Source organism: Cohaesibacter haloalkalitolerans (assembly GCF_003574655.1).
Taxonomy (GTDB): Bacteria; Pseudomonadota; Alphaproteobacteria; order Rhizobiales; family Cohaesibacteraceae; genus Cohaesibacter; species Cohaesibacter haloalkalitolerans.
Window position 1 is genome coordinate 288,042 of record NZ_QNUM01000001.1, and the last position, 461,373, is coordinate 749,414.

At 57.8% G+C, this 461,373-nt stretch carries 376 protein-coding genes, 3 tRNA genes and 2 pseudogenes (2 of these 381 running past the window's edge); 197 read left to right on the top strand and 184 right to left on the bottom strand.

The genetic code is table 11. From position 1 onward, the window contains the following. Positions 1 to 755, top strand: the 3' portion of a protein-coding gene (dapB, locus tag DSL70_RS01285; RefSeq protein WP_205563125.1) for a 4-hydroxy-tetrahydrodipicolinate reductase. The gene continues 58 nt to the left of window position 1, outside the view; only the last 755 of its 813 coding nucleotides appear in the window; its start codon lies beyond the left edge, outside the window; the stop codon is at positions 753 to 755. A gap of 166 nt (positions 756 to 921) precedes the next feature. Beyond that, complete coding sequence (locus DSL70_RS01290; protein WP_119306077.1) at positions 922 to 1,539, top strand: 2,3-bisphosphoglycerate-dependent phosphoglycerate mutase; 618 nt, start codon at positions 922 to 924, stop codon at positions 1,537 to 1,539. 69 nt (positions 1,540 to 1,608) lie between these two features. Here the strand turns inward: DSL70_RS01290 and DSL70_RS01295 are convergent, their stop codons facing one another. Beyond that, complete coding sequence (locus DSL70_RS01295; protein ID WP_245418057.1) at positions 1,609 to 2,550, bottom strand: methylated-DNA--[protein]-cysteine S-methyltransferase; 942 nt, start codon at positions 2,548 to 2,550, stop codon at positions 1,609 to 1,611. A 213-nt stretch (positions 2,551 to 2,763) separates the two neighbouring features. On the opposite strand from DSL70_RS01295, the gene nth reads away from it, so the two are divergent. Continuing rightward, positions 2,764 to 3,579: an endonuclease III gene (gene nth / locus DSL70_RS01300; protein WP_425359326.1), complete on the top strand. Its 816-nt coding sequence runs from the start codon at positions 2,764 to 2,766 to the stop codon at positions 3,577 to 3,579. A 92-nt stretch (positions 3,580 to 3,671) separates the two neighbouring features. Here the strand turns inward: nth and DSL70_RS01305 are convergent, their stop codons facing one another. After that, positions 3,672 to 4,370: a sulfate transporter family protein gene (locus DSL70_RS01305; RefSeq protein WP_119306078.1), complete on the bottom strand. Its 699-nt coding sequence runs from the start codon at positions 4,368 to 4,370 to the stop codon at positions 3,672 to 3,674. Between the two features lie 206 nt (positions 4,371 to 4,576). Here DSL70_RS01305 and DSL70_RS01310 point away from each other — a divergent pair, with 206 nt between their 5' ends. Next, positions 4,577 to 5,575 (top strand): adenosine kinase, encoded by a 999-nt coding sequence (locus DSL70_RS01310; RefSeq protein ID WP_119306079.1) that lies wholly within the window; start codon positions 4,577 to 4,579, stop codon positions 5,573 to 5,575. A gap of 87 nt (positions 5,576 to 5,662) precedes the next feature. On the opposite strand, the gene coaA is transcribed toward DSL70_RS01310, so the two are convergent. The 7 genes from coaA to hisB all read right to left on the bottom strand — a co-directional run bounded on the left by coaA (position 5,663) and on the right by hisB (position 10,755). After that, positions 5,663 to 6,616 carry a type I pantothenate kinase gene (gene coaA, locus DSL70_RS01315; protein ID WP_119306080.1) on the bottom strand — a complete coding sequence of 318 codons (954 nt, stop codon included), beginning with the start codon at positions 6,614 to 6,616 and terminating at the stop codon, positions 5,663 to 5,665. Between the two features lie 353 nt (positions 6,617 to 6,969). Next, positions 6,970 to 7,293: a phosphoribosyl-ATP diphosphatase gene (locus DSL70_RS01320; RefSeq protein ID WP_119306570.1), complete on the bottom strand. Its 324-nt coding sequence runs from the start codon at positions 7,291 to 7,293 to the stop codon at positions 6,970 to 6,972. A gap of 80 nt (positions 7,294 to 7,373) precedes the next feature. After that, the gene (gene hisF, locus DSL70_RS01325; protein ID WP_119306081.1) at positions 7,374 to 8,156 is read right to left on the bottom strand and encodes an imidazole glycerol phosphate synthase subunit HisF; all 783 of its coding nucleotides are present in this window, start codon (positions 8,154 to 8,156) and stop codon (positions 7,374 to 7,376) included. Beyond that, positions 8,150 to 8,902: a 1-(5-phosphoribosyl)-5-[(5-phosphoribosylamino)methylideneamino]imidazole-4-carboxamide isomerase gene (gene hisA / locus DSL70_RS01330; RefSeq protein ID WP_119306082.1), complete on the bottom strand. Its 753-nt coding sequence runs from the start codon at positions 8,900 to 8,902 to the stop codon at positions 8,150 to 8,152. The genes hisF and hisA overlap by 7 nt, the downstream gene beginning before the upstream one ends. After that, positions 8,903 to 9,553 (bottom strand): imidazole glycerol phosphate synthase subunit HisH, encoded by a 651-nt coding sequence (gene hisH / locus DSL70_RS01335; RefSeq protein WP_119306083.1) that lies wholly within the window; start codon positions 9,551 to 9,553, stop codon positions 8,903 to 8,905. It abuts the gene before it with no gap. Then, complete coding sequence (locus DSL70_RS01340) at positions 9,553 to 10,092, bottom strand: DUF2628 domain-containing protein (protein WP_119306084.1); 540 nt, start codon at positions 10,090 to 10,092, stop codon at positions 9,553 to 9,555. Before DSL70_RS01340 ends, hisH begins: the two co-directional genes overlap by 1 nt. A 69-nt stretch (positions 10,093 to 10,161) precedes the next feature. After that, complete coding sequence (gene hisB, locus DSL70_RS01345) at positions 10,162 to 10,755, bottom strand: imidazoleglycerol-phosphate dehydratase HisB (protein ID WP_119306085.1); 594 nt, start codon at positions 10,753 to 10,755, stop codon at positions 10,162 to 10,164. 320 nt (positions 10,756 to 11,075) lie between these two features. On the opposite strand from hisB, the gene hslV reads away from it, so the two are divergent. Further along, positions 11,076 to 11,645: an ATP-dependent protease subunit HslV gene (gene hslV / locus DSL70_RS01350; protein ID WP_119306086.1), complete on the top strand. Its 570-nt coding sequence runs from the start codon at positions 11,076 to 11,078 to the stop codon at positions 11,643 to 11,645. A 128-nt stretch (positions 11,646 to 11,773) separates the two neighbouring features. Beyond that, entirely contained in the window at positions 11,774 to 13,081 is a 1,308-nt protein-coding gene (hslU, locus tag DSL70_RS01355) for an ATP-dependent protease ATPase subunit HslU (RefSeq protein ID WP_119306087.1), read from the top strand. 109 nt (positions 13,082 to 13,190) lie between these two features. Here hslU and DSL70_RS01360 read toward each other — a convergent pair whose 3' ends face one another. The 4 genes from DSL70_RS01360 to DSL70_RS01375 are packed head-to-tail and all read right to left on the bottom strand — an operon-like array spanning position 13,191 to position 16,128. Then, positions 13,191 to 13,592, bottom strand: a complete 402-nt coding sequence (locus DSL70_RS01360; protein ID WP_119306088.1) for a helix-turn-helix domain-containing protein — start codon at positions 13,590 to 13,592, stop codon at positions 13,191 to 13,193. Between the two features lie 58 nt (positions 13,593 to 13,650). After that, positions 13,651 to 14,277, bottom strand: coding sequence for a Smr/MutS family protein (locus DSL70_RS01365; RefSeq protein WP_119306089.1), 627 nt, complete (start codon positions 14,275 to 14,277; stop codon positions 13,651 to 13,653). Position 14,278: 1 nt separating this feature from the next. Then, positions 14,279 to 15,400, bottom strand: a complete 1,122-nt coding sequence (gene mltA, locus DSL70_RS01370) for a murein transglycosylase A (RefSeq protein WP_119306090.1) — start codon at positions 15,398 to 15,400, stop codon at positions 14,279 to 14,281. Continuing rightward, positions 15,397 to 16,128: a Tim44/TimA family putative adaptor protein gene (locus tag DSL70_RS01375; RefSeq protein ID WP_119306091.1), complete on the bottom strand. Its 732-nt coding sequence runs from the start codon at positions 16,126 to 16,128 to the stop codon at positions 15,397 to 15,399. Before DSL70_RS01375 ends, mltA begins: the two co-directional genes overlap by 4 nt. A 146-nt stretch (positions 16,129 to 16,274) precedes the next feature. Here DSL70_RS01375 and DSL70_RS01380 point away from each other — a divergent pair, with 146 nt between their 5' ends. Together DSL70_RS01380 and secB are read left to right on the top strand one after the other, a co-directional pair. Continuing rightward, positions 16,275 to 16,844, top strand: a complete 570-nt coding sequence (locus tag DSL70_RS01380) for an FxsA family protein (protein WP_119306092.1) — start codon at positions 16,275 to 16,277, stop codon at positions 16,842 to 16,844. A 316-nt stretch (positions 16,845 to 17,160) separates the two neighbouring features. Continuing rightward, positions 17,161 to 17,658 carry a protein-export chaperone SecB gene (gene secB / locus DSL70_RS01385; RefSeq protein WP_119306093.1) on the top strand — a complete coding sequence of 166 codons (498 nt, stop codon included), beginning with the start codon at positions 17,161 to 17,163 and terminating at the stop codon, positions 17,656 to 17,658. Positions 17,659 to 17,775: 117 nt separating this feature from the next. Here the strand turns inward: secB and dnaQ are convergent, their stop codons facing one another. From dnaQ to DSL70_RS01405, 4 genes are read right to left on the bottom strand one after another with little or no spacing between them, the layout of a single operon-like run. Then, complete coding sequence (gene dnaQ, locus DSL70_RS01390; RefSeq protein WP_119306571.1) at positions 17,776 to 18,510, bottom strand: DNA polymerase III subunit epsilon; 735 nt, start codon at positions 18,508 to 18,510, stop codon at positions 17,776 to 17,778. A gap of 51 nt (positions 18,511 to 18,561) precedes the next feature. Continuing rightward, positions 18,562 to 19,164: a dephospho-CoA kinase gene (coaE, locus tag DSL70_RS01395; RefSeq protein WP_119306094.1), complete on the bottom strand. Its 603-nt coding sequence runs from the start codon at positions 19,162 to 19,164 to the stop codon at positions 18,562 to 18,564. A gap of 9 nt (positions 19,165 to 19,173) precedes the next feature. Beyond that, entirely contained in the window at positions 19,174 to 20,037 is an 864-nt protein-coding gene (locus DSL70_RS01400; protein ID WP_162916273.1) for a shikimate dehydrogenase, read from the bottom strand. 2 nt (positions 20,038 to 20,039) lie between these two features. Further along, positions 20,040 to 20,636, bottom strand: a complete 597-nt coding sequence (locus DSL70_RS01405) for a Maf family protein (protein WP_119306095.1) — start codon at positions 20,634 to 20,636, stop codon at positions 20,040 to 20,042. A 647-nt stretch (positions 20,637 to 21,283) separates the two neighbouring features. Here DSL70_RS01405 and hemE point away from each other — a divergent pair. The 8 genes from hemE (at position 21,284) to DSL70_RS01445 (ending at position 30,727) form a co-directional block, all read left to right on the top strand. Continuing rightward, positions 21,284 to 22,315: a uroporphyrinogen decarboxylase gene (hemE, locus tag DSL70_RS01410; RefSeq protein ID WP_119306096.1), complete on the top strand. Its 1,032-nt coding sequence runs from the start codon at positions 21,284 to 21,286 to the stop codon at positions 22,313 to 22,315. 89 nt (positions 22,316 to 22,404) lie between these two features. Beyond that, positions 22,405 to 22,854 carry a protoporphyrinogen oxidase HemJ gene (gene hemJ / locus DSL70_RS01415; RefSeq protein WP_119306097.1) on the top strand — a complete coding sequence of 150 codons (450 nt, stop codon included), beginning with the start codon at positions 22,405 to 22,407 and terminating at the stop codon, positions 22,852 to 22,854. Between the two features lie 267 nt (positions 22,855 to 23,121). Then, the gene (rho, locus tag DSL70_RS01420; RefSeq protein WP_119306098.1) at positions 23,122 to 24,387 is read left to right on the top strand and encodes a transcription termination factor Rho; all 1,266 of its coding nucleotides are present in this window, start codon (positions 23,122 to 23,124) and stop codon (positions 24,385 to 24,387) included. A 307-nt stretch (positions 24,388 to 24,694) separates the two neighbouring features. Beyond that, complete coding sequence (mnmE, locus tag DSL70_RS01425) at positions 24,695 to 26,038, top strand: tRNA uridine-5-carboxymethylaminomethyl(34) synthesis GTPase MnmE (RefSeq protein ID WP_119306099.1); 1,344 nt, start codon at positions 24,695 to 24,697, stop codon at positions 26,036 to 26,038. A gap of 312 nt (positions 26,039 to 26,350) precedes the next feature. Next, positions 26,351 to 28,195, top strand: coding sequence for a tRNA uridine-5-carboxymethylaminomethyl(34) synthesis enzyme MnmG (gene mnmG / locus DSL70_RS01430; RefSeq protein WP_119306100.1), 1,845 nt, complete (start codon positions 26,351 to 26,353; stop codon positions 28,193 to 28,195). A 74-nt stretch (positions 28,196 to 28,269) separates the two neighbouring features. After that, positions 28,270 to 28,917, top strand: coding sequence for a 16S rRNA (guanine(527)-N(7))-methyltransferase RsmG (gene rsmG, locus DSL70_RS01435; protein WP_119306101.1), 648 nt, complete (start codon positions 28,270 to 28,272; stop codon positions 28,915 to 28,917). A gap of 28 nt (positions 28,918 to 28,945) precedes the next feature. Beyond that, positions 28,946 to 29,776: a ParA family protein gene (locus tag DSL70_RS01440; RefSeq protein ID WP_119306102.1), complete on the top strand. Its 831-nt coding sequence runs from the start codon at positions 28,946 to 28,948 to the stop codon at positions 29,774 to 29,776. Positions 29,777 to 29,857: 81 nt separating this feature from the next. Beyond that, positions 29,858 to 30,727: a ParB/RepB/Spo0J family partition protein gene (locus DSL70_RS01445; RefSeq protein WP_119306103.1), complete on the top strand. Its 870-nt coding sequence runs from the start codon at positions 29,858 to 29,860 to the stop codon at positions 30,725 to 30,727. A gap of 189 nt (positions 30,728 to 30,916) precedes the next feature. Here DSL70_RS01445 and DSL70_RS01450 read toward each other — a convergent pair whose 3' ends face one another. The 4 genes from DSL70_RS01450 to leuS all read right to left on the bottom strand — a co-directional run bounded on the left by DSL70_RS01450 (position 30,917) and on the right by leuS (position 36,641). After that, on the bottom strand, positions 30,917 to 32,173 hold the full coding sequence (locus tag DSL70_RS01450; protein WP_119306104.1) for a TCR/Tet family MFS transporter: 1,257 nt from the start codon (positions 32,171 to 32,173) through the stop codon (positions 30,917 to 30,919). Positions 32,174 to 32,382: 209 nt separating this feature from the next. Next, complete coding sequence (gene holA / locus DSL70_RS01455; protein ID WP_119306105.1) at positions 32,383 to 33,417, bottom strand: DNA polymerase III subunit delta; 1,035 nt, start codon at positions 33,415 to 33,417, stop codon at positions 32,383 to 32,385. An 82-nt stretch (positions 33,418 to 33,499) separates the two neighbouring features. Then, positions 33,500 to 34,036 (bottom strand): LPS assembly lipoprotein LptE, encoded by a 537-nt coding sequence (lptE, locus tag DSL70_RS01460; protein WP_162916274.1) that lies wholly within the window; start codon positions 34,034 to 34,036, stop codon positions 33,500 to 33,502. Next, entirely contained in the window at positions 34,023 to 36,641 is a 2,619-nt protein-coding gene (leuS, locus tag DSL70_RS01465; RefSeq protein ID WP_119306107.1) for a leucine--tRNA ligase, read from the bottom strand. Before leuS ends, lptE begins: the two co-directional genes overlap by 14 nt. Before the next feature lie 416 nt (positions 36,642 to 37,057). Here leuS and DSL70_RS01470 point away from each other — a divergent pair, with 416 nt between their 5' ends. Then, positions 37,058 to 37,732: a YggS family pyridoxal phosphate-dependent enzyme gene (locus DSL70_RS01470; RefSeq protein WP_119306108.1), complete on the top strand. Its 675-nt coding sequence runs from the start codon at positions 37,058 to 37,060 to the stop codon at positions 37,730 to 37,732. An 86-nt stretch (positions 37,733 to 37,818) separates the two neighbouring features. Here the strand turns inward: DSL70_RS01470 and DSL70_RS01475 are convergent, their stop codons facing one another. Further along, the gene (locus DSL70_RS01475; protein WP_119306109.1) at positions 37,819 to 38,349 is read right to left on the bottom strand and encodes a L,D-transpeptidase family protein; all 531 of its coding nucleotides are present in this window, start codon (positions 38,347 to 38,349) and stop codon (positions 37,819 to 37,821) included. A gap of 358 nt (positions 38,350 to 38,707) precedes the next feature. On the opposite strand from DSL70_RS01475, the gene cowN reads away from it, so the two are divergent. The 3 genes from cowN to DSL70_RS01490 all read left to right on the top strand — a co-directional run bounded on the left by cowN (position 38,708) and on the right by DSL70_RS01490 (position 40,523). Next, complete coding sequence (gene cowN / locus DSL70_RS01480) at positions 38,708 to 39,007, top strand: N(2)-fixation sustaining protein CowN (RefSeq protein WP_119306110.1); 300 nt, start codon at positions 38,708 to 38,710, stop codon at positions 39,005 to 39,007. Positions 39,008 to 39,199: 192 nt separating this feature from the next. Next, positions 39,200 to 39,883, top strand: a complete 684-nt coding sequence (locus DSL70_RS01485) for a response regulator transcription factor (RefSeq protein ID WP_119306111.1) — start codon at positions 39,200 to 39,202, stop codon at positions 39,881 to 39,883. 127 nt (positions 39,884 to 40,010) lie between these two features. Then, positions 40,011 to 40,523 carry a cyclic nucleotide-binding domain-containing protein gene (locus DSL70_RS01490; protein WP_119306112.1) on the top strand — a complete coding sequence of 171 codons (513 nt, stop codon included), beginning with the start codon at positions 40,011 to 40,013 and terminating at the stop codon, positions 40,521 to 40,523. A gap of 154 nt (positions 40,524 to 40,677) precedes the next feature. Here the strand turns inward: DSL70_RS01490 and acs are convergent, their stop codons facing one another. Next, positions 40,678 to 42,618 (bottom strand): acetate--CoA ligase, encoded by a 1,941-nt coding sequence (gene acs / locus DSL70_RS01495; RefSeq protein WP_119306113.1) that lies wholly within the window; start codon positions 42,616 to 42,618, stop codon positions 40,678 to 40,680. 463 nt (positions 42,619 to 43,081) lie between these two features. Beyond that, positions 43,082 to 44,152, bottom strand: coding sequence for an ornithine cyclodeaminase (locus DSL70_RS01500; RefSeq protein ID WP_119306114.1), 1,071 nt, complete (start codon positions 44,150 to 44,152; stop codon positions 43,082 to 43,084). 242 nt (positions 44,153 to 44,394) lie between these two features. Between DSL70_RS01500 and DSL70_RS01505 the strand changes: the two genes are divergently transcribed. After that, the gene (locus DSL70_RS01505) at positions 44,395 to 44,838 is read left to right on the top strand and encodes an Lrp/AsnC family transcriptional regulator (protein ID WP_119306115.1); all 444 of its coding nucleotides are present in this window, start codon (positions 44,395 to 44,397) and stop codon (positions 44,836 to 44,838) included. Between the two features lie 12 nt (positions 44,839 to 44,850). On the opposite strand, the gene DSL70_RS01510 is transcribed toward DSL70_RS01505, so the two are convergent. From DSL70_RS01510 to DSL70_RS01520, 3 genes are all read right to left on the bottom strand, one after another. Then, positions 44,851 to 45,459 (bottom strand): cytochrome b/b6 domain-containing protein, encoded by a 609-nt coding sequence (locus DSL70_RS01510; RefSeq protein WP_119306116.1) that lies wholly within the window; start codon positions 45,457 to 45,459, stop codon positions 44,851 to 44,853. A gap of 86 nt (positions 45,460 to 45,545) precedes the next feature. Further along, positions 45,546 to 45,989, bottom strand: a complete 444-nt coding sequence (locus tag DSL70_RS01515; protein WP_119306117.1) for a c-type cytochrome — start codon at positions 45,987 to 45,989, stop codon at positions 45,546 to 45,548. Positions 45,990 to 46,348: 359 nt separating this feature from the next. Next, positions 46,349 to 47,443, bottom strand: coding sequence for a saccharopine dehydrogenase (locus tag DSL70_RS01520; protein ID WP_119306118.1), 1,095 nt, complete (start codon positions 47,441 to 47,443; stop codon positions 46,349 to 46,351). 384 nt (positions 47,444 to 47,827) lie between these two features. On the opposite strand from DSL70_RS01520, the gene DSL70_RS01525 reads away from it, so the two are divergent. The 10 genes from DSL70_RS01525 to DSL70_RS01570 all read left to right on the top strand — a co-directional run bounded on the left by DSL70_RS01525 (position 47,828) and on the right by DSL70_RS01570 (position 57,834). Then, positions 47,828 to 48,991 (top strand): GGDEF domain-containing protein, encoded by a 1,164-nt coding sequence (locus DSL70_RS01525; protein ID WP_162916275.1) that lies wholly within the window; start codon positions 47,828 to 47,830, stop codon positions 48,989 to 48,991. Between the two features lie 86 nt (positions 48,992 to 49,077). After that, positions 49,078 to 49,707 (top strand): HAD family hydrolase, encoded by a 630-nt coding sequence (locus DSL70_RS01530; RefSeq protein WP_119306120.1) that lies wholly within the window; start codon positions 49,078 to 49,080, stop codon positions 49,705 to 49,707. 304 nt (positions 49,708 to 50,011) lie between these two features. Further along, positions 50,012 to 51,580 (top strand): signal recognition particle protein, encoded by a 1,569-nt coding sequence (gene ffh, locus DSL70_RS01535; protein ID WP_119306121.1) that lies wholly within the window; start codon positions 50,012 to 50,014, stop codon positions 51,578 to 51,580. A gap of 114 nt (positions 51,581 to 51,694) precedes the next feature. Beyond that, positions 51,695 to 52,090, top strand: coding sequence for a 30S ribosomal protein S16 (gene rpsP, locus DSL70_RS01540; RefSeq protein ID WP_119306122.1), 396 nt, complete (start codon positions 51,695 to 51,697; stop codon positions 52,088 to 52,090). Between the two features lie 128 nt (positions 52,091 to 52,218). Continuing rightward, entirely contained in the window at positions 52,219 to 52,830 is a 612-nt protein-coding gene (gene rimM, locus DSL70_RS01545; protein ID WP_119306123.1) for a ribosome maturation factor RimM, read from the top strand. Positions 52,831 to 52,892: 62 nt separating this feature from the next. Next, entirely contained in the window at positions 52,893 to 53,591 is a 699-nt protein-coding gene (trmD, locus tag DSL70_RS01550; RefSeq protein WP_119306573.1) for a tRNA (guanosine(37)-N1)-methyltransferase TrmD, read from the top strand. Between the two features lie 130 nt (positions 53,592 to 53,721). Further along, positions 53,722 to 54,693 (top strand): MBL fold metallo-hydrolase, encoded by a 972-nt coding sequence (locus DSL70_RS01555; protein WP_119306124.1) that lies wholly within the window; start codon positions 53,722 to 53,724, stop codon positions 54,691 to 54,693. Positions 54,694 to 54,970: 277 nt separating this feature from the next. Beyond that, complete coding sequence (rplS, locus tag DSL70_RS01560) at positions 54,971 to 55,432, top strand: 50S ribosomal protein L19 (RefSeq protein ID WP_119306125.1); 462 nt, start codon at positions 54,971 to 54,973, stop codon at positions 55,430 to 55,432. Between the two features lie 285 nt (positions 55,433 to 55,717). Then, positions 55,718 to 57,124 carry a 3-isopropylmalate dehydratase large subunit gene (leuC, locus tag DSL70_RS01565; protein ID WP_119306574.1) on the top strand — a complete coding sequence of 469 codons (1,407 nt, stop codon included), beginning with the start codon at positions 55,718 to 55,720 and terminating at the stop codon, positions 57,122 to 57,124. Positions 57,125 to 57,366: 242 nt separating this feature from the next. Continuing rightward, on the top strand, positions 57,367 to 57,834 hold the full coding sequence (locus DSL70_RS01570; RefSeq protein WP_119306126.1) for a GNAT family N-acetyltransferase: 468 nt from the start codon (positions 57,367 to 57,369) through the stop codon (positions 57,832 to 57,834). Between the two features lie 29 nt (positions 57,835 to 57,863). Here DSL70_RS01570 and DSL70_RS01575 read toward each other — a convergent pair whose 3' ends face one another. Further along, a complete protein-coding gene (locus tag DSL70_RS01575) occupies positions 57,864 to 58,463 on the bottom strand; it encodes a TetR/AcrR family transcriptional regulator (RefSeq protein WP_119306575.1) in 600 nt (199 codons plus the stop codon). 82 nt (positions 58,464 to 58,545) lie between these two features. On the opposite strand from DSL70_RS01575, the gene DSL70_RS01580 reads away from it, so the two are divergent. After that, entirely contained in the window at positions 58,546 to 58,779 is a 234-nt protein-coding gene (locus DSL70_RS01580; RefSeq protein ID WP_119306127.1) for a putative antibiotic biosynthesis monooxygenase, read from the top strand. Positions 58,780 to 58,906: 127 nt separating this feature from the next. Here the strand turns inward: DSL70_RS01580 and DSL70_RS01585 are convergent, their stop codons facing one another. From DSL70_RS01585 to tsaD, 4 genes are read right to left on the bottom strand one after another with little or no spacing between them, the layout of a single operon-like run. Next, positions 58,907 to 59,326, bottom strand: a complete 420-nt coding sequence (locus DSL70_RS01585) for an EVE domain-containing protein (RefSeq protein ID WP_119306128.1) — start codon at positions 59,324 to 59,326, stop codon at positions 58,907 to 58,909. Between the two features lie 28 nt (positions 59,327 to 59,354). Next, positions 59,355 to 59,639, bottom strand: coding sequence for a YciI family protein (locus DSL70_RS01590; protein ID WP_119306129.1), 285 nt, complete (start codon positions 59,637 to 59,639; stop codon positions 59,355 to 59,357). A 25-nt stretch (positions 59,640 to 59,664) separates the two neighbouring features. Next, positions 59,665 to 60,702: an NAD(P)H-dependent glycerol-3-phosphate dehydrogenase gene (locus tag DSL70_RS01595; RefSeq protein ID WP_119306130.1), complete on the bottom strand. Its 1,038-nt coding sequence runs from the start codon at positions 60,700 to 60,702 to the stop codon at positions 59,665 to 59,667. Continuing rightward, complete coding sequence (tsaD, locus tag DSL70_RS01600) at positions 60,699 to 61,799, bottom strand: tRNA (adenosine(37)-N6)-threonylcarbamoyltransferase complex transferase subunit TsaD (RefSeq protein ID WP_119306131.1); 1,101 nt, start codon at positions 61,797 to 61,799, stop codon at positions 60,699 to 60,701. The genes DSL70_RS01595 and tsaD overlap by 4 nt, the downstream gene beginning before the upstream one ends. Before the next feature lie 222 nt (positions 61,800 to 62,021). Between tsaD and hemC the strand changes: the two genes are divergently transcribed. The 15 genes and pseudogenes from hemC to DSL70_RS01680 all read left to right on the top strand — a co-directional run bounded on the left by hemC (position 62,022) and on the right by DSL70_RS01680 (position 79,412). Continuing rightward, the gene (gene hemC, locus DSL70_RS01605) at positions 62,022 to 62,963 is read left to right on the top strand and encodes a hydroxymethylbilane synthase (protein WP_119306132.1); all 942 of its coding nucleotides are present in this window, start codon (positions 62,022 to 62,024) and stop codon (positions 62,961 to 62,963) included. Between the two features lie 41 nt (positions 62,964 to 63,004). Next, positions 63,005 to 63,718, top strand: a complete 714-nt coding sequence (locus DSL70_RS01610) for a uroporphyrinogen-III synthase (RefSeq protein WP_162916276.1) — start codon at positions 63,005 to 63,007, stop codon at positions 63,716 to 63,718. Between the two features lie 306 nt (positions 63,719 to 64,024). Further along, a complete protein-coding gene (locus DSL70_RS01615) occupies positions 64,025 to 65,698 on the top strand; it encodes a COG4223 family protein (protein ID WP_119306134.1) in 1,674 nt (557 codons plus the stop codon). Positions 65,699 to 65,716: 18 nt separating this feature from the next. Next, positions 65,717 to 67,504 (top strand): heme biosynthesis protein HemY, encoded by a 1,788-nt coding sequence (locus tag DSL70_RS01620; protein ID WP_119306135.1) that lies wholly within the window; start codon positions 65,717 to 65,719, stop codon positions 67,502 to 67,504. A 263-nt stretch (positions 67,505 to 67,767) separates the two neighbouring features. Beyond that, a tRNA-Thr gene (locus DSL70_RS01625) sits at positions 67,768 to 67,843 on the top strand. An 87-nt stretch (positions 67,844 to 67,930) separates the two neighbouring features. Further along, entirely contained in the window at positions 67,931 to 68,269 is a 339-nt protein-coding gene (locus DSL70_RS01630) for a DUF6538 domain-containing protein (RefSeq protein WP_119306136.1), read from the top strand. Between the two features lie 12 nt (positions 68,270 to 68,281). Then, positions 68,282 to 69,307 (top strand): tyrosine-type recombinase/integrase, encoded by a 1,026-nt coding sequence (locus DSL70_RS01635; RefSeq protein ID WP_119306137.1) that lies wholly within the window; start codon positions 68,282 to 68,284, stop codon positions 69,305 to 69,307. An 828-nt stretch (positions 69,308 to 70,135) separates the two neighbouring features. Further along, positions 70,136 to 72,583 (top strand): EcoAI/FtnUII family type I restriction enzme subunit R, encoded by a 2,448-nt coding sequence (hsdR, locus tag DSL70_RS01645; RefSeq protein ID WP_119306139.1) that lies wholly within the window; start codon positions 70,136 to 70,138, stop codon positions 72,581 to 72,583. 11 nt (positions 72,584 to 72,594) lie between these two features. Then, on the top strand, positions 72,595 to 74,034 hold the full coding sequence (locus tag DSL70_RS01650; RefSeq protein WP_245418058.1) for an N-6 DNA methylase: 1,440 nt from the start codon (positions 72,595 to 72,597) through the stop codon (positions 74,032 to 74,034). Continuing rightward, complete coding sequence (locus DSL70_RS01655; RefSeq protein ID WP_119306141.1) at positions 74,031 to 75,116, top strand: endonuclease NucS domain-containing protein; 1,086 nt, start codon at positions 74,031 to 74,033, stop codon at positions 75,114 to 75,116. Before DSL70_RS01650 ends, DSL70_RS01655 begins: the two co-directional genes overlap by 4 nt. Then, complete coding sequence (locus DSL70_RS01660) at positions 75,113 to 76,792, top strand: restriction endonuclease subunit S (protein ID WP_119306142.1); 1,680 nt, start codon at positions 75,113 to 75,115, stop codon at positions 76,790 to 76,792. The genes DSL70_RS01655 and DSL70_RS01660 overlap by 4 nt, the downstream gene beginning before the upstream one ends. After that, positions 76,789 to 77,142 carry a hypothetical protein gene (locus DSL70_RS01665; protein WP_119306143.1) on the top strand — a complete coding sequence of 118 codons (354 nt, stop codon included), beginning with the start codon at positions 76,789 to 76,791 and terminating at the stop codon, positions 77,140 to 77,142. The genes DSL70_RS01660 and DSL70_RS01665 overlap by 4 nt, the downstream gene beginning before the upstream one ends. Positions 77,143 to 77,219: 77 nt before the next feature. Continuing rightward, on the top strand, positions 77,220 to 78,290 hold the full coding sequence (locus tag DSL70_RS01670; protein WP_119306144.1) for an endonuclease NucS domain-containing protein: 1,071 nt from the start codon (positions 77,220 to 77,222) through the stop codon (positions 78,288 to 78,290). Positions 78,291 to 78,318: 28 nt separating this feature from the next. After that, a pseudogene (locus DSL70_RS01675) lies at positions 78,319 to 78,618 on the top strand (BRO-N domain-containing protein); the annotation flags it as partial. Between the two features lie 245 nt (positions 78,619 to 78,863). Next, entirely contained in the window at positions 78,864 to 79,412 is a 549-nt protein-coding gene (locus DSL70_RS01680) for a recombinase family protein (protein ID WP_119306146.1), read from the top strand. Between the two features lie 87 nt (positions 79,413 to 79,499). On the opposite strand, the gene DSL70_RS01685 is transcribed toward DSL70_RS01680, so the two are convergent. The 8 genes from DSL70_RS01685 to DSL70_RS01720 form a co-directional block, all read right to left on the bottom strand. Continuing rightward, the gene (locus DSL70_RS01685) at positions 79,500 to 80,033 is read right to left on the bottom strand and encodes a hypothetical protein (protein ID WP_162916278.1); all 534 of its coding nucleotides are present in this window, start codon (positions 80,031 to 80,033) and stop codon (positions 79,500 to 79,502) included. 227 nt (positions 80,034 to 80,260) lie between these two features. Then, positions 80,261 to 81,148 carry a ParB/Srx family N-terminal domain-containing protein gene (locus DSL70_RS01690; RefSeq protein ID WP_119306148.1) on the bottom strand — a complete coding sequence of 296 codons (888 nt, stop codon included), beginning with the start codon at positions 81,146 to 81,148 and terminating at the stop codon, positions 80,261 to 80,263. A gap of 539 nt (positions 81,149 to 81,687) precedes the next feature. Further along, complete coding sequence (locus DSL70_RS01695) at positions 81,688 to 82,692, bottom strand: LacI family DNA-binding transcriptional regulator (RefSeq protein WP_119306149.1); 1,005 nt, start codon at positions 82,690 to 82,692, stop codon at positions 81,688 to 81,690. After that, positions 82,692 to 83,300: a protein-tyrosine phosphatase family protein gene (locus DSL70_RS01700; RefSeq protein ID WP_245418059.1), complete on the bottom strand. Its 609-nt coding sequence runs from the start codon at positions 83,298 to 83,300 to the stop codon at positions 82,692 to 82,694. The genes DSL70_RS01695 and DSL70_RS01700 overlap by 1 nt, the downstream gene beginning before the upstream one ends. Positions 83,301 to 83,304: 4 nt before the next feature. Next, entirely contained in the window at positions 83,305 to 84,330 is a 1,026-nt protein-coding gene (locus tag DSL70_RS01705) for an MBL fold metallo-hydrolase (protein ID WP_119306150.1), read from the bottom strand. Then, positions 84,318 to 86,057, bottom strand: a complete 1,740-nt coding sequence (locus tag DSL70_RS01710; RefSeq protein ID WP_245418060.1) for an ABC transporter permease — start codon at positions 86,055 to 86,057, stop codon at positions 84,318 to 84,320. Before DSL70_RS01710 ends, DSL70_RS01705 begins: the two co-directional genes overlap by 13 nt. Before the next feature lie 4 nt (positions 86,058 to 86,061). Continuing rightward, positions 86,062 to 87,030 (bottom strand): ABC transporter substrate-binding protein, encoded by a 969-nt coding sequence (locus DSL70_RS01715; RefSeq protein ID WP_119306151.1) that lies wholly within the window; start codon positions 87,028 to 87,030, stop codon positions 86,062 to 86,064. A gap of 50 nt (positions 87,031 to 87,080) precedes the next feature. Further along, positions 87,081 to 88,157 (bottom strand): ABC transporter ATP-binding protein, encoded by a 1,077-nt coding sequence (locus tag DSL70_RS01720; protein ID WP_119306152.1) that lies wholly within the window; start codon positions 88,155 to 88,157, stop codon positions 87,081 to 87,083. Positions 88,158 to 88,501: 344 nt separating this feature from the next. Here DSL70_RS01720 and DSL70_RS01725 point away from each other — a divergent pair, with 344 nt between their 5' ends. The 8 genes from DSL70_RS01725 (at position 88,502) to DSL70_RS01760 (ending at position 95,703) form a co-directional block, all read left to right on the top strand. Further along, positions 88,502 to 89,011 (top strand): DUF2301 domain-containing membrane protein, encoded by a 510-nt coding sequence (locus DSL70_RS01725; RefSeq protein ID WP_119306153.1) that lies wholly within the window; start codon positions 88,502 to 88,504, stop codon positions 89,009 to 89,011. Positions 89,012 to 89,254: 243 nt separating this feature from the next. Then, positions 89,255 to 89,656, top strand: coding sequence for a hypothetical protein (locus tag DSL70_RS01730; protein WP_119306154.1), 402 nt, complete (start codon positions 89,255 to 89,257; stop codon positions 89,654 to 89,656). A gap of 144 nt (positions 89,657 to 89,800) precedes the next feature. Beyond that, on the top strand, positions 89,801 to 91,012 hold the full coding sequence (locus DSL70_RS01735; protein WP_119306155.1) for a COG1470 family protein: 1,212 nt from the start codon (positions 89,801 to 89,803) through the stop codon (positions 91,010 to 91,012). Further along, positions 91,009 to 91,941: an ABC transporter ATP-binding protein gene (locus tag DSL70_RS01740; RefSeq protein ID WP_119306156.1), complete on the top strand. Its 933-nt coding sequence runs from the start codon at positions 91,009 to 91,011 to the stop codon at positions 91,939 to 91,941. Before DSL70_RS01735 ends, DSL70_RS01740 begins: the two co-directional genes overlap by 4 nt. 12 nt (positions 91,942 to 91,953) lie before the next feature. Further along, positions 91,954 to 92,907 carry an ABC transporter permease gene (locus tag DSL70_RS01745; RefSeq protein WP_119306157.1) on the top strand — a complete coding sequence of 318 codons (954 nt, stop codon included), beginning with the start codon at positions 91,954 to 91,956 and terminating at the stop codon, positions 92,905 to 92,907. Between the two features lie 305 nt (positions 92,908 to 93,212). Continuing rightward, on the top strand, positions 93,213 to 93,782 hold the full coding sequence (locus DSL70_RS01750; RefSeq protein ID WP_162916279.1) for a hypothetical protein: 570 nt from the start codon (positions 93,213 to 93,215) through the stop codon (positions 93,780 to 93,782). A gap of 21 nt (positions 93,783 to 93,803) precedes the next feature. Continuing rightward, a complete protein-coding gene (locus DSL70_RS01755) occupies positions 93,804 to 94,394 on the top strand; it encodes a hypothetical protein (RefSeq protein WP_119306159.1) in 591 nt (196 codons plus the stop codon). Between the two features lie 262 nt (positions 94,395 to 94,656). Further along, positions 94,657 to 95,703 carry an NAD(P)-dependent alcohol dehydrogenase gene (locus DSL70_RS01760; RefSeq protein ID WP_119306160.1) on the top strand — a complete coding sequence of 349 codons (1,047 nt, stop codon included), beginning with the start codon at positions 94,657 to 94,659 and terminating at the stop codon, positions 95,701 to 95,703. 75 nt (positions 95,704 to 95,778) lie between these two features. On the opposite strand, the gene DSL70_RS01765 is transcribed toward DSL70_RS01760, so the two are convergent. Further along, complete coding sequence (locus DSL70_RS01765; RefSeq protein WP_119306578.1) at positions 95,779 to 96,762, bottom strand: aldo/keto reductase; 984 nt, start codon at positions 96,760 to 96,762, stop codon at positions 95,779 to 95,781. 265 nt (positions 96,763 to 97,027) lie between these two features. Between DSL70_RS01765 and DSL70_RS01770 the strand changes: the two genes are divergently transcribed. The 3 genes from DSL70_RS01770 to DSL70_RS01780 all read left to right on the top strand — a co-directional run bounded on the left by DSL70_RS01770 (position 97,028) and on the right by DSL70_RS01780 (position 99,035). Continuing rightward, a complete protein-coding gene (locus DSL70_RS01770) occupies positions 97,028 to 97,498 on the top strand; it encodes a tellurite resistance TerB family protein (RefSeq protein WP_119306161.1) in 471 nt (156 codons plus the stop codon). Continuing rightward, positions 97,495 to 98,199 (top strand): glutamine amidotransferase, encoded by a 705-nt coding sequence (locus DSL70_RS01775; protein ID WP_119306162.1) that lies wholly within the window; start codon positions 97,495 to 97,497, stop codon positions 98,197 to 98,199. Before DSL70_RS01770 ends, DSL70_RS01775 begins: the two co-directional genes overlap by 4 nt. Positions 98,200 to 98,756: 557 nt before the next feature. Beyond that, entirely contained in the window at positions 98,757 to 99,035 is a 279-nt protein-coding gene (locus DSL70_RS01780) for a YggT family protein (protein ID WP_119306163.1), read from the top strand. A gap of 119 nt (positions 99,036 to 99,154) precedes the next feature. Here the strand turns inward: DSL70_RS01780 and ppa are convergent, their stop codons facing one another. The 4 genes from ppa to tesB form a co-directional block, all read right to left on the bottom strand. Further along, on the bottom strand, positions 99,155 to 99,679 hold the full coding sequence (gene ppa / locus DSL70_RS01785) for an inorganic diphosphatase (protein WP_119306164.1): 525 nt from the start codon (positions 99,677 to 99,679) through the stop codon (positions 99,155 to 99,157). A gap of 309 nt (positions 99,680 to 99,988) precedes the next feature. After that, on the bottom strand, positions 99,989 to 101,338 hold the full coding sequence (locus tag DSL70_RS01790; protein ID WP_119306579.1) for an ammonium transporter: 1,350 nt from the start codon (positions 101,336 to 101,338) through the stop codon (positions 99,989 to 99,991). A 43-nt stretch (positions 101,339 to 101,381) separates the two neighbouring features. Continuing rightward, positions 101,382 to 101,720, bottom strand: a complete 339-nt coding sequence (locus tag DSL70_RS01795) for a P-II family nitrogen regulator (RefSeq protein ID WP_090074510.1) — start codon at positions 101,718 to 101,720, stop codon at positions 101,382 to 101,384. A 387-nt stretch (positions 101,721 to 102,107) separates the two neighbouring features. Further along, positions 102,108 to 102,971 carry an acyl-CoA thioesterase II gene (gene tesB, locus DSL70_RS01800; protein WP_119306165.1) on the bottom strand — a complete coding sequence of 288 codons (864 nt, stop codon included), beginning with the start codon at positions 102,969 to 102,971 and terminating at the stop codon, positions 102,108 to 102,110. 255 nt (positions 102,972 to 103,226) lie between these two features. Here tesB and DSL70_RS01810 point away from each other — a divergent pair, with 255 nt between their 5' ends. After that, positions 103,227 to 104,504, top strand: a complete 1,278-nt coding sequence (locus DSL70_RS01810) for a ubiquinone biosynthesis hydroxylase (RefSeq protein WP_119306167.1) — start codon at positions 103,227 to 103,229, stop codon at positions 104,502 to 104,504. A 50-nt stretch (positions 104,505 to 104,554) separates the two neighbouring features. Here the strand turns inward: DSL70_RS01810 and DSL70_RS01815 are convergent, their stop codons facing one another. The 4 genes from DSL70_RS01815 to DSL70_RS01830 form a co-directional block, all read right to left on the bottom strand. Continuing rightward, positions 104,555 to 104,773 carry a Trm112 family protein gene (locus DSL70_RS01815; RefSeq protein ID WP_119306168.1) on the bottom strand — a complete coding sequence of 73 codons (219 nt, stop codon included), beginning with the start codon at positions 104,771 to 104,773 and terminating at the stop codon, positions 104,555 to 104,557. Positions 104,774 to 104,792: 19 nt separating this feature from the next. Beyond that, the gene (locus tag DSL70_RS01820; protein WP_119306169.1) at positions 104,793 to 105,488 is read right to left on the bottom strand and encodes an LON peptidase substrate-binding domain-containing protein; all 696 of its coding nucleotides are present in this window, start codon (positions 105,486 to 105,488) and stop codon (positions 104,793 to 104,795) included. 115 nt (positions 105,489 to 105,603) lie between these two features. Beyond that, positions 105,604 to 106,608 (bottom strand): thioredoxin, encoded by a 1,005-nt coding sequence (trxA, locus tag DSL70_RS01825; protein ID WP_119306170.1) that lies wholly within the window; start codon positions 106,606 to 106,608, stop codon positions 105,604 to 105,606. Between the two features lie 230 nt (positions 106,609 to 106,838). Further along, positions 106,839 to 107,357, bottom strand: a complete 519-nt coding sequence (locus tag DSL70_RS01830) for a prolyl-tRNA synthetase associated domain-containing protein (protein WP_119306171.1) — start codon at positions 107,355 to 107,357, stop codon at positions 106,839 to 106,841. 368 nt (positions 107,358 to 107,725) lie between these two features. On the opposite strand from DSL70_RS01830, the gene DSL70_RS01835 reads away from it, so the two are divergent. Next, a tRNA-Gly gene (locus DSL70_RS01835) sits at positions 107,726 to 107,800 on the top strand. 291 nt (positions 107,801 to 108,091) lie between these two features. Then, complete coding sequence (locus tag DSL70_RS01840; RefSeq protein WP_119306172.1) at positions 108,092 to 109,219, top strand: acyltransferase family protein; 1,128 nt, start codon at positions 108,092 to 108,094, stop codon at positions 109,217 to 109,219. Positions 109,220 to 109,291: 72 nt separating this feature from the next. On the opposite strand, the gene DSL70_RS01845 is transcribed toward DSL70_RS01840, so the two are convergent. The 8 genes from DSL70_RS01845 to DSL70_RS01880 all read right to left on the bottom strand — a co-directional run bounded on the left by DSL70_RS01845 (position 109,292) and on the right by DSL70_RS01880 (position 123,835). Continuing rightward, a complete protein-coding gene (locus DSL70_RS01845; protein ID WP_119306173.1) occupies positions 109,292 to 110,353 on the bottom strand; it encodes a transglutaminase family protein in 1,062 nt (353 codons plus the stop codon). 23 nt (positions 110,354 to 110,376) lie between these two features. Further along, positions 110,377 to 112,932, bottom strand: a complete 2,556-nt coding sequence (locus tag DSL70_RS01850; RefSeq protein ID WP_162916280.1) for a circularly permuted type 2 ATP-grasp protein — start codon at positions 112,930 to 112,932, stop codon at positions 110,377 to 110,379. A gap of 363 nt (positions 112,933 to 113,295) precedes the next feature. Then, positions 113,296 to 116,673, bottom strand: coding sequence for a transglutaminase family protein (locus DSL70_RS01855; protein ID WP_119306175.1), 3,378 nt, complete (start codon positions 116,671 to 116,673; stop codon positions 113,296 to 113,298). Between the two features lie 111 nt (positions 116,674 to 116,784). After that, a complete protein-coding gene (locus DSL70_RS01860; protein ID WP_119306176.1) occupies positions 116,785 to 117,810 on the bottom strand; it encodes an alpha-E domain-containing protein in 1,026 nt (341 codons plus the stop codon). Then, a complete protein-coding gene (locus DSL70_RS01865) occupies positions 117,807 to 119,228 on the bottom strand; it encodes a circularly permuted type 2 ATP-grasp protein (RefSeq protein WP_245418061.1) in 1,422 nt (473 codons plus the stop codon). The genes DSL70_RS01860 and DSL70_RS01865 overlap by 4 nt, the downstream gene beginning before the upstream one ends. 465 nt (positions 119,229 to 119,693) lie before the next feature. Next, positions 119,694 to 121,160, bottom strand: a complete 1,467-nt coding sequence (gene gtfA, locus DSL70_RS01870; protein WP_119306178.1) for a sucrose phosphorylase — start codon at positions 121,158 to 121,160, stop codon at positions 119,694 to 119,696. A 226-nt stretch (positions 121,161 to 121,386) separates the two neighbouring features. Further along, positions 121,387 to 122,202 (bottom strand): response regulator transcription factor, encoded by an 816-nt coding sequence (locus tag DSL70_RS01875; RefSeq protein ID WP_119306179.1) that lies wholly within the window; start codon positions 122,200 to 122,202, stop codon positions 121,387 to 121,389. A 25-nt stretch (positions 122,203 to 122,227) separates the two neighbouring features. After that, the gene (locus tag DSL70_RS01880; protein WP_119306180.1) at positions 122,228 to 123,835 is read right to left on the bottom strand and encodes a sensor histidine kinase; all 1,608 of its coding nucleotides are present in this window, start codon (positions 123,833 to 123,835) and stop codon (positions 122,228 to 122,230) included. Between the two features lie 366 nt (positions 123,836 to 124,201). Between DSL70_RS01880 and DSL70_RS01885 the strand changes: the two genes are divergently transcribed. Both DSL70_RS01885 and DSL70_RS01890 read left to right on the top strand, forming a co-directional pair. After that, positions 124,202 to 124,687, top strand: a complete 486-nt coding sequence (locus DSL70_RS01885) for a low molecular weight protein-tyrosine-phosphatase (RefSeq protein WP_119306181.1) — start codon at positions 124,202 to 124,204, stop codon at positions 124,685 to 124,687. Positions 124,688 to 124,775: 88 nt separating this feature from the next. After that, the gene (locus DSL70_RS01890; RefSeq protein WP_162916281.1) at positions 124,776 to 125,489 is read left to right on the top strand and encodes a hypothetical protein; all 714 of its coding nucleotides are present in this window, start codon (positions 124,776 to 124,778) and stop codon (positions 125,487 to 125,489) included. Between the two features lie 83 nt (positions 125,490 to 125,572). Here the strand turns inward: DSL70_RS01890 and thpR are convergent, their stop codons facing one another. The 3 genes from thpR to DSL70_RS01905 form a co-directional block, all read right to left on the bottom strand. Beyond that, positions 125,573 to 126,112 carry an RNA 2',3'-cyclic phosphodiesterase gene (gene thpR, locus DSL70_RS01895; protein ID WP_245418062.1) on the bottom strand — a complete coding sequence of 180 codons (540 nt, stop codon included), beginning with the start codon at positions 126,110 to 126,112 and terminating at the stop codon, positions 125,573 to 125,575. A gap of 329 nt (positions 126,113 to 126,441) precedes the next feature. Further along, positions 126,442 to 127,497 (bottom strand): aldo/keto reductase, encoded by a 1,056-nt coding sequence (locus DSL70_RS01900; protein WP_119306183.1) that lies wholly within the window; start codon positions 127,495 to 127,497, stop codon positions 126,442 to 126,444. A gap of 79 nt (positions 127,498 to 127,576) precedes the next feature. Then, the gene (locus tag DSL70_RS01905) at positions 127,577 to 128,152 is read right to left on the bottom strand and encodes an arylesterase (RefSeq protein WP_425359330.1); all 576 of its coding nucleotides are present in this window, start codon (positions 128,150 to 128,152) and stop codon (positions 127,577 to 127,579) included. A 344-nt stretch (positions 128,153 to 128,496) separates the two neighbouring features. Between DSL70_RS01905 and DSL70_RS01910 the strand changes: the two genes are divergently transcribed. The 4 genes from DSL70_RS01910 to DSL70_RS01925 all read left to right on the top strand — a co-directional run bounded on the left by DSL70_RS01910 (position 128,497) and on the right by DSL70_RS01925 (position 133,616). Further along, on the top strand, positions 128,497 to 129,255 hold the full coding sequence (locus DSL70_RS01910) for an ABC transporter ATP-binding protein (protein ID WP_119306582.1): 759 nt from the start codon (positions 128,497 to 128,499) through the stop codon (positions 129,253 to 129,255). Positions 129,256 to 129,260: 5 nt separating this feature from the next. After that, positions 129,261 to 131,873, top strand: a complete 2,613-nt coding sequence (locus DSL70_RS01915) for an ABC transporter permease (protein ID WP_245418064.1) — start codon at positions 129,261 to 129,263, stop codon at positions 131,871 to 131,873. Positions 131,874 to 132,173: 300 nt separating this feature from the next. Then, positions 132,174 to 132,950: a Bax inhibitor-1/YccA family protein gene (locus tag DSL70_RS01920; protein ID WP_119306184.1), complete on the top strand. Its 777-nt coding sequence runs from the start codon at positions 132,174 to 132,176 to the stop codon at positions 132,948 to 132,950. Between the two features lie 240 nt (positions 132,951 to 133,190). Then, a complete protein-coding gene (locus DSL70_RS01925) occupies positions 133,191 to 133,616 on the top strand; it encodes a hypothetical protein (RefSeq protein WP_162916282.1) in 426 nt (141 codons plus the stop codon). Here DSL70_RS01925 and DSL70_RS01930 read toward each other — a convergent pair. After that, on the bottom strand, positions 133,582 to 133,944 hold the full coding sequence (locus DSL70_RS01930) for a DUF2794 domain-containing protein (protein ID WP_425359331.1): 363 nt from the start codon (positions 133,942 to 133,944) through the stop codon (positions 133,582 to 133,584). The two genes, DSL70_RS01925 and DSL70_RS01930, sit on opposite strands and share 35 nt — an antisense overlap. A gap of 810 nt (positions 133,945 to 134,754) precedes the next feature. Here DSL70_RS01930 and htpG point away from each other — a divergent pair. The 6 genes from htpG to DSL70_RS01960 all read left to right on the top strand — a co-directional run bounded on the left by htpG (position 134,755) and on the right by DSL70_RS01960 (position 141,844). Further along, on the top strand, positions 134,755 to 136,686 hold the full coding sequence (htpG, locus tag DSL70_RS01935) for a molecular chaperone HtpG (protein ID WP_119306187.1): 1,932 nt from the start codon (positions 134,755 to 134,757) through the stop codon (positions 136,684 to 136,686). Positions 136,687 to 136,945: 259 nt separating this feature from the next. Next, positions 136,946 to 137,809, top strand: a complete 864-nt coding sequence (dapF, locus tag DSL70_RS01940) for a diaminopimelate epimerase (protein ID WP_245418086.1) — start codon at positions 136,946 to 136,948, stop codon at positions 137,807 to 137,809. A 6-nt stretch (positions 137,810 to 137,815) separates the two neighbouring features. Beyond that, positions 137,816 to 139,072, top strand: a complete 1,257-nt coding sequence (gene mtaB, locus DSL70_RS01945; protein ID WP_119306189.1) for a tRNA (N(6)-L-threonylcarbamoyladenosine(37)-C(2))-methylthiotransferase MtaB — start codon at positions 137,816 to 137,818, stop codon at positions 139,070 to 139,072. 64 nt (positions 139,073 to 139,136) lie between these two features. Continuing rightward, a complete protein-coding gene (gene ftsY / locus DSL70_RS01950) occupies positions 139,137 to 140,588 on the top strand; it encodes a signal recognition particle-docking protein FtsY (protein WP_205563126.1) in 1,452 nt (483 codons plus the stop codon). Between the two features lie 60 nt (positions 140,589 to 140,648). After that, on the top strand, positions 140,649 to 141,293 hold the full coding sequence (locus DSL70_RS01955; protein WP_119306190.1) for a septation protein A: 645 nt from the start codon (positions 140,649 to 140,651) through the stop codon (positions 141,291 to 141,293). A gap of 47 nt (positions 141,294 to 141,340) precedes the next feature. Then, on the top strand, positions 141,341 to 141,844 hold the full coding sequence (locus DSL70_RS01960) for a shikimate kinase (RefSeq protein WP_119306191.1): 504 nt from the start codon (positions 141,341 to 141,343) through the stop codon (positions 141,842 to 141,844). A gap of 4 nt (positions 141,845 to 141,848) precedes the next feature. Here DSL70_RS01960 and DSL70_RS01965 read toward each other — a convergent pair whose 3' ends face one another. The 5 genes from DSL70_RS01965 to ccmA form a co-directional block, all read right to left on the bottom strand. Then, entirely contained in the window at positions 141,849 to 142,514 is a 666-nt protein-coding gene (locus tag DSL70_RS01965; RefSeq protein WP_119306192.1) for a DsbE family thiol:disulfide interchange protein, read from the bottom strand. A 34-nt stretch (positions 142,515 to 142,548) separates the two neighbouring features. Further along, positions 142,549 to 142,728, bottom strand: coding sequence for a heme exporter protein CcmD (ccmD, locus tag DSL70_RS01970; RefSeq protein WP_119306193.1), 180 nt, complete (start codon positions 142,726 to 142,728; stop codon positions 142,549 to 142,551). 30 nt (positions 142,729 to 142,758) lie between these two features. Beyond that, positions 142,759 to 143,553: a heme ABC transporter permease gene (locus DSL70_RS01975; protein ID WP_119306194.1), complete on the bottom strand. Its 795-nt coding sequence runs from the start codon at positions 143,551 to 143,553 to the stop codon at positions 142,759 to 142,761. A gap of 221 nt (positions 143,554 to 143,774) precedes the next feature. After that, positions 143,775 to 144,434, bottom strand: a complete 660-nt coding sequence (gene ccmB, locus DSL70_RS01980) for a heme exporter protein CcmB (RefSeq protein WP_119306195.1) — start codon at positions 144,432 to 144,434, stop codon at positions 143,775 to 143,777. Between the two features lie 20 nt (positions 144,435 to 144,454). Beyond that, positions 144,455 to 145,108 (bottom strand): heme ABC exporter ATP-binding protein CcmA, encoded by a 654-nt coding sequence (gene ccmA / locus DSL70_RS01985; RefSeq protein ID WP_119306585.1) that lies wholly within the window; start codon positions 145,106 to 145,108, stop codon positions 144,455 to 144,457. 515 nt (positions 145,109 to 145,623) lie between these two features. Between ccmA and DSL70_RS01990 the strand changes: the two genes are divergently transcribed. From DSL70_RS01990 to DSL70_RS02000, 3 genes are all read left to right on the top strand, one after another. Then, positions 145,624 to 148,416: a bifunctional aconitate hydratase 2/2-methylisocitrate dehydratase gene (locus DSL70_RS01990; RefSeq protein WP_119306196.1), complete on the top strand. Its 2,793-nt coding sequence runs from the start codon at positions 145,624 to 145,626 to the stop codon at positions 148,414 to 148,416. A 294-nt stretch (positions 148,417 to 148,710) separates the two neighbouring features. Further along, a complete protein-coding gene (locus tag DSL70_RS01995) occupies positions 148,711 to 149,142 on the top strand; it encodes a GNAT family N-acetyltransferase (RefSeq protein ID WP_119306197.1) in 432 nt (143 codons plus the stop codon). Between the two features lie 103 nt (positions 149,143 to 149,245). Next, positions 149,246 to 150,097, top strand: a complete 852-nt coding sequence (locus DSL70_RS02000; RefSeq protein ID WP_119306198.1) for an urea carboxylase-associated family protein — start codon at positions 149,246 to 149,248, stop codon at positions 150,095 to 150,097. Between the two features lie 6 nt (positions 150,098 to 150,103). On the opposite strand, the gene DSL70_RS02005 is transcribed toward DSL70_RS02000, so the two are convergent. Further along, a complete protein-coding gene (locus DSL70_RS02005; RefSeq protein ID WP_119306199.1) occupies positions 150,104 to 150,538 on the bottom strand; it encodes an EamA family transporter in 435 nt (144 codons plus the stop codon). Positions 150,539 to 150,688: 150 nt separating this feature from the next. On the opposite strand from DSL70_RS02005, the gene mgrA reads away from it, so the two are divergent. Beyond that, on the top strand, positions 150,689 to 151,717 hold the full coding sequence (gene mgrA / locus DSL70_RS02010) for an L-glyceraldehyde 3-phosphate reductase (RefSeq protein WP_119306586.1): 1,029 nt from the start codon (positions 150,689 to 150,691) through the stop codon (positions 151,715 to 151,717). Between the two features lie 81 nt (positions 151,718 to 151,798). Here the strand turns inward: mgrA and DSL70_RS02015 are convergent, their stop codons facing one another. Further along, positions 151,799 to 152,092: a DUF1674 domain-containing protein gene (locus tag DSL70_RS02015; protein WP_119306200.1), complete on the bottom strand. Its 294-nt coding sequence runs from the start codon at positions 152,090 to 152,092 to the stop codon at positions 151,799 to 151,801. Between the two features lie 109 nt (positions 152,093 to 152,201). On the opposite strand from DSL70_RS02015, the gene htpX reads away from it, so the two are divergent. Then, a complete protein-coding gene (htpX, locus tag DSL70_RS02020; protein WP_119306201.1) occupies positions 152,202 to 153,212 on the top strand; it encodes a zinc metalloprotease HtpX in 1,011 nt (336 codons plus the stop codon). A 128-nt stretch (positions 153,213 to 153,340) separates the two neighbouring features. Continuing rightward, a complete protein-coding gene (locus DSL70_RS02025; RefSeq protein WP_245418065.1) occupies positions 153,341 to 153,682 on the top strand; it encodes a DUF6122 family protein in 342 nt (113 codons plus the stop codon). A gap of 67 nt (positions 153,683 to 153,749) precedes the next feature. On the opposite strand, the gene typA is transcribed toward DSL70_RS02025, so the two are convergent. From typA to DSL70_RS02050, 5 genes are all read right to left on the bottom strand, one after another. Continuing rightward, positions 153,750 to 155,570 carry a translational GTPase TypA gene (typA, locus tag DSL70_RS02030; RefSeq protein ID WP_119306203.1) on the bottom strand — a complete coding sequence of 607 codons (1,821 nt, stop codon included), beginning with the start codon at positions 155,568 to 155,570 and terminating at the stop codon, positions 153,750 to 153,752. Positions 155,571 to 155,944: 374 nt separating this feature from the next. Further along, positions 155,945 to 156,481, bottom strand: coding sequence for a DUF1643 domain-containing protein (locus DSL70_RS02035; RefSeq protein ID WP_119306204.1), 537 nt, complete (start codon positions 156,479 to 156,481; stop codon positions 155,945 to 155,947). 237 nt (positions 156,482 to 156,718) lie between these two features. Next, positions 156,719 to 157,162, bottom strand: coding sequence for an RbsD/FucU family protein (locus tag DSL70_RS02040; protein ID WP_119306205.1), 444 nt, complete (start codon positions 157,160 to 157,162; stop codon positions 156,719 to 156,721). Between the two features lie 153 nt (positions 157,163 to 157,315). After that, on the bottom strand, positions 157,316 to 158,545 hold the full coding sequence (locus DSL70_RS02045; RefSeq protein WP_119306206.1) for an argininosuccinate synthase: 1,230 nt from the start codon (positions 158,543 to 158,545) through the stop codon (positions 157,316 to 157,318). A 253-nt stretch (positions 158,546 to 158,798) separates the two neighbouring features. Continuing rightward, positions 158,799 to 159,644 carry a phosphatase PAP2 family protein gene (locus DSL70_RS02050; protein WP_119306207.1) on the bottom strand — a complete coding sequence of 282 codons (846 nt, stop codon included), beginning with the start codon at positions 159,642 to 159,644 and terminating at the stop codon, positions 158,799 to 158,801. A 172-nt stretch (positions 159,645 to 159,816) separates the two neighbouring features. Here DSL70_RS02050 and DSL70_RS02055 point away from each other — a divergent pair, with 172 nt between their 5' ends. Then, on the top strand, positions 159,817 to 160,152 hold the full coding sequence (locus tag DSL70_RS02055; protein WP_119306208.1) for a hypothetical protein: 336 nt from the start codon (positions 159,817 to 159,819) through the stop codon (positions 160,150 to 160,152). Positions 160,153 to 160,337: 185 nt separating this feature from the next. On the opposite strand, the gene DSL70_RS22145 is transcribed toward DSL70_RS02055, so the two are convergent. Next, positions 160,338 to 160,490: a hypothetical protein gene (locus tag DSL70_RS22145; protein WP_162916283.1), complete on the bottom strand. Its 153-nt coding sequence runs from the start codon at positions 160,488 to 160,490 to the stop codon at positions 160,338 to 160,340. A 252-nt stretch (positions 160,491 to 160,742) separates the two neighbouring features. Between DSL70_RS22145 and DSL70_RS02060 the strand changes: the two genes are divergently transcribed. After that, positions 160,743 to 161,609: a LysR family transcriptional regulator gene (locus DSL70_RS02060; RefSeq protein ID WP_119306209.1), complete on the top strand. Its 867-nt coding sequence runs from the start codon at positions 160,743 to 160,745 to the stop codon at positions 161,607 to 161,609. Between the two features lie 54 nt (positions 161,610 to 161,663). Here DSL70_RS02060 and DSL70_RS02065 read toward each other — a convergent pair whose 3' ends face one another. From DSL70_RS02065 to DSL70_RS02080, 4 genes are all read right to left on the bottom strand, one after another. Further along, the gene (locus DSL70_RS02065) at positions 161,664 to 162,122 is read right to left on the bottom strand and encodes a hypothetical protein (RefSeq protein ID WP_119306210.1); all 459 of its coding nucleotides are present in this window, start codon (positions 162,120 to 162,122) and stop codon (positions 161,664 to 161,666) included. A gap of 66 nt (positions 162,123 to 162,188) precedes the next feature. Then, complete coding sequence (gene rlmN / locus DSL70_RS02070) at positions 162,189 to 163,445, bottom strand: dual-specificity RNA methyltransferase RlmN (RefSeq protein ID WP_342635280.1); 1,257 nt, start codon at positions 163,443 to 163,445, stop codon at positions 162,189 to 162,191. 371 nt (positions 163,446 to 163,816) lie between these two features. After that, the gene (locus DSL70_RS02075; protein WP_119306211.1) at positions 163,817 to 164,329 is read right to left on the bottom strand and encodes an invasion associated locus B family protein; all 513 of its coding nucleotides are present in this window, start codon (positions 164,327 to 164,329) and stop codon (positions 163,817 to 163,819) included. Positions 164,330 to 164,610: 281 nt separating this feature from the next. Continuing rightward, positions 164,611 to 165,153 (bottom strand): RNA methyltransferase, encoded by a 543-nt coding sequence (locus tag DSL70_RS02080; protein ID WP_119306212.1) that lies wholly within the window; start codon positions 165,151 to 165,153, stop codon positions 164,611 to 164,613. Between the two features lie 360 nt (positions 165,154 to 165,513). On the opposite strand from DSL70_RS02080, the gene DSL70_RS02085 reads away from it, so the two are divergent. Beyond that, positions 165,514 to 166,488, top strand: coding sequence for an NADPH:quinone oxidoreductase family protein (locus DSL70_RS02085; RefSeq protein WP_119306213.1), 975 nt, complete (start codon positions 165,514 to 165,516; stop codon positions 166,486 to 166,488). A gap of 74 nt (positions 166,489 to 166,562) precedes the next feature. Here DSL70_RS02085 and DSL70_RS02090 read toward each other — a convergent pair whose 3' ends face one another. The 11 genes from DSL70_RS02090 to DSL70_RS02145 form a co-directional block, all read right to left on the bottom strand. Beyond that, positions 166,563 to 166,898 (bottom strand): YkvA family protein, encoded by a 336-nt coding sequence (locus tag DSL70_RS02090; RefSeq protein ID WP_119306588.1) that lies wholly within the window; start codon positions 166,896 to 166,898, stop codon positions 166,563 to 166,565. Positions 166,899 to 167,287: 389 nt separating this feature from the next. Next, positions 167,288 to 167,680: a hypothetical protein gene (locus tag DSL70_RS02095; protein ID WP_162916284.1), complete on the bottom strand. Its 393-nt coding sequence runs from the start codon at positions 167,678 to 167,680 to the stop codon at positions 167,288 to 167,290. Between the two features lie 412 nt (positions 167,681 to 168,092). Further along, positions 168,093 to 169,706: a bifunctional phosphoribosylaminoimidazolecarboxamide formyltransferase/IMP cyclohydrolase gene (purH, locus tag DSL70_RS02100; protein ID WP_119306215.1), complete on the bottom strand. Its 1,614-nt coding sequence runs from the start codon at positions 169,704 to 169,706 to the stop codon at positions 168,093 to 168,095. A gap of 162 nt (positions 169,707 to 169,868) precedes the next feature. After that, the gene (locus DSL70_RS02105; protein ID WP_119306216.1) at positions 169,869 to 171,488 is read right to left on the bottom strand and encodes a heparinase II/III family protein; all 1,620 of its coding nucleotides are present in this window, start codon (positions 171,486 to 171,488) and stop codon (positions 169,869 to 169,871) included. 343 nt (positions 171,489 to 171,831) lie between these two features. Then, a complete protein-coding gene (locus tag DSL70_RS02110) occupies positions 171,832 to 173,172 on the bottom strand; it encodes an RsmB/NOP family class I SAM-dependent RNA methyltransferase (RefSeq protein ID WP_119306217.1) in 1,341 nt (446 codons plus the stop codon). Positions 173,173 to 173,389: 217 nt separating this feature from the next. Then, positions 173,390 to 174,205: an exodeoxyribonuclease III gene (xth, locus tag DSL70_RS02115; RefSeq protein WP_119306589.1), complete on the bottom strand. Its 816-nt coding sequence runs from the start codon at positions 174,203 to 174,205 to the stop codon at positions 173,390 to 173,392. 159 nt (positions 174,206 to 174,364) lie between these two features. Then, positions 174,365 to 175,066: a LolA family protein gene (locus DSL70_RS02120; RefSeq protein WP_119306218.1), complete on the bottom strand. Its 702-nt coding sequence runs from the start codon at positions 175,064 to 175,066 to the stop codon at positions 174,365 to 174,367. A 187-nt stretch (positions 175,067 to 175,253) separates the two neighbouring features. Next, positions 175,254 to 178,088, bottom strand: a complete 2,835-nt coding sequence (locus DSL70_RS02125; RefSeq protein WP_245418067.1) for an FtsK/SpoIIIE family DNA translocase — start codon at positions 178,086 to 178,088, stop codon at positions 175,254 to 175,256. 108 nt (positions 178,089 to 178,196) lie between these two features. After that, the gene (locus DSL70_RS02130) at positions 178,197 to 179,399 is read right to left on the bottom strand and encodes an aminotransferase class I/II-fold pyridoxal phosphate-dependent enzyme (protein ID WP_119306219.1); all 1,203 of its coding nucleotides are present in this window, start codon (positions 179,397 to 179,399) and stop codon (positions 178,197 to 178,199) included. Between the two features lie 505 nt (positions 179,400 to 179,904). After that, positions 179,905 to 184,734, bottom strand: coding sequence for an NAD-glutamate dehydrogenase (locus DSL70_RS02140; RefSeq protein ID WP_119306221.1), 4,830 nt, complete (start codon positions 184,732 to 184,734; stop codon positions 179,905 to 179,907). A gap of 214 nt (positions 184,735 to 184,948) precedes the next feature. Beyond that, complete coding sequence (locus tag DSL70_RS02145; protein WP_119306222.1) at positions 184,949 to 185,854, bottom strand: LysR family transcriptional regulator; 906 nt, start codon at positions 185,852 to 185,854, stop codon at positions 184,949 to 184,951. A 120-nt stretch (positions 185,855 to 185,974) separates the two neighbouring features. On the opposite strand from DSL70_RS02145, the gene DSL70_RS02150 reads away from it, so the two are divergent. Beyond that, the gene (locus DSL70_RS02150; protein ID WP_119306223.1) at positions 185,975 to 187,249 is read left to right on the top strand and encodes an MFS transporter; all 1,275 of its coding nucleotides are present in this window, start codon (positions 185,975 to 185,977) and stop codon (positions 187,247 to 187,249) included. Positions 187,250 to 187,396: 147 nt separating this feature from the next. Here the strand turns inward: DSL70_RS02150 and leuB are convergent, their stop codons facing one another. The 4 genes from leuB to DSL70_RS02170 all read right to left on the bottom strand — a co-directional run bounded on the left by leuB (position 187,397) and on the right by DSL70_RS02170 (position 190,764). Further along, positions 187,397 to 188,503, bottom strand: coding sequence for a 3-isopropylmalate dehydrogenase (gene leuB / locus DSL70_RS02155; protein ID WP_119306224.1), 1,107 nt, complete (start codon positions 188,501 to 188,503; stop codon positions 187,397 to 187,399). Between the two features lie 307 nt (positions 188,504 to 188,810). After that, on the bottom strand, positions 188,811 to 189,416 hold the full coding sequence (leuD, locus tag DSL70_RS02160; protein ID WP_119306225.1) for a 3-isopropylmalate dehydratase small subunit: 606 nt from the start codon (positions 189,414 to 189,416) through the stop codon (positions 188,811 to 188,813). Positions 189,417 to 189,436: 20 nt separating this feature from the next. Then, complete coding sequence (gene argC, locus DSL70_RS02165) at positions 189,437 to 190,393, bottom strand: N-acetyl-gamma-glutamyl-phosphate reductase (protein ID WP_119306226.1); 957 nt, start codon at positions 190,391 to 190,393, stop codon at positions 189,437 to 189,439. A gap of 98 nt (positions 190,394 to 190,491) precedes the next feature. Further along, positions 190,492 to 190,764, bottom strand: a complete 273-nt coding sequence (locus DSL70_RS02170) for a hypothetical protein (RefSeq protein ID WP_119306227.1) — start codon at positions 190,762 to 190,764, stop codon at positions 190,492 to 190,494. A gap of 442 nt (positions 190,765 to 191,206) precedes the next feature. On the opposite strand from DSL70_RS02170, the gene DSL70_RS02175 reads away from it, so the two are divergent. Continuing rightward, positions 191,207 to 192,250: an aspartate-semialdehyde dehydrogenase gene (locus DSL70_RS02175; protein WP_119306228.1), complete on the top strand. Its 1,044-nt coding sequence runs from the start codon at positions 191,207 to 191,209 to the stop codon at positions 192,248 to 192,250. 103 nt (positions 192,251 to 192,353) lie between these two features. Here DSL70_RS02175 and DSL70_RS02180 read toward each other — a convergent pair whose 3' ends face one another. From DSL70_RS02180 to DSL70_RS02190, 3 genes are all read right to left on the bottom strand, one after another. Continuing rightward, the gene (locus DSL70_RS02180; protein WP_119306229.1) at positions 192,354 to 193,004 is read right to left on the bottom strand and encodes a carbonic anhydrase; all 651 of its coding nucleotides are present in this window, start codon (positions 193,002 to 193,004) and stop codon (positions 192,354 to 192,356) included. A gap of 187 nt (positions 193,005 to 193,191) precedes the next feature. After that, complete coding sequence (pdxY, locus tag DSL70_RS02185) at positions 193,192 to 194,160, bottom strand: pyridoxal kinase (RefSeq protein WP_245418068.1); 969 nt, start codon at positions 194,158 to 194,160, stop codon at positions 193,192 to 193,194. Between the two features lie 24 nt (positions 194,161 to 194,184). Then, positions 194,185 to 195,351 carry an NAD(P)/FAD-dependent oxidoreductase gene (locus tag DSL70_RS02190; protein ID WP_119306230.1) on the bottom strand — a complete coding sequence of 389 codons (1,167 nt, stop codon included), beginning with the start codon at positions 195,349 to 195,351 and terminating at the stop codon, positions 194,185 to 194,187. Between the two features lie 129 nt (positions 195,352 to 195,480). Here DSL70_RS02190 and DSL70_RS02195 point away from each other — a divergent pair, with 129 nt between their 5' ends. The 19 genes from DSL70_RS02195 (at position 195,481) to lpdA (ending at position 217,455) form a co-directional block, all read left to right on the top strand. After that, positions 195,481 to 196,368 carry an HpcH/HpaI aldolase/citrate lyase family protein gene (locus DSL70_RS02195; protein WP_162916285.1) on the top strand — a complete coding sequence of 296 codons (888 nt, stop codon included), beginning with the start codon at positions 195,481 to 195,483 and terminating at the stop codon, positions 196,366 to 196,368. Between the two features lie 2 nt (positions 196,369 to 196,370). Then, complete coding sequence (locus tag DSL70_RS02200; protein WP_119306232.1) at positions 196,371 to 196,589, top strand: DUF1737 domain-containing protein; 219 nt, start codon at positions 196,371 to 196,373, stop codon at positions 196,587 to 196,589. 193 nt (positions 196,590 to 196,782) lie between these two features. Further along, positions 196,783 to 197,565 (top strand): siderophore-interacting protein, encoded by a 783-nt coding sequence (locus DSL70_RS02205; RefSeq protein WP_119306233.1) that lies wholly within the window; start codon positions 196,783 to 196,785, stop codon positions 197,563 to 197,565. A gap of 209 nt (positions 197,566 to 197,774) precedes the next feature. Continuing rightward, positions 197,775 to 198,824 (top strand): MaoC family dehydratase, encoded by a 1,050-nt coding sequence (locus DSL70_RS02210; RefSeq protein ID WP_119306592.1) that lies wholly within the window; start codon positions 197,775 to 197,777, stop codon positions 198,822 to 198,824. Positions 198,825 to 199,269: 445 nt separating this feature from the next. Next, on the top strand, positions 199,270 to 199,674 hold the full coding sequence (gene sdhC / locus DSL70_RS02215) for a succinate dehydrogenase, cytochrome b556 subunit (protein WP_119306234.1): 405 nt from the start codon (positions 199,270 to 199,272) through the stop codon (positions 199,672 to 199,674). Positions 199,675 to 199,690: 16 nt separating this feature from the next. Further along, complete coding sequence (gene sdhD, locus DSL70_RS02220; protein WP_119306235.1) at positions 199,691 to 200,065, top strand: succinate dehydrogenase, hydrophobic membrane anchor protein; 375 nt, start codon at positions 199,691 to 199,693, stop codon at positions 200,063 to 200,065. Between the two features lie 6 nt (positions 200,066 to 200,071). Continuing rightward, entirely contained in the window at positions 200,072 to 201,919 is a 1,848-nt protein-coding gene (gene sdhA / locus DSL70_RS02225) for a succinate dehydrogenase flavoprotein subunit (RefSeq protein WP_119306236.1), read from the top strand. A 102-nt stretch (positions 201,920 to 202,021) separates the two neighbouring features. Next, positions 202,022 to 202,804, top strand: coding sequence for a succinate dehydrogenase iron-sulfur subunit (locus DSL70_RS02230; RefSeq protein WP_119306237.1), 783 nt, complete (start codon positions 202,022 to 202,024; stop codon positions 202,802 to 202,804). Positions 202,805 to 203,229: 425 nt separating this feature from the next. Beyond that, on the top strand, positions 203,230 to 203,682 hold the full coding sequence (locus DSL70_RS02235; RefSeq protein WP_119306238.1) for an arsenate-mycothiol transferase ArsC: 453 nt from the start codon (positions 203,230 to 203,232) through the stop codon (positions 203,680 to 203,682). A gap of 291 nt (positions 203,683 to 203,973) precedes the next feature. Next, a complete protein-coding gene (gene fbaA, locus DSL70_RS02240) occupies positions 203,974 to 205,056 on the top strand; it encodes a class II fructose-bisphosphate aldolase (RefSeq protein WP_119306239.1) in 1,083 nt (360 codons plus the stop codon). Between the two features lie 304 nt (positions 205,057 to 205,360). After that, the gene (locus DSL70_RS02245) at positions 205,361 to 206,017 is read left to right on the top strand and encodes an AprI/Inh family metalloprotease inhibitor (RefSeq protein WP_162916286.1); all 657 of its coding nucleotides are present in this window, start codon (positions 205,361 to 205,363) and stop codon (positions 206,015 to 206,017) included. Between the two features lie 97 nt (positions 206,018 to 206,114). Next, positions 206,115 to 206,705, top strand: coding sequence for an AprI/Inh family metalloprotease inhibitor (locus DSL70_RS02250; RefSeq protein WP_119306241.1), 591 nt, complete (start codon positions 206,115 to 206,117; stop codon positions 206,703 to 206,705). 250 nt (positions 206,706 to 206,955) lie between these two features. Beyond that, entirely contained in the window at positions 206,956 to 208,101 is a 1,146-nt protein-coding gene (gene zapE, locus DSL70_RS02255; RefSeq protein WP_119306242.1) for a cell division protein ZapE, read from the top strand. A 149-nt stretch (positions 208,102 to 208,250) separates the two neighbouring features. After that, positions 208,251 to 209,213 (top strand): malate dehydrogenase, encoded by a 963-nt coding sequence (gene mdh / locus DSL70_RS02260; protein WP_119306243.1) that lies wholly within the window; start codon positions 208,251 to 208,253, stop codon positions 209,211 to 209,213. A gap of 263 nt (positions 209,214 to 209,476) precedes the next feature. Further along, on the top strand, positions 209,477 to 210,673 hold the full coding sequence (gene sucC, locus DSL70_RS02265) for an ADP-forming succinate--CoA ligase subunit beta (protein ID WP_119306244.1): 1,197 nt from the start codon (positions 209,477 to 209,479) through the stop codon (positions 210,671 to 210,673). Positions 210,674 to 210,677: 4 nt separating this feature from the next. After that, positions 210,678 to 211,589 (top strand): succinate--CoA ligase subunit alpha, encoded by a 912-nt coding sequence (gene sucD / locus DSL70_RS02270; protein ID WP_119306245.1) that lies wholly within the window; start codon positions 210,678 to 210,680, stop codon positions 211,587 to 211,589. A gap of 122 nt (positions 211,590 to 211,711) precedes the next feature. Beyond that, on the top strand, positions 211,712 to 214,699 hold the full coding sequence (locus tag DSL70_RS02275; RefSeq protein WP_119306246.1) for a 2-oxoglutarate dehydrogenase E1 component: 2,988 nt from the start codon (positions 211,712 to 211,714) through the stop codon (positions 214,697 to 214,699). Between the two features lie 35 nt (positions 214,700 to 214,734). Further along, a complete protein-coding gene (gene odhB, locus DSL70_RS02280; RefSeq protein WP_119306247.1) occupies positions 214,735 to 215,952 on the top strand; it encodes a 2-oxoglutarate dehydrogenase complex dihydrolipoyllysine-residue succinyltransferase in 1,218 nt (405 codons plus the stop codon). Between the two features lie 102 nt (positions 215,953 to 216,054). Beyond that, the gene (gene lpdA / locus DSL70_RS02285; protein ID WP_119306248.1) at positions 216,055 to 217,455 is read left to right on the top strand and encodes a dihydrolipoyl dehydrogenase; all 1,401 of its coding nucleotides are present in this window, start codon (positions 216,055 to 216,057) and stop codon (positions 217,453 to 217,455) included. A gap of 127 nt (positions 217,456 to 217,582) precedes the next feature. Here the strand turns inward: lpdA and DSL70_RS02290 are convergent, their stop codons facing one another. The 3 genes from DSL70_RS02290 to fsa form a co-directional block, all read right to left on the bottom strand. Further along, positions 217,583 to 217,993, bottom strand: a complete 411-nt coding sequence (locus tag DSL70_RS02290) for a hypothetical protein (RefSeq protein WP_119306249.1) — start codon at positions 217,991 to 217,993, stop codon at positions 217,583 to 217,585. A 230-nt stretch (positions 217,994 to 218,223) separates the two neighbouring features. Then, positions 218,224 to 219,183, bottom strand: coding sequence for a tyrosine recombinase XerC (locus DSL70_RS02295; RefSeq protein WP_119306593.1), 960 nt, complete (start codon positions 219,181 to 219,183; stop codon positions 218,224 to 218,226). 268 nt (positions 219,184 to 219,451) lie between these two features. Then, entirely contained in the window at positions 219,452 to 220,105 is a 654-nt protein-coding gene (gene fsa, locus DSL70_RS02300) for a fructose-6-phosphate aldolase (protein WP_119306250.1), read from the bottom strand. A 164-nt stretch (positions 220,106 to 220,269) separates the two neighbouring features. Between fsa and DSL70_RS02305 the strand changes: the two genes are divergently transcribed. From DSL70_RS02305 to DSL70_RS22705, 8 genes are all read left to right on the top strand, one after another. Further along, complete coding sequence (locus DSL70_RS02305; protein ID WP_280955328.1) at positions 220,270 to 222,486, top strand: primosomal protein N'; 2,217 nt, start codon at positions 220,270 to 220,272, stop codon at positions 222,484 to 222,486. 254 nt (positions 222,487 to 222,740) lie between these two features. Then, a complete protein-coding gene (locus tag DSL70_RS02310) occupies positions 222,741 to 223,301 on the top strand; it encodes a F0F1 ATP synthase subunit delta (protein WP_162916327.1) in 561 nt (186 codons plus the stop codon). Beyond that, positions 223,301 to 224,830, top strand: a complete 1,530-nt coding sequence (gene atpA / locus DSL70_RS02315) for a F0F1 ATP synthase subunit alpha (RefSeq protein WP_119306253.1) — start codon at positions 223,301 to 223,303, stop codon at positions 224,828 to 224,830. Before DSL70_RS02310 ends, atpA begins: the two co-directional genes overlap by 1 nt. A gap of 29 nt (positions 224,831 to 224,859) precedes the next feature. Beyond that, positions 224,860 to 225,747: a F0F1 ATP synthase subunit gamma gene (locus DSL70_RS02320; protein WP_119306254.1), complete on the top strand. Its 888-nt coding sequence runs from the start codon at positions 224,860 to 224,862 to the stop codon at positions 225,745 to 225,747. Positions 225,748 to 225,770: 23 nt separating this feature from the next. Beyond that, positions 225,771 to 227,201, top strand: a complete 1,431-nt coding sequence (gene atpD / locus DSL70_RS02325) for a F0F1 ATP synthase subunit beta (RefSeq protein ID WP_119306255.1) — start codon at positions 225,771 to 225,773, stop codon at positions 227,199 to 227,201. Positions 227,202 to 227,240: 39 nt separating this feature from the next. Further along, positions 227,241 to 227,645 (top strand): F0F1 ATP synthase subunit epsilon, encoded by a 405-nt coding sequence (locus tag DSL70_RS02330; RefSeq protein ID WP_119306256.1) that lies wholly within the window; start codon positions 227,241 to 227,243, stop codon positions 227,643 to 227,645. Positions 227,646 to 228,164: 519 nt separating this feature from the next. After that, positions 228,165 to 230,117 carry a methyl-accepting chemotaxis protein gene (locus tag DSL70_RS02335; RefSeq protein WP_162916287.1) on the top strand — a complete coding sequence of 651 codons (1,953 nt, stop codon included), beginning with the start codon at positions 228,165 to 228,167 and terminating at the stop codon, positions 230,115 to 230,117. Between the two features lie 445 nt (positions 230,118 to 230,562). Next, positions 230,563 to 232,668 (top strand): methyl-accepting chemotaxis protein, encoded by a 2,106-nt coding sequence (locus DSL70_RS22705; protein WP_119306258.1) that lies wholly within the window; start codon positions 230,563 to 230,565, stop codon positions 232,666 to 232,668. 87 nt (positions 232,669 to 232,755) lie between these two features. Here the strand turns inward: DSL70_RS22705 and DSL70_RS02345 are convergent, their stop codons facing one another. The 15 genes from DSL70_RS02345 to DSL70_RS02415 all read right to left on the bottom strand — a co-directional run bounded on the left by DSL70_RS02345 (position 232,756) and on the right by DSL70_RS02415 (position 245,789). Further along, positions 232,756 to 233,259 (bottom strand): RNA pyrophosphohydrolase, encoded by a 504-nt coding sequence (locus DSL70_RS02345; protein ID WP_119306259.1) that lies wholly within the window; start codon positions 233,257 to 233,259, stop codon positions 232,756 to 232,758. 10 nt (positions 233,260 to 233,269) lie between these two features. After that, complete coding sequence (locus tag DSL70_RS02350) at positions 233,270 to 234,412, bottom strand: divergent polysaccharide deacetylase family protein (RefSeq protein ID WP_119306260.1); 1,143 nt, start codon at positions 234,410 to 234,412, stop codon at positions 233,270 to 233,272. A 58-nt stretch (positions 234,413 to 234,470) separates the two neighbouring features. Continuing rightward, entirely contained in the window at positions 234,471 to 235,850 is a 1,380-nt protein-coding gene (locus DSL70_RS02355) for a S41 family peptidase (RefSeq protein ID WP_119306261.1), read from the bottom strand. Continuing rightward, complete coding sequence (locus tag DSL70_RS02360) at positions 235,847 to 237,295, bottom strand: murein hydrolase activator EnvC family protein (protein WP_119306262.1); 1,449 nt, start codon at positions 237,293 to 237,295, stop codon at positions 235,847 to 235,849. The genes DSL70_RS02355 and DSL70_RS02360 overlap by 4 nt, the downstream gene beginning before the upstream one ends. 166 nt (positions 237,296 to 237,461) lie before the next feature. Further along, complete coding sequence (gene rlmH / locus DSL70_RS02365; RefSeq protein WP_342635277.1) at positions 237,462 to 237,947, bottom strand: 23S rRNA (pseudouridine(1915)-N(3))-methyltransferase RlmH; 486 nt, start codon at positions 237,945 to 237,947, stop codon at positions 237,462 to 237,464. Positions 237,948 to 238,022: 75 nt separating this feature from the next. Next, positions 238,023 to 238,403 (bottom strand): ribosome silencing factor, encoded by a 381-nt coding sequence (rsfS, locus tag DSL70_RS02370; protein ID WP_245418069.1) that lies wholly within the window; start codon positions 238,401 to 238,403, stop codon positions 238,023 to 238,025. 173 nt (positions 238,404 to 238,576) lie between these two features. Further along, complete coding sequence (locus DSL70_RS02375) at positions 238,577 to 239,221, bottom strand: nicotinate-nucleotide adenylyltransferase (protein ID WP_119306264.1); 645 nt, start codon at positions 239,219 to 239,221, stop codon at positions 238,577 to 238,579. Between the two features lie 67 nt (positions 239,222 to 239,288). Beyond that, positions 239,289 to 240,605, bottom strand: coding sequence for a glutamate-5-semialdehyde dehydrogenase (locus DSL70_RS02380; protein ID WP_280955331.1), 1,317 nt, complete (start codon positions 240,603 to 240,605; stop codon positions 239,289 to 239,291). 49 nt (positions 240,606 to 240,654) lie between these two features. Beyond that, entirely contained in the window at positions 240,655 to 241,815 is a 1,161-nt protein-coding gene (proB, locus tag DSL70_RS02385; protein ID WP_119306266.1) for a glutamate 5-kinase, read from the bottom strand. 76 nt (positions 241,816 to 241,891) lie between these two features. Then, the gene (obgE, locus tag DSL70_RS02390) at positions 241,892 to 242,929 is read right to left on the bottom strand and encodes a GTPase ObgE (protein ID WP_119306267.1); all 1,038 of its coding nucleotides are present in this window, start codon (positions 242,927 to 242,929) and stop codon (positions 241,892 to 241,894) included. Then, positions 242,929 to 243,474, bottom strand: a complete 546-nt coding sequence (locus tag DSL70_RS02395; RefSeq protein ID WP_119306268.1) for a GNAT family N-acetyltransferase — start codon at positions 243,472 to 243,474, stop codon at positions 242,929 to 242,931. Before DSL70_RS02395 ends, obgE begins: the two co-directional genes overlap by 1 nt. Before the next feature lie 30 nt (positions 243,475 to 243,504). Then, positions 243,505 to 244,059: a GNAT family N-acetyltransferase gene (locus DSL70_RS02400; RefSeq protein ID WP_119306269.1), complete on the bottom strand. Its 555-nt coding sequence runs from the start codon at positions 244,057 to 244,059 to the stop codon at positions 243,505 to 243,507. After that, the gene (locus DSL70_RS02405; protein ID WP_162916288.1) at positions 244,056 to 244,736 is read right to left on the bottom strand and encodes a GNAT family N-acetyltransferase; all 681 of its coding nucleotides are present in this window, start codon (positions 244,734 to 244,736) and stop codon (positions 244,056 to 244,058) included. The genes DSL70_RS02400 and DSL70_RS02405 overlap by 4 nt, the downstream gene beginning before the upstream one ends. A gap of 160 nt (positions 244,737 to 244,896) precedes the next feature. Then, on the bottom strand, positions 244,897 to 245,166 hold the full coding sequence (rpmA, locus tag DSL70_RS02410) for a 50S ribosomal protein L27 (protein WP_119306271.1): 270 nt from the start codon (positions 245,164 to 245,166) through the stop codon (positions 244,897 to 244,899). Between the two features lie 23 nt (positions 245,167 to 245,189). Beyond that, positions 245,190 to 245,789 carry a 50S ribosomal protein L21 gene (locus tag DSL70_RS02415; RefSeq protein ID WP_119306272.1) on the bottom strand — a complete coding sequence of 200 codons (600 nt, stop codon included), beginning with the start codon at positions 245,787 to 245,789 and terminating at the stop codon, positions 245,190 to 245,192. A gap of 304 nt (positions 245,790 to 246,093) precedes the next feature. Here DSL70_RS02415 and DSL70_RS02420 point away from each other — a divergent pair, with 304 nt between their 5' ends. The 4 genes and pseudogenes from DSL70_RS02420 to DSL70_RS22855 all read left to right on the top strand — a co-directional run bounded on the left by DSL70_RS02420 (position 246,094) and on the right by DSL70_RS22855 (position 247,979). After that, entirely contained in the window at positions 246,094 to 246,531 is a 438-nt protein-coding gene (locus DSL70_RS02420; protein WP_119306273.1) for an MAPEG family protein, read from the top strand. Between the two features lie 210 nt (positions 246,532 to 246,741). Continuing rightward, positions 246,742 to 246,831 (top strand) — tRNA-Ser (locus tag DSL70_RS02425). 244 nt (positions 246,832 to 247,075) lie between these two features. Beyond that, positions 247,076 to 247,800 (top strand): annotated as a pseudogene (locus DSL70_RS02430) (transposase family protein); the annotation flags it as partial. 32 nt (positions 247,801 to 247,832) lie between these two features. Continuing rightward, entirely contained in the window at positions 247,833 to 247,979 is a 147-nt protein-coding gene (locus DSL70_RS22855) for an integrase core domain-containing protein (RefSeq protein ID WP_425359333.1), read from the top strand. A 3-nt stretch (positions 247,980 to 247,982) separates the two neighbouring features. On the opposite strand, the gene DSL70_RS02435 is transcribed toward DSL70_RS22855, so the two are convergent. Further along, on the bottom strand, positions 247,983 to 248,351 hold the full coding sequence (locus tag DSL70_RS02435; RefSeq protein ID WP_245418070.1) for an amidase family protein: 369 nt from the start codon (positions 248,349 to 248,351) through the stop codon (positions 247,983 to 247,985). 258 nt (positions 248,352 to 248,609) lie between these two features. On the opposite strand from DSL70_RS02435, the gene DSL70_RS02440 reads away from it, so the two are divergent. The 4 genes from DSL70_RS02440 to DSL70_RS02455 all read left to right on the top strand — a co-directional run bounded on the left by DSL70_RS02440 (position 248,610) and on the right by DSL70_RS02455 (position 257,096). Further along, on the top strand, positions 248,610 to 249,701 hold the full coding sequence (locus DSL70_RS02440) for an AbrB family transcriptional regulator (RefSeq protein ID WP_162916289.1): 1,092 nt from the start codon (positions 248,610 to 248,612) through the stop codon (positions 249,699 to 249,701). 157 nt (positions 249,702 to 249,858) lie between these two features. After that, entirely contained in the window at positions 249,859 to 255,840 is a 5,982-nt protein-coding gene (locus DSL70_RS02445; RefSeq protein WP_119306275.1) for a DUF3320 domain-containing protein, read from the top strand. Between the two features lie 102 nt (positions 255,841 to 255,942). After that, positions 255,943 to 256,287: a hypothetical protein gene (locus DSL70_RS02450; protein ID WP_119306276.1), complete on the top strand. Its 345-nt coding sequence runs from the start codon at positions 255,943 to 255,945 to the stop codon at positions 256,285 to 256,287. A gap of 95 nt (positions 256,288 to 256,382) precedes the next feature. After that, positions 256,383 to 257,096 (top strand): SAM-dependent methyltransferase, encoded by a 714-nt coding sequence (locus DSL70_RS02455; RefSeq protein WP_119306277.1) that lies wholly within the window; start codon positions 256,383 to 256,385, stop codon positions 257,094 to 257,096. A 158-nt stretch (positions 257,097 to 257,254) separates the two neighbouring features. On the opposite strand, the gene DSL70_RS02460 is transcribed toward DSL70_RS02455, so the two are convergent. The 3 genes from DSL70_RS02460 to DSL70_RS02470 all read right to left on the bottom strand — a co-directional run bounded on the left by DSL70_RS02460 (position 257,255) and on the right by DSL70_RS02470 (position 266,950). Next, complete coding sequence (locus tag DSL70_RS02460; protein ID WP_119306278.1) at positions 257,255 to 262,138, bottom strand: OmpA family protein; 4,884 nt, start codon at positions 262,136 to 262,138, stop codon at positions 257,255 to 257,257. Positions 262,139 to 262,203: 65 nt separating this feature from the next. Continuing rightward, entirely contained in the window at positions 262,204 to 263,931 is a 1,728-nt protein-coding gene (locus tag DSL70_RS02465; RefSeq protein ID WP_205563128.1) for a C1 family peptidase, read from the bottom strand. 385 nt (positions 263,932 to 264,316) lie between these two features. After that, positions 264,317 to 266,950: a cation:proton antiporter gene (locus tag DSL70_RS02470; RefSeq protein WP_119306279.1), complete on the bottom strand. Its 2,634-nt coding sequence runs from the start codon at positions 266,948 to 266,950 to the stop codon at positions 264,317 to 264,319. Between the two features lie 731 nt (positions 266,951 to 267,681). Between DSL70_RS02470 and DSL70_RS02475 the strand changes: the two genes are divergently transcribed. Further along, a complete protein-coding gene (locus DSL70_RS02475; protein ID WP_162916290.1) occupies positions 267,682 to 268,518 on the top strand; it encodes a universal stress protein in 837 nt (278 codons plus the stop codon). Between the two features lie 281 nt (positions 268,519 to 268,799). Here the strand turns inward: DSL70_RS02475 and DSL70_RS02480 are convergent, their stop codons facing one another. From DSL70_RS02480 to DSL70_RS02505, 6 genes are all read right to left on the bottom strand, one after another. After that, complete coding sequence (locus DSL70_RS02480) at positions 268,800 to 269,435, bottom strand: cysteine hydrolase family protein (protein ID WP_119306281.1); 636 nt, start codon at positions 269,433 to 269,435, stop codon at positions 268,800 to 268,802. Continuing rightward, positions 269,432 to 270,184, bottom strand: a complete 753-nt coding sequence (locus tag DSL70_RS02485; protein WP_119306282.1) for an N-formylglutamate amidohydrolase — start codon at positions 270,182 to 270,184, stop codon at positions 269,432 to 269,434. The genes DSL70_RS02480 and DSL70_RS02485 overlap by 4 nt, the downstream gene beginning before the upstream one ends. A gap of 15 nt (positions 270,185 to 270,199) precedes the next feature. Next, positions 270,200 to 271,093: a branched-chain amino acid ABC transporter permease gene (locus DSL70_RS02490; protein ID WP_119306283.1), complete on the bottom strand. Its 894-nt coding sequence runs from the start codon at positions 271,091 to 271,093 to the stop codon at positions 270,200 to 270,202. Positions 271,094 to 271,095: 2 nt separating this feature from the next. Next, entirely contained in the window at positions 271,096 to 271,809 is a 714-nt protein-coding gene (locus DSL70_RS02495; protein WP_119306284.1) for an ABC transporter ATP-binding protein, read from the bottom strand. Between the two features lie 19 nt (positions 271,810 to 271,828). Continuing rightward, complete coding sequence (locus DSL70_RS02500) at positions 271,829 to 272,986, bottom strand: ABC transporter substrate-binding protein (protein ID WP_119306285.1); 1,158 nt, start codon at positions 272,984 to 272,986, stop codon at positions 271,829 to 271,831. A 70-nt stretch (positions 272,987 to 273,056) separates the two neighbouring features. Continuing rightward, positions 273,057 to 274,859, bottom strand: coding sequence for a branched-chain amino acid ABC transporter ATP-binding protein/permease (locus DSL70_RS02505; protein ID WP_119306286.1), 1,803 nt, complete (start codon positions 274,857 to 274,859; stop codon positions 273,057 to 273,059). A gap of 118 nt (positions 274,860 to 274,977) precedes the next feature. Between DSL70_RS02505 and DSL70_RS02510 the strand changes: the two genes are divergently transcribed. The 3 genes from DSL70_RS02510 to DSL70_RS02520 all read left to right on the top strand — a co-directional run bounded on the left by DSL70_RS02510 (position 274,978) and on the right by DSL70_RS02520 (position 278,673). Then, complete coding sequence (locus tag DSL70_RS02510) at positions 274,978 to 275,817, top strand: MurR/RpiR family transcriptional regulator (protein WP_119306287.1); 840 nt, start codon at positions 274,978 to 274,980, stop codon at positions 275,815 to 275,817. A gap of 4 nt (positions 275,818 to 275,821) precedes the next feature. Further along, positions 275,822 to 277,135, top strand: coding sequence for a glutamine synthetase family protein (locus DSL70_RS02515; RefSeq protein WP_119306288.1), 1,314 nt, complete (start codon positions 275,822 to 275,824; stop codon positions 277,133 to 277,135). Positions 277,136 to 277,341: 206 nt separating this feature from the next. Continuing rightward, entirely contained in the window at positions 277,342 to 278,673 is a 1,332-nt protein-coding gene (locus DSL70_RS02520) for an aspartate aminotransferase family protein (protein ID WP_119306289.1), read from the top strand. Between the two features lie 85 nt (positions 278,674 to 278,758). Here the strand turns inward: DSL70_RS02520 and DSL70_RS02525 are convergent, their stop codons facing one another. The 3 genes from DSL70_RS02525 to DSL70_RS02535 form a co-directional block, all read right to left on the bottom strand. Further along, on the bottom strand, positions 278,759 to 280,231 hold the full coding sequence (locus tag DSL70_RS02525; protein WP_119306290.1) for a sodium:solute symporter family protein: 1,473 nt from the start codon (positions 280,229 to 280,231) through the stop codon (positions 278,759 to 278,761). After that, on the bottom strand, positions 280,228 to 280,413 hold the full coding sequence (locus tag DSL70_RS02530; protein ID WP_119306291.1) for a hypothetical protein: 186 nt from the start codon (positions 280,411 to 280,413) through the stop codon (positions 280,228 to 280,230). The genes DSL70_RS02525 and DSL70_RS02530 overlap by 4 nt, the downstream gene beginning before the upstream one ends. Positions 280,414 to 280,948: 535 nt before the next feature. Next, on the bottom strand, positions 280,949 to 281,986 hold the full coding sequence (locus DSL70_RS02535; protein ID WP_245418071.1) for a DMT family transporter: 1,038 nt from the start codon (positions 281,984 to 281,986) through the stop codon (positions 280,949 to 280,951). Positions 281,987 to 282,142: 156 nt separating this feature from the next. Here DSL70_RS02535 and DSL70_RS02540 point away from each other — a divergent pair, with 156 nt between their 5' ends. The 7 genes from DSL70_RS02540 (at position 282,143) to DSL70_RS02570 (ending at position 291,574) form a co-directional block, all read left to right on the top strand. Continuing rightward, complete coding sequence (locus DSL70_RS02540) at positions 282,143 to 282,400, top strand: hypothetical protein (protein WP_119306292.1); 258 nt, start codon at positions 282,143 to 282,145, stop codon at positions 282,398 to 282,400. A gap of 191 nt (positions 282,401 to 282,591) precedes the next feature. Next, complete coding sequence (locus tag DSL70_RS02545; RefSeq protein ID WP_119306293.1) at positions 282,592 to 283,587, top strand: sialic acid TRAP transporter substrate-binding protein SiaP; 996 nt, start codon at positions 282,592 to 282,594, stop codon at positions 283,585 to 283,587. Positions 283,588 to 283,788: 201 nt separating this feature from the next. Further along, on the top strand, positions 283,789 to 284,298 hold the full coding sequence (locus DSL70_RS02550) for a TRAP transporter small permease (protein ID WP_162916291.1): 510 nt from the start codon (positions 283,789 to 283,791) through the stop codon (positions 284,296 to 284,298). Beyond that, the gene (locus DSL70_RS02555) at positions 284,298 to 285,587 is read left to right on the top strand and encodes a TRAP transporter large permease (RefSeq protein WP_119306295.1); all 1,290 of its coding nucleotides are present in this window, start codon (positions 284,298 to 284,300) and stop codon (positions 285,585 to 285,587) included. The genes DSL70_RS02550 and DSL70_RS02555 overlap by 1 nt, the downstream gene beginning before the upstream one ends. 200 nt (positions 285,588 to 285,787) lie before the next feature. Beyond that, positions 285,788 to 286,438 (top strand): GntR family transcriptional regulator, encoded by a 651-nt coding sequence (locus DSL70_RS02560; RefSeq protein WP_119306296.1) that lies wholly within the window; start codon positions 285,788 to 285,790, stop codon positions 286,436 to 286,438. A 181-nt stretch (positions 286,439 to 286,619) separates the two neighbouring features. Next, the gene (sbcD, locus tag DSL70_RS02565; protein ID WP_119306297.1) at positions 286,620 to 287,840 is read left to right on the top strand and encodes an exonuclease subunit SbcD; all 1,221 of its coding nucleotides are present in this window, start codon (positions 286,620 to 286,622) and stop codon (positions 287,838 to 287,840) included. A 2-nt stretch (positions 287,841 to 287,842) separates the two neighbouring features. Further along, positions 287,843 to 291,574, top strand: a complete 3,732-nt coding sequence (locus tag DSL70_RS02570; protein ID WP_119306298.1) for an AAA family ATPase — start codon at positions 287,843 to 287,845, stop codon at positions 291,572 to 291,574. Between the two features lie 111 nt (positions 291,575 to 291,685). Here the strand turns inward: DSL70_RS02570 and DSL70_RS02575 are convergent, their stop codons facing one another. Beyond that, entirely contained in the window at positions 291,686 to 293,011 is a 1,326-nt protein-coding gene (locus DSL70_RS02575; protein WP_119306299.1) for a homoserine dehydrogenase, read from the bottom strand. A 466-nt stretch (positions 293,012 to 293,477) separates the two neighbouring features. Between DSL70_RS02575 and DSL70_RS02580 the strand changes: the two genes are divergently transcribed. The 7 genes from DSL70_RS02580 to DSL70_RS02610 all read left to right on the top strand — a co-directional run bounded on the left by DSL70_RS02580 (position 293,478) and on the right by DSL70_RS02610 (position 304,737). Then, positions 293,478 to 298,394 (top strand): hypothetical protein, encoded by a 4,917-nt coding sequence (locus tag DSL70_RS02580; protein ID WP_119306300.1) that lies wholly within the window; start codon positions 293,478 to 293,480, stop codon positions 298,392 to 298,394. After that, positions 298,384 to 299,262 (top strand): hypothetical protein, encoded by an 879-nt coding sequence (locus DSL70_RS02585; RefSeq protein ID WP_119306301.1) that lies wholly within the window; start codon positions 298,384 to 298,386, stop codon positions 299,260 to 299,262. Before DSL70_RS02580 ends, DSL70_RS02585 begins: the two co-directional genes overlap by 11 nt. 18 nt (positions 299,263 to 299,280) lie before the next feature. Further along, positions 299,281 to 299,859 carry an SH3 domain-containing protein gene (locus DSL70_RS02590; RefSeq protein ID WP_119306302.1) on the top strand — a complete coding sequence of 193 codons (579 nt, stop codon included), beginning with the start codon at positions 299,281 to 299,283 and terminating at the stop codon, positions 299,857 to 299,859. A gap of 9 nt (positions 299,860 to 299,868) precedes the next feature. Further along, positions 299,869 to 300,426, top strand: a complete 558-nt coding sequence (locus DSL70_RS02595) for a hypothetical protein (RefSeq protein WP_119306303.1) — start codon at positions 299,869 to 299,871, stop codon at positions 300,424 to 300,426. Between the two features lie 156 nt (positions 300,427 to 300,582). Then, positions 300,583 to 301,290: a LuxR C-terminal-related transcriptional regulator gene (locus DSL70_RS02600; RefSeq protein WP_119306304.1), complete on the top strand. Its 708-nt coding sequence runs from the start codon at positions 300,583 to 300,585 to the stop codon at positions 301,288 to 301,290. A 43-nt stretch (positions 301,291 to 301,333) separates the two neighbouring features. Continuing rightward, positions 301,334 to 302,506 carry an FIST N-terminal domain-containing protein gene (locus DSL70_RS02605; RefSeq protein ID WP_119306305.1) on the top strand — a complete coding sequence of 391 codons (1,173 nt, stop codon included), beginning with the start codon at positions 301,334 to 301,336 and terminating at the stop codon, positions 302,504 to 302,506. A 2-nt stretch (positions 302,507 to 302,508) separates the two neighbouring features. Next, positions 302,509 to 304,737: a hybrid sensor histidine kinase/response regulator gene (locus DSL70_RS02610; protein ID WP_119306306.1), complete on the top strand. Its 2,229-nt coding sequence runs from the start codon at positions 302,509 to 302,511 to the stop codon at positions 304,735 to 304,737. A 208-nt stretch (positions 304,738 to 304,945) separates the two neighbouring features. Here the strand turns inward: DSL70_RS02610 and adh are convergent, their stop codons facing one another. Then, a complete protein-coding gene (gene adh / locus DSL70_RS02615; RefSeq protein ID WP_119306307.1) occupies positions 304,946 to 306,490 on the bottom strand; it encodes an aldehyde dehydrogenase in 1,545 nt (514 codons plus the stop codon). A gap of 887 nt (positions 306,491 to 307,377) precedes the next feature. Between adh and DSL70_RS02620 the strand changes: the two genes are divergently transcribed. The 6 genes from DSL70_RS02620 (at position 307,378) to pta (ending at position 317,468) form a co-directional block, all read left to right on the top strand. After that, complete coding sequence (locus DSL70_RS02620) at positions 307,378 to 309,210, top strand: ABC transporter ATP-binding protein (RefSeq protein ID WP_119306308.1); 1,833 nt, start codon at positions 307,378 to 307,380, stop codon at positions 309,208 to 309,210. Positions 309,211 to 309,254: 44 nt separating this feature from the next. Next, on the top strand, positions 309,255 to 310,784 hold the full coding sequence (locus DSL70_RS02625) for an ABC transporter substrate-binding protein (RefSeq protein WP_119306309.1): 1,530 nt from the start codon (positions 309,255 to 309,257) through the stop codon (positions 310,782 to 310,784). A 100-nt stretch (positions 310,785 to 310,884) separates the two neighbouring features. Further along, entirely contained in the window at positions 310,885 to 311,808 is a 924-nt protein-coding gene (locus DSL70_RS02630) for an ABC transporter permease (protein WP_119306310.1), read from the top strand. A 5-nt stretch (positions 311,809 to 311,813) separates the two neighbouring features. Next, complete coding sequence (locus DSL70_RS02635; protein ID WP_119306311.1) at positions 311,814 to 312,662, top strand: ABC transporter permease; 849 nt, start codon at positions 311,814 to 311,816, stop codon at positions 312,660 to 312,662. Then, entirely contained in the window at positions 312,659 to 314,398 is a 1,740-nt protein-coding gene (locus tag DSL70_RS02640; protein ID WP_119306312.1) for a M14 family metallopeptidase, read from the top strand. The genes DSL70_RS02635 and DSL70_RS02640 overlap by 4 nt, the downstream gene beginning before the upstream one ends. Positions 314,399 to 315,377: 979 nt before the next feature. Further along, positions 315,378 to 317,468, top strand: a complete 2,091-nt coding sequence (gene pta / locus DSL70_RS02645; RefSeq protein ID WP_119306597.1) for a phosphate acetyltransferase — start codon at positions 315,378 to 315,380, stop codon at positions 317,466 to 317,468. Positions 317,469 to 317,602: 134 nt separating this feature from the next. Here pta and DSL70_RS02650 read toward each other — a convergent pair whose 3' ends face one another. Further along, complete coding sequence (locus DSL70_RS02650; RefSeq protein WP_119306313.1) at positions 317,603 to 320,707, bottom strand: efflux RND transporter permease subunit; 3,105 nt, start codon at positions 320,705 to 320,707, stop codon at positions 317,603 to 317,605. 5 nt (positions 320,708 to 320,712) lie between these two features. Continuing rightward, positions 320,713 to 321,873 (bottom strand): efflux RND transporter periplasmic adaptor subunit, encoded by a 1,161-nt coding sequence (locus tag DSL70_RS02655; protein WP_162916292.1) that lies wholly within the window; start codon positions 321,871 to 321,873, stop codon positions 320,713 to 320,715. A gap of 626 nt (positions 321,874 to 322,499) precedes the next feature. Here DSL70_RS02655 and DSL70_RS02660 point away from each other — a divergent pair. After that, complete coding sequence (locus DSL70_RS02660) at positions 322,500 to 323,918, top strand: mannose-1-phosphate guanylyltransferase/mannose-6-phosphate isomerase (protein WP_119306315.1); 1,419 nt, start codon at positions 322,500 to 322,502, stop codon at positions 323,916 to 323,918. A 192-nt stretch (positions 323,919 to 324,110) separates the two neighbouring features. Here DSL70_RS02660 and DSL70_RS02665 read toward each other — a convergent pair whose 3' ends face one another. Continuing rightward, complete coding sequence (locus DSL70_RS02665; RefSeq protein ID WP_119306316.1) at positions 324,111 to 326,270, bottom strand: malate synthase G; 2,160 nt, start codon at positions 326,268 to 326,270, stop codon at positions 324,111 to 324,113. A 278-nt stretch (positions 326,271 to 326,548) separates the two neighbouring features. Here DSL70_RS02665 and DSL70_RS02670 point away from each other — a divergent pair, with 278 nt between their 5' ends. The 4 genes from DSL70_RS02670 (at position 326,549) to xdhC (ending at position 332,244) form a co-directional block, all read left to right on the top strand. Beyond that, positions 326,549 to 327,376, top strand: a complete 828-nt coding sequence (locus tag DSL70_RS02670) for a bifunctional allantoicase/(S)-ureidoglycine aminohydrolase (protein ID WP_119306317.1) — start codon at positions 326,549 to 326,551, stop codon at positions 327,374 to 327,376. Positions 327,377 to 327,561: 185 nt separating this feature from the next. After that, positions 327,562 to 329,019 (top strand): xanthine dehydrogenase small subunit, encoded by a 1,458-nt coding sequence (xdhA, locus tag DSL70_RS02675; RefSeq protein ID WP_119306318.1) that lies wholly within the window; start codon positions 327,562 to 327,564, stop codon positions 329,017 to 329,019. Continuing rightward, positions 329,016 to 331,388 carry a xanthine dehydrogenase molybdopterin binding subunit gene (gene xdhB / locus DSL70_RS02680; protein ID WP_119306319.1) on the top strand — a complete coding sequence of 791 codons (2,373 nt, stop codon included), beginning with the start codon at positions 329,016 to 329,018 and terminating at the stop codon, positions 331,386 to 331,388. Before xdhA ends, xdhB begins: the two co-directional genes overlap by 4 nt. Continuing rightward, entirely contained in the window at positions 331,381 to 332,244 is an 864-nt protein-coding gene (xdhC, locus tag DSL70_RS02685) for a xanthine dehydrogenase accessory protein XdhC (RefSeq protein ID WP_119306320.1), read from the top strand. The genes xdhB and xdhC overlap by 8 nt, the downstream gene beginning before the upstream one ends. A gap of 97 nt (positions 332,245 to 332,341) precedes the next feature. Here xdhC and DSL70_RS02690 read toward each other — a convergent pair whose 3' ends face one another. The 3 genes from DSL70_RS02690 to puuE are packed head-to-tail and all read right to left on the bottom strand — an operon-like array spanning position 332,342 to position 335,792. Continuing rightward, positions 332,342 to 333,769, bottom strand: a complete 1,428-nt coding sequence (locus DSL70_RS02690) for a uracil-xanthine permease family protein (RefSeq protein WP_119306598.1) — start codon at positions 333,767 to 333,769, stop codon at positions 332,342 to 332,344. Positions 333,770 to 333,819: 50 nt separating this feature from the next. Next, the gene (locus DSL70_RS02695) at positions 333,820 to 334,356 is read right to left on the bottom strand and encodes an ureidoglycolate lyase (RefSeq protein WP_119306321.1); all 537 of its coding nucleotides are present in this window, start codon (positions 334,354 to 334,356) and stop codon (positions 333,820 to 333,822) included. Next, positions 334,353 to 335,792: an allantoinase PuuE gene (gene puuE / locus DSL70_RS02700; RefSeq protein ID WP_119306322.1), complete on the bottom strand. Its 1,440-nt coding sequence runs from the start codon at positions 335,790 to 335,792 to the stop codon at positions 334,353 to 334,355. Before puuE ends, DSL70_RS02695 begins: the two co-directional genes overlap by 4 nt. A gap of 183 nt (positions 335,793 to 335,975) precedes the next feature. Here puuE and uraH point away from each other — a divergent pair, with 183 nt between their 5' ends. Continuing rightward, positions 335,976 to 336,329 (top strand): hydroxyisourate hydrolase, encoded by a 354-nt coding sequence (gene uraH / locus DSL70_RS02705; protein ID WP_119306323.1) that lies wholly within the window; start codon positions 335,976 to 335,978, stop codon positions 336,327 to 336,329. A gap of 32 nt (positions 336,330 to 336,361) precedes the next feature. Here uraH and DSL70_RS02710 read toward each other — a convergent pair whose 3' ends face one another. Further along, positions 336,362 to 337,300, bottom strand: a complete 939-nt coding sequence (locus tag DSL70_RS02710; protein WP_119306324.1) for a LysR family transcriptional regulator — start codon at positions 337,298 to 337,300, stop codon at positions 336,362 to 336,364. Positions 337,301 to 337,521: 221 nt separating this feature from the next. Here DSL70_RS02710 and DSL70_RS02715 point away from each other — a divergent pair, with 221 nt between their 5' ends. Beyond that, positions 337,522 to 338,769: a urate hydroxylase PuuD gene (locus DSL70_RS02715; RefSeq protein ID WP_119306325.1), complete on the top strand. Its 1,248-nt coding sequence runs from the start codon at positions 337,522 to 337,524 to the stop codon at positions 338,767 to 338,769. Positions 338,770 to 338,868: 99 nt separating this feature from the next. Here DSL70_RS02715 and ureG read toward each other — a convergent pair whose 3' ends face one another. The 12 genes from ureG to urtA all read right to left on the bottom strand — a co-directional run bounded on the left by ureG (position 338,869) and on the right by urtA (position 349,783). Further along, positions 338,869 to 339,501 (bottom strand): urease accessory protein UreG, encoded by a 633-nt coding sequence (gene ureG, locus DSL70_RS02720; RefSeq protein WP_119306326.1) that lies wholly within the window; start codon positions 339,499 to 339,501, stop codon positions 338,869 to 338,871. Further along, the gene (locus tag DSL70_RS02725; RefSeq protein WP_245418072.1) at positions 339,498 to 340,304 is read right to left on the bottom strand and encodes an urease accessory protein UreF; all 807 of its coding nucleotides are present in this window, start codon (positions 340,302 to 340,304) and stop codon (positions 339,498 to 339,500) included. Before DSL70_RS02725 ends, ureG begins: the two co-directional genes overlap by 4 nt. Beyond that, positions 340,219 to 340,821 carry a UreE family protein gene (locus DSL70_RS02730; protein ID WP_119306327.1) on the bottom strand — a complete coding sequence of 201 codons (603 nt, stop codon included), beginning with the start codon at positions 340,819 to 340,821 and terminating at the stop codon, positions 340,219 to 340,221. The genes DSL70_RS02725 and DSL70_RS02730 overlap by 86 nt, the downstream gene beginning before the upstream one ends. 84 nt (positions 340,822 to 340,905) lie before the next feature. Beyond that, complete coding sequence (gene ureC / locus DSL70_RS02735) at positions 340,906 to 342,618, bottom strand: urease subunit alpha (RefSeq protein WP_119306328.1); 1,713 nt, start codon at positions 342,616 to 342,618, stop codon at positions 340,906 to 340,908. After that, the gene (locus DSL70_RS02740; protein ID WP_119306329.1) at positions 342,618 to 342,923 is read right to left on the bottom strand and encodes an urease subunit beta; all 306 of its coding nucleotides are present in this window, start codon (positions 342,921 to 342,923) and stop codon (positions 342,618 to 342,620) included. The genes ureC and DSL70_RS02740 overlap by 1 nt, the downstream gene beginning before the upstream one ends. A 10-nt stretch (positions 342,924 to 342,933) precedes the next feature. Beyond that, positions 342,934 to 343,236: an urease subunit gamma gene (locus DSL70_RS02745; RefSeq protein WP_119306330.1), complete on the bottom strand. Its 303-nt coding sequence runs from the start codon at positions 343,234 to 343,236 to the stop codon at positions 342,934 to 342,936. Between the two features lie 17 nt (positions 343,237 to 343,253). Next, on the bottom strand, positions 343,254 to 344,159 hold the full coding sequence (locus DSL70_RS02750) for an urease accessory protein UreD (RefSeq protein ID WP_119306331.1): 906 nt from the start codon (positions 344,157 to 344,159) through the stop codon (positions 343,254 to 343,256). After that, positions 344,134 to 344,877, bottom strand: coding sequence for an urea ABC transporter ATP-binding subunit UrtE (gene urtE / locus DSL70_RS02755; RefSeq protein ID WP_119306600.1), 744 nt, complete (start codon positions 344,875 to 344,877; stop codon positions 344,134 to 344,136). The genes DSL70_RS02750 and urtE overlap by 26 nt, the downstream gene beginning before the upstream one ends. 2 nt (positions 344,878 to 344,879) lie before the next feature. Continuing rightward, complete coding sequence (urtD, locus tag DSL70_RS02760; RefSeq protein ID WP_119306332.1) at positions 344,880 to 345,641, bottom strand: urea ABC transporter ATP-binding protein UrtD; 762 nt, start codon at positions 345,639 to 345,641, stop codon at positions 344,880 to 344,882. Further along, positions 345,638 to 346,813, bottom strand: a complete 1,176-nt coding sequence (gene urtC, locus DSL70_RS02765; RefSeq protein WP_119306333.1) for an urea ABC transporter permease subunit UrtC — start codon at positions 346,811 to 346,813, stop codon at positions 345,638 to 345,640. Before urtC ends, urtD begins: the two co-directional genes overlap by 4 nt. Beyond that, on the bottom strand, positions 346,810 to 348,426 hold the full coding sequence (gene urtB / locus DSL70_RS02770; protein ID WP_119306334.1) for an urea ABC transporter permease subunit UrtB: 1,617 nt from the start codon (positions 348,424 to 348,426) through the stop codon (positions 346,810 to 346,812). Before urtB ends, urtC begins: the two co-directional genes overlap by 4 nt. A gap of 88 nt (positions 348,427 to 348,514) precedes the next feature. Next, positions 348,515 to 349,783, bottom strand: coding sequence for an urea ABC transporter substrate-binding protein (gene urtA / locus DSL70_RS02775; protein WP_245418088.1), 1,269 nt, complete (start codon positions 349,781 to 349,783; stop codon positions 348,515 to 348,517). A 543-nt stretch (positions 349,784 to 350,326) separates the two neighbouring features. Here urtA and DSL70_RS02780 point away from each other — a divergent pair. The 11 genes from DSL70_RS02780 to DSL70_RS02830 all read left to right on the top strand — a co-directional run bounded on the left by DSL70_RS02780 (position 350,327) and on the right by DSL70_RS02830 (position 363,930). After that, positions 350,327 to 351,811, top strand: a complete 1,485-nt coding sequence (locus DSL70_RS02780; RefSeq protein ID WP_119306336.1) for a glycosyltransferase family 4 protein — start codon at positions 350,327 to 350,329, stop codon at positions 351,809 to 351,811. Positions 351,812 to 352,116: 305 nt separating this feature from the next. Then, complete coding sequence (cysD, locus tag DSL70_RS02785; protein ID WP_119306337.1) at positions 352,117 to 353,028, top strand: sulfate adenylyltransferase subunit CysD; 912 nt, start codon at positions 352,117 to 352,119, stop codon at positions 353,026 to 353,028. Further along, positions 353,028 to 354,923, top strand: a complete 1,896-nt coding sequence (cysN, locus tag DSL70_RS02790) for a sulfate adenylyltransferase subunit CysN (protein WP_119306338.1) — start codon at positions 353,028 to 353,030, stop codon at positions 354,921 to 354,923. Before cysD ends, cysN begins: the two co-directional genes overlap by 1 nt. Before the next feature lie 3 nt (positions 354,924 to 354,926). After that, positions 354,927 to 355,724 carry a 3'(2'),5'-bisphosphate nucleotidase CysQ gene (cysQ, locus tag DSL70_RS02795; RefSeq protein ID WP_425359327.1) on the top strand — a complete coding sequence of 266 codons (798 nt, stop codon included), beginning with the start codon at positions 354,927 to 354,929 and terminating at the stop codon, positions 355,722 to 355,724. 111 nt (positions 355,725 to 355,835) lie between these two features. Beyond that, positions 355,836 to 356,951 carry a capsular polysaccharide export protein, LipB/KpsS family gene (locus DSL70_RS02800; protein ID WP_119306339.1) on the top strand — a complete coding sequence of 372 codons (1,116 nt, stop codon included), beginning with the start codon at positions 355,836 to 355,838 and terminating at the stop codon, positions 356,949 to 356,951. After that, positions 356,948 to 358,357, top strand: coding sequence for a glycosyltransferase family 4 protein (locus DSL70_RS02805; protein ID WP_119306340.1), 1,410 nt, complete (start codon positions 356,948 to 356,950; stop codon positions 358,355 to 358,357). The genes DSL70_RS02800 and DSL70_RS02805 overlap by 4 nt, the downstream gene beginning before the upstream one ends. Then, positions 358,354 to 359,559: a glycosyltransferase family 4 protein gene (locus tag DSL70_RS02810; protein WP_162916293.1), complete on the top strand. Its 1,206-nt coding sequence runs from the start codon at positions 358,354 to 358,356 to the stop codon at positions 359,557 to 359,559. Before DSL70_RS02805 ends, DSL70_RS02810 begins: the two co-directional genes overlap by 4 nt. A gap of 166 nt (positions 359,560 to 359,725) precedes the next feature. Continuing rightward, entirely contained in the window at positions 359,726 to 360,847 is a 1,122-nt protein-coding gene (gene gmd / locus DSL70_RS02815; RefSeq protein WP_119306342.1) for a GDP-mannose 4,6-dehydratase, read from the top strand. Positions 360,848 to 360,859: 12 nt separating this feature from the next. Continuing rightward, entirely contained in the window at positions 360,860 to 361,816 is a 957-nt protein-coding gene (gene fcl / locus DSL70_RS02820; protein ID WP_119306343.1) for a GDP-L-fucose synthase, read from the top strand. Positions 361,817 to 361,906: 90 nt separating this feature from the next. Beyond that, positions 361,907 to 363,058 (top strand): hypothetical protein, encoded by a 1,152-nt coding sequence (locus tag DSL70_RS02825; protein WP_119306344.1) that lies wholly within the window; start codon positions 361,907 to 361,909, stop codon positions 363,056 to 363,058. Next, positions 363,055 to 363,930 (top strand): glycosyltransferase family 2 protein, encoded by an 876-nt coding sequence (locus DSL70_RS02830; protein ID WP_119306345.1) that lies wholly within the window; start codon positions 363,055 to 363,057, stop codon positions 363,928 to 363,930. The genes DSL70_RS02825 and DSL70_RS02830 overlap by 4 nt, the downstream gene beginning before the upstream one ends. Before the next feature lie 74 nt (positions 363,931 to 364,004). On the opposite strand, the gene DSL70_RS02835 is transcribed toward DSL70_RS02830, so the two are convergent. Together DSL70_RS02835 and DSL70_RS02840 are read right to left on the bottom strand one after the other, a co-directional pair. Beyond that, a complete protein-coding gene (locus tag DSL70_RS02835; protein ID WP_162916295.1) occupies positions 364,005 to 364,808 on the bottom strand; it encodes a hypothetical protein in 804 nt (267 codons plus the stop codon). Continuing rightward, complete coding sequence (locus DSL70_RS02840; RefSeq protein WP_205563130.1) at positions 364,805 to 365,848, bottom strand: GSCFA domain-containing protein; 1,044 nt, start codon at positions 365,846 to 365,848, stop codon at positions 364,805 to 364,807. Before DSL70_RS02840 ends, DSL70_RS02835 begins: the two co-directional genes overlap by 4 nt. Before the next feature lie 563 nt (positions 365,849 to 366,411). On the opposite strand from DSL70_RS02840, the gene DSL70_RS02845 reads away from it, so the two are divergent. From DSL70_RS02845 to DSL70_RS02910, 14 genes are all read left to right on the top strand, one after another. After that, on the top strand, positions 366,412 to 367,419 hold the full coding sequence (locus tag DSL70_RS02845; protein WP_162916296.1) for a capsular polysaccharide export protein, LipB/KpsS family: 1,008 nt from the start codon (positions 366,412 to 366,414) through the stop codon (positions 367,417 to 367,419). Between the two features lie 107 nt (positions 367,420 to 367,526). Then, entirely contained in the window at positions 367,527 to 375,239 is a 7,713-nt protein-coding gene (locus DSL70_RS02850; RefSeq protein ID WP_119306349.1) for a type I polyketide synthase, read from the top strand. A 180-nt stretch (positions 375,240 to 375,419) separates the two neighbouring features. After that, positions 375,420 to 376,784 (top strand): aminotransferase class I/II-fold pyridoxal phosphate-dependent enzyme, encoded by a 1,365-nt coding sequence (locus DSL70_RS02855; RefSeq protein WP_119306350.1) that lies wholly within the window; start codon positions 375,420 to 375,422, stop codon positions 376,782 to 376,784. Positions 376,785 to 376,796: 12 nt separating this feature from the next. After that, positions 376,797 to 377,603, top strand: a complete 807-nt coding sequence (locus DSL70_RS02860) for an SDR family NAD(P)-dependent oxidoreductase (protein ID WP_119306351.1) — start codon at positions 376,797 to 376,799, stop codon at positions 377,601 to 377,603. Then, positions 377,603 to 378,703 (top strand): capsular polysaccharide export protein, LipB/KpsS family, encoded by a 1,101-nt coding sequence (locus DSL70_RS02865; RefSeq protein ID WP_119306352.1) that lies wholly within the window; start codon positions 377,603 to 377,605, stop codon positions 378,701 to 378,703. Before DSL70_RS02860 ends, DSL70_RS02865 begins: the two co-directional genes overlap by 1 nt. A 273-nt stretch (positions 378,704 to 378,976) precedes the next feature. Beyond that, the gene (locus tag DSL70_RS02870; RefSeq protein ID WP_119306353.1) at positions 378,977 to 380,113 is read left to right on the top strand and encodes an SLBB domain-containing protein; all 1,137 of its coding nucleotides are present in this window, start codon (positions 378,977 to 378,979) and stop codon (positions 380,111 to 380,113) included. A 68-nt stretch (positions 380,114 to 380,181) separates the two neighbouring features. Next, positions 380,182 to 381,582 (top strand): capsule biosynthesis protein, encoded by a 1,401-nt coding sequence (locus DSL70_RS02875; RefSeq protein WP_162916297.1) that lies wholly within the window; start codon positions 380,182 to 380,184, stop codon positions 381,580 to 381,582. Positions 381,583 to 382,025: 443 nt separating this feature from the next. Next, positions 382,026 to 383,621, top strand: a complete 1,596-nt coding sequence (locus DSL70_RS02880) for a hypothetical protein (protein ID WP_162916298.1) — start codon at positions 382,026 to 382,028, stop codon at positions 383,619 to 383,621. Between the two features lie 29 nt (positions 383,622 to 383,650). Continuing rightward, positions 383,651 to 385,480, top strand: coding sequence for a hypothetical protein (locus DSL70_RS02885; RefSeq protein WP_119306356.1), 1,830 nt, complete (start codon positions 383,651 to 383,653; stop codon positions 385,478 to 385,480). 360 nt (positions 385,481 to 385,840) lie between these two features. After that, positions 385,841 to 388,777, top strand: a complete 2,937-nt coding sequence (locus DSL70_RS02890; RefSeq protein ID WP_162916299.1) for a glycosyltransferase — start codon at positions 385,841 to 385,843, stop codon at positions 388,775 to 388,777. Positions 388,778 to 388,842: 65 nt separating this feature from the next. Continuing rightward, a complete protein-coding gene (locus DSL70_RS02895; RefSeq protein ID WP_119306358.1) occupies positions 388,843 to 389,661 on the top strand; it encodes a glycosyltransferase family protein in 819 nt (272 codons plus the stop codon). A 405-nt stretch (positions 389,662 to 390,066) separates the two neighbouring features. Next, positions 390,067 to 390,894: an ABC transporter permease gene (locus DSL70_RS02900; RefSeq protein ID WP_119306359.1), complete on the top strand. Its 828-nt coding sequence runs from the start codon at positions 390,067 to 390,069 to the stop codon at positions 390,892 to 390,894. After that, positions 390,891 to 391,553, top strand: coding sequence for an ABC transporter ATP-binding protein (locus DSL70_RS02905; protein ID WP_119306360.1), 663 nt, complete (start codon positions 390,891 to 390,893; stop codon positions 391,551 to 391,553). Before DSL70_RS02900 ends, DSL70_RS02905 begins: the two co-directional genes overlap by 4 nt. A 135-nt stretch (positions 391,554 to 391,688) precedes the next feature. Next, positions 391,689 to 392,780, top strand: coding sequence for a KpsE/RkpR family capsule polysaccharide export protein (locus tag DSL70_RS02910; RefSeq protein WP_119306361.1), 1,092 nt, complete (start codon positions 391,689 to 391,691; stop codon positions 392,778 to 392,780). Positions 392,781 to 392,914: 134 nt separating this feature from the next. Here DSL70_RS02910 and DSL70_RS02915 read toward each other — a convergent pair whose 3' ends face one another. The 11 genes from DSL70_RS02915 to DSL70_RS02965 form a co-directional block, all read right to left on the bottom strand. Further along, a complete protein-coding gene (locus tag DSL70_RS02915) occupies positions 392,915 to 394,162 on the bottom strand; it encodes an NAD(P)/FAD-dependent oxidoreductase (RefSeq protein WP_119306362.1) in 1,248 nt (415 codons plus the stop codon). Positions 394,163 to 394,189: 27 nt separating this feature from the next. Beyond that, positions 394,190 to 394,525 (bottom strand): RidA family protein, encoded by a 336-nt coding sequence (locus tag DSL70_RS02920; RefSeq protein ID WP_119306363.1) that lies wholly within the window; start codon positions 394,523 to 394,525, stop codon positions 394,190 to 394,192. Positions 394,526 to 394,576: 51 nt separating this feature from the next. Next, positions 394,577 to 396,085: an amidase gene (locus DSL70_RS02925; protein WP_119306364.1), complete on the bottom strand. Its 1,509-nt coding sequence runs from the start codon at positions 396,083 to 396,085 to the stop codon at positions 394,577 to 394,579. 1 nt (position 396,086) lies between these two features. Next, positions 396,087 to 397,430, bottom strand: a complete 1,344-nt coding sequence (locus tag DSL70_RS02930) for a D-serine ammonia-lyase (RefSeq protein WP_119306365.1) — start codon at positions 397,428 to 397,430, stop codon at positions 396,087 to 396,089. Further along, the gene (locus DSL70_RS02935; RefSeq protein WP_119306366.1) at positions 397,427 to 398,242 is read right to left on the bottom strand and encodes a sulfite exporter TauE/SafE family protein; all 816 of its coding nucleotides are present in this window, start codon (positions 398,240 to 398,242) and stop codon (positions 397,427 to 397,429) included. The genes DSL70_RS02930 and DSL70_RS02935 overlap by 4 nt, the downstream gene beginning before the upstream one ends. 3 nt (positions 398,243 to 398,245) lie before the next feature. Next, positions 398,246 to 399,646: a M20 family metallopeptidase gene (locus DSL70_RS02940; protein WP_119306367.1), complete on the bottom strand. Its 1,401-nt coding sequence runs from the start codon at positions 399,644 to 399,646 to the stop codon at positions 398,246 to 398,248. A gap of 60 nt (positions 399,647 to 399,706) precedes the next feature. Continuing rightward, on the bottom strand, positions 399,707 to 401,284 hold the full coding sequence (locus DSL70_RS02945) for a gamma-glutamyltransferase (RefSeq protein ID WP_119306368.1): 1,578 nt from the start codon (positions 401,282 to 401,284) through the stop codon (positions 399,707 to 399,709). Then, positions 401,284 to 402,954, bottom strand: coding sequence for a dipeptide ABC transporter ATP-binding protein (locus DSL70_RS02950; protein ID WP_119306369.1), 1,671 nt, complete (start codon positions 402,952 to 402,954; stop codon positions 401,284 to 401,286). Before DSL70_RS02950 ends, DSL70_RS02945 begins: the two co-directional genes overlap by 1 nt. Further along, positions 402,954 to 403,889, bottom strand: coding sequence for an ABC transporter permease (locus tag DSL70_RS02955; protein ID WP_119306370.1), 936 nt, complete (start codon positions 403,887 to 403,889; stop codon positions 402,954 to 402,956). Before DSL70_RS02955 ends, DSL70_RS02950 begins: the two co-directional genes overlap by 1 nt. Before the next feature lie 18 nt (positions 403,890 to 403,907). Next, on the bottom strand, positions 403,908 to 404,825 hold the full coding sequence (locus DSL70_RS02960; protein ID WP_119306371.1) for an ABC transporter permease: 918 nt from the start codon (positions 404,823 to 404,825) through the stop codon (positions 403,908 to 403,910). Positions 404,826 to 404,892: 67 nt separating this feature from the next. Further along, complete coding sequence (locus DSL70_RS02965; RefSeq protein ID WP_119306372.1) at positions 404,893 to 406,404, bottom strand: ABC transporter substrate-binding protein; 1,512 nt, start codon at positions 406,402 to 406,404, stop codon at positions 404,893 to 404,895. A gap of 113 nt (positions 406,405 to 406,517) precedes the next feature. Here DSL70_RS02965 and DSL70_RS02970 point away from each other — a divergent pair, with 113 nt between their 5' ends. After that, positions 406,518 to 407,195 carry a GntR family transcriptional regulator gene (locus tag DSL70_RS02970; RefSeq protein ID WP_119306373.1) on the top strand — a complete coding sequence of 226 codons (678 nt, stop codon included), beginning with the start codon at positions 406,518 to 406,520 and terminating at the stop codon, positions 407,193 to 407,195. 44 nt (positions 407,196 to 407,239) lie between these two features. Here the strand turns inward: DSL70_RS02970 and DSL70_RS02975 are convergent, their stop codons facing one another. After that, entirely contained in the window at positions 407,240 to 407,917 is a 678-nt protein-coding gene (locus DSL70_RS02975; protein WP_119306374.1) for an aspartate/glutamate racemase family protein, read from the bottom strand. 14 nt (positions 407,918 to 407,931) lie between these two features. On the opposite strand from DSL70_RS02975, the gene DSL70_RS22150 reads away from it, so the two are divergent. From DSL70_RS22150 to DSL70_RS03005, 7 genes are all read left to right on the top strand, one after another. Beyond that, positions 407,932 to 408,141, top strand: coding sequence for a hypothetical protein (locus DSL70_RS22150; RefSeq protein ID WP_162916300.1), 210 nt, complete (start codon positions 407,932 to 407,934; stop codon positions 408,139 to 408,141). A 163-nt stretch (positions 408,142 to 408,304) separates the two neighbouring features. Beyond that, positions 408,305 to 408,523, top strand: a complete 219-nt coding sequence (locus tag DSL70_RS22155) for a hypothetical protein (RefSeq protein WP_162916301.1) — start codon at positions 408,305 to 408,307, stop codon at positions 408,521 to 408,523. Positions 408,524 to 408,575: 52 nt separating this feature from the next. Further along, the gene (locus tag DSL70_RS02985) at positions 408,576 to 409,547 is read left to right on the top strand and encodes a TRAP transporter substrate-binding protein (protein WP_119306376.1); all 972 of its coding nucleotides are present in this window, start codon (positions 408,576 to 408,578) and stop codon (positions 409,545 to 409,547) included. Positions 409,548 to 409,626: 79 nt separating this feature from the next. Further along, the gene (locus DSL70_RS02990) at positions 409,627 to 410,154 is read left to right on the top strand and encodes a TRAP transporter small permease subunit (protein WP_119306377.1); all 528 of its coding nucleotides are present in this window, start codon (positions 409,627 to 409,629) and stop codon (positions 410,152 to 410,154) included. Continuing rightward, positions 410,151 to 411,446, top strand: a complete 1,296-nt coding sequence (locus DSL70_RS02995) for a TRAP transporter large permease (RefSeq protein WP_119306378.1) — start codon at positions 410,151 to 410,153, stop codon at positions 411,444 to 411,446. The genes DSL70_RS02990 and DSL70_RS02995 overlap by 4 nt, the downstream gene beginning before the upstream one ends. 68 nt (positions 411,447 to 411,514) lie before the next feature. After that, positions 411,515 to 411,940: a universal stress protein gene (locus DSL70_RS03000; RefSeq protein ID WP_119306379.1), complete on the top strand. Its 426-nt coding sequence runs from the start codon at positions 411,515 to 411,517 to the stop codon at positions 411,938 to 411,940. Positions 411,941 to 412,081: 141 nt separating this feature from the next. Next, entirely contained in the window at positions 412,082 to 412,978 is an 897-nt protein-coding gene (locus DSL70_RS03005) for an alpha/beta hydrolase (protein WP_162916302.1), read from the top strand. A 2-nt stretch (positions 412,979 to 412,980) separates the two neighbouring features. On the opposite strand, the gene DSL70_RS03010 is transcribed toward DSL70_RS03005, so the two are convergent. After that, the gene (locus tag DSL70_RS03010) at positions 412,981 to 414,645 is read right to left on the bottom strand and encodes an amidohydrolase (RefSeq protein WP_119306381.1); all 1,665 of its coding nucleotides are present in this window, start codon (positions 414,643 to 414,645) and stop codon (positions 412,981 to 412,983) included. Between the two features lie 302 nt (positions 414,646 to 414,947). Here DSL70_RS03010 and DSL70_RS03015 point away from each other — a divergent pair, with 302 nt between their 5' ends. After that, a complete protein-coding gene (locus DSL70_RS03015) occupies positions 414,948 to 415,823 on the top strand; it encodes a M15 family metallopeptidase (RefSeq protein ID WP_205563131.1) in 876 nt (291 codons plus the stop codon). Between the two features lie 60 nt (positions 415,824 to 415,883). Here DSL70_RS03015 and DSL70_RS03020 read toward each other — a convergent pair whose 3' ends face one another. The 8 genes from DSL70_RS03020 to hutI form a co-directional block, all read right to left on the bottom strand. Next, complete coding sequence (locus DSL70_RS03020; RefSeq protein ID WP_280955332.1) at positions 415,884 to 416,681, bottom strand: amino acid ABC transporter ATP-binding protein; 798 nt, start codon at positions 416,679 to 416,681, stop codon at positions 415,884 to 415,886. A 46-nt stretch (positions 416,682 to 416,727) separates the two neighbouring features. Further along, complete coding sequence (locus DSL70_RS03025) at positions 416,728 to 417,387, bottom strand: amino acid ABC transporter permease (protein WP_119306384.1); 660 nt, start codon at positions 417,385 to 417,387, stop codon at positions 416,728 to 416,730. Positions 417,388 to 417,396: 9 nt separating this feature from the next. Beyond that, positions 417,397 to 418,050 carry an amino acid ABC transporter permease gene (locus DSL70_RS03030; RefSeq protein ID WP_119306385.1) on the bottom strand — a complete coding sequence of 218 codons (654 nt, stop codon included), beginning with the start codon at positions 418,048 to 418,050 and terminating at the stop codon, positions 417,397 to 417,399. A 189-nt stretch (positions 418,051 to 418,239) separates the two neighbouring features. Then, positions 418,240 to 419,058, bottom strand: coding sequence for a transporter substrate-binding domain-containing protein (locus DSL70_RS03035; protein ID WP_119306386.1), 819 nt, complete (start codon positions 419,056 to 419,058; stop codon positions 418,240 to 418,242). Between the two features lie 57 nt (positions 419,059 to 419,115). Then, the gene (gene hutU / locus DSL70_RS03040) at positions 419,116 to 420,792 is read right to left on the bottom strand and encodes a urocanate hydratase (protein ID WP_119306387.1); all 1,677 of its coding nucleotides are present in this window, start codon (positions 420,790 to 420,792) and stop codon (positions 419,116 to 419,118) included. Positions 420,793 to 420,802: 10 nt separating this feature from the next. Further along, a complete protein-coding gene (gene hutG / locus DSL70_RS03045; RefSeq protein WP_119306388.1) occupies positions 420,803 to 421,618 on the bottom strand; it encodes an N-formylglutamate deformylase in 816 nt (271 codons plus the stop codon). Further along, on the bottom strand, positions 421,605 to 423,161 hold the full coding sequence (gene hutH, locus DSL70_RS03050) for a histidine ammonia-lyase (protein WP_119306389.1): 1,557 nt from the start codon (positions 423,159 to 423,161) through the stop codon (positions 421,605 to 421,607). The genes hutG and hutH overlap by 14 nt, the downstream gene beginning before the upstream one ends. Beyond that, complete coding sequence (hutI, locus tag DSL70_RS03055) at positions 423,162 to 424,325, bottom strand: imidazolonepropionase (RefSeq protein WP_245418073.1); 1,164 nt, start codon at positions 424,323 to 424,325, stop codon at positions 423,162 to 423,164. It lies immediately after the preceding gene. Between the two features lie 179 nt (positions 424,326 to 424,504). On the opposite strand from hutI, the gene DSL70_RS03060 reads away from it, so the two are divergent. The 4 genes from DSL70_RS03060 (at position 424,505) to DSL70_RS03075 (ending at position 429,467) form a co-directional block, all read left to right on the top strand. Then, positions 424,505 to 425,881 carry a formimidoylglutamate deiminase gene (locus DSL70_RS03060; RefSeq protein WP_119306391.1) on the top strand — a complete coding sequence of 459 codons (1,377 nt, stop codon included), beginning with the start codon at positions 424,505 to 424,507 and terminating at the stop codon, positions 425,879 to 425,881. Then, entirely contained in the window at positions 425,878 to 426,585 is a 708-nt protein-coding gene (locus DSL70_RS03065) for a histidine utilization transcriptional repressor HutC (protein ID WP_245418074.1), read from the top strand. Before DSL70_RS03060 ends, DSL70_RS03065 begins: the two co-directional genes overlap by 4 nt. Positions 426,586 to 426,790: 205 nt before the next feature. Next, positions 426,791 to 427,987, top strand: coding sequence for an enoyl-ACP reductase FabV (gene fabV / locus DSL70_RS03070; protein ID WP_119306392.1), 1,197 nt, complete (start codon positions 426,791 to 426,793; stop codon positions 427,985 to 427,987). A gap of 643 nt (positions 427,988 to 428,630) precedes the next feature. Next, positions 428,631 to 429,467: an enoyl-ACP reductase FabI gene (locus DSL70_RS03075; protein WP_162916303.1), complete on the top strand. Its 837-nt coding sequence runs from the start codon at positions 428,631 to 428,633 to the stop codon at positions 429,465 to 429,467. Positions 429,468 to 429,527: 60 nt separating this feature from the next. Here the strand turns inward: DSL70_RS03075 and DSL70_RS03080 are convergent, their stop codons facing one another. The 3 genes from DSL70_RS03080 to DSL70_RS03090 all read right to left on the bottom strand — a co-directional run bounded on the left by DSL70_RS03080 (position 429,528) and on the right by DSL70_RS03090 (position 433,911). Next, positions 429,528 to 429,875, bottom strand: a complete 348-nt coding sequence (locus tag DSL70_RS03080; RefSeq protein WP_119306603.1) for a zinc ribbon domain-containing protein YjdM — start codon at positions 429,873 to 429,875, stop codon at positions 429,528 to 429,530. 192 nt (positions 429,876 to 430,067) lie between these two features. Beyond that, the gene (locus DSL70_RS03085; protein ID WP_119306394.1) at positions 430,068 to 431,510 is read right to left on the bottom strand and encodes an NAD-dependent succinate-semialdehyde dehydrogenase; all 1,443 of its coding nucleotides are present in this window, start codon (positions 431,508 to 431,510) and stop codon (positions 430,068 to 430,070) included. Between the two features lie 286 nt (positions 431,511 to 431,796). Then, positions 431,797 to 433,911 (bottom strand): methyl-accepting chemotaxis protein, encoded by a 2,115-nt coding sequence (locus tag DSL70_RS03090; protein WP_119306395.1) that lies wholly within the window; start codon positions 433,909 to 433,911, stop codon positions 431,797 to 431,799. A 600-nt stretch (positions 433,912 to 434,511) separates the two neighbouring features. Here DSL70_RS03090 and DSL70_RS03095 point away from each other — a divergent pair. Together DSL70_RS03095 and iolG are read left to right on the top strand one after the other, a co-directional pair. Then, positions 434,512 to 436,734 carry an NADP-dependent isocitrate dehydrogenase gene (locus tag DSL70_RS03095; RefSeq protein ID WP_119306396.1) on the top strand — a complete coding sequence of 741 codons (2,223 nt, stop codon included), beginning with the start codon at positions 434,512 to 434,514 and terminating at the stop codon, positions 436,732 to 436,734. 464 nt (positions 436,735 to 437,198) lie between these two features. Further along, the gene (gene iolG, locus DSL70_RS03100) at positions 437,199 to 438,191 is read left to right on the top strand and encodes an inositol 2-dehydrogenase (protein WP_119306397.1); all 993 of its coding nucleotides are present in this window, start codon (positions 437,199 to 437,201) and stop codon (positions 438,189 to 438,191) included. Positions 438,192 to 438,331: 140 nt separating this feature from the next. Here iolG and DSL70_RS03105 read toward each other — a convergent pair whose 3' ends face one another. From DSL70_RS03105 to DSL70_RS03120, 4 genes are all read right to left on the bottom strand, one after another. Further along, positions 438,332 to 438,613, bottom strand: a complete 282-nt coding sequence (locus DSL70_RS03105; protein ID WP_425359334.1) for an ArsR/SmtB family transcription factor — start codon at positions 438,611 to 438,613, stop codon at positions 438,332 to 438,334. A gap of 324 nt (positions 438,614 to 438,937) precedes the next feature. Further along, a complete protein-coding gene (locus DSL70_RS03110) occupies positions 438,938 to 441,745 on the bottom strand; it encodes an EAL domain-containing protein (protein ID WP_119306399.1) in 2,808 nt (935 codons plus the stop codon). A 114-nt stretch (positions 441,746 to 441,859) separates the two neighbouring features. Further along, positions 441,860 to 442,663, bottom strand: coding sequence for a beta-keto acid cleavage family enzyme (locus DSL70_RS03115; protein ID WP_205563133.1), 804 nt, complete (start codon positions 442,661 to 442,663; stop codon positions 441,860 to 441,862). Next, entirely contained in the window at positions 442,660 to 443,982 is a 1,323-nt protein-coding gene (locus DSL70_RS03120) for an aspartate aminotransferase family protein (protein ID WP_119306400.1), read from the bottom strand. The genes DSL70_RS03115 and DSL70_RS03120 overlap by 4 nt, the downstream gene beginning before the upstream one ends. 204 nt (positions 443,983 to 444,186) lie before the next feature. On the opposite strand from DSL70_RS03120, the gene DSL70_RS03125 reads away from it, so the two are divergent. The 4 genes from DSL70_RS03125 (at position 444,187) to DSL70_RS03140 (ending at position 449,292) form a co-directional block, all read left to right on the top strand. Next, positions 444,187 to 445,047 (top strand): MurR/RpiR family transcriptional regulator, encoded by an 861-nt coding sequence (locus DSL70_RS03125; RefSeq protein ID WP_119306401.1) that lies wholly within the window; start codon positions 444,187 to 444,189, stop codon positions 445,045 to 445,047. Between the two features lie 42 nt (positions 445,048 to 445,089). Beyond that, positions 445,090 to 446,055 (top strand): TAXI family TRAP transporter solute-binding subunit, encoded by a 966-nt coding sequence (locus tag DSL70_RS03130; RefSeq protein ID WP_119306402.1) that lies wholly within the window; start codon positions 445,090 to 445,092, stop codon positions 446,053 to 446,055. 193 nt (positions 446,056 to 446,248) lie between these two features. After that, a complete protein-coding gene (locus tag DSL70_RS03135) occupies positions 446,249 to 448,861 on the top strand; it encodes a TRAP transporter permease (RefSeq protein WP_119306605.1) in 2,613 nt (870 codons plus the stop codon). Then, on the top strand, positions 448,858 to 449,292 hold the full coding sequence (locus DSL70_RS03140; RefSeq protein ID WP_119306403.1) for a universal stress protein: 435 nt from the start codon (positions 448,858 to 448,860) through the stop codon (positions 449,290 to 449,292). Before DSL70_RS03135 ends, DSL70_RS03140 begins: the two co-directional genes overlap by 4 nt. Positions 449,293 to 449,394: 102 nt before the next feature. Here the strand turns inward: DSL70_RS03140 and DSL70_RS03145 are convergent, their stop codons facing one another. The 3 genes from DSL70_RS03145 to DSL70_RS03155 form a co-directional block, all read right to left on the bottom strand. Next, on the bottom strand, positions 449,395 to 449,823 hold the full coding sequence (locus DSL70_RS03145; protein ID WP_119306404.1) for a methylglyoxal synthase: 429 nt from the start codon (positions 449,821 to 449,823) through the stop codon (positions 449,395 to 449,397). A 206-nt stretch (positions 449,824 to 450,029) separates the two neighbouring features. Beyond that, complete coding sequence (rocF, locus tag DSL70_RS03150) at positions 450,030 to 451,025, bottom strand: arginase (RefSeq protein WP_119306405.1); 996 nt, start codon at positions 451,023 to 451,025, stop codon at positions 450,030 to 450,032. Positions 451,026 to 451,260: 235 nt separating this feature from the next. Next, positions 451,261 to 454,356, bottom strand: coding sequence for an AsmA family protein (locus DSL70_RS03155; RefSeq protein ID WP_119306406.1), 3,096 nt, complete (start codon positions 454,354 to 454,356; stop codon positions 451,261 to 451,263). 287 nt (positions 454,357 to 454,643) lie between these two features. Here DSL70_RS03155 and pgi point away from each other — a divergent pair, with 287 nt between their 5' ends. From pgi to DSL70_RS03170, 3 genes are all read left to right on the top strand, one after another. Next, entirely contained in the window at positions 454,644 to 456,281 is a 1,638-nt protein-coding gene (gene pgi, locus DSL70_RS03160) for a glucose-6-phosphate isomerase (protein WP_425359328.1), read from the top strand. Between the two features lie 133 nt (positions 456,282 to 456,414). Beyond that, positions 456,415 to 456,951: an isochorismatase family protein gene (locus DSL70_RS03165; RefSeq protein WP_245418075.1), complete on the top strand. Its 537-nt coding sequence runs from the start codon at positions 456,415 to 456,417 to the stop codon at positions 456,949 to 456,951. Positions 456,952 to 457,161: 210 nt separating this feature from the next. Then, positions 457,162 to 458,115 (top strand): AEC family transporter, encoded by a 954-nt coding sequence (locus DSL70_RS03170; protein ID WP_119306409.1) that lies wholly within the window; start codon positions 457,162 to 457,164, stop codon positions 458,113 to 458,115. Positions 458,116 to 458,155: 40 nt separating this feature from the next. Here the strand turns inward: DSL70_RS03170 and DSL70_RS03175 are convergent, their stop codons facing one another. The 3 genes in view from DSL70_RS03175 to DSL70_RS03185 are tightly spaced (each overlapping or abutting the next) and all read right to left on the bottom strand, a layout consistent with a single transcriptional unit that may run on beyond the window. Beyond that, positions 458,156 to 459,796: an ABC transporter ATP-binding protein gene (locus tag DSL70_RS03175; protein ID WP_119306410.1), complete on the bottom strand. Its 1,641-nt coding sequence runs from the start codon at positions 459,794 to 459,796 to the stop codon at positions 458,156 to 458,158. Continuing rightward, positions 459,793 to 460,692, bottom strand: a complete 900-nt coding sequence (locus DSL70_RS03180) for an ABC transporter permease (protein WP_119306411.1) — start codon at positions 460,690 to 460,692, stop codon at positions 459,793 to 459,795. Before DSL70_RS03180 ends, DSL70_RS03175 begins: the two co-directional genes overlap by 4 nt. Continuing rightward, a protein-coding gene (locus DSL70_RS03185; protein ID WP_119306412.1) for an ABC transporter permease crosses the window boundary here: on the bottom strand, positions 460,692 to 461,373 show its 3' portion. The gene runs 272 nt beyond the window's last position; only the last 682 of its 954 coding nucleotides appear in the window; the start codon falls outside the window, past its right edge; it ends in the stop codon at positions 460,692 to 460,694. The genes DSL70_RS03180 and DSL70_RS03185 overlap by 1 nt, the downstream gene beginning before the upstream one ends.

Here is a 461,373-nt window from a genome sequence, read left to right on the forward strand (position 1 = left end):
TCACCGCGATTTCCGAACAACAGGGTCTGTGCGTTGCCGGTGCCGTGGAACGGGAGGGATCCGACTGTCTGGGCATGGATGCCGGTACGCTGGCCGGTCTGCCGCCGCTTGGCGTGGCTGTCACCAGTGATCTCGGCAAGGCACTTGATACTGCCGATGGCGTGATCGATTTCACGGCTCCGAAGGCCTCGCTTGCCTTTGCCCGTATCACGGCAGCCAAAAACAAGATCCACATTGTTGGCACCACCGGCTTCACACCGGAAGAGGAAGCCGAGCTGAAAGGCATTGCCGAAGGCGGCGCCACCATGGTGCGCTCGGGCAACATGAGCCTTGGGGTCAACCTGCTCTCGAAACTGATCGAGCAGGCAGCCAAGGCGCTCGACGCCGACTTCGATCTCGAAATTCTTGAAATGCATCACAAGCACAAGGTGGACGCACCGTCCGGTACGGCCCTGTTGCTTGGCGAAGCGGCTGCGCGTGGGCGCGGCATCGATTTGCACGCCAATGCCGTCATGTCCCGCGAAGGCATGACCGGAGCCCGGGAACGGGGAAGCATCGGATTTGCCACCTTGCGTGGCGGATCGGTCATTGGCGAGCATAGTGTGATCCTGGCAGGGGAAGGCGAGCGCATCGAGCTCACGCATAAGGCCCAGGATCGCTCCATTTTTGCCCGTGGTGCCGTGAAGGCTGCACTGTGGGCAAAAGACAAACCCGTTGGCTTTTACTCCATGATGGATGTTCTGGGACTGAATTGAACAGAGCCGCCGCATGGCTGGAGTTTGTTACCGCAATAAGGGCAATTCTCGCGAAATCCAGTTCGCGGGAAGTGCTGCAAACCGAATTAACACAGCGCTTTCCTGTCCGTTCTGCGGCTCAGACCAACAGTGAAGCGTTTCAATTTGCAGTGAAGGAGTGGATCCGATGGAACGGACACTAGTGCTGGCACGTCATGGCCAGAGCGAATGGAACCTGAAAAACCTTTTCACCGGCTGGAAAGACCCCGACCTTACCGAGCAGGGCACGGCTGAAGCTATTGCCGCTGGCAAGAAGCTCAACGACATGAGCATGAAATTCGACGTCGCCTTTACGTCTGACCTGCAGCGCGCCCAGAAGACCTGCCAGCATATCCTCGATGGCGTTGGTCAGTCCGACCTGACGACCTACCGCGATCTGGCCCTCAACGAACGCGACTATGGCGATCTGTCTGGCCTCAACAAGGACGACGCTCGCAAGAAATGGGGCGAAGAACAGGTTCACATCTGGCGCCGGTCCTACGACGTACCTCCTCCGGGCGGCGAAAGCCTGAAGGACACCGCAGCCCGCACGCTGCCTTACTTCATCACCGACATCCTGCCACAGGTCATGGCTGGCAAGTCTGTGCTCTGCGCTGCACACGGCAACTCCCTGCGCTCCATCGTGATGGTTCTGGACCGTCTGACCAAGGAAGAAATCCTTGAAGTCAACCTGGGCACCGGTGTTCCGATCGTCTACAAATTCAATGCAGACACCACCATCGCTTCCAAGGAAATCCTTGGCTAATCGACGCGGCGTTATTGCTGATGATTGAAAGGGTGGCTTCGGCCACCCTTTTTTGGGCCATTCGCATTGTCAGGCCCCACCGCTGACCTGCCCCTGTTCCCAGCCAAGAATTGCCCGTTTGCGCGTCAGGCCCCAGTGGTAGCCACAGATGGAGCCGCCCTTGCCCAACACGCGATGGCAGGGCACGACGAAGGAAATCGGGTTCTTGCCCACCGCCGTTCCGACGGCGCGGGCTGCCGTGGGCTTGCCCAGCCCTTCGGCAATATCCGAATAGGTGGTCAGGTTGCCCAGCGGGATCTTCAAGAGCATCTCCCAGACACGAATCTCGAAGTCGGTGCCGATCAGGGTGATCCGCAAGGGCTGCTCTTCCTGCCAGGCGGAAGGATTGAAGATACGACGCGCATAGGGGCCTGTCGCCTGCTGGTCCTGTCGATAGTGCGCCCTTGGCCAGCGGGTACACATGTCGGCAAGGGCCGCCTGTTCCTCGCCGGGATCGGCAAAGGCCAAACCGGCAAGGCCGTGCTCGGTCACCATCACCAGAGCCTGACCGAAGGGGCTGGGGTGGAAGCCATAATCAATGGTCAACCCGGCGCCTTTGGCCTTGTAGGCCCCCGGTGTGATGGCTTCATGAGTGACAAACAGATCATGCAGGCGGGAAGAACCGGACAGGCCCACTTCAAAGGCTGTTTCCATTACGGATGCGGATTGATCGAGCATCTTCTTGGCATTGTCTAGAGTGACGGCCTGAATGAAGCCCTTCGGAGACAGGCCGCCGGTCCAGCGGGTGAACAGTCGCTGGAGATGGTGGGGCGACAGGCCGATGTGATCGGAAAGCGCCTCAAGGCTCGGCTGATCGCGCCAGTGGTCCGTCAGATATTCAATGGATCGGCGGATGGTGTCATAGTCCCTCAGCGCTTCCTGCTTTTCTTCCGTGCCGGTCAGGGCATCGGGCAGGATGGGGCAGTCGCCATCAAGCGGCAGGCTGGCTGGCAGCATCTTCTCGTGTGTCATGGTTCACCCCTCTGTTCGGCCTATCCACTGGTCTGCGCTCGCTCCACATCACTGCCCCTGATGCTACAGCGTCGGCGTTGCTTCAACCACCCGAAACTTGCTTTCGCGCCTGTCATTCTTCGCAAGTTGGGCCTTGTCTCAGCCCCGGAAGAATCGGATAAAGGAACCGGGCAGGGGACCAACCGCCAGCCGAATAGCATCAAGGGGGCCATTGTGAAGGACAGCGAAGCAGCCAGCGCCAAGGGCAAGACAAAGAAGGCCAGCAAGGCAGCACCAGCGGGCAAGAAGCCCGTGCGCCGCCGCAAGTGGAGCAAGATGTCCAGGGAAGACATCGAAGAACTGTTTGCGCGCTTTTCCCGGCAACGCCCCAATCCGCGCGGCGAGCTCGACTATACCAGCGCCTACACCCTGCTGGTGGCTGTTGTCCTGTCGGCACAGGCCACAGACGTCGGCGTCAACAAGGCAACCGGTCCGCTGTTTGCCGTGGCTGACACCCCCGAAAAGATGGTGGCGCTGGGGCAAGAGGTGGTCGAGACCTATATCAAGACCATCGGGCTTTATCGCAACAAGGCCAAGAATGTCATCCTGCTTAGCCAAAAGCTGATTGATGAATTCGGCGGTGTGGTTCCCGATAATCGCGAGGCGCTGGTGAGCCTGCCCGGCGTTGGGCGCAAAACCGCCAATGTGGTGCTCAATATCTTCTTTGGCCAGCCGACGATTGCCGTCGACACCCATATCTTTCGGCTTGCCAACCGGCTGGAACTTGCTCCGGGCAAGACCGTCGAGGACGTGGAACTGGCGCTGGAACATGTCATCCCCGCGCCCTACGTCCGCCATTCCCACCATTGGCTGATCCTGCACGGTCGCTATGTCTGCAAGGCGCGCAAGCCCGACTGCCACAAATGCATCGTCGCCGACCTCTGCCGCTTCAAGGATAAAACCTATTCCGTGGCGGCGCCGATTGTCGAGCTGGATCCATATGAAAACAAGCAGAGCACACCGGACCAGACCGGCGAATTCGGGAGTTAAAGACAAGAAAAGCCGCCTCTCGATGCCGGAATGGCATAAAGGGCGGCTTGTTTTCGTTCGGTTTTCAGGTCTTTCCCGGATCTGTGCCGGGCTTATGCGGCCTGTGCTTCAAGGCGTGAGGGTTGCGAGCCCGTCACCCGCTTGTGGACATGCACCATATAGGCGGTGGCGAAAAGCGGTGTCAGCAGGTTGAGGAACGGAATGGCCACAAACAGCGCGATGATCAGACCGGACAGGAAGATCTTGGCCCCATGCCGGGCGCGCAGCTCCTTGATGTCCTGACGGGACCTGAAGCGAAAGGCAGCCTGTTCGAAATATTCCCGCCCCAGCAGATAGCCGTTGGCAACAAAGAACAGCGGCACACCAAGACCCAGAAAGGGGATCAGGATCAGCACCAGCAGGTTGACCCCGATCACCACGCCCAGAAAGCGCATCGTCTGAACGATTGCTTCCATCATCGGCATGTCGCGCCCCTTGGGCTCGTTGGGGTAGTAGGTGCTCTCAACGATATGGCTGACCTCGTCAAGAAACAAGCTGGCAACCACAGCCGAAACCGGGACGATCAGGAATCCAAGCCCGAAAAACAGACCGAGACCGGCCAGAATGCCTGCCATCGTTTCGGCCCAGCCGGGCAGGAAGGATTCCTGACTCAGCAGATATTCCAGCCCGGACTGCATTCCGATCCCGACCAGTAACAAGAGCAGCAGAGTGATGCCCAGCATCTTCCAGAGGACGGAGCGGAACGGTTTGGTGAAAAGCTGGTTGAGCGCCAGAAGGGCCGGAGACAACATGATCGGAATTCTCTTTGCACTGTTAACGGGGTGTCCCGTCTCACATAGGCGGGCATAAGCACATGTGCAAGAGGAATTGAGCGGATTTGCCGGTTGCCATGCCTTGTCGTCTCCCTATACTGCCTGCGACTTCTGGCAAACAAGATACGCCGGGGTTCCTTCGGTCCATCCCTTCGCCGAAGGAGCGTTTGCGGCGGGAGAAGAGAATGACTGCACCACGTTTTGATGTTCTGGGAATTGGCAACGCCATCGTCGATGTGCTTGCACGGGTTGAAGATGACTTCCTTGTAGCCGAAGGTCTGCACAAGGGGTCGATGAATCTGATCGACACCGAGCGCGCCGAATATCTCTATGCCAAAATGGGCCCGGGCATCGAATCCTCCGGTGGCAGCGCTGGCAACACCATTTTCGGCTTGGCCAGTCTTGGCGGCAAGGCCGCCTATTTCGGCAAGGTTGCCAATGACCAGCTTGGCGAGATCTTCGCCCATGACATGCGTTCGCTTGGTGCCCATTTCGACATCAAGCCGCTGGTCGGCGGCGATCCGACCGCCCGCTGCATGGTGCTGATCTCGCCCGACGGCGAGCGCACCATGAACACCTATCTGGGTGCCTGCAGCGAACTGACCGAACTGGACATCGACGAAACAGTGGTCACAGATTCCGGCATTCTCTACATGGAAGGCTATTTGTGGGACAAGGAAAACGCCAAGAATGCCTTCCGCAAGGCAGCAAAGGTGGCCCATGCCGCCGGGCGCAAGGTTTCCATCACGCTGTCGGACAGTTTCTGCGTCGACCGGTTCCGGGATGAATTCCTCGAACTGATCCAGACAAAGCAGGTTGATATCGTGTTTGCCAATGAGTCCGAAGCCAAGGCGTTGTACCAGACGTCTGACCGGGCAACCGCGCTCAATGCCCTGAGGCAGGATACAGCCCTGTCTGCGGTGACCCTTGGCAAGGAAGGCTCCGTAGCCATTGCCGGCAACCAGACCCATCACGTTCCGGCCTGCTCCATCCGCGAGCTGGTTGACACGACGGGCGCTGGTGACCTCTATGCTTCCGGCTTCCTCTATGGCCTGTCACAAGACATGAGCCTTGAAAAATGCACCATGCTCGGCAATTTCTGTGCTGCTGAGGTCATCCAGCATGTGGGGCCTCGGCCTGAGCATGACCTACGGCACGCAGCAGATCAGGCTCGCCTGCTCTAGTGCGGCGAGCCGAGAACCATCAAGACATGAAAAAAGGCGGTCCCTATGGCCGCCTTTTGTTTTGCATCCGGTCTGAGCCTTGCAGCGTCATAGTTTGCGCAACATCACCGTGGTGATGGCATGGCCATCTTCCTTGCGCAGAACCAGATCGGCGCGCGGCCGGGTGGGGAAAATATTCTCCCTGAGGTTGACCAGGTTGATGGAGGTCCAGAGATCATTGGCAATCTGCAGGGCTTCCTTTTCCTCAATCAGGGAATAGCGGTGGAAATAGGAGCCGGGATCGCGGAAGGCGGTTTCGCGCAGGCGCGAGAAACGCTCCAGATACCACTGGTGCAGCATGTCCTCATCGGCATCGATATAGACCGAGAAATCGAAGAAGTCGGACACGAACGGAATGTCCTTGGCGTCCGTCGGCAGAATGCTCGTCTGCAACACATTGAGGCCTTCGAGGATCAGGATATCGGGCTGATCAACGATCTGGGCTTCGGTTGACATCACATCATAGTAGAAGTGGGAGTAGACCGGGGCGCGGACATTGCGCTTGCCCGCCTTGATGTTGGTCAGAAACTCGATCAGTGCAGTGCGGTCATAGCTCTCTGGAAAGCCCTTGCGGCGCATCAGGCCTTCGGCTTCCAGCACGGCGTTGGGCAGAAGAAAACCGTCCGTGGTGACCAGATCCACCTTGGGGCTGGCAGGCCAGCGGCTCAACAGGGTCTGCAACAGGCGCGCCGTGGTCGACTTGCCGACAGAAACAGAACCGGCAATGCCGATGATGAACGGGGTCTTCGGCTCACTGGTGCCCAGAAAATGCTGGGTGGCGTTGTTGAGACCCTTGGCGAATTCGACATAATAGCTGAGCAGTCTGGACAGCGGCAGATAGATCTCTTCCACCTCATCAAGAGAAATCGGATCGTTGAGACTCTTGATTTTCTGCAGATCGGGCGCTGTCAGCGTGAGGGGTGTATCGGCTCGCAGAGTCGCCCATTCGTCGCTGGTAAAGACCCGGTAGGGGGACAGTTGGCGGTTTACCGTTTGCTTCATCACATATCCTCGGAGCCTATTTGATCGACTGTCCGCCGATTTCCCGTTTCGCGCTCCTTCAACCCGCTTGGTCCTGAACTGATCCGACCCTGGCTCTTGCGCCAAACCATTGACCATGTCGGGCGCGCGCACCCTAGCGATTGAAGACTTCAAAGGGGTTGATCAAGCTCAATATCTACAGGCTTTTGCACCTGCTAACGCGAATACGCTAGCCATTCCACTAGACTTTAGAGCATTTTCGCCGAAAGTCGGGCTCGTGACGGCGCCATCTGCCAAGTCTCCCAGCCCGAAAGACGGAGCCGGAGCGGAGCTGATAGTACCGCATGCCTGTTGTCAGCAGCCCGTCGTCAGGATCAGTCAGCCGGGCGCGAGGCCTTTTCCTCAAGTCCGGTCTGGCCCGTGCGGCTTGCCAGCTCTGCCATGACATCGCTGAGTGGCACATCGCAGATCTTGAGCACGACGAGAAGATGATACAGCAGATCGGCCGTTTCGGATGTCAGCTCTTCCTTGTCCATCTTGACGGCAGCAATCACGGCTTCCACGGCTTCCTCGCCCATTTTCTGGGCGCATTTGCCAACGCCCTTGCCGATCAGCTTGCGGGTATAGGACTTCGGATCTTCGGAATCGGCACGGCTTGCGATAATCGCCTCGAGATCATTGAGAGTGAATGGTATCACGATCATTCCCTTTCCTGCAAAGAAAGGCCGTCTCCCGTCGGAGGGACCCTGCTTGCGATTGTCGTTTGACTTGGTAGAGACTATTTGTCCAGATCCATCCGCATCGGAATGCCTGCCTTGACCATATAGTCCTTGGCTTCCCTGATGGAATATTCACCAAAATGGAAAATGGAGGCAGCCAGAACCGCCGTGGCATGGCCATCGCGCACACCCTCGACCAGATGCTCAAGGGTTCCAACGCCGCCGGAGGCAATCACCGGCACGGTCAGCATATCTGCAATCTTGCGGGTCAGATCGATATCGAAACCAATCTTGGTGCCGTCCCGGTCCATCGAGGTCAGCAGGATTTCACCGGCCCCAAGATCAACCACTTCCTGTGCATATTCGATGGCGTCAATGCCGGTTGGCGTGCGGCCACCGTGGGTGAAGATTTCCCATTTGAGCGGCTCGCCCTCCTTGCTGACGCGCTTGGCATCAACCGAGGCCACGATGCACTGGGCTCCGAATTTCTCTGACGCTTCCCTGATGAACTCCCGGCGCAACACGGCGGCGGTGTTGATCGACACCTTGTCGGCACCGGCCTTCAACAGATCGCGGATATTGTCGGTGGTGCGGATGCCGCCACCGACGGTTACCGGCATGAAGCATTCCTCGGCGGTGCGGCGCACCACATCCAGAATGGTACCGCGATTTTCGTGACTGGCGGTGATATCGAGGAAACAAAGCTCGTCGGCACCGGCGGCATCATAGGCCTTGGCGCTTTCCACCGGATCCCCGGCGTCCTTCAGATCGACGAAATTGACGCCCTTGACGACGCGGCCGTCCTTGACATCAAGGCAGGGAATGACACGGGCTTTCAGCATGCTTTCTCTCCTGCGGCTTTGGCCGCGGCAATCAGGCCAAGGGCCTCACTGGGATCAAGGCGGCCATCATAGAGCGCCCGGCCCGTGATTGCCCCTTCCAGAATGGTGCAATCGGGCTCAAGCAGCCGTTTGACATCATCGATCGATGCCAGCCCGCCAGACGCGATGACGGGAATGGAGGTTGCATTGGCCAGTTCCAGCGTCGAGGGAATATTGAGGCCCTTCAGGATGCCATCGCGGTCGATATCGGTATAGATGATGGCGGCAACACCGGCATCCTCGAACTGCTTGGCGAGATCGACGGTGGTCAGTTCGGACGTTTCGGCCCAGCCTTCAACGGCGACCTTGCCGCCCTTGGCGTCGATGCCGACGGCGACGCGGCCTGGAAACTGCTTGCAGGCTTCGCGCACCAACTGCGGGTCGCGCACGGCGATGGTGCCGAGAATCACGCGGGTGATCCCCTTTTCCAGCCAATGCTCGATTCCTTTCAGGTCGCGGATGCCGCCGCCGAGCTGCACCGGATTGGTGGTGTTCTTCAGAATACTGTCAACAGCGGCGGTGTTTTCCGACTTGCCGACAAACGCGCCATTCAGATCGACCACATGCAGCCATTCAAAGCCCTGATCCTGAAACCGGCGGGCCTGATCGCCCGGATCATTGTTGAAAACGGTGGCCTGCTCCATGTCACCCAGCTTGAGGCGTACGCACTGACCGTCCTTCAGATCGATAGCGGGAAAGATGATCATTCATGGCCTCCATTTGAGGAAATTGGAAATCAGGGCAAGGCCCAGCTTCTGGCTTTTTTCCGGGTGGAACTGGGTTCCGATGATATTGTCGCGACCAACGCAGGCCGTCACGGTTTCGGCATAGTCGGCCGTTGCCAGCACATGCGCCGGATTGGCGGCCTTCAGATGATAGGAATGCACGAAATAGGCATGCAGCCCGTCAGGTCCTGTGGGGATGCCAGCCCAGACGGGATGATCCCTTACCAGTTCCACGGTGTTCCAGCCCATGTGCGGGATCTTGAGGCTCGGATCGGACGGCTCAAGGGAAACCACGTCGCCGGGAATCCAGCCAAGTCCTTCAGTGACCTTATATTCAAGGCCGCGGCTGGCAAGCAGCTGCAACCCGACACAGATGCCGAGAAACGGCCTGCCATTGGCAATCACGGCTTCGTTGAGCGCTTCGACCATGCCATCAACCGCATCAAGACCGGCCCGACAATCCGCATAGGCACCCACGCCCGGCAACACGATATGATCTGCCAGACGAACATCTTCGGGATGGGAGGTGACCAGAACCTCGGCCTGAAGACTGCTCTCGCGAGCCGCCCGCTCAAATGCCTTGGCCGCCGAGCACAGGTTGCCCGAGCCATAATCAATGATTGCGATGCGCATTATTTTGTCTCCTGGGAGGGATCCGGCGTTGGGAACAACCCGATAACCGGGCCGCTTTCCATCCTGTCGGTCGGTTTCACCTTGAAGAAAGGCGAATCTTGTTTTTGCGCCAGAGGCGGTTTTACCGTGGTTTTGAGGCCAGAGGTTACCGGAGTAGCCTGTTTGGCGGCTTTCAGTCTGAAATCAACATAGCGCAATTCGCAATGATCCCGACTTTCGGCAAACAGGGTCACGACTTCCACATAACCCTTTCTTTCCAGCTGCCAGCCGATAAGGTTCGGCGCCTCGACACTGACCCAGACACTGGTCAGCAGGCTGATCAGCATTTCCGACCACAGCGGCAGATAGCCATAAAGCGACCAGATCGGCAGCATGAACAGCACGTAGCCGAACAGCACCCACCACAGCCGCCTCACCAGCATCCAGATGACCGGCAGAAAGAAAGCCAGCGCGGAGTAGTGATTTTTCACAATCACGGCGCTTTCAATGGTCTCATCCAGTGATAGACCGGGTTTTTCATAGATCGTGTAGGAAGCCATGGTCCTGCCTCTTCAACGGGGCTTGCGAATGCCAGCGATCGAGCAGATCAACGCCGCAAGTCCGTCCAATCATCCATTCAATGTTCCCTTGGTCGAGGGAACACGATCGGCCTGACGGGGATCCACCTCGACCGCCTTGCGCAGCACGCGCGCCACTGCCTTGAAGCAGCTCTCGGCGATATGGTGGTTGTTGGTACCGTAAAGATTGGCAATATGCAGGGTGATGCCGGCGTTCTGAGCGAATGCGTGGAAAAATTCCTCGAACAGCTCGGTATCAAAATCCCCGACCTTGTCGCGGCTGAAGGTCACGTCCCAGACCAGATAGGGCCGTCCGGACACGTCAACCGCAGCGCGGGTCATGGTTTCGTCCATCGGCAGATGCACATCGGCATAACGGGTGATGCCTTTCTTGTCGCCCAGCGCCTCCTTGAAGGCCTGACCGAGAGCGATGCCGATGTCTTCAGCCGTGTGATGGGCATCGATATGCAGGTCACCGTTGGCCTTGATCGTCATGTCGATCAGCGAATGGCGCGACAGTTGATCGATCATGTGATCCAGAAATCCGACGCCGGTATCAATGGCGTAGCTGCCGGTTCCATCGAGATTGATGGAGAGCGAAATGTCGGTTTCATTGGTGGTTCTGGTGATCGATGCGGTGCGCATGAAGGCTTTCCTTCGTTTTGTTCATTCCAACGTTATGTATCAGGGCACAGGGGACAAATCCATAGGGCAGCGCGCCCAAAATGCAATCGGAATGCATCTATATTTGCGGTTTTAGTCGCATTGTTGACGGAATGCCAACGAAAGCTGCGCTATATGGCGCAAACGGGCGCAAAAGCCTTGCATTCCGCTTTCAATAAAAGCGAGATTGAAAATCACAGACGGATGCTTACATCTGGTTAAACCCACGCGGATTGTTGGACACTCAGTTCGCTTCCCCGCACGGCCCGATACAACGGGCAAGATGATGGACAAATTCATTCATGACAGATCAGTCTTCTCAAAATTCGGCTTTTCCCGGCTGGCGCGGAACCACCATCCTCACCGTTCGCAAAGGCGGCAAGGTCGTTGTTGCAGGCGACGGACAGGTCAGCCTCGGACAGACGGTGATCAAGGGCAACGCCCGCAAGGTGCGCCCTTTGGGAAAAGGCAATGTGATTGGCGGCTTCGCAGGAGCAACGGCCGATGCCTTCACGCTGTTTGAACGTCTGGAAGCCAAGCTTGAACAATATCCCGATCAGCTGACCCGCGCCTGCGTCGACATGGCCAAGGACTGGCGAACCGATCGCTACCTTCGACGTCTTGAAGCGATGATGATCGTCGCCGACAAGGAGGTTTCACTGGTGCTGACCGGTACCGGTGACGTGCTTGAACCGGAATATGGTGTCACGGCAATCGGTTCCGGTGGCAACTACGCGCTGGCGGCCGCCCGTGCCCTGATGGATACGGACATGGACGCCGAGGCCATCGCCCGCAAGGCCATGGCCATTGCCGCGGAAATCTGCGTTTACACCAATGACCATCTGACGATTGAAGTACTGGATGCCAAATAGGGCATGCCTTTCGGCCTGATCCCGAACCTTGACCGCTGCCGTAGGGACAAGCACAAGACTGTCGGGGGCCTACTGGGCCGGAACGAAAAGGGCGCGGCTCTTGCCGCAAGCCTTCAGGAGAGACAAGAATGACCGATTTTTCCCCTCGCGAGATCGTTTCCGAGCTCGACCGCTTTATTGTCGGCCAGAAAGACGCCAAGCGGGCCGTGGCGATTGCCCTGCGCAACCGCTGGCGCCGACAGCAGCTGGACGATGATCTCAGGGAAGAAGTTCTGCCCAAGAACATCCTGATGATCGGGCCAACCGGCGTCGGCAAGACCGAGATTTCCCGCCGTCTGGCCAAACTGGCAAACGCACCCTTCATCAAGATCGAGGCGACCAAATTCACCGAAGTTGGCTATGTGGGCCGCGATGTCGACCAGATCGTGCGTGACCTGATTGAGAGCGGCATCATTCTCACGCGCGAAAAGCGACGCAAGGATGTGCAGGCCAAGGCGCACGGTGCCGCCGAGGAGCGCGTGCTTGATGCTCTGGTAGGACCGGGGGCAGGCCCTGCCACCCGTGACAGTTTCCGCAAGAAGCTGCGCGATGGCCTGCTGGATGACAAGGAAATCGAGATTGAGGTGAAAGACACCAGCTCGCCAATGTCGTCCTTTGAAATTCCCGGCATGCCCGGTGGATCAATGGGCGTGATGAATCTCTCCGACATGTTCGGCAAGGCCTTTGGCGGCCGCACCAAACAGCGCAAGGTCAACGTCAAGGATTCCTATGCCCTTCTGATCACGGAAGAATCCGACAAGCTTCTGGACGAAGACCAAATTGTTTCGGAGGCGATATCATTGGTGGAAAACAGCGGTATTGTCTTCCTTGACGAGATCGACAAGATCTGCGCCGGCGAGGGCAGAGGCGGGGCTGATGTCTCCCGCGAAGGCGTTCAGCGCGACCTGCTGCCGCTGATCGAGGGCACTACCGTGACGACGAAATACGGTCCGGTGAAGACCGACCATATCCTGTTCATCGCTTCTGGCGCCTTCCATGTCTCCAAGCCATCTGACCTTCTGCCCGAGTTGCAGGGCCGTCTGCCGATCCGGGTAGAGCTGCGCGCGCTGACACGGGAAGACTTCAAGGCCATCCTGACCGATACGGAGGCCAATCTGCCGAAACAGTATTCGGCTCTGCTGGCCACCGAAGAGGTCACGCTGTCCTTTACCGATGATGCGATCGAGACCATTGCCGACATCGCGGTGGAACTCAACAGCACGGTGGAGAATATCGGAGCCCGGCGTCTACAGACCGTGATGGAAAAGATCCTCGAGGATATTTCCTTCGAAGCACCGGATCGCGGTGGCGAGACAATCGAGATTACCGGTGCGTTTGTGCGCGAGAATGTTGGCGAATTGGCAAAGAATACCGATCTCAGCCGCTATATTCTCTAAGGTCCGGTCACCGGAACCAAGAACGATAAAAGAAAGGGCACGCCGTTTTCGGATGTGCCCTTTTTCAATGCCTGAAGATTGCGTTTGGCAGAATAATAATAACTTCGCCTCAGGTCTGGTCCCTGAAATCGGGCGTTCCCATGCCGCGCCCGCGCGAGGAGGCCGACCGGACCTGAAGGATCAGCGCTTCCAGCCCTTCCTTGGAAATCTGGTCGATGCGCTCGGCCAGCAGATTGGCCAGCTCGGTCGCACGGGGATCAAGACCGGCGGTGCGAATGGTTGGATTCGGATCCGAAATTTCGGCCAGCCGCTGCAGCTCTTCTGCCTCGTCCCAGATGATGTTGAAATAGGCGATGATACGCTGGATCAGGAACCAGGTCGGCTTGCCCCTCTTGCCGTGCTCAAGCGCCGAAAGATAGGCACTGGAGACATCCAGCCGATCCGCCATTTCCTTGAGTGTGATGTTCCGCTCCTTGCGCATACGCCGCAATTTTGCACCGAAGGGAGTCATGGATCAGATCCTTGTTACCGCCAGAAATAAACTGGGAAACTGCGCGAAGGGATCGCTTCTACTTGATTTTGTTACGCCTTCTGAGACGGATATGCAAGGCTCCCGCGCCGCCGAGCGTCGGGTGGGCTTCCTCGAAGCCGACGATGATGCTACGGATATCCGGCTCGGACAGCCACTTCGGGACGACCCGGCGCAGCACACCCTTTTCCTGCCCGATGGCATAGGTTTCCATCTCGCCACGGCTACCCTTGCCGGTGATGACAAGCACATGCTTGTAATGCTGCTGATGACTGCTCTTGAGGAATCCGAACAGCGCCGTGTGAGCCTCGCGCTGGGTCATGCCGTGCAAATCCAGTCGCGCGTCGATGGCAAGCCGCCCCTGAACAATGCGCTTTTTTTCCTTGCGATCGATACCTGCAAGAGGAGGGGTGGTTCGGCTGACCGGGATATCCCTGCCACGGATGCCTGCCTGCCTCAGGGCATCAAGTTCGGCAGCACTGGCGTGCTTTCGCTGCACCGGATGAGCAGGATCCGGGGTGTTGCCTTGATCGAGTGCTTTGGGTTCCTTCAGCGTTTCAATCAACGCCTTGAGCTCCGCAGAGCGCCCTTCCAGCGGCGTGACCGTTTCGGTCACCTTCTTCCAGAGCCGGATATCCTTGCGACTGAGGGGAGGTTTACGGGCCAATTCATCCTCCTCTGTTGTCAGCTACCCGGCTTGGCATCAGGCAGATAAAGCGTGTCTGTTGTTGAAGTTGTCCGGCCAGTGTCCCGGCTTCGAGACCGGTTCCGACGAACAGGTCACCACGAGCCGTGCCCTTGATGGCAGACCCCGTGTCATGGGCAAAGACCATTTGCCTGAAGGGTTTACCCTCTCCGTCCACATCAGGCAAGAAGGTTTCCAGCCAAAATGGCAAACCGAAGGTGTGGATGTGCCGATCCACCGCGATGCTGCGCATGGGAACAAGGGGAACCCCTGCTGCGGCCTTCGGTCCGAACCGGGCGTCCTCTCCTGCCTCATCGGCTTCATGCCCTTCAGAGATGGCCTTGAAATAGATATAGGAGGGGTTTTCCCCCAACAGCCTTGTTCCTTCCCTGCCAAGCGAGCGCAGATGAGCCAGCAAACCATCCATGGTGATGTTGCTGGCGGTAAAAACACCCTGTTCAATCAGATATTTGCCAAGCGAGCGATAGGGATGGCCGGACTTGCCGTCAAAGGCAATCCGCATGGCCGCGCCATCGCCGAGGTCAAGTCTGGCCGACCCCTGGATGTGAATGACATAGGCCTCAAGCGGGTCTTTCAACCACGCAAGCTCCAAATTTCTGCCATCCAGTGCCCCCGCCATGACTTCGGCCCGGCTGGCATGAAAGCACAAGCCGTCAGCGGTTTTGCGGGCAAAGCTGGTTTCCGGCGTAAAGCCCGCCTTTTCTGCTTCTTCAGGGGTGAGGGGAACCAGATCCTCAGGCCGCTTGTGCAGCGGGAAGGCAAAGGTCTCGTCGCGGCTGAGACGGGCTTCGAACACCGGTTCATAATAGCCCGTCAGCAGGCCCGGGCCAACAAGAGCAACCGGCCGGAAGTGGCTTTCAAAGAACAGGCGGGCCGCCTGCCGATCAAGCGCACCGGGCTGGGCCAGAGCGGCTCTGGCAATCACCAGAAGATCTTCAGCCGCCGCACTGCCAGCTCTCGAGGTTGGCGGGCGCTGCAAAAGAAAGCGGGCGGAATGACAAAAGGCGGCAAAAGCCGCCTCATGATCATGTTCATCCCATCCTGCCAGATCGGAAAAATCCAGTGGTTCAGTCTCCACGCTCATTGGGCCGATTCGGTTCCGATCAGTTTCCAGTTCGGGTTCCGGCTGCTCATGTCGCGGCTGAAGGTCCAGATATCGGTGACTTCCTCGACCGAATTCGGATCCCCTTCAATGACATGGCCGATATCGTCCTTGGTGCAGGAGGTGATGGAAGAGACAAAGCGCACGGTGATCTGTGCCTCATTGCCCGCCACTTCCGCTTCCACGATGGACGACTTGTTGATGCCGATGAAGGTGAATTCGACCCGGAGATTCTTGCTCTCCCGTTCGTCCAGCGCGCTGGTGAAGCCGGAGAACACATCGGCGGCCAGCAGCTGCTTGAGGGTTTTGCGGTCTCCCTCCGCATAGGCGGTGACAATCATTTCATAGGCAATGCGGGCCCCGGCAACGAAGCTGTCCGGATCAAAGCTGCGATCCATGGCCATAAGCTGGGACAGTGCAGCGTTGAGCGATGAACCAGCGGGGGCAATCTTCTCGATGCGCCGGTTCTTCTCTTCCACCGTTTCCGCTTCACTCTCGGCACGGTCTGGCAAGGCAATTACATTATCCCCAACGTCATCTGCAGGGGGCGCCTTTCTCTCCTTGTCCTTTTCATGATCCGAAAACGGATCAAAAGGATCGGCTTCATTGCCTGTCCTCGTGCCAAGAACATCCTTCAAGCGCCAGAACAGGACGACGGCAATAATGAGGAAAACGACTGAAGTTAAATCGAAACCGAGGAATTGGGACATATAGCTCGCCTTGGTCAGGTTGAATTTTGCAAAAAAGCACTGAAACTTTCACTTTTCTTTCTATATTTAAGGAAGGGCTCCTTGCAAATCCATAATGGAAAACGAAAGGAGCATAAAAAACACAATCTTTTGAGGAGACCGCATAGGTGACGAACAGATCGCTCTTTCCATTCCTTCCTTTTCTGCTGCTGGCAGTGCCGATCCTGGAAATTGGCGTCTTCATCCTTGTTGGCGGGCAGATCGGTGTTGTCAACACCTTGCTCGGCGTGCTCCTGACGGCGGTTATCGGCACCATTCTTCTGCGACGTCAAGGCTTTGCCTTGATCGGGCAGGCACAGCAGCAGATGAATCAGGGCAAGATTCCCGGCAAGGAAATGGCACATGGTGTCATGCTGCTGGCCGCCGGTCTGCTTTTGCTGACGCCAGGCTTTGTCACCGACACCTTCGGGTTTCTCTTGTTGGTTCCCGGCATTCGTGACGGCATTTTCCACTTTTTCAAGAGCCGGGTCACCGTTGCCGGACTGCACAGCCAGTCTTTTGGCAGCAGTGGCGGCACCTATTATGAGAGCTACAGCTATCAGTCACGCAACACGAGCCCTCGGCCTTCGAATGACGACATCATCGATCTGGATGAGGACCAGTTTGGCGAAGTGAAAGATCACACCGTCATCGAAAATGGTAATGGGCCGGATTCCCCCTGGAACAAGTCTTCCTGACAAGCAAAGATCTCGCCCCGCAAAGATAAAGGCCGTTGCAATCAAGAGCTGCCATAGAGCCGCCAGACCAGAAACTTGGGCAAAGCGGTCAAATGCGATGGGCCCGTGGGCCTTTTCCTTGTTTCAGCCTGTTCATCATGCTACAGCGTTTCCTAGACAAGAGGATAATCAAATCGAACCCTTCTGTTGCACCCAAATGATCCAAGGGAGGCGATCAGGCAATAGCGCCTGATCTCGACACAATTCAGGTGCCAGACTGTCGGGAGTTCCCTTTGTTGTCCCAGTTTGTTCAACCAATGAATTAGGAAACAGTTTTATGAGCGACGCACAAGAAAATGGCGCAGCTGCAGGCGGAGACCTCAAACTGCCTGGCATGAGAATTCTGGCCCAGTATATCAAGGATCTGTCATTCGAGAATCCCAATGCTCCAGATTCCCTGCGTCCCCGCGAGAAGGCTCCGGATATCAACGTTCAGATCAACGTGAACGCCACCCCGCTTTCCGAAACCGAATTTGAAGCCGAACTGACCCTGAACGCCAAGGCAACCGTCGACGATACCACCCTGTTCAACGTCGAACTGCTCTATGCCGGCATCTTCTCGGTCTCCAACGTTCCGCAGGAACAGCTGCATCCGTTCGTGATGATCGAATGCCCGCGTCTGCTGTTCCCGTTTGCCCGTCAGATCATTTCCGACGCGACCATGCGCGGCGGCTTCCCTCCGCTGAATGTGGATCCGATCGATTTTGCCCAGCTCTATCGTCAGCGGATGATGGAAATGGCCGCTCAGCAGCAGCAGACCCAGCCAACCCAATAAGCTGGCTGGCAAGTGCAAGAATGAGAAAAGCCGACTGGATGATATCCAGTCGGCTTTTTCATTGCCGCTTCATTGCCGCCGTTAACGGCTTGTTAATCAGTTTCACGTGAATCCAGATCAGCTCTCAGTCTGATCGGCTGCTTCTGGCTGCGGCATGTATTGCGCCCAGATGACGTCGCCCTTGACTTCCTTCAGAAAGGTCAGATGCGCTTCAACCTCGGCTTCGGTCAACCGGGCGGGAAGGGGCGTAGGGCGTGTTCTGGCAGGCTGGCGCGCGCCGGTGCCACCAGCAGCATTATCGGCCTCATTCTGCTGTTCGCTGGACAGCATGAAACTGGTCTGGCGCCCACCGATCAGCTCCAGATAGACGTCCGCCAGAATCTCACTATCGAGCAGAGCGCCGTGCAGGGTGCGTTTCGAGTTATCGATGCCAAAGCGGCTGCAGAGCACATCGAGGTTGTTCGGGCCAGCCGGAAATCTCTGACGCGCCATGGCCAGCGTATCAATGACCAGTTCCTTGTCGATTATCGGGAATCCGGCTTTTTCCAGCTCCCAGTTGAGAAACTTGATGTCGAAGCTAGCATTGTGGGCGATCAGCACTGTATCTTTGATGAACTCATGGAAATCTTTGGCGATCTGAGCAAATTTCGGCTTGTCGGAGAGGAATTCCTCCGACAGGCCATGCACTCGGAAGGCCTCTTCGGGCATATCCCGCTCAGGATTGATATAGACGTGAAAATTGTTCTCCGTCGGCAGGTGATTGATCAGTTCCACGCAGCCGATTTCGACAACCCTGTCTCCCGTCATGACGTCCAGACCGGTTGTTTCGGTATCGAATACAATTTCCCTCAGGACCATTTTCAACTCTCTCGCAAACAAATCACCACAAAGGGTGACTATGATCTATTCGCCTCTTTGTGCAAAGCGTCTTTTGATATCCTTGAGGATGGCATCTACCTGGGCGGCGGCGGCATCCAGACCTCTGCCGGTATCAACAATATAGTCCGCCCGGCTGCGCTTTTCCTCATCAGGCATCTGTTTGGCCTTGATGGCCTCGAATTTCTCGACCGTCATGCCCGGCCGCGCCAGAACCCGTTGCCGCTGGGTGTCTGCATCGGCTGAGACCACCACCACGACGTCCACACGATCCTCGGCGCCGGTCTCGAACAACAACGGGATATCCAGCACCACCATTTCAATACCATCGGCGCGGGCCTGATCGTAGAATTCCCGCTCTTGCCGTCGCACCAGCGGGTGGATGATGGTCTCAAGACGTTTCATGGCCTCGGGATTGCCGATAACGCGGGACGAAAGCGCTGCCCGATCCACCCCCAACGGCCCTGTGGTACCGGGAAATTCCGCTTCGATCAGCGGCACGGCTGCTCCCTTGTAGAGGCGGTGGACCGTGGCATCGGCATCATGCAGCGGATAACCGCGATCTACAAACATCTGTCCGGTCGTCGTCTTGCCCATTCCGATGGAACCGGTGAGGCCGATCTTGATCATGAGATGCTCCTACAAGCTCTTCAGAACCGTCTGACGCAGAAGGTCGGTGACCATTGGGCGCTTGCCAAACCAGTGCTCGAAGCCCGGAACAGCCTGATGTAACAGCATGCCAAGGCCATCGACCACCGGATTGCCGCGCATCCGGGCCTGCCGCAGGATGTCCGTTTCCAGCGGATTATAGACAATATCGGTGACCAGCGCCGAAACGGGCAGGGCGTCAAGAGAGAGATCAAGAGGCGGTTGCCCGATCATGCCAAGGCTTGAGGTATTGACCAGACAATCAATGGAATTAAGGCTTTCAGCGCGCTTTTCCCAGTCGACCACAAGCACCCGAGCGCCCAGCCCGAGCGCGGCAAACAGCTGCGCAAGCTCTTCCGACTTCGATCTTGTTCGATTCGCTATCGTAACGGTTTCAAAGCCCCGCTCGAGCAGCCCATTGATGACCGGACGAGCAGCCCCGCCAGCCCCGAGCACCATGGCATTTGCACCGGTTGCCCTGTCCCAACCAGGCTGCTGCTGATCGAGATTGGCCAGAAAACCATAGCCGTCGGTATTATCCGCATGCAGCTTGCCGTCTTCAAACCACAGGGTATTGGCTGCCTTGAGCTTCTGTGCGGTCGGATGGATAACGTCTACATGATCCAGCACCGCCTGTTTGTGAGGAATGGTCACGTTACCGCCGACAAAGCCCCGCGCTTTCATTTCGCTGATGAAGGCACCGAGGTTTTCCGGTTCAACGGCAATTTTCTCGTAGCTGCCGGCAAGACCATAGTGGTCAAGCCAATGGCCATGAATAAGCGGTGATTTGGACTGTTCTATCGGCCAGCCGATGACAAAAGCCTTTGGCATTTGAGTGGGTGTTGCTTCGCTCATGATCAGAATTCCAATCCCTGATGCTGGCGCAGATAGCCAAGAAGGGGCAGAAGGGGCAGGCCGAGAATGGTGAAATAGTCACCGTCTATCTGTTCAAACAGCTGCACACCCAGCCCTTCCAGCTGGTAGCAGCCGACACTGGACCGCACCTGATCGCCCACTCTTGCCATATAGCGCCCGATCTCCTGTGGGCTCAGAGGCCGCATGGTGAGGGTGGCCGTCGAGACGTGACTCCAGAGGATTTCCCCACCCTTTGCACAGGCCACTGCCGAATGCAGCTGATGGCTTTGTCCGCAGAGTTCCAACAGTTGTCGGCGGGCGGCGTCCTCATTTTCCGGCTTGTTGAAGCGTTTATCCCCAAAGCCCAGAGTCTGGTCAGCCCCGATCACCAGCGTGTCGGGATGGCGGGTGGAAACATCCATCGCCTTCACTTCCGCCAGCAGGGTGGCAATATCGGCGGGTGGTGCACCAGCCTCGACCAACGGCTGTTCTGCTGCCCGTTCATCCACTTCGGCAGCAAAAGTTTCAAAGGACAGTCCGGCATTGGACAGAAGAGACGCCCGTGCCTGACTTTTCGAAGCGAGAATCAATGGAATCATGAAACTGGTCCAAGCTGTAAAAGGTTGGTTCGATGTTTAGAGCAACGGGCAGCGAAACGAAACGCCCTTTGTGGGTCCTTCCCCCTCAGTTTGTCCAATAGTGCCCTATCCGGAGGACAAACCCGCAGAGTTTGGCCATTTTCTTCATCAAACTGTCTTGAAACTGGCTTATTGACAGCCCGATGAGCGATTCTTCCCCAGGGGCTGTGGGCAAAGTGGGATAAACAGGCGGTTTATTCAGAGTTCACGATTTCATGCTCGTTAACCATTTTTTAATCCCCAAGCTCGATTGCGCAATGAGCGAGTTGTTAACACTCTGTTTACCAAGGTTAACAAACAGTAAATACACAATTTGTTAAAAATTGCTCAATAGTTGTCTTCCAAACATACCCGGATTTGACCACATTGCAGGGCGCAGCTTTCTGCGGCGTGCGGGACTTGTCCCCGTAATCCCAAAAGGCTGTCTTGGAATTGGTAACCGGAAAACCACAGTTGTTCATGACGCGTTGTGGGGAATTTGTGGGCGAAAAAGAACCCCCACAATCCACGGCCTAAAAGAATAAACAAAAGATTAAACTAAAATATTTTATTAGGAAGTTTGCTGGGAATCGTGCTCAATTCGGCCTGCAAACGGGGAGACAAATATCGTGATCAATCGACGCTTGATAAACGTTCTGAATGGCCAGACCGAGAAGACCCCACCCATCTGGCTGATGAGGCAGGCGGGACGGTATCTTCCCGAATATCGTGCCACCAGAGCGCAGGCAGGTGATTTTCTTTCCCTTTGCTACAATCCAGATCTGGCAACGGAAGTGACGCTGCAACCCATTCGTCGATTTGGCTTCGATGCAGCAATTCTCTTCTCGGATATTCTTGTCATCCCTGATGGACTTGGGCGTTCGGTCAGGTTCGTTCAAGGGGAAGGCCCACAGCTTGATCCGATTTCTCCTGAAGAAATCATGGATCTTGACCCTTCCAAGGTGATTGATCATCTCTCCCCGGTATTCGAGGCGGTTGGCAAGATCCGTCATGAGCTGCCGGAGGAAACGACTTTTCTTGGCTTCTGTGGTGCTCCCTGGACCGTTGCGACCTATATGATCGCCGGGCATGGCACTCCGGATCAGGCGCCGGCTCGTCTGTTTGCGCGCAAGCATCCCGAGGTCTTCGAGGCGTTGATCAATTGTCTCGTTGAAGCTTCGATCCTCTATCTGGTCAAGCAGTTGCAGTGCGGTGCCGATGCGGTACAGATTTTCGACAGCTGGGCTGGCGTCTTGGATGATGCGCTCTATGTGACGGCATCTCGTGATCCTATTGCCAGAATAGTGGCTGGCGTGCGGGCACAAATCCCCGATGCAAAGATCATCGGTTTCCCAAAAGGGGCTGGGATGCGGCTTGAGGATTTTGTCTCGGTGACCGGCGTCAATGCGATCGGGCTCGACTGGACCGTGCCACTCGACTGGGCGCGGGACGCTCTTCAGCCGAAGGTGGCTTTGCAGGGCAATCTCGATCCGACCCTTCTGATGTCGGATGAACGGCATCTGGATGAGGCCATCGACCGGATCATGGCCGCATGGAGCAACGGGCCTTTCATCTTCAACCTTGGTCATGGCATTTCCCCACAGGGTGATATCAATCTGGTTCATCGTCTGATAGATCGTGTGCGGTCCTATCACGGGTAGGGCAGTCTGGACGCAATTGCCCGATCCAAGCCATATAAGTGGCACTTGCTGTGCGAACCGGTTTTTGATCAATACTATTGAGGACTGAAATGGATTTTCTGGAATTCCTGCCTTATGAGTGGACCAAGGCGCTGCATATCATCAGCGTGATCACCTGGATGGCGGGTATCTTCTATCTGCCGCGGTTGTTCGTCTATCATGCATCGGCCGAGATCGGTTCCGATAAATCCGAGACCTTCAAGGTGATGGAGCGCAAGCTGCTCAAGGGCATCATGAATCCGTCGCTGATCGCCAGCTGGCTTTTTGGTCTGTGGTTGGCCTTTGGTCACGGCATCTGGGCGGCCGATGCCATCTGGCTGCATGTCAAGTTTCTGCTTGTCAGTCTGATGACCGCATACCATATGGTCTGCGCACGCTATGTTCGCGTTTTTGCAGCCGATCAAAATCGCAAGAGCCATGTCTACTATCGTTATTTCAATGAAATTCCGACCTTGCTGATGCTGGCGATTGTTATTCTGGCTGTTGTTAAGCCATTTTAATGACAGCCTAATCGGGATTCGAGACTAGCAATTGGTCTCAATTGGGGTCTTTCCATTCGCTTGTTGGCATATTTTTCGTTGATGGGGCTTGCCCAACTTTTGCGAAGCAGCTATGTTCCGCGAAATCGTTTCTAACGATGACTAACTTGGAAACGCTTTCTTTCCTCTGTTTCCAAGGCTATAGCGAGGCACAATAACAAACAACAGTGCCTTGTTTCTTCCTACCTTTTTCCCTTGGTTGCTTATCCCTTATATGAGAGTTTCGCTATGCGCGAAATGAAATTAAAAGAACTCAAACAAAAATCTCCAACAGAGCTATTGAACTTTGCTGAAGAGCTCGAGGTCGAAAATGCCAGCACGCTGCGAAAGCAGGAGCTGCTTTTTGCGATCCTCAAACAGCTAGCAGAACAGGAAACCGATATCATCGGCGAAGGTGTCGTCGAGGTATTGCAGGATGGTTTCGGTTTTCTGCGGTCACCAGATGCAAACTATCTGCCTGGCCCCGACGATATCTATATTTCACCTTCTCAGATCCGGCGCTTTTCCTTGCGTACGGGTGATACGGTGGAAGGACATATTCGCAGCCCGAAGGAAGGCGAACGCTATTTTGCCCTTCTGAAGGTGAATACTGTCAATTTTGAAGATCCGGACAAAGCGCGCCACAAGGTGCATTTTGATAACCTGACGCCATTGCATCCTGATGAACGGTTCAAGCTGGAATCGACCGATCCGGAAGGCAAGGACATGTCCAGCCGTGTGATCGATCTGGTCGCTCCGCTTGGCAAAGGTCAGCGCGCCCTGATCGTTGCGCCTCCGCGTACCGGTAAAACCGTGCTGTTGCAGAATATCGCCAAGTCGATCACTGCAAACCATCCGGATAGCTGTCTCATTGTCCTTCTGATCGACGAGCGCCCTGAAGAGGTGACCGACATGAAGCGGACGGTGAATGGCGAAGTGGTTTCCTCCACCTTCGATGAGCCGGCTTCCCGCCATGTGCAGGTTGCTGAAATGGTCATCGAAAAGGCAAAGCGCCTGGTGGAACATGGCCGTGACGTGGTTATTCTTCTTGATTCCATCACGCGTCTTGGGCGTGCCTACAACACGGTTATTCCGTCTTCGGGCAAGGTTCTGACCGGTGGTGTCGATGCCAACGCATTGCAGCGTCCAAAGCGCTTCTTCGGTGCGGCTCGTAATATCGAGGAAGGTGGCTCACTGACAATCATCGCGACAGCCCTTATCGATACGGGCAGCCGCATGGACGAAGTCATCTTCGAAGAATTCAAGGGCACGGGTAACGCCGAAATCGTTCTTGATCGCAAGGTATCCGACAAACGTATCTTCCCGGCGATGGACATTCTCAAGTCCGGTACCCGCAAGGAAGAGCTCATGGTCGAGCGCAAGGATCTGCAGAAGGTTTTCGTTCTGCGTCGTATTCTTGGTGCCATGAACAATGTCGACGCCATCGAGTTCCTGCTCGACAAGCTGCGGTCGACCAAGAACAATGCCGAATTCTTCGACAATATGAATACCTGATCGCCGGGCTTGCTCTCACATTGGGCTTGCCCGAAGGCGAACAAAAGACTAGAAAGCCGTCTGACAGTCGTCAGGCGGCTTTTTCTTTTGTGGCATCTCATCAGCCATGGCGTCGTCTTATCGACAGGCGGACTTTTCCCAGGTGGTGAGAGACTGTCATGTCAGCCAAATGATCCGAACCCGCTTGCGGCTTTCTTCGGATGATCCAGACAAACCGGTTTGTGCAGATAGATTCGGTGCTGAAACAATCATATTTTCAGTCGATCAGAGAGCGTTTCCATCATTCGGAACCGTCAGGAAAACAGTCATGACGCAAGATACCATTTTTGCCCTTTCGAGCGGTGCGGTGCCTGCCGGTGTTGCAGTGATTCGTCTGTCTGGCCCCAAGGCCCGCGCAGTCATGAACAGGCTGATCGACAAGGAACCCAAGCCGCGTTTTGCCGCTCTGCGCTACATTACCCATCCGGACAGCGGGGATGTGATCGATCAGGCGCTGGTGATCTATTTTCCCGACACGAAATCCTTTACGGGCGAGGATGCGGTTGAATTTCATCTGCATGGCGGTCGGGCTGTCGTCAAGGCGATGCTTGCACTGCTTGGCAGCTTTGATGGCTGCCGGATGGCTGAAGCAGGGGAGTTTACCCGGCGGTCGTTTGAAAACGGCAAATATGATCTTACCGCAGTGGAAGGACTGTCCGACCTTATTCATGCGGAAACGGAAAATCAGCGCAAGCAGGCGATCCGGCAGGCAAGCGGTGCGCACAAGAGCGTGATTGACGGCTGGCGCGAGACGCTGCTGCATGCGCGCAGCATGATCGAGGCCGAGCTCGATTTTTCCGATGAAGAGGATATTCCGGGTGCGATTTCCGATGTGATCTGGCCAAAGCTGCGCGAACTGAAAGCCGATATCGAGCGACATCTCTCCAAGGCCGATCATGGCGAGCGGTTGCGCAATGGTCTGACGGTGGTGCTGGCTGGTCATCCCAATGCGGGCAAATCATCCTTGCTGAACTGGTTTGCCAAGCGAGACGTTGCCATCGTTACGGAAGAGGCGGGGACGACGCGCGATCTTCTGGAGCTGCATCTCGATATCGAAGGCTACCCGGTGACGATGATCGATACGGCCGGTTTGCGCGAGTCCGACAATATTGTCGAGCGGGAAGGGATTCGCCGCGCCTTGGAAAAAAGCGAAAATGCCGACCTGTTGATAGAAGTGGTGGATGGTCAACATCCGGAAGCTCGGGTGGAGCTAAACAGCACTGCACGGCGGATGGTCCTGTTCAACAAGATCGACAGGATCGATTCGGACCCGTTTCATGCAAAAAGCATAGAAAAGGGCGAAGATCCGGCGTTTTTTGCTTCGGTGAAGGCTGGAATTGGCATGGATGTCTTTTACGATTCGTTTGTGAAACAAATCGAATCCCTGTTTGATGGCGCTGAAGATGTGCTAATCACGCGTGAGCGGCACAAGAAATTGCTGAGCTCGTGTGTGGATAATGTTAATAAATCGCTTATCTATACAGATTCCCCTATCGAAATCCGGTCTGAATATTTGCGGCAGGCTGGGGATGAGTTGGGGAAAATCACTGGAAGAATTGATGTCGAGGAAATGCTCGGTGTTATTTTTTCACAGTTCTGTGTGGGTAAATAGTGGATCGTTTCACGTGAAACATAGTTTTTGAAATTCGCGATTGACTCTGTTTCACGTGAATCACGAATCGATAAATCTACCTAGAATGTTTCACGTGAATCTGAGAGAGTGCGCAGAATTGTGCGAGATTTTCTGTTTCACGTGAATCCTGAAAACTGGGTCTGTTCAGGCTATCATGTGAGATGTAAACAAGATCTGAAGAAATGGATCCTGGAAATCGTCTCCTGTCGGAACCCACTTATGTGGCGTCGTTGGGTGAGATGTGAATTTGAAGCGCCAGATGGTGCTTTTCTCGAAATGAGAGGGTTTTGAATGAACCAGTTCGATGTGGTGGTTGTTGGTGGTGGACATGCTGGTGCCGAGGCTGCGGCTGCGGCTGCCCGTGTCGGCGCGTCTGTGGCGCTGGTTACGCATAGTCGCAATACCATCGGCGTGATGTCCTGTAATCCGGCAATCGGCGGGTTGGGGAAGGGCCACCTCGTTCGGGAGATTGACGCACTGGGCGGTGTCATGGGGCTGGCTGCCGACAGGGGCGGGATCCAGTTTCGTCTCCTCAATCGGCGCAAGGGTCCGGCCGTGCAGGGACCACGGGCGCAGGAAGATCGAAAACTCTATCGTGATGCCGTTCAGGCGCTGCTGTTCGATATCCCGACTCTTACTGTCATCGATGGTGAGGTCGCGGATATGGCTATTGTAAACGGGCAGGTGACGGGCGTTACTCTGGCGAATGGTGCCGAGATTGCCTGTGGTGCGGTCGTGTTGACAACGGGTACGTTCCTGCGCGGGCTCATTCATATCGGGCAGAAGAGTTTCTCTGCCGGGCGGATGGGCGACCCTGCCGCCAATGACCTGTCGCTGCGGTTGATGTCGGAGAATTTCCGTCTTGGCCGCCTGAAAACCGGAACACCGGCACGACTCAACGGTAACACCATCGACTATTCATCATTGGGAACACAGCCGGGTGATGATGAGCCCGTGGCCTTCTCCTATTTGACGGACAAGATCACGACGCCTCAGATTGATTGCCATGTGACCCGTACTGTCGACAAGACCCACAAGATCATTCGCGATAATATCCATAAATCCGCCATGTATTCGGGCCGAATCGAAGGGGTGGGGCCGCGCTATTGTCCGTCCATCGAGGACAAAATCAATCGCTTTGGCGACCGCGATGGCCATCAGGTGTTTCTGGAGCCTGAAGGGCTGGACGTGGATACGGTCTATCCGAACGGCATTTCCACGTCGCTGCCTGAAGATGTTCAGGATGCCTATATCCATTCCATTCCCGGTCTCGAAAATGTCGAGATCAAGCAGTATGGCTATGCGATCGAATATGACTATATCGATCCTACCGAGCTGAAGGCGACGCTTGAAACCAAGCGGGTGTCCGGGCTTTATCTGGCCGGGCAGATCAATGGTACGACCGGTTACGAAGAAGCCGGGGCTCAGGGTTTGATTGCCGGTCTCAATGCTGCCCGGCAGTGTGGTGGTCAGGATGGTGTGGTGCTCGGCCGGTCCGATGCCTATATCGGCGTGATGATCGATGACCTCGTCACCCGTGGGGTGATGGAGCCTTATCGGATGTTTACGTCCCGTGCAGAATATCGTCTGTCGCTTCGGGCCGACAATGCCGACCAGCGGCTGACCGGGAAGGCGGATACTTGGGGGTTGATCGACGATGCACGACGCAAGAGTTTCAATCACAAGAAGGAAGAACTGGAAGCCATTTCGGCTCTGGCGCGGGAAAAAAGCCTGACACCGAACGAGGCTGAGCGCCATGGGTTGAAGATCAACAAGGACGGGCAGCGCCGCAGTGTCTATGAGTTACTGGCCTATCCGGATCTGGATCTTGATCGGCTGACGGCGGTGTGGCCCGAGTTTGGGAATTTCTCGAAGGGTGCGCGCAAGCAGCTGGAAGTGGAGGCGCTCTATCAGGTCTACATGGAACGTCAGACCGATGATATCGAGACCTTCAAGAAGGATGAGGCTCTGGCCATTCCGACAAATCTGGAATTTGATGCGATCAACGGTCTGTCCAACGAGCTCAAGCAGAAGCTCAGTCGCGTCCGACCGCAGACACTGGGGCAGGCCTCGCGCATTGACGGCATGACGCCTGCCGCCCTGACGCTGGTATTGGCGCATAGCAAGCGGATGTGATTTCAAGAAGATGGAAGATAACGGGAGCGGGGAGAGGTCCCTGTTTCGTTGTCTTCAATGAATGGATGAAGCAAATGGACGACAAGACACGCGGCATCGAGCTGATTTCTTCCATGCTCCCGGTTTCACGTGAATCCGTGGACAAGCTGGATGCTTACGCGGCGCTGGTGAGAAAGTGGCAACCGGCGCAGAACCTGGTGGCGCCCAAGACACTGGACGAAATCTGGGTGCGGCATATCGCTGACAGCGTGCAGATTCATGCAGCGTGTCCCGAGGCCCGCTACTGGATCGATTTGGGGTCGGGGGCTGGCTTTCCGGGTCTGGTGACAGCAATTCTGCTGGATGATCTGGGAGAGGACTATCGGGTCAATCTTATTGAGAGTAACGGGCGCAAGGGCAGCTTCCTCAAGACAGTGGCGCGTGAGCTTGGATTGAAGGTGGTTGTGCATGGCGACAGAATCGAATCGGTGCTTGAAAACTGGTCCGATCCGGTCGATGCCTTCAGTGCCCGGGCGCTTGCATCCTTCGATAAATTGTGCGGCTTTATTCATCCCCATATTTCTGAAAGTTGTGTGGGTGTTTTCCACAAAGGCCGGGACTTTGATCGAGAATTGAGCGAGGCTAGTGTCCGCTGGAATGTAGATCTGGTACAACAAAGCAGCAGGACAGATCCGGATGCGAGGGTCGTCATTCTGCGCCGCTTATCACCCAAAAACGCATAGTCAAACAAATGCGAAGTGAGGCTACTTCATGAGTTCACTGCCTGAATCTCCCCGCGTTCTGACCCTGGCCAATCAGAAGGGCGGCGTTGGGAAAACAACGACTGCAATCAATTTGGGTACCGCTCTGGCGGCGATTGGAGAGACCGTTCTGATCGTGGATGTGGATCCTCAGGGTAACGCGAGCACCGGGCTCGGGATTGATCGTCAATCGCGCAATATTTCGACGGCAGAGCTTCTTCTGAACGAAGCCACGTTGATGGAAGCTGCGATTCCGACAGCGGTTCCGCGCCTGTCTGTTGCTGCCTCGACCATGGATCTGCTTGGTCTTGAACAGGAAATTTCAGGTGACAAGGATCGTGCCTTCCGGTTGCGCCGGGCCATTGAACGGCATGGCGAAATGGGTGACAGGATCCCGGAAGACAAGCGTTTCACCTATGTTCTGATTGATTGCCCACCATCCCTCAACCTCCTGACTATCAATGCCATGGCTGCAGCTCACTCAATTCTGGTGCCATTGCAGTGCGAGTTCTTTGCGCTTGAAGGTTTGACGCAGCTCATTCAGACTGTGAATCAGGTGAAAGGCGCACTCAATCCGGAGTTGTCGATTCATGGTATCGTGATGACCATGTATGATAGCCGCAACAATCTCTCCAATCAGGTGGTGGCAGATGTGCGGGAACATATGGGTGACAAGGTCTATGAGACGATCATTCCGCGTAATGTGCGGGTTTCTGAAGCGCCATCCTATGGCAAACCGGCGCTGCTTTATGATTTGAAATGTTCCGGTAGCCAGGCCTATCTCAAGCTCGCTTCGGAGATCATTCAGCGCGAGAAGAAGTTGCGTAACAAGGCTGCCTGAAGAAGGTGGTTTCACATTGACAAGAGGGAAGTCTTATCCGGGTGAAGCGGTCGCGCTGCGGGTTTGATGGGAATGCGGAAAATGACGAAAAAGCCAGTTGAAGGTAAACGGTTGGGACGCGGATTAGCCGCTCTCATTGGTGATATGGATAACGAAGCGCAGGCGATCGAGCGGGCTCGCTCCCAGCGCCGCATTCCGATTGAATTCCTGCGGCCAAACCCGAGGAACCCGCGTCGTGATTTCATCGAGAAGGATCTCGATGATCTGACCCGTTCGGTCAAGGAAAAGGGCATCATGCAGCCCATTCTCTGCCGTCCAGTTGACGGGCGTAGCGATTCCTTTGAAATCATCGCCGGTGAGCGTCGCTGGCGTGCCGCCCAGGCTGCCGGTCTTCATGAAGTGCCGGTGCTCATTCATGACGTCAATGACAAGGAAGCTCTTGAGCTTGCCATTATCGAAAACGTTCAGCGTGCTGACCTTAATGCTCTGGAAGAAGCATTGGGCTATGATCAGCTGATCGCAGAGTTCGACTATACGCAGGCGGAGCTGGCCGATGTCATTGGCAAGAGCCGTTCGCATGTTGCCAACACCCTGCGTTTGCTGAAGCTGCCGGAAAGCATCAAGGATTACCTCAAAAAGGGTGAGTTGACGGCTGGTCACGCCCGTGCGCTGATTACGGCGGAAAATCCGGAGGAACTGGCCCGCCGCATTGTTGAAGACGGCATGACCGTGCGTGATGCTGAAAAGGCAGGGCAGGAAAAGGACAAGAATCCGAAGGAACCGAAGCCGAAGAAGGAAAAAGACGCCGATACGGTGGCTTTGGAAAAGCGCCTGACGGATCGCCTTGGCTGGAATGTCTTCATCGCGCCGAAGAAGAAGGGCGGCGAATTGAAGATCCAGTATAAGTCACTAGAGCAGCTCGACGCGATTATTTCCATTCTCGAAAAATGAGACGGGTTCATAGTGGATTTTGAAAGGGGGCTTCGGCTCCCTTTTTTGTTGCCGACTGATTCACGTGAAACGAATTTATCGTTTGATTCGATGACTCTAGGGCTTTGTCGAGAAGTTTGGCAGCTCACGCTCTCATTTGAGTCGTGTTAAGGGACGGGTAGGGGCCAGCCAAAAGAAAAAAATTGCTGTCTAGTGGTCGGTTTTCGCGTTTGAGCGAGGGCTGGTCGACGCAATGGCGCGTTGGAGCGGCCACAAGGTGATGAGGGCGATCAGCCCGGCCACGCCAAAAGTTCCAGCCGGGAAGTAGTGCGATGTTCCCTGTTCGCTGAAAAAGGAGAAGGTGTGGGTCATGATCAGCGGACTGAGAATTGCCGTCAGGGACATGATCGATGAAATTCCGCCCTGCAACTCACCCTGTGCATTGGCCGGAACCCGATTGGAGACCAGCCCCTGCAGTGCCGCCATGCCGACGGCTCCAATGGCGATGACTGGCAGGCCTGCCATCAGAACCCAGCCTTTGGTGATGAAAAGAAAGGCCAACATGCCCAGCGCTTCGATTGAAATGCCGATGAAGGCCACGGTCTTTTCTTCGAACCAGTTGAGCATCAGACGGATCAGAAAGACCTGCACCAGCGCATAGAAAAAGCCATAGATTCCGAGTGATATGCCCGTTTGCAGGCTCGACCAGCCAAAGACTTCGCGGGTGAAAAAGGGGAAGACGGTGGGGTAGATCTGTGTCGCCAGATGGAAGAAGAAAAAGGCGGCGAAAAACAGGACGATTCCGGGTGTCTTTGTCGCCTGGATCAATGTTCCAATCGGGTTGGCGCGGCGCCATTCAAAGGGACGGCGATTTTCTGGCTCCAGGGTTTCGGGAAAGATGAAATAGCCGTAGAGCAGGTTCAGAACGGTCAAACCAGCGGCGAAGAAAAAGGGTGCCACCACGCTGATTTCTGCAGTCAATCCGCCGATAACCGGCCCGGCAATGAAACCAAGGCCGAATCCGGCGCTGACAAGGCCGAAATTGCGGGTTTTTTCTTCCGGTTTTGAGATATCTGCCACGAAGGCGAGGGCACAGGTGTGGGTTGCTCCGGTGATACCGGAAAGCAGGCGGGCGATGAACAGCAGTACGAGGGATCCTGCAAAGCCCATGATCAGATAATTGATGCCCATGAAAGCCAGCGAGACCAGCATCACCGGCCGCCTGCCGAAACGGTCAGACAGGTTACCCAGCGTCGGCCCCATGAAAAACTGCATGGCGGCATAGACAAAGCTCAGATAGCCGCCATAGACCGCTGCATCGCTAAGGGTTGCGTGGGTCAGATGTTGCAAAAGGTCAGGCATCACCGGCATGATCAGGCCAATCCCCATGGCATCCAGAAAGACCGTTATGAGTGCAAAGAAGGCGGAATGTCTTCTTGATGATGGTGACAATTTCGCTTCTTGCATGGGGTCGGTACTCTCTAGGATCGCGAGTCTTCCGGCGCTGTTGCATGCTGCGCCCAGTCTGATTGCCTGTTGCACTCTGACATATAGATAAACCTAAAAACTTAAGAAAAATGTTCGATAGATTCACGTGAAACGATCATGCAGATGCGCGCGCCATCCTGCGACCAGAACCGCTGGGCAAGTGGGAATTTCATCGGAATTGGAAGGGGTTAGCGTGCGCTTCTCTGGGCTGTTGCCGCGATCATCATCAGCGTGTCGGAAATGACCGTCTGGGAGAGCGTGTAGTTCTTGCGGCTGTTGGCAAGGCTCTGGGAGAGCAGTTCGCAGGCGCGAGAGGCGTTTCTGCTGCTCCAGATGCGCAATTGGCTCTGAATGAGGGGTTTGCGCTTGAAATGCAGCATCGGGGCGGCCTTGTCGAGCGCCGTCTGGGGCGGTGTGCCCTTGTCCAGAAGATGCAGGCAGCGTTCCAGCATCTGGAAATGGCGCAAGGCAGCCGAACCGATCACAGACGGGTTCTGACCCGATCCAAGGATCTGTTCCAGCCGCCTGTCCAGCTCACCAGTGTTTCCAAGTGCTGCGGAATCGATGATCATGTCGATCTGCTGGTTGGAGGCGTCTCCGACGATGTCTTCAATGTGCTGCTCGGTGATTTCACCGTCGTCCATTGCATAAAGGCAGAGTTTCTGCACCTCGGCACGGGAGGCCATACGGTCGGCGCCCAGATTGTCCAGCAGCATCGTTCTGGCATTTTGGGTGATAGTGAGCCCCGCCAGAGCAATTTCTTCGTCTATGATGCCGTTGAGGGCTTCTCTGGCGTCCATATAACAGGGCAGGGCCACGGCGCTGAAGGCATTTTCGATGGCCTTGCGCATGGGAACCGACTTCTTGAGATCGGCTGCCTTGATGATGATGAAGGCGTCCTTCGGCGGCGTGTTGAGCACCGGCTCAAGGGCAGGCATGATGGACTTGTTGCCGCTCATCTGGATGGTGATCACGCGGCAGCCGCCAAACATCGAAATGGTATTGGCCTCGTCTGCGAGCCGCAGGGGATCGTTGGCCAGATCGGCCGAATCGAGACGGACGACGGCAAAGGGGTCGGAATTGTTTTTCAGATAGGTCTGGGCCAGGCGATCTGCGCGTTCAGTGACCAGACCGGTGTCCTGGCCATAGATCAGGATGACCTTGTGGGAGAGGTTGGGCTTGACCAGATAGGCGTCGATCATGTTGGCCTTGATTTGTGCCATATCCTACCTCTGGAGCGCGAGAGAATCAGAAATCTTCAGGAAAAACAGAGCTTTAGGAGAATTCTGAAGCTCTGTTTGAGGATCATGTGCCGGCAGCAAAGAAGGCCGAAAGACGGAGCTGGATGTCATTGGCAATCTGCTCGGCGGCGCGGTTCTCGGCGTCAAGGCTGGCTCGGTCATTGGCAAATCGCTGGGTGCTTCTGGCATATTCCGCCGTAAAGAAGCTGGAGCCCTTGGTGGCAACCGTCTTGTCGGAAAGCCGGATCAGCTGATAGTTGGCCGTCAGGCTTACACGGGTCGTCGTGGCAAGGCCGGTACCGCTTTCAATGGTCAGGTCATCGCTGGATTTCTTGACATCAAAGGACAGCTTGTAGGCGGGCGCTGCCGGCTCGCCGCCGCCAGTGAAGGAGAAGACGAGACTGTTGCGGATTTCCTGCTCGAGGCGGGTCTTGGCTTCGGCAATGTCTACAGAGGAAAGCTCGGTAGACAGGGATTGCCCAGACGCGGTCGTGGAGGAATAAAGCGGACGGACCTGACAGGCGGAAAGTCCAAGACCGAGGCCCAGAAAGAGGGCCAGGGTCAGAATTTTCGTCTTGCTATGTTTGTCAGATAACAACATTGACGATCCTTTTGGGCACGACAATGACCTTGCGCGGAGCCTTGCCATCCAGTGCTTTGATTACGGGTTCAGATGCGAGTACAGCCTTTTCGATTGTATCGTTATCTGCGTCCGCAGCAACGGTTATTTCACCACGCTTCTTGCCGTTGACCTGAATTGGAAGCGTGACTTCATCTTCCATCAACATGGCGCTGTCCGCTTTTGGCCAGGCTTGTGTTGAAACCATGCCGTCCATGCCAAGCTCGGACCAGCATTCTTCGGCCAGATGCGGCATCATCGGAGAACACATCAACAGCAGCAACTGCATGGATTCATTGACAACCCAGCCCAGCGAGGCGTCGGCAGACAGCTTTTCGGGTTTTGCATCGACGGCAATCGCATTGACCAGCTGATAGATCTGGGCAACGGCGCGGTTGAAGCCGAGCTGCTCGATGTTGCTTTCCACATTGGCCAGCGTCTTGTGGGCCAGTTTGCGCAAGGCCAGAGCCTCGCCAGAGAGGCTTTCAGGCTTGCTGAGCGTTGCAGAGCCAAGGAATTCCGACACGTCGGCTGTCAGGCGCCAGATGCGCTGGATGAAGCGATGGGCGCCTTCGGCACCGGCTTCGGTCCAGATGACGTCCCGTTCCGGAGGGCTGTCAGAGAGCATGAACCAGCGGGCAGTGTCGGCGCCGTAGGTTTCAATGATGTCGGTCGGATCCACGGTGTTCTTCTTGGATTTCGACATCTTCTCGATGGAGCCGATGGTGATGGTTTCGCCGGTTTCCTTGTGAACAGCGCTTCGTTTGCCGTCCTTTTCGGTGACTGTGATCTCTGCCGGGGAAACCCAGCGGCCATCTTCGCCCTTGTAGGTCTCATGCACGACCATGCCCTGCGTGAACAGGCCCTTGAAGGGTTCCTTGACGTTCATGTGGCCAGTGGCGCACATGGCGCGGGCAAAGAAGCGGGAATAGAGCAGATGCAGAATAGCATGCTCGATACCGCCGATATACTGATCAACCGGCAGCCATTCGTCGACAGCCTTTTTGTCGGTCGGATTGGTTTCCCAAGGCGCGGTAAAGCGGGCGAAATACCAGGAACTGTCCACGAAGGTGTCCATGGTGTCGGTTTCGCGCCTTGCAGGCTTGCCGCATTTCGGGCAGGCGCAGTCGCGCCAGGTCGGATGACGATCGAGCGGGTTGCCCGGCTTGTCGAAGGTGATGTCTTCGGGCAGCTTGATCGGCAGGTTTTCTTTCTTTTCCGGAACGACGCCGCAGTCCGGGCAGTGGACCATCGGGATCGGGCAGCCCCAGTAGCGCTGACGGGAAATACCCCAGTCACGCAGACGATACTGGGTCTTGCGCAGGGCCTGAGGCTTGTCGCCGATGATGACGGCTTCCAGCTTGGAGGCAACCGCATCCTTGGCGTCCACGATGGACATGCCGTCGAGGAATTCGGAATTGAAGATGGTGCCTTCGCCGGTGTAGGCCTCGTCGGCCACATCGAAGGAAGCAGGATCGGCGTCTTTTGGCAGCACGACCGGGGTGACCGAAAGGCCATATTTGCGGGCGAAATCAAGGTCGCGCTGGTCGTGGGCCGGGCAACCGAAGATGGCGCCGGTGCCGTAGTCCATCAGAATGAAGTTGGCGACATAAATCGGCAATTCAATAGAAGAATCAAGAGGATGGATTACCTTCAGGCCGGTGTCGAACCCGAATTTCTCGGCCGTTTCCAGCTCCGCTGCCGAGGTGCCCATGCGGTGACATTCGTCAACAAATGCCTGCAGCTCGGGATTGTCCTTCGCCAGTTCCCTGGTCAGCGGATGATCGGCGGAAAGGCCCATGAAGGATGCACCGAACAGCGTGTCCGGGCGCGTGGTGAAGATTTCGACTTCGGTGTGGCCGTGGATTGGCTCGCGCAGTTGGAAGCGTACCTGAAGGCCTTCGGACTTGCCGATCCAGTTGCGCTGCATCAGGCGAACCTTGTCCGGCCAGCGGTCGAGATTGTCGATTTCGGAGAGCAGGTCGTCGGCATAGTCGGTGATCTTGAAGAACCACTGGGTCAGCTCGCGCTGCTCGACCTCGGCACCGGAGCGCCAGCCCTTGCCATCGATAACCTGTTCGTTGGCCAGAACCGTCTGGTCTACCGGGTCCCAGTTGACCTTGGCGTTCTTGCGATAGGCGAGGCCCTTTTCGACGAAATCGAGGAACAGCATCTGCTGACGATGGTAATAGTCGACGTCACAGGTGGCGAATTCCCGCTCCCAATCCAGCGACAGGCCCATCAGCTTGAGCTGGGCGCGCATGGTGGCGATGTTTTCGTAGGTCCAGTCCTTGGGGTGGATCTTGTGCTGCATGGCGGCATTCTCAGCCGGCATGCCGAATGCGTCCCAGCCCATCGGGTGCAGAACATTGAAGCCCTTGGCGCGTTTGTAGCGCGCGACAACATCACCCATGGTGTAGTTGCGAACATGGCCAATATGAATGCGACCAGACGGATAGGGGAACATCTCCAGCACGTAATATTTGGGCCGTGGGTCGTCATTCGTGGTTTTGAAGATTTTCTGGGTATCCCAGGTCTGTTGCCAGCGAATTTCCGCTTCGCGTGCGTTGTAGCGTTCATTAGCCATGGATCGTCGCCAATGCCTCGTCTCTAGAGCAAGTTCGGTAATCCGGAAATCAGCGAAAATGCTCTATTCTTTTGTATTTATGCGAATCCCTGCCCAGAAAGTCGAACCACTTTCCGAGGATGCGCTCCAAGTCACTTTCAGGGCCGACCATCATCAGAATTCCTACCTTCCGTCAAGCCCTTTAAGCCCATATAGGCCTCTGAGGCGGTTCAATCTTGCGATGAAGCCGCCGAGAGGCTAATTTATCGTGCATAATGCAGGGAAACCAGCGCATAAAGTGTCTGGACCAGTGAACAACTCATCCATATGATGAGCGTGCTGGATTTTATCGTTTCCGGCATCAGTCAGGTGCATTTTCGAGCTGTTTTATCAGAGTCTTTTGCCGAAAATGCTTTCAAGAGGATTATGAAAACAAGATGAGTATATCGTCCCATTTGGCAGAGGTTAAACAGGCCATAGCGGAGTGCGAAAAGGAAGCCGGACGGGAGGATGGGAGCGTTTCACTCATCGCTGTTTCAAAGACCTTTGATGCCGATACGGTCGAAAAGGTGCTGAAAGTCGGTCAGCGGGTTTTCGGAGAGAACAAGGTTCAGGAAGCCAAGGGCAAATGGCCGCAGTTGCGCGAGAAATATGACGATGTCGAGTTGCATCTGATTGGCCCGCTGCAATCCAACAAGGCCAAGGACGCGGTTGCCCTGTTCGACGTCATCCATACTATCGATCGCAAGAAGATCGCGCGGGCCATTCGCGTCGAAATGGAAAAGCAGAGCAAGGAACTGGGGTTGTTCATCCAGATCAACACCGGCGCCGAGCCGCAGAAAGCGGGCATTCTACCTGATGACGCCGATGATTTTATCAGTTTTTGCCAGGTGGAGCTTGGCCTCGGCATTCGCGGCCTGATGTGCATTCCGCCGTTCGATGAAGATCCCAAGCCTCATTTCAAGCTGCTGCGCAAGATTGCCAAGCGCAATGACATTCGGGAATTGTCCATGGGCATGAGCTCCGACTTCAGGGAAGCGATCAAGCAGGGCGCGACCTATGTTAGGGTTGGCAGTGCCATTTTTGGCGATCGCAAGAAAAAGCTGGCCTGAACCATCTTTTGCACGACACATCTGCTCTGAAGCTCTGAAGCTCTGGGCCGAAGGCCTGGCCGCTGTCGTTCGCCCTCTCTTTTCCGTCAGCGGGTGATGGTGAGCCTGGTTTCCGGGGAAATCACGGCCAGCAGATGGCGCAGGTCGGGTTTGGCAAGGGCAATGCAGCCTTCCGTGGGGCTATAGCCCCGCCGGGCCACATGCATGAAGAGCGCACTGCCACGCCGGTTGGCGCGCGGCTCAATGTTGATATCCAGCACCAGCACCAGATCATAGAGATCATCATCACGCCACATGCGCTCGTGGGATGCCGAAAACGGCAATTGCACCAGACGGTTATAGTTCGGGTGACCGGGGGCATCGCACCAGCCCATGTTCTTTTCGAGCCGGAAGAAGGGGAGAGCGGAGACCGGGCGCCTTTCCTTGTCCGGGCGGTAGAAGCCATAGAGGATGCGGGTTTGTATCAGCGGTGTGACGCCGTTGCCTTCAAGTTTGATCGGGCCAAGGCCGCTGCGGCCTAGGGCGCAGGGTATCGTGCGGGAGCCAAAGGACAACAGTCCCATGGTGGTCTGCCGCGGCTTCTTGCGTAGCGTGATTTCTCCAAGCATTTCAGTCATGGCGATGCAGCTCCCTGCCGGATGATGTCTGTTGGCTTTAGCATTGTTGTGAAGGTGACGAAAGCCTCTGTTTGTTGGTCGGAAAAATTACATTCGCTCATCCAAAACTATGCATTTATGGGAATTTCTTTCTCAAATTTCTTACTCAAAGGCGCGATCAAGTGAAAATTATTCCATTTGGCGTTCCTGTTGCCTCGGCTCTTTCTACCTCTCGCATGAGGCGTGGTGCGGCATTCATCTTGCATCGAAGGTTTTTCATCGCTGTGGCTTGCTTGGCAAGGCCTCGGTTGATGATTTGTTCAGGTGTTGCAAGAAGGATCCGGAAAGCTGAAGCACCGGTCCTTGAGAAGGGTGAAAGATGTCTCAGGAAGAAACAGATACCGATCGCTATGTGAGTTTTATCGGGATTGAATGCGACCGCAATGCGGAAAGGATTGTTGAGTATATTGAACGGCTTGCACATGGTCCAGCCAAGGACAATGCCTATTGGCAGGCTTTTCTGACCAAGATCGAGAAAAGCCGGTCGGGTGATACCGCTACAGGGGACGCGCTGTTTCTAGTGCATTCGCACATCAACCTCATTCGTGACCTGTTCGAAGACTATGAGGACGAAGAGGCGGCGGCTCTGCTGGAGAAAGTGGAAATCGAATGTTGCTGAACCGGAGCTGAGGAAAAACGGGTCATGACGGCGACGTGATTTGCCGTGATTTGAAAATCATTTAGGCTGTTCTTAAGTGCAAGCAGATCTTGTCTGGCTCGTGAGTGTTTCTATCTATAGAATATTCGCCAGGAGTCCGGCGACGAGGCCTTGATATTGTGTGACTTCGAACCATCCGGGAGCATGAGACAGATGACAGCTAGAAAGATTTTGCTGGTTGATGACGACACCGAACTGCGTGAAGCATTGATCGAACAGCTGTCGCTCTACGAGGAATTCGAAATCACGCAGGAAGACTGCGCTGCCGACGCGTTGCGGGCAGCCCGTTCGGATCACTATGATCTGCTGATCGTTGATGTCGGGTTGCCAGACATGGACGGTCGCGAGGCCGTCAAGCTGTTGCGCAAGGGCGACTTCCGGGCACCGATCATCATGTTGACCGGCCATGACACGGACTCGGATACCATTCTGGGGCTGGAAGCCGGCGCCAACGACTATGTCACCAAACCGTTTCGCTTTGCCGTGCTGCTCGCCCGTATCCGGGCCCAGTTGCGTCAGCACGAGAATAGCGAAGATGCGACCTTTACGGTCGGTCGCTTCACCTTCAAGCCTGCGGCGAAGATTCTGGCCGACGAATCAGGCGGCAAGGTGCGATTGACGGAAAAAGAGACCTCGATTTTGAAATATCTCTATCGGTCGGGGGACAAACCGGTCAGTCGCGATGTGCTGTTGCACGAAGTCTGGGGCTACAATTCCGGTGTGACAACCCACACTCTGGAAACCCACATCTATCGCTTGCGGCAGAAAATAGAGAAAAACCCCTCCAATGCCGAATTGCTGATCACAGAATCGGGCGGATACAAGCTGGTGCCGTAAGGCGCTTCTGTTCGGCTGCCGCCTGAAGATGCCGCCAACAAGGGTCTGATGCTGCTTGACATGGCACGATAGAACTCGCCTATAGTGGGGCAGTTTTATCGGATTCTCATCGGGTTGAAAGACGTCTATGAGCCTGACAAGTGATATCGACCTGCTCAAGCGGGTCTCCTTCTTCAATGATTTTGACAATGACCAGTTGCGCCTGTTGGCCTTTGGCGCAGAAATGCGCGCCTATCGTGCCAAGCAGGTGATTTTCCGGCAGGGCGATCTGGCCGATTCCGGCTTTGTCATCACCGAAGGGCAGGTTCGGATGACCATTTCGGCAAACGGGTTTGACGTGCAGAGCCAGATCCTTGGTGCTGGCAGCCTGATCGGGGAAATGGCGCTGATGGCAGAGACGCGCCGGTCCGCCATGGCCACCGCAATCGAGGACGTGAGGGTCATTCAGATCCGGCGGGTCACCTTCCGACGCGTCATGGATGAATATCCCGAACTGGCGGCCATCATTCACGACCGGGTTGCCGGGCGTCTGGCTGGTCTGGTTGGGGATCTGGAACTGGTCCGCTCCAAGCTCGGCGATGGCAGCGAAGAGACCATGTCGCTGGAAGAGGTGGAAAGCTTCGTCCAGCGGGATCACTAGCTTTTCTCTCCCTTCATCCGTTTCACTCTACAAGGACTGCGGTCAACGGCTGGTGACGATTGCCGGAGAGTTGGTCGCCGCGCACAAACAAAAACTGCAGGGTTTTGGCCCTGCAGTCGTGTTTTTGGTCGTATTTTCTTGGCGCTTTCCGGTTCTACCGGTTCTGGCGATTGTCAATCAGATCCTCGACAACGCTCGGGTCTGCAAGGGTCGAGGTGTCACCCAGTGAGCCGAAGTCGTCTTCGGCGATCTTGCGCAGAATGCGGCGCATGATCTTGCCGGAACGGGTTTTCGGCAGGCCCGGCGCGAACTGGATGAGGTCTGGCGAAGCAATCGGCCCGATCTCATGGCGGACCCAGTCACGCAGTTCCTTGCGCAGCTCTTCGCTTTCCTCTTCGCCTTCCATCAGGGTGACATAGACATAGATGCCCTGACCCTTGATGTCGTGCGGATAGCCCACCACGGCGGCCTCGGAGACCTTTTCATGGGCGACGAGGGCGCTTTCCACTTCTGCGGTGCCCATGCGATGTCCGGAAACGTTGATCACGTCATCGACGCGACCGGTGATCCAGTAGTAGCCGTCCTTGTCGCGACGCGCGCCGTCGCCGGTGAAGTAGTAGCCCTTGAAGGTCTCGAAATAGGTCGAGACAAAGCGGTCGTGATCGCCAAAGACCGTGCGCATCTGGCCCGGCCAGCTGTCGGCGATGCAGAGCACGCCCTCGCATTCGGTTTCAAGGACTTCGTTGCCCATGCTGTCGAGCATGACCGGCTGGACGCCGAAGAAGGGCCGGGTGGCCGATCCGGGTTTGAGGTCGGTGGCGCCGGGCAGAGGCGTGATCAGGATACCGCCGGTCTCAGTCTGCCACCAGGTGTCGACAATCGGGCAGCGTTTCTTGCCAACAACTTCATAATACCATTTCCAGGCTTCCGGGTTGATGGGCTCACCCACGGATCCCAGAATGCGCAGCGAAGAAAGATCCGCTTTTTCAACATGTTCCGTGCCAGCACCCATCAGCGAGCGGATGGCTGTCGGGGCGGTGTAGAAGATGTTGACCTTGTGTTTCTCGCACACATCCCAGAAACGGGACGGAGACGGGTAGGTCGGCACGCCTTCGAACATCAGGGTCGTGGCGCCATTGGCCAGCGGACCGTAGACGATGTAGGAATGGCCGGTCACCCAGCCCACATCGGCCGTGCACCAATAGATGTCGCCGTCGTGATAGTCGAAGACATATTGATGGGTCATCGACGCATAGACCAGATAGCCACCGGTGGTGTGCACTACGCCCTTTGGCTTGCCGGTGGAGCCGGAGGTATACAGAATGAAGAGCGGATCTTCGGCGTTCATCGGCTCCGGCGGGCAATCGGCAGACGCCTTGTCTACCATGTCCTGATACCAGACGTCACGGCCATCAACCATTGGCACGTCGCCACCGGTGCGCTTGACCACGAGGGTCTTGACGGTGTGGCCAACCTTTTCTAGGGCCGTATCGACGTTGGTCTTCAGCGGCACCCTGCGGCCGCCACGCAGACCCTGATCGGCGGTCACAACCAGCTTAGCCTCGCAGCCATTGATACGGTCGGCCAGGGCGTCTGGCGAAAAGCCGCCGAAAACGATGGAATGGATGGCACCGATGCGGGCGCAGGCCAACATGGCATAGGCCGCCTCCGGGATCATAGGCAGATAGAGAATGACGCGATCGCCCTTGCCAACGCCCATGTCCTTGTAGGCATTGGCCAGTTTGCAGACCCGTTCGTAGAGCTGATTGTAGGTGATGTGCGCATCGTCTGCCGGATCATCACCCTCCCAGATGATGGCGGTCTGGTCGCCGCGGCTTTCAAGGTGGCGGTCGATGCAGTTGGCGGCCACGTTCAGCTCACCGTCTTCGTACCACTTGATGGAAACATTGTGGTAGTCGAAGGATGTGTTCTTCACGATGGTGTAGGGCTTGATCCAGTCGATGCGTTTGCCCTGCTCTGCCCAGAAGGCCTGCGGATCTTCCACGGACTGTTTGTACATCGACAAATAGGCGTCGTTGTCGATCAGGGCATGTGATGCCACATCCGCCGGTACAGGATAGACGTTCTCCGACATGCGTTCCTCCCAGAACTCGTCTATTGAAACTGTGCACCATAGTGGTGTGCTTGCTTGGTGCGGTGATGCTCGAAGGCTGTTTTGCGAACTATTATGCTTAGGCGATAGCAGAGCGTCTACTCGAGCGGTATTGCTCTTTGGTAGGTAATATGAATGTATTACCGTTATCTGTCGCGGGTGGAACAAGAAACCATCCCACCAATGGATGAGTGAATTGCGGCATAAGTCCAATATTCAGAAAAACAGATGCCTCTTTCTTCTGTCTATTCTTTCCTGTTCTGAGCAGCTCTGGATATTCGCGAAGGTTATCTGGATCGTTTCTTTGGATTTACGAAAAAGGCGGTTAATCATCCCATTGTCTAGGGGAAAACCCCGATGTCAAAAGTGGCCGGAATAAACAAAAGGCCACCGCACTGGGCAGTGGCCTTTGTCTGAGTTCTGATTGGGTATGATCGTGTGAACGCTATTCTGCTGCAACCATTGCCTTCTCTGCCCGGCGTACCATGCCATAGAGGTCACGCGGCTCGTCCGGATCGGCCAGCATGTCGAGGTCGTCATAGAAGCGGGTGCCCTTGATGACGTCGTGGATGTAACGCAGGGCCGAGAAATCCTCGATGGCGAAACCGACGGAATCGAACAGCGTGATCTGGCTTTCCGAGGTGCGGCCTTCTTCCTGTCCGGTCATCACTTTCCAGAGTTCCTTGACCGGGTGATCCGGTGCCAACTGCTGGATTTCGCCTTCGATTCGGGTCTGCGGCGGGTATTCGACAAAAATGTCAGACCGGCGCAGGATATCCGCGTGCAATTCGGTCTTGCCCGGACAGTCGCCGCCGATGGCATTGATGTGCTGGCCCGAGCCGACCATGTTGTCGGTCAGGATCGTGGCGCACTGCTTGTCGGCGGTGCAGGTGGTGATGATGTCGGCGCCGGCCACGCATTCCTGATGGCTTGAGGTGCGGATGACCTTGAGGCCCGAATCCCTGAGGTTGAACTCGGCTTTGTCGGTGGCAATCGTATCGATGTCATAAAGGCGTACGGTGTCGATTCCGCAGATGCGCTTGAAGGCCAGTGCCTGGAATTCACATTGCGCACCGTTTCCGATGATCGCCATGACCCTGGCATTCTTGGGTGCCAGATATTTGGCGGCCATCGCCGAAGTGGCGGCGGTTCTGAGGGCCGTTAGAATGGTCATTTCCGTCAGCAGCACGGGATAGCCGGTGTAGACATCGGCCAAAAGGCCGAAGGCTGTGACCGTCTGCAGGCCTTCCTTGGTGTTTTTCGGGTGGCCGTTGACATATTTGAAGCCATAGACCTCGCCGTCACTGGTTGGCATCAGCTCAATTACGCCTTCCTTGGAATGAGAGGCGATGCGCGGAGTCTTGTCAAAGCTTTCCCACCGTTTGAAATCGCTTTCAATCTGGGCCGCGATCCCTTCGATGGCTTCTTCGACGCCGATGGAGAGGATCAGTTTCATCATGTTGTCGACGCTGACAAAGGGGACAAGATTGAGAGAGTCTTTGCGGGGGGCTGTCATGTCAAAAGTTTCCTGAATTCTTTGAGAAAACGGCAAGGCCTGCCGAAGGATCGGATGGGAGCGCGGATCAAACGGCGCTCACCATCGCTTGATGGATTACGTCGGCGATTCAAGAATAGCGGGACAAATTTTCAGACAAAATGGCAAAACTCCTCAATAAATGATAAGCCATTATCAAAATTCAAAGCAAAAATTGCACAATTCGGCAATTTCAGCATTTCTCTCGAGAGGAGCCAGGGCCAATGAGCACGCAACAGGCTAAGCATATTTTCGATCAGCTGGACAAGGATCTCATTTCCCTGCTGCGTCATGACGGGCGGGCGCCCTTGTCCAAACTTGCCGATATCCTGCATGTGTCGCGTGGCACGGTGCAGAACCGGCTGGACAGGTTGATGGAATCAGGGGCTGTGCTAGGCTTCACCGTTCGGGTGCGGGAGGATTATGAGCTGGATGGTATCCGGGCGATCATGCTGATCGAGGTGGTCGGCAAGTCAACCTCGCAGGTGATCCGCAAGCTTCGGGGCATGCCGGAGCTGCATACCCTGCACACGACCAACGGGGCGTGGGATCTTGTGGCGGAGATTCAGGCCGCGTCCCTGTCGGATTTTGATCGGGTGCTCAGGGAGGTCCGTCTTATCGAGGGGGTGCTGAACAGCGAAACCAGCATTCTGCTCAGCACGATCTGAAGGCTCGGCCGATCAGGCGTCTTCGGATTTTTTGACCCATTTCCAGCCCGTTATCATCGGCTTGATCAGATCTTCGCGTTTCCAGATCTTGTAGAAGGCGATGGTCGCGACATGAAGGACGACCAGCAGCAGAAGAAGAGGCGCAAGGGCTTCGTGCAGGTCAATGGCAAGGCTGGCCGTTTCGGAACCGACATATTGGGCGAGCGGACCAACGTTGATGAAATCGTCCGGATCGCCCATCAGCCCTGAAGCCACCTGAGCAATCAGCAGGCCAAGCAGGGCAAAGGCTGCCAGAGCGCCCATCGGATTGTGACCGTGCCAATAGCTGGGCTTGCGTTGGAACATGCTGGCGGCGTAGCTCAGGGTGGCTTTCGGGCCGTAAATGAAATGGGCAAAGCGGGCCGTCTTCGGGCCGATCAGGCCCCAAATCAGGCGAAAGGCGAGCAGGGCCACTACCGCATAGCCAAAATAGAAATGCAGGGTCATCACATCGGGTCCGAATTCACCCAATCCCCATGCAGCAACAACGCATAGGACCAGCGCCCAGTGGAAGAGCCGGATCGCCGGGTCCCAAAGGCGGACGCGTTCAAGCGGGGTGTCTTGTTCGGAATGTTCGATCATGATGGTGGCCTGTCAATTTTGCTTAAAGAATTCAAATATCAGAGGGGGGAAAGAGCCGGGCAATATCAACCCGGCTCCGGAATGGATCAGTCGCGGAAGGCATCGTGGCAGCTTTTGCAGGATGCACCGACAGCGCCGAATGCGGCGGCCAGTTCAGCCTTGCCTTTACCGGCTTCTGTCTTGAGGGTCGCTGCAGCAGAGGCCAGAGCCTGATATTTGGCGGCAAAGCCGTCCATGTCTTCCCAGATGGCGGGAAGCGACTTGGTTGCGCCAGGCATGTCGGCATTCGACGTGCCTTCGATGAACAGGCCGCTGATGTCCTTGGTGGTGAGATCTGCCAGAGCGTCGGCATGCTGCTGGGCTGTTGCGGCGTCATAGTCGCCCTTCAGCATTTTTGCCAGCGGCCCCATATTGCCGCCCAGTTGCTTGAAATAGGCCTGACGTTCGCTGACAGCATCCTCTTTCGGGCCAGCAAGCGCTGGCGCTGCGATCAAGGACAAGGCGATGGTGGCAAGAGCTAATTTGTGCATGGTTGGTCCCCATTATTACATCAAGATTGCATCAAATAATCCGGTCATGAGTGATAAATAGAATTATTGACCTTAGGACTATATAGTCAGACTTTCTACTTATTGAATGACCATGTTCCGCCCGCGCGATGACTTTTGCGTGAGCTTTGTTTCTGTGCTTTCCCCTCTCAGGGGATAACCAGACTCAGTATTGAAATTGAAGGGGAAATTGCGATTGGCAATAAGTCGATGGCGCGGCAATTGCCAAAGAAAAAGGGTGCGATAAAAGTGCGCACCCTTTCTGAAATGTGTCAAAACTTTGTTGCAGCCCTTTCATAGGCCATCCTTGCGGTATGTCTGCACCGCAGGCAACGTGCGGGTCAGAGGCCGGCCTTTTCCCGGATCGCCTCGAATTTGGCCTTGCCGTTCTTCCATTCGATGCCATCGTCAAAGCGCAGCAGCGATGTGATGAACTGGTCGGAGAATTCCTCGGCAGCCTGGGCGGGCAGAAGGGAAGGCAGGTTGTCGATGGATGTTACCTCGACGGCATCACCTGATCCGTTCGAGGCCACTTCGATGACCGGTTCGTCCCAACTGGTCGGGGCATCATAGATCGGCAGCGGGTTGAAATCGGAGAAGGGATCGCAGGAAACGTCCGAAATGACCTTCATGTTGCTTCCTTCTGCCGCCAGATGGGTCTTGTTGGCAAGCAACAGGCCCGGGCCGAACATCAGAACGCAGTTGACCATGAGGTCATGGGAGAGAAGGGTCTGGCGGTCCAGAATGCGGGTTTCCTCGATATCCCACTTGGTGACCTTGATGCCGATGGCTTCAAGGCATTCGCTGGCGCCGGTGCCCGAGCGGCCCTTTGCACCAATGACGATAGCGGTCGGCAAGTCCCCTTCGACCAGAGCGGCCAGCGCCTTGAGCTTTTCGATGATGACTTCCTGGCTCTCGAAGGGCGAGACGCCCTTGGTGATCTCGTCGCGACCGGCGCGGCGTTCAAGCAGGCGGAAGGCACCAAGAGCTGCGCCCATCCATCCAGCCCAATAGCCGAAGGCGGCGACGCGACGGCCGTTTTCATTGGTCAGGAACTCGATGTCATAAAGCAGGCCACCGCCATTGACGAAGCGGGCCATTTCCTTTTGCCAGCCGGTCTGGTCCTTGTAGATATGGGCGAAATGGATCATCCGGTGCGGCAGGTCCGATGGGGTTTCCGCCAGTTCCTTGAGGCCGAGAATGACGGCATCCTTGGGGGCGTTCACCCAGGAGCGCGGCTCGGCAAGGGCACACCCGACGGCCTCATAGTCTTCATTGGAGCAAACGCGCTTGGCGCTCCTTTCCACCGTGACCGTAAAGCCGTTGTCGATCAGCTTTCTGGCATTCTTCGGGGTGAGAGCCGTGCGGCGTTCGGTGCTGCGATCTTCATCGCGCAGCCAGATATGGGCTTTGGGTTCGGAAGGTGTGGGTGACATCTCTGGTCTCCATGGAATTCTTGCTGTCCTGTCAAGGCAGGGCGCCTTGTGCAGGAGCAGTGTTTCTTGTTTGGCGACAATTTAGCGGTTTTGCCGGAAAATGATAGTCTCAGGGCAATGCGCAAATGTATTTTGTTGATGCACAGCCATCATTGCCAGCGCCTGCAACCGATGTCCTGCCGGGAAGGAGCGAATGGCCAGATCTATGAAGGGAAAGGTATTTGCGGAAGATGCAATCGATTTCATCCTTTGAATTATCGATATTTTTAGAGTTTTGAATTAGTCTGTCTGCAATTGGGGGACAGTCAGTCTATGCTAAGCGCGCTTGATATTGCGACAATCTATGCTTGTCTTTTTTTGTCTTTGCTCGTTGCGGTTTCCACGATGGCGACTGTGTGGCGCAGCAATTTTCAGCAAAAGGCGGCGGGTTACTGGACATTGGCCTATGTGTTCGGGATTGTGGCGGCTGTCTTTCTGACCTTACAGAGCCATTTGGGGCCATTCGTGCCAGCGCTTTGCACGGCTGTTGTCCTCGCAGCAAATGTTGCCATGCTTGCCGGGTTCCGCGCCTTCAACGGCAAGACGACCCCGTCCGTGCTGTTTTTCATTCTTCCCGGCGTCTATCTGGTTCTGGCCGACAATTTCCCGGTGCTTTACGACAATCCGAACATGAATGCCATGGTGCAGTCCCTGTTCGTGGTGGTGGTTGCGATGACCAATGCCCACGCCATCGTGACCGGGGCTGGCAACAGGGAGTTGCCGATGGCGGTGCCTGCCTCGATCGTGCTGGTGGTCCATGCGATCGTGCGCGGTTGCGTAATCTATTTCACGCTGTTTCATCCGGCACCGGTGGTCAATGGTCGGATGGAAGCAGACTGGTGGAAGCTGTTTCTGCTCGAGATCTTCTTCAACACCACGATGATGGCGGTTTCCACCATTGTTCTGATCAAGGACCGGGCGGAACAGCGTCATCGGATCGCATCCGAAACAGATGTTCTGACAGGAATTGCCAACCGCCGCGCCTTCGTCAAGCAGATCAACCGGCTTTTGCCTGAAAGCGAGGGCGGGGCCGTGATGGCGATCATGGACATTGATCATTTCAAGCAGATCAACGACAATTACGGTCATGAGGCTGGCGACAAGGTTCTGGTCGATTTTGCCCGAACGGTCCGCTGCAGCCTTCCGCCTTCCGCCCTGTTTGGTCGAATGGGTGGAGAGGAATTCGCCATCTATTTCCCCGGCGGCAATGCAGACCATGGCGCGGTGCTGGATCAGGTTCGTCATCATGTCGCTGAAACCACGTTTGACTATCGGGGTTTGCCGGTCCGTTTCAGCGTCAGCATAGGCTTTGCTTCGGTGGAAACGGCAGGAAAGCACTTCGACAGCCTGTTTACGGCTGCAGATTGTGCTATGTATCTGGCCAAGAAGGAAGGACGCAACCGCGTTCTTTCCTACATGCCCTCGATGCGGATTCGCGAGGTTCTTGACGAAAGCTCCAAGGATCATGCCGAGCTTGCAAAACTGCCGATGACGCTGAAGGCTATCTGACTTGACGTGCCCGGCCCACTCTATGGCCCCCAGTCCACGGCCCGGCTATCCGATACCGACAGCACCGAACACCAAGACGGATTTTCATGACTTCACTTTTTTTCGACCTTGACGGCACGCTGACCGACCCGAAGGCGGGTATCATCAGTTCTGTGCACTACGCCCTTGACAAGCTCGGCATTGATGAGGTGCCGGAGGATCTGGATTGGGTCATCGGCCCGCCATTGCCGGAAAGCTTTGTCGTGATGGTGGGGGCTGACAGGGCTGACGAGGGCGTTCGCGCCTATCGGGAGCATTATTCGGTGACGGGGCTATATCAAAACGAGGTCTATTCGGGCATCCCGGAGTTGCTTGCGGCCTTGAAGGCAGCAGGGCATCCGCTCTATGTGGCGACCTCGAAGCCGCATGTCTTTGCCAATCCGATCCTGGAGCGTTTCGGGCTGGCTCCCTATTTCGACGCCGTGTTCGGGGCCGAGCTGGACGGGACGCGGGGCAACAAGGCGGATCTTCTGGCCCATGCGCTCGCGCAGACCGGATCTGATCCGCAGACATCGATCATGCTTGGAGATCGCAAACACGACATTCTGGGGGCTAGGGCCAACGGGGTGAAAGCCATTTCCGTGCTCTGGGGTTATGGATCCCGGGAAGAATTTGAAGCTGCGGGAACGGACAGGATTGTCGAGACCGTCGCCGAATTGCGCGATGAACTCCTGTAAAAGGACAGAAATCTGGCCTTTTCCTTGCTTTTGGTGCTGAATCCGGTTGACGCCGGGGGCAATATTGCGTAGAAACCGCCCATTCTCATCACGAGACAAGACATTTTGAGCCACTGACCCGGTCCCGCAAAGGTGTAAAGAGAACCGGGAAGTCCACATCCGACAGCGCGTTGCGCCCTCGGGTGGATTTTTGCTATGCGGTTTTCTTTCGAAGACCGGTTGGCAGCAGGGCGGCAAAGACCCAAATTGGGTGTGAGCCGAAGTGAACCGGGCTTGTGTGTGGGAAGAAACGAAGGAGCAATGCATGTTTGAATCGCTATCAGATCGCCTGAGCGGCATTTTCGACAAGCTCTCGAAGCGCGGTGCGCTCAGTGAGTCCGATGTCAATGCTGCGCTGCGCGAAGTTCGCCGCGCGCTGATCGAAGCGGACGTTGCTCTGGATGTCGTGCGCACCTTCACCGAGCAGGTGAAGGAAAAGGCCGTCGGCGTGGAAGTGATCAAGTCGGTCAGCCCCGCCCAGATGGTGGTCAAGCTGGTGCATGACCAGCTGGTCGAAATGCTCGGCTCCGATGCCCGGGTCATCGATCTCAATGCGCCGTCTCCCGTTCCCATCATGATGGTTGGTCTGCAGGGGTCTGGTAAAACCACCTCGACCGCCAAGATTGCCCTGCGTTTGCAGACAAGGGACCGCAAGAAGGTCCTGATGGCGTCGCTCGATACCCGCCGTCCCGCCGCGCAGGAACAGCTCAGGGTACTGGGCGAACAGAATGGCATCGCGACCCTGCCGATCGTTGCTGGCCAGACGCCGACCCAGATTGCCGACCGCGCCATCAATGCCGCCAAGCTCGGTGGCTTTGACGTGGTCATGCTCGATACCGCCGGTCGTACCCATGTGGACGAGCCGCTGATGGTCGAGATGGAAGAGATCCGTCGGGTTACCAATCCGCACGAAATCCTGCTGGTGGCCGATAGCCTGACCGGTCAGGACGCGGTCAATGTGGCCAAGAGCTTCAACGAGCGCTGCGATGTGACCGGTATCGTGCTGACCCGCGTCGACGGTGACGGTCGCGGCGGTGCAGCGCTGTCCATGCGGGCAGTGACCGGCAAGCCGATCAAGCTGATGGGCACCGGCGAAAAGTCCGATGCCCTTGAGGAATTCCATCCCGAGCGTATTGCCGGCCGTATTCTGGGCATGGGCGATATCGTTTCGCTGGTTGAAAAGGCGGCGGAAAATATCGATGCCGAAAAGGCTGCGCTTGCTGCCGAGAAGCTGCGCAAGGGCAAGTTCGATCTCGAGGATCTCAAGGATCAGCTCGGCCAGATGGCCAAGCTCGGTGGCATGAGCGGCATCATGGGGCTGATGCCGGGCATCGGCAAGCTGAAAAAGCAGATGGCTGCTGCCAATCTCGATGATTCCGTCGTCAACCGTCAGGTGGCGATCATAAATTCCATGACCCGCGCCGAGCGCCGCAATCCCAAGCTGCTCAACGCCAGTCGCAAGAAGCGCGTGGCTGCCGGTGCCGGGGTTGAAGTGTCTGAAATCAACAAGCTTCTGAAGATGCACCGCCAGATGGCGGACATGATGAAGATGTTCGGTAAGAAGAAAGGCGGCCTTGGCGGTCTGTTCGGTGGCGGTATGCCCCAGATCGACCCGGCCCAGCTTGAAGCAATGCAGAAATCCGGCCAGATGCCTGATATGGGCGATCTGGCCAAAGGAATGGGGGGAGGGTTGCCTGGTGGCGGTCTTCCCGGTGGCCTTCCAGGAGGATTGCCCGGCGGTCTGCCGGGTGGTCTGTCAGGTCTTCCTGGCCTGGGTGGTCCGAAATTTCCCGGTCTGGGCGGTCTGTCCGGCAAGGGCAAGAAGAAACGATAGGCCGGATCTCATAAGGATCCTGTCTGCACTCACAAACAAGGCCAAGGACTGCTGGCAGTCATTAAAAAGTTGGCCGTTGATACAAGAATATGCCGAAATTGGAAAGGAAACTCCATGGCTACTAAAATTCGTCTGGCCCGCGGTGGCTCCAAGAAGCGCCCTCACTACTCCATCGTCGTTGCTGACATCCGCGCTCCGCGCGATGGCCGCTTCATCGAGAAGGTTGGTATCTACAACCCGCTGCTGCCGAAGGATTCCGAAAACCGCGTGATCCTGAAAGAAGACCGCATCAAGCATTGGCTCGACAACGGTGCAAAACCGACCGATCGCGTTCTGCGCTTCCTGGATGCTGCTGGCATGGCTACCCGTCCGACCCGCAACAACCCGAACAAGGCAAAGCCGGGCGCAAAGGCTCAGGAACGTCTTGAAGAACAGCGCATGAAAGAAGAAGAAGCAGCCGCTGCTGCTGCAGAAGCCGAAGCTCCGGCTGAAGAAGCAAGCGCTGAGTAATCTTACCGCTTTCAGGGGGAGTGCGGCTTGTCATGAGCCGGACTCCCCTTTTTGATTCCGGTGGATAAGGGGTGCTGCATCGTCTGTAGCCCGATCTGCCGCCAGTCTGATGGACAGGGAGCGCCTGCATGGCAAAGAATGAAACCGACCCCGAAGGCAAGGTCTGTATCGCCCAGATAGGCGCTGCTCACGGTGTGCGCGGCGAGGTGAGGGTCAAGCTGTTTGCAGAAGAGCCTGATGCCCTGTTCGACTATGGCCCGCTGGAGACAGCGGATGGCACGCGGCAGTTCGAATTTCTCTCGGCTCGCGAATCCAAGACCGTGTTTGTCTGCCGCATCAAGGGGCTGAACAATCGCAACGACGTCGAGGCGCTCAACGGCGTGCGGCTCTATGTGGACCGCGCACAGTTGCCGGATCTCGAGGAAGAGGAATTCTATCATTCCGACCTGATCGGGCTGGATGCGCGGCTTGCAGATGGCACATCGATCGGAACGATCATGGCAATCCATGATTTCGGCGCCGGGGACATGCTGGACGTCATGCCGAAACGCGGCAAGGGTCATTATATTCCCTTCACGCGCGCTGTGGTGCCGGAAGTAAAGGTCTCCGAGGGCTATGTTCTGGTGACACCGCCGGACGGGCTGCTTGATGAGGCGGATGAAAGCGAGCGTGCGCAGGAAGGGGAGGGCGTTGATTTCAGCGAGGCTCCCGAGCTGCTGGACGGTCTCAAGAAGGAATAGGAAATTCAGGGATCATGTCGGAGGCAAAACAATTTGATGAGACAGACGCGGCTCAAGACGCCTTGCCATGGCGCGCCAGCGTTCTGACGCTCTATCCCGACATGTTTCCCGGTCCACTGGGCACGACTCTTGCCGGTCGGGCGCTGGAAAATGGCATCTGGTCGCTGGAAGCGGTGCATATCCGCGACTTTGCCGAAGGCAAGCACCGCAATGTCGATGACACGCCTGCCGGTGGTGGCGCCGGAATGGTGCTGCGGCCTGACGTGGTGGCACGGGCCATTGATCATGTAACCGCTGAGGGCGATACACGCCCGCGCATCCTGTTGTCACCACGCGGCAAGCCGCTGACCCAGGAGAAGGTGCATCAGCTCAAGGATGCTGGCGGCGTCATTCTGCTCTGTGGCCGCTTCGAAGGGGTTGATCAGCGGGTGATCGACGGGCGCGAGCTCGAAGAAATCTCGATTGGCGACTATATTCTGTCCGGCGGCGAGCTCGGGGCGATGGTGCTGATGGATGCAGTTGTGCGTCTGCTACCCGGTGTCATGGGCAAGGTTGCCTCTGGTGAGGAGGAAAGCTTTGAAAGCGGCCTCCTCGAATATCCCCATTATACCCGTCCGACCGTCTGGGAAGGACGCGAGATCCCCGAGATCCTGACATCCGGTCATCATGGCAACATCGCCAAGTGGCGCCAGCAGCAGGCGATCGAGCTGACCAAAGACCGGCGTCCGGATCTTTACGAGGCCTGGAAAAGCCGGGATTGATCCGGCGGCAGAAGCTGTGGGGTCTTGCATTCCGCTCAATCGGGCATACCTGTTAGGGAACAACCAGAAAAGCAGGCATCCCGGGTTTGCAGGGATCGCCGGTCATGCTGAACAGGCAGGCAGGACTTTCATGACAAATCACCCAAATGCATCCCGTCGCGTGAATGGGCGGTTTCAGAACCCGCCCGGCAGCCCGAAGGGTGGAGCGACCTTTCGCGATTTTGCGCGCTTCATTTTGCAGCAGACCTTCAAGACCAAGGCGCCCGCCGTGCCGGACTGGCATGTGCTGGATGATGAGGAGCAGGCCGCACAACTTGCCTCGGCGAGCAATCCCAGCGTGACATGGCTGGGCCATGCTTCCTTTCTGATCCGCACTGGCGGCAAGGTGATCCTGACAGACCCTTTCCTTGAAACGACTGCGGGAAAGATGGGCATGGGACCGAAGCGGTTTGTTCCTTCGGCGCTTTCTGTCGATCAATTGCCCCAGGTCGACATCCTTCTGATGAGCCACAATCACTATGACCATCTGGATGCCAGGACCATCGAGGCCTACCCTCACAAGCAGGAAACACAGGTCATCGTGCCGCTTGGTCTTGGCTCCTTTTTCACCCGCCGAGGCTATCAGAAGGTAACCGAACAGGACTGGTGGGATGAATGGATGATGCCGGGGTTGTCGATCAGGACGCTGCCGGCGGTGCATTTTTCAGGGCGAGGCCTGTTTGATCGCATGAAGACCCTGTGGGCGAGTTTTGCGATCGAGACCAAAGACGGCAAGATCTGGTTTTCAGGCGACACCGCCTGGGGCGAGGTCTTCTGCGACGTTGGCGAGCGGGCCGGGCCCTTCGACTATGCGATTGTCGGCATCGGTGCCTACGAGCCGCCCTCCATCATGGTGGAGGTTCACGCGACGCCGGAAGAGGGCGTGGCCATCGCCAAGGCCGTCGGGGCGAAGAAGGCCATCGGCATGCATTGGGGGGCCATCATGCTGACACCGGAGGATCCTTTCGAAGCTCCTCAGCGCTTCCGCAAGGCAGCCCGTGAGCAGGGGTTCGGAGAGGACAATGCCCTCATAATGAAGATCGGCGAAACCCGGTCTCTCTAGGCCCATAGAGCCACCCCAAGGCTGGTTGATCGGGCCTTTTCTCCTCCAAAGGCGGGCAAAAGCGGGATATCGTTGAAGCAATAAGCGAATAGCAGCAAAAAGCCAGCTTTTGAGTCACTTTTGGGGGTGACAAACGAAGCTGCATTGGGTATAGACCCCCAAATCTGATTTCCAACAAGTACGGCGAAACGGGCCTTTGTGGCATGTCGGGCATCAATGAGCCCAACGGGACTGCTTAGGACGCTCTGGTCGTAGCGATACAACAAGAGTGAACATCATGAATATCATTGAAGAGCTCGAAAAAGAGCAAATGGCCGAAATCGCTGCAAAACGCGATATCCCAGAATTCTCCGTTGGTGACACCGTTCGCGTCAACGTGCGCGTGACCGAAGGTACCCGTACCCGTGTGCAGGCCTATGAAGGCGTTTGCATCGCTCGTACCGGCGGCGGTCTCAACGAAAGCTTCACCGTTCGCAAGATCTCCTATGGCGAAGGTGTTGAGCGTGTATTCCCGATCTACAGCCCGATGCTGGATGGTGTTGAAGTTGTTCGCCGCGGTAAAGTCCGTCGTGCGAAGCTCTACTATCTGCGCGATCGTCGCGGCAAGTCTGCTCGTATCGTTGAAGCAACCAACGCACGCGCTCGCAAGCTGAACGACGTTGCCAAAGCCAAAGCTGCTGAAGAACGCGCAGCCAAGAAAGCCGAAGCCACTGCCGCTTCCACTTCCGAAGCTGAATAAGCTCGCTTTGGTCGGCTGACAGACAGTCAACGAAAAGCCCGGCTCCGCATGGATGCCGGGCTTTTTTGTATTGAAATTGCGTCTGATCGGAATTTTTCATTACAATATTGCTTGACCTTGACCACCGATCTATCGCAATACAATCTCAAACTCCATATGGGCGTGTCGGGCAAAGGCTGCTTCCTTTGACACAGACATTCCGGTTGCCCTCTTGTCTTTTGACCCAAAGCCAGGTGCAACAAGGCCCATTTTCGCAATCGTTTGTTAAGAGGACTGATGACGAGCATGTCTGCACCTAAGACCCTTTATGACAAAATCTGGGACTCCCATGTGGCTGATCAACAGGAAGACGGCACCTGCCTGCTGTTCATCGATCGCCATCTCGTTCATGAGGTAACCTCTCCGCAGGCATTCGAAGGTCTGCGCATGGCTGGTCGCAAGGTGCGTTCACCGGGCCGGACGCTGGCTGTTGTCGACCACAACGTTCCCACGACCGACCGTACCAAGGGCATTGACGATCCGGAATCCCGGCTGCAGGTCGAAACCCTTGCCCAGAACGCTGCTGAATTCGGTGTCGAATATTATGACGAGCTGGACAACCGTCAGGGCGTCGTACACATCGTCGGACCGGAACAGGGCTTCACGCTGCCTGGCATGACCATCGTTTGCGGTGATTCGCACACCTCCACCCACGGCGCCTTCGGTTCGCTGGCCCATGGTATCGGCACTTCCGAAGTGGAACATGTGCTGGCAACCCAGACGCTGGTGCAGAAAAAAGCCAAGAACATGAAGGTTGAAGTCACCGGCAAGCTCGGCGAAGGCGTGACCGCGAAGGACATCGTGCTGGCCATTATCGGCAAGATCGGCACCGGTGGCGGCACTGGCCATGTGATTGAATTCTGTGGCGAGGCGATCCGCGACCTGTCCATGGAAGGCCGTATGACCATCTGCAACATGACCATCGAGGGCGGTGCCCGCGCCGGTCTGATTGCGCCGGACGAAAAGACCTATGACTATATCAAGGGCCGTCCGAAGGCACCGAAGGGTGCCGACTGGGACAAGGCGGTGGAATTCTGGAAGACCCTTTACACCGACGAAGGGGCTCATTTCGATACGGTCATCACGCTTGATGCCTCCTCTCTGCCGCCGATCGTTTCCTGGGGCACCAGCCCTGAGAATGTGACGACCATCGATGGCTCCACTCCCGATCCGGACAAGATCGAGGATGAAGCCCGCCGCAATGCCGTCATTCGTGCGCTCGATTACATGGGCCTCAAGCCGAACACCAAGATGACCGATGTCACCATCGATCGCATCTTCATCGGTTCCTGCACCAATGGCCGCATCGAGGATCTGCGCGCTGCTGCCAACGTGCTGAAGGGGCGCAAGGTCAAGGAGGGCATCAACGCCATGATCGTGCCGGGTTCCGGTCTGGTCAAGGCTCAGGCCGAGGAAGAGGGGCTGGACAAGATCTTCATCGAGGCCGGTTGCGAATGGCGTGAGCCGGGGTGCTCCATGTGCCTTGCCATGAATGCGGACAAGCTGGCTCCGGGCGAACGCTGCGCCTCGACCTCCAACCGCAACTTCGAGGGCCGTCAGGGCTTCAAGGGCCGCACACATCTGGTTTCTCCGGCCATGGCTGCTGCTGCTGCCGTTGCTGGACACTTCATCGATGTACGCGAACTCGACTAGGCTTTCGGCCAGTTTTCACGATCAAAAAGCCGGGCCCAGCGACCCGGCTTTTTTTGTCCCTATTCTTTGGTCCGGTAGTGCTTGGATAAATGGGGAAGGTGAGGCAGAATGGATTGTGTAATTTGCTGCACTATTTACGATAGAGATAGTCTAATGAATTGAACGCTGCCGGAAGCAAGGCAAATTGGTTTCTTTTGAGATTTGCCCGACTTGGTAGCCCCAGATGCGATACGGGAGTGAGTATGAGCGAGTTTGACATCAAGATTTTGAAATTGGATGCCGCCCTTGAGTTGGCTCCTTTGATTTCTGCCTATGCACAGGAACGAAAGCGTGGGGCGCCCCGGCAGCCGGACATGTTCTATGCGGAAACCCTGCTGACCGATCGTACTGCCGAAGTGATGGGCGCCTATGTTGACGGCAAGCTCAGCGCTTTCTGCACCTTCTTCGATCTGCCGGAGACGATTTCCGGCAAGCGCGTTGGTCATGTCGATATTCTCTATGTCGATTATGATGCACGCGGGATTGGCGTTACCAAGGCGGTGATTGAAGAGCTGATCAAGGTGGGCGACGAGCGCAACTGGCTCGAACTGCGCTGGAACGATCCCAATTCCGTGCAGCAGGAGAAGATTGCAGAACTCTCCCGTCTGTCGACGACGGCGTCCATCCGTCTCAGCATCGGCATTCATGAAGAGCACACCAAGGTGAAGTGACCGGTCCGGTCAGTTTCATCACAGTATGATCAATCGGAATTGGCGAGCATGCGGACATGCCCGTCAATTTTTTCATCAAGACGGTTGTTGATCAGCCGCTGCCAGAGCAGGCTGATCAGCATTTCCGCCCGGATTGTCGGGTCTTCGTCTGCCGGGATATCGCCTCGATCCCGGGCCCGTCTGGTGACCGCACACAGCGCCTCCAGTCTTTCGGCATGATATTCCCTCAGCTTGTCGGTAACGTCGGGATCTGATTCGGCCTCTGCAATGATGGCCTTGAAAAACAGGCCATTGTCTCCCTTCCAGACCGTGATCAGGTCATTGGCGAAATGCAGAAGATCCTGATAGAGCGAGCCGGTGTCGCGATAGGTCATGTGGGGCTTCTTGCGCTGATAGACCGCCAGCAGCAGCGCGCCGCGGGTGGGCCACCAGCGATAGAGGGTTGCCTTTCCGGCCTTGGCCCGACGGGCAACCGCTTCCATCCGCAAACCGCCAATGCCTTTTTCGGCGATGATTTCCGCTGCAGCATCGAGGATTGCCGCCTCCGTCTCGGGGTTTTTCCGCGCTCCGATGGAATGGCGGGTGTCGTTCGGCTCGGCAGGGGCCTGGGTGTCTGTATCTGCGCTCATGATTTTCCTCTTGACGAAACGGAACGTATCGTTCATATATGCTTTTCCAAAACGGAACGGTTCGTCTCGAAAGGAATGTCGCATGAATAAGGTCGCACGTAAACCATCCCGGGCGCGTTTTGCGCTCATGATTCTGCTTTTCGTCTATCCGCTGGTCACGGTCCTGCTCTACGGGATAGCGGCGCTGACGCCCGATTGGCAGCTTTGGCAGAGAGCCATGGTCATGGTGCCAATTGTGGTGGTCAGCATGGTCTATCTGATCATTCCGCTTATCCAGCAGCGTTTGCAGGCCCTGATAACGGTGCGGTCCTGCTGATAGCGGCAGGCCTTGCGTCGTTGGCCTTGGCGAGGCGATGGGGCTTGAGGGCAGCAGACAAGGAAAAGGGGAAGCGGTCATGGCCAGCTTCCCCTTTCCAATTTCAGCAAACTTGGGATGGCGGTGGTCAGGGATTGACGCCTGCCATCTTGCAGATGATTGCCCATTCCTCGTCGGATACGGGTTGCACCGAGAGACGGGAATTGTTGACCAGAATCATGTTGCCCAGATCGGGATGATTCTTGCAGTCCTCCAGAGTCACCGGTGTCTTGACCGGTTCGACTGCGCGAATGTCGACGCACTCCCATTTGCCGGTATCATCCGTGCTGTCCGGATGGACTTCGGCCGAAACTTCGACGATGCCGACAATCTGCTTTTCATTCACCGAGTGATAGAAGAAGCCTTTTTCCCCGAGCTTCATCTTGCGCATGTTGTTGCGGGCCTGATAGTTGCGCACGCCGTCCCATTGTTCGCCTTCCTCACCTTTCGCCATTTGCTGTTGCCAGCCCCAGGTGTTGGGTTCGGATTTGAAAAGCCAGTAAGCCATATGTCTCTCCGGTTATCGGTTTTGCTGCTTATTCCGGTTTGCCCAGAACCCACTTCCACGGCTGGGAGGTAACGGATTCGAACAGGCCAGCCTGTGCATAGGGGTCCTGAGCCAGAAAGGCATCGAGAGCGGCCTTGTCTTCGGCTTCGCAAATCAGGCAGGAGCCGATCATTTCGCCTTCGTCGGAAAGCAGCGGGCCGCCAACCTGCAGAATGGCTGCGTTGGCGCGGGCGAATGCGAGGTGGGCGTCACGGTTGGCCTTGCGGATTTCCAGTGCGCCTTCCTTGTCTTTGCAGGTTACGATGAAATGCATGGGGATACTCCTGTTCTTGAAGGTTTCAATTCTGTTTGATGGTCTGTTCGCTTTCGGCGCGCAAAGGGCGGCTCATCAGCCGGATCACTGCTTCGTCGATGCTGCATTTCTGTTCCAACACGTCTGCCACGGCCTGGGCGACAGGCATTTCGATTCCGTGACGAGTGGCCAATTCGCAGGCGACGCGGGCGCTGTAGGCGCCTTCCGAAAGCTTTGCGCCCGGGGCCATCAGGTCGGACAGGGTCTGTCCCTCGCCAAGGGCAAAGCCGAAGGCGAAGTTGCGGCTCTGGTGGTTGGAGCAGGAAAGCGCCACATCGCCAAAACCGGACAGGCCCATCAGGGTATCGGACCGCGCACCGAGCTTGAGGGCCAACCGCTGCATTTCGGCAAAGCCTCGCGTCATCAGTGCGGCATGGGCGCTGGCTCCGAGCTTCTTGCCCAGAACGATGCCGCAGGCGATGGCGAGAATGTTCTTCAAGGCGCCGCCTAGCTGAACGCCGACCAGATCGGTGCTGGCATAAGGGCGGAAGGTCTGGCTTGAAAGCGAGGCACAAAGCTTGTCGGCCAGCGGCAGCGACGGCGCGGCAATGGTCACGGCGGTAGGCAGGCCACGGGCGACATCGGAAGCAAAGGACGGGCCGGACAGGATGGCCGGAACAGCCTGCGGCAGATAGTCGGCCAGCACTTCGCTCATCATCCGCTGGGTTCCCTTTTCCAGACCCTTGGCGGCGAGCACGACCGGAGTTCCCTTGCGTACATAGAGGCCGATGGTTTCGGCAATCGAGGCGGTGACCTGCGCCGGAGCGACCAGCAGGATGCAGTCTGCATCGGCTGCTTCCGTCAGGTCTGTAGTTGTCTCAAGGGGTTGATCAAAGGTGATGCCGGGCAGGTAGGCAGGCAGTTGATGCGTGGTGCTGATGGTTTCAAGCGTCGCACTGTCCCGCCCCCAGAGCACGACGTCGCGTCCGGCGCGGGCGGCGTTGAGAGCAAGGGCCGTGCCCCATGCCCCGGCACCCAGAACGGAAATGCGCTGAAAAACCTTGGGTCCATCCACTGTGTTCATGCCTTGGCTCCCTTTCTGCCCGCGCCGATTCTGGCTTCCGCTGTTGCGTCAAGCGGCCAGCGTGGTCGGGCGGCGGTATCGAGCGGGTCGCTGAGGCCGAGCGCGAAGCGTTCTGCTCCAGCCCATGCGATCATCACCCCATTGTCGGTGCAAAGCCTGATCGGTGGCGCCACCAGTTCGGCGCCGCGTGCGGAAAGGACACTGTCGAGCGTTGCCCGGATGGCCTTGTTGGAGGCAACCCCGCCTGCGACCACCAGCTGCGGCTTTGCGATGTCCGGGAAGCGCTCGCTAAAGGTGATCAGCGCCTTGTCGATGCGGTCGGCGAGGATTTCACAGATGGCGGCCTGAAACGAGGCACACAGGTCGGCGACGTCCTGATCACTGAGCGGTGCAACCTTCTCGGCTTCGCGGCGGACAGCGCTCTTGAGGCCGGAGAAGGAAAAATCATAGCCCTCCCGCCCCTTCATTGAACGGGGCAGGGCAAAGCGCTTGCTGTCGCCCAAAAGAGCTGCCTTTTCCACCTCCGGGCCGCCTGGATAGGGCAGGCCGAGCAGCTTGGCTGTCTTGTCGAAGGCTTCGCCCAGCGCATCATCGATGGTGGTGCCCCAGCGCTCATAGTCGCCGACACCCTTGACCAGCAGGATCTGGCTGTGCCCGCCGGAGACCAGCAGAATGAGGTGCGGGAAGGGGGCGTTGTTGGTCAGGCGGGCCGTGAGGGCGTGGCCTTCGAGATGATTGACGGCAACGAGGGGCAGATTGTGCGCGGCGGCAATGGCCTTGGCGCTCATCAGGCCGATCAGGACGCCGCCAATGAGGCCGGGTCCCGAGGTGGCGGCCACCGCATCGAGCTGATCGAAGCTGAGGTCTGCTTCGGCCATGGCTGCCTTGATGATGCCATCGAGGGCTTCCACATGGGCGCGGGCGGCAATTTCCGGCACCACGCCGCCATAGGCTGCATGATCTTCTATCTGGCTTAGCACCACGTTGGAGAGAATTTCACCCTGACCGCTTCGTTCATTGTCTGATGTGTCATCAAATCGTCTAACCACCGCAGCGGCGGTTTCGTCACAACTTGTTTCTATGCCTAAAACGATCATTGCGCGGACTACTTTATTGCCTTTATTGTGCCCCTCGAAGGCGGTGCTTGCAGCGACATGCTGTATGGCCCGACTTTTAGAGCAAAGAGAGATAATTGGCATCCCCTTTTTTAGGCCCTCTTTCGGGCCCGTCATGCTAGTGCCAATGGCCAGCACCAATGGCCAATGCCAATAGGCGACAAGGGGGATGGACCGCGTAACAAGAGCATGAAGGCCCGTTCGATGCAATCCAAACTCATCAAAATCGGCACCCGAGGCAGTAAACTCGCCCTTGCACAGGCCTATGAGACCCGCAACAGGCTGATGGCTGCCCATGGACTGGCCGAGGATGATTTCGAGATTGCTGTGATCAAGACGACCGGCGACCGCATTCTGGATCGCCCGCTGTCGGAGGCTGGCGGCAAGGGTCTGTTCACCAAGGAGATTGAGGAAGCCCTGATTGACGGGCGAATCGATCTGGCTGTGCATTCTTCCAAGGACATGCCCACCTTTTTGCCCGAGGGGCTGGAACTGGCTTGTTTCCTGCCGCGGGAAGACGTGCGGGACGCCTTCATCTCACGCAAATACAAGAGTCTTGCCGAATTGCCTGCCGGGGCAGTGGTTGGCACGTCTTCGTTGAGGCGGCAGGCGATGGTCAAGAGGCTGCGGCCGGACCTTGAGGTGATCACCTATCGGGGCAATGTGCAGCGGCGGCTGGAAAAACTTGATGAGGGCGTAGCGGACGCAACCCTTCTGGCCTGTGCGGGCTTGAAGCGGCTTGGGGACGAGGCTGTCATCACTGCGCCGATTGCGGTGGATGAGTTTCTGCCTGCAGTTGGCCAAGGCGCCATTACCATCGAAAGCCGTATTGGCGACGAGCGGATTGCCGGACTTCTGGCTGCCATCCATCATGAACCGACGGCCAAGGCCCTTGCCTGCGAGCGGGCGTTCCTGAGGCTGCTGGATGGCTCGTGCCGCACACCCATCGCCGGGCTTGCCGAAGTGGACGGTGATCGCCTGACCTTTTCCGGTCTGGTGCTGATGCCTGACGGTAGCGAGGCCTATGATATCACCATGGTCGGATCGGCTGATGAAGCCGAGGCCATTGGCATGAACGCCGCGAACAAGCTCAAGGAAAAGGCCGGAGACGCCTTTTTTGCCGCCGTGCTGGCATCCTGCCAGTAGAAAATGGAGTGGGCGGGGCTGTTGATGAAAAGGAGAGGCTGGTGAAAATTCTGGTCACACGGCCTGAAATCGATCAGCAACAGACCATCCGGGCTCTTGAGCAAAGAGGTTTTGTGGCCATCGGCTCTGCCGTGATGGACATCGTTCCGCTTCCTTTCGAGCTTCCCAATGAGCCCTGGCAGGGACTTGTCATCACCTCGCGCAATGCCCTGCGCATGCTGGCTCCGGCCGATCTTTCCACCCTCGTGGACGTCTGTCTTTTCTGTGTCGGGGAACGCACGGCAGTGCTGGCGCGCGAGCTGGGATTTGCCAAGGTTGCGCTGGTGGCTGCCAATGTGGCTGAGTTGGAACAACAGTTGCTAACTGCATTGGCCCCGACTGATGGTCCGCTACTCTATCTGGCCGGGAGAATCCGGACCGGGGCGCTGGACCGGACCCTGCTGCAGCAGGGCTTTGCGGTCTGCCTCAGGGAAGTCTATGACATGGTTGCGCGTGATGCCTTGAGCGATGCGGCTCTTGCTGCAATCGAGGCGGAAGCGCTTGACGGGATTCTGCTCTATTCGGAGCGCAGCTGTCAGATTCTGCTCAGCCTGATTGAACAGGCGGGCCTTTCGGACAAAATAAAAAACGTGATTTTCTATTGCCTTTCCCCAAGGGTTGCGCTTCCATTGCAGGGGCTGAGCTATCCTTTGGTTGTGGCCGAAGCACCAAATGAGCGATCTTTGCTTGCATGCTTGGAAAATGGCCATAACTAATTAATCTAATAGTGCTTATTTGGGGCGGTAGCTATGCTTCTGAAAGGCGCAAGACTGTAAACTGCCTCCTGATTGCGGCTTGGTTGGCCGCAAAAATGACATCGGGCTGCCTTAAGCTCGTAGTCTGAAGTGGGGAGGAAACCGGTTTGACAGTCGAACCGGGGCCATGGGGCCCGGCCTCTTCAGGCAAGATGGTTGCCGCATAGAGAGATTTATTGAGCCCGGCCTGTCGCATGGCCTGCCATCCGGCACGGCGTATCAGGACCGGAAAGTGATCGTCCCGTCTCGCGGGAATTGAGGAATGGTATGACAACTCGCAAATCCAACAATCGGACCGCGGCTAGAGGCAAGCCGGTCAAAACCATTGATCTGACCGCAGAAGACGTGACCAAGGCCGAGACGCCTGCGACACCAGAGGCGGAGACCACAGCAACTGACGCTGCCAAGAGCGAAGCGACGGAAACTGAGGTGGATGCCGATACGGTTCCGGCCTCGGGTGGTCCAGTGGAGAAGGCCGAGGGCAAGGATCCGCTGGATGAAGAAGCCAGAAGCGCTGTGGAGGAAACGGCTCCTGTTGCCGATGACGGCGACAAGGCCACAGATGCTGCGGAAACAGTTGTTCCCGAAACGGAGGCTGGCGCTGAAGACAGCGCTGCCGGCAGTGAGAGTGTTAGCCAAGACAGTGGTGGCGATAGCGGGGCCCCTCCCGCATCAGCGACCCCTTCTGCCTCGGTTGCCCCGATGAACGAAGCGCCGAAAAGCGGCGGCTTTGGCGGTGGATTCGTGGGTGGTCTGCTCGGTGGCGCGGCCATCGTGGCTCTTGGCTATGTCGGTTTGCAGCAGGGCTGGATGACCCTGCCTTCCGACACGACAAAGATCGACACCCTTCAGACACAGGTGACGGCGCTTGACGGCAAGCTTTCGGCGCTTCCATCGGTTGATGCTGCCTCAATCAGCCAACAGCTTGAGGCTCTCAGCGGGCGTCTCGATGCGCTTGAGGCTAATGCCGCCGGTCTGGTGACCGATGACGCGGCTTCCGGCGAGGCTGCCGCCGATGCAAACGGCTCTGGCGAAAGCGATGCTCCGGTGACCAGCAACAGCCCGGTTGGCCTGCAGCTGGAAGCACTGGCAGGGCGCATTGATGCTCTCAAGGAGAGCCTTGCTGATATTGATGGCCTCAAGACAGACATGCTTGACGCCAAGGCGCAGTTGGCAACCCTTGCCTCGCAACTGGCCGAACAGGGTAGCCTGATCGAGACCAAGGCTGCCGAGCAGGCGGCCCAGTTTGGCGAGAATTTGCAGGCGGCCAAGGATGATATCCTGTCCTCGGCTGACCGTCGCATCAACGATGTGGTGGTCGAGCTTTCCAATTTCAGCGACAAGGTCACCGCCGAGGCCAAGTCTCTTTCCGAGCGGGTGACGGCGCTCGAGGAAAACAATCTGTCCGAACGGATGCAGAGCTCGGCACGCACCATTGCTCTGGCGGGCCTTGAGAATGCGACTGCTTCGGGAGCCAACTTCGAGCTGGCGCTCAAGACCTTCGCCAATGTGGTTGGTGATCACGATGCGGTCAAGGCGCTGCAGGCCTATGCGGCGACCGGGGTTCCGACCGCCAAAGCGCTGGCCGCTGACTTCCGGGCCAAATATGACGATATCCTGCGGGAAGCCGAAGGCGCAGGGGCAACCACCATTCTCGACAAGTTCCTGATCAGCGCCCAGAGCATGGTCAAGGTGCATTCGCTTACGGGTGAACAGAAAGGCGAAAGCCTTGTCAGCCAGCTCGGAGTGATCGAGTTCCACGTCAAGCAGGGCAATCTGGTCAAGGCTGCCGAGGAATGGGATGCGCTGCCGGAAGCGGCGCGCATGTCCAAGGCCGGTGCTGGCTGGATCGAAGGATTGAAGGCCCGCATTGCGGTGGATGCGGCGATGGACACCATTCGTACTGACTTTGGCTCAGGCGCCAAGAATACTGCGGGTTAAGGTGGGGAACGGAACGCTATGATTAAAACACTCATCTTTTTTGCTGTCTTGTTGGCCATCGCGTTTGGCGGTGCCTGGCTGGCTGATCGCCCCGGAGAAATCATCATCAACTGGCCGTGGCTCGACATGGGCTTCGAGGTCTCGCTGCTGATGGGCTTCCTGCTCATCGTGGCGGCGATGGGTGTTGCCGTGGTGTTGTGGATCGTTATCCGCGGGATCTGGAATTCCCCGCGCTCGGTGACCGGCTTCTTCTCTTCCCGTCGTCGTGACAAGGGCTACAAGGCGCTGTCTACCGGCATGATTGCCGTTGGCGTCGGCGATCTGGCACTGGCCCGCAAGCAGGCTGCCAAGGCGCGCAAGCTGCTCGGTCAGGAACCGATGACCCTGATGCTTGAGGCGCAGACGGCACAGCTGGCCGGAGAACCGACCAAGGCTCGCCAGAGCTTTGAAGCCATGCTGGATACAGACGAAACCCGGGCGCTTGGTCGTCGCGGGCTGTATATCGAGGCACAACGGCGTGGCGACATGGAAGAAGCCATGCAGATGGCCAAGGCTGCAACCGACGAAAGCAAGAAGACGCCGGGTTGGGCTGGCACCGCGCTGTTCGACATGCAGACAGCCTCTCGTGACTGGCAGGGGGCTCTGGTCACCCTGTCGCAGAACCACGCCAACAAGCATCTTTCCAAGGATGCGTTCCGTCGTCAGCGCGCGGTCATTCTGACGGCACAGGCCATGGAGCTGGACGGGCAGGAAAATGCCGATGCATCGATTCGGGCACTGCTGGGAGAAGCCTGCAAACTGGCACCGGGACTCGTTCCGGCTGTGGTGATGCATGCAGACCTGCTCAACGACGCCAAGGATTATCGCAAGGCCTCCAAGCTGGTGGAAGCGGCCTGGCGCATTGAACCGCATCCGGAACTGGCTCATGCCTATGCCTACATCAAGGATGGCGACACGGCGCTGGATCGTCTCAAGCGCATACGCGTGCTGTTCGGGCTGATGCCGGACCATATCGAATCCAAGCTGGCGATGGCGCGTGCCTTCATCGACGCCCGTGAATGGGCCGAGGCCCGCAGTCTGCTGGAGCCCATGGCAGAAGCCCATCTGACACCGCGTATCTGCATGCTGATGGCTGAGCTGGAAGAGGGTGACAAGAATGACTTCGGTCTCGTGCGCCAGTGGCTGGCCCGGGCCGTCGGCGCGCATCGTGATCCGGCCTGGACGGCCGATGGACAGGTGAGTGACGTCTGGCAGCCGATCTCGCCGGTGACCGGCAAGATCGACGCCTATGAATGGAAGGTGCCGGTTCGTGAAGTGGCACAGGTTGACCAGCCGATGCTGGACAGCCGTGATCTGACGGACGAGGACCGCTCTGAAGGGGACATGGTGCTGTTGCCTGCGGAAGCATCTGGGGCGGAAGACAAGGCCAAGGGCTTTGTCGTTGCCGAAGATGATATCGAGGAGATCCATCCCGAAGTAGCTGACGAGAGGCCGGAGGAGATCGCGCCTGAAGCGGCAAAGGACGTCCCCGCAGTTCCAGCGGATAAGCCCGAGACCGAGCGCAAAGACCAACCCAGCGCCGAGGCAGTCGCTTCCGCGGCCAAGGCCGCCGAGGATTCCAAACCTCAGAAGGCAGCGGATGTTGAGGATGTTCCGGTTGCTCCGGCCAAGGACAAGGCGTCTGCGCGGATCGAGATTGAAAAGCCGAAGGAAGTGGAATTTCCGATGCCATTTCCGCCGGATGATCCGGGGCCGAAAAAGGACGAGGCTGCACGCAAGGCCGACAAGCGCTTCAAGCTTTTCTAGGCTGGTTGCAAGAGTAACAAAAGGAGCCCGGTTCGCCGGGCTTCTGTTTATGAAATCCTGGCCAAATCCGCCTCTTTGCACGGCATTTTGTGATTTCTCCCACAATGCCGTTTTTGCCTCTTGCCCTTGATCATGGAATTGGCTAAGAGAAGCCACCCCGTTTTGGTCATTGGATCATTCGTTTTGCAACGCGCTTTCAAGCCGGGCAAGACAGGACGCGGGTTCCAGCATCTGACCAGTCTGTAGACTGGATCGTCTGGCGGGCCGCTGTAGCTCAGTTGGTAGAGCAACGCATTCGTAATGCGTGGGTCGTAGGTTCAAGTCCTATCAGCGGCACCATTTTCCCCTGCAAATGTCAATTCTTTCAATAACTTCATAGACATGCTGTTCTGATAGGTACAAACTCTAGTACAATCGGGGTACATCATGGGTCTTGTCTTGAAGTACGTTCAGATATCCAGCAAGGGGAATTACACTTACCGCAGAGCTGTACCGAAGCACCTGCAATCAATCATCGGTAAGCGAGAATTCAAAAAGTCTTTGGGGCAATCCGAGAGGGAGGCCCTTAAAGCATATCCGTCTGTGCACAACATGTTCATCAAGCAGGAAGAGCGCGCGGAAATGAAGATTAGGGGTGTTGACCCTGATGGTTCATTGCCACGCACTGACTTGATGCAGCATGAGAAGATTATTGAGAGAATAAGAGAGCTGGGCTTCAATCCTTACGAGGTTGAAAGTGGGATTTTTGCTGAACCAAGGGATTAGTTTCTTCGGGAAATGGAAGCCGAAGCTATCATTGAAAGCTATCCGATAGATCCCGAGACAGGTGATGCGGATGATATGTCTGAAGAAGATTTACAGCTTGTCAGAGCATTGAATAACGGAATTCCCTCCAGCCCGGCTCCTACACTATTAGATGCGAAAAGGCTTTATTTGAAATACAAGTCAGCAGCCGACGAAATTGATGAGAAAAAGCAAAAGCAGAGAAGTGATCGGGTTGTTGCACATGCAATTGAAGCGCTCGGCCAGGATCGCAAGATCACTGATATCAGAAGACTAGATGCGAGGAAGATTGTCGAACATTTCCAGGATGGCATAGGGGTCCAGCCTGCAACAGCCCAAAGATACTTGAATGACCTGAAGGCAATCGTCAATTTCGTCATCAAGGAAACAGAGCTAGGCATATCAAGTCCATTCAGCGGCTTATCAATCAAAGTGAGTGGGGCAAGGAAGGACGACAAGCGTTCATTCACCCGGGATGAACTTGAAGCCATCAATAAGCAGATACAGGACAACGCCAATGACGAGCTTCGGATGATTTGGATCCTCTTGGAGCAGACTGGATGTCGGCTTGGTGAAATTCGCGGTTTGATGAAGTCTGAAGTCTTTCTGGATGGAGTGGAAATTCCCTTCATCAAGATCCAGTTCAACGAGAATAGGCGGTTGAAGAACTCTGCTTCTATTCGAAATATCCCATTAGTGAAAAAAGCCGTCTCAGTGATGTTGGAGGCCATAGAGTTGTCGGGCGATAGCCCGCTTGTCTTTCCTCATTACGGATCCGAAATGCATAAGGATATGGCTTCGGCAGCCTTGCTCAAGCATGTCAGAGCAGTGACAAAGGACAAGGCTGTATCAACACACTCTCTTAGGCACACGCTAGTAGACAAACTGAGGCTTGCAGGAGTGCATGAGGAAGTCATCTCCATGATCCTTGGGCACGCCAGCAAGGGAATGACGGAGCGATATGGGGGGCCTGAGGCGAGATTGAAGCTTATGGCGGAGGCTCTGGGGAAGGCTGCATAGATGTTCAAAGCCTTCAGGATATCTCAGTGTTGGACAACGTAGATACCTGTTCCATATGCTTTTGACGGAGGCACTTGCTTGAGTTGTAATGTCAGTAGCAAGGCTTGATTTGGGGGGGGGGCGTCATGTCGCTTGGAAATTGCAGATACGAAAAAACGAGAAGATCGTTAGCGATAAAGTGTGCGAGGTCTAGTTCCTCTGGAATGAAAGTGTTCTACTTAATCATAGGACTAGTGCTGTTTCCCACTTGCGTTTCAGCTCAGAGTTTCTCCTGTACCTTTGGGCAACCTGCCTGTCTCGATTACGGAGACAAGATTTGCTCGCGTTCGGCGAAATGTGTGAGTGATGATGCCGTGTGCTTTGATAGTTATCAGTGTAACTATGAGGGCTTCACTTGCAAATCCAACCTTACGGAGTGTGCAGACCAATTTGACTCGCTCAAAACTGACTATAATGACCTAGTCACGAAATTTAACGATCTTCTCCAGACCTCTCGTAATCTGTCCTCTGATCTGGATGATGCCCGAAACAGGCTGAATAACGTGCGGTCGTGTTTAAATGGCGCTCAATCTCTAGAAGATGCAAAAGATTGTGTACCATGAGTTTGCAATCGGTCGCTTGAGCTAAAATGCGAAGCAGGTAGTCTGAATGAGAGGTTGAACCTCTCTTCAAAGCATTGGTTAGATTATGTCAGGTTGTTTAAAGGCATAAACAATTTGAAAAACATCACCTCAGAGTTTACCAATTATGAGTGCTCAACCCAAAAGAAGCCTTACCGATAGAGGGCTTCTGTTTTAGGGGTCACGGGCAGAGCAAAGGGGTGTATTGATGTCCAATAAGACGGATCTAAGCGAGCGCGACATTTGCTCGAAGTTCATCACGCCTGCAATCGTTGCTGCTGGTTGGGACCTCCAAACACAAGTTCTTGAAGAGAAGACACTCACAGATGGGCGCGTCATCGTTAGGGGCAAGTTGGTCTCGAGAGGCAAGCGCAAGCGTGCCGATTATGTCTTATATGCAAAACCGAATATCCCTCTTGCAGTCGTCGAAGCCAAGGATAACAAACACTCCGTTGGTGATGGGATTCAGCAAGCTCTTACCTATGCCGAGATGCTGCGTGTGCCTTTTGCCTTTTCCTCAAATGGCGATGGCTTTCTTTTCCACGATATGACAGGCCAAGAGGCCGTTCCTGAAATCCTACTGGCTCTTGATCAGTTTCCTTCACCGTCAGATCTACTCGCTCGCTACAATGCTTGGCGGGGCATTTCGGCTGCAGCTGAGAGCACAACGCTTCAAAACTATTTCGATGATGGGAAGACACCTCGCTACTATCAAATGAATGCGGTGAATGCTGCGGTCGAGGCGATTGCCAAAGGGCAGAACCGTCTGCTCCTCGTGATGGCAACAGGAACGGGTAAGACCTTCACAGCTTTCCAGATCATATGGCGGCTCTGGAAGTCCGGTACAAAGAAACGTATCCTGTTTCTTGCGGACCGAAACATTCTGGTTGACCAGACCATGGTGAATGATTTCCGTCCGTTTCAAGGCGCGATGGCCAAGCTCTCCACTCAGGCCAAAACAATCGAACGAGCGGATGGATCGGAAGTTGATCTCCCGCTTGCCGTAGATAAAAAGCGTCGCATTAATACGGCATTTGAAATCTATCTCGGGCTTTATCAGGCACTCACAGGGCCGCTTGACTCGCAAAAGATATACAAGGAGCTTTCGCCCGATTTCTTCGATCTTGTGATCATCGACGAGTGTCATCGTGGGAGCGCGGCTGAAGACTCAGCTTGGCGAGAAATTCTTGAGCATTTTGCAAGTGCAACGCAAATCGGTATGACCGCTACGCCAAAAGAAACCGAATATGCATCAAACATCCATTACTTCGGCGAACCGATCTATTCCTACACATTGAAACAGGGCATCGAGGATGGCTTTCTTGCGCCCTATAAAGTCGTCAAGGTTCACATTGACCGGGATATCGAAGGCTATCGGCCCGAAAAGGGACAGCTTGATCGTGACGGGATTGAAGTCGAGGACCGGATTTACAACACCAAGGATTTCGACCGGACACTGGTCATTGATGACCGCACGAAGATTGTTGCGAAACGCGTCACCCAGTTTTTGAAGGAAAGCGGTGACAGGATGCAGAAGACTATTGTTTTCTGCGTCGATCAGGAACATGCAGGGCGCATGCGACAGGCATTGATCAATGAAAATGCCGACATGGTAAAAAAGGATGCCCGATATGTCATGCGTATTACGGGTAATGATAAAGATGGCCTGAATGAACTCGCCAACTTCATAGACCCGGAAGCAGACTACCCCGTCATTGTCACGACCTCCCGCCTTCTGAGCACCGGCGTTGATGCCCAGACCTGCCGCTTGATCGTGCTTGATCGTGAGGTCGGCTCGATGACAGAATTCAAGCAGATTGTTGGTCGAGGAACGCGGGTCCATCAGGATACGGGCAAATTCTATTTCACGCTGATGGACTTCAGAGGAGCCACTAGCCACTTTGCCGATCCCGATTTTGATGGAGAGCCTGTCCAGATCTATCAACCATCTGGCGATGGCCCGATGGTTCCATCGGACGATGTCCCTGGAGGAGGACAGGGTGGTGAAGAGAGCGATCCACCAACTGTTGGAAATCCGATTGGACCTGAAGGACAACCTACTGGGCCAGATGGACCATCTGGGGATAAAAAGCCCAAAATCTATGTCGATGGCGTACGTGCAACAATCGTCAAGGAGCGTGTCGAGTATCTTGATGCGAATGGCAAACTCATCACGGAAAGCCTTAGGGACTTCACCCGAAAGCATCTCAAGCGCCGCTTTGCTTCGCTGGATGATTTCCTGCACCGCTGGAATGCGGAAGAGCGGAAGAAAGCCATCCTCGAGGAACTGGCCGATGAAGGACTTGATCTGGCTGTTATTGGCAAGGAACTCGATAAGGATCTTGATCCCTTTGATCTCATTTGTCATGTCGCGTTTGGCGCCAAGCCTCTCACTCGCAAGGAACGGGCAGAGAATGTCAAGAAACTGGATATCTTCGGCCGCTACGGCGAACAGTCCCGATCCGTTCTGGATGCTCTACTGGACAAGTATGCCGACGATGGAGTGATGGATTTCGAGGACGCCAAAATTCTCAGTATCAATCCCTTCTCCCAGATGGGAACACCGCTTGAACTGATGCGCTCGTTCGGCAATAAAAAAGACTACCAAAGGGCCATGCATGATTTGCAAAGCGCCCTTTATAATGAAAGTGCCTGAATTCCATGTCCATGAGAAATCTCGTAAAATCGCTCCAACAGATCATGTGGAAGGATGTTGGGGTCGACGGCGATGCCCAGCGCCTGTCCCAGCTCGTCTGGATGTTCTTCCTCAAAATAATTGATGACCAGGATGAAGCGCTGGAGTTCACGCGGGAGGACTATGTCTCGCCGATCCCGGAGCGCTTCCAATGGCGCAACTGGGCGGCCGATCCGGAAGGAATAACCGGCGATACCCTGCTAAACTTCATCAATGACGAGCTGTTCCCGGCCTTGAAAGAGTTGCCAGCTTCCAATGCACGTGCCCGTGTCGTGCAATCGGTCTTTGCCGATGCCTACAACTATATGAAGTCCGGTCAGCTGATGCGGCAGGTGATCAACAAGATTTCCGAGGTGGATTTCAACTCCCTCACCGAGCGGCAGCATTTTGGCGACATTTACGAGCAGTTGTTGAACGATCTGCAGAACGCGGGCAATGCCGGGGAATATTACACGCCCCGCGCCGTCACCTCCTTCATGGTGCAGCAGATTGATCCGCATCCCGGCGAGATCCTCATGGACCCAGCTTGTGGAACGGGTGGCTTCCTTACCTGCGCCATGCGCCATATGCGTGAGAAATATGTCAAGCACCCCGAAGACGAAACGCTGATGCAGAGCGCCTTGCGGGCCGTTGAAAAGAAGCCGCTGCCGCATCTGCTCTGCACTACCAACATGTTGCTCAACAACATCGAGGAACCATCCTGGGTGAAGCATGACAACACGCTCGCTCGCCCTCTGATCAGTTGGAGCAAGGATGAGCGCGTTGATATTATTCTCACCAACCCGCCTTTTGGCGGCAAGGAAGAAGATGGCATCGAGAACAACTTCCCCCAGTTTAAGACCCGCGAAACCGCCGATCTGTTTCTGGCGTTGATTATCCGTCTCTTGAAGAAGAACGGGCGGGCAGCTGTCGTCCTGCCCGATGGCTCGCTGTTTGGTGAGGGTATCAAGACGCGACTGAAAGAGCATCTGCTCAAGGAATGCAATCTGCACACCATCGTCCGGTTGCCAAACTCGGTCTTCAAACCCTATGCCTCTATCGGCACCAACCTGCTGTTCTTCGAGAAGGGATCGCCAACCAAAGACATCTGGTATTGGGAGCACCGTGTGCCCGATACCCAGAAGGCCTATTCGATGACCAAGCCGATCAGGCTAGAACATCTGGACGACTGCGCCTCATGGTGGGGAGGACCAACCCGTGAGGGCCGCGAGGAAGGCGAGCGGGCCTGGAAGGTCTCGATCGACGAAATCCGCGAGCGCAACTTCAACCTCGACATCAAGAACCCCCATGTGACGGAGAAAGATCTCGGTGATCCGGAAACCTTGTTGAAGGATCTAGCCAAAGCTCAAGCCACTATTGATGCCTTGCGCACCGAACTTAAATCCTTCCTGACGGAGGCCTTGTCCCGATGAACACGCACAGCTTTTCCGAATATGCATTGGGTCGCCTGCGTGCAGCGAAAGCGGCCATGCAAGAACGCCCGGACACGCATGAAATTGTTGAAGCAAAAGATACAGTCTTGGCACGATATCAGCCTGCCTTTCAGCCTGGTGCCATAGAAACGATCGATGAAGAAATTTTGCGATCCTTCCTTTACCTTGAGAATAATCGACACTGGTCTGGCCTTAACCGTCAAGTCAATCGTGTCTGTGCTGATATGACGGCAACGCGGGCCGCATTGGGTCGCCTTGTTGATGAGACTTGCGCGGTCGAGGACAGAATGCAGCCAGTGACCGACATCAAGGGCATGGGCAAAGGAATTATCACGGCCATTCTGCACGTCGCATATCCAGATAAATATGGTGTCTGGAATAACACGTCTAACGATGGTCTCACGGAGCTTGGCCTGTTTCCTCAGGTAGAGCGAGGGGCTAGCTTCGGTCATCGCTATGCGGCTGTGAATGAAGTTTTGTTACAGCTGGCAAGCGCGCTTAATGTAGATCTTTGGACGCTCGACGCTGTTTGGTGGTTTCTCCATTCACCGGAGAAAGAAGACTCCACAGAAATGGAAACCGAAGTTCCATTCACATCTATTGCGTCAACATCAACACCAGCCAACAAGACAACACGTTTTGCTCTCGAACGGCATCTGCATGACTATATGTTTGATAACTGGGATACGCTCGACCTTGCCCGGGAATGGGACATCTTTGTCCGAGATGGTGAGCCTGAAGCGGGATATGAATTCACCACGCCGATCGGGCGGATTGACTTGCTTGCGAGGCACAAGAGCGAAAGACGGTGGTTGGTCATCGAGTTGAAACGCGAAAAATCCTCAGATGCCGTTGTAGGACAAGTGCTTCGATATATGGGGTGGGTGTCAAAGCATTTATGTGATGATGGGGGCACGGCAGAAGGACTGATTGTGGCAACTGAGGGAGATCCGCAACTTCACTATGCGCTCGAAGTTGTGCCTTCTGTTTCATTTAAGTCCTATGAGGTTGAATTTCGGCTCAAAGACGGCCCTTCTTTTGCTGAGTTCGCCAAACCATGAACGCGGAACGACTTTTAAAGCTCTATGACAATATCAGCGAGGCACCGGACGCCATCGTGCGTTTGCGGCGGTTCGTGCTGGATCTGGCTGTGCGCGGGAAACTGGTAGAGCAGGACGCGGCAGATGAACCTGCGTCGAAGCTGCTGGAGCGAATTGAGAAGAGTAAGGCGGGAATTGTCAAAGAGACAAACATGCGGAAGCCCCGTAAGTTTCCTGACATGGATTCGACCGAAATTTGGGCCGATCTGCCCACAAGCTGGGCTTGGACCCAGATTTCGAATCTTGGTTTCATCTCTCCACGAAATGAGGCAGGTGATAGCGATGAAGCCTCATTCGTACCTATGCCAATGATCTTCGCCGAATATGGAATTGCGAACGAACATCAACCCCGCACATGGGGAGAAATCAAAAAAGGTTATACGCATTTCGCAGAAGGAGATGTTGGCCTCGCAAAGATCACGCCCTGTTTTGAAAATGGAAAATCGACAGTTTTTCGCAACCTGACTGGAGGATTCGGAAGCGGCACAACCGAACTTCACATTCTCAGGCCGGTACTCGTTGACCCCGACTATGTAGTGTTGTTTCTAAAGAGCCCGCAATTCATAAGGACAGGCATTCCAAAGATGACCGGAACCGCGGGGCAAAAGCGTGTATCCAGCGAGTACTTCACAAGCTCGCCGTTCCCGCTCCCCCCACTAGCCGAGCAGCACCGGATCGTCGCCAAGGTCGATGAGCTGATGGGGCTGTGTGATCGGCTGGAGGAAGCGCGCAAGGAGCGGGAGGAGACGCGCGACAGGCTCACCACGGCCAGCCTTGCTCTCCTGACTGCACCGGGCACGACCAAAGCGGACTTCCCTGCCCACGCCGCCTTCGCGCTCGATGCCCTACCCGCCCTCACAACCCGCTCAGACCAGATCAAATCCCTCCGCCAAACCATCCTCAACCTTGCAGTCAGGGGGAAATTGGTCGAGCAGGACCCTGCGGATGACGCGGTAGAGCTGGATGCTTCAATTTCACATGGCGACGAGCCATTCGCTATTCCAGCAGGATGGGCATGGCAGCTATTGGGTAGCCTCGCCAACATGATCAATGGGGACCGCAGCAAAAACTATCCGAACCGAAATGAGTATCAGCCGTCCGGCATTGCTTGGATAAACACAGGTCACATACAGCCAGACGGAAGGCTCGATCTGCCCGGGATGCACTACATCTCACGCGAAAAATTTGAAACGCTTCGTTCTGGGAAAATCCAGTCAGGCGACTTAGTGTATTGTCTTCGCGGAGCCACCTTTGGGAAAACAGGCTTCGTTGAGCCATTTACGGAGGGCGCAATTGCCTCATCGTTGATGATCATCCGCCTCAAACCCGACTTAGTGGATCGTAAATTTGCTTATAATCTCCTTATGTCACCATATGGGAAGGAACAATTGTTGCGGTTCGACAATGGAACAGCACAGCCGAACCTATCGGCCGGCAACGTGAGAAAATACCTGATCCCGCTCCCACCCCTCGCCGAACAACGCCGCATCGTGGCCAAGGTCGATGCACTGATGGCGCTCTGCGACCAGCTGGAAACGGCTTTGACAAAGACCGACGCCACCCGCACCCGCCTCCTCGAAGCCCTGCTCCACGAGGCGCTGGAGCCACCATCAAACAACAAGGAGGCTGCGCAATGAGCTTTGCTGTTGCCGATGCACTACCAATTTTGAGACGCCATTTGGGAGAAACCGTCAATAAGGTCAAGCAAGGGGCGAGAAAAGGGTTAGAGAATAAGAAAGTGAATGGCTTTCACACAGGATCAGGCAGAGCCTTAGCTCTTGATGTTTATCCTGGCAATCTTGGACGTGTGCGGCTTTGGCTAGAGCCTGCGTCTATTCCCTACATTTCTGGAATTCGATCATTTCCCTACAAAACTTGCGATGATCTTAAACGACAGGAACTGAAAAACCTGCGCGACAACAAGAGCAACTATATCGAAGTTGAAAATAAAGAGGCGCTTGAGCAGCTTTTGAAATGGTACGTATAGGCAAATGACCTATCGCTTTTTGCCCATTTTCTATTCCGGTTGAATAGACAAATTCATTGAACTCGGGAGGAATCAACATGCCAATCCAGCACGCTATATGGACCGTCTCAACGGACCCGCAGGAAATCCGACAGGGTATACTGCCTTCTGAGCAGATGCTGGAAGACATGATTGTCAAACAGCCTCGTATTCTGTCCTCAGACTGGATGCTGATCGGGCGCCAGGTTGATACGGGGCTGGGAGGGCGTGTTGATCTGTTGGCGATCACGCCTGATGGATCACTCGTGTTGGTGGAACTGAAGCGCGACAAGACGCCTCGCGAGGTGGTGGCCCAGGCACTCGACTATGCAGCATGGCTTGAAAAGCTGGAAGCCGAAGATGTTGTAACTGTTTACTCCCGCTTCAGACCTGGACAAAGCCTTTCGGCCGACTTTCTGGAGAGGTTCGGGCAGGTTCTGGATGAAGACACGCTCAATGAATCCCATCAGATCGTCATCGTCGCAGCCGAGCTGGATTCAAGCAGTGAGCGTATAGTCTCCTATCTCAATGACCGAGGGCTGGCCATCAACGTTCTCTTCTTCCAGGTCTTTGATCATGGAACCGAGCAGCTTCTCAGCCGCGCATGGCTCATTGACCCGGGCGAAGTGCAAGTCAAATCGGTCAGCACAGGTCGCAAGGGTGAAAAAGAGCCTTGGAACGGCGAATACTATGTCAGTTATGGCGAAGGATTAGATCGTAGTTGGACTGAGGCGGTTAAATTCGGTTTTGTCTGTGGTGGTGGTGGAACATGGTACAGCAATTCACTGCGCATGCTGAGCGAAGGAGATCGTATCTGGGTTAAGATTCCGGGGCAGGGATTTGTTGGTGTCGGTCGTGTTACAGGAAGTCGCTTATCAGCGTCCGAGTTTAAAATTGAAGACAAACCCGCACTGGAAGTTTTAACTGCTCGATATCATCGGCAATTCGAAGACGACGCTGAGAACTGTGAATATTTTGTTCCGGTTGAGTGGGAGAAAACTGTATCAAGCAGACAAGCTGTTCAGGAGCTAGGTATGTTTGGTAATCAGAACACAGTCTGCAAGCCAGTAACACCGTCTTGGAGGACCACAGTTGATCGTTTGAAGACGATATTCGGTATTTCAATCTGATAAGGGACAAAAGCACGGGGTTCGCATTGTGGAGATCCAGGGAGAGCCTTGGTTCGTCGCTGCTGATGTCTGCAAGGCACTGGATCTTCCGTTGGCAGGTGGGGCTGGACGATACCTTCAAAACATTGACAGTGATGAGAAGAAGACACTACGCCGCACCGACTGCAACGATCTGTTCGTTGGAGTTCGTGCCCCATCCTACTTGGTCATCTCCGAGTCCTGCCTCTACAAACTGATCCTTCGCTCGGACAAGCCTCAGGCCAAGCAGTTCCAAGACTGGGTGACCAGGGATGTCCTGCCAGCGATCCGCAAGACCGGATCTTATGTGACTGAGCGATCCCCACAATGGTTTTGATGAAAAAATGTGTGAGGGAATACGATAGCCTTCCTCCACCAGTGTCCCCCGTAGGCCCTCTTGCAGTCCTTCAAGAAAGAAGAATGGCGGCATAGTTATCCATCACCACTCCAGCTGTCTCGATAGTCTCAAAAAGTATACTTTCTGAGACTGACTCTTGACACGTCTCTTTTCATGTCTCACAATCGTGTTCTCACAACTTTTAAGGAATTAAGAGAATGGCTGTCGTCGGTTATGCGAGGGTGTCGTCCTTGGGGCAATCCCTGGATGTCCAGATCGAGAAGCTTGATGCAATCGGAGTGGACAAGATCTTCAAGGAGAAGAGATCTGGTGTTGATACTGCCAGACCTGCTCTCAAGCAGGCATTGGAGTATGTGCGTGAAGGGGACCAGTTTGTTATTTCTCGGATAGATCGCCTTGCTAGAAGCGCTGAGGATCTGCTCAGGATTGTTAGAGAGCTAGAAGATAAGGGTGTTACGCTCAGGGTTCTAGACCAGCCAATAGACACGCATGAGGCTACAGGAAGGGCTTTCCTGGGTATGCTGGGCATCTTTGCTGAGTTCGAAAATAGCATCAGAAGAGAACGCCAAATGGACGGGATAGCCAAGGCCAAGAGCAAAGGAACCAGGTTCGGTAGGAAGGCGCTTTTGACGGAGGATACCGTAAAGGAAATCAAGCTGATGAGGGAGAACGGCAAGACCGTCCCTGAGATTATGAAGGCCAAGGGATTGTCTAAGGCGTCCGTCTACAGGGCGCTGTCTGTATAGTTGTGGGGATCTGAATTCTACTTTACGTCTCTGCTTGTAGGACTGTGTCAGCGCACATAGTGCATCTTTGGATCCCCACGGACCGTCTTATTCCGATGCCTTTATGATCCATGGCAACGCTAGACTTGAGAGGCGCTTGTTCAGTTTCTCCTCAAGGAAAGCAACATACCGAGAGGACGGTTTTTGACGATGGCTGTCTTCCATCAGCATACGGACAACCGTTGTCCAGAAGTGATGGCGGTCCTGATAAGTAAAGAGACTTTCTTCCTCGACAAACATGGATGAAAGGAAGGCCCACCACAGACGGTATCCCAGTTCCTTTACACTCTCCTTGGGATAACACTGTTTGATCCTTAAGACCTGATCACAGGCCGCTTGATAAGCTGCCATTCGAATATGCCCTCTCGCATCCTGAAAGTGGATCGGTCGAGGGTCGAAAGCTATGCTGCTGATCTCGTCCAGGGCTTGTCTTAGATGAAGATCATTTTCAGTGATAGGTCCTAAGACTTTTCTGAGATACCGCTCTTGTGTCTTTATGAGCAGCTTCTGAGGCCCTTTGACGGGGGCACCATAGAAGCGATAGAGAGCACGATGATGAGGGCAATAGCGACCTCGTGCCATCTTCCAGCATTCCTTGGCGTTACACTGCTGGTAGTTAATTTTATCAAACGTATTGTGAGACATGGCGTATGGCTAGAAAGCCTCAGGATAGCCCTGAGTGAGTATGATCAATCTGCGGAGATCATGAGACCCTCTTGGCGAATTTAGTAAATATTTGGAGTAGCGATAGGTCGTATGCTGGCCACATGTGAAATCCTTATGGTGTGCAATTGCACACTAAATGGGGGTCAGTAAAAGACTTCGCTCTCAGGAATGCCTTGCTCTCTAGCGTCCTCGAGACGCCTTTCAAGTAACAGATCTTCTAAAGCATCTTCAAAAGCTTCACTCTCGATCAACCGCTTTGGCAGACTTTCGCAATAGTGTAAAAGAGCAAATGCTGTTGCTTCAGGATTGCTGTCTAATTTGGGGCCAAATTCGTGGCGGAAGCGTTCGGCCCATTCTATGCCTTGTTGTTCGAAGGCGTCAGGTTGCCAGTCAGAAGACTGTTCACCTCTGGCCAAACGGTCTGCCTCAAACCATGACAGATTAATTAATTCGGATTTCGAGTAGTTTTGGAGATCCTCTTTATCGGTCATTTCAACTAGTTTTCTGAAAGCCTTCCGCATAGTTTGTATGGTTCTTCTGGAAACGGACGCAGCTTCTGCGATCCGGGCTGCTTTCAAGCTATTGTCGTCTAGGCAAACAAGGCGCCAAGCGATGTTAGACTTGTCTGTTTGGCGCATCGGAAGCTTGTCTCTGGAATTGGCTTCAGCTGAGTGACATATCGCTTGAGATAAAGAACCATGGAATGCCTTTACGGGCACGGAGAGTAGTGGCCTTTGGGGATTGTCTTCGTTGAATAGTTTGTAGGCTTCGAGGCGGTGGTGTCCGTCAATGACGTACCAGTTTTTCCCGGAATACCAAACTGTCAGCGGGTTAAGTGGCTTGCCGTCTCGTGCACTGATGGCACTTTTCAGTGTGCGAATATGATGGCCGGAGCATTCGGCCCTGGGTTGGAATATTTCGTACTCAGTTTTAATCGCGTCGAGGGGCAGATTCTGTGGCTCACTGTTTTCTGGAGGATTTACTCCTGCCTCTGACAAAAGTTGCTTTATGGCTTGATCTCGTTCAATCATGTTACGTGATACTGGCTCTTTTAAGTTGACAAAGAAAGCTTTCTTCGAGCAATCACAAAGAATTCAAATGTCAAAAATTCCCTTTGGTTCTTCTATTAATCAATGGACTTTCTCCGCATATGTGACATTGATATATGATTGCGTATTTGATCATGCTTCTTGTCTTGAAGTTGAATGATTTTTACAGGGAAGAGATGGGTTTTAAATGATTTTGTTCAATAAGTAGAATGCTGTATTGGGGCCGATAACTTATGTGCTGGGGTGTTGCTATGAAAACTGTCCGTTTCCTCCTAGTGCTTAATGACTTTGAATTCTCATCGCACTCCAAAAATTTACCTATTTGGGGTACAACTCATGACCATTTTAAGGTACAATGAGGTCGAAAAACCAACTTGGAACAATGTGTGATACATCATTGTTATTATTGATGTATTTTGAATTGATGGATTGCTCGGGTTTGGTGCCTTAAATCCTATCAGCGGCACCATTTCTTCTCCTGAAAATTTTGGCAAGTCTTGAACAGGCCGGTCTTGTGCCTCTTAGGATTTTGGGCGCACGCTGCCGCGCTCGATCAGTGTTACCGGTATGCTGCGGCGGGAAGTCGGGCCGTTGGCCGGGCCAAGCACGGCTTCAAGGGTTGCTTCGGTGAGGGCTGAGAGCGACTGGCGCACGGTTGTCAGGCCGTGTGATGACCATGCGGAAATCGGCGCGTCGTCAAAGCCAATGATGGAGAGGTCATCTGGCACCGAAAGGCCCAGCTCGTGGCGAGCCGTGTTGAGCGCACCAAGGGCCAGTTCGTCGCTGACAGCGAAAATGCCGTCAATGCCGGGCTTTGCCAGCAGGACACGGGCGGCTTCGGCGCCGGTTTCATAGCAATGGGGGCCGTTGCGCCACTGGGTGACCGGAATGCCGCGCGCTTCGACTTCGGCAACAAAGGCTTCGGCGCGGGCGCGCTTGGCGTGGGTGCGGGAGGCGGAGACCAGAACGGCGATGCGGCGACAGCCCGCTTCAATCAGACGATGGGCTGCAAGGCGGCCGCCAGCTGCTGAATCCGCCTCGATCAAATCTGCATGGGCTATGGTTTGGGGTACGGAGCGGTTGATCAGCACCAGACGCGTTCCGTTGGCCGCGCAGATGCGAACCACTTCGTCCGGAGCAGCTCCCGAGAGCAGCACCACCGTGCGAACGCGATATTCGAGCAGCCGCTCGACGGATTTGGTGATGTCGCCATCAACCTCGGCCAGATTGACCAGAATGCATTGCAGATCGTGCTTGCTGAGGGCAGCGCTGAGGGCGTCTATCTGGGCGGAAATATAGGGGCTGGAGAGATTCTTTCCCACCACGCCCACCAGATCGGAGCGGCTCATGTGCAGGGTGCGGGCCAAGAGATTGACCTTGTAGCCGAGCTCCTCGGCGGCGGCCATGACCTTGCTGCGGGTCTTCTCCGAGACGCTTGCGCCCGATGTGAAGGTGCGCGACACCGCCGAGCGGGAAACCCCGGCCCGCTTTGCGACATCGGAAGCGGAAATGAATTTGCTGTTCATCACGTCTCTTGTGTCCGGCGTGCAAGCAGCTGATCGGTGATCACCGCGTCTGCCAGTGCCATCATGCCCGGCAGCGGATAGCTCTGGGGCAGTGGGCGCAATTGGCGCAGGAAAGTGATGGCCGCCTCGAAGGAGGCAAAGCGCTCGGGGCAGAAAGTGGCGAGCCACAGGGCAAGGACGGTGACCGAACGCGAGCGTCCGCCGCGGCAATGCAGGAGGATGTTGCCGCAGTGATGCTGTGGATAGTGGGGTTTGCCCGCGATATAGCCATGCATCATGCCTTCCAATGCCATGACGGCAGAGGCCAGCAACCAGGGGCTGTTGCCCGGTCCGTCGATCATGCCGATCTGGGTACGGCGGATGTTGGTGCCATCGGGCAGGACCAGCGGCAACGGGAAGATGTTGATCGAGACATTGAGGCTTTCGGTGATGTCGGCTGCCATCAGTGCATCTGCGTCTTCTGCCGCGGTGAGGTTGCCCAGATAGAGCGTCTTTTGATGCGGGCCGTAGCCTTCAACGATCGGGATCAGGACGGTCTGTGCGTCTTCTGTTGCTTCGGTTGCGTCGACATCTGTTGGCAGACCGTGATGGGGGAGGTTGGTGTTCAAGATCTCAAATCTCCATTTCCCGCTGAAGGGCGAGGCGATCACCAAGGCCGGTTACCAGCTTTGGGGCTTTGGTAATGTCAAGAAAGGCAGGAATGACACGCTCTGCCCGGCAGTTGTCTGCCCAGGCGAAAATGTCGCCAAGACGGGGGTGGACGTTCCATTCAAGCCAGCGTGCCTTTCCCTGTTCAATGAGAGGATAGGCCGGGCTGCCCTTGGGCACATGGCTGGAGAAGAGGAAGCGAAAGCCTTGTCTCTGCAACAGCTCAGCCGACAGGCCGTCTTCCCCGTTCGATCCGGTCGTTACGATGACATCATCCGGTCTGGCAGTATGTACGTCAACCACCGGAACACTCCTGCCCATGGCGGCCTCATATTCGCGGGCAATCACCGCTTCTGCTTTGACGTCAAGGCCAGCCTTCAACAGGGCCGTGACCATGTCGGCTCCCCGGCCAGCGGGCGGGCAACAGACAACAGCGCCGCCTCGGGCTGCCTTGACGATGGCCTGTCGCTGATTGGCAAGAGCGCTGTCGCGATCACCATAGGAAGCATCCACCAGCAGGGTAGCCACCGGCGGCATGGGATCGAGCGGCATGCTTTCGGATTCGGCTGAGACATCGCCGGAATAGAGAAAGCCGCCGCGATCGGTCGGCAGGTGAAACCAGACGCCACCCGGCGCGTGGCCACTGCGTCCCACCGATATGGTATGGCCAAAAAGATCGAACTGGCCATATTCGGGTATAGCCCGGCAGTCATCGGGCATCATCTGAGGCGGAATATGGCCGAACGCCTTGCTTGTTGCAAAGACCGGCGGGTTGCCGACCTCGCCAAGGCGCGACAGGGAGCCGATGTGGTCGACATGGGCATGGCTGAGGCAGAGGGCGTCGACCCTGCCGATGCTGGCAATGTCGGGATGTTCTCCCGGCTCCAGACCGTCGCCGAAATCGAACAGGATGCGCCGCCCGCCGATCTCGACGAGGAACAGCGCGGCGCTTTTGCGGAACAGGCCGCTGATGGCCGTCAGTCGCGCCATGGCAGCACCCCCTTGGGCAGGTATTTGCTGAAGCAGAGCGAGACCAGCATCAGCGTCAGGATGAGCAGCACCATCAGGCAGCCGACGGCAGCGGCGAGGGTGGAGGATCCGGCTTCCTCAAGAAAGATGATCATCGGGCCGATGGTCTGGGCGCGTGAGGAGACGAGCAGGACCGAGGTCTGGATTTCGTTGATGGCGGTCATGAACACCAGAATGGCGGCAGCGGCGGCGGAAGGCGCCAGAACCGGCAGCACGATATCCCTGAGGCGTGAGAGAATACCCGCCCCGGCAATCTGGGCGGCCTCGTTGAGCGACCGGTCGACCTGGGCAAAGCCGCCAAGGATCGGCCGCAGGGCAAGGGCCAGATAGTTCGACAGATAGGCGGCGAAAATCACCCAGATGGTGCCATAGATGCTGACATCAATGAACGGCAGCGGGCGCAGAAAGAACAGGATCATCGCCACTCCGATGATGATGCCGGGCAGGGCATAGGCCAACTCGGAGGCCAGATGCAGAAGGCGCGACAAGAGCCCTGACCGCCAGACCAGAAAATAGCCAAGCGCGATAGAGACGGGGATCAGGATGAAGACCGTGAGACCCGTGAGCAGGAAGCTGGTGGCAAAGGCCTCGCGGATTCCCTCATGCTGGAACAGCGCGTTGCGGAAATTCTCGAAGGTGATGGTGTCAAGGTTGAGTGGCTGGCCATAGCCGCGCACGAGAGCCGATCCGGCCAGCGCCGACAGGGGCAGTACCAGAACGGCGGCCAGATAGCCCCATGCCATGGTGGCGACCGGCAGGTGCCAGCGGCCAAGGGTCAGGCGCAGCGTGAGGCTGGCGCCATCGACCCGCTGGTCACCCTGTCGACCCAGCCACCCGGTGATGGTCATGCCGATGATGGTCAGAACTGCCAACAGCAGGGCCAGCAGCGCCATGTCATTGAGGGCGGATGGGCCGTAGCTGTTGAGGCGCTGGTAAATCATGGTGATGAGGGTTGGTACGCGGGCGGGAATGCCCAGCATGGCCTGAATGCCGAAATTGCCGATGGACGAGACAAAGGCCAGAGCAGCCCCGGCGAAGATGCCACTGCGGACCAGCGGCAGGATGATGTCGATAATGACGGGAAGGGGCTTGGCTCCGGCGCTTTGGGCGGCTTCCAGCAGGTTGGCCGGGACCCGTCTGAGGCTGGCGCGCACGGAGAGGAAGACCAGCGGCGCGTTATAAAGACCAAGCAGCAGGATGATCCCCCAGGAGGAATAGAGCGGATGGCGCATGCCCGGCTCAAGAGTGAGCCCGAGAGGCGCGAGCAGCGGACTTGCGGGCGAGAAGGACTGCACCCAGGCAAGGGCGGTGACCTGTGGCGGGATCATCAGCGGCAGCACGAAACCGAAAACCCAAGCGGTGCGCGCCTTCATGTCGGTCATGCCAACGAGCAGCGCGGCCAGTGTACCGATGAGGCTGGCAAGCAGCGTCGAGGTCAGCGAAATCCAGATGGTGTTGCCCGTTGCCTGAAGCACGCGGCGACCGCCAAGCACATGGGCTATACGGTCTAGGTCCAGCGTTCCATCGGTGAAGAAGGCCGCATAGACCAAGCGCCCCAGCGGCGCGATGGACAACAGGCCGACAAACAGGGCAAGGCAGAGGATCAGGCGCATCTCGCCAGAGGGCTTGAGACGCGACAAGCGGAACGCCCGCGCGGGGCGTTCCTGTTTTAGTGCGAGATCTGACACGCGATTACATTCCAAAGATGTCGGCGAATTTGGCGCGAACCTCTTCGTTCGCCTTGACTGCGGCGTCGACATCATAGCCGAGCAGCTTCATGGAGGAGAGGGCCGGGAAGCCTTCCGGGCTGGCAACGCTGGACAGAAGCGGCAGGTTGCCCTGTTTGGAAACCAGTTCCTGGCCTTCCTGGGACAGCAGGAAGTCGACGAATTTCTTGGCTTCGGCAACATGCTTGGAGCTTTTCAGGATGGCAACCGGTTCGCCGATGAAGGACACGCCGTCTTCCGGAGCGATATAGTCGATCGGTGAGCCTTGAGCCTTGGCGCGCAAGGCGTTGGCGTCAACCAGAATGGCATATTTGGCCATGCCGGACGCAACGGCCTTGGTTGCCGGTCCATTGCCGCCTTCCGGGGCGATGTCGAGCTTGGCGAGACCTTCATAGAAGCTCCAGCCGATTGATTCGTCGCTGATCAGCGCATGCAGGTGGTTGAGGGCTGCACCGGAATAGAGCGGGCTGGGCACGGCGATCTGGCCACGGTTCTCTTCGGTCAGCAGGTCGGCCCATTTCTTGACCGGCTTGGCGTTGTTGGTGTTGTATGCAATACCGGTGGTGATGCCCTTGGTGCCGAAGAAGGTCATGTCCTTGTCGTAGGTTGCCTTGTCATAGTCGGCGATCGGGGCTTCCTTGTAGGCCAGCAGCTGATCCTGCGCCTTCAGCAGACCGAGGTTGATCGGGTCGGCAACCAGCAGGACGTCGGCCTGCACCTGACCGGCTTCGATTTCGGCGCGCATGACGTTCATCAGGGCGGAGGTGCCGTTGCGGGTCCAGTTGACCTTGATGTCCGGGTTGGCCTTTTCGAAGGCGTCAACGGTTTCCTGAGCCTGCTCGGGAGCCTGGCTGGTGTAAAGGGTGATGGTGGTTTCGGCGTGGGCTGCCGTTGCTGCCATGAGGGCAAAGGCAGCAAGAGTAAGGGTACGCATGATTTCGTCCTTGAATGACTGATAATGGTAAGTTTGAGAGAGGGATTGGTTCAGGCAAAATGCGGGTCGGGCAGGACCCATCCATCGTTAAGGGCGATGGAGACATGCTGCCCCTGCTCGATGCAGAAGGGGGGCATGACATTCAGGGTGAGCGAGATATCCGGGGCCGGATCCGGAGCAACTTCGGCCCTCAGATGATCGCCTCGATAGGTGATGCGCTTGACGGTGGCCGGAATGCCGACACCGGCGTCGGCCAGCGACAGGTCGGAGGGATGGAAGGAAATCCGGGCTTCCGAACGGGCGCGGGCATCTTCGGCACAGCGCAGTCGGATCGGCTGGCCGAACAGGTGGGCGTGGGCCCTGCCATCATTACCCGGCGTGAGATTGGAAACGTCCATCAGCTTGCCCTCGCCGATGAAGCCTGCCACCATTTCGTTGGTCGGTTCCAGATAGAGGGTGCTGGGCGTTGCGAACTGGGCGATCCGGCCCTTGTCCATGACGGCCACCCGATCGGCCAGCGCAAGGGCTTCGGACTGGTCGTGGGTGATGTAGAACATGGTGGCGCCGGAGCGGCGATGAAAGCGGGAAAATTCCTCTTCCAGCGTTGCCCGCAGATGCACATCAAGGTTGGCGAGCGGTTCGTCCAGCAACACGACACCGGCCTGCATGGCAAGGCAGCGGGCAAGCGCTACTCGCTGGCGCTGTCCGCCGGAGAGGTCGGCAGGCCGACGGGTAGAAAGAGTATCAAGGCCGACCAGTTCGAGGACCTCTCTGGTGCGGCGGGTGCGATCCGGACGGGACATGCCCTTGACCTTGAGGCTGTAGGAGACATTCTGCTCGATGCTCATGTGCGGCCAGAGGGCATAATTCTGGAACACGACGCCGATGTTGCGTTCCTCCGGCGACAGGTGCACCTCCTTGCCGGACAGCAGGCGGCCATCCACATGGATCTCGCCGCCATCCAGTTTTTCAAATCCGGCCAGCGTGCGCAACAGCGTGGTCTTGCCACAACCCGAGGGGCCGAGGACGGCAACGAATTCACCGGACCTGATCGACAGCGAGATGTCCCTGAGCACCTTGGTCTGCCCGAATGATTTGTGAATGCCAGCAATTTCAATAGCGCTCATAGCGAAGAATCCATCCAGTTTGCACAGCTGTGCAATTCAGTTGGCGGCACTATGGCGACGCATTGCGAAGCTTTCTTTTCGGTTTTGTGTCAGTTTGGTGAAATCGCCGGAGACCATATTCAAGCCCTTGAAATGGAGTGGTTATTCATCGATATGCCATTGCGGACAAGGGGAGGCGGGCCTGTTCTGGTGGCTATGATTGCGGGTATCTGCTCTCTCTTCGTTCCTCATCCGGTGCATGAGTGGCAAAGGGTCTGGGATATGTGCAGGGATTGGGTTACCATTTTCCTCATGCATGCAAATGATGGCGAGCCGTCCGGCTCGCACCGCGCAAGGATGATGATTTGGCAGACCCGCATATCAAGCCTGAAATGGACTGGCTCGACTATCTCTCCGTTTGTGTCTACAGGATGGGTTTTGTGCTGGCGGCTCCCTCGGTGCTGCTGCTGCCATGGGACACGGTCTATCCGGCGCAGAAAATGTGCTTTGTGGCGGCCATCATGTGTGCGTCCTGCCTGCATATCTACATGAAGCCGTTTCGTCTGCTGTTGCAGGCGGCAACCTGGGGCGGGCTTGGCTGCGCACTGTTCGGGTTCGAGCTGTTCGGGCTTGGCGGGGCGTTCATCACCCTCGGTGGCCTTTGCTACAAGGAATATTTCTGCTTCCGGGTGCCCGGCCTGCCGTTGCAGCCGCTGTTTCTGGCGGGGCTGTGGTTTGCGCTGGCCTTCGGGATTCTGCCATTTGCGCAAATCCTGGCGGCCATCGCGGCACTGCTGTTCCTGATCGTCAGCATCGCGAAATGGCGGATGCCGCTGCATTTCGACATTGGCGACAAGAGCAAATATGAGGTGTAGCGGCAAGCAAACCCTACCGAAATTTAATTTTTGCCGCCTGTTCAAAGACAAAATTTCGCCATAACCACGGCCTTGATAGGGGACGTCCTGTTTTCTTCTGACCTTTGGGCATCCTTCATCTGAAGGACGTGAGGTGGAGAGGAGGGCAGACGCGGGGGGAACTTGTCTTGATTGCCAGTCTGTGGCTAACAGCTGGTTGCTCCTGTTTTCTCGTCATTCATCTTAATGCAGACATGCAAGATCATGATCAAGAAGCCAGCCAGTCTGATGAAAGCCGATGATGTCCTGCGCCGGATCCGTCTGTGGTCGCGCAGCGCGTCCGGTTTGTTGCTGGCGCTTCTGCTTCTTGTGTTCTCCATTCCGCAGATGGATCCGGCGAGCGCTGGCAAGGTGCAATGGCTTGGTTCCATGCAGCTGGGCAGCTATCAGGACAGGGTCTATGCCCGGCCGATTGCCGATGTGGAGGTGCGAGACGACTTGTCGGAGGGTCTCGACCGGTTTGTCCATTCCGACAAGGCTGCTCTGAAACATCCCGATCCTGTTTTCATCAAACTGGCGCGGGTCTGGATCACCTCCCTTTTCCATGAAACCTCCTTTTGCGCCGAGCCGCTCAATCGCGGCCCGCCTTCCCTTGTAGAAGCCTGAAATTTGCAATTCCGCTGCATGTGGTCTTTCCATCGCAGCTGCCGTTACGCCATTTGATGAGCGGGTCGGTAGCAGCAGGAAAAGGGCTGGTTTGCGGCAGGTCTTACCGACTTGAGTTTCAAAGTTTTTACGAGGAAGAGTTCCATGGAATCTCTCGCTAAATGCGCTCGATTGGCGCTGTTCGGGGCCGTTTTGGCCGCTACCCCCATTCTGTCTTCCAACGCCTTTGCCGAGGCCTTCACCCAGCCTGCAAGCGGCCCGGCCATTCATGGCTTCTGGCTGACGGCGGATCATCCCGATGTTGCCGTTTCGGCTGGCAAGACCGTTTCCATTCCGCTGTCGCTGCTCAACGCCCTCGACCAGCCGGTTCGCACCAAGCTTGACGTCAAGGGCCTGCCCGATGGCTGGACCTATTCCATCAAGGCTGGCGGCTCCGAGGTCACTTCGGCGATGCCGTTGCCCAATGAAATCGACAATCTGACCCTGATGGTGGTGCCACCCAAGGATGCCAAGAAGCAGGTCTATGACTTCGAGGTGGATGCGGTGGCCAACGGAGACCAGTTCAAGCTGCCGCTCAGCTTGGCGATTGCCGACATTCCGCTCGGCGATACGACCCTTGTGCCGGAGCTGCCCGCATTGCACGGGACGGTCAACACCAGTTTCGAATACAAGATGAAACTGACCAACGGCTCCAACCACGACATTCTGTTCAACCTTGGGGCCGATGCGCCGGACGGCTTCAACACCACCTTCAAGAAGGGTTATGGCACAGAGGAAATCACCGGCATTCCGGTCAAGGCCGGAGCCACCGAATCGGTCTCGATGACCATCAAGCTCAACCACAATGTCTCCGAGGGTGACTATCCGATCGAGATTTCCGCTGTTGCCGGACCGGATGATCCGGCTGCCAAGGCCAAGGTCAGCCTGAAGGTCAGCGGCTCACCGCGGCTTGCTCTCAGCGGCCCGAATGAACGGCTGAGCGGCCAGGCCACTGCCGGCACGGAAACCACCTTCCCGTTCGTGCTGGTCAACAATGGCACGGCAGCGGCCAGCAAGGTCAAGCTTAGCGCCACCTCGCCAAGCGACTGGAAGGTCAGCTTTGATCCCAAGGAACTGGACAAGCTTGAAGCAGGCAAGACCCAGAATGTCAACGTCAAGATCCAGCCTTCCAGCAAGGCCATTGCCGGTGACTATATGGTTCAGATCCGGGCCAACGGCGACGACGGGGTCTCCAAGGAGGTCGACTATCGTGTGACCGTTGAAACCTCCACCATGTGGGGCATCATCGGTGTGGCCATCATCGCCATCGCCGTCATCGTTCTGCTGGGTGCCATCTTCCGGTACGGTCGCAGATGAGCCGGCCGGTCATTGAAGCCGTAGGCCTTACCAAGCGCTACGGCAAATCCACTGTTGTTGACGGGGTCAATATTGCAGTGGATGAAGGCGAGATCGTCGGTCTGCTCGGTCCCAACGGGGCGGGCAAGACCACGACCATCCTGATGATCATCGGCCTGACCGAACCCAGTGCGGGCTCGGTTCGGGTGCTCGATCTGGATCCCTTGCGCGATCCGCTGGCGGTCAAGGCACAGGTTGGCTATCTGCCGGACGCCGTCGGTTTCTACGACGGCATGACGGGGCTGGAAAACCTGCGCTATACAGCAAGGCTCGGTGGCATTCATCCCGACGAGATGGATGACCGGATCATGGCTGCGCTGAGGCAGGTGCATCTTGATCATGTGGCGGGCAATCGGGTGGGCACCTACTCACGTGGCATGCGCCAGCGGCTCGGCCTTGCGGAACTGGCCATGCGCCAGATCCGTGTGGCGGTGCTGGATGAACCCACGTCCGGGCTTGATCCGCGTTCGACCGATGAGCTGCTCGATCTGATCCGGGCCTTTGCCGCAGACGGCATGACCCTGCTCATCTCCTCTCACATGCTCGACGTGGTGCAGTCCATCTGCACCCGCGTTGCACTGTTCAACCAGGGCAAGATCGGCTTCATGGGGTCGGTGGAGAAATTCACCAATGACGTGGCCGGAGGGTCCTTCCAGATCGATGTTGCCGCCCGCAAGATCGATCTCAGCGCCTGTACGGATGTCATTTCCGCCGTCGGCGCTGTCGAACATCTGGACGAGGAGCACTGGAAGGTGTCTGCCACTCACGATGTGAGGCCCGAGCTGGCCCGCCTGATCACCGGCCATGGCGGGGATCTTCTTTCCCTGCAGGCACACCGGGCGAGCCTTAGCGAAGCGTATAACCGCTTCTTCAGTCAGATAGAGCAGTAAGGAGACAAGGCAATGAAGCGAAAAGGTTCTCCTCTCACCGGGGTGACGTCTATTGCCCTCAAGGAGGCTGCCGACCACATGACCAGTGCGCGGATGCATCTGATCATGCTGCTCGTCCTGCTCACCGCGATCGGGGCGGTCTATGCCGCGATCGGCCAGATCAAGACGACCACGGCGCAGGATGACTATCTGTTCCTCAAGCTGTTCACCGTGGCGCAGCAACCTCTGCCGTCCTTCTCGTCCTTCATGGGCTTCCTGTTGCCTCTATTGGCAATCGCCCTTGGATTCGATGCGGTGAATGGCGAATTCGGTCGCCGCACCATGAGCCGGATCCTGGCCCAGCCGATCTATCGCGATGCGGTTCTGATCGGCAAGTTTCTGGGTGGGCTGATGGTGCTGGCGGTGGCTCTGGTCACCCTGTGGCTGCTGATGGTCGGGCTTGGCATCCTGTTTCTGGGCTTGCCACCGTCCGGGGCCGATGTGGCGCGGGGGCTGGTCTATCTGGCCGCAACGCTGTTCTACACCGGGGTCTGGCTGGCGTTGGCGCTGGCCTTCTCGACCATCACCCGGTCGCCGGCCACTTCGGCGCTGGCATCGCTGTCGGTTTGGCTGATCTTTACCATCTTCTGGCAGATGATCACGCCGCTATTGGCCAGCGTCATCTCGCCGATCAACCCCTATGATCCGATGACGATGCTGGCCCAGTTCAACACCCAACAGGGGCTGGCGCGGATTTCGCCCGCCATTCTCTACGGCGAGATTGCGACCATGCTGCTCGACCCGACCTCTCGCTCGGTCGGGCCGATCTTCATGTCGCAATTGCAGGGCGCTCTCATCGGGTCGCCGCTGCCGACCATGCAGAGCATCAAGATCATCTGGCCGCAAATCGCCGGTCTGATCGCCGGGATGCTGTTCATGTTCACGCTGGCCTATGTCAGCTTCCAGCGGCAGGAAGTCCGCTCATAAACCCCGCCATCGCGGTTGTTTGCCCCCGCGATGGCTTGATGTCTGCTCTCGTGCACCCCAGAAAGCCACAGTGCGGGAGCAGACATCGCCTATCTTTCTCACCCTTTCCCTCTCATACAGATGTCCTGTGCGACGAAAGAACGGCGCGGGCGAGCTGTGAAATGCTCTATTCTGTCACAAGGCATTCCGACAGGGGGGGCGTCTGGCCTCTTGCCTTTGGGCGCTGCCTGATCGGGGTGCCGGGACATGGCGTTGCCGTTGCGGCAGATACTGTCCTGTCTTGTTTTTGGGGGGAGCGAAACGGGATGACCGACGATCATAGAACCGGTGATCTTCAGTGGGAGATCAATGTTCCTCTGGCGACCAACAGGCTCGTCCTGCGCCAGCTCGGCCTTATCCTCGTGATCCCTGCCGCCATTGTGGCACTGCTTCTCTTCACCCTCGGTGTCATCGACAACGACCCCGCTGAAATGCGGGCTGCGGGGCTGGTTTTCCTGCTGGTCGCCGGAATCTTCATCGTGTTGTTGGCCTTTACCATCCTGCTGGTGTTCAGCAATCGGATGCGTATGACCTTCACGCTTGACGAGGCGGGCGTTCATTCCCTTGTCGTTGACCAGAGGGCAAAGGTCGGGCGCATTCTGGCAATGCTGCTCGGTTTCCTGACCCTCAATCCGACACTTGCGGGTGCCGGGCTGCTGGCACAGGCCAACCGAGGCAGGAGCACGCCATGGGCAGATGTGCGCAAGATCGAACTGATGGAAAAGGACAGGACCATTGTTCTTAGGGGCAAGCGGCTGGTTCTGGATGCCATCTTTTGCAATGAGGAAAATTTCGCTGACGTGCTGGGATTTGTCCGGGCGCGTCTGAAGGGCTGATTTCGAGAAGGGGGAGCGCAGATGGCAGGCGAAACGCCCATGGTCTGGCATGCGCATGTCAAGGCGACGAGCGGCCCGATGATGAAGCAGATCGTGCCAGCCATCGCCATTCCCTCTCTCATTGTCTGCGGCGGCTTTGCGATCATGACCGGCTACGAGCATGGCGTTGCGGAAGGGCTCAAGCTGTTTTTTGCCTTCATGGGGATTGTCGTTGCACTCTTCGGCTTCAGCTTTCTGGTGATGGTCCTGTTTGTACGGTCGGACGGAATCCGGACGTTGTTCCTGATGAATGACAAAGGCATCTATTCCACGGCCGATGACGAGGTGGCGCGCGCGATCATCTCACTGGGAGGTTCTGTGGGTGTTGCAACCGCAGACCCGGTGCTGGTTGCCAACAGTCTGGCCAATCAGACCGGTCGGGTGGGCCATGTCGCATGGGCGCAGATCGAGCGGATGGTTGAACGGCCGAGCCGCAATTGTCTCGTCTTTTATCGTGGTCGCAAGATGGTTTATGCGATCTATACCAATGACGACAATTTTGTCGATGTCCGGTCCTTCGTGAAGCGGCATCTTGGCAAGGCGAGAAAGACCGGGGAAGCCCTTTCCGCTTAAACGACCTGAAACCACTCTCCGCAACATGCCCTCGAAGCAACCCCTTGAAACAATTCGTCATGGGGTGAGGATTTTTCGTTTATTGCAATGGCCCGGCAAAAGGGTTTTACTCCTCCATAGTCAAAATCTGTCGCCAAAATCCCGCCCGCCCTCGAGATCCTTTCAAGCCGCGGCTCCCCGCCGGTCCTCCCCGAGGCGCGATGGGTGTTTGGTGACGGCCTCCTCTGCCTCGCATTTTTCGCTACACTTTAAGGACAGAACAATGAAATCAATTGGTTATGCAGCGCATTCGGTCGGGGGCGCGCTGGAGCCCTTTTCCTTTGAGCGCCGGGCCCTGCGCGACAATGACGTTGCCATGGACATTCTCTATTGCGGCGTCTGCCATTCAGACCTGCATTATGTAAAAAACGACTGGGGCAGGACCGTGTATCCCTTCGTTCCCGGCCATGAGATCGTCGGCCGCGTCAGCGAGATCGGGCCAGATGTCAGCAAATACAAGGTTGGCGACATCGTTGCCGTCGGCTGCATGGTGGACAGCTGTCAGGAATGTGACCAGTGCAGGAAGGATCACGAGCAATATTGCCGCGAAGGCTGGACCGGCACCTACAATGCTCCGGATCGCCAGACCGGCGACATTACCCGCGGTGGCTATTCCAACAATATCATTGTGCGCGAGGAGTTTGTGCTGTCCGTTCCTGAAGGGCTCGATATCAGCAAGGCTGCGCCGCTGCTCTGCGCCGGGATCACCACCTATTCGCCGCTGCGCGAGTGGAATGTCGGGCCGGGGTCACGCGTCGGTGTTGTCGGCATGGGTGGCCTTGGTCACATGGCCATCAAGCTGGCCCACGCGATGGGTGCCATCGTCACGGTGATTTCTCGTTCCGCCGACAAGAAGAAGGATGCGGACGACCTCGGGGCGCATAATTTCCTCGTCTCCAAGGATGCCGAGCAGATGGGCGCCTATGCCAATGCTTTCGATCTGATCATCGACACGGTTCCGGTGAAGCATGACATCAACCCCTATCTGCCGCTGCTGGATATCGACGGCACGCTGTGTCTGGTGGGCCAGATCGGGCCGCTGGAAGAGTTGACAACGCCGTTCATGATCCGTGGTCGCCGCCGGGTTGCCGGGTCGATTATCGGAGGCATCAAGGAAACCCAGGAATGTCTCGATTTCTGTGCCCGCTTCGGTATCAATCCGGAAGTGGAGATGATTGACATCAAGGATATCAATACCGCCTACGAGCGGATGGAACGCTCGGATGTGCATTATCGTTTTGTCATCGATATGCAGAGCCTCACCGCCTGAAGCCAGGTTGGCCCAAATAGAAAACCCCGCCGGTTGGCGGGGTTTTTATGTTTGAAGGCCGGGACTGCGTAGGGATCAATAAGCGCCACGGACATGCTGGGCGACCTTTTCCTGATAGAAGGAGATGAGGTCGTCATGCAGTTGTTGCGGCAGCGGCGAAAGATCGGAGATGACGGCATTGCGCCCGATCTGCTCTGGTCGGCTGGCTCCGGGGATGATGGTGGAAACGGCATCATGATCCAGAATCCAGCGCTGGGCCATGTCTGCCATGCTCATGCCTTCGGGTAGCATCGCCTTCAGTTCCTCGACCAGCTCAAGCCCCTTCTCATAGGGCAGACCGGCGAAGGTTTCGCCAACGTTGAAGAATTGGCCGTCGCGGTTGAAATTGCGGTGGTCATTTTCAGCGAATTTCGTGTCGACAGTGAATTTGCCGGACAGGATGCCACTGGCGAGCGGCAGGCGAACGATGATGCCGACACCTTTGGCCTTGGCCTGTGGCAACAGCTCATCGGTCAGCTTCTGGCGGAAGATGTTGTAGATCACCTGAAGGCTCAACAGGCCTTCCTGTTCGATGCACATCAGGCCTTCCTCGACCGTTTCCACGCTGGCACCGAAATGCTTGATCACGCCTTCGGACTGCAGGGCGCGCAGCCAATCGAAAATGGCTCCTTGCCGCATGACCTCGGTCGGAATGCAGTGGAGCTGCACCAGATCAAGGCTGTCCATGCCAAGGCGCTTGCGGGACGCGTCGATACCGGCCCGCAGGGATTGCTCGGTGTAGCCATTCGGATAGACATCGCCACGGCCGAACTTGGTGGCAACGCGGATGTTCGGACTGTCCTTGCCCTTGAGGAACTTGCCGATCAGGCTTTCGCTCTTGCCGTCACCATAAACGTTGGCGGTGTCAAAGAAGGTGACACCCTTCTCAAGGGCGGTTTCAAGAATGGCAAGGCCGGCTTCCTCTGCCACTGCCGCACCCCAGTCGGCACCCAGTTGCCAACAGCCAAGACCGACTTCGCTGACGCTGAATCCATCTTTTCCCAATTTGCGACTATGCATGATATCCTCCCGTAACATGATTCTTTAAGTTCGATTGTCTTCTCAAATAACACTGATCTATATGATCAATCTGACGTATTCTCGAAATATTCACCCCCGACCCTATATGATTTGGCCACAGACTATTCCTATTGTTGCCAAAGGGAAAGCGACAGGCACTGTCGAATATATGGATCATTCTTTGAACCAGAATAGTCTGTCCATATAATTGACTGAAATATCTGCATGATTATATGTAGTAAGAAAAACAAGACTGGAATTGACAATGTTTGATAGCCTGATGCAGCTGTTTCGCGATCTTGCCGGAGCCTCGGATGAGAGCCATGTCTTCTCCGACAATGATCTGCGGGTGGCAACTGCGGCGCTTCTCGTCCACCTGATGTCAATTGATGGCGAGGTTGACGATACGGAAGCTGATGAAATCCGCAAGGTGCTGAAGCGTCACTATGCGCTCAGTGATGACGAGACCGATGCCCTGATCGACTTTGCCAGCAAGTGCGATGAGGAGTCGGTGGACCTCTACAAATTCACCTCGGTGTTGAAGCGCGAGCTTGATGAAAAGGGACGGATCCAGATCATCGAGATGATGTGGCAGCTTGTCTTTGCCGATGGTCATATTCACGAATTCGAGGACAATCTGGTCTGGCGGGTTTCCGAGCTGCTCGGGGTTTCGCGCCGCGATCGCATCAGGATGCGGCAGCATGTGCAGGGGCAGATTGAAAAAGAGGCCGAATGACGAATGATTTGCGAAAGATACTGATTGTCCTGCATCAGGAGAATTCCACGCCGGGGCGCGTGGGCTATCTTCTCGAGCAAAGGGGCTTCACGCTTGATATCCGTCGCCCGCGGTTTGGCGATCCATTGCCTCAGAGCATGCAGGAGCACGCCGGGGCCGTGATTTTCGGTGGTCCGATGAGCGCCAATGACGAAGAGGACTATGTGCGGCAGGAGATCGACTGGATCTCGGTTCCTCTCAGCGATGACGCGCCGTTTCTCGGGATCTGTCTGGGAGCGCAAATGCTGTCGCGGCAGCTCGGGGGGCAGGTGGGTCTGCATCCCTGCGGTCTGGTGGAGCGTGGCTATTACGACATCGAGCCGACCGAACAGGGGCAGACGCTGTTTCCCTGGCCCCAGAAGGTCTATCAGTGGCACAAGGAAGGCTTTTCGCTACCTGCCGGTGCCGAGCAACTGGCGACCAGCTGTTATTTTCAGAATCAGGCCATGCGCTATGGCCAGAATGCCTATGGCATTCAGTTCCACCCGGAAGTGACCTTGCAGATGATGCATCAGTGGACGACTGTTGCCGCCGATCATCTGACAGTTGCCGGTGCCCGCAAGCGGGGCGACCATTTCCGCGAACGCAGTGCGTATGATCCGGATGTCGAGCGCTGGCTGAACCGGTTTCTTGACATGTGGATTGGACCCGGTCCCGCGTGATGGACGGCAGGGCTCACTCGTGCAAATTGCGAGGTGCGCTTTGCAATTTGCGGCAGGATTCCTTACCAAAGCCTTTTTGTTCCTGTCGATATTTCAATATCTTGTATCGTATTTTTGCCTATTCCCACCAGATCTGTCTTCGCGGCTGCTGCCGACCGGTTGGCACGTCCCTTGCTCTATAGATGGCAAGCTGGCATCTGGTGTTGCGTAGCCAGCATCTTCTTTCAGAAAGCTCCGATGCAGCTGTGCTTGCGTATGTATCGGGGCTTTTTGCGCGTCAAGGGGCCGCAAACTGGTGCCTCTTTTCAAAACGTTAAGAGAGTTTTGCGATAAGACAAGCAGGCTTCAGGGCTATTGCTCATGGCTTTTGGTGGCATCTGGAGAATTCACAGCACACTCGAATGCCACCATGAATGACCGATCAGGCCTTGCAGGCTCGGGCAGGGATCGCTACATGTCTGACAACAGGGTTTTCGGCTTGTAAAGGTCGGGGCCAGCACACGATATTCAGAATGGTCTTGTCGGCCTCGAAGACTTTTCTGAAAATGAGGGTACCTATGACGGCTTTACTTCTTCTGATCGATCAGATTCTGGCAATCTATACCTATGTGGTGATTGCCTCCGCAGTGTTCTCCTGGCTGTTTGCCTTCAATATCGTCAACCCGCGCAACCAGATTGTTTCTTCCATCTATGAAGTCTGCTGGCGTTTGACCGAGCCGGTGCTGGGGCGTATCCGCTCTGTCATCCCGGCCATTGGCGGGCTGGACCTGTCGCCAGTCATTCTGCTGCTGGCAATCTTTTTCATCCGGAACCTGCTGCGCACCGGCTTCTATTGAGCCGGGGGTGCTGAAAGAGGCGTCACTGGCGCTTCATCCCACAGGACACCCGTTTGTTCATGAGAAAGCGCGGAACCGCAAGGTTGCCGCGCTTTCTTGATTCTGGTCGACCTGAAGGCTTACTTCTTCATGTTGTCGATGGAGATCTGGATCATTTCCTTGGCCTTTTCCGGACCGGCCCAGTCTTCGATCTTGACCCATTTGCCGGGTTCGAGATCCTTGTAGTGCTCGAAGAAATGCTTGATCTGTTCAACGAGGTTCTTGGGCAGATCCTCATAGGTCTTGATGTGATCATAGTGCGTGGTCAGCTTGCTGTGCGGAACAGCGACGACCTTCTCGTCCTTGCCGCCATCGTCTTCCATGATCAGAACGCCGATCGGGCGGGCGCGCATGACAACGCCCGGGGTCAGCTGTGCGTCGCCGACGACCAGCACGTCGATCGGGTCGCCATCATCGGCCAGGGTGTTCGGGATGAAGCCGTAATCACAAGGATAGGCCATCGGGGTGAAGAGGAAGCGATCGACGAAGACCGCGCCAGAGGCCTTGTCGACTTCATATTTGACCGAGGAGCCCTTCGGGACTTCGATGACAACGTAGATGTCTTCCGGGGCGTCCTTGCCAGCAGGGATTTCGCTAATATTCATAGGTGCAACTCCAATTGAGATCACGAGGTTACAGCCGGTTTAGGGGGTCTTTGGGGTGATGGCAAGACAAACATTCGGTTTAGGCGCAAGAAGGCGCGAATTTGGTTGAATTTCGGGCTGCGTCCCGTCGTTGCCCTCGGAGGGGGAGATGCGTATCGGGTGGCGCCAATGTCATGGCGCGTGACGATGCGGACAAAAAAAGAAACCCGTCGGAAGTCCGACGGGTTTCCCCCTCTGGGCCTGTGCAAGTAGGCCGTGGGCTGGTTAGGCGGAGAAGGTGATCAGGAGGACTCCGCCTTTGCCCATTTATTATACTCGCTGACTGCCAACGCCGAATTCCGGGTAAGCTTCGACACCGATTTCGGCTTTGTCGAGACCCATGTATTCTTCTTCTTCGGTGACACGAATGCCCATGGTTGCTTTCAGGATGCCCCAGACGATGAAGGAGCAGACCAGCGTGAAGGCACCGTAGGAGACAACACCGATGAACTGGGTGACGTAGGAGGTCTCGGAGTTGGTGAATGGAACAATCATGGTGCCCCAGATACCGCAGACAAGGTGAACCGGGATGGCACCGACCACGTCATCGATTTTCAGCTTGTCGAGAAGCGGAACAACGATGATGACCAGAACAGCGCCGATGGCACCGATGACGATGGATTCGCCGATGGTCGGGTTCAGAGGTTCAGCAGTGATGGAGACCAAGCCGGCCAGAGCGCCGTTGAGAACCATGGTCACGTCGACCTTCTTGTAAAGGATCTGCAGCAGGATCATTGCGGCAACCACACCACCGGCAGCAGCCATGTTGGTGTTGGCAAAGATGCGGGAAACGTCGGAAACGTCACCGATGGTGCCCATAGCGAGCTGGGAAGCACCGTTGAAGCCGAACCAGCCGAGCCACAGGATGAAGGTGCCAAGGGTTGCCAGCGGAATGTTGGAAGCAGGCATCGGGTTGACTGAGCCGTCTGCGCCATATTTGCCCTTACGAGCACCGAGCAGAAGAACACCAGACAGAGCTGCCCAGCCGCCTACGGAGTGAACGAGGGTGGAGCCTGCGAAATCGGAGAAGCCCATTTCGGAAAGCCAGCCTGCACCCCACTGCCAGGAACCGGCAATCGGGTAGATGAAGGCGGTCAGGACGCAGGTGAAGATCATGAACGGCCACAGTTTGACGCGCTCGGCCAGGGTGCCGGAAACAACCGATGCTGCGGTTGCAACGAATACCATCTGGAAGAACCAGTCGGAGCCAGTGGAATAGCCGGTATCGAGAGCGTTGCCGCCAACCGGATCCAGTTCATACATGAAGGAGAAGGTGCCGATGTAGCCGCCGTCAACACCGACATACATCAGGTTGTAGCCGATGAGGTAGTACATGATGCCTGCAACGGCATAAAGGGAGACGTTCTTCATGCTCTGCATCGATACGTTCTTGGAGCGAACGAGACCGGCTTCGAGCATGGCAAAGCCCGCGGCCATCCACATCACAAGGAAGCCACCGATCAAGAAGAGCAGGGTGTTGAAGATATATTGCGTATGAGCTGCAGCTTCGCCGGTTGCTGCAGGCGCTGCTGCTGCGGCTTCTGCAGCTTCCTGTGCGAGGGCCGGACCGGCCACAAGGCTTGCTGCGCCAACAAGAAGGGCAAGGGTTACTTTTGACATTTGATTGTCCTTGTTTTTCACTTCTACTTGATTGGGGTTTGGCTTAGAGCGCGTCGTTGTCGGTTTCGCCGGTACGGATGCGCATGACATGCTCGAGTGAAGTTACAAAAATCTTGCCATCACCGATCTGGCCGGTTGCTGCAGCCTTCGAGATGGCTTCAATGGTCTTTTCGGCCTTATCAGCCGTAACAGCGACTTCAATCTTCAGTTTAGGCAGAAAGCTGACGGAATATTCGGTTCCGCGATAGATCTCGGTATGACCGCGCTGACGACCAAAGCCCTTAACTTCAGTAACGGTCAGGCCTTCAATGCCTTCGGCAGACAGTGCTTCACGCACAGCTTCCAACTTGAAAGGCTTGATAATGGCAATAATGAACTTCATGGCACTCTCTCATGTCCCTCTTATGGGTTTTGTCCCTCTGACGGGTTTTGCATGTCGTGCCCCAAAATTGATTCACCTGGGGCAAAACTTCTTGTTTTGTGGCTTCTCTCTTACAAAAGCCGTGCCAGTTTCGTAACTTTTTATTAAGTTATTGAATCTCTGTCTAAAATTCCGATCAGGCTAAAAAATTGATCTTTGCTTCATATTTGGGCAGACAGTGATTGTGCAGTAAATATGTGCAATTTTCTAAAATTGCCTAATTTTCGTGCACATTTTATGGCTGTTTTGTGGTGAGAGAAAAGTATTGAGTCATTTCAAGGTTTCAATCTGCACATTGATTGTGCGTTGGTACTAAATAATCCGCAGTTTTCCGGCGGAATCCCGCTTCTAGTCATCCATTTCCCGGATCAGACCCTCCTGTGCGGCCGAGGCCACCAGCGTGCCGTCTCGCTTGTAGAGGCTGCCGCGGTTGAAGCTGCGGGCTCCACCTGCCCACGGGCTGTCCTGACAATAGAGCAGCCATTCGTCGGCCCGGAAGTCACCATGGAACCACATTGCATGGTCAAGGCTTGCCGCGCTGATCGAGGTGCTGAAGACCGACAGACCATGGGCGAACAGCGATGTGTCCAGCAGCGTCATGTCGGAGGCATAGGCGAGGGCGCATTTGTGGATCGCCGGGTCATCGGGCAGCTTGGACGTGGTGCGCACCCAGATATATTGCTGCGGCTCCAGCTTTGTACGGGTCACATAATGCTCCATGCTGATCGGGCGCAGCTCAATGGGGCGCTCGCGGCGGAAATAGGCCTTGATGTTGTCTGGCGCCTTGGCGACATAGCTCTCGAAAACCTCGGCCTCGGTGGGCAGGTCTTCCGGGCCCGGAATGTCAGGCATCTCGATCTGGTGGGAGAAGCCTTCTTCCTTCTTGTGGAAAGAAGCGGCCATATTGAAGATGGCCTTGCCGTGCTGGATGGCCAGAACGCGCCGGGAGGAAAAGGAGCGACCGTCGCGCAGGTTGTCCACCTTGTAGATGATCGGGGTCTTGGGGTCGCCCGGGCGCATGAAATAGCAGTGCAGGGAATGGGCCCCGCGCTCGGGTGCGACCGTGCGGGAAGCGGCAACGAGCGCCTGACCGATAACCTGACCACCGAAAACACGCTGCCAGCCATCCTGTGGGCTCATGCCACGGAACAGATCTGTTTCCAGTGTTTCGAGATCGAGAATGTGGAGCAGGGTGTCAATTGCGGAAGTCATGAAAGGTCCTGAAAAAGTGACGTGAACAAATGGGGGAGGGAGTGCCTGCCGGGAAAGCGGCGACTCTGTTCAAATGCTTATAGCAAACTCTCGAGAGACAAAAAAATCCTTTCTCTAGTCAGTTTGTCGAGATCTTCCGGTTTGATCTCACTATATAATGGAAACAGGGCGATGGCCGCGTTATGGTGCCGCGTCTTCAGCGAACAGGCGGCTTGAGGCAATGCTGCCAGAAAAAAGGCAAGAGGGGCGTAGACCATGATTTCTCCACGACAGGCGGGCACAGCGGCGACCGGGGCCAATGAGAACGGGATCCGACTGAAAGACCGCTATGATCTGGTTGTTGCCGGAGGTGGCTATGTCGGACTGTCTCTGGCCCTTGCGGTGCGTCAGGCCGGGGCGCTGTCGGTGCTGGTGGTGGAGCCGCAGGCAACAGAGGCCATGCGTCGCGATGAGCGCGCCTCTGCCATCGCGTCTGCGGCTACGCGTATGCTGCGCGGACTTGGCGTCTGGGACGGGATCGCGCCCGAAGCCGAGCCCATTCGCAAGATGCTGGTTACGGACAGCAAGCTCAAGGATATCGTCCGTCCGGCGTTGCTGACCTTTGAAGGGGACACCGGGGACGGTGAGCCCTTTGCCTATATGGTACCCAACGGCACGATGGTCGGTGCCCTCGGGGATGCCGCCAGAGCCATCGGTGTCGACATTCTGGAAGGGGACAGTGTCAAGGATTTCATTGTTGATGGCGCAGCCGCTTCCCTCAAGCTTCAGTCGGGGGCGTCGGTGGAGGCCAGCCTACTTGTGGCCGCTGACGGGGTTCGCTCCCGTCTGAGGGATCTTGCCGGCATCTCCACCAACCGGTTTGATTATGATCAGGTCGGCATTGTCACCACGGTCGAACATGAGCGGCCGCACGAAGGCTGTGCGGTGGAGCATTTTCTGCCCTCCGGCCCGTTTGCCATTCTGCCGCTCAAGGGCAACCGCTCTTCCCTCGTCTGGAATGAGCGCAAGGATGATGCAAGACGGCTTCTGGCAATGGATGAGTTCACTTTCGGGCTTGAACTCGAACGCCGCTTTGGCAAGCAGCTCGGCGCGCTCACCGAGAAGGGGCCGCGCAAGGGCTTCCCCCTCGGCATGGTGCTGGCCCGCTCCTATGTGGCGCCGCGCTTTGCTCTTGTCGGCGATGCAGCCCATGGTATCCACCCGATTGCCGGGCAGGGGCTCAATCTCGGTTTCAAGGATGTGGCTTCTCTTGCGGAGGTCATCGTGGAGGCGGCGCGCCTCGGTCAGGACATCGGCTCGCTCACTGTGCTTGAACGTTATCAGTCCTGGCGTCGGTTCGATGTGGTGCAGATGGGAGTGACCTGCGACCTGCTCAACAGGCTGTTCTCGAACAACAGCAGCGTGCTGCGTCATGTCCGTGATTTCGGCCTAGGTGTTGTGGACCGCCTGCCGGGCATCAAGCGGATGCTCATTGAAGAGGCGGCCGGCAATCGCGGCGAGGTGCCAAGGCTTCTGCAGGGGGAAGTTCTCTAGTCATAACTGGCCGGATGGGGCATTGAGCTGGCGTTAGCGTCTAGACGGTTTCAGTCGTCCAGTTTGCGGGCTTCGCTGGGGAGCATGATGGGGACGCCATCCCGGATCGGATAGGCGAGCCTTGCGGCATGGCTGATCAGCTCCTGGGCTTCGGCATCATATTTGAGCGTGGTCTTGGTGAGCGGACAGACCAGAATCTCCAGAAGCTTCCGATCCACCGTGCCGGTTTTCTCGCTCTCTGCCTGTGTCGGGACCTCTTGCTCGCTCATTGTCCAGTCCAATCCTGTCTTACTGCAATGTTTGGGGCGTGTCGCTGCTTTCGCTTGCCAGATGCATCTCGGTCATGGCGATCAGGGTGTCCGCCCGCAAGGCCAAACTTTCCGCTTCCAGCAGCGCCTGCTTCTCGGCGATGCCATAAGGACTCATCATCGAAAGGGAGTTGACGAGAATCTCGTTGGAGGATTTTGCTATGCTCTCCCAGTCGGCTTCCATGTCGTTGGCGTCAAGGAAGGCACGGAATACGTCCAGCAAACCTTCCCGATCGACCTGATCTTCACCAAGGCCCTCGATCAGGTCGTGGACGAACTCCTCACAATCGATCTCGGCCAGCCGGAACGGCAGGTCGGTCAGAATTTCCTTGACCACCCGGAAGCGGCAGATGCCGGTCAGGGTGACGAGCACCCGGCCATCGCCCGTTTCGCCGTAGGCCGTCACCCGGCCCAGACAGCCCACCTGCTGCAATTTGGGGGCATAGAGCTTCTCGGGGGCCTGATCGGTGTCGACCGCCTCTGCCTGCGGCTGAATGATGCCGATGATCCTGTCCTTGTGGATGGCATAATCGACCATCATCAGATAGCGTTCCTCGAAGATGTTCAACGGCATCTGGGTGCGCGGCAGCAACAGTGCTTCCTCAAGAGGAAACACCGGGATGATGGCCGGAATGTCTCTCGGGCTGTCATAATATGCGTTGCCTGCCTGAGCCATTGGATCTCCTTGTTATCGCCAGATCTGCTTCGAATTGTCTGTCATGTCAGCCTTTTCGAGTGAGGCTGGTGATTGCCCCGCCTGCATGACAAGAGGGGCGACTGTTTGAATGTGCCTAGGCGAAGAGAATGGAAGACAACTGTCTGCGGCCGTAGACGCTGGACGGATCCATCACGCCCCAGCTTTCGAAAAACTGCAGAAGCTGCTTGCGGGCGCCGTCTTCATTCCATTCGCGATCCCGCTTGATGATGGCGATCAGCTGGTCGACGGCCTCTTCCCTGCGGTTCTTGCCGTTGAGGGCGATGGCGAGGTCGAACTGGGCCTGATTGTCTTCCGGATTGGCGTCCAGCTTGGCCTGAAGCTCTGCCAGGTCGCCCAGATCGGCGCTCTGTTCTGCCAGTTCCAGGCTGGCCTTGAGGGCAATCACGTCCTTCTCGCCAAGGCTTTCCTCGGGCAGGCTGTCGAAGATGGCGCGGGCGCGGTCCACCTGTTCCAGTGCCAGTGCGCCATTGGCCAGCCCGACGATGGATGGGATGTGGTCGGGAACCTGCTGCAGGATGGCGGCGAAAAGCTGCACGGCTTCGGTGACATTGCCTGCCTTGAGCAGGTCTGTTGCCTGTTCACAGGCCTGATCAAGCGGATCTGCTTCCGGCTCGGTGCCATTCTTGTCGATGAAGGCCTTGATCTGGCTGGCAGGCTGGGCACCCATGAAGCCGTCCACCGGGCGGCCATCCTTGAAGGCGACCACGGCCGGAACCGACTGGATACCCATTTGCTGGGGGATCGCCGGGTGATCGTCGATGTTGAGCTTGACCAGCTTGACGCGGCCCTTGGCTTCGGCCACTGCCTTTTCGAGGGCAGGCGCCAGCTGTTTGCAGGGACCACACCACGGTGCCCAGAAATCGACCAGAATCGTCGTGCTTCTGGAGGCCTCGATGACGTCCTGCATGAATTCCTGCGTCGAGGTGTCCTTGATCAGCGGGCCGGTATCCTTTTGGGGTCTCGGGGCCAACTTCGGAGCGCTGGTTGGCACTGCGCCGAAGGATTGCGATCCGGAACCCTGCGTGGTGGTGTAGTTTGCGGACATGCCGCTTCCGTAGCCGTAGGTGTTGTTGCTCATTTGGACGGTCCTTTTTGTGTGGGACTGTGCCTGTCTTCAGGGTCTGGACAGTGTCAGGGTCATGGTAGCAAGGCCGGACTGCAAATCAGCTGCAGGCCTCGTGATTTGTCGCCATCAATATGGGATAGCAGCCCATTTTGTTCAATGCCCAATTGGCTTGATAGGCCATTAACAGGGGGAACTTCGGGGGAACTGTGGTGCATAGGCGAGGCGGCGGGACGAATCGGCTGTTACCCGGCGTCCTTCTCCAGTGCCAATATGGTAGGCACATGGCCGGTGGCTTCCACAAAGCGCAACAGATCCTCGCTGGTAATGGCGGTGGTTGCCGTGTTTTCCAGCGGGTGGAAGTTGACCAGCTCCTCTTTCATCAGATTGGCGTCAAGCACCAGATTGACGGCGTTGTTGTCCTTGTCGTTGATGAGGGCAAAGGGCGTGACCGAGCCGGGGCGGACACCCAGATGCTCCCACAACAGATCGGCATTGCAGAAGCTGACGCGGCCGCAGTCATATTTGTGGTGAAAGCTCTTGAGGTCGACTTCGGTGTCGTTGAGGCAGACCACGAGCACCATCTTTCCCTTCTTGTCCTTCAGAAACAGATTCTTGGTATGACCACCCGGCAGGTGTTGCTTGATCTTGTGGCTTTCGCTGACGGTGAACACCGCCTCATGATCATAGGTTTTTGTTTCGATATTCAGGGAAACCAGAAAATCGAGCAGATCCTGACGGCTGCATTTGGGAGATGATGACATTTTCTTCTTCTGGTGATGGGCTCTGGTGATTATGGAGGCGTGATCGGGAGCCACAATACCGCATTGCGAGGCTGTCGGGTGCCTTTTTAACAGCAGCGATGGACGGCTGGCTCCTCATTGGTCTACCTGCTCATAGAGCGAAGCGATGGTCTAATCAAGGCAAAGCCTGATGTTTGTCCGGGGGTGGGCCCAGCGACTTTTTCACCGTTTGTGAAAAAAATGCACATCCAGTGGGAAAAAAACATTTTTTGTAATTTCCCTGTTGCAATTGCTCCTCAGGTCGTACATATAAGCACCCACAGACGGCACGGAGCGCCGCAGCGACGCAGCAAGATGTTGCTAAAGGTTTGATAAACCTGACAAGTTTCGCGGGTGTAGCTCAGGGGTAGAGCACAACCTTGCCAAGGTTGGGGTCGTGGGTTCGAATCCCATCGCCCGCTCCATTATAAAAGGCTGCAACTTCGGTTGCGGCCTTTTTGCTTTTCAGGGCCGGTTTTCTGCCGCCGATTGCGGGGCTCTACCGCTTTGGAGCCGTCCTTCTTTTCTCTTGGCTTTCGTGCCGATTTGTTTGTTCGCTGAACCGGATTTTTTGGTACTGCGCCATATGCTGGCTGTGCTGGCTGAGCAATCTGCTTTTGTTGCATTTTTTTACGCAAATTTCCCAAGTCTTAAGGTGTTTTGGTTAGGTTCGCTGCAATCCCCATTTCTGCCAGACGTGAACCGGAGGGTACCAGATGACAAAGAAACCGGACAGATTTCTTGCATTGGACAGTTGGCGCGGGCTGTGTGCCTGCGCTGTCGCTCTCTATCATTTTGGCGCTGTCAGCCATCTGCAATCCTTCGGGCTGATACGGGCATCCTATCTGTTTGTTGACTTCTTCTTTGTCCTCAGTGGCTTTGTCATCGCTGCCAACTATCGTGACCGGTTGGCGGAAGGCTTTGGCATTGGCCGGTTCATGATGTTGCGCTTTGGCCGGGTCTATCCGCTGCATTTCTTCATGATTCTGCCCTTCATTTTCATTGATGCCGCCAAGGACGGGTTGGGGCCGCAGCTCTGGCAGGCGATATCAACAAATGTGTTGTTGATTCACGGGCTCGGCGTGAATGATGCGCTGTGGCTGAATTTCCCCAGCTGGTCGATCAGCACCGAATTTGCTGCCTATGTGGTGTTCGCGCTGATCATCCCCTATGTGGGGCCTGCCCTGTGGCCGTGGCTGATCGCGGTGGTTGCCGGGCCGTTGATTCTGGGGCTGGTGAGCCCGGAGGGGATGAACTCGACCTTCGATTATGGTTTCGTGCGCTGCCTTGAAGGTTTTGCCCTCGGGGTCATCTGCTTCCGGCTGCGAGAGGAATGGCCCGCAATGACCGAGAGGCTGGGTGTTGTTGCCGACAGCCTGATCGAGATCGGCATCGTGCTGTTGATCGGCGGGTATCTCACGGTATTCTGGCTCACTCCATCCTATTTCCTCGTGGTGCCATTTATGTTCGCCGTTGCCGTGCTGGTCTTTTCCCGCGAGGCCGGGTTGCTCAGCAGGCTGCTGTTGCTGCGGCCCTTCCTGCTGCTGGGAACGCTCTCCTATTCCATCTATATGGTGCATGCACTGGTGCGCGCAGTGGCGCGGGCTGTCGCCATGGTGCTTGAGCATTTCTTCCATGTGACCCTGTTCGGGGACATGCAGCTTGAGCCGTCGGCTGTCTCCGGCAAGCTGTTGTCCCTGTCGGGCAATCTGTGGCTGGGCGACCTGTTGCAGCTGTTCCTGCTGGCCGTGGCGATCGGGCTTGCCGCCTTCACCTATCGGTTCATCGAGGAACCCGGCCGTAACTGGAGCCGCAATCTGGCCCGCCGGGCGCGCACAGCCTGAAGACCGGCGCTTGGCTTTCCCTTTTGTCGTCGTGATGAGGTCTGGTTCCGGCAGCTCTGGCAGACTGTCAGGTCAATAGGTTCTGTCGGCTGGCAGTGGATCGCCTGGCAGGATCTGGTCAGAGGATTGCGACTGGGATTGCTCCTGCGCATGGATTGGCGTGGAGCGCTGGGAGAGGGCCTGAGGCTTCAGGGTGTCCTTTTCCAGCATCACGATGCCCGGATTGGTTTGGCTGGAAATGGACTGGCCGATCTCGTTGCCATCCTTGTCGATGGGCATGACGTCGACGGAGACATTCACAAAGTGGTTGCCACCGCCAAGGATGATGCCGGAAATGGGGCTGACGTCGCCAAAGTCCCTGCCGATCGACAGGGTGACATGTTCCTCCGCAATGACCTTGTTGTTGGTCGGGTCAAAGTCGATCCAGCCCGCTTCCGGACACCAGACCGAGATCCAGGCATGGGATGCATCGGCACCGACCAGCCGTGGCTGACCCTTCGGAGGGTAGGTGCGTAGATAGCCCGAAACATAGCGTGCAGGCAAACCGAGGGCGCGCAGACAGGCGAGCTGGAAATGGGCGAAATCCTGACAGACCCCGCTTTTCATCTCGAATACCTGACTGATCGGCGTGAAGATGTCGGTGACGGTGCTGTCATACTCGAAATCATTGAAGATCCGGCTGGTCAGCTCCATGACCCCTTCCATCAGCGGTCGCCCCGGAGGGAAGGACTGGGCACCATAGGCCGCGATTTCGGACGTCGGATTGGTGAAATTCGAATAGCAGCTGAATTCGGCCTGATCCACATGATTGCGGTCAAACATCATGTCGCGGACGGTTTCCCATGCGGCCGTTGACTGCTTGAGCAGCGCGGTCTGGTCCCGCGTCACGGTGACAACGGTTACCGCATTGATGGACAACAGCGTGTGGTCTTCTTCCAGTGTCAGATGAATTGTCGAATTGCCGAAATAGTCCGTGAAGTCCCTGCGGTGAGCAGGCCTTGGTGTGATCAGCAGGTCGTGATCCTCGATAAACTGCCCATCGACCTGACAGGGGGTCAGATGCACCAGATGGTTCGACTGGGCGACCGGTGTCGAGTAGCGGTATTCGGTCTTATGAGCTATGCGATAGCGCATGATTGGGAAACCTTCCTGTCCGGTCAAATTCGCTGGGTCTGTTCTTCGGTGTGCGTGAAATAGCGCCGTGTCAGCAGCTCGGTCAGCTGGGGCAGTTTGGAGATCTGGTTGTTCAGCAATTGCTCAAGGCGACATTCTTCCGTGATGACCTGTTCGATTTCCTTGCCCTGCTCCAACTGCGGTATCTGCGCCAGCTTGTGGCCCTCGGACAATTGCAGTTCGGTCAGCAGCTCCAGAATCAACCGGTTCTCCTCGCTGCGCAGGCCGATTTCCGGCTCCTTGGGCAGATAGTTGATGTGGTCATGCAGCGCCGAGATCTGGAAGGCAATGGAGCGCGGGTTGGTCTCGTCAAGCAGTAGCAAATCGATCACCGCCGACAGCGTTGGGGTGATGCGATAGCGCGAACGGTAGGTGATGAAGCTGTCGGCAACCTCCAGAATGAACATCAGGCGCCGCGGAGCGTCCCATGACATGCCGGGAGCAAAGATGAGCCGGTTGAGCAGGCCGGAAAGGTTTTCCGCCCGTTCGATGCGGCGACCGATGTCAAGGAACCGCCAGCCATAGTTGCGGGTCATGTTTTCCATGACCATGCCGGAGAAGGCGGCCAGCACCATCAGGCCCTCATCGAGCAGGTCGATGACATGGCCGGAGTGCATGAAGCCCGGTTCCTTGAACCATTTCTGGTTGGTGAAAAACTCGTTGAGGATGCGCAGGGCTTCCGCCGACATGCGGTCGCGGGTGAGGCCTGCCAGCCGGTGCATGTGGGCAAGGCTTTCCTGGAAGCCATAGGCGCGATCCTTGCCATAAAGGATGGTGCGGACGAGGCGTTCGATCTCATTCATGCCGCCGAATCCGGCGTCAAACACGCGCGCCTTGGGCGCACGCAGAATGAGCGTATTGAGCGCGGAAACCACCGTCCGCTGATCTTCTTCCGGTCCGCTGTCCTCATTGAGACGCGCCAGCGCCTGACGGCAGAGGCGGAACTGCCATTCCACGCGCTCGACGTTGCGGCCGAGCCAGAACAGGTTGTCGGCGATGCGGCTCTGCAGGGAACGTCCGGCCCGGGAATAGGAACCCTGCCGGGCGATGCTGGCCCAGATGCTCTCGAACGGTTCGGGCTGCTTGTCGGAAACTACCCAGACATCGCGGGTCAGGCCTTCGGGCGAATGCAGACCGATGGCCTGTTGGGCACCGACCGACATGGACAGGCCCCCGGGCAGGACGTCATAGCCCTGTTCCTTGCGGGAGCTGTAGAAGCGGATGGCGAACGGATGGGGCTTGAGCTGCTCGCCGGTCCAGCTCGGTGTGGTCGCGTAGCCGGTTTTCTGCTCTGCCACCATGCTATTGCCGAACAGCATGATTCTGTCGACCAGTGCCAGTTTTCCTGCCGGGTCAAGCGTTGTCGGATCCGTTGCCGCGCGCGCTTCACCGGGACGGCCCGAGCCTTCGTGGGCTTCCGAAATCAGCATGCTGTCGAGATTTTCGAGCACATGGGCGCGGCTTTTCGGGTCGCCCAGCCACCAGCGCGGCGCCTCGTGCAGCATCAGCTCCTCGCCGAGCAGATATTTGCAGACCTTCGGCAGGTAAGGCGCCAGAGCCCTGTTTTCGACGATCGACGTGCCAAGCTGGTTGGCCATGATGATGCCTTTGTCCCGAATGGCCTGAACCATTGAGGTGGTGCCGTGGACACCGTTCGGGTTCAGCTCCAGCGGGTCGGCATTGAGGCCTTCGATGGAGCGGACGATCAGGTCGATGGGCTTGAGGCCGGCGAGCGTCTTGAGGCAGATCCGGTTGTTCTGGTAGACAAGGTCTCCCCCCTCGACCAGAAGATAGCCAAGATAGCGGGCCAGATAGGCATGGGAGAAATAATCCGGGTGCTCCGGTCCCGGCGACAGGATGGCGATATAGGGGTCTTCCAGCTCGGTGCGCTTGGTCAGCGTCGATTGCAGCTGCTGAAAATAGGAGGCAAGCCGGATGGCCTTGCTTGAGCGGAACAGGTTGCCCTCGCAATGGGTGATGGCAATGCGGTTGGCCAGCGCAAAGCCGAGGCCTGCCGGGGTTTCAGCATGGTTATCGAGCACGCGCCAGATGCCGTCCGGGCTCTTGGCAAGGTCGGCAGCATAGAACTGGATGCCGTTGTAGGCGCTCTGGTTGCCGCGCATCGGCCGCAGATAGGACGGATCGCTCAGCACGAGGGCTGCCGGGATGAAGCCTTCGTGCAGCAGGCGGCGATGGCCGTAAAGGTCGTTGTGCATCGCATTGAACAGGCGCGCGCGCTGCGTCAGGGCCACACTCAGCCACTGCCACTCTTCCGGCGCGATGATGATCGGGGCCAGATCGATCGACCACGGCTGCTTGTTTTCATTGGGGTCGGCAAACAGATCATAGGCAATGCCGGTTTCCCGGACGACCTCGTTCAGCTCGTCCCAATTGGCCTTGCGCTGGTTGGGTGACCAGCGGGAAAAGGCATCGTACCACTGTTGCCAATGGGGCATGATGGCGCCGTTGACGTCCATCATTTCGTCATGGACACCCAGGAGAGTCTGATAGAGAACCGGATCAGCGAGAGGGGGCTGCATGCTGTCCTGCGCGGTGCTCCCTGACAGTCTGGCTGTCGGGCTCGCTGCCGGATTTCCTGTCGGGCTTGCTGTCGGATTTTTGGCCGTTTCCAACTTTGTTTTCTCTCCGCGATGCTGGCTTCCTGTGGAACGCTCGTTCTTCTTGTTATTTCGGATTGGCTGCCCGTTTCCAGCTGCAACATTGGAAATGGAGTTACGCTTTTATCATCTGTTGGGTGAAAATACAAAGTCGCAGTTTCGCATTCCATGTCCCTGATGATTGCTCAAAGGTCGATGACTGCCCTGAATGGGGGCTGAAAAAGCACAGGGCAGGAGCTGATGGCTCCCGCCCTGTCGGATCGGTGTCATGCTGGCAACGGAGCGTCACCTGACCGAAGCAAGGCGCAGGTCCAGCGTATAAGGGAATTCGGCGCTGTCCTCCAGCTTGACCGGGTCGGCATAGCCCGGCGTGTGGCCCATCATTTCGAAGCGTGACAGGCGGCGGCTTTCGGCCTCATAGGCGTTGACCGGGAAGACTTCATAGCCGCGACCACCGGGGTGGGCGACATGATAGCGGCAACCGCCCAGCGAGCGCTTGTGCCACTTGTCCATCAAATCGAAGGTCAGCGGTGTGTGGACGCCGATCATCGGATGGAGGCAGGATGGCGGTTGCCAGGCGCGATAGCGGATGCCTGCCACGGCCTCGTCCTGACGTCCGGTCGGATGGAGCGGAACGGCCACCTGGTTGACCGACAGGACGTGGCGCTCGGGATTGAGACCCTTGACCTTGACCTGAACACGCTCGAGGGAGCTGTCGACATAGCGGGCGGTGCCGCCGATGACGCCTTCTTCCCCCAGAACGTTCCATGGCTCCAGTGCCTGCCGCAGCTCGATCTGCACGCCGTCGTAGTTGACCTCGCCATAGCGTGGGAAGCGGAATTCAAAATGCGGCGCGAACCAGCCTTCGTCGAGTTCCAGCCCGTGCAGGGACAGATCCTTCAGGACATCGCGGAAGTCCTCGCGGATATAGTGCGGCAGCATGAAGCGGTCATGCAACTGGGTGCCCCAGCGGACCAGCTTGTTGCGATAGGGCCGTTCCCACATGCGGACAATGATGGCGCGCAGCAACAGCTGCTGGGCCAGCGACATCTGGGCGTGTGGCGGCATTTCAAACGAGCGAAACTCGATGAGGCCAAGGCGTCCGGTCGGACCATCGGGCGAAAACAGCTTGTCGATGCAGATTTCCGCCCGGTGGGTGTTGCCGGTCACGTCGATGAGCAGGTTGCGGAACAGGCGGTCGACCTGCCAGTTCGGAATGAAGCCTTCGCCGGGTAGCGGCACCTGCTTGAGTGCGATTTCCAGCTCGTAGAGATTGTCGTGACGTCCTTCGTCGACGCGCGGGGCCTGAGAGGTCGGACCGATGAAGGTGCCCGAGAAGAGATAGGAAAGGCTCGGGTGATTCTGCCAGTAGGTGACAAGACTTGCCACCAGATCGGGGCGTCTGAGGAAGGGGCTGTCTGACGGAGTGACGCCGCCGAGCACAATATGGTTGCCGCCACCGGTGCCGGTGTGGCGGCCATCGAGCATGAATTTCTCTGTGCCGAGGCGGGCCAGACGGGCCTCTTCATAGAGGATCTGGGTGATCTTGCTGGCTTCCTTCCAGCTTGAGGCCGGCTGGATGTTGACCTCGATGACGCCCGGGTCCGGCGTGACCTTGATGACGTTGAGGCGCGGATCAAACGGCGGTTCATAGCCTTCGATATGCACTGGTTGCCCAACATCCTTGGCAGCGTCCTCAATGGCGGCGACCATGGCGGCATAGTCTTCGGCATTTTGCAGCGGTGGCATGAAGATGCAGAGGTGACCGTCCCGCGGTTCGACCGAAAGGGCCGTGCGGACGTGGCCGGAGACCTCATTCATCGGGATGAAGGTCTGATGCTCGGTCTGGTGCCACTGTATTTCAGGGGCTTCGAGCAGCTTGGCCGGATCGGTTTTCTTCAGCTTCTCACGCGGCGTGAAGGGCTTGCGGCGATCGCGCAACAGCGCTTCCCGTGCCGGAAGAGCCGCATGGGCGGCATGGGGATCCATAGGCATCACATGCGGAAACTGCGTCGGTGGCAGATAGGTCAGTGAGCCGAGTGGCAGACGGAAGCCAACCGGGCTGTCGCCGGGGATGAGGAACAGCTTGTCGCGGCGGAATTTCCAGACCTCGGACATCCATGACCGGCCATAGGCCTGACTGTTCCAGGCCTGAACCGGCAGCACGAAACCGGCAGGGGTGCCGAGGCCCTTGTCGAACACCTTGATGATGCGCGCCCGTTCGGCCGGATCCTCGATCTTGTTGTTGGACGGATCGATATTGACCGGCAGCTTCTGCTCGACCAGCGAGAAATGGGCCGGATCCTCATAGGCGGTCAGCACGCATTTGGGGTCGATCTTGAGCTTCTCGGCCAGCTTGAACATGAAGCGCTGGGCAATTTTGGCGTTGGCCGGGGTTTGCGGGGTTTCCTGATCGATGAGGGCCGGGTCTTCCCAGAGCGGCTCCTCGTCGGCGCGCCAGTAGAGCGAGAAGGCCCAGCGGGGCAGCTGTTCGCCCGGATACCATTTGCCCTGACCGAAATGCAACAGGCCGCCGGGGGCGAACCGGTCGCGCAGGCGGCGAATGAGATTTTCCGCGTAATAGCGCTTGGAAGGACCAACGGCGGCGGTGTTCCACTCGTCGCCCTCATAGTCGTCAATGGACACAAAGGTCGGCTCGCCACCCATGGTCAGGCGGACGTCGCCGTCCTGAAGACGGACATCAACCGCATCGCCAAGGGTGTTGATGGCCTTCCACTGCTCATCGGTGTAGGGCTTGGTTACGCGCGGGCGCTCGAAAATGCGCTGCACGTCCATCTCGAATTCGAATTCCACTTCCGCCTTGTCATGGGCTCCGGTGATGGGGGCGGCCGAGATCGGATGCGGCGTCGCGGCAAGCGGGATGTGGCTTTCGCCGGTCAGAAGGCCCGAGGTCGGGTCAAGGCCGATCCAGCCGGCGCCGGGAATATAGACCTCGGTCCAGGCGTGCAGATCGGTGAAGTCATGGTCCGTGCCTTCCGGCCCTTCAAGCGGCTTCACATCGGGCTTGAGCTGGATGAGATAGCCGGAGGTGAAGCGGGCGGCCAGCCCCAGATGGCGCATGACATGGACCAGCAGCCACGAGCTGTCGCGGCAGGAGCCGGAGCATTTGGTAAGCGTCTCTTCGGGGGACTGGACGCCGGGTTCCATACGGATAAGATAATCGATCTTGCTCTCGATGAGGTGGTTGACCTGCACCAGAAGGTCGACGGTCTTGATGTTCTTGCCCTTGTGGATCGGTTCGATCTCCTTGAGCAGGGCCTCAAGGAGCGGTGACTTCTTGCCCACTTCCAGATAGGGGGCGAGATCCTTCTTTTCGCCTTCGGCATAGGGGAAGGGGTAGTGCTCGGCGCTTTCCTCGATGAAAAAGTCGAACGGGTTTATAACCGACATGTCGGTGACCAGATCGACGGTCACGGCAAAGGACCGGATCTTTTCGGGAAAGACGATGCGGGCCATATAGTTGCCGAACGGATCCTGCTGCCAGTTGATCCAGTGTTCGGCCGGTTCGATCTTCAGGGAATAGGAGAGAATCTGGTTGCGCGTGTGGGGTGCCGGTCGCAGGCGGATGACTTGCGCACCCATGCCGGTGGGACGGTCATAGATATATTTGGTCTTGTGCGTCAGAGCTGCATGAATGGACATAGACTATGTGCCTTTGTTTCAAGCCCCGGATCCCTTTCGGACATCTGCCCATGGACGGATCAGGAAAAGATCAGAATGAAAAGGTTCGGTTGTGCCGGTTCGGGTGCTGCGTCAGGACAAGGTCTGGGACTGTGTCTGTGACTTGGTCTGGTTCTGGCATTCCTCTGCCTCTTTTGACCAGTCTGCATGACCGAAGAATGACTGCCCCAACTGTTTGGTGATTTCCATCAGCCGGTTTTGCACCATGTCATTGAAGCCGTGGAAGCGGAGATGCAGATGCTGATCCTTTGCGGCAGCTTCCAGCTCATACTGCAGCATCTCGACCTCTTCATAGCAGCGGGCAACGCGGCGCAGCTGATAACCCATGTAAAGGTCGTTGAGCATGTCCTGAATCTCGCCGATACAGTGGGTAAGCGAGCGTGGGAAGCTCTGGTTGAACATCAGGAAATTGGCGACTTTCTTCGGGTCCATCCGGCCCGGCCTGTTGCGCTGGAAGGCGTGATAGGCTTCGAAGGAGTGCAGCAGCAGCTTCCAGAATTCCAGATCTGCCACCGTCTCGGTCTGGTCGAGGCCGTTGTAGTTGGCCACCTGGGCAACCTTGACGTCGAGCAGTCGGCTGGTCTGGTCGGCCCGCTCGATCCACAGACCGAGTTGGTAGAAGCGCCAGCCGGCGTCGCGATAATAGGTGCCTTCGGTGACGCCCATGATGGCGTCGCAGGTGCGGGCGATGGATTCGCAGGTGCGTGACAGGCGCGCCGCATCCAGATCGCGGTCGCTAAGGCTCTTCATCTCGTTGTAGGAGACGTTGATATAGGACCACATGGAAACGGAGATCAGCGGCCGCAGCAGACGGGCATTCTCACGCGCCGCCCACAGGCAGGAGAGGATGGAGCTCGGATTTTCGCGGTCCGTGATGTAGAATTTGGCTACCTTCTGGGCGGTCACCTGACCATAGCGCTCGGTGAAACGGTCGGTGTCGACATAGAGGGACAGGATCGAGGCCCAGTTTTCCTGATTGGCGTGATCCTGCCAGAAACCGGCCTGTACATTGAGGATGCGCGCCAGACTTGCGGAGCGTTCGATATAGCGGGCGAACCAGAACAGGGCTTCGGCGTAGCGACTCAACAGCATGCTCATGCGTTGCCTCCGTCATTTGAATTGAATTGGTCCTCGGCAAGCACCCAGGTATCTTTCGTGCCACCCCCTTGCGAGGAGTTGACGATCAGGGAGCCTTCCTTGAGCGCGACGCGGGTGAGGCCGCCGGGCAGGACCCATGTGCCCTTGCCGGTGATGGCAAACGGGCGCAGGTCGACGTGACGCGGCACCAGTCCGGTTTCTCCCAGTGTCGGGCAGACCGACAGGGAGATCATCGGCTGGGCGATGAAATTGCTCGGGTTGGCCAACAGGGCCGCACGGGCTTCATCAAGCTGTTCCCTGGTTGCCTTGGGGCCGATGGTGATGCCGTAGCCACCGGATTCGCCAACCGGCTTGACCACCAGTTCGTCCAGATGGTCGAGAGTATACTGGAGGGCGTCCTTTTCCCGGCAGATATGGGTTTCGACGTTGGACAGGATCGGTTCTTCATCGAGATAGTATTTGATGATGCGCGGCATGTAGGCATAGACCGCCTTGTCGTCGGCGACTCCGGTGCCGAGCGCATTGGCAATGGTCACGTTGCCTTTCAGCATGGCGTTGACGAGGCCTTTGACGCCGAGCATTGAGTCCGGGCGGAACACCTCGGGGTCGAGGAAGGCATCGTCGATGCGGCGATAGATGACGTCAACCCGGCGCGGACCGGCGATGGTCTTCATGTAGACCCTGTCCTCGTCACAGAAGAGGTCACTGCCCTCGACAACGGGCACGCCCATTTCGCGGGCGAGAAAGATATGCTCGAAATAGGCCGAATTGAACATGCCCGGCGACATGACGACCACCTGCGGCTCGTCTTTGTCAATGCAGCCGCTCGGGGCAACTTCGCTCAGTTTGGAGAAGAGGTTGGTGCCATAGTCTGACACCTTGCGCAGCTTGAGGTCGGCCAGAAGGTCCGGGAAGGAGCGTTCCATCAGGTGCCGGTTCTCGACAACATAGGACACGCCAGAGGGTGAGCGCACATTGTCTTCAAGCACCAGAAACTGACCGTTGTCGTCGCGGATGATGTCTGTGCCGGAGATATGGGTATAGACCCCGCAGGCGGGCTGGAAGCCGACCATGACGTCGCGATAGTTGGAATTGCCAAGCACCAGCTCGGCCGGAACGGTGCCGTCGTTCAGGATGTGGCGTTCATTGTAGATGTCATGCAGGAAGGCATTGATGGCGGAGACGCGCTGGATGACGCCCCGGTCGATGGTGTCCCATTCCCGTGCTGTCAGGACCCTTGGTATGATGTCAAAGGGCAGAACACGATCGATCACGTCCTTGTCGCTATAGACCGTGAAGGTGACACCGAGATTGAAAAGCTCCAGATCGGCATCCTTGGACCGGGCCGTGAGATTTTCAAAATCTGCTTCGTCAAACCTTTTCCAGATGTCTTGCAGCTTGGGGCTGCGATTGGACATCTCGCTCGACATTTCGCAAAAAAATGCGCAGGGGTCGTAGTTACTCACGCGATGCACCTTTTTGTTGGCGCTTCAATTGCTCGCGTTGTCTGCTTTTCCGCAGCTATCTGTCTCTGCGGCTTATCTGCCTTATAAGCTGTTGTTGAGTCAGTTCCGATGCGGAAAACCGTCCTTTTGAGCCTGAAACGTACTAAATGAACTTTTACGCCTTAAGAAAAGCAATTTTTGGACCAAGCGTCATAAATTGTGCAAGGGCCTTTCTTTTTAGCATGTTATGCCGTTTCAATGAGGTCTTCCAACCTCTTTAAAACATTTCCAGCCTAAATTTTACCCGAAGTTGTACCGTTGCACATGGCAACTCTGCCTGTACTTTGGGCAACTACTTAAAAAATGCGTGAAATTTGAACAATTGCAAGTCTCAACCGGCTTGGGGCCGGTGAGACTTTGGCAGGGGATGAGAGCTGTTCAGGGCTGAACGGCGAAGCTCGCGGCACCCTTCGGGCCGGTGTGGGAAATGGTTGCTGCCATCTTCGCAAAGTCGACGGACAGCTTGGCCCATTGTCCCTCGGCCTTCCAGATGAGTTCCAGTTCGGAACGGGAAGGCTGAACCAGAGAAAAGGCTCCGTTGAAGGCAGGATGTTCGTTTCGGAAGCGGATCAGTTTTGTAAGCGCCGATACGACCGGGGTGGCGAGGGCCGTCTCCACTTCGCCCTTCTTGAAGTAATGGCGATTGATGTCCCGGCCGACGTCAGTGGCGGCGAGCAGGTCCATGTCATTCCCGGCGGCCAGAAGGCCGACATAATAGACCTGCGGGATGCCGGGTGCAAAGAACTGTACAGCCCGGGCGATCAGATAGTCGGTTTCGCGGCGCCCGATCGCATCGAAATAGGTCGAGTTGACCTGATAGAGGTCGAGATTGGAGGCTCTGGCACCGGTGGCCTGACGGGAGGTGCCGTCTGAGCGCTCGTGCATGGTCTCCACCAGATTGTGGATCGCGTCGGGGGCCAGAAGGCCCGGGCGGCCGTCGGCGTGCGCTCCCACGTCGATGACACCGATGCCGTCATGGGTGTCGAGCACTGTCAGTGCATTGCGCGGGCTGACTTCGAGCCAGCGGGCGAGCGGCGCGGCGTCTGCCGTGAACAGGGCGTGCATGACCAGCGGCGGCAGGGCGAAGTCATAGACCCGGTCGACCTTTTTGGAAATCTCGATCTGGTCTTGGTAGTAGCTATGGATCTCGACCAGCACTTCCATGCCGCGCGCCTTGGCCTTGTGGGTCAGTTCGGCGAGAAAATCATAGGTCTCCGGGATCATGAAGCAGCTGGTGCCCGGCTTCTTGATGGCATAGCCGGCGGCGTCAAGCCGGATGCAGCTGATGCCGGCTTCGGCAAAGCGCGTCAGGATGCTGTCGAGATAGGCTGCGCCCTTCTCGCTGTGCACATTGATGTCGATCTGCTTGGGCGTGAAAGTCGTCCAGATCAGATGTTTGCTGCCATCGCCAAAGGTCATCTGGTTGAATGGAAGCCCCGGTCTTGGGCGGTAGATCGAGGTGAGATCGGCTTCGGTGGCGCCATTGGGAAAGACGGACGCATAGGTCAGGAACATGTCCGCATAGTCGGACTGAGCGCCTTTCTTGAGGAAATCCTGAAAGGCGACGCCGTCTGCCGAAACATGGTTGACGATGAGGTCGGCCATCACGTCAACCGATGTCGACAGGGCGCGCACATCATCCCAGCTGCCAAGGCGTGGGTCGACGACAGTGTGATCCTTGGGATCGAACCCGGCATCGGCTCCGTCATAGGGGTCGAAAAAGGGTAGGGCGTGCACCGTTCCGAACAGCCCTGCCAGCGGGCCGTCGATCATGGTCTTGAGGTTGACAAAGCTTCCTCCGGTGAGCCGGTCGACATAGGTGATGAGCTGAACTTTGTTCTTCATGGCTGCTTCTCCGGAGCCTGATGCTGTTGCGACCAGGAGGGGTTTCGTGGGTAGGGATGTGCGGCCTTGTCTGCCTCACCCGGCCCCCTTCAAAAGGGAAGGGTTGGGCACTGTTGCCGTTCCTGCCCTGTCGCGGTTTCTGACCTGTTGGGTGGGTTTACTATATTTTGCCGGTTGCCGGAAGCAGATATTCGCGCAGGTGTCTTTGCCTGCGTGGGCTGTCCGTTCAGATCTTGTTCTGGGTGGCTTCCAGAATGGTCTTGAAAATGGCGACCGGCGGGAAGGGATAATCAATGGTCTTGCCGATGCCAAGTTCCAGCAGGGCCTCGCGCAGATTGTGGTCGACATTGTCCTTGCACAACAGGATCATCTTGCCACGGCCGTGGGTGGCGCGGGTGTTGATGAGGCCGGTAAGATAATAGTGCACGATCTTGCTGTAGAACAGGAAGACCAGATCATTCTTCTCGATCGCATCCTTACGAACAGCCAGATGCTCTTCGTGGATGAACTCCACCAGACAGCCCAAATCCTGCAAGGCCTGTTCGATCGGCAGGACAAACTTGTGCGAATTGGCCACGAGGGCAACGGACAGGGGCTCGGCCGAATGGTTTTCGCGCAGGGCGTGATAGATGCGCTTTAGCTTGGCCTCGTTGGTCTCCCTGATGCGGTTGACCTGTTCGAGGCGGGCCTTGATGGTGGCTAGCAGCAGATCATAGTCGATGGGTTTGGTGAGATAATCGTCAACGCCCATCTTCTTGCCCACAAGGATGTCCTCCCGCGTGGATTTGGCCGTCAGGAAGACAAAGGGTACCTCGTTGTGCTGCGGCAGCCGCTCGCGCACGAGCTTGAGGGTCGTCGGACCGTCGATCAGCGGCATCATGATGTCGCACAGGATGAGGTCGACCGTCTCGTATTTGAGGATTTCAATTGCTTCCTTGCCGTTGCTGGCCTTCAGCGTCAGGTAGCCAGCATCTTGCAATTCCTCGACGATGTCTTCGAGCAGAAGCGCTTCATCTTCGATGCAAAGAATTTTTTCCGGCATGGGTCTTTCTCCGATATGTCTTCAATCAGGACGCCAATTGATCAGGCTCGGTCTGATTGTCCTTCTGCTCAGGATCGCCACTCTCCGACTCTGCAAGGGCAATGGATGCGGGCAGGAAGATGGTGAAGCAGGATCCTTCCCCGAGTTTGCTTCTGACTTCAATTCTGCCGCCCTGCTCCTTGAGGGCCATCTGGGTGAAATTGAGGCCGATGCCTGTTCCTGCGATGCCGCTGGAATTGGAGGCCCGATAGTATTTGTTGAAGATCTTCGGCACCTCCTCTTCGGGGATGCCGATGCCCTGATCGCAGACCTCGATGGTAATGTGTTTGCCAGTGTTACGGCCAATGACCTTGATGGCGGCTCCTGGTTCGGAATATTTGATCGCGTTGGACAGGATGTTGCTGACACACTGATCGAGCAGATTCTGGTCGAAGCTGGCGTGTTCGGGCAAACCCTTGAGATCCCACTGGATGTTGGCGGTCTCGCCCATCTCCAGGTGAGTCATGCAGAGGCGCTCGACGGTGCTGCGGAAATTCTGCTTCTTGGCTTCCATCTTCAGACCGGCGATTTCCTCGCTCGAGAAATCCATGAAGCGATTGATCAGATATTGCATGCGCTCAACCGAGTCGCGAATGTTGGCGATACGGGTCAGCAGCCGTTCGGTCGGCATGTCCCCGGCCTTGCGTTCGATGCGCTGGGCGTTGCTGTCGATGATGGCGAGCGGCGTCTTGAACTCGTGGGAGGCCATCGAGACAAATTCCCGCTGGGTTTCAGACAGGGAGATCTCTTTCTGCAGCAGCTTGACCAGTTTGTTGGTGTGCTGTTGCAGCTTGCTGGTCTGATCCTTGTAGGTGGAAATGTCCGAGAAGATGGCGATCTTGCCGCCATTGACGGTGGCCGACTGTTCGATGCGATACCAGTGGTCATCGTGCAGCTTCACCTCGTTGCGGTGACGGCCGCGGATCACGTCCTCTTCGCTGAAGTCCTCCGCAGTTGGCAGATCGAAGTCCTTGATCTTGGAAATGGGAGACTGCCGGATCAGGTGGCACTTGAGATTGGGATAGAGATCGAGCATGCGGGTATTTGCCAGCACCAGCCGATCATCCTCGTCAAACAGGATGATGCCATCATCGATGGCGTTGATCGCATTGACGAGCAGGTCGCGGTTGTAGCGCACTTCACGCAGGCTGTTCTCCAGCTTCAGTTCCAACTCATACTGGATTGCCTCCAGCTTGGCCTCGTAGGCGCGCTGTTCGGTGACATCAGTGAAGATGGAAACAAAGATGTTTTCGCAAGCAAACTTGCCCTGCAGGCTGATCACGCGTCCATCCGTCGTTTCATGCTCGATGTCGTGAATGGCTTCCTGCTGCAACATGGTCATGCGCCGCGTGACGATTTCATCGAGGTCGCCGGGGCCGTAGTCGCCGCGTTCAGCCATGAAACTGATCAGATTTCTGAGGGAATTGTTTTTCTGCAGGAGGCTGATCGGAATATCCAGCATCTTGCAGGCGGCGCGATTCATGAAGACGATGTTGAGATTGCTATCGGTGACTGAAATGCCTTGGTCTACCGATTCCATCAAGAATGAAATCAGGTTGTTCTCAATGTTTTCATTGCTGATGAAGTAAGGCATGATACCTCCCGTAGTGATCCTTAGTAATTTATAATATAAATATTAACGAAAGTGGAATTTAATTGTCTCTTTCTTGTTTTTGTTTGGATATTGTTCAATAAATATTTTGTTTACTATGTTTGTCGTGGTTGTTTTTTCAGTATAGGGTGGGACTGTCTTGGTGGTTCGTATGCGCAAGGTGTTGGGTGAAGCGGTTCCAGAGCTCTTAAGACCAGACATTTTCCGTTTTGCTGGCCGATGCCGTATCTGTCAAAAAGTTTCCAAAACTGCCGTTTTTGCAGGTGGAAAGGGCTTGCGACTGCACCTTTAGGCGAATAGGTTGTCTGCTAATGGTTCGGCCAGATCATCGTTTCGCGAGACATCTTCATGCAGCCTGCTCATCCAAAGTCCATTCTGTTCGTTTGCCTTGGCAATATTTGCCGGTCTCCGCTTGCGGAAGGGGTTTTGCGGCAGAAGGTTAAGGAGAATGGCCTTGCGGACCGGTTCCTTCTGGATAGCGCAGGACTGGGCGCCTGGCACATTGGCAGCCGCCCGGATAACCGCACCATCACCGTTGCCCGGCAACATGGCACCGACATTACCGACCTCAGGGCGCGCCGGATTGCACCAGAGGACTTCTATGCCTTCGACCTCATTCTGGCGATGGATCGGGACAACCTGCGCGACATCAGGGCGATGCAGCCACGGGATGGCACGGCGGAAGTGGCGCTCTATCTGGAATATTGCGGTGTCGGGGTGCTGAAGCGCTCCTATGAAGTGCCCGATCCCTATTATGGCGGGGCGGATGCGTTCGAGGATGTCTATCATCTGATCGACAAGGCCAGCGACATTTTATTACAAAAACTTCGTTGAAAAGTCCGCTTGATTTGATCGAGCAGGCTGTGCAGACTGCGCCTTTATGTTTCTGTATATTCGAAATTACATACATATGGAGAAGGTCATGTCTCGTTTCTTCCGCCCGGTCCTCGCCGCTTCTGTGCTTCTGTGCATGACTTCGGGGGCATTTGCCGATTTCGATTCCGACGTTGCCAAGGCCTATGCGCCTTACCGGGTTGCCCTGTTCAAGAGCAACCAGAAGGATGCCGAGGGAGCCAAACAGGCGATTGCCAAGTTCCAGTCGATCTGGAATGGCACCATTATCAAGACCTACACGGATGTTCCGGCCCGTTATGCCGGTGAGGCCAAATGGTCTGAAACTCTCGCCACCATCGGTTCCATTGCCGACAAGGCGGCCGACGCCACGGCGAAAGGCGATGTGCTGGAGGCTCACGATGTGCTGGAAGCCATTCGCGGCGAACTTGACGATCTGCGTGATCGCAACGGTGTCATGGTGTTCAGCAGCTATGTGAATGCCTATCATGCCTCGATGGAACCCGTTCTCCTGACCAAGGTGAGTGTCGAGGGCTGGTCTGACGCGGTGCGGGGCGATCTGTTCGAGAAGGTCGGAGTGCTGCGCTACGTGGCCGATAATCTTGCTCGCCATGCCCCTGCGGACCTGATGGCCAACGATGAGTTCAAGGGGCAGCTCAAGGACCTGAACGCTTCGGTCGAGGGGCTCAGCTCGGCTTTGAAGAGCAATGATCCTGCCGCTGTGGTCGAAGCGATGAAGAAGCTGAAGCCAGCCTATTCGAAGCTGTTCGTCAAGTTCGGTTAGGCGGCAGTGACGGCGGGTCGGTCGCCGACCCGCATCCCAGCCAGAAAGAGCAAAGGGCCGAACAAGCGGCCCTTTTTTAAAATCTACAGAAGGTCGAAGGTTTCTTCGATCACATAGGGCCCTCCGCCGACGCTGTCGCGGGATGAATAGAGCACAAAGCGCGGAACCCTGAACTGTTCGGTCTGGAAGCCGCCGCGCAGGGCCAGATAGTTGGCAACGTCGATCGGTTCCGCCGTCTTCTTGAGGCGCGCCAGCGTGACATGGGGCGTGTAGTCATGCTTGTCCGACCGGAGGCCAAGTTTGCGCATGCGCCGTTCCAGCTCCTGATGCAGGAGCCCCAGATCCTCGTTATTCTGGACCGCGGCAAACACCGAATGGGGCTTTCTGGCACCGAACGAGCCAAAGCCCTTGAGAGAAAGCGTGAACTCGGGGCACTGGATCTGGGACATCTGGAAGACGATTTCGTTGGCAAGCGAATAGTCGACATCCCCCATGAAGCGCAGGGTAATGTGATAATTTGCTTCATCGATCCAGCGCGCACCATAAAGGCCGCCTCTTTGCAGGGACAACATGGTCGTGATGGGTTGGGGGATTTCCAGGCCGGCAAACAAACGTGGCATCATTTCGCTCCCGTGTTGGACGAGGGGCTGGACATTTCTGTCGCGGCTGGATCTGGTGATCCATTGTTACCGTCGAAATGAATTCGGCCAAAGCAATTGTTAGATCAGTGTCGAATCACTTCGGAGCGGCTGCCCTCAGAGGATAGCCGAAAAAATGTGACGATGCTTTAAAAGCTTTGGCTGCGGTCTTGTCAGGGGCCGTCCCGACCGGCAAGAAAAAAGCCGCGCCTTACCGGAATGTACGGTAAGGCGCGGCTTTCATGGCTTTCTGGCTCAGGCCCCGGTCTGTTGAAATCTGCGGCAGATCGGGGTGTTTGCCAACGATTGGCCGATCACGGGCAAGGGTTGGAATGCACCCGGTGCACGTTGTTGATGGCTTCTTCCATTTCGGCGGTCAGCACGAAATCATGGCAGGCGATGTCATTTTTCAGCTGCTCCATTTTCGTGGCGCCAAGGATCACCGACGTGGTGAAGCCGCGGGTGTGCACGAAGGCCAGCGCCATCTGGGCGACATCCACGCCGAAGTCTTCGGCCACCTTGAGATAGCCGCGGATCGCCGGTTCTGCCCCGAGGGTCTGGTAGCGGGCGCCGAAATTCTTGAACAGGGTCATGCGGGCACCTTCCGGCTGTTTGCCGTCCAGATACTTGCCGGTGATCGTGCCCTGACCGAGGGACGAATAGGCCAAGAGGCCCACCTGTTCGCGCATGGCGATTTCGGCGAGGTTGATTTCGAAGGTGCGGTTTAGAAGGCTGTAGGCGTTCTGGATGGAGACAACACGCGGCCCGGTGCCTTTTACCGCCTCGTTGAGATAATTCATCGTGCCCCAGCCGGTCTCGTTGGACAGGCCGACATGGCGGACCTTGCCAGCCTTGACCAGCTCGTCCATGGTAGCGATGGTTTCCGCAATCGGGGTTTCGTCGTCGGCCGGTTCCGGATGGGCGTAAATGATCGGGTTGGCGCCAAACTGCGAGACCTTCCGGTCCGGCCAATGGATCTGGTAAAGATCGATATAATCGGTCTTGAGGCGCTTGAGGCTCTTGTCGACGGCTTCGAAGATCTGGGCGCGGTTGAGGCGCGGTTCGATCTCGCCGTCACGGAACCAGTTGCTCATCGAGCGGCCGATGACCTTGGTGGCAAGAATGACGTCGGAGCGGTTGCCGCGATCCTGCATCCAATCACCGATGATTTCTTCGGTGCGGCCCTGTGTGGCGGCCCTGCTCGGGACAGGATAGAGCTCGGCGGCGTCGATGAAATTGATGCCCTGATCCACTGCATAGTCGAGCTGTTCATAGGCTTCTGCCTTGGTGTTCTGCTCACCCCAGGTCATGGTGCCCAGACAAAGGCTACTCACTTCAAGGTCCGTACGACCCAGTTTTCTCATTTCCATGTCGGAATCCGTTTTTCTATGGCCGGTAAAAGGTGGGAACCGGTCTGATTTTCATGGGACGCATGCAAGCTGCACGCGGTCAGTTGGTTTGTTTCAGAATATCAATGATGAAAGGTGCTACCTTGGCAACGATGATCTTTATGCCTTCCTCGTTTGGATGCATGCCATCCTCAAGGTTCAGATGCGGCTGGGCTGCCACATCTTCCAGAAAGAATGGATATAAAGGAATTTGGTATTCCTTGGCAAGGGCAGGGTAGATGGCATCGAAGGACGCAGTGTAATCGGCGCCCATGTTGGGCGGCGCCATCATGCCCATCAGGGCAACCTTGATGCCCTTGGCCTGAAATGTCTCGATCATGGCGGCCAGATTGGCCCTGGCCCTGTCGATCGGCAACCCCTGAAGGGCATCATTGGCTCCCAGTTCGAGCAGCACCAGATCGACATCGTCCGGGGTTGACCAGTCCAGTCGCGAAAGGCCGGAGGCGGTGGTATCGCCCGAGACCGCTGCGTTGATCACTTCGGCGTCGAGCCCTTCGGCATTCAGCTTTTCCTGTAGGCGGTCGGTAAAGCCCGTGCCTGCGGGCAGCTGATATCCGGCCGAGAGGGAATCGCCAAAGGACAGAATGCGGATGGTGTCTGCTCTGGCTGCGGTCATGGCAAAGACCCCCAGCAGAAAGAGGAAGAGAAAGGACAGGGCGGCAAGACCGGGAGGCAAAGCCCTTCTGGCTGTCGCGCTTGTGGCAGAGGCGCGCCCGGATCCAAGCCAATGCGGTTTGCCATCGTGCCATTTATCGTATCTGACCATAACTCTTATCTCTTGTGAATATTACTAAATGCGCCCGAACCGGTCCCTGTCGGCTTTGATTCCGGTTTTTCAACCCCATATAGAAACCAACATTTTGTCTTCTTTCCGGCATTCCGGGCACATGTTTTCTTGCAATATAGGTTAGGATCCTCGTGACTTCATCCCTCACACCCGAAGTTTCTGAAACATCGCACCTGTCATCGGCTGATCCGGTCAGCAAGGCGCCGATCATCTCCCTGCATGACGTCTATCTGAGCCTCGGGGCTGGCCATTCGCGGGTCGATATCCTGCGCGGGATCGATCTTGACATCGAGAGCGGCCATTCGGTCGGGCTTGTCGGACCGTCCGGTTCGGGCAAGTCGACCCTGTTGATGGTGATGGCAGGGCTTGAACAGGCTGATCGGGGCAAGGTGCTGGTTGAGGGCAGTGACCTGTCGCGCATGGACGAAGACACGCTGGCGCAGTTTCGCGGCACCCGGATCGGTATCATCTTCCAGTCTTTCCATCTTGTTCCGACCATGACGGCGTTGGAAAACACCGCCATTCCGCTGGAGCTGGCGGGGCGTCGTGATGCCTTTGATGTCGCCAGGGCAGAGCTTGAAGCCGTCGGGCTGGGGCATCGCGTCCATCATTATCCTGCCGAATTGTCGGGCGGTGAACAGCAGAGGGTGGCGATTGCCCGTGCACTGGCGCCACGACCTTCGATCCTGATTGCCGATGAACCGACCGGCAACCTCGACAGTGACACCGGTCAGGAGATTTCCGACCTGATGTTCCGCCTGCACAAACAGCGCGGCATGACCTTGATGCTGGTAACCCACGACCCACGCCTGGCGGACCGTTGCGAGCGGGTGGTGCGGCTGAAATCAGGCCAGCTGGTGGAAACGCCGCATGAAGAGGCGTATGCGGACGCACTTGCAGATGCGCCTGCTGATGCTCTTTCCGGGGAATAGGGGGCATGATGGATCAGATGTCTTCAGGACAGACTGCCGGTGGTGCGGGCTTTGCGCCGGTCGTGGCGGCTGATCGCGGGCTTTGGGCCTCGCTGCGCCTTGCCTTCCGGTTTGCCTTGCGGGAAATGCGCGGCGGCTTGCGCGGTTTCTATATCTTTCTGGCCTGCATCGCTCTGGGCGTTGCCGCCATCGGTGGCGTTGGGTCGGCCTCCAAGGCCTTGACTGGCGGGCTCAACGAACAGGGGCGGCAGATCCTGGGCGGCGATCTTTCACTGTCGGCAACGGCCGTGCCTGCAACAGACGAACAGCTTGCCTATCTTGGCCAATTTGGCCAGATCGGCCAGATCGGCAGTTTGCGGGCGATGGCGCGAACGGACGATGCTTCCGAGCAATTGCTCATTGATATCAAGGCCGTGGATGGAAATTATCCGATGGTCGGGGCGCTGGTGACGACCAATGGTCATCGGCTGGCGCCCGGATCGGTGATTGTCGATCCGTTGCTGCTCGAACGGCTGGGGCTTGCTGTCGGTGATCCGCTGGTCATCGGTGTCAGGCATTTCACCATTGCCGACAGCATTGCCGATGAACCGGATGCGCTGGCCTCGGGTCTGGCCTTCGGCCCACGGGTGATCATGAGCCTTGAGGACCTGCAGACGACCGATCTGTTGCAGCCCGGTGTCATTGTGCGCTGGACCACGCGGATCAGGATGGCGGGCACACCGTCGCTTTCGCAAATCGATGCGGTGATCGCACAGATCCGTGAGAAATTTCCCGATGCCGGCTGGCGCATTCGCTCGCGGGCCAATGCCGCCGAGGGGCTGGCGCGGAACATTGACCGCTTTGCTGCCTTTCTGGTGCTGGTGGGGCTCGCCTCGCTGATCACCGGCGGGGTTGGCATCGCCAATGCGGTGCGGGCCTTCATCGCCGGGCGGCAGACGACCATTGCCAGTTATAAATGCCTCGGGGCGCCAAGCTGGCTGATTGTCGGCATCTATCTGATGCAGATCCTGTTCATCGCCTTGATCGGCATTGCGATCGGGGTGTTCTTTGCCAGTCTTGTGCCGTTCATCCTGCAAGCGGTGGTGCCGGACAACCTGCCGGTCTCGTCGGAGCTTTTCCATCCGTTGCAGCTGGGCAAGGCAGCGCTGTTCGGGCTTCTGGCGGCGCTGCTGTTTTCCATCCGGCCACTGCTGCGCACTCGCGCCATTCCGGCCACCGCGCTGTTTCGCGACCAGATCGCCCCGGTGAAATATCGGGCCAGCAAGCGCGACTGGGGGATCGTGCTGGCGCTGGGGGCGATGCTCGTGGCGCTGGTGTTGGCGACTGCCGAGGTGCTCTATGTGGCCGCTGCTTTCCTTGTGGGCATGGTGATTGTCTTTGCCCTGTTGCGGCTTGTTGCCTTTGTCATCATGAAGACGGCTGCCCGTTTGCCGCGCTTCCGCCATGTGGTGCCACGGCTGGCGATTGCCAATCTGCACCGGCCCGGCGCACTGACGCCATCGGTGGCGCTCTCGCTTGGGCTCGGGCTTAGCCTGCTGGTGACGCTGGTGCTGATTGATCTCAACCTGCAACAGCAGCTGACGGGCAATCTGCAGCAGAAGGCGCCGAACTTCTTTTTCATGAATATCCAGAATTCCGAGGTTACCCAGTTTGAGGCCGAGCTGGAGAAGCTGGCACCTGAGGGGACGCATCAACGCGTCCCGATGCTGCGTGGCCGTCTGGTTTCGCTCAAGGGCATCGATGCCCGCGATTTCAAGGCACCGGACGATGCCCAGTGGGTGTTGCGCGGGGACCGGGGTATCACCTATTCGGCGACGTTGCCGGAAAACTCCACGCTGGTCGAAGGCAGCTGGTGGCCAGCGGATTATTCCGGCAAGAATCTGGTGTCCTTCGATGCCGAGCTGGCCCGACAGATGGGGCTGGCGATCGGCGATACCATCGAAGTGAACGTGCTTGGCCGCACCATTTCGGCGGAGATCCACAATTTGCGGCGGGTCGAGTGGCAGTCGCTGGCGATCAATTTCGTGATGGTCTTCTCGCCGAATACCTTTGCCGGTGCGCCCCATTCCCATCTCGCGACCCTCAGTCTGGATCCTCAGGGCAAGGAGAGTGCTGAAGAGGTGAGCCGCCGGGAATCCGGCATCATGAAGGCCATTGTGCAGGATTTCCCGGCGGTCACGACCATCCGGGTTGGGGACGCGCTCAATACGGTCAATGATCTGGTCCGCCAGCTGGCCTGGGGCATGCGGGCGGCGTCTTCGCTGGCCATCGTTGCATCCATTCTGGTGCTGGCCGGGGCCTTGGCTGCCGGGCAGAGGGAACGCATCTATGATGCGGTCATCCTCAAGACGCTCGGGGCAACGCGCCGCAAGGTGCTGTTGGCCTATTCGCTGGAATATTGTCTGCTGGGGGTGATCACGGCGATCTTTGCGCTGCTGATCGGGCACGTTGCGGCCTATCTGGTGCTGACAAACGTGATGGACATGCCCTTCTCGTGGCAGCCGCTGGTCTCTGCACTCGTCGTTGTGCTTGCCATGCTATTGACAATTTTACTTGGTCTTGTTGGAACGTGGTCAAGTCTTAATCGTAAACCGGCGCAAATATTACGCAATGGTTAACGTATGATGGTGGTAGACTAGCGGTGATAGTCATGCGTCTTGACCGTTGGTTTCTTGCCCTTTGGGCGAGAAACGACTGGAAAGACTCAGGAACCTGTCCAGAGAGCGATGACATTTGCGTGAATTCGACGTCAGAATCCCGATTGTTGCCCAAAAAGGACTTGAGCTGTTGAAGGATGCCCCCCATATATTGGGACGAACGTCGGTTTTGAAACTGGTTCCGGCGACCACCAACGTGACAAACCTATTCGGATTGGTCAGTCGAACCGTTCGAGCTTTTGAGTTTTGTGAGGAGAATCCATGGTGAATGACTTCCGTCAAAGCGCACATATGAGTGCCCGTGCCGCCGAAATGGCGCGCATCGATCAGGGCCTGCGCAGTTATATGCTGAAGGTCTATAACTATATGGCCATTGCGCTGGCAGTGACTGGCGTATTTGCCTATGGCATCTTTACAGTTGCCTTTACTCAGGACCCGTCTCAGGCGGTGGCCCAGGTTCGCGGTGGCCTTTATGTCACCCAGCTTGGCGCAACCCTGTTCGGTAGCCCGCTCAAGTGGGTGATCATGTTCGCCCCGCTGGCGATGGTGATGTTCCTGAGCTTCCGTATCCAGCGCATGAGCGCCAGTGCTGCCCAGACCATGTTCTGGGTCTATGCCGCGCTGATGGGTATTTCCCTGTCATCGATCTTTGCGGTCTATACCTCGACCTCGATCACGCAGGTGTTCTTCATCACCGCAGCGTCCTTCGCCGGTCTTAGCCTCTATGGCTACACCACGCCGAAGAGCCTGTCCGGTATGGGCAGCTTCCTGTTCATGGGCCTCATCGGCATCGTGATTGCTTCGATCGTCAACATCTTCCTTGCTTCGAGCGCTCTGGCGTTCGCTGTTTCCGTCATCGGTGTTCTGGTCTTTGCCGGCCTTACCGCCTATGACACCCAGCAGATCAAGGAAATGTATTTCGAAGGCGACAGCTCTGAAGTCTCCGGCAAGAAAGCCATCATGGGTGCGCTGCGCCTGTATCTGGACTTCATCAACCTGTTCATCATGCTGCTGCAGCTTCTTGGCAATCGCGACTAAGCGCAGAACAGCATCGGGCTGAAACAAAAGAAGCCGCTCCATTCGGGGCGGCTTTTTTGTTTGCATGATCAATATAGTGCCCCGCCGAGGTGGTTTCAATTGGGGCCATTCCCGACAGAATCGGTCGCATTGACGCCCCCTCTGCCGACGCGCTAGTGAGCGATGGTGTTGGCTGTCATTGGCATGTCTGGTGGTGTTTCCAGCGCCTGCATGCCACTACTTGAGGGGGAGGTGGTTTCCATGATCAAACTGATCGCAATCGTCAATTTCGTTGCCGCTGTCGTCCATCTGGTTTTCTGGGGTCTGGTGTTTGTCCATTTCGGCAATGATCTGACTGGGGCCTCACCATCGCCTGCGCTGGCAACGACCTTTGGCATCGGGGTGGCTGACATCGTATGGTCGGTGCCGCTGCTGTTGGTCGGCTCGATCGGACTCGCACGCATGAGGCCGCTTGGCTGGCTCTGTGCCCAGATGGCCAACGGGCTCTATGTCTACTCCATGACCTTCATTCTGATCAGGGACGGACTGACGGGGGATTTCAAGCCCGGCTCCTATCTCTTCATGCCCTTCACGCTGTTTGCCTTTTGGGCGGCATGGGCACTGTGGAGCCGGCGCGATCTGTTCTTTGTCGCTAGCTTTCCACGACCTTCAGAAGTTTCTGGTTGAGCAGCCGCAGGATCGGGTCCAGCTCCTGGCCGCGCTTCAGTATCTGGCCGTGCTGGGAGATGAGGCTGTAGGCGCCCTGTTTTCGGGAAAGCTTCGGGTTCTTCTCGATGCGATAGATCGGCATTTCGCTTGTTCGTCGGAAGATGGAAAAGACCGCGCGGTCCTTCAGTGTGTCGATGGCATAATCACGCCATTCCCCTGCAGCCACCATGCGCCCGTAGACGTTGAGGATCGTCGTCAACTCCAGACGGTTGAAGCAGATCTGCTGGGGTGGTTTGGGCTGGCTGCCTGTGTGGCCAATAACCGTCGCTGGGCGCAGGCTTGCCAGCGAGGTCACACTTTCATCCGAACTATCGAGCAAGCGACCCTCCTTTTGTTCGCAGTCTTGTGCCAAGACATGTGGACTATTTGGCAACGATCTTCAAAAACTCAAGAGATATGATTGCCTTAAAACACGGTCTTGGCAAGAGCGGGGGGCTGGCGGGGAGGAATAAATCGCCTTGCCCGTGGTGAGGGGCGACAGCTTGTTGCGATTGCGCGCAAGGTTCGTGCGTGCTGGCACAAGATTGTTTTGTGCCAAGGGCCGTCGCAGAGACCGTCGGCTGGTTCGCGCCGAATGGGCTTCATTGGAAAAATCACAAAATTGCCTTATTGCAGCCCTTGGAAAGTCGGCCTCGAGGGCCAATATCTAACCTGTTGCATCGTGGTACGGTTCACACTCCGAGCGCGGGACTCTGCCCCCTTTGACTTGTGCTCGTGAACCGGATTGCCATGGTCGGTTGGTTGGACTGTTGCATGTCTGTGGTCCTTCACGCCGATCTGGCAAGCATTCGACAAGACGGTTTGTCCCTCGAATTCCCGACAGCGGTCAACATCCCAACAGCTCCTTTGCGGGATGCCTCTTGTGCATCCCGTTTTTTTTGGGCTCTGCTTCCTTCAGATCATCTTGAAAGTCACCGGCAGCATTGCTAGATCCTGTGCTGAAAACCGGAATTCCTGCGAACCGGCGTCTTTTTGCTCTCTTCGTGCTTTGCGAGGCGGGGAGGCCGGCGACGGAGCAGGGCGAAGATTGACATGGTTGCCGGATCCGGGCCCTCTGTGGCCGGCTTTGGCGATGCTGAAAGGAAGGACACACGTCATGACCGATCAAACGCAAACCGAAGCGGTTGAAACCGAAACCCACTCTTTTGAAGCCGAGGTCTCGCGCCTTCTTCATCTGATGGTGCATGCGGTTTACTCCAACAAGGAAATCTTCCTGCGCGAGCTGATTTCCAACGCGGCCGACGCCTGCGAGAAACTGCGCCACACGGCGCTGACCAACCCCGATCTTACCCGCAACGATCCAACCTTCAAGATCACCCTGTCTGCCGATGGCAAGGCCGGGACACTGAAGGTTGTCGACAACGGCATCGGCATGACCAGGGAAGAGCTGATCGACAACCTCGGTACGATCGCCCGCTCCGGCACCCGCGCCTTTCTGGACCAGCTGGCCAGCAGCGCCAATGGCGAGGATGGCTCTGCGCTGATCGGCCAGTTCGGTATCGGCTTCTATTCCGCCTTCATGGTGGCAGACCGCGTCGACGTCTTCTCCCGCAGGGCCGGTGACGCCGAGGCCTGGCGCTGGTCGTCCGATGGCATGGGGTCATACGAGATTTCCCCGGCCAGCGAGGAGGATGCGCCGGTGCGCGGCACCAAGATCGTTTTGCATCTGAAGGAAGACGAGAAGAGCTTTGCCGATGGCGTGACCATCCGTCGGGTTGTCCGCGAATATTCCTCTCACGTGCCGGTGCCGATCCGCATGATGACCTATAATGAGGAAGCCAATGCCATCGATGAGGAAGAGCTGACCGATGGCTCCGCGCTGTGGCTGAAGCCCCGCTCCGACATCACCGAAGAGCAGTATACCGAATTCTATCAGCATACCGCCGGTCAGTTCGACCAACCGGCGCTGACGATCCATTATCGTGCCGAAGGGCGGACTGAATACAATGTGCTGGCCTTTGTGCCCGAGCACAAGCCGTTCGACCTGTTCGATCCGAACCGCAAGGGTCGCGTCAAGCTCTATGTCCGCCGGGTGTTCATCACCGACGATGCCGAAATCATGCCCGCCTATCTGCGTTTTGTGCGTGGCGTGGTTGACAGCGAGGATATTCCGCTCAACATCTCCCGCGAAATGCTGCAGGACAATCCGATCCTCAATGCCATTTCCAAGGGCGTGACCAATCGCGTTCTCAGCGAGCTGGAGAAGCTGGCCGACAAGGAAGAAGACAAGTTCAATTCCGTCTGGGAAGCCTTTGGTGCGGTGATCAAGGAAGGCCTCTACGAGGATCCGGAACGGCGTGACCAACTGTTCAAGATCGTGCGCTTCAACTCCACCAAGGGGGAAAACCGCACGCTGGCGCAATATGTTGCCGACCTCAAGGAAAACCAGACCGCCATCTATTATGCACTGGGTGACAGCAAGGAGGCCATTCTGGCCAGCCCGCAGCTGGAAGGTTATCAGGCCCGTGATGTCGAGGTTCTGCTGCTGTCCGATGCGGTTGACGCCTTCTGGGTGCAGACGGCGCTTGGTTTTGATGGCAAGAGCTTCAAGTCGATCTCGCAAGGGGCGGCTGATCTTGATCTCATCGAAAAGCCGGAAACCGAAGAGGACAAGGCCAAGAGTGATGAAGAGAAAGCCAAGGAGAAGGGCGATGTTGCCGAACTGGTGACCTTCGTCAAGGAAACCCTTGGCGATGCGGTCTCCGACGTGCGCATCTCTTCGCGTCTGGCAACCAGCCCGGTCTGTATCGTGGCTCCGGATTACGGCCCGGATCGTCGCTTCGAGAAACTGATGCGCAGTCAGAAGGGGGCCGATATCGGCATGAAGCCGATCCTTGAAATCAACCCCGATCATGGCCTCATCCGCATGCTGGCCGATCAGCTCAAGGCTGCCAGCGACAAGGCCAGCGTTGAAGATGGCGCCCGTCTGCTGCTTGATCAGGCGCTCATTCTGGATGGTGAGCATCCGTCCAATCCGGCCGATTTTGCCGCGCGCCTGTCCAAGGTAATGATGGCTGGCCTCAAGTGATCGTTGGGGCGTAAGCCACACCGGCGATCCTGATGAGTGGAGCCGCGAAGGAGGGTATCTTTCGCGGCTTTTTTGTTGTACTAACTCGATCCTTCGTCCGGCGAAGGCGTGTCTCCCGGTTTTGGGGGTGGTAATTTGCGCAGAACTTCGCCATATAGAACGAGAAATCAGAGCGCCTGACGACAGATCGGCACTCTTTCCCAACATCAATATCTGGCAGGAATGGCTGACAATGGCCTCGCACGTGCAATTTTTGAAGATGAATGGTCTTGGCAACGAATTCATAGTGATAGATGCCCGAAAGACCAAGCCCCAGCTTGGGGCCGATGCCGTGCGCGCGCTTTCCAACCATCAGACCGGACCGGGCTGTGATCAGTTCATCACGCTGGAGAATTCCCCGTCAGGGGGCGATGTCTTCATGCGCATTCACAATGCCGATGGCGGCGAGGTGGAAGCCTGTGGCAACGCGACCCGCTGTATCGGGCGGCTGATGATGGCAGAGAGCGGTCTGGACAAGGCCGTGATCGAAACCGTGGTCGGCAAGCTGATCGGCTATCGCTGCGATGACGAGACCATGGTGACCGTCGACATGGGCGTGCCGAAATTTGGCTGGAAGGACATCCCCCTGTCCGAGCCGTTCGAGGACACGCGTGCCATCGAATTGCAGATCGGGCCAATCGATGCGCCGATCCTGCATTCGCCTTCGGTGGTCAATGTGGGCAACCCGCACGCCATCTTCTGGGTGAAGAATGATGTCGAGAGCTATGGTCTGGAAGTGAACGGGCCGCTTCTGGAAAATCACATGATCTTTCCCGAGCGCGCCAATATTTCGCTGGCTCAGGTCAACAACCGTGCTGAAATGACCCTCAAGGTCTGGGAACGCGGTGTGGGCCTGACGCAGGCCTGTGGCACGGCCGCCTGTGCGGCTACGGTGGCTGCCATTCGCAACAACATGACCGACCGCAAGGTTCTGGTCCATCTGCCCGGTGGTGATCTGACGATCGAATGGCGGCAGGCGGATGACCACATCATGATGTCTGGTGCGACCGAACTGGAATATGCCGGTGAGATTGATCTTGCAGATCTCTCCTGGCGCAAGCTGCCCGCTGGCAGCGTGGAGTAATCTTATATGACGATCAAGGTGCTCACCTTCGGATGTCGCCTCAATACCTATGAATCCGAAGTGATGAAACAGCAGGCCGCCGAGGCGGGCCTCGACAATACCATTCTGGTCAATACCTGTGCCGTGACCAGCGAAGCCGTACGGCAGGCCCGTCAACAGATCCGCAAGGCCAAGCGGGAGAATCCCGATGCCCGGATCATCGTGACCGGTTGCGCGGCCCAGACTGAAGCCGGGCGCTTTGCCAGCATGGAAGAGGTGGATCTTGTCATCGGCAACGAGGACAAGTTGAAGTCCGAAAGCTACAAGGCCATGCCGAATTTCGGCGTGCCGGCGGAAGAAAAGATTCAGGTCAACGACATCATGAGCGTGCGCGAGACTGCACTGCATCTGATTGAGGGCCTTGAAGGCCGCACCCGGGCGTTTGTCCAGATCCAGAATGGCTGCGATCACCGCTGCACCTTCTGCATCATCCCCTTCGGGCGTGGCAATTCCCGCTCGGTGGCCATGGGGCCGGTGGTTGATCAGGTGCGCAAGCTGGTGGAAAACGGCTATCGCGAAGTGGTGCTGACCGGGGTCGACATCACCTCCTATGGCACGGATCTGCCGGGCGAACCCAAGTTGGGCAAGCTGGTCAAGAGCATTCTCAAGCATGTGCCCGAACTGGATCGTCTCCGTATCTCGTCCATCGACTCGGTGGAAGCGGACAAGGATCTGATGGACTGTATCGCCAACGAGGAAAGGCTGATGCCGCACATGCATCTGTCCTTGCAGTCGGGCGACAACATGATCCTCAAGCGCATGAAGCGGCGGCACAATCGCGAACACACCATCGCCTTCTGCAATGAGGTGCGGGCCTTGCGTCCGGATATGGTATTCGGTGCCGATGTCATCGTCGGTTTCCCGACCGAGACCGAAGAAATGTTCCAGCGCAGCCTCGATATTGTCGGGGAATGCGGGCTGACCCATCTGCATGTCTTCCCATACTCGGCCCGTCCGGGTACACCGGCATCGCGCATGCCGAAGGTGCGAGGACCGGTCATTCGCGAGCGGGCTGCACGGTTGCGGGCTCTGGGCGAGGAAGCCTTCCAGACCCATCTCAGAAGCCAGATTGGCAAGGAAGCCAAACTGTTGATCGAAGGCAAGGGATTGGCTCGGACCGAGCAATTCACGCTGACGGAGATTGCAGAAGGTGAAGCAGGTGATATTGTGGCTGCACGCATTGTTGATGCCAGCCATCGCCATTTGATGGCTGTCGGGCTGTAGCTGCCCGTCACAGACGTATGCCGCCTTGCGCCTTCCGGCGCTTTATCGATCAGGGAGTAGGATCGTGGCCAAAAAAGGATTTTTCTCGCGTTTGTTCGGCTCGTCCGACGAGAGTGCGCCCGAAGAGCAAGTCAAAGAGGGCGTTCTTGAGGCCGAGGGCGAAGGCGCTGTCGATCCTGCCGATCTGGACAATCTGGTCCCTGATGCGCTGCAAGGGAGCGATGGCCATGATCTGGGTGCCGAGGAAGAGAACGAGGCCGAGGTTGCCGTGATGGGCGGTGATCTTCCCGCCGGGGCCGTCGAACCTGAGGTTCAGGATGAGGTGGAAGCCGAAGGCCGACAGGCCGAAGGTCTGGCGTCTCAGGTATCCGAGAAGGATCTGGCCGCGCTTGAAGCTGAAGAGGCTGTTGTTCTTGACGGCGAGGGCGAGACAGAGGCGGTTGTCGCAGTTTCCGATGAGCCGGGGGCTTCGGAAGCCGTCGCAGCGGGACACGCTGAGGCAAGGGACGCGGCCATCGAGCTTGACGCAGAGGTGAGTGAGGGAGTTGTCGCGCCAACGCCTGTTGAAGCCGCTGCGGGTGCCGAACAGCCAGCCAGAAAGCTGTCCTGGTTCGAGCGCCTCAAGCAGGGGCTTTCCCGTTCGTCCGGTGCGTTGGGCGAGGGCATCAGTTCGATCTTTACCAAGCGCAAGCTTGATGATGACACCCTGCAGGATCTGGAAGACATTCTCATTCAGGCCGACCTTGGCGTCGAGACCGCGATGACGATCACGGATCGTCTTTCCGAGGGACGCTACAACAAGGAAGTGACCGATCGCGAAGTGCAGGAGATTCTTGCCGAGGAAGTCGACAAGGTGCTTGAGCCCGTGGCCAAGCCGCTGGAGATCACCAGACCGGCCAGTGGTCCGCATGTGATCCTGATGATCGGGGTCAATGGCGCTGGCAAGACCACCACCATCGGAAAGCTGGCCCAGAAATTCCGGGCAGAGGGCAAGAAGGTGATGATGGCGGCTGGCGATACTTTCCGCGCTGCGGCCATCGATCAGCTCAAGGTCTGGGGCGAACGCACCGGTGCGCCTGTGATTGCGCGCGAGGTGGGATCCGATGCAGCAGGGCTCGCCTATGACGCCATGGCGGAGGCCAAGCAGAAGGGCATGGATGTGCTTCTGATCGACACCGCCGGTCGTTTGCAGAACCGGACCGAGCTGATGGCCGAGCTTGAAAAGATCGTGCGCGTGATCAAGAAGCATGATCCGGTGGCTCCGCATTCGGTGCTGCTGGTGCTGGATGCCACCACAGGTCAGAATGCCCTCAATCAGGTCGAGGTCTTCTCCAAGATGGCGGGCGTCACCGGTCTCGTGATGACCAAGCTTGATGGGACGGCGCGGGGTGGCATTCTCGTGGCCATTTCGGCCAAGCACAAGGTGCCGGTGCATTTCATAGGCATTGGCGAGGGCGTCGATGACCTTGAACCGTTTGCGTCGCGGGACTTTGCACGGGCGATTGCGGGTCTTTGAGATCCGCCAGACATGAGCGTTGCCCATAGGGGCGCAATTGAAAAGGCAAGTTGGCAAATCATGAGCAATTCCGAAACGCCCGGTCAGAACGCGACCGAGCCACAACTGGACAAGGCGCAGATCCTGAAGCTGGTGCTGGAACTTGGACCGCTGGGGATCTTCTTCTTTGCCAATGCCAAGGGCGAGATGCTGGCCAGCTGGATTCCGGCGCTCAACGGCATGAAGCCGATTTTCATTGCCACGGCCTGTTTCATGGTCGCCACCGTGGTGTCGCTTGTGATTTCCCGCGTCAAGCTGGGCAAGCTGCCTGTCATGCCGATGGTCACCGGTGTCGTGGTGTTCATCTTCGGCGGTTTGACGCTCTATCTGCAGGATGACACCTTCATCAAGATGAAACCGACCATCGTCAATGTGCTGTTCGGCTCGGTGTTGCTGGGCGGGTTGCTGTTTGGCAAGAGCCTGCTGGGCTATGTGTTTGATTCCGTCTTCGAGCTCAATGCCGAAGGCTGGCGGATTCTGACGATCCGCTGGGGAATCTTCTTCTTCGTGCTGGCTTTTCTCAACGAGGTGGTCTGGCGCAATTTCTCCACCGACATCTGGGTGGATTTCAAGGTGTTCGGCGTGATGCCGCTGACAATGGTCTTCGGCGCCTTCCAGATGCCGCTGCTCAGCCGCTATGCGCCGGGGAAGGCGAGCGAGGAATAGAGGCCGCAAGCAGAGGCCTGCTGTTGCAACAAGGGGACCTTACTGCAATGGCTCGGCACGTTCTGTTGTTCGATGGGCCGATTGGTGTCGGCAAAAGCACGCTTGGCAAAGCCGTGGCCGAGCGGCTCGGGTTTGCCTTCATCGACGGCGATGATCATTGCAAGACGGAGCGTTGGCTTGCTTCCAACCTCAGAACCAACCAGAGCATCGCGTCAGCGAGTTCGGCGTTGCTCGAACGGTTTGCCGGTGTGATTGTCGCCTACCCGGTGCGGCGGACAAACTGGGTCTTCTTCAGGGAAACATTTGCACGTTCAGGCCATTCCTGCCATTGCATCGGCCTGATTGCACGCCCGGATCATATCGCCGGACGCGAACGTCCGCTGTCACAGGCGGAATTGGCTCGAAGTGCCGAGATGATCGGACAGGGCTATGGCCAGCGCGCCTTCAGCTCGCTGGTCTTTCGCACCGACGAGGCCGATTTCGAGGTCAGTTGCTCCCGCCTCACCGAGCGTCTTCAGGCCTTGCTTGACGTCGACCAGTCCCTTGCCTGATGGCTCAGTTTGCCTCGGCGAGAATCTCTTCCAGTTTGGGCACGAAGTTTTCGGCCAGCGAGCTCTTGGTCAGGGCTCCGATATGCTTGTAGCGGATGATGCCCTTGGTATCGACGATGAAGGTTTCCGGTGCGCCGTAAACGCCCCAGTCGATGCCGACGCGGCCTGAAATGTCCATCCCGATCTTGTCGAACGGATTGCCGTGGTTCTTGAGGAAGCGTGCCGAGTTGGCCGGTTCGTCCTTGTAGGCAAGGCCGATGAGGTCGAATCGGTTATCATTGGTCAGATCGATCAGCAGCGGGTGTTCATCGCGGCAGGTGGGGCACCATGACGCCCAGACATTGACCACGGCGACCTTCTGGTGGAAGTCCTCCGTCTTGAAGCCGGGGATGATGCCGCCATCGGGGCGGCGAATGCCGAAGCTGGCGTCCAGCGCCGGAAGATCGAATTCGGGCGCCGGTTTGTTGATCAGAACGCTCGGCACTTCATTGGGGTTGCGGCCAAATTTCATCTGGTAGCTGAACAGACCGGCCATGCCAACGAAGATCACCAGTGGCATGAGGATGAATATGTTGAAGCGCCGCTTGCGGGGCGCTGCCTCTTCATCGGAAGTGGTCGCCTTGTTCGGGCCTTTGGACTGGTCTTCTGGCGTCTGGTTTTCTTCGCTCATGATGTTCGTCTTGCTCGCGGCTGATGACTTCAGGTTAGGAGTTGGCGGCTGCCTTTGCGCGCTCGGAGCGGCGGTGGATACCTCTCTCATGCAATTGGGCCAGAATTTTGGCCTGCTTCTGGCCGTCAAGAATGACCCACAGGACCAGCAACAGGATGGTGGCTGCGGTCACGCCGTATGAGGCGAGAATGAAACCGGCATAATTTCCAAACATGATGGTTCTCTCCTTTGCCTGAGGGCGCTGTCAGCGCTGCGCGACGGACGAGGCGGCCGCCCGGTTGCCTGATGCGACCTGACGGGCGGCCTGCATCTGCATGGAGCGAATACGGCGGCGCAGGATCTCGTTTTTCATGGCCTTGAAATGAAGCACGGTAAACAGCAGCGTGAAGGCACCGGCCATGACCAGAAGCGGGATCAGCATCGAGTTGTCCATCTTCGGTCCATCGAGTGTGAAGACGGTAGCAGGCTGATGCAGGGTGCTCCACCAGTCGACCGAGAATTTGATGATGGGGATGATGATGAAGCCGACAAGGGTCAGGATGGCGACGGCCTTGCCTGCCTTGAGCGGATCCTCGATGGCATGCCAGAGCGCGATGAGGCCAAGATAGATGATCAGCAGGATGAGCATCGAGGTGAGGCGGGCATCCCAGACCCACCATGTGCCCCACATCGGTTTGCCCCAGAAGCTGCCGGTTGTCAGGCAGACGAAGGAGAAGGCGGCACCAAGGGGCGCTGCGGCCTTGGCCGAGACATCCGCCAGAGGATGTTTCCAGACCAGAGTGCCAAGGGCAGAGACCGTCATCATGGTATAGGCAAACATCGCCAGCCAGGCAGCAGGCACGTGGATATACATGATCTTGACGGTTGAGCCCTGCTGATAGTCATCAGGCGAGACAAAAAGCGCCATGTAGAGCCCGACACCAAGCGCGATGATCGTCAGGATCAGAAGCGGCAGCATGATCTTGTCGAGCAGCGCAAGAAAGCGCGTCGGGTTGGCAAGGTCTCTTATCTGGAACGATTTGGTTTCGGTCTCTGTCATCCTGTTTCCCGCGGTCTGGTCACTTGCCGCAAAAGCTTTTCCACCCAAATGGTTTCGGTCTGGAAGCCGGGTGTCGTCGGGGTTCCTAGACAAATATCACGAGATGGAAGAGGTGCGAATTACGATTTCGTAACAAAGCCGGTTTTGCGAACCGACTTTCTGCCACCCGTTGTCTGCCATCATGTCTTCGGCCTGCCTGTCTTGTTCTTCTTTCCGGGCTGCTATTCCTGCGCACTTCTGAGCGCCGCTGCCGCTGCCACCGGGCCTATGACCAGATAGAGCAGCGAAAGTCCGCACAGGATATAGAACGGCGTGTCGAACGGTGCCGGGTCCGTGACCGCACCGAGCGCGGCGCTGACGCCGAAGATCAGCACGGGGATTGTCAGCGGCAGGATAAGGATGGACAGCAGCAGCCCGCCCCGGCGCAGGATGACCGTGAGGGCCGCGCCGACCGCGCCGATCAGCGTCAGGGCCGGTGTGCCAACCATCAGGGTTGCCGTCACGGCGGCGATGCCGACCGGTTCGATATTGAGGAACAGCGACAACAGCGGCGTGGCAATGACCAGCGGCAGGCCGGTGGAGATCCATTGGGCCGCGCATTTGACCAGCACTACCAGTTCCAGCGGATGCTCGCCAAGCAGCAGCAGGTCAAGTGTGCCGTCTTCCTGATCGGCCTGGAACAGGCGGTCAAGGCTCAACAGCGTTGCCAGCAGGGCGCCGATCCAGAGGATGGCCGGGCCGATGCGTGAGAGCAGATTGAGGTCTGGCCCCACCGCAAAGGGAAAGATGGTGACGACGATGAGGAAGAACAGCACGCCCATCAGCGCGCCGCCGCCGATGCGGACGGACAGTTTCAGATCCCGAACGAAGAGGGCACCCATTGCTGACATGTTCTGCTCTCCTAGTGTCCGGTCTCATCATCCGGAGCGTCTTCAGGCTCCGGTGCGGCGGTGTGGTTTCGGTCAAGATGCAGGCGCAGAGGGTCAACGAGCCCCAGCGGTGCGTGGGTTGCGGCAATGATGAGCCCGCCTTCGGACAGATGCTCGGCCATCAGCACTTCCAGCTGATGTTCGGATGTCTTGTCGAGCGCCGAGGTGGGTTCATCCAGCAGCCAGAGCGGCCGGGTGCTGACCAGAAGGCGCGCCAGTGACAGGCGGCGGCGCTGACCGGCGGAGAGATAGGCGGCGGGCAGATCGATGAGATCCTCGATGCCCACCTCGATCATCGCCTGAAAGGGGCTGCGGGCGGGGTGGCCATAATAGACCTGCCAGAATTTGAGGATCTCCCGGCATGTCATGGCGGGCTTGATGGCGTCGGTATGACCGAAGTAGTGGGCCTGCTGGCCAACGGTGAGATCGTCTTCGCCGCCTTCCAGCATCATGGAACCGGCATGGGCCTTGACGAGCCCGGCCAGTGTGCGCAACAGCGACGATTTGCCGATGCCGTTCGGGCCGGTTACCACAAGCGCCTTTCCGCCTTGCAGCTCGAAGGAAATATTCTCGATGACAGGACGGCCGCCGCGGATGCATCCCAGGTTCTGAACGCTTAAATGCAGTTGATTGTCTTGAAGGGTCACTGGTTGGTTACTCACCGCTGGATCCGAAATCGGGACCAAATCTTGCCTCGAATTTCATTCTTTTATCTGGATTTTCCTGCTTGGGGCTGACCCGTTTGGGGGCAGTATAGCCATGATACAAAAAAGCGCAGTCAAGACCATCGGTTATCTAGCAATCAAGGGGAAAAGATCATAAAAGGAGCGTATTCCATGCCTACGGTTTTACACGGAGGTTGCTGAATTCTACAGCCCACAGGTTGTGCTTTTGGCCCTCTTGTAAAGTCTCCGTAAGCGTTTTTTTCTCAATGCGTGCGCAACCTGACGCCCTGACCTTGGCCGGGTGACTGCGTTCGGCACGAGCAGGTGATGATCGGCGACGGGGCAATGTTCTGGCTGTCGAAACCATTGCAAGTCGATCTCATTTCTTTAACGACGGCAGTTGAAATGCCTTTCTTTTCTCACCAGATCTAGTGAGGCGGGAGGGGTGGAGAGTAATCAAATAAGCTGGGACCATCATGACCTTATATACAAATTATCTGGACGAAATCGAGACTCGCAAGATTCAAGGTTTGCACCCCAAGCCTATCGACGATGCCGCGTTGTTGAATGAGATTATTGAGCAGATCAAGGATCCCGCCAACGCGTATCGCGCCGATTCCCTCCATCACTTCATTTACAACACCCTTCCGGGCACGACAAGCGCTGCCGGTGCCAAGGCCAAGTTTCTCAAGGAGATCATCCTGGGGGAAGCCTCGGTTCCCGAAATTTCCGAAGCTTTTGCCTTTGAGCTGCTGTCGCACATGAAAGGCGGTCCGTCGGTTGAGGTGCTGCTCGATCTGGCGCTGGGCGATGATGCGTCCATTGCAACGCAGGCCGCAGACGTGCTGAAAACGCAGGTCTTCCTTTATGATGCCGACACCAGCCGCCTTGAGGAAGCCTACAAGGCAGGCAATGCGGTGGCCAAGGATGTCCTGCAGAGCTATGCCAACGCCGAATTCTTCACCAAGCTGCCCGACATCGAGGAAGAGGTCGAAGTGGTGACCTATATCGCCGCTGAAGGCGACATCTCCACTGACCTGTTGTCTCCGGGCAATCAGGCCCACTCCCGTGCCGACCGTGAACTGCATGGCAAATGCATGATCTCGGAAAAGGCACAGAAGGAAATTCAGGCGCTGAAATTGCAGCATCCGGGCAAGCGCGTGATGCTGATTGCTGAAAAGGGCACCATGGGCGTGGGGTCCTCGCGCATGTCCGGTGTCAACAACGTGGCGCTGTGGACCGGCAAGCAGGCCAGCCCCTATGTTCCTTTCGTCAACATCGCTCCGGTTGTTGCCGGTACCAACGGCATTTCGCCGATCTTCCGCACCACGGTCGATGTGACCGGCGGGATTGGCATCGACCTCAAGAACTGGGTCAAGAAGACGGATGAGGATGGCAAGCCGATCCTCAACAACGACGGTAACCCTGTTCTCGAACAGAAATATTCCGTTGAAACCGGCACCGTTCTGAAGATCAACACCAAGAACAAGAAGCTCTACAGTGACGATGGCAAGGAAGAGCTGGCCAATGTGGCCTCTGCCTTCACGCCGCAGAAGGTCGAATTCATGAAGGCTGGCGGCTCCTATGCCGTGGTCTTCGGCAAGAAGCTGCAGACGGTTGCTGCCGACATCCTCGGCGTCGAGCCGCCGGTTGTCTTTGCGCCTTCCAAGGAAATCACCAAAGAGGGTCAGGGCCTGACCGCCGTTGAAAAGATCTTCAACAAGAACGCCGTGGGCGTGAGTTCGAAGCTGCCGCTGCTCGCCGGTTCGGACGTGCGCGTCAAGGTCAATATCGTCGGCTCGCAGGATACCACCGGTCTGATGACCGCGCAGGAACTGGAAGCCATGGCCGCAACGGTGATCTCGCCGACGCTGGACGGGGCCTATCAGTCCGGCTGTCACACCGCATCGGTCTGGGATCTCAAGGCACAGGCCAACATTCCGAAGCTGATGAAATTCATGAACGGCTTTGGTCTGATCACCGGTCGCGATCCGAAGAATGTCTATCCGCCGCTGACGGACGTCATTCACAAGATGCTGAACGACCTCACCGTGGATGACTGGGATATCATCATCGGCGGCGACAGCCACACCCGCATGTCCAAGGGTGTTGCCTTTGGTGCCGACTCCGGTACCGTGGCGCTGGCTCTGGCCACCGGTGAAGCTACCATGCCGATCCCTGAATCCGTCAAGGTCACCTTCAAGGGCACAATGGCCGATTACATGGACTTCCGCGATGTGGTGCATGCCACTCAGGCCCAGATGCTCAAGCAGCATGGCGACAACGTCTTCCAGGGCCGCATCATCGAAGTGCATATCGGCACCCTATTGGCCGACCAGGCCTTCACCTTCACCGACTGGACTGCCGAGATGAAGGCCAAGGCCTCCATCTGCATTTCCAACGACGAAACCCTGATCGGATCGCTGGAACAGGCCAAGAGCCGTATTCAGGTGATGATCGACAAGGGCATGGACAACGAGAAGAAGGTGCTTCAGGGCCTGATCGACAAGGCAGACAAGCGCATCGCCGAAATCCGATCCGGCGAGAAGCCTGCCCTGCGTCCTGACGACAATGCAAAATACTTTGCCGAAGTGGTTGTCGATCTCGACGAAATCGTCGAGCCGATGATTGCCGACCCGGATGTCAACAACGCCGACGTCTCCAAGCGCTATACCCACGACACGATCCGTCCGATCTCCTATTATCATGCGGAAAAGAAGGTCGATCTGGGCTTCGTCGGTTCCTGCATGGTGCACAAGGGTGACATGAAGATCGTTGCCCAGATGCTGCGCAATCTGGAAGATGAAAAGGGCAAGGTCGAGTTCAAGGCTCCGCTCGTCGTGGCGGCACCGACCTACAACATCATCGATGAGCTGAAAGAGGAAGGCGACTGGGACGTTCTGGAGAAATATTCCGGCTTCGAGTTCAACGACGCAGCGCCAAAGAACACTGCCCGTACCGAGTATGAGAATATTCTCTATCTGGAACGTCCGGGCTGTAACCTCTGCATGGGCAACCAGGAAAAGGCCGAGAAGGGCGATACCGTTCTGGCAACCTCGACGCGCCTGTTCCAGGGGCGCGTGGTGGAAGACAGCACCGAGAAGAAGGGCGAATCCCTGCTTGCCTCGACGCCGGTGGTTGTTCTCTCTGCCATTCTTGGTCGCACGCCGACGCTTGATGAATACAAGACGGCTGTGAAGGGGATCAACCTGACCAAGTTCTCACCACCACAGGAGATTCCGGGCACCTCGCGGTCCGTCCATTTCTAGGATCTTTTGGCTGAGCCCGGCTCACCGTGACATTGAAACAACGCCCGGCGTTCGAAAGAGCGCCGGGCTTTTTCATTTGGTTGACTGTGGCGATGGTCCGGCGTATCCAGAAAGCAGTGATGGAAACAGGAGTTTTTATGTCCCGCTGAAGAGGGAAGCCGCAGGGCTTCCGATCGCACGAACAACGTAAGATCTGCGGCGCGGTGCGCTTGCAGCGGTGGTTTGTGCCTTCTTTTTGCGAAGCATTGAAGCTGGAGGGCGGTTGCCACTCCGGCCATAACGGGACATACCATCATGATCCGGACATTTACATCTGAAGACACCGACGCCGTGATTGCGATCTGGCGTTCGGCCAGCGAGCTGGCGCATGCCTTTCTTCCTGCTGAATTTATGGACGAAGCCGAACGGCTGACGCGGGAGATCTATCTCCAGCAGGCCGAGACCTGGGTTTATGAACGCAACAGCAAGATTCTGGGCTTCATCGGGCTGATCGATGATTATATCGGCGGACTGTTTGTTGACCCTGCCCATCACGGGGAGGGGATCGGCAGAGCCCTTGTTGACAAGGCCGTGGCAGAAAAGGGATCGCTGGCGGTCGAGGTTTTCGTGGACAATGCCATCGGGCGCCGGTTCTATGCAGCCTATGGCTTTCAGGGAGAAAAGCAGGTGACGGACCCGCATTCGGGCTTCCCGCTGTTGCAGCTCACCTATGAGCCGCGGGGGTAAGAACAGGGAACCCGGCGTAACATGCGCCGGGTTTTTGCTTGCGCGCCTTGGTTGTTTTCTGTCAGACTGGCAAAAACAAATCCTTCCAGATCCGAGATTCCCAATGACCATATCTGTTCCTCCTGCCGACGCAGACGTGCGTCGTGCCATCAAGCCGGTTATCTGCTATCCGACCGAAACGCTGCCCCGCCCCGATGTTGCCCTTTATCAGGCCGCCTTTGAGGGGGCAGAGAAGGTCGACGAGGTGATCATCCCGCCGCGGGATGCTGCCAGCATCGAGGTGCCAGCCGGTCATCTGCTGCGTATCATCTGCCCGGAAGGGCCTCAGGTGGGGGACCTTGACCTGTTCAACAGCGCCAATCTCGATGAACGCTTCTATTCGGGCAAGACCCGCGCCCTTCACGGCACCCACGTGACCATTGGTGATCAGCTGTGGTCGAGCTTCCCCTATATGCGGCCGATGGCAACCGTTATCGAGGATACGCTGTCATGGTATGGCATCGATCAGTATGGCGGCTCTGTGCATGATGTGATCGGCACCCGCTGCGACCCTTATACGGGGCGCGTTCTCAACGGGGTGGACTATCACCATTGCTGCCATTCGAACCTGACGCGGGCGCTGGCCCGGGCGCGCAATCTCAGCCTGCCCGAGGCGGAGAAATATATTCACGACGTGCTCAATGTCTTCATGTGCACCGGGTTCACCCGCGACACGGGGCAATATTTCATGAAGGCAAGTCCGGTGCGGCCCGGTGACACTCTGGGGCTGTTTGCCGAGATTGATCTTCTGGCGGTGCAGAGCGCCTGTCCGGGCGGGGATTGTTCATCCGAGCATTCCAGCGACGCGGCCCAATGCTATCCGTTGAAGATGGAGGTTTATAAACCGCTGGCCGGGCGGCTTGAGGGCTGGCAAAGCCCGGCAGTCAACGCCTATGATTGCAGTCACGGCTGCTGAGGGGAACTAGAACAGGGCGACGAGCGTGGCGCCAACGGCGATGAAGCCGACACCGAGCCAGCCGCCAAGAGAGAGATGCTCACCAAGGAACAGGGCACCGAAGATGGCCACCAGCACAACGCTCATCTTGTCAATGGGCGCAACCTGCGAGGCATGGCCGATCTTGAGAGCCCGGAAATAGCAGATCCATGAGGCACCAGTGGCAAGGCCGGAAAGGACGAGAAACAGGCCAGACCTTGCCGAAAGCACCGAAAGGCTTTCCCAGCCGCCGGTTGCGCTGAGAATCGCCGCAAGGGTGAAGAGAATCACGATCGTGCGAATGAAGGTGGCGAAGTCCGAGCCAATGCCGGAGACGCCAACCTTGGCAAAAATGGCCGTCAGGGCGGCAAAGCAGGCCGACAGGATGGCCCAGAACTGCCATGTCAGAAGCATGTTTCGCATTCTATCCTCGTTCAGGCGGGGGTGACCTTTCCGCAAGCCGGGTGCGGCTGGTGCGGATATTGAGAGAGACAAATTTTGTTGGCTTCCGAATGGTTTGGCAAGCGCCAATCGATGGAAGCCGCAAGGAAATTTAACGTTGGAGGTATCACTGTGACATATATTGCGTCTGAAACCCGTTACGACACCATGCCCTATCGCCGGTGTGGCAAGTCGGGGCTCAAGCTGCCAGCGGTCTCGCTGGGGCTTTGGCACAATTTTGGTTATGACACACCGCATTTCACCAAGCAGGCCATGTGTCGGACGGCCTTTGATCTGGGGATCACCCATTTCGATCTGGCCAACAACTATGGCCCGCTTCCGGGCGCAGCCGAAGAAGCCTTCGGGGATATCCTCAGGACCGATTTCAAACCGTATCGCGATGAGCTGATCATTTCCTCCAAGGCGGGCTATGAAATGTGGCCGGGGCCTTATGGTGAATGGGGCAGCCGGAAATATCTGATTGCATCCTGCGACCAGTCGTTGAAACGCATGGGACTCGACTATGTCGACATCTTCTATTCCCATCGTTTCGATCCCAACACGCCGCTGGAAGAAACCATGGGGGCGCTTGACACGCTGGTCCGTCAGGGCAAGGCCCTTTACGTGGGTATCTCGTCCTACAACTCCCAGCGCACGCGGGAAGCGGTGAAGATCCTCAATGAGCTTGGTACGCCTTGTCTCATCCATCAGCCGAGCTACAACATGCTCAACCGCTGGGTGGAAAAGGACGGCTTGAAAGATACGTTGAAGGAACTTGGTGTCGGCTCCATCGCCTTTACGCCACTGGCGCAGGGAATGCTGTCGAACAAGTATCTCAATGGCATTCCGGCTGATTCCCGCGCCGCTGCCGGTCGGTTCCTCAAGAAGGAAATGATCACCGATCGGGCTGTCGAGCATCTCAAGAAACTCAACGAGATCGCGGCTCGCCGTGGTCAGACGCTGGCCCAGATGGCCATTGCCTGGGTGCTGCGCGACGAGGGCATCACCACGGCGCTGATCGGTGCGTCGCGTGCCGAGCAGATCGTCGATTGTGCCGCTGCGGTGAAAAATCTTGACTTCACGGCAGAGGAACTGGCTGAAATCGATCTCTATGCGCAGGAAGAGAACATTAATATCTGGAAGAAATCATCCGACCTGTAATCGGTCGGTCGAAAATGTCCGATGCAACAAGAAAGGGCGAGCGGCATGGCCGTTCGCCCTTTTCCATTGGAGATGGCCGGATCAGAAGTCGATGGCGCGGCCGTCGATTTCATAGTCATCATAGCGGGACGGGTCGAGACCGCCACGACCATTGAATTCCTTGGGCCGGTCCGCGCTCACCTTCAGGGCGTCGCGTTCCCTGCGGCGTTCTTCCGCCTCCATCAGCGCGCGTTGGGCTGCGGGGGGCAGATCCTCAAACTTGCGCCGTGGTGTTTCTTCCTTCGGTTTGGCCGTTTCGGCCACACGTTCTTCCGTGCTCTTGAACTGAGGGGAGTTGACGTCAACCGTCTGTCTTTTCGGGGCTTCGTCTGCCATTTATCTGCTCCCTTGCTTTCCTGTCTTGAAAATGGGTCTCGGGTGGCACCATATAGGATAATGAAATGCGATCCAATCGCTCAGAGCCATAAAGAAGGATAGATCTGGCATGAATTTCTTCCGTACCACACTCTTGCTGGCCGCCATGACAGGCCTGTTCATGGCCATCGGCTATTTGCTCGGTGGCTCGGGGGGCATGATGATTGCCTTCATCTTTGCGCTGGGCATGAATGCGTTCAGCTACTGGAATTCGGACAAGATGGTGCTGAGGATGCATAACGCCATGGAGGTGGATGCTCGCTCGGCCCCGGAATATTACGAGATTGTCGAGAAGCTGGCGCAGTCTGCCGGGCTGCCGATGCCGCGCGTCTATGTCATCGATTCCGATCAGCCTAACGCCTTTGCCACGGGGCGCAATCCGCAGCATGCCGCTGTGGCTGCCTCGACAGGTCTTCTCAACCGGCTCTCCTATGAAGAGGTGGCCGGTGTGATGGCCCACGAGCTGGCCCACATCAAGAATTACGACATTCTGACCATGACCGTGACGGCGACCTTTGCCGGTGCGATTTCCATGCTTGCCAACTTTGCGATGTTCTTTGGCGGCAACAGGGAGAGGGGCGGCATTATTGGCACGATTGCCATCATGATTCTGGCTCCGCTGGCTGCCTCCATCGTGCAGATGGCGATCAGCCGGACGCGGGAATATGAGGCCGACAAGACCGGTGCCGAAATCTGCGGTCAGCCGATGTGGCTTGCCTCGGCGCTGGCCAAGATCGCCAACGCAGCCGGTCGCACCGCCAACGTGACCGCCGAACAACATCCGGAAACCGCGCATATGTTCATCATCAACCCGCTTTCGGGGCAGAAGATGGACAATCTCTTTTCGACCCACCCGGACACCCAGAACCGCATTGATGCGCTGCAGGCCCTGCAGGCGGAATGGTACGGCGGTCAGGGGCCGCTCAAGGTCAGCACCGGTGGCACGCTGGGTGCCAATCAGCGCCGCAGCCAGATGCGGGACGATGCTGGCTCTGACGGGCCGTGGAGTGGCGGCGGCCAGTCGCGTTCATCGCGACCATCGCACCATGACGAGCCGGATCAGTCCGGACCATGGGGCTGAGGTCGGCTTGCGTCGTTGATATCCGAAACAATGCGGGGGCTCAGCACTGCCGGGCCCCTTTGCATGCGTGCATGGCCCCGCGACGGGGCGCAGGAACGGCCCGCAGGGGCGAAGAGGAATGACCGATCGTGTTGGGCCATGAGATTCTCCGCACCCTCGTGCATTATTCCGGGCACTTTCTGGTTCCCTTCGTCATAGCGCGTCTCGTCTTTCCAAGAGAGATCTGGCTGAAGGCAGCGCTTGTCATGGTTGCAACGATCGTGATCGATGTTGACCATCTGCTGGCCGATCCGATCTTTGACCCAAACCGCTGCAGCATCGGCTTCCATCCCCTGCATACGCTGTGGGCTGGGCTGGTCTATGTCGGTCTTGTGCTGGTGCCGGACTGGCGGGCGCGGGCCTTTGGTGTGGGGGCGCTGTTCCATCTGGCGGTTGATGCCAATGACTGCTTTCTGGGTGGGACCTGGTAGAAGCCACCAATGAAAAAGCCGCTGCGGGGTGACCGGAGCGGCTTTTTGTATCGGATCAGCAAACGTCTTAGGCGGTTTTCTTGGAGGCGCGCACGGCCCGTTTGCGATCATTCGGATCCAGCAGGATCTTGCGCAGACGGATCGACTTTGGCGTCACTTCCACCAGTTCGTCATCGGCGATGTAGGACAGGGCTGCCTCAAGGCTCAGCTTCAGCGGCGTGGTCAGCTTGATGGCGTCGTCCTTGCCTGCCGAGCGGATGTTGGTCAGCTGCTTGCCCTTGAGCACGTTGATGTCGAGGTCGTTGCCGCGGGTGTGTTCACCAACGATCATGCCTTCATACACCTTGGTGCCCGGGGTGATCATCATCGGGCCGCGATCTTCCAGCTGCCACAGGGCATAGGCAACTGCCTCGCCTGCGCCGTTGGAGAGCAGCACACCGGTGTTACGCGATGCGATGTCACCCTTGTGCGGTGCATAGGCATGGAACAGACGGTTGAGAATGGCCGTGCCGCGGGTGTCGCTCAACAGCTCTGACTGATAGCCGATGAGGCCACGGGTCGGAGCGTGGAAGACAAGGCGGGTGCGGCCACCGCCGGACGGACGCATCTCGATCATGTCGGCCTTGCGTTCCTGCATCTTCTGGACAACGATGCCGGAGAATTCATCATCGACGTCGATGGTGACTTCCTCGATCGGTTCCAGCATCTTGCCTTTTTCGTCCTTCTGCATCACCACCTGAGGACGCCCGACGCCCAGCTCGAAGCCTTCGCGGCGCATGTTCTCGATGAGAATGGAGAGCATCAGCTCGCCACGACCGGAGACGATGAAGGCATCGGTGCCCTGGGCTTCTTCCACCTTCAGGGCAACGTTGCCTTCGGCTTCTGCAAACAGACGGGAGCGGATGACGCGGCTCTGAACCTTGTCGCCTTCCTGTCCTGCGAGCGGGCTGTCGTTGACGCGGAAGGTCATGGACAGGGTCGGCGGGTCGATCGGCTGGGCCTGAATGGCTTGGCTGACGGATGGTGCGCAGAGGGTGTCTGCCACGGTTGCCTTCTGCAGACCGGCGATGGAGACGATGTCGCCTGCTTCACCCTTTTCGATGGCTGCGCGTTCGAGGCCACGGAAAGCGAGGATCTTGGAGACGCGGCCCTGCTCGATCAGCTTGCCATCGCGGGACAGGGCCTTGATGGCCATGTTCGGGGTGACTTCACCAGCGAGGATGCGGCCGGTCAGGATGCGGCCAAGGAAGTTGTCGGCCTGAATGGTGGTGGCAAGCATGCGGAACTCGCCTTCTTCCACCTTGGGGGCCGGTACATGCTTGATGACCATGTCGAACAGTGGCTCAAGGCTGTCTTTCGGGCCGTCCGGGTCGGTCGACATCCAGCCATTCTTGGCCGAGCCGTAAAGAACCGGGAAGTCGAGCTGGTGCTCGTCGGCGTCCAGATTGGCGAACAGGTCGAATACTTCGTCCAGCACTTCATGGGCACGCTGTTCCGGCTTGTCGATCTTGTTGATCGCCACGATCGGGCGCAGGCCGAGGTTCAGAGCCTTGGAGACCACGAATTTGGTCTGGGGCATCGGGCCTTCCGCTGCGTCGACCAGCACGATCACGCCATCAACCATGTTGAGGATACGCTCCACCTCGCCGCCGAAGTCGGCGTGGCCCGGAGTGTCCACGATGTTGATGCGGGTGCCGTTGTGCTCCAGCGAGGTGACCTTGGCCAGAATGGTGATACCGCGCTCACGTTCGATATCGTTGGAATCCATCATCCGCTCTTCGGTCTGCTGGTTGGCCCGGAACATGCCGGAGGACTTGAGCAGTTCGTCGATCAGAGTGGTCTTGCCGTGGTCAACGTGTGCGATAATCGCAATGTTGCGCAGATTCATGTCTGTTTCTCTAGTTGTTCGGGCAACAGCAAACAGGCTCGGCGAACGCCGACGCACCTCTTGCGGCCCGACTTATTCAGGAAGTTGGCGCAAGCTCTATACGAATTTTCCCCAGTTGAAAAGCCTTGATGGCAAGGAAAAGCGGCATATTGGCTGCGTTGCACTATTGCATAGCTCCATAATGCGTCCCTGTGACAGGGGAATGAAGCCCGGCGCGGGACCTGAAATCGCAGAACTTGCATAGCGATGCGGGGATGTCATGCTGAAGCGAATGCCGAGGTTGGCTGTCTTTGCCGCCCTCTCGGGGTGGCCAAAAAATTATGATCTCCTGCCACGGTTTCAGGCGCAGCGTCGAGATTGCCTGAGACGATCGCCTATGAGGCCTGTGCAAGGGTCCAGATTTCGAGGGCGGTCTGATAGCTGATATAGAGCGGATGCTTGGGGTGGTTGTCTCGGGACAGGCCGAGATGGTGCAACGTCAAGCTCTCCGCCGTCAAAAGCCGCTGGACTGCGGGGCCCATGCCCAGATAGGCGCCGTGTGTTCCCCATGCACAAAGGATCGTGTCGGCCTCGCGGGCGGATTGCAGAAGAATTGCAAGGTTCTCCGGCCCGATCGGCTCCTTGGCTCGCTTGAGATCCCGCGGGTCGGTGGCACGAAAGGCAAACAGGTTGCAGGCCCTGAAGCCGCCATAGCCCAGAGCGCGGGCGCGCCTTTCGCAGCGCTCGATGGTCGGGTCGTTTTTGATCTCGGTTGCAGTGGACGGGTTGAGCATGATGAACAACAGCCTGGGAGCCGCCTCGTCCCAGATCCGCGTCAGGGCATAGCGATAGGTCTCGCAAGGGGAATAATGGGCAGAGGAGACCGTTCCTTGCTCTTTCAGCTCTCTGATCAGAATCGTCTCGGCTCTCATGCGTGTCTTGCCCGTTTGCCTGTCTTGCCCGTTTGCCTGTCTTGCCCGTTTGCCTGTCTTGCCCGTTTGCCTGTCTTGCCCGTTTGCCTGTCTTGCCCGTTTGCTTGTCTTGCTCGTTTCTGGGTCAAAAGGCAAGGCAGCCCGGCGTCATGCCAAAGGCTGCCTTTATCCTGAGGTCCTGTCGTCGACCGGCCCACATCCCATGGCGAGGGCCTTCTGGCAGGGTGGGTGTCCCGACTAGAGCCGGACAACGCCCTTCTTGACGATGATGTTGCCATAGAGGCGGCGTTCGCCGGTCTGGACGATGGCATAGGACTGCTTGGACAGATCGTAGAAGGCGAAGCGCTCGATTGCGGAAATGGGGGCCGGGTTGTCAGCAACCTCGTTGATGACGGTCTGGAACTCGGTCACGACCGGGGGAACCTCGGCTGCGTCGCCAACCATTTCCATGACATAGGCGGGGTCCTTGACGAAATCATCGAGTGGCATCAGTTCGAGCACGGCCTTCAGGACATCGGTCGCCAGAATGCCATCGAGGCGCACGTAACGGCAGCCGTTGGCGCGGGCGATCTGTTCGCCGGGGAAGTTGGCGTCGGCAATGACCAGATTGTCGCCATGCCCCATGGAGGCAAGAATATGAAGAAGCTCCGGAGACAGCAGCGGATTGATATTTCTAAGCATTGGATGGTTCCCAATCACATGACGGATTTATGGATACAGGACTGCGGTCAGGGCTTGCGAGTGCAAATCGAAGAAGGCGAACCTGTCTCAACCATAAAAAAATGGCGAGGTTGTAACCCCGCCATTTTCTCATTCCGGTTCGGAACGATCAACTTAGCCTTTGGCCTTGCGATTGCGATAGCCGATGGTCCGAAGACGCAGGCCCTGCAGCTCGATGAAGCCTGCAGCATCGTGATGATCGTAGTCGATTGCGCCTTCCTCGAAGGTGACGAGGTCTTCGCTGTAGAGGCTGAATTCGCTGTCACGGGCAATGACGTTGACATTGCCTTTGTAGAGCTTCAGCTTGACGGTGCCGGTGACATATTCCTGGGACTTGTCGATCAGCGCCTGCAGCATTTCGCGTTCCGGGCTGTACCAGAAGCCGTTGTAGATCAGCTCGGCATAGCGCGGCATGATGCTGTCCTTGAGGTGAGCGGAGCCACCGTCAAGAGTGATGGATTCGATGCCGCGATGGGCAGCATGCAGAATGGTGCCGCCCGGGGTTTCATAGATGCCGCGGGATTTCATGCCGACGAAGCGGTTCTCGACAAGGTCGAGACGACCGATGCCGTTGTCGCGGCCAAGCTCGTTGAGCTTGGTAAGGATGGTGGCCGGGCTCATCTTTTCGCCGTTGATGGAAACAGCGTCACCCTTTTCAAAGCCGATCTCGATGATGGTGGCTTCGTCCGGGGCAGCTTCCGGGCTGATGGTGCGGGAATAGACATACTCCTCGGCCGGGATCGACGGATCTTCCAGCACGCGGCCCTCAGAGGAGGTGTGCAGCAGGTTGGCGTCGACCGAGAACGGTGCTTCGCCGCGCTTGTCCTTGGTGATCGGGATCTGGTTCTGTTCGGCGAACTCGAGCAGCTTGGTGCGCGAGGTCAGGTCCCATTCGCGCCAAGGGGCGATGACCTTGATGTCCGGGTTGAGGGCGCGGGCTGCCAGTTCGAAGCGGACCTGGTCGTTGCCCTTGCCGGTTGCGCCATGGGCAACGGCGTCGGCGCCGACTTCCTTGGCGATTTCAACGAGGCGCTTGGAGATCAGCGGGCGGGCGATGGAAGTGCCGAGCAGATAGACGCCTTCATAGAGGGCGTTGGCACGGAACATCGGGAAGACGAAGTCGCGGACGAATTCTTCACGCACGTCTTCGATGTAGATCTGCTTGATGCCCAGCATCTCGGCTTTCTTGCGGGCCGGTTCCAGCTCTTCGCCCTGACCGAGGTCGGCGGTAAAGGTTACCACTTCGCAGCCATATTCGGTCTGCAGCCATTTGAGAATGATCGACGTGTCGAGGCCGCCTGAATAGGCCAATACGACTTTTTTGATATCGCCTTTTTTCGCCATGCGATTTCACCTGAACTATCTGGAGGCGCGAATAGGGAGTGCGCCATAGGGATTGGGAAGACTATGCTTTCAAAAGCACATTCCGGAAAAGGTTACCAGTCTTTTCGGGCGGGAATATGCGACAAATTTTCGGATCGAGCCAGCCAGCCGCCTCGCGTGAAGGACAAACCGTCTCTAACTCCGTCTGGCGGCACTATAAGCGCTATAAAATTCTGCGCAAGGGGGAGAGGGGAGAATTTCCTCCTGATAACGATCAGTTATCCGCCGCGTTTTTGGGCTCTGCCTTTTTGTCGGGCGCAAGGGGCTGGGTCCTGCTACGCAAAGGGCGTCTTTGCCACAGGGTGGCAAGGTGCCGGGCGATCCGCCTGCCTGCGGCCGTCCAGTGCTGTTCCAGTTCTTCCGCTGCGGGGCCGAACCATCCCGCCTTGCTCATGAGCTGGAAAAGCGCCACCATCACCCAGCCGGTGAGGGCCCAGGCCAGCAGCACGTCTGAAAGATAATGGCCGCCAAAGGCGATCCGGTTGAGCGAGACGAGCACGCCCAGCGCAGCAAGGATCAGTGCTCCGCCCTTGCGCCAGCCGAGCGGCAAGACGAGGACAAGGCCCATCAGCCAGAAGGCCATAGAGGCCTCGCCAGATACGAAGGAGCAATTGCCCTGGCAATGGTCTGTGATAACCCAGACCTCGGAATAGGGCCATGCGCCGCCAAACAGATCCGTTTGGACAGGGCGGGCGCGGCCCCAGTTGGCCTTGAGCAGGCCGTTGACCAGCAGGCCGGGGCCGAGCAATGCAGTGGCCGCAAGATAGAGCAGGGTGGGGAGCGCAAAGAGCTTTTGCAGCGCTGGCCAGAAGAGGCGGGCGACCAGAAGCCCGGTGACCACAAGGATGGCGGCGCGGGGCAGGAACAGGCCGAGTGCCCGCAGGCGCAGCGGGACATAATGGTTCTTCAGCCAGAAGCCATCCTGAGCGGAATAGAACAGCCGGCTGGTCCAGCGGTCCAGTTCGGGCACGACCAGGAACAGTGCCGATAGCAGCAGAACGGCCCAGGTTGCCCAGAAAACCGGATGGTCTTGCATGTCTTTGCCGAGGGTTTTGCGCATGGTTCGGGCCTTGAGGTGTCTTCTGCCTCTGGCCTAGCCGATTTTCGGTGGAATTTAAAGTGCGTTGACTCGCTTGCAACCCGAGGGGCTTTTGTGCAGGACTGTCCCTGCCGGGTTTTTGATGGTGATTCCATCTCCAGATCGCGTTGAACGCGGTGGAAAGGATCGAGCAATGATGAGCGTTGGAACGAGATTGACCCGTTTGGTCCAGACCAGTGTGATGGTTGCGGCGCTGACGATGATTGCCACCGGGTCTCCGGCACGGGCTGCCAGTTGTCTGGGGCTCAGCAAGGTGAACTGCGAGGGGGCCTCGCGCTGCCTCTGGATGGAGCGCTACAAGAGTGAGGCTGGTATTCTGGTGCGCGCCCATTGTGTCGACAAGAACAAGAAAAAAGGCACCATCCTCAACCAGCTTTTCAATAACAAGACATCATCAACAACCGTCACAAAGCTCTCAACCAGGAAGAGGGTGGATGTGAATTCCAAACCGGCCTCCAAACTTAAATGACGCTCTGCCGATTGCCGCGTCGTTGATGGGGGCCGTTGATGGGGTGCCGTTGTGGCGGGCTTTGGTGGATCGCATATGAAAAGAGCCGATGATCAGGGGGGGACCCTTTTCAATCGGCTCTTTATGTCAAATCCGGATTGACGGAGGTTCGCCGGTCACGTCCGGTCTGACAGTCGAGGGATCACTCAGTGTTTGCGGGTGATGGCATGCAGGATGTTGACCCATGGCAGGAAAGGCTGCCACTCGGGCCGTTCGAACGGATCCTGGAAGGCATCTGTCTTGCCTTGATGATGTTTCGTTGCAGAATCCCACAACAACAGGGTTTGCATGTGTGTCATGCTCTACACTCCTGATTTTTCACAAGAAAGCCCTGTCCCTGATGTGCGGGGCAATCAGGGTGGCGCCTTGTGCGGTCTATAGCTGATGGGCCCTTTTCGTTTCCGAGCGCTGATTGGTGGAAAATCGCGCAGCGGTGTCGGGCCTTGTCACGACTATAGCACCGGGGCTGCCGAGGATGTAGATTTGGCATTGAAAGTCGTTTTTCATTCATGTGCGTTGCAAGGGAATGCTGCGTGTAGGAAACAAGCATCATGGAAGCAAGTTGGGACGATCTGAAACTGTTTTTGATTGTGGCCGAATGCGGTGGCCTGTCCGGCGCGGCGGCCCGCACAGGGCTCAGTGCGCCCACCATCGGGCGGCGCATTCTGGCGCTTGAGCGGACGATGAACCGGCTGCTTTTCGAGCGCAGCAGGCGGGGCTATGTTCTGGCCAAGGACGGCGAAAAGTTGCTGGCCCGCGTCCGCGAGATGCAGAAGATTTCCTCGGAAATCACCGACTGGCATGGCGGTGCCTTCAAGGACCCTGTTGTCGAGGTGGCTGGGGATACATGGATGGCGATGTTCTTTGCCAGACATGCCCATGCCCTTTCCAAGGGACCGGGAGACATTCGCGTCGGCTTTACCGATTTTCATGACACGACGCAGTTGATCAATCGTGACCGGCTGGTATTCGTGACCATCGTCCCGCCGACATCGGGCAACTATGCCATTCTGCAGTCGGTGGTGATGCGCTTTGCGATCTACAAGAGCGAGGCGCTTGCCGGGGTCGTGGATGCGCCATGGGTGTCACTTGGCAAGGAGACGTCGCGGTTTCCGGCGGACCGCTGGGTGTTCGAGCATCATGATCAGGAAATCTACAGCTGGACCAACAAGGCTCATATGGCGCTGCATCTCATTCTCAGCGGGCAGGGGCGCGGGGTGCTGCCCTGCTTTATCGGAGATGTCCAGCAAGAGCTTGTGCGCGAGGGTGATTGCATCGAAGACCTCACCACCCGGCTTTACATCGTGGTCAATGATGACGACCGGAGGCGGCCGGAAGTGCGGCTGATGATGGATCGGGTGGCCGGGCTGCTCGGCGAGCATGCCGAGCTGTTCGCCGGTAGGGGCGGGCGGGAATAAAACCCGATGGTTTGGATTGAAGGCTTGGTGTTAAAAGATTGCAATGACTGCGGGTCAGAGGCTCTTTGGCCGGTTGTCGAGCGAGCGGCGCACGACGCCTGCACCTCTCCCCGCAATCAGCCAGTAGACAAAGCCGCCGATGAGGCCTGATGCCATGGCCCGGACGTCGAGCCCGATGGCCAGACCGTCAATCGGTTCGCCCGGCGCGTGGGTGATGAAGAGAGACAGCACCAGCCCGTAGGCAAGATAGACCCAGAGGCTGCGCCACGAAAAGATCTCCGCTACGATCAACCCCATGATGGCCGGGTAGAAGGCGAAATGCCCGATTGGGAAGGCCAGCACGAAACCTGAGAAGATGGCAAAGATATTTTCGGCCGCAGGGTCACCATAGACCGCCGGGTCCGGATACATGGCATTGATGGCAAAGCCAAGGAAGATACTGGCGGCTAGGATGGCCAGAAACAGGCCGATCGGCACCATGAAAATACGGGCAATCAGGCGGGACAGGCTCATCTCAGGCTCCTTGGCTTTGAGGTATCAAACGGCGTGAAGGCAGCCACAGGGGCTGCCATTCATGCCCTATTCGTCTTCTTCCATTTCGTCGTTGGAGCCGTCGCCGACAAGATTGGAAAGGCGCATTCTTTCCAGTGCTGCCAGCTCGGCTTCCAGTTTTTCCCGTTCGACCTTGCGCAGGCGTTCGGATTCGGACTTCAGCTGACCGCAGGCGGCATAGATGTCACGACCACGCGGCGTGCGGACCGGTGAGGCGTAGCCAGCGCGGTTGATGAAATCGGCAAATTCCTCGATCTGGTCCCAGTCGGAGCATTCATAGTTGCTGCCCGGCCACGGGTTGAACGGAATGAGGTTGATCTTGGCTGGAATGCCGCGCAGCAGCTTGACCAGATTGCGGGCGTCCTCAATGGAGTCGTTGACACCCTTCAGCATCACATATTCAAAGGTGATGCGCTTGGCGTTGGACACCCCGGGATAGGTGCGGCACGCTTCCAGCAGCTCCTTGAGGTTCCATTTCTTGTTGATCGGCACGATCTCGTCGCGCAGTTCGTCATTGGTGGCGTGCAGCGAAATGGCCAACATGCAGCCGACTTCCTCACCGGCGCGCCTGATATTGGGCACATGACCGGAGGTCGACAGGGTAATGCGGCGCTTGGAGATGGACAGTCCCTCACCGTCGGCCATGATCAGCATCGCGGCCTTGACGGCATCGTAGTTGAAGAGCGGTTCACCCATGCCCATCATCACCACGTTGGAGACGAACCGGCCCATCTTGGGAACGATGGCGCCGGTTTCGGGTTCCCGTTCCGGGAAGTCGTTGAGCATTTCGCGGGCCACCCGCAGCTGGGCGACAATTTCCTCGGCGGTGAGGTTGCGCACCAGCTTCTGGGTGCCGGTGTGGCAGAAGGTGCAGTTGAGCGTGCAGCCGACCTGAGAGGAGACGCAAAGCGTGCCGCGGTTCTCGTCGGGAATATAGACGGTTTCCACTTCGACCGGACGACCGGCGCCACGCGGCGGGAAGCGCAGCAGCCATTTGCGCGTGCCATCCACCGAGATCTGCTCGGCTACCAGCTCGGGATGGGTGATCGTGTAGACGAAATCCATCTTGGCGCGCAGATCTTTGGAGACGTTGGTCATCTGGTCAAAGGACGTTGCTCCGCGCACATAGATCCAGTGCCAGAGCTGGGCGACACGCATGCGGATCTGTTTATCGGCAACCCCGATGCGGCGCATGGCTTCGCCAAGCTCGGCGCGGTCCATGCCCACCAGGTTCATCTTGTCCGGATCGAGCGCAGGCCAGCTGTAGGAATGGCTGGTGGCGATCGCGGCGGTTTCTGCCAAGGTGGTGCCTGGAACAGTGGCTTCCGGTGTGGTTTCAACGGCTGACAGGTTGGTCATGTTGGCTTTTATCCGCAGGTCCTTGCTGCGGCTCCTCTTTTCAAGGCCGATCACTGCCGCTTTCCGACGTTCCCATTCGCTGGGGTGCTGTTGTCGGTGGGTGGGCGTGATCCTTCAAGGCTGCCATTCCGGAACGCCAAACCAGTATGAGGGTGTGGCCTGATCCTTGCCCTTTTGCCAACACTCTGTTGGCCATCAGGGGGCAGTCCGTTCGAATTCTGGGCGAATTCGCGGGTGTATAAAGCAAAAAAGCGGCTTTGTCAGCCGCTTTTGTTGGTTTTCTTAGCTGTTTTTGCTTACTGGCACTCGGCCAGAGCCTTCTGCGTTGCGGCCGTGATCCCGGAAAGAGAATAGGTGTCGACGGTCACAGTGCCGCGAGAAGAGGTGCCCTTGATGACCATGCTGGCGCCGCGCCGCATGGCATTGACCAGACGCGCTTCTTCAGCCGCATTCTCAAGCCATGCCCCATCTCCCGAGGTGTAAAGGGAGAAGGTGTCGGAGCCGACCTGAATGGTGGTCTTGGACCCTTCCTTGTAAGGATAGCCGGTGATCACGTTGACTTCCTCGCGAACACCTTCGCGCGGACGCGTGGTGACGAAGAAATAAACGGGGTCGCGGTTCACATTCTTTGGCTCCATGTCTTTGGGCTGGCTGACCGCAAAGCACATCTTGCCGCGTTGAGGATCATTGAAAACATAAGCACCCCAATCCTTGAATTGTTCGACGCGAGTGGCCGCGCCCTGAGCATGTGCTGCAGTGGCGGAAAGTGCGAGAAGGGTGGCTGCTCCGAGGATTTTTACGCTTTTCATCTCTACCTGTCGCTTTCGACTGGATGCCAACAGGAGCCACAGGCTCCAATTCATTCATTTAACATTTACCAAAGTCAGGGTTACCAAACCGTGAAGCTGCAGCAATTTTTGACTTTTTTTCAAATCGGCTGCAATTCCTGATCATGATTCCCAGAATCTGATGGGTTGACGTGCAAGATTCAATGCAAATGCGGCAAGAGATGGGCACTGCCTTGTCTTCATTCGGCTTTCGGTCCTGCCGACGCCATCAAAGTTCCGTTATACGCCCCCTGCCGCATCTTTCAACCCTTGAGGCCGTCCGGAATGTCGCCCCGGAACTTCGGCTGGCCGTGTTGATGGACCTTCAGTTCCCTGGGACCTCCGGCGCGAACCGGCCGGTCGGTAAAGCCTCCCATGGACTGGACACGATCATACATGATGATGGCCCCCGCCGTTGCCACATTCAGGCAGAAGCGGGTCGGGATCTTGACGATGAACTCACACTTGTCCTGCATCGACTGGGTCAGATTGCCTCTTTCCGGCCCAAGAATATAGGCGGCTTTGGTCGGATGCCTGAATGAGGGCAGATCGACCGCATCATCGGTCAGCTCGACGCCGACCAGCCGGCAATCCTTCGGCAGGATCAGATCCTCTTCACTGGCCCAGGGGTAATAGGGCAGATGATCGCCGCTGTTGGAGGTGTCCGTACCGGGCTTGGCGAAGGTTCGCTCTGCCGCAATCGTGAAAAAGAAGCTGGCGCCAAAGGCATGTGCCGTGCGCAGCAGATTTCCGAAATTGCCCTCTTTGGATAGCCCCTGTACGCCCACTGCGAAATATCCGCGCATCTCGTTCCTGTCTTCCGATCTGTTTTCTGAAATCCTGGTCCGCAAGAGCCGGTCGATCTTTCATGCGAGCGGGCCCGGTACGGATGCGCTGTTCTAGACCAGATTTGCTTCAAAGGGAACCATGTGGGGCAAGAGGGGGGAAATTCCGGCCGGTGGGCTAGACAAAAGCGCAATCGTGAAATTTTGGGTTGAAGAAATGGTATTTGAAATCCTGCTGTCCCGGGCAATCGTTTTGCGCCCGCGCGGGTGCGCTGACCTGCTCCGTTCTCTCCTTTCGTCTCATTGTCGGGTTTTGCGCCTTTGTGATGGCGCTTTGCCATGGTAGGGCTTGAGCGTGGTTGAACAAACGGGGAGCCGAGCATGCGGGCGATACTTTGCGATGCCTTTGAAGGCGTCGACAATCTGAAACTGGTCGAGCTGGACAAACCATCTGTCGGGCCGGGCGAGGTTCTGATCCGGGTCAAGGCGGCAGCGCTCAATTTCTTCGACACGCTGCTTCTGCATGACAAATACCAGTTCACGCCAGATCTGCCCTTCTCGCCTGCCGGTGAGATTTCCGGCATCATCGAAGAGGTTGGTGAGGATGTCGACTCTTCCCGGGTCGGGGAGAAGGCGCTGAGCTATCTTCGCTGGGGTGGTGCCCGCGACTATGTCGTAGTTCCTGCTGATGACGCCATCACCATGCCCGATCCGCTCGGTTTCGAGGAAGCGGCCGGTCTGATGATCACCTATGGCACAACCATTTACGGGCTGCGGAGCCGGGCGCGGATGCAGCCGGGCGAGACGCTGGCGGTGCTCGGGGCTGCTGGTGGTGTCGGCTTGGCTGCGGTGGAGATCGGCAAGCTGATGGGCGCGCGGGTCATTGCCTGTGCCTCGTCGGACGAAAAGCTGCAGCTTTGTGCCGCCCACGGGGCTGATGATCTGATCAATTACAAGACCATGGACCTCAAGGAAACGCTGAAGGACATGACCCATGGCCACGGAGCCGATGTGGTTTATGATCCGGTCGGTGGCGATTTGTCGGAGGAGGCCCTGAGGGCGACAGACTGGTACGGTCGCTTCCTTGTTGTCGGCTTTGCCTCGGGCACCATTCCGAAAATGCCGCTCAATCTCGTCATGCTCAAGGGCGTGGATGTGCTCGGGGTCTTCTGGGGTGAGGCGATCCGGCGGGAACCGGCAGATCATGGCGAAAACATGAAGCTGATCATGTCGTGGGTGGCTGAGCGCAAGCTCAAACCCCATGTGGGCCGGTGCTATCCGTTGGAGGAAACGCCCGACGCGATCCGGGCGATTGCCAACAGGGAGGCAAAGGGCAAGGTAGTCATCACCCTGTAGTCAGGGCTTGGGCGATGCCTGATGGCGGACCTATGCCCGCCACGGCTTGATGATCCGGGCACGGGGGTTTTTATCTATCGTTCAACATGGACGTCATGCTCCGCCATGGCCTGTTTGGCGCGCAGGCGATGGGTGTCGGTGATGTTGCTATGCACGGTCTTGATGACATAGGTGAGCAGGGCAATGTCGTCGGCAAAGCCGAGGCCGAAGATCATGTCGGGGATGGCATCTAATGGCAGCACGAAGTAGGCCAGCGCCCCGATCAGCGTCAGGCGGACCTTGACCGGTGTTTGCGGATCAAACGCACAATAATAGGCGGCCACAACATCTTCGATGATCGGCACCTGTCGCGCAGCCTTGCGCACGACCGACCAGAATTTCTTGCGCACATTGGCTGCCTTCCTGGCCATGGACGAGTCGCGATGGCCCTGTTCATCCTCGGCCGCCTTCTCGGGTGGCAGCAGCTCGATGTCATCTTCGGAATAATGTTTGTGTGCCATGCTTCGGTCCCCGCAAAATCCTGCTCCCATTCGATATGGGGAATTGTCATGGCAAACACAAGCGGTGCGGTGGAAAGGCTGGATAGCGATACAGCGCCAAGGTTCGATTTTGGCACCTGTTTGCGCTTGATCGAGGCCAGACACACAAAAGGGGACCGCCTGAGACGGTCCCCTTTTGACTGGAATGAGCCTGTAAGGATGAGGTCACCTACAGAATCATCTTCCGGGTATTTCACCACCTCTTCCCACTGGCCTTGGGCCGTTCGGGAAGGGGCAAGATGCCGAAGGCCTGATGGCCATTAGCCGGCAGTGACATAGTCGACGATGAAGGTGCTGTTGTCGTCAGCAGGAACGCCGAGTTTCAGGTTGACCTTTTCCTTGGAAACAGGAGCCTTTACGCCAGCTTTCTGGGAATTGACGACATAGTCGACGATGAAGGTGCTGGAGTCATCAGCGGAAGTGCCGAGCGCGACCTTGCTGACTTTGCCCCGTTCGGTGCTGACGGGAGCATTTGCGCCAGCCTTCTGGGAAGACGTGACGTAGTCGACAATGAACAGGCCGTTGTGATCAGCTGGCAAGATCTTGGACTGCGAGAAATCTGCGCCTGCAAAAGCGCTGGAAAGAGGTGCGGCTACAGCAACGCCTGCGACAACTGCTGCCAATACTGCTGATTTTACATAACCGTTTTGCATTGTTTTTATCCTTTTCTTAATTTGAAATGCCAATATTTGAAAAATGGACATTTCGTTGCAAGTTTGCTATTGTGTTTGGTCTTGACTTTCTCTTGTTGATTGATATTTGGTGATTGAATACTTTTCTTCAAGCACATTAACAATTTGTAATGATTGTTTTTATTTTTGCTGTGCTCTTGAATATTCGCTTGGCTGTTCCCAAGGCGGCCGATGGCATGGCCAGATCTTTCAACACGGGGTAGGTTCTGCGCGCGGTCGGGACAAACAAAAAGCCCGAAGCGGCTGCTCCGGGCTTTGTTTGTTTCAGCGGCGGCTGATCCAGATGGCCACGAACTGGTATGGTCAAGCGCGTGAATGTTGCTTTGATGCCTATCCCTGTCCGATAGCCATGCGCAGCGTTTGGTTTGCGCTGTCAGTGGCGGAAGTGGCGCATGCCGGTCATGACCATGGCAAGGCCTGCTTCGTCGGCGGCATCGATCACGTCCTGATCGCGCATCGAGCCGCCCGGCTGGATCACTGCGGTTGCTCCCGCTTCGGCTGCGGCCAGAAGGCCGTCGGCAAACGGGAAGAAGGCATCGGAAGCGACAACGCAGCCCTTGGTCAGCGGCTCGGAAAGACCGGCAGCCTCGGCGGCGTCTTCGGCCTTGCGGGCAGCGATGCGGGCGGAATCGACACGGCTCATCTGGCCTGCACCGACGCCGACGGTTGCGCCGTCCTTGACATAGACGATGGCGTTTGACTTGACATGCTTGCAGACGCGGAAGGCAAACTTGAGGTCGGCCATTTCCTGTTCGGTCGGCTGGCGTTTGGTGGCAACCTTGAGATCAAGGTCATCGACATTGCCGTTGTCACGGTCCTGAACCAGCAGGCCACCGGAAACGGACTTGACGGTGACGCCTTCCTCGCGCGGGTTGGCAAGGCCGCCGGTGAGCAGCAGGCGCAGGTTCTTCTTCTTGGCAACCAGCTCCTTGGCGCCTTCGGTGGCGTCCGGAGCGATGATCACTTCGGTGAAGATCTTGGTGATTTCCTCTGCGGCTTCCTCGTCAAGGGTGCCGTTCAGGGCGACGATGCCGCCGAAAGCGGAAACCGGGTCGCAGGCCAGAGCCTTTTCATAGGCTTCCTTGAGGGAAGCGCCGATCGCTACGCCGCACGGGTTGGCATGCTTGATGATGGCGACGGCCGGGGAAATGGCCGGATCGAACTCACACACCAGCTCGAAGGCGGCGTCGGTGTCGTTGATGTTGTTGTAGGACAGCTGCTTGCCCTGCACCTGGGTTGCGGTGGCAACGCCGGGGCGGGAAGAGGCGGTCTTGTAGAACCCGGCTTTCTGGTGCGGGTTTTCGCCATAGCGCATCACTTCGGCGAGCTCGCCACCAAAGGCGCGGAAGGTCGGAGATTCGATTGCCAGCTCCTTGGCGAACCAGCCCGAAATGGCTGCGTCATAGGCGGCGGTGCGGGCATAGGCCTTGGCGGCAAATTTCTTGCGGGCGTCATAGGTGATGCCACCCTTCTCGTCGATCAGCGCAAGGATTTCGGCATAGTCGGCCGGGTCGACCAGCGTGGTGACGAAAGCGTGGTTCTTGGCCGCGGCACGGATCATGGCCGGGCCGCCGATGTCGATATTCTCGACAGTGGTGGCATAGTCGGCGCCTTTGAGGATGGTTTCCTCGAACGGATAGAGGTTGACCACCAGCAGGTCGATTTCCGGAATGCCATGTTCCTTCATCGCGGCGCTGTGGGCCTCGACGGAGCGGGCACCGAGCAGGCCGCCATGAACGCGGGGGTGCAGGGTCTTGACGCGGCCATCCATGATTTCCGGAAATTCGGTCACTTCGGAAATGTCCTTCACCGGAATGCCTGCGTCGGCAATGGCCTTGCAAGTGCCGCCGGTGGAGACAAGCTCGACACCCTTTGCGGCGAGGGCCTTGGCAAAATCGACAATGCCGGTTTTATCGGAAACGGAGATGAGAGCGCGCTTGACGGAAACAACTTCCGGCGCGGTAACGGAAAGTGGAGCTACGGACATCGGTCATCCTGCTGCGTTTGATAGGGGAAAAATTTCGCCCCTCCGATAGCACGAATTGGCGGGGAGGGAAACAACCCATTTAGCACAAATCGGCAACAATGTGTTGCTACTTTGGCATCAATTGGTCTGAGCTCGTTTTGAGCGACGGCTCCGTGTCGGGGGCTAGCGGGTCGCCTTGGTGACCCGTTCGAAGAACCAGTTGACGGTCGGCACATGGCTGGCGTGGCCATAGATGACCAGCTGGCTGGTCTTGCGGATGCCGTGAATGTCGGAAAGATAGACGCTTTCCTCTATGTAAGGATCCACTTCCTGGGAAATGAACTTCCAGATCTCGCCATTGTTGAGACCCAGATAGACACAATCCCGGTCATCGGAGAATTCCAGCTCGACGGATGGATGCAGGTGGAAGCGGATGGCGAAGCTGTCCTTGGCGCGGGTGATGCCCTTGCCGATGGCTTCCATCTCGTCGCGCCCGTCGAGACGGCGGCCGTCGATGGCCAGCCATATCTGGCGGTTGTGGCGGATGCCGAATTCGGGACCATAGGCGTCATGGCTGGCGCGGATGGTTTCCTGTCCGCGATCCAGAAAGCGCTCATAGCGGGTTCTGGTTTCCGGACAGATCAGCGGGCGTCCTTCCAGATCGAAGCGCTTGGGTGCGATCTTACAGGTGGAATGATCCTGAATGACCAGCGTTGAATGGGCCGCCGTGCTGCGGGCAAGCTCGCGCCAGCCTTCATGCTGGGGGGCGGGTGTGCCGCAATTGACCACCATAGGCGCGGTTCCGGAACTCATTTCGAATGACAGGGTTCCTGCGTGGGCGGTGGCCGACTGTTCCGGTGGCGGGGTGTCGCCGGTGTCCATGATCAGCACCGACTGGCCCGCTTCCATGCGCTGGTAGCCCGAGAAGGAAGCATCGGAGACCGGCGCGCCACGGGTGTCGTCATAGGCCAGGATGGTGGCAAGGGAATCGGCGGGCGTTGCGCCGGTGCCGTTGAAATGGGCGAAGCTGCCATTGGGGTGGCGGAAGAAGCGCAGCATCGGCATCATGCGCTCGATGGCCAGATTCATTCCTTCCGGTGGCACCATGTCGCGGGACAGGAAGGTCTGGCGCAGGGGCAGCAGTTCCAGCAGGATGGAAATGATGGCCAGCGGATTGCGCGAGACGTGGCCGCCGTCGGGCAGGATCTGGTCATTGAGTTCCTTGACCAGCCGCCGCGACACCGAGCGGGCAAGTCGCTCCTTGCCGGCAAAGCAGAGCCAACCGGCCAGTTCGGCGATGATCAGTTGCAGCCGGTCCATGTTGTCGGGCATGCCCGAATAGGAGGCACGCAGGAAGCGGACCTGCAGATAAAGCGCCCGCAGGAAGGCCCGGTAAAAATCGTGATCGGCATCCTGAAGGATCAGCGGTGAATTGTTGAGCCAGGCCAGAACGCGGCTTGAGACAACCGGTATGGACCAGGCTTCCTGATCGAGCTTGCCGGAATTCCTGATCCAGTCTTCCACCAGCGTGCGGGCGTTGGAGCGGGTCATCGACGCATTGGAGGCGCGCAAGTGGCGCAGCCAGCGAAAGCCGTGCAGCTCACGGGCCCACTCGCGGCTCGGAGCCGGGTGCAGAAAAGGTGAACGGGTACCGCAGTTTTCCACCTGACCGGCAAAGATGAACAGGCCAGCGTAGATGTCTTCGGCGACTGTCGGGTCGGAGGTTCTCAGATCCTGCGGCGCGATCAGCAGGCGGTCGGGACAGCGCGGGACATAGCGCGTGTTGCAGGCTGGCCGTCTCACAGGGAGGCGCTTGCACTGGCGTAGCAGCGCCGCCAGGGAGATTCGCAATTTTTGCCAGTTTTGAGACACGCAATAGTCGTCCGTCTTCTGTCAGTCTTCGACGCCTTGCCGTGCCGAGGACCCATATCTGTCTGGATTGATCCCGCGCCGCGCCGCCAGAAAGGCAGGACGGCTGCGCTTCATCCGCTTCAGGAAAAAATCGAGTGTGCTTGCATCCGGCAATGGCGAATCATCGAATGGAAGCGCTTTCCGGTCATCGATTGGTTACGATTTTATCAAGCTATGGTTAACAAGGTCTATCCGAGACCCTCTGGCCATTGCTTTTTGCAAGAAAGGGTGGGGCTCAGGAGGGGGCGTAGTTGCGTAGCCGGATGGCAAAGAAGCCATCCATGCCACCAGCCTCTGGCCAGAAATCCGGCCGGGTTCTGAGACTGCCATCCGGTTCGATGAACGGGGCGAGCTGAGGCATTGCCTCGGCGGTCAGCGGGTCTATGCCGAAATCGGGATTGTTCATCAGGAAATCGGCGATAAGGCCCGGTCCCTCTTCGGGCTGAAGCGAGCAGGTGCAGAAGACCAGGGTACCGCCGGGTGCCAGCAGTTCTGCCACATGGTCGAGCATTTTCGCCTGCAGCTTCGAAAAATGTTCAATGTCTTCAGGCGAGCGCTGATGGATCAGTTCGGGATGACGCCGCACGGTGCCGGTTGCCGAACAGGGGGCGTCGAGCAGAATGAATGGCCATTTCTCATCGAAACTCTTCTTGAGCACGTCGCCCTTGACCAGCTCGGCCTTGAGACCGACCCGTTGCAAATTTTCCTCGATGCGGGCAAGGCGCTTGGCAGAAATGTCGAGGGCGGTCACGTCGGCGCCGAGGGCGGCCAGCTGCATGGTCTTGCCACCGGGTGCGGCGCAGAGATCCAGCACCTTGCGGCCTGCGACATCACCGAACATCTGGACGGGCAGCGTCGCGGCTGCGTCCTGCACCCACCATGCGCCTTCGGCGTAGCCTTCCAGAAGGTCAACCCGCTCATGGCTGGCAAGGCGAAGGCTGCCGGTCGGCATCTTTTCGGCGCCAAGGCGCTCCGCCCAGATATCAGCGGAGGCCGGATCCTTGAGACTGAGATCAAGGGGGATCTGCTGTCTGGCATATTGCACCATCATGGCGGCGGTTGCGTCCGTGCCGTAGGCGTTGGTCAGGGCCTTGTACATCCATTCGGGCAGATTGGCCTTGGCTGGATCGATGGAGGCGAGCTCGTCCGGGCCTTCCTTGCTCACGCGTCGCAACACGGCGTTGGTCAGGCCCTTGAAGCCTGCATATTTGCGCCAAGTGCGATAGTGCGACACGGCACAGTCGACCACTGCGTGGGGTGGCGTGTTCAGGAACAGCAGTTCGGCAGTGCCGATGCGCAGGATATTGCGCAAGGGGCCGGACTTCTTGGGAATGCCGCGATCCATGAAGCGGGCCAGCAGCGTGTCGATTTCGCCCAGATGCTGCAACACGGTGGTGGCAATCCGTTTGGCAAAGGCCCGATCGTTGCCGGTCAGCTTGCGCAAGGGGCCTTCGGCCAGCTCATGGGCATAGGCATCGTCCAGCAAGGCCTTTTCGCTCAATACGGCGTGGATGAGGCGCAGGGCGCCTGCACGTGCGGCCATTCCGCTTTTGCCGGAGGATTCGGATTTTTCCATTTTTCGAGGCCTTACGATGCATCTGGAGGCTTTGGGCCGCACGTTTCGGGCACGTCACGGTCCGGCAGAAGGGCTGCCTGACAACGAAGCAGCACCCACGCAAAGGATTGCCTTGCGTGGGTGGCTATACATCATATCACCGGAACGGATGCAAGGAAAAGGTTGGCAAACCGGTCCGTTGGGCGCCTTGAGCCCCTTGGAAAGCCCCAATAGAGGGTCAGTCCTGTGGCACGAGATCGAGTTTGGCGATCACTGGTGCATGGTCTGACGGCTTCTCCCAGCCTCGGGCGTCGCGGAAGACCTCGATGGCGCTGACCTTGTCGGCGGCTGCATCGGTTGCCCAGATATGATCCAGGCGGCGACCCTTGTCGGCAGCCGACCAGTCGCGGGAGCGGTAGCTCCACCAGCTGTAGAGCTGATGGTCGACGGGGATGTGATTGCGCACCACGTCCTGCCAGGGACCGGCTGCCTGCACCGCATTGAGGGCATCGACCTCGACCGGGGTGTGGCTGACGACCTTCAGGAGCTGCTTGTGGTTCCAGACGTCATTCTCATGCGGAGCGATGTTGAGGTCGCCGACCAGAATGGAAGCGTTGGACGTCTCAACACCGTTCAGCCAGCCCTTCATTTCCTCAAGGAAGTCGAGCTTGTGCTGGAACTTGTCGTTGAGGACAGGATCCGGGATGTCGCCCCCCGCCGGGACGTAGAAATTGTGAATGCGCAGCGGGCCCTGATCGGTGTCGATGGTGACTTCGATATGGCGCGCGTCGCCCTTGTCACAGAACCCATGCATGTCGATACCGGCAAAGGGAATGCGCGAGAGGATGGCCACGCCATGATAGCCCTTCTGGCCGTTGATGGCGAAGTGCTTGTATCCCAGTTTCTTCAGGGCAGCCGTCGGGAACTGGTCATTGTGGACCTTGATTTCCTGAAGGCAGAGGATGTCCGGTGCCCGATCGGCATTGAATTGCGCGACATGATGCAGTCTGGGGCGGATGGAATTGATGTTCCAGGTGGCAAGAGTGATGGTCACGGGCGGCGCCTTGTTGATGGAAGGGTTCAGGAATCGATCCGCAGATGGGGAATCGTCATTGTCTTCATATATAGCAGGCGTTTGGCACAAAAAAAGCACCGCATGACATTTCGCGGTGCTTTGATCTCTCGTGTTATATGAAGCCGGGTGAAAAGCGGATCACTTCTGGCCGGGTGACAGGTCATACTTGATCTTGAAGACTGACGGCTTGATGGGCTTGCCCACCTCGACGTTGAAGACGGTGACCGTGGTGTCATTGCCGTTGGCGTCGCGGATGGTCCACTGGCGCAGCAGCGAATCTTCCCGGTCGAAAATCAGCGTCAGGATGCCATCGCCGAACAGGCTTTCCTGCTCCACGACCACCGAGACGATGTCATCGGCGATGCTGGCCTGCCGGACGCGCGGGTCGTGGGCCAGATCGAGCTTTTCGGACAGCAGAACGCGCAAGGGCGTCTTGCTCAGCGGATAGATATCCTGCGTTTTGAGCTTGCGGTCCTCAATGGACAGGGTCTGGCCATCGGAAATGATGTCGGTGTAGGAGGGCTTGGAATAGTAGAAGCGGATCTTGCCGGGGCGCTGGATGAAGAAATAGCCCTGCAGCGTGTCACCGTTCGGCGCCGTCTGGATGAACTCGCCATTCATGGTCGGGGTGGTGTTGAAAGCCTTGGATATTTTCTCCAACGCCGCCGTGGAATCGTTCGTCATGTCGGCGCGGGCGGTGTTGGCAAGGGTGAGGCTGAACAGCACCAGAAGGCTGGCAAACAGCAGCGTGACCGGCTGGAACAGACCCGCTGATGCGGTCCTGGTGCGCGCAGGCTTGTTGAGGGTCAGGCTGTTTGACTGTCGGTAATCCATGATCATGCCTTCGTTTTCTCGCTTCCCTTGCGTCGCGCAGCGGCGGGCTTCGCGACGCTCATCTTAAAATTCCGGTTCCGTCTGTAACCAGATAGCAAGGCAATGCGGCAGAATCACGAAACAATTCTGGTCATTCCTTGATTGTTGCCAAACCTGCCTGCGTCCGGCTCACCCACGTCAGGCCTTGTCCGGCCTACATGGGGGCCCCTTCTTCCGGCACCAGAACCTCGCGCTTGCCGGCATGGTTGGCCGGGCTGATCACACCATCCTTTTCCATCTGCTCGATCAGGGTGGCAGCCCGGTTGTAGCCGATGGAGAGGCGGCGCTGGATGTAGCTGGTCGAGGCCTTGCGGTCGCGGATGACGATGTCGACGGCCTTGTCATAGAGGGTTTCTGCATCGCTGGCGCTGCCGCCGCCTGCTCCGCCACCGCCGCCATAGCTGTCAGGCCCTTCGCCGTCGGTATCTTCTGTGACCGCTTCGAGATAATCCGGTGTACCTTGCAGCTTGAGATGGGCGACGATTTCCTCGACCTCCTCATCGGCAACAAAGGCACCATGGACGCGCTGGATGCGGCCGCCACCGGCCATGTAGAGCATGTCGCCCATGCCCAGCAACTGCTCGGCACCCATTTCGCCCAGAATGGTGCGGCTGTCGATCTTGGAGGTGACCTGGAAGGACATGCGGGTCGGGAAGTTGGCCTTGATGGTGCCGGTGATGACGTCGACCGACGGGCGCTGGGTCGCCATGATGAGGTGGATGCCGGCGGCACGGGCCATCTGGGCGAGGCGCTGGATGGCGCCCTCGATGTCCTTGCCTGCCACCATCATCAGATCGGCCATTTCGTCGACGACAATGACGATATATGGCATCGGCTCCAGATCCAGCGTCTCCTGTTCGTAAATCGGATCGCCGGTTTCCGGATCAAAGCCGGTCTGGATGGTGCGGGTGACTTCCTCGCCCTTGATCATCGAATCGCGGACGCGCTTGTTGAAGCCGTCGATGTTGCGCACGCCCATCTTGGACATGCTCTTGTAGCGTTGTTCCATTTCGCGCACCGCCCATTTGAGGGCTACGACGGCCTTGGACGGATCGGTCACGACCGGGGTCAGCAGATGCGGGATGCCGTCATAGATGGAAAGCTCCAGCATCTTGGGGTCGATCATGATCAGGCGGCATTCATCCGGACGGTGCCGATAGAGCAGCGACAGGATGGTGGTGTTGATCGAAACAGATTTGCCCGAGCCGGTGGTACCGGCCACGAGCACGTGGGGCATGCGGGCCAGATCGACGACGACCGGATCGCCTGCGATATTCTTGCCAAGGCAGATGGGCAGCTTGGCCTTGGATTTCTCGAAATCCTTCGACGCCAGCATTTCGCGCAGATAGACGGTCTCGCGCCGCGCATTGGGCAGCTCGATGCCGATGGCGTTGCGGCCCGGCACTACGGCCACGCGGGCGGAGATGGCACTCATGGAGCGGGCGATGTCGTCGGCAAGGCCGATGACGCGCGAGGATTTGATCCCCGGTGCCGGTTCCAGTTCATAGAGCGTGACGACAGGGCCGGGGCGGACCTTGATGATTTCGCCACGGATGCCGAAGTCAGACAGAACGCCTTCCAGCAGGCGGGCGTTGTGCTCGAGCTGGTCGGCGGTCAGGCCTGCGTTCGGGCCGAGACTTTCCGGTTCGGAGAGAATCTCGAGGGACGGGAACTGGTATTCATCCTTGCGGGTGAACAGGTTGCCCTGACCGGAGCGGACCATGCGCTTGCCCTTGCCACGGCCAGCGGCGCCAGCCGGGCGGGCCTTGGCGTCTTCATTGGTCGCGGCCCGGTTGCCATACTGGCTGGATGGCCGGTCGACTTCCGGTGGGGCGATACCGACCGGAACGGACTGTGGAGCGCCATCGTCGTCCCAATCGTCGTCCCCGTTGTCGCCATTGTCATAGCCGTCATCATGGCCTTGCTGCGATGGCGGGGCAAAATCCTGCGGTCCATTGTAGCCCATGTCGAGGGCGGGGCCGGGTCTTTGCTGCGGATAGCCGGTGGTGGCCGAACGATCAAGGCGCGGCTCCATGCGATCGCTCAGATCACTGAGGCCGTCGTCTTCATCGGCCAGCAGACGGGCGAGGAAGGATGGCTTCCTGGCCTTTTCCTGCAGCTTGATGCTGCGTTCATGCGCCTTGCGGGCCTTGCTGGCCTGACGCGACAGGCGCCAGTGGCTGAGGGCACCGAGGGGCACGGACAGCAGGGAACCGCGCTTGCGGCCAGACCCCTTGGTCCGGTCGAGCGTGCCGTCATTGTCGTGATCATAGTCGAAGGCGTCTTCGTCGTCGTCTTCTTCTTCCCACTCTTCCTCCTCATACTCGGGTTCGGCATAGCCACGGGCCTCATCCTCGGCGGGACGGGCGGGCTTGCGGCGGAAGGAGAGGTCACGGAAGCCAAGATCGACGGATGCCAGCAGGATCACGAAGCCGAACAGGCCCGTGCCTGCACCAACAATGATCGCGCCCAGACCTTGCATGAAGTTGGCGTCGAAGCGATTGATGACGGACAGGAAGGCGTCGCCCACCATGCCGCCGAGGCTGAGCGGCAGTGGCCAGCTGGACGGCGCGGGAATGCTGGAGCAGGCGATGGCCAGCATGCACAGACCGGCAAACCAGGCCATCAGCCGGTTGCGGCTGGCGCGGGCCGGGCGCATCAGGACCAGTCGCCAGAACCAGACGGCAGGCGGAATGATCAGAAAGGCCGACGCCAGACCGAGGGCCTGAAAGCTCAGATCGGAAATGATCGCACCAGCCAGCCCGAACGCGTTGCGCGGGCTGACTTCGGTTGCGTTGGACAGGCTCGGGTCGGCGACATGCCATGTGACCAGACTTGTCGCCACGACACCGCAAAGCAACAGCCCGAGCAGCCCAAGGCCTGCATAGGCGTTGCGCCGCAAGGCATGCTTCAAGGCTCCATCACGATCTCGTCTTCCCATGGCTCCGCCTTTATAGGGTGCGGTTCGATACTCGTCGAATGTGGTCATGATCTGCTCAAGTCCAGTTTCATCTGCCGCATTTCAACCTTTGTACTGTTTTTCACTCACCCTTTTAAGACGCGCTCCGATCTGATGTTGCGGTGTCTTGTCGGCGGGTCAGCCGATAAGACAGGTGCGCAGCCTTGTGAGGGCTTCTTCTGTTTCTGCCAGATCGCCCACCAGAGCCAGACGCAGGAAGCCGTCTCCGGGATTGACCCCCGTGCGGTCCGCGCGTGCCAGATAGGAACCCGGAATGACCTTGACGCCCACCTCTTTCCAGAGCTTCTCGGTGACCGCGACATCATCGCCAAAGGCACTGACATCAAGCCACAGGAAGAATCCTGCAGGTGGGGTCTCGTATGGCAACTCTTTGCCCAAAATGCGGCGTGCCGCATCGAACTTTTCATTATAGAGACGCCGGTTTTCCTTCACATGCTCTTCATCGCGATAGGCAGCGGCGGCTGCCGCTTGTATCGCCATGGAGACCTGCGGGGCAACCAGATTGCGGTATTTTGTCCACTGGGTCATGAAGGCGCCGTCTCCGGCAGCAAAGCCGCAGCGCATGCCGGCAAGGTTGGAGCGCTTGGAAAGGGAATGGAAGGCCACAACGTTGGAGAAATCACCCTCGCAGGCCTGAAGAATGCCCGGAGGCGGGGTTTCCCTGTAGAGCTCGGAATAGCATTCGTCGGCAAGAATCATGAACTTGTGCTTGCGGGCCAGCGCGATCAGCTTCTTCCATGTGGCGATGTCGGCGATGTTGCCTTGCGGGTTGGCTGGCGACGCGTAGAAGAAGGCGATGGTGCGATCAAGCAGCTCTGTTTCCCCGGCCAGTTCGTCAAGGTCTGGCAGGAAGCCGGTCTCGGCTGTGCCATTGAGGAAAATCTGCTCGGCGTCAATGGCCGCGGCGGCGCCCTTGTAGGTGTGGTAGAACGGGTTGGGCAGCAATACGGCAGCGTTGCTGGTGTCCTTGCCAAAATGGGAGCGGGCCCAGTCGCGGGCGCCGACGCAGGCGTGGAACAGCCCTTCGCGGGTGCCGTTGAGCGGCAGGATATTCTTATCCCCGAGCGGCAGGCCGCCCAGATCATAGCGCCAGTTCAGCCAGTCTTCCACCGCCTTGCGGAACTCGTCGGTGCCGCGCATCTGCGGATAGGGGCGGAAATTGTGGGCGTTTTTCATGATGACTTCGGGGATGAAGTCTGGAAACGCATGGCGCGGCTCGCCAATGGTCATGTCGATTGGCCGGGCGTCTTTTTCATTCAGCGGTACAACACCGTTCAGCAGATCTGCCAGTTTCTGGAAAGGAGAACGTTCGTCTTGCATTGGGAATCAGGGCCTTTCAAAAGCCTTGGGTGTTGCGATAAATCAGCGGTCATTTTAGCTGGCTTTAGGTTAAGACAGCATTAACTTTTACAAGCGGTAAAGAATGCATAGGCATCCGGCTTGCCGTTGCTGAGCGCATCAGCGGCTGGCCCCGGGGCTTCGCGCCGATCTATCACAGTTTGGAGGCAACAGGTTCATGGGATTGCCCCGGGCGGACCCGGAGCGTAACTCTGGCGTTGACCAGAGGCTTGGCAAAAAGATGATCCAAAGTGACGCATGAGGCAAGGCTTCGGGTATTGATGAAACATCCGATGGTCATGACTTTGGGGAATGGCCAGTGCTGGGTCAGGGCAGTGTTTATATCGGGCAGCTGCCGGAGTGGGGACATTGGCAAAACAGCCTGATCGCGCAATGCCATCAGGCTGTTTCCTGGGTGTGGTCAGGCTTTCCCAATCTTGCTCAGTCTTGTTCGGGAGCCACGGTCTTCATGCTTCATCATGCTTCATCAAGCTTCATGGGCAAGGTCTGACAGCAGACCGGCGGCAACCGCGAACTTGGATACCGTCAGGTCATCGCTTTCGGTAATGGCGTTGACCGCCTTGACCGTGCGCTGGATGGCGGCGGATTCCTGTTCGAGCCAGATTTCCATGCCGCTCTTGCCTCCGGTGGCCAGACTGAGCACATAGGCGGTCATCTGGTTATGGGCGGCGGAGATGGAATCCCGGACGCGATCAAGAGCCAGCCCTTCATAATAGTCCGACACATCGAGATTCTCGGCGAGGGCGTCGATGCGGCCAATGTTGAACTGGCCTGCAACCGCAAAGTAGGCGGCGGCGACTTCGCTGAGAGAATGATGGGACCGTTCCGCGATCAGCACCATGTCCGGGATATCCGCAATCAGGAACAGCCGGGCGATTCTGGCGGCGAGATCGGCCGGGATGTCATGCTGTTCGAACTTGCGGGTTTCCTGGTCCACCAGTTTGCTCAGATAGGCGGGCAGATACTGGTCGAGGCTCTGCGACAGCTCGCCGATGCCTTTGCGATAGAGCGCAACGGTTTCTGCGATCGGGCAGGATGGGGCAATGTTGCGCATGAACCACTGGATCTTGCTCAACAGCAGCTTTTGCACTTCGCCATAGAGTTCCAGCTGGACGGCACCGGAGATCTTGGTGTCGAGCGCATCGATTGAGGCATTGAGCCCGGGCAGATCGAAGGAATCGCGCACGATCATGTAGGCGCGGGCTATATCTGCGGTCGAAGCACCGGTCTTGTCGGCAATGCGCGGCACCAGCGTCGCTCCACCGCGGTTGATCATCGAATTGGCGATGACCGTCGAGATGATTTCCCGGCGCAGGCGATGGTCCCTGATTTCCTCGGCATAGGTTTCGCGCATCTTCTCGGGGAAGTAGCGCATCAGTTCCAGCTCCAGATAGGGATCGTCGGGGAAGCTGCTGTGCAGCAGGCTGGAATAGAGGGTGTTCTTGGCATAGGCCAGAAGCAGGCCCACTTCGGCGCGGCTCAGTGGCTGGCCCTTCTTTCTGGCCTCCTTGAGGGCTTCATTGTCGGGCAGGAACTCGACCGCACGATCCAACTCGCCGGATTCCTCCAGCCGTTCCATCAGGCGGCGCTGATAGCCGAAGTCTTCCATGCCACGCAGTTCGGTGAGCGAGATCGACAGGGTCTGGAGATAGTTGTTGCGCAGGATCAGCTGCGAAACATTGTCTGTCATCTCGACAAGTAGCCGGTTGCGTCCCTCAAGATCGATCTTGTTCTGCCGAATGGCAGCGCCGAAGGCGATCTTGATGTTGACCTCCATGTCGGAGCTGTTGACGCCAGCGGAATTGTCGATGGCGTCGGAGTTGCAGCGGCCGCCGAGATGATGAAACTCGACGCGGGCCCGCTGGGTGACGCCCAGGTTCGCCCCTTCGCCGATGACCTTGACGTTGAGGTCCTTCGGTGTCACGCGGATGGCATCGTTGGCGCGGTCGCCCGCGTCGGCATTGGTCTCGGAGCTGGCGCGGATATAGGTGCCGATACCGCCGAACCAGAGCAGGTCGACCTCGGCCATCAGAATGGCTTTCATCAGTTCCTGCGGGGTGACCTTGGTCTTGGTGATGCCAAGGGCGGCGCGAGCTTCTTTCGACAGGGAAATGGCTTTTTCCGTGCGTGCATAGATGCCGCCACCCTTGGAAATCAGGCTCTCATCATAATCCCGCCAGGAGGAGCGACCCAGATCGAAGACCCGTTTGCGTTCCTTCCAGCTTTTGGCCGGATCCGGATCGGGATCGATGAAGATATCCCGGTGATCGAAGGCGGCGATCAGGCGGGTTTCCTTTGACAGCAGCATGCCGTTGCCGAAGACGTCGCCGGACATGTCGCCGACACCAACTGCGGTGAAGGGCTCGTTCTGGATGTCGCGATCCATTTCGCGGAAGTGCCGCTTGACCGCTTCCCAGGCACCACGGGCGGTGATGCCCATCTTCTTGTGGTCATAGCCGGCTGAACCGCCAGAGGCAAAGGCGTCGCCGAGCCAGAAATCATAGGATTCGGAAATGCCGTTGGCGATGTCCGAGAAGGACGCGGTGCCCTTGTCGGCGGCGACAACCAGATAGGGGTCGTCCTCGTCGTGGCGGATGACATCTTTCGGCGGCAGGATGGCCTGTCCTTCCAGATTGTCGGTGACGTCAAGAAGCGCCGAGACGAACAGCTTGTAGGATGCAATGCCCTCGGCCATATAGGCTTCCCGGCCACCTGTGGTCGGCAGGTGCTTGGGTACGAAACCACCCTTGGAGCCGACGGGCACGATGACCGCGTTCTTGACCTGCTGGGCCTTTACCAGCCCGAGCACTTCGGTGCGGAAATCCTGTGGTCGGTCTGACCATCTGAGGCCCCCGCGGGCAACCTTGCCAAAGCGCAGATGCAGGCCCTCGACCCGTGGGCTGTAGACGAAGATTTCGCGGAACGGCTTGGGCTCGGGCATGTCTTCCATGGCGCGCGGATCAAGCTTGATCGACAGGGTCGGCTTGAAGTCGCCATCGGCGGTGCGCTGGTAGAAGTTGGTGCGCAGAGCGGCCTGGATCACATTGTGGAATTTGCGCAGGATGCGGTCGTCATCAAGGTTGGAGACCTGTTCCAGTGCGGTGAGAATGCCATTCGACAGGCGATTGCATTCTTCTGTCCGCTTGGCCTGAGCCGGATCGAACCGGGCGTGGAACAGATGCACGATGAGGGCAGCCAGATCCGGATATGTGTTGAGGGTTTCCCACATGTAGTCCTGATCATAGGGAATGCCGATCTGGCGCAGATAGCGGGAAATGGTTCTCAGGATCGTGATGTCGCGCCATGGCAGGTCGGCGGCCATCGACAGCTTGTTGTAGCCATCATTCTCGGCCTCGCCGTTCCAGACGGCCAGGAAGCAGGCCTCCAGATCGTCGTGGACATCCTTGAAGGGGATCGGCTTGCCGCTGGCCCGTTCCAGATCCATGTCATGGAGCCAGTATTTGAGGTTGGAATCGAGTGGGGCAATCTCATAGGAGCGCTCGTCGATGACGCGGAAGCCCATGTTTTCGAGAATCGGGACCCGCTCGGACAGGGGAATGGGCATGCCCTGATGGAAGATCTTCAGGGTGACGCGGTGTTCCGCCTCACGTTCCTTGCGGTAGAACTGGATGGCGGTGTCGTTCGTGCCATCCATGCCTTCCATGATGGCGATGTCCTCCATGGCCGTTTCCGGCTTGAAGGTGTCGCGATAGGCATCGGAGAAGGCGACGCAGTAGCGGCTGATCAGCCGTGAGGCGGTCTTGATGGAATTTCTGGACCGGACCACCTGCGTCAGGTTGTCCACCCACGTGCGGACGATATTGTTGACCGCATCTTCGAGGATGGCGCGGGTCGGTTTCGGGGTCTGGCCTTCGGAGCGGCCGATGATGAAATGGACCCGGGCGAGGGGACCATCCGGGAACTCGGGATAGACCGCCGACAGGCGACCGTCATAGGCTTCCTTGAGGAATTGGCCTATCTGGATGCGTACCTCGGTGTCATAGCGATCTCGCGGCACGAAGACGAGGCAGGAGACGAAGCGGTCGAACTTGTCGACCCGCGAGAGGACTCGCACCTTGGGACGCTGGTGCAGACGCAGGATTTCCTGGGCGTGGTAGAGCAGGGTCTCGCTGTCGGTCTGGAACAGTTCGTCGCGGGGGTAGTTTTCCAGCGCGTTGAGCATCGCCTTGCCCGAGTGACCGGAGGGATCGACTGCGGCCATGTCGATGATGCCTTCGACCTTGCGTCTGAGGAACGGGATATTGAGTACGGAGCGGTTATAGGCGGTGTTGGTGAACAGACCGACGATGCGCAATTCGCCCGACAGCTTGCCTTCACCGTCATAGAGCTTGATGCCGATGTAATCCATGTAGGTGCGACGGTGCACCTTGGTCTTGACGTTGGCCTTGGTGATGAACAGCGGCTCGGGGCGCATCAGGAAGTCGCGGATTTCCGGCGTCATGGTTACCAGTTCTTTGCCGCGCCGGAGCACCCTCACCTCCGGATTGCGCAATACGCCGAGGCCTGCCCGTTTGGTGCGCACCAGATCGCCTTCCTCGGTGGTGCCATCGAAGGTATATTCACGCATACCCAGAAGGGTGAAGTTGTTGTCGACCAGCCAGCGCAGGAATTCGACCGTTTCGGTGATGTCACCTTCCGGCAGCGGCGGCGGGGTGATCTTCAGGATGGCGATGGTTTCTTCCAGCCGCAGCAGCATCGGTTTCCAGTCGCTGACGACGGAATCGACATCATCCAGAATGGCGTCCAGCGCCTTTTGCAGCTGCTTGCGCTTCTCACCGTTTGACAGGCGCGAGATGTGGACATGGATGAGACTTTCGCGCCGAAGCTGCGGATTGGTCTGGACGTCCTTGCGCTCCCTCAGGGCAACGGCCCGGTTTTCCGCATCCCGCTCGACATTCATGATCGGATGGAGCACCAGATGGATATCAAGCCCGGCCTGCTGCAACTCGCCCATGATGGAATCGACGAGAAACGGCTTGTTGATATTGTGCAGCTCGATGATGGAAATCTGATTGGTGAAGGCGTCCTTGCGATCCTTGTAGTTGGGCTCGAAAATGTCGATCCGGTGCTTGCCATCAAACGGCGCCTGGAATTTTGCCAGTGAATGGTGCGAGAGAAACGCCAGTTCTTCGGCGCTGTAGCGGGACAGGTCCTCTATGTCGCCCTGAATGAAGAACCTTTCCAGAAAGTCCGCTTCCAGTGCACTGCTTTTGGCCGCCAGAGCTCTTGCTTCCGACAAGAGCTTTTCATGCGCGCGTTTCAGATCCGTAACCATTTTTTCCTCCGGCGGCCTTGTTCGATGCAAGTCCTGCCTGATTGTTCTGTTTGATTTGAGCTCGCCTGCCGCCAATCCACCTCATGCGGCAAAGTCCTGAGGATGAAAGATACGCGATTTGCTTAAATGAGCGTCAAACAACATTGTGCAACTTTCGTATAATCTACTGATATGATTCGGATTTTATGGCACGAAGACGGCAGACCGGTGGCGATCAGCGGTTTTTGTCTTCCCTGTGGATGCTGCGTGCCAGAGCGATGAAGGCGGCAGCCGTCGGGGAGGGGTTGCCACGCAGGATTGCCGTGGCGATTGTTGCTTTCATCGGCAGCTTCTTGAGATGCTTGTAGCTGACGTTGTCGAGCGCCAGCTGGCGCATGCATTCCGGGACAAGCGAAATTCCCTGTTCGGCCGAGACCATGCTCATGATTGATGTGATCTGCGGGGCGGGCTGGCCAAGGATCGGTTCAAAGCCGGCGCGGCGACAGGCGGCGATGGCCGAATCATGCAGGCTGAGGCCTATGTGCCGGGGGGTGAGGACCAGCGGCTCGTCGCGCAGCTTGAGCAGGTCGATCTCGTCGCTGCCCGGTTCCGGATCGCGTGAGGTCGGAATGGCGGCGATCAGCGTTTCCGATGACAGCGGATAGGTGACGATGGTCTTGGGGTCGTCATGGTTGGGCCGCAGAATGGCGATGTCCAGTGTACCGTTGAGCAGGTCATCGCGTAGCTCCACCGAGTTGCCTTCCTCCAGTTTGAAGCTGACATCAGGGCGATCGCGCCGGAAGGTCCGGATCAGGCGGGAAACCGTGGGGTTGAGCAGCGAGGCGCCGGTGAAGCCGAGGTTGAGGGTGCCGGTTTCGCCGCGCGCTGCCCGGCGGGCGGCTTCGGCGGCTTCCCGGGCGACACCGGGCAGGACGATCACCCGTTCCATGAAGGCCTGTCCGGCTGATGTCAGTTCGGCCCCATGAGGCACACGATGGAACAGCTGCACCCCGATCTCCCGTTCGAGGTCGCGGATCTGCTGGCTGAGGGGAGGCTGGGCGATGCCGAGTTTTTCGGCGGCGCGGGTGAAGTTTCCCTCTTCGGCAACGGCCAGAAAATAGCGGATGTGACGCAGTTCCATGGTATATGAATTTCATATCAATAAAGACAGTTTCATATATTAGATAACTTGCGGCTTCTGCGCTATAGTGTTTTCTCCCACCTCACAGAAGAGCCTCAGAAAGAGTCCCAGGAAGAGTTAATGTCTACCACCTACCCCGATCCCGGAGAGATTGCTCCGGGGTTAGACGCCAACGCCGAGTCCTTCGGTCACCCCGCTTCACTCCAGCCGTCTCATGTCCAGTCCGGTACCGGCGAATTCCGTCGCATTTCCATCGCCTTCTTTCTGGCTGGTTTTGCGACCTTTGCACTGCTCTATTGTGTGCAGCCGCTGTTGCCGCTGTTTGCACAGTATTTCGACGTGCTGCCAGCCACCAGTTCGCTGCCGCTTTCCCTGACGCTCGGGTGTCTTGCCCTGTCGATCATGATCATGGGCGCGCTGTCCCAGCAACTGGGGCGCAAGGGGCTGATGCTCTGTTCGATGGTTTCCGCCGCCGCACTCAACCTGTTGGCCTCCATCGCGCCGGATTGGAATTCGCTGCTGATCGCGCGGGCGCTGGAAGGGGTGGCGCTCGGTGGCCTGCCCGCTGTGGCGATGGCCTATCTGGCCGAGGAGATAGATCCGAAACATCTGCCCAAGGCGATGGGCATCTATATTGCCGGAACCTCGGTTGGTGCCATGCTCGGGCGCGTGGGGATGGGGTCGCTGACGGAATTCATTTCCTGGCAGCAGGCCATGGAAGTTCTTGGCGTGCTGTGTCTGATGGCTGCTGGCGGTTTTGCTTTGCTGTTGCCGCCTTCGCGCAATTTCACCAAGACCAGCCATGCCGGTCTCGCTTTCCATCTGCAGACCTGGCTGGGGCATCTCAAGAACCCGGCGCTGCAGAAGGTCTACGGGCTTGGCTTTTGTCTGACCGGTGTCTTCTCCACGGTCTATAACTATCTGTCGTTTCGCCTGTTCGAGCCGCCCTATAGCATGAGCCCTTTCACGGTCAGTCTTATGTTTCTGCTGTTCCTGTTCGGAACGGTTGCCTCGTCCTATACCGGTGCGCTGACCCTGCGCTTTGGCGCCAAGCGGCTGCTGCTCGGCTCCTTCGGGCTGACCTTTGTCGGCGTGCTGATCACGCTGCCCGGTTCGCTGTTCCTGATCTGCGTCGGCATCGCCTTTACCACCGTTGGCTTCTTCATCGGCCATTCGGTAGCGAGTGGGCTGGTCGGGCTGTCGGCCAAAGGCAACAAGGGCCATGCCTCCTCGCTCTATCTGCTGTTCTACTACATGGGCGCGAGCCTCGTGGGCTATGTCGGTGGCTGGTTCTGGCATCTGGGCCACTGGCCAGGTCTTGCGGCTCTCACCTGTCTTCTGGCTCTGGCTGCCCTTATCATCTCGTCCCGGGTCCGGGTTTCCCGTCCGGCCTAGGCCGTAAAGGGGCCGGTGGCGCCTTTCAAGCGAGTGCTTGCTGTCGCAGTTGAGGCTTCTGTGCCTTGCCATATCGAAGAGTGCATTGAAAAAGCCGGATGGTTTCCCACCCGGCTTTTTGTCTGTTCACCGTAAAGGTGCGTTGGCTTATGCCAGAGCCTTCAGTTCGGCCAGAACGGCTGCGCCCATTTCGGATGTGGTGACAACGGTGTCGCCTTCCTTGGCGATGTCGCCGGTCCTCAGGCCCTTTTCCAGAACGGTTGCAATGGCCTTGTCGATCATGTCGGCTTCCTTGCCCATGTCGAAGCTGTAGCGCAGGGCCATGGAGAAGGAGGCGATCATGGCGATCGGGTTGGCAATGCCCTTGCCAGCGATGTCCGGTGCAGAGCCGTGAACCGGCTCATACATGGCCTTGCGCTGGCCGGTCTTCTCGTCCGGAGCGCCGAGCGAGGCGGATGGCAGCATGCCGAGGGAACCGGTCAGCATGGCAGCCACGTCGGACAGGATGTCGCCGAACAGGTTGTCGCAGAGGATGACGTCGAACTGCTTGGGACGACGGACCAGCTGCATGGCGCAGTTGTCGGCCAGAATGTGCTCAAGCGGGGTTTCCGGATATTCCTTGGCGCCGATGCGGGTGACGACTTCTTTCCAGAGCAGGCCGGATTTCATCACATTGTGCTTTTCGGCAGAGGCCACGCGGTTGGAGCGGGTCTTGGCAAGATCAAAGGCCACGCGGGTGATGCGTTCGATTTCGCTGGTGGTGTAGAGCTGGGTGTCGACAGCGCGTTTCTGGCCGTCTTCCAGCGTGACGATTTCCTTCGGCTCGCCGAAATAGACGCCACCGGTCAGCTCGCGCACGATCAGGATGTCGAGACCTTCAACCAGTTCCTTCTTCAGCGAAGAGCTGTCGGCCAGCGCCGGGTAGCAGAGGGCCGGGCGCAGGTTGGCAAACAGCCCCAGATCCTTGCGCAGACGCAGCAGTGCGGCTTCCGGGCGGGCTTCGTAAGGAACGTCAGCCCATTTCGGGCCACCCACGGCGCCGAAGATGACCGCGTCGGCAGCCAATGCCTTGGCCATGTCCTCTTCCGAGATGGCAACGCCATAGGCATCATAGGCGCAGCCGCCCACCAGACCATCATCGGTTTCAAAGCTCACGTCGAGATTGGCGTTCATCCAGTCGATGATCGCCTTCACTTCGTTCATGATTTCAGGGCCAATGCCGTCGCCGGGCAGGAGAAAGAGTTTGTGGGACATGATTTACTTCCGAGGTTGGATTTCGCTTCGAATTTGCCTGTTACGCGCAAGGATCGAAAAGATTGGATGCGTTCAGCATTCGATTAATACCGATCGGACGCGATTGCAAGGTCTAAGCCGCTCACAGCGGGGCTGCAACTGCTATCTGATACAAAAAAGCCAGACCTTGCGGACTGGCTTTGATGTCATGTGTCGGACGCTGTGGTCAAAACGTTTGAGGCTCAAAACGCCTGAGGGCTAGATCTCCTGTCGCCGCGAGACCGGAGCGAACGGGGCTATCCACGCGCATTCGGCCTTGCAAAATGCTCTAGACCCAGGGGCGTTCCTTGACCATCGCTGTTTCGAATTTGTCGACATTGGCGATCTTTTCCATGGTCAGACCGATGTCGTCGAGGCCTTCGAGCAGGCATTTCTTCTTGAACGGGTCGAGCTCGAAGCTCAGTTCGCCGCCATCCGGGCCCTTGATGACCTGATTTTCAAGATCGATGGTCAGAGTAGCGTTGGAGCCGCGGGAAGCATCGTCCATCAGCTTGGCGTGATCTTCTTCGCTGACAATGATCGGCAGGATGCCGTTCTTGAAGCTGTTGTTGTAGAAGATGTCGGCAAAGCTCGTGGAGATGACGCATTTGATGCCGAAGTCCTTCAGCGCCCACGGGGCATGCTCACGGGAAGAGCCGCAGCCGAAGTTGTCGCCAGCCACGATGATTTCCGCCTTGCGGTAGGCGTCCTGATTGAGAACGAAGTCCTTGTTCTCGGTGCCATCCTCGTTGTAGCGCATTTCGTAGAACAGATCGACGCCAAGGCCCGAGCGCTTGATGGTCTTCAGGAACTGCTTCGGGATGATCATGTCCGTGTCGATGTTGATCAACGGCATGGGTGCCGCAACAGCGGTCAAGGTGGTGAATTTTTCCATTGTCTGGCGGTCCTTCCGATTTAGAGATCGGCAATGGTGAGACCGGTAGTCTCGTCAATGCCCATCATGATGTTCATGTTCTGAATGGCAGCGCCGGAGGCGCCTTTGCCCAGATTGTCGTAAACTGCCAGCAAGACGGCCTGTCCGGTTGCGTCATTGCCGTGAATGTGCAGGTGAAGCGAGTTGGTGCCGTTGAGCCGTTCCGGCGTGATCGCTTCAAGGCGCCCTGCCGATTCCAGCGGGGCAACCCTTACGAAGACTTCATCCCTGTAGCGCCGCTCGAGGCAGGCGTGCAGGTCGGCCAGCTTGACCTTGGTGTCGAGCGCCCAGAGGTTGAGCGGCACCGCGTCGATCATGCCCTGTGCGTAGAGGCCGACGGCAGGCTGGAAGACCGGCGGATGGTCGAGCCCGGCATGGAAGGTCATTTCCGGCACATGCTTGTGGGCCAGTGTCAGACCATAGGGCCAGTAAGGTACGGTCACCGGGTCCTCTTGGCGTTCATAGTCGGCAATCATGCCCTTGCCGCCACCGGAATAGCCCGAGACGGCATTCAGCGTTGCCGGGAAGGTGGCCGGAATGATGCCTGCGTCAACGAGCGGCCGCATGATGGCGATATAGCCTTGCGGATAGCAGCCGGGGTTGGCAACCCGCTTGGACGCGGCGATCTTGTCGCGCTGATCCGGAGCGAGTTCGGCAAAGCCATAGGTCCAGCCCTCGGCGGTCCGATGGGCCGTGGAGGCGTCGATGACGCGCGTGTCCTTGCTCTCGATCAGGCTGACCGCTTCAATGGCTGCCGCATCGGGCAGGCAGAGAATGGCGATGTCCGCCTCGTTGAGCATCTGCGCCCGTGCTTCGGCATCCTTGCGCAGATTTTCAGGCAAGCGCAGGAGCTTGATATCGTCGCGGGCCTCAAGGCGGGTCCGAATCTGCAATCCGGTTGTGCCTGCTTCGCCGTCGATGAATAGTTTTGTCGTCATGGTCTTCTGCCTGATAGCCTGAATGGGCGGTTGATTGCTCACGGGGTGGGGGAAGTGATCCGTGTCTGGATCCTGATTACAGCACTATGGGTCTTTTGTCATCGTGTGAAATGAGTGACAAGCCACAGAACCAGAAAGATTGCGAAAATAACGCCACCAATGCGTCCGATGCGGGTGCCCCAGATCTCGATCGGATCACTCGGGTCCGCATCGCCGGCGCCAAGGTGCTGCCTTGCCCGGTTTGCCGTGCGGGCAAAGGCCGAGGTGCCAAGGGCTTCGCCTTCCATGTCGACACGGTCGAGAATGCGCTGGGCTTCCCGGGCCTTGTCGTCCTGGCGTTGGTGCCGCGATTTTGGGTCATCTTCTGTCATGATTGCTCTTTAACCTGCTTTTCTGTGATTGTTCAAGCGCAGAACAGCATCTCGGGGTTCCCGGGGCTGTTCTTTTCGGTCGATTCCGTACCACGATCAGCAAATTGTGAGTATTTTGTCTTGACTTGCGCGCACCCATACCGCAAAAGGCTTGACGTGAACCGAGAGGGTTGGGCACTCGCTGCCGCACGTGAGTTTGTGATAATGGCACTCAAGATGAAAACAGCAATGATGCGCAAGACCGCTGGCGTCCTCGCCGGTGCCTTCACTGCTGGCCAGACCACACTCACAACAACCACTACCACCACCAAGGTTTAGGCCCCTCTCGCTCCCTGTCTGGCTTCCCCCAGGGATGTGAGGGGAGCGAAACCGCCCGCCAGCGCGCAAGCGACAGGCCGGGTGGCAACCTCGGGGGAGCTTGCGGATCAGGAGATCATTGAAAATGGGTTATAAAGTTGCAGTCGTCGGGGCCACGGGCAATGTCGGTCGCGAAATGCTTGACATTCTTTCCGAACGCGGGTTTCCCGCAGATGAGGTCGTGGCATTGGCTTCCAGCCGTTCCAAAGGCAAGGAAGTGTCCTTCGGTGACAAGATTCTGAAATGTCAGGTGCTGGACAATTACGATTTTTCCGACACCGATTTCTGTCTGATGTCCGCTGGTGGCAGCACCTCTGCCGAATGGGCTCCCAAGATCGCAGCTCAGGGCTGCATCGTCGTCGACAACAGCTCCCAGTGGCGCTATGACGAGCGGATCCCGCTGATCGTTCCGGAAGTGAACGCTCCGGTGCTGGAAGAGTGGATCAAGAAGAAAGATCGCATCAATATCATCGCCAACCCGAACTGCTCGACGGCGCAGCTGCTCGTGGCTCTGAAGCCCCTGCATGACGCGGCAACCATCAAGCGTATCGTGGTTGCGACCTACCAGTCTGTTTCCGGCGCTGGCAAGGAAGCCATGGACGAGCTGTTCACCCAGACCCGCGCTGTGCTGGTTTCCGATCCGATCGAAGTGCACAAGTTCACCAAGCGCATCGCCTACAATGTGATCCCGCACATCGATAAATTCATGGAAGACGGCTACACCAAGGAAGAATGGAAGGTTGTTGCCGAAACCAAGAAGATGCTCGATCCGAAGATCAAGGTGACCTGCACCGCCGTGCGCGTTCCGGTGTTCATATCCCATGCCGAAGCGGTCAACATCGAGTTTGAAAAGCCGATCACGGCTGACGAAGCCCGCGATATCCTGCGTGAAGCACCAGGCTGTCTGGTCATCGACAAGCGTGAAGATGGCGGCTACATCACCCCGGCAGAAGCCGCTGGTGAAGATGCAACCTACATCTCCCGTATCCGTGAAGATGCGACGGTCGAGAATGGGCTCAACATCTGGGTTGTTTCCGACAACCTGCGCAAGGGTGCTGCTCTCAACACCATTCAGATTGCCGAAGCGCTGATCAACCGCGGTCTGGTCAAGCCACGCGCTGAAGCCTGATTGGCAGCCTCACGGCCTCGATAGTTTAAAACCGGTCTGGTTCTGAACCAGGCCGGTTTTTTCATGCTTGGTGCTGCGGGCGCGCAAGGACCATGGGACGAGCCTAGGCGTTCACCTTCAGGAAGGTGCCCTGTTCTTCCTCGTAATATTCCAGCTCACCGGTCGAGATGTCGAACCATGCGCCATGCAAAGCCAGCTTGCCTTCCAGCACGCGGGTCTTGATGAACTGATAGGAATAGAGATTTTCCAGTGAATGGATGATGGAAGACCGCTCCAGCAGACCGCCGTGGTCCAGCTCGGGGCGATTGAGTGCCTTGTAGCGGATCGGATTGTCTGCCGCCTGCAACTGGCCGGACCATTTGCCGATATAGTTGCTTTCGGAAAGCGGCTCGGACTCGTCGGCGGAAATGTAGCTCTTGACGCCACCGCAACGGCCATGGCCCATGATGACGATATGCTCGACCTTGAGGCCGTTTACGGCAAATTCCAGCGCCGCCGTGGTGCCGTGTATGCCGTCGTCCTGGGATGACTTGTGTGGCACGATGTTGGCCACGTTGCGCATGACGAAGATTTCGCCTGGTCCCGAGTCGAAGATGATTTCCGGCGCAGCCCGGCTGTCGCAGCAGCCCACGAGCATGATGTTCGGGTTCTGGCCCTTCTCGGCCAGCTTTTCATATCGTCCCTGTTCGGTCGGGAAACGTCCCTTTTTGAACTCGGCATAGCCTTCGAGCAAGCGTTCAGGTAATTGGGCCATCGTATCCTCTTTCGTCGCGTACTGGTTTTTCCTTATGACATCTCGCGCCGGACCGATCAAAAATCAAGGGTGAGGAAGCCTTTTGTCCTGCTTTTTACCGGTGCTGGGTCGAGATGGCCGGAAAAATGGTCCCAAAACCGACTCACGACTGGCCTGTCAAGCGGGCTTGAACGGTGCTGTGTCGCCGTCAGTTCAAGGGTTCCGGCTTCTTTGGTGGTCTCCTCACCGCCGTCAGTTGCGGACCGGCGCCGATCTGGCGCATGTTGACCATGGCCATCGGCGTATGGAAACGATCGGAGAAGCGGGCAACTTCCAGATCGCGATAGCCCATGCTGGCCGAGCGCGTAACCACTTCGAGGACGCCGCTCGAGGCTTTCTTGAGAGCCAGTTCGTCCGAAGCGCCGCTGAGCTTGTGGCCAAGGAACAGCGACGCCATCATGTCGCCGGTGCCATTTTGCGGATTGGGAATGGCCGGGTGCTCGCACATGATGGGCAGGGGGGCCTTGCCGGTCTCTTCGGCGTGAATGAGCAGATTGGCAATGGCATTGCGCATCAGGGCAAAGGCGCTGGTGATCAGGGTGGTCTTGCGTCCGAGCTTCCTGGCCTGCTCGATCAGGCCGTTGTTGTTGCTTTCCTCCGAGCCGGTCAGCCAGTTCAGCTCGAAACGGTTCGGCGAAATGATGTCGGCGCGCGGAATCAGTTGGTCGCGGATGGCAACGGCGATGGCCTCCTTCATGTAGAGGCCTTCCTTGTCGCCGATCACCGGGTCGCAGAAATAGAGCCCGTCCGGGTTGGCCCGCTTGTAGGCGTCCACCAGCCCGGCGATGGCCTCCACTTGCTCAAGCGAGCCCAGATAGCCCGAGTAGATGGCCGAGACCGATGCGAAGTCGGGATGGCGTGCGAGATCCTCAAGACTTCTGGCAAACAGGGCAGGGTCGATTTTCTGGATGGTCGAGGGGCCGTGGCCGGGGTGCCATGGCATGATGACGGTGGGTACTTCCCAGACCGGGAAGCCCAGACGTTCAAGCGTGAAGGCGGCGGCGCGGTTGCCCACCGCGCCAGCCATGACATGGGAAGAGATGATGATGATCGGGCGGGCGACAAAGGGCGCCTCGCTCTTGGTCGGGTTGCCCTTGCTGGGCATGAAGTCGGTCATGCGATCATCTCTTCGTCGTCTCGGTCAGATGATATTGAATTCTCTGACGGGTTTGTTGTTCGCTATCCTTTCATAGCCGAAGATCGAGAGGTCAAGCGAGCGATATTCACCATAGAGGAAAAGTTCTCCAATGCCGCGTCCCGCACCCGGCCCGTGCTGCAGACCATGGCCGGAATAGCCGGCGTTGATGTAGAAGTTGGTGATCTCGGGATGGGCGCCGATGAAAGCATTCTGATCGAGGGTGCAATATTCGTAATGACCGGCCCAGGCATTGGTCATCTTGATGGCGTCAAAGCCCGGCATGCGGTTGTAGAGCGCAGGCCAGATGACTTCATCGAACAGATCGTAATGGGGATCATGGTCCTCATAGTCGGCAGCCGGGTCCTCGATCGGCGGGCAGCCGGAGATGAAGAACTCGCCTTCGGGACGGATATAGACGCCAGTGGTGTCGGTGATCAGCGGCATGTTGGGATGCGGCTTCTTGTTGTCGATGACAAAGATCGTGCGCTTGCGCGGCTCTATCGGCAGGGGAATGTCGAGTAGGGCTGCGACCTTGCCTGCGTTGGCACCGGCGCAGTTGACCACGGCACCGCAGGCGATGGTGTCGCCGTTGTCGAGCTTGACGGCAGTAACCTTGCTGCCCTGCTTCTCCATGGCGACCACGGTGCCCTTGATGAATTCCGCACCAGCGGCAATGGCGCCCTTGCGGACCAGATCAAGGAACATGTGGGCGTCGAACCAGCCTTCACCGGAGCGGCCATAGGCACCGGCTGCCAGATCCTCGACATTGAGCCAGGGGAAGGTCTTCTTCATCTCATCGGGAGACATCAGCTCGATGTCGGCGCCGCATGCGATCTGGGTCTTGTAATTGTTCTGCAGGATCGGCAGGCCAGCCTCGGAGGCCAGAATGAGATAGCCGCCCTCGTGGTAGGCGATATCTGCATCAGGACCGAAACGATCCTTCAGCTCACTGAAGAATTGCAGCCCGTACTGGGACAGGGCTATGTTCTCGGGCGTTGAGAACTGCTGGCGAATCGACGCCGCCGAAAGTGTGGTTGAACTGTTGGCATAGGTGGGGTCCTTTTCGACCACCAGAACTGACCCTTCGAAGCCGAGATCCTTCTTCAGGAAATAGGCCACAGAGGCACCCATGATTGCGCCACCAATAATGACGAGATCTGCCTGTTTCATTTGCTGTTCCGCTTTTCTTCTTGTCTTCCTTCAGGGGAGGTTGGCCTAAGGAAGGGGATGGCTAGGTGCGCGTTTGTGTTTTAAGTTGTCGCGCGCTCGCATATTGCCTCAAAGATCGGAGAAATTTCAATGTCTTTCAGACCGCGCCGAACAGCTCTTTACATGCCCGGTTCCAACGCTCGTGCCCTCGAAAAAGCCCGTGGCCTTGATGTGGATGTGCTGCTGCTGGACCTGGAGGATTCCGTAGCCATGGACATGAAGGACGTGGCACGAAAACAGGTCGCCGAGGCGGTGAAGGCCGGTGGCTTCGGACACCGGGAAGTGGTGATCCGGATCAACGGACTGGAAACCCCGTGGGGAGAGGCCGATCTGGCCGCAGCCATCGAGGCCAAGCCGGATGCCGTGCTCATCCCCAAGGTCAACAGCGCCGAGGATGTCTTCACCGTCGGGCGCAAAATGAACGATGCCGGTGCGGATCAGTCCATCAAGATCTGGGCGATGATGGAGACCCCGCAGGGCATGCTTCGAGCCCTTGAAATTGCTGCTGCAACGCAGGAATATCACGGCCGTCGTCTGAGCTGTTTCATTTTGGGAACCAATGACTTGGTCAAGGAGACCCGGGTTGCCATGGTGGCCGGGCGAGCTCCGGTCTATGGCTGGTTGATGAACTGTCAGGCTGCCGCCAGAAGCTATGATCTCGACGTCATCGACGGGGTGTTCAACCACTTCAATGATGCCGACGGCTTCGTTGCCGAGTGCGAACAGGGCAAGGAAATGGGGATGGACGGCAAGACCATCATTCACCCCAAACAGATTGCCGACTGCAACCGGATCTTCTCACCCGACGAAACGGACGTGGCATGGGGTCGCCGAGTGATTGAGGCCTTTGATGCACCGGAGAATCAGTCCAAGAATGTCATGACGATTGATGGAAAAATGGTCGAGCGGCTGCATGCGGAAATGGCACGTCGGCTGGTCGACATTGCCGAGGCCATTGCTGCCCGGGATGAGGAATAGTCATGAACGAAAAACAAAGAGTATACCGGTTTCTCACAGGGGTGGATGACGCCAACTTCTGTCACCGCGTGACCGAGGCTCTTTCCAAGGGTTGGGAGCTGCACGGCTCGCCAAGTCTGGCCTATGATGCAGAGGCCAAGGTGATGAAATGCGGCCAGGCCGTAACCAAACTGGTCGAACCCTTTGAGTATAGCCGGGACGTGGTTTTGGGGGCGCTGTAAGGCGGGCTTTCAGAGAAAACGAATCAAGGTGGCTGCTGGCCGCCTTTTTTTGTTGCTGACGGACACTTCGTCGACAGGCGAGACTGATATGGATCGGGCTCGCTTTTTTGTAAATGTTGAGTTACAAACTCTTGAATTTCGGATTTGCGTTGAGATATATCTAAAATATATCTGATTAAATGAATGGTGGTTTATGACTGTAGAAACGACTTCAGCACCGACGGTGGAGCGGGTGCGCCACGAATTGAAGAGGCGGGATCTTGAGGTCCTGAGCGTCGAGCGACTTACCCCTGCCATGGTGCGGGTGACGCTTGGCGGCGAAAGCCTTGCAGACTTTACCAGCCTGGCTCCGGATGATCACATCAAGCTGTTCGTGCCAGATGCCAGTGGCATGATGGCCATGCGGGACTACACGCCACGCGCCTATGACAATGAGGCTCAGACGCTGGTGGTTGACTTTGCCGTGCATGATGCCGGTCCGGCGACGGCCTGGGCGCTGGCGGTGAAGCCGGGCGACAGCCTGCAGATTGGTGGCCCGCGCGGGTCTGCTGTGGTGACGGGCGATATACGGCGCTTCATCCTCATTGGCGATGAAACCGCCCTGCCAGCGATCGGTCGACGGATCGAGGAAACCGCTGCCGGTGTGGCGATCGACGCCTATATCGCAGTGCCTGGCGCTGCGGACGAGCAGTCGTTCAAGACCGATGCGACCCTGACGACGACATGGATTCACAGGCCTGAGCATGCTTCTGACGACCCGGCGCCGTTCCTTGAGGCCATTGGCGATGTTGCCTGCGGGGAAGGCACCTATGTCTGGATTGCTGCCGAAGCCCGGGTTGCCAAGGCCATCCGTACCCATTTTCTGGAAGAGCTTGGTCATCCGCTGACCTGGATGAAGGCCTCGGGCTACTGGGTCAAGGGGCAGGCGGACAGCTCGGAGAAATCCATTGGTGAGGCGCCGCCGAAGATGGCCTGAGCCAGCAAGGCTGCAGACATGATTTGCAGGGGATGGCGAGTGATCGGCATCCCTTTTCTCTTTCGGTCTTTCTTTCCCGGTATTTCTCTCTCTTTCTTTCTCTTGGCCTTTCTCCGCCTTTCCTCCAAATGACAGCTTTGCTGCGCTGCAATATATTGCTCGCAAGGCCTGCGGCATTTCCCATGCTGCGGGACAAGGAGGAGGGGACCATGAGCAAGACAAATCCGGGCAATTATTTCGAAGACTTTTCAATCGGGCAGGTGATTCGCCATGCAACGCCGCGCACGGTAACAGCCGGGGATTCTGCTCTCTATACGGCACTCTATGGTTCCCGTTTTGCAGTGCAGAGTTCGGACGTGTTTGCCCGGGGCCTTGGCTATGAAAAGGCACCGCTCGATGATCTTCTGGTGTTCCATATTGTCTTTGGCAAGACCGTGCCGGACATTTCGCTCAATGCCGTGGCCAATCTGGGCTATGCGGGTTGCCGTTTTCTTGTGCCGGTGTTCCCGGGCGACAGCCTGACAGCCACCTCGGAAGTGATCGGGCTCAAGGAGAACTCCAACGGCCAGACCGGCGTGGTCTATGTGCGCTCCCGCGGGGTGAACCAGCATGGCGAGACCGTGCTCGATTATGTCCGCTGGGTGATGGTGCGCAAGAAGGATCCGGCCACGCCGACCGGTCAGGACAGTGTGCCATCGCTGCCAGCGGCTCTGTCACCCGATTCGCTTGGCGATGCGGTGCCCATTCTGGATGTCGACGGGTTCGACACCGATCTCTCCGGATCGCCTTACAAGTGGGCCGACTATGAGGTTGGTGAAAAGATCGATCATGTGGATGGCATGACCGTGGAAGAGGCCGAGCACCAGATGGCGACGCGTCTCTATCAGAACACCGCCAAGGTACATTTCAACCAGTTCACCGAGGGCAAGGGGCGATTCGGACGGCGGCTCATCTATGGCGGGCATGTGATTTCGCTGGCCCGCGCCCTGTCGTTCAACGGCCTGTCCAATGCCTTCCACATCGCGGCAATCAACGGGGGACGTCATGTTGCACCGCTTTTTGCCGGTGAAACCGTATTCGCCTGGTCGGAAATCCTCGACAAGGCCGAATTGCCGGCCCGTGACGACGTCGGGGCTCTGAGGGTTCGGCTGTGCGCCACCAAGGACGCGCCATGCAACGGATTTCCGGGCAAGACGGAAACCGGTTATGAACCATCTGTCATTCTGGATATGGATCTGTGGTTGGTGCTGCCGCACTGATCATGGTACAAGAGGGTGAAGCGCTCTGCTTCGCAGGGCGCCCTGACATGTCCATGTTGTCGGGGTGACGAGGAGGGAACTGCGCTGAGCTGAAGCCCCGAGAGAATCATACGGGAGTCTTTTTAAGCTCGTGCGTCATTGATTTGTGGCTTAAGTGCCAAAAAATGGGAGGGTTTGCGAAATATCATTTATCATCCCCATGATTGCAACTAAGTTTCGCCATGTCCGCTAAGATATTGCTTACTTGATCTTAATCTGATTGAGTTAATGGCATTATTGTTCAAATGTGATACTGTCCGTTAGGCGCAGTTTGGACAAAATTCATCGATTTAGCGGGTTGGTCGCTTTGACCAGATCCAGAAATCTCGCTATGACAACAGGCATGCAGACCTAAACCGGTTATTTTTACGTACTACGTAAGTGTCAGCTGTCGAGGACCGAAAAAATGACAGACGTCGACCTGAAGGGCAAGCGCCCTACATCTCCCCATGTCCAATACTTTGCCTATAAGATCACCCTGTCGATGGCGACTTCCATCAGCCATCGCGTTACCGGGGTTGGGGCTTACATCGGCATGTTCTTTTTGGCTTACTGGCTGATTGCTCTGGCAATCGGACCTGAAGCCTTTGATACCGCGCAGACCCTCTGGGGCTCCTTTATCGGGCGCTTTGTGCTGTTCTGCTTTACCTGGTCACTCATGCATCACATGCTTGGTGGTCTTCGCCACTTTCTGTGGGACATCCCTGTGATGATTGAGAAGCCCCAGATTGAATTCCTTTATCGTGCAACCATTCTGGGCGGCTTCCTGTTGACGGTCGTTATCTGGATTATCGGTTACGCTGTGATGTGAGGACGGGGAGAGAGAAATGAAAACACCTACCAAAATCATCCGTGGCCTTGGTGAAACCCATCACGGCACGGAACATCACTGGATGATACGGCTTACGGCGGTGGCTCTGGTTTTCCTCACCATCGGTTTTGTCATTTTCGTAATGGCAGCTGCCGGGTCGGACTATGAGCAGGCCAAGGCACTTGTCGGTCATCCCGTCATTGCGATCTTCCTGTTGCTGGTTATCGCTGTCTCCGGATATCACGCCTATCTTGGTGCCATCACCATTCCGGAAGACTATTTCCAGAATCAGCTCTATCGCACGCTGACAAAAATCGTGAACAGCTTCGCGGCGATCGTCGTCTGTGCCGCCCTTTTCTTTGCGGTGCTTAAAGTGGCATTTGGAGGGTAAGATCAGATGGCCAATACATATAATATCAATGGTCGTGCCTATGATGTTCACGACCACTATCATGACGTTGTGGTTCTGGGTGCCGGTGGCGCCGGGCTGCGCGCAACGCTCGGCATGGCCGAACAGGGTCTGCGCACCGCTTGCGTAACCAAGGTTTTCCCGACCCGTTCGCACACGGTTGCTGCTCAGGGCGGTATTGCTGCTTCTCTGCAGAACATGGGCCCGGACAGCTGGCAGTGGCATATGTATGACACCGTCAAGGGGTCTGACTGGCTCGGCGATACCGACGCCATGGAATATCTCTGCCGTGAAGCGCCTGCTGCCGTTTACGAACTGGAACATTATGGTGTGCCGTTCTCCCGTACGGAAGAAGGCAAGATCTATCAGCGTCCGTTCGGCGGTCACATGCAGAACTACGGCGAAGGCCCGGCTGTGCAGCGTACCTGTGCTGCTGCCGACCGTACCGGCCACGCCATCCTGCATACGCTCTATGGTCAGTCCATCCGCAACAAGGCTGAATTCTACATTGAATATTTCGGCCTCGATCTGCTGATGAGCGAAGACGGTGTCTGCGAAGGTCTGGTTGCCTGGAACCTTGACGACGGTACTGTCCATCGCTTCAACGCAAAGATGGTCGTTCTGGCTACCGGTGGTTATGGTCGCGCCTACTTCTCCGCAACGTCGGCTCATACGATTACCGGTGACGGTAACGCCATGATCGCCCGCGCTGGCCTGCCGCTGCAGGACATGGAATTCGTTCAGTTCCACCCGACCGGCATCTACGGCGCCGGCTGCCTGATCACCGAAGGTGTTCGTGGTGAAGGTGGCTATCTGGTGAACTCCGAAGGCGAACGCTTCATGGAGCGCTATGCTCCGAGCGCCAAGGACCTTGCGTCCCGCGACGTTGTTTCCCGCTGCATGACCATCGAAATTCGCGAAGGTCGCGGTGTTGGCCCGCTCAAGGACCATATCTACCTGCATCTTGATCACCTTGATCCGGCCATGCTGGCAGAACGTCTGCCCGGTATTTCCGAATCGGCCGAGATCTTTGCCGGTGTTGACGTGACCAAGGAACCAATTCCGGTTCTGCCGACGGTTCACTACAACATGGGCGGTATTCCGACCAACTATTGGGGTGAAGTTCTGGCTCCGACCAAGGAAGATCCGAATGCTATCGCTCCGGGCCTCATGGCTGTTGGTGAAGCTGCCTGTGCGTCTGTTCACGGTGCAAACCGTCTTGGCTCCAACTCGCTCATCGACCTTGTGGTCTTTGGCCGCGCCGCTGCCATCAAGGCCGGCAAGGTTATCGACCGCGAAGCCCCGATGCCGACACCGAACCAGGCTTGCTTTGACAAGATCATGTCCAACTTCGACAAGGTCCGTCATGCAAACGGTTCCCAGTCCACTGCCCAGCTGCGCCTGAAGATGCAGAAGAGCATGCAGAACAACGCTGCCGTCTTCCGTACTCAGGAAACGCTGGAACAGGGCTGCAAGGAAATGGCTGCCATCTGGGGTGAACTGGGTGACATGAAGGTGACCGACCGGTCGCTGGTATGGAACTCCGACCTGATGGAATCCCTTGAGCTGCAGAACCTGATGATCAACGCTCTGCCGACGGTCGTTGGTGCCGAGGCCCGTAAGGAAAGCCGTGGCGCTCACGCTCGCGAAGACTATAAAGATGGTCCTCTGGGTGGTCGTGATGACGAAAACTGGCGCAAGCATACGCTGGCTTGGGTCGCTGAAGATGGCGGGGTCAAACTCGACTATCGTCCTGTCATTCTCGATCCGCTGACTCCTCCGGAAGAAGGCGGTATCGATCTGGCGAAGATCGCGCCGAAAGCTCGCGTCTACTAATGCCCTTCAAGTCGGGCAGCATGACGTTGCCCGGCCTTTTCGAAATTTATACCCGACGTCGCCGTGATGCGACTAGGGTCGACCCGAATACGGAGCGAAAAGATGGTTGAACTTGCGCTGCCGAAAAATTCACGGATTAAAGAAGGCAAGACCTGGCCAAAACCTGAAGGTGCGACCAACTTGACCGAATTCCGCGTGTATCGCTGGAATCCTGATGACGGCAAAAACCCACAGATCGACACCTATTATGTTGATCGTGACAATTGTGGCCCAATGGTTCTCGACGGGCTGCTCTACATCAAAGACAATATCGACGCAACGCTGACGCTGCGCCGGTCCTGCCGTGAAGGCATCTGCGGTTCTTGCGCCATGAATATCGATGGTGCAAACACCCTCGCCTGCACCTTCGGCATGGATCAGTGCAAGTCCAAGACCGTGAAGGTCTATCCGCTGCCGCACATGAAGGTGGTCAAGGATCTGGTTCCCGACCTCAACAACTTCTATGCCCAGCATGCGTCCATCGAGCCTTATCTGAAAACGGATACCCCGGCTCCGGATACCGAATGGCTGCAGTCCCATGAAGATCGTCAGAAGCTTGACGGCCTTTATGAGTGCATCCTTTGCGCCTGCTGCTCGACCTCCTGCCCATCCTACTGGTGGAACGGCGATCGTTACATCGGCCCATCGGCCCTGCTGCAGGCTTACCGCTGGATCATCGACAGCCGCGACGAATATACCGGCGAACGTCTTTCCCAGCTCGATCATGCCTTCGGTGCCTATCGTTGTCACACGATCATGAACTGCACCAAGGTTTGCCCGAAAGGCCTGAACCCGGCCAAGGCAATTGCCGAAATCAAACGCATGCTACTTGAGCGCGCCGTTTAGGATTTCTGCGCCCAGGTGTGCACGGGTGGTTCGCCACCCACTCAGTTTTAAAAGCCGCCTTCCTTTTGGAGGGCGGCTTTTGTCGTTTGCAATAGGCTGTTTGCGTCGAAACAAGGGCGGTTTGATATCCAGGGGCGAGGGGGGCGATGCGGAATGAACTAGACCACGCTGTCCATATGTGGATGACTCCGAATGTGGCAGGAATGGGCGACGTTCTGTGGAAGTCTCTGAATTCATGGTGAAATTTGTCTTCTTGAAAGAGCCGATGGGGCAAACCAGATAGGGGGAGTGCTGCTGACTGTGCTGTTCTGTTGAACATCGGGCCAATCAGACGTTCGCGGATCGCGAATTTTCCTGTTTGTCATGGAGTTGTCGGAAAGTTGGTTTAGTTGGCTGCCTGACTGTCCGCATAACGGGAGGCTCTCATGCTGCAGACAAATATTCTGTTTCTCGACAAGACAAACAATGATCGAAGCATATTGGCAGAAGCCTATTTCAATCGGGGGCTGAACAATGCCGTTCGAGCGTTCAGTGCCGGATTTGATCCATCCGAGCGGCTTGACCGCCACGTCTTTGATGTGCTGAGAGAAAACGGAATTGTACCGGATGACTATATCCCAAAGCCCGTTGACATCTTTCTGCAGGCCTATTCTCCGCGGATCGATCTGGTGGTGCTGTTCGAGCCGATGAGCCAGCGCTACAAACTGCCGATTTTTCCGGACAACCCTCCCGTGACAGGTCTGAGTGTGCTTGGTAGTCTGGATCGGGAAGAGGCCAGTAGCCGCAAACAGGCGGTGAGGGCCTGTTATGCAGACCTGCGGCTCGTCATTGATCGGGCCGTGGCTACCGGATTGCTGCCGGGATCGCTCGCAGCATGACAGGATAAGGTGCGGAAAACGGCCAGATTGGGCTTTGAGATATGCGCATGGTGCGTGTCAGCCTAAGCGAAAACACAGAGATTGGTCGTCAGGGATGGCCCGGTGCAAGGCCGGGTTCCGCCCCGCCAGTAATCGTTGAAGTGATTCAACATGTTGTGCTAATAACGGAATAGCACTAATCGATAGTACCTATGGAACGCCATTCTTTGCTATTTTCTGGACGTTGGAGAAGGAATGTTTTATTTGACTATCGAGAATTAATTTAGTCTCGAAACTATAAGGGAGATCAGCGTGAGCGGATTCAAATTGCGCCCCGGCGTCGTCACCGGTGAAGAATATTTGCAGCTTCTGGAAGCCTGCAAAGAAGGTGGATATGCCCTGCCAGCCGTCAATGTTACCGGCACCAATAGTCTCAACGCAGTGATGGAAGCTGCTGCCAAAGCGAAATCCGATATCATTATCCAGATGTCCAACGGCGGTGCCCAGTTCTTTGCTGGTCAAGGTGCTCCCGATGCCATGCGCGCCCGCGTGCTCGGCTCTGTTTCCATCGCCCAGCATGTTCATCTGCTGGCTGAAGAATATGGCATCTGCGCTGTTCTTCATACCGACCACTGCAGCAAGAAACTGCTGCCATGGGTCGATGGCCTGCTTGACGAAGGTGAAAAATACTTCAAGGCAAATGGCAAGCCGCTCTATACCTCCCACATGATCGACCTGTCTGAAGAGACCCTCGAAGAGAACGTTGCCATCAGCGCCAAATATCTGGAACGCATGGCTCCGATGGGCATGAGCCTTGAAATCGAGCTGGGCGTGACCGGTGGTGAAGAAGACGGTATCGGCAAAGAGCTGGAAGAAGGCGATGCAGCCGATCCGCGCCTCTACACCCAGCCTGAAGACGTGCTCTATGCCTATGACATTCTTTCCAAGATCGGCCACTTCACCGTTGCCGCTTCCTTCGGTAACGTGCATGGCGTTTATGCTCCTGGCAACGTCAAGCTGCGTCCGGAAATCCTGAAGCTTTCCCAGGCACTGATTGCCAAGGAACGTGGTCTTGGCGAAAAGCCATTGAGCCTTGTGTTCCACGGTGGTTCGGGCTCTCCGAAACAGCAGATCGCAGAAGCCGTGTCCTATGGCGTGTTCAAGATGAATATCGACACCGACATCCAGTTCGCTTTTGCTGAAGCCGTTGCTGCCAACATGGATCTCAACCCGGTTGCCTTCAAGCACCAGGTTGATCCGGAAAATGGCACGCCGTACAAGAAATTCTACGATCCGCGCAAATGGCTCCGTGCCGGCGAACAGGGCATGATTGCCCGCCTTGAAGAAGCCATGAAGGACCTTGGCTCTTCCGGTCGTACGGTTGTTTCTGCCTGATAGGCTTTGCTGTCTGGCGTAATCATTGCTGGCTTTCCGGGTTTGCGTCCGGGAAGCCTTTTTTGTGTCTGGCGCTGGCTTTGTTAGCGGCTCCAAACGGCGTTTGATGGTAAAACCTAGTAAGAACACGGAATTTGGTAAAAAGGTTTTGTCTTTGCCACATTTCCCTGTTAACCGTGGATGTGCGTTTGGGATTGTACGGGACAAAATTTCTGGTTGTCTTGTCCGTTTTGGGGCGGCTTATCTGCCTGCTTCAAAGCCTGTTCCCGAGGGCTTGTGTTCTGGCTGATGGATGAAACTGATTGTGAAAAAAGTCAAAGATATCATGATCATGTCGGTCTGCTCCCTGATGCTTGGGGGCTGTGCCGTGTCGGGTGCGGGGCTTGGTAGCTCAAGCGCCCAGAGGCAGCCGGGGCCTGCAGAATCAGCCCTTCCTCCCGTGCCTCAGATCGAGCCAGGCAATGATCTTGCCCTTGCTTCCGCTTCGGACAAATTTTCCAAGTCCGACCAGCAGACGCTTGTCGCGGGTGATCAGGCCCGGTCATTCGACGCGGTGGATGCCGAGTTTCGTCAGGCCTATGCGGAAGCCACCAAGCGTTCCGTTTCTCTCGGCACCGAGCATGTCAGCCTGAAGCCCTATGTCGGGCGCTGGCAGTTGCAGGCAAAGGGTTCGCGCGGCGGAGCCGATGGGGTTGCCCGGCCGGTTGGGTTCATTTCCGGGTTTGCTGCTGCCTGTGAAGTGGTTCTGGAAGACCAGCCCGGCGGCTATGGCTACAGGGCAACCGGCACGTCGGCCTGTCCGACCAGCCTGTTCATGCTTGACAGCTGGGTTGCCTTTGATGATCGTATCGTGCTCCGGGATCACATGGGCGATGATATCGTCAAATTGCGGTCTGATGGCCGCGGCGTCTGGGCCGGTGTGAATAAAGAGGGTGATACCCTCGTTCTCAAAAAATCTTGATTTGAAAGACTTTGGTCTTTAAGCTTGTTTCAAAACGCTCTTGAAAAGTTCCCAATATGAATCAACACTCACATTTGTGTGACGTAAGGAGAGTGGTATGATTCGCTATTCCGCGCTTTTGTGTGCCGGTTTGTTGCTCACAGCTTGTTCGTCCGCTGGCTTTGACCGGTTCGGGGGCGGTGATGCTGCCCCGTTGAATCCGGCGCCCACGTCACCGGTAGAGAGCCAGCAACTTGGCTCCCTGATCCCGAACGACCAGTATCCAAACCAGTCCTATTCCACGGCCCCTCAGGCCGGGCAGCCCATCAACAATGCGATGGGGGCAGAGGCTGAGCTGGCGCCGCCGGTGCAGAATGACATTGCTTCCCTCAATCAGTCTGTTCCCTCTTCCGCCCGCGAATTGAAGCGCACGGATCTGCTGGGAGCATGGACGCTGACCTCCGGGGCCGAGCAATGCCAGTTGACGGTCAACCTGACCAACTGGACGGGTGGCTATCGCGCTTCCACGCGGGGCTGTAACAGCTCCGATCTGCAGCGCATCAACGCCTGGCGTCTGGATGGCAAGAAGCTCGTCGTCTTCATTGCCGAGGATGGGACGACAATCCTGTCGCGCTTCTATTCGAACGGCACCGGGCGTTTCTCCGGTCAGTCGACGATGGATGGTCGCACGCTGTCCTTCTTCCGTTGATCACCGTTTGGCGGCGCAATACCGGATCTCCACCGATCGCTTGTCCGCGCGCGGTGGAGCGGTTCATTGCGTCCGAGGGTCTGATTCGTCTTAGGAATCATTTCCTTGCGCTGATATTTCCCCTAAAGCAGGACCATTCCCGCCGCCACTCTTACGCGCGGTGGATCGGGTTAGCTGTCGGTTTCATGGTGTGTGGGTGTGCCACCGTGGGGTTGGCCGATTTGATGTCACGAGCATATGAGGCACATTTTTGACTGGAGATCTGGGCGACATATCGGTTTCCGATTTTTACGACAGCAAGGTGCGCCACGGCGAAATCGAGGCAGATGCAGACCAGCGGGCGCTGGCTGTCCGCTTCGACCGTCTGCTGGAACAGGTGAGCGAAAAGCGCCTGTCTCGCAAGACCTCTTCTCTTGGCTGGCTGTTTGCCAAGCGCCAGCCTGCCGAGCCTGTCAGAGGCCTCTATATCTGGGGCGAGGTTGGTCGTGGCAAGACCATGATCATGGACCTGTTTTTCGAGATCGTGCCGGTCAGACGCAAGCAGCGGTTCCATTTTCACGAATTCATGCGCGACATGCATGCTCGCATCAAGCAGGCGCGGGCCGATATCGCCAGCGGCAAAATCAAGGGCGATGATCCGATCAAGCCGGTGGCCGAGGACCTGTGCAGGGAAGTGCGGCTGTTATGCTTTGATGAGTTCAGCGTCACAGACATTGCTGATGCCATGCTGCTGGGGCGGCTGTTCTCGCGGCTGTTTGCCGATGGTGTGGTGGTGGTGGCCACGTCGAATGTCGAGCCGAACCTGCTCTACAAGGATGGCCTCAACCGCCAGCTGTTTGTGCCTTTTATCGGGCTTTTGCAGCAGCATTGCGAAGTGGTCCGTCTGTCGTCCCGAACGGATTTCCGCATGGAAAAGCTTGGCGGGCAGCCTGTCTACCTCTATCCCGACGGATTGGAGACGCGGCAGCGGTTTCAGGCGATGTGGGAAACGGTGATCGAGGGGCCATGCGCCCCCAGTGATGCAGTTGAAGTGCAGGGCCGCAGCATTCACGTGCCTCAGGCCTATCATGGCATGGCCCGGTTTTCCTTTGCGGATCTGTGCGCCAAACCGCTGGGTGCGTCCGACTATCTGCGCCTCTGTGAGCTCTATCATACGGTGTTTATCGAGGGGATTCCGCGCTTCGAACGCTCCATGCGCAACGAGGCCAAGCGCTTCATCATCCTGATTGACACCTTCTATGACAATCATCTCAGGATCATTGCTCTGGCTGAGGCATCGCAGTTCGAATTGGGGGGGCTTCTCAATGGAACGGAAGCCTTTGAATTCGACAGAACTGCGTCCCGTCTTACGGAAATGCAGTCGGATGAGTATCTCGATAAGTGCTTGAGCTTATAATTACCTTAACGTAAAGGTTAAGTTCGCCAAAAGTCTCGGGTTTTTTATGCATTTAAAACTATCTGCGACTTGAAAGCGCACCGGATTCGCGGTACTCACAGCCATCCATTCCCAGTTCTGGGAGAACCTTACGTTAAGGGAAACTGAATATGGCGCGGAAGAAAATTGCTCTCATCGGATCAGGCCAAATCGGCGGGACTCTGGCACACCTGGCAAGCTTGAGCGAAATGGGCGACGTCGTCCTTTTCGACATCGCTGAAGGGACACCGGAAGGTAAATCTCTCGATATCGCTGAATCGTCTCCGGTGGACGGCTTCGATGCTAAACTGTCTGGTACTCAGTCCTACGAAGCCATTGCTGGCGCTGACGTCGTGATCGTCACCGCTGGTGTGCCTCGCAAGCCTGGCATGAGCCGTGATGACCTGGTTGAAATCAACCTGAAGGTCATGCAGCAGGTTGGTGCTGGCATTGGCAAATATGCACCAGATGCCTTTGTTATCTGCATCACCAACCCGCTCGATGCGATGGTTTGGGCTCTGCAGAAATTCTCCGGTCTGCCTGCCAACAAGGTTGTCGGCATGGCTGGCGTTCTGGACTCCGCTCGTTTTCGTTATTTCCTGGCAGACGAATTCGACGTATCCGTCAAGGACGTTACCGCATTCGTTCTGGGTGGTCATGGCGATACCATGGTTCCGCTCATCCGTTATTCCACGGTTGCAGGCATTCCTCTCCCGGACCTCATCAAAATGGGCTGGATCACCGAGAGCCGTCTGGAAGAAATCGTTCAGCGCACCCGTGATGGCGGCGCAGAAATCGTCAAGCTTCTGAAAACCGGTTCGGCTTTCTATGCTCCGGCAGCTTCTGCAATTGCAATGGCTGAATCTTACCTCAAGGACAAAAAGCGTGTCATGCCTTGCGCAGCTTACCTCTCCGGTGAGTATGGCGTAGACGGCATGTATGTTGGTGTGCCGACCGTTATCGGTGCAGGCGGCATCGAGCGCATTGTCGAGATCGAAATGGACAAGGACGAAAAAGCACAGTTCGACCACTCTGTCGATTCTGTAAAGGGCCTCATCGAGGCTTGCATTCGTCTGGCTCCCGAGCTCGCTTGAGGCTGATTGGCGATTGAGATCCCCCCTCTTGAGACGGCTTGATCAATCGAGAGGGCATGATACCGGATATTCCTGAGCTCCTGGCTTACGGCTCAGGAATTTCTCCGGCCTAAATTATTGTATCACTTCCCTGCAGGACAAGGCCCATGGGGATGGTCCGCGTGACGCAAGGAAGTGGTGCATTAAGACCATAAGCAAAGACCAGTCTGGTGGCGCTTGCTCACGGTGTTCATCAGGCCGATCCAAAGATTAGGGGAGATCCCATGAATATTCATGAGTATCAGGCGAAGGCGCTTCTAAAGGAATATGGAGCGCCTGTCGCCGACGGCATTGCTATATTTTCTGCTGAGGAAGCGGCTGCTGCCGCAGAAAAACTTGGCGGTCCGCTCTGGGTTGTCAAATCCCAGATCCACGCGGGTGGCCGCGGCAAGGGCAAATTCAAGGAAGAAGCTGCTGGTGAAAAGGGCGGCGTCCGCCTGGCTTTCTCGAAAGAGGATGTTAGCACCTTTGCCAAGCAGATGCTGGGGGCAACCCTGGTAACCAAGCAGACCGGCGCTGCCGGCAAGCAGGTCAACCGCCTCTATATCGAAGATGGCGCCGATATTGACCGCGAGCTTTATCTCTCCCTTCTGGTGGACCGCTCCTGCGGTCGGGTGTCTTTCGTGGTTTCCACCGAAGGCGGCATGGACATTGAAACCGTCGCCGAAGAAACCCCGGAGAAGATCGTCACGGTTGCCATCGATCCGAATGCGGGCGTTACGGCCGACAATGCCATTGCGCTTTGTGATGCGCTGGGGCTTGAGGGCTCTGCGCGCGATGACGGCATGCATCTGTTCCCGATCCTCTACAAGGCCTTTGTCGAGAAGGACATGTCCCTGCTTGAGGTCAATCCGCTGATCGTCATGGAAAACCAGCGTCTGCGTGTGCTCGATGCGAAGGTTTCTTTTGATGGCAACGCCCTGTTCCGCCACCCGGACGTGATGGAACTGCGCGATCTGACGGAAGAGGATGAGAAGGAAATCGAGGCCTCCAAATTTGATCTCGCCTATGTCGCGCTCGATGGCAACATCGGCTGCATGGTGAATGGTGCTGGCCTTGCCATGGCGACCATGGACATTATCAAGCTTTACGGTGCCGAGCCTGCCAACTTCCTCGATGTGGGTGGTGGTGCAAGCGTCGAGAAGGTCACGGCAGCGTTCAAGATCATTACCTCTGATCCGAATGTCAAAGGCATTCTGGTCAACATCTTCGGCGGCATCATGCGCTGCGACGTGATTGCGCAGGGCGTCTTGACGGCGGTTCAGGAAGTCGGGCTGAAAGTGCCCCTCGTTGTACGACTGGAAGGGACGCGGGTTGAAGAAGGCAAGAAACTCATCGCGGAGAGCGATCTCAACGTGATTCCTGCTGACGATCTCAACGACGCCGCTCAGAAAATCGTGGCAGCAGTGAAGGGGGCCTAATTCGATGTCGATTCTTGTCAACAAAGACACCAAAATCATCGTGCAGGGCCTGACCGGCAAGACCGGCACGTTCCACACGGAACAGGCTCTTTGCTACTTCGGTACGAAAATGGTTGCGGGTGTTCATCCCAAAAAGGGTGGGGAAACCTGGTCCTCCGGGGTCGAGTGTGCCGCAGAACTGCCCATTTTCAAGACTGTAAAGGACGCCAAGGACGCTACCGGCGCCACCGCTTCGGTCATCTATGTGCCGCCCGCAGGGGCTGCTGCTGCGATCATCGAGGCGATTGATGCCGGGGTGGAGTTCATCACCTGCATCACCGAGGGTATTCCCGTGGTGGACATGGTGAAGGTGAAGCGGCGCCTGGAGGATTCCAGCTCCCGCCTGCTTGGCCCGAACTGCCCGGGTATCCTGACCCCTGAAGAATGCAAGATCGGCATTATGCCGGGCTCCATCTTCAAGAAAGGTTCAGTGGGTATTGTTTCGCGCTCCGGCACACTTACCTATGAGGCAGTGTTCCAGACGACGAATGAAGGTCTGGGCCAGACCACTGCTGTTGGTATCGGCGGTGATCCGGTCAAGGGCACCGAGTTTATCGATGTGCTGGACCTGTTCCTGGATGATCCTGAAACCAAGTCGATCATCATGATTGGTGAAATCGGCGGTTCCGCGGAAGAGGAAGCGTCCGAGTGGCTCAAGGAGCAGGCATCCAAGGGGCGCAAAAAACCCATGGTTGGCTTTATTGCCGGCCGTACGGCGCCTCCGGGGCGCACGATGGGCCATGCCGGCGCCGTGATTTCTGGCGGCAAGGGCGGGGCCGAAGATAAAATCGCTGCGATGGAAAGCGCAGGGATTCGCGTTTCGCCTTCTCCGGCAAGTCTCGGTACCACTTTGGTTGACTTGCTCAAAGGTAAGTAAAAGCGCGACATTAGATTATAGCTGCGGGGTAGGGGTTGTCCCTGCCCCGCAGCTGCAAACCAGTTCAGCAATGGTGCTGTATCTGAAATAAGAGACCGAACGAATGTTCGGCGGTGGTGACGATGGCACGTCAGGACGCAAATGAAGCGTTCGCGTTATCTTCTTTCCTCTATGGGGGTAACGCGTCCTATATCGAAGATCTTTATGCCCGTTTTCAGGAAGATCCAACATCCGTTGCAGAAGAGTGGCGAGTCTTCTTCAGGGATCTGCAGGATAACAAGAACGATATTGTCGCAAACGCAAAGGGGGCTTCGTGGAAGCGCGCAGACTGGCCTCCCGCGACCAATGGTGAGTTGGTCTCGGCACTTGCTGGCGGCGATTTCGCTGTTGACGAGAAAAAACTGGGCGACAAGCTGAAAAGCAAGGCGCAGAGTCAGGGTGTGGAACTGACCGATGCTGCCGTCCAGCAGGCGACGCGGGATTCTGTCCGCGCCCTGATGATGATCCGCGCCTACCGCATGCGCGGGCATCTGCATGCCGATCTCGATCCGCTCAATCTGGCCGATGCGAAGGATCACGAAGAGCTGCATCCTTCGTCCTACGGCTTTACGGAAGCTGATTATTCTCGCAAGATTTTCATCGACCATGTTCTCGGGCTTGAGTTTGCAACCATCCCGGAAATGCTCGAAATTCTGCGCCGGACCTATTGCTCTACCCTTGGGGTGGAGTTCATGCATATTTCGGATCCGGCCGAGAAGTCCTGGATTCAGGAACGCATCGAAGGGCCGGACAAGCAGATCGCCTTCACCAACAATGGCAAGAAGGCCATTCTCTACAAGCTGGTGGAAGCAGAAGGCTTCGAGAAATTCCTCGACCTCAAATACACCGGCACCAAACGGTTTGGCCTTGATGGTGGCGAGTCTCTCATTCCCGCGCTGGAGCAGATCATCAAGCGTGGTGGCGCCATGGGCGTCAAGCAGATCGTATTTGGCATGGCCCACCGTGGCCGCCTCAACGTTCTCAGCCAGGTGATGGGCAAACCGCACCGCGCCATTTTCCATGAATTCAAGGGTGGCTCGATCACGCCGGATGACGTGGAAGGCTCGGGTGACGTGAAGTATCACCTTGGTGCTTCTTCGGACCGTGCGTTCGACGACAACAACGTGCATCTGTCGCTGACTGCAAACCCGTCGCATCTGGAAATCGTCAACCCGGTCGTTCTGGGCAAGGCGCGCGCCAAGCAGGATCAGCTGTCTGCTCACGATGGCAAGTTCATCGAGACCACTCAGGTGGATCGCACGTCGGTTCTGCCACTGCTCATCCATGGTGATGCCGCTTTTGCAGGGCAGGGCGTTGTGGCCGAGTGTTTCGGTCTTTCCGGCCTCAGAGGGCACCGGACCGGCGGGTCGATTCATTTCATCATCAACAACCAGATCGGCTTTACGACCTATCCGCGCTTCTCGCGGTCGTCGCCTTATCCGTCCGACCTTGCCAAGATGATCGAAGCTCCGATCTTCCACTGTAACGGGGATGATCCGGAATCCGTGGTGTTCGCCGCGAAGATCGCGACGGAGTTCCGTCAGCTGTTTGGCAAGCCGGTCGTGATCGACATGTTCTGCTATCGTCGCTTCGGTCATAACGAAGGCGACGAGCCGGCCTTTACCCAGCCGCTGATGTACAAGAAGATTCGTCAGCATCCGACGAGCCTGCAGCATTATGCCGACAAGCTGATTGCTGAAGGCGTGATCACCCAGGAAGACTTCGATCAGATGCGGGCTGACGTTCGCAAGATGCTTGATGACGAGTTCGAAGCTGGTCAGAGCTTCTCGCCGAACAAGGCCGACTGGTTCGACGGCAAGTGGTCCGGTCTGACGACCGCCAGCGCCGAAGATGATCGTCGGTCCGGCAATACGGGCGTCGATGTGGAAACCCTGCGCGAGATCGGCCACAAACTGACCACGGTTCCGGAAAGTTTCAACGTACATCGCACGGTGCAGCGCTTCCTTGATAACCGCGCCAAGATGATGGAAACCGGTGAGGGCATCGATTGGGCCACCGCCGAATCCCTCGCCTTTGCTACGCTGGTGCGTGAGGGGCATCCGGTTCGCCTGTCCGGTCAGGACAGTGAACGCGGCACCTTCTCCCAGCGCCACACGGTGCTGTATGACCAGCAGGACGAAAGCCGCTACATTCCGCTCAACCATGTTGCCGACGGGCAGAACCGCTATGAGGTCATCAACTCGATGCTCTCGGAAGAGGCTGTTCTCGGCTTTGAATATGGCTATTCGCTTGCGGAGCCGGGCGGCCTGACGATGTGGGAAGCCCAGTTTGGCGACTTTGCCAACGGGGCGCAGGTGGTCTTTGACCAGTTCCTCAGCTCGGCAGAACGCAAGTGGTTGCGTGCGTCCGGTCTGGTGGTTCTGCTGCCGCATGGCTATGAAGGGCAGGGTCCGGAACACAGTTCGGCCCGTCTGGAGCGCTATCTGCAGTCTTGCGCCGAGGATAACATCCAGGTGGCCAACTGCACCACACCAGCCAACTATTTCCATATTCTGCGCCGTCAGGTGAAACGCAGCTTCCGCAAGCCGCTGATCCTGATGACTCCGAAGAGCCTTCTGCGCCACAAGCGGGCTGTTTCCAATCTGGCCGAACTGGGCGCGGGCAGCACGTTCCATCGTGTGCTCTGGGATGATGCGGAAATCCGGCCCAACCAGGAAATCAAGCTGACCTCGGACGACAAGATCCGTCGCGTCATTTTGTGTACCGGCAAGGTTTATTACGATCTTTATGAAGAGCGCGAAAGACGCGGTATCAATGATGTCTACATCATGCGTGTCGAACAGCTCTATCCGTTCCCGGCAAAAACCCTGATCAAGGAGCTGAGCCGCTTCAAGCAGGCTGACGTGATCTGGTGTCAGGAAGAACCGAAGAACCAGGGTTCCTGGACCTTCATCGAGCCTTACATGGAATGGGTTCTCAATCAGATTGATGCGAGTGTCAAACGGCCGACCTACGCTGGGCGTCCGGCATCCGCAGCGACAGCGACCGGTCTTATGAGCCGACATCAGGCTCAGCTCAAGGCCTTCCTTGATGATGCGTTTGCCGAGTAACCGGCGACATAAATTGATAAATGTGAGATAACCAAATGGCTACGGAAATCAAAGTCCCTACACTGGGCGAATCAGTGACCGAAGCGACCATCGGTCAATGGTTCAAGGCAACCGGTGATGCGGTTCAGGCCGATGAGCCGCTCGTCGAGCTGGAAACCGACAAGGTAACCATCGAGGTGCCAGCTCCGGTCTCTGGCACTCTTGGCGATATTGTCGCCGCTGAAGGGGAAACGGTTGAAGTTGGTGCGCTTCTGGCCATGCTGCTGGAAGGCGAAGGGGCTGCTGCGGCGGCGCCGGCTCCAAAGAAGGAAACGGCTCCTGCTCCGGCGCCCGTTGCTGCTCCGGCTGCTCCGACCTCCATGCCTCCGGCACCGAGTGCTGCCAAGATGATGGCCGAGAAGAAGGTTGATCCTGCTTCTGTGGCTGGTTCCGGCGTGCGCGGTCAGGTCCTCAAGGGTGACGTGATCAATGCCATCGCTGCTGGTGCAACGGCTCCTGTCGGGGCTCAGCCTGCGCCGGTGGCCAACCGTCCGGCTTCTGCACCAGACGATGCTGCCCGTGAAGAGCGGGTTCGCATGACCAAGCTGCGCCAGACCATTGCCCGCCGCCTGAAAGATGCGCAGAGCACTGCTGCGATGCTGACCACGTTCAACGACGTGGACATGTCGGCCGTGATGGACATGCGCAAGCAGTACAAGGATCTGTTCGAGAAGAAACATGGCGTCCGTCTGGGCTTCATGGGCTTCTTTGCCAAGGCGATCTGCAAGGCTCTGGAAGAAATTCCCGCTGTCAACGCCGAGATCGATGGCACGGACATCATCTACAAGCATTTCGTTCATCTGGGCGTTGCCGTGGGGTCTCCGCGCGGTTTGGTCGTTCCGGTTGTCCGTGATGCCGACAAGATGTCGCTGGCGGAAATCGAGAAGGCCATTGCCGAATTCGGGCGTCGTGCCCGCGACGGTCAGCTGACCATCGAGGAAATGCAGGGTGGCACCTTCACCGTTTCCAACGGCGGTGTCTATGGCTCCATGATGTCAACGCCTATCCTCAATGCACCGCAGTCCGGTATTCTGGGCATGCACCGCATCGAGGACCGTCCGGTCGTCCGTAACGGTCAGATCGTGATCCGTCCGATGATGTATCTGGCCCTGTCCTATGACCATCGCATCGTTGATGGCAAGGAAGCGGTGACCTTCCTGGTTCGCGTCAAGGAGAGCCTTGAGGATCCTCAACGCCTCGTCATGGATATCTAATCCAGAGAATATTGCAAAACGGGGTCTTTGCGCCCCGTTTTTATTTACCTGTTTGGTTGCACAAACGCTCCATCTATCCAGCATTCTTCGGGAGTGAATGAAATGTCATACGATATGGTCGTGATCGGTACGGGTCCTGGCGGTTATGTCTGCGCGATTCGTGCCGCACAGCTGGGCATGAAGGTTGCCGTTGTCGAAAAACGCAGCACCCATGGTGGGACTTGCCTGAATGTTGGCTGTATTCCCTCCAAGGCCCTGCTGCACGCCTCGGAACTGTTCGAGGAAGCGGGTCATGATTTCGAAAACATGGGCATCAAGGTCGGCAAGCCGAGCCTCGATCTGAAAGCCATGATGGGCCACAAGGATGATGTGATCGCCAGCAATGTTGGCGGTGTCGACTTCCTGTTCAAGAAGAACAAGATCGATGTCTTCCACGGCGCAGGCAAAATTGTTGCTGCCGGCAAGGTCGAAGTGACCCCGGAAACCGGGGACGTCCAGACTGTTGAGGCCAAGGCGATCGTGATTGCCACCGGTTCGGACGTGGCACCACTGCCGGGCGTCGAGATTGACGAGAAGCATGTGGTTTCCTCTACCGGCGCGCTGGAACTGGACAAGGTCCCGGGCAAACTGGTTGTGGTCGGTGCCGGTGTCATCGGGCTTGAGCTTGGCTCGGTCTGGCGCCGTCTCGGCTCCGAAGTGACGGTTGTCGAGTTCCTCGACCGGATCCTGCCGGGCATGGATGGCGAAGTGGTCAAGAACGCCCAGCGCATCTTCAAGAAGCAGGGCTTCGACTTCAAGCTTGGCACAAAGGTGACGGGCGTTGAAAAGCACAAGAAGGGTGTCAAGGTCACGCTGGAACCTGCCAAGGGCGGGGAAGCCTCTGAGCTGGAAGCGGACATCGTGCTGGTGGCTATTGGCCGTCGTCCCTATACCGAAGGTCTGGGGCTGGCCGAAGTTGGCGTGGCGCTCGATGAGCGGGGCCGTGTGGCAACCGATGGTCATTTCAAGACCAGCGTTGACGGCATCTATGCCATCGGCGACGTGATTGCTGGCCCGATGCTGGCGCACAAGGCTGAAGACGACGGCGTGGCACTGGCTGAAATTCTGGCCGGTCAGGCGGGGCATGTGGACTATAATCTGGTGCCGGGTGTGGTCTACACCATGCCGGAGATCGCTGTCATCGGGAAGACCGAAGAGCAGCTCAAGGAAGCCGGTATCGACTATAATGTCGGCAAATTCCCCTTCACGGCCAATGGTCGCGCCAAGGCCCAGCGCCATACGGAAGGCTTCGTCAAGATCCTTGCGGACAAGACGACGGACAAGGTGCTCGGTGTTCACATGATCGGTGCCGGTGTCGGCGAAATGATCCACGAGGCATCGGTTCTGATGGCCTTCTCTGGCTCTGCAGAAGATCTGGCGCGGACAATCCATGCCCATCCGACGCTGTCTGAGGCGGTCAAGGAAGCGGCTCTGGCCGTCGACAAGCGCCCGATCCATATGTAGGATCTGGTCGATACTGACAAAAGACAGAGGCCGCCTCTTCGGGGAGCGGCCTTTTGTTTTGCCAATCTGGACTGACTGGATTGTTGTCAGCGTCGGAGTTTCATGCGGTCGTTAAAAGGCAAGGTGCCTATTTGCGCCAGAGCACGAAAGACCGCTGGGTGTTGGGCTTCTTGGGGTCGTGGAAGTCATCATAGACGACGGCGTCCATGCGTTTGCCGTTGATCGATACTGTTACGGTGCGGCGGGCAAAGAATGTGTTGTAGCTGACGGTCAGGCTGGTGGAACTGCTTTGATGGGCGATGGAACGTCCCCAGGTGCAGTCGCGGGGCGCACAGGCTGTGTAGGCCTTGACCTGAATGTGAGGAACCGTATGGGCGTTGCAGATCTCCTTGATCTCAAGCCGTGTGAGATCATAACGATCTCCTGCAAAGGGATTGTCCCACGTACCAAGAGTCTGCGAGTCAACGCATTTGCCTGCATGAGCCAGTGGCGTCATGAACAGGGTGAGCAGCGCGAACACTACGGCGCGATATACCATTCTATCCTCCGATATATCGTTTGAATGCCAACGTAAGTAATTACTCTAGGCTATGTGACACTTTATCTCAAGTATAACGCCAAAATGTTACGCGGTTGTTAAGACACATTACCATCAATTCTAATGAAAACGCATCTCGATTGTTGAATTTATTTAGATTTTCAGAGTTTTTGATTCGCGCAATCATCCTTGGTAAATGTGCTTATACCCTTCGATACTATCTATAATAGTTACGATCGCGGGTGTGCCTTCTGGTAGATGGACATAAGTTCGGACATTTCTACTTCGGTATAGGCCTGAGTGGTCGACAGGCTGGCGTGGCCAAGCAGCTCCTGAATTGTGCGCAAGTCGCCACCGTTGGCCAACAGATGCGTGGCAAAGGAATGGCGCAAGGCGTGTGGGGTGGCACTGTCCGGCAGCCCGAGAGCGCCTCGCATGGCGGCAATCGTCTTCTGGACAATGCGCGGGCTGAGCGGGCCGCCGCGGACGCCGCGAAACAGGCTGCTGTCCGGTTCCAGCTCGAACGGGCAAAGCGAAAGATAGTGCTGCAGGGATGACTGCACGATGGGCAGCACCGGCAGGCGGCGCTGTTTGCCGCCCTTGCCGGTTATGGTCATGGCGTCCTGTCCGGGCAGGGGGGCGGTTGATGGGGTGAGGGCGAGGGCTTCAGAAATGCGCAGGCCCACTGCGTAGAGCAGCAGCATGACGGCGCTGTCGCGCGCCGCAACCCAGGGCTCCATGGCGAGAGATTCGCCTGGGTCCACCAGCTGTGCGGCCTTTTCCATGCTGAGGGGTTTGGGCAGGGAGCGGGAATATTTCGGCGTCTGGATCGCGTTGAAGGGCGCGGTGGTCGCAAGCCCCTGTTCTTCCAGATAACGCACGAAGGAGCGGATGCCCGCCATGCCACGTGCCAGCGAGCGCGAGCCGGTGCCCTGTCGCCGGCGTTGGGCCATGAAAGCCCGAATGTCTGCGGGCCGAAGCTGCGGGAAATGGCCAAGGTCGGATACCTCGCCCATGTGCCGGGTGAGGAAGGAGAAGAACTGATCGAGATCGCGGTCATAGGCCTCCAGCGTGGCCTCAGAGAGGCGGCGCTCGTTGCCAAGGCTCTTGAGCCAGCCTTGCTGCTTCTGGCGCAGGGCGGGCGTTGCGATGATCAGGGGGGCATCATCCCCCGGCTGCAGTTTGGGCATGCGTGTTCCGGAGTGTTTGGTTTCAGGCGGCCGATGGGGGCTGTCCTTGCCATGCGCTGCAAGGCGGCGCGATGGCTTCTGGATGGGCGAAGCGTAATCCAGTTCGCCCGATCCGTCAAAAGGCACGGGATGGTGCAGGGCGCTTGCTCAAGGCCTTTCACAGCGGCGAATCAAAAACCCCGATACCGAAGGGTTCGGCATCGGGGTCGTGTTCTGCACAGGCGATCCGGCAGGCCGGACCCTGCCCGGATCGGGCCTGAAGGCTGGCCTAGAGGATGGACTGGCCGGTGGTTGCCCAGTCTTTCATGAAGGCTTCGAGGCCCTTGTCGGTCAGGGCATGGTTGACCAGACCCTTGATGACGGACGGCGGGATCGTTGCAACGTCGGCACCGGCAAGGGCGCATTCCTTGACATGGTTGGCGTTGCGGATGGACGCAGCCAGAATTTCTGTTTCGAAACCGTAGTTGTCATAGATGGTGCGGATGTCCTCGATCAGTTCCATGCCATCGATGTTGAGGTCGTCGAGACGGCCAATGAATGGAGAAATGAAGGTTGCACCGGCCTTTGCAGCCAGAAGCGCCTGGTTGGCAGAGAAGCAGAGGGTCACGTTGACCATGTGGCCATTGTCGGTCAAGGCCTTGCAGGTCTTCAGGCCGTCGATGGTCAGGGGAACCTTGATGGCAATGTTGTTTGCAATCTTGAGCAGTTCCTTGGCTTCAGCCATCATCTGGCTGTGTTCCAGCGCGGTCACTTCAGCAGAAACAGGGCCGTCGGTGATTTCGCAGATTTCAGCGATGACTTCCTTGAAATCGCGGCCGGATTTGACGATCAGCGACGGGTTGGTGGTCACACCGTCGATCAGGCCCGTGGATGCCAGTTCGCGGATATCTTTGGTTTCGGCAGTATCGACGAAGAATTTCATTGTCTTTCGTGCTCCGTTTCCGTTAGCCATGTGAGCGCGACAACCGGTTTGGAAATCGCGGCCGGGGTACGATATGTTCATTAAACCATAGTTCGGGGGTCGTCAGCCCGCATCTAAGGTGAAGTCAACTTATTTGCATCCTTGATGAAGGAAAAGGGATCATCTTGTCGTCAACGAGCCAAATTGTGTCAGTTCTTGTCCCGGTCTATGTGGATAGCTGTTACAGCTACCGGGTGCCCGCTGATTCGCCCTCGCTGTTTGATGACGACGCGGCGACGCGGTTTGCTGACAGGCTGGTGCCGGGGCAGGTGGTCCGGGTGCCGCTGGGGCCGCGCTCCGTGCTGGGGGTGGTCTGGGATGATCCAAGCGAATTTTCCGACGAAGCCCGCCTCAAGGATGTTGAGGCGGTCTATCCGGATGTCTGCCTGTCCGACGACTTCCGCAAGTTCGTGGACTGGATTGCCCAATATACGCTGGCGCAGCGGGGCATGGTGTTGCGTATGGTGCTGCGCGGCGAAGAGGCTCTGTTGCCGCCAAGGGCGGTGTCTGCGCTGCGTCTGACAGGCACGCCGCCCGAACGCCTGACGAAGGCGCGGGAGCGGGTTCTGGAGGTGATGGAAGGCGGCTTGGCCGAGACCAAGGCAGCCATCGCCGAGCGGGCAGGCGTCTCGGCGTCGGTGATTGACGGTCTGGTGAAGGGCGGCACACTGTCGCCGTGCGAATTGCCGCCACCGGCCCTCATGGCGGCTCCGCAGGCCGATTTTGCGCCGCCAGATCTCAATGCGATACAGGCCGCAGCAGCCGATGAGATCCGTCAGATCGTCGCGGCGCGCGGCTTTGAAACCGTGCTGCTGGACGGGGTGACCGGATCGGGCAAGACCGAGGTCTATTTCGAGGCGGTGGCCGAGGCCTTGCGGCAGGAACGGCAGGTGCTGATTCTGGTCCCCGAAATTGCTCTGACGGATGCCTTTCTGACCCGTTTTGAAAGCCGGTTCGGTGTGCGGCCGGGGGAATGGCACTCCGGGCAGGCGCAACGCTACAAGAATCTGGTCTGGCGCGGGGTGGCCACCGGCGAGGTGCAGGTGGTCGTGGGCGCGCGGTCGTCGCTGATGCTGCCGTTCGGGAATCTTGGCCTTATCGTGGTGGACGAAGAGCATGACGGTGCCTACAAGCAGGAGGACCGCGTCATCTACAATGCGCGGGACATGTCGGTGGTGCGGGGCCACCTTTCCGGCTTTCCCGTCATTCTGGCCAGTGCGACCCCGTCGGTTGAAAGCCGCAACAACGCCGATCAGGGGCGTTATCGCCATATTCGGCTACCAAGTCGCTATGGTGGCCAGTCGATGCCGGACATTTCCCTGATAGACATGCGGGTCAATCCGCCCGAAAAGGGCAGTTGGCTGTCGCCGATTCTGATTGATGCCGTTAATGAAACGATCGAGGCGGGACAGCAGAGCCTGTTGTTCCTTAACCGGCGCGGCTATGCGCCGCTGACTCTATGTCGCACCTGCGGGCATCGGTTCCAGTGCCCGAACTGTTCCACATGGCTGGTTGAACACCGGTTCCGCAAGCAACTGGTCTGCCATCACTGCGGACATTCGGAGCCGGTTCCGCCGACCTGTCCCCATTGTGGCGATGAACACAGCCTTGTTGCCTGCGGCCCGGGCGTTGAGCGAATTGCCGAAGAGGCGGCCAGTCGCTGGCCGGATCGCAGAATCGTCATCCTGTCGAGCGACCTTATCCACGGGGTGCAGCAATTGCGGGCCGAACTGGAGCTTATCTCGTCCGGTCAGGCAGATATTGTCATCGGCACGCAGCTGGTGGCCAAGGGGCACAACTTCCCGGCGATGACGCTGGTTGGCGTCATCGATGCGGACCTCGGGCTGGCCCATGGCGACCTTCGGGCTGGCGAAAAGGTGTTCCAGACTCTGGCGCAGGTGACCGGCCGTGCTGGCCGCATACAGGGGCAGGGACGCGGTCTGCTGCAGAGCTATGTTCCGGACCATCCGGTCATTGCTGCGCTTGCGAAAGGGGAGCGGGAAGAGTTTTACACATATGAGTTGGACCAACGTCGTAAGGCAGGTATGCCGCCTTTCGGGCGACTGGCGGCGGTGATTCTGTCTTCCGAGCATCGCGAGGCTGCGCTGGCCTATGGGCGCGAGATGGTGCGAGCCGTTCCGCATGAGGAGGGCGTGCGGGTTCTTGGGCCTGCGGAAGCACCGATTTCCGTGCTCAGGGGGCGTTTCCGCTTCCGGTTGCTGGTGACCGCGCCACGGGCTTTTCCGCTGTCCCAGTGGATGCGCAGCTGGTTGGCGCAAAGTCCCAAAATCGCAGGGTCACTACGTATGCAGGTCGATATTGATCCGGTTTCCTTCATGTGATCTTATTGCTTCTGCGAAGAGATGAAGCTGTGTAGAACGCGGTCACAAGTCCGTAATAGCGATACGGTTTACGACTTATGGCTCTAACCGCAATGTTGCGCATGCTCATTCCATGTGCTAGACGAGCTAGCGGTTTCAGGGATTTACCTCCCCGGACAGATGAGACGAACTCCCAAGGGAGATAAGGGCTTTAGCTGGCTCATGTTTTCGCATAACAGGTTGGGAGCATTCTCCAAATGTCAGAGAGCAACCAGGTGACAGATACTAATTCAGAAGTTTCAGGAGTGGCCGAACGTTACGCTCGCGCGTTGTTTGATCTCGCTCTCGAAGAAAAGGCAATTGATGCGGCAGAAGCTGATCTGGCGCGTATTGAAGCCATTATGGATGAAAGTGAAGACTTCATGCGGCTTGTCAAAAGCCCCGTCTTCACTGCTGAAGAGCAATTGGCTGCAGTTTCAGCACTTTTGGACAAGATCGGAATGTCTGGCATTGTCGGGAATTTTGTTCGTGTCGTTGCTCAGAACCGCCGGCTGTTTTCCCTGCCGGGTATAATCAAAGCTTTTCGCAAGATCCTTTCCGTCCATCGCGGTGAGCAAGTGGCAGAAGTCACGTCCGCTCAACCTTTGGGTGATGACGACCTGGCTGCGCTCAAGGCGTCGCTCAAGGAAGCATTGGGCAAGGATATTGCAATTCATGCCAAGGTCGATGCAGATATTCTGGGTGGCCTTGTAGTAAAAGTAGGCTCACGGATGATTGACTCATCTGTGCGCACAAAACTCAACTCGCTCAAGATTGCACTGAAAGAGGTCGGCTGATGGATATTCGGGCCGCGGAAATTTCCGCAATCCTCAAGGAGCAGATCAAAAACTTCGGTACTGACGCTCATGTCTCCGAAGTTGGTCAGGTTCTGTCTGTTGGTGACGGTATCGCCCGCATCTATGGTCTGGATAATGTTCAGGCCGGTGAGATGGTGGAATTCCCTGGTGGAATGCGCGGTATGGCGCTCAACCTTGAAATGGACAACGTCGGCGTCGTGCTGTTTGGCGATGACCGTGGCGTTAAGGAAGGCGATGTGGTCAAACGGACCGGCGCCATCGTTGACGTACCTGTCGGCAAGGGCCTTCTGGGCCGTGTCGTTGATCCGCTTGGAAACCCAATTGATGGTAAAGGCCCGATCGAGGCCACTGAACGCCGTCGTGTGGACGTGAAGGCGCCGGGTATCATCCCGCGCAAATCCGTGCACGAACCAATGCAGACGGGTCTGAAAGCCGTTGACGCGCTTATTCCGATTGGACGTGGCCAGCGTGAGCTGATCATTGGCGACCGTCAGACCGGTAAGACCGCGATTGCGCTTGATGCCATTCTGAACCAGAAATCGATCAACGAAACCGGTTCGGAAAGCGAAAAGCTCTACTGCGTTTATGTGGCCGTTGGTCAGAAACGCTCCACCGTTGCCCAGTTCGTGAAAACGCTGGAAGAAAACGGTGCGCTTGAATATTCCATCATCGTCGCTGCTACCGCGTCCGATCCTGCTCCGATGCAGTATCTGGCTCCGTTTGCCGGCTGTGCGATGGGTGAATTCTTCCGCGATAATGGCATGCACTCCCTTCTGGTCTATGATGATCTGACCAAGCAGGCTGTTGCCTATCGCCAGATGTCCCTGCTGCTTCGCCGCCCGCCAGGACGTGAAGCTTATCCGGGTGACGTGTTCTACCTGCATTCCCGCCTTCTGGAGCGCGCTGCGAAGCTGAACGAAGACAACGGGTCCGGTTCCATGACGGCTCTGCCGGTCATCGAAACCCAGGCCAACGACGTGTCTGCGTTCATTCCGACCAACGTGATTTCCATTACCGACGGTCAGATCTTCCTGGAAACCGACCTGTTCTATCAGGGTGTCCGCCCTGCCGTGAACGTTGGTCTGTCGGTGTCCCGCGTGGGATCGTCGGCCCAGATCAAGGCCATGAAGCAGGTTGCCGGTCCGATTAAGGGTGAATTGGCCCAGTATCGTGAAATGGCTGCGTTCGCGCAGTTCGGCTCCGACCTTGATGCTACCACCCAGCGTTTGCTGAACCGTGGTGCCCGTTTGACCGAGCTTCTGAAACAGCCGCAGTTCTCGCCACTCAAGGTGGAAGAACAGGTCGCTGTGATCTACGCCGGTGTGAACGGTTATCTGGACACCATCGCAGTCAATCAGGTTCATGCGTTTGAACAAGGTCTGCTTTCCGTGATGCGCAACGAGCACAAGGACGTGCTGGATGCCATTCGCGAAAAGAAGGCTCTGGATGACGAAATTACAACCAAACTGAAGGCGGCGGTCGACGGTTTTGCAAAGAACTTTGCTTAACTTCCGGCTGACGGGGAACGGAGGCTATCATGCCAAGCCTTAAGGACCTCAAGAATCGTATCGCCTCGGTTAAGGCGACTCAGAAGATCACCAAAGCCATGCAGATGGTGGCGGCCGCAAAACTCCGTCGCGCACAGTCCGCGGCGGAAAATGCGCGGCCTTATGCCGAGCGTATGGGTGAGGTGCTGGCCAACGTTGCTGCCCGGTGTTCGATGGATGAATCGACACCGAAGCTGCTCGCTGGAACCGGCTCCGATGAGACCCATCTGTTGCTGGTCTGCACGGCTGAACGTGGTCTCTGTGGTGGCTTCAACTCTTCTATCGCGCGCCAGGCGCGCGATAAGGCCCGGGCTCTCAAGGCTGCGGGCAAGACAGTCAAGATGATCTGCGTCGGAAGCAAGGGGTTTGACGCACTCAAGAGCGAATTCGGCAAGGATATCATCGAAGTCGTTGATATGCGCGATTTGAAGACCATTCACTTCTCTGACGCCGAAGTCCGCATCGGTCGCCCGATCTTGAACAAGTTCGAGAAAGGCGAGTTTGATGTCTGCACGCTCTTCTATGCCCAGTTCCAGTCTGTGGTGACACAGGTGCCGACTGCGCAGCAGATCATTCCGGCTGTTTTTGAAGGGAAAGAGAGCGACGGGTCTCACGCATCTGGTGCAGTCTATGACTATGAACCGGATGAAGAAGAAATCCTTCTGGATCTTCTGCCAAGAAACGTATCGGTGCAAATCTACCATGCGCTTCTTGAAAACGGTGCTTCTGAGCAGGGCGCACGCATGTCCGCAATGGATAACGCAACGCGCAATGCTGGCGATATGATTGGCAAGTTGGAATTGTCATACAACCGTCAGCGCCAGGCACAGATCACAGGTGAATTGATTGAAATCATCTCGGGTGCTGAGGCGCTCTGACGGCGATTGATGAGGACAGACGAATGGCAGCAAATGAAGCAGCTACCGGACGTATCACGCAGGTTATCGGCGCTGTTGTGGACGTCCAGTTCGAGGGTGAACTTCCACCGATCTTGAACGCACTTGTAACGGATAACAACGGCCAGCGCCTCATTCTCGAGGTTGCCTTGCACATGGGCGAAAATACCGTTCGCACCATTGCCATGGACAGCACCGAGGGTCTGGTTCGCGGTCAGTCCGTCTCCGATACCGGCAAGGCAATTGCCGTACCGGTTGGTGACGCGATGCTGGGCCGAATCATCAACGTTGTTGGCGAACCTGTTGACGAAGCCGGCCCGCTTGGCACCACGTTGACCCGCGAAATCCATCAGCCAGCGCCTTCCTTCGTGGAACAGTCCACCGAAGGCGAGATTCTGGAAACGGGCATCAAGGTTGTTGACCTGCTTGCACCATACGCCAAGGGCGGCAAGATCGGCCTGTTCGGCGGTGCCGGTGTTGGCAAGACGGTTCTTATCATGGAACTGATCAACAACATCGCCAAGGCCCATGGTGGCTACTCGGTGTTTGCCGGTGTGGGTGAGCGTACCCGCGAGGGTAACGACCTCTACTGGGAAATGATCGAATCCGGTGTGAACAAGGAAGGCGGCGGTGCCGGTTCCAAATGCGCGCTGGTGTATGGCCAGATGAACGAGCCTCCCGGAGCCCGTGCCCGCGTGGCACTGTCCGGTCTGACGGTTGCGGAACACTTCCGTGATGAAGGTCAGGACGTTCTGTTCTTCGTGGACAACATCTTCCGCTTCACACAGGCTGGTTCCGAGGTGTCTGCGCTTCTGGGTCGTATTCCTTCGGCAGTGGGCTATCAGCCAACGCTGGCAACCGACATGGGTGCGCTTCAGGAACGTATTACCACCACGACCAAGGGCTCGATTACGTCCGTGCAGGCCATTTACGTGCCGGCCGACGACTTGACCGACCCAGCTCCGGCAACGTCCTTTGCCCACCTTGACGCAACGACGGTGCTGAACCGTGCGATCTCTGAAAAGGGCATTTATCCGGCTGTGGATCCGCTTGACTCCACCTCCCGTATGCTTGATCCACGTATCATCGGTGAGGAGCACTATCAGGTGGCTCGTCAGGTGCAGGAAATTCTGCAGCGTTACAAGGCTCTGCAGGACATCATCGCCATTCTCGGCATGGATGAGCTTTCTGAAGACGACAAGATGGCCGTGGCCCGCGCCCGCAAGATCGAGCGTTTCCTCAGCCAGCCATTCCATGTGGCCGAAGTGTTTACCGGTTCTCCGGGCAAGCTGGTGTCTCTGGAAGATACGGTGAAGAGCTTCAAGGGCCTCGTTAACGGTGAATATGACCACCTTCCGGAAGCAGCCTTCTACATGGTTGGTTCCATCGACGAAGCCATCGAGAAAGCTCAGAAACTCGCAGCAGACGCCGCTTAAGCGGCGTCTTTCCGGCGGGGAAGGAAGTAGGTATTCATCATGGCTCAAGCTTTTGGTTTTGAACTCGTGTCGCCTGAAAGACTGGTTCTGTCCGAATCCTGTGTGTCTGTTCTGGTTCCGGGTTCTGACGGTTACTTTACTGTGCTGGACAAGCATGCTCCGTTGATTTCCACGATCGCTCCGGGAATTCTGGAAGCGGAACTGGAAGATGGCAGCAAGCGCGATATCTACGTTCGCGGTGGCTTTGCCGATGTCAGTGATAGCGGGCTCAAGATTCTTGTCGAGCAGGCGCTTCCTGTCGAAGAGCTGGACCACGAAAAAATGGCTCAGCTGATTAAGGATGCGGAAGAAGATGTTGCTGATGCAGAGACGGACGATCAGCGAAACGAAGCAACGCTGAGGCTTGCTCGTTTGCAGAAGATCAAGGTTGCGGTATCGCAATAGAGCTGGTTTCAATCGATTGAATGAAGGGTCGCAAGTAATTGAACTTGCGGCCCTTTTCTTTTGGAATTATTGCGACTCAGTACCATGTGGGAATGCGTAGTTTTGGCAGGGTAACTATTGTCAGGGCTGATCTCTGTGTGCAGGTTATCTACTTAATATTGCTAATAATTTGTGGAAAAATTTTTACCTGTCACTTTTTACCATGCTCTCTCGTAACTGCCGGTGTGATCAGCGATTTTTCTATTAGTAGTAATGCTTCCCATTACTTCCGATATTTAGCATCTATTCAAAATTAATTATATGTTAATCATAAAATTCTGATCCTTTTGTACGAGGTGGTCTTTATCACGGCGTGAAGGGGCACGCTCCAGAAGGATAATACAGATGTCAATAAGCCAAGAAGCATTCTACGCGAACGGGGGAAGTCAACCAGCTCCGAGTTCGTTTAAGCAAGCACCACGGGGATTGAAGCGCCTGAAGATTGGTCACCGCATTGTCATTGGATTCATGATGGTTCTGATGATACTTGCGGGGCTCGCCTTCACAGCCATTCAGGGGTTGCGGCAGCTGGATGCCAATTTCGCGCACTATGGTGATCTCTCCGGGGATGCGATCATCGCTAAGCAGCTCCAGACCCAACTGCTCAATATCCAGTTGGCGGCGAGAGAATACATGTCTTCATCGACGGACAAGAATGCAGAGCGGTTCGAAAACCGTTATTCAACATTGCTCGGCATAATGGAAACCGCTCACGATGAAATTCAGCAATTTGATCGAGTTGCCCTCTTGAAGCAGATTGACCAGAATCTTGGCCACTACAAGCAGGGCTTCGAACGCCTTGTTGAACTGATGACGCTTAGAAACAAGCTGGTCTATGACACCCTTGCGTCTATTGGTACCGACATCAATCAGCGCATCGATCAGGTCGACCGGATCATCGCCTCCTCTGGCAATGCCTCTTTGAACCAATATGCTGGCAAGATCCGAGAGAACATGCTGCTGGCTCGCTTGAGCCTGATGAAATTTGTTGATGACAACCGGGCTGAGACGATTGCTGAAACCTTCACATATCTGGAGGATTTGAACGTTGCGGACAACAAGCTGCGCAGCAGCATGATTTCCAGTGAACTAGCGGGCGAGTTAACCGGACTGTCGCGGCGGATTGCCGACTATTCGCGCGAAATCGAGACGCTGCGCAATACAATCGAGGAACGAAACAAACTGCAGGTGCAGACGTTGGACCAGCGATCAACGGAAATTCTTTCTGCCGCGGAAGAGATTGCGTCTACGGTTGCCAGCGATACCTCGGATCTCGAAAAGGCGGTAATGGACAATTTTACCAACACCAACACTCTGTTGCTGATCGCCAGCGCAGTGGCTGTTGCCATTGGTCTTGGTTGCGCACTTGTCATTTCGCGGGGCATCACAAAGCCTGTAGTAACCCTGACGGGTGTGATGAAGGATCTGGCCAACGAAAACCTGTCTGTCGATGTTCCTGGCAAGGAGCGGGGTGACGAGCTTGGCGAAATGGCATCTGCTGTTGAAGTCTTCAAGCAAAATGCGATCCGGACCAAGGAGCTTGAGACAGAGCAGATCGAACATCAGAAACGCACAGAGCTTGAGAAGCGCGAGATGATGGGGAAAATGGCCGATGATTTCAACGATCACATTGGCAGCATCATCGATACCGTATCTTCAGCATCCGAAGAGCTGAGCTCCAGTGCCAAATCCATGTCTGATGTTTCTGATCAGACAGAGCGACAGGTGGCTGAAGCTTCTGCAGCTTCTGCCCAGACTTCGGGTAACGTGCAGACGGTTGCAACTGCGACCGAGGAAATGACGAGCACGATTGGTGAAATCAGCGTTCAGGTTCAGCAGGCTTCCCAATCGGCACGGGAAGCAGTCTCGAAGGTGGATGCCACCAACCAGATGATGGAACTGCTGGCATCAAACTCCAACAAGATTGGCGAAGTGGTCGAGATGATTTCTCAGATCGCGGAACAGACCAATCTGCTCGCGCTCAATGCCACCATAGAATCGGCCCGAGCCGGGGAGGCAGGCAAGGGGTTCGCAGTTGTTGCTGGTGAGGTCAAGGCACTGGCGGGCCAGACGGCCAAGGCGACCGACGAGATTGCCCAGCAGATCAACGAGATTCAGGCCGCAACTGAAAAGGCCTCTGTCTCGATGCAGGATGTCAGTCAGGTGATCCAGCGGCTTGATGAGTTCACGGCAGCAATCGCCTCGGCCATGGAGCAGCAGAATGCTGCCACTGGTGAGATCTCAAACAGCATTCATCAGGCAGCGCAGGGCACGGAGATCGTCGACAACTCCATTGCGTCGGTCTCAAGGGCTTCACAGGAAGCAGCGACTGCTTCGTCCCATGTAATGAAGGCTGCCAGTGAGTTGGCCAAGCAATCGGATTTCCTCAAGACTGAAGTACAACGTTTCATTGACCATGTGCGAGAGGGGTAGTCCCTGATTGCAAGCTACATCGAAGAGGCTGCGCCGCACAAAGCGCAGCCTTTTTTTGTTTCAGGGAAATTTCTCTTGGGTCCGAATCAACGTCAACTTAAAGGAAGAAATAATATTAAATATATATTTATAGAATAACTTACTAATTTGATATATTTACATGGTTGGATCCAGATTGAAAAATTAATTATTTCGGTTTGCTTGATAATAATTCTAGTCATTTTGGGCAGTAATGGTTTTAACCGAAAGAATAGTTATTGTATTTTAGTGCTCAAAATTCATTTTTAACAAAATATCAATAAAAATTAACGTTTATATTCAGATCTTTACTTGAATGTAATTTTCAATTCAGAGATCATTAATGCTTTGTTAACCATGCCTAACAAATCCTTGGGTTGTTACACAACTCATTTCATCCAGAAGTGTTCATTCCGGGGAGCAAGGCATGTCGGAACAATTCGTTGGAGGGGCTTATCAATTCGGCTCACCGAAAGAGGTGTCGCCATATCCAGGGCAACGGTCTCCATCGCGGTTGGTCAGTCTGAGGATCGGGACGCGGATCTATTCCGGCTTTGCGATTGTTCTGTGCTTGCTGGCTGGCCTGGCGATCTATGGAACGCTCCAACTTTCGGGGTTGGAAGATCGTGTGATCTTCTACGGTGACAAGGCAGGGGACGCACTGCTGGTTGAAGAAATGCAGAAAGCGATTGTCGATGTGCAGTTGGCCGCGAGAGAATATGTCGGCACGGTAACCCCGGATGCCTCCAAGGCCTCTGAACGCGAGTATAATACCTCTTTCGACATCATGCAGGGGCTGATGGTTACGGCGCGAGGTGAGCTTCAGAAGCCCGACCGTGTTGCCATGCTCAACAAAATCGAAAGCAGTCTTGATACCTACAATGCGGGTTTCACTGAAATCACCAAGTTGAAAGAGCAATCGCACCACCTGCTCTATGACATTCTCGCGCCAATTGGCGACATTATCACCGGCGCCTTGTCCGAAGTCCATGACGCAGCCTATTCGAACAGTCAGCTGCCCCTTCTTTCCAAGGTGGGGGAAGCACAGGAGAGCCTGCTTTTGGCACGATTGTCAGTGATGAAGGTCTGGGCAGATGGAACCAAAGAAGCGGCTTCCAAGGTGGAGCAGAATCTGGGTGACCTGGAAAATCAGCTGATCCAGATGCGTGGGGCCGGTCTGGGTGACCAGCTTCAGTTCAAGCTGGAAATGGCCATCAAGAATGCCGCGCTCTATCATTCCTCGTTTCAGAAACTGTTCGATGCGCTTGAAGAAAAGGAACGCATCCGCGCCGAGACCCTCGACGACCGTGCCTCGGAGATCATGAAAACGGCAAGCGCCATTACCGCGTCTGCCAAGGCCGAGGAAGCCGCGACCCGGCAGCAGGTCAATCAGCAGATTGATGGCTTAAGGGTGATGATCATGACTGTTGGCGTGCTGGCGGTCGCTGCAGGGTTGATTGGCGCTTTCTTCATTGCTCGCGGCATCACAAAGCCGGTGCTCGCGCTGACGTCGATCATGGGACGCCTCGCCCATAATGATCTGGAAGTGCAGGTGACTGGCACCGAACGGGGGGATGAACTTGGGGCCATGGCTTTGGCGGTTGAGGTCTTCAAGCAGAACGCCCTTCGGGCGCGGGCACTCGAGGCCGAGCAGGAAGAACAGAAGCGGCGTGCCGAGGAAGAGAAGCGGCAGATGATGCTTGCCATGGCCGACGAATTCGATACCCATGTCGGGATCATCGTGCAGACCGTATCTGCTGCGTCGACGGAGTTGAATTCAAGTGCGAAGTCCATGGCTGATGTCTCGGAGCGGACAGAAAAACAGGTGACGCAGGCTTCCGCTGCTTCGCAACAGACCTCTGGTAATGTTCAGACTGTTGCCTCTGCGACTGAGGAGATGACCAGCACGATTGGCGAGATCAGCGAACAGGTGTTGCAGGCCTCCAAATGTGCCCGTGACGCAGCCGGCAAGGTGACGCGGACCACCCATCAGATGGCGATGCTGGCGGAAACATCGTCCAAGATCGGCAAGGTGGTGGAAATGATCTCCAGCATTGCCGAGCAGACCAACCTGTTGGCGCTTAATGCCACCATCGAATCCGCCCGTGCCGGAGAGGCGGGCAGGGGCTTTGCCGTGGTGGCGGGCGAGGTGAAGGCGCTTGCCGGGCAGACGGCGAAGGCAACCGAGGAAATTGCCAATCAGATCGGTGAAATCCAGAGTGCGTCCAGGGAGGCGTCTGCCTCAATGGATGAGGTCTCCCATGTCATCCAGAGTCTGGACGAGATTTCAGCGGCCATTGCCTCGGCGATGGAGGAGCAGAATGCCGCAACCAAGGAAATTTCGGGCAGCATCTTCCATGCGGCTCAGGGCACCGAGGTGGTGAACGAAAATATCGAGCAGGTCTCGAGAGCTTCGCAGGAAGCGGCTGCAGCCTCGACACAGGTCATGGGGGCTGCTGTGGAGTTGGCCAAACAGTCGGACATGCTGAAAATCGAAGTCGACAAATTCATCTATCAAATTCGTAACGGCTAGCTGGTGAGCGAGCAACGATAACAAAAGTTCCCCGAACTCTCAGGAGGTCACATCCGGTGACCTCCTTTTTATTGGTGGAGAATTGGGTCAGTCAGCCAGATCGGAGAAGGCATCCAGAACGGACAGGTAGACCTGACGTTTGAACGGCACGATCAGGTCGGGTGTCCTGTCAAGGCTTTCCCAACGCCAGCCTTCGAACTCCTGCGGGTGCGCGCCACCGCCCGGATTGATCACCTCGATCTCGGATTCCTCTCCCTTGAAGCGGAAAGCGAACCATCTCTGCCGCTGGCCGCGATATTTTCCGATCTTGCCAGCCTTGACGACATGATCGGGGAAATCATAGTGCAGCCACTGGGGGGCTTCCCTGATGAGGCTGACGCTCTTGATGGAGGTTTCCTCATAGAGTTCGCGCAGCGCAGCTTCCAGAGGCTCCTCGCCCTTGTCTATGCCGCCTTGTGGCATTTGCCAGGTATAGTGGCTGTCTTCCAGTTCCGAGGCGCCGAGCCGATTGCCGATCCAGACCTTGTTGTCCTTGTTGAATACGCAGATGCCGACGCAATCGCGATACGGCAGGTTTTCTTTCTCAGCCATCGGGGATGCCTTATTGCTTCAGGAGAGTGGTAACCGGAACCAGCGCAAAGCCGCGTTGACGCAGGGACTGGGTCCAGTCCGAAATGGATCTGATGGAGGTGGGGAAGGCTGAGGCGACACCAAGCGCCATGCCGCCTTCCTGAGCGATGGATTCCAGCTGGACAAGGCGGGTTTCGATGTCGGACGGGCGGCCTCGGAAATCGATCACGAGGTCCGAACGCAGGTTCGGAATGCCCATCTTGTCCGCCGTGATGTTGAGGCGACTGCGGCCGGAGGAGCCGTTTTCGACATAGAGGAGGCCCCGGCTTTTCAACTCGCTTAGGAACTCCGAGCCAGCCAGTTCATCTGACGAAAAGCGGGCACCCATGTAGTTGATGGCACCGACATACTGTTCGAAACGACCAAGCACCCACAGCAGGTTGGCCTTGTTCGCCTCGGGGTTGGCAGAGGTTAGCAGTGTGTGCGGGCCGGGATCATTGTTGGGATAGTCAAACGGTTCCATTGGAACCTGAATCAGCAGTTCATGCCCCTGACTGCGGGCGCGGGTGGTCCAGCGTGACAGGCTGTTGCCATAGGGGGCGAAAGCCAGGGTGATATCGGGCGGCAACAGGGTGAGGGCTTCTTCCGTGGTGGTCTGGGAAAGACCAAGGCCGTCGATGATGATGGCGATCTTGGGTAGACCGGCGATGGCGTCCGTGTTCACCGGGCGGGCAAAGGCCTGATAGGCGGCCGTGCCATTTGCATCGGCTGACGTATTGAGGCTCGGATCGGCCGGATCCAGCACCCGGATTTCTCCGCCTGCATCATTGCCCGGATTGCTATTGAGATCATTGCTTTGCGGTATGGCGTTGGCCAGCTCGGAAGAGGCGCCTTGCTTCTGATCGTCTGGCATGGCGGTTTCCGGGATGCCCGGTTTGATGCCGGGGCGGATGGCGGCAACGCCAATGCGGGAGTTGGGGTCAACGGTTGCGTTGAGGTCAACCTCGCTGGTGGGCAGGCCACCGTCCGGATTGTCGGCAAGAAAGATGAAGGAAGACAAACCGATTACGATGGATGCAAGCAAGGCCAGCGAGCCGAACATGAATATCCGGCTGAAGCCTGCTGCTTCCTTCTTGTCCTGGCCCAAAGGCTTGCTCAGATCACTCGCCGCCATGATCCGTCTCCCCGACAGAGGGTCAAGGTGGGCTTTTCAGCCCACCCTTTCCATGGTTCTACTTGTCTTCCCCTTTGGGAGGATAGGCGTCATTGGCAATTTCACCATGCATCAGCTTGAATGCAAACTGCAGCTGGGTGTCCTTGTCTGCTTCCGTCGGAACGTAGGATGGAGAATAGGCTTCCTTCTCATCCTTTGGCTCCGTGTTGTCCGCTGCCGGGACTTCTTCGGCGTCGGTTGCCATTTCGCCTTCCGCTTCCAGATGCCCCTTCAGAGTTGCCTCTGTGGTTGACTGCTGCGGGAACTTGTCCTTCAGGTCATCGGGCAGTTCCTGCTTGACGAAAATGTCCGGAACGATGCCCTTGGCCTGAATGGAGGTGCCCGACGGGGTGTAATAGCGAGCGGTCGTCAGGCGAATCGCACCGTTGTTGCTCAACGGGATGATGGTCTGAACCGAGCCCTTGCCGAAGGACTTTGAGCCGACGAGGGTTGCGCGGTGATGATCAGACAGTGCACCAGCAACAATTTCGGAGGCAGAAGCCGAGCCGCCGTTGATCAGCACGACCACCGGAAGGCCCTTGGCCAGATCGCCAGCGCGGGAATAGTAGCGCTTGACTTCTTCCTTGTTACGACCGCGGGTCGAGACGATTTCGCCCTGATCAAGGAAGGTGTCGGCCACTGCGATGGACTGGTCGAGCTGGCCGCCCGGGTTGGAGCGCAGGTCGAGAATGTAGCCCTTGAGCTTGTCGGTGCCGATTTCCTTTTCAAGGCTGTCGATGGCATCGGTGAGACCGGCAAAAGCCTGCCCGTTGAACTGGGTGAGGCGGATGTAGCCGATATCGTCATAGGCCTTGAATTTGACCGACTTGAGCTTGATGATCTCGCGGGTGATTTCCACATCGAATGGCTTTTCGACGTTCTCGCGCACGATGGTCAGCTTGATTTTGGTGCCAACCTTGCCGCGCATCTTGTCGACAGCCTCGTTGAGGGTGAGGCCGCGTACCGGCTCGCCATCCAGATGGGTGATATAGTCGTCGGCCAGAATGCCGGCGGCGTGGGCTGGTGTGTCATCCATCGGCGAGATGACCTTGACGACGCCCTTGTCCATGGTGACCTGAATCCCGAGACCGCCGAATTCGCCCTGCGTTTCAACGGTCATGTCCTCGAAGCTGTCCGGAGACATGTAGCTCGAATGCGGGTCGAGAGAGGTCAGCATTCCGTTGAGTGCCGACGCAATCAGTTTGTCATCGTCAGGGATTTCGACATACTCGCGCCGGACGCGCTCGAAAACGTCGCCAAACAGGTTGAGCTGGCGATAGGTGTCCGAACTGGCGGCATTGGCGACGCCTGTCGTCTCCCATGAGGTGACTGACAGGGTTACGACCAGCCCTGCTCCCATGAGAGCGCCGATGAGCAATAGTGAAAGTTTACGGATCATCCGTCTGCCTTTTCCCTTAAATTTGCTGTCCACCATGGTGAAGGATCGATCGCAACACCATCTTTTCTCAATTCAATATATAGCACTGGCCGGGTCGCGTTTGCATCCACTAGATCGCTTGAGGCCAGTTTTGTCTGTTGCATCTTTCCTACAGGCTCGTTGGCCAAAACAAAACTGCCAACTTCGGGGTATATCTCGTCCATGCCTGACAGAACGATATGGTAGCCGTCTCCGGCGTTGATAATCAAGAGTTTACCGAAGGACCGGAAGGGCCCTGCATATACAATCCAGCCATCTGCCGGGCTCGTGACCTGTGCGCCGATGCGCGTTGCCACGGACATGCCCTTGGTTTGGCCACCAAATCCGTCGTTCCTGCCATAGCCTTTTATGACGGCGCCATTGGCAGGTACATGCATAAGTCCCTTCATCTTAACAAAAGGTATGGCAGGAGAAAGGCGGGCTGCATCTTTTAATGCGGCTATCTTCTGCTTTTTTGTTTCGATTTCCCGTTCAAGCGCTCTTTTCTCGGCCTCCTGGGCTTCCTTGACGGCAAATCGGGCCGCTTCGATCTCTTTTTCCATGCCATTGATCAGCTGCTCGAGCGTGCGGGCCTTGGCCGCGAGTTCGGATGTTCGCTCCTCCTCCTTGCGTGCGGCTTGCATGCTGGTCTCTTCCTGCGCCTTCTTCTTGGCGATGAGGAGGTCAAGCCGCTCCTGCTCTTCCTGCAATTTGGCAAGGTTAGTCTGAAGGGCGCCCTTTTCGTCCTCGATGTCCTTTTGCAGGCGGACCAACTCGGAAAGCTGGGTGGCCAGCGCATTGGCCTCGACCCGGATCTCTGGCACCAGCGTGGACAGCAGAATGGCGGAGCGGACGGCGTTGAGCGCCTCATTGGGCCGGATGACAAGGGCCGGCGGCGGATTGCGGCCGATCCTCTGCAGGGCAGCGAGAATTTCAGAGAGGGAATCCCGTTGCTCGGCCAGCGAAACCTTGAGTTCGGTCTGATCGGAGAACAGCACTTTCAGGCGGTCTTCGCGCGTGGAGATGGATGCTTCCAGCGTGGTGATGCGCTCGCCTGTTGCCAGCATGTCGCTCTGGATGGTTTCGCGGTCGGATTTCAGCTGGGCGACTTCCTTGCGCAGGTCGTCCTGTTTCTGCTTGGAAAGCGCGATGCTTGCTTCGAGCTCGGTCAGCACCTCTTCCTGATCCTTGCGGGCCTTGAGCCGTGCCTCAAGGGCGCGTTCCGCCTGCAGCTCCGCTTCAGTCTTCTCGGGTTTGGCGGGCTGGTCCTCTGCATCGGAAGCGGCGGTTGCACCTTGCTGAGAGGCCTGGTCGGGGGCTGCAGCCTCTGGCGGCGAGGCGGGGGTCTCCTCGGCGGCGGTAGGGCCGAAGCCGGGCGGAAGCATCAGGGCAACGGCAAGCGCAAGGGACATGGTCTGTCCCTGCATGCCTGCTGTCTTGCCCCGTCTTTTGCCTGCGGCCCTGTCTTGCACTCGAATCACCCGTTGCGCTGGTTTCCCTGCAATTTAGTGCAAGGACCGATCCGGTGGAATCGGTCTGACAGGGAAAAAGCCGCAAATAGCGATCTTTTATGTCGACTTTTGGACGGAGTGGTCAGCTGCGGTGGTAGGGATGGCCGGAAAGAATGGTCATGGCGCGGTAGATCTGCTCGGAAAGCAGGATGCGGGCAATCTGATGGGGCCATGTCATGGCCCCGAGCGCCAGCTTGGCGCTGGCCGCACCCAGCAGCGCCTGCCCGTGACCATCCGGGCCACCAAGACAGAAGGCCATGGCTGGCGTGCCCTGATTGCGTTCCCTGTCGATCAGTTTGGCGAAGTCTTCGCTCGACATGTTCTTGCCATGCTCATCCAGTGCAACGATGAAGGCGCCTGCGGGCAGGGCCGCGAGGGTCTGCTCGGCTTCCTGTGTCTTGCGTTCCTGGGTGTTGCGCGCCCGGCTTTCGGTAAACTCGAGAATGTCCGGCCCGTTGAGACCGAGCGCTCTGCCAGCCTTCTGTGCCCGGTCGAGGTAACGCGCGACAAGATCCGTTTCCGGACCGGCCTTCTGCCGTCCGATTGCACTGATAACAAGCTTCATCATTCACTTCCCAACGGCTTCCGCCGATCTCTGGCCGCTAGTGGCGGCCAGATGATGGAAACCGTCTGTCAGACAGGATCAGAGATCGTCGTCTGTTTCCGCTGCCCACATTTTCTCGATATTGTAGAATGCGCGGACTTCCGGGCGGAAGACGTGAACGATGATGTCGCCGGTGTCGATCAGGACCCAGTCGCAGCTGGGCAGACCTTCCACGCTGGCACTGCCAAAACCGTTGTCCTTGAGGTCTCGGAGGAGACGATCAGCAACGGCACCGACATGTCTGTGGGAGCGACCGGATGTGATGACCATGTAATCGGCAAGGGCGGACTTGCCGCGCAAGTCGATAGACAGGATGTCTTCGGCCTTGGATTCATCAAGGCTGGAGAGGATCACTGCGAGGGCCTGTTCAGGATCCTTGCGACCCGAAACGAGGCGGATGGGAGACGGACCTTCAGGCATGATCTCCATTTGTGCTGCGGTGGACAGGAATATACCTCTTGAATCAAACTGCAGACAGTTTCTCTCCCGTTCATCGGTCCATCACGGATAGATGAACGGAAATGGACAGGCGAAAGACTGATGCTCGCATCGAATCTCCGCCCTTTAAGAATAAGTCATGCTATGTGACAATTTCAAGGCTCTTGCGCATTCTGCGCGCCTTGGGCTTTTGCGCTTTGCCTCAGTGCGGTGGAAGACAAGTCCGAGCGCGGACCGTGGATGAAGGTCCAAGCAGGGCATTGCGCTGTCGCGAGCGTTGCTGCCTTGTGGGAAGCGAGCCGCGCCCATGCATAATTCCGGGCTGCCAGTGCGTTAAGCGGTGACAGACTGTAGCCGGGGCGGTCCACAATGGCAACAGGGATTTTGTGCAAAATATCCTGCCAGCGTTGCCATTTGTGAAATTGCTTAAGATTGTCGGCCCCCATCAACCAGACAAAGTTGGCCTCGCGGGTGTGGGCCAGCAGCCAGTCAAGGGTTTCTGCGGTGTAGCGGGTGTTGGCCTTTGCCTCGACCCCGGTGATGTCGATCCGCGGGTGGTCCATGACGCTGGCGGTCTTGGCCAAACGGACCCCGAGCGGAGGCAGTTCTCTTATGTCTTTCAACGGGTTGCCGGGGGTGACCAGGCACCAGACCCGGTCCAGCTGCAAGCGCTTCATGGCGGTAACCGCCACATGCCGATGGCCGTTGTGCGCCGGATTGAAGCTGCCCCCGTAAAGGCCGATACGCAAGCCGGGGGTGACGGGTGGCAGATCGTTTGAATAGATGCGGGATCGTGTCATCGCGTCAACCGGCTTGAAAAAGGGTAGGGGGGCTGGATCTAAGCCATGTGTGGATGGAGTGTTGAAATCACGGCCGGGTCTGCCCTGAACCATGCACACGATACTTGAAACTGGTCAGCTGCTCCAGCCCGACCGGCCCGCGCGCATGCATGCGGCCCGTTGCGATGCCAATTTCCGCGCCCATGCCGAACTCGCCGCCATCGGCAAACTGGGTCGAGGCATTGTGCATAACGATGGCGCTGTCCACTTCCTTGAGGAACTTGTCGGCAGCACTCTGATCCTCGGTGATGATGCTCTCGGTGTGGTTCGAGCTGTAATGGGCGATGTGATCGATGGCACCATCGACACCATCCACCAGCTTGGCGGAGATGATGGCATCGAGATATTCGGTCGACCAGTCTTCCTCGTTGGCCAGTTCGGCAGCAGGCAACAGGGCCTGGATTTCCGTCGTGCCCCTGATCAGGCAGCCAGACTTGCTCAGCGCCTGCAAAACCGATTTGCCCAGCGTGTCCGCGACAGCCCGATCGATCAACAGCGTTTCGGCGGCTCCGCAAATGCCGGTGCGGCGCATCTTGGCGTTGACGGTGATGTCTTCGGCCTTCGCCGGGTCGGCTTCCTTGTCGATATAGACATGGCAAATGCCTTCCAGATGGGAGAAGACAGGCACCCGTGCCTCGGACTGGACTCGGCCGACAAGGCCCTTGCCGCCGCGCGGCACGATGACGTCGAGGTTGCCGCCCAGCCCCTTGAGCATTTCGCCCACTGCCGCCCGATCTGTGGTGGGGACAATCTGGATGCAGTCCGCAGGCAGACCGGCGCTCTCAAGCCCGGCAACCAGACAGGCATGAATGGCGCGGGACGAATGATAGCTGTCCGAGCCGCCGCGCAGGATGGAGGCATTGCCAGCCTTCAGGCACAGGGCACCGGCGTCGGCGGTGACGTTGGGGCGGCTCTCGTAGATCACGCCGATAACGCCGAGGGGCGTGCGCACGCGCTCGATATGCAGGCCATTGGGGCGATCCCAGCCCGCCATGATGCTGCCGACGGGGTCGGGCAGACGGACGATGGCGTCCAGTCCGGCGGCGATGGCTTCAATGCGGTCGCGGCTGAGGGTCAGGCGATCGAGAAAAGCCTCTGTCATGCCCTCTTCCTTGCCCTTGGCAATGTCCTTGGCGTTGGCTTCCAGAATGGTGTCGGCGCTGGCGCGCATGGCCTTTGCCGCTTCGCTCAGCGCCTTGTCTTTCTGTTCCGTCGGGGCATTGGCCAGGTCCCGCGCAGCCAGACGGGCTTTTGCGCCCAGCGCGTTCATGATGTCAGTTACGGTCCCTGTCATGTCATTCATGGCGTTTGCCCCCTTCGGGAATGGACGAAAAGTCTGCGAAATTCGGTTTTGTTGTTGGCGTCAGGTGATGGAGGCCTTTTACGGCCTCCCATCACGGTCGGCTATCATGATCGTCATGATCAAAGTGGTCGCCATGCTCGCTACCGCTGATGACCATGTCGTCCCGGTGGATCAGTTCCGCCCGGCCATCATAGCCAAGAATATCGGCAATTTGCGAGGATTTGCAGCCCTTTATCTGGTCGGCTTCCGACCGGTCATAGGCGACAAGACCACGGGCGATTTCCAGCCCGGTGGAATCCCGGATGATCAGGGCGTCGCCCTTGGCAAAATCGCCCTCCAGTCGCAGCACGCCCGCTGGCAACAGGCTCTTGCCGCTCATCAGGGCGTGGACTGCGCCATCATCCAGCGTGATCGTACCGTGTGGTTCCAGATTGCCGTTGATCCAGCGCTTGCGCTGGGTGATCGGGTTGGATTTGGGCACGAACCAGCTGTGCTTGCCGCCATCCATGATGGCTTTGAGCGGGTTGTAGCCGCTGCCGTTGGCGATGATCATCGCGGTGCCCGCGTTGACGGCGATCTTGGCGGCGGCGATCTTGGTGGTCATGCCGCCCTTGGCCAGAGAGGACCCGGCGCTGCCAGCCATGGCCTCGATTTCCGGCGTGATATGTTCGATCACGGGGATATGCTGGGCGTTCGGGTCCTTGGCCGGAGGGGCCGTATAGAGACCATCGATATCGGACAGCAGGATGAGGCAGTCGGCGCTGATCATGGTGGCAACTCGGGCCGCCAACCGGTCGTTGTCGCCAAACTTGATTTCCGTCGTCGCCACGGTGTCATTCTCGTTGATGATCGGCACGGCGCCGAGCTTGAGCATGGTGGCCAGCGTTGCGCGGGCGTTGAGATAGCGGCGGCGCTCTTCTGTATCGCCAAGGGTCAGCAGCACCTGTCCGGTGGTCATGTCGACCTTGTGCAGGGCGTCGGCATAGGCTTCGCCCAGTGCTATCTGGCCAATGGCGGCGGCGGCCTGACTTTCATGCAGCCGCAGCTTGCCCTTGGGCAGCTTGACCTTTCTGCGGCCAAGCGCGATGGCTCCCGACGAGACGATGATGATTTCCTTGCCCTGCGTCTTGAGCATGGCGATGTCATCAATCAGGGTTTGCAGCCAGGCGGCGCGCAGACGTCCTGTCTTTTCATCCACGAGGGTTGCCGATCCGATTTTGACGACAATCCTCTTTTGATCTTCAAGTCTCACTTGGGGTCTCGATCGTTGGGGCCTGAGGGCTCAGGCCGACGTTGCAGCTAAAGGTTTCGAAGGTCTTCGGCGTCCCTCACGGTCGCCAGGCCTCCGGCTCCTCGCCAGCCTTTTCCTCGCGTGTGTTCTCTTCGTCGATCTTGTCCAGAAGGGCGCGCAGAATCGTGTCCATATTGGTGCGGGCGACTGCGGAAATGGCATATGGGCGAAAGCCATAGGCGGCTTCGAATGCGTCCACTTTTTCAGCAATGTCCTCATCGGTCAAGGAGTCGATCTTGGTCAATGCAACGATTTCGTCCTTTTCTCCCAAGCCTTGATCATAGGCTTCCAGCTCGCCCCGGATGATGCGGTAGGCATCCAGATAATCCTCCTGGGTGGCGTCGACCAGATGCAGCAGAACGCGACAGCGCTCCACATGGCCAAGGAAGCGGTCGCCGATGCCGAGGCCCTCATGGGCGCCTTCGATCAGGCCGGGGATGTCGGCCATGACGAATTCACGCGTGTCGATGCCCACCACGCCCAGATTGGGGTGGAGGGTGGTGAAGGGATAGTCGGCAACCTTTGGCTTGGCCGAGGAGACCGAGGACAGGAAGGTCGATTTACCGGCGTTCGGCAGGCCGACAAGTCCGGCATCGGCAATCAGCTTGAGGCGCAGCCAGACATACATCTCCTGGCCTTCCAGGCCTGGGTTTGCATAGCGCGGAGCCTGATTGGTCGATGACTTGAAATGGGTGTTGCCGAAGCCGCCGTTGCCGCCCTTGGCCAGCACATAGGTCTGGCCCTCTTCGGTGAGATCGGCCAGAATGGTTTCGTTGTCCTCTTCCAGGATCTGGGTGCCGACAGGCACGCGCAGGACGATGTCCTTGCCGTTGCGGCCGTTGCGGTTTCGTCCCATGCCGTGAACGCCGGTTTCAGCCTTGAAATGCTGCTTGAAGCGATAGTCGATGAGCGTATTGAGGCCATTGACGCATTCGACAATCACATCGCCGCCCTTGCCGCCGTCACCACCATCGGGGCCACCCAATGCGATGTATTTTTCACGGCGGAAGGAAATGCAGCCCGCTCCGCCATCGCCGGAGCGAACAAAGACCTTTGCCTGGTCGAGAAATTTCATTATATGGCCTCGTAATATCGTTGAGCTGTCAGCTCAAGCTTGATGTCCGGCAATTCCTTGCCCAGAAGCTGGCTGTATGTCGAGCCGCGTCCCACTTCGCGAAAGCCCAGTTTTTCAAGAACTTTCAGGGATCTGGTGTTGGCTTCGAAGACGGATGTACCAATCCGTTCTGTCGGTTCGAATGGCAGATACCAGTCAAGAAGGCATCGCACGGCTTCTTGCATAAAGCCTTTACCCCAGAATGGGGCTCCAAGCCAATAGCCAATTGTCGGTGCGAAGATGCCAATGCTTCTTAACGTTGATGGCTCAAGGCCGATGGTGCCCAGAAAGCGGTCGCTTTCGGTGATGGCCAGAGCGATGCCACGGGTGCCGGTTGCTTGCGCGTTGATCCATTCGGCCGCATAACCCTGCGCGTCCGGATGGAGCGCGCGGGCAAGGCCCGGATTGGCCATTGGCTCGGACAACTGGGTTTCTATTGCTGCGGCATCTTCTGGCTGAAGCGAGCGCAGAAGCAGCCGGTTGCTCTTCAGGGCAGGTATCTTCATCGGACCTCTCCTCTAAAGGGGCGCGCCTTGTCAGGCGCACCTTTGCTGCAGGAACCGCTCGGACGTCAGCTCCATGATGACTTCGGGAACGGACTCTCCCCGGGCGGCGCTGTAGCCCGTGCCACGGCGGATCTCTTCAAACCCGAGGGTCTTCAGAAGGTTGATCGAGCGCGGATTGTCTTCAAAGGCGGCAGCGCACATCTTTTCCGTCGGTTCCAGCGGCAGGTACCAGTCGAGCAGGCGGCGGACCGCCTCCTGCATGAAGCCCTTGCCCCAGAAGGCAGGTGCCAGCCAGTAGCCGATGGTCGGGGCAAAGATGCCGACGTCCCGTTCGCTCGAAGCCTTGATGCCGACGACACCAATCAGTTTGTCGTCGTGGGTGATGCCCAGGTTGATGCCTGCTATCCCCTTGTCCTGACTGGCGATCCAGCTTTGCGCGTCCTCCTCCGTATAAGGATGGGGAACAACGGCCAGATATTTTGTTACCTCAATGTCCTGACAATAGGTGCTGAGGTCGGGTGCGTCACTTGCCCTGAGAGACCTCAGGACAAGCCGTTCACTTACAAGAGCCGGAAACTGCATCATGCCGCTCCTTTCATGCCATATATGTCAGGGCCACTGTTCGGCCCGAAAGAGAACATCTCTTTTTGCCCCATGCCCGACCAGTTGCGCAGGGCCGACCAGACCCCCCGGTCCAGACGGTAACGATCGATTGGGATCATCCCCTTGTAATGATGGGAATGTGCCATTCCGGTGCCGCTATACTGGAAACCGCATTTCTCGGCGATGCGTCGGGACGCGCCGCAGGAAACCCGGCAGCGCGCCACAAGCGCTTCCAGATTCGGCTGATTCATGTTCGGGCTCGAAAATGCAAAATCCGCCACAGCCTGAATGGCTCGTGTGGCGTAACCGTGCTGCCAATGGTCGCGCTTGATGATGACACTGACTTCTGCCTGCTTTCGGTCTTCTTCAAGCAGCAGACACATCACGCCAATCAAGGCCCCGTTCATATTGGTGATGATGAAGGGGAATTCGGTTGGGTCCGTCTTCTCGGTCTGATTGAGATACCAGGATTTCGCGCTGTCGGCTGAAATCGGCAGCCAGGTGCTGCACAGGTTCTTTGTCAGGGCTGGAGAATTGGCCAGAGCGACCAGCGTTTCCAGATCTGCACGAGCTGGGTGGCGCAACAGGAAAGGTTTGATTTCCGAACCCTCTCTACAGTCAGGCTCGGTCTCACGTAAACTTTCATCTATTTCCAACATTAGTCCCTCCTGTGGGGTTGGGTTGAGATCAAAAGAAAAGGGAAGATGGTGTCCCATCTCCCCTTTAATCTTTTGGCTCTCTTGCCCTTTTCAGGTGGGAGGCCTTTACGATTTTCCGGGGTCAGGGACACCGGCAAATCGTGTTATGTTCATGCCAGTGTTATTCAGCCGCTTCCGCCATCGGGTTCACGGACACGTAAGTTCGGCCATTCGCTTTGGTCGCGAACTCTACGTTGCCTTTGACGGTCGCAAAGATGGTGTGGTCTTTGCCCATGCCGACATTGTTGCCCGGGTGCCATTTGGTGCCGCGCTGACGAATGATAATGTTACCTGCGATAACAGTTTCACCGCCGAATTTTTTCACGCCCAGACGACGGCCAGCTGTATCGCGGCCGTTACGGGATGAACCACCTGCCTTTTTATGTGCCATTTTGGTGTCTCCTCGTCTCTAACTTATTTCTCAGCAGCAAGCGTAGCGGCCTGCTCAATCCAGTTGTCACGCTCGAAGCGGCCTTTAGCTGCAAGAGCCTCTTCTACTTTTTCAATGTCTTCAGCGGTGAAGGCTGCGATCTGGGCATATGTGGTGATGCCCATTTCATTCAGCTTGCCTTCCATGACCTTGCCGAGACCTTTCAGTTTCTTCAGGTCGTCCTTGTCACCTTCAGCAGCAGCCGGGGCAGCAACAGCTGCTTCAGCCTTGGCCGGAGTTGCCTTCTTGGCAGCCTTTGCCGGAGCCTTGCCGCCGGTCAGGATCTCGGAGATCTTGACGGTGGTGAAGTACTGACGATGGCCGTTGCGACGACGGGAATTCTGACGACGACGTTTCTTGAAGATGATGATCTTGCGGCCACGGCCCTGATCAACAATCTCTGCTGCAACAGATGCGCCATCAACCAGAGGAGCGCCAACCTGTGCATCGCCTTCGCCGCCAACCAGCAGAACGCTGTCAAAGACAACGGTTTCGCCAGCTTCGCCTTCGAGCTTTTCGACCTTGATTACATCTTCGGGGGAAACAGTGTACTGCTTACCACCGGTTTTGATGACTGCGAACATTTTTTTCTCCGTTCAATCCAGGCTCCGAGAATCGAGTTCTGCGGGTCTGTCTTTTTCAGTCAGTTGCAAGATAGCTCGTTTGGTCAATGAAATCAGGTGTTTACCGAATTTTGTCCAGACAAGCAAAAGGGCGCGGGATTTGCCCCACGCCTCGAGTTCCAGCGCAATATACCGGTAAAGCCCGCAGAGTCAAGAAAAAGCTGCGGTTTCTGGCGCGGTCAGCGATCCTTGACGAGATCGTTCCTCCATCCCACATGCGAGGGGCTTATGTGTGTTCTCTGCACGATGGAAAAGGAAGAGTGAAATGCAAGCAACGATTGTCGATCTCCAGGCTTATGGTTCGGTCTTCTGGGCGGTTTATCTGCTGCTGGTCATGGCGTTCATTCAGGCGCTGGTTGCTTCCGTTGCGCACCGGGCCCAGACGTCTTACGTCCCCGGCATTGTCGATGAAACGCTTGGCCCGGAATCCTTCGTGTTTCGCAGCCATCGCACCTTCATGAATTCCATCGAGAATGTGCCATTCATGGTGGCGCTGGTTGCGTTGGCGATGGCGAGCGGCTTCAGTCCGTGGTGGCTTTCACTGCTGAGCTGGGTCTATGTCGCCGCTCGGACCTGTCACATGGTGACCTATTATCTGGTGGCGACGCGAAAGAACCCGAGCCTGCGGAGCTATTTCTTCATGCTGGCGGTCTTCGCCCAGCTGGTGCTGTTCGTAATGCTTGGTTTCAATTGGCTGTCATGACGTGACCAAGGTATTGCCTTTGAGGCTTTATGTCGGCTCATTGTGCCTGTCAAAGGGGAAGGGTGGGGCAACTTTTAACAGGCATCTGGGGGCTTTTTGTTGCGGGTGGGGATTTTTTCGTTTGACGTCTTGAGCTTGGGGGCTGGGATGTGTATTGTCCGGCCACCTTTTTGAGCTTTCAGTGACCACATTCGGCTCGAAATGGTTTGCGGAGAGGTGCCGGAGTGGTCGAACGGGGCGGTCTCGAAAACCGTTGATCGCGCAAGCGTTCCGAGGGTTCGAATCCCTCTCTCTCCGCCATTTTCCAAGCGTTAGATTGAAATTTATATAGTAAATTCAAATAGCTTGACGTGACATCTCCCGCGAAATCCCCCAAATTTTCTACACATTTTGCTACACAAACCTATGCGAAGGTCTATGGCCCTTTCCACGGTTTTCTTCAATTCTTTCGATAGTCCCGCAATAACTGCTTGGTCTGTGTTGGAGCGGATCCTCCCCCACTGAATTGGTCCACTGTTATAGTTAGGAAAACGGAGGATTCGATATGGCGAACAAACGACCAAAGCCAGAGGGAATTGTTGCGAAGTTACGGCAGGTTGAGATCTTGACGGGGCAAGGGATGCCTCGTCTTGATGCCATCCGGCAGATCGGTGTGACTGAGCAAACCTATTACCGCCGCCTCTCAGCGATTGTTCCAATCGCCTGTCGGTCAATGGGAAAAAGAAGTGCGGTGGAATTGGCACAGCTCAGCTCAAGGAACTCAAGCGCCTCCAGAAAGAGAACGAGCGTTTGAGAAAGGCAGTGTCTGACCTGACGCTGGACAAGCTGATCCTGCCTGAAGCTGCAAAGGGAAACTTCTAAGCCCTTCTCGCCGCCGTGCCTGCATCGATCATGTTCGTAGTCAGATCAAGGTCTTTGAGCGTCGCGTCTGTCGTGCTCTGGGGCAACATCGTTCAACGCAAAGACGGTTGCCACAAGGACGTTCCGATGAAGAGCGCTTGGTGGCGGATATGATCGAGTCGGCCCGGCAATATGAACGCTATGGCTATCGGCGTGTTGCCGCTTTGTTGCGAGATGCCGGTTGGCTGATCAATGACAAGCGCCGCTCTCGGCGGCGCTTCGCTTGCCTGCCGGGCAATGGTCCAACGGTTATGGCGACGAGAAGGGCTGAAAGTGCCAATGAAACAATCCAAGCGAGGTCGGCTTTGGCTCAACGATGGGTCTTGTGTCCGGCTTAGGCCAGAACATCGGGATCATGTTTGGTCCTATGCGCTGCCCCGGCAGGCGTTTGCTTGCAAACGTTGAGAGGGGACTTTAGGGAAGCGCAGATCCTGATCGAGAAATGGAGGCACCACTACAACACCAAACGGCCAAACAGTGCATTGGGCTATCGCCCGCCAGCGCACGAAACCCTCGTGCCGATGGAAACAAGGCCCGCGATGCACTAACATTCAAACCGGACCACTCAAGTGGAGCTGATCACTAGGACCGCCAGGAATTCTGTCCGGTGCTTTCGCATTGCGCGGTGTTCCGAAAAACTGGCTTTCGCCGTCAAGGCTGTAAGTGAACTCATCCGCAACGACCTTGCCGACGCATCGCTCCCCTTCTGCCAGCAACTGGTCGCCACACAAAGCATTTTCAACCGGAGGCAAGTGTGCCTCGCGCCAGGCAGGGCTGCCATAGGAGGTCCGGTGTCCTGCGATGTCGATATTGTCCTTGGCCGTAAAGGTCAGGCCATCAAGGAGGCCATGAGCTGTCAGTTTCAAGTCAAGGGTGGTCAACAGGGAACCAGAATGGTCTTGGATATTTGTGGCAGGCATTGCACGACTCTCCTTTTCAGTCCCCGGACACAACCACTTTGTACCCTTCAAGGCAAAGAAAGAGGACGGCTTATCACCTGTTGAGGTGTCGCATCCGACCAGAATGCTCAGCGGCGAGATTGTGCAGGATCTCAAGGCGCTTTTTGGTCAGATTTGATATTCGGTGGCCGGAGAGAATTGCCCTGATCCGCTTTAGGCGATAAAAGGGTGGGGCATTTAGTGTGAATGCCCCACTCTCGTCAGCAGAAAACCTCCGCCATGGCAGACGGTCTTGCGCCTACCCTTGAACAGATCAAAAGGCAGACTCAATTGAAGATATTGGCAAAATGGTGCCTTCTGATCGTCTTTTCCTTCGGGCTGGCGGCAAGCCTTGAATGGCTCGGGCTGCCCGCGGGGCTCCTGATGGGACCGATGATCATTGCCATCATCTTTGCCGTCAACGGCGCTGCGTTAAAGACCTCACAGCCACTGTTCATCTTTGCTCAGGGGATTGTCGGCATCATGATTGCCAGCAATCTGCCGGTGACCGTGTTTGGTCAAATCTGGACAGACTGGTCCGTCTTTCTCTTTGGCACGATGGCAACCGTCATTGCTTCCACCCTGCTGGGCTGGGCGATGACCCGATCCGGCCTGCTGCCGGGAACAACTGCGATCTGGGGATCTTCCCCGGGTGGCGCAACACTCATGACCCTGATGTGTGAATCCTACGGCGCAGACATGCGGCTGGTTGCCTTCATGCAGTATATGCGGGTTCTGGGCTGCGTTGCGTCGGCTTCGCTGGTTGCCATGTATCTTGGCGTCCCCTCTTCGATGCATTCAGCATTCGAGGTGCCTGATTTGGCAAGCTGGATTTCGGCCATCCCGCCAGTCATCCTCGCCTTCGTTGCTTCAGCCGTGGGGGTTCGATCGCGCATTCCCGGAGGTGCGATCCTGTTGCCGATGAGCATCGGGATCATCATCAAGATTTTCTGGCCGATCTCTCTGGCCCTTCCCCTGCCGGTGCTTGCACTGAGCTATGCGGTTATCGGATGGGGTATCGGCGCCCGCTTTTCGATGGATACCCTCAGACATGCGGCAAAGGCTTTTACCAGAGTTCTCGGTTCGGTACTATTGCTGATCCTCATCTGTGCCTGCATTGGTGCCATCCTGACGGTCCTCACTGGCATTGATCTGCTCACGGCCCTGCTGGCAACCAGCCCGGGCGGGTTGGACGCAATCGCGATTATCGCGACCTCCACCCACGTTGATATTTCCTTTGTTCTGGCGATGCAAACAAGCCGATATCTGGTTGTCGCCTTCGCTGCGCCTATTCTGGCCCGGTCCTTGTCTGCAAAAGCGACCGCTGCTTGAAATCATGACGATTGTCCGCGTGTGGGGATGTTGAAGTCATCATCGCAGCGCTGCATTTGCCACTTGTCATTGCAAAGTTGTGTGTCAAACCGGGCTTGGTTGTTGCTTTTGCCTTGTTTCAATTCCTAAACTTGAAACGGAAAAGGGGAGGCGGGCAATGACCGAGGAAATCGCGGGAGACGGAATTCTTCAAGTGGCAGAAGGATTTGGAATTGAGGCGGATATCGCGTCCCTTGTCAATTATGCAAGCTGGCAAAACTCGGTGCCGGTGGTCTCATCCGTTCGGGTCAGAAACAATCTGACGGAAGCAAAACGGCGGCTGGTTCTCGAGCTTTCCTTTTCTCCTGCCTTTGCCCGGCCCGTGCGCTGGACTCTGGATCTGGTTGGGGCGAATGAGGTGTTTGCCCTTTCCAACCCTGATCTCGAGATCGACGCTGACTATCTGAATGCCCTTGATGAGGCCGAGAAGGCCGTGGCACTCTTCAGCCTGAAGGACGGCGAGGGCGCCGTGCTGGCTGAAGTCAGGAAGGAACTCAGGCTGCTGGCGCGCGATGAGTGGGGTGGTTTTGATGGAATGGGCGGGCTCACGGCGGCGTTCGTCATGCCCAATGACCCGGCGATAGCGCCCATTCTCAAGAAGGCGGGCGATGTCTTGCAACGGTTCGGCCATTCGCCCGCGCTGAATGGCTATCAGAGCAAGGACCCGGCGCGTGCCTATATGCTTGCCGCGGCGATCTGGTCGTCTGTTGCTGGTCTGGGGCTGACCTATGCAGAGCCGCCAAAGAGTTTTGAGCTTTATGGCCAGAAGGTCCGGCGGCCAACCACGATCCGGGAGCAGGGGCTGGCAACCTGCTTTGACACGACGCTGCTGTTCGCATCTGCGCTTGAAGCGGTGGGGCTCAATCCGGTTGTGCTTTTGAAGACCGGTCATAGCTACTGCGGTGTCTGGCTGACCGAAAAGACGCTGCCGTCGCTGGTGGAGCGGGACCCGATCGAGATTCGCAAGGCTCTGGCTGCGCGTGAGCTGATCGTGTTCGAGACAACCGGTGTCACGTCCCGCCCGGCTGATCCATTCGAGCAGGCCATCGCGATCGGGCAGAGCCATACCAACGAAAAGAATGCGGCCGATTTTGTCGGGGCGATTGATATTGCCCGCTCGCGTGCCTCGCAAATTCGCCCGATGGCCGCGCATCAGGCCATGGTGTCGACCGGCGAGGAGGGTGAGGGGATCATCGAGGCGGCCGAGCTTCCCTTGCCCAAGGCGCCCTCGTTTGAAGACCTGTCCGGCCTGATCATCGAAGAAAAGCCAGCGACTGCGCAGGACCGCATTGCCCGTTGGCAGAACAAGCTGCTTGATCTGTCGCTCAGAAACAGGCTGCTGAATTTCAAGGCGACCAAACAGACCGTCCCTTTCCTTTGCCCGAACGTGCCAGCTCTGGAAGATCTGCTGGCTGACCAGAACCGGATTCGTGTCATCTCCCTGCCGGAGGAAAACCCGCATGGAGAGCGCAGTGATAGTCTGTTTCAGGAGCAGACCGGACGGGATCTGGATTATGAATTTGTCGTGCAGTCGCTTGAGCGCAGGGAGATTGCTGCTACACTGGAAAAGAGCGAGCTGGACAAGCGTCTTACAGAGCTATATCGGCGCGCCAGAAGCGATATGACCGAAGGCGGCTCCAATACGCTCTTTCTTGCCGTCGGGTTCCTCCGATGGAAAAAGACGGGAAGCGATGACAGGACCTACAAGGCCCCATTGCTGCTTATTCCGGTCAAGCTGACAAGGCGAAGCGCCAATGCTCCCTTCTATCTGGAGCATCACGAGGATGAAGTAAAATTCAACTCGACCTTGCTGGAGTTTCTCAAGAAGGACTTCAATCTTGCCATGCCGGCGTTTGATGAGAGCCTGCCCAAGGACGAGAGCGGCATCGACGTACCGCTGGTCTTTGAGACAATCCGGCGGGTTGTCCGGGATGTGCCGGGCTTCGAGGTGCTGGATGATATTGCGCTTTCGACCTTCTCCTTTGCCAAGTTCCTGATGTGGAAGGATCTGGTCGACCGGACCGATGAGTTGCGAAAGAATCGTGTTGTTCGCCACCTGATTGACAATCCCGACAAGGCGTTTGATCCGGGGCTCACGACGGACTTCCCTCAGGTCTTCGAGCTTGACAGCAAATATCGGCCAGCTGATATCGTCACCCCTCTTCCCGCTGACTCATCCCAGTTGAGTGCCGTCATGGGGGCCGCTGAAGGACGCGACTTCGTGCTGGTCGGGCCGCCGGGCACCGGCAAGAGCCAGACCATCACCAACATGATTGCCCAATGCCTGGCGACGGGAAAGAGCGTCCTGTTCGTTGCGGAGAAAACGGCGGCGCTCGGCGTCGTCTATCGGCGGCTCAAGGAACATGGCCTTGGAGATTTCTGTCTTGAACTGCATTCCAACCGGGCGGAAAAGAAGCAGTTCCTGTCGCAATTACAGACATCCTGGGAAACCAAGACTGATGCCAATCCGAACGAATGGGTGACTATCAATGACCAGTTGCAGGTGCGCCGCGACAGCCTGAACGACTATGTCTCTGCCCTGCACAAACGGGCGGCATGTGGCCTCAGTGTTTTTGAAGCGCTGGGATTGTCGGTCAAATATGCCGATCAATATACGCCTCGGCTGGATTGGGACCCTTCCGCAGAAGTGGGAGAGCAATCGCTCCTGCAAATGAAAGAGACAATTCGGGACATCGCCAGCGTGCATCGTCAGGTGATGCCCGTCCCGGCTCTGGAACTGGTCGGAACCACCGAATGGTCGAACAGATGGGTTGGGGACTTGCGGCAGGCGGCGCAAAGCCTTGCGGTCTCCACGGATGTGTTGTTGGCGCGCGTGGTCGATTTTGCGCGGCTTGCCGGTCTTGATGCGCAACGGCAATTCTCCCTGTCAGAACTGGAGCATGTGGTCTGGCTCGGGAAACTGCTTGACTCGACTGCGGAAAAGACACTGGCTGTGGTTTTCGAGGAGCAGCTGGACAGGATTCGGCAATCTGTTGAAGAATTGGCAGGATGCGTTGAGACTTTCAAGGCTGAACATGCAAGGCTGAGCGCCGTCTACGAGGAAGCCAGTATTGCTCGCATACCGATTGATCAGATTGATCAGGACTGGCGTATGGCCTGCTCCCGGATGTGGCCGTTCTCCGTTTTTGCCAAAAGCCGGGTGCGGAAGTTTCTTCAGAGCTATGCCTTGAAGGGAAAAGCCAATCCCGCCGAGGAAGTGGTCCCGCTGCAGAAGATGCAGTCTGCGCTCAAAGCCATGGAGAGCCAGTCCGAAAGGCAGTATTATCCAGCCTGGAACGGAACCGAAACGGATACGGGGGACCTCAAGGCCTATTTTGATCTGGCGGGCAAGATCAGGGCTGGATTTGAATCCATCGGGTATCTTGGCCATGAGGCCCTGACGAGCAATGGCGCCATGCAGTCTTGCCTTTCAGGCGGTAGTGCAACCCATCCGCTGCGCCTTCTGGCAAGAGATCTCATTGATGCGTGGGATGACTTCAGCGCCCGACTGGCGGCCTTTCGCAATGTGGCGAATACCGCTGAGGATCAACTCGAAGGGCCCGCCATCCTGCCGCGACTGCATGACATGCTCGACGCGCTTGAGCAGAATGCAGGTCAGTTGCAGGTCTGGACCGAGTGGCAGAAGGTCAAGGCCAAAGCCAAGGCACAGGAGCTTTCCGGCTTCCTGAAGGCGGTTGAAGCGGCTCGCATTTCCCATGACGATCTGGAATTGAGCTTTTCTGTCGCCTTTGCCAACTGGTGGCTACCCGATGCCATCGACAGATCGGACGTGTTGCGCAGCTTCAAGCGGTTCAGGCACGAGGAGATGCTGGAGCAGTTTCGGTTGCTTGATGACGAGGCCAGACGGGTTGCCGCCTCCAAGGTCCGGTCAGCGCTCAATCATCACTTGCCCGCGCCCCATGAAGTGGCAAAACGGTCCGAGCTTGGTCTGCTGCGCTACCAGATGGAGCTGAAGCGCCCGAGCAAGTCCATTCGCGACATGATCGCTTCCATGCCGACCACCTTCAACAAGCTGGCCCCTTGTCTGCTGATGTCGCCGCTGTCGATCGCCCAGTATCTGCCAGCCGGGCAGGCCCTGTTTGATGTGGTCATCTTCGATGAGGCCTCGCAAATCACGACATGGGATGCGGTTGGGGCGATTGCCCGAGGCAGGCAGACCATCATTGTCGGCGATCCCAAGCAGTTGCCTCCCACCAATTTCTTCGGCCGGAATGATGGCGACGATGACGAAGAGCTTGAAGTCTACGAGAAGGATCTTGAGAGCATTCTGGACGAGGCCATTGCCTCGGGGCTGCCCTCCAAGCAGTTGAACTGGCATTATCGCAGCCGCAGTGAATCGCTCATCGCCTTTTCTAACTGGCACTATTATGGCAATCGTCTGATCACCTTTCCGTCGCCTGCGGTCAATGATCAGGCCGTCAAGCTGGTTCACGTTGCCGATGCGGTTTACGACAGGGGCAAGAGCCGCACGAACAGGGATGAAGCGCGCGAGATTGTCAGGATCGCCGTTGCCAAAATGCAAAGCTGGCTGCAGCTTGCCGAAGAGGATCGGCCCACTCTGGGCGTCATCACGTTCAACCAGCAGCAGCAGAGCCTGATACAGGATTTGTTCGATGCCGAGTTGCGTAGCAATCAGGATCTGGAATGGTTCTTCTCGGATGATCGCATTGAACCAGCGATAGTCCGCAATCTGGAAAATGTTCAGGGTGACGAACGGGATGTCATGCTGTTCTCGATCACTTTCGGCCCGGATCAGGCTGGCAAGATGTCCATGTCTTTCGGTGCCATCAACAAGGATGGCGGAGAGCGGCGGCTCAATGTGGCGGTGACACGCGCCAGAGCCGAACTGCTGGTGGTCAGCACCATCACCGCCGACGTGATCGATACGTCGCGGACAAGGGCTCTTGGTGTTCAGCATCTGAAAGAATTTCTGGCTTATGCCGAGAAAGGATCTGCCTCCCTTCCCGCAGCGGTCAGCGGATCGGAAGGCGGGTTTGACAGCCCGTTTGAGGAGGCGGTCTCGGACGCCCTGCAAGCCAGAGGATGGACCGTCATCCCACAGGTTGGCGTGTCCGGTTTTCGCATTGACCTCGGCATTGTGCATCCCGACAGGCCGGGAGCCTTCCTTGCTGGCATCGAGTGTGACGGGGCGACCTATCATAGATCGGCCACGGCGCGCGACCGTGACAAGGTGCGCGAGCAGGTTCTGCGTAATCTCGGCTGGGAAATCCTCCGCATCTGGTCACCGGACTGGTGGTATGATGCATCCAGAGTGGCGGGGGAGATACACCAAAAGCTTGATGGGCTTGTTGTGGCAAGCAGGGAAGAGGAGAAGCGGAAAAAGGCTGAAGCCCGGAGTGACGGGGCTTTCCCAGCGGCTGATGCGGGAATGGTCGTTCGGTCCGTGGCTGTAGAGGCGGCAGACCGCGCTGGGGCATCCCTCCTGCCGATGGTGCCATCTTCGAATGACCACCTGCCGGAAGAGCCTGTTGCCGCTCCTGCCAATCAGAATGAGCCATTTCAAGCTGTTAGAATAGCACAAGGCCCTTCTACGGCCAGCGAAACCTTCTATACCATAACGGACCTGCAATCCTTTGCGGTCGATCCGGACCGCTTCTATGATGTCGCCTATTCGTCCACGCTTGCCAGCATGATAGACCGGATCGTCGAGACTGAAGGCCCGATCAAGGATACGCTGCTTGCGCAGCGTGTGACCAAGGCTCATGGCTGGAGCCGAACAGGCAATCGCTTGCGAGAGCATATCTTTGACCACCTGAAGTCTTATGATTTTTCAGAAGGCACGGCCGGGCGCTTTGTTTGGAAGAGTGGGGCCAGGAAAGACTTGGTGCCCTTCCGTAAATCACTGGACCGCGACAACCGGAGACCGGTGAATGACATTTCGCTCGCTGAAATCGCAGGGCTGATCAGGGAAAAGCCCGGCCTTTTGCAACAGGACGAGCCGGTCTATGCGATTGCCCATGAAATGGGATACGACCGTGTTGCCAGTGCCATTCAGGCTCGGCTTTGCGAGGCAATTGCCTATTATTCCGACCTGACCGACGTGCAGAAGGGCGTTTGATTCCCAAACTCTGGTATGCTGATTTGGACCTGATAGGGTATAGGAAAATGACTGCGTTGCCAGCTGGGCGCAGGGTGAGGCTATCGGATGGAAAGGAATGACATGCTGAGGTGGATCATCATTGCGGGGCTGCTTTTCCTGCCGACTGTTGCTTCGGCCATGGATGATCTCAAGGGAACCTATGTTCTTCCCGGAGGGAGCTGTACACATCCCCGTTCTGAAGGGGATCAGCTTGTCGTGACCGAGGCAGGTCTGTCTTTTGCCCATCTTGAATGCAGCTTTGGCAAGGTGGTGCCGGTTGCCCGCATGAATGCCAGCCTTTATGATGCCACATGCAGGCAGGAAGATGTGCCCCAGACGACCCGGTTCTTCATCGCCCGAAGTAACGACGGGCTGACGATCTATTCGCCTGATTTTGGCACGTTCGTCGTTTCTCGCTGCCAATAGCTCTCTGCCAGAGGGGTGCCATCAGACAGGATGCTCCGGTCTTATGCCCTGTTGCGGCAGCCAAAGTCACATCACGCCAGCAGGTTGGTATCATCATGGATCAAGGCTCACACCAGAAATTCGATATGGCGCGTGCGGAAGAATATGCGCAGCAGGCACGCATTGCGCTCGCAGGTTATGATGCCTGTCACGAGCTTTCCGCCTGTATCCTGTCTGCGGCAATCGGGGAGCGTCGCGATGCGCGGGTGCTGGTGGTCGGGGCTGGCGGCACTGGTGGCGAGATACTGGCTGCCGCCAAGCTTGAGGCGGGATGGCGCTTTGTTGCGGTGGACCCCTCTGCGCCGATGCTTGATTTGTCCAAGGCGCAAATCGAGGCGGCGGGGTTTCTGGATCGCGTTGATTTTGTCTGCAGTGCGGTGTCCGATCTTGCGCCAGAGGCCGTTTTTGACGCGGCTCTGGTGATTGGTGTGTTGCACCATGTGAAGGATGATGCGGACAAGGCTGCGTTGTTGCGCGATGTTGCGGCGCGTTTGCTGCCGGGCGGATCGATGGTTCTTGCCGGGAACTATCGGGCCTATGCGTCCGAGCCACTGTTGCTGGCTGCCTGGGCCAACCGCTGGCGGCTGGCTGGGGTCGATGAAGACGAGGTCAGGCGCAAGCGTGATACAATCATGCGCGGTGCGGTGCCGCCTGAATCCGAGGACAAGGTGGCGAGCCTGCTCATGGAGGCGGGGTTCGAAGCGCCGGAGCGGTTCTTTTCGAGCCTGTTCTGGGGCGCCTGGCATACGCGGCGCGTCGATGGTATCTGACGGATTGTTGGCAAAGAGAAACGCCCGTCCCTGACAATCAGAGGCGGGCGTTTTCGTCTTTGCTTTCAGCCGGAGGGGCAGATGGGGGCTGGCCCGTGAGGTTGTCCCCCTTGTGCTTGTCCTTGCCTTTACTGCCACCGGGTTTCCCGAAGGGGTGGTTAGTTCACCGCGCTGATCGGGAAGTCCAGAACGTTGCTCGAGTTGGGCACCGTCGGGTGCTGTTCACCATTGGTCATCTGAGGCACGCGGCGCGAGGTGTAGCTGATCAGCTCCTGCACCGACGTATAACCATTCTGGTCGCCAGCGTCTGTGTCCGCCTTGCCAGCGAGGCCTTCCAGCAGAGCTGCAGTGAAGGCACCATGGCCACCGCCGAAGCTGGCGTCTTCCAGCGACGACTGAGCCCCGGTTGAAGACGCCAGCACGATGGTGCCGGTGCCATCGGACAGGGCCTGCACCGCTTCCTCGTTGGAGACGCTGCCACGCTTGCGCGGGCCGACCGTGCCGGAATGGCAGATGTCCATCAGGAAGATGGCCTTCTGGTTGATCGGGCGACCGGACAGGAAGTCACGGAACTTGTCGACCTGCATGCCCGTGTAGGGGCGGGTCTTGTCGCCGTCATAGGTGACGAGATACAGGCGCTGTTCGTTGTCCTGAACCCCGTGGCCGGCAATGAACAGGACGATGACGTCTTCAGCCGAAGCCTGCCTGAGGAAATCGTTCATCTCGACACGAATATCCCGCTCCGTGGCCTGATCATTGACGAGGACCTTGGTGTTGACCTTGCCATAGAGCACGCCTTCCTGAGCCTTGAAGGCCTTTTCCAGATCCAGCGCATCCTTGTGGGCGAATTCCAGATCCTGAGAACTGATCTCGTATTTCGAGATGCCGACGCCAAAATACCAAAGCTGCGTGGTCTTTCTTACCTTGGACTGGGCCTTTACCTTGCGGTTGATCTCCGCTCGCTGGGTCAGCACGCGGGCGTCCTTGTAGACGAGACTTGCCTCGATCAGGTTTTCGCCTTCCCGCAGTTTGAACTTGCGGTCGATGCCGACGATTTCGCCGCCATCATAGACGGGTTCCTCGTCAAAGCCACGAGTGCGGATGACAACGCGCCCGTTGAGCGAATATTCGAACTCCGGATCCGGCAGATCGGCCGAGGATTTCTCGACCCGCAGGCGCAGGACATATTCGTCGCCGTCGACAGTGGCCTTGGCCGGTGAATCGAGTGAGACCTTGTAGGGTACGTTGAACAGGTCGGGGTCGACATCAGGCTTTTCCGGCTCGACCGGCACGGGCTGGTCATTGCCGCTGTTCCCCTTGATCAACCGGCTGAGGCGGTCCTGGATGATGCGCGGACGTTCAAACCGGCTCTTGAGGGCTTCAAATGGCAGGTAGTTGTCGCCGAGTGACCAGAATACGCCCTTGGTGCCGTTGAGCGAGGATGTGAATTCTCCGCTCGGAGCGTAGGCGATCCACTCGTTGTCGTTCTTCACCAACAGGGTCAGCTGCCGCTCGAAGCTGCGCAGATCGAAGTAGATCAGCTCATTCGAACTGGTCAGGGCCAAAAGGAGGTTGCGGCTTTCATCGGCCGAAATCGAGGCCAGAGTACCGCCGAAGAAGGCCGAACGATCGCCAAGGCGCATCATGTCGCGTGACCATTCGATCTTCTGGCCGCTGTCGAGCTTCAGGGTCCAGACCGAGGTGGCCGGTTCCCAGCCGATGTAGCGTCCGGAGCGGGCATCATAGCCACGCCAGCCGCCGCCAACCTCAAGCATTTCGATGCGTGATGGGTCGTCTTCGTTGAACCTGAGATTATTCAATGGCTTGCCGTTGGTGATGGACTTCACCTCATCGCCCGATTTGATGTCGAACAGCCGCGTGACGCGCGAATAGGTGTAGTCATGGCCGTAGCCATCTTTCCAAGCGGTGGTGACGCCGACAAGCCCTTCCTCGTCGCTGATGGCAACTCCGCTGAAGAAGCTGCCATAGACAGCATCATAGCTGAGGCTTTGGGTGACGATGTCGAACCGGGTGCTGGAGATCACCTGAAGGGACTGGCGGTCGCGAAGCTCAAGGATGGCCTTGGTGCTCTTGTCGCCCGATCCTTCGGGACGGCCCAGCAACAGGATATACCGGTCGCTCTGGGTCAGATAGGTCACGTCGAAGTCAATATGTGCCTTCGTCTCTTCCTTGAAGTTATCGGCGTTGAAGACGACGAGATCATTGTTTCTGGAGATGGTGTATTGCGTTGCCCCGTCCTTGCTGAGGCGGCGCCAGCCACGCTCCGTCGAGGTGCGCAGAGGCTGGAGGCGGCGCCCGGTGGCGAGATCCCAGACGTAACTGCCGCTGCTGTCGCGGGAAGTGACATAGCCATCACGCGTGTTGAGGGTCAACCCTTTGCCGCGTGGTGAAAGGCCGGTCATCTCGGAGATCGGGCTCAAGCTTCTGGTGTCGTACCATTCGATATGCTCGCTGGCACCAGCCGAGAAGCTGTTGCCGTCGGGCGAGAAGGTGATACCCAGATCCTGCGCTGCCTCGCGCGAGTTGATAATGTCGCCTTTTTCAAGATCGACCAGCACCAGACCGGTCTTGCTGTTGAAGGTGTCGTTCATCAGTACCCACGGTTTGGAGGGATGGCTGACGATGCGGTTTGGGATTACCGGTGAGCGCATGCGCTTGACCTCGCGCCAGTCGCGGGTATCCCAGATGGCCATAACGCGGCTGTTGTCGATGGCCACCAGATAGCGGCCGTCGCGGGTCTGCCCCATGCGGTGCGTCCAGTTAACGCCCTCGACATTGCGCTCGAAGGCCAGATCCTTGGCGGAATAGATCTTAACGCCCTGATGCTGGAACTGGCCAACCGCGATCCGGTCTCCGTCTGCCAGCCAGATGATCGACCCGCCGATCCGCTGGGTGCTCATCCGGGTCACTGCGCGGATCTTGCGCTCGGCGACATTGTAGATGCGGACAAAGCCATTGTTGTCGGTGTAGGCCAGTTCGTCGCTGAACGGGCTCCAGCCGAAGCGGGCAATCTCGTTCTCCGCATGAATCTGGCCGACCGCGAGCCCGGTCTTGGTATCATAGACATAGAGGACATAGGTTCTTGCGCCTGAAACCTCGCGGTAGTTCGAGGTGGTGGCCAGATAGCGCCCGTTGGGCGAGAAGGCGCGGGTGGAGCTGCCGCGATAGAGATCGCGGATCTTGACCTGTTGATGCAGATCCCACAGCTGGACCGGCTCGTAACCGACAGCGCCGAGCCGTCCGTCCGGGGAGGCGGCCAGAGCGGTAGCGTCAAGAGCACTGGTCACGGCGATCTGTGGATCGCTGACGTTGCCGTAAGGCCGGATTTCGACGCGGCGGTTGCGTTGCCTGCCCGATTCGGTCTCGTTGGTTGCAATCGGTTGGCGTGGGCCATGACCGACGGTGCGCAGACGGCTGGCGGGAATCCCTTGGTGTTCTTCCAGATAGCGTGCGGCAGCCTCGGCGCGGCGTTGCGACAGCGGCATGTTGATTTCATCGCTGCCGCGGCTGTCGGTGTTGCCCTCGATCAGGAAGACATATTTCTCCCCGCCGGGCGCATTGAGCACGGCTGCCGCCTTGTCAAGCTCGGGCAGGGTCTCTGGCCGGATGACATCGGAGTTGGTCTCGAACTCGATGGCCAGCGTCAGGCTGGAGCCGATGTTCGTTTCCCAGTTGCGCAGGAACGGGTTGGCGGCCAGAAAGGCCTTGCGCTCGTTTTCAAGGGCAGCGGCGGCGTTGATGCGTTCGCGGCGCTGGGAGATCCAGCTTCCGCTGACGTTGGGCATCTTTTCCATTGCAGCCAGATAGGACGCGGCGGCGTCATAATCCTGGGCATAGATGCGGTTGAGAACGAGATAGCTGGTCACGTCCCGGCGCTGGGCATCGGGGAGCGTATCAAGCTTGGAGAGATAGACATCACGGGCGGCATCAAAACGGCCTATCTTCTCGTAGAAGGTGCCGTAGTCACGCAGGGAAGTGGCGATATCGGGAGCCAGCTTGGCCAGCTTCAGACTGTCGCGGCTGTATTTCTCTGCCAGATCCGTATTGAAGGCGAAATTGTAGTTGGCCCAGGCAAGCTGGTTGCGGATTTCCCAGATCTGGGGGAAGTCGCGGGCTGCCTGTTCCAGCAAGCCGTAGCTGCTGTTGAAATCATAGTTGCCCATTGCAGCAAAGCCGGCGATTGCCGCTTCCGGTGTCGGATCCGTTGCATAGGACGTTTCATAGATGGACAGAGCCTGCTTGTAAGCCCTGAAACGCTCTTTCATCTGCTCGGCGGCATAATTGAAAGCTGCTGCATTCTTGTATTGCTTGCCAAAGTCGAGAACGTCCCGGATGGCCTTGAATTTCTCGTCGTTCGAAGCGCCGGAGCGGTCGAGGCGATCAAGACGCAGATTGCTCAGCCGTTGCAAAACACCGAATTCCGGACGATCACCGGCCTTGAGCGACTTCTCGAAGAAGGCTTCGGCCTCTCTGCTATTGCCCGCAACCTGGGCTTCGATGCCGCGGACATAGTCGTAGATATAGCGGCGGGACAGGCCCCGGCTTTCCGATGTTGCAAGGAACTTGTCTGCTCGCGCCTTGTCCTTCAGATTGTCCTTGACGGTGAAATAGATGTTGCGGATGGCGTAAGGATCGACCGGGTCGATGTCGAGGCATTTCTCATAGGCGGCCACGGCCTCTTCATATCGTTTGGCGTTTGAGAGCTGATAGCCAAGGTTGATCCACGCCGTTGACAGATCCGGCACAAGGGACGTTGCCTTGCGGTAAAGTCCGATGATCTCGTCATCTCCTGCCCCGTTCCGGTCCGCGGCCCAGGCGCGAGCGAAATAGCCCTCGCCGGTTTCGGGATAATGCTCTGCCACATAGACGCGGATGGCAGCGCGTTCAAGCAGGCTTGACGTCTTGATGCTGCGTTCGATGAGGTCTCTCCGGTTGATGCCGGCATAGGGATCGCCACTCTGGGCCATGGCAGGCACTGCGACGGAGAAGAGGAAAAGGGCGAGGGTCAGAAGACGTATCATCCGGGGACTTTCCTGTTGAGCTGACGTCGTGTTGTTGAAAGAGGCAAAAAGAAAGCCGCACCAAATTATGGCGCGACCTGTATCTGGATCGTGCTTTCGGAGCTGTTGCCGTCGGCGTCAACTGCAACGATCGTCACCGGATGCGGTTTGCCGTCCTGTGGCAACTCGATCTCGGCCTCGAATGGTCCGCGCGAGGAGAATTTGCTTGTCGCCGCGCCACTGATGCTGACCCGCTGGATGAGGCTTTCATCCTGTGCAATGCCGCGCAGGCGGAAGACCGGGGTTGCAACGCGGCGGATGGCGTTGGGGTCGACAATTTGCTCCAGCTCATCGCCTGCTGGTTCGGAGACGACCAGCTTTGGTGCCGTCCTGTCACGGTCGTTGCCAGACGGCGCGACATGATCAATGGCCACCACCACCGGCACGACCATGCGTCCGTCGCTTGCAGCCTCGAAGGCAATCCCGTTGCCCACGGCCTTGACCTGATCGGGATCGACCATCCGATTGCCGAGGGCGCGGGCGAGCTTGGCATGAACGTCACCCGAGGCCTTGTTGACATCGGCGACGATGTCTGCAATGGGCAGCGCCTCGCGGGAGAACAACACGACATAGAAATCGGTTCCGGTGTCGTCATTCATTCGCGTGAAGAAGTCTTCCGACGGTCCGGGCATCAGCATGGCGCCACCGCCGTCGATATGCGGGCTGACGGTGCTGCGGCGCGGGAATAGTTCAACAAACCGTCCCGACAGATCGCCGCCGAGCGCATAGACGAAGCCGCCGTCATCTGCCGAGATCTCGACCCGGAAGCGGGTGCCGGACGGATAGGGGTCGGCAAGGCGATAACCCTTGCCGCCAGACAGGGCGCGCCCGCTCATCGGCTTGCCCGAAATGTGGATGAAGCCGACCTTGCCGCCCATGTCGACCACTGCCGGTGGCTTGGGCGGATCGGGCGGGATCATCTCGTAGCCCTGCTGCACAAAGGTATTGAAGTCGCCGTAGGTCACCCACATGAAGCCATCGTTGCCCCAGTCCTGACCCCAGCTGTTGATCAATTCGAACGCGCCGCCATATTTGGTGTCATCATAGCCGATTACGGCCATGGCATGGCCGCCGAGATCGCCTTGCGCCAGCATGGATGCATCGGACGGCCCCGGCTTGTAGCGCCCGGAGGAGCGCATGAAGGCTTTGGAAACCATCATGCCGATGACAACGGAGTGGCCGTTGGCCAGGGCGCGGCGCACAGCAATGTGCTTGGCTGTGGAGTCGGCGTTGAACAGGCGCTGATAGCCCTTGATCCTGTATTGGCTGGCCATGCTTGTCTGGCGAGCCTGCGGGGTGGCGCTGCATGACTGATCGGTATAGGGAAAATCGGAGAGCGGCAGCACGCCAACAGACGACATCAGGTCCAGTGCTCGCGACGGCAGAGAGCCATCACTGCAGGAGCCAACCTTGATCTGGTTGTAGATGAACGCCGGGGAAAAAACCGATCGGTTGATTTCAGACCGGTTCTCGACGCCGAGACGGTGGGCTTCCGCCAGCGTGCGTGCGGCATAGGCTGTTGCCCAGCCGACGCAACTGCCTTGGTTGCCTTGGTTGCCGGGTGTTGGTGCAAAGCGTTTCAGCGAAACCGCGGGAGGGAGAGAGCCATATCCGCCGCGTGCCAAAGGCGGTGTTTTGGGCAAGGTCTGGTAGAGTGCGTTATCAAGCATCGCGCCGGTGCTGTACGGTCCCTGCGCATGGGCAGCAGGAGACAGGGACAGGCCGAGGAGAAAGCAAAATCCAATATAGCGCACGATTTTCTTACCTCGCTCAAATTGGTCAAGTAATCTGGTCGTCTAGAAAAATTCAGGCAGTCAGTATCGAGACTTAATAATTTCAAGTGCAAAGAATTGTGCAGTTTAGACTTAAACTAGGAAAAATACGGATGTCAACATAAGTTGTAACAGTTCTAGTCTTATGGCTGATGTGGCTGGCCGCTGGAGATTGGGCTGGAACTTGTTCAGCCGCTCACTCTACCCGATGGTTGATGCCAAGCCTTTATCTGTCCTCGCATCCCGGTCGGGGGCGTGGGGTGCATGAAATCTCGTTGAGGGCAGCTTGAAGAAAGTTCAGCGTTGAATACACATGCTCCCCCAACGCCCCCTCAATGCCCATGCCAGCCTTGGCAAGGGATATAGATCAGGCTTCTGGCTCTGGCTTCGGGGCAGGCTCCGGCGGCGGCAGGGATCTGGTTTCCCTGTTGGGTGCTTGGGCCGGTTTGTTTGCGCTGTCTGCCATGAGGGCCTGAACCTTTTTCGCAAGTTCATGCTCATCCAGCTCAAGATCCTCCATCTTCAGCTTGATGCCGGTTTTCTCGGTGCATTGCAGAACAGCGCGTTTGATCGACTCCTCGGATTTCATCAGCCGCAGCAGTTTGCGTGTGCTGAGAGAGAAGAGTGTGCAATAGCCGACGGCGGACACCCTGACGGGTTGTTTTTGCTGCGCAAGGGCGGCCACCTGACCAAACATCTCGCCACTGCTCAGCCGGACCTTGCGATCATCGAAACTGACAATGACCGCACCAGAGGCGATGAACCAGACGTCCTTGCCGGAAAGCTCTCGCCGGACCAGCCGTTGTCCCGGTACGGCGTAGATCAGCCTCAGCCCACGAGCCAGCGCCTTGCGTTGCCTTTCGCCCAGTTCGGCAAAGGCAGGGAAATGGTCGATGATGCTGGCACGCTGCTGTTTCAGATCGAGCGTTGGGCGTTCATTGAGGCGCTGCCGACGGTCCTCGATCTGGGCGTTGAGCTCGGTTTGCAGCTCAACCCCGATCAGACCGTCGTCGGAAAAAGCATCATATTCGCGCTTTTCCAGCTGTAGTGTCGTCCGGCGGATGAGGCGCCTTTCAAGGCCTTCGGCATAGCCGGGGAACTGCAGGCGCAGGATTTCCAGTTCCTGCCGCGTTTCCTCCACCCGGCGGCTCAGCAACTCGTGCAACAGCTCGGCAACCCGGCGGCCATGGATGCGGCGGATGCGGTCATCGATGAATTCATCAAGCCGTGGCAGAACCAGCTCCAGGGACACGAGGACTTCAAAGCGGGTTTCGATCAACCGGGCCAGAGGTCGCCGGATGCCGAGATAGTTGTGTAGCAGCATTGCGGTGCGGAATTTCGGGCCGACGCGATAGGCTCGGCGGGCGGACTCACGGTAGCCGGTGCGTCCGCCGCTGTGGGTCCCCTCGATGATATAATCCGCTTCCAGCAGCAGGCGCTCGGCCAGATCGGATGAAATCACCTGTTCCCGGTAGGCTTCGAGGATGGTGTCGCGTTCGTGAGCCGCGAGGGCAACCAGCCCGAGGGTGATTCTGTCGCGGTCGCTGATCTGATCAAGGCTGTCCGCCGAGTCCACCGCCAGATCCAGCCGTTCACCAAATTTCTTGGCCTCGTCGCGGACGATCTCACGCGTCAGTTCCAGGCTGCGCGTTGTGTCGGCGACCCGCTCGCGCACCGTCTGCAGCGCCACCGCGATGACCTGATTGCTAAGGGCAATATCAAGGGAGTTGAGCTTGTCCAGCCCCAGTTTCGAGATCGCCCAGCGCAGGGTCGTACCCTGCACGATCAGGGTGAACAGGGTGAAGCCCGTGGCCAGAATGCCGACCTGATGCTTGACCTCGTTGGGAATATAGCGGTTTTCGGTTACGGCCAGCGCCAGCGCCAGGGTAACCGCGCCGCGCAATCCGCCCCAGAGGATGGCAAAGCAATAGCGCGGCTCGATCCTCGGCGAGAGGCGCGCCAGCGCCAGCAATGGCAATAGCCCGAACAGGATGATCGCGCGGGCGACAAGGGCGGCGATGACGACAACGCCAATCAGCACGATATCAAAGGGAATGAAGTTGGACAGCAGCCGCGGAATGAAAATGGCCGCCAGAATAAAGATCAGTGATCCGGCCCAGTGGGACAGCAGCTCCCAGATATCCCGTAATTGCGCATTGAACGAGGGGGTAAAGCGCGATGTCATGTGCAGGTTGATCGTCAGGCCAGCTGCAACAACGCCGATGACGCCCGAGGCGGACAATTGCTCGGCGAACAGATATGTCAGGGAAGGCACCGCCAGGGAAACCGAGATCTGTCCCTTCGGATAGGTGGGCATTCTGGCGATGATCTCGACAGCCAGCCGGCCGATGATTACGCCCGCAACGGCTCCGCCTGCGATGATCCATGGAAAGCCCAAGAGAGCCTGCCGGATGTCTGGGTTTTCTTCGTTGAGCGTGACAAAGGCCAGAAACAGCGAGAAGAAGGCGATGGCGGCGGCATCGTTGAGCAGGCTTTCGCCTTCCACGATCCGGGCCAGCCGTTGCGGCGAGGAGGTGCCCTTGAAAATCGAGACAACCGCCGACGGGTCGGTGGTCGAGACGATGGCCCCGATCAGCAGGCAGGCCGCAAGGGAAATGTTGGTGACGAAGAAATTGAGGGAAATGCCGACCGCCAGCATCGCCACAACGACCGCGATGATCGCAAGGATCAGGATCGGGACCCAGTCGTCCAGCATCCGCCGGATATCGATGTTGAGCGCCACCTGAAACACCAGCAGCGGCAGCAGCACCGTCAGGAAGACGCTTGAGCGGACGGGCAGATTGAGAATGGCAAGCGCAAGGGGATTGAGCGCATCCGTCAGATCCGTCTGCCACAGGAACGCAGCACCGATCCCGATTGCAATGCCCATCGCAGCAAGGATGACCGAATAGGGCAGCCGCAAGCGGTTGGCTAGCGGTTCACTCACGCCGATCACAAAGAAGATTCCGACAGAAATGGCAATCAGAATGGAATAATCCATATTGGGGTCTCGCGAACAGAATTCTTGATCTTACTTTGGACTTGAAATCAGTATTACCCAAGGTTCAGCGTGTGTCAGCCTCATCTTTCTGAAGTTTTTGATGATAGATGGATTTCCGGCGTGTCGGGTACTGATGTGGGCCATTCAAATATAATTGATCAGGAGTGTGGAAAAAATTTGTCCAGACAGTGTTTCTGTCGCCTGATTTTCTGAAAATCTGTGATGTTCGAATATAGGCTAATAAAAATTTCCCCTGCTCCAATGGTTGTCTGGTTTCTTTTTGGGACTTCATGAGGAAGTTCTTAAAAAATCATTACCTTGTTGATCACGAGTTATGAGGTTCCAGTTTTCATTGGAGATTTCTTGTTATGCACTGCCAATTTGAATTAAAATGACAGGATCTTGACGATTGATGTTTGGAATCTGTTCTTCCAGTGGTCGATATGTGCGGATTTTCTTGCGAGATAGACTGCTGAAATCGTCTCGTGTCTGTCTGCAATGTTTCTGTTGATGGGTCTGCTCGCTCTTCGAGGGAGACTGTGTGCCTCTCACATGAGGTCTGAGGCAACAGGTCTTCGGGGTCTTCAGATTGCAATGTCGGGAATATTCGCGCTTTGTGACCCATAAACCGAGCCAACCCACTGCTTTATATGCACTAATTTAGTCTCATACCGGCGCGGGCGGATTGTTGGTAGAATGGGGGTGTGATGAGTTCCTTCAGGGAGGTTATTATGGCTATCAGAACGATATTGAGTCTTTGCACGGCCAACACTCCGGATTCCGAGATCAAGATGGTTGCGGGCTTGTGTGAAGAAACCGGCGCCCATCTATCCCTCATCGTCATTGGCGTCTCTTCCTACCCACCGATCGGTGAATATGCCGATACGACGTTTCTCGTATGGGCAAAGGAGAGGGACAGTGAAGTTGAGGCTCTTGCCAGGCGGGTTGCCAGCGCCAAGGACATTCTGAGTGCTGAAGGTGTGTCTTTCAACGTGGAGAGCAAGTATCTGCTTGAAGCAAACATTGACGACGAGGTCGCCTTGCGGGCCTTCTTCTGCGATCTGGTCGTGCTGTCCAATTCGATCATGATCAACCGGGTTGCCTTGCAGCCGGTGATTGAAGGGGCGGTATTCCGTTCGACACGGCCTGTCCTGATCGTGCCGAAGGATGGCCATCCGACCCTCAAGCCCGACAGCATCATGATTGCCTGGAATACGGGCGAAGAGGCTGCGCGGGCGATCTATAGCGCAATCGGCCTCATGAAAAATGCCGCCAGCGTGACTGTCCTGATGGTCGATCCGGTTGCCAGCGCCGATGAAAGCGGCGAGGAGCCCGGGGCCGATCTGGCTGCCTATCTCGTCCGCCACGATGTTTCTGTCAGCGTGGATGTGATCCACAGCGAAGGGCGGGATCAGGGAGAGCTGATCAAGCAGCATGCTGCCGCCGTGAAGGCGCAAATGATCGTCATGGGGGCCTATGGCCATTCGCGTCTCAGAGAGCGGATCTTTGGCGGTGTCACGGAAGCCATCATGAAGGACCCGATACTCCCTGTCCTGATGGCCCATTAGGACCAACCGGCGGGGTTGGCTGGAACGGGCGCGCCATTTTGCCACTTGTTCCGGCCTCGATCCCGCCCTCTCTTCCATGACGGGAAATCGGGGTGAAAGGGAGAGGGCCTTTGCAGGTCCGCTCCGCCCGATGACAGGTTGCTTTATGAGCTAGATGTGAGGCACGCGGCGCAGCGTGGAACATTCCGCGCGGGGTCCTGTGCGCCTCTCAATTTTTCGTCCGGTTGCATCCTTGGCTCGCTGTCGGGCAATCCCTTGCAATTTGCCGCGCCTGTTCAGGTTTAGCCGAGTTCGGCGAGCAACTGGGCGGTCGTGACCTGTCGGCAATAGCCCTTGATGGCTTTCAGCGAATTCTCCTGACGCTCCGGCGTGATCGTCAGGCAGGCATCGGTGACTTCGGTGACCAGATAGCCCAGATCACAGGCGTCGCGCACGGCGCTCTCAACACACTGGTCCGTCAGCATGCCGCAGATTACCAGCTGTTTGACGCCCAGATTGCGCAGGATATAGTCGATGTGGGTGGAGATGAACACCGATGAGGAGCTCTTGGGCAGCACGATCTCGTCGCCAACGGGCGCGATTTCGTCGATGACCTTGCCGTCCCATGAGCCTTTGGGCACGTTGAAGCCGGTGATCTTGTAGTCAAGCGACCGGTCACGGCCATCGAGGGTCAGGCTTTCGATGGTGGTATACATCACCTCAATGCCCTTTTCCCGGCATTTGGCCTGTAGCGCCTGCATGTTGGGAACCGTTTCAGCTTCCAGCTTTTCAAAGAACCAGCCGCATTGCGCTTCCAGTTCCTGTTCGGACAAATGGGAAAACTCGCCGCCCTTGCGGTTGCAGCTGAAATTCTGCACGTCGACAAACAGCAGGGCAGAAACAGACGGATCAAGGGGTACATCGCGGGTCAGTGTCATGCTGAAACCTCATCAACAAGATGGTCAAAGGATGCTGCAAGGATGTCGGCCCATTTTTCCTGACCGTCCTTGTCGGTAATATGATCATTCCGCACCTCTATGAGAGAATGCGGCAAATGTCTTGCTTCGCCATGGCGCGGCACGAACCAGTCGGACTGGCCACTGACCTGATAGGGCTCGTTCATGCCGATGGTCATCCAAGGATAGGCCTTCGCCAGAAAGGCGGCAAGCGCTTGCGAGGTGGCGGTGTCCTTGCGGAAGAGGAAGCCGATGTCCCATGGTCGGGCAAAGCCGCGCATAACAGGCGTGAAGCTGTGAATGGACAGGGCGATCCTGTAGCGGTCACTGTCGAGCAGGCGTGAGACTTCTGCCTGATAGGGCTCGAAGATCTCGCGAACGCGGGCCTCGCGGTTGTCCGGATTGATGTTGGCGGGGATGCTAATGCCATCGCTGGTTTCCGGGATGGAATCGGGGGCTTCCGGTGGCCGGTTGCAGTCGATGACCAGGCGGCTGTAGTGCTGGAAGATCGCGGTGGCATTCAGGTGTTCAGAGAGGAGGCGCGTCAGGGCGGCAGCCCCGATGTCCCAGCCGATGTGCATGTCGAGCTGGTCGCGGCTGATGCCCAGATTGCCGAGGGCGGACGGGATGCCCTGACCGGCATGCTCGCAGGCAAGCAGGATCGGGCTGGTGCCTTCAGGATTGAGAATAACGGAAGGCGAGGGGTCGCCAGCTTGCAACAAACGCGTCATTGAAAGAAACCTTGATTAGACTTTTTCGGCTTTCAGGCTGGCTGCCGGAATGAGACCATTGGGACGGAACAGCATGACGAAGACCACGATGGCCAGACCGATGGGCTCTCTGAATTCCTGCATGGAGGCGGGCAGGAAGGCCGCCAGATAGATCTCGATGAAACCGAGGACAAAACCACCGGCCACAGCACCGCGCAGGGAGCCCAGACCGCCGAGAATGGCGGCGATGAAGGCCTTGAGCACCGGCGAGAAGCCCATCAGCGGATCGACAGATGCGCGCTGGGACACCCATAGTACGGCCGCAACCCCAGCCAGCAGCCCGGACAGGGCAAAGGCGGCGGAAATCACCGTGTTGGCGCGGATGCCCATCAGGCGGGCGACGGCAAAGTCGGACGCTGCGGCGCGCATGGCAATGCCGTGCTTCTGCTTGCGCATGAACCAGTCGAGGAATGCCAGCATCACGATGGTGGCGATGATGGCGGCAATCTTGTTAATGCCGATGACCAGACCGAAAATGCTGACGCTGTCAGACAGCAACTGCGGCAGCAGAACCGGCTGGGACCGCGCTGCAATGAGGTTCTGGAACAGTACCTGCAACACCATGGAGACGGCAAAGGAGGTGACCAGCATGGTGGCGCCAGAGGCGTTGCGCACCGGTCGGAAGGCGATGATCTCCATCAGCACGGCAGCCAGCATGGCGGCGCCGACGGCAAGGGCTGCGGCGATGGCAAAGGGCACACCTGCCAGACCGCAATACATCAGCACATAGCCTGCAATCGTCATCAGCTCCCCATGGGCGAAGTTGATCAGGCCCATGATGGAGAACACGACGGCCAGTCCCAGAGCGAGAAGCGCATATGTGCCACCAAGCGCGATGGCATTGACGGTTTGTTGCAGCAGAATTTCCATAGTCACGCTCCAAGGAATGTGTCTTCAAAGCCGCCCTCGGCCATGAGGTCGGTGGCGGTTCCCTCTCCGACCACTTTGCCGCCGGACAGGATGTATCCACGGTCAGCGATCTCCAGACTCTTGGCGACATTCTGCTCGACGAGCGCGATGGTCACCTTCTGGTCTCTGAGGATGGTAATCAGGTCGAACACCTGCTCGACGATCAACGGGGCAAGGCCGAGGGAGGGCTCGTCAAGCAGCAGCAGGCGCGGTCCGCTCATCAGGGCGCGGCCAACCGCCAGCATCTGCTGCTGGCCACCCGAGAGGGTGCCGGCCAGCTGGTCCTTGCGTTCATGCAGGATCGGGAAAAGGGAATAGACCCGTTCCCAGGCAGTGTCGATTTTCGCCTTGTCGCGGACACTGTAGGCGCCCATCAGCAGATTCTCGGCCACGGAGAGGGCCGGGAAAACGCGGCGGCCTTCCGGCGACAGGGCGAGCCCCAGCGGTGTCAGGGTTTCTGGTGCCATGGCGGTGATGTCCCGCCCGGCAAACTCGATCGTGCCGGAATGGACATCTGCCAACCCGGCAATGGCATTCAGCGTCGAGGACTTGCCCGCGCCGTTGGCTCCGAGGAAGGCGACGATCTCGCCTTCCCGGATTTCGAAGTCGATCCCCCGAACCGCCTGTACAGCGCCATACCGCACTTGCAGCGAGGATACTTTCAATAGCGGTTCCATTGGATCAATGCTCCCTTGATTACTGCATGCGCGGGGCAGGAACGAGGTCGGCGGTCGGGCTTGGCTGGCCGATCAGTTCGCGGTCACCACCCTTGACGCGGACGAGAGAAACCTGACGGACCGGCATGCCGTTGGTGCCCTTGTAGGTGATCTTGGACGTTGCGCCCTGCACATCTTCCAGATCGGCGATGGCATCACGCACGGCCTTCGGGTCGGTCGAACCGGCCTTCTTCACGGCGGCCTCGATCACCTTGATGAGGTCATAGCCGACAGCGTTGAAGACTGTTTCGGACGCCTTGCCGGTGACTTCCTTGTATTTGGCGTTGAAGGCTTCCATCGGGCTGCCCGGGGTGGCAAAGCCAGCGGTGGTGAAGACGGTGCCTTCGACAACATCGCCCAGCGAGAAGGTGGTCGGGCTGTCGATGCCGTCAGAACCGATCATCTGGCTCTTGACGCCAGCGGCGCGCAGGGCCTTGAGCAGGGACGGGAAGTCTGGCTCGAAAGCGGCGGTCATGATGACTTCCGGCTGAGGGTCAAGCGCGGCGATGCGGGTGGCGATGGCAGAAAAATCCTGCTGGCCGATGGAGTAGGTGTCTTCGCCGAGGATCTTTCCGCCCAGCTTGTCGAACACTTCCTTGAAGTAGAGCGGCAGGGTGGTGTATTGCGCATCCGGGCTGTAGATGATGTAGGCCGACTTGAAACCTTCCTTGAAGGCCCATTCAGCGGACACGGTGGCCTGAACGTTGTCGCCGGGGAAGTTGGCAAACATGTAGTCACCGCCGACCAGCGGCAGGGTCGGAGAGGAGGCGCAGGTGGAGATCGCCGGAATTTCTGCCGATGCGACGATGGAAATGGCGGCCAGCGCCGGATCGGCGTCACATGGCAGCACCAGCACGGAAACCTTCTGATCTACCAGTTCCTGGGTTGCGATGGAGGTCTGGGCGGCGTCCGAGCGGACGTCCTTGTCGATGAGCTCGATCTTGAATTTTCCGTCAATGCCGCCTGCGGCGTTGATTTCGTCAACCGCGATGTGAACGCCTTCGATGACCGGGGCGTCATAGGGAGCCAGACCACCGGTCTGGGCGGTTGCGAGGCCGATTTTCAGCTCTTCTGCCAGCACTGGCTGGCTGAGAGCGGAAAGGGCAATGAGGCTTGAGAAGAGAAGTGCCTTTTTCATGATTGTCCTCTGGTATTGGTGGGGTGATGATTGTTTGTTCGTTTGCTTTTTTAAAAGGTCTTGACACGTCCTAGTCGGTTCGCTGGGCGTCTTCGTGATCCGAGCTGGCGCCGAGATAGGCTTCAACGACAGCGGGGTTCTTGCGGATTTCTGCGGGGGTTCCCTGTGCGATGAGGGTGCCTTCGTTGAGCACCGCAATGCGGTCGCACAGCTGATTGATGAGCTTGAGGTCGTGGTCGACCAGCAGGATGCCGATGCCCAGATCTCGGGTCAGGCCGCGCAGCATTTCCATCAGGGCATCGGTTTCTTCGCGGTTCATGCCAGCCGCCGGTTCATCAAGGAACAACAGGCTTGGCTGGCAGGCAAGGGCGCGGGCGATCTCGACGCGGCGTTGGTCGCCATAGGACAGGGTTCCGGCGTCCATTTCGGCAAATTTGCTCATGCCCATGCGCTCAAGGGCGGTCTGGGCACGACCTTCGGCGTCCTCGCCATCGCGGGTGGAGAGAGCTGCCACGAGCACGTTCTGGAACACCGTGAGGTGGTTGAACAGGCGGATGTTCTGGAAGGTGCGGGCGATGCCGTGTTCGGCGACCTTGTGCGAGGACACGCCGTCGAGCAGGGTGTCGGCAATGCGGAAGCTGCCTTCGCTCGGCTTCAGCACGCCCGAGAGCATGTTGAGCAGGGTGGTCTTGCCCGAGCCATTCGGCCCGATCAGGCCGACAATCTCGCCCGGCATCAGCTTGAAATCGACATTGTTGACGGCGACGAGACCACCAAATCGCATGGTCATGCCCTTGGCCAAAAGGATGCCGTCCGGCTCTGCGGCCTGAAGCGATGTGGTCGCTGCGGCCTTGCGGTGCGGCTTGATGAAGCGCTCTTCCCATTCCTTGAGGCCGGTCAGGCCATCGGCCTTGCGGAACATGGCAAACAGAATGAGCAGGGCGATGCCGATCTGGGTGGTGCCGAACACCTGCGGCACCTCGACAAAGCCGAGAGAAAAGCCGCTTTCCAGATGTCTGAGGATCTCGGTGACGATGGTGATGACCACGGCGCCGGAAATGGCCCCGGTGACGGTGGTCATGCCGCCGACGATGAGCATGGCCAGCAGCTGGAAGGTGTCGACGAAGTAGAAATTCTTCGGGCTGAAAGCGCCGAGAAAATGGGCCATCAGGGCGCCGGAAAGCCCCATCAGAACGGCACTGATGACCCATGAGACAAGACGCTCGCGCTTGATGTTGACACCAACGGCGGCTGCCGCGATGGCGTTTTCGCGGCTGGCACGCAGCTTGAGGCCTGAGACGGAATCCCGATAGAGCCGGGCGACGATGAGTGCAATGACGCAACCGGCCATGGCCACCCACAGGGTGGTTTCGCGCGGCACGCCAAAGAAGGAGCCTGACCCGCGGGTCACGTCACGCCAGCCGATCAGCACCCCGTGAACGATGATCAGCAGCCCGAGAGTGGCGATGGTTGCCGCTTCACCCTGCAGCTTGCCGACGACGATGCCGGTGACGATGGCCACCAGTGCCACGACGACCAGTGCGACCAGAATGGCAGGCAGAAGCCCCGTCTCGGTGGAGGCCAGCCAGTGGGGCAGCTTGGGCAGGGTTGCGGCCTTCATCATCGCCGGAACGGTCAGTAGCGAGGCGGCGTAGGCGCCGATGGCCATGAAGGAAAGATGGCCAAAGGACATGATGCCGGAGTTGCCGCAATAGACGCCCTGAGCGACCACTGCAATGAGCGAAACAAAGAAAACAACGAGAATGCGCTGGCTTGCAGGTCCCATGTACCAGGCAATGGCCGAGGCAACAAGAGCGAGGGCGAGGATGGCAAAAACTGAATAAAACAGCTGACGACCTGAGGTGACAAGCATCGATTTTCTCCAACTAATTGCTAGTGACCATAATGAAAGCGGATTTTCAATGTCAACAAAAAAAATACATTTGACAATTTAATTTCATTCTTCAATATGGATCGAAAGGGAGAAATATATGACCGTTCGTGATCAGATCGAGGCGCATTCAACCGACTTTACAGCCACGGAAAGACGCCTGAGCACAACACTTCTGCTCGACTATCCGTTCGCCGGACTAGAGCCGATCCAGACGCTGGCCGAGCGGGCCAAGACGTCGGCTCCGAGTATCTCGCGCTTCGTTTCGAAAATCGGCTTTCAGAGTTTTCAGGACTTCCAGCGCCATCTGATCGATGAGCTCAAGCAGATCCAGACCTCGCCGGTGGAACGCAAGTCGATGAGCAAGCCGGTCGACGGGGCTTACATGTCCAGCTTCCTCGATCGTGTGTCGGATATTCTGGAGGAATCGACGCAGGCGATCTCGGAAGCGCAGTTCGAGCGGATTTGTCAGATGCTGTCGGATCCGAAACGGTCGCTCTATTTCATTGGCGGTCGTATGAGTGACACGCTGATGCAGTATATGTCGCGCCATCTGCGCCAGATCCGCCAGAAGGTCTATCATCTGCCGTCCGACCCCGAGATGTGGCCGGAGTATCTGTTGCGGATGAAGGCCAAGGATATTCTGGTGATCGCCGATTTCCGCCGCTATCAGTCCAATCTCAACCATCTTGCCCGCAAGGCTGCCGAAGAGCGCAAGGCGCAGGTTGTACTGATGACCGACCAATGGATGTCGCCGGTTTCGCGCCATGCCTCGGAAATTCTCGCTGTGCCCATCAATACCAACACCTTGTGGGACAGCTACTCCGGCGCATTTGCCGTGATTGAAGCAACCCTGACCAATATTGCCGATTCCCACTGGGAGACAACCAAGCAACGCATCGAGCATTGGGATTCGATGCGATTAGACTTTGGAGAATAATAAAGTGATCACCAATCCCCTCGTTTTCGTCATCACGTCCGACATTGCGGGCAAGTCCCGCGGCAAGTCCTTCCCGCTCAAGGAAATGGAAAAGCGCCTCAAGCGCGGTGTCGGCTGGACGCCAACCAACGTCCAGATCACCTGTTTCGATGCCATCGCCGAAAGTCCCTTCGGCTCTCTTGGCGACCTGCTGCTGATCCCCGACGCCGATTCCAAGGTCAAACTTGACTTTGAAGATGGCGGCCCGGTCGAGCGCTTCATGATTGGTGATGTCACCGATCTTGATGGCCAGCCATGGAACTGCTGCACCCGCTCCATCCTGAAGGGTGCTCTGGAAGGCCTCAAGGATGCCGGCGGTGTCGAACTAATCGCCGCCTTCGAGCATGAATTCCAGTTTCGCGCCGGTCTGGCACCAAAGGGCGAGCCCTACGGCCTCAATGGGTTTACCCGTCGTCGCCAGTTTGGCGAGACCCTGATGGCGGCGCTGGAACAGGCCGGGCTTCATCCGGACACCTTCATGAAGGAATACGGGCCGGATCAGTATGAAGTGACCATCGGCCCGAGCCAGAATCACCGCGCCGCTGACGAATCCCTGATCTTGCGGGAAGTGACCCGGATGACGGCGGCCCGTTATGGTGAGACCGTGACCTTCACCCCCATTCAGGACCCGGCGTCGGTGGGTAACGGGGTTCATATCCATATGAGTTTTGTGACCGAGAAGGGCGACCCTGCCACCTATGACGCGGAAGGTCTGGCTGGCATGTCGCCGGTGACCGGTGCCTTCATCGCCGGTGTGTTGAAATATCTCGACAGCATTGTTGCCTTTACCGCGCCATCGGAGATTTCCTATCTGCGCCTGACGCCGCATCGCTGGAGCGCTGCTTACAACAACCTCGGCTTCCGCGACCGTGAGGCCTCTATCCGCATCTGCCCGGTGACCTCGACCGATCCGGAAAGCATTGCGCGCCAATATAACTTCGAATTCCGCGCCGCCGACTGTGCAGCTTCGCCGCACCTTGCCCTTGCGGCGATCATCTTCGCCGGAACGCAGGGCATCAAGGACAAGCTGCCGATGCCGAAGGTGACCGAAGAGGATCTGTCCTTGCTCGACGAGGCAGCGCTTTCCGAGCGTGGCTATGTGCGCCTGCCGCAAACTCTGGAAGCGGCCCTTGAGCGGCTTGACGCCAACGAGACCGTTCGCAGCTGGTTCCCGGCAGAGTTTGTCGACGTCTATCTGGCCCACAAGAAGGGCGAGCTGGCCTGTCTTGAGGGCATGGATACGGCGGCTCGCTGCGCCGCCTATGCCGCCGTCTACTAGGGCCACTTTCAAGGCCGAAAATTTTCACTATGCGCTGTCAGGCCCGGTCTGTACCCAGTCTGTACCCAGTCTGGCAGCGCGCACCCTGCACATTTCCGCATCGGGCGCTCCCTCCTCTTGCCCGGATGCCGCTTTTTCCAATTCATTTCCTGAATTTCCTGCGCTCAGACCCTCGCGTCTTCCCACTGAACAACAGGAGTTGCCAAATGACGATTTCCCCGCAAGCCCAAGCTCTTCTTGATCGTGATGCCAAGGCCGTTGCCGGCATCGAAAAATTGCGTTTTTTCCCCATTGCCATTGAAAAGGGCAAGGGCTCGTGGCTCACCGAGGTTGGTGGCCGCAAGCTGCTGGACCTGTCCTCGACCTGGACGGCCTGTGGCCTTGGCCATGGGCACCCCAAGATCATCGAGGCGATGGTCAGGGCCGCCCAGTCGCCTGCTGGTGCTGGCGGGTTGTCTGCTGTCCACCCGGACAGCGTTGGATTTGCCGAGGATCTGCTGGCCTTCACGCCCGGTGAGGGCGAGCGTCGGGTCTATTTCGGTCATTCCGGCACCGATGCCAATGACGTCGTCTTTCGCGCAGCCCGTCAGGCCACCGGCAAGAAACGGATCGTGACCTTCAAGCTGGGCTATCACGGCGGGCTCGGCGTTGCCATGAAGGTGTCGGATGTTCATATCGCCGCCGGGGCGGAGGCCGACCCGGACCTGTTTCTGGCGACCTACCCCAATCCCTTCCGGCCGCATGTTGCGGGCGATGATCCGATCGCAGCAAGTGTTGCTGCCTCGATTGCCGAGATCGACCGGGAACTCGCAAAGGGCGATGTCTGCTGCCTGATGGCCGAACCGATCCTTTCCGATGGTGGCATGATCATTCCGCCGAAGGGCTTCCTGACTGCCCTGCAGGCCACCTGCAGGAAGCATGGAGTGCTGCTGGCCGTTGACGAGGTGAAAATGGGCCTTGGCCGTGCCGGTGTGATGCATGCCTTTCAGCTGGACGGGATCGTTCCTGATATCGTCACCTTCGGCAAGCTGATCGGCGGCGGGTTGCCGCTGTCGGCTGCCGTTGCGCCTGCCTGGGTCATCGACGGGCCTGCGGCTTCTGCGCTGCTGACCACGGCGGGCAATCCGATCTGCACCGCCGTCGGGCGTCAGGTCATGCGCACCCTCGTCGAGGAAGACATTCCGCAACGCTCCGCCCGCGCAGGCAAGCGCTTTGTCAGTGGCTTGAAAGAGCTGATGAAGGACAGTCCCGTCATCGGCGACGTGCGGGCCGAAGGGCTGGCCATCGGTCTGGAACTGGTGACCGACAAGGAGAGCAACACGCCGGACAGGGCGCTGGCGACCAAGGTCGTCTACCGGGCCTTCGAGCTTGGTGCAGTGGTTCACTATGTCGGGGGCAATGTGCTGGAGATCACGCCGCCGCTGATCATCAATGACGAGGAGATCGACCTTGCGGTTGACATCCTTGGCAAGGCGATTGCCGATGCTGCCGCGGGCAAGGTTTCCGATGAGGCTGTCGCCCCCTATGCCGGTTGGTAAGGGACTTTCTCCGGACTGATATCAAATGCAACAAGGGGCAGATCGTCTGACTGCCCCTTCTTTGTATCGCCAATAGGCGTTGTTGCTATTTGGTCATTCTGGCGAGCTCGTCGCTGATGTCGTCAACGAAGATCCGTGCCATTTTCTCATGCCGTACGGTCACGAGGCTGACCAGCACGAAGACCAGAGCGGAAACCGGCAGACCGAGAATGCCCGCGTTGAGACCGAACAGGTTGTTGCCAGTCATATACATGACGATGACGAACAATCCGCCGACGATGATGCTGGAGAGCGCACCTGCGGCCGTTCCCCGCTTCCAGAAGAAGGCCCCGATGATCGCCGGGACCATCACCACCAGCCCCGATGAGGCGGCAACCGACAGGATCGAGATCAGGCTCAGCTTGAGGGAGGCGAAGGCCAGAGCGACCAGCGAAATGACCGGGATCACGAAGCGGCCGATCTTGAGCTGGGCCGCGTCGTTGGTCTCGGTGCTGAAGCTGCCATAGACGTCGCGGGCGAGCATCGAGGACAGCGTGAGCAGGATCGAGTCGATGGTCGAGATGGCAGCGGCAAGGATGCCGATCATCACGACGATTGCCAGCACCGGCGGCAGGAAGTCGGCCCCCAGAAGGGCGGCGCTCGCCATGTCGGCGTTCGGCAGATCCGGGAAGGCTTCAAAAGCCGAGAAGCCCCACAGAACCGCGACGATCGTGTAGATGAGGCCAAAGCAGAGGAACAGGATCAGCATCCGCCTTAGGGCCGAGAGGGACTTGGGCATGAACAGCCGCTGGCTGACCTGCGGGTTGGAAATGGAAAAGAAGAACCACGGAATGGTCAGTCCGAGCATTGTCTTGAAGCTGAAGAGACCCGGCCCGGGGACCTGAAGCATTTCCGGCTTGGCCGCAGCGATCTTGTCGAACATGGTGAAGAAGCCGCCAAGCTTGTCGATCACCACGACGGTCACCAGCACCGAAGCGGAGATCATCAGCAGGGCCTGCAGGCTGTCGGTCCACATCACCGAGCGGATCCCGGCGACGTAGGACAGGACGATGGCCAGAAGCGTGGCGATGACCAGCCCGACCGGGAAGGAGATGGCGCCATCGCTCATGCCCGAGAGCAGATAGCCGATACCAGCCAGCTGAACTGCGGAGTAGGGCACCAGGAACAGGCAGCTGGCAATGGCCACGACCATCGCCAGAATGCGCGAGTCGTAGCGCGTTCCGAGCATTTCCGAGGGGGTGACAAAGCCGAATTTCTTGCCGACGAGCCAGAAGCGGGGGCCGAAGATGGCGACAAGCGAGACACCGGCGAAATAGACGATTTCAAAGCCCAGTGCCCCGACGCCGCCCTTGTAGGTGAGGCCTGCAAGCCCGACCATCATGAAGGCCGAATAGGTCGTGGCAGAGTAGCTGAGGGCGGAAATCACGCCGCCCAGTTTGCGTCCTCCGACAAAATAGTCGGCCATATCGGTGGATTCGCCCCTGCGGGACAGATAGGCAACCGCGCAGGCGATGATGATATAGATGACGATACCGGTCCAGATAAGTGTCGTGCTCACTGATCATCTCCCTTGAAGCCTGCAGTTGCCGTGATGTTCAGAAGGATGAGGACCACAGCGGCGCAGATCCAGAACAGGAAGCTGCCATACCAGGTGGCAACATCGTGAAGGAGCAGATAGGGCACGGCATAAAGCGCCACGATGATAAGGCCGATCAGCCAGAGTGAGGTTTTTCGAGACACAAAGTGTACTCCGCTATTTGGAAGTCTATCGGTTTTCGCTCATGGTGGGGCCACATGACCGCTTGCGATGGTTCATGCTTGGGAAATGACCATTCAGAACAGTTTTCAGTTGGGTGAAAAAATGTCTCCAGCGGGGCTGGATGATGATTGATCTGGTTTCTTTTTGTCTTGCCTGCGCAATGCAGTCTATGTCTGGCTCCGGAAGGTGGCCTATCATTTCCCGGATTGCTGAATGATGTCAATCATCTTGATGGGCACAGGCACCGTTTCGGCACCCAAAATGCGGTAAAATTCCCATTTTTGAATGAACGTGTGTTGGCAACACGGTGTTCGCATTTTGGAAGGCGCTTCAGAACCCGGGTGAGATGGCTGCATGGCACACTCAGTGGTTGCCGGTAGCCCGAAGAACACGACAGTGTCTTGTCTGTACCTTGGTCGGAGAGGGAAAGATCCGGGCCTTCCGTTGGGTCCGGATCGGGATTCTTTGGGCAAGGGCCGGAGCCCTTGCTGCTGTCAGTAACATATGGTTTGGACATTACGACTTGGATGGTGTCGAGGCGCGGCGGGACTTCGTCCGGTCCAGACCGAGAGCGTGCTCGCGGAAGATGACGAAGATACCGGCACAGATCACCACGACAGCACCGATCAGAACCTGTGGTAGTGGCACATCCGCAAACAGCAGATAGCCGAAGAGCACGGCCCAGATCATGCTGGTATAGTCGAATGGGGCAATCGTCGAGGCGTCGGCGTAGCGATAGCTCTGGGTCATCAGGATCTGGCCAATGCCGCCGGAAATGCCGACGATGAATAGCAGCATCAGGCTCTTCATGTCCGGCATGACCCAGGCCCAGTCAGTCCATATAAAGCCGACGGGGATCGAGAACAGGGCGAGCACGGTGCCTGCGCCATGGAACCAGACGACGATGGTCGATGTCCGTTCTGTTTCGCAAAGCTTACGCACGAAAATCATCGCAAGGCCGCCCAGAAAGGCAGAGGTTGCTGCGCACATGGAGCCGATGAAGGCGTTGCTGTCCATCTCGCCGGAACCCATGTGGGGCGACAGGATGATGATGATGCCGATAAAGCCGACCCCGACCGCGCTCCAGCGATAGATCCGGACTTTTTCCTTGAGGATGAAGAAGGCCAGTATGATCACGAAGAGCGGTGAGGCAAAGCCGATGGCGGTGGCATCGGGAAGTGGCAGCATGGCATAGGCGGTGAATGAGAACATCATCGAGATGATGCCGATGCCCGACCGGCCCAGATGCCCCAATGGATGGTTGGTGCGGAAGGCAATGCCCAGTTCCCCTCTCAGGGTGACCATCAGCAGCACCGGCCACAGGCCGATGAAGTTGCGGGCAAAGACGATTTCGCCGATCGGCACCGTTTCCGAGGCGATCTTCAGGGTGACGGTCATGATGCTGAATACCAGTGTCGAGGCCAGCTTGAGGCCGATGCCCAGCACCGGTGCAGCAACCGTCATCGACTGTTCGGCGTTGTCGGACTCGGACTTGTCATGATCGGCAGGCTTTGCAGCACCGCTGGTCTCCGGTTTGTTCTTTGCGAGCGTCATCGCCCTGCTCCTCAAGTTCGATTCGGCCAATCGCCGGTCAGCCCTCCGAGTGGCCCTGTTGGCAGGAAAACCGGGACGGCCTGGCCATGGGGCCGAAGGACAACGAATCATGCTGATCTTCCGGTGAGAAGATCAAGGTGTCTTATTGACCATGTCATGAAGGGATACATCAAGGGCGATTTTATCCGGGATCGGATCGCCCTGGCTGGCTTGTTTACTGGTTTTTCCCCTGCCAACCTGATTGGCGCGATTAATACCCGGCTTGGTGGCAGTTTCAAGGCACGCCTGCCGACATTCCGCATCTGTCGGCAAAGTTGCTGGGGAAAGGTCGTTTTCCCCAAGCCGTTGTCTTATCCCTTTTCTGTGTTTCTCGGGCCTGTCGGTGGCATTGTTGCCCGCTCCCGTCGAGATTGAAACGTTGCAATACTGGCCTTAATGCGAAATGACATATCAGTTGTAGATCAGTGATGCTTTTATTCTTGAACGAGTGATTTGATCAGGTCTATAGTGACCAGATCGGCTCGTGGAGGAAAAGCGGGTCGTGTCCATATGCGCGGTCGCGCCATGCGATTGCGGCTAGAGGTAGTTAGTTCTGGGAGGAAATAATGAAGCCCTCGATTTTTTCGCCCGCCAGCCTTGTGGCTGCTGCGGCAATGACGCTGTGCGTCTCTGCAACCATGCCTGCATATGCGGCCGATGTGACCATCCGTTGGGGTGACGTCGTTGGCGGATCGCATCCTCAGGTGATGATGATCGACAAGGTTGCTGACATCGTTTCCAAGAAGAGTGACGGCCGGATCGAGATCCAGTCCTTCCCTGGCGGTCAGCTCGGTGGTTCCCGTGACATGATCGAGGCTGTCAGCTCCGGCGTGCAGCAGATGGTCACCGAAGGGGCCGCCAACTTCGGCCAGTGGGTGCCATGGATTTCTGTCGTTGAAGCGCCTTTCATCTGGAAGACGCCCGAGCAGATGATTTCCGTTCTCAATGGCGAAATGCTTGACGAGATCAATGCCCAGCTTGCACCGGCCGGCATGCATGCCATTTCCGCGCTCTACTACGGCACCCGCCACCTGACCACCAGCAACAAGGAAATCAAGACTGTTGCCGACATGGCCGGGTTCAAGGTTCGTGTGCCGCAGAATGACGTGTTTGTGGCCATGGCCAAGGCATGGGGCGCCAAGCCGACGCCGATCAACTTCAATGAGCTCTATCTTGCCCTGCAGCAGGGTCTGGTCGATGGCCAGGAAAACCCGCTGCCGACCATCAAGTCGGGCAAGCTGAACGAAGTGCAGAAATACATCATTCTGACCGGCCATATCCGCACACCGCGCATGGTTGTCGTCAACAATGACTTCTGGATGGGCCTCAGCGAAGAAGACCGCACCATCATCACCGATGCGGTCAAGGAAGCCAGCACCTGGGCCAACGCAGAGATCATGAAGCAGGAAGACAGCCTGATCAGCGAATTCAAGGCTGGTGGCGTCACCGTGATCGAGCCGGATGTCGAGAGCTTCCGCAAGGCCACCGTGGATGCAGTTCCGCCGCTGTTCACCAAGGTCTGGGGCGAAGGCACCTACGAAAAACTCCAGAACATGGAGTAATCCTGTTCCTTTCCGGGTCGGGCGTCCTGTTGGCCGCCCGACCATCTCCAAGACAGCGCCGGAATTTTGGTCCCGTCATGCCCAGTCATGCCAAGGGATGCGCCATCCGGTCGAAAAATGTTGCATGTTCCGCAGGCGACCCAGTCTGTCGTCCCCGCCGGTCTGATGCTGCCGGATATGCCCGGATCCGAGGAGGCCATCTTGTTTTCTCTCCGCCGTCTCGTCGATGCCATTTTCAAGGTTCTCAGCGGTTTTGCCATCGTGCTGTTCACCTTGTTGTTCGTGGTCGTCATGACGCAGATCATTCTCCGCTATCTCTTCAACGCTCCACTCGTATGGAGTGATGAATTTGCCCAGTATGCCTTCATCTGGCTGTGTTTCATCGGCTGGCTGATGGCCAGTCGCAACAACCAGCATATCGTTATCACCACCGTGATCGGGAAGGTGCCGGAAAGCAGCCGCAAGGTGATGCTGCTGTTGATCGAAATTGCGGCGATCGTCTTCTCCTGTGTCATGCTCTACGAAGGCTATGCCATCACCTTGCGCAATGTCACGGTGAGCACGGCGAGCCTGTTCTTCCCCTTTGCCGTGGTCTACGCCATCGTGCCGGTTTTTGCTGTCGTGGCCATTCTGGTTTCGCTGGTCAAGATCGTTGACCTGTTTGCGCCCGAAGCTGTCGAGGCTTCTTCCGAAAGCGGGGAGGTTCGCTGATGACTGAAACCATGTTCATGATCCTGCCGATCTGGTTCATTGCCATCATCGTCGGTGTTCCGCTCTATCTGGCCATCAGTCTGGCTGGTACCGCCTTCATCGTGATCAACGGCATTCCGGCGCTTGCCGTGCCGCAGAAGATCGTCATGGCAGCCAACTCCTTCCCGCTGCTGGCTGCGCCCTTCTTCATCCTGATGGGCAACGTGATGAACTATTCCGGCGTCACGACCCGCCTGTTCCGCTTTGTCTCGGTCATTTCGAGCTGGATGCGGGGCGGGCTTGCCCATGCCAACATCATCGCAAGCGTGGTTTTCGCCGGTATGAGCGGTTCTGCCGTGGCTGACGCTGGCGGGCTAGGTTCGCTTGAAATCAAGGCGATGAAGGATGCCGGCTACAAGTCGGATCTGGCGGTTGCCGTTACCGCTGCTTCGGCCACCATCGGGCCGATCCTGCCGCCTAGTCTGCCGATGGTGATCTATGGCGTGACGGCGGAAGCCTCGATCGGGTCGCTGTTCGTGGGGGCCATCGTGCCGGGCCTGTTGATGGCGCTGGCGCTGATGGTGACGGTTCGGGCGATTGCCAAACGTCACAACCTGCCGCGGGACAAGTTCCCCGGGCTGTGTGAAGTTGGTCGGGCCTTCTGTGATGCCTTCTTTGCCCTGATGACTCCGGTTATCCTGCTTGGTGGCATCATGTCGGGCATCTTCACACCAACCGAAGCGGCGGTCGTTGCCGCTGCCTATGCGCTGGTGGTCGGTGGCTTCGTTTATCGCGATTTCAGCCTTTCCGATCTGCCTCAGGTCATTCTCAGCACGGTCCAGACCACCGGTCTGGTGATGGCGCTGGTGATGACTGCCGGTCTGCTCGGTTGGGCGCTTTCGGTTGCCCGCATTCCCTTCATGGTCGGCTCGCTGCTGGCGGATGTGTCGCATAATCCGTTGATCTTCCTGTTGATCGTCAACGTATCGCTGTTGATCGTCGGGCTGTTCATGGAAGCCATTGCGGCGATGCTGATCCTCATTCCGATCTTTGTGCCGGTGGCGATGGCCAATGGCATCGATCCGACCCAGTTCGGGGTGCTGTTCGTGCTCAACCTGATGATCGGTACGATCACGCCGCCAGTGGGTGTCGTGCTGTTCCTGACGGCCTCGATTGCCGACGTGCCACCTGAGCGGGCCATTCGGGCGGTGATCCCGTTCCTGATCCCGCTGATCGTGGTGCTGGCGGCTGTCACCTGCATTCCGAGCCTCACGACCTGGCTGCCCCACCTGCTCGGGCTGGGCGGCTAGGCTGTTCACTCTGTCGCCAGACCCTTGCACCGCTCGCTGCCGTGCTTTGGTCTGGCGGCGCATGATGCGCCCTCCTGCCGGGATTGACCCGGCTGTCGCGAATGGATAACTAGACACTTAATGACCCAATGATGTTGGGCCTTCATGCTCCTCTGCTCAGAAATTGAACTGGTGCGTCAGGGTCCCGGAACAAGCAGACCATGAAGCTCAGTGACAAAGCCTACGAGAAATTCAAGCAGCATCTGATGATGGGCGACCTGAAACCCGGCCAGTTCATTTCGCAACGCGAGCTGGTGACCTTGACCGGCGTGCCGCTTGCGCCTGTGCGGGAAGCCCTGTTGCGGCTGGAGCTGGAAGGGGTCGTCCAGATTGCTCCCCAGCGCGGCATCCAGATCGTCGAGGTGAGCCTGCGGTTCATCAAGGACACCTACCAGCTGCGGATGATGATCGAGAAGGAAGCGGCCGCCAAATTCGCGGGCAACGCCAGCGATGCCATGATCAGCCGGCTGCGCGAGGTCCACCGGACGGTGATTGCCCGCGTTGAGGAAGAAGGCACCAGCGACGGGCTTCTGAAGGACGCGCAGGGCATCGACGACAGCCTGCACGACACCATCGTGTCTGCGCTCGGCAACGAGCTGGTCGACTGGCTCTATGCCATGAACAATCAGCGCATCCAGCTGATCCGCCTGTCCCATGGCCATCTGACGCTGATCACGCCGGGCACCTTCCGGCAGGTGATGATCGAACATATGGCCATTATCGAGGCGTTGGAAAGCCATGATCCGGTTGCCGCTGCCGCTGCCATCGAGAAGCATCTGACGGCGGCGCTGCACCGGGCGCTGGGGCTCTGATCGGCTCAGGTCTCCGGGGCCATCGTGTCCGGGCTGTCTGTCTGATGATTTGTTGTGCCTTGCATGTTGGTGCATCTTCCTTCATGCCTGCAACGACTGGGCCTCGTTGCCCCATGCGTGCTAGAAGGGCAAGGGGCATGCATTTCAACAAGGCAATCAACCGGGACGGGAGGCACTGGCCGTGCGCATCATCCATACAGCAGACTGGCATCTGGGACATAGCCTCAACGGCTGGTCGCGGGAGCTGGAGCATGAGGTCTTTTTCTCCCGCCTTGCCGATCTGATCGATGAGCAACAGGCAGACCTTCTGGTCGTTGCCGGTGACGTGTTCGACAGCAGCAATCCCTCGGGGGAGACGCAGGAGCTGTTCTATCGCACGCTTGCCCGCTTCAAGCAGCGGCGGCCGGGGCTTGTCACCGTGATCAGCGGCGGCAATCATGATCCCGCATTGCGGCTCGAAGCGCCGTCTCCGGTGCTCAAGGCGCTTGACGTGCATGTGGTCGGGACAGTGAAACGGCGAGACGGTGAGATTGATATATCCCGTCTGCTGGTGCCGGTAACGGCTTCGGGGGAAGTGGCGCTGTATGTGCTGGCCATTCCCTTCCTTCGGGCGTCTGACCTTACAGGGCTTTCCTTTGGCGATACGGACGAGCAGTCGCCGGTGGTGCGCTCGGCCAGAGCCTTTTTCGAGGAAGTGACCGGGAAAGCCCAAGCGGTTGCCGGTGACGTGCCGATTCTTGCAACGGCGCATCTTCATTGTGCCGGTGGGCTGGAGAGTGAGGGGGCCGAGCGTCGGATCCTGATCGGCGGGTCCCATGCCTTGCCGGTCAATGTCTTCCCCGACAGCTTGGCTTATGTCGCGCTTGGCCATCTGCACGGGCAACAGACGCTCGGCGACGGACGGGTTCGCTATTCGGGCTCCTGCTTTCCGCTGTCGGCATCCGAGATCAACCATGCCCATGGGGTAACGTTGATCGAGGTTACTGACGGGCAGGCGCGCCATCGCCATATCGCCATTGATCACCCTGCGCCCGTGCTGCGCATCCCGCGGTCTGGGCAGATTGCCCTTGACGATCTCGCGGCACATCTTGACGCCATAGAGGTGGATGGTGATGGTCCGATGGGGTTGCGGCCGATTGTCTATGTCGAGCTTGAAGCGACCGATGCGGCGGCTGTGTTGATGAGCGATGCGGCGAAGATGGTCTCTGAGCGCGGCTTGCGGCTTGGCGGCGTGCGCGTCCACCGAAAGACACCGGCGGCCCGCACGGGTGGACAGCCGATGGTTTCGCTGCGCCAGACAACTCCGGAGCAGCTGTTTGTCGACGCCTACAGCGCCAAGAATGACATCGCGCCGGAAGAGCGGCACCTGTCGGCCTTTCGCGACATTCTGGTGGAGGGGTGATCATGGAAATTCTGTCGCTTGAAGGCGAAAATATCGCCAGTCTGGCAAAGCCCTTTGCCATTCACTTTGATGAAGAGCCGCTGTCCGGCGCGGGGCTGTTTGCCATCACCGGCGACACCGGAGCAGGCAAATCGAGCCTGCTTGATGTCATGTGTCTGGCGCTTTATGGCGAGTGCCCGCGGCTGGGCTCTTCCGGGGTGAATGATCAGGTGCCTGATATCTCTGGCGACATGCTGGCCTCGACCGATCCGCGCACCATCCTGCGGCGCGGGGCGGCGGGTGGCCACGCCATGGTGCGCTTTCGGGCCATGGACGGCGAGGCCTATGAGGCCCGATGGTCGGTGCGTCGGGCGCGTGACAAGGCGACCGGCAAGCTGCAGGCGGTGGACCGTTCGGTGACGCGGCTGTCCGATGGTGTCGTGCTTGAAAATCAGACCCGGGCCGTTGCCGGGCGGGTCGAGCAACTGACGGGGCTGACCTATGAGGAATTCCGCCGCTCGGTGCTGTTGGCGCAGGGGGATTTCGACAATTTTCTCAGCGCCAAGGCCTCCGAACGGGCGCAGATTCTGGAGAAGGTGACCGATACCGGCCTTTATCGCGAAATTTCCAAACGCGCCTATGTCGCCTTCAGTAAGGCCGGACGAGCTGTCAGTGACCTTGAGTTGCAACTGGGGGAACACAAGGTTCTCGACGCCGATGAAAAGGCGCAGCTGGAAGAGGAGGCCGAGGCTCGGTTGGCTACCAGCGTCGCGCTGGCGCATGACAAGGCCGCGTTGGGCAAGGACCTTGCCGTCTATCAGGCCCTTGATGACGCCGCAAAGCTGATCGAAGAAGCAAGGGAAGCGGAACGACAGGCCAGCGAGGCATGGGAGAATGGGCAGACGGATGTGGCGTTGCTCGCCGACTTGCAAAAGGCAGCAGGCATCCGAGCCGAATGGCGCGAAGATCTGGATGCCGGTCGGGCTCTTGAGGCGGCCAATCAGAGCATTGCGATGACAGACAAGGCGCTTGATGAGGCCAGACAGCAGGAAATCGAGGCATTGAAGGCTGTCAGCGACAGCAAGGCACAGGTCTTGGAATTGGAAGCACAGTTCAAGGCATTCGGCCCGATCTGGTCGCAGGCCGAGCGACTGGATGCTGACATCGTGACTGCCGGGGGGGAGCAGCAGGCAGCCGCCACGCAGTGCAAGGTGGCCGAGGCGGACCTTGCCGAGAAGACGGAGGCACTTCAGGTTGCCAATCGCCAATTGGCGGTTCTGGAAGCGGCGCTCAAGGCATTGTCTGATCGTATTGCAGCGGAGCCTGCTGGCGAGATTTTCGAGAAGCGGTGGGATATCCTTGAGGATCGCCTCAAGCAGCGCATTGGGGCTTGCAAGGCGATGGACGAGGCGCGAGAGGCTCAGTCCGCTCTTGAAGCGTCCCTGTCAGAGCGGCAGCAGAGAAAAGCCGAGATTGATGCCCTGATTGGCGCATGCCGAGAAAAGATAGCTCTCAACCAGCAAGCGATTGAAGACAAGGCGGAAGCCCGCAAGGTGCTTGCGGATGCGGAGCCTGTGCAGCGGCTTGCCCGTCTGTCGCTGTCGCTTGCAGCGGTGCGCACGCTCAAGGGGCTGGCGCAAGATCATGCCCGCACGACAAAGGAGATTGCGCGCCTTCGTGACCTTGGTGTTTCGCTCGGCAAGGCAATTGCAGCTTGCGAGGCCGATCTGCCGCAGGCGGACAAGGCCGAAAGCGAGGCAGAAGGCGCCATAAGGGCGCTTCAGGTTCCGACCGAGCTGGCCGAGGCGGCTGTGTCAGAGGAGGCTGCCCGCCTGCGCAGTCAGCTGGTTGACGGCGAGGCTTGCCCGGTGTGCGGCTCGAAGGATCATCCGGTGCATGCCTCCGAGCATGCCTCTGAGCTTGCCCGCACCCTGCGCGGCAGGCTGGAGGCGGCAAGACAGGACCGCGAGGCGGCGATTGCCCTGAGGGCCAGAGCGAAGTCCGATATCGAGACCGCAAGGCAGGATTTGGCGGCGGCGCAAACGAAGCTTGCCGGGCAGACTGAATTCCTTGCCGAGATCGAACGGACTTATGCCCGTAGCCTTGCTGACGAAAGCGATGGACCGATTGCGTCCGACCTGCCGAAGCTGCCAAACGGTGCCGAACCGGCCCTGTCAGATCTTCTTTTGAAAATGGATGGCTGGCAACGGCGTCTGGAACAGGATCGCAAGGCACTGGCCGAGCTTGACCAGAGCTTCCGGGAGGCGTCGCGGCAGATCGAAGCCCAACAGGGCACAGCGCAGACGCTGGCAAGTGAGCAGCAGATACTTGCCACGCAAGTCGGCCCCGGCCTCATGGAATTGGACAAGAGGACGCGCCAGATCAACGATCTGGCCGCACGGGTGGCTTCGCTTGATGCGGAGCTGGCGGCTTCCTTTTCTCCGGTCGGGCTCGACTGGGCCGAGGTCAACGGGCAGGGCGCTCCTGTTCTTGCGGTGCTTGCCGACCGGCGGCAGACGCACCTCAAGGCGGTTAGCGACCTTGCGCTTGAAAGTGGCAAGCGGGGGGACGCCGAACGGGCGCGGGACAAGGCTGGTGATCAGCTTCAGCACGCCGGGGTGACGCTGGACAAGGCAAGGGAGGCGCAGACAGACCGGACGGGGCGACTGGATGGCCTGAAGGCTGAACGTCAGGAACTTCTTGGTGGCGAGGCGACGGGGCTGCACCGCACGGCGTTCAACAACCGCCGTATCAAGGCAGGCGAGGCGGCCGATGCTGCGAGAGCTGCACATGATGCCGTCGCGTCCCATATGCATGGCCTGATGGCCCGGCAGCAGAGCGAGGCGGATACCCTTGCCAAGGCGACGGAACGGCGGGAGCTGGCAATAGCGGCGCTTGAGGTCGCCGTTTCTGGCGTTGGACTGTCCTTGGAGGCAATCCCCGCGCTTCTCGGCCGGTCGCCAGACGAGGTTGCCGCTTTGTCAGCGCGGGTGAAGGCGCTGGATCTGGCGAGGGCGAATGCTGCGGCCCTGTTGACATCCCGTCAGCAAGACCTCCAAGCCCTCATCGACAAGGGCACCCCGGCACTCGAACGGGCGGAGATTGAAGAGCGCATCAAAGCGATTGTCGAGCAGGAACAACAATGCCAGACGGCGCTTGCCGAGGTGCGGGCAAGGCTGGAGATGGACCGCCTGGCGCATGAAAAGATGTCTGAGCTGGTCGGAAAGATCGAAGCGGCAAAAGCCGTGCTTGATACCTGGACTGCGGTCAATGATGTCATTGGCTCGGCTAGTGGCGACCGCTTTGCCCAGATCGCGCAAGAGGTCACCCTCAGCATCCTTGTGGACCATGCCAATCATCACCTTGCGGATATCAAGCCACGCTATCGGCTGGCGCTAGGGGAGGGCAAGCTCTCGCTGCATGTGATCGATGAGCACATGGCAGGGGAAATCCGCTCGACGCGCAGTCTGTCGGGCGGGGAGCGGTTCCTTGTGTCCCTGTCGCTGGCGCTCGGCCTGTCGACCATTGGCGCGCAGGGAGCGATCTCCTCGATGCTGTTCATCGATGAGGGCTTCGGGTCGCTGGATGCGGAAAGCCTCGAACTGGCGATCAATGCGCTTGAGGCGCTGCGGGCACAGGGCCGAACGATTGGCGTGATCAGTCACGTTCAGGCGATGAAGGACCGGATTCCTGTGCAGATTCAGGTCAAGGCGCAGGGCGGCGGTGCCAGCGAGATTGTGCTGCAGATCGCCTGACGCTGCGGCGTTGCCATCCTTTCATGAAAAACGACGGGCCTTTCGGTCCGCCGCTTCAAAACTTCAGCTATCTCATCTGTTGGCCAGCGGCCTTCCATTCCCGGATGGCAATCAGACGCGGGCGATGCGGATGACCTGCGGCGGGGCGATGATGTGGCCGTCGGTCTTGATGGCCTCGATGGCCTTGTTGATCCGCATTTCCGTGGTCTCATAGGTGATCAGGATGATGTCCTGGCTCTTGCCTGCTGCCGGGGTTGCCTCGGCTTCGCTGGCTTTCGACCGCTTCTTGTGTTGCACGATGCTCTCAAGGGAGATTTCCTGCTCTGCCATGCGGGTGGCGATCGAGGCGAACACACCGTGCATGTCATTGACGCGCAGGCGGATGTAATAGCCGCCTTCATGGGCGTAGATTTCAGATTGCTTGAATGGCACCAGCGCATCTGCAGGGCGACCGAGCGGCTTGACCTCAAGGCCGCGGGCCAGATCGACGATATCGGCGATGACCGCAGAGGCAGTTGCGTCGCCACCGGCGCCCGGGCCGGCCAGCGTGACGGAACCGATGGCATCGCCATCGATCACCACGGCGTTGGTCACACCGGAGATCTGGGCGATGGATGACTCCCGCGGCACCATGGTCGGGTGGACGCGCTGTTCGATGCCGGTGGAGGTCTTCTTGGCGACGCCGAGCAGCTTGATGCGGAAGCCCAGATCACGGGCGGCGGCGATGTCTGCCGGGGTGATGCTGGTGATGCCCTCGACCAGAATGGCTTCGCTCTCGATTTCGGTGCCGAAGGCAAGGCTGGTCAGGATGGTGAGTTTGTGGGCGGTGTCATAGCCTTCAACATCGAAGGTCGGGTCGGCCTCGGCATAGCCCAGACGCTGGGCGTCCTTGAGGCAGGCGTCAAATGACAGGCCTTCCTCTTCCATACGGGTCAGGATGTAGTTGCAGGTGCCGTTGAGAATGCCATAAACGCGGCTGATGGCGTTGGCGGTCATGCTTTCCCGCACGGCCTTGATGACCGGAATGCCACCGGCGACGGCAGCCTCGAAATTGAGGGCGACATTGTTGGCTTCGGCCATGCGGGCCAGCTCGTTACCATGTTTGGCAATCAGCGCCTTGTTGGCGGTGACCACGTGCTTACCCGACTGGATGGCGGCGCGCACGGCTTCTTCTGCCGGGCCACTGTCACCGCCGATCAGCTCGACGAACACGTCGATGTCGTCGCTCTTGGCCAGATCGACAGGATTGTCATACCAGCGATAGCCGGAGAGATCGATGCCGCGATCCCTGGTCTTGCTGCGCGCTGAAATGGCGCGGACTTCGATGGCAAGGCCTGCCTTCTCGGCAAATTTCATTTGCATGGAACCAAGGCGCTTCAGGGCTGCAGTGCCTACTGTTCCGAGACCGGCCAGGCCAATTTTTAACGTGTTGCTCATTGTGTCGAAAGTCCGCTTCTCATTGTTCGCAAGTCACAGGGTGCCGGATGGTCCGGATAGTGAGGTCAAATGCCTCTGTTGCCTCTGGCGCTTCTGGTTTCCTGATGATGCATAAGGAACAAAAACTCTATTCTCAAGGAAGATAACTGTTTAATTGGCGGAGATACAAATATCCATCCATATGTCATGCCGTTCTTTGTATTGTGGGCAAAAATCGAGGGAGAAATGCCTTCTGTGGCTGCCGGGAGGCAAGTTTGTCCACAACGCCGGTCGTCCTGCTTTGGTCGATTACTACACCTATAGCTGTTCTGGCGCTGGTCACAAAATGGTAAACTGGCTGTAACTCATGTCGGGGGTGAATGCTCTTTCTTTTGCAGGGTGGTGTGCTTTGCCGCTCCTGATGTGATGAGACTGCTGCAGCCAAACGCTTTCGTTCCCTCATGCCCTGTGGGCAAGGTCGCTTGTCATGGCCATACCCGTTTCTTTCGCTGTCTCCTTCCTCGTCCGCTCTTTCTCCCGATGGCGCGTTGCAGCCTCTTTCTTGCTGTGCCTGATGATCGCCTCTGCAGGCACCTCGCTTGCCTTCGGCCAGGGCGCAGGGGATGCCAAGGCCAGTGTCGAGGAACAATCGGCCAAGGAGGAGAAGGTCTATCTGCAGGCGCACAAGGAGATCAAGGAGAAGTTCACCGCCGCCGAGGAGAAGGTGACCGCTGTCGTCAAGGAGCTCGGCATCCTGCAGCAGCATGTCACCAACTGGCGCAACGCTACCCGGAGAAGCACGGCGCAGGGCGCCCAGAACGCCATCTCCGACATGGGGATCGAGTTTGCCGAAGGACTTCGCGATGATGCCATCAAGAAGCTGTTCGGGGATGACTATGGACCCAAGCTCATCAACATGATGCAAAGCCTTGAAAAGGCTACGGGCCGCAAGCTTGGTGTTCCGAGCCGGGAACAGATGGAAAAGCTGCTGGAGACTGCAGTGGGCCGCGAGCAGCTTTATGGCTATATGTACAATATCAGTTCCATCGAGCGGACCCTGCGCAAGGGGGGCTATTTCGACAAGCTCAACAAGATCAAGGCCAGCTTCGACAGTGCCAAGCAGAGCATTGATGAAGCGGGCAAGATGCTTGAGTTTGTCGCCGTGTTCGACCCCAACAATGTCGACAAGGATGCGCCGATTTCCCGCCTCAAGGCTCTGGGGGGCGTGCTTGGCTACATGAAGCAGTTCACCAAGCCGGTGCCCGGTCTTGGCGACCTGATCGACTTCTATATCTCGGCAACCGAGGAGTTCTCGACGGCTCTTGCCGATCTCGACAAGAAGCTGAGGGAAGCGCGGGACGGCTCGATCTGTGGCAGCCTGCAAAGCTCGCCCCAGTCGCGGGCGCTGGCCCAGTTTCTGGTCGGCAAGCGCAATGGCGACTGCTTCAATTTCTATCAGTTCTATGCCGCAGAGGCGCTGATGGCACCGACCAAGGCGTGGCGGCATGCGGGTAGTCAGGATGTCTTTCTGTTCTCGCCCGATGGCAGCTATGCCTATCTCACCGGGACGCAATATCTGAAACTGGCGCGACCGTTCGAGGCGCTCAAGGCAAGTGGCCGCGGCAGTTGGGAGCGTCTGGCGCGGGTCGACTATTTCATGAAGCTGGCGTCTGTTGCCTCGGAGAAGGGGCGGGACGAGGCTGGCAATCGGACCTATGTTCCCGGTCATGTGCTCTGTGGTCAGTACGCCGATTGGTTCGGCGAGCGCAATGTCTGGGCCATTCTGGAAAAGACCGGCACGGTGGATCTGGCCCGACGGTTCGTCTCTCCTTCCGGTTCCAGCAGCTTCCGCCTGTCGGCGGCCAGTCGGGATGCGCTGATCGGGCTTTGCACCTATGATCAGGACATGCGGCGAAGCATGACCAGCACCTACAACCGATTCAAGGATCTGGTAATGGTGGCGTTCGACATCTATGCCGATGATCGCGGTGCGCGGCCGAAGCTGACAGCCTTTCGTCTCAATGACAGTCGGGCGATTCTCGATCGCTCATGGATCTCACGTGCCCCGGATTTTGTCCGGATCCCAGCCATCGTGTCTGCCGGAAGGAGCGTGCAGTATCGCGTGCTGGCCGAGGACTGCGAGGAGAAGCGCTTTGCAACGACCTTCTCGAGGGAAGGGCGAAAAACCCTGATGGTCTCTCTCAAACGCAAGAAGGATGAGCAAAGGGACGCCGAAGACCAAAAGGATGCTGAAGACCAAAAGGATGATGGCGCTGGCAAGGGCCTGACCCGGGATGACAAGGGAACGGCAACCGGTCCGAATGATGGCGCTGACGATCTGGACGATCTGATCAACGAAACCGAAGCCAATGGTGAAACCGCATCATCCGGTGTGCAGTCTGGGGATGGTCAGGGCCAGACTGGTGGAGGAAGTGGCGCGTCTGCCGGACAGACGGACGAGCCTCAAGGCGATGTTGTGGTCGAGATGGGTGAAGAAGCCGGAGACGTTGGGGCTGATGGGCAAGGCGCAACTGCCGAGACTGGTGACAGCGGAGAGGCGGGGAATACGCCAGACGAAACCGGTGAGGATCTGACCGAAGGGGAAGCGTCGCCGGAAGATCAGACAGTGGCCGGGAATGGGATTGAGGTCCCGTCTGTCAGCACTGGCATGGGCGGGATCGAGGTCACTGCTGTCAATGCCAATGATGTCTACCTTGGCGATCGCAAGTCGATTTCTGCACCAACGCCTGAATGGGCACCACTGTCGATGCCGGAAGCCAATGACAGCGAGCATCCATCGGTGGTGATTGTTACGGCCGGGGATCAGGAGGATATCCTGCCAGACAGCCTGCCGCAGTTCCACTGGCAGTCCGAGCCTCCCATCCGTTTCGAGCCGCCGGTGTCCTCTGACGGGCGGACCGTGGCGATATTTGACCGCACAGGGCCTGTGAAGATATGGGCCGATGCTGTCAAGGACGATCAGAAACAGCGGGTCGAGGTTGGCACGTTCGAAGTCAAGGTGCCGCAATTTGCGATCCAGTTCAAGCCATCTTCGGCTGCTGCGGCTGGCAGTGACATCACGGCAAGGCTGACGTCATCGCCAATGGTCGGCGAAGAGTTCATCACGGTTTCGTGGGAGGATCCACCGGAACAGAATCTGGTTAGTTCGCAGCGAAGCGGTATGACCTTGCAGTTCAAGGGCGAGGCGGGTGACGTGGTGCCGCTGTCGGCAGCCATCGCCAACAAGGCCACCGGGGATGCCCTCACCACCGTTGAAGCCAGCTATTCGGTGGCTACGCTGTCCTTTACCATCAAGGCCAAGCGCCGTGGTCCGCCGGTCAAGGTCTGGGATGCTGCCAGGAAGGGGTTGGTGGAAGCCGGGGCCGATCAGTTCTATGTCGGTGAAGCCATCGATCTGACAGCCCAGTTCGCCGGGGGCAAGACCCCGGATGATATCCGCTGGCGCTGGCAGGTGGATGCGGGCAGTTCGCTTTCCAACGAGATTGCCAGCCTGCCGACCCTGACCCGATCCGAACCCGGCAGTGCGCGGGTTTCGCTCAGCATCCGGGACCGGAACGGCAAGGAGATGGCCAAGGCCGATACGACGGTTTCGTTCCTTGAGAAGACCGAGGAACCGACTTCGTCCAAGGCGTCATCAAAGACGTCATCCAAGGGGGACAAGACACCGGACAAAGCCAGTGACAAGACGGGCAGCAAGGCAGGTACGGAGGCGGATGGCAAGTCCACAGCCGGAGACAAGTCCGGGGCAAAGTCTGATGCAGTGGGCAACGGCAAGGGCGGAGCTGTAGGCGCGGGTAGCAGCGCACAGTCAGCCAACCCCATCGGTCAGAAAAAGCCGCCAGATGACTGGTGCGCGCCGGGAACCAATCAGCATACTGCTGCGTCGCAGATGTGGACGACAGGTTTGCAGGCCGTCGGCACCCAGCAATATGAGCGCGCCTTTGCCCATTTCGAGGCCAGTCTGGCGATCTGCCCTGACGAGACGCGGCAGAAGCTGTTTGACAGTCTGAAGGCGAAGGTGGCGCAAGCCGGGACCGCACAACCGGCCCAGCCCCAGACACAGACCCAGGCACAGACCCAGACGCGGGCACAGAGTCAGGCGGGCCATCAACCATCGGTTCAACATCCGGTGCAAACCCCGACACCAACACCCCACACTCCGCCGCCTGATCCCTGTGGTGCGGGCGGATCGCAGCAGAAGGCTGCCGCGGATCTGTGGACGCAAGGCCTAAGCGAGACCAAGGCTATGCGGTATGACGGCGCGCTGGAGCGTTTCCGCCAGAGTCTGGCTCTTTGTCCCGATGCCAAGCGCGCCCAGATGGTCGACGCCATGGCGAAGCGTCTTGAACAGATCGCCGAGCAGAAGCGGCAGCAGGAAGAAGCCAATCGCAAGGCCGCCAATCCTTGTGCCGAGGGCGGACAGTTGTTGCAGCCCGCAAAGCAGCAATGGCAGCAGGGTCTTGCCACCATCAAGGGCGGCAAACCGGCAACCGGCCTGCAATTGCTCAGGAACAGTCTTTCCCTTTGCCCTGATGCGGAACGCAGCAAACAGCTGAAGGGTCTGGAAACGGCCATTGCCAAGCAGCAGGAGGCTGAAAGGGCGAAGGCTCAAGCCCAAGCACAGGCCAAGGCCCAAGAACAGGCCAAGGCCCAAGCACAGGCTCAGAAAGATGCCGCGGCAGCAGCGCAAACGGGCAAAGCGGGCTCTCAGACGTCTGGCAGTGGCGATCCATTCGATGGATTTGATGTCCCCGAGTATGATCCGAATGCCCAGACACCGGAAAAGGCCACATCGCCCTTCGCGGTGGCCCCGACGCCAGAAGCGACCCGTGGAGCCAGTGACGACTATTGGATCAACAAGGCCAAGGAGCAGAAACAGCAGGAGCAGGCGCAACAGGCGCAACAGGCTCACAATGGCCAATCCGGCGGAAAACAGATCGGTTCGCTCGACGGGGCCGCTTCGGCGCTCTACAAGGGGCGTGTCAGCGGGCTTGAAAACAACGAGATCACCATCGAGGTGGTCGGCAATCGGCTATCGGCCAAGGTCCGGATCAATTTCGGACGAGAGGTGGACACCGGCAGCTTCACCGCAACCCTCACGAACGGCCAGTTCGAGACGACCTTCAATCTCTATTCCAACCTCCATCCCGGCAAGGTGGAGCTGAGCTTGCGGGTCAAGGGGAGGGTGGAAAATCATCGGGTGTCCGGCGTTGCCGAAACGCTCAATATCCGCACCGATCCGCACCCATGGTCTGCCGATCGGGTTGGAGGACAAGCTTCGGGTCAATCCATGGACGACATTATCGATGGCATCGCGGCACGCATTCGCGCCGGCATCCCCTCAGTCAAGGAAGTGGTAAAGGAAGTTCCCTATGCGCAATAGTCATGGTTGGCCTGATGTGAGCCTTGCAAAGGCTGCTACCGGGCTTTGGTTTTTCTTTCTGCTGCTGGTCTTCTGCCTGCCGGTCCGGGCCATCGAGCTCGGGCGCAGCGGCATACTGGTCAATCCGCCGGACAGGGGGTGGAAGGTCGAGAGCCAGCGGGACGCCAATATCGAGGTGTGGCATCTACGCGCCAAGGACTGGGACCCTGTTCCCAGAGAATCTGGCTTGATTGCCGTCACGATCTCCTTTCTGGATAGCGATCCGCTCAACGGTGCCCCTCTCAACGGCATGATGAAACAGGCATCCTCCATGATGTTGGATAAATTCCTCACGGATGTCGCTGATGTGCGGCCGCTCAAGGTGCAGTCGGGGCGTTTTGAGGTGGCCAAGGAAGACTATGTCGGGGCGCTTGATCTCAAATCGGCAGGCAAGAAGCCGGTGAGTGCGCGCTTCATGGTCGTGCGCTGCCGGGAAGGGTTCGTGATGCTGACAGCCTTTTCGCTGTTGCCACTGGATGACGAGCCGTTTGCAGCTCTGCTGGGCAAGGGTGGGATGTTGATGTTTGACGGCCCCGGTTCCGGGATCTTCGCCAGTCTGACCGGTGGTGGGGCAGTCGCCAGCGAGCAAGCGCCGAAGATGACGGACAGCATGCCCTCCGGTCAGACGGCTCCCAATCAGCAGACGCCGGAGCAGCAGATCGACAGCGTGCTGGATGCGCTTGACTTTGGTGGTGGCCAGACCCCGCAGGCAGGGGGCACCGCGCCGCAGGCAGGAGATGCCGCGCCGCAAACTGGAGCTGGCAGTGGCAGCGGCGAGGGGGAAATCCAGATGGATGACCTGCTTGAACAGATGCAGAAGAGCTTTTAGGGGCAGGGAGGAAGCGAGATGAAGACAACGGTTTACCGCGGGTTCCTGTTACTGGGTCTCGCCCTTGTTTCCGGTCCGGCGCTTGCGGACTATGTGGGCGGGCTCAACCCCTATGGCGACAATTTTCTTGCCTTGCGGCAATATCCGAGTGCGCGCTCCCGGCTCATTGCCCGGCTCGGGCCGAATACCATTGTCGAGGTTCTCGATGCTGATGGAGTGTGGCGCTATGTGCGCACACAGGATGGCCTCATCGGTTGGGCACATGGCAACTGGATCTTCCCAGGCATGCCTGCCTATGGCGGGGGCGGTGCTCCCGATATGGGGAGAGCTGCTCCGGATCTGGGGACGCCTGATCTGGGAGGCCCAGACCTCGGTGGGCCGGAGATGAGCAGCCCGATCAATGATGCCCCTCAAGCTGCTCAACCACAGCCTGTAGCGCCTCAAGCAGGGGCTGCTCCGGTCAACGTGCTGCCACCAAGCACGGACCCCGCGCCGCAGCCCGCCGCCTCACCCGCTCCGGCTGTCCCCGGTGCGCTCGACTGGTTGGAGAGCCATCTTGAGAAGTTCCATGATCCGCTGAAATACTATCCTGACTAGGAGGCTTCCATGTCGATCATGTCGACGCCCACGGGACGGATTGTCCCATTTGCCGTTTTTGCCCTCACCCTTTGCGCAGTTCTTGCTTCAGGCCTTGTTGCGGGAGGCGTTGTGCCGTCGGCACGGGCGGAGGGTGCGCTCAGTTGGAGCCATTATGTCGTCACCCGGTTTGGTACCGAAGCCGACATTCCCAGCAGCTTCATCGCACAGGACGCGCCAGATGCCGGAGACGGCCGGACATTCCTGTCGCCGGATGGCTCAGGGGAGATTCGCATCTATGGCAGTTTCAATGTGCTTTCGGATACGATGAAGGCCTATCAGGAGGAACAGCTCGGTTACATGCAGAGCGCCGGTTTCACGCTCAAGCGGCAACAGCAGGGCGAAAACTGGTTTGTTCTGGCTGGCGTTGAAGGGGCGGATGTGGTCTATCTCTTCGTCAAGCATGGCAAGGAGTGCGGCCCGGAGCTGATGCATCACATGCGGCTGAAATATCCCTCCTCCAACATGGCCGAATGGAAGCCGATCATCGCCCGCACGATCCAGTCTCTGAGTGGCCCATGCCCGTAAGAAGAGAGCTGGGTGCGATTGTCCATGCGATGATTTGTCATGCGATTAGAGCCGGTTAGTGGTTGTATGCTAATCGGTATAACTACGACCTTCGCCTCATAGGTGGCCGGGGGCAGGATTTGTTAGACTGGATCTCTCATAGAGGGAGAGAGATCCATGCTTGCTTATCATGAACACAATCAGCCGGTCGAGTTTCGCTCGGCGCTCATCGTGGATGACCATCCGCTCTTTTGCGATGCGCTCTGCATGACTCTGCAAGCGGTGTCCTCCATCCGTTCCATCCATACGGTCAACAGCCTGCAGGACGCGCTGGACATCATCATCGAGCATGACAGCCCGGATCTGATCGTGCTGGACCTCAATCTGCCCGATGTTCAGGGACTGGATGGCCTGCTGCGCCTGCGTAACACCACGCGCTCGCCGATTGTCGTCATTTCGTCGATGGCCGACAACCGGATCATCAGTTCGGTCATTCATACCGGTGCGTCGGGTTTTATCCCGAAGCATTCCAATCGCTCGATTTTCCAGAAGGCAATCGAGACTCTGGCCGAGGGCAAGAAATTCATCCCCGCCGGTTATGTGCTGCTGGAGAATAGCCCGGCACTCAGCGAAGACGAAACCATCAAGCGGATGGCCTCGCTGACCAATCAGCAGGGGCGTATCCTGCAACTGATCTGCGAGGGTAAGCTCAACAAGCAGATCGCCTTCGATCTGTCGATTGCCGAGACCACCGTCAAGGCGCATGTAACGGCGATCATGCGCAAGCTTGGTGTGCAGAGCCGGACGCAGGCGGTGTTGATGGCCAAGAAGACCAGCTTCGGCCATGTCTCTGACGATGGCGAGAGTTCTGCTCTGGGGCTGTGAGCGGGTGCGCAACCCTGTTGGGGCAGAGAGGCTGGGAGGCTTGATGACGGACCGGTTGGCTGGCTTGCACCAGGGCGCGGACGATGGGGACGTGATTGTTCGCACGGCCTGTGTTGCCTGCGATGCCGAGGATGCGGCAGATCGTCTGAGACAGGCCCTGCAGCCGGATGATCTCGAGATCGTGGTGATTTTCTTCTCTCCCCGAACAGACATCGCCGCCTTTGTTGCCCGGTTGGGGGAAGGCTTTGCGGGTACGCGGCTGGTGGGATGCACGACCGCTGGCGAAATCACCCAGGATGGCTATGCCGAGGGCACCATTATGGCGCTGGGGTTTCCGCGCAGCCACTTTTCCGCCCGCAGCCTGCTGATCGATGACCTTGATAATCTCGACAGCCGCGGGGTGGTGGATGGCATCATTCGCAATCGCAACGGCCTTGCGGCAGAGGTGCCGCGTTGGCAGTCGGAGTTCTCGCTGCTGCTGGTCGACGGGCTTTCCACCTGTGAGGACCAACTGACGGCCGAGATTTCCTTCGGTCTCGGACCGGTGCCGCTTTCCGGCGGGTCGGCGGGGGACGGAACGGATTTTGCCCGCACTTTTGTTCTTTTCGATGGCAAGGTGGCGTCCAATGCCGCCGTCCTCATCCAGATGGTCAGCCGTTGCCCGATCCGCGTGTTCAAGACCGATCATCTGGTTCCGGCCGAGACGCGGATGGTTGTGACCGGTGCCGATCCGTCCAGGCGCGTGGTCTCGGAAATCAATGCCGAACCGGCCGCGCGGGAATATGCCCGTATTCTTGGCAAGGATCCCGAGCAACTGTCGCCCTTCATCTTTGCGGCCCATCCGGTTGTGGTGCAGTTCGGTGGTCGGCACCATGTGCGTGCCATCCAGCGGGTGGCGGACAATGGCGATCTGGTATTCTTCTCCGCCATTGATGAGGGGGTGGTGCTGACCCTGGCCGAACCGGACAACATGGTGGACCATCTTGAGCGCGAAATGCAGGCCCTCAGCGAAGGTGGCAAGCCGGACGCGATCATCGCCTTTGACTGCATCCTGCGGCGGCTCGAAGCGGAGCAGAAGCAACAGGTCGGGCAACTCTCCCGCATCCTTGCAGATAATCGAGTTGTCGGCTTCTCCACCTATGGCGAGCAGTATAATTCCATGCATGTGAACCAGACGCTGACCGGCGTTGCCATCTATCCACCAGACGAGGGCTGAGCTTGCAACACGGACTGATCAATCCTGCTGATACGCTGGAGAGGCAGAATGAAAAGCTGATCAAGATCGTCACCACCCTGATGCGTCGGGTCGAGAAGGGGGTGGATGCGTCCGGCGTGGCCTATGCCCAGTTCCAGCGGGCTGTGCTGCTGGAAGACGAGGTGCGCTCGCGGACCCATGATCTGGAGCGGGCGCTGGACCTGCTCAATGAATCCAACGCTCGGCTGGCGCGCGCCAACGCCGAGGCCGAGACGGCGCGGGTCAATCTGGCCAATGCGCTGGAGACGGTGCAGGAAGGCTTTGCCCTGTTCGATGCCGAGGATGTGCTGGTGATGTGCAACAGCCGCTTCGGGCTGCACATGCGTGATATCCACCCGCAGCTGCAACCGGGCCTGCGGTTCGAGGACTATGTCCGGATGGTCAGCACCAGCCGCTATCTTGATCTGCCCGAGGGGCAAGCCTCGCCGGAGTGGGCTGCCAACCGGATGGAGCGGCACAAGGACCGGCATGTGGCCTTCAATGTGCGCATGGCCGGGGACTGCTGGCTACAGGTGAGCGAGCACCGCACGCCGGATGGCGGCACGGTCATCTTGCAGACCGATATCACTGACATGGTGCTGCTTGAGCGGCAGGAGCGGGAGCGGCTGCTCGATGGGCAGGCCCAACTGATCCGGGCGACGCTCGAACATCTCAATCAGGGTATTTGCATTTTCGACGATCAAAACCGGCTCATCGGCTGGAACCAGCGGGCAGGCGAGTTGCTGACCATAGCGGCGCGCCAGTTCCAGCTCGGTATTTCCTTTGGTGCCCTCTACAAGCTCATCCGGTCCAAGGTCAGTTTTTCGCGCAAGCATGACGTCCGCCGGATCGAGGATTGGGTGCAGGTCGGGGCAAACCGGCCGCCGCTGTCCTTCGAGATTGTTATCGGTCGCGACAGGGTGCTGGCGGTGTTTGCCCAGCAGATGCCCGACAAGGGGTTTGTGATCAGCTTCACCGATGTGTCTGCCGAGCGGTTGGCGGTGCGGGCTATTTCCGAGGTCAATGAGACCCTCGAACAGCGGGTTGCCGAGCGGACACTCGAGCTGGAAGCCGCCCTCGCAGAAGCCGAACGGGCCAATGCCTCCAAGTCACGCTTTGTGGCTGCGGCCAGTCATGACCTGTTGCAGCCACTCTCGGCGGCCAAGCTGTTTGTCGCTTCGCTTGAGAGCGAACTGGCCGACCCTGAACTTGCCAGCCCGGAGTTGGCCGAGCGGGCCGCCAAGGCCAACAATGCGCTGATGAGTGCGGAGAATATTCTCAATGCGCTGCTCGACATCTCCAAACTGGATTCCGGCCGGGCGGCTCTGCACGAGGGGCCGGTGGCGCTGGACGATCTGCTCGGGCCGCTTCGCGATGAGCTGAAGCCTCTAGCCGAGAAGAAAGGGCTGGCCTTCCGGATGGTCTCGACTGGGGCGGTGGTCATCAGTGACGCGTCCTACCTCCGACGCATTCTGCAGAATCTGATCAGCAATGCCATACGCTATACCGCCAGAGGCAAGGTGCTGGTAGGGGTACGCAGCCGCATGGGGCGGTTGTTCATCGAGGTGTGGGACACGGGGCCGGGGATTCCTGCGCATGAACAGGGCAAGATCTTTCAGGAGTTTCAGCGCCTCAATGCCACGGTCAGTGCTGCCGACGGCATGGGGCTGGGGCTGGCGATCGTCGAGCGGGCCTGCCGGTTGCTCGATCATCCGCTGCATCTCAAATCGGAGGTTGGCAAGGGAACCTGCTTTTCGGTGGAGCTGCCGCCCTCGTCGGTGGTGCCCAAAGCGGCCCCTTCCGATGGCCTTATCCTGCTGGGCAAGGAGAAGCGGCTCAGCCTTGAACATCACATTGTTCTGCTGATCGAGAATGACGAGGGGCTGAGAAGCGCCATCACGCTGACGCTGGAGAAATGGGGGGTCGATGTGCTGCCATGCGCCAACGAGGGCGAGGCCGTGGCGGTGCTGCAGGAACTCGATATCGCGCCGGACGCCATCATTGCCGACTATCAGCTGGATCATGGCCTGATGGGAACCGATGTGGTGCTGAGGCTGCGTGAGCGCTACGGCAAGGTGCCGACCTGCATCATTTCGGCCAATCGTTCGCCGCTGCTGGCCGAAAAGTGCCTGCGGCTTGGTGCATCGCTGCATCACAAGCCACTCAACCCGCTTGAGCTGCGGGAGTTTCTGGAAGATGCCGTAAGCCGGTAGGGGCAAGAAGAGCCAGCGGGTGCAGAAGAGCGGGGGACCGTTCCGAGGCTGGTTCTTGCTGTCGGCGAGGGGGGCCCAGAGGTCGGGTCTCGGTCTCCGCCAGCCGTCTTCCGGTTTTCCTGCCGACGTCGGCCCCATCCTTCCGGGAAACTTTAGACCCACGCATCCCGGAAGGGAGGCAGGGCCACAGGCGGCCCTGCAGGGAGTATCAGAAGAAGCCGAGCGCGTCGGTCGAGTAGCTCACCAGCATGTTCTTGGTCTGGCGATAGTGCTCGAGCATCATCTTGTGGGTTTCACGACCGATACCGGACTGTTTGTAGCCGCCGAAGGCCGCATGGGCCGGATAGGCGTGATAGCAATTGGTCCAGACGCGACCGGCCTGAATTTCGCGGCCGAAGCGGAAGGCGCGGTTGCCGTTGCGGGTCCAGACGCCGGCACCGAGTCCGAAGTCGGTGTCGTTGGCGATGGCCAGCGCCTCGTCATCGTCCTTGAAGGTGCAGACCGAGAGCACCGGCCCGAAGATTTCCTCCTGAAAGATCCGCATCTTGTTGTTGCCCTTGAAGACGGTCGGATTGATGTAGTTGCCGCCTTCGAGGCCTGGCAGGTTGGCCACGGTGCCGCCCATGAGGCAGGTCGCGCCTTCCTGTTCGCCGATCTTCAGATAGGACGAGATCTTTTCCTTCTGCTCGCCGGAGGCCTGGGCGCCGATCATGGTGTCCATGTTGAGCGGGTTGCCCTGCTTGACCTTCTTGACGCGTTCCAGGGCCCGGGCAATGAACTCGTCATAGATGGATTCCTGCACCAGAGCGCGGGATGGGCAGGTGCAGACCTCGCCGGAGTTGAGAGCAAACATCGAGAAGCCCTCGAGGCATTTGTCGAAATAGGCGTCGTCCGCATCCATGATGTCTGCAAAGAAGATGTTCGGCGATTTGCCGCCCAGTTCCAGCGTTACCGGAATGAGGTTCTGCGAGGCATACTGCATGATCAGGCGACCGGTCGAGGTTTCGCCGGTGAAGGCGATCTTGGCGATGCGCTTGGATGATGCCAGCGGTTTGCCGGCTTCAAGGCCGAAGCCGTTGACGATGTTGACCACGCCCGGCGGCAGCAGATGGCCGACCAGTTCGATGAACACCATGATCGAGGCCGGGGTCTGTTCGGCCGGTTTGAGAACCACGCAGTTACCGGCGGCCAGTGCCGGAGCCAGCTTCCACACTGCCATCAGCAGCGGGAAGTTCCATGGAATGATCTGGCCGACCACGCCGAGTGGCTCCGGAATATGATAGGCATAGGTGTTGTGGTCGATTTCGGAGATGTGCCCTTCTTCGGCACGGATGCAACCGGCGAAATAGCGGAAATGGTCAACGGCCAGCGCCACGTCGGCGGCAATGGACTCGCGGATCGGCTTGCCGTTGTCGATGGTTTCGGCAACAGCCAGCATCTGGGTGTTGGCCTCCATCAGATCGGCGATCTTGAGCAGCATGTTGGAGCGCTCGGTCGGCGAGGTCTTGCCCCAGGACGGGAATGCGGCATGAGCGGCGTCCAGCGCGGCCTCGATGTCGTCTGCATTCGAACGGGCGCATTCGCAGATCACTTCGCCGGTGATTGGCGTCACGTTCTGGAAATACTGGCCGGATTTCGGCGCGGTGAATTCACCGTTGATGTAGTTGCCGTAGCGGGTCTTGAACGGGAACTCGACATTCAGGTGTGATGTATCAAGCGCGGCACTGCGTGTCGCTGGCGTTACGATATTCATGGTTTCCTCCCTTTTGACTCTGCTTGCCAGCCCCCTGTCGCTCCCTCTGCTGAAGGCTTTGGCGAAGACCCTGGTGACCTTATTCGGATCCGTTCCTCCCAGATCCGCGCGGTCTTGTCAGTCCTGTGGTCTTGCGCCATGAACTGGCACTGTGCTCTGGCGCCGTGATCGGGGCCTGTGGCACGCAGATTGTAACAGTTCCAGATTAGGACGGAGAGTGTCGACCTGCCTATGAGACCAAGGTGCCGATGGGTCTCATTGGTGATTTTACGTATTCTGGACAGCGCCTGCGAAGCCATATAATCCAATGACTTGCTGCAGCGCAGCAAAATGTGCCGCAAACGGATGGGCGCGACTTTGGCATTGGGGGGACTTTTGGCGTATCGGAGGAGGCGCTAAATCCGATCTCGGATATGGGCAGGCCAGAGGTGGATTGTCGCTGTTTTGCCCGTTCATTTCTCCTCATGTCTGCGTAAATTTGTCTCACTACGCGGGAGGTTCAACTGCGGCGTCATGATCCTGTCGGCTTTTGCCGAAATTTTCAGGAATTTGAACGCGATAGAGCGCGGGTGCGTCCGGTGTGTGCAATTTCGGCGCGAGAAGGTGGATTTTGCGCCCTGCGGCCGACGAAAATTCGGCTGGTATTATTGACCGGCATCTGGTTGACTTATGTCGTTGTCTTATAATATTTGTCGACAAATCTAATACAGATTTCTTCCGGTTCGAGTGGTGTCCGTTGCACTTACAGGGCACAGTGTGGTGTCCGATCGGCCTGTTTTTCGAATTCCATTGTCCATCGGTGTTCGAGCACACTCGTTGCCTGAGTTGTCCCTATCTGTCTATCCTGCCAGCACTGCTCTGCTGAAGAAATTTTGAAAGGTTGAACAGTGATCGAGAGTTCCAGCAATGAGCCATCCCTGATCAGGGTCGAGGATCTCACCGTCGCGTTCGGCGAAGAAAAGGTCGTTGAGAATCTCAGCTTCTCGGTGCGCTCCGGTCAGACGCTGGCCATCGTTGGCGAAAGCGGGTCAGGCAAGTCGGTGACATCCCTCTCGATCCTGCGTCTGGCTGACATGTCCGGGGCACGATATCTGAGCGGGCGTGTGCTGTTTCAGACTGCCGCCGGTGAACGGGACCTCCTGACCCTGTCGCAGCAGGACATGCGCTCCATTCGTGGCAAGGAAATCGCCATGATCTTTCAGGAGCCGATGACCTCGCTCAACCCGGTCTTCACGGTTGGCGACCAGATCGCCGAGGTGCTGCAACTGCATGAGGGCATGTCGCGCAAGGACGCGCTGGCCGAGGGTGTCAAGCTCCTCAAAATGGTGCGTCTGGCCGATGCCGAGAGCATCATTGGTCGGTATCCGCATCAACTCTCCGGTGGCATGCGGCAGCGGGTGATGATTGCCATGGCGCTGGCCTGCCGCCCCAAGCTGCTGATTGCCGATGAGCCGACCACGGCGCTGGATGTGACCATTCAGGCCCAGATTCTGGCGATCCTTCGTGACCTCAAGGACAGCCTCGACATGGCGATCATTTTCATCACTCACGACATGGGCGTGGTGGCGGAAATGGCCGACGATGTGGTCGTCATGCGCAAGGGCCACAAGGTGGAAGAGCAGCCGGTCGATGCAATCTTCCATGATCCGCAGCATCTCTATACCCAGACGCTGCTTTCCGCTGTGCCCAAGCTGGGAGCGATGAATGGCGAGGATTTTCCCAAGCGGCTGCCGGTTGCTGTCTATGACGAGGCGGGGGCCAGGACGGAGGGAGAGGTCCGGGTGCAGAACACCGCCAACTATGGCGTTGCCCCTCTGGTTCGGGTGGAGGATCTCGTTGTCCGCTTCAATGTGAAGAAGAATTTCCTGGGCCGTCCGACCCACCGCGTGCATGCGGTCGAGGAAATCAGCCTTGATATCTATCCGGGGGAAACGCTGGCGCTGGTTGGCGAGAGCGGCTCGGGCAAGTCGACCATCGGTCGCACGATCCAGCAGTTGCAGGAAAGTCAGGCTGGCAACATCACCTTCAACGGCAAGCGCTTTTCCGACATGGGCAAGGGTGAGCGGCGGGCGCTGCGCAAGAAGATCCAGTATATCTTCCAGGATCCCTATGCTTCGCTTGATCCGCGCAAGACGGTCGGCTTTTCCATTGCCGAACCGATTCGCACCCATGGCATCCTGCATGACGAGGGGTTGATCGCGACCCGCGTCAGCGAGCTGCTTGAACGTGTCGGGCTGTCCGCCTCCCATGCCCGGCGCTATCCGCACGAGTTTTCCGGTGGCCAGCGCCAGCGCATCTGCATTGCCCGCGCCCTTGCTTCCGACCCCGAACTGATCATTGCCGACGAGGCCCTGTCAGCGCTCGATGTGTCGGTGCAGGCACAGATCATCAATCTGTTCATGGACCTGCAGGAGGAGCGGGGGCTTTCCTATCTCTTCATCAGCCATGACATGGCGGTGGTGGAGCAGATCAGCCATCGGGTCGCCGTGCTCTATCTGGGGCAGATCGTCGAGTTCGGCAGTCGCCGTCAGGTGTTCGAGAACCCGACCCATTCCTATACCCGCAATCTGCTTGCCGCCGTTCCGATTGCCGATCCGCAAAAGCGAGTCATGCTGGCCATCGATGATACGGAGATCCCGAGCCCGATCCGGGCGGTGGGGAATGAACCGGAGCACCTCCGCCACAAGGAGATCGCGCCGGGGCATCTGGTTGCCGAATAAACGAATAATCACAACTTCACTTCGTCAAAACAGGGAACACAATAATGAAAAGATTTTTGAAGAATACAGCAGCCGTGGCTGTCATCGCCTTGGCAGGCATGGGCGCCTTCTCCAGCAGCTCCATGGCCGCTGGTAAACTTTCTGTTTCCGTTGCCCTCGATCCGGGCAGCTGGGATCCGATCGACACCTTCCTTGTCGCTTGGGGCGCTGTCGGCTCCAACCTCTTTGACGGCCTGACGGAACGCGATACCAACGCCAAACTGCATCCGGGCCTTGCCACGAGCTGGGACGTGCTTGACGATGGCGTGCGCATCCGGTTCAAGCTGCGCGAAGGCGTGAAATTCCACAATGGCGAGCCGTTCAATGCGGAAGCCGTCAAGTTCACCTTCGATCGTCTGCTCGGCGACATCGGGGCCAAGGGTCCGCAGCGTGCCAACTACACCTCGGTCAAGAGTGTCGAGATCATCGATGACTACACCGTCGATTTCCATCTCCACCAGCCCGATCCGGTGCTGTTGACCAAGCTGGCCGGTTATGGTGCCATGATCGTGCCGCCGAAATACATCGCCGAGAAGGGCGAAGACTATTTCAACACCCATCCGGTCGGAACCGGTCCGTTCAGCTTTGTCTCCTACGAGCCGAAGGTGGATCTGGAACTGGCTGCCAATGCCGACTACTGGGGCGACAAGCCAAAGGTTTCCGAGCTGGAGTATCGCTTCATTTCCGAACTGACCACCGCTGTGGCCGAGCTGCAGGCCGGTCGGGTCGATATCGTCGAGGATTTGCCGATCAGCATGCTGCCGGTGGTCAAGGGCGATGGCAAACTGGACGTCATGTCCACCACCGGTCCGGCTGTCTATGGCCTGCGTTTCAACACCCGTGACGGCATCACCGCAGACGTCAATGTCCGCAAGGCCATCGTCATGGCTGTTGACCGCGCCACCATCATCAAGTCGCTGCTGGCAGGGGAAGCCGAGGAAATCGCCAGCTTCCAGAGCTCGCTGTCCTTCGGTAATGATCCCGAGTTGAAGCCTCTGCCGTACAATCCGGAAGAAGCCAAGAAACTGCTCAAAGATGCTGGTGTTGCTCCGGGGGCGGAAGTGCAGATCGACATCCGCGCTGGCAACCCGACCTTCAACGAAGTGGTTCAGGCCGTTGGCGCCTATCTGCAGACCGTTGGCCTCAAGGCTGTGATCAAGCCATATGAGAACAGTGTGTTCCTGAATGACATCGTGCCGCAGGGCAAGACCGGTGCCCTGTTCCAGCAGAGCTGGGGCGGCTGGACGCTCGACTATGACAACACCGCCTATCTGCTCTACCACACCGGCCAGAAATGGAACCCGTATGGTTCAGACGAAAAGCTGAACGCCATGCTGGAAGAACAGCGCCCGATGACCGATGTTGCCAAGCGTGAAGTGTTGCTCAAGGGCATCGCCGCCTATATCGCCAATGATGTGCTGGAAATGCCGCTCTACAGCCTCAAGGCAATCTACGGCGTCAACAAGCGCGTTGAAGGCTTTGTTCCGGCTCCTGACAACCGCATCAAGCTGAACACGGTCAGCGTCAAGGAATAGGCCGAGCTTCCGACAAGATCAGGTGAAGGGGAGGCATGTGCCTTCCCCTCACCGGCAGCTCTTCCCAACTCTACACTAGACTGCAACGGAGGTCGGTCGCATGGCCGGGTTTATCGTCAAACGATTGCTTCAGGCGATTTTCGCCACGCTCGTCGTCACATTGCTGGTGTCCTATGCGATCCGCATGACCGGAGACCCGGCACTCATGCTGACGCAAGGGGCGGGCAGTATCACCGAGGCCGATCTGGTCCGCATTCGCGAGGCGCTGGGGGTGAACCAACCTTTCTTCGTGCAGTATTTCGGCTTCCTCAGGGACATGGTGACCTTTGACTTCGGGCGCAGCTTTCTGGGCGGCACCTCGGTTGCCGTGCTGATCGGCGGTGCGTTGCCTTCGACGCTGGTGCTGGCCTTCTGGTCGATGTTGATCTCCATTGCCTTTTCCATCCCGCTCGGGATCACGGCTGCGGTTCACAAGAACAAGGCACTGGATCAGGTGATCCGCGTGATTTCGTTGGTCGGGCTGTCCTTTCCCAATTTCTGGTTGGCCATCATGCTGGTTCTGGTCTTCTCGATCACCTGGAACATCCTGCCGCCAAGCGGCATGTCGGGCTGGCTGTCCTATATCATGCCAGCGGTGACGATGGGGGTCATCCTGATGGCCGTCAACGTGCGTCTGGTGCGTACGACGATGCTCGAAACCCTCAGTTCGCAATATATCATGGTGGCCCGCGCCAAGGGACTTTCGGAAACCAAGGTGCTCTACAAGCATGCCCTGCGCAACTGTGCCATTCCGCTGATCACCTATATGGGGCTGCAGTTCGGCGGCCTTCTGGGCGGCATCGTGGTCATCGAGCGGGTGTTCAACTGGCCCGGTATGGGAACGCTGGCCTTTGATGCCGTGGGCGCACGCGACTATCCGGTGCTCCAGGCTTCGATCATGGTGCTGTCGCTGTTGATCATCATCGTCAACCTGCTCGTTGACATCATCTATGGCCTTGTCGATCCGCGCATCCGGACGGAGTAGAGAGTATGGCAGAAACCAGAAAAAAACGCTTTGCCAGACCGAGCATGGAACTGGTGGTCGGTGCCGTTCTGATCACGCTCATCGTGCTGTCGGCGCTGTTCGCCCATCAGCTGTTTCCCGAGGGCTTTGACAGGATCGATCTGATGTCCCGTCTGACGCCACCCTTCCTCAAGTCGATCCATCCGCTTGGCTCCGACCCGCTTGGCCGCGACGTGCTGGCCCGTGTCGTTGCCGGTGGGCGGATCTCGCTGCTGGTCGGCATCACCTCGGTGATCGGGGCGGTCACGCTCGGGGTGACCATCGGGTTGATCGCGGGCTTTTATCGCGGCGTGACCGACATGCTGATGATGCGCTTTGTCGACATCCAGCTGGCGTTGCCATTCATCCTGCTGGCGATCACCTTCATCGCCATTCTGGGCGGCAGCCTGCTCAACACGATCATTCTGCTGATCGTTTCCCAGTGGGTGCAATATGCCCGTCTGGTGCGCGGGCAGGTGCTGGCGCTGAGGGACAGGGAATTCATCCTTGCCGCCCGCGCCATCGGCGTCAAGGATTGGCGGATCATCGTGCAGCATCTGCTGCCCAATCTGACTGGCCCGGTCATCGTGCTGATGACGCTCAATGTGGCTAACAACATTCTGCTTGAGAGCAGCCTCACCTTCCTCGGTCTCGGGGTTGATCCGACCATTCCGTCCTGGGGCGGGATGCTGGCCGAAGGCCGCTCCTATCTTCAAACCGCCTGGTGGGTCAGTGTGTTCCCCGGCCTCGCCATCATGCTCACGGTGCTGGGGCTCAACCTGCTCGGTGACTGGATGCGCGATCATCTGGATCCTACCGGAAAGACTTCGATATGACCGTTCTGCTTGACAAGACATTTCCCCGCAGCGTCGATACCATTCTGGAGACGATCGCTGTACGCAAGGCCAAGGCGCTGGAGCTGTGGCTGTTTGACGACAAGGCCGGGCGACTGGCTCTGGAAAGCAAGCTGGCGGCCATGGGCATTACGGCCCGGGTGCACAGCAGCTACAAGCCGCTGGTCTATGCCTGCCTTGAAGACCTCAAGACCGAAGGGCTGAAGAGCGTTGCCATCACCTATCCGGTGCATGAAGCTGCGCCCGAGCATCGTTTCCTGCTGGAAGCCTACCCGCTGGCCGAGCTGTTGAAGCCAGCTGCCGTCAGCTTCACGCCGTCGGCAAAGGGCAAGGATCTCAACTACAGGCTTGAGCTGTGCTGGCAGGATGGGCGAACGGAAAGCCGCAAGGTCTTTGCTCCGAACAAGCTGCACAAGGATTGCATTGGCGAAGCAGCTCTGTCGCCCACCGGCTGGGTGCGCTGGGCGGATGGTTCTGAAGACCAGTTCGACACCGATTATGAGCAGCTGTTTGCCGCTGCCATGCAGACGATTGTCGCGCATGACTGGGGCCATGAGGAACCCTATTTCGAGGAGCTGAACATCACGGTGTTGCATCCTTCCGAGGATGAGTTCCTGTCGATGGAACCGGTTGATGCCATGATCAGCCTCAGGGAAGCCCTGCATGAGGATTTCTATTTCTCGCTGCTCGAAGTGTTCCAGCAGAAATCCGGTCGTCCCGTTGGCGATCGTGGCCTGATGCCGGGGCAGATCGTGCCGGAAATCCTCAAGGGCACCCGCGATGGCTCCTTGTCGGTCACGATGGAACTCCGCCCGCTGACCGTGGATGAAACTGCGGTTGAAGACAGCGAGCCGGTTGAAACGCTCTCCACGCCCTTTACCGCCCCGCGCATTCGACGCGAGCTGGCGACCATCACGGGCGAGCCCTTCACCGCACTGTCCCGCGCCGGTCGTCTGGTCGAGGCGCGCTATCACAAGGGATCCGAGCGGCCGGTGATGATCAGCGGCGGTCAACATGCCAACGAGGTGACGGGGGCTGCCGGTGCAATGCGCAGCGGTCTGGAACTGGCCAGGCGCCCCAATGCGCATTTCACGATTTCTCCGCTCGAAAACCCTGATGGCTATGAGCTGGGCTGGCGTCTGCGCAAGGACAATCCGCATCATATGCACCATGCTGCCCGCTATACCGCCTTTGGCTGTGATCTCGAATACCGCCCGGCGGAATCCCCGTTCGAGACGGCGATCCGGTTCGAGGCCGAGCGGCTCAGCGGTGCCAAATTGCATGTCAACCTGCATGGCTACCCGTCCCATGAATGGTCGCGGCCGTTCACCGGCTATGTGCCACGCGGTTTCGAGATGTGGACCCTTCCCAAGGGCTTCTTCCTGATCCTCAGGCATCATGAGAGCTGGAAGAAAGAGGCCCACAGCCTGATCGAGCAGATCACCGAGCGTCTGGCGGTCAACCGCAAACTGGTTGACTATAATGCGCGTGAGATTGCGCTCTACACCGAACATGCGGGCAAGCCGGAGTGGCCAGTGATCAATGGTTTCCCGGTCATGATCTCTGTCGATGACCGCCACAGGGTGCCGATCACGCTGATCACCGAGTATCCCGACGAGTCCATCTACGGCGATGATTTCATTCAGGGCCACACCGCCCAGATGAACACCGCCCTTGCGGCCTATGACATCTGGCAAACGATGGATCTGCCCGAGTAAAAGGCCGCCCAAGGCACCCTTGACGGGTGCCTCCCCCTCCACACACAGAGGGGCAGGGCCATTCGGCTGACGCGTGTGTTCTGAAGGGGCACACGCGGTTTGCATCACATCGTGGTGCAAGGGATGTTGGCCGTTCGAAGCCATCTGCTGGTGAAGCGGGATATCCAGAATTTGTTCACTAAAAAGTGCTTTTGTCAGAGCAAATTTTTTGAGCGTCATTTTGTCTTCGTATAATCGCGTATTTGCTATGCAGATTGTCAAATGATGGAATTTTGCTCGAAAATTGGCCTGTCTCTTGGCTTTTTGCTTGAGCACCCCCGGAGTCATGGTCTGTGTGCGGACCGCCGCAAGGCAGGGGGCGTGGTTTGCAATGCAAAATAAGCCAATGTTTTCTTTGCGTTCTTTCGGCTCTCGAAGGGAGGGGAAAAGGACCTGATGCTTTCCCCTTCCTCTGGTCGGTGTCGGCTTTGATTGGCCGGGGGGACATGGTTGTTGTACCGTCATGCGATGCTTTGAGGGAGGGCTGCCATGAGAAAATCGGGTAGCTGTTTGACATGGCCCGCAGCAGGCCCTTGAAGAATCTGCCAAGATCCTGCTTTCGCTGGAAAAATGCATGATGACGCCGGGGAGAAGGCACTTGACGACCGCCCCGTCTTGGCCTATCGCCTTAAGTCGTACGTTCCACTTTCGGACTCTTGTGATGCCTTTGTCGTGACCCTTGGGTGTCGGCGAGCAGTCCTTTGACGTGCATGCCATTTTCAACGATTGCCCGGATGCCGCCTGGTCGGCATCGCACATGACGCCGGGTCAAAGGATATCTGCCTTCGGGCATCTCCGGTGTCATTTCAAGGACGATAACCGCCAAGGTCTGCAGCTCTCTTCATCTCCTCCTGAACGGGAGCGCAGCATTCAGGGTGACCGTGCATTCATTGTTGCAGTGATGATGCCGAGGCCACCACAACAAAAGGACAGAAGCTTCATGACCGCTCCTGCGAAACCCCGCACACTCTTCCTGACGCCGACGACGGATGCCTTCCGCCTTGCCACTCCGGCGCTCGGGCTGGTTCGTGCCCTGCAGCGCGCTGGCCACACGGTGGCATTTGCCAAACCGGTTGCCGATTCCACCATGGAAGATGGCGAAGAAGACATTTCGGTGCATTTTGCCCGTTCGCTTTGCAATCTGACGGTACCGGAACCGATTTCCCTTTCCCATGCCGAAGACCAGATCCGCTCCGGCAACATCAGCACCCTGCTCGAAGACATCGTAGCACTGGTTGAAGAAGCCCGCGGCGATGCCGAAATCGTGGTCGTCGAAGGTGTGGTTCCGGCTGAAGATCACAACCTGATCAGCGATCTGGACGTCGCCATGGGCCGCAGCCTCGCTGCCGAGGTCATTGCCGTTCTTTCCGGCAAGTCCGGTGATGTCGACACCATCGTTGATGCCGTGCGCGATGTTGCTCTGCGCGTCAACACCGCAGTGCGTCCGCTTGCCGGTGTCATGATTGGCCGCCTGCCGGATGTTGCCCTTGCCAGCGACATCAAGATTGCGCTTGAGAAAGCCAACCTCAACTTCCCGGTGATTGCTGCCTATCCGGTTACCCAGTATCTCAATGCACCGCGTCTGACCGACGTTGTGGACGAGCTTGGCTGCAAGATCCGCTATAAGGGCGGCCTTGAAAGCGCTCGCATGGAAGATGTCGTTGTGGCTGCCCGTCCGCCGGAACATCTGGTCAAGCTGTTCAAGCCAGGCACTCTGGTTGTCACCCCGGGCGACCGCTCCGATGTCATCATGACGACGGCGCTGGCCCAGAGCTCCGGCATGCCGATTGCTGGCCTGATGCTGACTTGTGGCGTTCCGCTTTCCTCGTCGCTGGATGAGTTCCTCAGCGCCCGTTTCTCTGATCTGACCATTCTGGAAGTCGAGGAACAGACCTTCGACGCCGCCACCCACCTGGCAGCCATGGACCGTCGCGTTCGTCTTGGTGACGACCAGCGCATGGAAGTGCTGATGGACCACACCGCCGATCATACTGATCTGTCGGCTCTGCGTCTTGATGACACTGGTGATGCCACGGTGCACATGCCTCCTCCGATGTTCCGCCATCGTCTGATCAAGGATGCCAGCCGGGCCGGGGCGACCATCGTCCTGCCGGAAGGGGACGAACCTCGCACGCTGCGTGCTGCCGTCATCTGCGCCGAGAAGAAAATCGCCCGCTGCCTGCTGCTGGCCAAGCCAGCCGACGTGAAGGCGGTTTCTGAAAGCCATGGCATTTCCTTGCCGGATACGCTGGAAATCGTTGATCCGGACAGCATCCGCGGAAAATACATCGCGCCGATGTGCGAGCTGCGCAAGAAGAAGGGCCTCACCCCCGAGCAGGCTGAAGCCCAGCTGGAAGACAATGTGGTGCTCGGCACCATGATGCTGGCTGTCGGCGATGTGCAGGGGCTGGTATCCGGCGCGGTTCACACCACCGCCTCCACCGTGCGTCCTGCCCTGCAGCTGATCAAGACCGCTCCGGGCAACTCCATCGTGTCGTCGGTCTTCTTCATGCTGATGCCGGATCAGGTTCTGGTCTATGGCGACTGCGCCATCAACCCGGATCCGGATGCAGCCCAGCTGGCTGAGGTTGCCATGCAGTCCGCCGATTCCGCCAAGGCATTCGGCATCATTCCGAAGGTTGCCATGATCTCCTACTCCACCGGCACCTCCGGTGTTGGCGCTGACGTGGACAAGGTTCGGGAAGCAACGGCAATCGTCAAGGAAAAACGCCCTGACATCATCATCGACGGCCCGATCCAGTATGACGCAGCCTCGGTGGAAAGCGTCAATCGCCAGAAGGCTCCGGGCAGCCCGCTCGATGGTCATGCCAACGTGTTCATCTTCCCGGATCTGAATACCGGCAACACCACCTACAAGGCTGTGCAGCGGTCTGCTGACGTTGTGTCCGTCGGCCCGATGCTTCAGGGCCTGCGCAAGCCGGTCAATGACCTGTCGCGCGGCGCTCTGGTAGATGACATCGTCTACACCATTGCTCTGACCGCCATTCAGGCCGGTGCCGAAAAGGCCTGATCTGACAGGATCTGGCGAATAAGGTTTGGCGTTTCCGTCAAACGATAGAAACAAAAAGCTCTCGGGTGGTTCACCCGAGAGCTTTTCTTTTGAGCGGGACCGCCCGATGGCGGGTAAGTCTGGAGGCCTTCGCCTCACACTGATTGTTGCTGGGCGATCTCCTGTTCGAGCCGATGGCTTGCTGCTCCCGGTTCGCCGCCGAGCGGTGCCAGCCAGCGATAGAGTACGGGGATGAGGAACAGGGTGAACAGGGTGGCAAAGCCCAACCCGCCGACCACGACCCAGCCAACGGCGATGCGGGCTTCGGCTCCGGCACCTGACGTGATGATCAGTGGCAGGCCGCCGAAGACGGTGGACACCATGGTCATCATCACCGGACGGATACGCAGGCTTACTGCATCCCGGATGGCGCTGTCGATATCCTGTCCGCGCTCCCGCAACTGGTTGGCGAACTCGACGATCAGGATACCGTTCTTGGCCATCACGCCGATTAGCATCACAAGGCCGATCTGGCTGTAGTAGTTCAGCGTGCCGCCGGTGATCATGATCGCCAGCATGGCCGCCGCCAGCCCGAAGGGGACGGTGATCATGATGATGGTGGCGGAAACGAAGCTTTCGAACTGGGCAGCCAGCACGAGGAAGACGATGATCCCGGCAATGCCGAAGATCAGCAATGTACCCGCCCGGCCGCTATCAAGCTCACCGGCTTCGCCAAGCAGCTTGACGCTGGTGCCCTGTGGCAGGACATCATGGGCGATTGCCCGCATGCGCTCGACCGCCTGCCCAAGATCGACACCGCGCGGCAGGTTGGCGTTGATGGAGATGGCCAGCGATCCACTTTCGCGGGCATAGGACGCCTGGCTCAGCACCTGGGTGAAGCTGGCCACGGAAGACAGCGGGATGATGTTGCCGCTGCTGGTGCGGGCGAACATGCGTTCCAGATCGCTGGCGTCATTGACCGGCCAGCCGCCATCAGGGTTGATGGTCAGGTCCACCTCCTCGCCATCAATGAAGACGGAGGTTGGGGTGAGGCCTTGTGTGACGGCGGAAATGCTGTCGGCGATGGTGTCCGGGGTTATGCCCAGCTCAAGTGCCCGGTCCCGGTCGATGTCGACGCTGATCTGGAGCGAGGTGTCGTTGGAGCTGAGCTGCGGATTGGTGAAGGTGGGATCCTGCTCCATGGCCGCGATCATCTTGTCGGCTCCGTCGACCAGCTTGGGATAGTCATTGCCAGTGACAGCAAAGCTGAGCCCTGACCCTCCGCCACGGATGCCAAGGGAGTTGCCCGAGCGGGCCATGACCCGGATGCTGGCAATGTGGGCCAGCTTCTTGTTGATCTCGGCCAGAATCGTCTGCTGGTCGCGCTCCCTGTCCTGCCAGTTGGCAAGGCGCACGATGACGAAGGCACGGGTGCCGCCGCCGCGCCCGATGAGACTGAGGACAGACTTGACCTCGCCGTTTTCGCGATAGGGCTCAAGGACCTTCTCGACCTGTCCGATCTCGTCGCTCATATAGTCGTTCGAGCCGCCAACCGGGCCTGTGGCGATCATGAAGAACATGCCACGGTCCTCTGGCGGGGTGAGGGTGCTGGTCAGGTTCTGTGCCGCACCGATTGCAAAGACTGCAAAGGCGATGGCAATGCCGATGGTGAGCAGTGGCATGCGAATGGCCTTGTCGACGACGTCAAGGAAGAGGCGCTTGATCAGACCGTCCTGCCTTTCCTCATCGCGGGCTGCTGCTTCCTGCATCTTTCTGGAGGGTTTGCCCGGATCGAGGATCGAGGCCAACATCGGCGCCATGGTCAGGGCCACGACAGAGGACAGGGTGACGCAGAAGGCCAGCACGAAGCCGAATTCCGAGAACACGCCACCGGCCTGACCGGGCAGGAAGGAAATCGGGATGAACACGGCGGCCAGCGTCGCCGTGGTGGAAATCACGGCAAAGAACACCTCGTTGGTGCCGGCAACGGCAGCAAAGCGGGCGCCCTCGCCATCGTGACGGCGGCGGACAATGTTTTCGACCACGACGATGGCGTCATCCACGACCATGCCGGTTGCCAGCACAAGGGCCAGCAGACTGATGGTGTTGACCGAGAAGCCGACAATCCAGATGGCGGCAATCGTGCCGATCAGGGCTACGGGAATGGCGATGGCCGGGATGATGGTGGCGCGCCATGACCTGAGGAACAGGAAGATGACGACAATCACGATGACCACGGCCAAGAGGATGGATTTCGTCACTTCGGTGATGGAGCCTTCGATGAAGATGCCGTCATCGGTGGTGATGGTCAGAGAGACATCGTCAGGGATCTGGGTCTGAAGCTCTGCGACAGCCTTGCGCACGTCCTGCGAGATGGTCAGGGTGTTGCCGACGGACTGGCGGACGATGTCGAGGCCGATCGAGGGGCGACCATTGACGCGGGCCGACTGAGTGGTGTCTTCACCGGTCAACTGCACATTGGCGACATCCGAGATATAGGTGGTTGCGTTGATGCGCAACTTGCCGATCATGTCTGTCGTGACCACCGGATTGACCGAGCGCAGGGTTGTCGTGCTGAGGTCGCTGTCGACCGAGCCGAGGGAGTAATCGTTGCGCAGGGTTTTGAGGGTGGTGCTGATATCGCTAAGCGTCAGGCCGCGCGCCAGCAGTGTGGGCATGGAGACATTGATCCGGAACTCGTTGGCCTTGGCGCCGGTCACCGTGATTTCAGCGATGCCCTCGACCAGATTGAGCCGGTCGGTGATCGGCCCTTCGGCGAGAGTGGTCAGTTCGGCAAGGCTCTTGTTGCCCGAAAGGGCGAGGCGGATGATCGGGTCTGCATCGGCGTTGCTCTTGCGTACCGTGGGGTCTTCCACATCGTCGGGCAACTGGCGCATGGTCTGGGATACGATCTCGCGGGCCTCGTTGGCGGCGATGTCGACATCCACATCGCTGTTGAGGTCGAGCGTGATGCGGCTGCTGCCATAGCTTGATGTGGAGGAGATGTTCTTGACGCCATCGAGCGCACCAAAGGCGTCTTCGAGCACAGAGGTGATTTCGCGGTCGACCACTTCGGCCGATGCGCCTTCATAGGTGGTGCGGACGGACAGCGAGGGCTGGTCAACATCCGGCATTTCCCGCACTTCGACCCCGGAAAGAGCGGCGATGCCTGCGATGATGATCAGGAGATTGATCACGAAGGCCAGAATGGGGCGGGCCACAAAGAGCCGTGTCATGCCTTCAACATGCTTGTTCGACATTGCGGCTACTCCGTGCGGGTGGATGCGGTGGTGGTGGGTTTCTGGTTGCTGCTACCCCCCTGCTCAGCCACGATCGAGGCGCCGGGACGCAGTTTCTGAACGCCTTCCACGACAACCTTGGTGCCTTCCTTGAGGTCGCCCTCGATCCAGATGGTGTCATCCTGCCGGTAGCGGAAGATGACGGGCACCGCCCGGACCTTGCCGTCTTCGGCGAGCCAGACCTGGGTGCCATCGCGGGTCCAGGTGAGGGCCATTGCCGGCAGGGCAGCCAGAGGTTCGGTTTTCTGGCGCAGCATGACCTCAAAGGTCATCCCCGGCCAGAGACGTCCGTCGCCGTTCTCGATTTCAGCCTTCACCGTGATGGTGCGGGTGGTCTCATCGATGGTGCTGTCAAAAGCGATGATCTTGCCTTCGAAGACCTTGCCGTTGATGGCCGGGGTGGTGACATAGACCTCCTTGTCAAGCTCAAGCAGATTCATTGCCCGTTCCGGCAGCTCGAAGGTCACAAGAATGGTTTCGGTGTTGTTGATGTCGACGATCTTGGCGCCGTTCGAAAGAAAATCGCCCACTTCCCATTCGGCCAGGCCCAACCGTCCGTCGATGGGGCTCTTGATGGTGCGGTCTGCAAGTTCCTTCTCGGCCAGAGCCAGATTGCCACGGGCAACGGCGGCGGCCGATTCTGCTTCTTTCATGCTGGTGGCGGTCACGATGCCTGAATTGCGGGATTGCAGCGTGCTGTAGCGTTCAAGCGTGTCTTCGGCCTTGGATAGATTGGCTTCGGCAATTTCCACATTGATGCGCTCGCTGGTGTCTTCCAGTTGCAGCAGGACGTCGCCCTTCGAGACATGGGGGGTGCCTTCGAACATCACGTCCTTGATCTGGCCAGAGACTTCCGAAACGAGGGAAACACTCTGTTTGGCTACGCCCGTGCCGATGGAGCTGAAGGTGTCCTCATAAGGCTTGTAGGTGATGTCGGCGAGCGTCACATAGGTGGCTCCGGCGTTCCTGCCACCCGGCCGTGCCCCTTGGGACTGGCCGGAAGCCGGGCTTCTTGATGCGGTCGGCTGGCCAGACTGATCGGCGAACAATGATGCAAGGCCAGCGGGCAGACCAAATTGATAAATGTAAGCAGCAACAATCAATACAGCCGCGATGAGTAGGCTCATTATGTGTTTCATATTATTGTCCATTTGGGCACATGAATGCAGAATTATACTTTTATCTTATTGGTTTGCGACCGTTTCAAGTAACATTTCTCCTATAATTGTAACTGAGTGTATCCATTTGCATTTCGTTTCTAACTATCTGAAATTACTTGATATTCTCTATCTTGTGATCGGTGGTGAACGGTGACCGGGGTGGCGGCTATCACAGAAATGCGCCTGTGCTTTCTGCTTTTGCCCCTGCTGGTTCTGCCACATTTTTGCCTTGATATCTGTTGCTTAGCGCATTTTGTTGGCGTCTCAGGCCCGCAAGGTTGGGATGCGTGTCGGGGGTGAGGTTCCCGAGGTTCAAGGAGATGCTTGAAAACGCCATGAATGTTCGCTATTCCCTAGGGAACAATCCGAACTACAGCAACAATCCGGTTTTGATGGCTCCTGTTGCGCAAGTGTTTCGGGCTGTGGGACAGTCGTTTCGGAATTGACTATTGTGTCTGTTTTGGTCAAGTCTGGTGCTTGTTTGTTCAGGTCTAGGGCTTGAGAGAATTTTAGCGTGTTTGCCGATCTTCTTCTTTCCATTGTTATGGGAAAATAAGAATATTCAAATTAGATAGCTTAGAAAGTCTGATGTTATGATTACTCCTGTTCTTTTGTGCGGTGGTTCCGGAACCCGTCTTTGGCCCCTTTCGCGCAAAAGCTACCCAAAGCAATTTGTTCCGCTGGTTGGTGATGAAACGCTGTTTCAGGCTTCTGCCAAGCGCCTTCATGGCGACCAGTATGCCTCGCCGATCATTGTGACCAACTCCGACTTCCGCTTCATCGTGACCGAACAGCTGGTTGAAATCGGTATCGACCCCAGCGCCGTTCTGATCGAGCCATCGGCGCGCAATACGGCGCCTGCAGTTCTGGCTGCAGCGCTGTGGCTTGCTGAGCGGGATCCGGACGCCCTGATGCTTGTTGCGCCGTCTGATCATGTGGTGCCGGATGTTGCAGCCTTTTCGTCCGTGGTGGAAGCCGGTGCTGTCGCTGCGCGGGAGGGTAAACTCGTAACCTTCGGCATCAAGCCCGGTCATGCGGAAACCGGCTATGGCTATCTCGAGCTTGAACTGGACGTATGCGGGGAAATCTCCGCCGTTGATCTGGTGGCCTTTGTTGAGAAGCCGGATCTGGAAAATGCCGAGCGGATGGTGGCATCGGGGAAATATCTTTGGAATGCAGGCATTTTCCTGTTCTCGGTCAAGACCATTATCGAGGCCTTCAGGCAGCATGCGCCAGCTCTCATCGAGCCTGTTGCGCGGTCTCTTGCCAATGGCAAGGAAGACCTCGGTTTCCTGCGCCTCGACCCGGAAGCATGGTCCGAAGCTGACAATATCTCCATCGACTATGCCGTCATGGAACGCGCTGACAATCTGGCGGTGGTTCCATTTGCTTCCGGCTGGTCCGACCTTGGCGGCTGGGATGCTGTCTGGCGCGAGAGCAAGCAGAATGAACTGGGGGTCGCCACATCAGGTGACGCTACGGCGATCGATTGCCGGAACACGCTCTTGCGGTCTGAAGACAGCTCGATGGAGATCGTCGGGATCGGTCTTGAGAATGTTGTCGCGGTCGCGATGCCGGATGCGGTGCTGGTGGCTGATATCACCCGCGCTCAGGATGTGCGCAAGGCGGTGGATGCCCTCAAGTCCAAGAAGGCCCGTCAGGCTGAATCCTTCCCGCGCGATCACCGGCCATGGGGCTGGTTCGAGAGTCTGGTGATCGGCTCGCGCTTTCAGGTCAAGCGGATCGTGGTTCACCCGGGCGGATCGCTCTCCCTGCAATCGCACCATCACCGCTCCGAGCACTGGATCGTTGTGGAAGGCACTGCCAAGGTGACGGTGGATGACGAGGTCAAGTTGCTGACGGAAAACCAGTCGGTGTATATCCCGCTTGGGTCTATCCATCGTCTCGAGAACCCGGGCAAGGTGCCGATGGCGCTCATCGAAGTGCAGACCGGCTCCTATCTCGGCGAAGATGATATCATTCGGTATGAAGACATCTACGCCCGCAGCTGACCGTTTGCGAGAAGCGTCAGTCATGAATTTGCCAAGGGATCGGGTTTGTGTCCGGTCCCTTTTCATTTGGTAGATTGTACCTTCAGTGCTGCGGTGGTTGCGATCGTCCGGGCCTTGGGGTTCGGAGATGCAAAAAGCCCTGCGCTGGGCAGGGCTTTCTTTCGTATTTTATGACTGTAGCAGGCTGACCGCTCAGAGGGCTTCCTGCTTGGCCTGACGGCGGCGGGAATGGAGCAGCGGCTCGGTGTAGCCGTTGGGCTGTTCCCGGCCCTTGAAGACCAGATCGCAGGCGGCGGCAAAGGCAACGGATTCGTCGAAATGGCCGGCCATCGGCTTGTAGAGGGGATCACCGGCATTCTGCTCGTCGACGATGGCGGCCATGCGCTGCATCGTGTCCATCACCTGATCGGCATCAACGATCTTGTGATGCAGCCAGTTGGCGACATGCTGGCTGGAAATACGCAGGGTCGCGCGGTCTTCCATCAGGCCGACGTTGTGGATGTCCGGCACCTTCGAGCAGCCGATGCCCTGATCGATCCAGCGCACCACATAGCCCAGAATGCCCTGCAGGTTGTTGTCCAGTTCCTTCTGGATGGTCTCTGCGTCGAGTTCGCGATCGCCGAGCAGCGGGATGGTGAGGATCTTGCCCAGATCCGCCCGTGGACGGGCGCTGAGGGATACCTGAATCGCAGCAACGCTGACCTGATGATAATGGGTGGCGTGCAGGGTGGCGGCCGTTGGCGACGGCACCCAGGCACAGCTTGCCCCGGCTTTTGGATGGCCGATCTTGCTCTGCATCATGTCGGCCATTTCGTCCGGCTTGGCCCACATGCCCTTGCCGATCTGGGCCTTGCCCTTGAGGCCGGTTTCGAGGCCGATGTCGACGTTCCAGTCCTCATAGGCAGCAATCCACGGCTGGGTCTTGATTTCCTCCTTCGGCAGGAACGGCCCAAGCTCCATGGAGGTGTGAATCTCGTCGCCGGTGCGATCAAGGAAGCCGGTGTTGATGAAGACGATGCGGTCCTTTACCGCGCGGATGCATTCCTTGAGGTTGATCGTGGTGCGGCGTTCTTCGTCCATGACACCGATCTTGATGGTGCTGCGCGGCAGCGAGAAGACGTCCTCGACCGCGCAGAACAGGTCCTCGGCAAAGGCAACCTCTTCGGGGCCGTGCATCTTCGGCTTGACGATATAGATGCTGCCGGTACGGCTGTTGCCCTTGCGCTTGAGGTCATGCAGGGCGCAGGCTGTGGTCATGAAGGCATCCATGATCCCTTCGAAGATCGCCTTGCCCTCGCAGTCGAGAATGGCGTCGTTGGTCATCAGATGGCCGACGTTGCGCACCAGCAGCAGGCTACGGCCGTGCAGGGTCAGCGGTTCGCCCTCGGGTGTGACATACTCGCGGTCAGGGTTGAGCGCGCGGGTCATCATTGAGCCGTTCTTCTCGAAGCTGTCGGCAAGATCGCCCTTCATCAGGCCAAGCCAGTTGCGATAGGCAAGGCATTTGTCTTCGGCATCAACCGCAGCCACGGAATCCTCGCAATCCTGAATGGTGCTGATGGCCGACTCGAGCACGATGTCCTTGACGCCGGCTGAAGACAGCTGGCCAACCGGATCATGCGGGTCGATCTGCAACTCGATATGCAGGCCGTTGTTGACGAACAGGATGACATCATCGCCGCGATGGCCGGCATACTGTGCCGGGTCCTTCAGCATGGCGTCGGCGCCGTTGTAGAGCTCGGCGATCAGGGTTGCGCCGTTGTCGCACAGAACATATTTGGTCACATCGGCATGCTTGGCGTCCTGCAGCGGAACGGCCTCGTCAAGGAACTGGCAGCTCCGGGCGATGACCTCCTTGCCACGGGCCTTGTTGAATTTCCTCGATGGTGCCAGATCGCCTTCGCGACTGACGGCATTGGTGCCGTAGAGCGCGTCATAGAGGCTGCCCCAGCGGGCATTGGCGGCGTTGAGGGCAAAGCGGGCATTCATCACCGGCACGACAAGCTGCGGTCCGGCCAGGGTGGCGATCTCCTCATCGACATTGGCGGTCGAGACCTCGAAGTCCTCGCCCTCCGGCAACAGGTAGCCGATGTCTTCCAGAAAGGCCCGATAGTAAATCGGCTTGAAGGCATTGCCATTGTTCGCCTTGCACCAGGTGTCGATCTGGCTTTGCAGGCTGTCGCGTTTGGCCAGCAGTTCGATGTTTCTCGGGGTCAGCAGGCGCACGGTGTTGGCAAGACCCTGCCAGAAGATATCGGCATCAACATTCGTGCCCGGCAAGATCTCTTCCTCGACCAGAGCGCACAGTTGTGGGTCTACCCGTAATCCAAATTTTTCCAATCGACTGGTCATGTTTCCTTGGTCCTGCTGTTATTGATCTTGAGTGCTTTCCGGTTCGCTTGTCAGCGGCGAGGGCGCTCTCTTTCAAGATGCGCGCGATTATGGACGCAACCTCTCTCTTCTGGAAAGACGAAAATTTCATTTATTTTCTAAAATTTCAAGAAGATGCTTCTTTTCAAAGCAGCGATCATCACGGTTGGCAAAAGAGGGCCGAGACTGTTTGATGAGGGCAGCTTTGAAACCAGCGTCATGATGGCCCAAATGGGTCGAGATGTGAAGGAAGGGACCCCATGTCCTTGCAGAAATACCACATTCCAAAGGGTGGTTTGCCGCCTCAGTCACAACTTTTGACAGACAAGGCAGTCTTCACGCCAAGCTATGCGGTGATTCCGAGGGGAACGATGCGGGATATCGTCTGCAGCCAGCTGCCCTTCTGGAACGGCATGCGGATGTGGGTGCTGGCCCGGCCGATGAGCGGATTTGCCGAAACCTTCTCCCAGTATATCGTCGAGTTGCAACCCGGTGGCGGGTCTGACCGGCCCGAGACCGACGAACGGGCCGAAGCTGCCCTGTTCGTGGTCAGCGGCGAAATCGAGGTGACGGTTGCTGGCAAGGGCGAGACGCATTCCCTTGTTGCGGGCGGGTTCGGCTTCGTTCCGGCTGGCATGGCCTGGACGATCCGGGCGAGCGGCGAGGACCCTGCGGTCTTTCACTGGTTCCGCAAGGCCTATGTCGCCGTCGAAGGGCTTGGTGCGCCGGACCCCATATTCGTCAATGAACAGACAATTGCTCCGATCCCGATGCCTGAGACCGATGGCAAGTGGGCGACGACCCGCTTCATGGATCCGGACGACATGCGCCACGACATGCATATCACCGTGGTGACTTTCGAGCCGGGCGCGGTCATTCCCTTCATGGAAACCCATGTCATGGAACATGGGCTCTACGTGCTGGAAGGCAAGGCGGTCTACAAGCTCAATGAGGACTGGTACGAGGTTGAAGCCGGTGACTTCATGTGGCTGAGAGCCTTCTGCCCGCAGGCCTGCTATGCCGGTGGCCCGGGCAAGTTTCGCTATCTGCTCTACAAGGATGTCAATCGGCACATGGCGTTCCTCTGATGCCGATACGGCATCAGTTGCATGGTGTTTGTTGATTATCTTTTGTAATATCCTGAAACTGTCGTAGTTTTTTCGGCATTCACGAAAGAATGCCGTTGGACTAGTGTTGTTATTGCCCAATTGCTGATCACTAGAATGTTTTGCGTATTATCTGGGCAGTCCAACTCTTCTGGAGGGTTCAGGCCATGCCGTCAATCCGCAAGGATATTCGTTTCTGGCTCAATGACGAACTGATCGTGCTCGATCACTGTTCACCGAGCGAGACACTGCTCGACTATCTGCGTCTTGAACGGCGCTTGACTGGAACCAAGGAAGGCTGCGCAGAGGGCGATTGCGGTGCATGTACCACGCTTGTGGGGCGGCTCTTTCAAGGCACTCTGATCTATGAGTCCGTCAATGCCTGCATTCGCTTTCTGCCCAGCCTTGACGGTTGCCACGTAGTGACCATCGAAGGGCTCAGGGGGACGGACGGCGGTTTGCATCCGGTGCAGCAGGCGATGGTGGATCACCATGGCAGCCAGTGCGGCTTCTGTACACCGGGCATTGTGATGTCGCTCTATGCGCTCTGGATGACCGATCCCGAACCGACCCGTGACAGGATTGAAGAGGCACTGCAGGGCAATCTTTGTCGCTGCACGGGCTATGCACCGATCATCCGCGCCGCTGTCGCCATCAGCGGCTATGGATCTCCGGCTTCGGATTGGCTGGAGCAGGAGAGAAAACGCAATTTCAAGCGTCTGATCGATCTCAAGGACGGGGCGCGGGTGGTGCTGGAGAGCGACGGAAGGCGGGCGATCCTGCCAGCCAATCTCGATGATTTTTCCCATGTGCGTCTTGAGGAGCCCGATGCCATCATCGTGGCGGGGGCAACGGATGTCGGGCTGTGGGTCACCAAGCAGATGCGTGACCTTCAGACGCTGATCTTCATCGGCCATCTGGAGGACATGAAGACCGTGATCTGCTCCCAGACCCACATCACCATCGGCGCCGGTGTGACCTATAGCGAGGCGCAGCAGGCGATCAGTGGCTATTTCCCTCATCTCGATGCCTTCTGGCGGCGTATCGCTGGCCAGCAGATCCGCAACATGGGCACCATCGGCGGCAATATCGCCAACGGGTCGCCCATCGGCGACATGCCGCCGGTGCTGATCGCTCTGGGGGCCGATCTTGTGCTGCGCAAGAGCTGGGAGCAGCGCACCATCCGGCTCGAGGATTTCTTCCTTGACTATGGTAAGCAGGACCGTTGGGAGGGGGACTTCGTCGAGGCGATCCGCATACCCATTCCGGGACCGGGCAGCCTGCACGGGGTCTACAAGATTTCCAAGCGTCGGGACGAGGACATTTCGTCGGTTTGCGTGGCGTTTCACCTTGTTGTGAGTGGCGGCAAGATCGTCAAGGCGCGGATTGCCTTCGGCGGCATGGCCGCAACGCCCAAGCGGGCATCGGAGGCTGAAGCGGCCCTCAAGGGGCAGGCCTTCTCGCTTGCTGCCATGCAGGCCGCTGCCGACCGTCTGCCACTGGATTTCCACCCGATCAGTGACATGAGGGCCAGTGCCGACTATCGCATGCGGGTGGCCAAGAATCTCTTCGAGCAGTTCTGGCATGACAAGCGGGGCGCGCTATCTCTGGAGGCGGCTGAATGAAGCAAGATGTGAAAAGCGCAAAGACGGTCGCCCAAGGCATCCGCGGGGCCGTGCATCAGGATCACAAGCATGACTCCGCCCACAAGCATGTGACGGGGGCCGCCGACTATACCGATGACACGCTGGAACCGGTCGGCACGCTGCACGCCTATCTGGGTCTCAGTGACAAGGTTCATGCCAGGATTGTCGCCATGGATTTTACTCCCTGCCTTGCCATGGATGGTGTGGTGGGTGTGCTCACCGCCGAGGATATCGTCGCGCCGGGGCATAATGACGTGAGCGCCAATCACCTCAATGACGAACCGGTTTTCCCGACCGGCAAGGTGCAGTTTCTAGGGCAGCCATTGTTTGCCGTGGTCGCCCGAACACGGGCCGAGGCGCGCAAGGCAACTGCGGCCGCCAGGATCACCTATGAAACCTTGCCAGCCAAGATTGATGTGCTTGCGGCGAAAGAGGCAGGCTATCCCAATGTTGCCAAACCGCTGAAGCTGGAGCGCGGCGATGTGAAGGCGGGTTTTGCCAGCGCGGCCCACCGGATCAAGGGGCAGATCCGTATAGGCGGACAGGATCACATGTATCTGGAAGGCCAGATCGCCTTTGCCATTCCCGGCGAGGACGAGGACATGCTGATCCGCACCTCGACCCAGCACCCCAGCGAAGCTCAGCATATGGTGGCTCAGGTGCTCGGCATCCCCTCCCACTCGGTCACAGTGGAAGTGCGGCGGCTCGGCGGCGGGTTCGGTGGCAAGGAATCGCAGATGAGCATTTTCTGTGCCGTTGCGGCGTTGGGTGCGCGCAAGTTTGGCCGCCCGGTCAAGATCCGCCCTGATCGGGATGACGACATGACGGCCACCGGCAAGCGGCATGACTTCGTGGTCGACTATGAGGTTGGCTTTGATGAGGATGGGGTGATCGTTGCCGTCGAAGGCGATTTCATGGCCCGATGCGGCTTTGCTGCCGATCTGTCCGGCCCGGTGACCGACCGGGCGTTGTTTCATGCGGACAACGCCTATTTCTACCCCCATGTGCTGTTGCGTTCGCATCCTCTGAAGACCAACACGGTTTCCAACACGGCGTTTCGCGGCTTTGGTGGGCCGCAGGGAGTGGTGGTTGCCGAGCGGATCATCGAGGAGATCGCCTTTGCCCTTGGCAAGGATCCGCTGGCGGTGCGCAAGGCCAATTTCTATGGCGGCGCGGGGCGGGACGTAACGCCCTATCACCAGCAGGTCGAGGACAATATCCTGCCACGCCTCATTGGTGAAATGGAGGCAAGGGCCGACTATCAGGCACGCCGTGTAGCCATTCTCGCGTTCAACGAGGAGGCTAACCGCTCCGGCGGCATCCATCGCAAGGGGCTGGCGCTGACGCCGGTCAAGTTCGGGATTTCCTTCACGGCCACCCATTTCAATCAGGCTGGCAGCCTCATTCACATCTATTCCGACGGCTCGATCCAGCTCAACCATGGCGGCACCGAGATGGGGCAGGGTCTCTACACCAAGGTGGCGCAGGTGGTGGCCGACGCCTTTCAGGTGGATATCGAGCGGATCAAGATCACGCGCACGGCGACGGACAAGGTGCCCAACACCTCGGCAACGGCGGCGTCTTCCGGCTCCGATCTCAATGGCATGGCGGCGCTCGATGCTGCCAACCAGCTCAAGGGGCGGCTTGTTGCCTTCATGTGCGAGAAATGGGGCGAGGCTGAAGAGGCCATCACCTTCCTGCCCAACCGGGTAATGATTGGCGATGTGTCGCTGTCCTTCGACGAGCTGATCAAACAGGCTTACCTCGCGCGGGTGCATCTGTCGGCGGCGGGCTTCTACAAGACGCCGAAGATCCACTGGGATCGGGACAAGGGAGAGGGACGGCCGTTTTTCTACTATGCCTATGGCGCGGCGGTGTCGGAAGTCACGGTCAACCGGCTGACCGGGGATTATGTCATCGATCGGACCGATATCATCCACGACGTTGGCAAGTCGCTCAATCCGGTGCTCGACCGGGGGCAGGTGGAAGGCGCCTTTGTGCAGGGCATGGGCTGGCTGACCACCGAGGAGCTGTGGTGGGACGGCGATGGCCGACTGCGGACGCATGCTCCGTCGACCTACAAGATCCCGCTTGCCAGCGATATTCCGCGTATCTTCAACGTCGAACTGGCTGAATGGTCCGAGAATGCCGAGCGCACGATCAAGCGCTCCAAGGCCGTCGGCGAGCCGCCCTTCATGCTGGCAATCTCGGTGCTGGAGGCGCTTTCCATGGCGGTGGCCAGCGTGGCGGACTACACGGTTTGTCCAAGGCTGGACACCCCGGCAACACCCGAGCGGGTGCTGATGGCAATCGAGGCCCTGCAGGCGAAAGGGCGCTCTGATGGCTGAGGGGTTGGCGCTGTTCCTGCAAGAGGCCGGGCCCGTCATCAAGGTCTGCCTCAGTGACGTCCGGGGCTCCTCTCCCCGTGAGGCCGGAGCCTCGCTCTATGTGACCGAAAAGCGGATGCATGGCACCATTGGCGGCGGGCAACTGGAATATATCGCCATTGACGAGGCCCGGCGGATGCTCGGGCGTGGCGAGGCGGAAAAGCGGTTGGCTGTGCCACTGGGGCCAGAGATCGGCCAATGCTGCGGCGGCGCCGTGACACTGTCCTTTGCGCTGATGGATGAAGCGCAGAAGGAAGCTGAAATCGCAGCCGAACGGAAGGCTCTGGATGCCTTGCACCATGTCTATATCTTCGGTGCCGGGCATGTGGGACGGGCGCTCGCCCGGGCGCTGCATCTGCTGCCCGTCCGGCCGATCCTTGTCGACAGCCGAGCCGAAGAGCTGGCGCTGGTCGATGTGCCGGTGGAGCAGCGTCTGTCGGCCCTGCCGGAAGCGGAGATCCGCGCCGCGCCGCCTGCAAGCGCGTTTCTCATCCTGACCCACGATCATGCTCTTGATTTTCTGCTGGCGCGGGAAGCACTGGCGCGAGCTGATGCGGCCTATGTCGGCATGATCGGTTCGAAGAGCAAGCGGGCCACCTTCAGCCATTGGCTGAAGCGCGAGGCACCGGATCAGGCTGAGGCGCTTCTGCCTTCGCTGGTCTGCCCAATCGGTCGGCATGACCATGTGCGCGACAAGCGACCTGAGGTGATTGCCGCGATGGTGGCGGCCGAGCTGCTGGGCGTTCTGTTGCGGGATCTGCCATCTGGGCAGTCTGGCCCCGATGCGCATGCCGGGCAGGCTGACCGGATATTCTGAAACAGCCTGTCCTCAAACCATCCATCCAATGAATTCAGGCAAGGAAAAAGCCCGGCAGGTGGTGCCGGGCTTTTGTTTTCAATGGTCAGACGCTGGATCACTCGCCGGGCTGGACTTCCGGGTTATGACCGGCCATGCCGCCGGACACTTCCTCGGTGGCTTCTGCTGCCAGTTCTTCTGGCAGGACCAGGTTGAGAACCACGGCGATCAGAGCAGAAGGCAACAGGCCGGATGTCAGAAGGACCTTGAGCGTGCCCGGAACATACTGCAGGGCGCTTGGCTCCAGCTGCAGGCCCAGACCGACCGACAGGGAGATGGCGAAGATCACCATGTTGCGACGGTTCCAGTTGACGTCGGACAGCATGGAGATGCCGGAAGCGACGACCATGCCGAACATGACCACCACGCCACCACCAAGAACTTCGATCGGGATGGTGCGGATGAGGCTGCCCACCTTCGGGACGAGGCCACAGATGATCAGGAAGATGGCACCAAAGGTGACCACATGGCGGCTCATGACGCCGGTGATGGCAACCAGGCCCACGTTCTGGGAGAAGGAAGTGTTTGGCAAGGCACCGAAGACACCGGCAATGGCCGTGCCCAGTCCGTCTGCATAGGTGGCGCCTGCGATTTCCTTGTCGGTTGCCTCGCGACCTGCACCGCCCTTGGTGATGCCGGAAACGTCGCCAACGGTTTCAATGGCGGAGACGACGGCCATCAGGCAGAAGCCGATGATCGCGGCAAAGGACATTTCAAAGCCGAATTTGAATGGCATTGGCAGGGCAAAGGCCGCAGCGTTGTTCCATGAACCGGCGATGGAGGCAACCGGCAGCTTGCCAATGACAATGGCGAAGATGTAACCGGCGATGAGGCCAAGCAGCACGGCGGAAATGGCCCACATGCCACGGGCATAGAATTTGAGGCCAAGGGTGACAAGGATCACCACAGCTGCGCAGGCCCAGCTGGTGAGCGTGCCGAATTCAGGCTTGCCAACCATGTGGGCACCGCCTGCCGAATACTGGATGCCGACCTTGATCAGCGCCAGACCGATCATCATCACCACAAGGCCGGTGACGAGCGGCGGCAGGGCAAAGCGGATCTTGCCGATGAACAGGCCAAGGAAGGCGTGGAACAGACCACCGATGAAAATCCCGGTGTAGAGAGCGGCCATGCCGTCAACACCCTTGCCGGCAACCAGCGGGATCATGACAGGCAGGAAGGCGAAGCTGGTGCCCTGAACCACAGGCAGGGCGGCGCCAACCGGGCCGAGCGTGATGGTCTGGAGCAGGGTTGCCACACCGGCAATCAGCATGGCCATCTGGATCATGTAGAGCAGCTCAGGGAAATCCGGGCTGTTGGAGCCAAAGCCGAAGCCTGCTGCGCCAGCGACGATGATGGCAGGTGTCACGTTGGCAATGAACATGGCCAGCACGTGCTGGATGCCCAGTGGAATGGCCTTGAGTAGTGGTGGCGTGTAGTTTGGATCACGGAGCTGCTCCGGAGTGCCGATAGAATTGTTCTTCATCATGTTACCCCTCAACGGTTATTGTCTTTCCTCCGGTGACTTTTTGTCTTTTATTTTGTCTTGCGTGAGCTTTTGCTCTTGGGGTTGGCAACAACCCAGTAGGGTTCTTCGAACCAGTATTCTTCAAGATTTTTCGCCTCGCCGATCCGGTCGACGACGGCAAACAGGCCTGGCGCGCGGAGTGGCGTCAGGACGCCGTGCCACACATTGCGGTGAAAATTGATGCCCTGCCCCGGTCTTGTCTCGAAGGCCAGTGGCCTGCCCGGCCTGCCGTCTTCGTCCGGTGCGACGATGACCAGAAAGGCATGCATGCTCATGGGCAGGAAGGCCTGCGAGCCGAGCGGATGCCGTTCAACCATGTCGAGGCAGTAGGGCAGGGTGCGCGGCTCGGAATCAAAGATCGAGATGCCGGCCCGTCCCGGGTCGCCATCGGTTGCGAGGAAATCGAGACCTGCCAGATCATGATAGCGACCACAGAAGCCCTGGTTGATCATCTTCGTGGGCGACCCGTTTGCTTCGAGGATGTCGCCGAAGGGGGCGAAGGCCTCAGCGGTCAGGGGTGCGATCATGATCTGTTCGTCACTCATCGATCGTCTCCACCCAGAAGCGCGCCGACACGATGGAAGGCAATGCGCTCAACCTGGCCACAGGCGGTGGCAAATTCGGTCTCGCTGTCGTTGTCTATGCGTTGCCTGAAGGCAGCAAGGATGCCTGCCTTGTCATGATCGCGCACGGCGATGATGAACGGAAAGCCGTGCTTGTCCATGTAGGCGGTGTTTAGCGCAGTGAATTGGGTGCGTTCTTCCTCGCTCAGGATGTCAAGACCGGCGCTTGCCTGCTCGGCGGTGGAGTCTGCGGTCAGCGCCTTGGCTGCAGCCAGCTTGCCTGCGAGATCCGGATGGGCCTTGAGGACAGAGAGTTTCTCGTCTTTCGTGGCGGACCGGAAGGCACGACAAAGGGCGTTGTGCAGACCGATCACCGTATCATGAGCCGCGCCCAGCTCCAGCGCGTGGGCACGTTCCGCAATCCACGGGCTGTGTTCGAAGACACCACCATAGAGCGTAACGAAGCGCTCGGCGCCCATCCGGCTGGGGCGCTCGAAACGGACCGCAGGATGGACCGCCTGCCAATGGCGGGCAATGTCGATGCGGCGGGCGAACCAGACGTCTCCCTTTGACTGGGCATAGTCCATGAAGCGCTTGAGCGCCATGACGCGCCCCGGACGGCCAACAAGGCGGCAGTGCAGGCCGATGTTCATCATCTTGGCCGTGCCCGCTGCGCCTTCTTCATAAAGGCAGTCGAAGGTATCCTTGAGATAGGCAAAATACTGGTCGCCGGAGTTGAAGCCCTGTGCGGTGGCAAAGCGCATGTCGTTGCAGTCCAGCGTGTAGGGGATCAGCAACTGGTCGCGCTCACCAGCCTCGATCCAGTAGGGCAGGTCATCGTCATAGATATCGGAGATATAGTCGAAGATGCCGAGTTCGGCGGCCAGCGCCACAGTGTTGGCCGAGCAGCGACCGGTGTACCAGCCCTTCGGCTTGGCGCCGGTGACCTCTTCATGCAGGCGAATGGCCTCGAGCATGTCAGCCTTTTCGCTTTCAGCGGTGGCGTCCTTGTATTCGATCCACTTGAGGCCGTGGCTGGCGATTTCCCAGTCTGCGGCCTGCATTGCTGCCACCTGTTCGGGGCTGCGGGCAAGGGCGCTGGCAACGCCATAGACGGTGGCCGGGATGCCCATGGAGGTGAACAGGCGATGGAGACGCCAGAAACCGGCGCGGGCGCCATATTCATAGATGGATTCCATGTTCCAGTGGCGTTGACCGGGCCAGGGAGCAGCGCCGACGATTTCTGAAAGGAAGGCTTCCGATGCGGCATCCCCGTGCAGGATGCAGTTCTCGCCGCCCTCTTCATAATTGATCACAAACTGCACAGCGATCTTGGCTCCGCCGGGCCATTCGGCCTTTGGCGGGGTCGGTCCGTAACCGGACATGTTTCGCAAATATCGCGTATTTTCCGTATTCATCCTGGTTCCTTGCGGCTCCCTATTCTCATTTCCTTCTATACCATTAAAATATGATCACATTTTCTTGAAATTCCGATAGCTATTTATGCATAATAAAGGAATGGCTTGAAAGCGGATGCTATTATGATGCGACTCCGAATGCAGTAGCGCAACGCGGACGCAACCTAAAGGACGGTGAATTTCATGAGCGGATATCTGACAACCCACGTCTTGGACACTGCAAGGGGGTGCCCGGCGGCGGGTATGGCTATTGAGCTCTATCGTCTGGATGGAGAAACGCGGACCCTGCTCGCCACCAGCCTGACCAATGAGGATGGCCGGACCGATGGTCCCATCCTGCCCGAAGAAGACTTTGCAACAGGGACTTACGAGCTGGTGTTTTATGCCGGTGCCTATCTCGACGAGGTTGAGGCGCTGCACAAGGAACCGCGGTTTCTCGACATCATTCCGATCCGCTTCGGCATGAACGAGGCCGTGCATTATCATGTGCCACTGCTGCTTTCCCCCTATGGCTATTCGACCTATCGGGGCAGCTGATCGGGCTTCCTTGGGCCTCTTCAGAGCGGCTATTAGCCCCTCAATTCGCCTCGTAATTCTTTGGCCTGATCGGAAAGAACGGTGCGGATGTGGCCGGAAATGAAGTCGATGAACAGGCGGATCTTGGGATCCTGCCGTCGACGATGTGAATAAAGACAGGCCATCTGGATGGGAATCGGCGGGGTGTCGGTTAGAATCGGCACCAGTTGCCCCGTCCGCAGATAGTGCAAAACCTCGAACTCAGGCTTCAGAATGATGCCGTGGCCATGCAGCGCCCAATCGGTGAGGACGTCGCCATCGTCCGACTCAAACGGACCGGAAACGGCAAACCGCTTGACGCCATCGGCCGTCTGTAGCGGCCACTGGAATTCCGGTGCGCCGGGATAACGCAGGTTGAGGCAGGCATGGTTGGGGCCGGACAGGTCCTCGCCGCTTTCCGGTTCGCCATGGGTCTCGATGTAGGATGGAGCGGCGCAGAGCACTCGGCGGCAGTCGGCGATCTTGCGAATACGCAGGTTGGAATCCTCCGGCACGCCGAGGAAGAAGGCGACATCAAGCCCTTCGGCGGCGACATCGATCTTGCGATCCGACAGGCGCATGCGCACGTCGATCAGCGGGAATTCCTTCTTGAAGTCCGGCACCGCAGGGGCGACCAGCCGTCGACCAATGCCGAGAGGCGCGGCCACATGGATGGAGCCGCGTGGTTTCAAGGTGACACTGGAGACAAGCGCCTCGGCCTCTTCGATGGTTTCCAGAACACGGCAGGCGCCGGGGTAGAACAGTTTGCCCTGTTCGGTCGGTGTCAGCATGCGTGTGGTGCGCTGGAACAGGCGGACGTTGAGGTGATCTTCCAGTTGCGAGATGCGGGCCGAAGCCACGGCCGGGGAAATGCGCTGATCGCGGGCGGCGGCCGACATGGACCCCAGTTCGAAGACACGGACGAAGGTTTTGATATTATCAAAATAGGACATGGTATTTGTCCGTCGCTTTTTCTTGTTTTTTTTGAATCTGATCTGTCTTTTTCTTCATACCAGAAAATCACTCTCTGCAATAGAGTGAACAAAAGGCCCCGGGAAGCGTTTGCCGCAAGCATGCACAGAAAGCATGTGCCGCTGCGTTCCGGCACTCTATACGGGAACGGTCAAAAGGGGTCATCTGAGGGGGAGCAAGAGTTTGAACTTGGAGTTTCGGGATGCTTGATTTTGACTTGTTGCAACCGCTCATCTGGTCCTGGCTGGAATTTGCCGTGCGCTGGACCCATGTGATCACCGCGATCGCCTGGATTGGATCGAGCTTCTATTTCATTGCGCTGGATCTGGGGCTCAGGAAGGCCCCCAACCTGCCGGTCGGTGCCCATGGTGAAGAATGGCAGGTGCATGGTGGCGGTTTCTATCATATCCGCAAGTTCCTCGTGGCGCCCGAGCACATGCCCGAGCATCTGACATGGTTCAAGTGGGAGAGCTATTCGACCTGGCTGTCCGGTGCGGCGCTTCTGATGGTCACCTATTGGGCCGGTGCCAATCTGTTTCTCATCGATCCGGCCAAGATGGAGCTGGAGGTCTGGCAGGCGATCCTTGTGTCCGCCGGTTCGCTGACCATCGGCTGGCTCGTTTATGATTTCCTCTGCAAATCAAGCCTTGATGAAAAGCCGACGCTGCTGATGGTGCTGTTGTTCGTGCTGCTGGTGGCAATGGGCTGGGGCTATAACCATGTCTTCACCGGCCGCGCCGTGCTGCTGCATCTGGGGGCCTTTACCGCAACCATCATGACGGCGAATGTCTTCTTCATCATCATTCCGAACCAGAAGATCGTGGTGGCCGATCTCAAGGCCGGGCGGACGCCAGACCCGAAATATGGCAAGATCGCCAAGCTGCGTTCGACCCACAACAACTATCTCACCTTGCCGGTGATCTTCCTGATGCTGTCCAACCACTATCCGCTGGCCTTTGCCTCTCCCTACAACTGGGTGATTGCGGCGCTGGTGTTCCTGATGGGAGTAACGATCCGGCACTGGTTCAACAGCCGCCACGCTCGCAAGGGCAACCCCTACTGGACCATTCCGGCAACGATCCTGTTGTTCCTTGCGATTGTCTGGATCTCGCTCATTCCTGCCGACTATCTGGAGGAAAGCGACGCGGCCAGCCGCCCGCTCACCGAATATGAGATGAAATATGCCAATGCGGCGGGTTTTGAAGAGGTGACCGACATCGTCATCAGCCGCTGTTCCATGTGCCATGCGGATGAAGTGGCATGGGACGGGATCGGCACCGCGCCGCGCGGCATCCATCTAGACAATGAGGCGCGGATCATCCGGGCTGCACGCGAAATCTTTCTCAATGCCGGGGCGACCAACGCCATGCCGCCGGCCAACGTGACCTTCATGGAGCCGGAGGAACGCCGGGCCATTGTCAACTGGTACAAGGCAGCGCAGCAGGGGTGATCGCCTGACTTTCAGGTTCTGTTTCAAACAAAAGGCCCGCATGCTGTGCGGGCCTTTTGTGTTTCTGATTGTGCGTGCACGGCAGGGTCGCCGGTCACGTCATTCGAAGCCGGACTTCCTGCAAAGGAAGCTGACGATCTCGTCAACGCCGACGTTGCGGGAGAGATCGGTAAAGAGATGGGCCTTGTCACCACGCACCTTTGCCGCATCCGTTTTCATCCGCTCCAGATCCGCCCCGACATAAGGGGCCAGATCGGCCTTGTTGATCAGCAGGAGATCGGATCGCGAAATGGCCGGGCCGCCCTTGCGCGGGATGTCGTCGCCTTGTGCGACGGAAATGACGTAGATCGTCAGGTCGGCAAGGTCTGGTGAGAAGGTGGCCGCCAGATTGTCGCCGCCGGATTCGATGAAGATGAAATCGAGATCCTTGTGGCGGGCGCAGAGCTCGTCCACAGCCGCAAGGTTGATCGAGGCATCTTCGCGAATGGCCGTATGCGGGCAACCGCCGGTTTCGACCCCGATGATGCGATCTTCCTGCAGGGCCTGTTTGCGCACCAGCGCCTCGGCGTCTTCCTTGGTGTAGATGTCATTGGTGATGACACCGATGGAGAAGCGGTCGCGCATGGCAAGGCAGAGCTTCTCCGTCAGGGTCGTCTTGCCCGAACCGACCGGGCCGCCGATGCCGATGCGCATCGGTCCGGCGTAGCTTTCTTGCGTGCTTGGTGAAGTCATGAACGGAAAATCCTCGTGTGAAGGGTCTCGTGCCGCATGGCGGCGATATCGGAATGGAAGCAGCTGGTGCCCAGCGCCTCAAGGCTTGCGGTTGCCGCGTGGTCTGCCGTAGCAAGGAGCGTCGCTTCAAGGCGGGCCTGTAGCCTGAGGCCATCGGACTGGCCGAGCGGCACAAGGCGCATGGCGACGGAAATGAGGTTTGAGGCAAAGGCGTGCAGACTTGCAGTCAGGATTGCCGTAAGGCCAATGCCGTGCACGCGGGCGGTTGCGCCCATGATGACCGGCAGGGCGACGGACTCCGGTTTCCTTTCCCCGATCAACTCGAGCAGCCGAGTTGGCCAGGCGGCGCTGGCCTTGAGGAAGGCCATGCCCTGCTGGGTGGTTTCCATGTGGCGTTCGCGGCTGGCCGAGAGGGCAAGCGCGAGATCGTTGAGGGCGTTGAGGGCGGCCATGTCGCCTGCGCCGATCCGCCAGGCGTGGGCGAGCAGAATGGCGTCGCTGCGTGCGCTGCCCATGATCAGAAGCAGTTCGATCCAGTCGCCGACGCTGTCCCTGTCATGGCAGGTGCCGTCGCTGATGGCGGTTTCAAGGCCATGGCTGTAGCTGAAGGTGCCAAGGGGGAAGGCCGGGGAAAGCCACGTCAACAGACGGATCAGGGCAACTCCCTGAAGGGCCGCTGACGAGGGCTCTACGGTTCCATCTGGCAGGAGCGTGGGATCAGTGGTCATGCGGCCCGTGATCATTGTTGTGATCGTGATGATGGGAATGGCCATGGTCATGGTGGTGATCATGCTCGTGGTCATGGCTGTGGCCGTGATCGTGCCCATGTTTGTGGCTATGCCCGTGATCGTGCCCATGTTCGTGGGTGGGGCCACTGGCCGATTTGCTCACATAGGCGCCGCTCATGGGCGAGAAGGGAGCGGAGATGGCGGAAAGCGTGCCACCCAGACCTTCCAGCATGTCGGCAATCACTGCATCCTTGCGGATGCGCAGGTGGTCTTCATAGATCTCGACCGGCTGATGGCGGTTGCCCAGATGCCAGGCTAGCTGCAACAGGGCCAGCGGCGTTGTTGCCCGGACCTCCAGCAGGTCTTCGGGGCGGGCCAGCACTTCGATGATGCGTCCGTCCTCCAGTTGCAGGCCGTCGCCATGATCCATGCGCATCGCCTTGGCAAGAACCAGCATGAAGTCGAAGCCCCTGTCGCTGGTCAACTGGATCCTGCGGCGATAGCGGTCTTCCTCATCAAGGGTGATGGTGTCAAACGGCGGCTCGGACCAGCTTCCCTTTGGCAGGATGCTGGAGGCTTTTGCAATCGGCATGTTTTTATTCCTCATGAGACATATCCCTGCAGAGACGATGCCCTGCAGGGATATGAAGGGGTCTGTTCGCTCCGGCTGGCCGGATCAGAACAGGAAGTAGCGCTGGGCCATCGGCAGCTCGGTTGCCGGTTCGCAGGTGAGGATTTCACCATCGGCCCGCACTTCATAGGTTTCCGGATCGACCGAGATTTCCGGCGTGGCGTCATTGAGCTTCATCGACGCCTTGGAAATGCCGCTGCGGGTGTTCTCGACCGCAACCAGCGCCTTGGCAACGCCGAGCTTTTCAGCAAGGCCCGCTTCAATGGCTGCCTGCGAGACGAAGGTTACCGAGCTGTTGGTCAATGCCTTGCCGAAGGCCCCGAACATCGGCCGGTAATGGACCGGCTGTGGCGTTGGGATGGAGGCATTCGGGTCGCCCATCGGAGCGGCTGCAATCGTGCCGCCGATCAGTACCATGTCCGGTTTTACGCCGAAGAAGGCCGGATTCCACATCACGAGGTCGGCGCGCTTGCCCGGCTCGATCGAGCCGATGTGCCTGCTCATGCCCTGCGCGATGGCCGGATTGATGGTGTATTTGGCGATGTAGCGCTTGACGCGTTCATTGTCGTTGTCGCCGGTCTCGATGGAGAGGGCGCCGCGCTGTTTCTTCATCTTGTCTGCCGTCTGCCAGGTGCGGATGATCACTTCGCCAACGCGGCCCATGGCCTGGCTGTCCGAGGAAATGATCGAGAAGGCACCCATGTCATGCAGGATGTCCTCGGCGGCAATGGTCTCCTTGCGGATGCGGCTCTCGGCGAAGGCCACGTCTTCGGGAATGTTGGCATCGAGGTGATGGCAGACCATCAGCATGTCGAGATGCTCGGCGATGGTGTTCGCCGTGTAGGGACGGGTCGGGTTGGTCGAGGAGGGCAGCACATTGTTCATGCCGCAGATCTTGATGATGTCCGGTGCGTGGCCCCCGCCAGCGCCCTCGGTGTGGAAGGCGTGGATGGTGCGGCCCTTGAAGGCATCAACTGTGCTTTCGACAAAGCCGCTCTCGTTGAGCGTGTCGGTATGGATCATCACCTGCACGTCGAAGGCATCGGCAACGGTCAGGCAGGTGTCGATCGCCGAGGGGGTGGTGCCCCAGTCTTCGTGCAGTTTGAGGGCTGCCGCGCCGCCCAGCAACATCTCTTCCAGAGCCTTCGGCTTGGAGGCGTTGCCCTTGCCTGCATAGGCGAGGTTCATCGGGAAGGCATCGGAGGCCTCGATCATGCGGGCAATGTGCCATGGTCCCGGAGTGCAGGTGGTGGCCAGCGTGCCATGGGCCGGGCCGGTGCCGCCGCCGAGCATGGTGGTGATGCCGGACATCAGCGCTTCCTCGATCTGCTGGGGGCAGATGAAGTGGATGTGGGCGTCCATGCCGCCTGCGGTGATGATCTTGCCTTCACCGGCAATGGCTTCGGTACCCGGACCGATGATGATGTCGACGCCGGACTGGGTGTCCGGGTTGCCTGCCTTGCCGATGCCGCAGATCACGCCATCCCTGAGGCCGATGTCGGCCTTGTAGATGCCGGTATAATCAACGATCAAGGCGTTGGTGATGACGGTGTCAACGGCGCCGTCGGCACGGGCGACCTGTGACTGGCCCATGCCGTCGCGGATGACCTTGCCACCGCCGAATTTCACTTCGGAGCCGTAGGTGGTGAAGTCCTTCTCGACCTCGATGAACAGCTCGGTGTCGGCCAGACGCACCTTGTCGCCGGTGGTGGGGCCGAACATGTCTGCATAGGCAGCGCGGGAAATCGTATATGCCATCAGAGAGCCCCTCCAATTTCTGCGCGGAATCCAAAGACCTCGCGCTTGCCTTCAAGCGGGATCAGTCTGACCTTGCGGGTCTGGCCCGGCTCGAAGCGGACGGCCGTGCCCGAGGCGATGTCAAGGCGCTTGCCGCGGGCGGTAGCGCGGTCAAAGGACAGGGCCGGGTTGGTTTCAAAGAAATGATAGTGGGAGCCGACCTGCACCGGGCGGTCGCCGGTGTTGGAGACTTCCAGTTCGGTGACCTCCAGTCCGGCGTTCAGTTCGATGTCGCCAGCGGCGGTGATGATTTCACCTGGAATCATGATGCCCTCCTCAGCGGATCGGTTCGTGGACGGTGACCAGCTTCACCCCGTCGGGGAAGGTGGCTTCCACCTGGATGTCATGGATCATCTCGGGGATGCCTTCCATCACCTGAGCGCGGCTGATGATATGGGCCCCGGCTTCCATCAGGTCGGCAACGGTGCGACCATCGCGCGCGCCTTCGACGATGAAGTCGGTGATCAGTGCCACGGCCTCGGGATGATTGAGCTTGACGCCCCTTTCAAGGCGCCGGCGTGCCACCATGGCTGCCATGGCGATGAGAAGTTTGTCCTTCTCTCTCGGTGTCAAATTCATGACGCTTCCTCTCTGGTTCAGGTCGTCCAGACACGCGGGAGAGGCTCCCCGGTCCGAAAATGTGAAATCAATGGAATGAGCGCTGCGCGCAGTGCCATGCCGTTTGTCGCCGTGAGGCGGGCAAGGATCTTGCCGTTGAAGCTGGAAAGTCCCACCGTGCAGTCGGCAAATGGCTGCATCAGGGCTCGGCCCCTGTCGACCAGCGCGTCCATCGCATCGCTGTCTTCTGGGCCGGTGTAGCAGAGTGTGGCAAGCGCCAGATGGCCGGACAGCACTGCGTCCGCCAGGCCGATCCGTGCCACGTCGCCCTCAAGGCGCTGTGCCTCGGCGTGGATCAGGCGGCCATCCCGGTGGATGTGCCAGCTGTCGCGGAAGGCAAGGCTCCTGAGCGCCTCGCCCATGGCAAGGCGACCGAGCAGCAGGCTCTCGACCGCCATGAAGCGGGCGTTGCCCGCAAGATGCACATCAAGAGAGCGGTAGAGCCCGGCACGGTCATAAAGGATTGTTTCCTGCGGCAGCCAGTCAAGGCGCGCGCCGTCTGCCACGGTGACATGATTGCTGACGCGGGCAACCCCGCTGTCCGCCTTGTAGATCTTCTCGCAGGCCTGGGTGGTGATCACCGCGTAGGTGCCGGTTGCCGCATCGGCCTGCCAGCTGACGATATCGCCACCGGTGAGCCCGCCCGAGCTGTTGATCAGAACGGCTTCAGCGGCGCTGCCGCCATAGACCCTTGGCAGACGGATCTTGGCGCAGCCCTGCTGATAGAGGCGATCGAGGCGGGTGTTGCCCGCTCCATCCTCCTTGAAGCTGACCCGTCCGGCGCCCGTGGTTCTCTGCGCCGGAGCCCTGCCCGCTGCGCCATCGGAAGAGGTGCCGGGAAGGCCGCTGGCAGAGGCGTCAGACGGTGAGATGGTTGCGTACATGTTCCTTGTCCAGATCTTCGGCAGGACCAGAATGCACGATCTCGCCACGGTCCATGATATGGACAACATCCGCCAGCTCACGGCAGAAATCAAGATATTGTTCGACCAATAGAATCGCCATTCCCTTTTCCTCCTTGAGGTAGGTGATGGCGCGGCCGATATCCTTGATGATCGAGGGCTGGATGCCTTCGGTCGGTTCGTCCAGCACCAGAATGTCCGGGCGGGTGACCAGCGCCCTGCCGATGGCCAGCTGTTGCTGCTGGCCGCCGGAGAGGTCACCGCCGCGACGCGAGAGCATGTCCTTGAGAATCGGGAACAGCTCGAAAATCTCTTCCTCGACAAACCGCTGCTTGCGGGGCAGGCGGGCAAAGCCGACCTCGAGATTTTCCCTGACTGTCAGCTGCGGGAAGATTTCGCGGCCCTGAGGCACATAGGCGATGCCCCGTCCTGCGCGGGCATAGGGCGGGGCCTTGGTGACATCGGCGCCGCCGAGAATGATCCTGCCCTTGCTCACCGGATGCTGGCCGACAATGGCGCGCAGCATCGAGGTCTTGCCGACGCCGTTGCGTCCCAGAACGCAGGTGATCCGGGCGCTTTCCACATCCAGAGAGATGTTGCGCAGCGCTTGCGCTGCACCGTAATGCAGGTCGATCCCCTCGACGGAGAGGGCGAGGGGTTTGCTTTCCTGCCGGGATGACGAATTCACCGCTGTACTCATGATCATCTCCCCAGATAACTTTCAATGACGTCCGGATGGGCGCTGACGTGGTCGAGCGAGCCTTCGGCCAGAACGGCGCCTTCGGCCAGCACCGTGACCTTGACACCAAGATCGCGGATGAAGCCCATGTCATGCTCGACGACGATGACCGAATGGGTCTTGGAAATCTCGCGCAGCAACTTGGCGGTTTCCACCGTTTCGGCATCGGTCATGCCCGCTACGGGTTCGTCAACGAGCAGGAGCTTGGGGTCCTGCGCCAGCAGCATGCCGATTTCGAGCCACTGTTTCTGGCCATGGGACAGGTCCGAGGCCAGTTCGTTGGCGCGATGGGTAAGGCGGACGGTTTCAAGGATGCTGGCGATCTTGGCTGCCTCCTCTTCGCTTTCGCGATAGAACAGCGAAGCCCAGACGCCACGATTGCCCGCCAGAGCCAGCTCGAGATTCTCGCGCACGGTCTGGCTTTCGAACACGGTTGGCTTCTGGAACTTGCGCCCGATCCCGGCCTGGGCGATTTCGGTCTCGTCATGCTGGGTGAGGTCCATCTTGCCTTCAAACAGCACGTCGCCGGTGTCCGGGCGGGTCTTGCCGGTGATGATGTCCATCATTGTCGTCTTGCCGGCGCCGTTGGGGCCGATGATGGCGCGCATCTCGCCCTTCTCGATGGTCAGGGACAGCCCGTTGATGGCCTTGAAGCCGTCAAAGGAGACCGAGACGTCATCGAGATAGAGCAGCGCCGAGGTCATCTGGTTGGTTTCTTCGGTCATGACGCTTCACCCTCCTTGCGCAATTCGCTAGCATCTGCCGGGTCCTGTACCAGCGCGGTGGCCTTGCCCGATCCGAGGCTCTTCAGCTTGCCGGTGGCATCGGACAGGGTGCCAAGGATGCCGCGCGGCATGAACAGGGTCACCGCTACGAACAGGCCACCCAGAACGAACAGCCAGTATTCGGGGAACTGGGCCGTGAACCAGCTTTTGCCGAGGTTGACCGTGATGGCGCCAACAATCGGGCCGATCAGGGTGCCGCGCCCGCCAACCGCGGTCCAGATGACCACTTCGATGGAGTTGGCCGGGGCAAATTCCCCCGGGTTGATGATGCCGACCAGCGGCACATAAAGGGCGCCCGCGATGCCAGCCATCATCGCCGACAGGGTGAAGACGAACAGCTTCACATGCTCGACGCGATAGCCAAGGAAGCGGGCGCGGCTTTCTGCATCGCGTGTGGCCAGCAGCACCTTGCCGAACTTGGAGCGGACGATGGCCGAGCTGATGATGAGCGCCAGACAGAGGGCAAAGGCTGCGGCGGCAAACAGCCCGGCGCGGGTGGATGGTTCCTGCAGGGTGTAGCCGAGGATGTCCTTGAAGTCGGTGAGGCCGTTGTTGCCGCCAAAGCCCATGTCATTGCGGAAGAAGGCGAGCAGCAGCGCATAGGTCATGGCCTGGGTGATGATCGACAGATAGACCCCGGTGACGCGGGAGCGGAAAGCAAACCAGCCGAACACGAAGGCCAGTAGCCCCGGCACGGCGAGCACCATGAGAGCGGCGAACCAGAACTGGTCGAAGCCATACCAGTACCATGGCAGCTCCTTCCAGTTCAGGAACACCATGAAGTCCGGCAGGATCGGGTCGCCATAGACACCACGTGAGCCGATCTGGCGCATCAGATACATGCCCATGGCGTAGCCGCCAAGGGCAAAGAAGGCGCCATGACCAAGCGAAAGAATGCCGCAATAGCCCCAGACCAGATCAAGCGTCAGCGCCAGCAGGGCATAGGTGAGATATTTGCCGAACAGCGAGACGATGTAATCGGGCACGTAAAGGGCGTGTTCGGGCGTCAGAAACAGGTTGCTGAGGGGCACGAGAATGCCGATCAGGGCGATGGCCGCTGCGACCCAGGCGATGCGTCCGGCAAGGCCGCGAAACAGAAAAGCGGAGATCATTGTTCCACGGCCCTTCCCTTGAGAGCGAACAGACCGCGTGGCCGTTTCTGAATGAACAGGATGATGAAGACCAGCACGAGGATCTTGCCAAGCACGGCACCGGCGAAGGGTTCAAGGAACTTGTTGGCGACGCCGAGGGTCAAGGCCCCGATGAGCGTGCCCCAGAGGTTGCCGACCCCGCCGAAGACCACGACCATGAAGCTGTCGATAATGTAGCTCTGGCCGAGGTTGGGCGAGACGTTGCCGATCTGGCTGAGGGCTACCCCGGCGATGCCCGCGATGCCGGAGCCGAGGGCAAAGGTGAAGGCATCGACCCACGGAGTGCGGACCCCGAGCGAAGAGGCCATGTTGCGGTTCTGCGTTACGGCACGCATCTGCAGGCCCATCGGCGTGCGCTTGAGCAGCAGGAACAGCAGGCCGAAGACGGCAAGGGCAAAGAAGAAGATCCAGATGCGGTTCCAGGTCAGCGACAGGCCTGCCAGATCAAGGGCGCCAGACATCCAGGACGGGTTGCTGACTTCCTTGTTGGTGGGGCCGAAAATGGTGCGGACCGCCTGCTGCAGCATCAGCGAGACGCCCCAGGTGGCAAGCAGCGTTTCCAGCGGTCGGCCATAGAGAAACCGGATGATGCCACGCTCAAGCACAAAGCCCACCGCGCCGGCAACAAGGAAGGCAATGGGAATGGCAAAAAGCAGGGAATAGTCGAACAGGCCCGGCGCAGTGGACTGGATGACCTGCTGTACGGTGAAGGTCGTGTAGGCACCGATCATCACCATTTCGCCATGGGCCATGTTGATGACGCCCATCACGCCGAAGGTGATGGCAAGGCCGATGGAGGCGAGCAGCAGCACGGAGCCAAGGGACAGGCCGTACCAGATATTCTGGACGCCTTCCCAGATGGCGAGCACGCGCTCGATGGCGACGACGGCGCGCTCGGCGGCGTCCCTGACAGCGCCTTCGCCTTTTTCAGCGGCGGCTGTGAGCATGGAGAGCACCTGACGGCCACCCTTCTCGCGCAGCACGTCGATGGCGGCCAGCTTGTCGCTTTCGGACGCGTCGGAGCTCAGGACAAGTCCGGCGCGGGCTTCTTCAAGAAAGGCGGAAACTTCCGGGTCCTGTTCCTTGGCAAGCCGGGCCTCGATGGCGGGCAGGGCGCTGGCGTCCTGAGCCTTGAAGATGGTTTCCGCCGCTTCCAGACGCTTGGCCGGGTCGGGGCTGTTGAGGGCAAACAGGCTCAGGCCGTCGCGGATCTGGCGGCGCAGGCTGTTGTTGGCCTTGATCTTGTCGAGGGTTCTCTTGTTGATGTCGGGAATGACTTCGCCGCTTACTGGATCTGTCAAGGTGAAGTTTTTGCCCGCACTTTCGGTCAGGAAGACGCGATTGTCCGCCTTGCGGACATAGAGGTTTCCATCGGCCAACTGGCTGAGGACGGGAACCACCTTCGGGTCTCCGGTTGCCAGAAGGGCATCCACTTTTTCTGCCCTGTCTTTCAGGCTGCCGTCGGCCAGAGCGTTGATCGTATCCTGCAGATCATCGGCCATGGAGGGGGGAACGGCAGCTGAGGAAAGGACGAGAGTGACAAGACAAACAAGCAGTGCGCGCAGCAATGTCATGAATTTCTCTCTTGCTAGACATGTCTGCCCCGGTGACAGGAAGCCTGTCACCGGGGACCGGAAGAAGGATGACGTGCGTCGGGCCCGATCAGTTGCCCTTGCCGCCGCATTCCTTGGTTTCGGTATTGAAGTTGCCGCAGGAGAGCGGCGCGCGCCAATCGGAGATCAGTTTGGCGGAATCAGGCAGATAGTCGGACCATGCGTCACCCGGGACGAGGCCGGCGGTTTCGTAAACCACGTCAAACTGGCCGTTGTCCTGAATTTCGCCGATCAGAACCGGCTTGGTGATGTGATGGTTCGGCATCATGGCGGAGTAGCCGCCGGTGAGGTTTGGAACCGAGATGCCCGGCAGGGCGTCGATGACGGCATCGGAGTCGGTGGTGCCGGCAGCCTCAACCGCTTTCACCCACATGTTGAAGCCGATGTAATGGGCTTCCATCGGGTCGTTGGTGACGCGCTTGTCATTCTTGGTGAAGGCGTGCCATGCGTCGATGAACTCGGCATTGGCGTCGGATTCAACAGACTGGAAGTAGTTCCATGCGGCCAGATGGCCTACGAGCGGCGCAGTGTCGAGACCGGCCAGTTCTTCTTCACCCACAGAGAAGGCGACGACCGGAATGTCTTCTGCCTTGATGCCCTGGTTGGCCAGTTCCTTGTAGAAAGGCACGTTGGCGTCACCGTTGATGGTGGAGACCACGGCGGTCTTCTTGCCCGCTTCACCAAACGCCTTGATGTCGGAAACGATGGTCTGCCAATCGGAGTGACCAAATGGGGTGTAGTTGATCATGATGTCTTCTTCGGCCACACCCTTGGCCTTCAGATAGGCTTCAAGAATCTTGTTGGTGGTGCGCGGGTAGACATAGTCGGTGCCAGCCAGAACCCAGCGTTCGACGCCTTCCTCTGCCATCAGGTAATCGACGGCGGGAATGGCCTGCTGGTTCGGAGCGGCACCGGTATAGAAGACGTTGCGCTGGGATTCCTCTCCCTCATACTGGACAGGGTAGAAGAGGATCGAGTTGAGTTCCTCGAACACCGGCAGCACGGACTTGCGCGAAACCGAGGTCCAGCAGCCGAACACAGCGGACACCTTGTTGACGTCGATCAGCTCGCGGGCTTTTTCGGTGAACAGCGGCCAGTCGGAGGCCGGGTCGACAACGACCGCTTCGAGCTTCTTGCCCAGAAGGCCGCCTTTCTTGTTCTGCTCGTCGATGAGCATCAGCATGGCGTCCTTGAGGGTGGTTTCGGAAATGGCCATGGTGCCGGAGAGGGAATGCAGAATGCCGACCTTGATGGTGTCTTCCGCGAAGGCCGCGGAAGCAGAGATCAATGAGGTGGTCAGAGCAAGGGCAGCAGCAATTTTTGTAATTTTGGAAGACACTTTTTTATAACTCCATCTGGTGGTGATGGGGTTGAATTTGCAATGCCTGTGCCAAGATGTTCGGGGTGGTTCAATTTGTCGGCAGTCTTTGTGAAGATACTGATTTCTATGACCAAAAAGATGAGCCTTGCAGCCGTGTTGCTTGCTGGTGGAGAGGGTGGATGTATAAATACTTAATATTTGGTATAGAATCTCTCTGTTGGCTGCGTGGGGTATGGGCATGTGATTAAATTTTAGGCGTTTTGTTGTTGAGGTTGGTTGTTTTCTGGCGTAGGTGCAATTTGGGGTGCTTTAAAAATGGTCGTTGCACCCTGGGTGATCTGGGTTCGCAGGCGTGTCCGGGTGGAAAAAAGGCTTGCCGCTGTTGATGGAAGTGTGGCATTGCCTAACAGTTGTGCTGCCAGAGCGAATATGAGCGACAAGAGGCCCGACCCTCAGGAGGTTCATTTTTGCCCCGGGGTGATCCTGAGTGATCCTGAATGATATTGTGCCATTTGACAGATAGATAATTGATTGCTTCCCATGCAGAAAATCAAACTCCTCGTCGACCTGAAGCCTGCGCTTGATGGTTTTGCCGGAATTCCGCAAGAGACCCGACTGCTTTTCTCCAATCTCAGGAAACTCGATGAGCCGTTTCTCAGCGATGGGTTGCTTCAGCATGGCAGCGGCTATCTGACGTCGCGCCCCGGTGTCGAGCGGTTGCCAGCCAACGAGCGTGTCATTCATGACTCGCGCACGGTTGTCTCCTTCTGTCGAAACGCCGTGAAGACATATGTTCCGGGCCTGCCGAAATACATGCAGCGCTACATTGCCCTGCAGATCCTGCGCTGGCAGACCATGCGCGGTCAGGCGTGTGAGCTGGGGGTGTTTGAAACAGCTAGGTTTGATGACTTCCTGTGGCGCCATCTGTTCAGCAAGAGCCTGCCGCTGGAAGACATGGAGCGGGTTACGCGGGCGCGCTATCGCATCATCAATCACTCACGCAAGCATTTCCATAATGTCGGCTTGAAGAGCAAGAAGCGGCGATATCCCAGCGTGGTGACGGATGAGTATGATTTCCTGATTGCCCAGACGCCATTCCCGGCCCATGTTTCGCCCAGAACCAAGCTGGTGGTGCGCTATCATGATGCCATTCCGGTGTTGATGCCGCACACGATCAGCGATGTATCCTTTCATCAGGCCTCGCACTATCGGGCGCTTGAGACCAACGTCAGGGACGGGGCGCTGTTTGCCTGCGTTTCGGAGCAGTCGCGGCAGGATCTGCTCAAGATGTTCCCCGAGGTCGAACACCGGTCTGTCACCATTCACAACATGATCAGCGGTGATTTCTGGCCGAGTGAAGAGCCTGCCGATCGGGTTCGAGATATTCTGGCCAGTCGTCAGGCTGATCCTGAGCTTGGGCCTGCCGGCCCTGTGCGTGGGGAGCGTGGAGCTGAGGAGCGCGGGCAGGGTGGACGCGGGCAGGGGGATGACTATCTCCTGATGATCTCGACGCTTGAGCCGCGCAAGAACCATGCGCTGCTTGTCTCTGCATGGGAACGCCTCAGACACAGGACGAACAGAAACCTGAAGCTGGTTGTCGTTGGTGGCAAGGGCTGGAATTACGAGCCGATCCTGAACCAGATGCGCCCGTGGATCGCGCGGGGAGAGCTGTTCCATCTGCAAGGTGTTTCCAATGCCGAACTGCGTCTGCTCTACAGCCATGCCGCGGCCACGATCTGCCCCAGCTTTGCCGAGGGCTTTGACTATTCCGGCATCGAGGCAATGCGGTGCGGTGGCGTTGTCGCTGCATCCGATATTCCGGTTCATCGCGAGGTTTTTGAAGGGGGCGCGGTTTATTTCAGCCCCTATAGCGTGGACGACGCGACCCGTGTGATCGGGGATCTTTTGGCGGATGAGGCAAAAGAACAGCGACAATCCATGCGCGAGGCGGCTCGCCATAACCTCAAGGCCTATGAAACGGAAACGCTGCTTTCTCAATGGCAGGATTTCCTGCTGAGCCGGTGAGTTCGATCGTTGATGCAATCGGGACGGGCAAAAGCTGGCGGAATTGCAAGGCTTTCGGGGTTTCCAGATCATGAAATGGCCAGAATTTTTGTATTGCTTTTACTGTATCTGCACGATAAATGTTTGCCTCAAGCGGGGTATTGAAAGGTTTCGGGTGAGGAAGTGATGAATGTATCATGTCCCCCGAATATATTCCTCGAAAGAATTGGCATCTAAGTTTTGTGATGTCTTGCTGCGCAGCTGTTTATCACGAAAACTGATCTCCGGATCACATTGATATTGGTACAAACACCCGGACATATTTTATGAAAGAAAAATCGCTCAGAACGCATCTCAAAGCACTTGAGCATGAGAGTATTCATATTATTCGCGAAGTTGCTTCAGAGTTTAAAAATCCTGTCATGCTCTATTCCATCGGCAAGGATAGTGCTGTGATGCTGCATCTGGCCCGCAAGGCCTTCTATCCGTCCCGGCTGCCGTTTCCGCTGATGCATGTCGACACCACATGGAAATTCCGCGAGATGATCACGTTTCGTGATCGCATGGTCAAGGAATATGATCTAGACCTCATCGTGCATACCAACGAGGAGGGTCGGGCCAACAATGTGAACCCGTTCACCCATGGCTCGTCGCTCTATACCCAGATCATGAAGACCGATGCGCTGAAACAGGCACTGACTGCGCACAAGTTCGATGCAGCCTTCGGTGGCGCGCGACGTGACGAGGAGAAATCCCGCGCCAAGGAACGCATCTTCTCCTTCCGGACGGAAAACCACAGCTGGGACCCGAAGAACCAGCGCCCGGAACTGTGGAATATCTTCAACACGCGCATCAAACCCGGCGAGAGCATTCGCGTCTTCCCGCTCAGCAACTGGACCGAACAGGATATCTGGCAGTATATCATGCTGGAGAACATTCCCATCGTGCCGCTGTATTTCGCCAAGGAACGCCCGGTGGTGAAGCGGGACGGCACCTGGATCATGGTTGACGACGACCGGTTGCCGCTCAATGAGGGCGAGGTGCCGGAGATGAAGATGGTGCGCTTCCGTACCCTCGGGTGCTACCCTCTGACCGGCGCGGTCGAGAGCAGTGCGTCGACCCTGGAAGAGATTTTCGAAGAAATGCTGATCGCCCGAACCTCCGAGCGCGAAGGACGCATGATCGATCATGACGACACCGCCTCGATGGAGAAGAAGAAACGGGAGGGCTATTTCTGATGAGCGAACAGATGATGACAGCAAGCGGGGCCTTGGACGGAGGCAAATTTGCCCGTCAGGAAAGCCGCGATATCCTGCGTTTCCTGACCTGTGGCAGCGTGGATGATGGCAAGTCGACCCTGATCGGTCGCCTGCTCTATGACAGCAAGACGATTTTCGAAGACCAGATGCGGTCGCTGGAAGCCGTCAGCAAGAAGCACGGCACCACCGGTGACGACATCGATCTGGCCTTGCTGCTTGACGGTCTGCAGGCCGAGCAGGAGCAGGGGATCACCATCGACGTGGCCTATCGCTTCTTTGCTTCCGACAAGCGCAAGTTCGTCGTCGCCGATACGCCGGGCCATGAGCAGTATACCCGCAACATGGCAACCGGGGCCTCCAACTGCGATCTTGCGGTTATTCTGATCGATGCGCGCAAGGGCGTGCTCACCCAGACCCGCCGCCACAGCTTCATCAACTCGCTGATCGGCGTGCGCCATGTGGTGCTGGCGATCAACAAGATGGACCTGATGGATTTCTCGCAGGAGGTCTTTGACAAGATCGTTGATGACTACAAGGCGTTTGCGCAGGGCTTCGAGTTTGAAAGCATCATGGCCGTGCCGCTGTCTGCCCGCTATGGCGACAACGTGGTGGTCAAGAGCGACAAGACACCGTGGTACGACGGGCCGAGCCTGCTGTCCTATCTGGAAGACATTGACGTGGAGAGCGCCGACCGGTCGCTGCCGTTCCGTTTTCCTGTCCAGTGGGTGAACCGTCCAAACCTCAACTTCCGCGGCTTCTCAGGTACAGTGGCATCCGGCATTGCCCATGTCGGTGATGAAGTCGTTGTGGCCAAGTCCGGCAAGACCTCGCGCATCAAGTCCATCGTGACGATGGATGGTGATCTGCCGGAAGCCGAAGCTGGCGAAGCGGTGACGATCACGCTCGAGGATGAAATCGACATCTCCCGTGGCGATCTGCTGGCGTTGACCCAGCATCGTCCGCAGGTGACCGACCAGATTTCGGCGCACATCATCTGGATGGATAACAGCCGCATGATGGTGGGGCGTCCCTATATCATCAAGATGGGCACCCAGCAGGTTCAGGCGACGGTTACCGACCTCAAGCACAAGATCGACGTCAACGATGCCACCCACAAGGACGCGGGCAAGACGCTGGAACTCAACGAGATCGGCTTCTGCAACCTGTCCTTTGCCCAGCCATTGGCGATGGATACCTATGAAGAGAACCGCAAGACCGGCTCCTTCATCCTGATCGACCGTTTCTCCAACCAGACCGTTGCCGCTGGGCTTGTCTGGTTTGGGCTGCGTCGCGCCGAGAATATCCATTGGCAGGCCGTTGATATCGACAAGAAGGCGCGGGCTGCACAGAAGGGCCAGACCCCGAAGGTGCTGTGGTTCACGGGTCTTTCCGGCTCCGGCAAGTCGACCATTGCCAACCTTGTCGAGAAGAAACTGCATGGCGAGGGCCATCACACCTATCTGCTTGATGGCGACAACGTCCGCCATGGCCTCAACCGGGACCTCGGCTTCACCGATGTCGACCGGGTCGAGAATATTCGCCGTATCGGCGAGGTTGCCAAGCTGATGGTGGATGCGGGCCTCATCGTACTGACTGCCTTCATCTCCCCGTATGTCGCGGAACGCCGGATGGTGCGCGAGATGCTGGAGGACGGCGAGTTCTTCGAGGTCTATGTGGATACGCCACTGGAAGTCTGCGAAGCCCGAGACGTCAAGGGGCTCTATGCCAAGGCACGCGAAGGCAAGATCAAGAACTTCACTGGCATCGACTCGCCATATGAAGCGCCTGTTCAGCCCGAGATCTACGTCAACACTGCAGAAATGTCCGCAGAAGCGGCCGCAGATCTGATCATCGCGGCCCTTGAGAAGGAATAGAGCGTGACGGATCTTCTGAAAGGCATGATCGAGGCTGCGCTTTGCGCGGCCGAGACCATTCTCGATATTTATGAGACCGACTTCGATGTCGAGATCAAGGGCGATGCGTCGCCTGTGACGCAAGCGGACAAGGCTGCCGAAGCCGTAATCCTCAAGCATCTTGCGCAGATTGCGCCGGATGTTCCGGTCGTTGCGGAAGAAGCTGCCGCTGAAGGCAATATTCCTGACGTGGATGGTGATTTCTTCCTTGTCGATCCGCTGGATGGCACCAAGGAATTCATCAAGAAAAATGGCGAGTTCACGGTCAATATTGCCCTTGTGCGCAATAATGTGCCCGCTGTCGGCGTGATCTATACGCCTGCCAAGGGCTGGCTTTACGCCGGTGACGTGGATGCAGGTTGCTGGCAGGGCGATGTTGCTGACCCCCGCGTCAGCCACGAGATCGCCAACTGGCGTGCGATTGCGGTGCGCAAGCATGTCGACGGGGGCGTGGATGTGGTCGGGTCGCGCTCGCACCACACGCCTGAAGCGGAAGACTATCTCAAGGCCTTCACCGTCGGGGATCACAAATCGATCGGCTCGTCGCTCAAATTCTGTCTGCTGGCGGCTGGCGAGGCCGATATCTATCCCCGCTTCGGCCGGACGATGGAATGGGACACGGCGGCAGGCGATGCCATCCTGTCGGCTGCGGGCGGGACGGTTGAAACCACCGACGGCAAGCGCCTGCAATATGGCAAGGTCGTTCAGGACGACGCGCCCTTTGCCAATCCGTTCTTCATTGCCAAGGCTCAACTGGGCTGAGGCTGACGTGCTGGCTGCATGACGTGGCTAGGCTCCTTTCCTTCCTGCGAGCGTCTACGGGCTTGATGCCGAAGAGTGAAGGGTGCCTGTGTCGATAGGGTAGAGTGCGCAATGGGTCATCAAATGTCACGCCTGCTGCAAGACATGACGAGCATGCTGTCGCGCCTACTGCCCTGCGTCTTGCTGAACGCTCTCCGTCTCCGGGCGCAAGGGCAGCCATTGGTTGTTGCGCTCGGATTCAGTGCGTGGAAAGAGGGATTTGTCCGCCGGTTCTTTGCGGATCGTGCCGTGCTGTTTGTGGACAGCCCTTTGGCGCTGAAACTGGTGGCCCGGCTCCTCAAGCGCTGCGATGTCGACTATGCGATCTGGTCATTCAGGGATGAAGCGCTCGGCCTCGATCTGGCTGTCTGCTCAGGACATGCGGTCTGGCATGTGGAAGACGGCTTCATCCGTTCGGTTGGGCGCGGGCTTGATCATGTGCCACCCTGGTCGCTGTGCCTTGATCGTGGTGCCTATTTTGATGCCAGCCGCTCGTCGGACCTTGAACAGATGCTCAATCGCCACAAGCCGGACGATCTTTCCGATGCCGAGCGGGCAACGGCACGGCAGTTGATGGAAACTCTCAAGACCCTGCGGATCGACAAGTATAATCTGGCCTCGACCAATCCGGCCTCAACTTCAGCGCCCGATGACCTCCTGTCCATTCCTACTGATGCCATACTGGTTCTTGGGCAGGTGGAAGACGACTTTTCCATTCTGCGCAACAGCAATGCCATTTCCACCAACGCCGGGCTTTTGCAGCGTGCCATGGACGAAAATCCCGGACGGGCGATCTTCTTCAAGCAGCACCCCGATTGTGTCGGCGCTCGAAAGAGGCCCGGTTACGTGGCGCTCGGCGGGTTTGGTGGTGTGAGGGAGATCTCGTCGTCCATGCCGGTGGCCGAGGCGATCGACGCGGTGGAGATGGTCTATACCATTTCGTCGCTGGGAGGCTTTGAAGCGCTCATGCGGGGCAAGAAGGTGGTGACTTTTGGGGCGCCCTTCTATGCTGGCTGGGGGCTGACCCGAGATCATGTCAGCTTTCCGAGGCGGCAGAACCGGTTGGCGCTGGATGACCTCTTCTACATCGCTTATGTGGCCTATCCGCACTATTTCAATCCGCATGACGGCACACGGCTGGAGGCGGGTGACGTCGTCCGGAAAATGATGGATCTTCGCGCGTCATGAGCAGGGATATGCAGCCAACCACCAGAGTGCTCTATGATGTGACGCGCCTCATTCAGCGGCGCCGGGCTCGTATTCCGACAGGAATTGACCGCATTGATGCCCAGTGGGCCCTTGCCACCTTCGAGGCGTTTGGTGAGCGCTGCCTGCCGGTCATGATGCACGGCAAGGCACCGCGTATCCTGCATCGGGAGCAGGCCCTTGTCCGCTCCATGCTGCAAGCGCAGATCCATTGCTGGTTCGGGGGCGGGGCGCCTGATGAAGAGGTGGCCAGAGCTCTGGACGGGGCGGGTTTGTCCGCCAATGCCGGTTATGGCTCAAGGGCGGTGGAACGGGCGCTGTTTGCCAGCCGCTCATGGCGGGATCGTTTCGTTACGGCCTATCTGCCAGCCCTTCGCTATGGGGTGCAATCGTCCCTGTCGAACTGGCGGCAGGGTAATGAGCAGGCGCTTGAGGGCTGTGGGCGGCTGTTGTATGTCAACGCGTCCCATCAGGGGCTGATCGGTCATGCCGGTGCCCTCGATGGGCTTGCTGGCCCCCGAGCCATGCGCGTGGCTGGCTATATTCACGATCTCATTCCCATCGAGTTTCCCGAATATGCAACGGATCGGTCTCTTGTCTATCTTGAAGCCATGTTGGCCGAGCTGATGGCCAAAGACACCGACTTCAGCGCCAATTCACAAGCAACGGCGCGGCAGTTGAGCCTCTATCTTGCGCATAAACAGGTAGAGGCGGGCGTCGAGAAGGGCAATGTCGAGCCAGTTGTCGTCTATCCCGGCCTTACGGGGGCTGCCCCGCTGAAGGATGCCCGCCTGCGGCGCGCGGCGGAAAGTGAGGCGGCCGACGGGGAATGGCCCGGTGGCGATTTCGTGATCCTTGGCACCCTTGAGCCACGCAAGAATCATCAGCTTCTGCTGCATCTGTGGCGGCAATTGGCCGAAGAGGGCTTTTCGCCGATGCCCCGCCTGACGATTGTCGGGCGCAGGGGATGGGGCAATGAATCCGTCACGGCGCTGCTGGATCACAGCCCGATGCTCAAACCTTATGTGCGGGAATTCGGCAATCTCGACGATCAGGACATGTTCATTTTGATCGGCAAGGCCCGGGCGCTGCTGTTTCCCTCCTTCACCGAAGGCTTTGGACTGCCCCTGATGGAGGCCGCCGAGCTGGGCGTGCCGGTGATTGCCTCCGATCTCGATGTCTTTCACGAGATTGTTGACGATGGCGTCCTGTTTCTCGACCCGCTTGATGGTCCGGCATGGAAGGCGGCCATCAAGAACGCCGTGCGCATGCCCGGGCGCTTGGCTGTTCCGGTGCTCAATGGCCGGATCGGCGACTGGTCTGTGCAGAGAGAGGCCTTTGCCGCCTGTCTCAAGGGATCGATTGCGCGGTTGGAGGGTGGCCAATGACAGATCGTTGGGACCGCTTTGTCGAAACCGATCATGTGATTTATGACTTCACGCGTCTGGTGTTGCGGCGTCACGACCGGTTTGCCACGGGCATCGACCGGATCGATCTGGCATTCGCTGAGGATCTGGCCGCCTCGTTTGGTGACAGGCTGATCTTTGCCGTCATGGTCGGCAAGGGCGGGCTATTGCTGAGTTGCGATGAAGTGCGACCGTTGTTGCAAGAGCTGGCAAGGCGCTGGGGTGGTGTCAGGGTTGATCGGTCTGTTTCTTCTGCCCGGTCGCGTGATAACACCGGGGATCCCTTTGCGCGGCTGATCCTCCTTGAAAAGGCCCGACAGAAACTGAGTTTGGGAGCAGACAATCGCTTCATGCGGCAGCTGAAGGCCCTACTGGCAGGTCGACCGGCCACCTATATTGTGGCCAATCATCACGGCTTTGCGCGGATTTCCGGTTTTCTGGACCGCTTGCAGACCGAGATTGATCTCAGGGTTCGTGGCTATATTCACGACCTCATTCCGATCCGCTACCCGGAATATATCAGGCCGGGGCATATCGGTCGTCAGGAGGCCTATCTCGATGCGTTCCGGCAGGCCGGGGGGCAGCTTTTTGCCAATTCGGAAACCACGGCCAGAGACATCGCATGCTATTGCGCCGAACAGGGATGGCAATGCGGGCCGGTTGAGGTGCTGTTGCCTGCGCTCGCCATGCCGGATCTGCGTGCCGGGGAACCATGTGCCAAAGTGCGGGAGATTGTTGCCACTGGCAAACCCTATTTCGTCACGGTGGGCACAATCGAGCCACGCAAGAACCATTTGCTGTTGCTGCATATGTGGCGTCGCTGGGTACGAGAGGGCAGGGCCGACTTGCCACATTTGCACGTGGTTGGCCAGAGGGGATGGCAGAACGAGAGCGTATTCCAGCTTCTGGACCGCTGCTCTGCCATTCGCCCCCATGTGAGCGAGCATGGTGACCTTGATGACGTGGACCTGTTCCATCTTGTTTTGCATGCAAGGGCCTTGCTGTTTCCGTCGTTTGCGGAAGGTCTGGGGTTGCCGATGCTTGAGGCCGACAGGCTCGGTGTTCCTGTTATTGCATCCGATCTTGCGGTGTTTCGCGAGCTTGCGTTGGAGAGGGCAACGCTGCTGGATCCGCTGGACGTGCCGTCCTGGCAGGAGGCGTGCCTGAGGGCTATAAAGTTATGACGGCGGGATTTGTGGTCTGGACGGAATGGGCCGAAGGGCCTAAAACCCTAAAACTGATTACTCGGTCTTGACAATGCTACCTAGAACAGAAACAAGAAAAGTTCATGTCGATGGTCGAGAGAACTGTTATTGCTAAAAATACTCTATTGTTATTCTGGGAGTTCATATGACTAAAAAGGCGCTGATCACTGGCATCACAGGTCAGGATGGTTCATATCTTGCTGAGTTTCTGCTTTCCAAGGGCTACGAGGTGCATGGCATCAAGCGGAGAGCCTCGAATTTCAATACCCAACGCATCGATCATCTGTATGAAGATCCACACAAGGCCAATGTAAACCTGCGGCTTCATTATGGCGACCTGAGCGACACTTCGAACCTGACGCGCATCATGCGTGAGATCGAGCCCGATGAAGTCTATAACCTCGGTGCCCAGAGCCATGTTGCCGTGAGCTTCGAGAGCCCGGAATATACCGCTGATGTGGACGCCATTGGTACGCTTCGCCTGCTGGAAGCCATCCGCTTTCTCGGGCTGGAAAAGAAGACCCGTTTCTATCAGGCGTCGACGTCCGAGCTTTATGGCCTCGTTCAGGAAATTCCGCAGCGCGAAACCACTCCGTTCTATCCGCGCAGCCCCTATGCCGTGGCCAAGCTCTATTCCTACTGGATCACGGTCAACTATCGTGAAGCCTATGGCATGTATTCGTGCAATGGCATCCTGTTCAATCACGAAAGTCCACGCCGTGGTGAAACCTTCGTGACCCGCAAGATCACTCGCGGACTGGCCAATATTTCGCAAGGGCTGGACGATTGTCTCTACATGGGCAATATCGACGCCCTGCGTGACTGGGGCCATGCCAAGGATTATGTCCGCATGCAGTGGATGATGCTGCAGCAGGATGCGGCGGAAGATTTTGTCATTGCCACCGGTCAGCAGTATTCCGTGCGCGAGTTCATCAACTGGACTGCGAACGAGCTGGGTATCAGCCTGCGGTTCGAAGGTGAAGGTCTTGATGAGGTTGGTATTGTCGATGACGTCAAGTCCGGCGAACCGCTGGCGGTGAAGCCCGGCGATATCGTTGTTCGCATCGACCCTCGCTATTTCCGTCCTGCCGAGGTCGAGACCCTTCTGGGTGACCCTGCCAAGGCCAAGGAGAAGCTTGGCTGGGTGCCGCAGATCACGGCACAGGAAATGTGCGCTGAAATGGTGGCCGAGGATCTCAAGGCAGCCAAGCGTCAGGCCCTGCTGCGCGAGCACGGGCTCGAGCTTCCTGTCAGTCACGAAAACTAGAAGGTGGTGGCCATGAGATATTATGTAGCGGGTCATCGCGGCATGGTCGGTGGGGCTATCACGCGGCAGCTTGAAGCGCGTGGCGAAGAGGTGATCACACGGACCCACGCTGATCTGGATCTGACGGATCAGGCTGCGGTGCGCAGCTTTTTCGAAGCCGAGAAGCCCGATGTGGTGGTTCTTGCTGCTGCCAAGGTGGGCGGAATCCTTGCCAACAACACCTATCCGGCTGAGTTCATCTACCAGAATCTGATGATGGAATCCAACATCATTCATCAGGCCCATCAGGTTGGGGTGCAGAAGCTTCTGTTCCTCGGTTCTTCCTGCATCTACCCCCGCGCAGTGGCGCAGCCGATGAAGGAAGACGCCTTGCTGACCGGCATTCTTGAGCCGACCAATGAGCCCTATGCCATTGCCAAGATCGCCGGCATCAAGCTATGCGAAAGCTATAACCGGCAGTATGGCACGGACTACCGCTCTGTCATGCCGACCAATCTCTATGGCCCGGGGGACAATTTCCACCCACAGAACAGTCATGTGCTTCCTGCCCTGATGCGTCGTTTCCATGAAGCGGCTGCTGATGGTCTGGAAGAGGTGGTCATCTGGGGTACCGGCAAGCCGATGCGCGAGTTTCTGCATGTCGACGACATGGCTGAAGCATCGCTGTTCGTTCTGGATCTGGACAAGGACACCTATGAGGCCAATACCGAGCCGATGCTCAGTCATATCAACGTCGGCTCCGGGACGGATGTGACGATCGGTGAACTGGCGCAGTTGATTGCCAAGGCAACCGGCTTCAAGGGGCGGATCGGGTTCGATACGTCGAAGCCGGACGGTACGGCCCGCAAGCTGATGGACGTGTCGCGGCTTGCGAATATGGGCTGGACCGCCAATATCTCCCTCGAAGATGGAATCAAGGACACCTATCAGTGGTTCCTTGACAACCATGCGGATCTTCGAACGAAATAGGGCCTGTCTGGCAGAGATCGACAGCAGTTCGAATGGGGTGCGCCTGTCAGTTGTAAGCTGACAAGCTGCCGTCATTTCAAGAGTGGCCGAATGGATGATTCTAAGGCGAATGGTGTCAAGAAAGAGGCGGTTGAGGGGGGCGTGCGCCTGTGTGTCCTTCCTGAAATTGATCGCCCCTGGTGGAGGGGAGCTTCCCACAGCAAGGCATTCAAGCGTTGTGTTCTGCATGTTGGCACGGAGAAGACCGGAACATCGACCATCCAGCATTTTCTGAGTGAGAATCGCGCCTCCTTTCTCAAGGATGGGGTATTCTACCCGGCAAGCGCCGGATTGAACGGTGGGTCTCAATGGCATTTTGTTGCCTGTGCACATCCCCGGGCATGGGAACTCGATGTTGGCCGGTTCTTGAAATTCTATTCGCGGGAAGAATTTTTGGCCTTTCGCGAAGGGTTCGTGACCGATCTGGTGCGGGAGAGTTCCAAAACTGCGGCGAAAGCCGATACACTGGTGTTGTCCAGTGAGCATTTCCACAGCCGCCTGAGAGCGCCAAACCTGATCGCGAATCTGAAGAGGTTTCTTGAACCGTGGGTCGAGGAATTCGAGGTTGTCATCTATTTTCGCAGGCAGGACCGGGTCGCTGTCAGTCTCTATTCAACGACGATCAAGTCCGGCCTCAAGCATGCCTTTGCCTTTCCGAAGGTCGACCCCGCCAATCCTCCTTACTACTATGCCTATGATGAGGGGTATTCCAACTGGGCGCAGGTGTTTGGCAAGGATGCAATCCGGCCCGGGATATTCCATCCGCAGGAATGGACCGATGGAAGTATTATTTCGGATTTCTGCCATCTGGCTGGTCTGGCCGAGGAGGGTAAGGTTCGGCCTGACCACAAGGAGAATGTCTCTATGGACAGGGCCGGGTTGCAGTTTCTGCGCGAGATCAACAGGCAGATGCCGAATGTCATTGATGGCCGGAGGAATGAGGAGCGTGACGCTCTTGCAAGGCTTGTTGCCTCTTTGTGTCGGGGAAAATATATCAATGCTTCCAAGGGGCAGGCTCAGGAGTTCCTCAAGAACTTTCAGCAAGGTAATGATCGATTGAAGCTGATCGCCTTTCCTGACCGCGCAGAGCCGGTTTTCGACATGGATTTTTCGGATTATCCGGATCAGTTCGAGCCTGATGTGCCCAGATACGAAGAGGCAGTCGAGCTGGCTATCCGGCTCTGGAGGGCTGCAAAATCATGATCCAGCGCCCTCTCGTTTCCGTGCTCATGCCTTCCTACAATCAGTGCAGTTTCATTGGAGAGTCCATTGCCAGCGTTCTGGACCAGTCCTACGGAGAAATTGAACTGGTTGTTGCTGATGGCGGGTCAACCGATGGAACGGTCGAGCTTCTGCGTAGCCTGCAGGAGAAGGACAAGCGGTTGCGCTGGCTGTCGGAGCGGGATACCGGTCCGGCGGAGGCCCTGAACCGGGCCTTTGCCCTGACGCGTGGCACGCATATCGGCTGGCTCAATTCGGATGATCTCTATGCCGAGGGGGCCGTGGAGCGGGCGGTTGCCGGGTTCGCGGCCCATCCAGGCTGGATCATGCTCTATGGGCGTGGGGTTCATGTGGATGAACGTGGCAAGGAACTGGGCCGCTATCCGACCGTGCCGCCAACTGTTCCGGTCGAGGAATTTCGCAAAGGGTGCTTCATCTGCCAGCCGACGGCCTTTTTCCTGCGGCCGATGTATCGGCTGCTCGGGCCATTCAACCAGTCCCTTAAGACCGCCTTTGACTACGATTACTGGCTGCGCGCCTTTCTGGCGTTTCCCGAGCGTCTCGGCTTCCTTGATGCAGTGCAGGCCAAGTCACGGCTGCATTCGGACTGCATAACGGTGCGGATGCGCAAGGTGGTTGCTGTCGAGAGCATGCGTGTGATTGCCGAGCATCTGGGATCTGCTCCAAGCCACTGGTTCACAACCTATGTTGAGGAACTGATGGCCCAATCTCCCGAGGAGCGGGGTGTCCCTGACGTCCGTCAGCACCTGCTTGATGCGCTTGAAGAGATTCGGGACTATCTTGGTGACGATGACGTCGAGAGCTTGAAGAACGCGCTTTGGGAAAATCTTTAGGGCAAGATACAAAGCGTGTTGCCAGTCAGCTTGCCGCTTTCTGACAACACCGTCCCCGTGTTCGTGCTAGCGGTCTAGCCTTTTGGCTTGGCTAATTGTTCCATGCTTTTCGCGATCAGATTGCCTAGAACAAGCAATGCTCCCTCTTCATTGAGGTGCGCGAAGTCCTTTGGTTTGGAAAACTTGAAGCTGGATTTCGTTGCCCGGAAGCTGCTGTCAAACAGCTCGTCTGGAAGATTTAGCAACCGAACGCCACGCTTGGCCAGAGCGACGGACAGTGCTGGCAAGAAATCCCTGCAATAGTTGGCGTTTTCCGGAGTGGATCGCAGCATTTTCAGATTCTGGTCCGCCTCTTCCACTTCGCCAAATCCCTGTTCGTTCAAAAGTGGTGGTGGCATGTAGAAGACAGTGCCACCAGTTTCAATAAAGGGCTTGAGTTCGCCAAGCCAGGTGGACGCCTTGATTGAGTTGAAGCTTTCTTCAAGCATGTCCATCAGGAACGGCTGGCTGCATCGAACCGACAGAGTTGACAGTTTCCACCATGCCGAATTCAGGATCAGACCAAGTCCCCCGCCGTAGACGATAACTGCATCGAATTTAGAGAAATCGAGGTAGTCATTGTTTTCGGAGATCTTTCTCAGCTGCGCTTGGGTGCCTTCGTACCATTGCTGGAAGGTTTCTGGTGCAATAGTGGGATGGTTGGGCCAGCGTGCTGGGGCTGGTTTGAGCTTCAGGCAGCAGTCTTCTACAAACACGAGAGACGACACCGGGCCAGGAGCAGAAAAGAAAATGAACCTGGCATCGGGCTGCATCAACTGTGGTGCAACCATGGCGATATTTGCGACATGACTATCGCCATAAACTAGTATTTTTCTCATGCTTGTTCACTCTTGGCGTAGGATTCCAGGATGATTTCGTCACAGACTTCATCTGCTTCCTTGGTGATGCTTGGTGCTTCTGCCACCTTCTTTGCTTCCTGGCTCGGAGAAGGCGCAGCAGGCGCCGGGACTGCTTCTGTCGCAGTCATCGGAAATTTGCTTCCCAGACAGGCAAAAAACTGGTCCATCACGAAGTCGACGCCATAGTGATTGACCGCCCGCAGGTTAGGCTCGAAAAAAGCGCCCTTGAAGATTGGGCTGTTGATAATTTCGTAGGATGGGAAATAGTCGAAATCATCGTAGTCGGTCACAAGCTCGTCGGCGACGGTGCGCAGGATGGATTTGGAAGCCATCGTTGCGACTGCGACGTGCCGTTGGGAGTTGGTGGCGGCCAGCGGAACCGGAGAGACCGTGAAGATGAACTTCAGATTGCTGTTGACGCCCTTCATCAATTCGGTGACTTCCAGCAAGCTGGTTTTGATGTCGCCGAATTTCTGGTTGATGAAAACATGTTCGTCTTCGATGAATTCTCCCGCCGCAGTGCCGGGGCAGAGAGGATATTCATGTCCATGGGTCTTGTTGTGCCAGCTTTCCGTGAGACCAAGAGTGAAAACGAAATAGCTTGACTGCTCGATGGCTCTCCGGAAACAGGCCAGCGTATGCTGCCGGGTCTTGAGCAGATCGTCCAGAGATTCAAAGCCGTTGGGTTCGATTGTCGGGCGGAACGGGTCAAAGAATCTGCCATCCGTCTGCCAGACTTCTTCTGGTGGGGTTTCGAGGCCGAGAGCCCACTTTGTCCATTGTTTGAGCAGGGATGCTGTATAAATGTTGCCGGTCCTGGCGGTGAATACGCCGTAGTTGTATCGTTTGGCGAGGGCTTCGCTGCATCCGGCTGGCGCATGCTCGCTGATTAGCCAGTTGAACCCTCTCTTGTTCAGCGCCCTACCGATGTGCTGGGCAAAGCAGGAACCAAACGTGGCGACCTTGTCCTGAGGCTTGATGTTGAATTTAGGGTCCCAGAGATCCGAAATGTCAAACATGTGCTTTTGAGCGACTGAAAGTTTCCAGAATGCTGTCGCGGGAAGTCTCTGATAAGGATTCATGTGTCCCTCTATGCAATGGTCAACTTTTAAAAGAAAACAAGAATGGTGGAATAGAAGCTACTTCTTGCCAATCAAATACAATTTTTTGATCTCAATTGGCCATTTTTCTCTTAAATACACAGGCTTTGCAAAAATTTCTCATGAGCCATTAAATTGCCTGTCATGCTTGATTGTCAACTTTAAATTCCAGTGAAAGTAACTGTCTATATGGGTAATTTTACTAAGAGCGATCAGGTGTTGTGGGTGTTTGCTGATGTGGAGTTCAGTGTGTCCGTATTGTTGGGCTGTGCTCACGTCCGGTTGTGGTAGAGGTTGGAGATGAACCTGATCGAGTTGCCGACTATGCGGCCAATCCGTTCGGGTTTGCCATCCGGGCGGCTAGCGAAGCGGCGGGTATCGTGCTACTTACGACTGCCCGAAGTGACTATGCGGCCGATGCGACCGCAATTTCCTATCCCGGGGCAATGTTCGGCATTAAGTCTGTTTGTGGAGGCTTGAGAGTGTTATCTGCGATTCTTGACAGCTTTCATGCGTCTCTTCATCGCGAGGAGGTTGCCTATGCATCTCCTTCACTGGAGCTGTGTCAGGATCGGACGGTCGAACGGGCTCTTGGGGCAAAGCCTGTGTTCTGCCTGCCGTTTCAGCCCATGGTCTGCCGGTCCATGGTTGGCTGGGGGCGGAAGTCTGGCCATCTTGCTGCCCGCATGGCCAGAAGGCGGGGAACGCCTGTTCTGCTGATGGAAGATGGCTTCATGCGATCCTTCCGCCGCAATGACCCTTCACTGTCGGTTGTTCTGGATGATCTGGGCATCTATTACGATGCACATGGTCCCTCCCGTCTGGAAGGCCTCATAGCGACCCCTCTGGAAGGTAACGAGGCGGCCCGCATCGAGGGCATACTTACGCGCTGGCGTGATGCAAGATTGTCCAAATACAATGATGGCCGGGAATTCGATGGCCCTTTGCCTGATCGGTATGTTCTGGTCATCGATCAGGTGCGGCACGATGCGTCCATCGGCTATGGCATGGCGGACGGGGCTTCCTTTCAGAGGATGTTTGCCGCTGCCCGTGCCGAGAATCCCGGTCTGGACATTGTGGTCAAGATGCATCCGGATGTTTTCACGCGGTCGAGAGCCGGTCATTTTGATGTCGAGCAGTTGCGGCAGATGCCGAATGTTCATGTGATTGCCGAGGGCTGTTTGCCTTCTCGCCTTATTGAAAAGGCAATCAGGGTTTATGCTGTTACGTCGCAGATGGGCTTCGAGGCGTTGATATGGGGAAAACCTGTCAGATGTTTCGGCATGCCCTTTTATGCGGGCTGGGGGCTGACGGACGACTTTCTTAAAGCACCGGAGCGTCGCCAGACCGTCTCGTTTCTGCAATTGGCAATGGCTGCGCTGGTTCGCTATCCGCGCTACATCGATTTGGAAACGGGCGCAATTTGCGAGATTGAAAGGGCTATTGACTATCTTACTGAACTCAAGCAAAAAGCTCTAATTCAGTATTAGTATCGAAGAATTTGTTTTTTTGTAATGAGCGTTTATGCTGCGAGTTTGTTTCTCCCTTTACTTGAGGGGGCAGGCCACGATGACAGTGAAAGACAATTGAAATAACGATGAGTGACAACAGGGTAGAAGTTATTGGGCGGGCTTGCCGTCTTCCCGGGGCGAACAATGTATCTGAGTTCTGGGATTTGCTTGTCTCGAAAACATGCAGCATCGGAGAAATGGGGTCTGACCGCTTTTCTACCTTCCGCTATCTGCATCCCAAATCTGGCCAGGCTGGCAAGAGCTACACGTTCCGTGCCGGTCTGCTGGACGACGTGTGGGGCTTTGATCCTGCCGTCTTTTCCCTGTCTCCACGTGAAGCGACCCAGATGGATCCGCAGCAGCGGTTGCTGCTGATGCTGGTCTGGGAGGCGCTGGAAGAAGCCGGTTTGCCGGTATCCGAAGTGGCCGGGTCCAATATCGGCGTGTTTGTCGGTAACTCCGGTAGCGATCACTCGAACCGCTTTTTCTTCGATCCGGCGAGTTCTGACAGCTTCATGATGACCGGCAATACCTTGTCGCTGGTCTCCAATCGCATTTCCTATGTCTATGATCTGCACGGTCCGAGCTTCACCGTGGATACGGCCTGTTCGTCGTCGCTTGTGGCACTGGACCTGGCCATGAAGCGACTGCAGTCCGGCGAGATTGATACGGCCATTGTTGCCGGGGTCAACCTTCTGCTGTCGCCTTTTCCGTTCGTTGGTTTCTCTGCTGCCTCGATGCTGTCGCCGCAAGGCCTGTGTCGGCCTTTTGACGAGAATGCCAATGGCTATGTGCGGGCCGAAGGTGGCGTTGTGCTGGTGCTTCAGCGCAGTGATGTCTTTGATCCGGCTGTGCAGAAGAGCTACGGGCGCATTGTGGCTTCGGGGATCAACTCGGATGGCCGCACCTCCGGCGTGGCGCTGCCGTCCATGGAGTATCAGTCTGTCCTTTTGGAGCAGATCTATTCGGGCATGAAGCTCGATCCGAATGCTCTGGCCTTCATCGAGGCGCATGGCACCGGAACGCGGGTGGGTGATCCGGCCGAAGCCTTTGCACTTGGTCGGGTGCTGGGCCAGAAGCGCGACAAGCCGTTGCCGATCGGGTCGGTCAAATCCAATCTGGGACATATGGAGCCCGCCTCCGGTCTTGCCAGCGTGCTGAAATCGCTGCTGTCGCTGGAGCATGATCTGTTGCCCGCCAGCCTCGGGATCGAGACGCCGAACCCGGATATTCCGTTCGATGAGCTGAATCTGGCGCTCAATCGTGACAATTCCGCTCTCGAACGCGGTGACAAGATCCGCTATGCGGGCATCAACAATTTCGGGTTTGGCGGCACCAATGCCCATGTGCTGGTTTCTGATACGGATAAGGAGCATCGTCCGGTCAAAGGCGCAGCTGGCCTTGTTTCTACGCCGCCCATTGCCGCCAATGACGATGGAGCCGCTCAGTCGTTGTTTGTGCTGAGTGCAAAATCGGAAAATGCTCTGCAGGCTCTGGCTGCAAGGACGGCAGAGGCTATCGTGGCCAGCGATGCGTCCCTTGATGGGTGGCGCAACGGTTTTGGCTGGCGCCGTTCCCTGCTGGACGAGCGTCTCGCCATCGTTTGTGACAGCAAGGAGGCTCTTGCCGACAGCCTTGGCCAATTTGCCCGTGGCGAAAAGAGCGTGGCTACCGTGCAGTCGACCGCTGCGCGGGCAAGCGGCAATCCGGTCTTCGTCTATTCGGGCAACGGCTCGCAGTTCGCGGGGATGGGGCAGATCGCTTATCAGCAGAATGCGGTTTTTGCGGCTGCACTTGATGAAGTTGACGCCTTGTTCCTGCCGCTTGCGGGCTGGTCGCTGAAGGCCAAGCTTTTCGAGGAGACCCTCAAGGAGGATCTCAAGCTGACGTCCGTGGCGCAGCCGCTGCTGTTCGCGGTGCAGGTTGCCCTGACACAGTCTCTCAAGGCTGCCGGGCTTGCTGTTGGCGGGGTGATGGGACATTCGGTTGGCGAGGTTGCTGCCGGGTGGGCCTGTGGTGCCCTGACCCTCAAGCAGGCTGTCGAGGTCATCTACTGGCGCTCGCATCATCAGGAAGCTGTTGCCGGTGAGGGTCGGATGGCCGTCATCAAGCTCTCGGTTGCTGAAACCGAGGCCTTGCTGGCATCGGAAGGCTTTGACGGGGTCGAGATCTCGGCGACCAATACGGACAAGTCCCTTACCCTTTCCGGGCGGACGCAAGAGCTGGAAGCTTTCCTCAAGTTTGCGCGCAAGAAACGCCTTGCGGCCAAGATGCTGGATATCAACTATCCTTTCCATTCCACGGTGGTCGAGCCGATCCGGGACGGGTTGCTGGGTGATCTGGCGCATATCAAGCCGGCCAAAGCGGCCATTCCCTTCTATTCTGCCGTGACTGGCAGCTGCCTTGAGGGCAGTGAAATGGGGGGCGAATACTGGTGGAACAACGTGCGGCAGCCGGTGCACTTCCTCGGCGCTGTCGAGGCTGCGTTTGCTGACGGACAGACCCAGTTCATCGAAATCGGGCCACGCCCCATCCTCAAGAGCTACATAGCCGAGATCGCGCGCGATCGCGCCCAGACGGTTGTTGCCATCGAGAGCCTGTTGCAGAAGGAAGACAAGGCCATCGATCCGGTTCTGCTGTCGGTTGGGCGGGCCATCGCCAATGGCTTGCCGTTTGATCGGGATGTGGTGTTCGGCAAGAAGCAGGCTCTGCTGGCCCCGTTGCCCGCCTATCCATGGCAGCTCAAACCGTTCAAGATTCGCCCGAGCAGCGAGGCCTTCGATATCTTCAATGATGCGGTCACGCCGCACGCCCTGCTTGGCCCGCAGATCCGCGATGAAGAGCATGTCTGGTCAACCGAGCTTGATACGGCTCTGATCCCCTATCTGGAACATCACAAGGTTGACGGCAAGGTCATTCTGCCCGGTGCCGCCTTTGCGGAAATGGCGCTTGCCGCTGCCCAGATCGGCTTCAAGTCGGATCGTGTCGAGCTGCGCGATATGGACCTGTTGCAGGCCCTGCCGCTCAATGCGGATCAGTCGACCTCGATCCTGACCCGTCTAGACATGACATCCGGCGTTGTCGAGATTTCGAGCCGTGCGCGCCTTGTTGATGATGAATGGCAATTGCACGCAAGATGTCGTGTCGCCAAGATCCCCGGAGATACAGGGGACGCATATGCGGACCATGATCTCTGTGCGCCTTCGCTGTCTCTGACCACCCCGCCAGAGGAAATCGAGGCAATCTATGCCATTTCCCGCCAGTTCGGGCTGGATTTCGGCCCGGCCTTCCAGCGCATGACCCACTGTCAGCGCCACGGTGACGATTTCATTGAAATTGTCATTGGCGAGCGCGATGGCTTTTCGAGCAAACGGGAAGAACTGGCTGCGCCCTACGCATTGCATCCGCTGGATTTCGACGCCTGTTTCCATGGTCTGAATACCCTTTACGAGAGCCTTGAGAAGGGTTCCGAGAAGATGGCCTTCATTCCGGTGCGGTTCGGCCGATTGCGCATTCTGCGCTCCGGCGTTGCGGTTCGCTCGGCCCGTATTCATGTGATTCGGTCCAATTCGCGCGGCATCAAGGCCGACATCAACATGTTTGGCGAGGATGGGTCTCTGGTCGCGACCCTCAGGGACGGGCGCTTCCGCGCCTCAGCGCTGGTGCAGCGACAGGGGCTGGAACGGCTGGCCTACTATTATGCTTCCCTGACGGTGGCCCTGCCGGAGGGGGTGGCTTCCGGTGCGCGGCCTGACATGGCGGCGATCCTGCAATCCGTCAGCCAAGCCGCTGGTGCTGATCGTCAGGCGACGGAAGACGGCCAGTTGCTGCTGCATGCCGCCAGCCGGCAGGGGGCCTATGACGTCCTGCGCCAGTTTGCGGATGCCGATCTCGCCCTGAGCCAGTCCAGCCTGCCAAGGCTTGCCGAGCGGGAGGGCCTTTCCGGCGATGAGGCGGATGAGGATATCCGGGTCCGGTCAACCCATCGCAAAGCGATTTTTGGTGCCCTGATCGCGATCTGTGAACAGTCGGGCCTTGCCACGCCGACCGATGACGGCTGGGTGCTGGCCGGGGAAAGCGGACTGCCGGAGGTGGCGCAGGTTCTGCAGATACTGCTTGGCGAAAATCCGCGCTGGTCTGCCGATTGCGTGATGCTCAATCACGCCCTGATGCGTCTGCCGGATCTGCTGAAGACGATGGACACGAGCTTTGGCGGCGAGCCGCTGGCGCGGGATCTCTATTCCCACGACCTGTTTGAACAGCATTTGAGTTCAGCCCCTCTGGCTGAAGCCCATGTGGATCAGGTGATGGCAGCGCTTGAGCGGGTTCTGGCAGCATGGCCGGAGGGCCGCCCGCTGCGCGTGCTGGAGTTCGGTGTTGCCGGGGCACGCCTCACCAAGGCACTGCTGCCGCTGATCGAGGCCAAGAAGGGGCTTCTGGTTGCTGCCGATTCCAACAAATTGCTGATGGACCGTCTTGGTATCCTGTTTGCCAACTCGATCAATTTCGAGGCGGTTGCCCTCAAGTCCGATCTTGAGGCTCTGGAGGCATTTGCGCCGTTCGATCTGGTGGTCTCGGCCAATGGGTTGCAGATGGTGGATCAGGCCACAACCATGCTGGATGCGTTGCCTGCTCTCATGGCAGATGACAGTCTGATTCTGATGAGCCTGTCGGATGCGAATGTGTTTCAGGATGTGGTGTTCGGCCCTGCCGAGCACTGGTTTGATGGCTCTGTCGATCCGTCCTTCCCGGTTTCGAACTATGGCATGGCGGAAGACTGGCGCGGCTGGATCGAGGCTACCGGGCTTGGTCCTGTCACATTTGTGCCTTTCGCCGATGCTGATGGCGAGACCGACCTGTCCGGCGCCTATCTACTGACTGCGGCCAAGGCTGTCTCTGTTGTGGCTGATGCTGGAGAGGCGGGCGCCGCTGAGGTTCCCGCGCTTGATGGCGAGCACAGAAGCTGCATTCTGTTGCTGGAAAGCCGGGACAAGAGCGAAAAGGCCTTCGCGGCTGCTCTGGAAAAGGCTGTTGGGGCAACGGCCGTTGCTAGCGTCGACCTCAAGGCTGGCAAGGCACTTGCTGATGCGGCAGACGCGATCCGGGCTGCTGCTCGGGATGGTCATCTGGACGTGGTTTGCGTGTCTGGTGCCTTTGCCGATGGCAAGGAGGCAATGGATTGCCTTGCGCCGCGGTTGCATATGCTGGCCGAGCTGGTGCGCCTGACATCCGATGTTGCCATGCGGCTGTGGGTGGTCGCTCCGGGCGGCTATCCGGTGCCGGGCGAGGCGCCGGTCAATCCGGTCCAGAGCTCTGTCTGGTCGTTTGGCCGCACCGTCAGCAACGAATATGAAAATCACGATGTGCGCATGGTGGATTTTGCTGCCGGTCTCTCGCTTGAGGATCAGGTTGCCCGCCTTGGTGCGCTGATCGACGTGCCGGGGGAAGAACGCGAAGTCCTGCTGGGTGAGGTCTCGCAGACCGTTGTCCGCATTCGCCGTGGCTGGCCAAAGCCGGTTTCGGGGCAGGGGACTGCTGATCCCGACGCTGCCTGTCAGCTCTACCATCCGCGTACCGGATCCTTTGACCGGTTGCAGTGGATCCCGACCCGGCGCAAGGCTCCGGCTGAGGGAGAGATCGAGATCGAGGTTGCTGCCGCCGGGCTGAACTTCCGCGATGTTATGTGGGCGCAGGGGTTGTTGCCTGAGGAAGCGCTGGAAGACGGCTTTGCCGGTCCGACCCTCGGCTTTGAATGTTCGGGGCGGATTGTTGCTGTTGGCAAGGGTGTGCGCGATCTCAAGGTCGGAGATCCGGTGATGACGCTGGCTCCTGCGAGCTTTGCCTCCCATGTCACGGTGATGGACAGCGCTGTTTCGAAACTGCCCGAAAGTGTTGATCTGGTTGCTGCGGCGACCATGCCGGTTGCCTTCCTGACGAGCTATTATGCGCTGCATTATCTGGCGCGGCTTGAAGAGGGCGAATGGGTCCTCATTCATGGTGCTGCCGGTGCTGTCGGTCTCGCCGCCGTGCAGATTGCCAAATGGCGCGGGGCACGGATCATCGCCACTGCGGGCAATGACGAGAAGCGCGACTTCCTGCGGATGCTCGGGGCTGACCATGTGCTGGACACCCGTTCGCTTGATTTTGTCGATCAGGTGCGGGCGATCACGCGCGATGCCGATGGACCCGATCAGGAAGGGGTTGATGTGGTGCTCAACTCGCTGTTCGGCGAGGCGATGGAGCGCAGTCTGGAACTGGTGCGGCCGTTCGGGCGATTCCTCGAATTGGGCAAGCGCGACTTCTATGGCAACACCCAGATCGGCTTGCGGCCCTTCCGCCGCAACATCAGCTATTTCGGTATCGATGCCGACCAGTTGCTGAACAAGCAGCCAGCACGGGCCAAGCGCCTGTTCCGGGAATTGTCGGGGCTGATTGCCGACGAGCAGTTCACCCAGCTGCCTTACCGCCTGTTCGAAAGCGCCGACATTGTCGATGCCTTCCGTCTCATGCAGCGCTCTGGCCATATTGGCAAGATCGTCGTGCGGGCGCCCGAGCCGATGGCCTCTCCGGCCAGCGAAGGCGGCTTCCGCGTTGATGGCGAAGGGCACCATGTGCTTGTTGGCGGTCTTGGCGGGTTCGGCCTTGAGGTTGCGCTCTGGCTTGCCGATCATGGTGCGCGTTCTATCGTGCTGACGAGCCGTTCGGGCAAGATGTCCGAGGATGGGCTGAAGCTGCAGAAGAAACTGGCGGTCCGGGGCTGTGCCCTTGAGGTTCGGCCATGTGACGTGGCCGACGCTGCGGCTCTTGATGCCCTGCTGGTGACGTTGCGCAAGGAGCGCCCGATCAAGGGCGTCATGCATATGGCTGCGGTGCTGGATGACGTGCTGCTGGCCAACATGAGTGATGCGCAGATCGACAAGGTGCTGACGCCGAAGGTGGTCGGGAGCAACAATCTTGATCATCTGACCCGTTCCGATGAACTGGATTACTTCTGGCTGTTCTCGTCGGTATCTGTGTTGATGGGTAACCCGGGACAGGCGAACTATGTGGCTGCGAACAGCTACATGGATGGACTGGCACGCAAGCGGCGGCAGCAAGGCCTGCCTGCGTTGGCGGTTGGCTGGGGTGCCATCACCGATGTCGGCATTCTGGCCAGAGACAAGCAGACGGCTGAAATCCTTGCCAAGACGACGGGCGGGATCGAGTTCAAGGCACGGCAGGCGATGGATCGTCTGGTCGAGCTGCTGGACAAGATGCCTGTTGGCGAGGCTCCGGCGACGCTCACTCTGGCACCGATGAACTGGGGCTATGCTCGCGACAATCTGGCGATCATGAAGACGCCTGCTTACGGGCTGCTGCTCAAGGAAGCAGCGCAGTCCTCACGGCGCGATCAGCAGTCGATCGATGTTGCCAGCCTGATCGACGGGCTTGATGATGTTGCCGCTCGCGGCGAGATCGCCAAGATTCTGGCCCATGAGGTGGCGGTCATCTTCCGCATGCCGGTGGAAGAGATCAACCTCAAGCGGTCGCTGACCGACCTGGGCATGGACAGCCTGATGGGCATGGAGCTGCGGACGGCAGCCCAGCAGAAACTGGATATCGAGATTCCGATGGGTGCAATCGCCGACGGGACGACGATTGAAGACATTGCCGCCCGCGTGCTGGAACGAATCCGGGGCGATGCCAACAGCAAATTGTCCTTTACCGAGGAAACGCTGCTGCATCAGCATATCGGCAGTGACAGCGAGGCATCCAAGGCGACGGACAAGCTGTTGGAAATGCGCAAGAGCGGCATGTGATTTCGTCTGTTGCGTCCGTTTCCTGCTGGCCGATACCGTTTCGCCATGGTTTAAAGGATCGGGCGAAGGATCATCCCCATTGATGCATGAGAGCTGCGACACGACTGTGCCGCAGTTTGCTGGCAAGGTCTGTGGATGCAACAAGGTCTTCTTCGCCGATAGAAGAGAACGGAGCAATGAATGTCCAAGCAGCAATTTGACCGGGAGTCCATCCTCAACCTCTCGCGTTCCATGGCCAAGGGGGCGGTTTCCAAGCCGGCTGCAAGACGGGGTGCTCCTGCTAAGGTTGACCGGTCGAAGACCGACTTTGCGACTCTGGATCTCTATCAACAGATTGCCATCCAGCGGGACATGGCCGAAAAGCTGCAGACACGGGATCCCTATTTCGTTCTGCACGAGACCCGTGCCGGTGCGACGACAATCGTCGACGGCAAGGAGCTCATCAATTTTGCTTCCTATGACTATCTGGGGCTGAATGGCCTTGACGAGGTGCATCAGGCGGCCAAGGATGCCATTGACGCTTTTGGCACCTCCGTTTCCGGTTCGCGTCCGACCTCAGGTGAGCGCCCGTTTCATGGTGCGCTAGAAAAGCAACTGGCCGAGCTCTATCAAAGCGAAGCGGCGCTGGTCTTCGTTTCCGGCCATGCCACCAACGTTTCGACGATCGGTGAGCTGCTCGGGCCGACGGATCTGGTGGTGTTTGACGCCTATAGCCACAACTCGGTGACGACGGGCTGCAAACTTTCCGGTGCGACGCGGCGATCCTTCAAGCATAATGACCTTGACGATCTGGAACGGATCTTGGCCGAGACCCGCGATGCCCATGATCGAGTAATGATCGTGGTCGAGGGGCTTTATTCCATGGATGGCGACATGCCGGATCTGGCGCGTCTCGTCGAGATCAAGGAACGGTTCGGCGTCTGGCTGATGGTCGACGAAGCCCATTCCCTGGGTGTGCTGGGCGCAACGGGCAAGGGCCTGTTCGAGCAGCAGGCTGTCGATCCTTCCAAGGTTGATATCTGGATGGGCACCATGAGCAAGACCATGAGCGGTTGCGGCGGTTATATCTGCGGCAATCAGGTGCTGATCGACATTTTGAAATTCTTTGCATCCGGCTTCATGTATAGTGTGGGCCTGTCGGCCCCGCTCGCTGTTGCCGGGGCCAAGTCACTGGAAATCATGCAGCGCGAACCCTGGCGGGTGGAAAAGCTGCAGTCCAATGGCCAGTTCTTTCTGAAAGCGGCGCAGGCTGCCGGGCTTGATACCGGGCATAGCGCCGGATTCTGCGTGGTGCCGGTGATCGTTGGCGACAGCTTGCGGGCCGTCAAGCTGAGCAACAACCTGATGGACAATGGCATCTATGCCTTCCCGATCACCTATCCTGCGGTGCCGATGCATGCGGCGCGCCTGCGGTTTTTCATCAGTGCCACGCATAGTGAAGAACAACTGCAACAGGCGGTTGACATCACGGCGCGGGAGCTGAGGAAGCTGGAAGAGGCAAATTTCTCCATTGCCACGTCGCTTGGCAATCTGACTACTGACTGACGGGTTTGACTGATGGGCAAGGTGCCGCGCTCCATTCTGATTACCGGAGCCAGCAAGGGGCTGGGAGCTGCGCTGGCCATGGCCTGTGCTGCCGAGGATATCCGGCTGATCCTGACAGCGCGCAGCACGGTGGCTCTTGAGGCGGTCAAACGGCATTGTGAACTGGCGGGTGCGCAGGTGTCCTGCCTGCCGCTGGATCTTGCCGATGAGGACAGTGTCGAGCAGGCATTGGCCCTTGTCGAAACGGCTGGTCTGCCGGATCTGGTGATTTGCAACGCGGGTGTCTTTTCGGGGCGTCGCCCGAGCGGTTTGCTTGAAAGCCGGCAAGAGCAGCGGGAGCAACTGGCGGTCAATCTCACCGGAACCATCCACTTTACGGATTGTCTTGCCCAGGCGATGAAGGAACGGCGGCGGGGCCATCTGGTTCTTGTCAGTTCCCTTGCTGCCATTCAGCCGCAGCCGGACAGCCCGGTCTACAGTGCCAGCAAGGCCGGACTTGCCGCCTGGGGGCGGGCGCTGGGAGAGGATCTTGCCGCGCATGGCGTCAAGGTCAGTGTGGTCTATCCGGGCCATATCGAAAGCCAGCAGACCGCCGCCCAGATGGGGGTTTTGCCGGGAATCATACCCGCCAGCAAAGCGGCCTCTCTTATCCTGCGCGGCGTGGCGCGGGGGCGGGAGCGGATCATATTTCCGCGTCATCTCTTCTGGCTTATCCTCGTCAGCAACGCTCTGCCCGGCTGGTTCCGTCGCTGGGTGAACCGGCCGTTTCGCTACCATGTTGCCGCTTCGGAGCCGCCGAGCCATGAGGAGGACGGGTAATGGCTGCACACCCCGTGCAATGGCAGGACCGGCCGGCCGTGATCTATGGCGTCGGCTTCTGGAACCGTGGCTCGATCTGCGGCATGTTGGCGCACTTGCCCGGCAAGCCGCGCTTTTTCTGGTCGTTTGCACGTGCCGTTAAAGCTGCCAAGGCCAGCGGGGCCAGTCTCTTCGCCTGGACAACCCGGTTGAGTGACGAGCAACGTGCAACCTGTGAGGCGATGAGCGTTCCGATCGTCAATGTCGAGGATGGCTTCATTCGATCCGTCGGGTTGGGGGCGGCCTTTGTTCCGGCGGCCTCCCTGATCATGGACGGGACCGGGATCTATTATGACCCCTCGCGGCCCAGCGATCTGGAGCTGATGCTGGAACAGGCTGAAGTGACGGACGAGGAGCGGGCACGGGGCGCGGCCTTTCGCCAACAGGTCGTGGCACTGCGTGTGTCGAAGTATAATGTCGGGGCTCCGTCAGAGCGAGCCGGTTTTGACACCGACCGTCAGACCATTCTGGTGCCCGGTCAGGTGAGCGACGATGCTTCGATCCGGAAGAGCCGAAGCGACAGTCTTGATCTGGCGTCAGGGGAAAACCCGAATCTGTTGCTGTTAAAGCAGGTTCGCAAGGCCAATCCCGATGCTTTCATCATCTTCAAGCCCCATCCCGATGTCGCCAATGGGCTGCGGCTGGGAGCCCTGTCCGGTGAACAGACTGCTCTTTATGCTGACGCGGTGGAGGTCGATACAGACATCATCGATCTTATCGAGCAATGCGATAGCGTGGAGACAATAAGCTCACTCTCTGGCTTTGAGGCCCTGTTGCGTGGCAAGCGCGTTGTTGTCCATGGTCTGCCCTTTTATGCCGGGTGGGGTGTGAGTGAAGACACAACGCGTTGCCCCCGGCGCAATCGGGTGCGGACACTTGATGAACTCGTTTTTCTGGCGATGATACGCTATCCACAATATGTGGATCCGAGTAATCTAAAGTCGTGCGAGGCTGAGTCTGCAATTTCAGGTATATATCGGTTAAGGAATAATAAAACACAATCCTGTAGGGATAGGGCTATGCTTTATTTGGCAAGGATAGCCTTTCGCCTCGGGCTTTGAGGAAAGGCTTGCGGGGCTGGCTTTGCCTAATAGTGTACTAATGGCGTTGAAATTTCGCTTTATGAGTGATATTGAGGTGGCTATTGATGAGAAGTAATTATTTTCGATTGTGGTGTTTGTGCAACTGTCGGCTCTAAAGTGGGCGCTCTTGGGGTTAACTGTTTGAGTTTTCTGCTGCTGTTTTTGTACTCTCAAGTCGGAGCGTGACTATAAGCTTTCGCACAGGCCTCGATTGAGATCTGGTTCACTGTCGTACCAACGAGTAATATACCCATGCTTAGATCGCTGTTTGTTTTGATCGTTTCAGCCTCTCTTGCTGGATGTGCCATCACACCCAGAGAAGGGCCTCTCTCTTCGGAGATCGAAACGCAGAGCGAGAAAAACGAGTATCTCGTTGTCGATGTCGACTCGCAGATTGTGGACGGATTGTCCCGATTCATGCCTGTCAGCCTTCACAGCCAGTTCAAGACAACGGCCCGCCATCTGCCAGTTTCCACAGTCGGTGTGGGCGATGTGCTGTCGGTGACGGTCTTCGAGGCAGATGAGGGCGGCCTGTTTTCCAACAAGTCCGGCAAGGGTGCCGAATTCCCCAGTGTCGTCGTGAACGAAAAGGGTGAGATCTCGCTGCCTTACACCGGGTCGATCAAGGTCAAGGGCAAGACGCCGCTGCAAATTCAGGATCTCGTCATAGAAAGCCTTGAAGGCAAGGCCATTCAGCCGCAGGCTATGGTCAATGTTGTGCGCAATGAAAACAACATCGTGACGCTCAGTGGGGATGTTTCGAAGCCGGGTCTCTATCCTCTCCCATCGCAGGGGGTTCGCCTGCTTGACGTGGTTGCTCAGGCTGGTGGCACCAAATATCCTGCACGTGAAACCTATGTTACGCTGATGCGCGGAAGTCGTCAGGGTGTTCAGCAGCTGGAAACAGTCATCAATCAGCCTGATGAAAATATTTATGTTGCGCGTGGCGACCGGATTTATCTGGCGCACGATCCGCAACGCTATACGGTTCTTGGCGCTGTCAAGAAACCATCTGTCTACACGTTTGATGCCTCCAGTATTTCCGTTCTGGAAGCAATCGCTGCCGCTGGTGGCCTGAATGATATTCGCGCTGATGCGACGGGCGTCTTCGTCTTCCGATATGAAGATCCCAAAGTGCTGGATTCCATGAACATTCAGTACACGCGGCAGGTTCGTGGCAAGGTTCCTACTATTTATCGTATTAACATGAAGCATGCGCGGTCGTATTTCTACGCGCAGTCCTTCCATCTTGAGGACAAGGATTCCGTCTTCGTATCGAATGCTCGTGGTGTCGAGATCGGCAAGGTGCTGCAGTTGTGGAGTTTGGCAACCTCCTCTGTACGTAGTGTAGCCAGCACCGGGAATGCGTTCGAAGGCTTGTCCAATTAACAGTTGTGCCCGGTGATTGAAACCGGGCGCAGATTTTCTGGATGTGCGGTGTTGGTGTGACCCAGGAGTTGCAAAATTCTGATGTGCGGGACGGAAAGAGAGTCTTTCTCTTTCTTCAGGGTCATCCCTCGTTCTTTGCGCGCAATGTCGCCAACCGTCTCGAAAAGGATGGCCACACAGCGTTACGCATCAATTTCTGTCTGGGCGACAGGATTCTGTGGTGGGGGCGCAAGGGGTTTGGTTTCCGTCTGCCTTTTTCTGCGTGGGAAGGATATCTGCGCCGCTTTATCGCAAAGCATGGCGTCACCGATATCATCTATTACGCTGACCGCAAGCCCTACCACCAGATCGCGGCAAAAGTGGCCGATGAGCTTGGTATTCCCACCTACGCCTATGAGTTCGGGTATTTGAGGCCGGACTGGATTACTCTGGAGCGCGGGGGCATGTCTGCCTTTTCGCACTTCCCGATTGATCCGGATGAGATCCGGGCCATCGCCCAGCGTTGTGATGAACCGGACCTGCAACAGAAATATCCCTACACGAAACCAAGGGAAATCGTCTTTGAGGTGAGCTACAATCTGCTCAGCTATTTCCTCTGGTTCCTTTATCCCTTCTACAAGGCAGACCGCTATTATAATCCGCTGCTTGAGTATATTTCTGGCATCCCGGGATTGTTCTATGAAAAGCGCCGCAACGTGGCAGCCCGGCGTCTGGTGACCAAGCTTGGCCGCGAGCGGAGGCCGTTCTTTGTTTTTTCCCTTCAATTGCAGAGTGACTATCAGTTGCGCTCAAACGCGCCTTTCTCACATCAGAAGAAGGCCATCGAGAGCGCCATGGTGTCTTTTGCCCGGAATACCGGCAAGCGGACAAACCTCATTCTGAAAGCCCATCCTCTGGATAACGGCTGGGAGCGGTGGGGGAGCTTCATCCGCAAGAAGGCAAAGGAACTAGGGGTTTCCGATCGCGTCCATTTCATTGTTGGCGGCAACCTCACGTTCATGCTGAGGCATGCAAAGGGCTGTGTGATGATCAATAGCACTGTCGGCTTGCATTCTGTGCGGTCCGGGTGTCCGGTCAAGGTTCTGGGGCATGCGATCTATGACATCAAGGGGTTGACGCATCAGGGGTCTCTCGACAGTTTCTGGAAAGAGCCTCAGGCGCCGGATCCGGAGTTCGTAAAGGACTTTGTAAAGGCGCTCGCGGGGACCATTCAGGTCAAGGGGAACTTCTTTACAGCCAAGGGCAACAAGGCTGCAGTGCCCGCTTTTGCGCGTAATCTGGTGGAACGGAATGTCAATGGGCTTGGTGCGTTTGCTCCCGTGCCGCCAAGGCTCCTGACCCTTCGCGCTTATGAGCGGCCGCTCTATGCCCAGAAGCCTGTTGCTGTGGAGGTCGATGTCGAGGCTGTGTCTGACGTCGATGCCGATGTGGCTCCAGCGTTCAATCCTGCGGTTCTGAGCATCCGGTAATTTCCGTGTTTCCTATTTGGGGATAATTGGCCAAATGGGCAACGGGAGCCTTTTGGTGCAAGGCGGCGCTGTTCCGTGCGGGCATCTTGTCAATCTGTGCCTTGGGTCCTTTGCAGAGCGCTCCTTGTGAACGCAAGTATTTTTTCCCGTTCTCTCGTGAAAACAAGTGTCAGAACTGGCTTTGCCCAGGAAAGCCCCCATCTTGTGCGGGCGAGAGGCAAAATGGCGCAGGCAGATTTCGGTTTTTCAAAGATTGGTTAAACACATAGTCAAATCAAACTTCTAAGAAAGAAAACTCTCGAATTTTTATGCAATTTTTTTTCGGGGTGTGTTACATGTTCTTCAATCATCTGAAGCCGTGTATTTCATGCTCTAATTGATATTTTTGCTTGGCAATGCAGTTTTTCGGAAAAGCTTATAGTCGGGTCTATGGAGATGAGTAAATGTCGATAGTTTTGTCCTGCGGACATCGGAATTCAGGGTATGACTTTGCCCACAGAGTCTTGCTGGCAAGCGGCCTTGGTGCTGCTCATCCCACACCAGTTCAGCATCTTTCCCCCGAAGCCATGTCGCAGGCGATGTTTGATGCCTACAAGATCTCGCCGGATGATCCCGATCAATTTGGACAGATTCGCCCCGGAAAGTTCTGGGAGACCATGGTCAATGACTTCATGTCGGCCAACATGACCATGACTGACTGGGGATGGGCTGATGCTAAGGGCGTCCAGTTGCTCGATTACTGGAAGCAATTCGACAACCTCTTCAAATTCGTGCTGGTGTACTCTTCTCCTGCCTATGCACTGGCGAGCCTTCTGGTGGAAAACCGCCCTGATCCAGAGCTTGTCAGCAAGACAATGAGCCTGTGGCTTGTGGAAAACAGCCGGATGCTCAATTTCTATTTTGCAAACAAGGATCGGGCCATTCTGGTCAATGTTGCATCCTTCGCTTCGGATGCTGGCAGTCTGGTTGCGCTCGCCAAGGAGAAATTGGGTCTTGAGCTTGCTGCTCCCACGGGGGAGGCGCTGGCCTTGGCCCATGACAGTCTTCTTGACTTGATGGCAAGCCCGCTCGTTGCTGACTATGCCGCCTGTCAGGAGCTGTTTCAGGAAATGGAAAGTGCCGCTGATCTGCCGTCCGCCGATGGTTCGTCTGACGGCAGTTCTCTGAGCTGTCTGGCGTGGGAGAGCTACCGCGCGGCGTGTAAACAGATCGAGATTCGGTCGTCCGAGTTGGCGCAACTTGCCGAGAAGAGCAAGCTTCTGTCTCGACAGCTTGAAGATCAGCGCACTGTGCTGGGGCAGAAGGATCAGGAGAGCGCGCTGCTCTCTCTGCAACTGGAGCAGAGTTACGAAGATCAGGCCAGCGCAGGGGCTGCCCGTTCGGCGACTGCCGAAAGTGAGCAGCTGAAGGATCTCGCACGTGAAAATGAGCTGTTGCAGCTGCAATTGCTGCAGTTACAGGAAGAGCTCGAGTATTATTTCAAGAAAAGCCAGAGCGCACCAGCCAAGGCTCAGGCCAAACAGCCAGCTCAGTCAAAAGCAGAGGCGGGGGGCAAGTCGAATAACGGGAAAGAGACCAAACCCAAGCCTGGTGTCAAGGTTGATCTCAAGCAGTTCATCGATGGATCCAACTGGTGGAATGCCGAAGCGGATGGGCGCTGGGCCGGGCCTGCCACGAAAAGCCTGTTGCGGCTTCCTGCCCTGTCACAGGGCAGCTATCGCATGGAGATTGATATCGTGGACGCCATGGATATCGAAATTCTGCGTGGCATGAAGATTGCGCTTGATGGTAAGCCGATTGCCTGGAAGAGCGACGCTGCGCTGCTCGGTCCGTGGGCTTCCTTTGCCAAGGCCTTCAAGAAAAAATTGCGCTATCCGCTGACACTTTCGGCTCTTGTTCGGATTGGAAAAGATCAGGACGGGAAGGACTTGCAGTTGACGCTGACATTCCCGAAAACCCTTTCGCCTGCGGCAAAGGGCCTGGACGATATGCGTGATTTGGCTGTTCGCGTACGGCAAGTTAAGCTGTCAGCACTGTAATTTCCGTTTCAAAAATTAGGCTAGATGAAATGACGCAATCTGAAACTGTTTCTGCGGGGCTGGATGGAATAACCGGTTCTGCCCGTGCGGGCTGTTCGCCGCTTGATCTGATTCAGAAAGTCTTTCCCATTCGCTCTCTCCTACATGTCGGGACAGGTTTGAAGCGTGCATTTGACGTTTATCGTGATCTGGCTGTGCCGTCGGTTGTTTTTGTGGAAACTGGTGGCGCGGACCTTGGTCGGCTGAGCAATGCTCTGGGGGATCGGGCTGGCTACAGCCTTCATCAAGCCTGGCTGACTGACATAGCCGGTGATGCTGTTTGCTATAGTGCCAGCAACATCAAGGAAAGCGGCTTGATCAAGCCTGAAAGCCTAGCTTCCCTTTGGCAGAATCTGAAGACCAGATCGGAAATGCCGGTTGAGACCGTCACGCTTGATCAATTCGTGGATGCTTCCGTTGCACCGGAAGCTGCCAGTGTGATGAACTGGATCGTCATTGATCAGCTGCAGGCCGGGGCGGTTGCCAAGGGTGGCCGCTCGTTGATTGCCCGATGTGACGTGGTAGTCGCGAGGCTTGTCCTGGTCGATAACTTACTGCCTGAGGCAAGCGGATTTTCCAAGACGGAATTCGATGCCCTTATGGCGGACTTTGGTCTGGCACATGTTGTAACCGAGCCGGAAGTCAATCCCGCAGTTGCTCGGTGTTTCTACGTGCGCGACTGGAAGCAGCAGTTGCAGTCGGAGCTTGGGGCGTTCAAGGCTCAGGCGAAAGACCGGCAGGTGGCATTGGAAGGTGAACTTTCGAACCTGCGTGAGGCTCTGCGAGCCGCGGCTGCTCGGAGTGCTGAAGAGATCAGTCGCCTTGTTTCTGAAAGAGATGAGAAGGCCGCGCTCGCAACGAAGCGGGCCGAACATGTTCAGCATTTGACCAGGGCGCGTGATGAGCAGACGGCTTTGGTGAAAACGAATGAGAACGAGGTCAAGCGATTGACCCGCGTGCTCAATATGAAGCCGCCAATGTTCAACTTCAAAGGCATTCGTCGCCTGGAGCGTCTGGCGGATACCAGTAAAAGCCCAAAGGTTTATGTGGAAGTCAAGTCGTTGCCGCGGTCCGGGCTGCACTATCTGCGCAACAGTCTGGAGCATATTCTTGGCCCTTCTTTCAGCTTTTGTGAGTGGTATCACGAGCCTGGATGTTGCCGGAATATGCCATGTGATCTGACCGGCATCATGGAAAATGATGATCGTCCTCATCTGCGGCTGATCAAGTCGCATGACTTCGATCTTCTTGATCCTCCCTATTCTGTCAATGGGTCTTCGATCCGGCGCCTTATTCTTGTCCGAGAGCCACTCTATATTCTGACGTCATGGTGGGGGCTGGAAGTCATTCAGGCCAATGCTCAGATGTTGGCAAAGAACAATATCAACGTGACCAAGATTTTCTTTATGCATGAAAAGGCGGTTGTGGCTGATGCCTTTGCCCTGATCGAACGTGAGGGTGTGCTGCCCAAAGAGGAGGGACTGGAAGCATGGCTCAAGGAAAAGCAGAGTTACATTGCTGGTTTTGTTGACAAGTGGTGCAATCCCAAGGAGCCTCTTGGGGATGTTGTCTCTTATGGTGATGGCAAACAGCATGTGTTGCGATTGCTGGAACCGTTTGTTGAGACGATGAGCGAGCAGTCGCGCCATATGCTGGATGAGTTCAAGGAAGGAAGCCTCGATGCCTTCCGCCCCAGAAAGAGCGCCTTCGATGGGCCGACGGAGTGTGTGTCCCGGTTTTTGCACGACCATGCCAAGGCGTTCGAGGCGGCGGCCGCAGAGCTTGGCGGTACGCCCGGTGGAACGGATGGAGTGAAATAGTCTGATTGTAGGGTGCAAGCTTTGGTGATGGCAATCAGAAGGTCATGCGGGTATGATACGTGGAGAGATAATGTAGTTTCTTCTTGCAAATCGTGTTGTGGTGGGGAAAATTGAGTACATATATAGTAGTTGAGTAATTCGGGATGGGTCTGTAGGTTTATTAACTGGCTTTTGTTTTTCTTTCAATTTTTGGTTGTATTTTGTATTTTGCTTCTTTTGGTTGTTCTTTCTGCTTGTGTTGAAAGGCAAGTTCAAAAGAAACGTCCTTTTTGAATTTATTGCCCTTGCCGGTTGTTTTTCGTCGAAACGCTGCTCCGGGCTTGTGATGTTCTTGCGCATGTATTTGTTGCAGGCTGTTCGTTGAGTGCTATTTATTTTTTAGTAATGGATGACCTTGCATCAAATAACTCTTTGTTAGAGAGATGGAAAATGGAATATACCATTAGTAATAGCGACAAGTTAATTCGTGATGTATTCGAGATTTATAAATCAAAATCCTGGAACAAGCTTACGGAGTTGTGGGATGTGCAGGGTAAGGAAAAATTGCTTCCTTACACCGTGTTCAAGGCCTTCTATTCTTCATTTGATCGATGCAAGAATGAAGAGTTGAAGCCGCAGGTCTTCAAAACGAAGAAAAAGCTCCTGTCCATTGTTACGATCAACTACAACAATGAAGGCGGGTTGCGTGAAACCGTGGAATCTGTTTTGGCGCAGACAGATCGTGCGTCCATCCAGTATATTGTCGTGGATGGTGCGTCTACTGACAAATCACTCGATTATCTCCGGCAAGTCGCTTCCAAAATCGATGTTCCCGTTTTTGGGTCGGACAAGGGCATTTATGATGCCATGAACCGGGGACTGGAGTTTGTAAACTCCGAATACACGCTCTTTCTCAATTCCGGGGACTGCCTGTCCGCTCCTGACGTTGTCGCCAAGATCAAGGCCTTTCTGAACGCGCAAAAGGAACGCCCGGTAGCCGCCTATGGTCCGACGCTTACGTCGGGGGGAAGTCAGTGGCCATGCAAACCGCAATCCGAGCTCTGGAAGGGGATGATCTGTAGCCATCAATCCATTCTGATCGATACGGATTTTCTGTCATCCATCGGCTTCAGTCTGCGCTACAAGATTGTTTCCGATTTTGAGGTCATCTACCGGACCTATCTGACAGGGCGCCCCTTGGCTGAGATGCCATTCAGTGTTTCGAAGATTGAGGACGTGGGCGTTTCTTCGGATTTTGTTGCCAGAACGCTTGAGCGCTGGCAGGTTGTTCGCTCCTACAAGAACAGGGCGGTCACGCCCGAGCAGATCGATGCCTTTTATCAGGGGATGTTGAACGGCGAAGGGAGCAAGGGGGCTGCTCCCAAGGTCGTGGCCTCGTCGCCAGCTGTTCCCTCAGACGTCGAGAAGCGCATCGTGTTTCTTATCTCCATGCCGCGTTCCGGTTCGACCATGCTGCAGAAGATTCTCGATCGTAGTTCGGCAATCGGAACTGTTGGTGAGCCGTGGGTGATGCTCCCGCTGATGTCGATGTATGATCCGGAGCTGGTGGAGGCCAAATATGGTCAGCTGCTCAACATCGAGGCCGCAGGTGAATTTGTCCGGGCCGTTGGCGACAAGGACCTGATCCTGAAGGCCCAGCGCCAGTATGCGGATCAGATTTACAGCGCCATTCTTGGTAAGTTGGGCACAGAACGCTTTCTGGACAAGACACCGCGCTATGTTCATATCGTGGACAAACTGGCAGATCTCTACCCGAATGCCAAGTTCGTCGTGTTGTTGCGCAATCCGGGCGCGATCATCAGTTCCTATGCCCACACGTGGGCTGGCGGCAACTTCCATACCGTCAAGAAGACGCCAGAGTATATGTATGATTTCACGCACGGCTTTCCGAAGTTGGCCGAGTTCGCGACCAGCGGTCGCAGCAACATGCATGTGGTGAAGTATGAGGAGCTGGTTGCCAATCCGGAAGACGAGGCGCAGCGTTTGTTTGACTATCTGGAGCTGCCTTTCTCCGGCGATCTGGTCAATTATGGGTCGGGCAAACCGCAGGAGACCGACAAATATGCGTTTGGTGATCCGGGAACGGTCTATCAGAAGTCCAAGCCGGATGCCTCGCACAGCGCTCGCTGGCTGAAGGACAACGAGAATGTAACCACCATCAATTTTTTCCAGGATATTGTTCGCTCGCTCGACGATGAAGCTGTGACAGCGATGGGTTATTCGAAAGCCACGATTCTCGACCAGCTCAAGACAGCGGGTGCCAAACCCATTGATGTGCCTGCACTTGTTAAGAAATATGGGGCGTGGAAAGCTGGTGGCAGCAAGAAGATCCCAGCCTATGGCAAGAGTCTTGGTGTCCTCATTACGTGCTTCAACAACCAGAACTCGATCACCCATGCCTTGCAGTCGGTCATCAGTCAGTCCAAAAAGCCGGATCTGGTTGTTGTGGCTGACGACTGTTCTGAAGATGGCTCGGTTGGTGTGATCAAGGAATTTATTGCCAAGAACAAAGCGTTCAATATACGGCTGATCGCCAGACCGAAGAATGTCGGGGTTGCTGCAAATCGTGATCTCGCGATCAAGTCAATGGATGTCGACTTTGTCTCGACCATCGACGGAGACGACCTGTTCTATCCGGGCAAGCTGGAAGCCGAATGGCGGACGCTGAAGGGCAATGAGGCTCATGTTGCGTTCAGCGATATTCTGATGGTGACTGGCAAGGATGCGGAACATCTTCTGAAGACAGATGCTTACAACAAGAAGCCCAAAAACGAGATTACGCGTTATATGCTGACGCGGGTCAATCCCGTTCCGCGTGATATGATGTTCTCCAAGGCTCTGTATCTGAAGGCTGAAGGCTTTGATCATGGTGTGTCGATCTATGAAGACTGGGCTCTAAAGCAGAGGCTTATTGCTGCCGCTGATGAAAATGGCTGGCTTCATTCAGGGGCGATCGGCACAATCTATGATCGTAGGGCACCGGGGTTATCCGGTAAGCCTCCTATTTATCATGCCTTTGGAGAAATGATCATTCTGGGACGGAATATCGAATATTATCGCCATGACAACAGTCTTGTGGTTGCTGCGATCTATTCCATCATGCGTCACCTTAAGGGGCCCATGAAGGAAAGAACTGAGAATTTCCTCAAACACTATCCAGTGGAAGGGGAAGTGCCAGAGTTTATGGCAGATTCACTTTTGACTTTGTGGAGGGAGCGTCGCTTGTGTAAGTCAACAGAAGCAAAGGCTAAAGCTATTTGGCAATTCTTTAGCCCACCTCTTGAGGTAAAGAAGTAATCGTCTGAGCGAATATGGGAATTTTGCAGATGAAACTCTTCCTATGTACACCCGTGAGGAATGCCGTGACTACGATCGATAGAACAATCGAGAGTGTCGTTGCGCAAAAAGGGGACTGCCAGATTTTCTATCACGTCAAGGATGCCTTGTCCGATGATGGAACAACCGAACGGCTCAAGGAATGGGCCGAACGTCTGTCCGGGCACCCCACTGTTGCCTTCAGCTACAGCAGCAGCAAGGACAAGGGCATGTATGATGCCATTGCCGAGAGCTTTGACCTGCCTCAGGCCAGAGCTGCGGATTGGCTCTCCTGGATCAATGCCGACGACTATCTGATCGACAATGCGGTTGCATTCATTGGCGAGATTGATGGCATCAATCAGATCGATATCAGTTGGGTGGGTGGCAAAGCGACCATGCGTACCAAGGAGGGTAAAATCATTTCTTCCAAGCGACCGCTCACCTCCGCAGTAATCAAGCTTGGCCTGGCTGATGGAAAGCACATGGATTTTGTGCAGCAGGAAGGCACCTTCTTCAAACGCAAGGCGTGGGACGCCTGTGTTGACGTTGAAAAATTCAGGGCGTTTCGTTTGGCTGGTGACTGGTATCTCTGGTCTCAGCTTGCCCAGAAGCACGAGGTCTATTTCTGCTCAGAGCCGCTCGCTGTTTTCTGCCAGGCCGAAAGCCAGTTGTCTTCGGATCTTGATGCCTACCGCGATGAAATGGAGGGTGTCATTCCGAACGTGTCGCGGCGGCAAAGCATTAACGGCAATGCTGGCTACAACAGCCTAGTCAATTTTCTCTATCCCACGGATCAGGGCATCTATCTCAGGAAAACTGTCATCAACGGCTATTACGATCACCGAAAGCAGAAGAGCATCTAGGCGCTCTTCTTGTAGAGGTCAGGCTTTATGCTGTTCCTGCCAGAGGCCCGTGTGCCGGGGAAAGACGTCGGATTGGTCAAGTCGGACGTCTCGGTAAAGGGGTGCCATAAAACGGCTGCAATTGCTGTCCACTCTTCGAAGCTTAGTTTTGTCCAGATTTTATGGTAAATTCCTTCGTGTGTTTTTCACGAAAGCAGGTTAAAAGCACTAAGTTTCCTGTTTCAAAAATGGAATGGAATCGAATCAAGGATGTTTCGCTGCTTATGCCTGATCACGCTATGAGTGGCAGCGTGTGCCATATGGTGCTGATCGGATTTCAAGGGCCCAGTAGTCCATCCGACATCCGAAGTCGCAGGCCCTAGCACGGGTGTCTGCATTATTGAATTGGAAGGTTTGCGTTGTTCAATGCTTGGTGTTTCGCGATTTATCAAAGTAACTGACATCAACGCAGCGCAGCTACGGAGCGGGGCTTATCGACAACGATCAGCCATCTGGGCTCTGGTTTTCAAAGAGTTCAAAATCAGACTTGGTAAGAGTCGCATCGGTTTTTTCTGGACCATGGTTGAGCCGATCATCGGCATGATCATGTTTGGTCTGATCCGACTGTCAATCGGGCAGAGTGAAGTTCATCATGTGCCGGTAATGCTATTCATTGGTACCGGGTTCATCGTGTTCAATGCTTTCCGGTCCGGCATGAACTTTATTCCCAACGCGATCATCGCCAATCAGGGCCTGCTCAATTACCCCCAGGTCAAGCCGATCGATACCATTCTGGCGCGCTTCATCCTTTCCATCTGGCTTCACCTTCTGGCCAGTTCCTTCATGCTGTTGCTGCTCTGGTGGGTTACTGGGGACCATCCATCCTTCGTCGACCCTTTGCTGTGCATCCAGACGCTTGTGCTTGCCACCCTGTTGGGGCTCGGTGTTGCCTTTTTGATCGCCATCTATGGTACGCAACACGAGAGCGTCTTCAAGCTGATTGGCATCATTGGTATGCCTATGATGATCCTGTCAGGTGTCATGATATCGATGAATGAGCTGTCGGCTTCAGCGAGACAGTATCTTGCCTGGAATCCGATCATCCATCTCGTTGAGGGCTTTCGTCACGGTGCCTTTGGTACGCGTCTGTTTCCCGAGTATGATCTGGGGTATCCGACCCTGGTGACAGTTCTGCTTTTGGGACTTGGCTATGCCCTTTACTACAACTACCGTTTCAAACTGCTAATGAAATGATCCAGCTAGAGAATGTTTCCAAATACTATGCGACGCCGGGCGGGCGCCATTATGTGCTGAAGGACGTTTCTTTCACGGTTCCTGATCATGCGCAGCTTGGCGTTCTGGGCCCCAATGGTGCTGGCAAGTCCACGCTGATGCGCCTGTTCTCCGGGGTTGATGTGCCAAACAAGGGACGGATCATCCGAACCGGCAGCATATCATGGCCCATGGGGTTGGCATCTTCGATGCAGAATGCCCTGACTGGTAAGGAAAACGCCCGGTTTGCCTGTCAGATTCAAGGTATTTCGCACAAGCAGGTCGGGGAAGTTGTCGAGGGGATACGGGACTTTGCTGAAATCGGCAAGTATTTTGATATGCCGGTTCGGACCTATTCATCTGGTATGAGGGCCCGCCTCAACTTTGCCATTGCCATGGCGTTCGACTTCAATTGCTATATCATTGACGAATTGACGGCCGTAGGTGACCAGAATTTCAAGAACAAGAGTAGGGCCACATTCGAGAAGAAGCGCCAGAATGCCAGCTTCATCAAGGTTTCCCATAGTCTTGAGGAACTGAGGGCGGAATGCAACATGGGCCTCGTTTTGAACAAGGGGTCCGCGACGATCTATGACAGTTTTGCTGAGGCCGAGGAAGTCTATTTGCAAAACATCAAGTGACGTTCAAGACGATATTGTTCAATAATTGTCTAGCTCAGTAGAATACACGGCCATCTGGAAGAGTTTGTGCCCGAGTTCTCGTTATAACACCAACGAACACACTGTTCCCAAGCGTGGAGCCAAAGTGAAATAGCCATGGCCAAAATTCAACTGTCCCTGTCAAGATTATTGCTGATTGTTCTGCTCATCATCCCGGTTATCCTTGTCATCATCTACGCCGTGTTGGTGGCTACTGACCGTTTCGAGAGCGGTGCTTCGGTCTATATTACCGAAGAGCAGGGGGCGTCGAGTGCGCTGGACTTGTCCTCTCTTGGCTTTACGACCACGAGCAATTCGCGTGAAATCATGGTGCTCAAGGCCTTCATCGACTCTCAGGGCATGATGATGCGGCTGGACAAGGACTTACATCTTCTTGATCATTTCTCAAGCTCCGGGGCTGACATATTCTCTCGTCTTGAGACGGGGGCTCCCATCGAGATTGCCTATGAATATTACAAGAAACGGATCAAGACCAACTTCGATGATCAGGCCCAGCTGCTCGAAATCTCGGTTCAGACTTTTGACAATGAGTTTTCCAAGAAGGTTCTTGATCGGATCCTTGCGCATTCGCAGGACTTCATCGATCAGTTGAACGAGCAAATCAAGTCATCGCAGCTCCTCTTCTTTCAGGCGGAGGTGAAGACTTCCGAGAATGAGTTGATCGAGGCACGAAACCGCCTTACTGAGTTTCAGCGCGAGAATGCCATTTTCTCCACGGATCTGGCAACAAAGACCATTGGTGGCACGATTTCCGGCTTGGAACAGCAATTGGCCGCTCGGCAGGCCGATTTGAGTTCCCGCCTCGGGGTGCTGGACGAGAGTTCGCCAACGGTCAAGCGCATCCGGGCGGAGATCGAAGCCCTGAAAGACCAGATCAACAAGGAGAACGCCAGGCTGGCGTCCGACAAGGGCAACTCACTGAGCGAGTTGGACAGTAAGTTTCGCGAAATCGAATTGCTGATTGAATACAAGACCTTGCGCTACAAGGCCAACTTGCAGGCCTATGAGCAGGCCCAGCTGGATACGGCGCGCCGATTGCGGTTCCTGACCATTGTTGCCGAGCCGACCGTGGCGGAAAGCGCTCTCTATCCTGATCGCATATACATGGTGATAACGGGGTCTATTCTGGCGTTTGTCTTCTACTTCCTGGTCACGATTTCCATCGCCATCATTCGCGAGCACTCATAGCTCCGGAAAGGCTGGCGGTTCTGCTGCCAACAGGAGATCTCATCACACATAAAAAGCCGCCATCAGTTGAACGCTGATGGCGGCTTTTTGTTGTTCTGGGGGCGTCGTGCTGCCTCGTCTGACCTTCTGCCTTGTTACCGGATGGAGATCACGGCGCGATTGTCCGGCGACAGGGCGTCGGAGAGGGCGCTGGTCTTGCCTTCCATGACATCGATAAGCAGCTTTGCCGTGGTCGGGCCTTGGGTGAAGCCCTGATGGCCATGACCGAAGTGGAACCACAGCCCCTTGTGCTTCTGGGCCGCACCCACAACCGGCAGCATGTCCGGCATGCAAGGACGGTTGCCAAACCATGGCTCGGCTTCGACCATTTCGCCGACATCCATCAACTCGCGGGCACTCTTGAGGCCGTGCATGAGCTGTTTGGGGTTGGCCGGATCCTTGCGGCTGACCAGTTCGGCACCAGTGGCAATGCGCATGCCCTTTTCCATCGGGGCAAAGACGCAGCCGTTGGCGTAGTCCTGGATCGGGCGGGACAGCGGCTTGTCCATCTTGAAATGGGCATGGTAGCCGCGTTTGTAGACCATCTTGACCTTGTAGCCGAACGGAGCGAGCAGATCCGGTGCCCATGGGCCCAGAGCCACGACGACTTCATTTGCGGAAATCGCGCCATCATCGCCTTTCACTTCCCAGCCTGTTGCTGTCTGCTTGAGGCTCATGGCGTCGCCCTTGACGAAGGAGCCTCCGCGCTTGATGAACAGGTCTGCATAGGCCGAGGTGAGGCCTCCCGGGCTTGAGCAGGCCCAGGTATCTGTCCAGTGAATGGCGCCGGATACATCGACTTTGAGGGCCGGTTCGAGGGCGCGCAGTTCCTTGCCGTCCACCATGCGCAGCGGCACGTCATACATCGAGGCGATGCGCTCTGCGTCACGGGACTGTTCGTCAAAGGAGCGTTTGTTGCGGCACAGCTTGAAAAAGCCCTTGCGCTCAATGAGGTGTTCAGCGCCGGAGGCTTCGATAAGTGGCTGATGATCGTCCGTGCATTTGACTGTCATCTGCTCAAAGATCTTGGAGATGCGCCGATGCGGCGTTTCTCCGGAATAGAGGAAGTAGGTCCACAGGGACGGCATGATGTTAGGCATGTCCTTCCAGTGGTAGACGATGTCGTTGGTGCGGCCGATACCGTATAGGAACAGCGTCACCAGATTGTGGGGGATGTGGTATGGTTCGGCGGCTTCGCGCTGGATAAGGCCAGCGTTGCCATAGCTTGTTTCAAGGCCCGGATTGGAACGGTCCAAAAGGGTGACAGTGTGTCCGCGCTCTTGCAGGGCGAGGGCCGTACTGACGCCAACCATACCGGCGCCAAGAACGATTATCTCAGACATTTTCTTGTTCTTTCAAAGTGTGAAGCCTCAGGCTTCGGCAATGACTGTAATTTCCACTTTCGCGTCGATCATCAAGGTGCAGCCGATTGTGGTGCGGACCGGCAGGGGATCGGAGAAATAGCTCGCATAGACAGCGTTGAAGGCAGCAAAGTCTGCCGGGTCTGTCAGATAGCATGTGCAGGAGACGACATTGGACAGGGAGAGGCCTTCGCCCTCCAGTGTCTTCTTGATGCCCTCGAGACAGTTTTTGGTTTGAGCTTCGATCCCTTCCGGTACGCTGCCGTCTGCGTTGAAGCCGATTTCACCGGAGAGGTAAACGGTTGAGCCGGAACGGCGGACTTTGGAAAATGGGAGGTTTGCCATCTTAGTTCCTTGAAGGGTTATTGAGTTTGGAGGATTCAGGAGGAGTCGGTATCATTCGAAATTCAGGAACCCTTCGGCCTGGCTGATCGGGTCAGCCGCCTTGAGCAATGCAAGATCCGGGCCTGTTGGCGCCAGACCGTCGATGGAAGCGATAATGGCCTCCAGTTCTGCGGCCACGGCAAGGACGCCGAGGTCATCATGGCGGCGCCCGACAATCTGCAGGCCGAACGGCATGTTGTTGGCATCGCGGCCACAGGGGATGGTGATGGACGGATGACCGGGGATGGTGGAGGCATAGGCCATGGCCAGCCAATGATAATAGCTCTTGGTCGGTTTGCCGTCGATTTCTGCCGGGAACAGTTCGCGCCACGGACGCGGGCTGATGGTGACGGCAGGCGAAATCAGATAGTCGTGATGCTCGAAGAAGGCCTGCCAGTCACGATAGTAGCGGCTCTGGGCAAACATCGCCTGCGCCACATCTTCGGCGGAATAGCTGCGACCTTCCTTGACGTTCTCGGTAACGTTTGGCCCGACCAGATGGGGCTTTGTGTCTACCAAAGTTGCATGAATGCCTAAAAACTGAACACCGCGCAGCACAGAGAATATGCGGTCGGCATCGGTGCATTTGGGGCTCTTTGCATCAACCTGCCCGAAGAAGGGGGCAAGCTGCGGCATGATCGCGCGGAAATGGTCGCGGATGATGCTTTCGGTCGGGGCGAAGTCATAGTCTTCGGTCATGGCAATGCGCAGCGAGGAAAGGTCAACTCTCGGCAGATTGGCAAAGGAGGCCGGGTTCCATGGGGTCTTGCCATCGGTGATGATGGTGTAGGGGTCCTTGCGGTCCGGACGGGCCAGAACCGAGAGCATCAGTGCTGTGTCAGCGACGCTGCGCCCCATCGGGCCGGAGGTCGGCATCGGGATAAGGGCGGCCGCACGGGTATCACCCGGCACAACGCCCGGGCTGGGGCGATAGCCGACGATGCCACAAAAGGCCGCCGGGTTGCGCAGGGAACCGCCGGTGTCCGATCCGGTTGCCAAAGGCGCGTAGCCGCAGGCCAGACTGACCGCCGAGCCGCCCGAAGACCCGGCGCAGGTACGGGTCAAGTCATGGGGATTGGCGGTGACACCATAGACCCGGTTGCGGGTATTGCCTCCGGCGCTCCACTCGGGATTGTTGGTCTTGCCCACCGGCATGGCGCCAGCCTTGCGCATGGCTGCGACAATGGCGTCATCACGGGTGGCGATATTGTCCTTGAAGGCTTCGGAGCCGAAGGTCGTGGGCAGGCCCTTGACGTCGATCATGTCTTTGACGCCGAACGGCAGGCCGTGCAACGGGCCGAGCGCCTCGCCGTCCATGACAGCCTGTTCTGCGGCCTTGGCTTCCTCAAGCAGCGCATCAAAGCGGCGGGCGACGAGGGCGTTGACAGCATGGTCAACCGCTTCGACCCGCTCGATGCAGGCGCTGGCAAGCTCGACCGGAGAGAGGGCCTTGCGGGCGATCAGCTGGCGCGCTTCGATGGCACCGAGATCGGCGGGGTTCGTTGCGGATTGCTTGACCATCTTATTGTTCCTTCTTGAGATCCAACGGGAGGGGCAACGCATTGCCCTTGTCCACGAATGTCTGGAATTGCAGCTCCGGGACGAAGGAGCCACCGGTTGTCCAGACGACATGAATGGCGTTTTCCATGGCCTTGGCCGAAAGATGCCGGTCGCAGAAGGCCTGCCCCTCGCGGGTTTCCAGCATGAAGTGTGGACCGGCAAAGCCGATGGTGGCTGACGGTTCGAGCTTGAGATTGGCCTCGCCATAGGCAAGGGCAACAAGGCGCATCAGGTCATCGTCGCCGACGGTGTAGACGCCAGCCAGCCGGTCGGCCATCTGGCGGGCGACGAGATGGGACATGGTGGCAACGGCCATGCCGTCGGCTTCGGTCTTGTTGGTGAGGTCGAATTCATACACCGAGCGCGGGCTTTGTGGTCCGTGCATCATCTGCAGCAGGGCCGAAGGCGACTGGACCGGTTCGGCAAAGAAGCAATGGACATTGGCGCCAAAGACGCCTCTGGCACCATAGGCAATGCCTCCCGGTGCACCGCCGATGCCGCAGGGAAGATAGAGGAAGAGGGGGCGATCCGGGCCGATGTTGATGCCAGCCTCTATGAGCTGGCTGGCCAGTTCCAGTGCGCCAGCGCTGTAGCCGGTGAACAGCAGTTCGGAATCCTCGTCATCGACGAAATAGACCATGGGGTCCTTGCGGGCGGCATCACGGGCGGCGGCAACGGCGAGATTATAGTCGCCCCGGTGCTGCTTGACCTTGACGCCGAAGCGGCGCAACCGGTCGATTTTCCATTTCTTGGCGTCCGAGGACATGTGAACCACGGCATTGTAGCCAAGGGTTCTGGCGGCGATGCCGACACTGAGCCCGAGGTTGCCGGTGGACCCCACGGCGATGGTCCGCTCGGAGAAAAAGGCGTGGGCGGCGTCGCTGGTCAGTTCGGTGATGGGGGCGGAGGGGGACAGGAAACCCGAGGTCCGGGCCTCGTTCACGGCGGTCATCAACACTTCGAAAATACCGCCGCGCGCCTTGACCGATCCGGCAACGGGCAGCGCGTGGTCGGCCTTGACGAACAATCGGCCGAAGGCCGGATCCTGATAGCCGAGAGGGGCGCGCAGACCGTCTACCTCGATGAGCTCAGAGGCGATGGTGCCGTTGGTGATCTCAAGCTCGGGGAACAGGGCCTTGAGCAGAGGCGTCAGCATCTGCCAGTTGGCAACCGCTTCCTGCAGTCCGGCCTGGGCGTCATCGTCGCGGGCCGGGGCGTAGGCAGGATTGCACCAGAGGGATGGTCTGGCCTTCTTGACGTTGTCCAGAATGACACGGTCGGCTGCTGAGAGTGGGGTGCCCGTCATGCCATCAGTGCCTTTCGGAGCATGTTGCCGGTGAGAATCAGGATGGTGAAGGCAAAGACGATACGCAGCTGCTTGGGCGACAGGGAATGGGCCAGGCGCACACCCAGCGGCACCGTCAACATGGTTGTCATGACAATGACCACGACGGCGGGCAGATTGACATAGCCGATGGTGAAGGGCGGCTTGCCGGTGATGTCCCAGCCCTGCGTCAGGAAGGTGATGAAGCCGGGAATGGAGATCATCAGGCCAAAGCCCGGCGAAGTGCCGACGGCCTTGTGTGGCGGCACGTTATAGGCGGTGAGCAGCGGTACCGTGAAGGAGCCGCCTCCGATGCCCATAAGGGCCGAGAAGAAGCCGATGATTACCGGGTAGATCTTGCTCAGGATCGGGCCGGGCAAATGGTCGGACAGCCGCCAGTCCTTCTTGCCGAACAGCATGTAGAGGCCGAGCATGATGCCGATGCAGCCAAAGATCAACTGCAGTTCGTGCGAGCGCAGCGATGCGGCGGCAAACACGCCGATGATCGAGCCCACGGCGATGAACGGTCCCCATGTCCGGATCAGATCGAAGCTGACCGCGCCGCGTTTGTTGTGTGCCATCACCGATCGGATCGAGGTGAATATGATGGTGCCCGTAGAGGTTGCCACGCAGATCTGCATGAGCTGGTCCGGCTGGTAGCCGAGGGTGGAGAAGGCATAGTAGAAGGCAGGCACAAGGATGATGCCGCCGCCGACGCCGAGAAGACCGGAAATGATGCCGGCAATGGCACCAGCTCCGGCGATGACGGCAAAAAGCGTAAGTGTTGCTGCCATGTATTATTCTCCTTCCGCAGGCACCGCGCCCTTGGCTGCGATGTCCCAGAACAGGCCCGTCATGCCCTGAAGGGCCTGACGGGAGAGCGACTTGAGAATGTGCTCGTTGGGGGCGTGCTGGCTGCAGGCGGCATAGCTGTGCGGAATCCAGATGGTCGGCAGGCCGAGCACATCGGCAAAGCAATCGTTCGGTAGCGATCCGCCAAGGTTCGGCAGGATATGCGGTTTGGTGCCGGTCGAGGCTTCAAGGGATCTGGCGGCAAAGCGCACCCACGGGTGGTCTGGATCAAGCCGGGTTGCCGGGAAGGCGTGGCGTTCGGCCTTGACGACCTCGACCTTGTCAAAGCCCTTGGCGGCGAGGTGACGACGCAGGGCCGGGACGATGTCGTCCGGGTCGGTGCCAACGACGAAACGCAGCTGGCAGGTGGCCTTGGCATAGCCGGAGATGGCGTTGACCGGCGCTTCCGGCACGCCGGATTTCATGGCGAGTACGGCAAAGCTGTTCCAGCCGAGTACCCGTTCCTGTGGTGTCAGGCTTTCTTCGCCCCAGTTCTCGTCAATCTTGATGGAGCCGGTGTCGATCGGGGGAAGCGCCGCGATTACTTCCCGGATACGCGGGGTGAGGCTGGTGGGGCGCCATTCCGGAATCTGGATCTGGCCGCGTGCATCGGTGATCGAGGCAATGGCGTGCGCCAGAATGATCGCCGGGTCGGCGATGAGGCCGCCGAAATTGCCCGAGTGGTTGGCGCCTTCCCTGAGGTCGACCACCATGTCGAACAGCTCGCCTCCGCGAGAGCCAGTGAAGATGGTCGGCGCTGCAGGCGACAGGCGCGGGCCGTCAGAGGCGATCAAAACGTCGGCGGCGAGCAGGTCCTTGTTCTGTTCACAGAAGGTCTTGAGCCCCGGAGAACCGGATTCCTCGGCCATTTCCAGAAGGATCTTGGCGTTGAAGCCGAGCTTGCCCTCAGCTTCGATGACAGCGGCCATGGACTTGATGTTGATCAGATGCTGGGCCTTGTTGTCAGCAGCGCCGCGGCCGTAGAGCCGGTCGCCTTCTTCCACCATTTCGAAGGGGGAGAGGCCTGCGCGCCACTGGGTTTCCTGTGCCCGGATGACATCGCCGTGACCATAGCTCAGAACCGTCGGCAGGGCCGGGTCTTCAATGCGTTCTGCCACCATGATCGGCGGTGCATTTTCCTCGGGGTTGTCGAAAATCCTGCAGGTGAAGCCCAAGCCTTCCAGCATCGGCTGCATCTCGTCGGTGAGATAGGCCATGAGATGAGGCTTGCCGCGCGGGTCCTGACTCTCGGTCGGGCGGGAGACCAGTCGCTTGATGTCCGAGAGAAAGCCTCCCTCGTCGAAATAGCTGGCGCTGATGGCCAGAGCCTTGGTGCGATCACTCATCTGTTTGCTTCTCTGTTCTTGTCTTCGGTCTGGGCGGGCATCGTGTGGCGTGCCGTCAGGTCAATCCCTGAGTTCTGCCACTCCGTCACCCCATGGCGAAAAGGTTTCGGTGGTGCCGGAATTGGTGGTTCCGTCACGCAGTACGCCAGCCGGGCAGGCAAAGGCGTAGGGGAAGGGTATGCGCTGGGCCGTTGCCAGGGGCCAACGGGCTGACAGGGCTTGCATGATCTCGGCTGAAAGGCGTTCGTCGGCAACAACCGTGTCGCCACCGGAAACGTCGATGCGGGGAGCTTCTATGGCATCCTGCATCGACATGCCGTAGTCAAGCAGGAAAGAGGCGATTTGCCCTACTGCGGGCATGATCTTGCGGCCGCCCGATGCGCCCAGAGCAAACCGCTTCTCGCCCTTCTCGCCGATGACTGGGCAGACATTCATCAGGCAGCGCTTGCCGGGCGCGATCGAGTTGGCTTTGCCCGGTTCGGGGTCGAACCACATGATGCCGTTGTTCATCATCAGGCCGGTGGACGGGGAAAGGGTCTTCGAACCGAAGATCGACAGCAGAGTCTGGGTCATGGCGACCATGTTGCCATGCTTGTCGACGATGGAGAAATGGGTGGTGCAGCCGGGAGCCTTTGCGCTCTCGTGATCGCCCATGTTGGTGAGGCGGTCTTCGTAGGCGTCCCGCATTGCTCCTGCCATGGCGGCAAAGTCTTTCGCGCCAGGGGCAGCGGCTGGCGTGATGGCCTCCTGCCAGCCGGTCATGGCGTGGGAAAGGGTTGGCCCGGCGGTCAATGTTGGTACGGCCCAGATGCTGGCACCGTTGTAGGGGATGTGCAGCGGGGGCTGCCACTCGGGCCGGTAACCCGCCATGTCCTCCATGGTGAGGAAGCCGCCCTTGTCGGTCACATCCCGGACGAGGGCAGCACCGATGTCGCCGCTGTAGAAATCCTTCGCACCGGCGTCTGCCAGACGCTCAAGGGTTGCTGCGTGGGCAGACTGGTCGAGGCGGATGTCCGCAAGGGCAGTCCAGCCGAAGATCTTCGGCCATTGGCCGTCTTCAAGGAACAGCGCTGCGGCGTCCTTGTCCTTTGCCAGTTCCCGGGCTGCCGAAGCGATGATAAGGGCTGCATACCAGTCCACCTGCATGCCGGACTTGGCGTGGGTGATGGCAGGTTGCAGCAGCTCGCGCCATGGCAGTTTGCCAAAGCGCCGATGGGCTTCTGCGGCACCGGCGACCGTGCCGGGCACGGCAATGGACGATGCGCCGGTGACATTGCGATCTTCAACCACGGCCTCCCAGGGGAAGAGGTCCGATGCCTTGCCAGCTCCAGAGAGGGGATAGTAGGACGGATCAAGGCTGGTTGAAGACCGCATGCCATAGTGTAGGGCATAGGGTTTGTTCTCGTCGGCTCGCCAGAGCATCATGGCGCCGCCGCCCATGGGACCTGACATCCAGGGCTCCAGCACGCCGATGGCGAAACTCACGGCTACGGCTGCGTCCACCGCGTCGCCACCGGCGGCCAGAATCATGGCTCCGGCCTCGGCGGCCAGAGCATGCTGGGCGGCGACAACGCCGCCATTTGTTGCTGTCACGCCCGGCTTGCGGGTCGTTTGCGAGCGAGAGAAACTGCCACTCATCAGAAGGCTCCCATCGGGCTCTCAAGCAGGGCCGGGTCGACCGGAGGCAGCTTGGCGATGTCGGGTACCACCCAGCCCTGACCTGGCTGCGCGGAGAGCAGCTTTCTGGTGTAGTCATGTTTGGGAGCGCCGAAGACTTCGTCGACGGTGCCGCGTTCAACGATCTCGCCATTCTGCATGACCACGAGATTGTCGCAGATCTGGGCTGCAACGCGCAGGTCGTGGGTGATGAAGAGCACCGTCAGACCCATTTCATCGCGGATCTCGTTGAGCAGCTTGAGCACTTCCTTCTGAACGGACACGTCAAGCGCCGAGACGGCTTCGTCGGCGATGAGCACTTCCGGTTCGACCATCAGGGCCCGGGCGATGCAGATGCGCTGGCGCTGGCCACCGGAGAACTGGGCTGGATAGCGATAGAGCGCATCCTCTTCCAGACGCACGATCTTCATCAGTTTTTTGGCCCGCTCCATGGCATGGGCGCGGTTTTCACCGAAATTGCATGGACCTTCCACCAGCTGGTCGCCGATGGTGCGGCGCGGGTTGAGCGAGCCATAGGGATCCTGAAAGACGATCTGGATGCTCTTGCGATAGGGGTGTAGCAGCTTGGGCGTGAATTGGGCGATGTCGCTGCCGTCGATGATGACGGAGCCGCTGTCCGGATCCTCAAGGCGGATGAGACATTTGACAAGCGTCGACTTGCCCGAGCCGGATTCGCCGACGATGCCGAGGGTTTCGCCGCGATGGACGATGAAATTGACGTCCTTGCAGGCATGCACCGTGCGGGCCGGTTTGAACATCGTGCCCTTGGAATGGTAGGTCTTGTTGAGGTCAAGAACTTCCATCACCTTGTGCTTTTCGGCCATGTGGGCGTTGACGGAGCCGGTGCGGCGGGGCACAGCGTCGATCAGCTTGCGGGTGTAGGGATGTTTCGGGCGGTTGAGCACTTCTTCTGCCGTGCCCTGTTCGACAATGACGCCCTGCTTCATGACGACAACCTTGTCGGCGATTTCGGCGACGACGTCGAAATCGTGGGTCACGAACATGATGCCGGCCGAGTGCTTCTCACGCAATTCCTTGAACAGGTGGAGAATCTGGGCCTGGGTGGAGAGGTCGAGCGCCGTGGTCGGTTCATCGGCAATCAGCAGCGCCGGGTCGAGCGCCAAGGCAATGGCGATGACGATGCGCTGACGTTGGCCACCGGAGAGCTGATGCGGGTAGGAGGAGTAGATCCGTTCCGGATCGGGCAGTTGCACTTCGTCGAGCAGTCTGATGGTGCGGGCCTTGCGCTCTGCCTTGGAAAGGCTGGTGTGCTGCTCGAACATCTCCTCGATCTGGTCTCCCACGGTGTAGCACGGGTTGAGCGCGCTCATGGGTTCTTGAAAGATCATGGCCATGCGGCTGCCGCGCAGCTTTGCGTGTTCCCTGGCTGACAGCTTGAGCACGTCCCTGCCTTCGAAGATCACTTCGCCGGATGAGGGCTTCAACGCCTTGGGCAGAAGGCCCATGGTGGTGAAGGAGGTGATGGACTTGCCTGAGCCGGATTCGCCGACGATGCAGACGATTTCCTTGGGGGCGATGTCGACCGAGAGATTCTCGACCGCGTGGGGGCGGTCGCCGCCTTCTGGCAGATCAACGGTGAGGTTCCTGATGGTCAGAATAGGGTCGGTCATCAGTTGCGGCCCTCCGGTGCGGTGACGTCGCGAATGCCGTCGCCGAGCATGTTGATGGACAGGACGAGGAAGAACAGCGCAACCCCGGGGATGGTGATCAGCCAGCTTTCGAACAGCAGCATTTCCTTGCCTTCGGAGATCATCAGGCCCCAGGACGGGGTTGGGGGCTGCACGCCGAGGCCAAGGAAGCTGAGGGCGGCCTCGAGAATGATGGCGTGTGCCATTTCCAGCGTGAAGATGACGATGAGATGGTTCATCACGTTGGGCAGGATGTCCTTGAACAGCACCCGTGGCAGGGAGGCGCCAAGTACTTGTGCTGCGGCGACATACTCAAGCTTGCGGACCTGCATGGTGGCAGCGCGCATGACAACCGCGAAGCGATCCCAGAGCAGCAGACCCAGAACCGAGACCACCACATAGAGCGAGCCGCCGAACAGGGCCACCACGGCCAGGGCGACCAGCACCACTGGCATGGCGAGGCGCACGTTGATGAAAAAGGTGACAAGAAGGTCGATCCGACCGCCGAAGTAACCAGCCATGACGCCCATGAAGGTGCCGATGCAGGCCGAGATGGTGGCGGCGATCAGGCCGATGAGCAGCGAGATGCGGGCGCCATAGACCAAGCGGGCCAGATAGTCGCGCCCAAGCGCGTCCGTGCCGAGCGGATGCTCCCATGTGCCGCCCATGAAGGCTGGCGGCTTCATGCGGGCCAGAAGGCTCTGCGCATATGGGTCATGGGTGGCGATCAGCGGCGCGAAAATGGCGACGATCACGATGATGGACATCACGAACAGGCCAAACAGCAACCCCTTGTGGCGCAGGGCACGGCGCAGCATCTTGGCGCGCGGAGAAAGCTGATGGGCCGGGGTCTTCCCCTTCTTGGAGACCGCGTCCGGTTTTTTGGCCGAGGCCGAGGTGAGGGAGGTGTCTGACATGATTTTCTCCGTTCCCGATCAGGCGATGCGCAGGCGTGGATCCATCCAGGCGTTCAGGATGTCCGCCAGGAAGGTGAAGAAGATGTAGAACATCGAGAAGATGAGGATGAGCGCCTGCATGGTCGGCAGATCGTTGCGGGAAATGGATTCCCAGGCAAGGAAGCCGGCGCCGTGCAGCGCGAAGATGCTTTCGACCACAATGGAGCCGCCGAGCATGAAGCCCATCTGCACTGCGGCAAGGCTGATCACCGGAATGATGGCGTTGCGCAGGGCGTGCTTGAACATGATCTTGCGGGCGCTCAGGCCCTTTGCACGGGCCGTGCGGATATAGTCCGCGCTCAGCACTTCAAGCATGCCGGCGCGGGTGAGGCGCATGATGGCCGGTGTGGCGTAGTAGCCCAGCACGATGGTCGGCAGGATGAAATGTTTCCAGCTGGTCGAGCCCGAGGCAGGTACAAGCCCCAGCTTGATGGAGAAGACGACGATCAGGATCAGACCGAACCAGAAGGACGGAATGGCCTGACCGACGACCGATATGAAGAGGGAAGCGCGGTCGATGAGGGAGTTGGGCTTGACCGCGGCAGCAACCCCCATGGGTATGGCCAGCAGCAGGGCGAAACTCATCCCCAGCAGGCCAAGCAGCATGGTCACGCCCAGACGGTCGGCAATGAGGTCGGAAACCGGCAGGTCGAAATACCAGCTGTTGCCCAGATCTCCGGTCGCTGCCTTGCCGAGCCATTCGAAATACTGAATGACGATGGGTCGATCAAATCCATAGCGGTCGTTGACCATCTGGATGTCTTCGGCGGAGGCGTTTTCCCCTGCGATCGCGATCGCAGGATCACCGGCCATGAAGAGCAGGCTGAAGCTGATTGCCGATACGGTGAAGGCCACCAGAAGGGCAAGACCGAGCCTTTTCAGAATATACATATACATTCCGACCTCGAAGTTCTGTTATTTCAGGAAGAGGTGGGGTCGGACTGCTTCCGACCCCGATTGCCAGTTATTTCCAGCCGAAGGTGAAGAAGCGCACCAGTTCGTCCGGAGTTGCCTTGAAGTCCATTTCCTTGCTCATGGCGTAGTTCACGTTATAGGTGAACAGTGGAACCCAATAGGCTTCGTCAACGATCTTCGTAAGGGCCTTCTTGTAGAGGTCCTTGCGCACGGCCTTGTCGGTGGACTTGTCTGCGGTGGTCAGCCATTCCATGATTTCGGGGTCGCGGGCATCATCCCAGTCACCGCCGGTGAAGAATTCGGAGGTGATGGCCGATGCGTCGGCGATGGAGTAGGAGCCCCAGGTCTGGAAGGAAATCGGCACTTCACCCTTGGCGCGCTTCTCACGCAGGGCTGCATACTGCAGGTAACTGAAGTTGGTCTTGATGCCGACTTCGTTGAGGAAGCCCATCATGGCTTCTGCATAAGGCCGGTCCCGATAGGCATAGAAGTCGATGGTGAAGCCATCCGGATAGCCGGCTTCGGCAAGCAGGGCCTTGGCTTTTGCCGGATCATAGTCGTAGGTCGGCAGATCCTGAGCGCAGGCAAACTGTACCGGCGAACAGGCGCTGTCGATCACCGTGGAGGAACCCTTGACCAGAGCCTCGACGATGGCCTTGCGGTCGATGGCATGGTAGATGGCCTGACGGACCTTCTTCTTGGTCATCGGGCCTTCCTTGTCAAAGCGTCCGGCAGCATCCATCGTGATGTAGCCGACACGGATGGCCGGGGCATTGACGACGTCAAACTTGCCCATGGCACCAAGCTTTTCGGCCTGGTCTGCGGGGATGTTCCAGAGGAAATCAAGGGTGCCGTTGAAGAATTCGGCGATCTGGGTGTTCATGTCGGGAATGGTACGGATGTCGATCTTGGACACCTTGGCCATGCCTTTCGGCCCGCCGAAATAGTCGTCGTTCTTCTCAAGAACAAAGTGCTTGCCGGGTTCCAGCTCGGTAATCTTGAACGGGCCGGTGCCGACCGGGTGGGCTGCCATGCCCTTGGGGCCAACTTCTGCGTAATATTCGTTTGGATACATGGCTACAGGGCCAGCGAGGAATTCTTCTGCAGCCGGGAACGGCGCGTCAGCCACGATGCGGACCGTGTAGTCGTCGATTTTCTCGGCGTGGTCCATCCAGCTCACGTTGGTCTGGCTCTTGACGCCATTGTCCTTGTTGGCCACGAAGTTGACGGTGTAGACCACGTCATCGGCGTTGAAGGGTTCGCCATTGTGGAACTTGACGCCCTGACGGAGCTTGAATTCGATGGTGGTGTCGTTGATCCAGGTCCAGGATTCAGCGAGGTTGCCCTCATACTCGCCGGTCTCCGGATTGCGGTAGAGCAGACCGTCCCAGACAGAGTGGTTCAACAGCAGGCCTTCGCGGGCGGTGTTGAAATAGACGTCCGCAGATTCCAGCTCTTTCAGAAATGCCATATTGACCGTGTCGCTTGCCTTGTCGGCGTAGGACACAGCTGAAAGAGCCAGGTAGACCGCAGTGCTCAATACCAGTTTTGATATCTTCATATTGGTTCCCCTGTTTGTGGCTCGGGTGTGTGCTTGGAAGGTTATTTGTATTGATTTTTATGAGATTGTATATAATCTGTCTGAAATGTATACTGTCAAGCGATATTGGACCCATGACTAATAAATACAAAGCATCAACCTTCATTTGCTCGGAAATTGAGCAAAAAATTGCAACGGGTGCCTACAAAGATGGCGAAAAGCTGAATGAAGCGGACCTCGCCGATGAGTTCAACGTGTCGCGAACACCGCTGAGGGAAGCTTTCCAGATCCTCGAAGGGATCGGTCTTGTGGAGCTCATACCCAACCGCGGCGCCTTTGTTCGACGACCGACGATGACCCGGCTTGTGGAGATGTTCGAATTCATGGCCGAGCTCGAAGCCTGGTGCGTCAAGCTGGCGACCCGCCGTCTCACTTCAGCCCAGCAGCTTTATCTCAAGCGCGCGGCAAGCGACTGCGAAAAGGCGCTGAGGGCGGGCAAGAATGACGAATATTACGAGGCCAACAACCGCCTGCACGGGATGATCTATCAGGCCTCCGGCAATGCGGTGCTCGAAGAAGAGGCGCACCGGATGCATCGCCGCCTGAGGCCTTTCCGGCGCAAGCAGCTGGATGTGACCGGCCGTCTTGAGAAATCCATGCAGGAGCATGCGGACATATTGGCCGCGATGGATGAGGGCGACGAGGAAAAGGCCGCTGATCTGATGCGCAAGCATATCTATACGCTGGGTAACACCTATGACCAGTATCTTGCCGCGCTTGAGGAAGTGCCAGCGGATGTGATCGAGCTTTGATGCGGAGGGGCGGTCTCTCCGTCCCATCACCAGAAGCGCTGCTGTCAGGCTAATCCGTTCTGCCGGGTCCGAACCAGATCATTGACACCATCGAGGATGGAATAGACCGGCTTGCCGGTGGCCTCGATGAGGGCCTGTTGATAAGGCGGCAGGTTGCCGCATTCGAGCAGGAAGGCTGTGATGTCCGGGTTGGTGGCCAGCATTGTTGTTGCCTTGTAGATGATATCGGCTTCGATGGCTGCCTGATCAAGGGTCTCGAGTTGTTCCGACTTGGCCCTGAGGATGGCGTCGGCGAAGGCGGGACAATCCTCCATGCCGGAAATCACCACCGAATCACGATCGATTCCCACAGCTGCCAACACTTCGCTGCCAAGGCTTGCGGCTGACGCAGTCAGGATGCCGATGCGGCCCAACGGGTGGCGCTGCCGGATTTCGCCATAGAGGCAGAGGGCCGAGAGCATCACCGGAACGGCAAGGGCCTGCTGCATCTCCGTCTGGATGGTGGCCAGAAAGCCGCAGGTGGAGGTGATGGCAACTGCGCCTTGCTGCTGCAATTCTCGTGCTCTCGACATGAAGGCTTCCACCAGTTCCGGAGCCGGGCGACCGTTGCGCACGATATCGAGGCTGCCCGCGCCCGCCACCACCTCCACTCTGGCCGGAATGGCAAAACTTTCAGGATTTCCCGCGTCGCCAAGGGGACGTGGAAACCTGGTGTCGAGCATCAGGATGCCTATAAATGGATCATTTTGATCAGTCATTGCCAAAAATTGCACCAATCGAAGAAGCGCTGGGCATGATCATCCTTGTGTATTCTGATGTCGAGATCGAGCACAAGACATGGATGATCTGCCCGGGGAATTTGCCATTGCTTGGCTTTTCCTGTCTGCAATACAGGATTTTGTCAAAAATATCAGCCATGTTTCCTCAATTGTCCCAGAGACGTTGAAGGGGCACGCTTTTTGCAAAGCCCGCAGCAAAAGAAAGCCAAGTGGCAAGGCTTGCTCCGGGTGCTGATTGTTTCCTGTCCGGATCTGTGGCTTTGCTGCTCCTCAAGCAGGGATCTGCTTGCTGTTTTGGCTCACATTTCGAAGCGTGGGATGGATAACGTCATGGTCAAGGCAATTCTGGTGTATGGCACGGGGGCTATCGGTGTGCCATTGGTGCCGGTTGTTGATGGTGATCACCTCCGGGCCTTGACGCTCCGCAAAATTTCCAACACTTTTATCCAACCAGTGCCTGGCTTCAACAATGGATCCGGCGCGAAAGAACGATACACCGGCACGTCCAATGCCGGGACCAGAACAGGATTGCCGGGCCAATTTCACTGAAAACGGGCCGGTTGAGAGCTCAACACCACATCATCACCCAGAGGAAGTCCAAATGAAGATCAAAATTCTCCTTGCCTCGGTCGTCTCGTTTGCGGCCATGACATCGATGTCCCACGCGGAAAAATGGGACATGGCCCTAGCCTATGCCGCAACCAACTTCCACTCCGAGATGGCTGCCGAGTTTGCCAAGGAAGTGGCTGAGAAGACCAATGGTGCGCTTGAAATCACCACTCACCCGTCCGGGGCGCTGTTTGGTGGCGCCGAGATCTTCGGGGCTGTGCGCAAGGGGCTGGTGCCGATGGGAGAACGCCTGATCTCCGCCCTTGGCAACGAAGATCCGATTTATGAGATCGATTCGATTCCGTTCCTGGCGACTTCCTATGCCGATGCGATGAAACTCTACAAGGCCTCCAAGCCTGCTCTTGAAAAGACGCTGGCCGCTGCCCGCACCACGCTGCTCTATTCCTGCCCATGGCCGCCGCAGGGCTTCTATTCCATCAAGGAAGCCAATGTTCCTGACGATGTGAAAGGCCTGAAGTTCCGCGCCTACAACCCGACCACCTCCAAGATTGCCGAATTCCTTGGCATGGCACCGACCAAGATCGAAGCTGCCGAGCTGTCTCAGGCCTTCGCGACCGGGGTTGCCGAATCCATGATCTCGTCCGGCTCGACGGGCTATGACCGCAAGCTGTGGGAACATGTCGGCTATTATTACGACGTCAAGGCCTGGTTGCCGCGCAACATGGTGATCGTCAACACCAAGGCCTGGGATGGTCTGGATGACAGCGTCAAGGCCGTGGTCAAGGAAGCTGCTGCCACTGCCGAAGCCAAATGCTGGGCCAAGTCCGAAGAGCTTGACAGCTGGTATGTCGAGCAGTTCACGGAAAAGGGCATGAAGGTTGCTCCGGCATCGCCGGAAATGCAGAAGGCCTTCGAGGAAGCCGGCGTCAAGCTGCGTGACGAGTGGCTTGAGCGGGCCGGGGATGCCGGTGCTGCTGTTCTCAAGGCCTATGAAGGCATGTAAGTCAAATCTGTCTGGAGAGGCCAACGGTCTCTCCAGACCCTTTCCCGGCTTCAGGTCGGGTCTCTCCAGGGACGCGTGAATGTCTTATATCAGTCGGTTTCTAGACCGGGTCTATCTCGTTGGCGCCTGGCTCGCAGGCGCCCTGTTGGTGACGCTCTGCCTTCTGGTGCTTTACAGCATCGTGGCGCGGCTTGTGGGCTGGTTCGCCGGGGGGGCTTCCGATGTCGCAGGCTATGCCATGGCCACCAGCAGCTTCATGGCGCTCGCTTACACATTTCGCTCGCAAGGGCACATCAGGGTTTCCATTCTTTCGCAGCGCCTTGACGGGGTCAGGAGACGCGCGCTGGAAATCTGGGCCCATTTTGCCATCGCCGGTGTCGCAAGCTTTCTGGCTTTCTACATGGTCCGGCTGGCGATCGATTCCTATGACTATGGCGAGCGCAGCGAAGGCGCCGATGCCATGCTGTTGTGGATTCCGCAAACGCCGGTGGCGCTCGGTGCCTGCCTGTTTGCGCTCTCGACCATCCATGTCTTTCTGATCGTCCTCCTCAATTACAAGTCTGTCGATCCCGAGCTGAACGAGGCCGGGGGGCCACAAGAGGTATGAACGAAGCCCTATCCATTGCAATCTTCCTGTTTGCCCTGTTCTTCCTGTTGGGCACCAGCGTCTGGGTGGGGGCCTCGCTGCTGCTCACGGCCATGCTGGGGATGTATCTGTTCACCTCCGCCCCGATCGGTGATGCGCTGGCCCTGACCATCTGGGGCAGTCAGTCATCATGGACCCTGACGGCGCTGCCGCTGTTCATCTGGATGGGCGAGATCCTTTACCGGACCAACCTGTCCGAGACGCTGTTTCGCGGCATTGCGCCCTTCATGCGGCGGATGCCCGGCGGTCTTCTGCATGTGAATGTGGGGGCATCGGCTATCTTTGCCGCCATTTCCGGCTCATCGGCGGCCACGGTTGCTACCGTTGGCAAGATGGCGATCCCTGAACTGCGCAAACGCGGCTATCCGGAAAAGCAGATCGTCGGATCGCTGGCCGGTGCGGGCACACTGGGACTGCTCATTCCGCCCAGCATTTCGATGATCATCTACGGAGTGACCGTCAACGAGAGTATCGCCAAGCTGTTCATGGCGGCGATGATTCCCGGTGTTTCCCTGGCGCTGCTGTTCATGGGCTATCTCGCCCTCTGGGGCTCACGGCACGGCAACGAGATGCAGCGGGACCCTTCCACCAGCTGGAGCGAGAAGCTGTCGGCCTTTCTGGGCCTGTTGCCGGTCGTGGCGCTGATCATCGCGGTGATCGGCTCGATCTATGGCGGCATCGCCACGGCAACCGAAGCGGCCGCACTCGGCGTTCTGGGCTCGTTCGTTCTTGCCACTTTCCAGAAGACATTGACGCGCGAGACCTTTGTCGAATCCGTGCTCGGCGCAGTCCGGACCACAACCATGGTCATGTTCATTCTGATGGGCTCGGGCTTCCTGTCGCTGGCAATGGGCTTCACCGGTATTCCGAAAGCGCTGGCAGAGGTGATTTCCGCCTGGGACCCTTCGCCGATGGTCCTGATCCTGACACTGACGGTCTTCTACATCTTGCTGGGTTGTTTTCTCGATGGCATCTCGTCCATTGTTCTGACCATGGCGGTCATCGAGCCGATGGTTCGGGCTGCCGGGTTCGATATGCTCTGGTTCGGGGTCTATCTGATGATCGTGGTCGAGATGGCCCAGATCACACCACCGATCGGCTTCAACCTGTTCGTGCTGCAAGGCATGACGGGGCACGATATCGGCTTCATCGCGAGGGCCTCGGTGCCGAGTTTCCTGGTGATGTGCCTTTTCGTGGGGCTGTTGGTGGCCTTTCCCGATCTGGCCCTGTGGCTCCCCAGTGTATTGAAGTGAGAGAGACAACCCGGTTTCCCAAAATGCAATGCGCCCATTGACATGACCCCTTGAGACAGGAGCCCGAAATGGCCGAGAAGATCCTTGTTGCAATCGATATTGAGCATCGTGAAAATTCGGTCAAGGCGCTGCAGCAGGCAGCCCGACTGGCGCAATGCATCGAGGGCGAAATCCACGTCTGCTATGTGCTTGCCTATGGCTTCTATGACTATGTGAAGCCGTTTCTGGTCGAAGAGGTGATCAAGGACAGCATTGCCCATGTGAAGATGGAGCTGGTGGCGATTGTCAAGGAAGCTGGCCTCAAGGAGGAACTGATCTATCGCCATGTGCTCAAGGGGGGCGTGCATCAACAGATCCTGTTGCTGGCCGCCTCGCTTGACCCCTCCTATCTGGTCATCAACGCCAGCCAGCCGGATGCGGCAGGGGGCATGGCCGGACCGATCACGGCACAGCTGACCCATCTGGCACCCTGCAATCTGCTGATTGTGCGCTAGGGTATCGGCGCTTCACGGCAAGCTTTGATCGGGCGGGTTCGAGATGCCTGTTCATATCGTTCGGGTTGCACCATGTTTTCGGTCTCTTGCTGGCGTTGATGGCTTAAGGTGACCGGGATCAACGGGCACGGAGGGACAGGCGTGGCAGATCTCGCAACAGGACAGGAAATCGCACTTTGGCCGGGGACACCACCGGGAACTCCGGAGGCTATGGGCCTGCAACAGGTGCACGATACCTCGGACAGCATCTTTTTCACGCACCGGGGCGTGTCGCATATTTCGTGCCCGCGGTTGACGGTCATCCGGCCGGAAAAGTCCAATGGTGCTGCGATGATCATCGCGCCGGGCGGAGGCTACTCCCGCATCACGCTGGAAGTGGAAGGCCGCGACATTGCCGAGTGGTTTGGCCGCTTCGGTGTCACCTCCTTCATTCTGACCTATCGGTTGCCATCGGAAGGCCACGCCAACGGGCGGGATGTGCCGATGATGGATGCCCAGCGGGCGGTGCGCCTGGTGCGCGCCAACGCGTCAGGCTGGGGGCTTGACCCGAACCGTATCGGGCTGGTGGGGGCTTCGGCTGCCGGTCACATGGCCGCCTCGGTGTTGTCGGAAGGGGACCGGCTGCTCAATCCGGTGCTTGATGTAGTGGATGGTCAATCGGCCCGGCCCGATTTCGGCCTGTTGCTCTATCCGGTGGTGACGCTGGAAGAGCCGTTTGTCCACAGGGACTCCCGTTCCTGCCTTCTGGGGCCGGATGCTGATGAAGACAGCATCCTGCGCTATTCTGCCCAGAACCGGATCACCGGTGACGCGCCGGAAGTGTTCATGGTGCTGGCCGATGATGATGCCTCGGTGCCCGCCGAGAATGCCATCCTGCTCTATCAGGCCTTGCGGCGGGCCGGGGTGCGGACCGAAATGCATGTATTCCGCGAGGGGGCACATGGTTTTGGCATCGCCCGGACCGGCTCTCTGCCGGTTGGGCGCTGGCCTGAGCTTGCCCGGGCATGGCTCGAACGTATTGGCGTACTTGATAGCTGATCTTAGCCCTTTGCGCGTTCGAAAACGACCTTGCCGCCGAGGATGGTGAGGTCACAGACCGTGTCTGTAAGGATCTCCTCCGGCGTTGCCTCCAGCAAATTGCGCGAGAACACGGCGACGTCCGCCAGATAGCCGGGCATCAGCTTGCCGCGCACATGCTCCTGTTTCTGGGAATAGGCGCCGTATTCGGTGTAGGATTGCAGTGCCTCCTCGATGGTGAGGCATTCGGCGGGATCAAGCTGGGTGCCCTTGCCGGTGCGGCGGGTGAGCATGGCGTGGAGATTGGCCCATGGTGCCGGGTCGCAGACCGGGCTGTCGCTGCCTGCGGGCGGCTTGAGGCCCATTTGGGTCCATGTCTTTTGCGGGTAGGCGCTGTAGACCCGGTCCATGCCGATCATGGTGACATAGGCATCGCCAAAGTCATGCAGAAAGACTTGTTGCGGCGAGGGAATGATACCCGCCTTCTGCATGCGTTCATTCTGGCCCGGAGCAAGGAAGCCACTGTGTTCGATGCGGTGGCGGCGGTCTGGATCGGGATGGGCGGCGAGCGCCTTTTCATAGGCGGTGATGAGCTGATCGATGGCGCCATCGCCGATGGCATGGGCGCAGATCTGGTAGCCCTTTAGGTGATAGTCCAGCACCATCGCTTCGAGTTCTTTGGTGGGGATCATCTGCAGGCCATGGTTGTCTCTGTCGGCGAGATAGCCTTCGGTCATCCAGGCGGTGGCGCCTCCGACCGAGCCGTCAAGGAACAGCTTGACCGCGCCGACCATCAGCATGTCGTCGCCAGCACCAGAAACAAGGCCGAGATCGTGGCACTGTGGCACGATATTGTCATGGGCGGGGGTTGCCTGAAGCGCCATCCATGTGCGCACCGGCAGCCGCCCTGTGCGTTTGGCTTCGTTGTAGGCGGCGATTTCCTCAAAGCCTGCCTTCATGCCAACTGCCGCGTCCATTACCGATGTGATGCCGACCGACAGGCAATAGGTGCCCGCGCGCTCAATGGCGTCGATGGCAGCGGCCCTGCTGAGTGGCGGGACGGCATCAAGGATCGGGGCCGAGGCGTTTTCGGCGAGGAAGCCGGTCAGTCTGCCGTTGGCCTTGCCGATCTTGCCGCCGTCCGGGTCAGGGGTACTGTCGGTGATGCCGCCAGCCTGCATGGCGAGGCTGTTGGCGATCTGGACATGGGTGCAGGTGCGGATCAGCATAACCGGATTGTTGGGCGCTATGGCGTCGAGTTCTGTCATGGTGGGATGGCGCCCGACGTTGAGCTTGGTCTGGTCGTAGCCGCTGGCAAAGACCCATTCCCCCGGCTGCGACTGCTCCACCCGCGCCTTGACAGCGGCCAACAGGGCTTCAAGGGTCGGGGCCTTCTGAGGCGAAATGTCGACCCAGTCCATGACCACGCCAAGATAGGTGGGGTGCAGATGGGCGTCGGTGAAGCCCGGAGTGGCGAGCCTGCCGTCAAGATCGATCATGCGGGTGGCATCATCCCTGAACGGGACCAGTTCTTCGAGACGTCCGGTTGCCAGCACACGCCCCTGCCAGAGCGCCAGAGCCTCCGTCGTGCCCTCTTCAAGGCCGCGCCAGATGGGGCCGTTATAGAGAATGATGTCAGCGCGCGGACCAGAAGACGGGGAAACGGATGTCGGTTGCGAAAGGGCCATGGGTCACTCCGAGACCTGAAAGGGGTACTCCTTTGTCAGGCGCGGGCCCGACGGGGGTTCGTCTCCACTATGGAAGTTCGCCCCCCGGATTGCCAGTCCGAAGCCGCATCAGGGTGCGGCGAGAAACAGTTTTCACCAACCACGCGAACCCGGTCGTTGTCGGAATGCTGCCTGAACAGGGGGCTGTCTCCGGGACGATATGGACAATAGGCCGGCATAGGGCAAGTCTGATAGGATTGTCGCGTGGACGGCCTCTTCGTGCATCGGTGACCGGTCGTCCGGGATCTTGGGGGGATCATACGATGATGGATGAGAGAAATGCACGGTGTAGGCCGCGGCTTCTGTCGGTTCTGCTGGTTGCGCTGGTCGGTTGTCTGGCATTGCAGACGGCAAGGGCGGAGGAGTGTGGTGCAGCGAGAGACTTCCTTGCGATGGATCTCGGCGAGCGCCAGACAGGTCATGCACAGATTGTCGCCCGGGCGCTGGAGCTTGCCTATCCCGGTCTTGCGGTTGACCTTGACAAGGGGGCGGTGACGACCGAAGCGGGCGCTTCATTTCCCTTCGTGTCGGCAAGGGGAGTAACAGGCAAGGCGCTGCTGGAGGACGCAACGTTGGGAGACCAGTTCGTCTATCTCTACCCGTTGGCCTTTTCACTTGAGGAACGCAAGACACCGTTTTTCGATCCGGGGCGGGTGCGCAACGAGCCCTTCTTCAGGCACCTGTTCTTTGACAGCAAGGGCGACGCTCGCAAGAGCCTTGTCAAGATCAGCTACAAGGGCAAAGGGGTAACGGCGAGCTTTGTCGTTACGCGCAAGCATTGCGTTGATGTCCAGTTGAAGGCGGCGCTATCGGAGATCGCCTCTTACGGGGCGAAGATGGACCGGTTTTTCAAAAAGACCGGCGGAGGGTTCAGCTGGCGGGTCATCGCGGGTACCAACCGGTTGAGCAGCCACAGCTTCGGTTCGGCAGTGGATGTGAATACCGATCTTGGCAAATACTGGAAATGGACTGGCGCCAAAGAAGGGCAGGTGGGTGACTATGCCAACGAAATCCCAAAAGAGCTGGTCGGAGCCATGGAGCGAAGGGGCTTCATCTGGGGTGGCAAGTGGAACCACTTCGACGGCATGCACTTCGAATACCGTCCGGAGCTGATACTCTTTGCCCGCCTGAAGTCATAGCCGGTTGGCAAATAGGAAGGCCGCATCCAGCGGGGTGCGGCCTGTCGGGTGCTTGTGCGCTCAGACCACGTTGCGTTCGCGATAGGTCTGCAGGAAGGAGCGGACGCGGGCGTCGTCCGGTTCCCGGCCGAACATTTCCTGGGGCGGGACGCAGGTAACCAGACGGCCACTGTCAAGGAAGGCGACACGGTCGGCGACATGGGCGGCAAAACCCATCTCGTGGGTGACGACCACCATGGTCATGCCTTCGGCCGCCAGATCCTTCATAACCGAAAGCACTTCGCCCACCAGTTCCGGGTCCAGTGCCGAGGTCGGCTCGTCGAACAGCATGACGCGGGGTTCCATGGCGATGGCGCGGGCGATGGCGACGCGCTGCTGCTGGCCGCCGGACAGGTTGGCTGGGTAATTCTGCGCCTTGTCTTCCAGATGCACCTTTGTAAGGGCCGTCATGGCCTTTTCGCGGGCTTCCTTCTTGGTCAGCTTGCGGACGCTCATCAGCGCTTCGGCGACATTGTCCAGCGCGCTCATGTGCGGCCAGAGGTGGAAGTGCTGGAACACCATGCCGATATGCTGGCGCTGCTTGCGCAGGGCTTCGGAGGAAAGAGGCTTGCGCGGATTGTGGCTGATGTCCTTCCAGCCGATCAGTTCGCCATCGAGATGCACTTCGCCGCCGTCATACTGTTCAAGGAAATTGAGGCAGCGCAGCAGCGTGCTCTTGCCCGAGCCCGATGGCCCGATGAGGCAGAGCACTTCGGAGCGTTTGACATCGAGCGTAATGTCGCGCAGGGCTTCGAAATCGTCAAAATACTTGCTGAGATTGCGGACAGTGATGATCGCGTCGTCAGCTTTGGTGGTCATCGGTTCATTCGACATCTTGGTCTCGCTTGCTTGTGCGTTCATCTTGTCAGGCCCGTTTCAGGTGGCGCGTCACGCGCTGTTCCACCCGGGCGCCGATCCAGCCGGTTACCACGACCATCAGCCAGTAGAACAGCGACAGCACGAGGAATGGCTCGACGAAGGTGAAGGTCTCTGCCGCCATGGTCTGGGTCTGGAACAGCAGTTCGGGCACCGTGACAACGGAAAGAATGGCGGTTTCCTTGGTCAGGATGATGAAGAAGTTGGTTAGCGGTGCGGTGATCGGCACCAGCATCTGCGGCAGGATGATGCGCCACAGGATGCGGGATTCCGGCAGGCCAACACAGCGGGCCGCCTCGATCTGGCCTTTCGGAATGGCATTGAACCCGGAGCGGAAGATCTCGGCGAAATAGGGACTGCCGTAGATGATGAAGCTGATGATGCCCGCCTGAACCGGGGTCAGCAACAGGCCGATGTAGGGGCCGCCGTAATAGAGGATGAACAGCTGGATCATGAAGGGCGTGCCGCGGATGACCTCCACATAGGCATAGATCACCCAGCCGATGAAGCGCGGTCCCCAGCGGTTGAGGCAGGCCAGAAGGAAGCCGACGATGACGCCGCCAATGGAGCCAACCAGCCAGCACAGGATGGTGATGCCGAAACCGTAGAGCAGTGCGGGTCCGTAGCGGACGAAGAGTTCTGTTTCCATGAAGCGCTCCTATCCGATCTGCAGTTTCTTTTCGATCAGTCGACCGCTGATCGACAGGATCCAGTTGATGGCGAAATAGATGACAGCGGCGGTGATGTAGATTTCCAGCGGCCGGTAGGTTTCTCCCGTGATGTTCTGGGCGATGCGGGTCAGTTCGCTGATGCCGACGACGGATGCCAGCGATGATACCTTGACCAGCAGGATCAGCTCGTTGACCAGCGATGGCATGCCGATGCGGATGGCCTGTGGAACCAGAATGCGGCGCCAGAGCGAGAAGGACGGGATCCCCAGCGCGTAAGCCGCCTCGGTCTGGCCGCGTGGAATGCTCTGCAGGGCTCCGCGCAGGATCTCGGCAGTGTAGGCCGCCGAACACATGCCGGTTGCCAGGATCGCGGCCTCTACGGCAGGAAGATCGAGCCCGACATAGGGCAGGGCATAGTAGAACAGCAGTAACTGGACCAGCAGCGGCACACCGCGAAAGAAGCTGATATAGAGGGTGGCGGCGCTGCGCCAAAAGGGGTTGGCAGAAAGCCGGGTTGCGCACAGAACCGTGCCCCAGACAAGGCTGATGGCCATGCCGCAGACCGAAATGATGACCGTCCAGCGCGCCGCTGCCAGCAAATAGGGCAGGTTGTGCCAGATCGTATCAAAGGAAAAATTCATTGATGCAATCTCCGCTCGATAAGCCACTCCCCCGGTCAAGTGTCTTGAGGCGGGCTGATCTGTCGTAGAGAAGACTTACAGGATTGTCGCACGGAAAGGCGAGGCGAAAATGCTGACCCCGTTTCACTGTGTTGGCAACCTGATGAAAAGCGTGCGCCCGGCGAGATGGTTTGCCGGGCGCGGCTTTCGTTATTTCACGTCCGGCATGGTTGTCGGCAGTTCAGGGTTGCTGCCGAGCCACTTCTCGTTGATTGCCTTGAGGCGGCCATCTTCGTGCATTTTCAGCAGGCTGGCGTTGATGGCCTCAATCAGGGTCTTGCTGTTGTCGTCACCGGTAGCGACCCAGCCGAAGAATTTCGGATCGCCGAACGGCGGCATGACGAGCTCGAATAGGCCTGGGCGCTGTACGGCGGCATAGCCCATCAGCGGCAGCGAGTTGGCGACACCGGAGATGCGGCCTGCTGCCATGTCGGCAAGGGCTTCATCGATGTTGGTGTATTCGCGGATTTCAGCTGGCGTTGCGAGGGACTCGGAGAAAGCCTTGAGCTGTTCGAACTGAGCGGTGCCCTTCTGGGTGCCGACAACCTTGCCTGAAATGTCTTCTGGCTTGGAGATCGAGCTGTCGCCGGCCTTCTTGGCCAGAGCAACGGTTGCGTTGCCGATTGGCAGGGTGAAGCTGTAGCGTTTCATGCGTTCGGCGGTGATGGTCACAGGGGCAATGACGAAGTCGAATTTGCCTGCTTCCAGACCCGGCAGGATGGAGTTCCACGGCAGGTCGATATATTTCGGGGTGACGCCCAGATCTTTGGCAATTTCGTCAAACAGATCGCGGTCGATGCCTACATATTCACCATCCTTGAGAAGGTCGAATGGGGCATAGTGCATCTCGGTTGCGGCAACGATTTCCCCTTTGGCCTTGATGTCGGACAAAAGGTCGGCCTGGGCGGTGCCAGCAAGGCTCAAGCCGATGGTTGCGGCAGCAACAAAGCTGAGGATTGTCTTTTTCATTGTAGCTGTTCTCCTGAGTATTTTGGAAGGTTGAAGGTGATTGATATTATTGTTTTATTAGTCGTTTGAAAGAATGCCCGGAAGGTTCAGTTTGTTTTCTTTAGCGCATTCGATCGCAATTTCATAGCCAGCATCTGCATGGCGCATGACGCCTGTGGCCGGATCGTTCCAGAGAACGCGCGCAAGGCGTTCATCTGCATCTTTTGTGCCATCACAGCAAATCACCATGCCAGCGTGCTGGGAGAAGCCCATGCCGACGCCGCCACCGTGGTGGAGCGAAACCCAGGTGGCCCCGGAGGCGACATTGAGCATGGCATTGAGCAGCGGCCAGTCGGAGACAGCGTCGGAGCCATCCTTCATCGATTCGGTCTCGCGGTTGGGGGAGGCAACTGAGCCACTGTCGAGATGATCGCGGCCAATGACGATTGGGGCTTTCAGCTCGCCGGTCCGAACCATTTCATTGAAGGCAAGGCCGAGGCGGTGTCGCTGGCCAAGGCCGACCCAGCAGATGCGGGACGGCAGTCCCTGGAAGGCGATGCGGTCGCGGGCCATGTCGAGCCAGTTGTGCAGGTGCGGATCATCGGGGATGAGTTCCTTGACCTTGGCGTCGGTCTTGTAGATGTCTTCCGGATCACCGGACAGGGCAGCCCAGCGGAACGGGCCGACGCCACGGCAGAACAGCGGCCGGATATAGGCCGGGACAAAGCCGGGGAAGGCAAAGGCATTCTCAAGGCCTTCTTCCAGCGCCATCTGACGGATGTTGTTGCCATAGTCGAGGGTCGGGATGCCCATGTCGGAGAAGGCAACCATGGCTTCGACGTGATCGCGCATGGAGGCGCGGGCCGCCTTTTCAACCGCCTTGGGGGCCGTTTCCTGTTTGGCGCGCCACTCGGCAACGCTCCAGCCCTTTGGTAGGTAGCCGTGAACAGGATCGTGGGCCGAGGTCTGGTCGGTCACGATGTCCGGCTTGACGCCGCGCTTGACCAGTTCAGGGAAGATGTCGGCGGCATTGCCTACGAGACCGACGGATTTGGCTTCGCCAGCGGCGGTCCATTTCCCGATCATTTCCAGCGCTTCATCAAGGCTGTGGGCCTTTTCGTCGACATAGCGGGTGCGCATGCGGAAATCGATGCGGCTCTCGTCGCATTCCACTGCCAGACAGCAGGCTCCGGCCATGACTGCGGCCAAAGGCTGGGCGCCGCCCATGCCGCCAAGGCCACCAGTGAGGATCCATTTGCCCTTGAGGTCGCCCTGGTAATGCTGACGGCCTGCCTCGGCAAAGGTTTCATAGGTGCCCTGAACGATGCCCTGTGCGCCGATGTAGATCCACGAGCCAGCGGTCATCTGGCCATACATCATCAGGCCCTTTTTATCGAGCTCGTTGAAATGGTCCCAGTTGGCCCAGTGGGGCACGATGTTGGAGTTGGCGATGAGAACGCGGGGGGCATCCTTGTGGGTGCGGAAGACACCGACCGGCTTGCCGGACTGCACCAGCAGGGTCTCGTTGTCTTCGAGGGTCTTGAGGGTGGCGACGATCTTGTCGAAATCGGCCCAGGTGCGGGCAGCGCGGCCGATGCCGCCATAGACAACCAGCTCATGCGGGCGTTCGGCCACATCCGGGTGCAGGTTGTTCATGAGCATGCGCATGGGCGCTTCGGTGAGCCATGATTTGGCGTTGAGTTCCGGTCCGGTGGGCGGGAAAACATCACGTTCGTTGTGGCGGCTGTCAACCATTGCTGTCTCCTCAGGATTTTTGCTGATTGCCGGAAAGGTGGGGAGCGAGTGCGGCGAGATCGGTCAGGATCGCCTTCAGATGCACACGCAACGCTTCGGCTTTCTTGTCATCATAGTCAAACGGGGGTTCTTCGCGGACGAGATGGGTGTCCTGTGCCAGTTCCATCTGGATGGCATGGACATTGTTGTTCGGATCGCCATAGTGGCGGGTTGTCCAGCCGCCCTTGAAGCGGCCATTGAGCACGGCGGTGAAGCCTTCCGCCCCCATCGCGTGGGAGACGACGGTCTTCTCGACGCATTTGCTACAGGTCGTGCCTTCGTTGGTGCCGATGTTGAAATCGGGCAGCTTTCCCTCGAACAGGAAAGGAATGTTCGAGCGGATCGAATGGCAGTCATAGAGGATGGCAAAGCCGTGAATGGCCTTGACCCGTTCGATCTGGGCGGCCAGCGCGTCGTGATAGGGCTTGTGCCAGGCGAGACGGCGGGCCTCTATTTCTTCAGCGTCGGGTTCCATGCCGTCCTTGTAGATCGGCAGGCCGTCAAAGTCGGTGGTCGGGCACAGGCCGGTGGTGTTCTGGCCCGGATAGAGGGATTCATCGCTCGGAGCGCGGTTGGCGTCGATCACATAGCGATGGAAATTGGCGCGCACCATGGTGACGCCGTCGAGCAGGCCTGAATAGAGCTTGTCGACGAACCAGTCGGTGTCGGCAAGCAACAGCCCGGTTTCATTTAGTTTGGCCTTGACGGCGTCTGGCAGATGCGTGCCGACATGGGGGAAGCCGAGGACGATCGGGCTTGAACCCTCGGTGAGGTCAAAGGGATGCATCGAGCGCCTCCAGAGAAATCAGATAGTCTTGGGAAATGGCGTCCAGCAGGGTGCGGCTGGCGACAAGATCGCAGGCCGCCTTGAGGTCTGGTGCCATGTAACGGTCGGTTTCCAGCGTCGGGATGTCCTCGCGCAGACGGGCGAGGATTTTCTGCAGGCAGGGGCTGGTGACGAGTGGGGCGCGATGTTCCACGCCCATGGCGGCACAGAGCAGTTCGACGCCGAGAATATTGGCAAGATTGTCGGTCATCCGCTTGAGGCGACGGGCCCCGTGGGCGGCCATGGAGACATGGTCTTCCTGATTGGCGCTGGTCGGGGTGCTATCGGTCGAGCAGGGGTTGGCCAGATGCTTGTTTTCGCTCATCAGCGCTGCGGTGGTCACCTCGGCAATCATCAGGCCGGAGTTGAGGCCGGGATTTTTGGCAAGGAACGGCGGCAGATCGCAGGAGAGGGCGGGGTCGACCATCAGGGCGATGCGGCGCTGGGCGATGGCGCCGATTTCGGCAACGGCAAGGGCAATCTGGTCGGCGGCAAAGGCTACCGGCTCGGCGTGGAAGTTGCCGCCAGAGACAATGCGGTCAGCCTCGATGAGCACCAGCGGGTTGTCGGTGGCTGCATTGGCCTCAATCTGCAGGGTGCGGGCTGCCATGCTGAGAAGATCAAGGCAGGCACCAACCACCTGTGGCTGGCAGCGGATGCAATAGGGGTCCTGAACGCGGGTGTCGCCATCGCGATGGCTTTCACGGATTTCCGAGCCGGACATCAGCTTGCGCATGATGCGGGCTGCCTCGATCTGGCCGCGATGGCCGCGCAGGGCATGGATCTCCGGCAACAGCGGCGCGGTGGACCCCATGATGGCGTCGGTGGAAAGGGAAGCTGTGACAAGGCAGGCTTCGGCCATGCGCAAGGCACCGAACAGGCCGACAAGGGCAAAGGCCGTGGAGACCTGTGTGCCATTGATGAGGCCGAGGCCCTCTTTCGGGCCGAGGGTGACCGGGGTGAGACCAGCCTTGGCAAGGGCGTTGGCACCGGAGAGGCGCTCGCCGCCATAGGTGGCTTCGCCTTCGCCGATCAGAACGGCGGTCATGTGCGCCAGTGGGGCAAGGTCGCCAGAGGCACCAACCGAGCCCTGGCTCGGGATGATCGGGGTCACGCCCTTTGCAAGGCAGGCCTCGATCAGTTCGAGAATCTCCCAGCGGACACCGGAGGCGCCACGAGCCAAGGACAGCAGCTTGAGGGTCATCACCAGACGGACGGTTGCCGGTTCCATCTCTTCGCCAACGCCGCAGCAATGGGAGAGGATGAGGTTGCGCTGCAAGGTGGCCGTGTCTTCCGGAGCGATCTTGACGCTGGCCAGTTTGCCAAAGCCGGTGTTGACGCCGTAGACGGCCTCTGCTCCTCGAGCGGCCTTGCGTACCCGGTCGGCCGCTTCTTCAATGGCCGGTTTGGCGCTGCGGTCGATGGTGACTGCAAGACCCTGACGATAGATGGTTTCGAGATCTTTCAGCGACACTGCGCCGGGAACAAGAGAAACAGTAGCCATTTATGCACCTCCCCAGATGCGTTCTTTTAGGGGGTTGAAACCGATGCGGTAGGCAAGTTCGGCTGGATGGGTTGCGTTCCAGACGGCGATGTCTGCGCGATAGCCTGCCTTCAGCATGCCGCGGTCAGCAAGGCCGAGCGCCTTGGCGGCGTTGCGGGTGGCGCCGGCAAGCGCCTCTTCGGGGGTGAGGCGGAACAGCGTGCAGGCCATGTTGATGGTCAGCAGCAGCGAGGTGAGCGGCGACGTGCCCGGATTGCAGTCGGTGGAGATGGCCATCGCAACACCATGCTTGCGGAACAGCTCGACCGGCGGGCTCTGGGTTTCGCGCAGGGTATAGAAGGCGCCGGGCAGCAGGACGGCAACTGTGCCCGCTTCGGCCATGGCCTTGACGCCAGCTTCGTCCAGATGCTCAAGGTGATCCGATGACAGGGCGCCATAGCGGGCGGCGAGTGCTGCGCCGCCAAGATTGGACAGTTGCTCGGCATGGAGTTTGACTGGCAGGCCAAGGGCCTTGGCGGCTTCGAACACGCGGGCAATCTGGTCTGTCGAGAAGGCGATGCCTTCACAGAAACCGTCCACTGCGTCCACGAGGCCCTCTTTGTGGGCCCTGCTGAGGGCTGGCAGGCAGACGTCATCAAGATAGCGATCGGGGTTGCCCTTGTATTCGGCCGGAACCGCATGGGCACCCAGATAGCTGGTGCGGACGGTGACCGGGCGTTCCTTGCCGATGCGTCTGGCAACGCGCAGCATCTTCAGTTCGCTGTCGATGTCGAGGCCGTAGCCGGATTTGATTTCGAGGGTGGTCACGCCTTCGGCAAGCAATGTATCGACGCGGGGCAGGGCGCTGGCCAGAAGCTCTTCCTCGCTGGCGGCGCGGGTTGCCGTGACGGTGGAGACGATGCCACCCCCTGCACGGGCGATTGCCTCGTAGGTTGCTCCTTCGAGGCGCATTTCAAACTCGCGTGCCCGGTTGCCACCAAAGACAATATGAGTGTGGCAGTCCACAAGGGCGGGGGTAATCAGTGCACCTTCCGCATCCTGGCTTGGCCAATGGGTCATGTGTGTGGGAAGCTCGGCCAGCGGACCGCAAAAGGCGATTGCACCATCCTCGATGGCGAGTACACCGTCGTCAATCAGGCCATAGGGCGCCGCGCCTGTTACCATTGTGGCCAATCTGGCGTTTTTTATCAAAAGTCGCGTCACTGAATGCATTCCGTGCTTGATTATATTGCGATTTATGCGAATATACATGCACATAATAATGGGGCTGTCAACGAGACTCTCGGATTAATGCCACCAATAAAGGCAAAAATGGTCGCATTCGCGTTGGAGAAAATTTTGTGATGAAAATTTATGCAGAAAAGGCGCTGACGCCAACCGGATGGCAAAAGGATGTTCTGGTGACGGTGGCCGCCGACGGCACGATTGCCTCCCTTGAGAGCGAGGTCGATGACACCCGGGCGAAAGAGGCCGGGAAAAGGGTCGCGATCCTGCTGCCTGCGCCGGTCAATCTGCATAGTCATGCCTTCCAGCGCGCCATGGCCGGGATGAGCGAGAAACGCGGGCCTGAGGCGCTTGATACCTTCTGGACCTGGCGGCAGATCATGTATCGCTTTCTTGATATCCTGTCGCCGGATGATATCGAGGCTATCACGGCCTTCGTGCAGATGGAAATGCTGGAAGCTGGCTATATCTGCAATGCCGAGTTCCATTATGTGCATCATCAGCCTGATGGCACACCCTATGACAATCTGGCCGAGCTTTCCGAGCGGGTGGTGGCAGCTGCCGAGCTGACCGGCATCGGCCTCACCCTGTTGCCGGTTCTTTATCAATATGGTGGCTGTGACGGTCGGCCTCTGGGGGCTGGGCAGATTCGCTTCGGCAATGATTTCGACCGCTTTGCCCGTCTGCATGAGGGGGCTTCCCGGGCAGTCGCCCGGCTTTCTACCGATAGTCTCATAGGCGTTGCCCCCCATTCCCTGCGGGCGGTTGCGCCGGACGCGCTGGCGTCTTGCGTCGATCTTGCTGGCGCACGGCCTCTACACATGCATCTGGCTGAGCAGATCAAGGAAGTCGAAGAGGTCGAGGCGGCCTATGGTCAGCGCCCCGTCGAGTGGCTGCTTGCCAACCATGCGGTGGGGCCAAACTGGTGCCTTATCCATTGCACGCAGATGACTGACGCGGAAACGGACGCGTTGGCCGCCACGGGGGCGGTTGCCGGGCTCTGCCCGATCACCGAATCCAGTCTTGGCGACGGCATCTTCAATGGTGTGCGCTATCTGGACAAGGGTGGCAGGCTGGGGCTGGGGTCGGACTCCAATATCCGCATCACGCTCAGTGAAGAGCTGCGCACGCTGGAATATTCCCAGCGGTTGCGCGATCACTGCCGGGCCAGTGTGGCAACGCCCGAACAGTCGACCGGCCGGGTGCTGTTTGAAGCCGCACTTGTCGGTGGCGCACAGGCGGCCGGGCGCGCAAGCGGCGCTCTGGCTGTCGGGTGCCATGCCGACCTGATGGCACTGGATGCGTCCTCGCCGATGCTTGATGGCTGTGAAGGGGATGAAATTCTGGACAGCTGGATCTTTGCAGGCGATGATCGCCTGATAACAGATGTCTGGTCTGCTGGCCGCCATTTGGTTATAGATGGATCTCATATACGGGGAGATGAGATTCGGACACGCTATATTCAGGTAATGAGACGGCTGAGGCAGAAATTTTGAACGACACCATCAAAGAGGGGACCAGCTGGACCCTGATCAAGGAAGAAGTGCTTCGGCGTATCAATGAGCGTATCTGGCAGCCCGGAGATATCATCCCCAATGAATCCGAGCTGGCCGAGGAGTTTCATTGTGCCCGCACGACCGTCAACCGGGCGCTGAGGGAGCTGGCCAACAGTGGCATCGTGACCCGCAAGCGCAAGGCCGGGACGCGGGTGGCGATCAACCCGCCGCACAAGGCGGTGCTGACCATTCCGATCATCCGGGAAGAGGTAGAAGCCAAGGGGGCGACCTATCGGCAGACCCTGCTGATCCGTGAGAACCGGTCGCTGCCAGCCTTTCTGGGCGGGGCCTTCCGGGTCAGCGATGATACGCCGCTGCTCTATACCGAGACCGTGCATTTCTCAGACAATCAGCCTTTCATCTATGAAGAACGCTATACAAGCCTCTTGGCCGTGCCCGATTTCGAGACGTTGGATCTGGAACGCCTGACCGCCAACGAATGGCTGGTACAGAATGCGCCCTACACCGGCGGTGACGCCAGCTTCTTTGCGATCTCGGCGGATTCAAGGCTTGCCAGAGCCTTTGATATCCCGATCGGCGGGGCTCTGTTTGCGACCGAGCGCAGCACCTGGTTTGCGGAGCGGCCGATTACTCATGTGCGGCTGATCTACCATCCGGGCTATCGCATGCGGACCAGCTTCTAGGCGACCACTCCGCCAATCGCCTCGTCAATCGCAGGTCTTTTGGATAGGTGTGTATTGCTGTGCGCCTATCGCGGTTGTCATTTGTTTCGGCGACTTCTATTGCTGAAGGGGCGGTGTTGGGGGAAACTAGTGTTTATGCCAACCGTTCAGCCTTGATCCCTGCCTCCGACGGTCCAAAATTTCCGGCAAGTTCACGAAGACGACCATGATCATTCAACCCATTATCAAAGGGCAGGTAGCCAAATCCTGCCATCCTGTCGGTTGCGCCGAAGCGGTTGCCGAGCAGATTGCCTATGTCCGCAAAGCGGTTCCGATTGCCCGGGGGCCGCGCAAGGTTCTGGTTCTCGGGGCGTCCTCCGGCTTTGGCCTTGCCTCGCGCATTGCGCTGGCGTTTGGCGGGGCGCGTGCCGACACGATTGGTGTTGCCTTCGAGCGAGGGCCATCGGACAAGGGTGTTGGCAGTGCGGGTTGGTACAATCTCATTCATTTCAGTCATCTGGCCGAGAAGGAAGGGCTGATCGCCCGCAATTTTGTTGGAGATGCCTTTTCCCCGGCCATGCGGCGGACGATTGCCGACTATATCCGCGATGAATTCGGCGGTTCGCTGGATCTGGTGGTCTATTCTTTGGCAACCGGTGTACGGCCCGATCCGCAAACGGGCGAGCTGATCCGATCGACGATCAAGCCGATTGGTGCTCCGGCACGGGGCTATACGGTCAATCTGGAAAAGGACTGCCTTGAAGAGCAAAGGCTGGATCCGGCCAGTGATCGGGAAATCGAGGACACGGTCAAGGTCATGGGCGGTGAGGACTGGGAAAGCTGGATCCGGTTTCTCCGTGACGAGGGGCTTCTGGCTGAAGGGTGCCAGACCCTGGCTTTCTCTTATATAGGGCCAGCCGTCACCCACGCCATCTATCATCACGGCACGTTGGGGCGGGCCAAGGCGCATCTGCATCAGACTGCCGACCGCTTGGACGGGTTGCTCAAGGTACAGAAGGGCGCGGCGCATGTGGTGGTCTGCAAGGCGCTGGTGACCAAGGCCAGTGTGTTCATTCCGGGGCTGTCACCCTACCTTCTTGCCCTGTTTCGGGTGATGAAGGCGATGGGGTTGCATGAAGGCTGCATCGAGCAGATGCAGAGGCTCTATGCGGAGAGGATCTATCGGGCCGATGGCCGGATCCCGGTCGATGACGCACGGCTGGTGCGGATTGATGACCGGGAGCAGCGCGCCGATGTTCAGGAACATGTGGCCGCCCTGCTGGCGGAGATGACGCCGGAAAATTTCCGTTCCATTGGTGACTATGACGGCTACAAGGGCGATTTCCTGAAGCTCAATGGCTTCGGCTTTGACAGCGTCGATTATGCCGGGGATGTCGATCTCGCGCTCTATGGTGCGTGCTGATATCCTTGTGTCGGTCGCGTTGCTTCTGATCGAGAATCATGGGGCTTCGAGGGCGTTGCGGGTGGCTCTGAAAAGGGCTTGGAGAGGGCCTCGGAGCTGCCTTACAGAGCATCAAATATTGTTTCAAATTGTTAGGAAGCCATAAACCAACCCGGTGAAACGACGGGTTGCATCTGGGAATTTATTCCTGTTTTAGTCTGAAAAACCCTTGTTTTATAATGACATACGGTTGTTGTCCGTATTTCTCGGCAGACTGTTGTGATGCTCGCATTACAGATGATTTCGATCAAATTCTCATCCCGCCGGTCAGTTGGCAAATTCTGGTTTGTGACGTATATTCAATCACATGCTCCGTAGGCATATTTTGAAGTCAGCGTTGGGGAATTTATCAGAAATCTCCTCTTTGGCTTCTGGCAGATGTGGGTGGTGAGAGCTCGTTTCACAAATTCACACCATGCTGTCATTTTGTCATATTGAAGTTTGGGACGCGTGGTATCTAAGGCAGTCTTTTGGAGGTGAATGCATCTCCGGGCGCGTGTTGAGTTTTGATTTTACTAGGCTTTGCGCTGTGTGGCCGGGGTGTTTCCCGGGCCGGATGCAAAGCCCGAAACAGGTCTTGGGTCCATCCGTGCAGGATGAAACAGTGGGTCGATTGACGATGGGTTGGCAAGGTCAGGTCCTTAAATACAGTGCATTTCTCGACAAACGCAGCTTTCTGGCTCCTGTGCCCGATAACGAGGTGCAGCTCCAGCGTCCTGTTGCGGCGCAAGGCAAGGCAATGATCGTTGGCGTCAGCTCCCGCCGGTCCATCGGTTTCGGCATCGCCGAGCAGCTGGCCGATCATGGCTGGGATACGATGGTCACCACGCGCCGTAAGGACAAGTTCCTTGAGGTTTCGCAGCGTCATGATGTGCGCGAGCTGGACTATGCCGAAGGTTTTGATGACATTGCCGACGTGACGGATCTGACCGGGCTCGTGTTCTGCATCGCCAAATCCAGCGTCACTTCTCAGAAGGGGCTGCTCGGAACCTCCCGTGACGAATTCCTGCAGACCATCAGCGACAGCGCCTATTCCTATATCGCGGTCGTCAATGAAGTGCTGAAGCGCAATCCGAACCTCAAGTCGATTGTGGCCCTGTCTTTCCTTGGTGGGGAGAAGGTCATTCCCGGCTATGATGCCATCGGCGTTGCCAAGGCTGCTCTTGAACAGACCAACCGTATTCTGGCCTCCGAACTGGGCGAGCGCGGTATTCGCTGCAACATTGTTTCTGCCGGTTCCGTGCGTACACCAGCTTCGCGGGTGCTGCCGGACTTCACGAAGATGCATGCGCTTCTGAGCCTGCATTCCTTCCTGCGCCGTCCGGTGACCAATGAGGAAATCGCTGGCAGCGTCGAATTCCTGCTCTCCGATGCCTCTGGCGGCATGACAGGAGAGGTGTTGCAGGTCAATGGCGGCCTCAATCACTCGATGGGGCTCTAGGCGCATACCGACCCGCAAGCAGCAGACAGATTGAAGGCCTCCCGCGGGAGGCCTTTTTCGTCAGTCGGAGACTTTCTTGACGAATTCCGATTTCAGCCCCATCGGGCCGATGCCGGGGATCTTGCAGTCGATGTCATGATCGCCGCCGACGATGCGGATGTTCTTCACCTTGGTGCCTACCTTGACCACGTCATTGGTGCCCTTGATCTTGAGATCCTTGATGACCGTGACCGTGTCGCCATCGGCGAGCGGGGTGCCGTTGGCGTCGCGGACGATGGTTTCGGCATCACTCTCCGCGCCAACCTGATCGGCTGACCATTCGTGGGCACATTCAGGGCAGATCAGCAGGGCGCCGTCTTCGTAGGTGTAGGTGCTGCCGCATTGCGGGCAGGCTGGCAGTTCGCTCATGATCGTGTCCGTTTTGTTGCTGGCCGTCTCGACCATGGGTTATCGGGAGGCGTTTCAGTGCCATGTTCCAGCGGCGATCACAATAGGCCGGAAGGGGAAAATTTGCTGCCAGATGCAAAAAGCCGCTCTCCTAGCGTGAGGAGAACGGGGTTTTCGTTCTTCAAAGTCTTCGACAAGGTCTGTCAATCCGGATCAGATTCCGCCGATGCAGACATATTTGACTTCAAGATAATCCTCGATGCCATATTTGGAGCCTTCGCGGCCAAGGCCGGATTGCTTGATACCGCCGAAGGGAGCGACCTCGGTGGAAACCAGACCGGTGTTGACGCCGACCATGCCGGTTTCCATGGCTTCGGCGACGCGCCAGACACGGGACAGGTCGTTGGCGAAGAAATAACCGGCAAGGCCAAACTCGGTGTTGTTGGCCATGGCGATGACCTCTTCTTCGGTCTCGAAGCGGATGAGCGGTGCCACCGGGCCGAAGGTCTCTTCGTTGGAGACGAGAGCGTCTGCCGGTACGTCGGCAATGACGGTGGGTTCAAAGAAGGTGCCGTTGAGGCGGGAGCCGCCGGTCAGTACCTTGGCGCCTTTCGCGGCTGCGTCCTTGAGGTGGCTCTCGACCTTCTCGACCGCGTCCATGTTGATGAGCGGTCCGACGGTGACGCCTTCATCCATGCCATTGCCCGGCTTCAACCTTGCGACGGCAGCGGTCAGCTTCTCGGCAAAGGCATCATAGACACCGGACTGCACATAGAGCCGGTTGGCGCAGACGCAGGTCTGGCCGTTGTTGCGATATTTGGCGATCATCGCGCCTTCGACGGCGGCGTCGAGATTGGCGTCGTCGAAGACGATGAAGGGGGCGTTGCCGCCCAGTTCCATGCTCATCTTCTTGATGGTCTCGGCGCACTGGCTCATCAGGATCTTGCCGACGCGGGTGGAGCCGGTAAAGGTGATCTTGGCGATCTTGGGGTTGGCGCAAAGCTCCTTGCCCGTTGCGGAGGAATGGCTGTTGGGGATGACGTTGAAGACACCCCGGGGCACACCGGCCCGCTCGGCCAGCACCGCCATGGCGATGGCTGACAGTGGAGTAAGCTCTGCCGGGCGAGCAACAAAACTGCAACCGACGGCCAGTGCCGGGGCAACCTTGCGGGCGATCATGGCATTGGGGAAGTTCCAAGGGGTGATCGAGCCGACGACACCGACTGGCTGCTTGAGAACCATGAGGCGCTTGTCGCGCTGGTGGCCGGGAATGATGTCGCCATAGACGCGCTTGGCTTCCTCGGAGAACCACTCGATGAAGGAAGCGCCATAATGGATCTCGCCAATGGCCTCGGGCAGTGGCTTGCCCATTTCCGCGCAGAGAATGCGACCCAGATCATCGGCGTTGGCGACCATCAGGTCGAACCATTTGCGCAGGATGGCCCCACGTTCCTTGCCGGTGCGGGCTGCCCATTCCTTCTGGGCCTCGTAGGCGGCATCGATGGCTTCCTTGACGTCGTCGATGCTGCAATCGGAGACCTTTGCGATGACCTCGCTGGTGGCCGGATTGGTCACGTCGAAGTGGTTTTCCAGCTCCCGCCATTCGCCGTTGATATAGGCGCGGGTTTCAAGCAGGCTCTTGTCTTGCAGTTCCATGTCTCTGTCTCTTTTGGTGCGGTGTGGCGCGTTGCCAAATCATGCCATGTCATGTCAGGTCTGGGGATGTCATGTCAGAGCACGAGGCGGCCAACGAAGATGGGTTGCCCTGACCCTAAGCGATCAAATGTGGCGCTGCAAGCCATGCGTGCCGATTCCTGATGCGACCCTTGTAGGGGGCAGAGGGCACTGGGTGGGGGGGGGGGGGAAGGGGCCAGAAAGGCAGGCAAGGAAAAGGCCGCGTCTTGCGCGGCCTTTTCATCTGTCTGGCGTCAGGTTCGGGCGATCAGCCCCCCATGACCTTGCGGATGTCATCGAAGAAGCCGTTGACACTCTTGCGCAGTCCGACCGCTTCGTTGGTCAGATAGCGGGCCGACTCGCTGACGTGGCGGGCGGCTTCGCCGGTCTCGCTGGCCGAGTTTGAAACGCCAGCGATGTTGGACGACACTTCCCGTGTGCCGGCAGAGGCTTCCTGAATGTTGCGGGCGATTTCCTGCGTTGCCATGCCCTGCTGCTGGACAGCTTCGGTGATGGCGGCGGCAATCCGGTTCATCTGCTCGATGGTGGCCGTGATTTCCCCGATCGCCGCTACGGCGCCGCTGGTTTCGCTCTGAACCGCCTGGATTTGCTGGGCGATTTCGTCCGTTGCCTTGGAGGTTTGCTCGGCCAGCCCCTTGACCTCGGCTGCCACGACGGCAAATCCCTTGCCAGCTTCTCCGGCGCGTGCTGCCTCGATGGTGGCGTTGAGCGCCAGAAGGTTGGTCTGCTCGGCAACGTCGGTGATCAGCTTGACAACTTTGCCGATGCGGCTGGCCGCATGGGAAAGTCCTTCAATCTTGCTGTTGGTGTGGTTGGCTTGCGAAACTGCTTCGGACGCAATCTGGTTGGATTGATCGACCTGGCGGTTGATCTCGTTGACCGATGCAAACAGCTCCTCGGCAGCCGAAGCGACGGCTTCGACGTTGGCGGATGCCTGTTCGGAGGCTGCGGCCACTGCGTTGGAGCGCATGGATGTGCTGTCTGCGCCCTGGGTCAGTTGCTGCGAGGTCAGGTCGAGGCGTTCAACAGAGCTTGAAACCGTATCGAGCAAACCGGAGATCTGGGAATCGAACGCGCTGGCAAGCTCGTTGACCTTTGCGGCGCGGCGCAGTTGTTCCTGCTTTTCCTTTTCCTGTTCCTGGGTCAATTGTTCGGCCCGCTGCGAGCTTTCCCTGAAGATCTCGAGGGCATGGTTGATCTGGCCGATTTCGTCTTTGCGATCCAGATAGCCAATGGCAACGTCATACTGGCGATTGATCAGGGCCTTGATGGTTTCTGTTGTTGCCGTCAGCGGCTTGCGGATGACCGACTGGCCGACAAGGAACAGGGCGAGGGATACTGCCAGAATGAGGACGGCACCGGTGACCACGACCGACATGGTGATCTGGCGGCTTGCTGCATAGACACTGTCAATCGGTACGGAGACGATCACTGCGAGCGAGTTTCCTGTATCGCCGATGGGAACGGGATCAACAAAGCGGACCACGTCAGTTCCGAGCGCGTTGGAATAGCCCTCATAGGAGATTTCACGGCCGGACTTGATGGCATCGAGCAGTTCTGCCTGATGCTCGAGATCTTTGGCGTTACGACCTTCCTGCCAGTCCTTACCGAGCAAGGACTGATCCGAATGGGCGATCCATTTACCCTCGCGGGAAATAAGCTGTACCGTGCCGCTACCAAGCGGTTTGATCGTCGAGAGATATTCTGACAACTGGGTGAGGATGATGTCCGTGCCTGCAACACCGATGGTCTTGCCACTGGCGTCCTTGATAGGAACTGCGAGGGAGACGCCGGTTACCGTCTTGCCACCCATGTCCCAGCTATAGGGCTCGGTGGCATAGGGCTTGCCGCTGTCGTAGGCACCGTAGAACCAGCTCAATTGCTCTTTGGATTTCGTGTCCATGTCAGCGATTGTGCGGAAACCGATTGAACCATCCGGGTTGCGGAAGAAATAGGGGCGCCAGATGCCGGAAGCATCATGATACTTGCTGTTGGCTGCCTGTGCATCCTTGCCATCAAGCTTGTCGCCAATCACGGCACCCCAGGTGCCAGACAGGTTCTTGCTGTTTTCCAGGACATGCAGCAGCAAGCCTGACCAGGCCTTGCGATCGGTGACCTCTTCCTGCTTTAGGCCGGCAAGAGAATGGGCAAGGTTGGCGGCGGAGGTGAGACCGAGCTGCAAGGTGTTCTGCACCTTGGCCACCTGAGTTTCCGTTACGGCTTTGGCTTCTTCGAATGTGATGTCTTTGGTTACGGAAGAGCTCTGCCAACCAATGAAGGTTATGCCGGCTGCAAGGACGACAACGAGCGTCAATATACTTGCGACGAGCATTTTGGTCGTGATCATCATTTTAGAAAACATGGCGAGGTTCTTTTTCTGTTGTGATCGGGGGATTTGCTGGCTGTTCGGGTAAACGGTCATCGGTAACAAATTAGCTTTTTTTCCTTAAGTATTTCTTGCTGTTTCTATAGATATGCGGATCTGTGAATGCTTTGTCTGCTTCTTTCCTCCCTTTTTGCCGTTGGTTTGGTTGGGAGGCGTCTGCGTGAAGGCGCTAGGGGCCCGCACGGCGCTCAGTCCGGGCAGATCCCGGCTCTGGTGCTACGGATTCGTAGATGCTTTGGAAGAGACTATTTGCCACGGACGCAACGTCGTGCACCGCCAGCTTCCGGCTATTTCCTGCAACTGACAAATCTTGCCATCTTTGGGGGCTGCATGCGACAGATGTTGAATTGGAATGCACCCGATGAGCGACTAAAGACTTGATCGCAAAAGGAGTGTGCAGGATAAAGTGGCGCAGACGATGATTGACGCCCAATTGCTGACTTGAATGTCAATCACCGGTTGACGCATAGTGCGCACGCTCGCTTCAAACTTCTTCCTTGTCGAAAAGGTAGGGAAAGCCATCTCTACCGCGGCCAAGGGAATGCTCGGATTTCGGGAACCGGAAAGGTAGAGAAAATGGCCGATCAGTCGAACCCAGACATCATTTATACCATTGTGGACGAGGCGCCTGAGCTGGCAAGCGCATCGTTTCTGCCAATCATCCGCTCTTTCACTGCGGCGGCAGGCATCAAGGTCGGCACCAAGGACATTTCCCTGTCGGGCCGTATCATCGCGACCTTTCCGGAAAACCTGACCGAAGCACAGCGCCAGAGCGACGATCTCGCAGAGCTTGGCGAACTGGTCAAGACGCCGGACGCCAATGTCATCAAGCTGCCCAATATCTCGGCTTCCGTGCCGCAGCTGGTGGCTGCCATCGAGGAACTGCAGTCTCAGGGCTACGCTATTCCGTCCTATCCCGAAGAGCCCAAGGATGATGCCGAGAAGGATATCAAGGCGCGCTACGATGCCATCAAGGGCTCCGCCGTGAACCCGGTGCTGCGTGAGGGCAACTCTGATCGCCGCGCTGCCAAGGCGGTCAAGAACTATGCCCAGAAGAACCCGCATTCGATGGGAGCATGGGCGTCGGATAGCAAGACCCACGTGTCTTCCATGCCCGGCGATGATTTCTACGCCAACGAAGTGTCTGCCACACTGACGGCAGATCAGGCCGGTGCGGCCAGGATCGAGTTTGTCGGCAAGGATGGCGCGGTGACCGTTCTGAAAGATGGCTGGAAGCTGAAGGAAGGCACCGTGGTTGACGCGACCTTCATGTCGGCCAAGGCGCTGTCGGCCTTCCTGTCGGCAGAAATCGAGAATACCAAAAAAGACGGTATCATGTTCTCGCTGCACATGAAGGCGACGATGATGAAGGTTTCCGACCCGATCATCTTCGGTCATGCCGTCAAGGCGTGGCTGGCTCCGATCTTCGAGAAATATGCCGATGCGCTGGCCAGCGTCGGTGTCAATCCGAACTCCGGCATGGGCGATGTGCTGAACCGCATTGCAACCCTGCCCAACGCTGCCGAGATCCAGGCCGACATCGAGGCGCTCACTGCTGAGCGTCCCGCCATGTATATGGTCGACAGCGACAAGGGCATTACCAACCTGCATGTGCCGTCTGACGTGATCATCGATGCCTCCATGCCTGCGCTCATCCGTGCCGGGGGCAAGGGCTGGGATGCCAAGGGCGAGAAGGGCGATGTCAACTGCGTCATTCCGGACAATTGCTATGCAACCGTCTATGACGAAGCCATTTCCTTCTTCAAGGCCAACGGTGCATTCAACCCGGCGACGGCTGGCACCGTTCAGAACGTTGGCCTGATGGCTCAGAAGGCTGAAGAATACGGCTCCCATCCGACCACCTTTGAAGCCACTGGCGATGGGGCAATCCGCATCGTGCTGGCCAATGGTGACGTTCTGCACAGTCTTGACGTCGAGGCCGGAGATATCTGGCGGGCCTGCACGGCCAACAAGGCTCCGATCGAGAACTGGATCGAGCTGGCAATCGATCGCCAGCGTCTGACCGGTGCTCAGGCCATTTTCTGGCTGGATGAAAAGCGCGGCCACGATGCCGAGATCATCAAATATGTCGTTCCGGCTCTTGAAGCGGCTGGCGTTGCCGGGAAGTTCCAGATCATGGCTCCGCGCAAAGCCACCCGTGCTTCACTCGAAACCATCACGGCTGGCAAGGACAGCATTGCCATTACCGGCAACGTGCTGCGCGACTATCTCACCGATCTGTTCCCGATCCTCGAACTGGGCACCTCGGCCAAGATGCTTTCCATCGTCAAGCTGATGAATGGCGGTGGTCTGTTCGAAACCGGTGCTGGCGGGTCTGCACCAAAGCATGTGCAGCAGCTGGTGCAGCAGAACCATCTGCGTTGGGACTCCATGGGTGAATTCTGCGCCCTCAGCGAGAGCCTCAACTATCTTGCCGACCGCAAGGGCAACGCCAAGGCCGCCGTTCTGGGTGCTGCGGCCGAAGCTGCCACGCAAGGGATTCTGGACAACAACAACTCGCCGTCTCGCAAGGTGGGTGAGCCTGATAACCGTGACAGCCATTACTGGTTCGCCCGTTATTGGGCCGATGCCCTTGCCAAGCAGACGGATGATGCTGCTCTGACCGCTCATTTTGCGCCGATTGCCAAGGCGCTGGTTGAAAAGGAAGCCGATATCCTCAAGGAACTGGCTGCCGTTCAGGGTGGGGCTGCCGATATCGGTGGCTATTATCATGCAAGCGTTGAGAAGAAGGCTGCAGTCATGCGCCCGAGCGCATCGCTCAACGCGATCATCGGATAAAACCGATCGCACAAGGCATCGTGCTCAGCGTGATGCCTTGGCTTTGCATCTGGCGTTTCGTTTCTGGCGTCTTGTTATCTGGTGCTCGGGGTCTCTCCGGGCGCCTTTTTTGTTTGCCGAATTTGTCTGATCGCGTTGTATGGTCATATCTGGGTAGAGGAGACATGACGCTAGCGCATATCTTCTATCATCTTGTGGTCGCTGTTCGGCACTGGGCCGGTATGCTAGAAGTCTGCCGGAAGTGACCATTAGCATCACCATCAATTTGACTAATGAACCCGAAATGTGGCATTTGAGTGCTACTAAGGTTTTATTGGTATACGATCGGACGCTCATGACCGGGCGGACGCATCCCTTATTCGGTGGCATAGGCTGGCAACTGCGCGTTACACTGTCCCTCGTTACAACGGCGCGTTCCGGCTTTTGCTAATACCCATGCAGAAACGCAACTTGGAGAAATCTATATGATCCGTATCGGTCTTTTGGGAGCCGGCCGCATTGGCCAAATTCATGCCAGATCTGTGAGTGCGCTCGACAATGTTGAAATTGTGGCGATTCATGATCCTGCGGATGAAGCTGCCGCCTTTGTGCAAGCCATGACCGGCGCTGCACGTGCTTCCCTGCTGGAGATCGTGGACGACCCGGATATTGACGCTGTTATCATCGCTTCTCCCGCCATGAAGCATGCCGAGCAGATTCTGGAAGCCGCTCAGGGTGGCAAGCATATTTTCTGCGAAAAGCCGATCGACATGAACATGGACACGGTCCGCGAATGCGTCGCGGCTGTCGAGAAGGCTGGCGTGAAGATGATGGTTGGTTTCAACCACCGTTTCGACACCAACTTCAATGCCGTCAAGCGCAACATCGAGAATGGCGAAGTGGGCGAGGTTGAGCTTGTCCAGATCACCTCTCGTGATCCGTCCGCTCCGCCCCTTGACTATCTCAAAACCTCCGGTGGTATCTTCGTTGACATGATGATCCACGACTTCGACATGGCACGATATGTGCTGGACGATGAAATCATCGAGGTTTCCGCTACCGGTTCCGTTCTGACCGACCCGGCCATTGGCCGCATCGGCGATCTGGATACCGCAACAGCCACGCTGAAATCTGCCAAGGGCCGCATTGCTGTCATTACCAACAGCCGCCGTTCAAGCTATGGCTATGACCAGCGCGTCGAAGTGCATGGCTCCAAGGGCATGGTTCGCGCCAACAACCTGCGCGGCACCTCTGTTACCCTGGCAAATGCCACCGGTTATCGCAGTGATCCGCTGCTGGACTATTTCCAGGAACGTTATGCCGTTTCCTACAAGTCCGAATTGCAGACATTCTGCCGTGTGATTTCCGGTCAGGATGAAAAGCATCCCGACCATATCGATGGTTTGAAGGCCATTGAGCTGGCGGAAGCCGCCTGGGAATCCTATCGTACCGGCAAGGTGATCAAGGTCGGGCAGTAAGCTCGACTGTCTGGCAGAGCGTGCCAGTGGACGCTGAGCCCGCTTTTCCTGCTATCTGGCTGATTTCAGACCAAACAAAAAAGGCCGCTTAAGCGGCCTTTTTTTATCCTCCCGGATTGTTTTTGGAACGGCGGCGAATTCTAGTTGCCGCAGAAAAGATCGTAGACGAGATCCATGACCCGTCGAGCGCGGTCATCCGCCAGATGGTAGTATATCGATTTCCCTTCCCTACGAGAATCGATGAGGCCTTCCAGACGAAGGCGAGACAGTTGTTGGGATACCGCCGCCTGACGAGCAGAGAGCAAGTCTTCCAGTTCGGTAACAGACTTCTCTCCGTCTGCAAGGTGGCAAAGGATCATCAAACGTCCGTCGTGAGCAATTGCCTTGAGAAAACTGGATGCCTGCGATGCGACATCGGCCATTTTCTCCAACGCGGACTCGTCGATATCCTCACTGAAAACACGTGTGGACATTAAGTGTCACCATTTTTTATTTTTTGATTGAGCCAGATTGTGCTGACTGCAGAATCTGTGGGTTGTCCCGGCACGGCCAGACCACGCAAAAGACAATCATATTCGATGCGCGCTTGAATACCGCGATACTACTAAGTTTCCACAAACAATATCGTGGATAAGGGGTAAATTTGCATTGTAAGAATTACTTGTTTTCGAGTTGCCGAAGCTCGCTGAATATTTATACAGGTAAACAATATGCCGAAAATATGGATGTAAACTTGTCAATAGTGCCTATATGGCCAGGTTGCGTTCGGTATTCGTGTCGGCGTCCATGGACGGAAGCCTGAGCCTGGAGGCAAAATCCTTGCAGGTCATTGGTTTGCCGAAATAGTAGCCCTGCCCGATATGGCATCCAGCCAGACGGAGGATCTCCGCCTGTTCTTCCGTTTCCATGCCTTCTGCGATGATCTGCATGTCGAAGCCGCGGGCCAGAGCTGTGACCGCGTTGATGACCGCAAGGGAATCTGCCGAATAGGGCAGGTCCTTGACGAAGGCTCTATCGATCTTGATCTTGTCGAGCGGGAACTGGTGGATGTAGCTCAGGGACGAGTAGCCGGTGCCAAAGTCATCGAGCGCAATCTTGATGCCATGGCTTCTGATTGCATTGAGCTGTTCGATGATTGCTGCGGTTTCGGCAATGAACAGGGATTCCGTGATTTCGATATGCAACCGTTCCCGCGGCAGACCGGACAGCTCAAGGGCCTGCTCGATGTCCTGCAGGATATCTGAGCGTTGAAACTGGACGGCGGACACATTGACGGCAACGGTGACGGGATCCGGCCATGACATGGCTTCCCGACAGGCGGTCTGCATGATCCAGCGGCCAAGATCGACGATCTTGCCGGTTTCCTCAAGGATCGGAATGAAATGGTCAGGCCTGATCAGCCCCCGGTCGGGATGGTTCCAGCGTGCAAGGGCCTCGCAGCCAATGATCTTCCGGCTCTTCAGATTGATCTGCGGCTGGTAATAGAGCTCGAATTCCTTGCGTTCGAAGGCGCTGACGATTTCCTGCTCCAGCAGTCGTTGCAGGTGGACGTCTGCGGCGAGGGCTGGTGAATAGAGCAGAACGCGCTCTCCGGTTTCGAGAGATCGGTCAAGGGCTATGCTGGCAGCTTCTGCCAGATCGGAGGCTGTTTGCATGGTGTCCGGATCGAACCGGGCGACGCCGATCTGCCCTCCGACAATGATGCTGTGGCCGCGCACGTCATAGGGCTTGTCGAGGCACTGATGGATGGTCTCGGTCAACCCGGCTATGTCCTCTTCTCCAGCGTGCTGTTTGAAGAGCAGGAACCGTTTGTGATCGGTGCAGCCGATCGCATCGAACTGGCCACTGTCAGTCAGCGTCTGACCGATCTGTTGGAGCAGGATATCGCAATAGTCGGGGCCAAGCATCTGGCTGATCTTTTCAAGCCGCCGGGCCTGACAGGCGACCACCAGCCCTTTCCTGCCAGCGTCTGCGGTCATGTCGGTGACCATGCCGTCGATCTGGTTGCAGAAGCCATCGAGGTTGAACAGCTCGGTCAGCGGATCGTGGTCGGCAGCATAGGCTAGCCGGACCTGCTCAAGGTAGGCATCGGTGATGTCGTGGAAGAGCAGGGTTACCACCTTGTCCTCTTCCTGCTGCTCCTTGCCATCGGGTGCAATCAGCGACGGCGTGATCGAGTATTCGAAATAGCGTGTGCTGTCGTTGCGCATGACGGACAGGGTCTGGTGATCGGCTGAGGTCTGCGTGGCTGGGCTGCCTTTGAGGCAGTCGGATATCCTGCGTCCGAATTCCCACGGCAGGGCACGGGCAAAAAGGTCGCCTTTTTTCGCGTCATAGCCAAACCGGGCCAGCATGGCTCCGGCCTGTTGGCTAATGCTGATGATCCGGCCATCGGTTCCAATGATGATGATGCCGGTCAGACTATCCCGGACGATGGTATCGAGCAGGTCCGAGATGCTTTTGCCATGCCTGTGGGAGAGATTGAGCAGGATGGATTTGATGCTGACGTCGGCCAGCGTGACGATGACGCCGGTCGTCAGCAGCGTGACCAGCAGGATACCCGTGTCCAGCAGGATGTGCTCGTCGGCATAAAGACGATAGCCGAGAAACTCGATACCAGTCGCCAGCAACAACAGACCCGCGATGCGGCTGTAGGTGTTGAAGGGGCCAAACAACAGCAGGAACAGCGTAGGCAGCATGGCTAGAGTGCCGATAACATAGACCCAGCTATGTGGCGCTCTCTGCAGGTTGGTGCCCAGTATCAGGTTCTCGGCGGCCAAAACCTGCAGTTTGGGGCCGCTGAGGACACCGAACACCGGCACGGCCATCGTGTCGCGCAGTTCCGCTGCACCCGCACCGACAAGAACCTTGCGGCCTTTCAGCGCGTCCGGGGCAATGGTGCCGTCCAGCAGATCGATGACTGAGTAGGTCGGAATGCTTGCCGGATCGATGTTGAAGTTGATTAGCTGGTTTGTGGCCTCGATCTGCTGCTGGCCCCCCAGTGTGCTGGTAAGCGAGGGGAACAGTTCGCCGTCGATATATTGGGCGAGGGGAAAGGATCGCACAAATCCGTCCGGATCGGCGATGACGTTGACGGTGGCCAGCCAGGCGCTGTTGGAAAGGGTCTCGATGGGGCGGTTGAAGCGCAGAGCATCGGCTTCCATGCGGGCGGTGGCAAACTGCTGGAAGACCGCAAGGGTCACGGGGCCGGCGGCATTGTCGAGCGCCTCGGCGAAGGTCTGATCCTCCTCGGAGATGGATTTTGAGGAGAAGTCGATGTCGAAGGCCAGCTCTTCGGCGCCCGCATCAAAGCTTTTACGGATGATATCGGCATAAATGGAGCGGTTCCATGGCCAGACGCCAATGGATGTGAGGCTCTTGTTGTCGATCTCCAACAGCGCGATTCTGCCCGATGCCTGCCGGGTCTGCATGGCCATGCGCTGTTCGGCAATGCCGTTGTCCAGACGAACAAACCAGCCGCTCTCGCGCGCCAGAGCGCAACAGAGGAAGACGACCAGTAGCGTCGCGATGCGAAAGAGAGAGACCCGCTTCATCAAAAGCCTGAATTTCTAGAGGAACCATTTCTGGTCACTCTAGAAAAGAAAGGTTGAGCAATCTTTGTCGATGCGGCGGCGGGCCTTCGTTTTCTTGTTATGGTAAAGGAAACATCAAGACTGTGTGGCTCGCGACCGGATCAAATCAGACACCCGCTCAGCATTGTCCCTGGCCAGTGAGCCATCGGTGTTGAGCATGTTGTTCTCAAAGCCGATGCGGACCTTGCCACCAAGGCTTTCGGCCTTCAGTAGGCAGGCAGTCTCTCCGGCTCCGAAGGCGCAACAGGCCCAGTCGGTTGTTGTCTGCAATTGCGCTTCCAGTGCCTGCTTGGCCGCAATGAAGGGGAGGAGGTCTTCCGGTGCAGAGACCTGTCCTTCGGTATAGCGGCCAAGGACAAACAGCAATTGCAACGCTCCATGAGGAATGATGCCCCTCTGGCAGAGATCGGTGAGAAGCTCGACTTCCTCCCTGCTGTAGAGGATATGCTGGATGGCAACGCCCTTTTGGGCCTGATCGTGATAGAAGCGTTTGACGTCCGGCGTTTCGCCGTCGCTCAACATTTCCCGCACGGAGATGGAAACTGCCGATGGGGCTACCGCTTCCACCACGGCTCTTTGTTCAGTCGGGCTATATTGGCCCACGGCCTCTGTGGTGATCTGGGCGTAAAGGTTGGGCACCTCACGCGCCAGCTCTGCGAGCAATTCCCGGTAGAGGCCTGCATCCAGAACATGTTTGCCGTCGGCATCCCGGACATGGGCGTGAATGCCGTCCGCGCCCGCTTTCTGGCAGGCGATGGCCGTGGCAACGGTCTCCTCGATGGTAACGGGCAGGGCGGGATGATCCGCCTTGCCTTTGCGGGCGCCATTCGGGGCGATCATGATCGCCGGGAGCGGCGCTGTCGCTGCTCCTGACGTCATGGCAGTACCTTGTCGATGGCGATCTGCAGCTTGGCGACCAGTTCCTCGATATGCTTGTCTTCATAGATGAAGGGCGGAGCGAGGAGGATATGGTCGCCGAACCTGCCATCAATCGTGCCGCTCATCGGATAGCAGATGAGCCCGGCGTCGAAAGCTGCCTTCTTGAGGTGCTTGGCGACGGCCAATGCGGGGTCAAACGGCTTCTTGCTTGCCTTGTCCTCGACAAACTCGATGCCGAGGAACATGCCGCGGCCACGGATGTCGCCGACATGGGGATGGGCTCCAAAGGCTGTTTCCAGAGCCGCCCGCACTTTCATGCCGGTTTCCCGGGCCCGCTCGACCAAGCCGCCATCTGTGAGCTTGGTCAGCACAGCCAGAGCGGCGGCGGCGGCCGTCGGGTGGCCGATATAGGTGTGGCCATGTTGGAAGAAGCCGGTTCCGTTCTCGATGGCTTCGTAGATCTTGCCGGTGCAGAGCATGGCGCCAATCGGCTGATAACCTGCGCCAAGGCCCTTGGCGGTTGTCAGGATGTCCGGTGCAATGCCGTCCTGTTCGCAGGCAAACAGCGTTCCCGTCCGACCCATGCCGCACATGACTTCATCGAGGACCAGCAGGATGCCGTATTTGTTGCAGATTTCGCGAATGCGCTTGAAATAGCCCTCGACCGGTGGCAAAGCCCCTGCCGTTGCGCCAACAACCGGCTCGGCGAAGAAGGCCATGACATTCTCTGCGCCGACGCGCTGGATTTCGGTTTCCAGCTCATTGGCAATCCGCTGGCCATAGTCAAAGGCGCTCTCGCCTTCCTTGCGGTCGCGATATTCGTAGCAGGGCGAGATATGGCTGGTCTCGATCATCAGAGGCGCGAAGGGCTCGCGTCGCCACAGATTGCCGCCGGTTGCCAGTGCGCCAAGGGTGTTGCCGTGATAGCTCTGGCGACGGGCGATGATGTGACGACGCTGCGGTTGGCCGATTTCCAGAAAATACTGACGGGCAAGCTTGATGGCGGATTCGATGGCTTCCGAACCGCCGGATACCAGATAGACGCGCTCAAGGCCTTCGGGGGCGTGCGCGATCAGCTTGTCAGCCAGCGCTTCGGCCGGTTTTGAGGTGAAAAAGCTGGTGTGGGCGAAGGGAACGGCATCCAGCTGCTGCTTGATGGCGCTGATGACGTCCTGATCGCCATGGCCAAGGCAGGATACGGCGGCCCCTCCCGATCCATCCAGATAGCATTTTCCATCGGTGTCGTAGAGATAGACGCCTTTTGCGTGATCGACGGTGGGGAGATTGGATTTGGTATGGCGAGGGAAGATGTGGGACATGGATGTGCCTGCTGATAGGGCGGAAAAGGATCCGCAGCAACGATTTGACGGGACGATTTCAGGGTGCCGGGCGCGCATGCCCGGATCGTCTCAAGGGCTGAGGTATATAATAAAGAAACATTTGTTTCAACTATTGACTTTCTTTAAAACAATTGAAATTTTAAGGTCTGGACATGCTACTTTTGATGGAGCCAGTTGCCGGGCATGCAGTCGATCGAGGAAAGGATTTCTGGTCTCTATGGCCAGTTGAGCGAGCGCCTGAAGCAGGCCGCCGATTTCGTGGTTGACCATGAGATCGATGTTGCGACCCATTCCCTGCGGACGGTGTCCTCCATGGCAGGATTGGCGCCTTCCACCTTCACGCGCCTGTCGCAGGCGCTTGGCTTTGCCAGTTATGAAGAGATGCGTGATGTGTGCCGGGCCCGGATGGGGCGGCAGGCGCTGTCCTTTTCCGAGCGGGCCAGCCTGCTTGTGCGCAATGGGGCCGATGACGGGGCGCGTTCATTCTTCGAGCAGCAATCTTCGGCCAGTCTTGAAAATCTCGGGCGCATGGAACGCGATCTCAATCAGGAGCGGCTTGTCGACGTGGTCGAACAATTGAACAGCGCCCGGCAAGTGCTGCTGTTCGGTGCCTTCAGTTCCACAGGCTTTATGGAGTATTTTGGCTATCTGGCCCGCTATTTTGCCGACAACTGGAAGGTGATCGGTCGTATGGGGGCCTCTCTCAGCTCGGCAATGGTGGGGCTCAATGACAAGGACGTGGTTGTCGTCCTGACCATGGCACCCTATGCCCGACGGGCGATCGTTGCTGCCGAGATGGCGGCTGACGCTGGCGCCTATGTGGTTGTAATTACCGATGATATCGCCTGCCCTGCGTTATCCCATGCCTCGGCCAGTTTCATCGTGCCGACAGAGAGTCCACAATTCTTTTCTTCTTATGCCGCAACGCTTGTGCTAATTGAAACAATTGTAGGAATGCTGGTTGCTAGAGCGGGGGATAGTGCTCGCGCCAGGATTGAAGAGGTAGAAAACCGGAACCGTCGATATGGCGAGTTCTGGGATTGAATAAATCTGGATTTACGTATCCATCAACTCAGGGAGAACTTCATGTTGAAGAAATTGACCGTTACAGCAGCTGCCTTGGCTGCAGGTCTGAGCTTTTCTCAGGCTGCCTTTGCCGAAAGCTTCATTTCCATTGGTACCGGCGGCGTAACTGGCGTTTATTATCCAACCGGTGGCGCCATTTGTCGTCTGGTCAACAAGGGTCGCAAGGAACATGGCATCCGCTGCTCGGTCGAATCAACCGGCGGCTCGGTCTACAACATCAACACCATTCGTGACGGTGAGCTGCAGTTTGGTGTCGCCCAGTCCGACTGGCAGTATCATGCCTATCACGGGACGTCCAAGTTCGAGGAAAAAGGCCCGTTCGAAGATCTTCGTGCCGTTTTCTCCATCCATCCGGAACCGTTCACCGTTGTTGCCCGTGCTGACGCCGGCGTGAAGAATTTTGCCGACCTCAAGGGCAAGCGCGTCAATATTGGCAACCCCGGGTCTGGCCAGCGTGGCACCATGGAAGTTTTGATGGAAGCCCTCGGGTGGACCAATGCCGACTTTGCTCTGGCAACGGAGCTGAAAGCCGCTGAGCAGTCCGCAGCCCTGTGCGACAACCAGATCGATGCCATGGTCTACACCGTTGGCCATCCGTCCGGCTCCATTCAGGAAGCCACCACGGCATGTGATTCGGTGCTGGTTGCCGTCGACGGCCCAGCTGTTGAAAAACTCATTTCCGACAATGCCTACTATCGCTCTGCCACCATTCCCGGCGGCATGTATCGTGGCAACCCGGACGATGTGAAGACCTTCGGTGTGGGCGCCACTCTGGTGACCTCTGCCAAGGTTTCCGATGACGCTGTTTACACTGTCGTGAAATCCGTGTTTGAAAACTTCGATGCCTTCAAGAAACTGCATCCTGCTTTTGCTCACCTGAAGCCGGAAGAAATGATCAAGGACGGCCTGTCCGCTCCTCTGCATCCGGGTGCAGTGAAATATTACAAGGAAAAGGGCTGGATGTAAGTCCCCGGTCTTTCCCGCTTCGGGGCGTCTGTCCCGAAGCGCTCAATCGCTGCTACGACCGGACCCGGCTCAGTCGGATCCGGCTTTCCATAATGAATAATAATGCTATCGCCGATCAGTGCTGGAGAAACTGTCTGACGGTTTCGGCTTGATTGAAATCGCGCTTTGGAGCGATGGCAGGGGGCTGCAATCTATGTCACAGAAAAAAGCGTCTGGGCGCCCGCTTTCTGAAGAGGAACTTCAGGAGCTGGTGGCTTCCACGGATGCGGGAGCACGAAATCCGGTCGGACCGATCGGAATCTTTTTGGCCATTGTCGCCCTTGTCTGGGCGGCCTTTCAGGTTTTGCTGGCGTCACCGATTTCCAACTATGTTCTGCCGTCTGACCTGATCAACAACTCGCGTCAGGTTCACTTGGCCTTTGCCATTTTTCTTGCCTACATGGCCTATCCTGCGCTGAAAAGCAGTCCGCGCCACCATATTCCGGTTCAGGACTGGATCTTCGCGCTGGCCGGAACCTTCATCGCGCTCTATGGCCTGTTCTTCTATGACAAGGTCGTCAACAATGGCGGTCTGGCCGACGATGTCGACAAGTGGGTTGCGCTGGCCGGTCTGCTGCTGCTGTTCGAGGCCGCGCGACGGGCGCTTGGCCCGGCCATGGCGACCATCGCGGTCATCTTCCTGATCTATGTGTTCTTCGGTGCTTCCGACTGGGTGCCGGAAGTCATTCGCTGGAAAGGCGCCTCGCTGAAAAAGGCGATGAGCCACATGTGGATCACCTCCGAGGGCGTGTTCGGCATTGCGCTCGGTGTTTCGACCAAATTCGTGTTTCTGTTCGTGCTGTTCGGTGCCTTGCTCGACAAGGCCGGGGCGGGCAACTATTTCATCAAGATGGCCTTTGCTGCGCTCGGCCATCTCAAAGGCGGGCCTGCCAAGGCCGCCGTCGTCGGTTCGGCAGCCACGGGGCTTATCTCCGGTTCGTCGATTGCCAATGTGGTGACCACCGGCACCTTCACCATTCCGCTGATGAAGCGGGTGGGCTTCACCTCCGAACAGGCCGGGTCTGTCGAGGTGGCGTCTTCGGTGAACGGCCAGATCATGCCGCCGGTGATGGGGGCTGCGGCCTTCCTGATGGTGGAATATGTGGGCATTTCCTACATGGAAGTGATCACCCATGCCTTCCTGCCAGCCATTCTGTCCTATGTGGCGCTGGTCTATATCGTTCATCTGGAAGCTGTGAAACGCAATATGCCGACCATCGGCACCAAGGCCGTTTCCACCATGCGCACCATCATCGGCATGTTCCTGTTCTTCATAGGCTTTGCCGCCATCTGCTATGGCATCAAATATCCGATTGGCTGGATCACGGCCATGGTGCCAGAAGAGGCCAGCTGGATTCTGGCGGCGCTGGTGTTTGTCGCCTATCTGCTGCTGCTCAAGCTGGCGGCCTCGGTTGAGGATCTGGTGCCCGATGATCCGAATGCCAAGGATATTGTGCTGCCCGAGGTCAAGGACATCTACAAGACCGGGCTCTACTATCTGCTGCCGATCGTGGTGCTGGTCTATTTCCTGATGATCGAGCAGAAGTCTCCGGGGCTTTCGGCCTTCTGGGCGACGGCACTGCTGTTCGTCATTCTGCTCACCCAGCGCCCGCTGAAGGCGATGTTCCGTGGCGAAAACGACTATGTGAATGCCTTCAAGGCCGGGGTCAGTGACCTTGGCATTGGCATGATCGACGGGTCGCGCAACATGATCGGCATCGGCCTTGCCACGGCAACCGCCGGTGTGATCGTGGGCACGGTGACGCTCACCGGCATCGGTCAGGTGATGGCCGATCTGGTGGAGCTGATCTCCGGCGGCAATCTGGTGCTGATGCTGATCTTCGTGGCGATGCTGTCGCTGGTGCTCGGCATGGGGCTTCCCACCACGGCGAACTATATTGTCGTGTCCTCGCTGATGGCTGGCGTGGTCGTGCAGCTGGGGGCGCAGTCCGGCCTCGTCGTGCCGCTGATAGCCGTCCATCTGTTCGTGTTCTATTTCGGCATCATGGCGGACGTGACGCCGCCTGTGGGGCTGGCATCCTTTGCTGCGGCTGCGGTATCAGGGGGCGATGCGATCAAGACGGGGTTCACCGCCTTTTTCTATTCGCTCCGCACAGTGGCATTGCCATTCGTCTTCATCTTCAACACAGATCTTCTCTGGTATGACGTTACCTGGTATCAGGGGCTTCTGGTTGCTGTCATCGGGGTCATCGCCGTGCTGGCCTTTACCGCCGGGACGATGGGGCAGTTCGTTACCAAAAGCCGCCTCTATGAGAGCGTGGCGCTTGTGCTGATTGCTTTCATCCTGTTCCGGCCGGACTTCTTCATGAACCGGATCCAGCCTCCCTTCGAGGTGGTTGAACCGGCGAAAGTCTCCGATGCCTTTGGCCGAATCGGGGCCGGGCATGAGATCAGGCTCAACATTTCCGGTCCGGATTTCGACACCGGCTCCATCAAGGAAACCACTCTGGTGCTGACCGCCGGGAATGAACAGGGCGGGGAAGCCCGTCTGGCGGCTCAGGGGCTGACCATTCTCGATGAGGATGGTGTGGCCAAACTGGATGAGCCGATGCCGGGTACGCCGTTCTTTGAAACGCTGGGCGGCTTTGACTTCTATGCGGATGAGCCGGTGCGGATCACGCATGCCGAGGTCAAGGCCGATCAGTTGCCGAAGGATCTGATCTACATTCCGGGGCTCTTGCTGCTGGGGCTGGTTTATATGCTTCAGCGGGCCCGTGTCAGGCGCAAGGAGGAGGTGCCAGCATGATCAATACGGTTCTATGTGCGCTGGATATCAGTCAGGAGAATGATGCACATGTGCTGAAGACGGCAAACAAGATTGCCAAACTGGAAGGGGCGCGACTGGACATCGTCACAGTCGTTCCCAATTTCAGCATCTCTCTGGTGAGTTCCTATTTCGACGATAATTTTCAGAAGCAGGCTGTGCAGGATGCCAAGGTTGCGCTGAAAAAGCGGGTCGCGGATATTCTCGGAGACGACCATGTCGCAGACCTGCGCCATATCGTGGCGTCAGGATCGATCTATGAGGAGATTCTGGAAACAGCTCTGCAGGATGATGCCGACCTCATCGTCATCGGCGCTCACAAGCCGGACTTGCGGGAAATGCTCATTGGCCCGAACGCGGCGCGCGTGGTGCGCCATTCCACATGTTCGGTCTATGTGGTGCGGGAAAACTGAGCCCTTTTGCAGAATCGAGCAAGACATGAAAAAGGCCGTCCGGTTGTCCGGGCGGCCTTATTGTTATGATCCATGGGCAGTGCCTTGTTTGGCGGGACTTCCTCAGAAGTCGATGGTGCCGTATTTTTCCATCATCATGCCGCGGATGATCATGTTGGCGGAGCGGCGGCTCTGGGCCATCGGCAGGTCATAGACCACGGCCAGACGGTTGAGCGCCTTCACATCCACGTCATGGGGCATGGGAGAGAGCGGGTCGACAAAGAAGATGAGGCCATCGAGCTTGCCTTCTGCGATCATCGCACCAATCTGCTGGTCGCCGCCGAGCGGGCCGGAGAAGAGCGGGGTGATGTCCAGCTCGGGAAAGGCCTGCTTGATGCGTCCGCCGGTGGTGCCGGTGCCGACAAAGGTTGCTTTTCTCAGGAGATTGAGATGCTTGCCGACCCAGTCGACAATGTCATCCTTCTTCGCATCATGGGCTACCAGTGCGATACGGAGCGGGGCATCGTCGTCCTTGTGTTCATTGTCTTGCATGCTTGCGTTTCCTCATGCCGTTGTGGCCTGTTCATCGCTTGCCTTGTAGGGTCGGTATGTCCGCTGCCTCTTCTGGCATGAATGGCCATTGTGGTTGTTCCCAGTTTTAGGCATGAAAAGATTTTTGTCCAGTTAATCAACGCGATCAGGACGTTATGTCCGTGGGGAATTACCTAAAGGGATAGCAAATCTGCAACCGAGCCAGGCTAGATGCTGCCGTGGCGCGGGCCGGGGCGTCGCGTCGGCCTGTCAAAGATCGTGCGGCCAAACAGCGATGCGGTCAGGTCCCTGAGGATATCTGCGGTCTTGCCGCGATGATCAAGGAAAGGATTGAGCTCGACAAGGTCAAGCGAGGTGACCATGCGGCTTTCATGCAGCAGCTCCATGATGAGATGGGCCTCGCGCAGGGTCGCTCCCCCCGGCACTGTGGTGCCGACGGCGGGGGCGATGTCCGGATCAAGGAAATCGACGTCAAGGCTCACATGGAGCATGGCATTCTTCGATTTTACCTCGTCGATCAGCTCCATCAGCGGGCGGATGACGCCGAGTTCGTCAAGAACGCGCATGTCGTTGATCTTGACATGGTGCTGGCGCAGCAGCTCGCGCTCCTTGTTGTCGATGCTGCGAATGCCCATCATGTGGACATTGGCCGGGTTGACGGGGGGAACCAGCTGCGGCTCATAAAGGCCCGCCAGTTCGGGCAGGCCACAGAAGGCGGCGACGGACATGCCGTGCATGTTGCCGCTTTCCGTGGTCGAGGGGGTGTTGAAATCGGTGTGGGCATCAAGCCAGAGCACGAACAGCTCCCGCCCCTGTTCCGCCGCATGACGGGCAACTCCGGCAACCGACCCCATGGCGAGGGAATGGTCGCCACCCATGAAGACGGGAAAGCCGGTCCGGGCCAGTTGATAGGATCTGTCCGTCAGCGTACGGGTCCAGCTGGCGATCCTGTCAAAATGATTGGCCTTGCCCACGGGCTCATTGGCAGGGTCGCCTTGGTTGTCGATGGGGCGGGGGGTGAGGTTGCCATGGTCGACGCAGAAAAAGCCAAGCCCTTCCAGCGTTTCCCGGATGCCAGCGGTGCGTAGGGCATCGGGTCCCATCAGGCAGCCCTTCTCATGGGTGCCATCCTGCACTGGAACACCGATGAGATGAATGACTGGCGGGGTATCTTCCGTTGCATCCTGAGCGGTGGCTGGCATGGTGCTTCTTGCTCCCTGATTCCTGGGTTGGTTGATCTGGGAGGCAATAAACGAGAGAGGCGCGGCAAGAAAAAGGGGCGATCTTTTATAAAAATCGTCAGAAATTGCTCGAAATGACAGGGCCAATTGCGCAAATTGTCAGATGTGGTTCGCTGGGAGACGCGATTTTGGCTGGCGTTGCAGCTTTATCGCGACGCCAGCCTCAAATCGGGTCGTCCAATCCTGATCGGGCGGATTAGTTGCCGAACAGGCCCTTGGTGATGCCCTGCAACAGTTGCTGCTCCAGTTTGGGCTTGGTGCCGTTGTTGTTGTTCTGTTGCTGGTTGTTGCCTTGCGGGGCCAGCAGCTGGTTGAGATCGACGCCCAGCTTGTCGGACTGCTTCTGCAGTTCCTTTGTGACGTTTTTCTCGATCTTCTGGATGGCCTTCGAGGCATCCTTGCCAGCGCCGCCCATCTGCTCGAGTGATTTGAGGATCGCCTGCGGGTTCTCCAGAATACCGGCAATATCGGGATAGATGCGCGGCTTGGTGAGTTTGCCCTTGATGATGATCGGAATCGGCACGCCGTCGGCATTGACCGGCCCGCCCTGACCCTTCAGCTTGGCGATGACTTTCGGGGTTGTCTTGTAGTTGATCGTCATGTTGGGCAGATCGATGGTTCCGGCACCGGACAGGCGGAACAGCGGGCTCAACATCGACAGATCATTGTTGCTGGCGATGCCGTTCTGGAAGGTGAAGCTGGCCGTCAGGGCCGAGAAATCGGTGCTCTGGGCGTCGGATGAGGCCCAGCCTTCCAGAATGTTGCCCTGCAGGCTGCGCAGCATCTGCGGAATGTTGATGCCATTGATCTGGCCGTCCTTGATCTCGATAGCGCTGGTGCCGTTCAGCTGTTTGATGATCTGGGCCTGGCTGGCGCCCTGCGCCGTCAGGTCGATGGTGACGCCACCCTTGCCACTGAGGGCGCGCATACCGATGGTATCGGCAAGGAACGGTTTCATGTTGAGACCGGAGAGGGCGAATTTCGCGGCCAGTTTGGCCGGTTTCGTTCTGGCATCAACCGAGACCTGACCATTGCCCTTGCCGTTGTAGAGCGCCATCTGCGACAGGGTGGTTGTCAACTGGCCACCGGCAACCTTGGCCGTCAGCCCCACCGGTCCCATGGTGATGTCGCGCGCGACAAGACTCTTGGCCGAGAAGGCGAGGTCTGCCTTGATGGTGTTGAGGCCGGAAAAGTCGATTGGGCTGGTGTCCCATCCGGTCTGGGCGGCCGGGCGGCTTGCCTGACCATTGCCACCGCGGCCCTGTTCCTGACCATTGCCCATGAAGGGGGTTACATCGAGCCGGTCAAAGGCAAAGGAGCCGGAGATGCTCGGAATCGTTCCGGCGACATAGTCCAACGTGCCGGTGCCCTTGGTCTGGCCCATTTCCAGCGACAGATTTTTGAGGGTTGTTCGATCGGTGCCAAGGTCCATCTGGCCGGACAACAGCACCGGCAGGTCCGGAGTACCATTGGTGACAGGCTGCCCCAGCCACGCTAGCAGCCTCTTGCTGGAGCCGGTCTTGATGGTCAGCTTGCTGCCTGAAAGGCTCAGCTTGGCCGGGTTGAGGCGACCGGCAAGCGCCAGCGACAGCTCCTTGGCCTGAAGCGACAGGCTGGCGGCAACAGGGGCATTGGCAATCAACTCGCCAAGTCCGATCCTGCTGCTATAGCGGATGGTGTCGCCATTCCAGCTGAAGGCGCCGGAAATGTCGACCGGATCATCAAGATTGGCGATCTTGATCTGGCTGGAGAGGTTTGAGATGGTGCCGGTGGGCCGATTGGGAATGGCGGCTTCCAGCGCCGGGTTGGAATACTGGCCCTTCTGCAGGGTCACGGTGCCAGCCAGATTGCCTTTTTTGGCAATCTCCTCGGCGCTGAGCCCTTGGGCTGCAAAGTTGATGCTGGCCGAGATCATGCCCGACATCGGGCTCTTCTGGCCTGCCAGTGAGGCCATTTCCCCCACATCCAGTTCGCGGGCGGTGAGCGACCCGGACCAGACCAGTTTGCCCAGGTCGCCATTGAGGATCGCCTGAACATTGCCCTTGGCCAGATTGGCCGACTTCAGATCAACCGTCAGCTTGCCGTTGGCGAGCTGGGTGAGCAGCTTGACCTGCCGCAGCGACTGGCCCTGATAGGTCAGGCGACCGGCGCGGAAATCAAGGGTCGCGTCGAAGTCCTGAAGCAGTGAGAGGTCTGGCTGGGTGGCGGTGCCTTTGGCCCCAGTTTCGGATTTGGCCCCGGATTTGGCCCCGGATTTGGCGGTGTTGAGCAGTTCGTCGAAATTGAGTGTCGAGCTGTCGACTGCCACGCGGATGAGCGGATTGCCTTTGGTCGATGCCGTGAAGATGCGAGCCGCCGCCTTCACCTGCTGCTTGTCGAGGGTCAGGGACAGGCTTGGCAGGCGGATTTCATTGTTGAGAGCGATGACCGAGCCTTCGATGCTGGCGGTCTTGACATCCAGCATCGAGCCATTCGCGCCGATCCAGTCCATGAACTGGGTGACATTGCCGATGTTGGCGGCATAGTTGGCGGTGAACAGCTGGGTGCCCTTGAGGGCCAGCTCGCCAACGGCCTTGACCTTGATAAGGTCGCCGTCAATGGAGAGGTCGAGGGCGGAGGACTGGCCGTTGATTGCCCGCCCGGCGTTGGCAAGACTGCCCGTGATCGAGAGGGAGCGGTCATTGTAGGGCAGGGTGGCTTCGATCTCTGCCGATCCGTTGAAGTCGGGAATGCGCACCGTGGCGTTGAGGCCGGACATCAGCTCTGTGGTGTGGCCGCCTTCATCGATGGTGACGATCTGGGCGTCGTTGATGGTCAGGCCGCGCAGGCTGAGAGCGGAAAGGTCGAGCGCCTCACTGGTCGCTTCCGCTACCGGGGTCGCTGCCGCGCTGCCGGGGGCCGCGGGGGTTGCTGCCTGGTTGCCCGTTGCCGTGGTCTCGGCTGTTGCGCCCTTGGCGATCGTAATGACCGGCTTGTCGAGCGTGATGCCGGTGATGTCGGCCTTGCCTTTCATCAGGGGAGAAAGGGCGAGGCCGAAATCGAGCTGCCGCACCGAGAATAGCGGCTTGTCCTGCTGGTCTTTGAGCGAGACGCTTTCTGTGGTCAGCTTGATGCCAGTGATGAAGGAAAGCGAAACATCGCCGTCAATGGCCAGCGTCATGCCGGTCTGGTCCTTGACGAGCGTGACCACCTGCGCCTTGAGATAGTCGGTCGACAGGAAGGCGGGTATCAACAACAGGGCCATGACGATCAGGATAACCGCCGAAACAATGGAAATAATGATATTTCTCACCAAACTCTCCTGCTCTTCTGCACCCCTGACGTACAGGGCGGGTTCCCTGCACTCCGAATCAACTCCCGATGACCATCATAATTGCATACGTGAAAATTCTACAATCTGCTTGGACCATTCAGCAGCATTTTGCCTGCTTTCAGCAGACGGGCGGCTTTTTATCCTCTGATGAGCGCACAAAGGCGGTGAGTGGAAAACTATGCACTTGAATTCATTTGTTGATAGAACTCAAATGACTTGTCACATATTGATATTACAAGTCTTGCCAAATTACACGAAGCAATGGATTGGGGTATGAAATGAGCTCTCTGGAAGTCGTTTGGTCCGATTTGGTCCGCCACCGTCAGGAAATGTCTGACTTCACCCTGCGTGCAGCCTTCGCCGAGGACGCAGACAGATTTGAGCACTATTCCGCTGAAATGGACGGCTGTCTGACGCTGGACTACTCGCGCAACCGCATTCAGGAAAAGACCCTGATGCTGCTGGAAAACCTGTTGCTGCAGGCCGGTGTTGTCGAGCGCTACAAGGAAATGAAGACCGGCGTTGCCATCAACAACACCGAAAAGCGGTCGGTGCTGCATATCGCCCTGCGTGGCAGCGTTGATGAGGATCTGGTGGTCAATGGTCAGGCGATTGCCGCTGATGTCAACGCGGTCAAGGCGCGGCTTTACGCTTTTGCCAAGGGTGTGCGTGACGGCTCAATTGCTGCCAAGGATGGCAAACCCTTCACCGATGTGGTCAATATCGGCATTGGCGGGTCCGATCTCGGGCCGCATATGGTCACCGCCGGTCTTGCCGCTTTCCATGATGGTCCGCGTGTGCATTTCGTCTCCAACGTCGATGGCGCCCACATGGGTGACACGCTCAAGACGCTTGATCCGGCCCGCACCCTGTTTCTCGTTGCTTCCAAGACCTTCACCACGCAGGAAACCATGACCAACGCCCGCGCCGCCAAGGCATGGCTCGTTGCGGCTTTGGGCGAGGATGCTGTCGGCGACCATTTTGCCGCCCTGTCCACCAACAAGGATGGTGTGGAAGGCTTCGGCATCAGCACTGAGCGGATGTTTGAATTCTGGGATTGGGTCGGCGGACGCTATTCGGTCTGGTCTGCCATCGGTCTGCCGGTGATGATCGCCATCGGACCGGAAGGCTTTGAAGAGTTCTTGGCCGGGGCCCGTTCCATGGACCACCATTTCGAGACGGCACCGTTCCGCGAGAACCTGCCGATGCTGATGGCTGCTCTCGGCCTGTGGTATCGCAATATCTGGGCCTGTGCGTCTCTGGCCGTGCTGCCTTATGATCAGCGGCTCGAGTATTTCTCGGCCTTCCTGCAGCAGCTGGACATGGAATCCAACGGCAAGCGGGTTCGGCGCAATGGTTCCGATATCCTGAGGGCCTCCGGTCCGGTGATCTGGGGGCAGTCGGGCACCAATGGCCAGCATGCCTTCTATCAGGAACTGCATCAGGGTCATGACATCATCCCGTGCGAATTCCTCGTTGCGGCCAATCCGACCGATGCCGATCAGGGCCAGCATGAACTCTTGCTTTCGAACTGTCTGGCGCAGGTCGAGGCGCTGGCCTTTGGCCGTACTGCCGAGGAAGCCAAGGCCCAGCTCGAGGCCTCCGGCAAGTCTGCCGAGGAAGTGGCTGAACTGGTGCCGCACAAGGTGTTCCCGGGCAACCGTCCCACCTCGCTGCTGTTCTATGACGCGTTGACCCCGAAGATGCTTGGTCGTCTGATTGCGCTTTACGAACACAAGGTGTTCGTGCAGGGCGTTGTCTGGGGCGTCAACAGCTATGACCAGTGGGGCGTCGAGCTTGGCAAGGAACTGGCCAACAAGCTGGCCCCGGCCGTCAAGTCAGCCGAGCGCGGGGAAGGTGACCCGGCCATTCTTGATCGCCTCAAGGCCTATCGCGCCAAATAGGCTGCATCCTTCGGCTTTTGATGGCAAAAGATCTGCCCGTCGGTATGCTCCGGCGGGCTTTTCCTTTGGCGGCTTTATAGTGGCGGGTTGTCTGAATACCCTGTCAACCGGCAAAATCATGCGGAGGTCCAGCTTGAAAGCCTTGATCATTATCGACATGCAGCAGGAAATGCAGTTCCGTATCGAAACGGGGCGGGACTGCGTCAATGGTGATGCGCCAAAGCGGATCGCAGCCCTGGCGTCTGCCTTCCGGCAAAGGGGCCTGCCGGTTGTCCATATTCGCCATCATGACGACGATCCGCGGTCTTCCATGCATGCCGATGCGGCTGGTTATCCGCCCATGGCCTGCGCCGAAGCGCTTGATGGGGAAGCGGTTTTCATCAAACACACCTCGTCCGCATTTGCTTCGACCGATCTTGAGGCGCATTTGCGCAAGGAGGGCATTGGTGAGCTGGTGGTGACGGGCGCGGTGGCCGGTTTTTGTGTCAACAGCACAGTGAGGGCCGGTGCGGATCTTGGCTTTGCCATGACGGTTGTGCGCGATGCCGTGGTCGGCTTCGATTTACCCGACGCCGGGCTGTCGGCGCAAGTGATCTTCGATGTCACCATGGCGCATCTAGAGTCAGACTTCGCTCGCATCATTGATACCTCTGTTGTGTTGGCTGACTAGAGCCTGCCTCTGGCTGAGCGGCCCGGCTGTTGCTTCTGCCTCTCAATCCTGTTGACACGGCGGCAGAAAGCGCCGACAAGTCAGCGTTGAAGCTGGCTTGCTCCTGTAAGGCCCAATTCCGGGGGCAGCCTTGAAGCCTCGCCTGCCTTTGCTCTTCTCTATTCCCGTTCTCCTTTGCTGCCTTTTCAACAGCCTGCCGTATAACGCTCCATGATCAATATTCTTACCGTCACCCTGCCCATATTTCTGCTCATCGGTGTGGGGTATGTTGCCGCCTATTTCAAGATTGTCGGCGCTGCTGACATTGCGAGCATTGGCCGCTTTGTGCTCAACATTACCATGCCCGCGCTCATCATCGTGGCGTTCCAGAGCCACCCCATCGGGCAAATCCTCAACTGGACCTATCTCATGGCCTACGGCATCGGTGCGGTTGCGACCTTTGGGCTGACAACGCTGTGCGGTGTCTATCTGTTGAAGAAGGATCTCTCCACAAGCGCCATTTATGGCATGGGCACCAGCGTGTCCAACAGCGCCTATATCGGCTATCCGGTTGTTTCCGCCATCATCGGTCCGATCGGGGCCATTTGCATGGCGCTGAATTTTCTGGTCGAAAACATCATCATCATTCCGATGGCGCTGATTTTGGCCGATGCAGGCAGCGGCAAGGGCCAGCGGGTGTCGGTTCTCATTCGCCAGATCCTCTACAAGCTGACAAAGAATCCGATCATTATCGGCATTGTCATCGGTCTGGCCATTTCCCTGTCCGGCATGACACTGCCCGCACCGGTCAACAAGGCCCTGTCCCTGCTGGCTGGTGTTTCCAGTCCGACGGCGCTGTTCGTCATCGGCGGCTCACTGCTCGGGCTGCGCCTCAAGGGCATGCGGGGAGATATTGCTCTGGTCTTTATCTTCAAGCTTGTTGTCCACCCCTTGATGGCTCTCCTGTCGGTCATGGTGCTTTTCCCGGGCATCGAAAGGGAATTTGCGATTGGGGCGGTTCTGTTTGCCAGTGTGCCGATGATGAGCGTCTATCCGATTTTCGCCGAAGCCTACCAGTTGGGACAGCGGGCCGCTGCTGCGGTGTTCGTGGCAACGATGCTTTCCTTCTTCACCATCCCGATTGCAGTCATGGTGGTCCATTTCCTGCTGCCGCTTGGCGGATAACAGTCACGGTGACTGCGCTTGTCTCAGGCGAGCGGGGTGGCTATTCGGCTTCCTTGCGACGGCGGGCGATGGTCTTGTGGAGGTCGGGAGCTGCGCCGATGAGGGCGCGGGTGTAGGGCTCGCGCGGGTTCTGGAAGATGGCCTCGGTGCGGCCCCGTTCGATGATCCGGCCACGATACATGACCATGATCTCGTCGGTCACGGAGCGCACGACGGAGAGGTCGTGGCTGATGAACAGGTAGGACAGGTCCAGCCGGTCGCGCAGGTCGGTGAAGAGATCGAGGATCTGGGCGCGAATGGAGACGTCGAGCGCCGAGACCGGTTCGTCGGCGATGATGATCTTCGGCCTGGTGATCAGCGCTCGTGCGATGGCAATGCGCTGTCGTTCACCGCCGGAGAACTCGTGCGGGAATTTCTCGGCGTCGTCCGGTGTCAGGCCCACCTGCTGAAGGCTGGTGGCGATGCGTTCGTCGCGTTCTTCACGGCTGATGTCCTTTCGGCACAGATAAAGCGGCTCGGCGACCGAGCGACCGATCTTGTGGCGCGGATTGAAGGAGCCGTTGGGGTCCTGGAAGACGATCTGGATGTCCCGGCGCACCTTGCGCAGGTCGGACTTGTTGGCCGAATAGGGATCATGCCTGCCGATGTGAACGGAGCCTTCTTGTGGGGCATCGAGTCCGAGCAGGGTACGGGCAAGGGTCGACTTGCCACAACCGGATTCGCCAACCAGACCGATGCTCTGCCCCTTGTGGATCGTCAGGTCGACACCATCAACAGCGCGGGTCGCTCTTCTTTCCAGATAGGGGAACTGACGCGGCAGGGGATAGGTTCGCACCACGCTATGCGCACTGAGGATCGGGGCGACAGCGGCCAGTGACGGATCGTCGCCGAACAGCGGCGGCTTCTGGCGTTTGGGCTTGTGGGTCGAGGATTCGAACAGCCGGATGCTGTAGGGATGGGCGAGGCTGTCGAATAGCTGCGGCAACGGACCCTGCTCGACGATGCGGCCCTTTTTCATGATGGCAATCGAATTGGCCATGTCGGCCACGACGGCCAGATCGTGGGAAATCAGCATCAGTGCCGACTGGTCCTCGCTCATCAGGTCCTTGAGCAGGCGCAGGATCTCGGCCTGTGAAGTCACATCGAGCGCCGTGGTTGGCTCGTCGGCGATGATGAGGTCCGGCTTCATGGCGATGGCCATGGCGATGACCACCCGCTGGCGCTGCCCACCCGAAAGCTGGTGAGGGAAACGGCCCGGCGAGATCTGGTCGGGGTCGAGGCCCACGCGCTGCAACTGGCGTCGCGCCAGCCCTTCGGCCTCGTGGCGGGTGACGGCACTGTGCAGGAGGATGCATTCCTCCACCTGTGCCCCGATGGGTTTGAGCGGATTGAGAGCGGTCATCGGCTCCTGAAAGACCATGCCCATCAGGTTGCCTCGCCGCTTGCAAAGCTGCCGCTCGGGCAGATCGACCAGATTTTCTCCGGCCAGGTGGATCGAGCCGGCAAGGTGGCTCTGGCGCGGCAGCAGCTGCATGATGGACAGCGCCGTCAGGCTCTTGCCAGAGCCGGATTCGCCGACCAGCCCGAGGCATTGGCCGCGTTCAAGCGAGAAGGAGATGTTCTGCAGGATCGGCTTGTCGCCAATGGTGAGGCTGACATTGTCCAGCGTGAGGAGACTCATGATGCCTTGCTCCCGCCGATGTCGAGGCTCGAACGTACCTTGGGATCGAGCATGTCGCGCAGGCCGTCGCCGAGAAGATTGAGGCCGAGCACGGTGAGGATGATGGCCATGCCGGGGATGATCGCCAGTTGCGGCGCCATCATCAGCCAGGTCTGCGCCTCGGCCAGCATCTTGCCCCAACTGGGCATCGGCGGCTGGGTTCCAAGCCCGACATAGGACAGGCCCGCTTCGGCCAGAATGCCGAGTGAGAACTGGATGGTACCCTGCACGATCAGCAGATTGGCGATGTTGGGCAGGATATGCTCAATGGTGATGCGGACCGAGCCCTTGCCGGACAGACGGGCCGCAAGGATGAATTCCCGCGTCCACAGACTGAGGGCTGCGCCTCGGGCAAGGCGGGCAAAGACCGGGATGTTGAAAATGCCGATGGCGACGATGGCATTGATTGCGCCGGGGCCTGCCAGCGCCGTGATCATGATGGCCGAAATGATCGCCGGGAAGGCAAAGATGAAATCGCCCATGCGCATGATCGCTTCGTCCAGCCAGCCGCCCTTGGCAGCTGCCCAGCTGCCGAGCGGCACGCCGAGGCCTGCACCGATGCCCACCGCTACAAGGGCCACTGCAATGGAATTGCGGGCACCGAGCATGATCATCGAGAAGAGATCATGGCCATAATGGTCGGTGCCAAGCCAATGGCTGGCACTGATCGGTTTCAGCCGTTCGGCAATGTTGACCGACAGGGCGTCATGGGGTGTCCAGACGAAGGAGGTGAGGGCCATGGCGATGAAAAACAGCGTGATGATGCCGCCGATCACGAAAGAGGGCGAATGCATGCCCTTGGCCAGAAAGCTGCGGTATTTGTGGGCATCGGTGGAGAAGAGATGGGGTCTGGTCATCAGCTCATCTGCCTCCGGTGCAGGCGCGGGTCGATCAGGGCATAGGTGATGTCAACGAGGAAGTTGACGAAGATGACCGTTGCCACCAGTAGCATGATGATTGCCTTGACGGTGATCAGGTCGCGCTGGTTGATGGCCTGAAACACCAGTCTGCCGAGGCCGGGCAGGGAGAAGACATTCTCGATGATGACCGTCCCGGCAAGCAGAAAGGAAAACTGCAGTCCCATGATGGTGATGACAGGGATGAGGGCGTTGCGCAGACCATGCCGGGCAAGCGTCTGGCGCAGGTTGAGGCCCTTGGCGCGGGCGGTGCGCATGTAGTCTTCATGCAGCACCTCCAGCATCGAGGAGCGCATGATGCGCACGAGGATCGATGCCTGAGGCAACGCCAGCGCGATGGCGGGCAGCAACAGGGCCTTCAGCGCCGGGCCTGCGCCCTCGCTCCAGCCGGGGAAGCCACCGGAAGGGAACCAGTGCAGCGTCACTGCGAACACCAGCACCAGCAGCATGGCGAACCAGAAATTGGGAATGGCGATGCCGATCTGTGTCGCCCCGATCAGGCTGACATCGGGCCAGCGGCCATGGGTGCTGGCAGCCAGAATGCCAAGCGGCAGGGCGATCAGGGTGGAGAGGGCCAGTGCCATCAGCGCCAGCGGCAGGGAGATGGTCAGCCGTTCGCCG

Coding starts and splice junctions, on each gene's coding strand:
- DSL70_RS01290 (WP_119306077.1), top strand. CDS start 922: ATGGAACGGACACTAGTGCTGGCACGTCATGGCCAGAGCGAATGGAAC.
- DSL70_RS01295 (WP_245418057.1), bottom strand. CDS start 2,550: ATGACACACGAGAAGATGCTGCCAGCCAGCCTGCCGCTTGATGGCGAC.
- DSL70_RS01305 (WP_119306078.1), bottom strand. CDS start 4,370: ATGTTGTCTCCGGCCCTTCTGGCGCTCAACCAGCTTTTCACCAAACCG.
- DSL70_RS01310 (WP_119306079.1), top strand. CDS start 4,577: ATGACTGCACCACGTTTTGATGTTCTGGGAATTGGCAACGCCATCGTC.
- coaA (WP_119306080.1), bottom strand. CDS start 6,616: ATGAAGCAAACGGTAAACCGCCAACTGTCCCCCTACCGGGTCTTTACC.
- hisF (WP_119306081.1), bottom strand. CDS start 8,156: ATGCTGAAAGCCCGTGTCATTCCCTGCCTTGATGTCAAGGACGGCCGC.
- hisA (WP_119306082.1), bottom strand. CDS start 8,902: ATGATCATCTTTCCCGCTATCGATCTGAAGGACGGTCAGTGCGTACGC.
- hisH (WP_119306083.1), bottom strand. CDS start 9,553: ATGCGCATCGCAATCATTGATTATGGCTCGGGCAACCTGTGCTCGGCG.
- DSL70_RS01340 (WP_119306084.1), bottom strand. CDS start 10,092: ATGGCTTCCTACACGATCTATGAAAAACCCGGTCTATCACTGGATGAG.
- hisB (WP_119306085.1), bottom strand. CDS start 10,755: ATGCGCACCGCATCGATCACCAGAACCACCAATGAAACCGACATTTCG.
- hslV (WP_119306086.1), top strand. CDS start 11,076: ATGACAGATCAGTCTTCTCAAAATTCGGCTTTTCCCGGCTGGCGCGGA.
- hslU (WP_119306087.1), top strand. CDS start 11,774: ATGACCGATTTTTCCCCTCGCGAGATCGTTTCCGAGCTCGACCGCTTT.
- DSL70_RS01360 (WP_119306088.1), bottom strand. CDS start 13,592: ATGACTCCCTTCGGTGCAAAATTGCGGCGTATGCGCAAGGAGCGGAAC.
- mltA (WP_119306090.1), bottom strand. CDS start 15,400: ATGAGCGTGGAGACTGAACCACTGGATTTTTCCGATCTGGCAGGATGG.
- DSL70_RS01375 (WP_119306091.1), bottom strand. CDS start 16,128: ATGTCCCAATTCCTCGGTTTCGATTTAACTTCAGTCGTTTTCCTCATT.
- secB (WP_119306093.1), top strand. CDS start 17,161: ATGAGCGACGCACAAGAAAATGGCGCAGCTGCAGGCGGAGACCTCAAA.
- coaE (WP_119306094.1), bottom strand. CDS start 19,164: ATGATCAAGATCGGCCTCACCGGTTCCATCGGAATGGGCAAGACGACG.
- DSL70_RS01400 (WP_162916273.1), bottom strand. CDS start 20,037: ATGAGCGAAGCAACACCCACTCAAATGCCAAAGGCTTTTGTCATCGGC.
- DSL70_RS01405 (WP_119306095.1), bottom strand. CDS start 20,636: ATGATTCCATTGATTCTCGCTTCGAAAAGTCAGGCACGGGCGTCTCTT.
- hemJ (WP_119306097.1), top strand. CDS start 22,405: ATGGATTTTCTGGAATTCCTGCCTTATGAGTGGACCAAGGCGCTGCAT.
- rho (WP_119306098.1), top strand. CDS start 23,122: ATGCGCGAAATGAAATTAAAAGAACTCAAACAAAAATCTCCAACAGAG.
- mnmE (WP_119306099.1), top strand. CDS start 24,695: ATGACGCAAGATACCATTTTTGCCCTTTCGAGCGGTGCGGTGCCTGCC.
- mnmG (WP_119306100.1), top strand. CDS start 26,351: ATGAACCAGTTCGATGTGGTGGTTGTTGGTGGTGGACATGCTGGTGCC.
- rsmG (WP_119306101.1), top strand. CDS start 28,270: ATGGACGACAAGACACGCGGCATCGAGCTGATTTCTTCCATGCTCCCG.
- DSL70_RS01440 (WP_119306102.1), top strand. CDS start 28,946: ATGAGTTCACTGCCTGAATCTCCCCGCGTTCTGACCCTGGCCAATCAG.
- DSL70_RS01445 (WP_119306103.1), top strand. CDS start 29,858: ATGACGAAAAAGCCAGTTGAAGGTAAACGGTTGGGACGCGGATTAGCC.
- DSL70_RS01450 (WP_119306104.1), bottom strand. CDS start 32,173: ATGCAAGAAGCGAAATTGTCACCATCATCAAGAAGACATTCCGCCTTC.
- holA (WP_119306105.1), bottom strand. CDS start 33,417: ATGGCACAAATCAAGGCCAACATGATCGACGCCTATCTGGTCAAGCCC.
- lptE (WP_162916274.1), bottom strand. CDS start 34,036: ATGTTGTTATCTGACAAACATAGCAAGACGAAAATTCTGACCCTGGCC.
- leuS (WP_119306107.1), bottom strand. CDS start 36,641: ATGGCTAATGAACGCTACAACGCACGCGAAGCGGAAATTCGCTGGCAA.
- DSL70_RS01470 (WP_119306108.1), top strand. CDS start 37,058: ATGAGTATATCGTCCCATTTGGCAGAGGTTAAACAGGCCATAGCGGAG.
- DSL70_RS01475 (WP_119306109.1), bottom strand. CDS start 38,349: ATGACTGAAATGCTTGGAGAAATCACGCTACGCAAGAAGCCGCGGCAG.
- cowN (WP_119306110.1), top strand. CDS start 38,708: ATGTCTCAGGAAGAAACAGATACCGATCGCTATGTGAGTTTTATCGGG.
- DSL70_RS01485 (WP_119306111.1), top strand. CDS start 39,200: ATGACAGCTAGAAAGATTTTGCTGGTTGATGACGACACCGAACTGCGT.
- DSL70_RS01490 (WP_119306112.1), top strand. CDS start 40,011: ATGAGCCTGACAAGTGATATCGACCTGCTCAAGCGGGTCTCCTTCTTC.
- acs (WP_119306113.1), bottom strand. CDS start 42,618: ATGTCGGAGAACGTCTATCCTGTACCGGCGGATGTGGCATCACATGCC.
- DSL70_RS01500 (WP_119306114.1), bottom strand. CDS start 44,152: ATGACAGCCCCCCGCAAAGACTCTCTCAATCTTGTCCCCTTTGTCAGC.
- DSL70_RS01505 (WP_119306115.1), top strand. CDS start 44,395: ATGAGCACGCAACAGGCTAAGCATATTTTCGATCAGCTGGACAAGGAT.
- DSL70_RS01510 (WP_119306116.1), bottom strand. CDS start 45,459: ATGATCGAACATTCCGAACAAGACACCCCGCTTGAACGCGTCCGCCTT.
- DSL70_RS01515 (WP_119306117.1), bottom strand. CDS start 45,989: ATGCACAAATTAGCTCTTGCCACCATCGCCTTGTCCTTGATCGCAGCG.
- DSL70_RS01520 (WP_119306118.1), bottom strand. CDS start 47,443: ATGTCACCCACACCTTCCGAACCCAAAGCCCATATCTGGCTGCGCGAT.
- DSL70_RS01525 (WP_162916275.1), top strand. CDS start 47,828: ATGGCGACTGTGTGGCGCAGCAATTTTCAGCAAAAGGCGGCGGGTTAC.
- DSL70_RS01530 (WP_119306120.1), top strand. CDS start 49,078: ATGACTTCACTTTTTTTCGACCTTGACGGCACGCTGACCGACCCGAAG.
- ffh (WP_119306121.1), top strand. CDS start 50,012: ATGTTTGAATCGCTATCAGATCGCCTGAGCGGCATTTTCGACAAGCTC.
- rpsP (WP_119306122.1), top strand. CDS start 51,695: ATGGCTACTAAAATTCGTCTGGCCCGCGGTGGCTCCAAGAAGCGCCCT.
- rimM (WP_119306123.1), top strand. CDS start 52,219: ATGGCAAAGAATGAAACCGACCCCGAAGGCAAGGTCTGTATCGCCCAG.
- DSL70_RS01555 (WP_119306124.1), top strand. CDS start 53,722: ATGACAAATCACCCAAATGCATCCCGTCGCGTGAATGGGCGGTTTCAG.
- rplS (WP_119306125.1), top strand. CDS start 54,971: ATGAATATCATTGAAGAGCTCGAAAAAGAGCAAATGGCCGAAATCGCT.
- leuC (WP_119306574.1), top strand. CDS start 55,718: ATGTCTGCACCTAAGACCCTTTATGACAAAATCTGGGACTCCCATGTG.
- DSL70_RS01570 (WP_119306126.1), top strand. CDS start 57,367: ATGAGCGAGTTTGACATCAAGATTTTGAAATTGGATGCCGCCCTTGAG.
- DSL70_RS01575 (WP_119306575.1), bottom strand. CDS start 58,463: ATGAGCGCAGATACAGACACCCAGGCCCCTGCCGAGCCGAACGACACC.
- DSL70_RS01580 (WP_119306127.1), top strand. CDS start 58,546: ATGAATAAGGTCGCACGTAAACCATCCCGGGCGCGTTTTGCGCTCATG.
- DSL70_RS01585 (WP_119306128.1), bottom strand. CDS start 59,326: ATGGCTTACTGGCTTTTCAAATCCGAACCCAACACCTGGGGCTGGCAA.
- DSL70_RS01590 (WP_119306129.1), bottom strand. CDS start 59,639: ATGCATTTCATCGTAACCTGCAAAGACAAGGAAGGCGCACTGGAAATC.
- DSL70_RS01595 (WP_119306130.1), bottom strand. CDS start 60,702: ATGAACACAGTGGATGGACCCAAGGTTTTTCAGCGCATTTCCGTTCTG.
- tsaD (WP_119306131.1), bottom strand. CDS start 61,799: ATGATCGTTTTAGGCATAGAAACAAGTTGTGACGAAACCGCCGCTGCG.
- hemC (WP_119306132.1), top strand. CDS start 62,022: ATGCAATCCAAACTCATCAAAATCGGCACCCGAGGCAGTAAACTCGCC.
- DSL70_RS01615 (WP_119306134.1), top strand. CDS start 64,025: ATGACAACTCGCAAATCCAACAATCGGACCGCGGCTAGAGGCAAGCCG.
- DSL70_RS01620 (WP_119306135.1), top strand. CDS start 65,717: ATGATTAAAACACTCATCTTTTTTGCTGTCTTGTTGGCCATCGCGTTT.
- DSL70_RS01630 (WP_119306136.1), top strand. CDS start 67,931: ATGGGTCTTGTCTTGAAGTACGTTCAGATATCCAGCAAGGGGAATTAC.
- DSL70_RS01635 (WP_119306137.1), top strand. CDS start 68,282: ATGGAAGCCGAAGCTATCATTGAAAGCTATCCGATAGATCCCGAGACA.
- hsdR (WP_119306139.1), top strand. CDS start 70,136: ATGTCCAATAAGACGGATCTAAGCGAGCGCGACATTTGCTCGAAGTTC.
- DSL70_RS01650 (WP_245418058.1), top strand. CDS start 72,595: ATGAGAAATCTCGTAAAATCGCTCCAACAGATCATGTGGAAGGATGTT.
- DSL70_RS01655 (WP_119306141.1), top strand. CDS start 74,031: ATGAACACGCACAGCTTTTCCGAATATGCATTGGGTCGCCTGCGTGCA.
- DSL70_RS01660 (WP_119306142.1), top strand. CDS start 75,113: ATGAACGCGGAACGACTTTTAAAGCTCTATGACAATATCAGCGAGGCA.
- DSL70_RS01665 (WP_119306143.1), top strand. CDS start 76,789: ATGAGCTTTGCTGTTGCCGATGCACTACCAATTTTGAGACGCCATTTG.
- DSL70_RS01670 (WP_119306144.1), top strand. CDS start 77,220: ATGCCAATCCAGCACGCTATATGGACCGTCTCAACGGACCCGCAGGAA.
- DSL70_RS01680 (WP_119306146.1), top strand. CDS start 78,864: ATGGCTGTCGTCGGTTATGCGAGGGTGTCGTCCTTGGGGCAATCCCTG.
- DSL70_RS01685 (WP_162916278.1), bottom strand. CDS start 80,033: ATGGCACGAGGTCGCTATTGCCCTCATCATCGTGCTCTCTATCGCTTC.
- DSL70_RS01690 (WP_119306148.1), bottom strand. CDS start 81,148: ATGATTGAACGAGATCAAGCCATAAAGCAACTTTTGTCAGAGGCAGGA.
- DSL70_RS01695 (WP_119306149.1), bottom strand. CDS start 82,692: ATGAACAGCAAATTCATTTCCGCTTCCGATGTCGCAAAGCGGGCCGGG.
- DSL70_RS01705 (WP_119306150.1), bottom strand. CDS start 84,330: ATGGCGCGACTGACGGCCATCAGCGGCCTGTTCCGCAAAAGCGCCGCG.
- DSL70_RS01715 (WP_119306151.1), bottom strand. CDS start 87,030: ATGCGTACCCTTACTCTTGCTGCCTTTGCCCTCATGGCAGCAACGGCA.
- DSL70_RS01720 (WP_119306152.1), bottom strand. CDS start 88,157: ATGAGCGCTATTGAAATTGCTGGCATTCACAAATCATTCGGGCAGACC.
- DSL70_RS01730 (WP_119306154.1), top strand. CDS start 89,255: ATGATCAAGAAGCCAGCCAGTCTGATGAAAGCCGATGATGTCCTGCGC.
- DSL70_RS01735 (WP_119306155.1), top strand. CDS start 89,801: ATGGAATCTCTCGCTAAATGCGCTCGATTGGCGCTGTTCGGGGCCGTT.
- DSL70_RS01740 (WP_119306156.1), top strand. CDS start 91,009: ATGAGCCGGCCGGTCATTGAAGCCGTAGGCCTTACCAAGCGCTACGGC.
- DSL70_RS01745 (WP_119306157.1), top strand. CDS start 91,954: ATGAAGCGAAAAGGTTCTCCTCTCACCGGGGTGACGTCTATTGCCCTC.
- DSL70_RS01750 (WP_162916279.1), top strand. CDS start 93,213: ATGACCGACGATCATAGAACCGGTGATCTTCAGTGGGAGATCAATGTT.
- DSL70_RS01755 (WP_119306159.1), top strand. CDS start 93,804: ATGGCAGGCGAAACGCCCATGGTCTGGCATGCGCATGTCAAGGCGACG.
- DSL70_RS01760 (WP_119306160.1), top strand. CDS start 94,657: ATGAAATCAATTGGTTATGCAGCGCATTCGGTCGGGGGCGCGCTGGAG.
- DSL70_RS01765 (WP_119306578.1), bottom strand. CDS start 96,762: ATGCATAGTCGCAAATTGGGAAAAGATGGATTCAGCGTCAGCGAAGTC.
- DSL70_RS01770 (WP_119306161.1), top strand. CDS start 97,028: ATGTTTGATAGCCTGATGCAGCTGTTTCGCGATCTTGCCGGAGCCTCG.
- DSL70_RS01775 (WP_119306162.1), top strand. CDS start 97,495: ATGACGAATGATTTGCGAAAGATACTGATTGTCCTGCATCAGGAGAAT.
- DSL70_RS01780 (WP_119306163.1), top strand. CDS start 98,757: ATGACGGCTTTACTTCTTCTGATCGATCAGATTCTGGCAATCTATACC.
- ppa (WP_119306164.1), bottom strand. CDS start 99,679: ATGAATATTAGCGAAATCCCTGCTGGCAAGGACGCCCCGGAAGACATC.
- DSL70_RS01790 (WP_119306579.1), bottom strand. CDS start 101,338: ATGTCAAAAGTAACCCTTGCCCTTCTTGTTGGCGCAGCAAGCCTTGTG.
- DSL70_RS01795 (WP_090074510.1), bottom strand. CDS start 101,720: ATGAAGTTCATTATTGCCATTATCAAGCCTTTCAAGTTGGAAGCTGTG.
- tesB (WP_119306165.1), bottom strand. CDS start 102,971: ATGACTTCCGCAATTGACACCCTGCTCCACATTCTCGATCTCGAAACA.
- DSL70_RS01810 (WP_119306167.1), top strand. CDS start 103,227: ATGATTTCTCCACGACAGGCGGGCACAGCGGCGACCGGGGCCAATGAG.
- DSL70_RS01815 (WP_119306168.1), bottom strand. CDS start 104,773: ATGAGCGAGCAAGAGGTCCCGACACAGGCAGAGAGCGAGAAAACCGGC.
- DSL70_RS01820 (WP_119306169.1), bottom strand. CDS start 105,488: ATGGCTCAGGCAGGCAACGCATATTATGACAGCCCGAGAGACATTCCG.
- trxA (WP_119306170.1), bottom strand. CDS start 106,608: ATGAGCAACAACACCTACGGCTACGGAAGCGGCATGTCCGCAAACTAC.
- DSL70_RS01830 (WP_119306171.1), bottom strand. CDS start 107,357: ATGTCATCATCTCCCAAATGCAGCCGTCAGGATCTGCTCGATTTTCTG.
- DSL70_RS01840 (WP_119306172.1), top strand. CDS start 108,092: ATGACAAAGAAACCGGACAGATTTCTTGCATTGGACAGTTGGCGCGGG.
- DSL70_RS01845 (WP_119306173.1), bottom strand. CDS start 110,353: ATGCGCTATCGCATAGCTCATAAGACCGAATACCGCTACTCGACACCG.
- DSL70_RS01850 (WP_162916280.1), bottom strand. CDS start 112,932: ATGCAGCCCCCTCTCGCTGATCCGGTTCTCTATCAGACTCTCCTGGGT.
- DSL70_RS01855 (WP_119306175.1), bottom strand. CDS start 116,673: ATGTCCATTCATGCAGCTCTGACGCACAAGACCAAATATATCTATGAC.
- DSL70_RS01860 (WP_119306176.1), bottom strand. CDS start 117,810: ATGAGCATGCTGTTGAGTCGCTACGCCGAAGCCCTGTTCTGGTTCGCC.
- DSL70_RS01865 (WP_245418061.1), bottom strand. CDS start 119,228: ATGTCCAATCGCAGCCCCAAGCTGCAAGACATCTGGAAAAGGTTTGAC.
- gtfA (WP_119306178.1), bottom strand. CDS start 121,160: ATGAAGAACAAAGTTCAGCTCATCACCTATGTCGACCGGCTCACCGGA.
- DSL70_RS01875 (WP_119306179.1), bottom strand. CDS start 122,202: ATGCCGGAAAAAATTCTTTGCATCGAAGATGAAGCGCTTCTGCTCGAA.
- DSL70_RS01880 (WP_119306180.1), bottom strand. CDS start 123,835: ATGCCTTACTTCATCAGCAATGAAAACATTGAGAACAACCTGATTTCA.
- DSL70_RS01885 (WP_119306181.1), top strand. CDS start 124,202: ATGCAGCCTGCTCATCCAAAGTCCATTCTGTTCGTTTGCCTTGGCAAT.
- DSL70_RS01890 (WP_162916281.1), top strand. CDS start 124,776: ATGTCTCGTTTCTTCCGCCCGGTCCTCGCCGCTTCTGTGCTTCTGTGC.
- thpR (WP_245418062.1), bottom strand. CDS start 126,112: ATGATGCCACGTTTGTTTGCCGGCCTGGAAATCCCCCAACCCATCACG.
- DSL70_RS01900 (WP_119306183.1), bottom strand. CDS start 127,497: ATGGAAATGAGAAAACTGGGTCGTACGGACCTTGAAGTGAGTAGCCTT.
- DSL70_RS01905 (WP_425359330.1), bottom strand. CDS start 128,152: ATGACCGCAGCCAGAGCAGACACCATCCGCATTCTGTCCTTTGGCGAT.
- DSL70_RS01915 (WP_245418064.1), top strand. CDS start 129,261: ATGATGGATCAGATGTCTTCAGGACAGACTGCCGGTGGTGCGGGCTTT.
- DSL70_RS01920 (WP_119306184.1), top strand. CDS start 132,174: ATGGTGAATGACTTCCGTCAAAGCGCACATATGAGTGCCCGTGCCGCC.
- DSL70_RS01925 (WP_162916282.1), top strand. CDS start 133,191: ATGATCAAACTGATCGCAATCGTCAATTTCGTTGCCGCTGTCGTCCAT.
- htpG (WP_119306187.1), top strand. CDS start 134,755: ATGACCGATCAAACGCAAACCGAAGCGGTTGAAACCGAAACCCACTCT.
- dapF (WP_245418086.1), top strand. CDS start 136,946: ATGAATGGTCTTGGCAACGAATTCATAGTGATAGATGCCCGAAAGACC.
- mtaB (WP_119306189.1), top strand. CDS start 137,816: ATGACGATCAAGGTGCTCACCTTCGGATGTCGCCTCAATACCTATGAA.
- DSL70_RS01955 (WP_119306190.1), top strand. CDS start 140,649: ATGAGCAATTCCGAAACGCCCGGTCAGAACGCGACCGAGCCACAACTG.
- DSL70_RS01960 (WP_119306191.1), top strand. CDS start 141,341: ATGGCTCGGCACGTTCTGTTGTTCGATGGGCCGATTGGTGTCGGCAAA.
- DSL70_RS01965 (WP_119306192.1), bottom strand. CDS start 142,514: ATGAGCGAAGAAAACCAGACGCCAGAAGACCAGTCCAAAGGCCCGAAC.
- ccmD (WP_119306193.1), bottom strand. CDS start 142,728: ATGTTTGGAAATTATGCCGGTTTCATTCTCGCCTCATACGGCGTGACC.
- DSL70_RS01975 (WP_119306194.1), bottom strand. CDS start 143,553: ATGACAGAGACCGAAACCAAATCGTTCCAGATAAGAGACCTTGCCAAC.
- ccmB (WP_119306195.1), bottom strand. CDS start 144,434: ATGGGTGCCCTCTTCGTTCGGGATCTGAAACTGTCCGTCCGCATCGGC.
- DSL70_RS01990 (WP_119306196.1), top strand. CDS start 145,624: ATGACCTTATATACAAATTATCTGGACGAAATCGAGACTCGCAAGATT.
- DSL70_RS01995 (WP_119306197.1), top strand. CDS start 148,711: ATGATCCGGACATTTACATCTGAAGACACCGACGCCGTGATTGCGATC.
- DSL70_RS02000 (WP_119306198.1), top strand. CDS start 149,246: ATGACCATATCTGTTCCTCCTGCCGACGCAGACGTGCGTCGTGCCATC.
- DSL70_RS02005 (WP_119306199.1), bottom strand. CDS start 150,538: ATGCGAAACATGCTTCTGACATGGCAGTTCTGGGCCATCCTGTCGGCC.
- DSL70_RS02015 (WP_119306200.1), bottom strand. CDS start 152,092: ATGGCAGACGAAGCCCCGAAAAGACAGACGGTTGACGTCAACTCCCCT.
- htpX (WP_119306201.1), top strand. CDS start 152,202: ATGAATTTCTTCCGTACCACACTCTTGCTGGCCGCCATGACAGGCCTG.
- typA (WP_119306203.1), bottom strand. CDS start 155,570: ATGAATCTGCGCAACATTGCGATTATCGCACACGTTGACCACGGCAAG.
- DSL70_RS02035 (WP_119306204.1), bottom strand. CDS start 156,481: ATGAGAGCCGAGACGATTCTGATCAGAGAGCTGAAAGAGCAAGGAACG.
- DSL70_RS02040 (WP_119306205.1), bottom strand. CDS start 157,162: ATGCTTAGAAATATCAATCCGCTGCTGTCTCCGGAGCTTCTTCATATT.
- DSL70_RS02045 (WP_119306206.1), bottom strand. CDS start 158,545: ATGGCGAAAAAAGGCGATATCAAAAAAGTCGTATTGGCCTATTCAGGC.
- DSL70_RS02050 (WP_119306207.1), bottom strand. CDS start 159,644: ATGCGCAAAACCCTCGGCAAAGACATGCAAGACCATCCGGTTTTCTGG.
- DSL70_RS02055 (WP_119306208.1), top strand. CDS start 159,817: ATGATGAGCGTTGGAACGAGATTGACCCGTTTGGTCCAGACCAGTGTG.
- DSL70_RS22145 (WP_162916283.1), bottom strand. CDS start 160,490: ATGACACACATGCAAACCCTGTTGTTGTGGGATTCTGCAACGAAACAT.
- DSL70_RS02060 (WP_119306209.1), top strand. CDS start 160,743: ATGGAAGCAAGTTGGGACGATCTGAAACTGTTTTTGATTGTGGCCGAA.
- DSL70_RS02065 (WP_119306210.1), bottom strand. CDS start 162,122: ATGAGCCTGTCCCGCCTGATTGCCCGTATTTTCATGGTGCCGATCGGC.
- DSL70_RS02075 (WP_119306211.1), bottom strand. CDS start 164,329: ATGAAAAGCGTAAAAATCCTCGGAGCAGCCACCCTTCTCGCACTTTCC.
- DSL70_RS02080 (WP_119306212.1), bottom strand. CDS start 165,153: ATGCGCGGATATTTCGCAGTGGGCGTACAGGGGCTATCCAAAGAGGGC.
- DSL70_RS02085 (WP_119306213.1), top strand. CDS start 165,514: ATGCGGGCGATACTTTGCGATGCCTTTGAAGGCGTCGACAATCTGAAA.
- DSL70_RS02090 (WP_119306588.1), bottom strand. CDS start 166,898: ATGGCCAGGAAGGCAGCCAATGTGCGCAAGAAATTCTGGTCGGTCGTG.
- DSL70_RS02095 (WP_162916284.1), bottom strand. CDS start 167,680: ATGCAAAACGGTTATGTAAAATCAGCAGTATTGGCAGCAGTTGTCGCA.
- purH (WP_119306215.1), bottom strand. CDS start 169,706: ATGTCCGTAGCTCCACTTTCCGTTACCGCGCCGGAAGTTGTTTCCGTC.
- DSL70_RS02110 (WP_119306217.1), bottom strand. CDS start 173,172: ATGGAAAAATCCGAATCCTCCGGCAAAAGCGGAATGGCCGCACGTGCA.
- DSL70_RS02120 (WP_119306218.1), bottom strand. CDS start 175,066: ATGATCATGGATTACCGACAGTCAAACAGCCTGACCCTCAACAAGCCT.
- DSL70_RS02125 (WP_245418067.1), bottom strand. CDS start 178,088: ATGACCACATTCGACGAGTATCGAACCGCACCCTATAAAGGCGGAGCC.
- DSL70_RS02130 (WP_119306219.1), bottom strand. CDS start 179,399: ATGCAAGACGAACGTTCTCCTTTCCAGAAACTGGCAGATCTGCTGAAC.
- DSL70_RS02140 (WP_119306221.1), bottom strand. CDS start 184,734: ATGGTTACGGATCTGAAACGCGCGCATGAAAAGCTCTTGTCGGAAGCA.
- DSL70_RS02145 (WP_119306222.1), bottom strand. CDS start 185,854: ATGGAACTGCGTCACATCCGCTATTTTCTGGCCGTTGCCGAAGAGGGA.
- DSL70_RS02150 (WP_119306223.1), top strand. CDS start 185,975: ATGTCTACCACCTACCCCGATCCCGGAGAGATTGCTCCGGGGTTAGAC.
- leuB (WP_119306224.1), bottom strand. CDS start 188,503: ATGTCCCACAAACTCTTTCTCCTGCCCGGCGACGGCATTGGCCCTGAA.
- leuD (WP_119306225.1), bottom strand. CDS start 189,416: ATGGAAAAATTCACCACCTTGACCGCTGTTGCGGCACCCATGCCGTTG.
- argC (WP_119306226.1), bottom strand. CDS start 190,393: ATGACGACAAAACTATTCATCGACGGCGAAGCAGGCACAACCGGATTG.
- DSL70_RS02170 (WP_119306227.1), bottom strand. CDS start 190,764: ATGACAGAAGATGACCCAAAATCGCGGCACCAACGCCAGGACGACAAG.
- DSL70_RS02175 (WP_119306228.1), top strand. CDS start 191,207: ATGGGTTATAAAGTTGCAGTCGTCGGGGCCACGGGCAATGTCGGTCGC.
- DSL70_RS02180 (WP_119306229.1), bottom strand. CDS start 193,004: ATGGCCCAATTACCTGAACGCTTGCTCGAAGGCTATGCCGAGTTCAAA.
- pdxY (WP_245418068.1), bottom strand. CDS start 194,160: ATGACCGACTTCATGCCCAGCAAGGGCAACCCGACCAAGAGCGAGGCG.
- DSL70_RS02190 (WP_119306230.1), bottom strand. CDS start 195,351: ATGAAACAGGCAGATCTCGTCATTATTGGTGGCGCAATCATGGGTGCC.
- DSL70_RS02195 (WP_162916285.1), top strand. CDS start 195,481: ATGTCTTTCAGACCGCGCCGAACAGCTCTTTACATGCCCGGTTCCAAC.
- DSL70_RS02200 (WP_119306232.1), top strand. CDS start 196,371: ATGAACGAAAAACAAAGAGTATACCGGTTTCTCACAGGGGTGGATGAC.
- DSL70_RS02205 (WP_119306233.1), top strand. CDS start 196,783: ATGACTGTAGAAACGACTTCAGCACCGACGGTGGAGCGGGTGCGCCAC.
- DSL70_RS02210 (WP_119306592.1), top strand. CDS start 197,775: ATGAGCAAGACAAATCCGGGCAATTATTTCGAAGACTTTTCAATCGGG.
- sdhC (WP_119306234.1), top strand. CDS start 199,270: ATGACAGACGTCGACCTGAAGGGCAAGCGCCCTACATCTCCCCATGTC.
- sdhD (WP_119306235.1), top strand. CDS start 199,691: ATGAAAACACCTACCAAAATCATCCGTGGCCTTGGTGAAACCCATCAC.
- sdhA (WP_119306236.1), top strand. CDS start 200,072: ATGGCCAATACATATAATATCAATGGTCGTGCCTATGATGTTCACGAC.
- DSL70_RS02230 (WP_119306237.1), top strand. CDS start 202,022: ATGGTTGAACTTGCGCTGCCGAAAAATTCACGGATTAAAGAAGGCAAG.
- DSL70_RS02235 (WP_119306238.1), top strand. CDS start 203,230: ATGCTGCAGACAAATATTCTGTTTCTCGACAAGACAAACAATGATCGA.
- DSL70_RS02250 (WP_119306241.1), top strand. CDS start 206,115: ATGATTCGCTATTCCGCGCTTTTGTGTGCCGGTTTGTTGCTCACAGCT.
- mdh (WP_119306243.1), top strand. CDS start 208,251: ATGGCGCGGAAGAAAATTGCTCTCATCGGATCAGGCCAAATCGGCGGG.
- sucC (WP_119306244.1), top strand. CDS start 209,477: ATGAATATTCATGAGTATCAGGCGAAGGCGCTTCTAAAGGAATATGGA.
- sucD (WP_119306245.1), top strand. CDS start 210,678: ATGTCGATTCTTGTCAACAAAGACACCAAAATCATCGTGCAGGGCCTG.
- DSL70_RS02275 (WP_119306246.1), top strand. CDS start 211,712: ATGGCACGTCAGGACGCAAATGAAGCGTTCGCGTTATCTTCTTTCCTC.
- odhB (WP_119306247.1), top strand. CDS start 214,735: ATGGCTACGGAAATCAAAGTCCCTACACTGGGCGAATCAGTGACCGAA.
- lpdA (WP_119306248.1), top strand. CDS start 216,055: ATGTCATACGATATGGTCGTGATCGGTACGGGTCCTGGCGGTTATGTC.
- DSL70_RS02290 (WP_119306249.1), bottom strand. CDS start 217,993: ATGGTATATCGCGCCGTAGTGTTCGCGCTGCTCACCCTGTTCATGACG.
- DSL70_RS02295 (WP_119306593.1), bottom strand. CDS start 219,183: ATGCCCAAACTGCAGCCGGGGGATGATGCCCCCCTGATCATCGCAACG.
- fsa (WP_119306250.1), bottom strand. CDS start 220,105: ATGAAATTCTTCGTCGATACTGCCGAAACCAAAGATATCCGCGAACTG.
- atpA (WP_119306253.1), top strand. CDS start 223,301: ATGGATATTCGGGCCGCGGAAATTTCCGCAATCCTCAAGGAGCAGATC.
- DSL70_RS02320 (WP_119306254.1), top strand. CDS start 224,860: ATGCCAAGCCTTAAGGACCTCAAGAATCGTATCGCCTCGGTTAAGGCG.
- atpD (WP_119306255.1), top strand. CDS start 225,771: ATGGCAGCAAATGAAGCAGCTACCGGACGTATCACGCAGGTTATCGGC.
- DSL70_RS02330 (WP_119306256.1), top strand. CDS start 227,241: ATGGCTCAAGCTTTTGGTTTTGAACTCGTGTCGCCTGAAAGACTGGTT.
- DSL70_RS02335 (WP_162916287.1), top strand. CDS start 228,165: ATGATACTTGCGGGGCTCGCCTTCACAGCCATTCAGGGGTTGCGGCAG.
- DSL70_RS22705 (WP_119306258.1), top strand. CDS start 230,563: ATGTCGGAACAATTCGTTGGAGGGGCTTATCAATTCGGCTCACCGAAA.
- DSL70_RS02345 (WP_119306259.1), bottom strand. CDS start 233,259: ATGGCTGAGAAAGAAAACCTGCCGTATCGCGATTGCGTCGGCATCTGC.
- DSL70_RS02350 (WP_119306260.1), bottom strand. CDS start 234,412: ATGGCGGCGAGTGATCTGAGCAAGCCTTTGGGCCAGGACAAGAAGGAA.
- DSL70_RS02355 (WP_119306261.1), bottom strand. CDS start 235,850: ATGATCCGTAAACTTTCACTATTGCTCATCGGCGCTCTCATGGGAGCA.
- DSL70_RS02360 (WP_119306262.1), bottom strand. CDS start 237,295: ATGCAGGGACAGACCATGTCCCTTGCGCTTGCCGTTGCCCTGATGCTT.
- rlmH (WP_342635277.1), bottom strand. CDS start 237,947: ATGATGAAGCTTGTTATCAGTGCAATCGGACGGCAGAAGGCCGGTCCG.
- rsfS (WP_245418069.1), bottom strand. CDS start 238,403: ATGCCTGAAGGTCCGTCTCCCATCCGCCTCGTTTCGGGTCGCAAGGAT.
- DSL70_RS02375 (WP_119306264.1), bottom strand. CDS start 239,221: ATGACACGATCCCGCATCTATTCAAACGATCTGCCACCCGTCACCCCC.
- obgE (WP_119306267.1), bottom strand. CDS start 242,929: ATGAAATTTCTCGACCAGGCAAAGGTCTTTGTTCGCTCCGGCGATGGC.
- DSL70_RS02395 (WP_119306268.1), bottom strand. CDS start 243,474: ATGAAGATACCTGCCCTGAAGAGCAACCGGCTGCTTCTGCGCTCGCTT.
- DSL70_RS02400 (WP_119306269.1), bottom strand. CDS start 244,059: ATGATGCAGTTTCCGGCTCTTGTAAGTGAACGGCTTGTCCTGAGGTCT.
- DSL70_RS02405 (WP_162916288.1), bottom strand. CDS start 244,736: ATGTTGGAAATAGATGAAAGTTTACGTGAGACCGAGCCTGACTGTAGA.
- rpmA (WP_119306271.1), bottom strand. CDS start 245,166: ATGGCACATAAAAAGGCAGGTGGTTCATCCCGTAACGGCCGCGATACA.
- DSL70_RS02415 (WP_119306272.1), bottom strand. CDS start 245,789: ATGTTCGCAGTCATCAAAACCGGTGGTAAGCAGTACACTGTTTCCCCC.
- DSL70_RS02420 (WP_119306273.1), top strand. CDS start 246,094: ATGCAAGCAACGATTGTCGATCTCCAGGCTTATGGTTCGGTCTTCTGG.
- DSL70_RS02435 (WP_245418070.1), bottom strand. CDS start 248,351: ATGCCTGCCACAAATATCCAAGACCATTCTGGTTCCCTGTTGACCACC.
- DSL70_RS02440 (WP_162916289.1), top strand. CDS start 248,610: ATGGCAGACGGTCTTGCGCCTACCCTTGAACAGATCAAAAGGCAGACT.
- DSL70_RS02445 (WP_119306275.1), top strand. CDS start 249,859: ATGACCGAGGAAATCGCGGGAGACGGAATTCTTCAAGTGGCAGAAGGA.
- DSL70_RS02450 (WP_119306276.1), top strand. CDS start 255,943: ATGCTGAGGTGGATCATCATTGCGGGGCTGCTTTTCCTGCCGACTGTT.
- DSL70_RS02455 (WP_119306277.1), top strand. CDS start 256,383: ATGGATCAAGGCTCACACCAGAAATTCGATATGGCGCGTGCGGAAGAA.
- DSL70_RS02460 (WP_119306278.1), bottom strand. CDS start 262,138: ATGATACGTCTTCTGACCCTCGCCCTTTTCCTCTTCTCCGTCGCAGTG.
- DSL70_RS02470 (WP_119306279.1), bottom strand. CDS start 266,950: ATGGATTATTCCATTCTGATTGCCATTTCTGTCGGAATCTTCTTTGTG.
- DSL70_RS02475 (WP_162916290.1), top strand. CDS start 267,682: ATGGCTATCAGAACGATATTGAGTCTTTGCACGGCCAACACTCCGGAT.
- DSL70_RS02480 (WP_119306281.1), bottom strand. CDS start 269,435: ATGACACTGACCCGCGATGTACCCCTTGATCCGTCTGTTTCTGCCCTG.
- DSL70_RS02485 (WP_119306282.1), bottom strand. CDS start 270,184: ATGACGCGTTTGTTGCAAGCTGGCGACCCCTCGCCTTCCGTTATTCTC.
- DSL70_RS02490 (WP_119306283.1), bottom strand. CDS start 271,093: ATGGAAATTCTGCTGCAACAAACCGTCAATGCCATCGCGCTTGGTGGC.
- DSL70_RS02495 (WP_119306284.1), bottom strand. CDS start 271,809: ATGGAACCGCTATTGAAAGTATCCTCGCTGCAAGTGCGGTATGGCGCT.
- DSL70_RS02500 (WP_119306285.1), bottom strand. CDS start 272,986: ATGAAAAAGGCACTTCTCTTCTCAAGCCTCATTGCCCTTTCCGCTCTC.
- DSL70_RS02505 (WP_119306286.1), bottom strand. CDS start 274,859: ATGCTTGTCACCTCAGGTCGTCAGCTGTTTTATTCAGTTTTTGCCATC.
- DSL70_RS02510 (WP_119306287.1), top strand. CDS start 274,978: ATGACCGTTCGTGATCAGATCGAGGCGCATTCAACCGACTTTACAGCC.
- DSL70_RS02520 (WP_119306289.1), top strand. CDS start 277,342: ATGACGATTTCCCCGCAAGCCCAAGCTCTTCTTGATCGTGATGCCAAG.
- DSL70_RS02535 (WP_245418071.1), bottom strand. CDS start 281,986: ATGACGCTCGCAAAGAACAAACCGGAGACCAGCGGTGCTGCAAAGCCT.
- DSL70_RS02540 (WP_119306292.1), top strand. CDS start 282,143: ATGAAGGGATACATCAAGGGCGATTTTATCCGGGATCGGATCGCCCTG.
- DSL70_RS02545 (WP_119306293.1), top strand. CDS start 282,592: ATGAAGCCCTCGATTTTTTCGCCCGCCAGCCTTGTGGCTGCTGCGGCA.
- DSL70_RS02555 (WP_119306295.1), top strand. CDS start 284,298: ATGACTGAAACCATGTTCATGATCCTGCCGATCTGGTTCATTGCCATC.
- DSL70_RS02560 (WP_119306296.1), top strand. CDS start 285,788: ATGAAGCTCAGTGACAAAGCCTACGAGAAATTCAAGCAGCATCTGATG.
- DSL70_RS02570 (WP_119306298.1), top strand. CDS start 287,843: ATGGAAATTCTGTCGCTTGAAGGCGAAAATATCGCCAGTCTGGCAAAG.
- DSL70_RS02575 (WP_119306299.1), bottom strand. CDS start 293,011: ATGAGCAACACGTTAAAAATTGGCCTGGCCGGTCTCGGAACAGTAGGC.
- DSL70_RS02580 (WP_119306300.1), top strand. CDS start 293,478: ATGGCCATACCCGTTTCTTTCGCTGTCTCCTTCCTCGTCCGCTCTTTC.
- DSL70_RS02585 (WP_119306301.1), top strand. CDS start 298,384: ATGCGCAATAGTCATGGTTGGCCTGATGTGAGCCTTGCAAAGGCTGCT.
- DSL70_RS02590 (WP_119306302.1), top strand. CDS start 299,281: ATGAAGACAACGGTTTACCGCGGGTTCCTGTTACTGGGTCTCGCCCTT.
- DSL70_RS02595 (WP_119306303.1), top strand. CDS start 299,869: ATGTCGATCATGTCGACGCCCACGGGACGGATTGTCCCATTTGCCGTT.
- DSL70_RS02600 (WP_119306304.1), top strand. CDS start 300,583: ATGCTTGCTTATCATGAACACAATCAGCCGGTCGAGTTTCGCTCGGCG.
- DSL70_RS02605 (WP_119306305.1), top strand. CDS start 301,334: ATGACGGACCGGTTGGCTGGCTTGCACCAGGGCGCGGACGATGGGGAC.
- adh (WP_119306307.1), bottom strand. CDS start 306,490: ATGAATATCGTAACGCCAGCGACACGCAGTGCCGCGCTTGATACATCA.
- DSL70_RS02625 (WP_119306309.1), top strand. CDS start 309,255: ATGAAAAGATTTTTGAAGAATACAGCAGCCGTGGCTGTCATCGCCTTG.
- DSL70_RS02630 (WP_119306310.1), top strand. CDS start 310,885: ATGGCCGGGTTTATCGTCAAACGATTGCTTCAGGCGATTTTCGCCACG.
- DSL70_RS02635 (WP_119306311.1), top strand. CDS start 311,814: ATGGCAGAAACCAGAAAAAAACGCTTTGCCAGACCGAGCATGGAACTG.
- DSL70_RS02640 (WP_119306312.1), top strand. CDS start 312,659: ATGACCGTTCTGCTTGACAAGACATTTCCCCGCAGCGTCGATACCATT.
- pta (WP_119306597.1), top strand. CDS start 315,378: ATGACCGCTCCTGCGAAACCCCGCACACTCTTCCTGACGCCGACGACG.
- DSL70_RS02650 (WP_119306313.1), bottom strand. CDS start 320,707: ATGTCGAACAAGCATGTTGAAGGCATGACACGGCTCTTTGTGGCCCGC.
- DSL70_RS02655 (WP_162916292.1), bottom strand. CDS start 321,873: ATGAGCCTACTCATCGCGGCTGTATTGATTGTTGCTGCTTACATTTAT.
- DSL70_RS02660 (WP_119306315.1), top strand. CDS start 322,500: ATGATTACTCCTGTTCTTTTGTGCGGTGGTTCCGGAACCCGTCTTTGG.
- DSL70_RS02665 (WP_119306316.1), bottom strand. CDS start 326,270: ATGACCAGTCGATTGGAAAAATTTGGATTACGGGTAGACCCACAACTG.
- DSL70_RS02670 (WP_119306317.1), top strand. CDS start 326,549: ATGTCCTTGCAGAAATACCACATTCCAAAGGGTGGTTTGCCGCCTCAG.
- xdhA (WP_119306318.1), top strand. CDS start 327,562: ATGCCGTCAATCCGCAAGGATATTCGTTTCTGGCTCAATGACGAACTG.
- xdhB (WP_119306319.1), top strand. CDS start 329,016: ATGAAGCAAGATGTGAAAAGCGCAAAGACGGTCGCCCAAGGCATCCGC.
- xdhC (WP_119306320.1), top strand. CDS start 331,381: ATGGCTGAGGGGTTGGCGCTGTTCCTGCAAGAGGCCGGGCCCGTCATC.
- DSL70_RS02690 (WP_119306598.1), bottom strand. CDS start 333,769: ATGAAGAACAATTCTATCGGCACTCCGGAGCAGCTCCGTGATCCAAAC.
- DSL70_RS02695 (WP_119306321.1), bottom strand. CDS start 334,356: ATGAGTGACGAACAGATCATGATCGCACCCCTGACCGCTGAGGCCTTC.
- puuE (WP_119306322.1), bottom strand. CDS start 335,792: ATGAATACGGAAAATACGCGATATTTGCGAAACATGTCCGGTTACGGA.
- uraH (WP_119306323.1), top strand. CDS start 335,976: ATGAGCGGATATCTGACAACCCACGTCTTGGACACTGCAAGGGGGTGC.
- DSL70_RS02710 (WP_119306324.1), bottom strand. CDS start 337,300: ATGTCCTATTTTGATAATATCAAAACCTTCGTCCGTGTCTTCGAACTG.
- DSL70_RS02715 (WP_119306325.1), top strand. CDS start 337,522: ATGCTTGATTTTGACTTGTTGCAACCGCTCATCTGGTCCTGGCTGGAA.
- ureG (WP_119306326.1), bottom strand. CDS start 339,501: ATGACTTCACCAAGCACGCAAGAAAGCTACGCCGGACCGATGCGCATC.
- DSL70_RS02725 (WP_245418072.1), bottom strand. CDS start 340,304: ATGACCACGAGCATGATCACCACCATGACCATGGCCATTCCCATCATC.
- DSL70_RS02730 (WP_119306327.1), bottom strand. CDS start 340,821: ATGCCGATTGCAAAAGCCTCCAGCATCCTGCCAAAGGGAAGCTGGTCC.
- ureC (WP_119306328.1), bottom strand. CDS start 342,618: ATGGCATATACGATTTCCCGCGCTGCCTATGCAGACATGTTCGGCCCC.
- DSL70_RS02740 (WP_119306329.1), bottom strand. CDS start 342,923: ATGATTCCAGGTGAAATCATCACCGCCGCTGGCGACATCGAACTGAAC.
- DSL70_RS02745 (WP_119306330.1), bottom strand. CDS start 343,236: ATGAATTTGACACCGAGAGAGAAGGACAAACTTCTCATCGCCATGGCA.
- DSL70_RS02750 (WP_119306331.1), bottom strand. CDS start 344,159: ATGTACGCAACCATCTCACCGTCTGACGCCTCTGCCAGCGGCCTTCCC.
- urtE (WP_119306600.1), bottom strand. CDS start 344,877: ATGAGTACAGCGGTGAATTCGTCATCCCGGCAGGAAAGCAAACCCCTC.
- urtD (WP_119306332.1), bottom strand. CDS start 345,641: ATGACCGAAGAAACCAACCAGATGACCTCGGCGCTGCTCTATCTCGAT.
- urtC (WP_119306333.1), bottom strand. CDS start 346,813: ATGATCTCCGCTTTTCTGTTTCGCGGCCTTGCCGGACGCATCGCCTGG.
- urtB (WP_119306334.1), bottom strand. CDS start 348,426: ATGACATTGCTGCGCGCACTGCTTGTTTGTCTTGTCACTCTCGTCCTT.
- DSL70_RS02780 (WP_119306336.1), top strand. CDS start 350,327: ATGCAGAAAATCAAACTCCTCGTCGACCTGAAGCCTGCGCTTGATGGT.
- cysD (WP_119306337.1), top strand. CDS start 352,117: ATGAAAGAAAAATCGCTCAGAACGCATCTCAAAGCACTTGAGCATGAG.
- cysN (WP_119306338.1), top strand. CDS start 353,028: ATGAGCGAACAGATGATGACAGCAAGCGGGGCCTTGGACGGAGGCAAA.
- DSL70_RS02800 (WP_119306339.1), top strand. CDS start 355,836: ATGGGTCATCAAATGTCACGCCTGCTGCAAGACATGACGAGCATGCTG.
- DSL70_RS02805 (WP_119306340.1), top strand. CDS start 356,948: ATGAGCAGGGATATGCAGCCAACCACCAGAGTGCTCTATGATGTGACG.
- DSL70_RS02810 (WP_162916293.1), top strand. CDS start 358,354: ATGACAGATCGTTGGGACCGCTTTGTCGAAACCGATCATGTGATTTAT.
- gmd (WP_119306342.1), top strand. CDS start 359,726: ATGACTAAAAAGGCGCTGATCACTGGCATCACAGGTCAGGATGGTTCA.
- fcl (WP_119306343.1), top strand. CDS start 360,860: ATGAGATATTATGTAGCGGGTCATCGCGGCATGGTCGGTGGGGCTATC.
- DSL70_RS02825 (WP_119306344.1), top strand. CDS start 361,907: ATGGATGATTCTAAGGCGAATGGTGTCAAGAAAGAGGCGGTTGAGGGG.
- DSL70_RS02830 (WP_119306345.1), top strand. CDS start 363,055: ATGATCCAGCGCCCTCTCGTTTCCGTGCTCATGCCTTCCTACAATCAG.
- DSL70_RS02835 (WP_162916295.1), bottom strand. CDS start 364,808: ATGAGAAAAATACTAGTTTATGGCGATAGTCATGTCGCAAATATCGCC.
- DSL70_RS02840 (WP_205563130.1), bottom strand. CDS start 365,848: ATGTTTGACATTTCGGATCTCTGGGACCCTAAATTCAACATCAAGCCT.
- DSL70_RS02850 (WP_119306349.1), top strand. CDS start 367,527: ATGAGTGACAACAGGGTAGAAGTTATTGGGCGGGCTTGCCGTCTTCCC.
- DSL70_RS02855 (WP_119306350.1), top strand. CDS start 375,420: ATGTCCAAGCAGCAATTTGACCGGGAGTCCATCCTCAACCTCTCGCGT.
- DSL70_RS02860 (WP_119306351.1), top strand. CDS start 376,797: ATGGGCAAGGTGCCGCGCTCCATTCTGATTACCGGAGCCAGCAAGGGG.
- DSL70_RS02865 (WP_119306352.1), top strand. CDS start 377,603: ATGGCTGCACACCCCGTGCAATGGCAGGACCGGCCGGCCGTGATCTAT.
- DSL70_RS02870 (WP_119306353.1), top strand. CDS start 378,977: ATGCTTAGATCGCTGTTTGTTTTGATCGTTTCAGCCTCTCTTGCTGGA.
- DSL70_RS02880 (WP_162916298.1), top strand. CDS start 382,026: ATGTCGATAGTTTTGTCCTGCGGACATCGGAATTCAGGGTATGACTTT.
- DSL70_RS02885 (WP_119306356.1), top strand. CDS start 383,651: ATGACGCAATCTGAAACTGTTTCTGCGGGGCTGGATGGAATAACCGGT.
- DSL70_RS02900 (WP_119306359.1), top strand. CDS start 390,067: ATGCTTGGTGTTTCGCGATTTATCAAAGTAACTGACATCAACGCAGCG.
- DSL70_RS02905 (WP_119306360.1), top strand. CDS start 390,891: ATGATCCAGCTAGAGAATGTTTCCAAATACTATGCGACGCCGGGCGGG.
- DSL70_RS02910 (WP_119306361.1), top strand. CDS start 391,689: ATGGCCAAAATTCAACTGTCCCTGTCAAGATTATTGCTGATTGTTCTG.
- DSL70_RS02915 (WP_119306362.1), bottom strand. CDS start 394,162: ATGTCTGAGATAATCGTTCTTGGCGCCGGTATGGTTGGCGTCAGTACG.
- DSL70_RS02920 (WP_119306363.1), bottom strand. CDS start 394,525: ATGGCAAACCTCCCATTTTCCAAAGTCCGCCGTTCCGGCTCAACCGTT.
- DSL70_RS02925 (WP_119306364.1), bottom strand. CDS start 396,085: ATGGTCAAGCAATCCGCAACGAACCCCGCCGATCTCGGTGCCATCGAA.
- DSL70_RS02930 (WP_119306365.1), bottom strand. CDS start 397,430: ATGACGGGCACCCCACTCTCAGCAGCCGACCGTGTCATTCTGGACAAC.
- DSL70_RS02935 (WP_119306366.1), bottom strand. CDS start 398,242: ATGGCAGCAACACTTACGCTTTTTGCCGTCATCGCCGGAGCTGGTGCC.
- DSL70_RS02940 (WP_119306367.1), bottom strand. CDS start 399,646: ATGAGTGATCGCACCAAGGCTCTGGCCATCAGCGCCAGCTATTTCGAC.
- DSL70_RS02945 (WP_119306368.1), bottom strand. CDS start 401,284: ATGAGTGGCAGTTTCTCTCGCTCGCAAACGACCCGCAAGCCGGGCGTG.
- DSL70_RS02950 (WP_119306369.1), bottom strand. CDS start 402,954: ATGACCGACCCTATTCTGACCATCAGGAACCTCACCGTTGATCTGCCA.
- DSL70_RS02955 (WP_119306370.1), bottom strand. CDS start 403,889: ATGTCAGACACCTCCCTCACCTCGGCCTCGGCCAAAAAACCGGACGCG.
- DSL70_RS02960 (WP_119306371.1), bottom strand. CDS start 404,825: ATGTATATGTATATTCTGAAAAGGCTCGGTCTTGCCCTTCTGGTGGCC.
- DSL70_RS02965 (WP_119306372.1), bottom strand. CDS start 406,404: ATGAAGATATCAAAACTGGTATTGAGCACTGCGGTCTACCTGGCTCTT.
- DSL70_RS02970 (WP_119306373.1), top strand. CDS start 406,518: ATGACTAATAAATACAAAGCATCAACCTTCATTTGCTCGGAAATTGAG.
- DSL70_RS02975 (WP_119306374.1), bottom strand. CDS start 407,917: ATGCTCGACACCAGGTTTCCACGTCCCCTTGGCGACGCGGGAAATCCT.
- DSL70_RS22150 (WP_162916300.1), top strand. CDS start 407,932: ATGGATCATTTTGATCAGTCATTGCCAAAAATTGCACCAATCGAAGAA.
- DSL70_RS22155 (WP_162916301.1), top strand. CDS start 408,305: ATGGTCAAGGCAATTCTGGTGTATGGCACGGGGGCTATCGGTGTGCCA.
- DSL70_RS02985 (WP_119306376.1), top strand. CDS start 408,576: ATGAAGATCAAAATTCTCCTTGCCTCGGTCGTCTCGTTTGCGGCCATG.
- DSL70_RS02990 (WP_119306377.1), top strand. CDS start 409,627: ATGTCTTATATCAGTCGGTTTCTAGACCGGGTCTATCTCGTTGGCGCC.
- DSL70_RS02995 (WP_119306378.1), top strand. CDS start 410,151: ATGAACGAAGCCCTATCCATTGCAATCTTCCTGTTTGCCCTGTTCTTC.
- DSL70_RS03000 (WP_119306379.1), top strand. CDS start 411,515: ATGGCCGAGAAGATCCTTGTTGCAATCGATATTGAGCATCGTGAAAAT.
- DSL70_RS03010 (WP_119306381.1), bottom strand. CDS start 414,645: ATGGCCCTTTCGCAACCGACATCCGTTTCCCCGTCTTCTGGTCCGCGC.
- DSL70_RS03015 (WP_205563131.1), top strand. CDS start 414,948: ATGATGGATGAGAGAAATGCACGGTGTAGGCCGCGGCTTCTGTCGGTT.
- DSL70_RS03020 (WP_280955332.1), bottom strand. CDS start 416,681: ATGACCACCAAAGCTGACGACGCGATCATCACTGTCCGCAATCTCAGC.
- DSL70_RS03025 (WP_119306384.1), bottom strand. CDS start 417,387: ATGGAAACAGAACTCTTCGTCCGCTACGGACCCGCACTGCTCTACGGT.
- DSL70_RS03030 (WP_119306385.1), bottom strand. CDS start 418,050: ATGAATTTTTCCTTTGATACGATCTGGCACAACCTGCCCTATTTGCTG.
- DSL70_RS03035 (WP_119306386.1), bottom strand. CDS start 419,058: ATGAAAAAGACAATCCTCAGCTTTGTTGCTGCCGCAACCATCGGCTTG.
- hutU (WP_119306387.1), bottom strand. CDS start 420,792: ATGGTTGACAGCCGCCACAACGAACGTGATGTTTTCCCGCCCACCGGA.
- hutG (WP_119306388.1), bottom strand. CDS start 421,618: ATGCATCCCTTTGACCTCACCGAGGGTTCAAGCCCGATCGTCCTCGGC.
- hutH (WP_119306389.1), bottom strand. CDS start 423,161: ATGGCTACTGTTTCTCTTGTTCCCGGCGCAGTGTCGCTGAAAGATCTC.
- hutI (WP_245418073.1), bottom strand. CDS start 424,325: ATGGTAACAGGCGCGGCGCCCTATGGCCTGATTGACGACGGTGTACTC.
- DSL70_RS03060 (WP_119306391.1), top strand. CDS start 424,505: ATGAAAATTTATGCAGAAAAGGCGCTGACGCCAACCGGATGGCAAAAG.
- fabV (WP_119306392.1), top strand. CDS start 426,791: ATGATCATTCAACCCATTATCAAAGGGCAGGTAGCCAAATCCTGCCAT.
- DSL70_RS03080 (WP_119306603.1), bottom strand. CDS start 429,875: ATGAGCGAACTGCCAGCCTGCCCGCAATGCGGCAGCACCTACACCTAC.
- DSL70_RS03085 (WP_119306394.1), bottom strand. CDS start 431,510: ATGGAACTGCAAGACAAGAGCCTGCTTGAAACCCGCGCCTATATCAAC.
- DSL70_RS03090 (WP_119306395.1), bottom strand. CDS start 433,911: ATGTTTTCTAAAATGATGATCACGACCAAAATGCTCGTCGCAAGTATA.
- DSL70_RS03095 (WP_119306396.1), top strand. CDS start 434,512: ATGGCCGATCAGTCGAACCCAGACATCATTTATACCATTGTGGACGAG.
- iolG (WP_119306397.1), top strand. CDS start 437,199: ATGATCCGTATCGGTCTTTTGGGAGCCGGCCGCATTGGCCAAATTCAT.
- DSL70_RS03105 (WP_425359334.1), bottom strand. CDS start 438,613: ATGGCCGATGTCGCATCGCAGGCATCCAGTTTTCTCAAGGCAATTGCT.
- DSL70_RS03110 (WP_119306399.1), bottom strand. CDS start 441,745: ATGAAGCGGGTCTCTCTCTTTCGCATCGCGACGCTACTGGTCGTCTTC.
- DSL70_RS03115 (WP_205563133.1), bottom strand. CDS start 442,663: ATGACGTCAGGAGCAGCGACAGCGCCGCTCCCGGCGATCATGATCGCC.
- DSL70_RS03120 (WP_119306400.1), bottom strand. CDS start 443,982: ATGTCCCACATCTTCCCTCGCCATACCAAATCCAATCTCCCCACCGTC.
- DSL70_RS03125 (WP_119306401.1), top strand. CDS start 444,187: ATGCAGTCGATCGAGGAAAGGATTTCTGGTCTCTATGGCCAGTTGAGC.
- DSL70_RS03130 (WP_119306402.1), top strand. CDS start 445,090: ATGTTGAAGAAATTGACCGTTACAGCAGCTGCCTTGGCTGCAGGTCTG.
- DSL70_RS03135 (WP_119306605.1), top strand. CDS start 446,249: ATGTCACAGAAAAAAGCGTCTGGGCGCCCGCTTTCTGAAGAGGAACTT.
- DSL70_RS03140 (WP_119306403.1), top strand. CDS start 448,858: ATGATCAATACGGTTCTATGTGCGCTGGATATCAGTCAGGAGAATGAT.
- DSL70_RS03145 (WP_119306404.1), bottom strand. CDS start 449,823: ATGCAAGACAATGAACACAAGGACGACGATGCCCCGCTCCGTATCGCA.
- rocF (WP_119306405.1), bottom strand. CDS start 451,025: ATGCCAGCCACCGCTCAGGATGCAACGGAAGATACCCCGCCAGTCATT.
- DSL70_RS03170 (WP_119306409.1), top strand. CDS start 457,162: ATGATCAATATTCTTACCGTCACCCTGCCCATATTTCTGCTCATCGGT.
- DSL70_RS03175 (WP_119306410.1), bottom strand. CDS start 459,796: ATGAGTCTCCTCACGCTGGACAATGTCAGCCTCACCATTGGCGACAAG.
- DSL70_RS03180 (WP_119306411.1), bottom strand. CDS start 460,692: ATGACCAGACCCCATCTCTTCTCCACCGATGCCCACAAATACCGCAGC.